This window comes from Cellulophaga lytica DSM 7489 (genome assembly GCF_000190595.1).
Taxonomy (GTDB): Bacteria; Bacteroidota; Bacteroidia; order Flavobacteriales; family Flavobacteriaceae; genus Cellulophaga; species Cellulophaga lytica.
The window spans coordinates 380,172-727,500 of record NC_015167.1 but is presented as its reverse complement, the minus strand read 5'-3'; the positions used below and the strand labels follow the sequence as shown (position 1 = coordinate 727,500).

Sequence of the window (347,329 nt, the reverse complement as noted above, 5' to 3'; positions counted from 1 at the left end):
CTTTAGATTCTTTTCTAAAGTTTGTAAATACGTATTTAGCCATTTCTATATTTTCACGTACATTACTTCTTCCCCATCTAATAAACATTTTATATAGGCCTTTGTATTTTTCAGGAACATTAGTATATGCATTTGCATTTCTTTGAAAAAGCACGTGATTGCCTTCTTTTAAAATCATATTTGTCATAGCTCTGTCTTCACCAATATCTGAAGGTTTTCCCATAAAGGTTTGGTTTATCCACATAGGTAATACTTTAAAAACAGCAGAACTACGGTATGCTGCTAAAGCACCAGGTGTGCATAAAACTGAATTTAATGTACTCTCTGCAGAACGCACAAACTCAAAACTTAAAACAAAACTTACGTCTAGCATTTTAGGGATTAATGCTTTTGCTTTGTTTAAAACTCTAATATTACCAGCTACGGCACCAACTTTTTCATTAACAACAAACGGACTAACTAAATTACGTAGAGTATCTGCGTCTACTATAGAGTCACTATCTACAGTAACAAAAACATCTCCAGTTCCTAAATTAAAACCACGGTATAATGCGTGTCTTTTGCCTTTATTCTCTGGCTGTTGGTAAATTTCTACACTTTCTCCTAGTTGTTGTTTGGCTTTTTTCATCCAATCCCAAGTGTCATCAGCACTACCATCATCAATAGATATTAATTGTAATTTTTCTTTAGGGAAATCGCTATTTATTAAACTAACTAAAGTGTCATGTACTTGTTTGCCTTCATTGTAAGCAGGTACAATAACAGTTACTCTTGGTAACTTATCATCAGAAACAGATGCTATAGGTTTATATTTAAAATATCTATATAATACAAAAAGAAAAAAGGCAACTTTAAATACTAATAATGTAGTAGCAATAACCATAAAAATTAAACCAAAAGTAGAGTTTGTTCTGCTTTGGTTAAACTGAAGAAAATCGTTTTGAAAAGTTACCATATAGTAAATAGAACCTAACAACAGTAAAAAGGTTGTTGCTAAAACTAATATAGCCAAAGAATTATTTTCTTTAGAGGCGCTTACTTTTTCGTCTACAGACATTTTAAAATCTTGAAAAATTGTTGCAGTCTTTTGATATGAAGTTTTTAATAGCATAGGTATAGTGTTCATAATTTTATAGTTTTTAACTCTGTTCTCTGTTAGTTTTACGAACTGAATGCTATTTTAGATTTTTAGAATTTTTTATTTATGAATATCTTAAGAAAAAGTATGGCTTTAAGTTCAAATTGTTAACAATTTGTTAAATAACAGAGAATTTGGTAGTGTTAGCTATTTGATGAAAATAAAAAAGAGACTATTTCTAAGCTTAGAAATAGTCTCTTTTTTTGTAGTAAAATAAACCAGTTTTTACTTAGTCTCTTATGTGCCCGTCTCCAAATACATAATATTTATTTGTAACTAATTGTTTTAAGCCAAGTGGACCTCTGTGGTGTAGTTTATCTGTACTAATAGCTAGTTCAGCACCCACTCCCATTTGTCCACCATCTGTAAACCTAGTAGATGCATTGTGGTAAACCGCAGCACTATCTACCTGTTGCATAAATGTTGTTGCTTTTTTAGTGTCCTCTGTTAAAATTGAAGCAGAGTGTCCGCCAGAATAAGTATTAATTTTTTCTATTGCATCGTCAATACCACTAACTTCTGCTATAAGAATTTTGAGAGCTAAAAACTCTTGATACCAAATATCATCAGCAGTAATTTTTTCATTTTCTGGTATTAAGTTGGCTATATTATTATCTGTAACTATGCTAACATTAAGTTGTTTTAAAACTACTTCTAGTTCTTTTACTTTAGCTTCGTAATCATTAATGTTTTTATTTATTAGCACTTTATCTAACGCATTACAGCCCGATATTTTATGCGTTTTTGCATTAACAATAACATTAATTGTTTTGGTCCAATCTGCATCTTGGGCTACATACAAAAAGTTGTTGCCACGGCCGCTTACAAGTACAGCGCAACTAGCATTATCTTTTACAAATTTAATTAAACGCTCACCACCTCTAGGAACAATTAAATCTAGCTTTTCCGGAGGATTTTTTAAAAACTCTTGCGTTTCTTCTCTTTGTAAATGCAATAGTTTTATCCAGTCTTTAGAAACATTATTTTCTTCTAAAGCTCTATGCCAACATTTTTCTAAAATTGTATTACTATGCAGTGCTTCTTTACCACCTTTTAGTAAAATTTTGTTGTTAGCTTTAAAGGCTAAAACAGCAGCTTCAATAGTAACATCTGGTCTAGATTCATATATAATAAGAATGGTTCCAAATGGAGCTGTTTTGTTGGTAACCACTAGGCCACTATCTAAAGTTAGGTTAGATATTTCTTTGCCAACGGGGTCTTCTTGTTGCTTTACTTCTGCTATAGCTTTTATCATACCGTCTATTTTACTGTTGTTAACAATTAAACGGTCTAATAATGCCTGATCTTCTTTGTTAAAAGCTTCAATGTCTTTTTTATTCGCTTCTAGAATTTTATCTCTGTCATTGTCAATAATTTTAATCATTGATTCTAGAACGTTATTTTTTATTTTGGAGCTTAATAATTTCATATATTTTTATTTTAATGAATAAATTTTGTTCCTATCTTTTTATTATCAATAATATCTACAATAACATTTTGTTTTTTTCCATTTGCTATGTAAGTAGGAATCTCTTTTTTAGCGGTACTTTTTGCTATTTTTAATTTAGATGCCATACCGCCACGGCCTTCGCCTTCTTTTTTGCCACTGGCTTTTACATATTTTTCTACATCTTGGTCATAAGTAACCTCACTAATTTTTTTAGAGTTTTCATCATCAGGATGCCCAGTGTATAAGCCATCTGTATCAGATAAAATAATAAGTCTGTCTGCATCAATTAACTCTGCAACTAAACTTGCTAATTCATCATTATCAGAAAACATAGACATTGTTACAGAAACGGCATCATCTTCATTGGCAATTGGTATTATGCCTTCAGATAGTAAACCTTCATAACAATTAATCATATTATCTCTATGTACACCCAAATCAAAATCTCTTTTAGTTGCTAAAACTTGGGCGCAACGCATACCATAATCGCTAAAAAGGCTGTAATAGTGCCTCATTAGTCTTGGCTGTCCAACGGAAGAATATACCTGTCTTCTAGTAGATTTGTCAGTAATATTAGTCTCTCCTAAAATTTCTTTTCCTGCTATAGCAGAGCCAGATGAAACTAGTACAACCATAATATCTCTTTCATATAAAACAGATATTTGTCGTACAAGTTCTTTTAAAATTGGACCTAAAATTCTGTTATCTTTATTTGTAAGAACGTTAGTACCTACTTTTACAACTACTCTTTTAATTTCCATTTTTACTTTTCTTTACCCATTTCTATAGCTCTATTAAATGCAGCATATGCGGCATCTTGTATAAGCTGTTTTACGTTGTTGTCTTCCATAGAATCTATAGCAGCTTGTGTGGTACCACCTTTAGATGCAACGCGGTCTATCCATTTTTTTGGAGAAATATCATTTTGGTTAAAAAGCTCTATAGCGCCTTCAAAAGTACTACTAACAAGAACTTTAGAGTCGTACTCAGAAAAGCCCATTTTTAAAGCGGCTTCTAGCATAGATTGCATAAAGTAAAAAACATATGCAGGACCACTTCCTGAGATTCCTGTAGATGCATCTATAAAATTTTCTGTTTTAACATGTATAGATGTTCCTGTAGTATCTAGTAAATTACGAACCATTAGGAGTTCTATTTTAGATACATCTTTAGACTCTGTATACGATGTAACACCCTTACCAACCTGTGCTGGTAAATTTGGCATTGTGCGTATTACTTTTGTTGTGTTTAGACGATCTTTAATAGATTGTATTGTAACGCCTGCCATTAAGGATACAATTATTTGCTGGTTGTTTAGCATAGTTTTCATTTTAGAAAATAAATCATCACTATGATAAGGTTTAACAGCAATAAAAACCAAGTCTGATTGTGGAAGACAATCTTCTAAATTGTCAAAAACATTAAATGCTGGGTTTTCTCTAAGTGTTTCAATTTTTTTTGGATCGGTGTCGTAAATTCTAAGTTTATGCTTGTTTAGAAGTGGAGATTTGGACATACCTTCTGAGTATGTTAACCCCATATTACCTGCACCAATTACTAATACTTTCATTTTTTGTATATATTGTTTTATATACATTAAGTGGCACAAGTATTATGCAAGAGTCCAGATATTAAAGTCTAATTTTAGGAAATCATTAATTTGATAATCATACGTCTATAGATTATGATGTTGTTAAGCTATATGTAAAAAGCTTGCAATATTTTAAATTGAAATTTTTTTAAAGCAAAACAAAGGTGACATACTGTCGGTAAAAAATGTCGGTTTTTGACAAAAAAATGCGTTTTTAGATAAAAAAAAGCCCAAAAATATTAATTTTTGGACTTTTTTTATTGTTTTTTAAAATTTTTAGTAGATTACAGTTATGCTGCTGTAAAGTAATATTACATTTTTGAAGTAATAAATGTACCATTATTTTCTTGAGCTAGTGTTCTCATAAAATCTAAATCTGCATCTTCACCAAAAGCAATAGTATGTATAATAATATTGCTAGTATTTACTTTTTTAATTTCTTCTAAAACAGCTTTGGGTCCGCTGTTAGGAAGACCATCACTCATTAATACAATTTCTTGAACATCTGCTGTAGATAATGCTTCTAATAACCCTTCTAAAGTATTAGTTCCTCCACTAGCTTTTAGATTTTGAACAAATATGTTAGATGATGTTCTGGTAGTATTGCTAGCTACTCTAAATTCTGTAGCTTGTTTTGTAACATTATTATTAAAAGAAAAAACTAAGAATTTTTTTCCATCAGGAAGTCCTTTTATTGCAGGTATTAATTTACGTTTTACAGCGCCAAGCTTGGTAGCTTCTTTAGTAACTTGTTTCCCTAAAATAGAGCCAATTTTACCACCAATAGCTTTGCTAACTTGACTGCCAGCTTTGTTGCCTACTTCTCTTACTACTTGGTCTTTTACAGAGCCCTCATCAATACCTTCCATACTTCCAGAAATATCTATAAGGTATAATGTGTTTTTGGTAGATGTTTCAATTCCAAAAAAATCATCAGACTTTTTTGCAACATAGCAAGATTGTAACAGGGTACAAATAGTAATAAGGGTAATTACGGTTAGTGTTCTTTTTGTTTTCATTTGTGTTTCATTTTATTTAAAAAGCTAAAGTACTATTATTTTAGATTTACAATTAGTTAATAGTAATTTTTTAAAAGCCTCTTTTAACTAAAAAGAAAGCCCAGCAATTTAATATTGCTGGGCTTAATAATTTTAAGAAAATTATAAATTAATCTTCTTTTTTGTTTTCTCTTGGTTTACGATCATCACGACGATTGTCACGACCACGATTATCTCTACCTTTATTATCACGTCCTTTATTTTCTCTAGGAGCTCTTTCTACATAACCTTCTGGTTTAGGCAATAAAGCTTTTCTAGATACTTTTTCTTTACGTGTTCTAGGATCTACGCCAAAATATTTTACGTCAAAAACGTCTCCCATATTTACAACATCGGTTACATTTTCTGTGCGTTCCCATGCTAACTCAGATACGTGTAATAAAACCTCGTTTCCAGGAGCCTCTGTATATTCTACAACAGCACCAAAATCTAACATTTTAATTACTTTAACTTCGTAAACACTACCTTTTTCTGGTTTAAATAATAGCGAATCTATTTTAGCTAAAACAGAATCTATACCATCTTGCCCAGTACCTAAAATTTCAACAACACCTTCTTCTGTTTCAGGGTCTTCATTAATTACAATAGTAGTACCTGTTTCTTTCTGAAGCTCTTGAATAACTTTACCACCTGGGCCAATTAATGCACCAATAAATTCGTTAGGAATTCTTCTGGTAATCATTTTTGGAGAGTGAGATTTAACATCACTTGCAGGAGCAGAAATAGTATCTGTTAATTTACCTAAAATGTGTAAACGTCCTTCACGTGCTTGTTTTAAAGCATTTACAAGAATTTCATAAGAAAGTCCTTTTACTTTAATATCCATTTGGCAAGCAGTAATACCGTCTTCAGTACCTGTTACCTTAAAGTCCATATCACCTAAATGATCTTCATCACCTAAAATATCTGATAATACAGCGTATTTACCTGTTTCTGCATCAGAAATTAATCCCATTGCAATACCAGAAACTGGCTTAATAAGTTGCACACCAGCATCCATTAATGCCATTGTACCAGCACAAACAGTTGCCATAGAAGAAGAACCGTTAGACTCTAACACCTCAGATACTACACGAACAGTGTAAGGGCAATCTGCGGGAACCATATTTTTTAATGCACGTTGTGCTAAGTTACCGTGACCAACCTCACGACGAGAAGTACCTCTTAAAGGACGAGCCTCACCAGTAGAAAAAGGAGGGAAGTTGTAGTGTAAATAAAAACGCTCCTCACCTTCGTAAGATGGCATATCTATTTGGTTAGCTTCTCTAGAAGTTCCTAAAGTAACTGTTGCTAATGCTTGAGTTTCTCCACGTGTAAAAATAGAAGAACCGTGTGTAGATGGTAGGTAATCTACCTCACACCAAATTGGTCTAATTTCATCAGTCTTACGACCATCTAAACGTAAACCTTCATCTAAAGTTAAGTTACGTATTGCAGCTTTTTCTGCTTTAGCGTAGTATTTAGAAACTAAGTCTCCATAGTCTGCTAATTCTTCTTCAGAAAAAGTAGCTTTTATTTCTTCTTTTATTTCACCAAAAGCAGTGCTTCTTTCGTGTTTAGAAGAGCCTGCTTTAGCTACAGCATATACTTTATCATATGCCATATCATAAATTTTCTTAGCTAAATCTTCATCTTCTCTTTCTGGCTCATACTCACGTGTTTCTTTTTTACCAAAAGCTTCTGCTAATTTTACTTGAGCAGCACATTGTACTTTAATTGCTTCGTGAGCAAATTTAATTGCCTCTGCCATTTCTTCTTCAGAAATTTCAAGCATTTCACCCTCAACCATCATTACAGAGTCTGCAGAAGCACCAATCATCATATCAATGTCAGATTCTTCTAATTGAGCTCTGGTTGGGTTAATGATGAATTCACCATTAATACGACCAACTCTAGCTTCAGAGATAGGAGTTTCAAAAGGTACATCAGATAATTGTATTGCTGCAGATGCTGCTAAACCAGCCATAGCATCAGGCATTACATTTTCATCATGAGACATTAACTGTATCATAACTTGAGTTTCTGCGTGGTAATCTTTTGGGAAAAGTGGACGTAAAACACGGTCTACTAAACGCATAGTTAATACTTCACCATCACTAGGTCTTGCTTCTCTTTTGAAGAAACCACCAGGATAACGACCTGCAGAAGCAAATTTTTCACGGTAATCTACCGTTAAAGGAAGAAAATCTACATCACTTTGTTTGTAGTTAGAAACTAACGTACATAGTAACATACAATTTCCAGATTGAACAACAACAGAACCGTGGGCCTGTTTTGCTAATTTTCCGGTTTCAATAGAGATTTCTCTACCGTCCCCAAGGTCTATGACCTCTTTAAATACTTTTGGAATCATAAATTTTTTTTAAAGCCTTATAATTTTAAGGCTTGTTAAACAATGGTCTTACGCCTTGTTGGGCGAGGTGTTGTGTTGTTGTGTTGACCAATGAAAAACTATAAATAAGCTTTTAATTTTGCCTTGTACTAAAACAAGGTCTTTGTAATTTTAGCTAAGATAAATATTATAAATTAACTAGTATAAAAAAAGGGAAAGCATTGCTTTCCCTTTATGTATTATTTTCTAATACCTAATTCTTTAATAATAGCACGGTAACGTACAATATCTTTTTTGATTAAGTAATCTAAAAGACTTCTTCTTTTACCTACCAATTTAACTAGAGAACGCTCTGTGTTATAATCTTTATGATTATTTCTTAAGTGACCTGTTAAGTGGTTAATTCTGTGTGTGAACAAAGCAATTTGTGCTTCTGCAGTACCAGAATCGTTTTCGTTTTTACCGTATTTCTTAAAGATTTCGGCTTTTACTTCTTTTGTTAAATACATTCCAATATTTATTTAATGATTTTTATGTATGTGATTGGTTTTCAATCAAGCCGCAAATATACAATTTATTTATTACACTTTAACTTAACCTGTGTAGATTTTTTTGTGCGAATACTATTTTTACTTTAATTGGATATGTTGCTAATAAAAACAACCCTTGATAATAATAAATCAAGGGTTGTAAAATTATAAAATAATGTTGCTTACGCAGACATAGGTTTATGTTTACGAACAGGTTTGTTCTGAATTAAATCTAGATAAAGATTTATTTTTTGTTTTAAATCTCTTCTGTGTGTAATAAAATCTAAAAACCCGTGTTCTTTTAAAAATTCTGCAGACTGAAAACCTTCAGGAAGGTCTTTACCAGTAGTGTCTTTTACAATTCTAGGACCTGCAAAGCCAATTAAGGCTCCAGGTTCAGATATGTTGATATCTCCTAACATTGCGTAAGATGCTGTTGTACCACCCGTAGTTGGGTCTGTACATAAAGATATGTATGGTAAGCCAGCCTCTGCAAGTTGTGCTAACTTAACAGATGTTTTTGCTAGTTGCATTAAGGATAATGCAGCCTCCATCATACGTGCTCCTCCAGATTTTGAAATCATCATAAAAGGAACCTTCTTTTTAATAGCAAAATCTATAGCTCTTGCTATTTTTTCGCCAACAACACTACCCATAGAGCCGCCAATAAAGCTAAAATCCATACAGGCAATAACTATATCACTACCATTAGATTTTCCAATAGCGGTTCTAACAGCGTCATTTAATCCTGTTTTTTTCTCAGCAGCTTTTAAGCGGTCTACATACTTTTTAGTGTCTTCAAACTTTAAAGGATCTTTAGAAGTTAATTTCTCGTCTAATTCTTTAAACTTATTATCGTCAAAAAGTATTTCAAAATATTCCTTACTTCCTATTCTTACGTGGTAGTCATCTTCTGGACTAACGTAAAAATTCTTTGCTAAAACTTCAGACTCAACAATTTTACCTGTTGGAGATTTGTACCACAATCCTTTAGGTGTGTCTTTTTTCTCTTCTGTAGCTGTCTGTATTCCTTTTTCTTTTCTTTTAAACCAAGCCGACATAAAATAATATTAAGTTAAGTGGGGATCTGTTTGTTATAATGTGTTTACATTATTAAGATCCTCAAATGCTTTCTTTAAACGTGTACTAAACGTTTTTTCTCCTTCACGAAGCCAAACTCTTGGATCGTAAAACTTTTTATTTGGTACATCTGCACCTTCTGGGTTTCCTATTTGTGATTGCAAATAGTCTTTTTTACCCATTACATAATCTCTTACACCTTCTAAAAATGCATATTGTAAATCTGTATCAATATTCATTTTTATTACTCCGTATCCTATAGCTTCTCTAATTTCTTCTAAAGTAGAACCAGATCCTCCGTGAAAAACAAAGTCTATATGGTTTTCTTCTACATTGTATTTTTTAGTGATATACTCTTGTGAATTTAATAAAATTTTTGGAGTTAATTTTACATTACCTGGTTTGTAAACGCCGTGTACATTACCAAATGCAGCTGCAATTGTAAACTTAGGGCTTACTTTAGATAACTCTTCGTAAGCATATGCAACTTCTTCTGGTTGCGTGTAAAGTTTAGAATCATCTACATCTGTATTATCTACACCGTCTTCTTCACCTCCAGTTATACCTAATTCTATTTCTAAAGTCATATCCATTTTTGCCATTCTAGCAAGATATTCTTTACAAATTTCAATATTTTCTTCAATTGGCTCTTCAGATAAATCTATCATATGTGAGCTAAATAAAGATTTACCAGTTTCTGCATAATGTTTTTCACTAGCATCTAGTAAACCATCAATCCAAGGTAATAATTTTTTAGCGCAGTGGTCTGTATGTAAAATAACAGTTGCACCATAAGCTTTTGCTAATTCATGAACGTGTTTAGCACCTGCAACTGCACCAGCAATAGCAGCTTTTTGGTTTTCATTAGACAATCCTTTACCAGCGTTAAATTGTGCGCCTCCATTAGAGAACTGAATAATTACAGGAGCGTTTAAGCTAGCTGCAGTTTCTAAAACACTGTTTATAGTGTCAGATCCAATTACGTTAACAGCAGGTAAGGCAAAGCCTTTTTCTTTTGCGTAGTTAAAAATTTCTTGTACTTGGTCGCCTGTAGCAACTCCTGGTTTAATGTTATGAGCCATACTTTATGTGTTGGTATTTTATTAGATTAACATAGCAAAAGTAATAAAATATTTAGGGTTAAAAAGGATAATTAACACCAATGTTAATTGTTGCATTGCTAAAATTATAGTCGTTAAACCATCTTTTTGACGCTTCTAACTCTGGATTGTATGTTTTAAAACCCGTATCTAAACGCAGTACAAAGTATGAAAAATCATACCTTAAACCAAAGCCAGTGCCTAGTGCAATTTCTTCTAAAGAATTAAAGTCTTTAAAAATTGCATCTTCGTTTTCTTCGTTATCAAAAACGTTCCAAATGTTACCGGCATCTGCAAATAAAGCTCCTTTTATACTACCCGCAATAGGAAATCTAAATTCTAAATTTGCAGCAATTTTTAGGTTGGCCTCATTAAAATCGTTTAAAGATTGTGTGCTACCTGGACCTAATGAATAGGCGTTCCATGCACGGTTGTCATTAGAGCCACCTGCAAAGTAACTTTTGGCAAATGGCACACTATTAGAGTTGCCGTAAGGTACTGCTAAACCTAAGAAACCTCTAAAAGCTAAAACATTTTGAGACGGAAAACTCCAGTGTTTTATATAGTCAAAATCTGTTTTTATGTACTGGGAGAAAGGAACACCAAATATTTCTTTGTGTCCGTCTTCATTCTCATTAAATTTTGTAATTCCGGATATAAGAGAAAGTAAGTTTCCTGCGCTTTCTACCTTAATTTTAAATTGATGAAAATCATTGTCATTAACACCCTTTCTACTGTCTTTAGAATAAGAGAAACTTGTAGAGAAAATAAGGTTGTTTTCAGTTAATCTTTTTTCTCTTTCATCTATACTTCTAACTTCTTTGTAGTTGTCTGATGTGGTAGGTATTAAACCTTGGTTTAAAACTTGGTCTATAAAGCCACTTGTACCAGTAGGAATTATTAGTTTTGGGTCAGAATCGTTCTCAGATGTTTCAAAAAACTCGCTTAATGCGGGATCATCTTGGTAATCATCTGCTACATCATCTAACCTTTTGTAGGTGCTTTGGTATACATTATAAAACCTATTTGGGTTAAGGTTTCTAATAAATTGTATATTAATTAACTCTAAAGAGTTTTTTTTAAATTGTGTAGGAGACCAGTTGTACCCTAAAATAGTATTAAAGTTTTGCTTATCTAAACCAATATTTTTCTGAAAATTTGTGCCAATTACCATTCTTGTTTGTGGTAACATATAAGGAGGTATAATTTTCTTTGTTTTAAATGGCATCCAAATTCTTGGTACAGTTAAGTTTACATCTGCCCCAATTTCAGAAACAGAGTTTTCATTTGGGTTGTTAACTTCACTTAAAACACCAACAGATCCACGTGCAGATATACTAAGTGTTTCTGCACCGCCAAAAACATTTTTTATGTTTAAAGATGTACTAAGCGCAGCACCTAACCTTTGTATGTTAGAGTGTGTGCCTTCAATATTAGTTTCTAATGTGTACTTTTTTAAAGGAGATAAGTATATGTTAGTTTTAAGCCTATTGCTTAAAGTATCAAACGTAATGTTTGGGTATTTAAAAGTATTTAAGTTGTTTATTTGTTTGTAGGTCCTAGACTTATTTATTTCTTTATAAACACTATCCTTTTTTATAAAAATAGCATTTGTAATTGCTTTAGGTTTATACTTTAACTTGTCTTTATAAAAAAGAGTGTAATTATCATAGGTGATAGATTTCATTTTAGAGACATCATCTCCAAAAAAATAATCAGTATAAATATTTATAGTATCAAACTTAAAAATTTTATAGGCAGTAAGTTTATTTTGTCCTCTTTGTTTTAGGTTGCTAATTTGTAGTTCAACCTCCATTTTTTTAGAAATAGGTTTTTTAGTACTATCACTAGGAATAAAATATTCTATAGAGCTCTCTTGAAAATTAAATATGCCAGAGTTTCTAAATAAATTAGTTAATCGTTCTCGTTCTTTATAAAAGTTAGATGAATTGTATTGCTCTTTTTCTTTTAAAAATGAATTTTCTGCGTTTAACTTGTAAATAGAGTCTAATGTTTTTGATGTAATGTTTTTTGTGATACTATCTATAATGTAAGGGTCTCCAAGCTCTAATTTATAGTTTATTTGTGCACGTTGTTTGCGGTTGCTAGAATCTATTTGATAAAATGATTTTGTGTCAAAATATCCTTTACTGTCGTAATAAGATTTTAAAAGTTTGGCAGATTTAGATGTTTTAGTTGTGTCTATAATAGCTGGTGATTCTCCAATATTTTTTAGCCATTGGCTAGCTCCTTTTACAATAAAAGATTCTCCTAAACCGTCTACCTGTTTTTTAGAAAGTAATTTGTTTAAACGGGCAACACGTTTTGGTTTTTTGTGCAGCCAAACTTGGTATAAAGAGTCTGGGTTGTCTTTTGCTAAATTGTATAAATTTAAACGTAAAGGATACCCTAATAAATTGCTATTTGGTTTTTGAGAAATTAAACTGTAAGCTTCTTCATTTTTTATTTTTTTACCATCTGCTGTAATGGTATTTTTGGTTAGTAAAAGTTCATCTTCTTCTACTTTTTTTAACGCATTACAAGATGTTATTGCTATAACTAGCAATAATAAACTTATTTTAGCAAAATGTTTTGTGTTACGTAAGCACATTTTCATAGAGTTCAAAAATACATTATTTGTATGGTTAGTAAAAGCCAAATAAAATTTATAAAAAATCTACAGCAAAAAAAGTACCGAACTGAAAATAAGTTGTTTGTAGTAGAAGGTATAAAAACGGTAAAGGAGTTGGTAAATGCCAAGGTAAAGCCTTATGCAATTTATACAACAAGCAATGCCGTTTTAGAAGATAATGCTTTTAAGTGTGAGTTAATTTCTGAAACAGATTTAAAAAAGATTAGTGCCTTAAAAACACCTAATAACATCTTAGCTGTTTTTTATCAGCCAAAAACTAAAGAAATAATAGAAGACAATTGGCTTGTTGCGGTTGATGATGTGCGTGACCCTGGTAATTTAGGTACTATAATAAGGTTGTGTGACTGGTTTGGTGTTGCAAATTTATTTTGCTCTAAGCAAACCGTAGATTGCTACAACCCTAAAACCATACAAGCAACAATGGGCTCATTAGCAAGGGTTAATATAGTTTACGGAGATTTAGAAGCTTTTTTAAAGCAAACAAATTTACCTGTTTATGGTGCCTTTATGGATGGTAAAAATGTTTATAAAGAAGATTTTACAGCACAAAGTGGTGTTTTAGTAATGGGGAATGAGGCAAACGGTGTATCTAAAACGGTAGAAGAATTAATTACTAAAAAAATAAGTATTCCTCAATTTGGTAATAAAACAACAGAAAGTTTAAATGTAGCTACAGCAACTGCAATTTTGCTAAATGAAATAAGACGAGGATAAAAACTATTCAAACGTAAAGTTTATAAAAATACCTCTGGTTTTCATAGAATTAATATTACCTGTCCAAGGGCTATTAGGGTCAGCATCTGGTACTAACTCATTATTAATAGCAAAAACTCCTCTAATAGATGGTGAAAATTTAAAGTACTCTAAGTAAAAATCTATACCAAAACCCATTTCGTAGTAGTAGGTGTTCTTTTTCATTCTAAATGTAGCACTACTATTATCTTCTACGCTGTCTTCATTAGCGCTTAAGTTCATAGATGTAGATGCGCCTCCAATAATATAAGGTTTCCAGTTTCCAATTCTTCTTGTGCTTACTTTAAGTAAAAGCGGAAAATTAATGTAGGTACTTTTTATTTCTCTAATTGCATCATTAGCATCTGTAAAACCCCTAAACCCTAATGTTCTTTTTGTGTAGTGCAGTCCAGGTTCAAAACGTAAATCTAAAAATTCGTTTAAGCGCAGTTCTCCAATTAAACCCACATTAAACCCAAGAGATTTATCAACCAAAACATCACCTAGGTCATCTTTATAATCAAACTTAAAATCATATTGGTTAAAACCTAAAAAATACCCCCAGTTTAAAGGACGTAAATCTTCCGATTCTAAATTTATAATAGGATCTTCATTAAACTGAGCATTTGCAGTGTTGCCAGCAATAAAAAGGCACAAAAAAAGAAACAGAATTTTTTTCATTAGATTTTCATATCTTATTTAGAAGCAACGTAAATGGATGCAACTCCAAAAGTTTGCGGCTTATTCTCTATAGATATAAACCCATTTTTTTGTAAAATATTGTTGAACTCTTCTCCATGAGGAAAAATAGATGCAGATTCAGACAAATAAGAGTATGCAGTACGGTCTTTAGAAAATAGTTTTCCTATAGTAGGTAGTATGTATTTGGTGTAAAATTTATAGCCTTGTTTAAAAGGAGTTTTTGTAGGTACAGAAGTTTCTAAAACTACAAAAGTTCCTTTGGGTTTTAATACTCGTAAAATTTCTGTTAACCCTTTGTCTAAGTTTTCAAAATTACGCACACCAAAAGCAACAGTAATAGCATCAAAAGTGTTGTCACTAAAAGGTAAGTTTTCACTATCACCAATAATCATATCTATGGTGTTACTTAAATTTTTTGCAGCTACTTTTTGTTTGCCTACTTCTAACATTCCTGGAGAAATGTCTAAACCAGTAATTTTAGTAGCACCTGTTTTTGTTAAGTTAATAGCAAGGTCACCTGTACCAGTAGCAATATCTAAAATGGTTACTGGCTTTTTACTTTTTATAAGATTTACAACTCTTTTACGCCATTTAACATCTATGCCAAAAGAAATTACTCTGTTTAAGCCATCATAATTCTTAGAAATGGTATCAAACATTTGTGTAACCTGTTCTTTTTTTCCAAGTTTAGAATCTTTATAGGGAGTAACTTTTTCTGCCATTATTATTTTTTTTGCAAAGATAGTACAATGGTTACATTTTATGCATTTTAGAGCCTTAAAAGAGCTAAAACCTGCCATTATGTAATATATGTAGGTATTATACGTTTTAAAAATTAGGGATTTAAACGTGCAAGTTAACTGGTTAGCAACGAAATATATAAGGTGTAAAAAGTATACTGTAAGTTGTTTTTTGTTTTTACGTCTATATACCAGCCAATTGCATAAAATTGAGTAATTTTGCCCTCCAAAGTTTACTAGGGTAGGTTTTGGCTTAGTTAAAAATATTTATGAAAATAATAATAGCAGGAGCAGGAGAGGTTGGTTTTCATTTGGCAAAATTATTGTCTTTTGAGTCGCAAGACATTACCTTAATAGATACCTATAAAGAAAGTTTAGCTTACGCAGATAGTCATTTAGACATTCGTGTTTTAAAAGGCGATGCTACATCTATTGCAGTTTTAAAAGATGCTCAGGTTGAAAAATCTGACCTTGTAATAGGTGTTACGTCATCAGAAACTACAAACCTAACACTATGTATTATGGCTAAGCAATTGGGCTGTAAGCGTACAATTGCCCGTATATCCAATACAGAATTTATAAGGAATAAAGAGGCTCTTAATTTTGAAAAATTAGGAGTAGACGAATTAATTTCTCCAGAAGAGTTAGCTGCCACAGAAATACAGTTGTTACTAAACCAATCTGCTTTTAATGAGAGTTATGAGTTTGAGGATGGAGCACTAATTATGATTGGAGTTTGCTTGCCAAAATCTGCACCTTTTGTAGGTAAAATGGTAAAAGAAGCAGCGCGCATTTTTCCTGAATTAAATTTTATGCCAATAGCTATTCAGCGTGTAGGAACGCAGTATACTATTATCCCTAGAGGTGATACTGAGTTTATGAAAGGAGATCAGGTATATTTTATTACTTCTAAAGAAGGATTAGATGATCTTTTAAAATTAACAGGTAAAGAAAAAAGACAAATTAAAAATGTAATGATTCACGGAGGTAGTAAGTTAGGTTATAAAACTGCTCGTGATTTATGCGGAAAAAGATTTAATGTTAAATTAATAGAAAAAGACAAGGAAAGAGCAATGCAACTTGCCGATGATTTACCAAATGCCTTAGTAATTAATGCAGATGGTAGAATTGTTGAGGTTTTAGAGGAAGAAAATTTAGATGCTATGGATGCATTTATATCAGTAACGTCTAACTCAGAAACCAATATTATGTCTTGTTTGGTAGCTAAGTCTAGAAACATAAAAAAAACTATAGCATTAGTAGAAAATATGGATTATTTTCAGCTATCGCACACTATTGGTATAGATACGCTAATTAATAAAAAATTATTAGCGGCTAATAATATATTTAAACATATAAGACGTGGAGAAGTTGTAGCAATGACACGTTTAAACAACCTTAATGCAGAAATTTTAGAGTTTGTTGTAAAACCAAATTCTGCTGTTAATGGGCAAATTATTAAGGAGTTAGATTTTCCTAGGTCTGCAACCATTGGTGGTGTTGTAAGAGACGGAGATGGTATTATAGCTCTTGGTGATTTTAAAATTTTAGAAGGAGATAGAGTAGTGGTATGTTGTTTGCCAAGGTCTATTCCTAAAATTGAAAAGCTTTTCTTGTAAAATGACGCTTAATTATAAAATTATTGTTCACATAATGGGCTTGTTGCTACTTTGCAACGGCGGATTTATGGGTTTGTCTGCTGGTATTAGCGCAATTTATAAAGATGGTGCTACATTAGAAATTGCTATGGCTGCATTAGTAACATTAGCAGCTGGTGCTATGGCAATGTTAAGTACAAAAGGGCACAAAAAAGAAGTAAAGAGAAAAGAGGGGTATTTAATTGTAACATTTGGGTGGATTGTGATGTCTATTTCTGGAGTGTTACCGTATTTATTTACAGACTCTATACCTAGTTTTACCAATGCTTTTTTTGAAACAGTTTCTGGTTACACAACAACAGGGGCAACTATTTTAAATGATATTGAAATTTTACCAGAAGGTGTTCTTTTCTGGAGAAGTTTAACTCACTGGATTGGTGGTATGGGTATTATTGTTTTAGCTATAGCAATTTTGCCAATTTTAGGTATTGGTGGTATGCAGTTATTTTCTGCAGAATCTCCTGGTCCTAGTGCAGATAAATTACACCCACGTATTACAGATACCGCAAAGAGATTGTGGTATATTTATGTAGGTTATACTGTAGCAGAAACTATATTATTACAACTGGCAGGAATGTCTTTTTTTGATGCTATAAATCACTCCTTAGCAACATTGTCTACTGGTGGTTTTTCTACTAAAAATGCAAGTTTAGCTTATTGGAATAACGACCCACTAATACAGTACATTGTTATTTTATTTATGTTTTTAGCAGGTAGCAACTTTGTATTAAGTTACTTTGCTTTTAAAGGTAAAATACAAAAAATGCTTAAGGATGAAGAGTTTAAGTTTTATACTGGCTTTGTTGTCTTTTTTACATTAATAGCTGCTGTTACAGTTTATTTAAAAGCAGAAGTGCCTGTGTCTGATTATCATCCTATGGTTTTGGGTGAAGCTGAAAGTGCATTTAGGCATACATTGTTTCAGATAATATCTGTTATTACTACTACTGGTTTTGTAACTGCGGATTTTACTAGTTGGACACCTTTTTTAACGGTTTTCTTTTTTGGACTTATGTTTTTAGGTGGCTGTGCAGGGTCTACAGCTGGTGGTATTAAAGTTATGCGTCACTTGCTAATTATAAAAAACGGATTGTTAGAGTTTAAACGTACACTACATGTAAATGCAATTATACCTGTGCGTTACAACAATAAAATGGTGCCAGAAAAAATTGTATACAATATTATAGCTTTTTTAGTATTGTATATGTTGCTTTTTATAATAGGTGCCTTAGTGCTTAGTTTTTTAGGGTTAGATTTTATATCTGCAATAGGTGGTGCAGCTACTTCTTTGGGTAATGTTGGCCCTGGTTTAGGAAGTTTAAACCCCTTAGCTAATTTTGATAGTTTACCTGCTTTAGGAAAATGGTGGACAGCCTTTTTAATGTTAGCTGGTAGATTAGAGTTGTTTACGGTACTTATTATTTTAACTCCGTATTTTTGGAAGAGGATATAAACTTGTCTAGTAAATTATTGGTTTTGGTTTGTATTTTAGTTTTTAAAAAAGAAGACCATCCTAATAAATAGCCACTTATACCTAATGCTTGTTTAGACCATTTCCATAAGTTAAAGCTATCTGTGTGTTCTATTATTTTTCCGTCTAAGAAAGTAAAATTTGCAGTTATGTTATTTACTACGCTTCTTTTTTTTGGGCCATAGTTGTATACTGCTTTCCAGTGTACACTTCCTGTGTTTTTATTGGTTTTAATAGTGTTAAACGTTATTTGTGTTCCGCCATTACTTTTACTTAATAACATTTGCCACATTGCCTTTGCTCTGTCTCCTTTTAGTGTGCCAAAGGCTGGATCTGTAAATATAATGTTGTCGTGGTAACAACTAAGCATACCATTTACATCTGCATTAGAGAAAGAGGTGTAAAACTTTTTAATAAGCTCTTGGTTGGTCATTTTTGTTTGGTTTAGTAGGTTGTAGTCATATCAGCATCAACACAAATAATATAATCTGCAATGTTTAAATGTTCTTCTTTTAGTTTGGTAAGGTCTTCTTGGTTTACAGTACTTATTGTTGCGTAGTTTAAGGTGTTATTTTCATTCTTTAAATACCACAAAATGCCTTCGTAGTTGTTAGAGTGGTAAGCTCCATTATAGTGTATAAAAGTTGTGTTAGCTTTGTAATTTTTTAGTATAAAATGTGCCATTGTAGCATCTTTTATAGCTTGTGCCATAACAAGTTCTGGTGTGCCATGATCTCCCATCATTTTTAAAATGTTTTTATAGGTAGGCAACTCACTATCAAAAGTAATAGGTAAAGGAGCAATCCATTCTTTTTCTTGTGCACTTAAAGTATCTAGGCTTTTAAAACCTTTTTTGTATACTAAGTTAGCGTACCTTCTAGGTATGTTGGTAGCAATAAAGTGTAGTTTATTTTTTTTAGCATAGTTTACTAGCGGAGCATAATCTGTATTGTAATTAGGCCATAGTCTTGCTACAGTATCTAAAGTCTTTGCGTCAATTACTCCGTTAACATAATTAGTTAGTTGTGTTTGGTTATCGGCTTCTAGCATTTCTGCACCTAGTGTAACTGTTTTGTTCTTGTGTATATCTTTGGTAACCTCTAATTCTAGCCAATGGGCAATAGCATTATTGTGCAACTCTCCAAATAAAATAATATCTTTTTGGTTAAGGTTCTTAATCATTTTTTTATAACTCACTTTTTTACCTTTTGCATTGTAAATTACATATGCAGGTTTTTGGCTGTATATTGATAAGGAGAAAAGTATGGCAATAGTAATCTGAAATATTTTCACAAGTGTAATTTTTTTTAAGTAGGACTAAATTAATGAATATTATTAAGTGTAAAGTGTATTTAAAAAATTGTATAAAGAAAGTTGCATATATTTAGGTAGAGTAATTTTATAATGAAGAATTTATGGGTAAAAAAATATTAAATGTAGCAATATTGATATCTGCTTTTGCAGCTATTTATAGTCAGTATGTTAAAAATCTAGAATTGTACAATTACTTAAAACCTTTAACCACTATTTTAATTATAGCTGTTGTTGTTGTATTTGGAAAAAGAAAGCCTAAAAAATATTTTATAACTGTATTAACAGCTTTGTTGTTTTGCTTGTTGGGAGATACATTGCTTTTAAATAATAACTATTTTATTTATGGATTAGCTTCTTTTTTAGTGGCTCATATATTATTTGCGTATAGTTTTATTTCTTTAAACGGAATTAATTTAAACATACGGCCACTTGTTGTTTTACTTACAACTGGTATTGCTTACTATAGTTTTATTTATAAAGGTTTAGGAGAGTTGGTTATTGTGGTTGGTGTTTATATTCTGTTTATTTTATTTATGTGTTGGCAAGGTATTAATCTCTACATAAAACACAAGGGTGGTGTATTTTTGGCTATAGCAATAGCTGTTAGTTTGTTTTTAATATCAGACGCTATTTTGGCTTACAATAAATTTGTACAAGCTTTCAATTACTCAGGAGTGTTAATTTTGCTAACATATTGGCTTGCTATTGGTATTATTGCAAATTCTACTATGCATCTAAAAAACACTAAATAAGTTAGTATGCTAAAAAAGCAAAAGTGCTTAGTATTGTAATGGCAATTGGTATAACAATAACAAAATAAATAAATGTAGCTAATGAGCTTTTTAAAAAGCTAGAAATCCAACTTTGGTTGTAGAACTTTTTAACAGCAATACATAAATATATAAAAGTTGATAGCACAATTAAAAACTGTAAAAATCCAGGAAACCCAGACCATATATAGTTCATAATTAGTAAAATTATAAAAGTACTAAACAGGAAAGAGAAGTAGTAAAAAGCAAATACCAAGTGGTAAGCAAACGGATTTTTGTTGAAAAATAAAATTTTTAAGATGAAAGCAAATATTGGTAACAGAAAAAATAAAGCAATTGGTATAGTGTCATAAAACGAGTGTAGTATGCTTGCTAAACTACCATTATCTTTATAAAGTTTTAAAACTTGAGTATATGCTTTTTTAGTAAAATAACCAGCATCTTCTTTTCTGCCCATTTCTTTAGTTATTAAAGAGTCTGGAGCGTTAATAGCTATTAAAGAGTCTACTTTAGATTCGTTAAAACCAAAAGTCATGAAGTCATCACCCTTATAATTTTGTCCTTTAATAATAGAATCTAACTTGGCTAATTCCTCATCTTTTAAACCTGTTTTATCTTGACTTTGCTTTAGTTTTTTTATAACAGTGGCGGCAGCTAAAGAATCGGTAGTATTGTACTCTTTTATAGAATCTATAGTTTGCTTAAGTGTTTTCTCTGATTTTACACTTTCTCTAATTTGGCGCTCTTGTTTACTTACTTTAAATGAAAATAAAAAGAAGAACACAATTGAAGAAAATAAGTAGAGTTGTGCGGGATGTAAATATAACAGGCGCTTGCCCTCTATAAATTTAGATGGTAAGTAGCCAGGTTTTAAAAGCAATGGAAAAAAACTTTTAAAAAAACGAGCATCTACAGAAAAGTAATTTTTAATTGTATTGCTAAATAATACGCCAACCGTAAGTTTATCGTTAACTTTTTGTCCACAATGTGGGCAATATTCAAAATTAGCGTCAAATTTATTTTCGCAGTTTTTGCAGTTGATATCTTGGTTGGGCATTTACATTGGTTTTATGGCTAAGGTAATTATTTTATGTAAAAAAATAACTCTTTTTAGAACTAGAGCATCGGGAAAATTTTTGTGTATTTATTATGAGGCTCTTTAGTTACAGATATTTTTTTATTGGTAAAAGGGTGTGTAAAATCTAAAGAGTATGCGTGTAAATAAAGTCCTTTTCCTTTAATAATTTTTCCAGGAATACCATATTTTGCATCTCCTAAAATAGGGTTGTTAATTGAAGATAAGTGTACTCTTAATTGGTGTTTTCTGCCGGTTTTAGGTTCTAGTTTAACAAGGTTTAGATAGTTAAATTTGTTAGAGGTAACTGTTTTTAATACGTTATAAGTTGTAAAAGCCTCTTTGTTATCTACATTGGTATTAATAGTTCCTTTTTTTATCATTTCACCAATGGTAACTGCTAAATAGGTTTTTTGTATTTTTTTGTTTTCAAACAGTTTGTTTAATGCTAGTATACTTGCAGAGGTTTTACCAATAATAAGGAGTCCGGTTGTGGGAAAATCTAGCCTATGTACAGGTCTAGGTTTGGTAGCATCTGGTAAACTACTTTTAGTAATATTTTGTTCTAGTGCGTTATCTATGGTTTTAAAGGTATTACCACTAACTAAAATTCCTGGTGGCTTATTAATAATAGCAAGGTAATTGTCTTGGAATACAACTTCTAACTTTAAATTTAATCTCTTTTTTGTGTTGTTTTCTTCAGGTTTGTTAAAGGTTATTTTTTCAGACCCATAAATAAATGTTCCAGTAGATGCTTTTTTTTCATCAATATAAATTAACCCCTTTTTTATTGCTTTTTTTAAAGCAGATTTTGTGCTTATACCTGTAAAAATACCAGTTCCATAGTCTTGAAACCTAATAGGTTCTTTTTGTGTAACCGCTATGTGTGTTTCTATTGTAATAATTATTTTTTAAAGTAAAAGTATAAAAAAAGGTCTTATAGCAAATGCTAATAAGACCCTTTTGTAGTTTTTAAGTATATAATTATAAAACAGCTTTAATTCTGCTTATAGCTTCTTTTAATTCTTTTTCTGATGCAGCATAAGAAATACGGATACAGTTAGGATTGCCAAAAGCTTCACCTGTTACTGTTGCAACATTTGCATTTTCTAATAAGTACATAGATAAGTCTGACGCGTTGTTAATAGTAGTACCGTTTAAAGTTTTACCAAAAAACGCAGAGATGTCTGGAAAAACATAAAAAGCGCCTTCAGGTACATTTAAGTTAAACCCTTCTATTTGTCCTAATAGTTCTAAAACAAGATCTCTTCTTTTATGAAACTCATCTATCATAAACTGTATTTTGCTTACGGGAGCTTCAAGTGCAGCAATTGTAGCGCGTTGTGCAATAGCATTAGCACCACTTGTGTTTTGTCCTTGAAATTTAGTACACGCTTTAGCAATAAATTCTGGAGCACCAATAAAGCCAATACGCCATCCTGTCATTGCAAATGCTTTAGATACACCGTTTACTGTTATGGTACGCTCATACATACCATCTATACCAGCAATACTAACGTGTCCTCCTCTAAAGTTTATGTGTTCATAAATTTCATCAGAAACCACATAAATATTAGGGTGCTTTTTTAATACTTCTGCTAAGCCCTCTAACTCTTCTTTGCTGTATACAGATCCGCTTGGGTTACAAGGAGAGCTAAACCACATCATTTTAGTGTTAGGGGTAATAGCTGCTTCTAGCTGAGCAGGGGTCATTTTAAAATCTGTATCTATACTAGTAGCTACTTCTACAGGAGTTCCTTCTGCAAGTTTAACAATATCACTATAGCTAACCCAGTAAGGAGCAGGTAAAATTACTTCGTCTCCTTTGTTAAGCATACACATTGCTATGTTTGCTAAAGATTGTTTAGCACCTGTACTAACCACAATTTGGTTAAGTCCGTATGTTAAATTGTTATCTCTTTTAAACTTATTTGCAATAGCTTGTTTTAAATCTGCATAACCATCTACAGGAGAATAACTACTGTAGTTATCATCAATAGCTTGTTTAGCTGCGTCTTTAATAAAATCTGGAATATTAAAATCTGGTTCTCCTAAGCTTAAACCAATAATATCTTTACCAGCGTTGCGTAATTCTCTTGCTTTTGCTGCCATTGCTAAAGTGGCAGAGGTAGACATGTTTGTAATTCTGTTAGATAAGTGATTGCTCATACTTTTTTGTTTTTACTAGTACTGTAAAGCAGGTTTTTTTCCTAGCTCCTTTAAATGTTTAAAGTGCGAAATTATAGCTTTTCTAGTAGTTTTGTATTCATTATATGGCAAATTAAATTCATTTGCCGTTTGTTTCACAATTTTAGAGATATTTGTGTAATGAATGTGACTAATATTTGGAAAAATATGATGTTCAACCTGATGATTTAATCCACCTGTAAACCAATTTACAATCTTATTTTTAGTCCCAAAATTTACAGTAGTAAATAATTGATGTATTGCCCAAGTGTTTTTCATTGTGCCTGTTTCATCTGGTAATGGTGTTTCTGCATCATCTACCACATGTGCTAATTGAAATACGACACTCAAAATTACACCAGCAACATAATGCATAATAAAGAAACCTAGGAGTACTTGCCACCAAGCTACATTAGCAAAAAGTAGTGGTAAAACAATCCAAATAGTAATGTATAATAATTTTGTAATTACTAAAGTACTCCAGTTGCCAATTTTACTTGGTTTTTTACCGTATGATAAATTACGTTTCATATAACGGTACATTTGCTGAAAATCTGTAGTAATAGCCCAGTTAAATGTTAGTAAGCCATATAAAAAAACCGAGTAAAAATGCTGAAATTTATGATGCTTGCGCCATTCTGCGTGTTTAGAAAAGCGTAAAATTCTACCAGCTTCTAAATCCTCATCATGTTCATGAATGTTAGTGTAAGTATGGTGCAGTACATTGTGTTGTACTTGCCAGTTGTATACGTTACCAGCTAGTATGTAAATACTGCCACCCATTATTTTGTTAACCCATTTATTGTTAGAGTATGCGCCGTGGTTACCATCGTGCATAACATTCATACCAACACCAGCCATACCAACACCCATAATAATGGTAAGTAGTAAGTTAGCCCAAATTGGTAAGCCAAGGGTTAATATTAAAAAGTAAGGCGCTAAAAATAGCGTAAACATTATAACTGTTTTAATGTGTAGTTTCCAGTTACCTGTTTTTTTTATGTTGTTTTCTTTAAAATAAGTATTAACACGTTTGTTCAAAGTCTTAAAAAACTGAGCTGAGTCTTTACGTGAAAATCTAATTGATTTATTTTCCATATTTTTTAAATTCTTAATTCTGATTTCCTCTATAGTTACTTTTTTTGAGGATTATGTTTTATATGTAGATGTTTTATATTATTCTGATATTTATGATCTATAAATTTTTAATAGTCACAAAAACTAAGTAAAGATAATGCAAAAGTACTTTTTATAATATGATAATTATCTTAAAATAAGAAATTTTTATGATTATGGAAATGCTTACTTTTGCCAAAACTTTGATAAAATATATGAAAGCAGATATTATTTTTAAGTATTTTCCAGACTTAACAGAAGAGCAAAAGCAACATTTTATACAGCTTGAAGCATTGTATGCAGATTGGAACCAAAAAATTAATGTGGTTTCTAGGAAAGATATAGATGAAATATATCTACGTCATGTATTGCACTCTACTGGCATTGCTAAATTTCAGCAGTTTTTACCAGGAACAACTGTTTTAGATGTTGGTACTGGTGGTGGTTTTCCTGGCATACCTTTGGCAATTCTTTTTCCTGAAACCCAATTTACTTTAGTTGATGCAATTGGCAAAAAAATAAAAGTAGTACAACATGTTGTAGACGGTTTAGGATTAACTAATGTTACCGCTAAACATATGAGGGTAGAGGACTTAGATGCTAAGTTTGATTTTATAGTTAGTAGAGCGGTAGCCGCTATGCCCACATTTGTTCGTTGGATTAAAGGGCGTATTAAAAAAGAATCTTTGCATGAACGCCGTAATGGTATTTTGTACCTTAAAGGTGGCGATTTATCTGAAGAATTAAAAGATTATAAAACTACAGAGATATACAACCTTTCAGATCATTTTTCTGAAGACTTTTTTGAAACTAAAAAAGTGGTTTATTTACCTTTAAAGTACAAAGGGTAATTTAAATACTAAGCATTCTGTTAAAAGAATACTTGCAATTTTTAGCATAACTCTTCATATAGCTGTATATGTTGGTTATGCTAATTTTTTTTCTCTTTTTTTCTGTATGTGTAACGCTCTCTTTCATGGTCTTTCTGTTTAATTATACAAATTTACAATAAGTAAACTATATGTTTACATTAGCTTAACGTTAAATTTACATTAAAATTGTTTAAAAAGCAATTTTATGCCACAAGAGCTTGATTTTTAAGCATAAAAAAGCCAAAACAACAGATAATTACCTGCTTGTTTTGGCTTTAAATTTATATTTAAAAAAGGTTTATCCTAAAAATGGATATCTATAATCTGTTGGTGTAACAAATGTTTCCTTAATTAGTCTTGGAGAAACCCAACGTAGTAAGTTTTGTGCAGAGCCAGCTTTGTCGTTGGTTCCTGATGCTCTTGCACCACCAAATGGTTGTTGGCCAACTACAGCTCCTGTTGGTTTATCGTTAATGTAAAAGTTACCAGCACAGTTTTGTAATGCTTTTGTAGCTTCTTCTATAGCGTAACGGTCTGTAGATAATACAGCACCTGTTAATGCATACTCAGATGTACCATCAACTAACTTAAGTGTTTCTTTCCAATCTTTATCATCATACACGTAAATAGTTACAACAGGACCAAAAAGTTCAGTTTCCATTGTAGTATATTTAGGGTCTGTAGTTACAATTACAGTAGGTTCTATAAAGTAACCTTTAGATTTATCATAATTACCACCAGCTACAATTTCTGCATTATCATCAGCCTTAGCACCATCTATGTATTTGGCAAGTTTATCAAAAGAACCTTCATGAATAACAGCTGTAACAAAGTTGCTCATATCTTCAGGTGAACCTGGCTTGTTAATAGAGTCTAGGTCTCTTTTTACTAAATCTAATACTTCATCAGCAGTAGATTTAGGTAAGTAAACTCTAGATGCAGCACTACATTTTTGCCCTTGAAATTCAAAAGCGCCACGTACAATTGCAGTAGCTACTTGTGCAGGATTAGCAGTTTTATGAGCTAAAATAAAATCTTTACCTCCTGTTTCGCCAACTATTCTAGGGTAGGTTTTGTAATTGTGTATGTTGTTACCAATTTGCTTCCAAAGTTCTTTAAAAACATAAGTAGAACCTGTAAAGTGTAAACCAGAAAAATCTGGACTAGCTAATGCAGTTTCTGTAACCATAACTGGGTCTCCGTAAACAACATTAATAACGCCATCTGGTACACCAGCTTCTTTAAAAATATCTACAATTACTTTTGCAGAAAATATTTGACTATCACTTGGTTTCCATAAAACAACATTACCCATCATAGCGGCACTAGCAGGTAGGTTACCGGCAATTGCAGTAAAGTTAAATGGGGTAATTGCATAAACAAAGCCTTCTAAAGGTCGGTACTCTACACGGTTCCAAATACCCTCTGCAGAATCTGGCTGCTCTGCATATATTTGAGACATGTACTCTACGTTAAAACGTAAAAAGTCTATAAGTTCACAAGCAGCATCTATTTCTGCTTGGTGTATAGTCTTAGATTGTGCCATCATTGTGGCAGCGTTTATTTTAGCTCTGTAAGGACCAGCAATTAATTCTGCTGCCTTTAAAAAAATAGCAGCACGTTGTTCCCAAGCAAGGTTTGCCCAAGCTTCTCTAGATTCTAAAGTATTTTCTATAGCTTTAGTTACGTGTTCTTTTTCTGCTAAATGGTATTGACCTACAACATGTTTGTGATCATGCGGAGGAGACATTGGTTTTGTGTTACCAGTTTTTATCTCTTCTGCTCCAATATATAAAGGAACATCTACATTACCGTTGTAATAAGCTTTGTATTGCTCTAATACAGCTTGGCGCTCTGGTGTTCCCGGAGCATAGCTTTTTATTGGTTCGTTAAAAGCGGTTGGAACTTCAAAAAATCCTTTACCCATTGTGCTACGTTTTATAAATTATAATAATTGTAACAAATGTAGTAAAATCCTATTCGTTATTAAAACAATTAGAAAGTAAGAAATAGGTATTTTTTAATTTAAAGCAAAAGGTGCGCTAAATTTAAAACTAGGAATGTAAACTCTAAATTTTTTACCATCTGTAAAGCTTATCATATTGTAGTGTCCGCGCATTGCGCCAATAGGAGATGTTAATAGGCAGCCAGAGTTGTATGTATGAGATTGCCCTGGGTTTAAAACTGGTTTTTTGCCAACTACGCCTTCTCCATCCATAATTTCTAAGTCATTTAAAGAGTCGTAAATTTCCCAGTGTCTAGAGGTTAGTTGTACAGAGTCTTTGCTTAGGTTTTCTATAGTTACAGTGTAGCCAAATGCGTAGTGCATTTTGTAGTTTTTAAAAAATGTACCTTCAAAATTGGTGCTTACTGATATTTTTATGCCTTTAGTAACTTGTGTAGTCATACGTTTTAACTTTAAAAAATATAATACTCAATCTGTGTATTATGTCTAAAAAAAGAATACTTTATTACGTTGTAATACTTCTTCTTATTTTAAAGTAGAAATGTGTAACTTGCTATGAGTGTGACACATTCGCTACATACAAATATAAAAAGTAAAATTTAAAGTACCTTACTCAGCTTTCATATATTCGCTGAATGAACTTTTTTTCGGCAAACAGGCAATTACACCTGTTCATTGAGCCGGAGTTGGTTTTTGTTAGTTGGTAATGTTTCTAGAGTTGCCACTTCCAACTCCAATAACGCTATCATATTGGTCGCCAAAATTTCTGTAATAAACCAATACTAAATAATTGTTTTCTGTAAAATGAAAATTGCCTCCAATTGCATTTTGCTTTAGTTCTCCTTTATCGGTCTTAATAACATATTTATAATTGTAAAAACCTTGCTTAAGTGTAATTTTAGCTTCTAAATAACCGGTTTTTTCATTGTAAGTCATTTTATTCTCATCTGTAATAGCGTAATTGTTAAACTTGCCAAATACATAAACATCATTTAATCCTATAATGTCTGTGTAAGGTAATTTAAAATGTACGTTGGTGTACTCTGCTTCTCTAGAGGCATCTTCACCTTGTTGCGTTGTAATTACAAAGTCGCCATTAATATCTGGGTAATAGGTATAAGGCTCGTTGGCTCTAATTAGATCTGCATACATATAGTGGTTGTACAATTCTTTCATCTCTACACGTGCAATTGCAGTGCTAGTTGCGCGTAAATCTTTTGTGGTAAAATTTAAAAACTCATTACCGCCAAAAAAACTACTTTCTTTGTCGTATTTGTATAACAACTCCTTACCAATTGTATATTGTGGTTTTAAATTGGTAATTGCAGTAGGCCAGTAGTAGTTTTTTAAAATTGTAACTTTAACCTCTTTTTTTGGGTTGATAAGTTGAAAATTACCTGCGTTTATGGCAATTTGTATGGCTTGCTTTTGGTTTAGAAACTCAAAGTCTCTTGTTCTTTTTGGACTAACGCCTACTGCTACAGCATCCTTGTAAATTATAAAGCGTCTAGAAAATTGAAGCTCATTATAGCTGTTGTATATTTCTAACATATAATTGCCACTTACCTTTAAACTAATGCTGCTATTGGGTATTTGTAAGCGGTAATTAGAGTAAGCTTGTAGTGTGTTGTAACTATTTTCGTAATTTGTGATTCTAAGATTGTCAAAGCCACTTAAATACTGAGATTTGGACAGTGTAGACGGAGACCAATCATAATTATAGTATGATATTTTGTAGTAGTAATCTTCTTCAGAGGCAGTTAAGTCATCAAACTCTAAATAAATTTTATCTCCCAATTGTGCAATAGGAAATTGATCTTCTGTAGGTCCTTTAAATACAATAGATTTTATATGGTTAGGAGCATCTTTTTCTACAGCGTTTTGTGCGTAAGTAGAGAAACTAACTAAAATTATAAAAAGTAAAAAAGAGTAGTATTTCATTTATATAATAATTGTATCACAAAGATAAGCAAAAGTTATGCCTAAAAATTACGTGGATAAAAAGTGTTAAAATTTTATTTAGAATTAATATAAATAAAAACATCTTAGCTGATTTAACAAGGAAGTTTGCGCTTAAAACTTTAAATTTGCACGAAATTTTGTTAACCTAAGGTCTGCAATAATATGTCTAAAGACATTCGAATAAAAAAAGGCTTAAATATAAACCTAGTCGGTGCCGCTGAGCAAACTACTTCTAAAGCGGTTTTAAGCAATGTTTATGCAATAAATCTTAATGATTTTCACGGGATAATGCCAAAAATGTTGGTAAAAGAAGGGGCAACTGTAAAAGCAGGTGAACCTATTTTTTACAACAAAGATGTAGAAGAAATGAAGTTTGTTTCTCCTGTGTCTGGTGAGCTTGTTGAAATTGTAAGAGGTGCAAGGAGAAAAATATTAACGCTGAAAATACGCGCTAATAAAAGTGGTGAAGTAGTAGAACACAGTACGCTAAACTTGGCAAGCGCATCTGCAGAAGACGTAAAGTCGCAGTTGCTAATGTCTGGTTGTTGGCCTTTTGTAAAACAAAGACCGTATGATGTTGTTGCAAACCCTAATGTGGCTCCAAAGGCTATATTTATTTCTGGGTATACAACAGCTCCATTAGCAGCCAATTTAGATTACGTGTTACAAGGCAAAGAAAAAGAGTTGCAAGCGGCTGTTACAGCATTAGCAACTTTAACATCTGGCCAAGTGCACATTTCTGTGGGTAGTAGCAACTCTCCATTGTCTGGTTTGTCTGGTGTAACAGAACATAAAGTAGCTGGTCCGCATCCAGCAGGTTTAGTGGGTACACAAATAAACAAGATAGATCCTATTAACAAAGGAGAAGTAGTTTGGACAGTTAATGCACAAGACCTAGTTATAATAGGTGAGTTGTTGTTAACAGGTAAATTTAACCCTCAAAGAACTATTGCATTAGCAGGTTCTGCAGTTAAATCTCCAAAATATTACACAACTACTATTGGATCAGAAATTTCTACATTTTTATATGGTAGCGGAGTTTCTATAGAGAACTTTAGAGTAATTAATGGTGATGTGTTAACAGGTTCTAAAACTAGCCCAGAAGGGTATTTAGGGTTTTATAATAACACAGTAACTGTTATTCCTGAAGGAGATGATTACGAGTTGTTTGGTTGGAATAAGCCAGTTTTTAACAAAATATCGTCTACTAGAGCAATGACTTTCTCTTGGTTAAACCCTAAGAAAAAATACGATTTAAATACCAATACTAACGGAGAACATAGAGCATTTGTGGTAACTGGTGCTTATGAAAAAGTTTTTCCATTAGATATTTATCCAATGCAACTGCTAAAAGCTTGTATGATAAAGGATTTAGATGAAATGGAACAACTTGGATTGTATGAGGTTGCACCTGAAGATTTTGCTTTAACAGAGTTTATCTGTATATCTAAACAACCGCATCAGCAAATAATTAGAGAAGGGTTGGACTTATTACAAAAAGAAATAGGATAAAAGATGGGTCTTAAAAATACATTACACAATTTAAAGGAAAAGTATAAAGGCAAAAAAATGGCGCCTGCATTTAATGCAATCCATACGTTTTTGTACTTGCCTAATGAAACTACGCACTCTGGGTCTCACGTAAGAGCAGCAGATGATTTAAAGCGTACAATGAATACGGTAATAATGGCGTTAATTCCGGTTTTAATTTTCGGGATGTTTAATGCGGGTTACCAACATTATTCTGCAATTAATGGTTTCCCTGCAGATTTTTCATTACTAAATGATTTTATAACATGGGATAACTTTTTAGTAGGTTTAACAACGGTATTACCATTGGTAATAGTATCTTATGTAATTGGTTTAGCAGTAGAGTTTGTTTTTGCTGTTATTAAAGGACATGAGGTAGAAGAAGGTTACTTGGTAACTGGTATGTTAGTACCATTAATTGTACCAATAGATACACCATTATGGATGCTAGCTATAGCAGTTATTTTTGGTGTTGTAATAGGGAAAGAAGTTTTTGGTGGTACAGGTATGAATATCTTAAACCCAGCATTAACAATTAGAGCATTTTTATTCTTTGCTTATCCAACTTGGATGAGTGGTGATAAAGTATGGGTACACGAGGCTGTAGAAAGAGCTGGTACTGCAGATGCTATTTCTGGTGAAACTATCTTAGGACAGTTAGCTCAAAATACAGATGCATCATACTCAATTTCAGATATGTTCTTTGGTTTTATACCAGGTTCTGTTGGTGAAACGTCTACGTTTTTAATTCTATTAGGTGGTTTATTTTTAATCTTTACAAAAATAGCTAGCTGGAGAATTATGTTAAGCGCTGTAATAGGTGCTTTAACAATGGGCTTAATCTTTAACGGGGTTGTTAGTGCAGATTGGATTAGTGAAGGAAGTAAGTTTTACGGATTAATGAGCTTTGAGTTCTGGCAACATTTACTTGTTGGAGGTTTAGCTTTTGGTATTGTATATATGGCTACAGATCCTGTAACTGGTTCACAAACTAATAAAGGAAAATGGTATTACGGTTTCTTTATTGGGTTTATCTCTGTTTTAATTAGAGTGTTTAACCCTGCTTATCCAGAAGGCGTATTCTTAGCAATATTATTAATGAACGTTTTTGCTCCAACTATAGATCATTATGTAGTGCAAAGTAATGTAAAAAAACGTTTAAAAAGATCAAATAAAGCTACAGCTTAATTAGCGTTAAAAGAATAGATATGGCAATTAATACAGATAAAAATAGTTACACCGTCATTTTTGCAGCCATTATGGTTGTAGTTGTGGGTTCTATCTTAGCATTTACTGCATCTAGTTTAAGTGGTAAAATTAAGATGAATGAAAAGTTTGAGAAGCAACAAAACATCCTTTATGCAATGGGTGTTAATGATAATGTAGACGAAGGGAGTATAAATTTTATACCTACAGATAAAGTAGAAGCTGAGTTTAAAAAATATATTAAAGAGCAAATAGTTATTGAAAATGGTAAAATTACGCCAAATGACGAAGCTTATTTAATAGATTTAAAAAAGCAAGAAACAGCAGCTAAAAATGGCGAAGTTAGAAAATTACCATTATTTATTGGTGAAAAAGATGGTGTAAAATCTTACATCATACCAATGAGAGGTAAAGGTCTTTGGGATGCTATATGGGGCTTTGTTGCAGTAGGCGAAGACTTAAAAGTACAAGGTGTGTTTTTTGATCATAAAGGAGAAACACCTGGTCTAGGAGCAAACATAAAGCAACGTTATTTTATGGATGATTTTAAAGGAGAATCTATTTTAAACAACGGAGCCTTTGTTGGAATTAGTGTTGCTAAAGGTAACAATGACCCAATAAACGAAAGAAAAGATGATAATAAAGTAGATGCTTTAGCAGGTGCAACCATTACAGGTAATGGTGTAACAGCTATGATAAAAGAAAGCGTTAAACTTTATCAAGATTATTTAGAAACTATAGCTAAAAAATAAGAAATGGGATTACTTTCTAAAAAAGATGCAAATCTAATATTAGATCCATTAGCAGATAACAACCCAATTACTATACAGGTATTAGGTATATGTTCTGCATTGGCAATTACAGCAGAGTTAAAAGCGTCAATAGTAATGGCGGTTTCAGTAATGTTTGTATTAGGAATAGGTAACGTTGTTATCTCTTTAATGAGAAACATTATACCTTCTAAAATTAGAATTATTGTGCAATTGGTAGTAGTAGCTGCCTTAGTTATTATAGTAGATCAAGTGCTTAAAGCATTTGCATATGAACTTAGTAAAACCCTTTCTGTATTTGTTGGGTTAATTATTACAAACTGTATTATTATGGGACGTTTTGAGGCTTTTGCATTAGCAAACGGACCTTGGAGATCTTTCCTAGATGGTATTGGAAACTCATTTGGTTATGGTTTAATATTAATTATTGTTGGTTTCTTTAGAGAACTTTTAGGTTCTGGTACATTATTAGGATTTAAAGTATTAGGAGATCCTATTGAGAAAACAGGATTGTATGCCATAGGATATGAAAACAACGGGTTTATGTTATTGTCTCCAATGGCATTAATAGTAGTTGGTATCATTATTTGGGTGCAACGTTCAAGAAATAAAGCATTAATAGAAGAAAACTAGAACTAGTTATATAAAAAATACAATGTTATGTTAGAACATGTAGAATTATTTTTTAAATCCATATTTATAGATAATATGGTATTTGCTACCTTTTTAGGAATGTGTTCCTATTTGGCAGTATCTAAAAAAGTATCCACAGCCGTAGGTCTTGGTGCTGCAGTAATATTTGTACTTGCAGTAACTGTACCTATGAACTGGTTGTTAGATCAGTACTTGTTAAGAGATGGTGCTTTAGCTTGGTTAGGGCCAGAGTATGCAGATTATAACTTAAGCTTTTTATCATTTATATTATTTATTGCAACTATTGCAACAATGGTACAATTGGTTGAGATAGTAGTAGAAAAGTTTTCGCCATCATTATATAACTCTTTGGGTATATTTTTACCTTTAATTGCAGTAAACTGTGCCATTTTAGGTGGTTCTTTATTTATGCAATCTAGAGATATACAAACGTTAGGTTTGGCTTTTAACTACGGTATAAGTTCTGGTATTGGTTGGTTTTTAGCAATTTTAGCTATTGCTGCAATTCGCGAAAAAATTAGATACTCTAACGTTCCTGCTCCTTTAAGAGGTTTAGGTATTACGTTTATAATCACAGGTCTTATGGCTATTGGCTTTATGAGCTTTGGTGGTATGTTAACTGGTGGTGATGATGCTCCTAAAAAAGAAGCAAAAGAAACTGCACAGAAGGCACAAGACAAGGAAGTTAAAAATGAAATTGATGAAAATTCAGTTTCTTACAATAACGCTTTAAATAAATAAGAATGATTTTAGCTACAAGCACAATAGGTACAATTGTAATTACGGTAATTGCTTTTATGGCGTTATTGTTATTATTAGTTGCTCTTTTACTTTTTACAAAAGAAAAATTATCTCCTTCTGGTCCTGTTACTATAACCATTAATGGAGAAAAGAAGGTTGAAGTAGGCTCTGGTAGTTCTTTGCTTACAACATTAGGTAACCAAAAAATATTTTTACCATCTGCATGTGGTGGTGGTGGTACTTGTATACAGTGTGAGTGTCACGTTTTATCTGGTGGTGGAGATGCTTTACCAACAGAAACACCTCACTTCTCTAAAAAAGAGTTAAACCACGGTGCGCGTTTAGCTTGCCAGGTTAAAGTAAAGCAGGATATGGAAATTACCATTCCTGAAGAAGTATTTGGTATTAAAAAATGGGATGCTACAGTTGTACGTAACTACAATGTTGCATCATTTATTAAAGAATTTGTAGTTGAAATTCCAGAGGATATGGGCTACAAAGCTGGTGGATATATTCAGATAGAAATTCCTGAATGTGAAATTAAGTATTCTGATATAGATATTACGGCTCACCCTGAAGAGCATGAAACTCCAGATAAGTTTCAGGCAGAATGGGATAAATTTAATTTATGGCCTTTAGTAATGAAAAACGAAGAAACTGTAGAAAGAGCTTACTCAATGGCTTCTTTCCCTGCAGAAGGTCGTGAAATTATGTTAAACGTACGTATTGCTACTCCGCCTTGGGATAGAGCTAAAAACGGATGGATGGATGTTAACCCAGGTGTAGCTTCATCTTACATATTTGCACAAAAACCAGGAGATAAAGTTGTTATTTCTGGACCTTACGGTGAGTTCTTTATTAATGAGTCTGAATCTGAAATGCTTTATGTTGGTGGTGGAGCAGGTATGGCGCCAATGCGTTCTCACTTATACCACTTATTTAAAACATTAAAAACAGGAAGAAAAGTTACTTACTGGTATGGTGGACGTTCTAAGAGAGAGTTATTCTACTTGGATCATTTCTACGAGTTAGAAAAAGAATTCCCTAACTTTAAGTTTTACTTAGCACTTTCTGAGCCTTTACCAGAAGATAACTGGAAAGTAAAAGAAAATATAGATGCGCCTGGTGATGGTTTTGTAGGGTTTATTCACAATTGTGTAATAGATAATTATTTAAGTCATCATGAGTCTCCAGAAGATATTGAATTGTATTTCTGTGGACCTCCTTTAATGAACAAAGCTGTTCAGAAAATGGGTGAAGATTTTGGTATTCCAGATGAGCACATCAGATTTGATGACTTTGGAGGATAAGTCTAAAAAATATAAGTTTAAAAGCCGGTACATTTGTACTGGCTTTTTTTATGCACTATTTTTAATGTGACTTCTATTTAAATATGCATTTTTAATTAAAGTCTTGCTTTTCACCGTTCGTTTCTTGGTTATTACCGTTCATCATAAAACTATTTTTTTTACTGTATTACTGTTCTACTTTTACATTGTAATTAAAATTTAGTAATCAATTAAATCATCAATCATGAAAAAATCAATCATCGCATGTAGTCTTTTATTAAGTGTAGTAGCAACTTCTATAGCATCAGAGAAAAAGCCATTACCTATAAAAAAAATTAATGTAACAACAATTAAAAATGTTTCGCCTTTAAGTATTGCAGTAGCAAAAGGAGATTATGGTACAACGGCAAGTTTTTTGGCGTATGGAGCAGATAGTAATGAAAAATCTGTTAGTACAGGTATGACACCTTTAATGTATGCAGCAAGGTATAACAATGTTAAACTGTTAAAACTGTTAATTAGTAATGGAGCAGATACTACATTAAAATCTAAAATTGGCTATACGGCACTTGGCTATGCAAAATTATCTAAAGCCTCAGAAGCAGTGGCCTTTTTGCAATCAATTTAAGCAATGCTAACAACTTGTTTTTAGAACGTTAACAAGCTTTTAACTAACTCCTAATCAGTGTTAAATAAAAGTTATAATGAAAAATTTCTGAAACAAAATAAATTTTTCATCGTCTATATAAGTGTAGTGTCAAAACAACATTATTAAAATCAAAAAAAAACAATCATCACATCAAAAAACAATTATCATGAAAAAATCAATTATCGCTTTCGGAATCGTATTTAGTTTAGTAGCAACAAGTTTATCAGCTAGTAATGGTCCGGATAAACCAGTGTTAAAGAAAAATTTAAAAATTGAAAAAACAACTATCAAGGATTTATCTCCTTTAAGCATAGCTGTTGTTAAGGGTAATTTTGATACCACTAAAAAATTCTTAGAATTTGGATCAGATATTAATCAAAAATCAGGTACAATGGGTATGACTCCATTAATGTACGCTGCAAGATATAATAAAGTAGAGCTTATGAAGCTTTTAGTAGCAAATGGTGCAAATGTTAAGGCAAAATCTAAAATTGGTGTTACGGCATTAAAATATGCTAAAGCTGCCAATGCACATGCTGCTGTAAAATATTTAAAAAGCTTATAGAGCTTAAGATTTCTTATTTAATTTAGTTAGAAAGAGATTGCTTCTTTATTGGGGCAGTCTCTTTTTTTATTCTAATTTTGCAGTATGGGAAAACCATTAACAGAGCAAGAGCTACATAACTTGGCAATGAACATTGTTGGTAAGCATTTAGAGGCAAATGGGTATGAGTTTATGGGTGTTAACAGTAAACCTAAGCGTAACCCTCAATTTGTGTGTTTAAAAGATAAAGTTTTACATTTTATAGTTGTTAGGGCAATTGCTTACCCTAACAATCCTAATGCATACGACATTCCTTTTATGGAAAAAATGAAAGATCATGCAGAAAAAATGGATGCTACTGCTTATTATGCAGGAGTAAGGTTAACTAATGCAGCAGACCCTAACTTGCCAGTGTATTTAAATGAAGAATATATAGTAGATTATGACGGACTTATTAAAGTATAAATTAAAAGTAGTACTATTTATTGCTACCGGTTGCTTATTTACAGCTTGTAAAAATGATAATAAATCTAAAATTGTAGAGAACCGAAATAATGGATCTGCTCTGGGTACATCATACAGTATTATTTATTTTACAAATGAAACGACTAATTTTCAAGAAGAAATAGATTCAGTTTTTAAAGTGATAAACAAGTCTATGTCTACCTATATGCCTTCATCAGACATTTCTAAAATTAATAAAGGAGATTCTACCTTACAAGTAGACCATATGTTTAAAGAGGTTTTTAACCTATCTAAAGATATTAATAGCAAAACTGATGGCTATTTTGATCCTACTGTAGGGACTTTAGTAAATGCTTGGGGTTTTGGGCCAGGAGAGCAAATAAAATTAGACAGCTCTAAAGTAGATAGCTTGTTAGAGTATGTTGGTTTTAGTAAAGTAGAACTAACTAATAAAGGCACCATAAAGAAAGCAAATACTAACATTTTGTTTGATTTTAATGCTATTGCTAAAGGGTATTCTATAGACAGGCTAGCAGTAATGTTAGAGAGTAAGGGTATTACAGACTTTTTAATTGAAGTAGGAGGAGAGATTTATGCTAAAGGCGAAAATTTAAAAAAGAAGAAAAAATGGGTTGTTGGTATTAATGACCCTGAGGTTGAAGACCGAACCAATTATAAAGCAGCTGTAACACTTAAAAATGTAGCTATGGCATCTTCAGGTAATTACAGGCATTTTAGAGTAGATCCAGTTACCAAAGAAAAATATGTGCACACATTAAATCCAAAAACTGGGTATACTAAAAACGCTAAAGTTTTAGGAACAACTATTATTACCGGTAACTGTGCTAAAGCAGATGGTTATGCAACTTCTTTTATGGCAATGGATTTAGAAGATTCTAAAAAAATAATTGAAAAAGACTCTACATTGCAAGCCTACATTATTTATTTGGATGATGATGGTAATACAAAAGAATATATTACAAAAGGCTTTAAAGACTTACTATTAGAGTAGGCTATTTTTTTACTACGGGTATTATTTCTCCTTGGGCTAAGCAATATTTTTTAACATCTTGTGGTGGTAATTTTTTAGTGTAATTTACCTCTTCAACCGTAAATCCTATTTTTCTTAATTTGGCAAAGTAATCTTTGCCGTAAATACGTACGTGGTCATACTGTCCAAAAATACGAGTACGTTCTTTTTTATCTGTTATGGTATCGTCTTCAAAAGTATTTTCTCTACTTAAATCTTGTGGTATTTGAAAAACTCCCCATCCGCCAGGTTTTAAAACTCTGTACATTTCTTGCATAGCTTTGGTGTCATCTGGTATATGCTCTAAAACATGGTTGCATAGTATAACATCATAACTATTGTCTTTAAAAGGTAAGTTGCATATGTCTGCTTTTACATCTGCTAAAGGAGATTCTAAATCTGTGGTAGTGTACTCTAAATTTTTCATTTTTCTAAAACGCTTATAAAACGCTTGTTCAGGTGCAAAATGTAGCACCTTAAGATCTGCTGTAAAAAAGTCTGTTTCGCTCTGTAAATAAAGCCAAAGAAGTCTATGGCGCTCTAACGATAGTGTTGAAGGAGATAATACATTGTCTCGTTGCTTTTCATATCCGTACGGTAAAAACTTTTTAAAGCCTTTGCCATCTATTGGGTCTACATAGGTTTTGCCACGCATAAAAAATGTTAGTATAGGACGTGATACATAACTTAGTTTTATTAATAGTGGTCTAGGTATGGTATTTAAAATAGTCTTAAAAAGCTTTTTCATAAATGTATTTAGGTACTAAATGCTTGCTTCATATTTGTGTAGCAATTATTAAAACGTAAATATACTTTAAAAGTATGTTTTAGCTAGTTTTTATTGTCATTGCATACAAAATACCAACACCAATACTTAAAATCATTAAAGTAATAAAAGCTAGTATAATATAGCCCGCATATCTAAAAAAGGCATAGAGTGTTTGTTTAAAAGTAAGTTGATATAATTTTATGAAAACATATAATCCATAAATAGCAGATATAAGTATAAAAGCACTTGAAATTAGTCCTTTTGAAAGCCCTATAAGGTTAAAAAAAATAAGTTGTGAAGCAATAAGTATATAGCCTAAATTGGCTTGTATGTATGCGTTAAAAACTAAGTGCTCTGAGTAGTTATGGTCTCTTTTTTTGAAAGTTAAATATGTTAGTAAGCTATACGCAGGAATGCTAGATATTATAATTAGATTATAATAATTAGAGTAAAACTGATAAATTATATTTATGCTTTCTAATGCCTCTTTTGGAGCTTTGGGGTTAGCATCCCCTAAACCGGATTTGATACCGTTAGTAAAATCTGCTACTTCTGTACTAGGAAAAATTTTATTAATAATTAAGGCAATAGTTGCGTAAACTACCAAATATGAAAATGGCTGAAAATATTTTTTACGAGCACCACCTATATAAGCCTCTAAAACCTCTTTAGGTTTTGTAAATAAGTTAAAAAAGGTTTTCCAGAAGTTATTGTCCCAACTAAAAAAAGGCCCAATGAACTCTTGCCATGCGCCTTTTAATGATATTCTGTCTAAAACTATTTTTGCTCCACAATTAGAGCAATATTTATGTGTGTTTGTAATGCCTGTATTGCACGTTTTACAATTCATAAATTAAAGATGTGGTTAGGTTGTTATTTTACCCTAAACTCATCCTCTTCATTACTCTCTATTCCTAGGGCTTCATAAATATAATCAAAAGTAGATAATAATTGTGGTTTGCCATTTACAATTGCTACATCATGCTCAAAATGTGCACTTGGTTTGTTATCTAAAGTTGTAATTGTCCAACCATCACTATGCTGTACAATTTTTCTTGTACCTTGGTTAATCATTGGCTCTATAGCAACTACCATACCTTCAACAAACTTTTTGCCTCTACCGCGTTTACCATAGTTAGGCATTTCTGGTCCTTCATGCATTTTTTTGCCTAAGCCGTGGCCAACTAGTTCACGAACAACACCATAACCTTGCGCTTCGCAAAATTGTTGTATTGCAAAACCAACATCACCAACTCTATTGCCGGCTTTAAATTCTTTTATACCTACATATAAAGATTGCTTAGTAATATCAAGCAATTTTTTAGTTTCCGGATCTACTTCTCCAACTTCAAAAGTGTATGCGTGATCTCCGTAGTAACCATTTTTTAATACACCACAATCTACAGATATAATTTCGCCATTCTCTAATGGTTTATTATTAGGTATGCCGTGTACAACCTGTTGGTTAGGGCTCATACATAATGTGTTAGGAAAATCATATAATCCTAAAAAACCAGGAATACCACCATTATCTCTAATGAATTCTTCTGCAATTTTATCTAACTGCAATGTAGTTACACCAGGCTTAATTTCTTTAGCAATTAAGCCTAATGTTTTAGAAACCATTAATGCACTTTCGCGCATTATTTCTATTTCTTCAGGTGTTTTAATTTTTACCATAGTTTGCAAAGGTAAAACAATCTTATAAAAACAGTATTATAACGTTAAAAATCTTAAACTAAAGATTTTTGTGTCATTAGCTCTGGTTGTTTTACTCCTATTAATTTTAAAATTGTAGGTGCTATATCTCCTAAAACACCATCATTAATTTGTTTTAATTCTTTGTCTACCAAAATTAGTGGTACAGGATTGGTTGTATGTGCAGTGTTGGGGCTCCCATCTGGGTTTACCATAGTTTCACAATTACCATGATCTGCTATTACAATAGTAGTGTAATCATTTTTTAAACCTGCAGTAATTACAGCTTCTGCACAACTGTCTACAGTTTCGCAGGCTTTTATTGCGGCTTGCATATCTCCTGTATGTCCTACCATATCTGGATTAGCAAAGTTTAGGCAAACAAAATCTGCCTCTGCTTTGTTCAATTCTGGTATAATAGCGTCTCTAATATCAAAAGCACTCATTTCTGGCTGTAAGTCATAAGTAGCAACCTTAGGAGACGGACATAAAATACGCTGCTCACCATCAAAAGGAACCTCTCTACCACCGTTGAAGAAAAATGTAACGTGAGGATATTTCTCTGTTTCAGCAATACGAATTTGCTTTTTTCCTGCTTTAGATAACACTTCACCTAAAGTTTCCTCAATATTTGCTTTGTCATAAATAACATGCACATTTTTATAGGCCTCGTTATAATTTGTCATTGTAACATAATATAACTTTAGCGGGTGTGTGTTGTACTCATGAAACATTTCTTGACTTAACATTTCTGTTAGTTCTCTACCACGGTCTGTTCTAAAATTGAAGAAAATAACAACATCATTTTCTTGTATTTTTGCTGTTGGGTCACCATTTTTATCTGTTACAACAATTGGCTTAACAAATTCATCTGTAACATCGTTATCATAGCTATCTTGTATAGCTTGCTCTACATTGTTGGTTTTTGTACCGGCATTATTAACTAATAAGTCATATGCTAATTTAACGCGCTCCCAACGTTTATCACGATCCATAGCGTAGTAACGACCAATAACACTTGCTAATTTGGTGTTTTTATCTTTACAAAAGGTAATAATATCATTTATGTAGCTTTTACCACTTTTAGGATCAACATCTCTACCATCTGTAAAAGCATGTATATAAGAATTTTCTACACCATAACTTTCAGCAGCTGTAATTAACCCTTTTAAATGTGAAGTGTGTGAGTGTACACCACCATTACTAAGAAGACCTAAAAAATGAACAGCTTTATTATTTTCTTTAGCATACTTAAAGGCGTTTTTAATTACTTCCTCATCCTTAAGAGTATTTTCTTTAACAGCTAAGTTAATTTTTGCTAAATCTTGATAAACAATACGGCCAGCACCCAAATTCATATGTCCAACTTCACTGTTACCCATTTGTCCTTCTGGTAAACCAACATTCATTCCGTCGGTTAATAAATTAGCATTTGCATATTTGGTATACAATCCATCTATAAAAGGAGTATTTGCGTTTTCTATGGCCGAGATTTTAGGATCTGGAGATTTCCCCCATCCGTCTAAAATCATTAAAATAACTTTTTTGTTCATCTTTTTTATTTTTTTGCTACTCAAAAATAGCACCAATTATTAAGTTTTATGGTTAACTTACTTGTCTTTTTTTCATTTTTTAGAAAGTGTTAACGTATTGGTTTTACTAAAACGATATCGTTTCTTAAAACAGCTGTTAAAATTATGTTATAATCAGTTTTTACTGAAACATATGTTCCTAGTTGTCGTCTTTATCTGTGTATACAATTCATCAATTAAATCAAAAAACAACAATCATCATGAAAAAAACAATTTTAGTTTTTGCGGCTGCTTTAGTGGTAGCAACAACAGTAGTAAAAGCAAATGTTAATGCAGTATTACCAAATTACAAAGTAGTAAATGTTGCTTTAGAAACCGTAAACCCTTTTTGTATGGCTATTTTAAAGGGCGATGTAGAAACGGTACGTAAACTTATAGAATTTGGAGAAGATGTAAATAAAAAGTCGAATGGTATGACGCCTGCTATATTTGCTGCGCGATACAATAAGGTAGAAATTTTAGAGATACTTGTAGCAAACGGTGCAGATATTAGAATTAAATGCGATAAAGGACGTACAATAATGAAGCACGCAGAATTATCTAATGCAAAAGAAACTATAGCTTTTTTAGAGCAAGTAGCTAAAGAAAAAAAGTTAGCAAGAAAAAATAAAAGAAAAAGAAAGTAGAGTTCATCCAACAATCATCAACTAAAAAATCCCTTTGAAGAAAACTCAAAGGGATTTTTTTATTAGGTAATACTTTTAGGTGTTCTCGTAAAAAAGTATAATTTTTTAGAATCTAAACCCTGTAAATGCTCTGTATAAAAATGCATAGACAGTTATAGATATTAGCGCAAAGCAAAAAAATGAATATGCTTTTAATAAAATCACAGCCAGTATTGGTCTGCAATTGTCAAATGCGCTTAAATAAATTCGTTTGTATTCTAGTAGCCTTCCCATATAGTCTCTTTTTTAGAATTAATATTCTCAAAGCTATAATGGTTAAAAACAATAAGTTAGGTTTGGGATGCTACAAAGCTAAATAAAAATAACGAGATTAAAATGCATTTCGTCGAATAGTTATTTTTCGTTTTTATATTTTTCTATTGCTTCTTTAATTTTTTCTATTCTGTTTTCAGGATCTGGGTGAGTGCTTTGAAACTCTGGTTGCCTGTTAGGTCCTGCGGCTGCCTTTAAAATTTTCATTACAGCTATCATTTCTTCTGGGTTGTAACCAGATTGTATCATAAATAACACTCCAAGTTCATCACTTTCTAATTCGTCTCCACGACCATTAGTGAGTAAGGTTTTTTGTCCTATACCGTTAACAACACCTCCCATATCTGCACCAACAGATGCCCCTGTAGATAATGTTTGCCAAAAATTGCTGTCTGCTATACGTTCTGCCGAATGTCTGCCAATTACGTGTCCTATTTCATGTCCTAAAACACCAGCCAATTGTGCTTCATTAAGCTTAGAGAATAGGGCATAGGTAATAAATATTTGTCCGCCTGGTAACGCAAAAGCATTAATGGTTTTTTCGTCTGCCAATAAATGAAACTCGTATTTGTAAGGAGTGTCTTTAGCAATACTATTTTGTACTAATTTGTTGCCAACAGCATCTACAAAATTTTGCAATTTTTGGTCTGGATATAAACCTCCGTGTTGTTGTGCCATTTGTGGAGCACTTTGTAAACCAATAGCAATTTCTTGATTGGCATCCATATTAATATTTTGCACTCTACCGGTATACGGGTTTTCTTCTTTATTGCTGCACCTTTGTATGTATGCAAAAGCAACAATGGCAAGCCCTATAAGTATTCTTATTTTCCAATTTCCTCTTCTCATTATAGTTTATTCTTGGTTAGTTAAAAACCAAGATACAAAAAGAGTTATAAAAGTTCTGGATTAATATCTAAAATATTGTTTACTATATAAGATTTTAAAAAGCCAGCAGTAAAGTGTTCACCACCTAAAAGTTGTTGCTCTTTTACCAACCTCATAATATTTTTACCTCTAAACTGTTCTAGCATAGGTTTAGAAATAGGGGCGTAGCTATAATGCCAAGGCTCATATTTAAAACCTCTACGTTTTTTGTTGTTAGTATACACTAAGTAAAAACCAAAGTCGTTCGCGTTTTCGTCCATCCATTTTTTAAGGTCTTCAAACGGCCCACCTTCTTCAAATTTTTTAGGAACTAAAACATCTCCGCTAGTTTTTTGATAGCCATCTATAATATCAATATCTGTTCCCCAATGGTGTCTACTTGTACCAGGAATAGTAGAGTATTCAATAATTTTATCAATAGCATTTAAAGGTTTCATTTTTTGATCGTCTGTATATTTTAAATACTTACGTTCCCAAATACCTTCTTGTCTGTAGTAATTTCTATAGCTGGATACTATTTTTAAATCAATGCCAGCACTGTAAGCAGCTACTTTCATTTTTTTAAAAGCATCATGGGCTTCTTTTCTTAGGTTAATTCCTTTGCCATACAAATCTATATCTGCTTTACCCATTAACTCTTCAATAGAATAGGTAACTTCTTCTTCTTGCTCTTGAGCAAAAATAAGTTGTGGAGCCGTAATTGCGGCAGCACCTATAATTCCGGTTTTTAGGATAAATGATCTTCTTTGCATAACTCTTAATTTAATTTTTTAAACATAACCACGTGTGGTCCCACCTTTTGTATGTCAAAAATGCTGCCACTTTTGGTATAACCACATTTTGTATAAAAAGGAATTGCGCTTACTCTGGCGTTCATCCACAATAATAAAACGCCTTTTTCTTTTAAAATTGTTTCTGCATAGTTAATAATTTTTTTGCCAAGTCCCTTTCCTTGGTGTTCATTAGCTATGGCCATTCCTCTAAGTTGGTAAGCAAAAACATTTAAAATAGAAGTATTTTTTACTTGTAACAGGCTTGCAACACCTATTAATTGGTTGTTTTGGTATGCGCCAATATGAAAAGTAGTTTTTAAATTATCACCAGAAAACTCACACGAAGATAGGGGTTTACCTGCTCTTAATACAGGATGTCTAACTGGGTAAGTTTCAATAGCAGAAATTAATTTAAATGTAAGTTCTTTTTGGTCTTTCATACTGTTAATAAATGAAAAACAAAAGTACGCATTATTGGTTTTGCTTTCCTAAATAGATATACCCTTGGTGTATAATATTTACATCTTTTAAATTTAAAATATAAAAGTAAACACCATCTGGTAGAGCATTACCGGCTTTTACAACGCCACTTACATTAGCTATACCTCCAAAAGTATTGTTGTAAGCATCTTTGTCATACACAATTCTTCCCCATCTGCTATATATTCTTAAGTTGTTATTTTTAGGAGATAACGATACTTCTTTAAAGTAAAGAAAATCATTAACACCATCATTATTTGGAGATACAAAATAGTTTTCAAAATTAGTAGAAATAGCACTTAAACTACTCCCAAAGGTAATTATATCATAATTATTTGGCACAAAAGTATCTGACGTTATGGAGCCAGAACTAAAGTTTCCGGTTATATCTGTATTGCCTAGATTTTCCCAAATGTTTAATGTTTTGTTCCATCCTACAATGCGTAAATCTTCAATAGTATCAGTAAAACTGTCTATACTGCTATCATCATCCCAAGTTAATGTAATTTTAGAGTTGGTGTCTGCTTCTAGGTGCCAAAACTCATATGTACTTACAGCAGTTAAAATATCAGCAAAATTATCTGTATTAAAGGTTTTTGTAAATGTTGATGGAGAATTAGGGTCTTCATAAAAGTAAGCGCTCTTTGCAGTATTGTTATTTGTTTCAGAATCTAAATAAAGAGGTCTAATTTTATCAGCATCGCCAACAGGGAAACTAAAGTTGTATTTGTCTGTTACAGCAGCGTAACCATCTACTTTTGTTAGGTTACCATCACCATTATAAAAGGCGTAGTTAATAAAATCTAAATTTATATCTGTAGCGTTTCTGGGAGTAACTACATCACCTAAAATAAAATTGTTATTGTTGGTTATACCAACGGCTACATCTAAAAATAAGTCATTGGTAACTACAATTTCCATATCATTAAAAACAGGTTTAAAAGCTCCGGAGATAGTCCTGGTATCATCACTATAAAAACCGGCTAAACCTTCGTTTTGGTCAAAATTTCCATCGTTTGTCAAATCAATATGAAAACCAATTTGTCCGTCATTAAAAATTTTTAAGTTCCCTGTATTGTGCACCACATTTTGTGATGTTAGTATACAAGAGACACTTAGAGAGATATAGAAAAGTATGTGTTTCATTATTATTGTATTTGTTGCCAATCTGTGCCATCACTTTGTAGCCAGATAGTTTTTTGACTAATTATTAAGTTTACATCTAAGCCTAATAAACTTTTGTAAGTACTTATGCTTGCCGTTATTCCAATTCCAAAAAGTATTGGGTTTTTAATAATATATATTCTGCCTTTACAGGTAGATGCGTCAGGTAATGTTATATTATGAGCACCTCCTAATATTATAGTATGATGGGTTTCATCTAAAGCTAAATCTCCAGAGGTAACATCTATAGCTGTAGAAACAGAACCTTTAACATCTAAGGTAGAATGCGCATTTTCTCCAGAGTATGCAAGGTCTTCAGGCAAGTTAAAACCAATACCTAAACGCTCACTAATTAAAACTTGGGAGTTGGTAGAGCTGTATTTGTCTATACGAATAGCCTCCTTGTTGCCTACACTAAAATTAAGTTCGTTGGTAGCAGTTCTGTACATACCTGTATCGGTATCTCCATTAAATCTAAATGATGGTTCACCTTGGTTACCATCACTATTTAATAAACCTGCACTTCTTATAGCACCAGTAACTTGTACTTTGTTTGTTGGAGTATTAGTTCCAATTCCTAGTCTGTTATTGGTACTGTTCCAATAAATTTGATTGTTGTCCTCTTCAGGTTCTCCAGATGAATTGGTGTATAAAATTGAACCGGGGGTATAGGTTGCGGGTAGTAAATCTGTGATATCTGGAATTTTTTGCCAAAGGGATGAGTTGTATAAATAGATGCGTTTTTCATCTGTATTATACAAAATAGAACCTTCTAACGAACCGGTTATTCCACTTATTTCAGCAGAAGTTGCAGTTGTAAGTCCTAACAATAGGTTAGGGTCTATTTGGCCATAAGATATTACTATTGGAGCTAGTAACATTAGTTTAAAAATTATTTTTTTCATCGTCATTAAATTATTGGTTTTAACTATTTCTAAAAAATATACTAGTCTGCTATTGGTTGTTGATTTGTAACTAGTAAATAGAAGTAGTAGTAGTTTGTTTAATTTGATGAATTACTTGGGGAACTAAAAGTAACTCGGTTTTTTGATTATAGATTTAAATTTTAGGGGTTAAACTTTATTTTGATTGTCTTTATATTTTACCTTTTAGTTATTTTTATAAGTCTAGAATTACAAACATAAATTCAGAGTCAAACCTTGCTCTATCTGAACCTCCATTATCGTTATCACCCATAATAACATCAAAACCTGTAGCTGTTTGATTGCTATAAGAAATTCCAGGGTCATCATTACCTACACCAGCTCTTCCTGGCTGACTCAATTGAATAATGTAGTTAGCATCAGAAACCGTTCCAGCAGGTAAGTTTACTCGGTAATGTCCAACTCCAACTTGTTTAACAACAGTAACGCCAGTTGTACCTTTTAGTACTACACCAAGTGCATTTACTTTTCCTATAGCTTTTACCATACTATTGTAAAAAGCACCACCATCAGTTCCAGGAGTAATATCATTATTAGTATCTGTAGAAATAACTTCAGCTGTTTGTGTTATTGCAGATTCGTTTACATAGCTAATAACACCAGAGGTATCATCCTGACTTAGATTTGTAACACTTCCGCCTATTATTCCACTAATTTGAGTATCTACATAAGTCTTTACTGCATTTTGAGTAGGATATAAAGAGGAAGATGGTGTTGTATCTCCTAAGTCTGTAGCATCAGATTTGTTTGTTAAATCTTCTTTTAAAGCTATAGCAGCGTCTGCATCAGCTTCGTTAGTGTCTACATCAGTTTGTACCGCAGCAATAGCGTTTGTTGTTGCTGTATTGTTAGCTGTTAATTCAGTTTCCGTAACAAAGGTTCCGTCTAAATCTTGCGACAATGTTCCGTCTGCATCTGTAATTTCTAAAGCAGTACCGTTTAAAGTAAATCCTGTGTTTATTTCGTTAGTAGCATCCGTATCGCCATCAGCAGAATTAGAAGCTGTAATTTGTGCATCTACATAAGTTTTAACAGCCAGTTCAGTAGGGAATTTTGTATTTGTAGCATCAGCTAAATTTACATCGTCCGACTTATTAGCAGCATCTTCTTTTAGAGCTATAGCAGCGTCTGCATCAGCTTCGTTAGTGTCTACATCAGTTTGCACAGCAGCAATAGCGTTTGTAGTTGCTGTATTGTTAGCTGTTAATTCAGTTTCCGTAACAAAGGTTCCGTCTAAATCTTGCGATAATGTTCCGTCTGCATCTGTAATTTCTAAAGCAGTACCGTTTAAAGTAAATCCTGTGTTTATTTCGTTAGTAGCATCCGTATCACCATCAGCAGAATTAGAAGCAGTAATTTGTGCATCTACATAAGTTTTAACAGCATTTTGAGTAGGAAAAGCATCATCAGAAGTTCCTAAAGCTACGTTGGTAGACTTGTTAGCAGCATCTTCTTTTAGAGCTATAGCAGCGTCTGCATCAGCTTCGTTAGCGTCAACATCAGTTTGCACAGCAGCAATAGCGTTTGTAGTTGCTGTATTGTTAGCTGTTAATTCGGTTTCCGTAACAAAGGTTCCGTCTAAATCTTGAGACAATGTTCCGTCTGCATCTGTAATTTCTAAAGCTGTGCCGTTTAAAGTAAATCCTGTGTTTATTTCGTTAGTAGCATCCGTATCACCATCAGCAGAATTAGAAGCAGTAATTTGTGCATCTACATAAGTTTTAACAGCATTTTGAGTAGGAAAAGCATCATCAGAAGTTCCTAAAGCTACGTTGGTAGACTTGTTAGCAGCATCTTCTTTTAGAGCTATAGCAGCGTCTGCATCAGCTTCGTTAGCGTCAACATCAGTTTGCACAGCAGCAATAGCGTTTGTAGTTGCTGTATTGTTAGCTGTTAATTCGGTTTCCGTAACAAAGGTTCCGTCTAAATCTTGAGACAATGTTCCGTCTGCATCTGTAATTTCTAAAGCTGTGCCGTTTAAAGTAAATCCTGTGTTTACTTCGTTAGTAGCATCCGTATCGCCATCAGCAGAATTAGAAGCTGTAATTTGTGCATCTACATAAGTTTTAACAGCATTTTGAGTAGGGAAAGCATCATCAGAAGTTCCTAAAGCTACGTTGGTAGACTTGTTGGCAGCATCTTCTTTTAGAGCTATAGCAGCGTCTGCATCAGCTTCGTTAGCGTCAACATCAGTTTGCACAGCAGCAATAGCGTTTGTAGTTGCTGTATTGTTAGCTGTTAATTCGGTTTCCGTAACAAAGGTTCCGTCTAAATCTTGAGACAATGTTCCGTCTGCATCTGTAATTTCTAAAGCTGTGCCGTTTAAAGTAAATCCTGTGTTTACTTCGTTAGTAGCATCCGTATCGCCATCAGCAGAATTAGAAGCTGTAATTTGTGCATCTACATAAGTTTTAACAGCATTTTGAGTAGGAAAAGCATCATCAGAAGTTCCTAAAGCTACGTTGGTAGACTTGTTGGCAGCATCTTCTTTTAGAGCTATAGCAGCGTCTGCATCAGCTTCGTTAGCGTCAACATCAGTTTGCACAGCAGCAATAGCGTTTGTAGTTGCTGTATTGTTAGCTGTTAATTCAGTTTCCGTAACAAAAGTTCCGTCTAAATCTTGAGACAATGTCCCGTCTGCATCTGTAATTTCTAAAGCTGTGCCGTTTAAAGTAAATCCTGTGTTTACTTCGTTAGTAGCATCCGTATCGCCATCAGCAGAATTAGAAGCTGTAATTTGTGCATCTACATAAGTTTTAACAGCATTTTGAGTAGGGAAAGCATCATCAGAAGTTCCTAAAGCTACGTTGGTAGACTTGTTGGCAGCATCTTCTTTTAGAGCTATAGCAGCGTCTGCATCAGCTTCGTTAGCGTCAACATCAGTTTGCACAGCAGCAATAGCGTTTGTAGTTGCTGTATTGTTAGCTGTTAATTCGGTTTCCGTAACAAAGGTTCCGTCTAAATCTTGAGACAATGTTCCGTCTGCATCTGTAATTTCTAAAGCTGTGCCGTTTAAAGTAAATCCTGTGTTTACTTCGTTAGTAGCATCCGTATCGCCATCAGCAGAATTAGAAGCTGTAATTTGTGCATCTACATAAGTTTTAACAGCATTTTGAGTAGGGAAAGCATCATCAGAAGTTCCTAAAGCTACGTTGGTAGACTTGTTGGCAGCATCTTCTTTTAGAGCTATAGCAGCGTCTGCATCAGCTTCGTTAGCGTCAACATCAGTTTGCACAGCAGCAATAGCGTTTGTAGTTGCTGTATTGTTAGCTGTTAATTCAGTTTCCGTAACAAAAGTTCCGTCTAAATCTTGCGATAATGTTCCGTCTGCATCTGTAATTTCTAAAGCAGTACCGTTTAAAGTAAATCCTGTGTTTATTTCGTTAGTAGCATCCGTATCGCCATCAGCAGAATTAGAAGCTGTAATTTGTGCATCTACATAAGTTTTAACAGCATTTTGAGTAGGAAAAGCATCATCAGAAGTTCCTAAAGCTACGTTGGTAGACTTGTTAGCAGCATCTTCTTTAAGGTCGATAGCGTCATTAGCTGCAGTTTCATTAGCGTCAACATCAGTTTGTACCGCAGCAATTGCGTTAGTTGCAGCAGTTTCGTTGGTATCAACATCTGCTTGTACTGCATTAATAGCGTTTGTAGTAGCCGTATTGTTAGCTGTTAATTCGGTTTCCGTAACAAAAGTTCCGTCTAAATCTTGTGACAATGTTCCGTCTGCATCTGTAATTTCTAAAGCAGTACCGTTTAAAGTAAATCCTGTGTTTATTTCGTTAGTAGCATCCGTATCGCCATCAGCAGAATTAGAAGCTGTAATTTGTGCATCTACATAAGTTTTAACAGCATTTTGAGTAGGAAAAGCATCATCAGAAGTTCCTAAAGCTACGTTGGTAGACTTGTTAGCAGCATCTTCTTTAAGGTCGATAGCGTCATTAGCTGCAGTTTCATTAGCGTCAACATCTGCTTGTACCGCTGCAATTGCGTTAGTTGCCGCAGTTTCGTTGGCATCAACATCAGCCTGAATAGCATTTTCTGCATTTGTAGCTCTTGTGGTTTCTGTAGTTATAGCAGTAGCGTTATTAGCAATATTAGTTTGCAAAGTAGCATCGTCATAAAAAGCACCACCATCAGCTCCAGCTGTAACATCATTATTAGCGTCTGCACTAACAATAACTTGAGTAGAAGCTGCAACTTGTGCATCTACATAAGTTTTAACAGCATTTTGAGTAGGGAAAGCATCATCAGAAGTTCCTAAAGCTACGTTGGTAGATTTATTAGCAGCATCTTCTTTTAAAGCTATAGCAGCGTCCGCATCAGCTTCGTTAGCGTCAACATCAGTTTGCACAGCAGCAATTGCATTAGTTGCCGCAGTTTCATTAGCATCAACATCAGCCTGAATAGCATTTTCTGCATTTGTAGCTCTTGTGGTTTCTGTAGTTATAGCAGTAGCGTTATTAGCAATATTAGTTTGCAAAGTAGCATCGTCATAAAAAGCACCACCATCAGCTCCAGCTGTAACATCATTATTAGCGTCTGCACTAACAATAACTTGAGTAGAAGCTGCAACTTGTGCATCTACATAAGTTTTAACAGCATTTTGAGTAGGGAAAGCATCATCAGAAGTTCCTAAAGCTACGTTGGTAGATTTATTAGCAGCATCTTCTTTTAAAGCTATAGCAGCGTCCGCATCAGCTTCGTTAGCGTCAACATCAGTTTGCACAGCAGCAATTGCATTAGTTGCCGCAGTTTCATTAGCATCAACATCAGCCTGAATAGCATTTTCTGCATTTGTAGCTCTTGTGGTTTCTGTAGTTATAGCAGTAGCGTTATTAGCAATATTAGTTTGCAAAGTAGCATCGTCATAAAAAGCACCACCATCAGCTCCAGCTGTAATATTATTGTTAGCATCTGTACTTACTATAACTTGAGTAGAAGCCGCAACTTGGGTATCTACATAAGTTTTAACAGCATTTTGAGTAGGGAAAGCATCATCAGAAGTTCCTAAAGCTACGTTGGTAGACTTGTTAGCTGCATCTTCTTTAAGGTCTATAGCATTAGTTGCAGCAATTTCATTAGCATCAACATCAGCCTGAATAGCATTTTCTGCATTAGTAGCTCTTGTAGTTTCTGTATTTATTGCGGTAGCGTTATTAGCAATATTAGTTTGTAAAGTAGCATCGTCATAAAAAGCACCACCATCAGCTCCAGTAGTAATATCATTGTTGGCATCTGTACTTACAATAACTTGAGTAGAAGCAATTATTTGAGCATCTACATAACTTTTAGAGGTAGCATCTTGTGGGTTTACAGGATTTGCTATTGAGGTTACGGCATTACCGCCCATTGTTAAAGGACCTGTCATAGCATCACCAATAATATTTACATACCTAGCATCATTAGTAGATAAATCTGTGGTTACCTCTTGCCATCCGGTTGGATCATCATATATAAAAGCAACACCATTTCTGTCTGTATTTGGGGCTACTTCACCAGATACAATGTAAATGTCAGAGTCTACTCCAGTTACTGGTCTGGCAGATTCAAGTCCAGTTGAAACACTAGATAGTACAACAGCTACATTTCCATTTGCAGCAGGATTTACACCATTTACACTTCTTACAATATTAGGTATTGTTGTTACTCCATTAATTTCATCTGTAAAAACTAAGCTGTTTTCAGAGCCGGCTGGACTCTCTAATTTGGATACCGTTTCATTATCTAATATCCAATTAGTTCCGTTCCATCTCATTATTTGGCCATTACTAGTTCCGTTAGCTAACTTATCTAAAGTAACATTATCATCAGCAATTTTACTTGCTATTATAGCATTATCTGCAATACTAAGGCTCACATTTTCAAATGCAGCATTAGTGCCGCCTGTAACATCAATATCTGTTGAGGTTATATTGCCATTCGCTTGTGCATCTACATATGTTTTAACTGCATTTTGAGTAGGGAATAAAGTAGAAGAAGGAGATGTGTTGCCTAAATCAGTTGCATCAGATTTATTAGCAGCATCTTCTTTAAGGTCGATAGCGTCATTAGCTGCAGTTTCATTAGCGTCAACATCTGCTTGTACCGCAGCAATTGCATTAGTTGCAGCAGTTTCGTTGGCATCAACATCAGCCTGAATAGCATTTTCTGCATTTGTAGCTCTTGTGGTTTCTGTAGTTATAGCAGTAGCGTTATTAGCAATATTAGTTTGCAAAGTAGCATCGTCATAAAAAGCACCACCATCAGCTCCAGCTGTAACATCATTATTAGCGTCTGCACTAACAATAACTTGAGTAGAAGCCGCAACTTGGGTATCTACGTATGTTTTAACTGCATTTTGAGTAGGGAAAGCATCATCAGAAGTTCCTAAAGCTACGTTGGTAGACTTGTTGGCTGCATCTTCTTTTAGAGCTATAGCAGCGTCTGCATCAGCTTCGTTAGTGTCAACATCAGTTTGCACAGCAGCAATTGCGTTAGTTGCCGCAGTTTCGTTGGCATTAACATCAGCCTGAATAGCATTTTCTGCATTTGTAGCTCTTGTGGTTTCTGTAGTTATAGCAGTAGCGTTATTAGCAATATTAGTTTGCAAAGTAGCATCGTCATAAAAAGCACCACCATCAGCCCCAGTTGTAACATCATTATTAGCGTCTGCACTAACAATAACTTGAGTAGAAGCCGCAACTTGGGTATCTACATAAGTTTTAACAGCATTTTGAGTAGGGAAAGCATCATCAGAAGTTCCTAAAGCTACGTTGGTAGACTTGTTAGCTGCATCTTCTTTTAAAGCTATAGCAGCGTCTGCATCAGCTTCGTTAGCGTCAACATCAGTTTGCACAGCAGCAATAGCGTTTGTAGTTGCTGTATTGTTAGCTGTTAATTCAGTTTCCGTAACAAAAGTTCCGTCTAAATCTTGCGACAATGTTCCGTCTGCATCTGTAATTTCTAAAGCAGTACCGTTTAAAGTAAATCCTGTGTTCACTTCGTTAGTAGCATCCGTATCGCCATCAGCAGAATTAGAAGCTGTAATTTGTGCATCTACATAGGTTTTAACAGCCAGTTCAGTAGGGAATTTTGTATTTGTAGCATCAGCTAAATTTACATCGTCCGACTTATTAGCAGCATCTTCTTTTAGAGCTATAGCAGCGTCTGCATCAGCTTCGTTAGTGTCTACATCAGTTTGTACTGCATTAATAGCGTTTGTAGTTGCCGTATTGTTAGCTGTTAATTCGGTTTCCGTAACAAAAGTTCCGTCTAAATCTTGCGACAATGTTCCGTCTGCATCTGTAATTTCTAAAGCAGTACCGTTTAAAGTAAATCCTGTGTTTACTTCGTTAGTAGCATCCGTATCGCCATCAGCAGAATTAGAAGCTGTAATTTGTGCATCTACATAAGTTTTAACAGCATTTTGAGTAGGGAAAGCATCATCAGAAGTTCCTAAAGCTACGTTGGTAGATTTATTAGCAGCATCTTCTTTATCATTTTGTAAAGCTGTAATAGCGTTAGTGGCTGCTGTTTCGTTTGCGTCAACATCAGTTTGTACCGCAGCAATTGCGTTAGTTGCAGCAGTTTCGTTGGCATCAACATCTGCTTGTACTGCATTAATAGCGTTTGTAGTTGCCGTATTGTTAGCTGTTAATTCGGTTTCCGTAACAAAGGTTCCGTCTAAATCTTGCGACAATGTTCCGTCTGCATCTGTAATTTCTAAAGCAGTACCGTTTAAAGTAAATCCTGTGTTTATTTCGTTAGTAGCATCCGTATCGCCATCAGCAGAATTAGAAGCTGTAATTTGTGCATCTACATAAGTTTTAACAGCATTTTGAGTAGGAAAAGCATCATCAGAAGTTCCTAAAGCTACGTTGGTAGATTTATTAGCAGCATCTTCTTTATCATTTTGTAAAGCTGTAATAGCGTTAGTGGCTGCTGTTTCGTTGGCATCAACATCTGCTTGTACTACATTAATAGCGTTTGTAGTTGCCGTATTGTTAGCTGTTAATTCGGTTTCCGTAACAAAAGTTCCGTCTAAATCTTGCGACAATGTTCCGTCTGCATCTGTAATTTCTAAAGCAGTACCGTTTAAAGTAAATCCTGTGTTTATTTCGTTAGAGGCATCCGCATCCGCGTCATCAACATTTAAAACTACAGAGCCACCATTTTCTAAAGTTAGATTCCCAGATGTTCCATCTGTGCTAATAGCCTGGCTATCAGTTCCTGTAAAATTTACTGGAGTACCATTGCCATTAGCGTAGCTAAAAGTTCCGTCTCCGTTATCTGTTAATTGAGATTTTGTAATGGTTACCGTAACGTTATTTTCATTTGTGTAGGAAAACGTACCATCGTTATTATCAAAAATAACAGTATTTGTTTCATTAAAAGAACTAGTGTCACATAAGGATTGCCATAGAATTCCGTTGTATTGAAACATACAATTTTCATCTGTGTTGTAAACCATAGCCCCAGTTAAAGGTGTAATAGCTGCCATTTGAGCATTAGTAACCCTAGTTAATATTAATACTTTGTCTGTACTTTCTAACTCTAGTATGGAGGAGGAGTGAATAGTATTTATATCATTACCTATTTTTACTTGCCCAAAAGAGTATTGAGCTAAAGCAAAAAAACTGATTAATAATAATTTGTTGATTTTCATAAGTATATGTAATAGTTAACAGTTGTAAATTAAAAAATTAAATACTTGAAAGGTAAAGTTTGTTGTAAAACAACCTTTATTGTATGCGTGACAGCTACTTATAGATATATGGTTGGGTACACCTGTAACTGTTTTAAGACCTTATCTTTTGTAGAGTTAAGTTTGGTTTTATTATAAAAATACAATAAAAAGTGTGGTTTTTACGTATTTTAATAGACTTATTTTCTTACTATTTTATTTTGAATTGTGGCTGTATTTCTCTGTAACCAGTTGATATTGATAGGTTAGCGAAAATTGTAAAACAAAAAAACAGACCCTTAAGGATCTGTTTTATGTAATAAATAGTAATGATTTGTTAACTTAAATTTTTAATTGCCTGTGTCTGTGAGGTATAAAAAGCCTTGGTATTCTAGTTGAAGATCATCTAAAAAGACCAAGTAAAAATATATGCCACTAGGTAAGCCTGCATTTCTTTGGTAAATAGTATTGTTTGTATTGCTGTAACCATTAAACTCGCCGTTGTAATTGTCTTTTTCAAATACCTTAAGTCCGTTTCTGTCGTAAATACGAAGACGATTGTTTGGAGATTCTTCTAGCTCTGGTATTACAAGATTGTCATTTATACCATCTCCATTAGGACTTACGTAGTAATTATCTAAATCTAATAATTCTGTTGCAACAGCCATTTTAGCCAATGTAATAACTTCATAATCATTAGGTACAAAGGTTTCAGATGTAACTGCACCTTGGTTAAGGTCTCCAATAGGATCTACACTACCTAAATTAACCCATCTTTTTTGAGTTCTGTGCCAACCGGCAATACCTACTTGATAATACTCATCTACTAGGTTTGCAATATTGCTACGGTTGTTCCAAGAGATACTAACGGTAGATGGTAGGCTACTATCTATATCCCAAAACTCTGTAGTGCTCACAGCTCTAACTTCTTTTTCTTTATTATTGGTGTTAAAACTAGTTGTAAAGGTTGATGGCAAATTTGGATCTTCAAAAAAGTAAGCACATTTGGCGGTGACATTTTCGCTTTGAGACTGTAATGTTAAAGGTCTAATGTAACCAGAATCACCTACGGTAAAAAAGAAATTTTGTTTTTGTTCTACTAGCATATACCCATCTACTTTAGATAGGTTGGACTCGCCAACCGTAAATGCATTTTGAGTAAGTTTTAAGTTTTCTAATGGGTTGTTACGGTAGGTAACAAAGTCGCCATCTACTAAATTTAAAGCATTAGTAGCAGTAATAGAAGTCTCTAAAATAGCAGCACTAAAAGGCTTGTACATTTCTACATCATAAAAAACAGGAATAAACGCGCCAGTAACACTAGTTGTTACTTGACCATAAAAACCAAATGTACCTAAATTATCCTGAAAAGGAGCGTTGTTAATTAGGTTGGTGTGCAAACCAAGTGTACCAGTATCATGTATACGTATGCTACCATTGTTGTACATAGCATTTTGTGCTACGGCAACAGAACTACAACATAAAAATATGTAAAGTAAGTTTTTCATACTAGTTTATTTGTTGCCAGTTAGTACCGTCACTTTGTAATTTTGTTATGCCAGCAGGAAGTGATATTGGGTTGTTGTTACCCATAGAATCTAAATAAGAAGAACCTGGAGTAAAAGTTACTGAATAATCGGGTGATGCTGGAATAGCTAGTGTATCGGGATTCTTAATAATATAAATTCTACCTTGGCAAGTATTAGCTGCGGGTAGTGTGATAGTTGAATTGCCTGTAATTATTATTGTATGTTGAGTTTCACCTAAAGCAATAATTCCAGATGCATCATCTATAGCAGTAGCCAAAGAACCACCTGTATGTAATGTAGAATTTGGGGATGTAATTCCAATACCAACGTTTTGAGTTGCGTCTATTGTTATAGCTTGAATACCAGCAGTTGAAAAGCCAATTTGGTCTTCAGCAATTCTAAACATTCCAGTATTTGTATCTCCATTGGTATAGAAGCCATAAGATGGTTGACCAACTGTACCTCCAGTTGCAGCAAATCCAGTTCTAGTTCTGATTTGACCTTCTACATCTAACATATCCTGCGGGTTTGTTCTTCCAATTCCTAATCTATTGTTTGTGTTATCCCAAAATAATTCAGTATTATTTTCTGCTAAATTACCTGCGCCATCAGAAAAGAAAATTGAGCCAGCTGTACCTATTGGAATTCCTGTGGTTGGGTTTTTCCAAGTTGCGGCTCCAGCACCATCTGTTGTTAGTACTTGTCCGTCTGTACCATCTATATTTGTAATTGTATTGGCGCCAATTGTAGCAGTTCCTGTAGTTGTTAATGTACCAGTAGTGGAAACATTAGAAGTAAAAACAGGACTAATTTTAGAGCCGTCAATAGCGGCAGCAGAGTTTATATCTGTATTTACAATTTCATCATCTAATATTTTAGCAGAAGTAATTGCATTGTTTTCAATAGTTAAAGCACCAGTATTAGCAAGAGTTGCATCACCAGAAATAGCAACTTGTGCAGCTGTATTTGTAGCGTCACCAACTAAAATATTTCCATCAGTAATTGTATTTATAGTAGAAATTTGATTATCTACATATGTTTTTACTGCTTGTTCAGTTGGGAAATCTGTAGCGGAATTATCAGTTAAAGAACCGTCGTTAGATTTGTTAGCAGTGTCTTCTTTTAAAGCTAAAGCAGTGGTTCCTGCTGTAACTGCAGCATCTACATAAGACCTTGTTGCTGCATCTTGTGGGTCAGTAGGATCTGAAACGTTGGTTAGTTTTTGTGAGCCTATAGATAAGTCGCCCGTTGGAACAGCAAAGCCAGATAAAGAAATAGTTGTTTTGTCTAATTTATTATCATCAATTGCTGCGTTTGCAATTTTGTCTCTAGTAACATTTGCATCTGCTATTTTGGTAGTTGTTACTGCGCCATCAGCAATTTCATTAGCACCAACAGCACTTGGGTTAATTTCTAAAGTAACGTCATTTAAAGCTGCATTTGTACCACCTGTAACATTTAAGTCTGTAGAAGTAATGTTACCATCACCCGTTAAGGCAGTTACATCTACATCTAAAGCACCAGTAGTTATATTTTTAGTTAATCCAGAACCGGCAACATCTGCATTTATTTTTATAGCAGTTACTGCATCATCAGCAATATCTAGTGTTGCTATTGTGCCATCTAAAATATTTTCTGTTTGTACAGCATCATCCGCTAGTTTAGTATTTTCAATAGCATCATCTTCAATCTTAACAGTAGTAACATTTGTATCTGCTATTTTGGTAGTTGTTACTGCACCATCAGCAAGTTCGTTTGCACCAACAGCACTTGGGTTAATCTCTAAAGTAACGTTATTTAAAGCTGCATTTGCACCACCTGTAACATTTAAATCGGTAGACGTAATGTTACCATCTCCAGTTAATGCAGCAACATCTACATCTAAAGCACCAGTAGTTGCATTTTTTGTTAATCCAGAACCGGCAACATCTGTATTTATTTTTACAGCGGTAATAGCATTATCTGCAATATCTTGTGTTGCTATTGTACCATCTAATATGTCTTCAGAAAGTATTGTTTCATCTGCTATTTTGTTTGTAGAAACTGCATCTGCAGCTAATTTAGCATTCGTAATTCCTCCATCAGCAACAGAAATGCCAACAGTTTCTAAAAGTGCCCCAACACCAGTTGTACTACCCGTAAATTCTAAAGAAGCATCAACAGTTAAATCTTGCCCTGCAATGCTAGTAGCGTCTAAAGTGCCCCATTCTACATTGGTACCTGTAGCATTTGTTTTTAAAACTTGGTTTGGTGTTGCACTAGGTTGTATTTTTACGGGTGTAACCGACTCGTCTATAAGATTATTTGTATTTACACTTGTGTCTCCTAACTCATCTACACCAATAGCATCATCTGCAATTTTAGTTCTGCCAATTGTTTTGTTTAATATAGAGTTACCGTGTATTTGGTCTACTTCTATATTAACCGTATTGCCATCGTCTGTTATTTTTATGCCACTAGAAAAACCTACACCACCAGAACCTGTATGGTTGCTTGTAAAAGCAGGGGTTTCAAACGTAATATCGTTACCAGCAGCATTTGTAAAGGTGTAGGTATTATCACCATTATCTACCAAATTAATATTGCCAGCATTTTCTGCTTCACATAAGTTTATCCATTGGGTATCATTATAATAGTGCAAACACCTAGTGTCTGTATTGTAAATAACAGCACCGTTTAGTGGTGTTATAGCATTCATTTGTAGGGTAGACATCCTTGTAATAACTAAAGCTTTACTTGTACTCTCTAGTTCTAAAACCGAGTTAAAATGAAGGTTTTCAGGATTTTCGCCAATTTTTACTTGTGCTTGTATGCTAGTAAATAGGCAGGTACTTAAAAATAATCCAAAAATTAATTTTTTCATATAGTAGGGGTGTTATAATATGCAATTATGCATTACAAACAAAAATATAGTAAAGATGTGTTACCACCTAAAACAGTGGTTAAAAGACAATTTTTGTCCTATAAATGACATCTATGTAATACTTAATGTTTAAAATTGAATTGTTTTACTCTCGTAAGGAGCTTTTTGTGGTTCAAAAATACGAGCGGTATGTTTACCTTTTAGGCTAATAGTGTTGTTGTTAACTAATAAAAAACTACCTTCTCTTAGTCCAACTACTGGTGTGGTATTAAATACGTGAAACTCTTTTAAGCGTGTTTCTCTAGTTTCACCGTTGTGTTTACTATTAGGGTCCGGATCTAAATAATGTGCATTTATGTTAAAAGGTACCAGTTGCATTGTTGCAAAACAAGGAGGGTAAACAATGGGCATATCATTAGTAGTATGCATACTAACGCCTGCAATGTTACTGCCAGCACTTGTGCCCATATAAGGTTTTCCGTTGGTAATATGCTCTTGTAAGTGTTGCATAGCATTTTGTGCATACAATTGCTGTACAAGTAAAAAAGTATTGCCGCCACCACAGAAAAAAGCTTGGGACTGGTTTATACCTTCTTGTGCAGTTGGGTACGTATGTAAGCCTACTATTTTTTTATCAATTTTTGCAAATGCTTTTGCAGCAATAGCAGTGTAATTGTCATGGCTAATACCACCAGGCCGTGCAAAAGGTATAAATGTTATGGTATCTACATCTTTAAAAAATAAAGCAACATCATCTAACAGGTACTCCAAGTAATTCTCTCCAAATAAGGTAGATGTGCTTGCTAATAATAGATTTTTCATACAGTATACTCTTTTCAGTTTTTTAGTTTTCTGGGTACAAATTAACAAAAGTTTAATGGTACTCTATTTTTTTTGAATGTAAATTGCATTTCATTATATTTAAAAGAAACTTAGAAAACTATTTTCTGGGGCTTAAAACTAACCTTTATGAAAAACAATTTACTAGCACTTTTTTTATTACTTACTACAGTGTCTTTATTTGCCCAAGAAAATGATAGAACACTTTTACGCGGAACCGTAATTTATAGAGATATAAATGTACCTAACTTAGACGTTATTAATGTAACTGCAGAAGATGCAACATTAACAGATAAAGATGGGGACTTTGAAATTAATGTGAAAATAGGAGACCAATTGGTGTTTACATCTTTTAATTACCAAATAAAAATTGTTTTTATTACTGAAGATATTTTAAAGAAAAACAGATTAGTAGTAGATGTAAATGAAAAAGTTACAGAATTAGATGAGGTTGTGGTTAGTCCTGAAGATCAAGAAAAGTTTGTAGAGCTTAAAAACGAAGAATTTAAAGAAGTAGAATACGAAATAGACCGTACAACAACTGTTACTAACATAGCACAGTCTCAAATAGAACGTGGTATGGAAAATGGTATAAATTTTGTAAATATTTTTAAAGCATTAACCAAGTCTAAAAAGAAAAAAGATCCTAATGCTAAGGTGCCAGAAATTAAGCTTAGTAGAGTATTAAGACAGGTTTATGAAGATGATTTTTTTGTTAAAGATTTAGGAATACCACAAGATAAAATAGATAATTTTTTACAGTATTGTGATGACAAAATACCATCACAAACATTGCTTAAAAAGTCAAATGAATTTCAGCTTATAGATTTTTTAGTTACCCATAGCAAAGAATATAAAAAGCTATAAAGTTTGAGGAGATATATACTTTTTTTAAGCTTTTTAAGTGTATGTTTTTACGCAAATGCACAACAAGTCTATTACAAGTCTGTTAAAGGTGCAGTTGTAAGTAACACTCAAGAGGTTAATGGTGTTTATGTTATAAATACCACTAGCGGGCAAGCAGCTATAACTAATGCTAATGGTTATTTTGTAATGCCAGCTAAGGAAAAAGATACGTTATTATTTTCTGCAGTACAGTTTAAAAAGAAACAACTTATAGTTACTAAAGCTATATTGGCAAAAAAAAATAACATTGTTTATTTAGAGGAAACTTTAGAAGAGTTAAATGAGGTTGTTTTAGATAACAGAACCTTTGTAACTGCCAAAAGTTTAGGTTTGCCAAATGCAGATGCTGTAGTGTTACCACAGAGCGAGCGTTTACTACATGATGCAGATCACGGACCAATGTTTGGAGGATTAAGTGTTAACGTAAATAAGTTGCTAAATGCAATTAGCGGGCGCACTAAAATGCTAAAAAAGCGTGTGGCAAGAGATAGGAAATACTTAGAAAGTCAGCAAATGCGAAACTCTTACGCAGATTCTGTTTTTGTAAAAGACCTTAACATTCCTAAAAACCGTATAGAAGAGTTTATGCTGTATTGTGAGTATGACAGTGAGTTTAACTCTATTGCAAAAGAAAAAAATAGTTTTATTATTTGGGACTTTTTAACACGTAAAAGCATTGCTTTTTTAAAAGAAGATAAAGAGCTTAAAATAGCTAAACAAGATAATAAATAACTTACCCTATATATTTATGAAATACATATGCACTTTATTGCTTTTACTTGTTGCGGCGCAAAACACAAGCGCACAAACAAAAATAGAAACATTAAAAGGGCGTATTGTAAGTAATACACAAGATGTAATTGGGGTTTATGTGCTAAACAAAACAACCAATAAGGGAACAATTACATCCAAAACCGGAAATTTTTCTATTCCGGTTAGTTTAAAAGATACTATAATGTTTTCTGCCGTTCAGTTTAAAAATAAAAAGATTGTTGTTACTCAAAAAATACTTGATTATAAATCCTTTTTGGTAAACTTAGATGAAACCTTAGAGGAGTTAAATGAAGTTGTTTTAGATAATAGAACTTTAATAACAGCCAAAAGTTTGGGCTTGCCTAATGCAGATGTAGAAGTTTTGCCATTGGCAAAAAGAGAATTGTTTGCGGCTAATAACGGAGATAATTACTTAAGCCTAGATCCGTTATTAAACTTTTTAAGCGGGCGTACAAAAATGTTGAAAGACCGTATTAAAAGAGATGATATGTACGCGCGTAGTAAAGAGCTTAGGACTAGGTTTGTAGACTCTATTTTTTCTAAAAATTTAAAAATACCTGCAAGCAGAATAGAGGAGTTTATGTTGTATTGCGAGTACGACCCAAGATTTAAAGGAATAACAGAGAATAAAAATGAGCTTGTTGTTTGGGATTTTTTAAGGCAAAAAAGCGAATTGTTTTTAAAATTTAAATAAGGTAGATATGACACGTTTTCAACTATTATTGTTTTTTATTATGCTAAGTCAAATAAACATAGCACAAAACAAAAAAGTTGAAACATTAAAAGGTCGTGTAGTAAGCAGTAAACAAGAAGTTGTTGGTGTGTATGTGTTAAACAGGTCTAAAAAAAAGGCTACTATTACCAACCCAAACGGAGATTTTTCTGTGCCAGTTAGTTTGCATGATACATTGTTTATTTCTGCAGTACAGTTTAAAAACAGAGAAATTATCATCACAAAAAAAATATTAGACTACAATACCTTCATCATTAATTTAGATGAAACCTTAGAAGAGTTAGATGAGGTTGTTTTAGATAATAGAACATTAATTACAGCTAAAAAATTAGGGTTGCCAGGGGCAGATGTAAAACTTTTAGATATTGATGAAAGGGCGTATGATACAGCAACAAATTGGTCTCCAAGTGATACTGTTTTTAGTATAGATCCTATTTTAAACTATTTGTTAGGTAATACAGCCAAGTACAAAGCAAGAGCAATGCGTAACAAACGCTATAAAGCAGGTCAAATTCTATATAAAAACTACTTAGATTCTACTTTTGTTAAAGAACTAAAAATACCAGAGCATAGAGTACAAGAGTTTGTTTTGTATTGTGAGCAAGATGAAGATTTTGATGCCTTTTCTAAGCAAACTAGTGAAATAATTATAAAGGCTTTTTTTAAAATGAAAAGTAAAACATTTTTAGTGTTAAATGATGAGTAATGAGTAAATTATTACTTTTTAGTATTTTAGTTTTTATCACTTTTACTACTGTGGCACAGCAAAAGCGGGTAGACTTAAAAGGTACTGTAACTAGTACTACAGAAGAAGTTGTTGGTGTGTATGTATTAAACAGAACTACAGAAAAAGGAACAATAACCAATTTAAATGGCTATTTTTCTATTCCAGTTCGTGTAAAAGATACCTTAGAGTTTTCTGCAGTTCAGTTTGCAAATAAAGTTGTAGTTGTTACAGAAACTATGTTAAAAACTAACAACTATATAGTGCCTTTATACGAGTCTGTAACAACCTTAAATGAAATTGTAGTAAAGCCTTTTAACTTGTCTGGAGACTTATCTACAGATTTAAATAATTTACCTTTAAAACCAGTAGTTACTGGCAGAACACTTGGTTTACCTAATCAAAATGTAAAAATACTATCTTCAGATGAACGTGCACTGTACTCATCAATGTCTGGCGGACCAATTTTATCGTTAATAAATGCAATAAATGGACAAACCAAGTTATTAAAGAAAAGAGTAGAGCGTAACCATAGATACCAGAAAACTATGCGCGTTAAAAGATATTATGCCGACTCTTTATTTGTAAATGAATTGAAGATAGAAAAGGATAAGATAGACTTGTTTATGTGGTACTGTGAGTTTAAAGATGATTTTCAGGCTGTAATAAATACCAAAGACCAGTTAAAAATTTGGGCTTACTTACGTAAAATGAGCGTAGAATTTAGATCAAAAAAATAAAAACATAACCCTATAAAATAAATAACTACACTATATATTTGGCACGCCAATTGCTTACTTTTGGTAATTGTAAATTACATATTATGCTTAAAAAAAGATTTTTATTATTGTTGTTACCCCTTTTTGCTTTTGTTGCCATACATAAATATTATGTGAGTGTAACTAGTGTAAAATATTCTGATAAAGAACACACGCTACAAATTACATCTAGAGTATTCATAGATGATTTTGATGAGCTTTTAAAACAACGTTATGGTATAAAATCTAACTTGGCAACTAAAAACGAGAATCCCTTAGCAGAAGATTACATTAAAAAATATGTAAAACAAAAGTTTCATATTTACGTAAACGGAGAAGAAGTAGAAATTACATATTTGGGTAAAGAGTATGATACAGACAATATGGTACTTTATTTAGAAGTGCAGAACATATATGATAAAGATTTAAAAACGGTAGAAGTAGAGAGTACAGTGCTAACAGATATTTATGAAGAACAAAAGAATATTGTGCATCTTAAATTCTTAAAAAATAAAAAAAGTGTAGTGTTAACCCGTGTAAATAATAAAGGAATGTTAAAGTTTTAGAACTGCTTTAACAAATCGCTAAAAAAGTGTTAATTTTCGCCTACTTAAAACAATAGAAAATGAACAAAATTAACTACTATTTAGCTGCTGTTCTATTTTTGTTTGCCACTGTAATGGTACAAGCACAAGAACAAACAGAAAAACAAGCTGGCCACACCAACCAAAGTAAATTTAGACAAATGTACCAGGAGTTCTCAACTCCAAACACGTACAGATCTGCTTCAGGAGCACCAGGGCCAGATTATTACCAGCAACAAGCCAACTACAAAATGGATATTGAGTTGGATGATAAAAACGCAAAAATATACGGTGAGGAAACTATTACTTACGTAAACAACTCACCAGACGATTTAGAATTTTTATGGGTTCAGTTAGACCAGAACGTACGTGAAAAAGGAAATAAATCAGCCTTAAGAAACAGTTCTGCTTTACAAGGAGCAATGCCAGTTGGGCAATTTGCCGGATCTCATATGAAAGGTGCAGAATTTGATGGTGGATTTAAAATTCAGCATGTAAAAGATGCAAATGGTAAAGATTTACCATATACAATTAACCAAACTATGATGCGTGTAGACTTACCTACACCATTAAAAAGTAAAAGTGAGGTTTCTTTTTCTATTAAATGGTGGTACAATATACCAGACCATACAGTAAGCAGAGCTAGATCTGGTTATGAGTTTTTTGAAAAAGATGGAAACAGAGCATATGTTATAGCACAGTTTTTCCCAAGAATGGCTGTTTATAATGATGTAGAAGGATGGCAAAACCACCAATTTTGGGGTAGTGGAGAATTTGCACTTCCTTTTGGTGATTACGAAGTAAACATTACCGTACCTGCAGATCATGTTTTAGATGCTACAGGAGTGTTACAAAACAGAAAAGAGGTTTTCTCTAAAGAAATGATGAAGCGTTATGATAAGGCTAAAAAATCTTTTGATAAGCCAGTAGTTATTGTAACACAAAAAGAAGCGGAAGCTGCAGAAAAAGGTTTTTCTAAAGATAAAAAAACATGGAAGTTTGTAGCTAAAAACGTTAGAGATTACGGTTTTGCAACATCTCGTAAATTTATTTGGGATATGCAAAATGTTAAATTGCCAAGTGGTAAAACAGCAATGGCAGTTTCTTTATACCCTAAAGAAGGTAACCCATTATGGGAAGAGTACTCTACTAAAGCAGTAGCGCATACTTTACGTTCTTACTCTAATCATACTTTTGATTATCCTTACCCTAAGGCAATATCTGTACATGCAAAACAACAAGGTATGGAATACCCAATGATTTGCTGGAACTACGGAAGACCAAATGAAAAAGGAGAATACTCAGACCGTACAAAATACGGAATGATTAGTGTTATTATTCATGAAGTTGGTCACAACTTTTTCCCTATGATTGTAAACTCAGATGAGCGTCAGTGGGGTTGGATGGATGAAGGTTTAGATACTTTTATGCAGTATATGGCAGAGCAAGAGTTTGGAGAAGCATACCCAGAAGCTATTGCACCAAATGCTAAATACCCATCTAGAAGAGGTGAGCCATCTAAAATTGTACCTTACATGGCAGGAGACCAAAACTTTATGGCTCCAATAATGTCTAACCCAGAAAACGTGTACCAATTAGGAGCAAACGCTTACGGTAAACCAGCTACAGCCTTAAATATTTTAAGAGAAACTGTAATGGGTAGAGAATTGTTTGATCATGCTTTTAAAACATACTCTCACCGTTGGATGTTTAAACACCCAACACCAGAAGATTTCTTCCGTACTATGGAAGATGCGTCTGCAGTAGATTTAGATTACTACTGGAGAGGTTGGTTCTATACTACAGATTACGTAGATATGGGAGTTAAAGGAGTTAAAAAATACCAAGTATCTAACAAGCCACCTAAGCAAATTAGAGATATTATGGAGCAAAGAAACTTAAAAATGAGTGACTTGCCTCCAATGGTTTTCTTAGCAGATATGGATAGTGAAGATTTTGATGCTAGCTTAAAAGGTAAAAACCCATCTGATGTTTCTACTACATTAAAAGAGTATATGATGGATAACTTAACACCTGCAGAAAGAGCAGCAGTTAAAGAACCAAAATTCTTTTACGAGGTTACTTTTAACAAGCCAGGTGGTATACCAATGCCATTAATTGTAGAGTATACATACGCAGATGGTTCTAAAGAAAATGTTACTTACCCAGCAGAAGTTTGGAGAATGAGTGACAAAGAAATTAAAAAAGTAATTTCTTCTCAAAAAGAACTAGTAGGTATAGTTGTAGATCCTAAAGCAGAAACTGCAGATATAGACACAACAAACAATACTTGGCCAGCTAAAGAAACTAAGTCTGGTTTTGATAAATTTAAAGGGAATTTGAAGAAATAGTTTCAGTCCTAAAAACATAGAAAGCTCCACACTTGTTAATTATTCAAGATGTGGGGCTTTTTTTATGGTGCAAATAAAACTTCTGATTATATTTGTAATATGTATTCAACGTTTATCTTATTTATTAGCGGAGGCGAAATTTTCTTCATTATGTTTATTGTAGTGATGGTCTTTGGCGCAGATAAAGTTCCTGACATTGCAAAGGGCTTAGGCAAAGGTATGCGTCAACTTAAAGATGCTACTGAAGATATTAAACAAGAAATTACTAAAAGCGCAGAAAAGCAAGGTATAGATACCAGTTTTACCAAAGACATTAAAGATGGTGTTACAAAGGTAAAAGATGATGTAGAAGATATTGCTGGCGTTATTAAGAGAAAGTAATTTATGTTAGATAAACTATTGCAATGGGATAGGGATATCTTTATTTACCTAAACAATCTTGGCATTGAAGAGTATGACTCTTTTTGGTCCTTTGTAACCAATATTTCTAGCTGGGTGCCATTATATTTGCTATTTTTTATTCTAATTTTTTACAAACGCCCTAAAAAACAAGCATTGGTAGATTTTGCTACCGTAGTTTTGGTGTTTTTATTTGTATTGCTGTTAACCAACTTAACTAAAGATTTTGTGGGTAGGTTAAGGCCAAGTAGTGATACTACTTTAAGCAATCTTATACGTGTAGTAACCAAAGCTCACGGTTTTAGTTTTTTCTCTGGGCACGCATCATCATCATTTTCGTTAACAACTATAGTGGTATTGGTATTAAGAGATAAGTATAAGTGGGTTTATTTTGCTTATATATGGCCTTTACTGTTTTGTATGAGCAGAATATATGTTGGTGTACATTATCCTTTAGATATTGCTGTAGGTGCTTTAGTAGGTACAGTTTCTGCTTATTTGCTTTATAAACTAAGTAAAAAACTTACAAAACCCTACTTAGTGTAAGTCCGTCTCTAATTGGTAATAAAACGGTCTCTACCCTTGGGTCATCCTTTAAACCTTTATTGTAGTCTAGTAATATTTTTGTAGTTATATCTTTTGGACTTAGTGGTTCTACTACCTTACCAGACCACAATACATTATCAGACAAAATAATACCACCAGGTCTTGTTTTGGCTAGTGCAGCTTCAAAATATTTAGGATAGCTCTTTTTTTCTGCATCAATAAAAACCAAATCAAAAGTACCCTCTAGTGTTGGTATAATATCTAAGGCATCGCCAATATGCGCATCAATCTTATCTGCAAAACCACTTTTTTCAAAATACTTTTGTTGTATATGGCTTAGTTCTTCATTAACATCTATAGTGTGTAATTTACCATTTTTGCGCAAGCCTTCTGCCAAACAAATAGCAGAGTACCCTGTGTAAGTACCAATTTCTAATATATTTTCTGGAGATATAATTTTAGACAACATACTAAGTACACGTCCTTGAAAATGCCCTGTTAGCATTCTTGGTTGTATAACTTTTAAATGAGTTTCTCTAGTAAGCTCTGTTAAAACTGTAGGTTCATTTTCAGAGTTGTTAGTAATGTAGTTTTCTAGTAATGATGATAAAAAATGCATAAAAAAGTTTTTGCAAAAATAGTTATTTTGATTTCTTATTTTTGAATAAAAATTAAATAGATGCAGTTTAAAAATACTTTAGAGTTTGCCAAAGAATTAGATGTTAATGATGCTTTAAAAGGATATAGAGATCAGTTTTATTTTCCTAAAATTAATGGTAAAGATGCTATTTATTTTACAGGAAATTCTCTTGGGTTACAGCCAAAAACAGCACAAAAATTTGTAGATGATGTAATGCAAGATTGGGCACAACTTGGAGTAGAAGGGCATTTTTATGCAGAAAAATCATGGTGGGATTATCATGAGCGTTTAGCAGCGCCAATGGCTACATTATTAGGAGCAAAAACTAAAGAAGTTTGTGTAATGAATACATTAACTGTAAATCTTCATTTTTTAATGGCTTCATTTTACAGACCTACCGCTAAAAGGTTTAAAATTATTTGCGAAGAAAAAGCATTTCCATCAGACCAATATATGTTAACCAGTCAGGTTAAATTTCACGGTTTTAACCCTAAAGACACTATAGTTGAGGTTAAAAAACGAGAAGGAGAACATTTTTGGCGTACAGAAGATGTTGTGGCTAAAATTAACGAAGTAGGAGATGAGCTTGCACTTGTATTAATTGGTGGTGTAAACTATTACAACGGACAAGTTTTTGATATGAAAACGATAACAAAAGCAGGGCAAGATGTTGGTGCTTTTGTAGGTTGGGACTTAGCACACGCAGCAGGTAATATAGAACTTAAATTAAATGAGTGGAATGCAGATTTTGCATCATGGTGTAGTTACAAATATATAAATAGTGGCCCGGGCAATGCATCTGGTATTTATGTTAATGAAAAACATTTGGCAGATGATAGCATACCTAGGCTAGAAGGTTGGTGGGGATCTAAAAAAGAAACACGTTTTTTAATGAAGCCAGAATTTGAGTCTAGCCACACTGCAGACTCTTGGCAAGTAAGTAATCCACCAGTTTTGTCAATGGCTCCTTATTTAGCATCTTTAGAAATGTTTGCAGAAGTTGGTATGCCAGCTTTAATTAAAAAGAGAAATGTAATAGTAGCTTACTTAGAGTTTGTTTTGCAAGAAATAGATAAAGAAGTAGAAACAGCCAATTTTGAGATTATTACACCAAAAGAAAGAGGTACACAATTGTCTGTATTGTTACACGGGCAAGGAAAAGAGTTGTTTAATTATTTAATGAAAAACGGAGTAATAACAGATTGGAGAGAGCCAAACGTAATACGTTTAGCTCCTGCACCATTTTACTGTTCTTTTGAAGATATGTACCGTTTTGGACAAATTTTAAAAGAGGGTATTTTACAAAGTAATTAATTACTCGCTAATACTTTTTACATCTGTAAAGTAAAGTTTAAAATTGCCTTCGGCATTCTTATGGTCTAAGGCAATTTTTAATCCGTTTTGTTCTGTATAATTTTCCCAAGTAGTACTCATAGACGGTTCTGCTGCATTTGCTTTTCTGTACACCCATTCTTTAATTAAATAATCGTCTTCAAAATAAAAATCATAAGCATCACCAGGAGTGTAACCACCATCATTACCATATACAATAGTTAATTTTTGCATTGGTTTTTTACTAATTGGTGCCTCTTCATTTTTGGTAGTTGTAAATGTAATATTGTCTTTATCCCAAACAAGATTAAATGGGGCTAGCAGCCAATACTTATCATTAATAAAACCAGCATTAGTTTTTTTAGCAATAGAGTCCATAGAAGCTCTATTGTAAGCTAACGTATCTGTTGCAGAAATGGCTAAAACATCATTGCTTTTTGTGCGCCAGTTCCAGCTACGGTTAAAGTGGTTTTCCCCGCGGTCTACGTTAAAAGTAAACTGTATTTGTGTAATGTTTTTCCAGTTTTTAAATCCGTGAGCATTAGCAACAGAATCTAAAATTGTAAGCTCTTTTTTTACAGGTTCAAGTGTTTCTTTAGGAGTAACAACGTCTTCTTTTTTAGTTTCCTTACAAGAAATAAAAAGAGTTGTAGCTAGTATAAAAGTAAATATTTTGCGCATAAGATTTAATTTTTTAACAAAGATACTATGTTTTGTAGTATGTTTTATAGATTGATGAAACGTAGCAACGTACTTTATAAATAAATTGATTATTTTTGATGTAAATAAGAAATTAGGCAATGAGTTCAAAAAAAGGTAAAGTTCAAGAAGCAATTGATGAAAAATTGTTGAATGAAAGAAAAGTGTTTTTGTGGGGAATGGTTAATGATGACTCTGCAAAGCACGTTATAGATCGTTTATTGTATTTAGATTTACAGGGAAATGAAGAAATACAGTTGGTTATAAATAGCCCAGGAGGTTACGTAACATCTGGTTTTGCTATTTATGATACTATAAAGTCTTTAAAAAGTCCTGTTTCTACAGTTTGTACTGGTTTAGCAGCATCTATGGGGTCTATATTACTTTCTGTTGGTGCTAAAGGAAGACGTTTTATACAACCACACGCACAGGTAATGATTCACCAACCAAGTGGTGGCGCAGGTGGCCAGGCTTCTAATATAGAAATACAAGCAAAAGAAATTATAAAAACTAGAGAGTTAAGTGCTAAAATCTTAGCAGATAATTGTGGTCAAGACTTTGATAAAGTGATGAAAGATTTTGACAGAGATTATTGGATGAATGCAGAAGAATCTGTAGCCTACGGAATTGTAGACGGAATTTTAGAATAAAGTTTACTAAAGTAAAAAGTCCTTCATAAAAATATAATTGTGAAGGACTTTTTTATATGTAGACGCTTAACGCGGATGTGTACTATATACGAGTTATTTGCACTGCTTAGATGCTTGTTTGCATAACTTTAACATTCGTTATCATCTCTTTATAACAAAAAATATGTCACAATCTCCAAAAGACATTGCCATAGTTGGCTCCGGATTAGTTGGTTCTTTATTAGCTATTTATTTAAGAAAAGAAGGACATAAAGTTACTGTTTTTGACAGAAGACCAGATATACGTACGGTAGAATTCTCAGGAAGGTCTATTAATCTAGCAATGAGCAATAGAGGTTGGAACGCATTGCAGCAAGTAGGCTTAGAAGATGAAATTAAAAAAATAGCCATACCGTTGTACCAGCGTGCAATGCACGTAGATGGTGTGCCTTTGTACTACCAGAAATATGGTAAAGATGATGAGGCAATTTGGTCTACATCTAGAGGGCTTTTAAATAGAAAAATGATAGACTTGGCAGAGGCCGAAGGAACAAAATTTCGTTTTTCTGAAAAAGTATGGGATGTAGATTTACCTGAAGCAAAAATTTATACAGGAGAAACAGAAAAAGGAGTTTGGGAAGAGTATAAGTTTGACTGTGTTTTTGGTTGTGATGGTGCGTTTTCACGTGTACGTCATAAAATGCAAAGACGTAGTAGGTTTGATTATTCGCAGGAATTTATAAAAGTAGGTTACAAAGAGTTGTCTATTTTACCAAATGAAGATGGTACACATAAATTAGATAAGCACTCTTTTCATATATGGCCACGTGGCAAGTTTATGTTAATAGCTATGCCAAATATAGATGGTAGCTTTACCTGTACGCTTTTTATGCCTTTTGAGGGAGATATATCTTTTGAGAGTATTACAAACAAGGCAGAGGCTAAAGATTTCTTTTCTACGCATTTTCCTAATGTTATGCCAGATTTAGATAACCTTATTGGAGATTTTTTTAAAAATCCAACTAGTGCAATGGTAACTATGAAATGCTTTCCTTGGACTTATTGGGACAAAGCAGTGCTTGTTGGCGATTCTGCGCACGCTATTGTGCCTTTTTATGGTCAGGGTATGAATGCTGGTTTTGAAGATATTTATGTGCTTGCAAATATGCTTAAAAAATATCCAGATAATTGGACACTTGCTTTTGAAGAGTATGAAAAAGAGCGTAAGCCAAATACAGATGCTATTGCAGAGCTTAGTTACAGGAATTTTGTAGAAATGAGTAGTAAAACTGCAGATCCTATGTTTTTACTACAAAAAAAGATAGAGAAAAAATTTGCGGCAGAATACCCAGAAAAATGGTTACCTGTATATTCTAGGGTTACCTTTAGTAACAGGCCGTACGCAGAAGCGTTAGCGTTAGGGGATGAGCAAGAAGCTATAATGAAAAAGATAATGCAACTACCTAATATTGAAGAAAAATGGGATAGTGAAGAAGTTACCAACAAAATAATAGAATTGCTTAAATAAAAAAAAGACCGCTAATTAGCGGTCTTTTTTTATAATCATAAAATGCTATTTCTATAATTTAGAAAACATTTTTTGCATTCTTTCATTTTCTTCTTCTGCTAATACAGGGTCTACTAAAATTCTACCACTGTGCTCATCTGTAATAATTTTTTTACGAGCAGCAATCTCTACTTGTACTTGTGGTGGTATAGTAAAGAAAGAACCTCCAGATGCACCTCTTTCAATAGGTACAACAGCTAAACCATTTTTAACATTGGTTCTAATTCTAGTATAAGCTTTTACCAAACGCTCTTCAATCTGATTTTGAAAATCTTCAGATTTTTTAAGTAAGGCTTTTTCCTCTTTTTCAGTTTCAGCTAAAATTTCGCTTAATTCACCTTTTTTGTGTTTCAAGTGAGACTCCTTAGCAGCCAAACGCTCTTTAGTGTCAGCAATAACTTGCTTCTTTTGCTCTATTTGCGCTTTAAATTCTTTAATGTTTTTTTCAGCCAATTGAATTTCTAATTCTTGGAACTCAACTTCTTTAGATAAAGAGTTAAACTCACGGCTGTTTCTTACATTTTTTTGTTGTTCAGCATATTTTTTAATTAGGCCTTTAGATTCCTCAATTAAATTTTTCTTAGCTGTTATTTCATAATTAACTGTTTCTACATCAGTTTTTAATTTGTCCAATCTAGTTTTAAGTCCTAAAACTTCATCTTCCAAATCTTCTACTTCTAACGGGAGTTCACCCCTAACGTTTCTTATCTCATCGACTCTAGAATCAATTAATTGCAAGTCATATAATGCTCTCAATTTTTCTTCTACCGTTGCTTCTTTCTTTTTTGCCATATTTTTAAAAATACTTGATAGGATTTGTAATACTCTCCGATAAAGAGATTGCAAAATTAGGAATTTTTTTTGTAAGTATCTCTACTAAAAGATTTTTTGTAAACTGCTCTGTTTCAAAGTGTCCTATATCTGCTAGTAATATTTTGTTTTCTGCCTCGTAAAATTGATGATATTTTAAGTCAGCTGTAATAAAAACATCAGCGTTTACAGCCTTTGCGGCGGTTATTGCAAAAGAGCCGCTTCCGCCTAGTACAGCTACTCTTTTTATTTTTTTATTTAATAAATTAGAGTGCCTAATACACGCTACATTCATTTTATTTTTAAGATCATTAAGAAAATCTACCTCATTTAAGGCGTTTTCTAGTTCACCAACCATTCCCATACCAATATTTTGGTTTGTATTTTCTAGGGTGGTTATTTCATAGGCAACCTCTTCATAAGAGTGGTTTTTTAGTAAAGTTTGTACAATTTGCTTTTCTTTTGCTTTTTCAAAAGTTACGTTAATTTGTACTTCTTCATCAGTTTCTGTTTTGCCAATTTGGCCAACTGTTGGGTTGGCATTTTGGTTAGGTTTAAAACTGCCTATACCTACGGTAGTAAAACTACAGTTGCTATAATTACCAATATTACCTGCTCCTGCAATAAATAATGCTTCTTTTATTTTGTCAACTTCGTTTTTAGGTGCGTAAGTAGTTAACTTTTTTATTGTGCCTTTTTGTGGTATTAATATGTTGGTGTTGGTAAGTCCTAAAACTTCACAAATTTTTGCATTTACACCTTTGTTACTATTGTCTAAGGCAGTGTGCATACTATAAATTGCAATATCATTTTTTATAGCTTTTAAAACCACACGCTCTACGTAATTAGCTCCAGTAATTTTTTTTAGACCAGAAAAAATAATAGGATGAAAACTTACTATTAAATTACAATTTTTAGCAATTGCCTCATCTACAACATTTTCTAATGTGTCTAAAGTAACCAATACGCCAGTAACTTTTGTGCTAGCGTTACCAATTAATAGGCCTACATTATCAAAATCTTCTGCGTAATTTAGCGGCGCAAAATCTTCAATAATGTTTGTAATATCTTTTACAGTCATTTTTGATTGCTTTTATGAATATCAAAGATAAAATATTTACTTTCGTTCTTATGCAACTACTCAGAAAATTAGCATTTCCTTTTTCTTTACTCTACGGACTAGTAGTTTATTTGCGTAATTATTTGTTTAATGTTGGTGTGTTTTCTTCAGTATCATTTAAAACGCCAACCATTTGCGTAGGTAATTTAAGTGCTGGTGGTACTGGAAAAACACCTATGATAGAGTTGTTAATACACAACTTGCAAAACCAATATAAACTGGCTGTTTTAAGTAGGGGGTACGGAAGAAAATCTAAAGGTTTATTAATAGCAAACAGCACAACTAGTGTGGAAGAATTGGGAGATGAACCTTATCAAATATACAAGAAATACCCTGCTGTTACAATGGTTGTAGATGGCAACCGTAGAAACGGAATTGCAACCTTAGAAAAGCAAATAAAGCCAGATATTATTTTGTTGGATGATGCATACCAGCATAGAAAAGTTAAGCCAACATTTTCTATACTACTTACTGCATACGGTAACCTATATAAAGATGATTGGTATTTGCCAACTGGCAATTTACGTGATGCTAAAAACGAAGCAAAACGTGCTAACGTAATAATTGTAACTAAATGTCCTAGTGCTATTACAGCAAAAGAACAACAATTGATACAGCAAAAACTTAAGCCTAAAAAACACCAGCAGTTATTGTTTGCAATATTAAGTTATGCTACTACATTAAAAGGGTATAAGTCTCCGTTAACAATAAACAATTTAAAAGATAAAAAGATAACTTTAGTTACAGGTATAGCAAACCCTAAGCCTTTGGTAAATTTTTTAAGTACACAAGGGCTAGATTTTGAGCATTTAGCGTATAAAGATCATCATTTTTTTACAGATGCAGAAATAGCAAACTTTGCAAGTAAACCATTTGTAATAACTACAGAAAAGGACTTTGTAAGACTGCAGGGTAAGTTAAGTAATTTATGTTATATAGAAGTGCAGCACCAAATATTACATAAGGGAAAAACAAAACTATTAAACAGTATAAAAAATATTGTTAGGTAATTTTTTTATTGAAGATATTTTCTCCTATTTTTTGATAAAAGTAATCTGGTTTAAAAGGCTTGGTAACAATATCATCACAACCAGCCGCGTAAAAATTCTCTACACTGTCATCTAAAGAAATAGCGGTAAGTGCAATAATAGGAATTTCAGAGTCAAACTTTCTAATCTCAATAGTAGCTTCTACACCACTTATACCTGGCATATGAATATCCATTAAAATAGCGTCATAAGTGTTATTTTGGGCAAGCTCTATGGCTTCTGTACCATTATTAGCAATGTCACTAGCCATTCCTTTTTTAGAAAGCATTTTTTTAGTAATTACTTGGTTTATTTTGTTGTCTTCTACAATAAGTAGTTTTAACCCTTCAAAAATAAACTCTTGTGGTATGTACTCATCTTCAGTATTACTTGCGCCTTTGTCTTTGCAAACAAGTTCTATTTCAAAGCTAAATATAGAGCCAACTCCTTTTGTGCTTTCTAAATGTATAGTGCTCCCAAATAAATTTAATAAGTTTTTTACAATTGTTAAGCCAAGACCTGTACCACCGTATTCTCTATTAATTTGTATAGATCCTTGTTCAAAACTATCAAAAATATTTTCTTGTAATTCATTAGATATTCCTATTCCAGTATCCTTTACTTCAAAATAAATAGTACAAATATCTTCAACTTTTTTAAGCTCATTAATGGTAACAGTAACCTCGCCATTTTTGGTAAATTTTATAGCGTTACCAATTAAATTTATTAGTATTTGTGATATTTTGATAGGGTCTCCTAAATGGGCTCTAGATATTTTTTTGTCTATAACCAAATTAAGTTTTGTATTGTTAGATTTTGCACTTTGTTGTAGAGAATCTATAACATCTTTTATAGTTTTTCTTAGGCTAAACTCAATTTGTAAAGTTTCTAATTTTTGAGCATCAATTTTGTTAACCTGTAGTATATCATTTATAAAATTTAAAAGGTAATCTCCAGAAAATTTAAGTGATTTTAAATGCTCTTTTTGATTTTCAGTAGGGTTTTCTTCTAATAGTAAATTGGTTAAACCGGTAACTGCATATAATGGTGTACGTAGTTCATGACTTACTGTAGATAAAAAATTGGTTTTAGCTTCCATAGCTTTAACCGCTTCATCTTTAGCAATTTCTAACTCTTTATTTGTTTTTTGTAGTAAATTATTTGTTTTAATTTTTATTTGATTGTTTCTGTATAATGAAATTGCCAATAAAGAAATGATAGCTAAAATGGCAAAAGCAACAATATTTGTGCTCTCAGACCTATTTATAGATGCTTCTTGCTCTAAATTTTTATCTAATAAAGTTTTTACATCTTGCTCTAATCCTTCAATATGTATATCATTTGCGGTTCTTTCACTGGCTTTACTTGCGGTTATACCGTATAATGAATCTTTTAAATGAATTAGGTTTTTATTAAAAATTAAAGCTGTGTTGTAGTCTTTAATATCTTCATAAGCTTTGCCAACTAGAGTATTAATTTCTAGCATTTCATTTATAAAACCATTTTTTTTAGCAATTGGTAATGCTTCTAATCCAAATTTTATGCAATCTTCAGGATTGTCAAAAGAATTAATTTTTGCTAAACCTAGGTAGCCTTGAGTTGTAAAGTAATCTTTTTCATAAATATCTGAGTTTACAACAAGTGCATTGTAAAATCTAGATGCTTTTAAAAAATTTGTTTTTTGAAAGTTGATGTTAGCCTGGGTTAAAACTATACGGTTAAGTAAATTACGATCATTACTTAGTTGTTTTGCTTCTGATAATTTTTCTTCGGCCTGAAAATTATTTTTATCTAAGTATAAGTAAATAGCCTCTAGATATTTGCTTTCGCTAGAGCCGTATGGGTAGGCTATGTTTTTTAATAAAACTCTTGTTCTGTCCCAATAAAACTTAGATCTGGGTACATTGTTTAGTTCTAAATATAAAAATGCATATTTATGAAAACAATCTATTAACCCTTTTTCATCTTCTTTTTTTTCTGCGTAATCGGCAGCTTTTTGTATGGCCTCTAATGCAGATTTTATGTTGTTTTGATTTTTGTTTTTACGAGCAACAGAAAAGTAATAATCTAAATCTTTAAATGCAGTTGGAGGTTCTTGAGCAATTGCACAAGAAAACAGTAAGCAACTAAAAATTGCAGTAAGTACTGTTTTAAATATTAGATTATGTTTTACTTTTTTCAAATATATTTTTTTTGAACCAACAAATTTATGAGGTCAATAATTCTACTGCTGTATCCAGACTCATTATCATACCAACCAATGACCTTTACCATTTTACCAATAACAGAAGTCATCTGAGAATCAAACGTACAAGAATAAGAACTATTGTTTACATCAATAGAAACAATAGGATCTTCGGTGTAATACAGTATTTTTTTTAAGTTGTTGTCTGCGTGGTACTTAAATGCGTTGTTTATTTCTTGTATAGAGGTTTCTTTTTTTACATTAAAGGTAATATCTGTTAATGAGCCATTTGGCACCGGTACTCTAATGCCACAACCTCCAATAACTTCTGCTAACTCTGGAAATATTTTAGTTAAAGCTCTGGCAGCACCAGTTGTAGTTGGTATTATAGATTGCCCTGCAGCTCTTGCTCTACGTAAATCTCTATGAGGCTGGTCATGCAGGCTTTGATCTGTAGTGTAAGAGTGTATGGTTGTAATATACGCTTGCTCTATACCACATAAGTCGTTAATAACTTTTACCATAGGAGCCGCATTATTTGTTGTGCATGATGCATTAGATATAATGTGGTCTTCTGCAGTTATGTCTGTATGATTTATGCCGTAAACTATCATTTTTATAGCATTATCTGCTGGCGGAACTGATAAAATAACCTTATTGGCTCCGTTTTTTAAATGATAATTTAGCTCTTTTTGAGTTTTAAATTTACCTGAAGACTCTATAACTAAGTCTACATTGCTATTGTGCCAAGGAATATCTTTAGGCGTGCTAGCATTTGTTAAATTTATAGTGTTACCGTTTACTACAATAGTATTTTCTGTATTAGATATATTTTCATTAAAAATACCGTGTACACTATCATACTTTAATAAGTGAGCTAATGTTTTAGCATCTGCCAAATCATTAATAGCTACAACATTTAAGTTTGGGTATTGGTTTAATAACCTAAATAAGGTACGGCCAATTCTGCCGAAACCGTTAATACCAATGTTTATTTTTTTCATTTTAAATACGAAAAAATAATGCTTAATAAAAAAGCAGTTTTAGCTACTTGTATGTAGGCTAAAATTAGTTAATATGTTTGTGTGCTTTGTATGATGAGCGAACCAGTGCGCCACTCTCTACGTGTCTAAAACCCATTTCTAGTCCTAATTCTTCATATTTTTTAAATTGCTCAGGTAAAATAAACTCTTTTACAGGAAGGTGTTTTTTAGAAGGTTGTAGGTATTGGCCAATAGTTACAACATCTACATTTGCAGCTCTAAGGTCTTCCATAACCTTAATAACCTCTTCTTCTTGTTCTCCTAAGCCTAGCATAATACCAGATTTAGTTCTTCTGGCTCCGTTATCTTTTAAATAACGCAGTACATCTAAACTTCTCTCGTATTTAGCTTGTATGCGCACTTCTCTAGTTAGTCTTTTTACAGTTTCCATATTATGAGAAACTACTTCTGGACCAACTTCTATAATGCGGTCTAGGTGAGTGCCTATTCCTTGAAAATCTGGAATAAGAGTTTCTAAAGTTGTTTCTGGGTTCATTCTTCTTATGGCCTTTACAGTTTCTGCCCATATAATAGATCCCATATCTTTTAAATCGTCCCTGTCTACAGATGTAATAACAGCATGTTTAATGCTCATTATTTTAATAGAACGTGCTACTTTTTCTGGTTCTTCCCAATCTACATCTTCCGGTCTTCCTGTTTTTACACCGCAAAATCCGCATGATCTAGTACATACGTTACCAAGAATCATAAATGTAGCTGTGCCTTCTCCCCAACATTCTCCCATATTAGGACAACTACCTGATGTGCATATAGTGTTAAGGCTGTATTTGTCTACTAAACCTCTTAACTGTGTGTACTTTTTACCAGTAGGTAGTTTTACTCGTAACCATTTTGGTTTTCCCTTAGGCGGTTTTACGTTATCTACAGTGTTAATACTCATAAAAATATTTTGTACAAATATACAAACAAAATAGCGTTAGTTATAATAGAGTAGAGGTCAAGATTTTGGTTTTGCTGTTATAATTTGAGCAAGTAGTTTTTTTGCGCGTAGTAGTTTTACTTTTACACTATTTATAGGTTCATTAAGCTCGGTTGCAATATCTGCATAGCTTAATTCATTAAAGTAACGCAAGTTTATAATTCTTTGGTAAGCAGGTTTTAGCTTTTTTATGTCTTGTAAAAGATTGGCTAAATTTTGTTCTATTATTAATTGGTCTTCTATGGTAGGTGCATCATCTAATACTTTTATAACATCATCATTGCCATAATTCATATTTTCAAGTACGCTACGCTTTCTTTTTCTAAATAAATCTACGTGTAAATTTTTACCAATAGTAATTAACCAAGTTTTAAACTTGTAGTTACCATCATAGGTGTTTATTTTATCAAAAGCTTTAGAGAAAGTTTGTATTGTTAGGTCTTCTGCGTCGTTTTCGTTTTCGGTTCTTACAAGTAAAAAGCCGTAAACATCGTTCCAAAAGGCGTCTAAAAGGTTGCTAAAAGCAATTTGGTTACCTGCTTTAGCTTTGGTTAAGTTGGCGTTAAGTTCTTCTTCAGATAATTTCATAAAAAAAGGCAAATTTTCATTTGCCTATTGTATTTCTGTTGATGCCTCCATTTTGCAATCTTGCTCCGCAGGTAGTTTGCCGCACATACCGCAAGCTTGTCCATCTTTATTTAAAAAAGGACTTTGGCTAGCACACGTCCCTGCAAATTTGCCATCTTTCTTTGCCCAAATTTTAATTGCAATTCCTGCAAAACCAAGACTAAGAAGGCCTATGGTTAATAAAACTAGTTTCATAATTAAATTTTAAGCAAAGATACTAATTATAGCTTTTATATGTATACACTTTAACGTTAGTTTGCGTATGATATATTAGCTACAATATTTTCTACTGTTGGTGTTTTGTTACCACCTTTAGGTTCTATTGTAATATAACCCATAGCATTTTCTCCGTAAGGTAATGCTAGTAATTTGTCTTTATCTGTAATGTCTTTAATTATACCAATATTAATCATTTTACCATCTACTTCTGCCCACATTTGTAAACATTGGTCTTCTGGTAAATTAGGTATGTTTTTTACATTTATGTATGATAATTTTTTAACAGGGTTAATGTAAGCAACAGCCTTTAATTCTTTAGCTTTTGTGTTGCCTTTTACATTGTACCTTTTTGTTTTAGGGTTGTTAAGTACAATAAATTGGTTTCTAACATCCTCTAATTGTTGTTTCATATTGTTTTCAATAGTCTTCATTTTATTGTTAACAATAGTGTTTTCTTCTTGTAACGATTTGTTTTGGTTCCAGAAGAAGAAAGAAGCAGCTGCAAAAACAAAAGCTAATGAACAAGCAATAGCAATGTACCTGTAAAATTTACTGTGCGATTTTTTCTCTGCTTTTACTCTTTCAAGAATTTTGTTTTTTAAACCATCTGGAGCATCAATAGCATGTAGTTTTGCAAAAATTTCTAAATTTTCTTGCAACTCGTTGTACGTTTTGCTTACCTCTGGGTACATAGCTATGTAGCGCTCTACCCTAAGCGTTTCTTCTGTAGTTGTAGTATCTAAAAGATACTTTTCTAGAAGATCTGATTCTAAGAATTTTTTTATTTTATCTGTCATAACAAAAATGATATAAGTATTGTTAATGCGGTAGAACCGTATATTTTCTTTAATTCTCTTAGTCCAATTTTTAATCTAGACTTAATAGTTCCTAAAGGAATATTTAATTCTTCGCTAGCCTCTTGTTGGGTCATCCCTTCAAAAAATAAGGCTTCAAGGACAATTTTATATTTAGACTCTAACTTGTGTAAGTTATCTTTAACATCCATAAGTTCTGGTCTAGTGCTTTCTGTACCTAAATTATATACGTCTGAAACGTCTATTTGGATTTCCTTATCTGATTTTGTGTTTACACTTCTAAGTTTGTCTATAGCTGTATTACGGGTAATTCTAAATAACCACGTAAATAGTTTAGCCTTAGAGGAGTCATAAGAGTCTGCTTTTTTCCAAATTTTCACAAAACTTTCTTGTAGTACGTCCTGTGCTAAGTCTTCATCTCTAACAACTTTGTTAGCCACACCAAATAAAGTATCACCATAATGGTCGTACAATAAAGATATTGCTTTTTCATCTCTATCTTGTAGTAATTCTACAATATGTTTTTCAAGTAGTGTACTCATTCTAGTTGTGTTACGCTATTTCTGTAAATTTTTTTTACACTGCGGCATCCAAATATACATTTACTAACGTATATAGTTAAACGCAAGATTACAAAAATGATTGCGATAATTAAAATATTTACAACTTAAGTAGGCAGCTGGTTACTGCCACTTATTTTTGGTTAGTTTGGTTTGGTATAACCCCTGTTCCATTTTGGTTTCAGGGGTTATTTTATGATATTAACTTCTGCTTCTATCTGAATGTTAAACTTCTCTAAAACAGAATTTTGTATTTTTTTTGATAGCTCAAGAATTTCATTTCCTGTAGCATTACCATAGTTAACTAAAACTAGCGCTTGGTTTTTGTGTACGCCAGCATCTCCATATCTTTTTCCTTTAAATCCGCATTGTTCTATAAGCCAGCCAGCTGGTATTTTGTACGTATTGTCTGGCAGGGCGTAAAACGGAGCATCAGGGTTATTTTGGTTAAAGTTATCAAAAATTAATTTGTCTACTATTGGGTTCTTAAAAAAGCTGCCGCTATTTCCAATTTCAGCCGGATTTGGCAGTTTACTTTTTCTAATAGCTATAACAGCATCGGAAACATCTTTAATAGTAGGTTTTGTAATATTGTTTTTTTGTAGTTCTGTTTTTATTGCACCATAAGATACCTTTAAATTATGGTCTTTTTTGGTTAGTTTTAAAACTACAGATGTAATAATGTATTTGCCTTTTCCTTCATTTTTAAAGAAAGAATCTCGGTAGCCAAATTTACATTCTTCTTTAGTAAAGCTGTGTATTTCTCCGCTTTTTATATGTAATGCATTACAGCTTACAAAGGAGTCTTTAAGTTCTACGCCATATGCACCAATGTTTTGTATAGGAGCAGTACCTGTATTACCTGGTATTAGAGACATATTTTCTAGTCCGCCATAATTATGGTCTAAAGACCAAAGTACAAGATTATGCCAATTTTCACCTGCCATAACATTTAGCCATACATTGGCACTATCTTCTTTACTAATGCTTATGCCTTTAATAGCAATGTGTATAACCAAAGCATTAATATTAGTGGTAATAAGCATATTGCTACCACCACTAATAATAAATTTGTTTGGGTAATTTGGTAATGCTACAGCTTCTTTTAACTCTTCTACGGAAGTTACCTCGCAGAAGTATGATGCTTTAGCGTCTATACCAAATGTATTGTATTCCTTTAATGATATGTTTTCTTTAATAACCATTAATCTTGGTATACAGCTAAAGCTTCTTTTAAGATGTTTACGGCTCTTTTTAAGCTTTCTTTATCTAAAACGTATGCTATTCTTATTTGGTTTTTGCCTAAACCTTTTGTAGCGTAAAAGCCAGCAGCAGGTGCAACCATAACAGTTTCATTATTAATATTAAAATCTTCTAAAAGCCACTGAGCAAATTTATCTGCGTCTTTAATAGGTAATTCTGCTATGCAATAAAAAGCTCCTTGTGGTTTAGCAACACGTACGCCTTTTACTTTTTCTAATTCTGTTATTAATATGTTTCTGCGTTCTACATATTCTTCAATAACATTTGTAAAATAACTATTAGGTGTTTCTAAAGCAGCTTCACTAGCAATTTGTGCATATGTTGGCGGAGATAGTCTTGCTTGTGCAAATTTAAGAGCTGTTTTTACAAGTTCTTTGTTTTTAGAAACAAGGCACCCAATACGAGCACCACACATACTATATCTTTTAGAAACAGAATCTACAATTATTGCATTTTCCTCTAAACCTTCTTCCTGTAAAATAGAGTAGTGCTCTTTACCGTCATATGTAAACTCTCTGTATACTTCATCTGCAATTAAAAACAAATTGTGTTTTTTTACAATTGCAGCTAGTTTTTTTATTTCTTCTTTACTGTATAAATAACCAGTTGGATTGCCTGGGTTACAAATTAAAATTGCTTTAGTTTTAGAAGTTATTAATTTTTCAAATTCTTCTATAGGTGGTAATGCAAAGTTATTTTCTATTTTAGACACTACAGGAACAACATGTACACCAGCTGCAGTTGCAAAACCGTTATAGTTTGCATAAAAAGGTTCTGGTATAATAATTTCATCATCAGCATCAGCAATGCTACCCATTACAAAGGCTAAAGCTTCAGAGCCTCCAGTTGTTACAATAATTTCTTGTGCGGTAACATTAATATGCTGCTTTTTATAATACGCAGCTATTTTTTCTCTATATGTTTCAGACCCCTCTGTTCTGCTATAGGCAATAACATCTAATGTATTATTTTTTACTGCATCTAAAGCTACTTGGGGAGTTTTAATATCTGGCTGACCAATATTTAAGTGAATAACATTTATTCCTTTTTTCTTAGCGTTTTCTGCATAAGGTACCAATTTACGAATTGGTGATTCTGGCATTGCTAGCCCTTTTGTTGAAATTGATGGCATAAAAAAATATTTTAGGCAAAAATGAGAAATACAAGCATAGAAAACAACACCATAATGCTTAATTTTTATCTATTTAAGACCATAAATTAAGTAGGTTAACATTTTTTTTTGTATTTTATATGGGTATATGCTGAAAATCAGTACCAATGAAACTAAAAGCTTTAATTTTTTGTATGCTTTTTTCAATAGTTTCTGGAGCTCAAACTTTTGAGTTGCCAGAAGGTAAAAAGTATGAGAAAATTAAGTTTAAACTAGTAAATAACCTTATTGTTTTACCAGCCAAAATTAATGGAGCTCAGTTTACCTTTATATTAGATACTGGGGTAAGTAAGCCTATTCTGTTTAATTTTGCTGATCAAGATTCTGTAGATATTAAAAATGTATCAGAAATTACAATAAGAGGATTAGGTGGTGGTGAGCCAATAAAAGCGTTAAAATCTACAGGAAACTTATTAGAACTTAACTCTTTTAAGAATGCCAATCAATTGGTATATATAGTTTTAGATAAAGACTTAAACTTTTCTCCTAAATTAGGAATGCCTGTACACGGAATTTTGGGGTATGACTTTTTTAAAAATCATATTGTAGAAATTAACTATACAAATACCTTTATTAAGGTACATAACCCTAAAAATTATAAACAATCTAAAAATAAAAAAATAGAATACTTACCACTAAGTTTAGAGCGTAAAAAGGCTTACATAGAGGCTAAAGCACTAGTTAAAAAAAATACTGTGCCTGTTAAATTACTTATAGATACAGGTAGTAGTGATGCTGTTTGGCTTTTTGAGAATAAAATAAAAGGTATTTCTATACAGCATAAATATTTTGAAGATTTTTTAGGGAAAGGGTTAAGTGGAGATATATATGGTAAAAGGACCAAAATAGATCAGTTTAAGTTAGGAAGTTATGTTATTAAGGATACAAAAACAGCTTTTCCAGATAGTATTTCTGTAAAATACTTAACTAAAAAAGGAGAACGTAATGGTAGTGTTGGAGGAGAAGTTTTAAAACGATTTAATTGGGTTTTTGACTATCCTAATAAACAAGTTTCTTTCAAAAAAAATTCTAACTACAAAAAGCCATTTTGGTTTAGAACTAGTGGTATGGCTTTACAACATGGTGGTTTGCGCTATATTAAACAAAGTAGGTTAAATGCAAAAAAAGGTCTTGGTAATGTAAGTAATAATAGTTTTACTTCTAATGTAACTGTTAGTTATGATAATGAAGTTGTAATAAGCTTAGTGCCGCAAATAGTTGTGTCAAACCTTAGAGAAGGGAGTCCTGCTAAAGATGCTGGCTTAAAAATAGGAGATGTTATATTAGAAGTAAATAAAAAAGAAGCACACAAATATAAGCTACAAGAGTTAACGCATATGGTAGATGATTTGCCAGGTAAAAAAGTAGTGGTGCTAGTAGAGCGTAGAGGAGAAAGGCTACTTTTTAACTTGCGTATTAAAAATTTATTTAAATAAAAAAGGCACTCTAAAAATAGAGTGCCTTTTGTTTATTGTGGTGTGTTGTAATTATTGTGCTACCGATTTAGCTTCTACAAGTTCACCTTTTATTTTTAAAACCTTAGTTGGCGTTTCTGCATTAGAAATAACAGTAATTGCTTTTCTAATAGGCCCTGCAGGTCTTTTAGTGTCGTATTTTACTTCAATTACACCAGTTTTACCAGGCATAATAGGCTCTTTTGGTTTTTTAGGAATAGTACATCCACAGCTAGAGTTTACCTTGCTAATAATTAAAGGAGCATCTCCAGTATTTGTAAATTCAAAAACTCTAACACCGTTACCACCACGTTCAACTTTTCCGTAGTCTACAGTTTCAGTTTTAAATTCAATTTTAGCCTTTTTGTCTTGTGCACTTAGGTTAAATGCTAGTAGGCCAACAAATAATACTAATACTATCTTTTTCATCATTTTGGGTTTAAATTAAGATCAAATATACTATTTACTATTTAACCTTTAAAAATTCTTTTGTTATGTGATAACGTTACTTATTTTTGTTTCGTATTTAAACACAGTAAAAATCCTTAATTTTTCTTTAAATTTGCAGGCTTTATTGTTAAAATTAAATACTCACGCTAAGAGTAAAACAAAAACTATACCAAAGAATGGAACTTGCATCAAAATACGATTCTCAAAAATCTGAAAACCAGTGGTATGACTATTGGTTAAAACATAAATATTTTCATTCTACTCCAGATGACAGAGAGCCATATACCATTGTAATACCACCGCCAAATGTTACAGGTGTGTTACATATGGGGCATATGTTAAATAACACAATACAAGATGTTTTAATACGTAGAGCTCGTTTACAGGGTAAAAACGCATGCTGGGTTCCTGGTACAGATCATGCATCTATAGCAACAGAAGCAAAAGTTGTAGCTAAATTAAAAGAAAAGGGAATTAATAAGGCCGATTTAACAAGGGAGGAGTTTTTAAAGCATGCTTGGGATTGGACAGATGAGTATGGAGGCGTTATTTTAGATCAACTTAAAAAATTAGGATGTTCTTGTGACTGGGACCGTACGTCTTTTACTATGGATGACCATATGTCTGCATCTGTAATAAAAGTTTTTGTTGATTTATACAACAAAGGAAAAATATACCGTGGTTACCGTATGGTAAATTGGGATCCTGAGGCGCAAACTACCTTGTCTGATGAAGAGGTTATTCATGAAGAAAAACAAGGGAACCTTTATTATATCAATTATAAAATTGAAGGATCTGAAGATACTTTAACTATTGCAACTACACGTCCTGAAACTATTTTTGGTGATACTGCAATATGTATAAACCCAAATGATGAGCGTTTTACTCATTTAAAAGGTAAAAAAGCAATTGTACCAATAGTAAATAGAGTTATACCTATTATAGAAGATGAGTATGTAGATCTAGAGTTTGGTACTGGTTGTTTAAAAGTTACGCCTGCTCATGATGTAAATGATAAAAGTTTAGGTGATAAGCATAATTTAGAAGTGGTAGATATTTTTAATGCAGATGCTACTTTAAATAGCTTTGGTTTGCATTATGAAGGTAAAGACAGGTTTGTTGTACGTAAAGAAATTACTAAAGAGTTAGAAGAAAAAGGTTTTTTAGTTAAAACAGAGCAACACTTAAACAAGGTTGGTACATCAGAACGTACTAAAGCAGTAATAGAGCCAAGATTGTCAGATCAGTGGTTTTTAAAGATGGAAGAGTTGGCTAAGCCAGCTATAGAGGCTGTACTTGGAGATAATGCTGAGGTTAAATTGTTTCCTAAAAAGTTTGAGAATACTTACCGTCACTGGATGGAAAATATTAGAGATTGGAATATTTCTCGACAGTTATGGTGGGGACAGCAAATACCAGCTTACTATTTTGGAGACGGTAAAGATGATTTTGTTGTAGCAGAAAATAAAGAAGATGCGCTAAAATTAGCTCAAGAAAAATCTGGTAACACGGCATTAACGGCAAAAGATCTACGTCAGGATGAAGATGCATTAGATACGTGGTTTTCTTCTTGGTTGTGGCCAATGAGTGTTTTTAATGGTGTTTTAGAACCAGAAAACGAAGAAATTAAATACTACTACCCAACAAACGACTTAGTTACTGGTCCGGATATTTTATTCTTCTGGGTTGCACGTATGATAGTTGCTGGGTATGAATACAAAGATCAAAAACCTTTTGAAAACGTTTACTTAACTGGCTTGGTTAGAGATAAACAAAGACGTAAAATGTCTAAATCATTAGGAAATTCTCCTGATGCTCTTAAGTTAATTGAAGAGTACGGTGCAGATGGGGTTAGAGTAGGACTTTTGTTGAGTTCTGCTGCTGGTAACGATTTAATGTTTGATGAAGCCCTTTGCCAACAAGGTAAAAACTTTGCGAATAAAATATGGAACGGATTTAGATTAATAAAAGGGTGGGAGGTAGCAGATATAGCACAACCTGAAGCATCTAAAATTGGACTAGAGTGGTACAATGCTAAGTTTAATAAAACATTGTTAGAGATTGAAGACCATTTTAGTAAATACCGTATTTCAGATGCATTAATGGCAATTTATAAATTGGTTTGGGATGATTATAGCTCTTGGTTGTTAGAAATTGTAAAACCAGCCTACCAGCAACCAATAGATAGAACTACGTATAATGCTTTAATTACAGTTTTTGAACAAAACTTAAAATTATTGCATCCGTTTATGCCATTTTTAACTGAAGAAGTTTGGCAACATATAGAGGATCGTAAACCAGAGCAAGCATTAGTTGTGGCACAATGGCCAGAGCAACAAAAGGTAGATGAAGCTGTAATTGCGAATTTTGATTTTGCAGCCGAAGTTGTGTCTGGAGTAAGAACCATAAGAAAGGAGAAAAACATACCAATGAAAGAAGCTTTAGAGTTATCTGTGTTAAATGCAGAAAATGTATCTAAAGAGTGGGATGTTGTTATTGCTAAGCTTACTAATGTTTCTTCAATTTCTTATACAGATGCAGCTGTAGATGGGGCACTATCTTTTAGAGTAAAATCTAATGAGTATTTTATACCAATGGTTGGCGCAATAGATATTGAAGCAGAAATAAAAAAGATTGAAGAAGAGTTAAAATACACTAAAGGCTTTTTAATTTCTGTACAAAAGAAACTAAGTAATGAGCGTTTTGTAAACAATGCACCAGAAAAGGTTATTGAAATAGAGCGCAAAAAACAAGCAGATGCTGAAGCAAAAATTGAAACTTTAGAAAAAAGCTTAAAAGGTTTGCAGTAAGCCTTTATGGTTGATAAATATGTAAAAGCTACTCTGTACAGAGTAGCTTTTTTTGTTAAAAACAGCAATGTAAGACGTTTGTTTTTTTTTAGTATATTTGAGTAAACCAGACATTTATGATTAGCTATACCACTGCTCTTTTATACGCTATTCCGTTTTTTATGATTTTAATGGCCTTAGAAATAGGCTACGGATATTTTGTTAAAAAACAAATGTATACGGTTTTAGATACCGTATCTAGTATAAGCTCTGGTTTTACTAATATTATAAAAGATTCTTTGGGTATAGGTTTGTTAATTGTTTCTTATCCGTATTTAGAACGTAATTTGGCATTGGTTAATATTGGTAATTCATGGGAGGTTTGGGTACTTGGTTTTATATTTATAGATTTTGCTGGTTACTGGAATCATAGATTGAGTCATAAAATCAATATTTTTTGGAATCAACACGTAATTCATCATAGTAGTGAAGAGTTTAATTTGTCTTGTGCATTGCGACAATCAATTTCTAATTTAATTGGATATGTACCTTTATTGTTGCTTCCTGCAGCTCTTTTGGGAGTTCCAGAACAAGTAATTGCTGTTTTAGCACCGTTGCATTTGTTTGCTCAATTTTGGTATCATACAAGACATATAGGTAAGTTGGGTTGGTTAGAGTATGTAATTGTTACGCCATCTCAGCATAGAGTACACCATGCAATTAATCCGGAATATATAGATAAAAATTTAGGTCAGATTTTTAGTTTCTGGGATCGTTTGTTTGGTACTTTTCAAGAAGAGTTAGATGATGTTCCACCGCAATACGGAGTTTTGAAACCTGCAGCAACATGGAATCCTGTTCACATAAATTTTCAGCACTTTTGGAGATTAGTAAAGGATGCTTGGTATACGAAAAATATATGGGATAAAATTAAAATTTGGTTTATGCCAACAGGGTGGAGGCCGGCAGATGTGAAAGAAAAATATCCAATAGCAATTATTGAAGATGTGTATGCTTTTAAGCGTTATACTACAGAAGCTTCTAAATTATTTAAAGGATATATTCTTTTTCAGATGTTTGCTACATTAGGACTTATGCTTTTTTTGTTTTACAATTTTGAAAACATAGGGTTTGGTGCAGCTTTGCTTTACGGAGCATTTATTTTTGTTGGTGTATATGGTTATACCACCTTAATGGATAGAAAAAAATATGCATTAACTATAGAGGTAGTAAGGAGTATGTTAGGAGTAGCCTATTTAATAATTCAAAATGGTTGGTTTGGAATGCAAACATATTTTGCAGGAGCAACAAGTGTAATGTTAAGCTATTTTTTAATAACAATAACGGCAGCAGTATATTTTACGTTGTTAGAAAAAGAGTTTTTTAATAATGAAATTGTGGCTTAATTAAGCTTTATCCTTAATTTCTTTGTTCACCAACTTTATATAATTTTTCATAGCCTGTTTAGGCGTTAAGTTTTTTGCTTGTATTAAAGCATTAGCTTTAAAAGCATTAATTAAAGGGGTTCTACTACCTGGGTTATCAAAGTTTTTGTGTGCTATACGGTAATATGCATACAGTTTTAAAAGTAAATCTGCAGGTAATGGTTCTGTATAGTTATTAACGTGCTCTACAGACTCTAAAAACTCTTTATGTAATTTGTCATTAGTCATTTTGGCTTGGTAATGTAGCAATACAAGTTTTAGCACCAATAACTTTTTGGTTTAATTTAACAGTAACCACAGTATCTAATGGTAAAAAAATATCTACTCTAGATCCAAATTTTATAAAACCAGCATCTTCACCTTGGTGTACACTGTCACCAACTTTAGCATAGTTTACAATTCTTTTAGCTAAAGCACCAGCAATTTGTCTGTATAAAATATCTCCAAATTTAGGCGTGTTTATTACAACAGTAGTACGTTCATTTTCTGTACTTGCTTTTGGGTGCCATGCAACTAAATATTTTCCAGGGTGGTATTTAGAATATTTAATAGAACCAGATGCAGCGTACCTTGTAACATGTACGTTAACAGGAGACATAAATATAGATATTTGCTTACGCTTACCTTTAAAATATTCTGGCTCTTCTACTTCTTCAATTACTACAACTTTACCATCTACAGGAGCTAAAATATCATCAAAAGTTCTTTTTACTTTTCTTTTAGGGTTTCTAAAGAACTGTAGTATCAATATTAAAAAAACAAGGGCAACAACTTGTAGTCCTATTTTTAACCAGTTTAGTGTAACAAAATACTCTGCAGATACAATTGCTGCAACTACTAAAATAAAGGTAATGATGATAATTTTTTGTCCCTCTTTATGAAACATGTGAAAATATAATTAATGTTAAAAATGCAAATGGAGCAGCAAAGACTAAACTGTCTAAACGGTCCCAAATTCCTCCGTGTCCTGGTAATATTGCTCCGCTATCTTTTACCTTAGCTTTTCTTTTAAATTTAGATTCTATTAAGTCTCCTAAATTGCCAGTTACAACTATTACGGTTGCTAATATAAGCCATTGTAGTATACTTAAATTATTTTCAAAGATAGAAATAATATACGCAGCAATTAAGGCAAATACTAAACCGCCAGCTGCACCTTCAATAGTTTTTTTAGGGGAAACCGATGGAAAAAGCTTTGTACGGCCTAATTTACGGCCAACTAAGTAAGCAAAACTGTCATTTACCCAGATTAATATAAAAATACCCATAATCAATATTTTTTCAAAACCACCACCTCTGTAAGGTATCATTGTTAAAAAAATACAGCCACCACCTAAAAATAATAATCCACAAAGAAATTTTTCAATAGGAGTAAACACTTTCTCTTTTTTAGAAAGTAAAAAGTATAGTAATAGAATGTCTGTAACTAAAGTTGCTACAAGTAATATATTAATTATCCATTCTTTTTGTATTAAATATATGTATGCCCACCAAAGTGCTAGGTAGGCAACAAAAACGTAGTATCCTTTTAATTTAACTATGCGCTTATACTCAAATAAACAAGCCAAACCAAATGCCATAAATAAAAAGTCGAATGCATCTGAATTTAAGAATACAGCTGATAATAAAAGCACTACGTATATAATGCCTGTTATTGCTCTTTTGTAAATTTCTTTCATACTTATAAATCTTCCATTAAGATAAGATATAAGTTTTTAGCTGTACTTCCGTAAGACAAAAAATCATCTTCTTCTTTTATATTAGACTGAAAATGTTTTATAGTGGTAATATTTGCAGGAATTCTGCCTTGGTATTTCTTTTTTATACTTTTTAACCCATCTCCTAAGCTAGCCGTAAGTTGGCTAGTAGTTGCATATACAATAAAATTGTCTGGTAGTTCATTCATTTTTCTTTCTTTTAATTGATTAGAAGAAATTAGAATAGAACCATTCTGAGCTATTAAGTGCTCACAAGTTGTAAAAAATACGGTACTTTTTTTGGTAGATTTTGAAAACGAAATATGTTCATTAGCAAATTTTTTCTCTAACCTGTCATCTAAAGAAAAGAAAGAGTTGTTTTGCCATCCGTTTTCCTCTACAATGTTTTGTAAAGCAGATGATACTTCATCATCAGAATCACAATAAATAAATTTTCCACCATTTTTTTTAAAGTAAATGGTAAACTTTTCGTCTATAGGCAAATCCAGTTCTGGCATATGCACACCACGATTTTCAGCGGGTGCATCCGAACTCTTTTTTTTACTAGCGCCAAAAAGTTTACCAAATATGCTCATTAAAAATATTAAAATTTATGGTGTGTACGTACTATTCTTCCTCAGAAGAATTGGTAGTAGCGTCTTTTTTTGCTTCTTCTTCAGCATTTTCTTTAACATCTTTAGCAAAAGGTCTTTTTCCAAAAATCTTTTCTAAATCATCTTTAAAAATAACTTCTTTTTCTAACAAACGCTCTGCTAACTCTGTAAGCTTGTCTTTGTTTTTGTCTAAAAGATCTATAGCTCTTAGGTATTGCTCTTCTATTAATTTTGAAATTTCTTCATCAATAATACGAGCCGTTTCTTCGCTATAAGGTTTAGAGAATCCATAAGAGTCTTGCCCAGAAGAATCATAATATGTTAAGTTACCAATTTTATCGTTTAAACCATAAACAGTAACCATACCTCTTGCTTGTTTAGTCACTTTTTCTAAGTCACTTAAAGCACCTGTAGATATTTTATTAAAAATAACTTTTTCAGCAGCACGTCCACCAAGAGTAGCACACATTTCGTCTAGCATTTGCTCAGAACGTACAATTAAGCGCTCTTCTGGTAAATACCATGCGGCTCCTAAAGATTGTCCTCTTGGTACAATGGTAACTTTTACTAACGGTGCAGCATGTTCTAGCATCCAACTTACGGTTGCGTGCCCTGCTTCATGGTAAGCAATAGTTTTCTTTTCTCCAGGAGTTATTATTTTGTTTTTCTTTTCTAAGCCACCAACTATACGGTCTACTGCGTCTAAAAAGTCTTGCTTGTTTACAGCTTTTTTCTCTTTACGTGCAGCAATTAATGCAGCTTCATTACATACGTTAGCTATGTCTGCTCCAGAAAAACCTGGTGTTTGTTTAGCTAAGAAATCTAAATCTAAAGTTTCAGCTGTTTTAATAGGCTTAACGTGTACTTCAAAAATTTCTTTACGTTCTCTAATATCTGGTAAGTCTACATAAATTTGTCTGTCAAAACGACCAGCTCTCATTAATGCCTTGTCTAACACATCTGCGCGGTTTGTTGCAGCTAATACAATAACATTTGTGTTGGTGCCAAAACCATCCATTTCTGTTAATAACTGGTTTAATGTGTTTTCTCTTTCATCATTAGAACCTGTAACGTTGTTTTTACCACGAGCTCTACCAATAGCATCAATTTCATCAATAAAAATAATTGCAGGAGATTTGTCTTTGGCTTGCTTAAATAAATCACGCACCCTAGATGCACCTACACCTACAAACATCTCTACAAAATCTGAACCAGATAGTGAAAAGAAAGGTACTTTAGCTTCACCAGCAACAGCTTTAGCTAATAATGTTTTACCAGTACCAGGAGGGCCTACTAATAAAGCTCCTTTTGGTATTTTACCACCTAAAGAGGTGTATTTTTCAGGATTTTTTAAGAATTCTACAATTTCTTCAACTTCTTCTTTAGCACCTTCTAAACCTGCAACATCTTTAAAAGAAGTACGTGTATCTGTTTTTTCATCAAATAATTTAGCTTTAGATTTACCAATGTTAAATATTTGGCCTCCGGCACCACCACCGCTACCACCAGACATTCTACGCATCATAAATATCCATATACCTATGATTAGTACAAATGGTAATAGTGTAAATAATAAGTTTTCAAACGTATTAGATTCTTTTTCGCTATCTATAATTGTATCAACATTATTTAATGCTTTAGCGTCTTTAATTTCTTTTTCAAAAATTTCTAAAGAAGCATAGTTTACAACATAGCTAGGAGATTCTGTAGGATTTAAAGAAAAACTAGGTTTAGAAACAGGTTTGTGAGAATCTTTTTCTAGCGCTTCTTCAGTTAAGTATACCTTTGCATAGCCTGCATTAGATATAATCATAACTTTTTTAACGTCACCATTTTTAATATATTCTAATAAATCTGATGTAGTTTTTTTTCTGGTAGAAGATAAGCCATCACTGCTTAAAAACTGAAATCCTATAATTAATGCTACTAAAATACCATAAATCCACCATGAGTTAAATTTAGGTTTGTTAGGTTTTGTATTATTGTCTTTTGCCATTCTATTTATTTACTGGTTATAACTACTTTCTATAGCGGTAACTTTTGCGTCTCCCCAAAGTCCTTCTATATCATAAAAGTCTCTTGTTTGCTTTTGGAAAACGTGTGCCACAACATTAACGTAGTCTAATAAAACCCATTCAGAATTGTCTGAGCCTTCTACGTGCCAAGGTTTATCCTGTATAGCTTTACTAACGGTTTTTTGTATTGAGCTTACTATTGCATTAACGTGCGTGTTAGAGGTACCGTTACAAACTACAAAGTAGTCGCATACCGTATTTTCTATTTCTCTAAGGTCTAGTAAATTTATATCGTGCCCTTTTACTTCTTCAATTCCTTGTAAAATTAAAGTTATAAGTTCGTCTGCACTAGCTGTCTTTTTTTGCATTCAAAAATTTTAGATTATACAAAGTTATTGTTTTTTTGTTTTTTTAACTATTGTTTTTAACATAAGATTGCAGAATATTATTATAATCTACATATGCAGATAATCAAACTTAATGCCACCAGCTCTACAAATCAGTATTTAAAAGAGTTAATTATGTCTACTTCAGTAGAAGATTTTACAGTGGTTATAGCAGAAAAGCAAGAACAAGGACGTGGGCAAATGGGCACGAAATGGCTTTCTGAGCCTGGTAAAAACCTGACTTTTAGTGTTTTAAAAAAAGGTGAGACTTTGGAGGTTGCAGATCAGTTTTTGTTAAATATGTGTGTGTCTTTGGCAGTGTATGAAGCCTTAAAAGAACTTAATATACCAAGTTTAGCTGTTAAGTGGCCAAACGACATTCTGTCAGCTAATTCTAAAATATGTGGAATTTTAATTGAAAATATACTGATTGGCAGTAAAATACAATCTTCTATTATTGGTATAGGTCTAAATGTAAACCAGCTTACATTTAATAATTTGCCTAATGTATCATCTTTAAAATTACTTAAAGGAGTAACTTTTAATTTAGATGAAGTTTTGCAGGTAATTATAGTAAAGTTAAAAAAGTATCTTACGTCAAATTATTTAAATAGTCCGGATGTTTTAAGAACTTTATATCAGGAAATTATGTTTAGAATACATAAACCATCTACCTTTAAAAGTAAAGAAGGAGAAGTGTTTATGGGCTTTATAAAAGGAGTATCCTCTAGCGGAAAATTGATAGTTCTACTAGAGGATAATATTTTTAAAGAGTATAACTTAAAAGAAATACAATTGCTATATTAAATAACACTTAAGTTGCTTGATAAGGTGTCTATAAATTTTGTAATAGGGCCTTTTATCATCATAGCCATCATAGCGTTAAATTCGCCTTCAAAACTAAGAGTAACTTCTGTTTCTGTTGCGGCAATGCTATTAATGTCTGCAGTTAATGTAAACGGAAGTTTATCACTAGCTGCTCCTAATATTATTTTATTGTTAGGGTGTTGCTCTTTTAATTTTAAAACTATTTCTGGCATTCCTTTAAGTGCAAAAAGAAATTTATCTTCGCTTAATACCTCAAACTTACTAATGTTTTCTGGCATTAATTTTTCAAAGTTTTTAATGTCAATTAAAAAATCAAAAACTTCTTTATCACTTTTGTTTACTGTTTTTTTTGGTGCTTCTATATGCATATTGTTATGGTTTCCAAACTGCCGGATTGCTTTTCCATTGCAGTAGCGTGTTTAATTGTTCTTCTTTTATGTAATTAGTGTCTGATGCCTGTTGTATTAAGTTAGGGTAGTCACTAAGTGTATGCAATTCAATGTCTTCAGTTTTAAAGTTTTCATCGGCAACGTTAAATCCGTAGGTAAAAATAGCTACCATACCTTTAACATTTGCACCGGCTTCTTTTAAAGCTTTAACCGCATTTAAGCTACTTTTTCCTGTGCTAATTAAATCTTCTATAACTACAACGTTTTGGTTAGGAGATAATTGACCTTCAATTTGGTTTTGTCTTCCATGAGATTTTGGTTCTGGCCTAACGTATACAAACGGAAGTCCTAAATACTCAGCAACAAGCATACCAATACCAATGGCACCAGTAGCTACACCAGCAATAACATCTGGTTTGCCGTATAGTTCTTCTACTTGCTTAGCCATTTCTTCTCGTATATAGTTACGAATTATAGGATAAGATAGAATTATTCTATTATCACAATAAATTGGTGATTGCCATCCAGAAGCCCATGTAAAAGGATTTTCTGGTTTCAACTTAATTGCATTAATTTGCAATAAAAGTTCGGCTGTTTTTTTTGCAGTGTCTTTATTTAAAACCATAGCGCAAATGTATAAAGTTTTTGTGAATGAATTGCCCTTGATTTTGACAAATAAACTGTCAGACATAGCAGATAATAAATATTTTTTATTAAATGAGGAGGCAATTAATGAGGCAATTAAAGCCTTGTCAAAGAATAAATTGCCAAAGGCTTACATATATCATCCTAATAAAGAGGAGATTTTAAAAAAATTCTCTAAAAAAATACCTATTGTAGTAGCTGGTGGTGGTGTAGTAACAAATAAAGAGGGTAAAGTACTTTTTATTTATAGAAATGATAAATGGGATTTGCCTAAAGGAAAGCTAGATAAAGGCGAAACTATAGAGCAATGTGCTATTAGAGAGGTTGAAGAAGAAACAGGTGTACAAGGATTGAAAATTGAAAACCTGTTAAAAATTACATACCATATTTTTAAAAGAAATGGCAAGTATAAACTAAAAGAGGTGCATTGGTTTGCAATGAAAACATCTTACAAAGGGGAGCTTACTGGCCAAATTGAAGAGGGTATAGAAAAAGTGAAATGGAAAGGCCCAAGCAAAATTGCTAAGGCCCTAGAAAATTCTTATGCTAATATTAAAATTTTGTTTGAAGAATAATTTTAATTGTTCTTCATTAATTTATATATAGGATATTGCATATGTGCTTTTTCATAGTGTTCAGATTTTTTGTGCAACCAATTTAGCTGTGCGTACCAATTTTTAGCAAAGTTTTCATCTGTAGACTTTATGGTGTCAAACTCTGCTTTTAATTTAGGGTTGTTTTTTAATAGTTTGGCAGCTACGTCTTCAAAAACATAAGGAGAAAAACCTTCTTTCTGTTGTAAAATTGTGTCAAAAAAGTTCCAATTAAAAAAAGAATCTACAGCCTCTGGCTCTAGAGTTTCTAACAGGTAACGTATACCTCTTTGGTTGGTAGGTACGTAGTAATCACCCTTATAAAACTGCACACTTTGGTTGCTGGTGGTAACAGTTGTGTTGCTATGTGGGTAATGCCCTTCATATGCAGATTTACGAGTGTCATAATCTTCTATTCTGTATGTCTGTACCGTAATTATAGTATCTTTCTCTAGTTGAGTATACTCTATTTTATTTGCATCAAGATGTGGAATTACTTTTTTCCATCCCTTGGGTATTATGTAAGCCTCTGGTACTGTTACAAAATTTGTAGGAGTCATATAATTGCTATAGATAACTTCTTTTGTAAAGGGCTTAGATCTGTCATATTTTAATCTGGTTAAGCCTGTTACTTCGCTCTCTATATAGTCTGCCTCATAGCCTTTAAAATTTAACGTAGAAGTCTTTGTGGTATCTATTTTAAATTTTACTGGGTAGGTGATTTTTTCTTGATCTGCAGCAAATGCATTAGCTCTTAATTCTTTAATTTTTTTGCCATCTTTTTCAGAGATATCTATCATTTTTTGCATAAGATAATATGTGCCCATAACTCGTTTTTTGTACGGTTTAAGCATATGTGTTTCTACCATTAAACCTAATGTGTTCCATAGTGTAGTGTAGCCAGTAGAATACCTTGGATAATCCATAAATTGAGAAAAACCTTTTTCAGGGACACTATTAAAAACATTAACATAAGGTGTTATAGGCCAATTAATTTCTTCTAAAGAATTTTCTAAAGTAGGCATCATCTCTGTATGAAGATAATTGCCTAAATCACCACCTAATTTATTATGTTGTGTAAATAAGTGTGTTAAGGTGTATTGGTAATCTGCGCCATTACTAACGTGGTTATCTATAAAAATATCTGGTTTTGTTAAATGAAAAATTTCAGCAAAAGTTTTTGCATTTTTAGTATCATTTTTTATAAAATCTCTGTTAAGGTCATAATTTTGTGCATTGCCTCTAAACCCATATTCTTTGGGTCCGTTTTGGTTGGTTCTAGAGGTAGAATTACGGTTTAATGCACCGCCAATATTGTAAATAGGAATAGTAGTTAATACGGTATTTCTTGGAGCTCCAATTTTGTTTACCACTAAATCTCTAAATAAAAGCATAGTAGCATCTATACCGTCACTTTCTCCTGGGTGTATACCGTTATTTATTAGAATTACAGTTTTGTCTTCTAACTTATTAAAGTTAAACTCACCATCTGGATTATAAGTTACTAAATGTAATGGCAAGCCACTGTCTGTTTCGCCAATAGTAAGTACGTTTATTTGCGGAAACTCTTTGGCAAGTTTAATGTAAAAGTCTATAACTTCTGTGTAAGTTGGTGTTTCTAATCCGTTGCTGGTTTCAAAAAAAGTCTGAAAATCTTTTTCTTTGTCTTCTGGTTTTTCGCTACAGGCAATAATGCACAAGAAGCAGAAAAGACTAATAATTTTTTTCATTCTCTAAAATAGTTTTTTGGGGTTTAATAAGTTTTAGTAGAGTTTACATAACTCTAACAGTATCTGGTACTAAGCTGGTATAATCTCCGTTGTTTCTAATTACGTCTCTAACAATAGAAGAGCTTATGTATGATTTACCAGAGGATGTAAGTAAAAACACAGTTTCAATTTCAGATAATTTTCTGTTGGTGTGTGCAATAGCTTTTTCAAACTCAAAATCTGCAGGGTTACGTAAACCACGTAAAATAAAATGTGCGTCTACTTTTTTACAAAACTCAACAGTAAGGCCTTCGTAGGTCATTACTTTTATTTTGGGTTCATCTTTAAAAGCTTCGCTAATAAATTTCATCCTTTGTTCTAAAGTAAACATGTATTTTTTATCGGCATTAATACCAATAGCAATAATTACTTCATCAAAAAGGGTAATGCCTCTGTTAATAATATCTGTATGGCCTAATGTAAGCGGATCAAAAGATCCCGGAAAAATGGCACGTTTCATATAGTTGTGGTTTAATGTTTTGTAAAAATACACTAGGTTTTCTAATGGTTTTTTTACAAGTGATAAAGTTACTTAATTTATCTTAAAGCCTCAGTTATAGCACTCTCAAACAATTGCGATAGAGAAATACCTGCTACAGCGGCTTGTTGTGGTAAAATACTTTCTTCTGTTAGTCCAGGTGTTGTGTTCATTTCTAACATAAAAGGCTCATTATCTACAAAAATAAATTCGCTTCTAGAGTAGCCTTTCATTTTTAAAATCTTGTACACGCGTAATGCTATATTGCTAACCTTTTCTTCTTGTTCTTTAGTAATACGAGCAGGAGTAATTTCTTGAGATTTGCCTTCATATTTGGCTTCGTAATCAAAAAAGTCGTTCTCAGTAGTAATTTCTGTAATGGGTAAAACTTTAGGCTCTCCGTTGTACATAATAACTCCAACAGAAACTTCTGTGCCATCTAAAAAGGCTTCAATAATAATTTCATCATCAGCCAAGTAAGCATTTTCAATAGCTTTAGGTAAATCTTCTTTTTTGTGTACTTTAGATATGCCAAAGCTACTACCAGCTTTATTAGCTTTTACAAAGCAAGGTAACCCAACTGTATTTATAATTTCGTCTTCATTTACAACATCACCTTTATTTAGGTAGTATGATGCGGCTGCTTTAATACCATAAGGCTTTAACGTGCTAAGTAAATCTCTTTTATTAAAAGTTAATGCAGCTTGGTAAAAATCACAAGCAGTTTGTGTTATTCCAATTAAGTTAAAATAAGCTTGTAAATAACCATCCTCACCAGGTGTACCATGAATTGCGTTAAAAACACAGTCAAACTTAATTTTATGCCCATTTTCAATAATGCTAAAATCACTTTTATCTACAGGAGACTCAGCATCATTAGCATCTACATAAACCCATTTATCTTTTAAAATGTGAATTCTATACAGGTTAAACTTGTTAGAATTTAGGTGCTTATAAGCAACGTTTCCGCTTTTTAAGGATATTTTATACTCGTTAGAGTAGCCTCCCATAATTATGGCAATATTTTTTTTCATGATAAATTAATAAGGGTCATAAATGCAAATAACAAATATCATTTTTTTAAATTAAAGAAAAAAGCATTGGGTTTTATATATTTGTGCGATAATATTATAGTTATGCGAAATTTTTTCAACTTTTTAAAAAGTAAAACATTAATAATACAATTAGGTATAGCCCTAGGAGTAGTAATAGTTTTAGTATTTGTTGTTTTACAATGGCTAAAGTCTACAACAAATCACGGTGAATTTGTAGAGGTGCCAGACTTTTCTAAAATGACTGTTTCTCAAATGAAGCATGAAATAGATAAAGCTGGGTTACGTTCTCAGATTTTAGATTCTGCTAACTATAACCCTAATTACCCTAGGTTTTCTATTATAGAGCAAAATCCACCAGCAGGTAATAAGGTAAAAAAGAATAGAAAAATATACTTTACAGTAAACCCATCTGGGTATAAAAAAGTATCTGTACCACAAGTTATACAAAAAACCAAACGTAATGCAACTTCTATGTTACGTGCCGTTGGTTTAGATGTTTTAAAGGTAACTTATGTAGATGATATAGGGGAAGATATGGTACTAAAAATTAAGTACAAAGGTAAAGTAATTAAAGCCGGAGAGAAATTGCCAAAAACCTCTAAAATAGAGTTGGTATGTGGTAACGGAAACCACTAAATAATAATAGTTTAGCTACATATTTATGAGTGAAGAATTTGGACCAGAAGCCAATGATGATGAACTTTATGAGCACCATAAAGTAGTTGCTGCTAAAGGGCAAGAGCCACTGCGTATTGATAAATTTTTAATGAATTTTATAGAGAATGCAACTCGTAGTCAAATACAAAAAGCAGCAAAAGATGGTCATATTTGGGTAAATAATGTACTTGTTAAGCAAAATTACAAGGTAAAAGCTGGAGATGATATACGTGTTATGTTTAGTCATCCTCCTTATGAGTTTTTATTGCAGCCAGAAGATATTCCTTTAGATATTGTTTATGAAGATGATGTGCTTTTGGTGGTAAATAAACCAGCGGGTATGGTAGTGCATCCAGGTCACGGAAATTATTCTGGAACTCTAATAAATGCTTTGTTACACCATTGTAAGGTAGATTTGCCAAACAACAGTAGTGATAGGCCAGGTTTGGTACACCGTATAGATAAAGATACCTCTGGACTTTTAGTAGTTGCAAAAACAGAAGCTGCAATGACATTTTTATCAAAACAGTTTTTTGATAAAACGTCAGAAAGAGAATACGTAGCTATTGTATGGGGAAATGTAGAGGCAGATGAAGGTACTATAGAAGGACATTTAGGTAGGCACCCAAAAAACAGGTTGCAAATGCACGTTTTTCCAGAAGGAGACCAAGGAAAAGAAGCTATTACGCATTACAAAGTTTTAGAACGTTTAGGCTATGTTACCGTAATTTCTTGTAAGTTAGAAACGGGAAGAACGCACCAAATTAGAGTGCATATGAAGCATATTGGTCATACCTTATTTAATGACGAGCGCTATGGAGGCGAGCGTATTTTAAAAGGTACAACCTTTACAAAGTACAAGCAATTTGTAGAAAATGCATTTAAAATACTACCAAGGCAAGCCCTACACGCTAAAACTCTTGGTTTTGTGCATCCTGTAACAAAAGAGTTAATGCAGTTTAATACAGAAATTCCTGAAGATATGGCCAGTGTTATAGAAAAGTGGAGACACTACGCTAAACACTCTACAGAGAATTAGTTTTTGCAATAGTGGTATTTAAAATCTCTTTTATTGTTTGTACAAAACATAAAAAATGATTCTTAATTTTAGCATCAAATTATAGATAAGATGAAGATTGTTATTTCACCAGCTAAGTCGTTAGATTTTGAATCTAAACTGCCAACAGATAAATATACAGCGCCTAAATTTTTAAAGCAGGCCACTAAATTAAATACTATTTTAAAAAAGAAATCTCCTAAGGCTATATCTGAGCTTATGAGTATTTCTGATAATTTGGCACAACTAAACTGGCAACGCAATCAGGACTTTACAACGCCTTTTACAACTAAAAATGCCAGACCAGCAGTGTATGCTTTTAATGGCGATGTTTACCAAGGGTTAGATGTGTATTCTTTGTCAGAGGATAAGTTAGAGGTTTTACAAGATAAATTAAGAATACTATCTGGTTTATATGGTGTTCTTAAGCCGTTAGATTTAATAATGCCTTATCGCCTAGAAATGGGAACTAAAATGGCAGTAGGTAGTAATAAAAATTTACACGAATTTTGGAAGAAAGATGTAACAGCGTACTTAAATGAAGAGTTACAAGAAAATGAAATTTTTGTAAACCTTGCAAGTAACGAGTATTTTGGTGCAGTAGATAAAAAAGGTTTAAAGTCTACCATAATTACACCTGTTTTTAAAGATTGGAAAAATGATAAGCTAAAGGTAATTAGCTTTTATGCAAAAAAGGCTAGAGGATCTATGGTGCGTTATATTGTAGATACTAATGCAGAAACCTTAAACGATATTAAAAAATTTACTACAGACGGCTACGCTTTTAGTCAAGAGCATACAGAAAAAGAAAATATGCCAGTTTTTATTAGATAATAATATCTTTAAAACATCGTTTTTTATAGTAGACAATAATATATGTTTCCTATGAAAAATAAAATTCTACTTCCTTTAATACTACTAGTGCTAACTATCTTTAGCTGTGATGATAGAGATGATAACCTTGAAGCAGTAAATATTAGAATAAAAAATGTTAGTGCGGTAGCTTATGACGTAGTACAAATAAATGGAGATACCGAAAATGTACATACAGATGTTGCATCGGGTGCATTGTCAGACTATTTTGAGTACGAAACAGCATACGCATATGCATCTATAGTAATAGAAACAGAGGAACAAACCTATACTTTACAGCCAATAGACTATGTAGGTGAAACACCTTTGCCTTTAGGTTTTTATACCTATGAGCTAAATATAACGGAAGAAGGTAATAGCGTAGAATTAAATTTAGTTGTAGACTAAATTAATTTTGTCTTTGCTTTTGTATGTTTTCAGCAATTTTTATTGCTAAAGCTCTCTTTTTAGATAATAATCTTTCAATTTCAGCTTCTAAAGCAACACGTTGTTTTTCTAATTCAGCTGCTTCTAATAATAAAGCGTTGTCTTTAAGCTCTAATTCAGATGAAACTGTATTAATACCGTTTTGAGTAAATATGTCTAAAGCTGTTATAGTGTTTTCAACATCTAATAAAGCTAATTTTGCGTAGTGTCTACCCAAATCCCAATCTTTAGGAGCAGCAGCCTTATCAATATTTTCTAATCCTTTTAAGACCGAATTTTTTGCATCTGCACAATTACAATCTTTCATTAGCCTATTTGTTTTCTCTAAAGCAATGTAAGCTTTGTTAGCATAAAATTTTTGATGATCAAAATTATCTGCCTTTAAAGATTTTTTGGCATAATTTAGAGCGTAAGAGCTTGCAGAGTAAGCATTGTCACAGTTAGATACTGGAGTACTTGTAAAACCTGTTGTTATTACAAGAGAAATAAATACAAATGCACTTTTAAACATAATCTTGGGGGTTGGTTTTGTTTGTAATTTGGAATTACAAAGTTGGTTTATTTTTGGCTTTTATTAAAAGTTATGTGGTAAACATAAGCAAAGTTGTGGTGAAAAACGCTTTTTATATCGGTTAAACTGTTTGTTTTTATGGATAAAAAGCATAAGTTGTTGACTTACTTCTTTTTATCTGGACTTATTTTTTCTTGTAATGTAGGCTGTTTTTTAATTTTTCTTTTTCTTCTAGCACCATAAGTGCCATTTATTATTTTACCTCTTTTAGATTTTTTATCTCCTTTTCCCATAGTGTTCATTAAATTCCCTTAAAAGGTAGTAAATTTTAAGTAGAATGTCAAGTCTAATTTTAAAAGTATTCAGAATAAAATATTCATTAAAACACATCCATTGCTTGTTAAATAATTGTAATATAGATAAAATAGTGACAATTTGATACGAAATACCTCTGTTTTGTAAAATTTTAATATTGTTAAAAACCCTTAAATGAAGTACCTTTGAAAACAGCAAATCAGGTAATAATTCTGTTAAATTATTTTGGTTATCTATAATTAATTTGATAAAATTATTAGAACTAGTAAGTAAACACTAATAAATACATTAATAAATGAAGATTAACAAGGTTTTAGTAGCTAATAGGGGAGAAATTGCAATCCGTATTTTTAGAGCTTGTGTAGAAATAGGCATAAAAACGGTAGGTGTATATACCTATGAAGATCGTTACTCGTTACACAGGTATAAAGCAGATGAATGTTACCAGATTGGAGAAGATCATGAGCCTTTAAAACCGTATTTAAATATAGATGCTATAATACAAGTAGCAAAGGATAATGGAGTAGACGCCATACATCCTGGTTACGGATTTTTATCTGAGAATGCTGAGTTTGCACAAAAGTGTGCAGATAATGATATAATTTTTGTTGGGCCTAAAGTTTCTGTTCTTAAATCTTTAGGAGATAAAATAACAGCAAAAGAAGTTGCTGTAGCTAATAATGTACCTGTAATACAAAGTAGTGATAAAGATTTAACAGATGTAAGTATAGCTATAGAAGAAGCTAAGCGTATAGGTTATCCAATTATGTTAAAAGCTGCTTCTGGCGGTGGTGGCCGTGGTATGCGTGTTATACGCACACAAGAAGAGTTAGAAAAGGCTTTTCCTGAAGCCCGTAGAGAGTCTTTAAATGCTTTTGGTGATGACACTGTTTTTCTTGAGAAATTTGTAGAAAACCCAAAACATATAGAGGTACAAATAGTAGCAGATACCCACGGTAATATGGTGCACTTATATGAGCGCGATTGTTCTGTGCAAAGACGTTACCAAAAGGTAATTGAGTTTGCTCCTTCTATTGGTTTACCTCAAGAAACTAGAGATAGTTTGTATAAGTACGCTATAGATATATGTAAAGCAGTAAATTATAATAATATAGGTACTGTAGAGTTTTTAGTAGATGATGATGGTAGTATTTACTTTATAGAAGTAAACCCAAGAATACAAGTAGAGCATACAGTAACAGAAATGATTACCAATATAGATTTGGTAAAGGCTCAGCTATTTATTGCAGGTGGTTACAAATTATCAGATCAGCAAATAAAAATACAAGATCAAGAATCTGTAAAAATTAACGGTTACGCACTGCAATGTAGAATTACTACAGAAGATCCTGCAAACGACTTTAAACCAGATTATGGTGTAGTTACAACTTACAGAAGTGCTTCTGGTTTTGGTATTAGGTTAGATGCAGGTAGTATTTATCAAGGAGTGCGTATTTCTCCGTTTTTTGATTCTATGCTTGTAAAAGTTTCTGCTATTAGTAGAACATTAGACGGCTCTTGTCGTAAAATGCGTAGGGCATTGGCAGAGTTTCGTATTAGAGGTGTAGAAAGTAATATGGCGTTTTTAGATAATATTTTAAAACACCAAACTTTTAGAGACGGTAAGGTTACTGTAAATTTTATTAAAAATGAGCCTTCATTATTTGAGTTTGTAGAGCCAAGAAACCGAGCTAATAAACTTATAGAATACCTTGGGGAAACCATAGTTAATGGTAATCCAGATGTAAAAAAGAAAGATCCTAACCACGTTTTTTCTAAGCCCAAAGTACCTTCTTTTGAGAAAATGAGTTCTTACCCAAAAGGAACTAAAGATTTACTAACAGAATTAGGTCCAGAAGGTTTTGCTACCTGGTTAAAAAATGAGAAAAAAGTTCATTTTACAGATACCACAATGCGTGATGGTCACCAAAGTTTATTGGCAACTCGTATGCGTACTATAGATATGTTAAAAGTAGCAGAAGGCTACGCTAAAAACTTTCCGGAAATATTTAGTATGGAAGTTTGGGGTGGTGCTACGTTTGATGTTTGCTTACGATTTTTACAAGAAAACCCTTGGGAGCGTTTGGCATTATTACGTAAATCTATGCCAAATGTATTGCTACAAATGCTTTTACGTGGTTCTAATGGCGTTGGTTATACAGCTTACCCAGATAATTTAATTGAAAAATTTGTAGAACAATCTTGGGAAACTGGGGTAGATGTATTCCGTATTTTTGACTCTCTTAACTGGATGAAATCTATTGCTCCTACTATAGAACACGTACGTAACAGAACTGGTGGTTTAGCAGAAGGATCGCTTTGCTATACAGGTGATATTTTAGATCCTAAAAAAACAAAGTATAATCTTAAATATTATATTCAATTAGCAAAAGATATAGAGAATGCAGGTGCGCATATTTTAGGTGTAAAAGATATGGCTGGGTTATTAAAACCTAATGCTGCGTTTGAGTTAATATCAGCCTTAAAATCTGAAATAAATATACCAATACATTTACACACTCATGATACATCATCTATACAGGCGGCAATGTATTTAAAAGCTATAGAAGCAGGAGTAGATGTTGTAGATGTAGCACTAGGCGGGTTATCTGGTTTAACATCACAACCAAACTTTAACTCCCTCGTAGAAATGTTGCGTTTTCATGAACGAGAAAATAAGTTAGATACAGATAAGCTAGCAGAATACTCTAACTACTGGGAAACCGTACGTAATTATTACTATACTTTTGAGTCTGGACTAAAATCTGGTACAGGAGAAGTATATAAACATGAGATTCCAGGAGGACAATATTCTAACCTAAAAGGGCAGGCAATTGCATTAGGTTTAGAAGATAAATTTCCTGAGGTAACAAAAATGTATGGTGAGGTTAACCAATTGTTTGGAGATATTGTAAAAGTAACCCCTAGCTCTAAAGTGGTAGGTGATATGGCGCAGTATATGATTAGCAATAACCTAACTGTAAAAGATGTTTTAGAGAATGGTGATAGTATTTCTTTTCCGCAATCTGTAATTAGTTTCTTCAAAGGAGATTTGGGACAGCCAGTAGGCGGATTCCCAAAAGAACTTCAAAAAATTATTTTAAAAGATCAAGAGGCCTATACAGAAAGACCAAATGCACACCTAGAGCCTATAGATTTTGATAAAGAATTTAAAACTTTTAAACGAAAGTTTAAGAAAGGAATGGGACGAGATTTAGAAATTACAGATTTCTTGTCGTATAAATTATATCCAAAGGTATTTACAGACGCTTATAACAACCACGTTAAATATGGTAATGTTATGAATATACCAACAAAAAACTTCTTTTATGGTATGGAGGTAGGAGAAGAAATTTTGGTAGAATTAGATAGAGGTAAAAATGTATTGGTGTCGTTAATGCTAAAAGGAGAGCCAGATGAAAACGGTTACGTTAGTATTTTCTTTAAAATAAATGGGCAATTACGTAATGTAATGGTTAAGGATAAGGCTGTAAAAGTTATTAAGGCTCAAAACGTAAAAATAGATAAAGATAACCCTAAAGAAATAGGAGCTCCTTTACAAGGCTTATTATCTAATGTTTTAGTTAAAAAAGGACAAGAGGTGAAAAAGAATCAACCTTTGTTTGTAATTGAGGCAATGAAAATGGAAACAACAGTAACCGCTACAGCAGAAGGTGTTGTAGATAAAATACAACTAACAGGCGGAGCACTTGTAAATTCTGATGATTTAGTTTTAGTGCTTAAGTAATATTTATAGCAACTATTTTAAAATAGTAAACACCATTTCTCTACAATTAGGGGAATGGTGTTTTTTTGTTTGTAAACTTTTAAACATACCTAGTTTATTCTATTTATCTAAATAAAAAAACGCATTGTTAATTTTTTTATGAGTTTTTGTTTATTTTTTATATATAATTTAATTACTTAAAAATCAATCATTTAAAATTAGTTTTAACTTTCTATTTATATTTATTCTAAATAATTTTGTTGCTACAATTTTCAGTTTTACTTTTGGGCATTATTTTAAATAAATCTAAATAAGGATTATGTATAAAAAGTTATGTTTACTATTTGTATTAGCAATTCAAATGTCTTTTGCTCAATCACAAATAGAAGGTTATGTTACAGACGCTAACAATGAGCCAGTGAGCTATGCTAATGTTTTTTTATCAGGAACAAAAATTGGAACAACTACTAATGAAAATGGTTTTTTTACGATTTCTAATTTAAAAGAAGGCACCTATAACGTAAAAGTATCTTATGTTGGTTACCATGGTGTTGTTAAGTTGGTTACATTAAAAGAAAACGAAACTATTAAGCTTACTTTTAAGTTAGAAGATAATTTAAAATTAGAAGAGGTTGAGGTTTTTGGTAACAGATTTGAGCATCCAGACAAAATTGAAGCACTTACACGTTTACCTTTAGCTCCTTATGAGCAAATTCAGAGTATTTCTATCATTTCTGATAAATTAATAGAGCAACAAGGAAACCTTACAATTTCTGATGCAACTAAAAATGTACCAGGTGTTTATACATTTGCTACTTATGGTAATAAAAGAGAGAGTATGTCTTCACGTGGGTTTAGAGGTATTCCTATTTTAAAAAATGGAGTGCGTGTACATTCAGATTTTAGAGGGCAGGGAATACTAACAGATATGCAAGGTGTAGATAACATTCAGGTTTTAAAAGGTGCAGCATCTATTACACAAGGTGTAGCAACAGATTTAGGTAGTCCGGGTGGTGTTATTAATATAGTAACAAAAACCCCAAAATACTACTCAGGAGGTTCTGCTTCATTACGTGTAGGTAGTTTTGGGCAAACACGTGCTACTTTTGATGTGTACGGGCCTCTAGATAACGCTAAAAATTTAGCATTCAGAATTAACGGAGCTGTAGAAAGATCTGATAGCTACAGAACAGGTGTGTCATCAGACCGTTTTTACATTAACCCTTCTTTAGAGTGGAGGTTAGACGATAAAACAACCATTACTGCAGAAATGGATTATTTAGATGACAGTAGAACTCCAGATGTTGGTACTATAAATTTAGATGAGAATAATGTAAATGCAATTTATGACCTACCAGATAATATATTTTTAGGTTATGCAAATGACAAAGCATTAACAAAAAACGCAACGTACTCTATTCGTTTTAACAGAGAAATAAATGATAAATTAAGTATTAAAGCAGCTTATTTTTCTTCTACACTAGATTTAGATGATAAAGGAGCTAGTTTAGGAAATGTAGTTACAGATACAGATGACAACCCTATTTACAACCAAAGAAATCGCGGTTATGCAATTTCTACACGTAATGATAAAAATAGCGTGTTGCAGATAGATTTAATTGGTGATGAAGTGCAAACAGGAAATATAGCACACACTTTTCAGGTTGGTTTTGACTATAGAACTACTGCATATAGTACCACAAGTCAAAGCGGATCTAATTTAGATATTGTAGACGTTTTTAATCCTTCTTCTAACTCATCAACACTGCCAGCAGATTTAGGTTTTGGAGATGTAAGTATAGGAGAATCTGAGTCTAGGTCTTTAGGAGTAGTTGCGCAAGATGTAATAACATATAACAAATGGTTAAAATCTTTTATAGGCTTGCGTTACAGTAAAACACTAACAGATGCAGCAACAGAAACTACAGAAAGTGATGCCTTTAACCCGTTAGCCGGACTTATAATTACTCCAATAGAAAATATAAATGTTTTTGCATCTTATACAAATAGCTCTTACCCAAGAACAGGTACTAGGTTAGATGTAAATGGAAATCAGTTAGGTAATGAGCGTTTTGATCAATTAGAAGTCGGCGTAAAAACAAATTGGTTAGACAGCCGTTTGCGTTTTAATTTTACTTATTTTAAAATCAATAATAAAAATATTAATTTACCTGTTTATGATGAAAATTGGGTGGCTACTGGTTTTTATGAAAAAGGAGGTAATGACGAGCGTAAAGGTGTAGAGGTAGAATTAAGTGGTCGTATTTTAGATAACTTAGAAGTAATAACAGGATATAGCTATATAGATGCGCAATACAAAGAACATACATCTTTTGTATATGGTTCTGCTCCTTTAAATACGCCAAAGCATACTTTTAATGTGTACGCAAATTATAGTTTTAAACAAAAATTAAAAGGATTATCTGTAGGCGCAGGAGTGTACTATACAGGAGAAAGACCAATTAATGACTGGAGTGCAGGAGCTGTAACTCATGAAGGTATTGTGCCTAACCAAGAACCTTTTTATGTGGATTCTTATACGCAAGTAAACGCGCAAGTTTCTTATGCACTTAACAAACAATGGAGTTTACGCTTTTTGGTAAACAATGTGTTTGATCAAATTGGGTATAATGCATACAGAACTCGTTACATTAACCAAACAGATCCAAGAAATTTTGCAGGAGTACTAACCTACAGGTTTTAATAAGTTAGTTTAAGTTTATAATGAGAAAAGTACAACCGTAGTTGGTTGTACTTTTTTTGTAAAAAGAAAACCCCTAAAGCCATTTTGGTTTTAGGGGTTTTATATGATAATCATTTATTTTTTAAAATCTATATCCAATACTTAAACCAGCACGTACACCAGCCCAAGGACCATCTAAATCTATTTCTGCGCCATTTTTACTTACTTTATACTCAGTATCTACTAAAGGAATATCTGTGTCTTGTAAAGTTTCTAGTAAAGCGTCTTGTTCGTTTTGAGATAATTCTCTAGATGATACACCTTTTAAGTTTCCGTTACTAGACCCAATATGCGGACCAGCAATCCACCAGTCTAAAACAAGGTTGCTTCCTAGGTTAAACTGAGATCCAAATAACAAACCAAAAGTATTACCTTTAACAGTACCGCTAGTGGTTAAAGTTTCTGTTCCTCCACCATCTGCATCAAAACTAAAGTTTACATTTTTAAAAGTGTATTTAGATGCTCTAAAAAACGGAGCTAAATAAAAGCCTTTTCCATATCCTTTTTTCCCTGTGTAAATACGTACTTCTGGTGTAAAACTAGAGTAACTCATTTTACCGTCGTTTACAATGTTAGATAAATCATCATCTTCGTCTTCATCAACAAAAGAACTCCCAAATGGAATACCTCCTTCTGGTATTGTACCATAAGATAACGCTACAGAAAAAGTTTTGTTTAAAACCCTCTCGTACTGAAATTGAAAGTTTCTAAAAACTAAACTTGTTAAACTTAGTTTAGCAATGTTTTTTTTGTCTTGATACTCTAAAACAGATTGCTCTGCATTGTTGGTTTGGTCAGTAGATTCTAGTTCTTGTGCGTGCGTAAAACATGTTACAGATAAGAACGTTGTAAGTAGTAAAATTTGTTTTTTCATTGTTTATTTTTAATTATTGAAATAAAACGATTCTTGTAAGAATTTATTGCAATTATATGCTTTTTTCAATTATTAAAATAAAATATTCTATAAACGGTAAATGTTTTTTTAAACAAAAGAAAAGCCCCAAAATCATTAAGATTTTGGGGCTTTTGCATATAAAGCTTGTAAGGTTATTTCTTATTTTGCTGATCCTTAATGGTTTCGGAGTCAATATCAAACTTGTTTGTGTCTATATCCGTATTACCTGTTGGGTTTGTAGGATTTGATTGTTTTACTTTTCTTTTTAATCTCTTATCATCTATAATTCCCATATCATTTGTTTTTTATGTTCATCTACAATGTACAATTAATATTAAAAAAAAGTAGTTAATAGACTTGTAAGTCTTTGTTAATGAGTGTTAAATGGACGATTTAATGCTTTTTGATAAACTATTTAAACTATCTACTAAATTCTTTACTTTTTGTTAGTTTTGCAGTCTTAAATTATAAAAATGATTACAGTAGATAATATTGCAGTAGAATTTAGCGGAACAACCTTATTTAGTGGTGTAAATTTTGTTATTAATGAAAATGATAAAATTGCATTAATGGGTAAAAACGGGGCTGGAAAATCTACAATGATGAAAATTGTTGCTGGCAAGCAAAAGGCAACAAAGGGTAAAGTTAGTTGCCCTAAAGATACTGTAATTGCTTATTTGCCACAGCATTTATTAACAGAAGATAACAGTACGGTAGTAGAGGAGGCTTCTAAGGCTTTTAGCCATGTTTTTGAAATGAGAGACCGTATGGCTTATTTAAATAAAGAGCTAGAGACAAGAACAGATTATGAGAGTGATGCCTATATGAAAATTATAGAAGAGGTGTCTGAACTTGGTGAGCAATATTATGCATTAGAAGATGTAAATTATGATGCTGAGGTAGAAAAAGCATTAAAAGGATTAGGATTTAGATCAGAAGATTTTACAAGGCAAACAAGTGAGTTTAGTGGTGGTTGGCGTATGCGTATAGAGCTAGCAAAAATACTGCTTCAAAAACCCGACTTGATACTGTTAGATGAGCCAACAAACCACATAGATATTGAGTCTGTAATTTGGTTAGAAGACTTTTTGGTAAACAAAGCAAAAGCTGTAATGGTAATATCACATGACAGAGCTTTTATAGACAATATTACCAATAGAACTATAGAGGTTACTATGGGTAAAATTTACGATTACAAAGCAAATTATACTCATTACTTGCAATTAAGAGAAGACCGTAGAGCGCATCAAATAAAAGCCTATGAAGAACAGCAAAAGTTTATAGAAGACAATATGCGTTTTATAGAGCGTTTTAAAGGAACATACTCTAAAACAAACCAAGTTTCATCAAGAGAACGTATGTTAGAGAAATTAGAGATTATAGAGATTGATGAAGTAGATAACTCTGCTTTAAAATTATCATTTCCATCTGCACAGCGTTCAGGAGATTACCCAGTTACTGTAGAAGACTTAACAAAAACATACGGAGACCATACAGTGTTTAAGAACGCTAATATGTCTATCTCTAGAGGAGAAAAAGTATCTTTTGTTGGTAGAAACGGAGAAGGTAAATCTACAATGATAAAATCTATTTTAGGCGAAATAGAGTATGAGGGCAAATGTAGTTTAGGACATAATGTACAAGTAGGTTATTTTGCTCAAAACCAAGCGTCATTACTAGATCCAGATTTAACTATTTTTCAAACAGTAGATGAGGTTGCTAAAGGAGATGTGCGTACTCAAATAAAAAATATTTTGGGTAGGTTTATGTTTAAAGGAGATGATGTAGATAAAAAAGTAAGTGTACTATCTGGAGGCGAAAAAACAAGGTTAGCAATGGTAAAATTATTGCTAGAACCGGTAAACCTCTTAATATTAGATGAACCTACAAATCATTTAGATTTAAAATCTAAAGATGTTTTAAAAGAAGCATTGTTAGATTTTGATGGTACTTTAATACTTGTGTCTCATGATCGTGATTTTCTACAAGGTTTGGCAGAAAAAGTATTTGAATTTAAAGATCAACGTGTAATAGAACATTTTGAAACTATTGATGATTTTTTAGAGCGAAATAAGATTAAAAACATAAAAGACATCGATTTAAAAAAATAGCGATTATATTTTATTTTTGATATAAGCCCAAACATTATATTTAATTATATTGTTTAGGGCTTTTTTTTATTGTATAAATTGAACAGTTGTACAATTTATAAATTGAATAGCATTTTCAGTGTTAACTAGCTTGTTTTTTAGTTAGTTATGTGTTTTGTTTAAACTTTTATTAACAATGGAAGCTCTTTATTAATACTTACTTAATGCGTATTAATGTTTGTGTAACATTATTATAAAGTAGCCTAACTTTTAGCTTAACAGTAGCTGTATAGTTTTGGGCAACTTAAAAACACACAATGAAAAATAATTACTATTTAATTTTACTATTACTTACCGCATTTACGGTAACAGCACAAAACAAAGGGGGTATAACTGGTCAGGTTTTAGATGAAACAGGAACTCCTGTAATTGGAGCTAACGTAGTCATACAAAGTATATCAATAGGAGCAGTTACAGATGAAAACGGGACATACAAGTTAGATGATTTATCTTATAATACTTATACTATTACAGTATCTTACTTAGGGTATAAAAGCATAAAAAAATCAGTAGAAATTGCAACTCCGCAAACAACTTTAAACTTTAATTTAAAAGAACCATCTTTTCAGTTAGATGGTTTAGTGGTTACAGCACAAAAAAGAGAGCAACTAAATAAAGATGTACCAATTGCAATAACTTCTTATGGGAGTGACTTTATAAATAACCAAGGTACGTTTGAGTATGATACTTTTTCAGATTATGTACCAGGTTTACAAATACAAATACAAAGTGTAAACAATCCTGGTATAGTTGTTAGGGGAATTACTAGTGATAGCGGAGATTCTAGAGTAGAGCCAAGAGTATCTGTTTTCCAAGACGGGGTTTCTATTAGTAAATCTCGTGGTTCTGTAGTAGAGTTGTTTGACATAGAACGAGTAGAAGTTTTAAAAGGCCCACAAGGGACTCTTTTTGGTAGAGGAGCGCAGATTGGAGCAATGCATATTATTCAAAATAAAGCTAAAAATGAGACTTCTGCTTCCTTAAAAACAGGTATTGGTAATTACAATCAGTTTTTAGTAAACGGTTATGTAAACACACCTTTAGTAAAAGATAAGTTGTTTGCTCGTGTAGCTGCAATTTACAATAGAAGAGATGGGTATATAGAAAACCTTTCTGGAGGAGACCTAAATGGTAAAGAAACTTTGGCACTTAGAGGTTCTTTAAAATATATGATTAGTGATAATACTACGTTTGATTTTATTGCAAATTGGCAACAAGATACACCTCCAGGAACTTCTTTTAAAAGTGGAACTTTTGCTCCTTTAGGAGGTGACTTAAGTCCTAACTCTTTTGCAGATTTAGAGCGCGGTAAAGAATTAGGGTTAGACCGTACAGTATATGGTTTTACAGGAATTTTAAAGTCGGCACTTAATGACAATTGGGATATAACTTCTACTACTGCTTATAGAAAATTTAATTCAGATGAGGCTTTTGATGCAGATGGTACAGCGGCACCAGTTTTATTTTTTAGAGAGGTTGCAGAAGGAGAACAATTTAGTCAAGAAGTACGTTTTAATTTTGATAATGATGATAAACTATCTGGTTTCTTTGGAGCTAATTTCTTTTATGAAAACGGGTCACAAGCAGTACCTTTTGAGGTTAATGAGCAAAGTTACCTAGCACTTTTAGTAGCAACAGATGCTTTGGTTATAAACGGTGTGCCAACTTTATTTCCTAATATTCCTAACGACCCAGGTAGTTTTGGACCATTAGCAGGAGCTCCTTTATTGCCATTTAATAAAGAGGAGTCTATTAATTACGGAGAAAATTACTCTGGTGATATTTTTGCAGATGCTTCTTATGATGTTACAGAGAAATTAACTCTTACACTAGGACTAAGAGCAACTTTAGAAAATAGTAATGCTGGTTTAGAGGTTATAAATGCAGATAATCCAGGATTGTTAGGTAACTTTTTAGGAGCTTTCCCTAACAACTTATTTACGCCAACAAACGGTAGAATTTCGGCAAGTGAAACTTTTACATCTGCCGTAGGTAGGTTTGCTGTTAATTATGATTTAAGTGATGCGGTAACTGTTTTTGGTAACGTTGCACGCGGAAGAAGACCAAATGTAATTAATGTATCGGCTACAGAAGTAAATGTGTTGTCAGACGAAACTGTATGGTCTTATGAGCTAGGACTAAAATCATTAATGTTAGATAATAAACTACAGTTTGATATTAATGGATATTATTATGACTACAGTAATTTTCAAACTACAATTGCACGTTTAGATGAAACAGATGGTTTGGTAATTCTTCCTAATGATAGTGGTAGTGCAACAGCATTAGGCTTTGAGGCTGCTATGCAGTACCAATTTGCAAAAAGTAGTTCTTTCTTTGCTAATTATGGGTATATAGATGCTTCTTTTGATGATGAAGATTCAGACGGTAACCCACAGCAATTGGCAGGAAATACGTTTAGGTTAACACCAGAACACTCTTTCTCAGCAGGATTTAATATCAACCCTACTTTAAGTGAAAAAGTAGCTGTATTTTTAAGACCAACATATACTTACAAGTCTAAAGTATTTTTTGAAGAAACTAATCTGCCAAATATATCTCAAGATGGTTATGGTTTATTAAACATTAGAACAGGTATAACTATACAAGATAGGTATGAAATTAGTTTATATGCAACTAATGTTTTAGATGAAGAATTTATTATAGATGCGGGTAATACAGGTGGTGCTTTTGGTATACCAACATTTATTGCAGGTCCTCCAGCATTTTACGGACTTCAATTGTCTGTGAAATTTTAAGGTAAATTATTAAAAAACAATAAAATGATAAATAAAAAGACATATATCCTTTCTTTATTTCTAGTATTTGCGTTTTTTGCAACCGCACAAAAAGCGGCAAAAATGCAAAATTTAAAAGAGTTAGAGAAAAAGATACAAATAGAGGAGAGTAATGTAGTTGGTATTAAGGCAGATAATGAAGCTAGAATTATATGGGCAGACGATTATAAGTATAAAAAATCTCCTATTGCATTTGTTTACTTACATGGCTTTGGTGCTAGTTATGCAGAAGGTGAGCCGGTAATGTCTCAACTTTCAGCAAACTTTAAAGCAAACACATATATGGCTCGCTTAGAGGAGCACGGTATTTACAGAGATAATACTTTTGAAGACTTAACACCAGAAAATTACATTGCATCTGCAAAACAGGCAATTGCTTATGGTAAACAATTAGGAGATGAGGTTATAGTAATTAGTACATCTACAGGTGGTACATTAAGCTTAGCAATAGCAGCAGAAGATAAAGATATTAAAGCGTTGGTTTTGTATTCTCCTTTTATAGATTTGCTTAACCCAGCAATGAAAGCAGTAATACAACCAGGAGGTAAAGAGCAATTTGTTAAGGCTTTAGGGGGTACAATGCAAGTGCAAGAACGTCCAGAATTAGAAGCAAAGTATTGGTCTACCAACTATCATATAAATGGCTATATTTCATTAATTACTATGCTTACAAATACAATGACAACAGAAACTTTTTCTAAAGTCACTTGTCCTGTATTTTTAGGATACTATTATAAAAATGAAGAAGAGCAAGATAAAGTTGTTTCTGTGCCAGCAATGCAAGTAATGTTTAATGCTCTTGGTACGCCAGAAGAAGATAAGACTAAAATGGCTTTTCCAAAAAGTGGAAATCACGTTATAGCAAGTGATATTAGATCCAAAGATTGGGAAGGTGTTTATGTAAATACAGTTGATTTTTTAAATAAAATAATAAAATGAAACTAAAAATAGCTATTTGTGGCCTTATTGGCCTTGGTTTTATGGCTTGTAAGCAGAGCGATAAAAAGAAAGAAACAAAAGAAGAAGCTGCTCCGGTTGAAGAAACAGTGGTTACTTATAATTTTGATTTAGAAGGTCACCGTGGTGCTAGGGGTTTAATGCCAGAAAATAGCATACCAGCTTTTACAAAAGCTATAGAGTTGGGTGTAAATACAATAGAGTTAGACCTTGCAGTAACAAAAGACAAACAAGTGTTGGTGTCACATGAGCCATATTTTAATCCGCTTTTTTGTTTAGATTCTCTAGGGAAAACTATTGCTAAAAAAGATTCTATTGCATTAAATATTTATGAGCATACGTATAAGCAAACTCAAAAATACGATTGTGGTAGTATGGGTAATGTTAAGTTTCCAGAGCAAAAGAAACAGTACGTTACAAAACCGTTATTGTTAGATGTTATTGCTCTTGCAGATTCTTTAACAGCAGGTAATACAACACCAATTAAATACAATATAGAAATTAAGAGTTTGCCAGAGGGCGATGATATTTATCATCCAAACCCAAAAGATTTTTCTGATTTAGTTATAGCAACTATTAAAGATAAAATTGCAGTTGAAAATGTAGTACTACAAAGTTTTGATTTTAGAGTGTTGCAATATTTACATCAAAATTATCCAGAGTATACATTGGCTGCTTTGGTATATAAAGATGATGTTAAAACTAATTTAGATAAATTAGGGTTTGTGCCACAAATTTATAGTCCGCTACATAATATGTTATCTAAAGAGGTTATAGCAGAGCTTCACTCAAAAAATATGAAAGTTATTCCTTGGACAGTTAATAATGAGACTGATATGGAAGAATTACTTGCAATGGGAGTAGATGGTTTAATTACAGATTATCCTAATAAAGCTATTAAGTACAGAAAATAATACTACAAATAACCAAAAACTAAAAAGCTGTTTCATAATTGAAACAGCTTTTTTTATGATAAATAAGTTTAAACTTATCTTATTTTTTGCACAAACTCTTTAATAGTATTTACACCATTTTCTGTAAGGTGTTTTATAAATGCGGAGCCAATAATAGCACCTTTTGCACCTTCTGTTGCTTGTGTAAATGTTTCGTTATTATTAATACCAAAACCAACAATTTGTGGGTTTTTAAGTTGCATACTAGCTATGCGTTTAAAATAAGCAGTTTGTTCATCTCCAAAACCAGACTTAGAACCCGTTACACTAGCAGAACTTACCATATAAATAAATGCATCAGAAGCTTCATCAATCTGCTTAATACGCTCGTCACTAGTTTGTGGTGTAATTAAAAAGATGTTTTTTAAATTATACTTTTTAAAAATAGCCTCGTATTCATCCTGGTAAACAGCCAAAGGTAAATCTGGCATAATTAAACCATCTATACCTATTTCTGCACATTTTTTACAAAAGGCTTCAACACCATATTGTAGCATTGGGTTAAAATATCCCATAACTATTAAAGGTATAGAAACAGTTTTACGTATATCTTTTAACTGCTCAAAAAGTAAATTGGTAGTCATACCATTTTTAAGCGCAATTGTAGAGCTGTTTTGTATTGTTGGGCCATCTGCTAATGGGTCACTAAAAGGCAATCCAATTTCTATCATATCTATACCGCTGGCCTCTAAATCTTCAATTATTTTAACCGTATTGTTAAGCTCTGGGTAACCTGCTGTAAAGTACAATGAAAGAAGTTTTTTGTCTTCTTGCATTTTTTTATTAATTCTGTTCATTATACAATTTTATAAGTTAAAATATTTAATGTAATTATCTAAATCTTTATCACCACGGCCAGATAAACTTAGTACAACCACATCGTCTGGTTTAAAAGTTTTATGTTTAAAAATAGCTAAAGCGTGACTACTTTCTATAGCAGGTATAATACCTTCTAATTTTGTTAATTCTAAACCAGACTGCATAGCCTCATCATCTGTGGCAGAATAAAATTCTCCTCTTCCTGTTTTGTATAAATGTGCGTGTAGTGGTCCAACGCCAGGATAATCTAAACCAGCAGAAATAGAGTAGGGCTCTGTAATTTGTCCGTCATTGGTTTGCATTAATAGTGTTTTACAACCGTGTATAACACCTTCTTTACCAAGCGCAGATGTAGCAGCGCTTTCGCCAGAATTTATTCCTTTACCTGCAGCTTCTACAGCAATAATACCAACTTCTTCTTCGTGCAAAAAGTGATAATATGTACCAGCAGCATTACTACCACCACCAATACAAGCTACTACGTAATCAGGATTTTCTCGTCCTTCTTTTTCTTTTAGTTGCCATTTTATTTCTTCAGATATTACAGATTGAAATCTGGTAACCATATCTGGGTAAGGATGCGGGCCAATAGCAGAACCAATAATATAATGTGTGTCTACAGGGTTGTTAATCCAGTCACGAATAGCTTCATTAGTTGCATCTTTTAGTGTTTTACTACCAGACAGTGCAGGTCTTACTTCTGCACCTAGCATTTTCATACGTGCTACGTTTGGTGCTTGACGTGCAATATCTATCTCACCCATATACACCACACAGTCCATACCCATTAGTGCACAAACTGTAGCAGTGGCAACACCGTGTTGGCCAGCGCCGGTCTCAGCAATAATGCGTTTTTTACCTAGTTTTTTTGCCATTAAAATTTGGCCAATAGTATTGTTAACCTTATGAGCACCAGTATGGTTTAGGTCTTCTCTTTTTAAATAGACTTTTGTGTTGTACTTTTCAGACAATCTTTTTGCAAAGTACAAAGGAGACGGCCTGCCTACGTAATCTTTTAAAAGCTGATCAAACTCTGCTTTAAAGTCTGGCTCTGCCATCACTTTAAGATAGTTTTGGCGTAGGTTTTCTACGTTAGGATATAACATTTCTGGAATATAGGCACCGCCAAATGTTCCGTAATATCCTTTTTCTGTTACATTATAATTCATCTGAATTAGTATTTAGTTTTAAGTAGTTGTTTTAGATACTTAATGCTGTTTTAAATTCTTTTAATTTTTCAATATTTTTTAGTCCAGGTTCTATTTCAAAACTACTGTTTACATCTAGGGCAACGCAGTACTTAGAGGCAGACGTTTTTAAAAATGCTTTAACCTTTTCGGTGTCTTTTATGCCTATACCGCCACTTAAAAAATAGGGTTTGGTAGATGGGTAATTTTCTAAAACAGACCAATTAAAAGTATAACCGTTACCACCAGGTAGTTTACCTTTGGTGTCAAACAAAAAATAGTCGCATACTTTTTCAAAAGGAGTAATAACGCTAAAGTTAAAACTGTCTTTAATAGAAAAAACTTTTATAATTTGTGGTTGTTTCCCTTTAAGGCCAAGATTAGAATTTCGTAAACCTTTACAAAATTCAGGAGATTCTTTACCGTGTAGTTGCACAACATCTAGACTGTATTGGTTAATTTTTTCTACCACATAATCTAAATCTGCATCAACAAAAACACCAACTTTTTTAATGTTCTTGGATATAGCCCCCATTTTTTCATTAAAATACCTAGATGAAGGTTCCCAGAATATAAAGCCTAGATAGTCTGGTTGTAAAGCTGCAACAGCCTCCATATTATCTAAATGCTTCATACCACAAACTTTTAGTTTCATGAGGTTAAAGATGTTATAAAATTAGTGGCACTATCGCCAGGGTTATCAGTCTTCATAAAATTTTCACCTATTAAAAAACCTTTATAGCCGTATGGTTGTAATTCTTTAATGGCCTCTATATTGCTTATGCCACTTTCAGATACTTTTACAAAATCATTAGGTATTAAAGCAGATAAAGATTTACTAGTGTCTAAACTTACCGTAAAAGTTTTTAAATTACGGTTGTTTACGCCTAGCATATCTAAACTAGGCATAATAGATTTTTGCAATTCTTCTTGGTTATGTACTTCTAGTAAAACATCTAAGTCTAGACTTTTAGCAAACTCAGAAAATTGTTTTATTTCTTCTCTAGTAAGTATAGCTGCTATTAACAAAATAACATCTGCGCCATAAGCTTTTGCTTCTAGTATTTGGTACTCATCTATAATAAACTCTTTACGTAGTAATGGCATTTGTACTGCTGCTCTGGCGGTTAGCAAATCATCTAAAGAGCCACCAAAATATTTGCCATCTGTTAAAACAGACATACCGCAAACGCCAGCATTTTGGTAACCCGTAGCAACATCTTGTACAGATAGGCTATTATTTATTACTGCTTTTGATGGTGATCTTCTCTTATGTTCTGCAATAATACCAGAACTACTGTTTTTTAATACAACAGCTAAAGAGTTACTAGGTCTATTAAATAAAACTGAAGCCTCTAGTTGAGATACAGGAATAAGAGCTTTTCTTAAAGCAACTTCCTTACGTTTGTCTAGTACTATTTTTTCTAAAATATCCATTTATGCACTTAGCTTTTGTAATTTTTTTAATGCTTCTAAACCTTTACCACTACGTAAAGATTCTTGTGCTTTTAAAAAGCCTTCTTTAGGGGTAATATTTTGTACTGTAGCTATTGCAATACCTGCATTGGCACAAACTACATTATTTTGAGGGTCTGTACCTTTTCCACTTAAAATATCTACAAATATTTTAGCAGAAGCCTCTACAGTATCTCCACCAACAATGTCAGATTGTTTAATTTGCTGTACTCCAAAATCCTCAGGTTTAAGCATACTTTCTGATAGGCGAGATATTGTTTTTGTTTTTCCAGTTAAACTAATTTCATCATAGCCATCTAAGGCGTGTAAAACAGTAAAGTTTTTATCTGTGTTTTGATAAAGGTAACCGTACATTCTGGCTAATTCTAAATTAAAAACACCTACCATTTGGTTTTTAGGAAAAGCAGGGTTTACCATTGGGCCTAACATATTAAAGAAAGTTTTTACTGCCAACTCTTTACGTATTGGAGCAACATTTTTCATTGCAGGATGAAAAAGCGGAGCGTGTAATACACAAATACCAGCTTCATCTATGGTTTTTTCTAAAAAGCCTGTATCATTACTAAATTTAATACCCAAAGACTCCATTACATTACTACTACCACATTTGCTAGATACACCGTAGTTACCGTGTTTTGTAACTTTAATACCAGCACCAGCAGTAACAAATGAGGCAAGCGTAGAAATATTAAATGTATCTTTACCATCACCGCCAGTGCCACATAAATCTATTGGGTTGTAGGCAGATAAATCTACAGCTAAACAAAGGTCTAAAAGAGCATCTCTAAAACCTTCTAGCTCTTCAATAGTTACACTACGCATCATATATACAGTTAAAAATGCTGCAATTTGACTGGTGTTATAATCACCTTTTGCAATATTAACCAAAACATTTTTTGCGTCTTCTTTAGAAAGAATTTCGTGATTAATTAATCTATTTAATATTGTTTTCATTTTTATTTTTTTAGTTGAATAAGTAAATTTTTACGAACAGTTTATTTTACTTATTTACCCAATTTTTTAACATTTGTTTTCCTTTAGGTGTTAGTACAGATTCTGGGTGAAACTGTACAGCATTAACGTCATAAGTCTTATGGCGTAAAGACATTATTTGTCCGTTTTCATCTACAGAAGTAGCTTCTAAAACATCTGGCAAATCAGAGTTTACAACCCAAGAATGGTAACGCCCAACTTTTAACTCGTTACCTAAACCTGCAAATAAAACATCGTCTTTAATAACTGTAATAGTGGTAGCAATACCGTGGTAAACTTGTTCTAAATTAAGTAAAGAACCACCAAAAACTTCACCAATAGCTTGCTGACCTAAACAAACACCTAAAATGGTTTTTGTAGGGGCATATTTAGCAATAATATCTTTTAACAGTCCTGCTTCATCTGGTATACCTGGGCCAGGAGAAAGTACTATTTTTTCAAAAGCATCTACTTCTTCAAGTGTAAGTTGGTCATTTCGTTTTACAGTAACATCACAATCTAAATCTTCTAGGTAATGCACTAAATTGTATGTAAAACTGTCGTAATTATCTATAACTAATATCTTTTTCATCTTCTTAAATATTCTCAGCTATTTCTAAAGCTTTGGTTAGTGCTCCTAATTTGTTGTATGTTTCTTGTAGTTCATCTTTAGGGTTAGATGCAGCAACTAAACCAGCGCCAGCTTGGTAATGTAATTGATGGTTTTTACTTAAAAAAGTTCTAATCATTATAGCGTGGTTAAAATTCCCATTAAAATCCATAAACCCTATTGCACCACCATAATACCCGCGACTAGTTTTTTCATATTTTTCTATAAGTTGCATAGCCATATGCTTAGGCGCACCGCTTAAAGTACCAGCAGGGAAAGTATCTGCTACAACTTTCATTGTGGGTATGTTGTCTTTTTTTATACCAGTAACCTTAGAAACTAAATGTATTACATGCGAAAAAAACTGTACTTCTCTATAATTTTCTACCGTAACAGTATTCCCGTTTCTGCTTAAATCATTTCTGGCCAAATCTACCAACATAACGTGCTCACTATTTTCTTTGTCGTCTTCTGTTAATTCTTTGGCAATAATAGCATCTTTTTCATCATTACCGGTACGTTTAAAAGTGCCTGCAATTGGATGAATTTCTGCTTTACCATCTTTTACAATAATTTGTGCTTCTGGTGAGCTACCAAATATTTTAAAATCTCCGTAATCAAAATAAAATAGGTATGGAGATGGGTTTACAGAGCGTAAGGCGCGGTATACATTAAATTCATCTCCTTTAAATTCCTGAGAAAACCTTCTAGACAATACTAATTGAAAAACATCTCCACGCTGACAGTGTTTTTTTGCTAAATCTACCTGCTCTAAAAAATCTTCATCTGTTAAGTTAGAAGTTGCTTCTCCTTCTTTAGAAAAATTATAGGTAGCAAAGTTTCTCACGTTTAATAGTTGTTCTATTTCTGGGATGTTACTTTCTGCATTAAATGTGTGAGCAAATATGTATGCTTCATTTTTAAAATGATTAATAGCAATTACATTTTTATATACTGCATAGTACATATCTGGTATTGTAACAGAGTTGTCTTTTTTAGTAATATTTACATCTTCAAAATAACGAACAGAATCATAAGCCATATAACCAAAAAGCCCATTGTTTATAAACTTAAAGTCGTTATTGTTAGAGCTAAACTTTGTGCTAAAATTGTGTAAAATAGTTGCTACGTCTACAGTGTTATCTATAGCTGTAGTATTGCTAGTACCATCTGGATAGTTTTCAAAAATGGTTTCGTTTTCTATTTTTATAGATGCTATTGGGTTACAGCAGATATAAGAAAAACTATTATTATTTGCGTGGTAATCACTACTTTCTAATAAAATACTATTAGGAAATCTGTCTCTAATTTTTAAGTACATACTAACAGGAGTAATGGTGTCTGCCAGTATTTTTTTGTAGTGTGATGTTAGATTGTATTTCATTTTATTTTTAAAAATTTAAATAAAAAAAGGCTTGTCGTGATAGACAAGCCTTTAATGTATATTGTTACAATGGTGCTTTGCTCACGACGTTTGACGTAAGTTGTTCCACCACCATATGTTAGTTGTTATTTTCATTAGTTCAAATATATAAAGGAATTTTATAATACCCAACAAGAGTTGCATAAAAAATAAAAAACCTCACAAAAGTGAGGTTTAAAACATTTATTGGTTTTGTTTTATTTAGAATTGTAAATCTACAACTAAATCAAAATCGTCATAAATAGCTTTATCTCCTAAGTTTTCTATAAAACTACCAGACTTGTATTTAATGTCAAAATCTGTTCTGTCTATTTTTAAACTAGCAGTAGCTTTACTACCGTAAACAGAAATTGTAAAGTCTACCGGCTTGGTAATACCTTTAATAGTTAGTTTACCTTTGGCAGCATAAGCATTTTTACCAGTTGCTTTGCTAATAGTAAAAACTAATTTAGATGTTGTGTTTTTTTCAGTGCTAAAGAAATCATCAGACTTTAGGTGACCTTCTAATTTGCCTTTCATTCCACCTTCTAAGTCTGTAACAGTTAATGTAGTCATATCTACAACAAACTCACCAGCAGTTAATTTATCGTTCTTAAAAACTAAAGAACCATCCTTAAAATCTAAAGTTCCTTCATGAGAGCCAGTTACTTTGTATCCTTTCCAAGTAATGTTACTTGTCTCTGTGTTAATCTTTTTTTCTTGAGCAGTTAATGATGCTACAGAAAATACTAATGCTAAAATGCTAATTGATAATTTTTTCATAATTCTTGTTTTTATTTGTTTTAATTGTCTGTATTAAATTTATCTAATAATTTATTTAAAGTTTTTAAGTCTTCTTCAGTTGTGTTTTTTAAAAGGTTTTTTTCCATACCTAACATTGCGCTACTCATTTTAATGAGTTCTTCTTCACCTTTTTCAGTAATGTAAATTTCTATTTTTCTTCTGTTTTCTTTGCAAACAGTACGTTTTACAAAATCTTTTAAAATTAATTTATCTACCAACCTTGTTGTGTTACTCATTTTAGACACCATTCTGTCATTTAACGTGCTAAGGTTTGCAGGTTTGCCATTTTGCCCTTTTAAAATGCGCAATACATTAAACTGTTGCGCAGATACATCAAAAGGTTTTAGGGCTTCTGCTGTTTTTTCAGTTATACTTTGGTGTATTAACAATAGATGAATAATAGTCCTACCTTCTAAGGGTATAGGCTTATTTGTTTTTAAAATTTTTTCTACATCCATGTTGTTACAATAATTGTATATACAAATGTATGTAATTTTATTTTAATTACTTTTGAAAAAAAATATTTAAGATGGATTTAACACAGGAAGAATGGAGCGCAAAATTAGCAGAAGATGCTAACGCTTTTATATTAGATGTAAGAACAGAAGACGAGATAGCAGAAGGTATTATACCAAATGCTGTAAATATTGATATTTACAAGGGGCAAGATTTTATTGATGAGCTAGAAAAACTAGACAAATCTAAGACGTATTACGTGTATTGTAGATCTGGTAACCGTAGTGGCCAAGCTTGTGCAATTATGAATAGCCTTGGTTTTGAAAACGCTTACAATTTAGAAGGTGGCTTTATGAACTGGGAAGGAGAAGTAGCTGAAAAATAAGTATATGTGCTTTTTTTGTTTACATTAGTAAACAAAAACCTTAGTTATAGTTATGCGAGAAGACCTTTTACATTTTATATGGAAATATAAAAAATTACAACTAAAAGGTTTACAAACCACAAAAGGAGACGCAATTAATGTAGTGTCTGTTGGTACGCATAACTATAATGAAGGTCCAGATTTTTTTAACGCACAGTTAAAAATAGGAAGCCAGCTATGGGCAGGCAATGTAGAAATTCACATAAACGCATCAGACTGGTATGCACATAATCACGAAAAAGATAAAAATTACGAAAATGTAATTTTGCATATTGTTTGGCATGATGATGCAACAATATTTAGACCAGACAACTCTGAGATACCTACGCTTGTATTAAAAGATTATATACCTGCTAATGTACTGGCAAACTATCAGCAATTATTTTTGTCAGGAAAACAAAAGTTTATCAATTGCGAAAAAGATATCACTTCTGTAGATTCTTTTTTACTACAAAATTGGTTAGACCGTTTGTATTTTGAAAGATTAGAACAAAAATCTGCTGTTATAACCCAACTCCTAAAAGAATCTAATAACAATTGGGAACACGTACTTTTTGTATTGTTAATGAAGAGTTTTGGCTCTACTATAAACGGAGATTCTTTTTTTCAATTAGCTAAAAATATTGATTTTAGTATTTTTAAAAAGGTTAGTGTAAAACCAATGCAGGCAGAGAGTCTTTTGTTTGGTATGGCAGGCTTATTAAATAATAATGATATTTTAGATGCCTATTACAATCAGCTTAAAGCGGAATATGTTTTTTTACAAAACAAATTTGGTTTTACTATTAATGATGAAGTCTCTGTAGCTTTTTTTAAGTTAAGACCAACCAATTTCCCTACTATTAGGCTTTCTCAATTAAGCGCATTATATGCAGAGCATCAAGCTTTATTCTCAAAATTAATAAAAGCTAAAACGGCAGAAGAAATATATGGGTTATGTACAGTTGTAGCTAGCGCATATTGGGACAACCACTACACATTTGGAAAACAATCCAAGCAAAGTAAAAAAAGACTTACTGCATCATTTATTAATTTGCTTATTATAAATACAATTTTACCGCTTAGGTTTTGCTACTCTAAATATATAGGAAAGAATGATGATGAAACTATTTTAGAAATTATAAGTAGTTTGCCTGAAGAAAAAAATAGCATAATAGATAAATTTAAAACACAAAAGGTAGCTATTAGTAACGCAAAGGATAGTCAGTCTATATTGCAACTCTATAAACATTATTGTAAAAAAAATAAATGTTTACAATGTGGTGTTGGTAGTAGTTTATTAAGTAGAAATGGTTAATTTTATAGTATGAATTTTTTCTATAACATATTGTATTATTTTCAAAAACGAGGTTTTGAAGTCTGCAGGCGTATTGCAGAACGTTTTGGTATACGAGCCAGAATTGTGCGTACATCTTTTATATACTTAACATTTGCTACATTAGGTTTTGGTTTTGCATTGTATCTATTTTTGGCTTTTTGGTTAAAAATTAAAGATTTGGTGTATACTAAAAGGACTTCAGTTTTTGATTTGTAGCAAACAATCATAAAAAAAAGACTAGATAAAACTAACAATTAATAGTCTTTGTAATAAACACAATATACAAGTGAAGCTTTTAAAACTATTTAGATCTAAAATATATATAGCACAGCTATTAATAGTGTCTATTTTGGTTATTGGAGTTTTGGGTTACAGGTACATATCTAACTATAGTTGGATGGAAGCTGTTTATATGACCGTTATTACAATGGCTACAGTTGGTTTTTCTGAGGTTAAGCCACTAGATACACCATCTAAAGTTTTTACCATATTTTTAATAATATCTAGTGTGTTTATTGTTGCTTATGCAATATCTGTAGTTACAGAGTACGTGCTAGGTAAAAATTCTGTACAACTATTAAAAAAGAAACGTGTGAAAAATAAAATAAAGGATTTTTCTGGACATATTATTATTTGTGGTTACGGAAGAAATGGAGCTCAAGCAGCAGAGCGTTTAGGTAGTTATAAAAGGCCATTTGTTGTTATAGAAAAAGATAAAGAGGTTATAGAAAGATATGAGGATGAAGTACTTTTTATAGAAGGTGACGCCACAGATGACGAAGCATTAATTGAGGCAGGAGTATCTAAGGCTAAATATTTAATTACAGCATTACCAGATGATGCATCAAACTTATTTGTAGTACTGTCTAGTAGGCAATTAAATAAGGAGTTGTTTATAATTAGTAGAGCCTCTTTAATAAATTCTCAGCGTAAGTTAATACTAGCAGGTGCAGATAAGGTAATAATGCCAGATAAAATAGGAGGAGACCATATGGCTTCACTAGTAGTTATGCCAGATTTAATTAGTTTTATGGATAAACTTTCTACAGAAGGTAAACACACAACTACTTTAGAGGAAATAGCAATAGAAGATCTTACAGATAAAGTTACAGGCAATTCATTAAGAGATTTAGATTTAAGAAAAAGAACAGGTTGTACTATAATAGGTTACATTGCTCCAGATGGCGATTACATTATAAACCCAGAGGCAGATTTGCAGTTAGAATCTAAAAGTAAGGTAATTGTTTTAGGTAGGCCAGAGCAAATTATGAAATTGAATGAAATCTTCCAGATTGGTTGATAATTTAGTTGAAAATTCTTGATTGAGTTGATTATTTTTTGGATATTGCCATCCTAACTAACTCAAAAAATTCAATCAACGATGAAGAAATACCTATATTTTCTTTCTTTTATTATGTCTATGTCTGTTTTAGCTCAAGACTTTAGCGTAGAAGGAAAAGTTTTTAATCCCTCAAATTCTATAAATGATGGAGTGATTAAGTTAGAGGTAAGTGGAGGTGAAGCCCCTTATACTTATAAATGGAGTAACCAAAGTACTCCCTTAACCTCAAGTAAAGCCACAGGTTTAGTAGAAGGTATCCCGTATACCTGTGTAATTACAGATTCTAGTGGAAAAAGTGTTACTAAGGTTTTCACTGTAGAATCAGAAGCAATAACCGAAATTTTTAACGGTACTATGACTCCAGCTGTAAGCGCTCTGGGGTCTGTTTTGTTTTGGGACCCTTTTGCAGCAATAGGTATTTATGATCCTGTGGTGTATGCAGACTCTAAAAGAGTGGGTATTCCTAATTGGTCTCCAGAATTAGAAGATAAGTTTACTTTAAAAAAATGGCTTAAATCTAACGGAGAAAAAGTAAAGCAAGGAGAGGCTATAGCTGTTTTATCTAATGCAGCAGGTGAAGATATTAATATTAGCGCTTTAGCAAACGGTACATTAGATCACCTTACAAAAGAGGGTAATGTTGTTTATAACTCAGACAATAAAGAGCACATTATAGAGCAAGGTGCTCATTACTTTGCAGAAATTAAGTATGATGAGCCAATTGTATTAACTCATCCTAACGGAGATCCATTAACTAAACCAATTTCATTTATAGTTATTTGGTTGGTATTAGGAGCTACTTTCTTTACTATTAGAATGGGCTTTATTAATATTCGTGGATTTGGTCATGCATTAGAATTAGCAAAAGGTAAATATGATGATCCTAATGCGCCAGGACAGGTTACTCACTTTCAAGCATTAGCTACAGCAGTATCAGGTACTGTAGGTTTAGGTAATATTGCAGGTGTGGCTGTGGCGGTATCATTAGGTGGTGCAGGTGCTACTTTTTGGATGATTGTTTGTGGTTTACTTGGTATGTCTTCAAAATTTGTAGAATGTACTTTAGGTGTAAAGTACAGAGATATTTTACCAGATGGTAGAGTATTTGGAGGTCCAATGAACTACTTACGTTACGGACTAGAAAAAAGAAATATGAAAGGATTAGGTAAAGTACTAGCAGGTTTATTTGCAGTACTAGCCGTTGGTGCTTCTTTTGGAGGTGGTAATATGTTTCAAGCAAACCAATCTTTTGAGCAATTAGCAGGTCAATTCCCGGCCCTTGCAGGTAACGGATTTTGGTTTGGTGTGGTAACAGCAATTTTAGTTGGTGTTGTTATTATTGGAGGTATAAATAGTATTGCTAAAGTAACAGGTAAAATTGTACCAGTTATGGCGTCTATATATGTTGTGGCTGCTTTGGCTGTTATTGTAATGAATATTCAGAACATAGGACCAGCTTTCTCTGCAATTGTAGAAGGAGCATTTAGTCCGTCTGCTTTAAAAGGTGGTATTGTAGGTGTGTTAGTTGTAGGTTTCCAAAGGGCAGCATTCTCTAATGAGGCAGGTGTAGGTTCTGCAGCAATTGCACACAGTACGGCAAAAACAAATAATCCGCCATCAGAAGGTTTTGTGGCGCTTTTAGAGCCATTTATAGATACGGTAGTTGTGTGTACATTAACTGCATTGGTATTAATTTTTACAGGTATGCATGAGGTAGAAGGTATGGCTGGTGCGCAATTAACATCAGACGCTTTTGGAAGTCAAATTTCTTGGTTCCCATACGTGTTAGCATTAGCAGTTTTCTTATTTGCATTCTCTACAATGATATCATGGTCTTATTACGGTATGCGTGCTTGGACTTACTTGTTCGGGAAAAGTAAAAGAACAGAGTTTATTTATAAAATATTTTTCTTGGTATTTGTTGTAATAGGAGCATCTGTGAGTTTAGGAGCAGTGTTAGATTTTTCAGATATGATGATTTTAGCAATGTCTTTCCCTAATATAATTGGTCTTTATATAATGTCTGGTGAGGTTAAAAAAGATCTGTCAGAATACTTTAGTAAATTAAAATCTAATCAACTGTTTAAAAAGCAGATGGTAGAAAAGGAATAATACATAATAATGAAGAATTTTAAATCCCACTTTCAGTTTGGTAAAGAACAGAAAAGTGGGATTTTCTTTTTGTTATTATTAATTGTAATTTTTCAGGCTATATATTATTTGGTTTCAAATGGTGTATTTACTTCTAAAAATAATAGTTTACTGCATAATAAAGAGCTTCAGGTTGTAATAGATTCACTAAAAAATCAATCTGTAAAAAAGAATACATATAAAATGTACCCTTTTAATCCTAATTATATAACAGATTATAAAGGTTATAAATTGGGGATGTCTATTAAAGAAATAGATAGGTTGCATTTGTATAGAGAAACGGGTAAATATGTTAACTCTATAGAGGAGTTTAAGAAAGTAACAAATGTCTCAGATTCATTATTAAAAGCAATATCTCCATATTTTAAATTTCCAGATTGGAAAGCTTCAAAATTTGGCAAAAAAATAACTGTTGCAAATAAGTCTTCTAAAAACATCAATTATACAGTTAAGGATATTAATAATGCCACTGCAATAGACTTGCAGGTGGTAAGTGGAATTGGAGAAAAAATATCTTCCAGAATAGTTAAATTTAGAGATAGGCTAGGTGGTTTTGTGGTTAATGAGCAGTTGCAAGATGTTTATGGTTTAGATAAAGAAGTTTTAAATAGGTTGTTAAAGCAATTTAAGGTAATTAGTAAGCCTGTTATAAGTAAAATTAATATAAACGAGGCTAGTGCTTATGAAATTTCTAAGTTGGTATATATAAAATATGATGTTGCTAAGGCTATTGTGGCTTACAGAGAAGAAAATGGAAGATTTACATCTTTTAACGATTTGGTGAATATTGAGGGTTTTACTGTGAATAAGATTGATAGAATTAAGTTATATTTGAGCATTGATTAAAAAACAACAGGTATGGCAGGTATGTACTTCACAGAAGAGCATCAATTATTTAGAGAAAGTTTAAAAGAGTTTTTAAAAAAAGAAGTTGTTCCTAACATAGATAAATGGGAAGAGTCTGGTACTATAGATCGTTCTATTTGGAAAAAATTTGGAGATATGGGCTATTTTGGATTGGCCACTCCGGAAGAATATGGAGGATTAGATTTAGACCTTTTTTATACAATTATATTTTTAGAAGAATTACAGAAGATTAATTCTGGTGGATTTGCAGCTGCAATGTGGGCACATGCTTACCTGGCAATGACTCACGTTAATAAGGAAGGAGATAAAGCAATTAAAGATAATTATTTGGCTCCAAGTGTTGCTGGTGAAAAAATAGGATGCTTGTGTGTTACAGAGCCTTTTGGAGGTAGTGACGTTGCAGGTATGAGAACTACAGCAGAAAAAAAAGGAGATACTTATGTCTTAAACGGTTCAAAAACCTTTATTACTAATGGGGTTTACGCAGACTATATGGTTGTTGCAGCTAAAACAAGTCCTGAATTAGGAAATAAAGGTATTAGTATTTTTATGGTAGATAAAAATACAGTAGGTGTATCTGCATCTAAATTAAATAAGTTAGGTTGGAGGGCGTCAGATACTGCTGAGATAGCTTTTGATAATGTAACAATACCTGCGGCTAATTTAATGGGTGAAGAAGGCAAAGGTTTTTCATATATTATGCAGCATTTTGCTTTAGAGAGGTTGGTAATGGGAGTTAATGCGCATGCAAGAGCAGAATTTGCTTTGGATTACGCTCGCCAATATATGTCTGAGCGTTCTACATTTGGAAAAACAATAGATAAATACCAAGCACTTCGTCATACATATTCAGATTTATATGCAGATATGGAAATTTGCAGAGAGTATAATTACTCAGTTGCATATAGGTTAAATAAGGGGGAGTATGTAGTAAAAGAGGCTACAATATCTAAGCTGAAATCTACAAAAATGGCAGACGAAGTTATCTACGGATGTTTACAATTTTTAGGAGGTTATGGTTATATGGAAGATTACCCTATGGCTAGAATGTTAAGGGATAGCAGACTTGGGCCTATTGGTGGCGGCACTAGTGAAATCTTGAGGGAGATTATTGCTAAAATGGTAATAGATAAAAAGGAGTATAAGCCTGCAACAAAATAGCCTTTATCATTTTAGCAAAAATAATTTCCAAGAGATTATTGCTAAAATGGTTATAGATAAAAAGGAGTATAAACCTGTAACAAAATAGCCTTTATCATTTTAGCAAAAATAATTTCCAAGAGATTATTGCTAAAATGGTTATAGATAAAAAGGAGTATAAGTCTGCAACAAAATAGCCTTTATCATTTTAGCAAAAATAATTTCCAAGAGATTATTGCTAAAAGTAATTGTAAGTCTAATCTTTAGCTGTAAAGTTTAAAGAAAATAGAGAATAAAAAAATAAGTAGTTGTTAATTGAAAATTAGTTTATATATTTGCAGTCTTAAAAATCACAAAAGAGAGGAGGTTATTGCCCATGTTAATTATACCAGTAAAAGAAGGAGAAAATATAGATAGAGCACTTAAGCGTTTTAAGCGTAAGTTTGATAGAACAGGTGGAATGCGTCAGTTAAGAAAGCGTCAACAGTTTTCAAAGCCATCGGTTGTTCGTAGAGCTCAAATTCAAAAAGCACAATACGTACAAGGATTAAGAGATCAAGAAGAAGTATAGTTCTTTAAGATTTAATTCTTAGTATTTTAGTATAAATCCTATTTAGGTTGATGTCTTTCAATCTAAATAGGATTTTTTCTGTTTAATAACATAAATTGTATCTTTAGTTGTTATGTCGTTAGAAGCTTTTGTATCATACCTGTCATTAGAAAAAAAATACTCAACACATACAGTGACTGCTTATAAAAAAGATATAAGTGAGTTTACAGAGTTTTGTGGGGTAAATTACCAATTGACGTCTATAGATGATGTTCCGTACGCTTTTGTGCGTAATTGGATAGTGGTTTTGGTTTCAAAAGAAATTTCAAATAGGTCTATAAATAGAAAAATAGCATCATTAAAAGCGTATTACAAGTTTTTGCAAAAGATAGGTCGCGTAGTAGTTAACCCTTTAGCTAAACATAAAGCCTTAAAAATATCTAAGAAAATAGAAATCCCGTTTTCTTTTGAAGAGGTAGAGGCAGCTTTAAATGAGGTAGATTTTGAAGCGGGTTTTGAGGGAGAGAGAGATAGGTTAATAATAGGACTTTTATACGCAACAGGTGTTAGAAGGATAGAGTTAGTTAATTTAAAGCTTAAAAATGTAGATGTAAAAGCTAAGACAATTAAAGTTTTAGGGAAAAGAAATAAGGAACGAGTTGTTCCTTTGGCTCCTTTTGTATGTCCTTGGGTGTATTCTTATTTAGAAAATAGAGAAGCTTTACCGGTAATTAACGATGAGGCATACTTTTTTCTGCTAAAGTCAGGAGATAAAGTGTATGAAAGTCTTGTTTATAGAATAATAAATCGTTATTTTAGTAAGGTCTCTTCTAAGCAAAAAAATAGTCCACATATATTAAGGCATACATTTGCGACACATTTGTTAAATGAAGGGGCAGATCTAAATTCAGTAAAAGAATTGTTAGGGCATTCAAGCTTAGCGTCTACTCAAGTCTATACGCACAATAGTATAGCAGAACTTAAAAAAGTACATTTAGCAGCTCATCCTAGAAATAAGAAATAACAATTTTTGTATTGCTGGTATTGTTTAATTTTAAAAACCTTCTCTTATGAAAGTAAACACGCAATCAGTTAATTTTAATGCAAACGGAGATTTAATGTCTTTTGTGCAAACCAGATTAGATAAGTTAGAAACCTTCTATGATAAAGTAATAAGTTCGGATGTTTATCTAAAAGTAGAGAACACAAGTTCAAAAGAAAATAAGGTTGTAGAGATCAAAATTAGGGTGCCTAAAGAAAATATTATGGTAAAAAAGCAATGTAAGTCGTTTGAAGAGGCAATTGACTCTGCATGCAATTCTATTGAAAGACAGCTTGTTAAAAGAAAAGAGAAATTAAGGGTGTAAATTTTTTTAAATTTTTTTTAAAAAATATTTTGAATAACTGAAAACTAGTTATACATTTGCAGTCCGTTAGAAATAGCGGGCTTTTTTAAAGCAGAAAAGCAAGGTTAAAAGCCGATGTAGCTCAGCTGGCTAGAGCAGCTGATTTGTAATCAGCAGGTCGTGGGTTCGAGTCCCTCCATCGGCTCTAAATTTTGAAAATTAAGTCTTGGTTTTAAGTTTAAAACTAAGTATTTTTGAAAGTTCATTTTGTACTGAAAAAAAGTTTTGGGGAGATACTCAAGCGGCCAACGAGGGCAGACTGTAAATCTGCTGACTACGTCTTCGCAGGTTCGAATCCTGCTCTCCCCACAAATTAGTTAAAGCAAAATAAAATTAGGTTATTTTGTTTGAAATAATGATAGTTGTAGATTTTTAATTTTTTTTAGAAATTTGCAGAATAAAAGAAGAATGCGAGAGTAGCTCAGTTGGTAGAGCGTCAGCCTTCCAAGCTGAATGTCGCCGGTTCGAACCCGGTCTCTCGCTCTAAGTTTTTCTAGGTTTTTGAAGTCTAGAGGAAGTTGTGTAAAAATATATTTTGAAGTTGATTTTTTTGAAGTAGAAAATATGTTTTTATAGACAGCGATGTCGTTCCTGATTATAGGCATTGGTTTTTTAGGTTATTTTTAATAATAACAATTAAATTAAACAACGTTTTACGCCGGTGTAGCTCAGGGGTAGAGCGTTTCCTTGGTAAGGAAGAGGTCACGAGTTCAAATCTCGTCATTGGCTCAAGAAGTATAATTTGTACACTAATATATAACTAAGATTAAAACTCATTAAACATGGCAAAGGAAACTTTTGATCGTTCCAAACCGCACTTAAATATAGGTACTATTGGACACGTAGATCACGGTAAAACTACTTTAACTGCTGCTATTACAACAGTATTGGCAAATGCAGGTCTTTCTGAATTAAGAAGTTTCGATTCTATCGATAACGCTCCAGAAGAAAAAGAAAGAGGTATAACAATTAATACTTCTCACGTAGAGTATTCAACTGCAAACCGTCACTATGCACACGTAGATTGTCCAGGTCACGCGGATTACGTTAAGAACATGGTAACTGGTGCTGCTCAGATGGATGGTGCTATTTTGGTAGTTGCTGCAACTGATGGTCCAATGCCTCAAACACGTGAGCACATCTTATTAGGTCGTCAGGTAGGTATTCCAAGAATCGTTGTTTTCTTAAACAAGGTTGATATGGTTGATGATGAAGAGCTTTTAGAGCTTGTTGAAATGGAAGTTAGAGAATTACTTTCTTTTTACGAGTATGATGGTGATAATGGTCCTGTTGTTTCTGGTTCTGCTTTAGGTGCACTTAATGGTGAGCAAAAATGGGTAGATACAGTAATGGAATTGATGGAGGCTGTTGATAACTGGATCGAATTACCAAAGCGTGATGTAGATAAGGATTTCTTAATGCCTGTAGAGGATGTATTTACAATTACAGGTCGTGGAACAGTTGCAACTGGTCGTATTGAAACTGGTGTTGCTAATACAGGTGATGCTGTTGATATCATTGGTATGGGTGCTGAGAAATTAGCTTCTACTATTACTGGTGTTGAAATGTTCCGTAAGATATTAGATAGAGGTGAAGCTGGTGATAACGTAGGTATCTTATTAAGAGGTATTGAAAAGTCTCAAATCAGTAGAGGTATGGTAATCTGTAAGCCAGGTTCTGTTAAGCCACACTCTAAGTTTGAAGCTGAGGTTTATATCTTGAAAAAAGAAGAAGGTGGTCGTCACACACCATTCCATAATAACTACCGTCCACAGTTTTACGTAAGAACAACGGATGTAACAGGAACTATTAGTCTTCCTTCAGGAGTTGAAATGGTTATGCCTGGTGATAACTTAACTATTACAGTAGAATTATTATCTCCTATTGCACTTAGTGAAGGTTTACGTTTTGCAATCCGTGAGGGTGGTAGAACAGTAGGTGCTGGTCAGGTAACTAAGATCATAGAATAGATCTAAAATAATTACATTACATTGAGGGTGTCCTGCCGAGGTAGGATACCTTTCGATGTAAATATAGACGGGCGTAGCTCAGTTGGTAGAGCACTGGTCTCCAAAACCAGGTGTCGGGAGTTCGAGTCTCTCCGCCCGTGCAATAGAAAGGAAATGCGTTTCCTTTTATTTATAAATAATAAAGTAAAACATTCGCATGCTAACATATATTAAAGAATCAGTAGAAGAACTTAGAAATAATGTTACATGGCCAACAAGAGCAGAGGCTTCTAACCTTATGGTTGTTGTCGCTGTTTTTACTATTTTGTTTGCCTTGGCAACTTGGGGTGTAGATGAGCTTTTTAGTAAAGCTGTTAAGTTTTATTTTGATAAAGTTATAAACTAATAACCCTTGTGCTATGTCAGAAGTATTAGAGAAAAAATGGTATGTAGTTAGGGCGGTAAGTGGTCAAGAAAATAAAATTAAAGGCTATATCGAGAGTGAGGTAGCTAGATTAGGTTTTTCAGACTACTTAGAGGATGTTTTAGTTCCTACAGAAAAAGTGGTTCAGGTTCGTAATGGAAAAAAAATAAACAAAGAAAAGGTTTATTTTCCTGGGTATATAATGGTAAAGGCTAATTTAGGAGGGGAGATGGTGCATATTATCAGATCTATAACTAATGTAATAGGCTTTTTAGGAGAAGTTAAAGGTGGCGATCCTGTTCCTTTAAGAAAATCAGAAGTAAATCGTATGTTAGGAAAAGTAGATGAGCTAGCTGTTACAACAGATAGTGTTGCTATTCCTTTTGTATTAGGAGAAACAATAAAGGTTGTTGATGGTCCTTTTAATGGTTTTAACGGAACTGTTGAGAAAATTAACGAAGAAAAGCGTAAACTTGAGGTAATGGTTAAGATTTTTGGAAGAAAAACACCATTAGAGTTAAGTTATATGCAAGTTGAAAAAGTATAATTAAGAACTGTTACATAGTAAAAATGTGTGTTGCTTCCGAATAACATATATTTTTCGAATTTAATTTTATACAATGGCAAAAGAAGTAAGTAAAGTAGTTAAACTACAAGTTAGGGGAGGTGCAGCGAATCCATCGCCACCGGTTGGACCCGCTTTAGGTGCTGCCGGAGTTAACATCATGGAGTTCTGTAAGCAATTTAATGCGCGTACACAGGACAAACAAGGTAAGGTTTTACCAGTTGTTATCACGGTATTTAAAGATAAGTCATTTGACTTTATCGTTAAGACACCGCCAGCGGCAGTTCAGCTTTTAGAGGCAGCTAAGATAAAGAAAGGATCTGGCGAACCTAACAGAAACAAAGTGGCAAGTGTATCTTGGGACCAAGTTAAGCAAATTGCAGAAGACAAAATGGTAGATTTAAATGCATTTACAGTAGAGTCGGCAATGAGTATGATAGCAGGTACTGCAAGATCTATGGGTTTAAAAGTTTCAGGTACTAGACCTTTTTAAAATCTTAAAAGCAATTTAAAATGGCGAAATTAACAAAAAAGCAAAAAGACGCTTACGCAAAGATAGATAAGAACAAACTTTATTCTTTGGAAGAAGCATCTGCTTTAATAAAAGAAATAACTAATACAAAATTTGATTCATCTGTAGATGTTGCTGTACGTTTGGGTGTAGATCCAAGAAAAGCAAATCAAATGGTGCGTGGGGTTGTAACATTGCCACACGGAACAGGTAAAGATGTTAAAGTTTTGGCTTTAGTAACTCCAGACAAGGAAGCAGAAGCAAAAGAAGCTGGCGCAGACTATGTTGGATTAGATGAATATTTGGATAAAATAAAAAGCGGTTGGACAGATGTTGATGTAATTATCACTATGCCAAGTGTAATGGGTAAACTAGGACCTTTAGGTAGAGTTTTAGGACCAAGAGGTTTAATGCCTAATCCAAAAACAGGAACAGTTACTATGGATATAGCTAAAGCTGTATCTGAAGTAAAAGCTGGTAAAATTGATTTTAAAGTTGATAAAACAGGTATTGTGCATGCTGCGATAGGGAAAGTTTCTTTCTCTGAAGATAAAATTGCAGAGAACGCAAAAGAGTTGTTTGATACACTTATGAAATTAAAGCCTACTGCTGCAAAAGGTGTTTATGTAAAAAGTATTTACCTATCTAGTACAATGAGCCCAAGTGTTCAATTAGATCCAAAAGTAGTAGCATAACTGTTGCTTTAAAGTTTATATTATGACAAAAGAAGAAAAATTAAACGTAATAGAAGATTTAACTTCACAGTTAGCTGAAAATGCAACCATTTATTTGGCTGATATTTCAGGTTTAGATGCTGTAGCTACTTCAGATTTAAGAAGAGCTTGCTTTAAAGCGGGTGTTAAACTTTCAGTTATTAAGAATACATTGCTTGCTAAAGCAATGGAAGCTTCGGATAAGGAGTTTGGAGAACTTCCAGGGGTGTTAAAAGGAAACACTTCTTTAATGTTTTCTGAAACAAGTAATGCGCCAGCAAAATTAATAAAGAACTTCAGAAAAAAATCTGATAAGCCTTTATTAAAAGGAGCATTTATTGAAGAAGAAGTATATATAGGAGATGATCAATTAGATGCTTTAGTTAGCATTAAGTCTAAAGAAGAAGTTATTGGCGATATTATTGGATTGTTACAATCACCAGCTAAAAACGTTATTTCTGGACTTAAATCTGGTGGTGGAAAAATCGCTGGAATTCTAAAAACATTATCAGAAAAATAGTACGCACTAAAAACAATTATATTTTAAAAATTTATTAAACGATAGAAAAATGGCAGATTTAAAAGATTTCGCAGAACAATTGGTTAACTTAACTGTAAAAGAGGTAAACGAGTTAGCAAATATATTAAAAGATGAGTACGGTATAGAGCCTGCTGCTGCTGCAGTAGCTGTTGCTGCTGGTGGTGGAGCTGCTGGTGGTGAAGCTGCAGAAGAGCAAACTGAATTTGATGTTGTATTAAAATCAGCTGGTGCTTCTAAATTAGCAGTTGTAAAATTAGTTAAGGAATTAACTGGTTTAGGTTTAAAAGATGCTAAAGATATCGTAGATAGCGCACCAAAAGCTGTTAAAGAAGGTGTTTCTAAAGACGAAGCTGAAGGTATTAAAAAATCTTTAGAAGAAGCAGGAGCGGAAGTTGAGCTTAAATAATAGCAACAACCATAACGTTTTTGGGATAGGTCTTTACGCTATATGCGTATAGACCTAATCCCATTTTTATATATATTGTATATGAAGTAATATACTACGAGAATACTATTCATAACATAATTTTGTCCATTGATGTTCACAAAACAGACTCAAAGAATAAATTTTGCATCAGCTAAGAATATTCCAGATTACCCGGATTTCTTGGACATTCAGATTAAATCATTTCAGGATTTCTTCCAACTTGAAACTAAATCTGATGAAAGAGGCGACGAAGGTTTGTATAATACCTTCTTGGAAAACTTTCCAATTACTGACACAAGAAATCAATTCGTATTAGAGTTTCTTGATTACTTTATTGATCCACCTAGATATTCTATTCAAGAATGTATAGAAAGAGGGTTAACCTATAGTGTTCCACTAAAGGCAAGACTAAAACTTTATTGTACGGACCCAGAACATGAAGATTTTGAAACTATAGTACAAGATGTGTACTTAGGAACAATTCCTTACATGACACCAAGTGGTACATTTGTTATTAATGGTGCAGAACGTGTTGTTGTATCTCAATTACACCGTTCTCCAGGGGTTTTCTTCGGACAGTCTTTCCATGCTAACGGTACTAAATTGTATTCTGCAAGAGTAATTCCTTTTAAAGGCTCTTGGATAGAATTTGCAACAGATATCAATGGCGTTATGTACGCTTACATTGATAGAAAGAAAAAATTACCAGTAACAACCTTATTTAGAGCTATTGGCTTTGAACGTGATAAGGATATTTTGGAAATCTTTGATTTATCAGAAGAAATCAAAGTTTCAAATGCTGGACTTAAAAAAGTATTAGGACGTAAGCTTGCAGCTAGAGTATTAAATACTTGGCACGAGGATTTCGTAGATGAGGATACAGGTGAAGTTGTTTCTATAGAAAGAAACGAAATTGTATTAGATAGAGATACAGTTCTTGAAAAAGAACACATTGCCGAAATTATGGAGGCAGATGTAAAAACTATTCTTTTACATAAAGAGAATAATGCACAATCTGATTATGCAATTATTCATAATACATTACAAAAAGATCCAACAAACTCAGAAAAAGAGGCTGTTGAGCATATTTATAGACAATTACGTAATGCTGAGCCGCCAGATGAGGAAACAGCACGTGGTATTATAGATAAATTATTCTTCTCTGACCAACGTTACAACTTAGGTGAAGTAGGTCGTTATAGAATGAATAAAAAATTACAGTTAGATATTGGAATGGACAAGCAAGTCTTGACTAAAGAAGATATTATAACTATTATTAAATACTTAATAGAGCTTATAAACTCTAAAGCAGAGATTGATGATATTGACCACTTGTCTAACCGTCGTGTACGTACAGTAGGTGAGCAATTATCTCAGCAGTTTGGTGTAGGACTTGCTCGTATGGCAAGAACTATTCGTGAACGTATGAACGTTAGAGATAACGAAGTATTTACACCTATTGATTTGATTAATGCAAAGACATTGTCTTCTGTAATTAATTCTTTCTTTGGAACAAACCAGTTATCTCAGTTTATGGATCAAACAAATCCATTAGCAGAAATAACACACAAACGTAGATTGTCTGCCCTTGGGCCAGGTGGTTTATCAAGAGAAAGAGCAGGGTTTGAGGTACGTGATGTTCACTATACACACTACGGTAGACTTTGTCCTATTGAGACTCCTGAAGGACCAAATATTGGACTTATTTCTTCATTGTCTGTATATGCAAAAGTGAATCCTATGGGATTCTTAGAAACTCCTTACCGTAAGGTTACTAATGGTGTTGTAGATACAGAAGAATATGCATATTTAAGTGCAGAGGAAGAGGAAGGTATGAAAATATCTCAAGCCAATATTCCTTTAAAAGAAGATGGAGAAATAGATGTAGATAAGGTTATTGCTCGTGAAGAGGGTGATTTCCCAGTTGTAGATCCTGCAGAAATTAATTATACAGACGTTGCTCCAAATCAAATTGCATCAATATCTGCCTCTTTAATTCCGTTCTTAGAACATGATGATGCCAACCGTGCATTGATGGGATCTAACATGATGCGTCAGGCAGTTCCTTTGTTAAGACCAGAATCTCCAATTGTTGGTACTGGTTTAGAACGTCAGGTAGCATCAGACTCTAGAGTTTTAATTAACGCAGAAGGAGATGGTGTTGTTGAGTATGTAGATTCTCAAAAAGTTACTATTAAGTATGATAGAACTGAAGAGGAACGTTTAGTTAGTTTTGAAGAAGACTCTAAAACATATAACTTGGTTAAGTTTAGAAAAACAAACCAAGGTACAAGTATTAACCTTAAACCTATTGTAGAAAAAGGTGATAAGGTTAAAAAAGGTCAAGTATTATGTGAAGGTTATGCTACTCAATTAGGAGAGTTAGCCTTAGGTAGAAATATGAAAGTAGCCTTTATGCCTTGGAAAGGGTATAACTTTGAGGATGCAATTGTGATTTCTGAAAAAGTAGTTCGTGAAGACATTTTTACATCTATACATATTGATGAGTATTCTTTAGAAGTAAGAGATACTAAATTAGGAGCAGAAGAATTAACACATGATATCCCTAACGTTTCTGAAGAAGCTACTAAAGATTTAGATGAAAACGGGATGATCCGTATAGGTGCAGAAGTTAAACCTGGTGATATTTTAATTGGTAAAATTACTCCAAAAGGAGAATCAGATCCAACACCAGAAGAAAAATTACTTCGTGCTATATTCGGTGATAAGGCAGGAGACGTTAAAGATGCATCTTTAAAAGCATCACCATCTTTAAGAGGTGTTGTAATAGGTAAGAAATTATTTTCTAGATCTATTAAAGATAAACGTACTCGTGTAGAAGATAAAGATGCTATTAATAAATTAGAGCTAGAATACGAAGTTAAATTCCAACAGCTTAAAGATATATTAGTAGAAAAACTATTTACATTAGTTAATGGTAAAACATCACAGGGTGTACTTAATGACTTAGGAGAAGAAGTTCTTCCAAAAGGTAAAAAGTACTCTATGAAAATGTTAAACTCTGTTGATGATTTTGCTCACCTTGTAGGTGGAAGCTGGACAGTAGATAAGGATCTTAATGCAATGGTTGCAGATTTAATTCACAACTATAAAATTAAGCTTAACGATCTTCAAGGAAACTTAAGAAGAGATAAATTTACTATTTCTGTTGGTGATGAGTTACCTCCAGGAATAATGAAATTAGCTAAAGTTTATGTTGCTAAAAAACGTAAACTTAAAGTTGGTGATAAAATGGCTGGTCGTCACGGTAACAAAGGTATTGTTGCCCGTATTGTACGTCATGAAGATATGCCTTTCTTAGAAGACGGAACTCCAGTAGATATCGTATTAAACCCATTAGGTGTACCATCTCGTATGAACATTGGGCAAATATATGAGACTGTATTAGGTTGGGCCGGTTTAAAATTAGGCAAAAAGTATGCAACTCCAATTTTTGATGGTGCTACATTAGAACAAATTAACGGATACACAGATGAAGCAGGTATACCACGTTTTGGTCATACTTACTTATACGATGGTGGAACTGGAAAACGTTTTGATCAGCCAGCAACTGTAGGTGTTATTTACATGCTTAAATTAGGACATATGGTAGATGATAAAATGCACGCTCGTTCTATAGGTCCATATTCTTTAATTACACAACAACCATTAGGTGGTAAAGCACAATTTGGTGGTCAGCGTTTTGGAGAGATGGAAGTATGGGCACTAGAAGCATATGGTGCGTCTGCAACACTAAGAGAAATATTAACAGTTAAGTCTGATGATGTTATTGGTAGAGCTAAAACGTATGAGTCTATTGTAAAAGGCGAAACAATGCCAGAACCTGGTTTACCAGAATCTTTCAATGTATTAATGCATGAACTTAAGGGATTAGGTTTAGATATTAGATTGGAAGAATAACAAGACCTTGTCTTGAACACTATTTGTTAGATATATTTAATTTTAAGATCACCATATTGTTATGGCTAGACCAAAGGATAATAATACAATAAAAAGGTTCGATAAAATTTCAATCGGATTGGCATCTCCAGAAGCTATTTTGGCAGAGTCAAGAGGGGAAGTTTTAAAACCTGAAACAATTAATTATAGAACCCACAAACCAGAAAGGGATGGTCTTTTCTGTGAGCGTATTTTTGGCCCTGTAAAGGATTATGAGTGTGCCTGTGGTAAATACAAACGTATCCGTTACCGTGGTATTGTTTGTGACCGTTGTGGGGTAGAGGTTACAGAAAAGAAAGTACGTAGAGACAGAGTTGGGCACATTAACTTAGTAGTTCCTGTTGCTCACATCTGGTACTTCCGTTCTTTACCAAATAAAATAGGTTACTTATTAGGATTACCTTCTAAGAAATTAGACATGATCATCTATTATGAGCGTTATGTTGTAATTCAGCCAGGTATTGCTAAAGGACCAGAAGGTGAAGAAATTCAGAAAATGGATTTCTTGACTGAAGAAGAATACTTAAACATACTAGAGTCTATACCAGTAGAAAACCAATATTTGGAAGATACAGATCCAAATAAGTTTATTGCTAAAATGGGTGCTGAATGTTTAATAGAATTATTGTCAAGAATTAACTTAGACGAATTGTCATTTGAGTTAAGACATAAGGCAAATACAGAAACATCTAAACAACGTAAAACTGAAGCGTTAAAGCGTTTACAGGTTGTAGAATCATTAAGGGAGTCTCAAGAAAATAGAGAAAACAGACCTGAGTGGATGATTATGAAAGTAATCCCAGTTATTCCACCAGAGCTTAGACCTTTAGTGCCATTAGATGGTGGTCGTTTTGCAACATCAGATTTAAATGATTTATATAGAAGAGTAATAATCAGAAACAATCGTTTAAAAAGATTGGTAGAGATAAAGGCTCCAGAAGTAATTCTTAGAAATGAGAAACGTATGCTTCAGGAATCTGTAGATTCTCTTTTTGATAATACACGTAAATCATCAGCGGTAAAAACTGAATCTAATAGACCATTAAAATCATTATCAGATTCTTTAAAAGGTAAACAAGGGCGTTTCCGTCAAAACCTATTAGGTAAACGTGTAGATTATTCTGCTCGTTCGGTAATTGTTGTTGGGCCAGAATTGAAGTTATTTGAGTGTGGTTTACCAAAAGATATGGCTGCAGAGCTTTACAAACCTTTTGTTATACGTAAGTTAATAGAAAGAGGTATTGTAAAAACAGTTAAATCTGCTAAGAAAATTATAGATAAAAAAGAGCCAGTAGTTTGGGATATTTTGGAAAACGTTCTTAAAGGACACCCAGTATTACTAAACCGTGCTCCTACGCTTCACCGTTTAGGTATACAGGCATTTCAGCCAAAACTTATAGAAGGTAAAGCTATCCGTTTACACCCATTAGTATGTACGGCATTTAACGCCGATTTTGATGGGGATCAAATGGCAGTACACTTACCATTAGGTCCAGAAGCAATTTTGGAAGCTCAGTTGTTAATGCTTGCATCACACAACATATTAAACCCTGCTAATGGTTCACCAATAACAGTACCTTCTCAGGATATGGTTTTAGGTCTTTATTATATGACTAAAGAACGTAAATCTACTCCAGAGGTGCCAATTAAAGGTGAAGGGTTAACTTTCTATTCTGATGAAGAAGTTGTAATAGCTTTTAATGAGGGAAGACTTGATTTAAATGCAGGTATAAAAGTAAGAGCAAAAGACTTTAATGAAGAAGGAGAACTTGTATACCAAATAATACCTACTACAACAGGTAGAGTTTTATTTAATATGATGGTGCCAGAACAGGCAGGTTATATTAATGATGTATTAAATAAAAAATCTTTAAGAGATATTATTGGTGGTATTTTGGCTGTTACAGACGTGCCAACTACTGCAGAATTCTTAGATAAGATAAAAACTTTAGGATATGAATTTGCCTTTAAAGGTGGTTTATCTTTTAGTTTAGGAGATATTATTATCCCTAAAGAAAAACACGAAATGATTGCAGAGGCTAACGGTCAAGTAGACGGTATTATGGCTAACTACAACATGGGTCTTATTACTAACAATGAGCGTTACAACCAGGTAATTGATGTTTGGACATCTACCAATGCAATGCTTACAGAGTTAGCAATGAAGCGTATTCGTGAAGATCAGCAAGGATTTAACTCTGTGTATATGATGTTAGATTCTGGTGCAAGGGGTTCTAAAGAGCAAATTCGTCAGTTAACTGGTATGCGTGGATTAATGGCTAAGCCTAAAAAATCTACTGCAGGTGGTGGTGAAATTATTGAAAACCCTATTCTTTCTAACTTTAAGGAAGGTTTATCAATTCTTGAATACTTTATTTCTACTCACGGTGCACGTAAAGGTCTTGCAGATACCGCTTTAAAAACTGCCGATGCGGGGTATTTAACTCGTCGTTTGGTTGATGTATCACAAGATGTTATCATTAACACAGAAGACTGTGGAACATTAAGAGGTATAGAAGTTTCAGCTTTAAAGAAAAACGAAGAAATAGTTGAATCTTTAGGAGCTCGTATTCTAGGTAGAATTTCACTACATGATTTATTTGATCCTGTAACGGAAGAACAATTATTATCTGCTGGTCAGTTAATAGTAGAGTCTGATGTTAAGAAAATTGAAGCATCACCAATAGAGAGCGTAGAAGTACGTTCTGCATTAACTTGTGAGGCAGAAAAAGGAATTTGTGGTAAATGTTATGGTCGTAACCTTTCAACCAATAAAATGGTACAAAGAGGTGAGGCTGTAGGTGTTGTTGCTGCACAGTCTATTGGAGAGCCAGGTACACAGTTAACACTACGTACATTCCACGTGGGTGGTATTGCAGGTAACATTTCTGAGGATAATAAATTAGAAGCTAAATTTGCAGGTATTGCAGAAATAGAAGATTTAAGAACTGTTAATGGTGAAGATAATGAGGGTAACAAAGTAAAAATTGTTATCTCTAGAACATCAGAAATAAAAATAGTTGATGCTAAAACAGGTATTACTTTAAGTACAAGTAACATACCTTACGGTTCTCAACTAGCTATAGAAAACGGAGCTAAAGTTGCTAAAGGTGATGTAATATGTTCTTGGGATCCATATAACGGTGTAATTGTATCAGAATTTACTGGTAAAGTTTCATACGAAAATATAGAACAAGGTGTTACTTACCAGGTAGAGATAGATGAACAAACAGGTTTCCAGGAAAAAGTAATTTCAGAATCTAGAAACAAGAAGTTAATACCAACATTATTAGTTAAAAATAATAATGATGAGATATTACGTTCTTACAACCTTCCAGTTGGATCTCACATTATGGTAGATGACAATGATAAGGTTACTGAGGGTATGACGTTAGTTAAAATTCCACGTAAGTCTGCTAAGTCTGGTGATATTACGGGTGGTCTTCCAAGAGTTACAGAACTTTTCGAAGCACGTAACCCATCTAACCCAGCAGTTGTTTCAGAAATTGATGGTGTTGTTTCTTTTGGTAAAATTAAAAGAGGTAACCGTGAAATTATTATAGAGTCTAAATTAGGTGATGTTAAAAAGTACTTAGTAAAACTATCAAATCAAATTCTTGTACAAGAAAATGATTATGTTAGAGCTGGTATGCCATTATCTGATGGATCTATAACACCTGCAGATATCTTAGCAATTAAAGGCCCTTCTGCTGTACAACAATACTTAGTGAACGAAGTTCAGGAAGTATATCGTTTACAAGGTGTAAAAATTAATGACAAGCACTTTGAGGTTGTTGTTAGACAAATGATGCGTAAAGTTCGTATACAAGATCCGGGTGATACTATTTTCTTAGAAAACCAATTGGCACATAAAGAAGATTTTATCAGAGAGAATGATGAGATTTACGGTAAAAAAGTTGTTGAAGAGGCAGGAGATTCTGATAACTTAAAAGCTGGACAAATAATAACAGCTAGAGAGTTAAGAGATGAAAACTCAATCTTGAGACGTGCTGATAAAGCATTAGTATCTGCTAGAGATGCTGTTGCAGCAACTGCAACACCAATTTTACAAGGTATTACAAGAGCATCTTTACAAACTAAATCTTTCATCTCAGCGGCATCGTTCCAGGAGACAACTAAAGTATTAAACGAGGCAGCAGTAGCTGGTAAGGTTGATAACTTAGAAGGATTAAAAGAAAATGTAATTGTTGGTCATAAGATTCCTGCAGGAACAGGTATGAGAGATTATGATAGCATCATAGTAGGTTCTAAAGAAGAATATGATGAGATTATGGCTCGTAAAGAGGAACTTAAATTTTAAGTTGTATGAGTGATTCTAGTCAAGATCAGAAGCAAATAAATATTGAATTGGATGAGAAAACTGCTGAAGGAGTTTATTCTAATTTGGCAATAATTAACCATTCAGTATCAGAATTTGTAGTAGACTTTGTTAGTTTAATGCCAGGAGCACCAAAGGCAAAAGTGAAAAGTAGAATTATACTTACACCACAACATGCTAAAAAGCTTTTAAAAGCATTAAATGATAATGTTCAACGTTTTGAAAAGGCTCACGGAGCAATTAAAGATTATGAGCAGCCTTCAGTACCAATTAATTTTGGTCCAACAGGAGAAGCATAATAAAAGAACCACGCAATTTGCGTGGTTTTCTTTTTTATAAAAAATAGGTAATAAAAAAGCCAAACAATTTATGTTTGGCTTTTTTTATTTTTCTGGTAACACTAGTTGTTATTCAAACTCAGATGTAAAATGTAATTTTACACTTGGGTATTTTTGTTGTGTCATTTGTAAAGAGAATTGTGAATCTGCTAAGAACACTAATTTTCCAGACTTATCCTTGGCTAAAAACTTTTGTTTTACACGTTTAAACTCTTTAAACTCATCGTTGTTTTTATCACTAGGGTCTACCCAACAAGCTTTAAAAACAGGGAAATTTTCATATGTACATTTTGCTCCATATTCATGTTCTAGCCTATATTGTATAACCTCAAACTGTAAGGCTCCAACGGTTCCAATTATTTTACGCCCGTTCATTTCTAAAGTAAATAATTGAGCAACACCTTCATCCATTAATTGGTCTATACCTTTGTGCAAAGGTTTTGATTTCATAGGATCTGCATTGTTAATGTACCTAAAATGTTCCGGGCTAAAACTAGGAATCCCTTTGTAATGCAACTCTTCTCCTTCAGTTAAAGTATCACCTATTTTAAAATGCCCTGTATCGTGTAAACCAACAATATCTCCTGGGTAAGAGATGTCTACTATTTCTTTTTTCTCTGCAAAAAATGCATTAGGACTAGAGAATTTTAACTTTTTCTTATTTCTAACATGTAGATATGGTTTGTTGCGTTCAAAAGTACCAGACACAATTTTTATAAACGCTAGTCTATCTCTGTGTTTAGGATCCATATTGGCGTGTATTTTAAAAACAAATCCACTAAATTGTTTTTCATTTGCAATTACCTCTCTTTCTTCTGCTTTTTTAGGCCTTGGAGAGGGGGCAATTTCAATAAAACAATCTAATAGTTCTCGAACACCAAAATTATTTAAAGCAGAACCAAAGAAAACTGGCTGCTGTTCACTAGATAAATATTTCTCTTTGCTAAACTCAGGGTAAACTCCATTTACCAACTCCAGGTCATCCCTTAAAGTCTGCGCCGCTTTTTCTCCTATTACGTTTTCTAATTCTGAATTTTGAACATCATCAAAAGCAATAGTTTCTTCAATATTTTTTTTACTGTCGCCGCTAAAAAGGTTAATGTTTTTCTCGTAAATATTATAAATTCCTTTAAAGTCATAACCCATGCCAATTGGGAAACTTAATGGAGTAACAGATAGGCCTAGCTTTTGTTCTACTTCATCAAGTAAATCAAAAGCATCTTTACCTTCACGGTCTAATTTATTTATAAAAACAATAATTGGTATTTTACGCATTCTACATACTTCAACCAATTTTTCAGTTTGCTCCTCTACACCTTTAGCCACATCAATAACAACAATAACGCTATCTACAGCTGTTAAGGTTCTAAATGTATCTTCAGCAAAATCTTTGTGTCCTGGTGTATCTAAAATATTTATTTTCTTATCCTTGTATATAAAGGCAAGTACAGACGTAGCAACAGAAATACCTCTCTGTCTTTCAATTTCCATAAAATCACTGGTAGCAGATTTCTTTATTTTATTGTTTTTTACTGCTCCGGCTTCTTGTATTGCACCACCAAAAAGTAATAACTTTTCTGTTAATGTTGTTTTACCAGCATCAGGGTGAGATATGATTCCAAAAGTCCTTCTCTTTTGTATTTCTTTTTCAAAACTCATTTAAAAAAATTTGTTGCAAAAGTACGGTAAATAATAGAATGCTAATAACTCTGTTAACAAATATTAAGTAGCTAGATTACTAACTAGTTAGCTTTTTTTAATTTCGATGAAGTGCTTTTTTTTTAGATTATCCTTTTTTTATAAAATGACGTTAAGATTTTTTTTTGTTAAATTTTCAAACAAGAAAGTTAAAAAATTAACATTTAAACGATTAAATTTGCGCTTCAAAGAACGGATGCAACTTATGATATCAAATTTAATGCAGTATATAAAAATAACTTTAACTTAGCATCCAGTTTAAGCAAGAAGTCCCAAAATCTTTTTAAGTAAACTTAACAAAAAATGCCATGGTGATTAGTAACACTAACTATCATTTATGGAAAACTTTACTTTAATAATTAGCAGGTCCTTATCTAAAAAAAGGACACCTCTGTTTACTTTTTTACTTGTATTTATATTCTCTTCATTCACTGTTTACGCAGACTTTGGTCCTGGTGTAGACACAGACGGTGATGGCGTTTTTGATCACGTTGATATTGACGATGATAATGACGGTATTATTGATACAGTAGAAGGAAACGGTGATTTTGACAAGGACGGAATACCAAATAGTTTAGATATAGATTCTGACAATGACGGTATTTTAGACAATGTAGAAGCGCAGTTATCAGTGGGGTATATAGCTCCAAGTGGCATAGATTCTGACGGTAATGGTTTAGATGATGCATACGAGGAAACACCAGGAAGTTGTGGAGGTTTAACTCCAATAGATACTGATGGAGATACTAGAAAAGATTATTTGGATATAGATTCTGATAATGACGGAATTTTAGATAATGTAGAAGCTCAGCCTACAAACGAATTTACTGCACCTTGCGGTATGGATTCTGCTCCAAAAAATGGTTTAGATGATCATTATGAAGATTATTGTGGTACAGGTCAGGGAATTACACCTGTTGATACAGATGGTGATTCTCTTCCGGATTTTAGAGATATAGATTCTGATGATGACGGAATTATAGATAATATAGAAGCGCAAAACACAGACGATTATATTGCACCTAAAGGAAAGGATGCTAACTGTGATGGTTTAGATGATGCTTACCAAAGTTGTCCAGGTTTAGGTTTAACTCCAGTTGATACAGACGGAGATAAGAAACCAGATTTTAGAGATATAGATTCTGATAATGATGGTATTATAGATAATATTGAAGCTCAAGGAGGTAATGCTATTGTGCACCCTTGTACTTTTGATACAGATGGTAACGGTTTAGATGATGCTTATGAAACTACACCTGGCTCTGGAGAAGGTATTATACCAACAAATTCAGATTCAGATTCTAATCCAGACTTTAGAGATATAGATGCAGATAACGATGGTATTCCAGACAACGTAGAAGGACAAACAACAGACGGTTACATAGCACCAAGCGGAAACGATTCAGATATGGATGGTTTAGACGATGCTTATGAAGGATCAGGAGATGAAGGAATTACACCAAACAATCACGATGGTGAGGATACACCAGATTACATTGACTTAGATAGTGATAATGATTCAGTTCCAGATAATAATGAGGGTAACGACTTTAATTTTGATGGAGAACCAGACCAAACATTTACAGGTGTAGATACAGATGGTGATGGTTTAGATGATGGTTATGAAGGATCGGATGTAAACGATGGATTTGATGTTAATGATGAGATCAATGATCCAGCAAACGATTTACCAGATACAGACGGTACAGAAGATGTAAACTACAGAGATTTAGATGATGATGGTGATGGTATAAACACACCAGATGAAGATGCAGATGGCGATGGTGACCCAACTAATGATGACACAGACGGTGATGGTACACCAGATTATTTAGATCCTACGGATGACAGAAAAGATACAGATGGTGACGGAGTTCCAGATGCTGTAGATTTAGATGATGATAATGATGGTATTTTAGATACAGTAGAAGATCCAAACTTAGATAATGATAATGATCCATTAACAGATCCTCTAGATACAGATGGCGATGGTATACCAAACCATTTAGATATAGATGCAGATAACGATGGTATTCCAGACAACGTAGAAGGACAAACAACAGACGGTTACATAGCACCAAGCGGAAACGATTCAGATATGGATGGTTTAGATGATGCTTATGAAGGATCAGGAGACGAAGGAATTACACCAAACAATCACGATGGTGAGGATACACCAGATTACATTGACTTAGATAGTGATAATGATTCAGTTCCAGATAATAATGAGGGTAACGACTTTAACTTTGATGGAGAACCAGACCAAACATTTACAGGTGTAGATACAGATGGTGATGGTTTAGATGATGGTTATGAAGGATCAGATGTAAACGATGGATTTGATGTTAATGATGAGATTAATGATCCAGCAAACGATTTACCAGATACAGACGGTACAGAAGATGTAAACTACAGAGATTTAGATGATGATGGTGATGGTATAAACACACCAGATGAAGATGCAGATGGCGATGGTGACCCAACTAATGATGATACAGACGGTGATGGTACACCAGACTATTTAGATCCTACAGATGACAGAAAAGATACAGATGGTGACGGAGTTCCAGATGCTGTAGATTTAGATGATGATAATGATGGTATTTTAGATACAGTAGAAGATCCAAACTTAGATAATGATAATGATCCATTAACAGATCCTCTAGATACAGACGGAGATGGTATACCAAACCATTTAGATATAGATGCAGATAACGATGGTATTCCAGACAACGTAGAAGGACAAACAACAGACGGTTACATAGCACCAAGCGGAAACGATTCAGATATGGATGGTTTAGATGATGCTTATGAAGGATCAGGAGATGAAGGAATTACACCAAACAATCACGATGGTGAGGATACACCAGATTACATTGACTTAGATAGTGATAATGATTCAGTTCCAGATAATAATGAGGGTAACGACTTTAATTTTGATGGAGAACCAGACCAAACATTTACAGGTGTAGATACAGATGGTGATGGTTTAGATGATGGTTATGAAGGATCAGATGTAAACGATGGATTTGATGTTAATGATGAGATTAATGATCCAGCAAACGATTTACCAGATACAGACGGTACAGAAGATGTAAACTACAGAGATTTAGATGATGATGGTGATGGTATAAACACACCAGATGAAGATGCAGATGGCAATGGTGACCCAACTAATGATGACACAGACGGTGATGGTACACCAGATTATTTAGATCCTACGGATGACAGAAAAGATACAGATGGTGACGGAGTTCCAGATGCTGTAGATTTAGATGATGATAATGATGGTATTTTAGATACAGTAGAAGATCCAAACTTAGATAATGATAATGATCCATTAACAGATCCTCTAGATACAGATGGCGATGGTATACCAAACCATTTAGATATAGATGCAGATAACGATGGTATTCCAGACAACGTAGAAGGACAAACAACAGACGGTTACATAGCACCAAGCGGAAACGATTCAGATATGGATGGTTTAGATGATGCTTATGAAGGATCAGGAGATGAAGGAATTACACCAAACAATCACGATGGTGAGGATACACCAGATTACATTGACTTAGATAGTGATAATGATTCAGTTCCAGATAATAATGAGGGTAACGATTTTAATTTTGATGGAGAACCAGACCAAACATTTACAGGTGTAGATACAGATGGTGATGGTTTAGATGATGGTTATGAAGGATCAGATGTAAATGATGGATTTGATGTTAATGATGAGATTAATGATCCAGCAAACGATTTACCAGATACAGACGGTACAGAAGATGTAAACTACAGAGATTTAGATGATGATGGTGATGGTATAAACACACCAGATGAAGATGCAGATGGCGATGGTGACCCAACTAATGATGATACAGACGGTGATGGTACACCAGACTATTTAGATCCTACAGATAATACACCTGGTACAGATACAGACGGCGATGGAGTTCCAGACACTGTAGATTTAGATGATGATAATGATGGTATTTTAGATACAGTAGAAGATGAAAATATTGATGGAGATAATGACCCGTTAACTAATCCTGCGGACACAGACGGAGACGGTATACCAAACCATTTAGATATAGACGCTGATGATGACGGTATTCCTGATAATGTAGAAGCGCAAACAACAGCTGGCTATATTGCTCCTAATAATGATGATGCTGCGACTTACTTAGCTAATGATGGTGTAAATAGTGCATACTTGGGTGGTTTAACACCAAACAATCACGATGGTGAGGATACACCAGACTATATTGACTTAGATAGTGATAATGATTCAGTTCCAGATAATAATGAAGGTAACGACTTTGATTTTGACGGAGTTCCAGATCAGCAATATACTACTATAGATACAGATGGTGATGGCTTAGATGATGGTTATGAAGGATCAGATGTAAACGATGGTTTTGATGTTAATGATGAGATCAATGATCCAGCAAACGATTTACCAGATACAGACGGTACAGAAGATGTAAACTACAGAGATTTAGATGATGACGGTGATGGTATAAACACACCAGATGAAGATGCAGATGGCGATGGTGACCCAACTAATGATGATACAGACGGTGATGGTACACCAGATTATTTAGATAATATGGATGATAGCACGCCAGATGAAGATGCGGTAGTAGTTATGCAAATGGTTACACCAAACAGTGATGGTAAAAATGATTTCTTATGGATAGATAATGTAGACCTTGTTCCTAACAACTCATTAAAAATTTATAACAGATGGGGTATAGCAATTTTTGAAGCCAATGGATACAACAACATCAATAATGTTTTTGATGGTAAATCTAAAGGAAGATCTACAGTAAGAGCCGGTGAAGTTTTACCTTCTGGAGTATATTATTACATTTTCAACTACGAACAAAACGGAAAAGATAATACCGATAGTGGTTATCTATACGTAAGTAAATAACAATATTTAATATCATAAAATGATAAAAAGAAGCATTCTAGCAACAATTATATTAGTAATCCTTGTTTTAGATAGTGTTAGTGCACAACAAGATGCGCAATACACACAATATATGTTTAATACTTTAGCTGTAAACCCGGCATATGCAGGCTCTAGAGGGCAATTAAGTATAGCTGCATTATATAGGTCTCAATGGGTGGGTCTAGATGGTGCACCAAAAACTCAGACTATAAATTTACACTCTCCAATAAGGAACAGTAATTTAGGATATGGCGTGTCTATAGTTAATGACCAAATTGGAGATGGTGTTGTACAGGAAACATATATAGATGGTACAGTATCATACACATTAAAACTTGCCCAAGACAGAAAGCTGTCTTTTGGAGTTAAAGTAGGTGGTAACTTATTAAACTTAGATTTTGAAAAACTAAGAAAAATAGATGACGAAGTAGTAGAAACAGATAATATAGATAATAAATTTTCTCCAAATTTTGGGTTGGGTTTTTACTATCATACAAACAAGTTTTACTTAGGGGTATCTGCTCCTAATTTAGTAGAAACAGATCATTTTGATAATAGCAATAGAGACTCAGACGGTGTTCAGTTTTTATCTAAGGATAAGGTAAATTTATATGCTATAACAGGTTATGTTTTTGACCTAAATAATACATTAAAATTTAAACCAGCAGTACTAACTAAAGTAGTTAGTGGTGCACCACTTCAGGTAGATTTATCAGCAAACTTTATGTTTAACGAGAAATTTACATTTGGAGCAGCTTACAGATGGGATGCAGCTGTAAGTGCAATGGCTGGTTTTCAATTGTCAGACCAACTTATGCTTGGTTTAGCATATGATAAAGAGACAACAGAACTGGGAGGTACACAATTTAATGATGGCTCTTTTGAAGTATTTATGAGGTTTGAATTGGTTAGAGCTTTTGAAAAGCTAGTTTCACCTAGATTCTTCTAAAATTTAAAATTAAAAAAATGGTTAAGAAAATTATAGTTTTACTTGCTATACTGTTTTTTGCTGTTGGTAACATTAGTGCCCAAGAGAAATTAATAGAAAAGGCAAATAATAAATACAAAAGTTACGCTTTTAGTCCTGCAATAGATATTTACACTAAAGTTATAGAAAAGGGGTTTGTATCTGCAGAATTATTAGGCAAATTAGCTAACTCATATTATTTTAATGCAGATTATAAAAACGCATCCGTAATATATAAAAGATTAGTAACAGAGTTTGAGGCAGATGTTACAGCAGAACAATATTTTAAGTATGCACAAACGCTAAGAACCTTAGGTGAGTATGATGAATCTAATGCTATTTTAGAGAAGTTTTATGATGTTGCATCTTCTGGAGATAAAGCCTTATTTTCTAAAGATACAGTTGCTTCATCAGAAAAAATTAAAGCCAATACAGACAAATTCAAAATTTCAAAATTTAAGTACAATAGTGCGCATAATGAGTTTGCCCCAACTTTCTTTAAAGAAGGCTTACTTTTCTCATCAGATAGAGATACAGGAAATTTTGCAAAATATAGGCATACTTGGAACTCAAGAGACTTTTTAGATTTATACAAAGTAAACGTAGATAGTGTGTCTTTAGATAAGGTTGCAAAGTTAGATAAAAATGTAAACACAAGATATCATGAATCTACTTCTGCAATTACAAAAGACGGTACTACAATGTACTTTACCAGAAACAATTATAAAGATGGTAAAAGAGTAAAAGATAGTGATGGTGTAGTAAGATTAAAAATATTTAGGGCAGATTATGTAGATGGAATGTGGACAAATATTACAGAATTACCTTTTAATAGTGATAGTTATTCTGTAGCTCACCCTGCATTAAGTAGTGATGAAAAAACATTGTACTTTGCATCTAATATGCCAGGGACTCTTGGTCAGTCTGATATTTTCAGTGTTAGTATTAATGATGACAATACATTTGGAACACCTGTAAACCTTGGTAATAAAATAAATACAGAAGAAAGAGAAACGTTCCCTTATGTATCTAATGAAGATATTTTGTATTTTTCTTCAGATGGTCATTTAGGCCTTGGAGGCTTAGATATTTTTGCTACCAAAATAGCCAATAATAACTTTGCAGGTTCTATTGTAAATGTTGGCGAGCCAGTAAATAGTAATATGGACGACTTTACGTTTATTTTTGATAGTGAAAATAGAAATGGATATTTTGCTTCTAACAGAAAAGGCGGTATAGGAGAAGATGATATTTATGCTCTTGTAGAAAATGAACCGTTAGTGTTAGATTGTGTACAGGAAATTACAGGAACAGTTAGAGATAAAATTTCTAACGAAATTTTGGTTGGAGCAGCAATAAAAGTTATAGATGAAAATAACGAAGAAATATCATCAACAATAATGAGCTCTAAAGGTGTATACAATATTACATTAGATTGTAATCAAGGTAACTTTGTTAGAGCAGTTGTAGAAGGGTATGTGCCATCAGAAAAATATTTAAACAAATCTAATGGAGAGCCACAGGTTATTGATTTTTATTTAGAGAGAGATAAGGTAACTGCTGGGGCAGGAGACGATTTAGCAAAACTATTACAATTAAGTACTATTTATTTTGATTTAAATAAGTTTGATATTAGACCAGACGCAGAGATTGAAATACAAAAAGTAATAGTTGCAATGGAAAAATTTCCTAGTTTAAAAATTAAAGTGAACTCACATACAGACAGTAGAGGAAAAGATTCTTACAACTTATGGTTGTCTCAAAAAAGAGCAGAAGCCACAGTAAATTATATGATATCTAAAGGTATTGATGCAAGTCGTTTGCAAGGAGAAGGTTTTGGAGAAACTAAACTTGTAAATAAATGTGAAAATGGTGTGCCTTGTACAGTAAAAGAACATCAATTAAATAGAAGATCAGAATTCATTATTATAGAATAGATTAACTGCTAGTTAATTCCGAAGAAAGCCTTAACCTAAAAGTTAAGGCTTTTTTTTATTTCTTCTCACTTCATCTTTGTAGAGGTATACATTACATTAACTATTGTTCACAACAAATATTATACACGCTACTCTAAAGGTTATAATTTAGCAGATTGATAAGATGGGTGTGTTTACTTATAACACATTCCCCAAATTAAACCCAATTCTTATTATGAAGTTGATTAATGTATATTTAGTGTTTTTTTTCTTGCTTTTTACTAGCTTGGTATTAGGTCAAGATACTTTTAGAGATAATTTTTCATCTATTTCTTACAGTAGAAACGATGGAAACCAAAACTTTTCTTCAAATTGGATAGAATCTGGTGATAACAATAGTGCTTGGAATGGAGATATTAGGGTAACGGGTGGTAGATTACGACTAAGAAACTTAGATAATGCTTTTATTTATAGGTTTGTTCCTTTAGCAGGTTATGATTCTGTTACGCTTACTTTAGATTATGACGCTCGCAATAGAGGAGGAGAATCATTAGGAGTATATATTTATAATAGTAATACAGGTGCTTGGAATCTTGTAAATAACATAAATACAAATAACCAAGGATCTATTTCATATACTTTGTCTGCTGCAGAAGTTGCATCTAACCCCGCAATTATTTTTAGGTCTACTAGTGGTAATAACTGGGCTAATAATGACCAGATATTTATAGATAATGTTTTGTTTACTGCAGTGTCTAGTCCTGTATTAGAGATAAACGATGTTACGGTTAATGAAGCTGATGGTACTGCTACTTTTACAGTAAGACAAACTGTTACAAGTGTATCAGGTTCATACAGTGTTAATTATTCTACTTTTAATGGTAGTGCAACTGCAGGAGCAGATTATACAGCTAGAACAGGAACCTTAAATTTTAATGGTAATATTAACGATTCTGAGACCATAACAATACCAATTTTAGAAGATACAACTATAGAAGGAGCTGAAGATTTTACAATTAGGATTACAAGTTCCTCTAACAATAGTATAGATATATCAGACATAGGCACAGGTACAATAATAGATAATGATGCCTTGGTGATGACAGATGGAGTTACGGTAAATAGTTGTAACGACACTTTTTTTGATCCAGGTGGTCCATCAAATTATAGTAATAATGAAGATGCCACGTACACAATTTGTCCAGATACAGCAGATACATACGTAAATGTAGATTTTACAGCTTTTGAAGTTGTAACTGGAGATATTTTATACATATATGATGGTAATTCAACAAGTGCACCATTAATTGGTGAATATGATAGTGCTAACATTCCTAGTTCAATAAATTCATCTGCGGTATCTGGTTGTTTAACGTTTAGATTTACATCTAATGGTAATTCAACAGGAGCAGGTTGGGAAGCACAGGTTAATTGTTACCCAGAAGGACCAGTAATAGAAATTGAAGATGTAACTATAGACGAGGATGCAGGTGTTGCAATTTTTACAGTAACATCTACAAGAGCTGCACACGGTAGAAATGTATTTTTATTTGGTTTTGTTGAAGCACCTTTTACGGTAGATTATACAACAGTAGATGATACAGCTTTGGCAGGTAGTGATTATACAGCTGTAAGTGGTACTTTAACCTTTACAGGAGAGCTAGGTAATGTACAAACTATATCTGTACCCATAACTAATGATGGTACACCAGAATTTGCTGAAAATTTTAAAATTGAGTTTACAAATGCTACAGCAGAATACGCTACTGTTAATTATGCAGATACAGGCACGGGTACAATTAATTCACAAATTTTAGCAAATGATCCATTAACTTTATTTCAGGAGTTTGATGGGTATTATGATTATTCTACAACTGGTGGTACTTTAAGAACAGGTGCAAACGGAGCTTCACCTTGTACAATTACTACATCATCTTCTAATACATTAATATCACCTATACCTAATACAGGAACGGTAGAAAGAGCATATTTATATTGGGCTCACTCAAGTACAGTTAGAGATCCAGATGTTATTTTTGAAGGACAAAATGTATCAGCAAATTTCCTATATCAAACATCTTTAACTAATAGAAACTTTTTTGGTTATGTAAGTGATGTAACTGACATTGTTAAAAGTGTAGCAAATCCAAGTACAAATGTTTTTGATTTTAGTGGACTAACTATTAATAATACGGGAGATTACTGTAATTCTAGTACCGTTTTAGGTGGTTGGGCATTAATGGTCTTTTATGAAGATCCAAATTTACCAGCAGTAAATATAAACTTATACCAAGGTTTTGATGGTTTAAGTAATGAAGGAACATCTTTTACATTAGATTCTTTTTATGCTATTTCTGGAACAGGAGCAAAAGCATCATTCTTATCTTGGGAAGGAGATCCAGATTTAAATGGTTTTAGTGAGGGGTCAACAAACCCTGAGGAACTATCTATTACAAACCAAGCAGGTCAAAATTTTGTGTTAGCAAACGATGGTGGTCAGCCTGGTAATAACGCATACAATTCAACAATTTATGATAATACAGTAAATCCAACATACAACATATCAAATTCATATGGAGTAGATTTAGATACGTACGATATTTCTTCATTTATTTCTCCAGCAGATAGCCAAGTAACAGCTAATGTAGATGTGGGTCAAGATTTTGTAATATCAGCAGCTGTTGTTATAAAAGTGCCATCTAACTTAATTGCAGGTACTGTTTTTGAAGATGTAAATTACCCAGGAGGAGTTGGGCGTAACCAGGCAACAGCTAATGGTGTTGGTTTGCAAGGAGCAGTAGTAGAACTTTTTGATTCTTCAGGAAACTTTATTCAGAGAAAAACAACAGATGCATCTGGTTATTACTCCTTTGGTGGTATGGCAGATGGTGATTACCTTATTAGAACAGTTAGTTCTACCGTAAAATCTACTAGAGGAGGAGGTTTTAGCTGTTCAGATTGTTACCCTGTACAAACATATAGATCTTTTGGAACAGCAGGAGCTATACAAGAGGAGCCTAATGAAGTAGGAGGTAAAGATCCAACAGCAACTCAAGATGTTTCTTTAGGTGTTATTAATAATGCTCAAAGTGTATCTAATGTATCTGTTTCGGGTAATGGAGTTGTAGGTATTGATTTTGGTTTTAATTTTAATACAATTGTAAATACAAATGAAGACGGACAAGGGTCTTTAAATCAATTTATAAAAAATTCTAATAGCTTAGGAGAAGCAACTGTGGATATTGAAGCAAATAGTCTTTTTGATCCAGGAGCAGGAGAGGACACATCTATTTTTATGATACCTCCAACATCAGATGCATTAGGAAGAACTGCAGATCAAAATTACACTGGTGGTATTTTTGATATTTTAATATCTAATGGTAATCCTTTAGAGGTAATAACAGGAGAAAACACCATTATAGACGGGCGTACACAAACAGCATATTCTGGAAATTCTAATTTTGGAGCAGAGGGCGCAGGTGGTACATCTGTTGGTGTTTCCGCTATTGCTTTACCAGGATATGATAGACCAGAAATACAAATTCATAAAAATAATGGTGATGTTCTTAATACTTCTGGTAATGGTACTGTAATACGTAACGTATCTGTATATGCTAATAACAATGCAGGTGTTATTATTAGTGGAGGCCAAGGTACAGTTTCTCATTCACTTTTGGGTGTTAATGCTGTTGGTGCTAATGCAGGTAATATTGATTATGGTGTAGAAGTTACAGGAGGAGATGCTACAATAGATTCAAATTTTATAACAACAAACTCCAATGCAGGTATACAAATTAGGGGAGGTTCTTCTGTACTTGTTCAAAATAATCATTTAACAGAAAATGGAACAGGGGCTTGCTTTGATAATATATTTATTGATGGGGGAAATAATATAACAATTACGCAAAATTTAATAGAAAAAGCCGGAGCACTAGGTATTGAAGTTGAAGATGTAGACGATGTTGTTGTTTTAGAAAATACAATTAAAACCTCTGGACAGAATGGAGGGAATTGTAGTGGTGTAATTGAAAATGCAGGTATAAAAATTGATGGCAATAATGCCGCAATTACTAACAATATAATAACATCTAATGGTGGTGCAGGTATAGTAATAGCAGGAGGTAATACTAGTGGAAATTTAATATCTAGGAATTCAATATTTGCTAACGGAACTACAAGCCATGCTTTAGGTATAGACTTAGATGCAGGTAATGCTGTTGGTGATGGCGTAACTATTAATGATAACGGAGATGCAGATAGTGGGCCTAACGGTTTAGCTAACTTTGCAGTAATATCTAATGCATTTGTATCTGGATCTAACATTATAGTAGAGGGTTGGTCTAGACCAGGCGCTACCATAGAGTTGTTTTTAACAGATATTAATGAAGGAACTGCAAATACAGGAGACAATAGTTTAGGTATGGTTACAGATTATGGAGAAGGACAAGTGTTTATCGGTTCTATGGTAGAAGGTAGTTCGTCAGATCAATTTCCTAATACTTCTTCTTATTCAGATGATGATGGAAATAATGATACTACAAATAAATTTAGGTTTGTAATTCCAAAACCAGCATCTGTAACTGTTGGAAATTTTGTAACTACTACAGCAACAATTTCAAATTCTACTTCAGAGTTTTCTCCCTTTGTAGTGTTAAAAGTTTTTAATGCTATTACAAATAGAAATATTACGTACAGAATAAAAGGAAATTAAAATTGATAAAAGTTAATTTACAGATATAAAAACAAGATAAAGACTACTTAATTGTAGTCTTTTGTTTTTTTTGTAATCCGTTTAAAATGGCATTGTTATCGATTAAAAACGTCTGTTCATAACCAATTTAACAAACATAATTATACTCCACATTGTTTTTATAGAAGTTAACCATACAAATAGGGCTATACACAACATTTATTTTCTAGCGGACTATCTAACGTTAATTTTGTAAAGTAAAGTTATGTATAAGTTACAATCAGATGTTTAAATGTATCAACTCAAAAGAATAGAGTAGAAGTACAAGCATCTTAACTTATTACAAAGAAATGAATAGAATAAAAAACCCCAGTATGAAGAAGATTTTACTACCGATGATGCTTTTAATATCATCAATTGCATTCTCACAAACTACCGTGACCTTAGAAGATCAATGTAATTGTGAGGTTTTAAGCGGTACAGATGTCACTGTAGCAGGTATGACCAGTCCTGCAGGAGCAGATTTAGGAGATGTATATGTAAACACAGATACTGGAGTAATTTACTTTTGGGATGGTAATTCTTGGGAGTTGACATCTACTGATGATCAGCAAATTCAAGATTTTAGTTTCGATTCAGATACAAACACATTGACACTTCAATTAGAAAATGGGGGAACTTCTAGTGTTGATTTGACGAGCTTACACATAGTTGAAACATTGACAACTATAATGGCTAATACTGATGGTACTTTCACATACAGAGATGAAGATGGTGTAGATACAGTTATCGATATTAAAGACTTAGAGACGTTAACAGTAGCAGCTTTAAATGCTGATAATACAAATATTGATTATACAGATGAAGATGGAAACACCACACAGTTAGACTTAACTGCATTAGTAGAAAACTTAGAAACTTTAACTACTGTAGTAGCAAATACTGATGGTACTTTCACATACAGAGATGAAGATGGTGTAGATACAGTTATCGATATTAAAGACTTAGAGACATTAACAGTAGCAGCTTTAAATGCAGATAATACAAATATCGATTATACAGACGAAGATGGAAACACCACACAGTTAGACTTAACTGCATTAGTAGAAAACTTAGAAACTTTAACTACTGTAGTAGCAAATACTGATGGTACTTTCACATATAGAGATGAAGATGGTGTAGATACGGTTATTGATATTAAAGACTTAGAGACATTAACAGTAGCAGCTTTAAATGCAGATAATACAAATATCGATTATACAGACGAAGATGGAAACACCACACAGTTAGACTTAACAGCTATTGTAGAAAACTTAGAAACTTTAACTACTGTAGTAGCAAACACTGATGGTACTTTCACATACAGAGATGAAGATGGTGTAGATACGGTTATTGATATTAAAGACTTAGAAACGTTAACAGTAGCAGCTTTAAATGCTGATAATACAAATATTGATTATACAGATGAAGATGGAAACACCACACAGTTAGACTTAACAGCTATTGTAGAAAACTTAGAAACCTTAACTACTGTAGTAGCAAACACTGATGGTACTTTCACATACAGAGATGAAGATGGTGTAGATACGGTTATTGATATTAAAGACTTAGAAACGTTAACAGTAGCAGCTTTAAATGCTGATAATACAAATATTGATTATACAGATGAAGATGGAAACACCACACAGTTAGACTTAACAGCTATTGTAGAAAACTTAGAAACTTTAACTACTGTAGTAGCAAACACTGATGGTACTTTCACGTATAGAGACGAAGATGGTGTAGATACAGTTATCGATATTAAAGACTTAGAGACGTTAACAGTAGCAGCTTTAAATGCAGATAATACAAATATCGATTATACAGATGAAGACGGAAATACCACACAGTTAGACTTAACAGCGATTGTAGAGAACTTAGAAACTTTAACTACTGTAGTAGCAAATACTGATGGTACTTTCACGTATAGAGATGAAGATGGAGTAGATACGGTTATTGATATTAAAGACTTAGAGACATTAACAGTAGCAGCTTTAAATGCAGATAATACAAATATTGATTATACAGATGAAGACGGAAACACCACACAGTTAGACTTAACTGCATTAGTAGAAAACTTAGAAACTTTAACTACTGTAGTAGCAAACACTGATGGTACTTTCACGTATAGAGATGAAGACGGAGTAGATACAGTTATCGATATTAAAGACTTAGAGACGTTAACAGTAGCAGCTTTAAATGCAGATAATACAAACATCGATTATACAGATGAGGACGGAAATACCACACAGTTAGACTTAACAGCGATTGTAGAAAACTTAGAAACTTTAACTACTGTAGTAGCAAACACTGATGGTACTTTCACATATAGAGACGAAGATGGTGTAGATACAGTTATCGATATTAAAGACTTAGAGACGTTAACAGTAGCAGCTTTAAATGCAGATAATACAAATATTGATTATACAGATGAGGACGGAAATACCACACAGTTAGACTTAACAGCGATTGTAGAAAACTTAGAAACTTTAACTACTGTAGTAGCAAACACTGATGGTACTTTCACGTATAGAGATGAAGACGGAGTAGATACAGTTATCGATATTAAAGACTTGGAGACGTTAACTAATCTAGTTAATAATAATGACGGTACAATTACATACACAAATGAGGATGGAACGGATCAAGTTATTGATTTGGTTAGTGATCAAGCTAATAATGATATCCAAGTTGGGGCAGATGGTGGATTGTATTTGAATGTTGCATCTGTTACAATTGATGAAACAGTAACAACTTTAGTAGATAATACAGACGGAACATTTACGTATACAAACGAAGATGGTGTAACCACTACATTTGATGCAAAGCGTTCTACAGTAGTAGACAACGGCGATGGAACCTTTACATTAACAGATGACTCAGGAAATTCAGCAACAGTAGATACCAACAATACCATAACTACTTTAGTAGATAATGGCGATGGTAGTTTTACGTACACATCAGAAAATGGTACAATAACTACATTTACAGAGACTTTATCAACTTTAGTAGACAATACAGATGGTACATTTACGTATACAAACGAAGATGGAGTAACCACTACATTTGATGCAAAGCGTTCTACAGTATTAGACAACGGTGATGGAACCTTTACATTAACAGATGATTCTGGTAATGCTGCAACTATTGATACAAACCAGGTTGCTGGTACTTTAGTTAATAACAATGATGGTACAATAACATATACAGACGGTACAGGTTCTTCTCAAACAATAGGATTAGTAAGTTCAGATGCCAACAACGATATTCAAGTGGGTACAGATGGTGGTTTATATTTAAATGTAGCATCAGTTACAATTGACGAAACTATTACCTCTTTAACAGATAATGGAGACGGAACATTTACTTATGAAAACGAGAGCGGAGCTGCAACTACATTTGATTCAAAGCGTTCTACTGTTTTAGATAATGGAGATGGAACATTTACAATCACGGATGATTCTGGTAATGCTGCAACTATTGACACAAATAATACAGTTACAACATTAGTAAATAATGGAGATGGTAGCTTTACCTACACATCAGAGGATGGTACTTTAACCAATTTTGTAGGTACAGACAGTCAAGATTTATCATTAACTGGAGATAACTTAACGTTAACTAATGATCCAACAGCTACACCAATTGACTTATCAAATTACAGAGAGACAGTTATAGGAGCAGGAGATATTAATGTAACTAATGATGGTTCTGGCAATTACACTGTTGCATACACAGACGGAGATAATGACAATCAAAACGAAATAGAATTACCTACAGGAGGTGCAGACGGACAAGTTTTATCAACTGATGGAGCAGGAGTATATACTTGGGTAGATCCAGATTCTGGTCCACAAGGAGAAAAAGGAGATAAAGGCGATCAGGGAGACCAAGGACCTCAAGGTATCCAAGGAGAAACTGGCCCACAAGGAATCCAAGGTGAGACTGGCGCAACAGGAGCGCAAGGTCCACAAGGAGAAAAAGGAGATCAGGGCGACCAAGGACCTCAAGGTATCCAAGGAGAAACTGGCCCACAAGGAATCCAAGGTGAGACTGGCGCAACAGGCGCACAAGGTCCACAAGGAGAAAAAGGAGATAAAGGCGATCAGGGAGACCAAGGACCTCAAGGTATCCAAGGAGAAACTGGCCCACAAGGAATACAAGGTGAGACTGGTGCAACAGGAGCACAGGGTCCACAAGGAGAAAAAGGCGATCAGGGAGACCAAGGACCTCAAGGTATCCAAGGAGAAACTGGCCCACAAGGAATCCAAGGTGAGACTGGTGCAACAGGAGCACAGGGTCCACAGGGAGAAAAAGGAGATAAAGGCGATCAGGGTGACCAAGGACCTCAAGGAATACAGGGAATCCAAGGAGAAACTGGTCCACAAGGAATCCAAGGTGAGACTGGTGCAACAGGTGCTCAAGGTCCACAAGGAGAAAAAGGAGATCAGGGCGACCAAGGACCTCAGGGAATCCAAGGAGAAACTGGCCCACAAGGAATCCAAGGTGAGACTGGTGCAACAGGTGCTCAAGGTCCACAAGGAGAAAAAGGAGATCAGGGAGACCAAGGACCTCAGGGAATACAGGGAATCCAAGGTGAGACTGGTGCAACAGGTGCACAGGGTCCACAAGGAGATAAAGGAGATAAAGGAGATCAGGGTGAAAGAGGTGCCACTGGAGCAACAGGAGCACAAGGTCCGCAGGGACCTCAAGGACAACCAGGACAAAATGGTCAGGATGGTCAAAAGGGAGATAAAGGAGATAAAGGAGATCAAGGTGAGAGAGGTGCCACTGGAGCAACAGGTGCTCAAGGACCACAAGGACCAGCGGGACAAAAAGGAGATCCAGGAGATCCAGCATCAGATGATCAGACATTATCAACAAATGGTAATGCAGGTTATGTAGCTATATCAGGAGGTAACAATGTTACTATTAATGTTGATGATGCAGATTCTGTAATCGGTAACGAATACAATACTAATTTTAGAGTAGTAGGTACTAATTTAAGATTAACAGATGGCGGAGGAAACTTTAATGTTCCATTATCAGATTTAGGTTCAGATGATCAATATGATGACGAAGTAGAGTTACGTACACCTATAGATGTAGATGAAGGAGGTGAAGCATCACCAACAGCAGAAACAAATGTACAAGAAGTAATACAAGCAATAGCTCCTATTACATCTAAAGCAGCACGTATATTTTATCCGCCTTCTGTAGAAGTAGATGTTGCAACAAACGGAACTAAAACATTAGATTTATATGATGAGTATATTAAGCAATATGGTACGCCAACTATTGGTAGTGCAGGTGCACCATCAGCTTTACCAACATATACTAGAACAGAATTATATTACTATGTTACATATGCAGATCCTACTGTATTTAATACGGCTACAATGTCTATAAATGCAAATGGAGTATTAACATATACAGTAACTAATCAACCTACAGACTACAACACTTTAATAAACGTTGTATTTGTAGTAAAGTAAGCTAAAGCGAATAAAAACTTATCCTAGAAATTTGAAATCAATTAAAACATATAAATTTTTATTCGCTCTGCTACTAGGCTTGTTTTGCGCTAATGTAGTTAGTGCTCAATTTTTATTGCAAGCACCAAATAGTACAGACGAGAATAATTATAAGTGGTATAATGCAGCTGATACAAGTACTGTTTTAGGTACCGATTTCTTCTATGAAGTTAGTCAGCCTGGCGTATATTTTGCAACGTATGATGGTACCTTGTGTGGTAAAAACGCAAGTACATATTTTATATTAACAGACTGTAATACTCCAAATAATGAGGTCACATTAGATATTTCTGCTAATGTGCCGGCAGGAGCAACTGTAAGTTGGTCTCCTGCGTTAACAGGTAATCAAACAGCACCACAAGTTATAGCAACTAAAGATGTTATAAAATATGTGGCAACATTGCTTAAAGCAGGTAACTCTGTTCAGCTACCTAGTTTTAAGGTAGTATGTATGAGTGAGGCAAGTGATTTAGAAGATGATATTGTTACAGTAGATGAAGACACCTCAATAATCGTAGATGTTTTTGCTAATGATAATGGTTTACCTAATCCTGGTACATTAACAACTTCAGACCCTGTAAATGGTACGGTAACTATTGATGATAATGGAACACCAAATATTCCGTCTGATGATATTATTACCTATATCCCAGATGCAAATTATAATGGTCCAGACTCTTTTACATACACCGTGTGTAATAGTTATGGTGATTGTAGTACAGCAACTGTAGATGTTACTGTTGTACCAATATTAGATACACAAGATGATGTTGTAGCAACTAATGAAGATGAAACATTAATTATAGATAATTGGCATTTAAATGATAACGATTTACCTACCAATGGTACATTTACAACAACAAACCCAACAAACGGTACAATTGACGTAAATGATAATGGTACACCAAACAACCCGTCTGATGATGTTATAACATACACGCCAAACTCAGGATATATTGGTAGAGATACTTTTACTTATACCATTTGTGATACTCTAGGTAATTGTAGTACATCTACTATTACTGTTATTGTGAATGAGGCAGAAATGACAGATTTAGATGCAGATAATGATGGTATATTAGATAGTTTTGAAGATCTGAACTTAGACGGAGATAATAACCCAGCTACAGATCCTACAGATACGGATGGTGATGGTATTCCAGATTATTTAGATATAGATGCAGATGATGATGGTATTCCAGATAACGTTGAAGCGCAAACTACAGCAGATTATGTACCTCCTAGTGGTTTAGACGAAAACGGTAATGGTTTAGATGACGCTTATGAAACTGATGGTAATTTAGGAATATTTCCGGTAGATACAGATGGAGATAGTTTGCCAGATTACTTAGATGAAGACAGTGATAACGATGGTGTGCCAGATGTAATAGAAGCTAATGATACAGACAGTAATGGTATTCCAGATGATACATTTGTAGGGTCTGATAAGGATAACGATGGTCTAGATGATGGTTTTGAAGGAGAAACATCTATTGATGATGATAAAAATGATGAAATAGATGATCCTTTAAATGATTTACCTAACTCAGATGGTGATAACGAATCTGATTATAGAGATGCGGATGATGATGGAGACGGCATACCAACTATTGATGAAGACATTAATAAAGATGGAGATTATGCAAATGATGATGCAGACGGAGACGGAATTCCAGATTATTTAGACTTTCCAGAGACTGAAGAAGATGGTATAGAAATATTTAATGTAGTTACACCTAACGGAGATGGTATACATGATGTACTTAAAATAACAGGACTAGAGAGGTTCCCTAACAATACTATTAGAATATACAATAGATGGGGAGTACAAGTGTTTGTTACAAAGTCTTATGACACTCAAAACAATAATTTTGACGGTACATCTCACGGTAGAGTTACAGTTAATAAAGATAAAAAATTACCAGTTGGAACATATTTTTATGTGTTAGATTATACAACACCAGCAGGTAAAACTAAACAGCTTAGCGGCTACATATATTTAAACAAATAGCATTAAGTTTATGAGCGCAATAATAAAATATTATAAACTATTAATAGCAATTACATTGCTGTTAACCTTAGGTACTGTATCTGGTTGGGCACAGCAAGATGCGCAATACACACAGTATATGTACAATACCATTAGTATAAATCCGGCTTATGCAGGTTCTCGTGGTCATATGAGTGTTGGTTTACTGCACAGGTCTCAATGGGTAGGTCTAGAGGGGGCGCCAAAAACGCAAACCTTTAATTTTCATACACCAGTTGGGTATAGAGGTGTGGGAGTTGGTTTTTCTGTGGTTAACGATGTAATTGGTCCAACTTCAGAAACCTATTTTGATGGCGATTTTTCCTATACAATATATACATCTTTAGAGGGTAGATTGTCATTTGGTTTAAAGGCTAGTGCACACTTATTAGATGTTCGTTTTTCAGAACTAAACCAAGATAATAGCAATGGTGTAGATCCAACTTTACAGCAAGATATTGATAATAGATTTTCACCAAATGTTGGTGCTGGAGTTTATTATCATACAGAAAAATTTTATGCAGGTTTATCTGTTCCAAGAATATTAGAAACAAAACATTTTGCAGAGGGTTCTAACCCAACAGTAGCAAATGAGCAAATGCATATTTATTTAATGACAGGATATGTTTTTGATTTAAATGAATCTGTAAAGTTTAAACCAACAATTTTAACCAAAGGTGTAAAAGGTGCTCCATTACAAGTAGATTTGTCTGCTAATTTTATGTTTAACGATAAATTTATTTTAGGGGGAGCATACCGTTGGAGTGCGGCATTTAGTGGAATGTTTGGTTTTCAAGTGTCAGAAGATTTTATGATAGGTTTAGCCTACGATAAAGAAACAACAGAACTAGGTAGTACTTCATTTAATGATGGCTCTTTTGAGGTAATGTTGCGTTATGACTTTATAAAAACTAAGAAAAATTTAAAATCGCCTAGATTCTTTTAATTTAATAATTTAGCGATAAAAATAGATGAAAAACACTTTTACTTGTAAAGGTGTTTTTTCTTTTTTATGTTGCTCATAAATAACATAAAGGTCTTATTTTTGTAATATTATGATTGAAGAACAAGTAATATTAGTTAACGAACAAGACCAGCAAATAGGAACAATGGGTAAAATGGAGGCTCATGAAAAAGCACTCCTCCATAGAGCATTTTCTGTATTTGTAATGAATGATAAAGGAGAAACAATGTTGCAGCAACGTGCATCAGAGAAATACCACTCTCCTTTGTTATGGACCAACACCTGTTGCAGTCACCAAAGAGTAGGTGAGACTAACTTAGAAGCAGGTAAAAGAAGGTTACAAGAAGAAATGGGATTTGTAACAGAACTAAAAGAACTTTTTTCATTTATATACAAAGCTCCTTTTGATAATGGTTTAACAGAGCATGAATTAGACCATGTAATGATTGGGAAGTTTAATGATGAGCCCAATATAAACAAAGCAGAAGTAGAAGATTGGAAATGGATGGCTTTAGATGATATAAAAATAGATATCAATAAAAATCCTCAAAACTATACAGAATGGTTTAAAATAATTTTTGACCGTTTTCACAAGTACACACTTCAAAACCAATATTAATATGAAGGTTAAAGTAAGTAGAAAAGCACATTTTAATTCGGCTCACAGACTGCATAATAAAGATTGGGATGCAGAAAAAAATAAAGCAGTTTTTGGTTTGTGTAGCAATCCTAATTATCACGGTCACAATTATGAACTTATTGTTAGCGTTGCAGGAGAAATAGACCCTACAACAGGCTTTGTAATGGATATGAAAGTTTTAAAAGATCTTATTAAAGAAAAAATAGAGAAAGCTTTAGATCATAAAAATTTAAATATAGAGGTTCCAGAGTTTAAAGAATTAAACCCAACAGCAGAAAACATAGCTGTGGTTATTTGGAACAAGCTTAGACCAGAGATAGATGCTACAAAAGACTTGGAGGTTGTATTGTATGAGACCCCACGAAACTATGTAACCTATTCTGGATAAAAAAATGTCAAATTTATAAACAACACATATATGTATCCGTTAAAATTTAACCCTATTTTAAAAGAAAGACTTTGGGGAGGTACCAAGTTAAGAGATGTTTTAAATAAGCCCATAGAAAATGATATAACAGGAGAAAGCTGGGAGTTGTCTACCGTTAAAGGAGATGTTTCTGTGGTTTCTAACGGAGATTTAGCAGGTATATCATTGCAAGAGCTAATTAATACACAAACAAATGATCTTTTAGGCGTAAGTGTAGCAGAACGTTTTGGCAAAGAGTTTCCTATATTGATAAAATTTATAGATGCCAAGCAAGATTTATCTATACAGTTACACCCAAATGATGAGTTGGCTAAAAAAAGACATAACTCTTTTGGTAAAACAGAAATGTGGTATGTAATGGATGCAGACCAAGATGCTGAGCTTATTGTAGGTTTTAATAAAGATGTAGCTAAAGATGAGTATGCCAACAGTATTAAAAATGATACGTTACTAGATTTACTAAACTATGAAAAGGTAAAAGAAGGTGATACTTTTTTTATTAATACAGGAAAAATACACGCAATTGGTGCAGGTGTTTTATTAGCAGAAATTCAGCAAACTTCTGACGTTACTTATCGAGTTTTTGATTTTAACCGTAAGGATAAAAACGGAAACCTAAGAGAGTTGCATACAGAGCAAGCTTTAGATGCTATAGATTATACTAAAAAGGACGATTTTAAAGTTGCATATAGTACAGAGAAGAATGAGGTAAACACAATGGTAGATTGCCCTTACTTTAAAACTAATTTTATAGAATTAACGGAAAATATTAAACAAGATGTAACTAGTAGAGACTCTTTTACTATTTATATGTGTGTAGGTGGTTCTGCAACTGTGAAAAACGAATTTGGTGAAGCTAACTTGGTAAAAGGAGAAACTATTTTAGTACCAGCACTTTCTAAATCTATAGAAATAATTTCTAGCGGAGCTAAGTTATTAGAAGTAACAATTTAACCTATTTAAGACTTAAGCTAATATATTAAGGGTTAGAAACTCTTTGTATAAGTTAAATATGTATTTTTGCATAAAAATAAATACAAATGGCAAGCATAAGAGATTTAAAAAAAGACATCAATTTTGTTTTAGGAGATATTATTGAAGCAGTTTACTTTTGGGAAGCAACTTCAAACTCTAAAGATTCTAAGGAAGGTTCTAAAATTATAGATTCTGCAATTGCTACTTTTGATGAGTTAATCGCTAAAGTAAACAATAAAGATGTAGATAATAGAAGTAAGCATTTAAGTGCTGTACGTACAGAGCTAGAAACTAAAGCTACAGAATTAATAGCAGAGGTTAACAAATTAGGTTAATTTTTACTGTTTATACAAAATAAAAACATCCGCCATTGGCGGATGTTTTTTTATGCTTATTTGTTAGCAGCTTTTACTTTGCTAATATGTTCTTTTAACTTTTTACCATATTTAGAAACCGATATACTATCTGGCAATGAGTTGTAGATAGAGTCTAGGTATTTAACATTAACATCTGGTACTTCTGTTAAAGCTAAATAAGGAGCCACGTAAGACTCTTTGTGGTTTAATGAGTAGTTTAAAGCATACAAATATCCACGTAAGTTATTTTTAGATAACATTTTATTTAAAGAATCTATAGCTTGGTCATTACCTTGTATGCCTGGCAACTGTGCCGTTTGTGCAAGGCGTAATGCTTCTGCATTAAACTTAGAAGCATTTTTTCTAAACTCTTCTAGTTTTTTTTGAGAATCAGATCCTTCAATTTTTGCATTTAAAGCAAATGTGTTCCAAGCTGTATTAATAGTAATGTTACCAGGTTCTCCAAAAAAAGTAATTCTATCATTAAATTCAGAGTTATCAGACTTGTCTAAATACAAATAAAATATTTCAGGACTTTCTAATTCAGTAGATAATGTATAATTACCATCTCCTTTAATTTGTAAAGAATCAACTGTAATTAAAACAGTATCATTCACTTTTTGTAAATACAATGTTCCTTTTTTTAGGCCTTTTACATTACCAGAAACAGTCATAGTGTTTTTAGTTGTAGAATTACAAGCAATAATGCTAATGCCTAGAAGAAACAGAAGAAAAAATCTATTCATTTTATAATTTTTTAAGTGCAGCAAATATCAATAATTTTTCTTAAAAAATCGTTAATGCTTTTTGTTTTGTGTATAACTTTTTAATTAAAGAGCAGAGGCAACTTCCATAAGGTATGCACAAAGTAGTGCACCGCCTGTACCTACTACATAGCCAAAAACAGCAAGTAGCACTCCTACAGATGTTAATGATGGGTGAAACTCTGCAGCTACTATAGGCGCAGAAGCTGCACCACCAACATTGGCTTGGCTACCAACAGCTAAAAAGAAATAAGGAGCCTTAATAAGTTTAGCAACTAATATTAGTAAACCAGCGTGTATTGTAATCCAAATTAAGCCAATGGCAATTAATCCTGGGTTTTCTAATACCTTACCTAAATCCATTTTCATACCAATAGTAGCAACTAAAATGTATATAAACACACCGCCTATTTTACTAGCACCAGCACCTTCTAAGTTTTTAGCTTTTGTAAAAGATAATGCTATACCAGCAATAGTAGCTAAAACAACCATCCAGAAAAAGCTAGAACCTAAAAAAGATAAAAAACTTTTTTTATCTGCTACAGCAGCAACATTATCTCCTAAATAAGAGCTAATGTTTTCACCTAAAAAATGTGCTAAGCCAACTGCCGTAAACGCAAAGAAAAGCAACATCATATAATCTTGTGTAGTTGGTATTCTTGTAATTTTTTCTGTAAAAGCAGTTACTTTCACCTTTAATTTTTCTATGGCAGATGCATCTGCTTTTAACCACTTGTCAATTTTAGTAGTTTTACCAACACCTAATAAAATAATGGCCATCCAAATATTAGCTACAACAACATCTATAAGTACCATACCACCATATTTTTCTGGATTATACTGAAAAATTTCTAACATAGCAGCTTGGTTTGCTCCACCACCAATCCAACTACCAGCAATGGTAGAAAGTCCTCTCCATATAGCATCAAAATCATTACCACCAACAGTATCCGGAGAAAAAATAGAAACAATTAATATAGCTAATGGCCCGCCAATAATTATACCTACAGAACCTGTTAAAAACATAATTAGAGCTTTAGAGCCTAAATTGGTTATTGCTTTTAAGTCTATACTTAAGGTCATTAAAACCAAAGCGGCAGGTAATAAATACCTACTTGCCATATGGTATAAGCCAGACTCGTGTTCTGTTATTATACCTGCATCATCTACTGTTTTCCAAGTTTCTGCAATAATTCCTGTAGAGGTTAAAATTGCAGGTAATAAGTAACAAAGTAAAATACCAGGTACAATGGTGTAAAATTTACCCCAAAAACCAGTTTTTTTTGCAGAGGTGTAAAAAACAAAGCCTAAGCAAAGTGTTAGTAATCCAAAAACAACTTTATCATCTGTAATAAGTGGTTCAATAAAATTTTCGGTCATACGTATAGTTGTTCTAAAAAGTGAGTTTTCTCAAATATACTTAAATTATGATGTTTTGCTTAATAAAATGCGCAACTCCGTTTTCTGTATTTTTAAGAGTTATGTGGTTTGCAATTGCCTTAACTTCTGTTCTTCCGTTCTCTACAGCTACACCACAACCAACATGGGTTAGCATTTCCATATCATTATAGTTGTCTCCAAATGCAATAACCTCATCTAAAGTTTCATTTTGCAGTAGTAATTCTATAGCAGATAATTTAGATATGGTTTTAGGGGCAACTTCTATTAAAGTGTCATTAGATCTGTAAAAATGAAGAAGTTCACTTAATGCTGATGTTAAGGCTGTAAAAATAGCATCTGTAGTTTCTTTTGTTCCCATTAGCATAATTTTATGGGCACCAACACCTCTCTTTTCCCAATTTACTAATGTTACTTTAGTGTCTTCAAAAATTGGCTCTGCTTTTGTATGGTGAATTTCTTTTTGAACGCGCTCAGAGTCTTGTGGTACATACCATTCATCATTAAAATACAGTCCCATTTTTACGTTGTATTTTTCTGCAATAGTGTATATGGTTTGCAATTTTTTAATGCTTATGAAAGTAGAAAATAACTCTTTGTTATTATCTAAGACTAAAGCACCATTATAGCAAATAATAGGTAAATTTTGTATGCCTAATCTTTCTTGCAAGTAGCGCATAGACTTTGGCATTCTGGCAGAAACTAAAATTATTTTAAGGTGGTTTTTTATTCTGTTTATTTCTGATATGGTTACTTCAGAAACATCATTTTTTGTGGTAAGTAAGGTTCCGTCTAAATCAGAACACAAAATTTTATAAGTCATTATTATAGGTTCACAAGTTTTTTTTAGTTAGATACAAATTTATCTATAGTATTAATAAGCTCTTTAGATATTTTATAGTCTTTTGATGTATAAGCTTCTTGGTTTTCAACTATAGAATTCACAACTTTTAAAACATGATTCATTTTTGGAATTATTTTTAAAGTAGCTTTTGGCTGGGCATTTTTTAATAATTGAGCATCGTCTGTACTAACTTGAAGATCTGCATCACCATTTAAAATTAAAACAGGAATCTTCATTTTTTTAATTTCAGAAGCAGGATTTTCTGTAGCCCATTCTTTCATAAATTTTTGATAAACTGGTTGAAAAACACTCATTAAAAGCGGATTAACCTCTTTAATAGTATCTGTCTGTACTAATTCTTCAAATTGTTCTTTTGCGGCTTGGCCTAAACTTGGGTTTTGCGCTGTTAATTGTTCTACAATTGTTTTGTCAAAAGTTTTTCCTGGTCCGGCTAAAGAAATATAAGAAGTAACAGCTTTATCATTACGAGCATTAATGGCCAACATACCAACCAAAGAACCTTGGCTATGCCCAATTATAGTAATGCCACTAAAGCGTTTGTCGTTTTTAAAATAATCTATAGCTACGTTTGCATCTGCAACAAAACCTTTAAAGCTAATATCTTTTACACTTTTTAAATTGTTAAGATTTGCAGATCTTTTATCATAGCTATAAAATGAAATTCCTTTAGCATTTAAACTATCTCTAAGGGTTTTTATATAGCCAATTTGCATTAGTGTACCGGCTTGGTTACCATTACGGTCACCATTACCAGAGCCTTGAATAAAAATTACAAGTGGTGTTTTATTTTTAGATTGGGCCACTGTTAAGGTACCAGGTAAACTAATGTCTCCGTTTTTTAAATCTAGTTCTTCTTTTTTTACTTCTTGAGCAAAAATTAGAATTGGGAATACGAGACATAGTATTAGTAGTTTTTTCATAATGACCTGTTTTTATCGCGCTCTAAAATTACCTTAAATAAACTTGAGCTATTCATAACAATAGAAGATTTTACTATCCAACCTTGTTTAGCTAATGCATTTAATTCATTTTCAAATTCGCTATCTGTATTACGGAATTTAGTTCTTTGTCTAACAATCTTATATTCTTTCATATTAGTTTTAATCCTTATAGTTTTTATAAATATATTAATAAGAGACTAACTACGCTTAAACTCTTTACGTTTTTTCTTATTAGGGTTTTTAAATAAACGTTTTAAAAAGCCATCTTTTTTTATGGGTTCACAGTCTAAATCTTGCAAAATTGCATCTGTAGGTTTTTTAAATTTGGCTTTTGTAATGTAATTAAAATCGGCTTCTTTATTCATTTTCTGAAGAAACAAAGCAAAAGCAGGTAATGCTGCATTTGCACCCTGACCTAAACTTGTGCTTTTAAATCCAATTTCATGATTGTCTAAACCAACCCAAGTAACGCTTACTAATTTAGGAGTTACGCCTACAAACCAAGCATCTTTATTGTTTTGGGTAGTACCTGTTTTGCCTGCAATGTCATTAGTTAATTTGTAGCTGTTACGTATTCTTGAGGCTGTGCCAGTATTAATAGTAGCTTTCATTAGCTCTAACATAATCATATTAGTTTCATTAGAAAAAGCGGCTTCTTTACTAATTTGTGGTTTAAAAGTTTCAATTATAGAGTCTTTACTGGTTGCAATTTGCTTAATTAAAAACGGAGTGCTGTGCTTGCCATTATTAACAAAAGTTGTGTATGCTTTTGCTAGTTCGTTAATTTTTACCTCTGCAGTACCTAAAGCCAAAGAAGGCTCATTAGGTAAGTCTGTAGAAATTCCCATTTTTTTAGCTTGTTCAATAGTATTTTTTATTCCTGCTTTCTCTAATACTTTAACAGCAACAGTGTTTACAGATTTACTAAGTGCTTCTTGCATTGTGTAATTAAGGTAGGCTTCATCTTTAGAGCCAGAGTTAGACGGGCTCCATTGTTTTAAATTTTTATATTCTACCTCTTGTGCAGAGAAATATGTACACGGACCAATGCCTTGTTCTAAGGCAGTGGTGTATACAATTGGTTTAAAAGTAGAGCCAACTTGCCTTTTACTTTGCGATATATGGTCGTACTTAAAGTGTTTAAAATTAACACCACCAATCCAAACTTTTACTTCTCCGCTCTTTGGATCTACAGCCAAAGAGCCAATATTTAAAAACTTACTGTAATGCTTAATACTATCTATTGTACTGGCTTGTATTGTAATGTCTTTATCCCAAGTAGCTAAAGTCATTCTCTTTTTTTTGTTTAAAGAATCTAGTATTTGCTTTTCTGGTAGGTTTAGTGCTTTTAGCTTTTTATAGGGTAATGATTGTTTTACCGCTTTGTTAATAATACTTTTATTGGTTAGCCACGGTGCATTTTTACCATAACTTTTTTCAAAATCTGATTGTAATTTTTTCATATGCTCTTGCATAGCTTCTTCTGCTAACAATTGCATTTGGTAATTTAAAGTGGTGTATATTTTTAATCCGGAGGTATAAATATTTAAATCTTCACCTTTTGCATTTTTTTCTTTAGTCCATTTTAAAAGTTGCTTTCTAACCTCTTCTCTAAAATAGGGAGCAATACCATCATTATAATTAAAGTCTCTATAGTTTAATTGTAAAGGAGTTTGAGGTAGAGTGTCTTTTTGTTTTTCATTTATATACCCGTTTTTGTACATCGCTTGCATTACTAAATTTCTGCGATTGGTACTTTTTTTAGGAAAAACTCTAGGGTTATAGCCGTATGTAGCTTTTAGCATACCTACTAATGTGGCAGCTTCGGGGATAGTTAATTGTTTAGCGTGTTTATTAAAAAACTTTAAAGAAGCACTTTCTATGCCGTGTGTATTATCACCAAAAGATACCTGATTTAAATAATGATATAGTATTTCTTCTTTACTATAAATACTTTCTAGCCTACTGGCAACAAACATTTCTTTAAGTTTAGCAATAGCTAAATTAAACTTTCCACGTTTTGTTCTTGGATATAAGTTTTTTGCTAATTGTTGGCTAATAGTGCTTCCACCACCAGAAGATTTGTCTTGCAATAAAATACTTTTAAATGCAACCCTAAGCATACTTTTATAATCTACGCCACTATGACTGTAAAAACGCTCATCTTCAATAGCCACTAATGCATCTATTAAATGTTTAGGGAAATTTGCATAAGGTATGGGTTGCCTATCTTGTAAATAATATTTACCAATTAAAACACTATCTGCAGAATAAACTTCTGATGCTTGTTGGTACTTTAATGTTGTTAGTTCTTTTTTGCTAGGTATTTTTCCCCATACACCTACATAAACACTTAAAATAAATAATGAGATTATAAGTGTAAAAGCAAGTAATAGTATAGTGGTGTACCTTAAATATGGATTCTTTATTTTCTTTAAAATCAAAATAGAATGTTTTTGTGTATAAGGATAAGTTAAAAAATTAAAACCAACTAAAAAATAACATTACTTTAAGCTACATTATCTATTTTAGCCAAAAATATTATTAGAATGAAAAAGATAAGTATTTTACTTTTTTTAGCAGTACAAGTTTCCTTTGCTAACAACATTTTTTGGGGTAAAACAGGGCACAGAACTGTTGGTGAGGTAGCACAGAAAGAACTTAGTAGAAAAGCAAAAAAGGCAATAAAGAAAATATTAGAAGGGCAAGATTTAGCATTTGTATCTAATTATGCAGATGAAATAAAATCTGATCGTGATTTTAGAGCTTATTTTCCTTGGCATTATGTAAATTTTCCTGCTGATAAAAAGTACACAGAAATTACGCCTCCAAAAGAAGGAGATTTAATGATAGGTATAGAAAAATGTGTATCTGTATTAAAAGATGAAAAAAGCTCTAAAAAAGATAAATCCTTTCATTTAAAAATGTTAGTACATTTAGTAGGAGATATGCACCAACCTTTACACGCAGGACACGCAGAAGACAAAGGAGGTAATGATATACAAGTACGCTGGTTTAATGGAGGGTCTAACTTACACCGTGTTTGGGATTCTGACATGATAGAGTCTTACGGGATGAGTTATACAGAACTAGCCAACGCTTTACCTAAATTAGACAAAAAAGAAAAAGCTAAAATAAAAGAAGGTACTATTTATGATTGGATAGAGGAATCTCAAGATTTAGCAGAAGAAGTGTATAAGTCTGCAGAAATAGGAGAAAAACTAGGTTACAGATACAGTTACCTACATATGGGTACATTACGCAAGCAATTATTAAAAGGAGGTTTACGCTTAGCTAAGGTGTTAAACCAAATTTATAAATAGTTTTAACGATTATTTAGTAAATACAACTGTGTTTTTTTAAATTTTGGCATAACTGTTGCATTTTGTATAATGTAGTTGTGTATGAGGACATTAGTAAGGCCATCCAAACTTAGTAAAGACAGTATGTAACTTGCATTAATAAGGATAACAAATAAAAAAAATCGGTTTTAAATATATTTAAAACCGATTTTTTTTGTGCCCTATATAATAAGGTACAAACAACTAACTAATTTAAGCAACAATAGTTTTTAGTTCGTTTCTGTATTCTGATGGGTTTTGTCCGGTAAATTTTTTAAACGATTTATTAAAGTGAGAAAAATTATTAAAACCACATTCAAAACAAACCTCTGTAATACTCATTTTTTGTTCTGCTAGTAATTTAGAAGCGTGTACTAATCTATACTCATTGGTAAACTGTATAAATGTTTTATTGGTAATTTTCTTAAAATACCTACAAAATGATGGTACCGTCATATTAACCAAAGACGCTATACTGTCTAATGTAATTTCTTCTCTAAAGTTTGCTTTAACGTAATTAAAAATAACATTAATACGGTCGTTATCTTTAACTTCTGTTTTCATAGCAAAACCTTCTGCGTTTAATAAAGTATACTCTTTAGATTTACCCAACTCATTTAATATGTTTAGTATAGATATTAATCTTTGAAAATCTGTTTGGTATTCTAATACTTCAATTTTATCTCCAATTTTAAGTTTAGTATTGCCATGAAAAGCAATACCACCTTTACAAGTATCTAATAAAGATTTAATGTTTCTAAGCTCGGGTAAGTTAAAAAAGTTATCGCCTAAAAAGTTGGGTAACATTTGTACTACGGTTTCACTTTTGTTTTTTGTGAGCACATCTGTAAGTCCACAATGTGGTAAATTACCATCAATTAAAATTAAATCTCCATCTGTGTAATAAGATATGTGACTTCCAATTTGTCTTTTGCCAGAACCACCATTTACATAAACCAATTCTATTTCAGGATGATAATGCCAAGTATTGTTTTTATTATTAGTGGCTTCATCAAACTTTTGGTAGGTAAATGAATGTCCAAAATCTGGAGCTATAGATTCAAAAATAGGTTTTTGATTTGTCATCTTTAAATAGTTAGAATACAAAAATATAATATCTATACATTATAAAACACCTTTTTTTAAATATTTAGGCCTTTTTGTATGTTAAATTAACGTCAATAGAGTGTTTGTTTACTATTATGGTTAATATAGCATAGATATTGGAAAAAATAGAGGTAAAATAAACAGAATATGCCACATATATTTGCAGTGTAATTAATTACCAATTCATAACAAAAAGAATAACCCTAAAAAAGTAAACCTATGAAAACAATTTTTAAAATTTCCGCGTTAGTTCTGTTTCTATTTGTATCAACTGCTGGTTTTGCAATGGAAGAATCATCATTAGAATTGGTGACAAAAAAGAATTCAAAAGATTTAATCTTCAAGTTTGAAGCTAGAAATCTACAAACAGTTGTAAAATTTGTAGATCAGAATTCTTCAGTATTTTATTCTGAAGAAATTCAAAATAGATCGGTTTACACTAAAAAGTTTAATGTAGAGAGTTTAGAAGACGGAAACTACTACTTAAACGTAGAAAATATGTTAAAAAAAGTTTCTTACGCTATACACATTAACAATGGAGAAGTTATAGTTGATGAGAAAAAAGAAGTTACTAAGCCAATTTTTCAGAAAAGAGGTGATTTAGTAGTAATGAGCTTTTTAAATAAAAAGAAAGGTAAAGTTGTAGTTTCTGTATATGATTTAGAAGGAAACGAAGTTTACACAGAGAATTTTGATAATAAATTAAGAGTTGAAAAAGCTTTTAGATTTACTAATTTTGCTGAAGAAGAATTTAGATTTGTAGTAGAAGTAAACAAAGATAGATACAGCAAATTAGTTAGCTTAAACTAATTATATTAAGTATTGTTGTGAGAGTTTTAGGAGGCTATTTAGCCTCCTTTTTTTATGCTTAAAATTGTAAGTAATAATAGGCCCAATACATTAAAGCAAACTGTAAAGGTATACGCAGTAATAAAATATACCGTGGTATACCTGCGGCTGCTTTTTTACTAGAAAGCATATAAAAATGTACCAGTAAAAAAACTATAAGCATTGCTATTAATGTATAAATAGCTAAGTTTTTAGTAGGTGTGTAAAGTAAGCCTACACCAACAACAACCTCTACTATACCACTAATATGTACCAATAATAAATGTTTAGGTAAATACCTGGGCATAATACGTGTGTATATTTTTGGTTTTATAAAATGCATAATACCTGCAATTACATACAGCAGAGCCATAAGGTATAGGTGCCAAGGATATATCATAATTTTAAAGGTATTTAGCTAAGCGTGTTCTCTTTTTTTCTGGTAATGCAGTATTATTAACTGCTAGTTTTACTAGGTAGGTATCTTTTTCTTTAGCAAAAAGTAACTTGTAAAAATCTTGTACAGTAATTTCATTTTTAGACTGTTCTACCAATGTAAAAATATCTCCTGTTTTAACTGTTCCTTCTTGTAAAATACGAACATAAGTGCCAGGACGGTTATGGTCTATAAATTGTTTTAGTATTTGTTGGTTTCCAAAACGTATACCTAGCTTATAACAAGGTTCTCTTGGTTGTGATACTTGCACAATAGCGGTTCCTATTTTGTAAATATCACCAATTCTAATTGTAGCTTCATTTAACCCTTCTACAGTAAGGTTTTCTCCAAACATTCCCCAGTTCCACTCCAAAGTAGGGTAAAGGTTTTTCCAATATGCATACACATCTGCAGAAAATAGGTAACAAGCCTTGTTTGTACCTCCGTGGTGTTTACGATCTATAACAGTGTCGTTAACAACATCTGTACTCGTTAATAGTAAAGGTGCAGTAGTTGGGTATTTGTAAATTCCGGTTACTTCTTCCTTGCCATTCCACTGTATTTTGGTTGGTTTTCCAAGGTTGGTTGCTATTACTTTCATCCTATAAAGATAAAAAACCATTGCATATAAATACAATGGTTTTATTTGGCAGTAATAATTGGTGTATAATAAAGTCTATTCCTTATCCATTTTTTTTACCATAAAAAAGCCAATTAATAAAGCCGTACCTGCAGTAATAAAAGTTGTACCAACAGCAACAGCTTCATCTAAGCCCATATTAATAAAAATATTACCAAGTAAAATTCCTAAGCCAATACCTATTATTAGCAAAGAAAAATTTAACGTAAGTATTTTCCAAATAGGTGCTGCTTTGTCTTGTTTTCCCTTCACAAATATGCCTGCATCTAAACCTTTTTCTATTAAAGCCAAGCGCTCTTTGTTACGTGTAGAAAAAAATAAGTAAAATACGCCAAATATAGATGCAAATATTAATGCTACAATTAGTACTTCTGGTCCCATAATTATGTAATTTAAATTGATTAATTTTATTTTGTTCTTATGGTAAGACGATAGTTTTTAAAATATGGTTACAAGTTTATCAAAAAAATATTTTTTAGCTACTTTGGTAACCAAACCAATTAACAGGTCGTCTAACCTACAAATGACTAATGCAAACGACCAATATTACATAGCTAAAGTGCTAAACGGTGATCCGCAAGCTTACACATTTCTTGTAAATAAGTACAAGGATATGGTTTTTACTTTGGCTGTAAGAATGTTGCGTAATAATGAAGAGGCAGAGGAGGTAGCACAGGATGCATTTGTAAAAGCATATGCAAAATTAAATAAGTTTAAGGGCGACTCTAAATTTTCTACTTGGCTATATAAAGTGGTTTACAATACAAGTTTAGATAAACTTAAAAAATTAAAAAAAGATGCTTTGGTTGTGCCTATAGAAAATGTAACCGAAAGAAGTTTACATACAATAGACAATGCTTTAGAGCAAATGCAAAATAAAGAGCGTACAGTTGCAATACAGCAATGCATAGCATTACTATCTGCAGATGAAAGAGCTTTACTAACCTTGTTTTATTTTGATGAAATGTCATTAAAAGAAATAGCAAAAATAACTGCAACATCTGTAAATAACTTAAAGGTTAAACTGTTTAGAAGTAGAAAAAAATTAGCAGCAATAATAGAAGCTAAGGTTGCACCAGAAATAATAAATATATGAATAAGGAGCAGAAACATATAGATGATTTTATTGATAAAACAATACAGTCTTTAGAAAAAGAAAAACCATCTGTAGATTTTACATCACTAGTAATGGCTAAAGTAGTAGTAGAAAAAACGTCTACAGCCACTACTTATAAAACTTTAATATCTAAACCAGTTTGGGCACTTATTTTTGTAATAGTAGGTGGTTTATGCGTGTATTTATCATTTTTTGGAACGGAGGAAAGCGTAAGTTGGTTGCCAAATAAAAATTATAATTTTCTAACATCACTATTTAAAAATATACATTTAAATAATAGTTTAATATATGGTATAGTGGCTCTGGCGTTAATGACATTAATACAGGTGCCTATTTATAAAAATTATTACAAAAATAAATTTCAGGTATAAATACCTTAAAACTTACTTATTTTTAAACCATCACTAAAATTTAGTGATGGTTTTTTTGTTAAAAATGAAACCCTTTAAAAAAGCAATCGTTTTTAAGATAGAATACTTACAAAGATTTATGCAACAAACCACAAACCAATTAATTGCTGGCTGTAAAAAAGGAGATAAAAAATCTCAGCTACAGTTGTATACAAATTATTGTGACGCAATGTTTACCATTGCTTGTAGGTATTTAAGAAACAAAGAAGATGCAAAAGATGCAATGCAGGAGAGCTTTATAAAAGCTTTTGGTAAAATTAATAATTACGAGTCAACATACACAATAGGAGTTTGGTTAAAACGAATTGTAATTAACCAATGCTTAGATGTGTTAAAAAAACAAAAGTTAATTTTTGAGGATTTAGATGATGTTGAATATGAGTTTGAAGAAGAATCTGATTGGTATTTTAATGATGCAATAACAAAAAAAGACGTGCTTAAAGCAATAGAGTCATTAACAGTTAAATACAAGTTAGTGGTGCAATTGTACCTAATAGAGGGTTATGATCACGAAGAAATATCACAAATTTTACAGTTGCCAATAAAAACATCTAGAACACATTTGCGTAGAGGAAGATTGCAGTTGCAAGAATTGTTAAATGAGACCAAAGTAAAAACGAATAAAGAAATTATTCAACAAAAATAAAGGAGATGAAAAATTTAAGAAACAGTTTTACTGAAGATGATTTTCCTAAAAAAGAATTACCAGTAACACATAAAGACGAGTTTTTAGAGAAGTTAGGTAATATGCCATCTGCAAAAAAGTATAATTATAGGTTTATGAAGATTGCGGCAGTATTTGTTTTACTTGTAGGATTGGCATTTGTGTTTGTGCAGCAAAATGCTACAGATGATGAAGAAGAAGTAAATGCAGTACAAATTACAAAAGAACTTAAAAAAGTAGAAACAGAGTATTTAGCTAATATAGATACAGAATGGAAGAATTTTTTAGCTGTGGCCACAGATGAAAAACTAATACGCAGGTATAAACAAAAGCTAACACAGTTAGATGCGGATTACAAGCAAATTTCTAAAGAATTTAAAGCCGATAAAAACAATCTTTTTGTGGTAGAAGATTTAATTAGAAATCTGCAAACGCGTCTAAGTTTGCTTAAAGATATACAAGAACATATAAAAATATTAAACGCAAAAAAAGATCAAAATGAAACAACCATATAAAATTTTACTATTATTAATTTTAATTACAACAGGAGTAGTTAGTGCGCAAGAGGTAGTTGTGTATAAAAAGGATTTTGAAGTAAATAAAGAGGGTAATGTAACTGTTAATTTGTTTACTGATGATGTTTTAATAGAGAACTCTATTGATGATAAAGTACACGTAATTTACTCAGTTTCTTTTACTAAATACTCAAAAAGGCAAATACAAAATTATGTAGAAACTATTAAAGTAACAACAGAGAAGGAAGGTGGTAACCTGATAATAACAAGTAGAGGGAAAAATTTAAAATATCGTTTTTTTGAATTTGTAACAATGACTAATAGAGCCTTGAATTTAAGAAGTAAGGATACTATTAATATAAGAAAAACAAAAGATTCTATTGTTAATGAAATACATGCTTGTTATAAGCCATATTTAAGGTCTATTAAAACTAAGCCTAATAAAGCTAAGTATAAATATGAAAAATCTAAGGGGGCAAAGCCTAAGTTTCTAATTAAAGTTCCTGAGGGTGTTATTTTAAAAGTAAATGGTTCTGGTAGTCAAATTAATTTTTCTAAAATAGAAAACCAGACTGAACTAAAAATAAAAAGAGGCGGTGTAATTTTAGATAGAATAACAAATAGCAAAAGTAGATTTCATATAAAGGATGGTTATTTTTATGCAGAAGAAATTGAAGGAGCTCAATTTTATTTTAATGATGTTTATAAAGCTTTAATTGGGAGCATTAAAAACGCAACTATAGAAAATGACTTTTCAAAAGTGGAAATTGCAGAACTAAAAGAGAATGTAAAAATTAATGATTATAATGGTGTCTTTTGGTTTTACAATTTAAATAATAATGCGAGCTTTAATTTAGATTCAGATTACTCCAAATTAAACATATACGGTAAAAATGAGAATAATAATCTTATAAATGCTTTTAAATCTAAGGTTAAGGACGATTCAAATCCTGCAGCAAACTTTACGTTAGAGGACCCGAATATAAATTTAAAAGTAGCTAATGGTTTAATTTATTACCATAATTAAGAAAGAGCTTAGTTGGTATAAAAAAATCCGCATTAAGTAATTAATGCGGATTTTCTATTTTTAAGCCTATTGGTACTTATTACTTTACCATTTCGTAGCTTCTTTTAATAAAGTTTGTAAGCTCTTCACCTTTTAATAAGCCTTTAGATAAACGTGCTAAATCTAAAGATTGATTTATTAAACGTGTTTTTGTTTCTGGTGCATCTGCAGTTAAAATTTCAGAAACCAAAGCATGATTTGTGTTTACAATAAGGTTATACATTTCTGGCATATTACCCATACCAAACATACCACCACCGCCACCGGTTTGTTGCATTTCTTTCATTCTACGCATAAACTCTGGCTCTGTAATTGTAAAAGGAGCAGCATTACTATCCATAGCTTCTAACTGTACAGTAAAGCTTTTATTGGTAATAGTTTCTTCTAACTCTTTTTTAAGTGTTTCTTTTTCTTCTTCAGATAGTTTAGAGATTTGCTCTTCATCTTTCTTAATAAGATTATCTATATGATCTGCATCTACTCTTGCAAAAGAAATATTCTCTTTAGAAGTTTCTAATTTTTGCATTAAGTGACTAATAATAGGAGAATCTAGTAATAAAACCTCGTAACCTTTAGCTTTTGCAGCTTCAATATAACTGTGCTGTGCTTCTTTATCAGAGGCGTATAAAAGAACAAGTTTATTGTCTTTATCAGTTTGTGTAGCTTTTATTTTCTCTTGTAACTCTTCAAACGTGTAAAAAGCGCCATCTACTGTTGGGTACAATGCAAATTTGTCAGCCTTGTCAAAGAATTTATCATCAGAAAGCATTCCGTATTCAATAACAATTTTAATGTCATTCCATTTCGCTTCAAAATCTTCTCTATTATTTTTAAATAAAGATGATAGTTTGTCTGCTACTTTTCTAGAAATGTATGATGATATTTTTTTAACAGCACCATCAGCCTGTAAATAAGATCTAGAAACATTTAACGGTATGTCTGGTGAGTCTATAACACCACGTAACATAGTTAAAAATTCTGGTACTATACCTTCTACGTTGTCTGTAACAAAAACTTGGTTTTGGTATAGTTGTATACGGTCTTTTTGTATGTTTAAGTCGTTAGTTAATTTAGGGAAATATAAAATACCTGTTAAGTTAAACGGGTAATCTACGTTAAGGTGTATATGAAACAAAGGCTCCTCAAACTGCATTGGGTAAAGCTCTCTGTAAAACCCTTTATAGTCCTCTTCTTGTAAATCTGCCGGAGCTTTTGTCCAAGCTGGGTTAGGGTTGTTTATAATATTGTCTACCTCCTGTGTTGGTGCAGGGTCTTCTTCCTTAGCGTCTTCTGGCTTAGGTAACGTTTCTGTACGCATACCAAACTTAATTGGTACAGGCATAAACTTGTTGTACTTTGTTAAAAGCTCATTTATTTTACTGTCTTCTAAAAACTCTGTAGAGTCATCTGCAACGTGTAAAATAATTTCTGTGCCACGTTCAGTTTTGTCTGCCTCTTCTAATGTAAAATTAGGAGAACCATCACAAGTCCAATGTGCAGCTGGCTCATCTTTAAAGCTTTTAGTAATAATTTCTACTTTATCTGCAACCATAAAAGCAGAGTAAAATCCAAGTCCAAAATGACCAATAATACCAGAGTCCTTAGCAGAGTCTTTGTATTTGTCTAAAAATTCTTCGGCTCCAGAAAAAGCAACTTGGTTAATGTATTTTTCAACCTCGTCTGCTGTCATACCAAGACCTTGGTCTATAATATGTATTTTTTTACCTTCTTTATCAACCTTAATTTCTATAACCGGATTGCCGTATTCTACCTTAGCCTCACCAATAGAAGTTAAATGTTTAAGTTTTAAAGTTGCATCTGTAGCATTAGATATTAATTCTCGTAAAAATATCTCATGATCACTGTAAAGAAACTTCTTTATAAGCGGAAAAATATTCTCAACTGATACATTAATTTTACCTGTCGCCATAATTAAATTGTATTTAGTATTCCTTTAGTTAGAAAAACTGATTATTAATTTTTTTATTCTGATATGGGTATGGCAAATAAAATACCAATTAAGCTATATATGACAAACTGACACTCTATTAAAAAATATCAGATTTTTTGGTTATCTTCAATTATTGCAATTAAAAATTATCATTATTTATATATTGCAGCTTTTAATTGGGTTTTACCCAAACCAAACTAAGATATTAAAGTAAAAGTTATGTATAATTCAAAAATAATTGGCCTTGGCCATTATGTACCAGAAAATGTAGTTACTAATGATGATTTATCAAAAGTAATGGATACTAATGACGCTTGGATACAAGAGCGTACTGGTATAAAGGAAAGAAGACACGTAGTTAAAGGAGATGGTGATACAACTACAACAATGGGTGTAAAGGCTGCTAAAATAGCTATAGAACGTGCAGGTATAGATAAAGATGATATAGATTTTATAGTTTTTGCAACACTAAGTCCAGATTACTATTTTCCTGGGCCAGGAGTTTTAGTGCAAAGAGATTTAGGTATTAAAACCGTAGGAGCATTAGATGTAAGAAACCAGTGTTCTGGTTTTGTGTATGGTATATCTGTAGCAGACCAATATATAAAAAGTGGTATGTATAAAAATGTACTTGTTATTGGTTCTGAGTTACACTCACACGGTTTAGATATGACTACACGTGGCAGAAGTGTTTCTGTAATTTTTGGTGATGGCGCTGGTGCGGCAGTATTAAGTAGAGCAGAAGATAATGATACAGGTATATTATCTACTCATTTACATTCTGAAGGGCAACACGCAGAGGAGTTATCTTTAATTGCGCCAGGTATGGGTAAACGTTGGGTAACAGATATTATTGAAGAAGCAGACCCTAATGATGAGTCTTATTTTCCTTATATGAACGGACAATTTGTATTTAAAAATGCAGTGGTGCGTTTTAGTGAGGTTATTATGGAGGGCTTACAAGCAAACAATTTAGAAGTTTCTGATATTGATATGCTAGTGCCACACCAAGCAAACCTTAGAATATCACAGTTTATACAAAAGAAGTTTAAACTAAATGATGATCAGGTTTTTAATAACATTATGAAATATGGTAACACAACAGCAGCATCTATACCTATTGCATTAACAGAAGCTTGGGAACAAGGAAAAGTTAAAAAGGGAGATTTAGTTGTGTTGGCAGCCTTTGGTAGTGGTTTTACTTGGGGTAGTGTTATTATAAAATGGTAATATTTACGTTAAGTATATAAAAACATAAAGCCCAGAGCAGAACTCTGGGCTTCTTTGTCATCGATAGGCTATACTAAACACTAACCATTAACTATAAAAATACAGCGTTATCAATGACCTTATCTTAAAATGTCTTTATTTAAATAACTATATATAGTTATAAGACGTAAATTTTACAATAAAGTTACAATCGTTAACAATATTTAACATTAAATTTTCAAAAAATGTCTAAAACCCTTGTTTTTGGTGCTTCGTTGAATCCGAATCGGTATAGTTATCTTGCTATTAAGAAACTCTTAGAAAAGAACATAACAACTGAGGCATTCGGTAAAAATTTAGGGACTATTTTACATCTCCAAATTAAAGATAATTTAACCGAATTTCAAAATATAAATACAGTTACTTTATATTTAAATCCGTCTAGGCAGGTAGAATATTACAATGCTATAGTAAAATTACATCCAAAGCGAGTAATATTTAACCCAGGTACAGAAAACCCTGAATTTTATAAAATACTGAAAAAGAACAACATAGAGGTTGTTGTTGGGTGTGCTTTAGTAATGTTGGCAACAAACCAGTATTAAAAATAAATTTTATAATTTTTTATAAAAAATATTACAAATAATATAAAAAAGTTACTTTTCCCTAGTACTGTTTTTTCAAATTCTTATTTTTTTCTAATCAACCATAGGCCAAAAAAGGTAAGTAAGCCATTTATTGGAAGCATTTCATAACCAACTACATACCCTCCAAGCTGTTCTGGTGGCACGTTAGAAATTAGTAAAATTAGAATTACAGGTACAATTGCCACAAGCCAAACCCATTTGTCTTTAATTTTATGTTTTGTAAAAATACCAAAGGTAAAAAGTCCAAGTAAAGGGCCATATGTATAGGTTGCCACAGTAAGCAAACTGTCTATTACATTGCGGTCTAATATGTTTTTAAATATTATAATAACAATTATAAGTAAAATGCTCATACCTATATGTGTAATTTTGCGTAGCTTTTTTTGTTGTTTTTGCGGTTTTTTATCTATGCCTAAAAAATCTACACAAAAAGAAGTTGTTAAAGAAGTTAATGCACTATCTGCACTACTGTAAGCAGCTGCAATTAAGCCTAACATAAATGTAATAGCAATTACAATTCCTAGTCCACTGTTTAAGGCTATTTCAGGAAAAAGTAAATCTGTTTTAGGAGCACCAACACCACCAAGAGAAGGAGTTACAATATTAAATTTATCTGCATAAATAAATAAAAGGGCACCTAATAGTAGAAAAATAAAGTTAACAACAACCAAAACTAAACTAAAAGAAATCATATTTTTTTGTGCATCCTTTAATGTCTTGCAACTAAGGTTTTTTTGCATCATATCTTGGTCTAAACCAGTCATACAAATAGCAATAAACATACCTCCAAAAAACGATTTTATAAAGTGACTTTTAGCTAGAAAACTATCTGTGTAAAATATTTTATTGTATTGTTTTAGTTCTTCAGAGGCTAGTAAGTTACCTAAACTCATATCTAATTTATCTGTTATAAAATAAATAGACAAACCAACAGATAGTAACATAAAAAGGGTTTGTAGCGTATCTGTCCAAACAATAGTTTTAATTCCGCCTCTAAAAGTATAAATCCATATAAGCAGTATAGATAGTATTACAGTAATTTCAAACGGAATATTTAAATCATCAAAAACAAACTGTTGCAATACTAATGCAACTAAAAATAACCTAAAAGAAGCGCCCAATACCCTAGATATAAAAAAGAAAAAAGCACCAGTTTTGTAACTAACCATACCAAACCGTTCTTTTAAATACTCATATATAGAGGTAACATTAAGTTTGTAATAAATAGGCATTAAAACATATGCAATTACAAAGTAACCAACTAGGTAGCCAAACACTACTTGCATATAGCTAAATTGTGAGCCTTGTACCCAACCAGGAACAGATATAAAAGTTACGCCAGATAATGATGCGCCAACCATACCAAAAGCAACTACATACCAAGGAGATTGTTTGCCTGCTTTAAAAAAATCTTCGTTAGTGTCGTTTTTTCCGGTTAAGTAAGATATTAATAGTAAAACTAAAAAGTAACAACCTATTAGTATTAATATATGGGTAGATGTCATAAGTAGTAATTTGTGGTTGCAAAGTACAAAAAGAAAAAATATCATCATAGTACTAATAGATCTTCAAAAAACAAGAATAAATTGTAAATTTGTGTAGAAAAATGATAGTATGGATTTCTCTTCTAAATTGTTAGAAAATGCAGTGTACGAAATATCTCAGTTGCCAGGAATTGGTAAGCGTACAGCTCTGCGTTTGGCATTACATTTATTAAAACAACCAAAAGACCAAACTAGTGCATTATCTAATAGTTTATTAAAGTTAAGAGAAGAAATTAAATTTTGTAGCAACTGCCATAATATTTCTGATGTTGTCTTATGTGAAATTTGTGCTAACCCAAAAAGAGATGAATCTATAGTTTGTGTTGTAGAAGACATTAGAGATGTAATGGCTATAGAGAATACAGGGCAATACAGAGGACTGTATCACGTTTTAGGAGGTAGAATTTCTCCTATGGAAGGCGTTGGTCCGCAAAATTTAACAATAGATTCTTTGGTAAATAAATCTAAAGAAGGTATAATTAAAGAGCTAATTTTTGCTTTAAGTTCTACTATGGAAGGTGATACTACCAACTTTTATATTTACAAACAAATAGAAGGTATGGGTTTAAAAACGTCTACTATAGCACGTGGTATTGCCGTTGGTGATGAACTAGAGTATGCAGATGAGGTAACCCTTGGTAGAAGTATATTAAATAGGGTTCCTTTTGAGAATTCTTTAAAATTAGGATAGTTTAAATTAAAATAAATGCACTAAATTTAATTAAATGACGTTTTAATTAGTATTTTTGCAAAATTAAGTATATAAATTGCTTTTAAAATAGTAATATGTCAAAATTTGAATTAAAATTACCTCAGATGGGAGAAAGTGTTGCAGAGGCAACATTAACTACTTGGTTAAAAGAAGTAGGGGATACCATTGAGATGGATGAGGCTGTTTTTGAAATTGCCACTGATAAGGTAGATTCTGAAGTTCCTTCTGAAGTAGAAGGTGTCTTAGTTGAAAAACTTTTTAACGTTGATGATATAGTACAAGTTGGACAAACTGTTGCTATTATTGAAATTTCTGGCGATGTAGAAGTTTCTGCTACAACAGAAGATAGTGCACCAGCGGCTGAAGAAAAAGTTGAAGAAACACCAGAAGTTGCGGCTATAGAAGGTTCTATTGCTGTAGCTAAAGAAACAGTAGCAACATCACAAGATTTTAGTGATTCAGATAAATTTTACTCTCCATTAGTTAAAAATATAGCTAAAGAAGAGGGTATTACTATTGCAGAATTAGACGCTATAAACGGTACAGGTAAAGAGGGCAGAGTTACTAAAACAGACATATTAAATTATGTAGAAAACAGAACATCGCCTAGTAGTAATGGTACTACGGCAGCACCAAAAAGCGCACCTGCATCATCAGCACAGCCAACAAAAGCACCAGCAACTAAGGCGGCACCAGTTGTTGCTTCAGACGGAGATGAGGTTATACCACTGTCTCGTATGGGTAAATTAATTGCACAGCATATGACAGCTAGTGTGTCTACATCTGCACACGTACAAAGTTTTATAGAGGTAGATGTTACTAACCTTGTAAACTGGAGAAATAAAAATAAAAATGCATTTTTAAAGAGAGAAGGAGAAAAACTTACATTTACTCCAATATTTATGGAGGCAGTAGCATTTGCTATTAAAAAGTTTCCGCTAATAAATATTTCTTTTGATGGAGATTCTGTAATTAAAAAGAAAAATATAAACATAGGTATGGCAGCAGCTTTACCAGACGGAAACTTAATTGTACCTGTAATTAAAAATGCAGATCAGTTAAATTTAGTTGGTATGGCTAAAGTTGTAAACGACCTGGCAAACAGAGCAAGAAACAATGCTTTAAAACCAGACGATATTCAAGGAGGTACATATACCGTAACCAATGTAGGTACATTTGGTAGTGTATTTGGCACACCAATTATTAACCAGCCGCAAGTAGCAATTTTAGCATTAGGAGCAATACGTAAAGTGCCATCTGTTATAGAAACTCCAGAAGGTGATTTTATAGGTATACGTTCTAAAATGTTCTTATCTCATAGTTATGATCACCGCGTTGTAAATGGTGCCTTAGGTGGTATGTTTATAAAAGCAGTAGCAGAATACTTAGAAGCTTGGGATGTAAACAGAGAAATTTAATACATCACTAATATAAATACTATAAAATGCCCTGTTTTTTAACAGGGCATTTTTTTATACCTATTTTATTTTCTCTAAAAGTTGCTATTCATTTATCTTTGTCTTAAAACACAGTAAAATGGATTTAAAATTAACACGCCCAATTTGTTTTTTTGACTTAGAAACAACAGGTATAAACGTGGCTAAAGATAGAGTGGTAGAGATTTCCATTTTAAAAGTATACCCTAACGGAAATAAAGAAAGTAAAACTTGGCTAGTAAACCCAGAAATGCATATACCAGATGAGGTTGTTGCAGTGCATGGTATTAGCAATGAGAAAGTTGCAAATGAACCTACTTTTGCACAATTATCTAAAGAAATTTACGCAATGATTAAGGATTGTGACCTAGGAGGTTACAATTCAGATAGGTTTGATATTCCACTTTTAGCTGAGGAAATGTTACGTGCAGGAGTAGATTTTGATATGAAAAATACAGTATCTGTAGATGTGCAAACTATCTTTTTTAAGATGGAGAAAAGAACTTTAGAGGCTGCTTATAAATTTTATTGCAATAAAGAGCTTACAAATGCTCACAGTGCTGCCGCAGATACAAATGCAACTTTTGAGGTCTTAAAATCACAATTAGACCGTTATCCAGAATTGGAAAACGACATTAAAAAACTATCAGAATTTACCACTCGTAAAAAGTTTGCAGATTTTGCTGGCTTTATTATAATAGATCAAGATGGTGACCCAGCTTTTTCTTTTGGTAAGCATAAGGGTAAAAAGGTAGATGAAGTTTTAGAAAAAGAACCAGGCTATTTTGGGTGGATTTTAAATGCAGATTTTCCGTTGTATACTAAAAAAGTACTTACTCAAATAAAACTTAGTAAGTTAAACAATAAGTTAAGTTAAATAATGAAATTTTTCTTTTTGCTTTTTTTTAGTGTTGTTAGTGTGTCTGCACAAGAAATTTTAATAGACGGCACCATTTACAATGCAAAAACACAAGAGCCAATTCCGTATGTTAATGTTAGTTTTTTAAACACATTAAAAGGAGCTTCTACAGATGAAAAAGGTTATTTTTTTGTAGATGTTCCAACATCTTTCTTAGAAAAAAAAGTACACTTGTCTTCTTTAGGTTTTAAAGATACTATTGTAGATGTGAAAAAAATTGTAGCGGACAAAAAGTTTGGTATGGTAGAAGAGTCTTTTGAGTTAGATGAGGTTGTTGTGGCTAAATCTCTTGGAGACTCATACGTGCTAAACCCTATAGGTAGTTATGATCTTAAAAGTGGTTTTTCATCTTCATCTACACCGTGGGTATTGGCAACGTACTACCCAAACATAGGAGCATCAAAAAAATATGTAAATAAAGTTACCGTTTTTTTTCAAAAAAATGAAGGGTTTAAAAGAAGAGCATCTAAATTTAGAATACGTGTTTATGATGTAGACCCAGTAACAAAAAAACCAACAAAAGATTTATTACATAAAAGTATAATTTTAGAAACCTTTGCAGAGAATGACTTTGTGTCTATAGACTTGTCTGCCTTTAATATAAAAATGCCTAAACAAGGCTTATATATTGGTTTAGAGTGGTTATTTGTACCCTATAATTGGTACGCAATTAAAGGTAAAGACCCCTTAACTAGTAAATTAACTATAGAAGATAGGTTTGCACCAACATTTGGTGGCGTTTACAATAAAAACCAAAATTTTAAAGTTATGGTATATGGTATGGGAGAATGGACAGATTTTAAGGTAAAGTCTAAAGATAATACCAAGCATTTAGTACCAGCGGTAAGTTTAAAATTGTCTAAAGAAAAGCAATAACCTAATAAAGTTTATTATGAAGATAATTTGTATAGGTCGTAATTACACAGATCATATTAAAGAATTGGCCAATGAAAAGCCTACAGATCCTGTTGTTTTTATTAAGCCAGATTCTGCTGTGCTACCAAAAGAACAAGATTTTTACATACCAGAATTCTCTAATAACATACATTATGAAGTAGAGGTTTTAGTTAAAATTAAAAAAGTAGGAAAACATATAGAACAAAAATTTGCTGCCAATTATTATGATGAAATTGGTCTAGGAATAGACTTTACAGCACGTGATCTTCAATCTAAGTTAAAAGAAAAAGGATTACCTTGGGAAAAAGCAAAAGGTTTTGATGGTGCGGCAGTAATAGGTAAATGGTTGCCAAAAAGTAAATTTTCTTCTGTAGATAATATAAATTTTTCATTGTTAAAAAATGAAGAAATAGTACAAAAGGGAAATACAAATTTAATGTTGTGGAAAATAGACGAGCTTATATCGTATGTTTCTCAATACTTTATGTTAAAAAAAGGAGATGTCATATTTACAGGTACACCAGCAGGTGTAGGACGGGTAGATGCTAATGATTATCTTTGTGGCACCTTAGAAGGTGAAGAAATGTTTACATTAAATATAAAATAAATGATTTATAGTCTTGATAAATTAAATGAAATGGCAGATGGTGATAATGATTTTATCAATTCTGTAGTATCTGTTTTTTTAGAAGAAGTACCTGAAGATTTAGGACTTTTAGAAAAAGCTATTGAAAGTAGGGATTATGAGCCTACCTACCAATTAGCTCATAAAATTAAACCTAATGTAGATTTGTTGGGTATGGAGCAAACCAGAGCTGCTGCTTATGAAATTGAATCTTTAGGAAAGCAACAAGGAGATTTTAATGAAATTGATAAAATTTTTAAAACATTAAAGGTTGATGTAGAACAAGTTGTAGTAGAGTTAAAAAACGACTTTAATTTGTAATGCTTGCCGAGATAATAACCATAGGAGATGAGTTACTTATTGGTCAGGTTATAGATACCAACTCAGCTTTTATAGGTAAAGAATTAAATAAGATAGGAGTAGCTGTATATCAGATTACATCTGTACAAGACAATAAACAGCAAATTTTATCTGCTTTAAACGATGCATCAAAAAGAGTAGATATTGTTTTAATTACTGGCGGCTTGGGTCCTACAAAGGATGACATAACTAAGCATACTTTATGCGAGTTTTTTAATGATACCTTGGTTCAAAACAACAAAGTGTTAGCGCACGTAGAGGAGTTGTTTAAAAAGTTTTCAGATAAACCAATATTAGATGTTAATAGGCAACAAGCTAAAGTGTTGTCTAAAGCTACCGTTTTGCACAATATAAAGGGCACAGCGCCAGGAATGTGGATAAAAAATAAGGATACTGTTTTTGTGTCTATGCCAGGTGTTCCTTTTGAAATGCGCTACCTTATAACGGAAGAAGTAATACCGCGTATAATAAAAGAGTTTAAAAGACCACACATAATACATAAAACATTTATTACTTATGGCGTTGGAGAAAGTGCTTTAGCGGCACAAATAAGTGATTGGGAAGATAATTTACCAAAGTTTATAAAACTTGCATATCTGCCAAGCTTAGGATCTGTACGTTTGCGCTTATCTGGTACAAGTTTAAATAAAAGCAGTTTAGAAAAAAGTATAGAAGAAGAAAGTCTAAAATTAAAAAGTCTAATAGGAGATATAATTTATGGCGATGAAGGTGAAGATGAGTTAGAGGTTGTAGTAGCTAAATTGTTTACAGAAAAAAGAAAAACACTTGCAACAGCAGAAAGTTTTACAGGAGGTAAAATAGCAGAAATAATTACATCTATGCCTGGAGCATCTGCCTATTTTAAAGGAAGTGTTGTAAGTTATGCAACCGAAGTTAAAACAACTGTTTTGGGAGTGCCAGAAGACTTAATTAAAACGTATTCTGTGGTAAGTGAGCAAGTTGCAGTAGCAATGGCTAAAAATGTACAAAAAATGCTTAAGACAGACTTTGCAATTGCAACTACAGGTAATGCAGGGCCAACCAAAGGAGATTCTAACGCAGAAGTAGGTACAGTTTATATTGGTATTGCAACACCAACTAAAACATTTGCTGTGCATCAACAATTAGGAGGACAAAGAGAACGGGTAGTAAACAAAGCAATTAATAAGGCTTTAGAGCTATTGTATAAAGAAATATTAGGTTGTTAAATAGTGCCATTTTAGAAGTAGAAAAAATAATTTTAAAAATTTGATGAAAAGAATTTTGTCTACCCAAAAAAAAGCTATAAATTTGCAGCCTGTTTAAAATAACACAAAATCTAGCATAATGTCAAAAGTTTGTGAAATCACTGGAAAGAAAGCAATGTTTGGAAATAACGTGTCTTTCTCTATTAATAAGACAAGAAGAAGGTTTGATGTAAATCTTTCCAAAAAACGTTTTTACATTCCAGAGGAAGATCGTTGGATAACTTTAAAAGTATCTACAAGAGCTCTTAAGAGTATCAATAAAAAAGGAATCTCTGAAGTATTAAAAGAGGCTAAAGCACAGGGGATTATTAAATAATCTCTTTAAAAAATAATAAAGATGGCAAAGAAAGGTAACAGAATACAAGTTATTTTAGAGTGTACAGAGCATAAAGAGTCTGGGCAACCAGGTACTTCTAGGTACATTACCACTAAAAACAAAAAGAACACTCCAGATAGAATTGAGTTAAAGAAATTTAACCCAATCCTTAAGAGAATGACTGTTCATAAAGAAATAAAATAATTTAAATTTCCTTTATCAAGGAAATTGTTAAACTATAAAGTTATGGCAAAGAAAACAGTAGCAAGTTTACAGACCAGCTCAAAGAGATTAACTAAAGCCATTAAAATGGTAAAATCTCCTAAAACAGGTGCTTACACGTTTGTGGAATCAGTAATGGCTCCAGAATTTGTAAACGAGTGGTTAGCAAAAAAATAATATCAATATACCATATTGATAATAAAGCTACTTTCATTAGAAAGTGGCTTTTTTTATTTTTATATCTTTGGTGAAATTACAGGATAAAAAATGAGTCTATTTAAAAATATATTTTCTTCAAAAAAGAAGGAGAGCCTTGATAAAGGTTTAGAGAAAAGTAAAAGCAGCTTTTTTTCTAAGTTAAGTAAAGCTGTTGCTGGTAAAACTAAGGTAGATGATGATGTATTAGACAACTTAGAAGAGATTTTAGTAACTTCTGATGTTGGTGTAGATACTACTTTAAAAATTATAGATCGTATAGAAGCACGTGTATCTAAAGATAAATATTTAGGTACAGATGAGCTTAATGTAATTTTACGTGAAGAGATAGCGGCACTTTTATCTGAAACAAATACAGGTAATGAAACCGAATTTGTAGTTCCTAAAGGTGTAAAGCCTTATGTAATTATGGTTGTTGGTGTTAATGGTGTTGGTAAAACTACTACCATTGGTAAAATGGCTTATCAATTTAAAAAACAAGGCTTAAAGGTTGTTTTAGGTGCTGCAGATACTTTTAGAGCTGCTGCAATAGATCAGCTACAAGTTTGGGCAGATCGTGTAGATATTCCAATTGTAAAACAAAAAATGGGTAGTGACCCTGCTTCTGTTGCTTTTGATACGTTAAGTTCTGCTGTAACTCAAAATGCAGATGTAGTAATTATAGATACTGCTGGCCGTTTGCATAATAAAGTAAATTTAATGAATGAGCTTACTAAAGTAAAAAGAGTAATGCATAAGGTTGTAGATAATACGCCGCATGATGTAATGCTTGTTTTAGACGGTTCTACTGGTCAAAACGCTTTTGAACAAGCTAAGCAATTTACAAAAGCTACAGAGGTAACTTCATTAGCGGTTACTAAATTAGACGGTACTGCAAAAGGTGGTGTTGTAATAGGAATCTCAGATCAGTTTCAAATTCCGGTAAAATATATTGGAGTGGGAGAAGGTATTGAAGACTTGCAGGTTTTTAATAAATATGAGTTTGTAGACTCTTTCTTTAATCTGAAAAAATAATTTTAAAACCTCCGTATGGAGGTTTTTTTGGTTTTAAGCTATTTGGTTATGAAAAAAATATTTTTACTTACATTGGTTTTGCTTGCTTTTGCTTGTAAAAACAAAAAAGAAACATCTAAAGAAGAAGTTGTATTATGGATGCCTTATAATGACTCTTTAGAGGTGGAAAAGAATAAAACGCATAAAAACTCTAGAATGCGTTACAAACTTTTACAATCTAAAGTAATAGATAAAAATGAAATTTTTCTTCCATTATATCCAGAGGTTCAAAAATTATCAGAAAAAGAATATACAGCATTAAAGCCTCTTATTTTAGAAAAAGATATTTATACATTGCGTAAGCAATTAGATGAAGGAGTATTAACTTATGAAAAACTGGTTCTTTTTTATTTGTACAGAATTTATAAGTATGAATTAGATAATACCACAACCTTAAATACAGTAATAGCTTTAAATAAAGATGTGGTTAAGCAAGCTCGTAAATTAGATGAGCTTAAAAATGCGAATAATGAGCCAGCTAGTAAGCACCCAATATATGGTATGCCTATATTGTTGAAAGACAATATTAATACTAAAAATATGGTAACCACTGCTGGTGCAATAGCATTAAAAAATAACAGTACAGATGATGCTTTTATAGTTAAGCAACTAAAGGAAAATGGCGCCTTAATTTTGGGTAAAGTTAATTTAAGTGAATGGGCTTATTTTTTATGTACTGGTTGCCCTGTTGGTTATAGTGCAGTGGGCGGACAAACATTAAACCCTTATGGTAGAACCGTTTTTGAAACAGGAGGCTCTAGTGCTGGTAGTGGTACGGCTGTTGCAGCAAATTATGCGGTAGCTGCTGTGGGTACAGAAACATCGGGCTCTATATTATCTCCATCTAGTCAAAACTCGGTAGTTGGCTTAAAACCAACAATTGGTTTGTTAAGTAGAACGGGTATTGTGCCAATTTCTAGTACATTAGATACTCCTGGTCCAATGGCTAAAAACGTAGGTGATGCTGCTATTTTATTAGACGCAATGAAAGGTAAAGATGCCGCAGATAGTAAATCTGTAGAAAAACATTTAGGTGTACTTTCTGCGCCTTTAATAGATAATAGCTTAAAAGGGAAACGTTTTGGAGTGATAAAAAACTTGTTAGAGTCAGATTCTATTTATAAAATAACAATAGATAAATTAAAAGAACAAGGGAGTGTTATTGTAGAAATTACACCTCCAGAAGTTTCAATGAGTGGTTTTTTAAGTATTTTAAATATTGATATGAAGCACGATTTGCCAACCTACATAAAAAATCAAACTAAAAATAAACTACCAATAAATGATATAAAATCTGCTGTAGCATTTAATGCTAAAGACTCTGTTGTAAGAATACCTTATGGGCAAGCCTTATTTAGAGGAATTTTAGCAGATACCACTACAGTTGAAGAATTAGCTGTTATTGTTAGTAATTTAGAGCAAAATGGAAGGCGTTATTTTAATGAAGCTATGGATGCTCATAATTTAAATGCAATTTTATCTATTAATAATTACCATGCTGGTTATGCAGCAGTAGCTAAATATCCTGCAATTACAGTGCCAATGGGATATAAAAAAACAGGGGAGCCAATTAGTTTAACTTTTATAGCAAAACAATTTAAAGAGGCAGAATTGCTGCGTTATGCAGCAGGTTTTGAATCTGTTTTTAAAGCAAGGCAAATACCAAAAAAATACAACTAGTTAATTAAGTTATTTATTTTCTCCCAAAGTAGATTATCAAAACTAGACGGACCAAGTAGTTCATCATTAGCAGCATCACCTAAACGTACAACAACTAGGTTTTTGCTAGGTGAAATGTATAGTTTTTGGTCATCCTTGCCTAAGGCGGCTATTAAATCGTTGGGTGCATTAGGTATTAGTTTTCCAGTGTAATTAAGTTCAGAAGCAGGTAGTTTATATGATGCTTTTCCGTTTAGCCACCAAAAATAACCATATGCATCATTTAAGTTCTGAGACGTGCTTGTCATTTCGTTAAAATATGTTTCTGATTCTAACACCGGAATTCCATCCCAATTTCCTTTATTTAGATTTAAAATTCCATACCTGGCCATACTTCTGGCGTTGCCGTAATACAATTTAAAGTAACCAAAAGGTACCCAAGAGCCTTGCATACCAATTACATTTTTTAGTTTATCATTAAAATAAGTATTAAAATTTTGCTGTGTGGCTCCTTCTATAATATTGTGTGTAATAGTGTATGCTCCATTATGATAGTACCAAAATGTGCCTGGTAAATTTTTAAAAGTGAAACACTCTGGGTCTGTGCAGTTGTTGTTAGTTACAGTATAATCTAAACCAGTAGTCATTGTTAAATGGTTTTTAACTGTAATGTTTTGTTCTTGAGCAGTTGTTAAAGAAGACCAGCCTGTGCCCAAGTAATTGCTAGATGGTAAATTGATATCTAATAAACCTTCTTCAATAGCAATTCCGGCAGTAAAAGATACTAATGTTTTTGCGGCAGAATTCCAGGCTAAATTAGAGGTTGCATCAGCATTATTACCATACCATTCAACTACAATTTTTCCGTTTTCAAGTATTAAAAAAGCTTTTGTTTTGTTGGCTTCAACAAAGCTTAAAAGTGGTTGTAAAGCATCTTCATTCCAGCCTAAATCTTCAACTGTATTAGTTTTCCACTCGTCAGAGTTAATAGGTGGAAAATACATTTCATTAGAATCTGTATCGTCTATGTTATTTTCTTTATCTGTAGAACAGCTGCAAATTATACAAAGTACTAATGTTAAAAAAGAGTATGTGTAACTTTTCATCTTGTATATTTTTAAGTTTAGATAACATTATAGGCTAATGGTTTAACGTAAAAATCATAAAATTAGTTCTATATAGGTGTCATTCCTTAAGCAAGTTGTATTTTTGCAGCCAATTTTAATAGATTATGCGCACAAAATCACTAAAAACAAACAAAATTAATGTAGTTACTTTAGGTTGCTCTAAAAATGTGTACGATTCTGAAGTACTTATGGGGCAATTAAAAGCTAATGGAAAAGAAGTTGCACATGAAGAAGATGGTAATATTGTTGTAATTAATACGTGTGGCTTTATTGATAATGCAAAAGAAGAAAGTGTAAATACTATTTTAGATTTTGTACAAAAAAAAGAAGCTGGTGAGGTAGATAAGGTTTTTGTAACAGGATGTTTAAGTGAGCGTTATAAACCAGATTTGATAAAGGAGATTCCTAATGTAGACGAGTATTTTGGTACTAGTCAACTGCCTAGTTTATTAAAAGCTTTAGAGGCAGATTATAAGCATGAGTTAATAGGAGAGCGTATTACTACAACGCCAAAAAACTATGCTTATTTAAAAATAGCAGAAGGTTGTGATAGGCCATGTTCTTTTTGTGCAATACCATTAATGCGTGGCAAACATAAGAGTACACCAATTGAAGATTTGGTTACTGAAGCTGAAAAATTAGCAGCAAAAGGAGTAAAGGAGTTAATACTTATAGCACAAGATTTAACGTACTACGGTTTAGATTTATATAAGAAAAGAAATTTAGCAGAGCTTTTAGAGGCTTTAGTTAAGGTTGAAGGTATAGAATGGATACGTTTGCACTATGCTTTTCCTACTGGGTTTCCTATGGATGTACTAGACCTTATGAATAAAGAGCCTAAAATTTGTAATTACTTAGATATTCCGTTACAGCACATATCAGATTCAATTTTAAAAAGTATGCGCCGTGGTACCACACAGGCAAAAACTACTAAGTTGTTGCAAGACTTTAGAGCTACGGTGCCAAATATGACCATTAGAACTACGCTAATTGTTGGTTACCCTGGGGAAACTGAAGAAGATTTTGAAACCTTAAAACAATGGGTTACAGATATGCGTTTTGAGCGTTTAGGTTGTTTTACATATAGTCATGAAGAAAATACACACGCGTATAATTTAGAAGACAATGTGCCAGAAGAGGTGAAGCAAGATAGAGCTAACCAAATTATGGAGATACAATCTCAGATTTCATGGGAGTTAAACCAAGAAAAAATAGGAGAGACTTTTAAATGTATTATAGATAGAAAAGAAGGTAATTATTTTGTTGGAAGAACAGAGTTTGATTCTCCGGATGTAGATAATGAGGTTTTAATTGATGCTACCAAGCATTACCTAAAACAAGGAGAATATGCTAGTATAAAAATTACAGAAGCTGCAGATTTTGATTTGTATGGAGAGCCAGTGTAATTACAACTCTACAATAAAAAAAGCCCTAGAAATTAACTTTCTAGGGCTTTTGCTTTTTTTAATCTATTTTATCATCAGGAGATACTAATTTGTAAACCAGACCTGCTAAAATAGCACCTATTATAGGAGCTACCCAAAATAGCCATAATTGTGGCAAAGCACCATCTGTTTGCGCAAATAATGCCTGACTCGTACTACGTGCAGGGTTTACAGATGTGTTTGTAACAGGAATACTAATTAGGTGTATTAGTGTAAGTCCAAGGCCTATTGCTAAACCAGCCATACCTTTTGGAGCTTTAGAGTGTGTTGCGCCAAGTATAATTATTAAAAACATAAACGTCATTACAATTTCTGTAATCAATGCCGATGTCATATTGTATCCTCCAGGAGAAAACTCTCCAAAGCCATTGGCAGCAAAGCCACCAATACTAAAGCCTTCTTTACCGCTAACAATAGCGTATAAAATTGCTGCTCCTGCAATACCGCCCATTACTTGAGCAATTATGTACGGCAAAAGTTCTTTTTTGTTAAATCTGCCTCCAACGCATAATCCAATAGAAACAGCGGGATTTAAGTGGCAACCAGATATATGGCCAATTGCATAGGCCATTGTTACTACAGTTAATCCAAAGGCAAGTGCAACACCTGCAAATCCAATTCCTAATTCAGGGTAGGCGGCTGCTAATACGGCGCTACCACATCCGCCTAGGACAAGCCAAAGCGTACCAATAAATTCTGCTACTAATTTTTTCATTTTTGTTTGTTAATGGTTAATAAGTGTTTAATACCATAACAAAACGTAAGAAAGTAAGTTGTAAAGTGTTGGGGGATTTACAAGTTACAAAAAATAAAGTTACCCGTATATTAAAATTTATTCTGGTTTTGTGCTTAACATTTTATAAGAAAACCAACCAATAATAGCCATTATTAGCCCCATAATAACCCATAACCATAATTTATTTTTAAAAAGAGGTTCTTGTATTTGTGTTTCTTTTTTGGCAATATAAACAGGATTGCCCAAAGAGAGGTTTTTTATATCCTTAGGCATTTTTATATTTAACTGTGCAATATCATAACTAGGGCCGTATGCATCTTTATTACCATATGTTAAATAATATGTAGCTGGTTCTGTAAACCTTGCGGTTAGTAAGTACTTATAACCTTTAGCAGTTATATTTTTTATTTTTAAAGGTTGATTGTCAAAATTTAAAATAGTAATGCGTATTTTTTTAGAGAAGGTATTGTCAAAAGTAAATGTATTATTTTCTATAGAGGATAATGTGCCAACGCTTAATGTATTGTAGTCATACAAATACCCTTTTTGTGTTTTTACACTGTCTAAAAGTTCTTCAATTTTTATAGGTCTGTAATAATCAAAATCATTATTAATATTTATAGTTACTTGGTGTGTAGGGGCTTTTTTAGTTAAACTGATATTGATAATTGTTTTTTTGCTTTTTTTATCTTCAACAACAGTATAAGATTTTAATTTTCTGTTGGTAATATTTTCTGTAGCTTTTTGTTGAAGTTCTAATGTTGCTCTGTTTAAAATAGGTTCTTCATCACTCTTAATGCCTACTCTAAAATATGTGTATTCTGCTGCACTAAAATTAATGTCTGTATAACTGTAACTGGTTTGTTTGTTTTTAATGGCAACAATTCTATAATCATTATATATGGTAAACCAGTTTTTTTGGTCGTGACTTCCTTGTACCAATGTTTTCCAATCAAAATTAGTGTTTTCAAAATCTAATTTTATATGATTAATAGGGTCTTTAGAAGGTACTTTTAGTGTAAAGTAGTAAGTACCATCTTTAGTACTAGCGTTTAATAATTTGTAGTCTACCGTTTTAGTTTTTAATTCTGGAGATGTGTAATTAAAAATATAAGGAGCCTCAATAGTATCTTTTTTAGGAGTTATACCGTATATGCGAATATCACTTAAATGATCTTGAGTATTAGCAAAAACAGTGTCTGGTAATACAATATTATGCCAAGTATCAGTAATATTTTTAAGTTCTATTTTTGCATCATAGTTTTGCATTTGTGCGTAAAATGCAGTGGTAACTAGTAAAAAAAGTAAAATGGTTTTATTCTGTTTTTGTCTCATCAAAAATTTTGTTTTTGTACTTGTTGTATAAAAATGAAACTCCTAAAATTAATAGCCCTAATATAACTAAAACAAGAGTTTTTGATATGGTATTTAAAGAGGCTAAATCCATAAAGAAAAGCTTAATAATGGTGATTCCAAATAAAATAATGCCTCCAATACGTATATATTTTATTTTTTTCCAGATGCCTTTAGCTACTAAAAAGAAAGAATACACTCCCCATAAAATGCTTAGTTCTAATCCGTATGTTTGCTCTGCGCCAGACAAGTCTATCCAGTTAATTAGCTCGCTACTTAAAATCCAAAGTACTGAAATATTAAGTAGTATAGAAAACGCAATTTTAAAGTTTATGCGCATAAAGCTTTGCTTAGTGTAACTATATGTGCAGTATACTATAAGTGCTATAAAAGTATAAAGTATATATCTTACTGCAAGGTGCATACTTCCAGAGTTGTAATATTCAGACGGATTTAAGTAACTGTCTCTAAGCTCACTTAAAATAAGTAAGCCTACAGTTAATGAAATAAATAAAACAATACTATTAATGCTAATATTTACAATACCTAACGTTCTGTTTTTTATCTTTTTAATATTTATAATACTTAGTATAGAAAAGAATAGTAAGGTGTAGCATACAAGTGTTAGTATGCTAAAGCTATTAATGTCATAATTAATAGGGTTGCTATAAATGTCTGTTTTATTTATTATAATTTTAGACTCATCCAGTGCTAAATTAAAGTAGTGTACTATTTCTACAAAGAAACTGCTAAATGTTACTAATACTAATAGTATTGGAGCAATGTAAGATAAAACATTGTTTTTGGTGTTGTATTTTTTATTGGTTGTGTAAATGAAATACAATGAAACAATACTAAGTAAAGAGCCAAGTAAATTTACGTTTAATAGAGGAGTAATATTACCTGCGTAATCACTATAATAGCTATGGTCTAGATAGTAAGTTCCCCAGTCTTGAAACAAACTTAGTAATGATAATATTACCAGTGGATAAGAGATTTGCTTTAAAATAGGAGCGCCTTTTGATGAGCCAATCCAGAAAAGCAAAGCGGCAATAGTAATCCATAGAATAGTAACGTAATTACCATCTAATTGTACGGGTACAGCAATAGTTATAAAGACAAACACCATCCCTAATATAAAATATAAAAGCTTGCTATCTGCTAATTTTTGTTTGTACAAAATAGTACCAGCAATAAAATGTAATAATGCATTGGCAACCGTAAATAAGCCTAAATAGCTATCATAATCTTGGTTAGAACTTAGTAGATAAAAACCATAACCAAAAAAGATAAATGAGTTTACTAATAGTATTAAAATAGAACTAGGGTTAAAAGCATGGTTCTTTTTTATTTTGTTAACTATAAATGTTGTGTAAAAGATTAGGAAAAATACAAATAAGAATAAAAAGGCTTTTGTAAAGTGGTCATAATTATAACTAAATAAAAACCAAGAACCGTATATAAACCACGTAAATATAAAAGCAGAGTAGAATAAGCCTTTCCAATCTTTTTTAAATGATAATGTTAAAATGCCTATGTTAATAATAGACATATATGTAAATAATATACCAACTTGTCCAGATCCACTACTAAGTAAAAAAGGAACAGCATAGGCACCTACTAAACCAATATGTGCAATGGCCTGTTTGTTGTAGTTAATGGCGGCAATAACTGTAAATATGGTGAGTAATACCATTATTGCAAAAGCCGGTATTTGTGGTAGAATATCATAAAAGCTATATGCAGCAAACGTTATAAAATAGAGTATGGCAATAGAGCCACTTACTAATACCGCACTGTAACTAGTATATTTTTCTTTTAATTTAATCCCAAGACCAAGTAAACCTAGACCTGTTAAGTATCCTAAAATTATTCTTGTTAACGGACTAATTAAGTTGTTTTCTATAGAGTATTTTGCGCCAATTGCAACACCAATTATTAGAATAAGAATACCTATTTTACTTAGTAAATTTTCGCCTATAAATTTTTCAATATTAGATTTTTGTTTAGGCTTAGAGATTCTTTTTTCTATAGGTTGTATATTTCTCTCAGGCTGTATAGCTTTAGCTTGTGTGGTATTAATAGTCTCTTTAGTAAATTCTTTTGTGGGTTCTTTAGTAGGTGTTATTACTGGTGAAGCAATAGGAGTAGTTTTGTTATTGCTTATTTGCTTTGGAATACCCTCTTTTTTAAGTCGCTCTATTTCTTTATGTAAAACCATAAGCTCCTTAGCAAAATGCTCTTGCTTGCTTAAAAGAATTTCAAACTGTTTGGTTAGGTTATTTAAATATTCTTGGTCGTTTGCCATAAGCTAGTTCCTAAAAATTATATTTTTTATAGTAGCACGCAATGTACAGCTAACTATAGGTTGGTTAATACCCTATAAACCGTGAAATATAGCAGTTTACATTTGTAAAGGGGTATGTATAATAACAAGTTTATACCTTAAATAGTATAAATTGGGGGTTTAGTTCTGTTTTTTTTGCAAGTTGTAATTGTAATACTCTCTGCCTAATTCTGCTAAAAAGGGAATTCCTACGGACTCATACTCATAGGTGTTGTCATTATAAACACCATTGCTATTCACTAAAATAGTAGCTGTTAACATAAATCTAATATCATTTTTTGTGTCTTCAATAAAAGCGCAATCTGTTAAAGTTCCGTACGCGTAGCCAACCTTATTGTATATTTTAATATTACCTGGTATAGGCTTTTTTGTGTCGCCATACATAAAGAATTTTACATAGCTATCATAATAAGTGCTATCTGTATAACCGGCATCTTTAGGTGTATTACTCATTACTTTTTTTAAGAAAGATAAATCATCTAAATATAAATTAAATTGCTGTTCACTAGAAAATGATTCAGGATAAATTATACGCTGTAAAACCTGTTGTTGGGCATCAATACTATAGTAATTTTTGAAACTAAAATCAAAAGGTTGGTTTTGCAATACTTCATCTTCATCAATATAACCAATACCCTTTTTAATTTTATCAAGTTGTAATGGAGCAATAGGGCTGTTAATTATAGCGTTGGTATTTATAGTTGTGCTATCATTTGTATAAATAACCAGTGGTTTTGTAGTAACATTATCAGCATTATCCGTAGAAAGTCTGTGAGCTATTCTAACATTATTTATGCCTTTGTCTTTAAGTTTTTTGTTAATATAATCTTGGCCTAAAAACTCAAATAATCTATTGTAAGCATCATTGTCGCTCACAGCAAATAGTTTAGTAATTTCTTTAGCAAATGTTGTTTTTAAAGTGTCACCTTCAATAAAAAACTCGGTATCCTTAGTGTAGCCTTCGCTTTCAAATATTTTTTCTAATGTTAAAACAGCAATAGGTAATTTTACAGAGCTAGCTGGATAAAAGTAATTGTTTGAATTGGTGTTAAAATCAAAATTATTAAACACATAAACACCATTAGTCTTTTTTATTTCAGTATATCTAAATTGTACCTCATGATTAGTAATGCTGTCTAAAACCCTTTTTATATTATCACTTTTAGATGCAATAATATAATTAATAGGATGGTTTATTTTTTGTTGTTTTTCTTTACAAGAAAAAAGAAAAATAAAAGAAAGTAAGGCTAGTGTAAAAGGCTTCATTTTGCGTTGTATAATTCTCCTCTGTGTGGTTTTAATGCGTCTCTAACGGCAATCATTTCCTGTTCATTAACAACTAAAAATGCTATACTATGCATATCTGTTACAGCTGTAAATCCGGTAATATTAAGATCTAGTTTTTCTGCTTCAATAAATTCTTTTAAGTGTATTTCATGATGTTCTGCCGTTTTTTCGGCAGCCGGACCCCTAAAGTCCCATATCAGTTTTATTTTTTTAGACATATTATAAGTTGGTGTAAATATATTTAGGTAAAACTACTATTTCTTTATTAAAATTAAAGGAAGTAGATAATAATAAAAATAGTTCTCTTAAGCTAAATACTTATTTTTTAGTATTAAAATTTACTATTTTTTAGTATTTAATGCTAAAAAGTGTTAATCATTTTACAATAAATCTTGTATCGCAACATCTAATTGTTATTTTTGCGTGATGCACCAATTTATGCAACATATAAATAAGTTAGTTTTCTTGTTAGGAATACTTTATGGCACATTAACACTTAGCTCATGTCAAGGTGTTTTTGTTAGTGATAAAGATAAGGTTGCTATAGCAAGGGTAGGAGAAAATTTTTTGTATAAAGAAGATATACAAGATTTAATTCCTAAAAACACAACTAAAGAAGATAGCACCACTTTAGTAACCAATTATATAAATAATTGGGCATCTAAGCAGTTGTTAATGTCAAAGTCTAAAGTAAACTTGTCTGAAGAACAGTTGGCAGAGTTTGATAGACTTGTAGCAAATTATAAAACAGATTTGTATACAGGAGCTTACAAGGAAGCTTTAGTGCAAAAAGAGCAAGATACTGTTATTACTAATGAAGAGTTAAACGCTTTTTACCAAAAAGAAAAAGAGAACTTTAAACTTAACGAGAAAATTGTTCGGGTACGTTATGTAGAGCTGCCTCCTCAATTTTTAAATAAATCTGCAGTAATAGAAAAACTAAAAGGGTTTACAGAAAAAGACCGTATGTATTTAGATTCTATTAGTGTACAATTTAGAAAGGTTAATTTTAACGATTCTGTTTGGGTAGAAGCCTCTAGGTTAAAGAGTGAAATACCACCATTAACATCAGATAATGAACAGCAATACTTAAAAAAAGCACAATTTTTTGAGATGCAAGATTCATTAGGGGTATATTTGACCAAGGTTGTGGATATGATTGATAAAAACCAGCCTGCACCCTTACAGTACATTACACCAACAATTAAACGTGTTTTACTAAACCGAAGAAGATTAGAGTACCTAAGAAAATTAGAGGTAGATATTATAGATGAAGCTATTAAAAATAAGGAATTTGAGACATATGAAAAACAAGAATAACAACATTACTTTTTTACTAGCAATGTTATTAACTGTAACCTTTACAGCTAATGCAATGCAAGAACAAGAGCAAATAGAAGATGTTGTGCAAATAGCACAAGACACTATAAAATCTAACTTTAAAAGAATAAAATTAGATGGTGTTTCTGCCGTTGTGGGGGATTATGTTATACTAGATTCTGATATAGAAAAAACATTGATAGATTTACGTAGTCAAGGTGTTTCTGAAGATGATATAACTAAATGTGGTCTTTTAGGTAAATTAATGGAAGACCGTTTGTACGCGCACCAAGCTGTACAAGATAGTTTACTGGTTTCTGATGATGAAGTTAACGCAACTAGTGAGAGACAAATACAAAGCTTAGTAGGGCAAATAGGTTCTATGGATAAGTTACTTAAGTATTACAAAAAAGATTCTCAAGAAGCATTAAGAGAAGATCTTTTTAAAATTAATAAGCTAAGAATGTTGTCTGAAAAAATGCAACAAAAAATTATTGAAGAAATAGAAATTACTCCAGAAGAAGTAAGGCAGTTTTATAAAAAAATACCAAAAGAGGAAAGACCAGTTTTTGGTGCACAGTTAGAGATTGCACAAATTGTAAAGCAACCAGAAGCTAGTGAGGAAGAAAAACAAAAAGTAATAGATAAACTTAATAAAATAAGAGAAGATGTTTTAGTAGGTGGTTCTAGTTTTAAAATTAAAGCAATTATTTCATCTGAGGATGAAGGATCTAGGTCTAATGGAGGTTTTTATAAAATTAAAAAGGAAACTAACTTTGTAAAAGAATTTAAAGATGTTGCTTTTAGTTTAAAAGAGGGTGAAGTTTCTGAACCTTTTGAAACACAGTTTGGGTTTCATATTATTTACTTAGAAAAAATTAAAGGTCAGGAAAGAGATGTAAGGCATATTCTTATGGCGCCTAAAATATCTGATGAAAGACTTGAAGAAGCTAGGTTAGAATTAGAGAAAATAAGACAGAGAATTTTAGATGGTGAGCTTACATTTGCAGAAGCTGCTTTAAATTTTTCTGATCAGAAAGAAACAAAATACGAAGGTGGGCAATTAAGAAACCCACAAGATTTTAGTACCAAGTTTGAGCTTACTAAAATGCAACCAGAGTTGTATAACCAAGTTAGGGATATTAAAGATAATGAAATCTCTATGCCTATTTTAGAGGTAGAGCAACAGGGTGGTGCAAAAAAGTATAAGATAATGAAGATTACCAATAGGTATGATGAGCACGTAGCAGATTTTGCACAAGATTATACTAAAATTCAGGAGTTAGCATTAACGCAAAAAAGAGTAGATGCTATACAGGAATGGATGGTTGAGCATATTAATGATACTTATGTAAGTATTAATAAAGACAATAAAGATTGCGAGTTTAAAAACAACTGGTTTAAAAAATAGTAGAACTTTATGTCAGACGTAACTGCTGTTAAAAATTTAGTTGAAAAACACCACGCACTAAAGCAAGAAATTGCTAAAGTAATTGTGGGCCAGGATGTAGTAATAGATCAAATATTACTATCTATTTATACAGGCGGTCACTCTTTGTTAGTAGGTGTGCCCGGTTTGGCAAAAACCCTAATGGTAAACACAATAGCCCAAACCTTAGGGTTAGATTTTAAACGCATACAGTTTACGCCAGATTTAATGCCTAGTGATATTTTAGGTAGTGAAATATTAGACGAAAAAAGAAACTTTAAGTTTATAAAAGGTCCTATTTTTTCTAATATTATTTTGGCAGATGAAATAAACAGAACACCGCCTAAAACGCAAGCGGCTCTTTTAGAAGCAATGCAAGAAAGGGCTGTAACAATAGCTGGTAACCATTACAAATTAGATCTTCCTTATTTTGTACTGGCTACACAAAACCCTATAGAGCAAGAAGGTACATATCCTTTACCAGAAGCACAGTTAGATAGGTTTATGTTTGCTATAGAATTACAATACCCATCTGTAGCAGAAGAAATAGAGGTTGTTAAACGAACAACATCAGACAATAAACCTACAATTAACGCCTTATTTAGTGCAGAAGAAATAGTAGCAGTACAGCTTTTGGTACGTAGAATTCCTGTGCCAGATAATGTTGTAGAATATGCTGTTAAGTTGGTAAATAGCACTAGACCTAATCTAGACACAGCCAATGATTATGTAAAGCAATATTTAGATTGGGGAGCGGGGCCAAGAGCTTCTCAAAATTTAATATTAGCAGCAAAAGCACATGCAGCTGTAAACGGAAAATTTTCTCCAGATATAGAAGACGTACAGGCTGTTGCTACAGGTATATTAAGGCATAGAATAATAAAAAACTACAAGGCAGAAGCAGAAAATATTTCTGAAGAACAAATAATTGCCAAATTGCTCTAATTAAAGAAAAATCAATTTCAAACGTTTTCGTAGATAATTTGATAATATTTTAAGTAAAAAATGATGCATTCATTTTTACAAGTGCATTTTTTTGTTTTTTTAGCAAAATAACACTAATCGTTGCCCAATTCTTTCGTTTACCCTTTAGATTTTATTAATTTTGTGGAATTGCAATAAATTAAACTCAAAACTAAAAGGAATGGCATTTGACATTGATATGATAAAAGGGGTTTATGCCCGTATGGCTGAACGAGTAGATATGGCTCGTGAAATAGTAGGAAAGCCACTTACACTTTCAGAAAAAATATTGTATTCTCACTTATGGGATGGTAATCCAAATACTAAATTTACAAGAGGTAAAGACTATGTAGATTTTGCACCAGACCGTATTGCTTGTCAAGATGCCACCGCACAAATGGCATTATTACAGTTTATGCAAGCTGGTAAGCCAAAAGTTGCAGTTCCTACAACAGTACACTGTGATCACTTAATACAAGCTAAAAGTGGTGCTGCACCAGATTTAAAAGTAGCAAATTCTACAAGTGCAGAGGTGTTTAACTTTTTAGAGTCTGTTTCTAACAAGTATGGTATTGGTTTCTGGAAACCAGGAGCAGGTATTATTCACCAAGTAGTTTTAGAAAATTATGCATTTCCTGGCGGAATGATGATTGGTACAGATTCTCATACAGTTAATGCTGGTGGTTTAGGTATGGTTGCTATTGGTGTTGGTGGTGCAGATGCTGTAGATGTTATGGCAGGTATGGCTTGGGAACTTAAATTTCCAAAATTAATAGGTGTTAAATTAACTGGAAATATTTCTGGTTGGACATCAGCAAAAGACGTTATATTAAAAGTTGCAGGTATTTTAACTGTTAAAGGTGGTACTGGTGCAATTGTAGAATATTTTGGAGAAGGTGCTAAAAACCTTTCTTGTACAGGTAAAGGTACAATTTGTAATATGGGTGCAGAAGTAGGAGCAACTACATCTACATTTGGTTATGATGAGTCTATGGAGCGTTACTTACGTGCAACAGACCGTAATGATGTTGCAGATGCAGCAAATGAAGTTAAAGAGCACTTAACTGCAGATCCAGAAGTTTACGCTAATCCAGAGCAATATTTTGATGAAATTATAGAAATTAATTTAGATGAATTAAGACCTCATTTAAACGGACCTTTTACTCCAGATTTAGCTACACCAGTAGGCCAGTTAGGAGAAAAAGCTAAAGAAAATGATTGGCCTTTAAAAGTAGATTGGGGATTAATTGGTTCTTGTACCAACTCTTCTTACGAAGATTTAACAAGAGCAGCTTCTATAGCTAAACAAGCTGTAGATAAAAAAATTAAGCCCAAATCAGATTTTGGTATCAACCCAGGTTCAGAGCAAATTCGTTTTACCGCAGAAAGAGACGGTATATTAGATATTTTTGAAAACTTAGGAGCTACAGTATTTACTAATGCTTGTGGACCTTGTATAGGTCAGTGGGACAGAAGTGATGCTAAAGGTGATGAGAAAAACACAATTGTACACTCATTTAACCGTAACTTCTCTAAAAGAGCAGATGGTAACCCAAATACACACGCATTTGTTGGTTCTCCAGAAATGGTTGCTGCAATAGCAATATCTGGTCGTTTAGATTTTGATCCTATGAACGATACATTAATTAATGAAGATGGTGAAGAGGTAAAATTAGATATGCCATTAGGTATAGAGTTGCCTCCACAAGGTTTTGATGTAGAAGATGCTGGTTACTTAGCTCCAGATGAAGATGGTTCTGGTGTAGAGGTTAAAGTTTCTCCAGATTCTGAAAGATTACAATTATTAGAGCCATTTACGCCTATTAAAGACGAAAGTTTAATGGGAGCTAAATTGCTTATTAAAGCTTTTGGTAAATGTACAACAGACCACATTTCTATGGCTGGTCCTTGGTTACGTTTCCGTGGGCATTTAGATAATATTTCTAACAACTGTTTAATTGGAGCTGTTAACGCTTTTGGCAAAAAAACAAATTTTGTTAAAAACCAATTAACAGGTGAGTTCGGTGGTGTTCCAGATACTGCACGTGCATATAAAGCTGCAGGTGTTAGATCTGTAGTTGTGGGAGACCATAACTATGGAGAAGGATCTTCTCGTGAGCACGCAGCTATGGAGCCAAGACATTTAGGTGTTGCGGCTGTAATAGTAAAATCTTTTGCACGTATTCATGAAACAAACCTTAAAAAGCAAGGTATGTTAGGTTTAACATTTGCAAATGAGGCAGATTATGACTTAATACAGGAAGATGATACATTTAACTTTATTGACATAGCAGAATTTGCTCCAGACAAACAATTAACTTTAGAGTTAGTTCATGCAGATGGTAGCAAAGATGTTATTAAGCTTAACCACACTTACAACCAACCTCAAATTGATTGGTATAGAGAAGGTTCTGCGTTAAATGTAATTAAAAAAGAAAACGCGGCATAAGCCAAGTTTGTTTTAATAAAAGAAAACTCCCGAAGTAATTCGGGAGTTTTTATTTTTATATGAATTTATCTTCATATTTTAGGGGTAATTATACAATATAAAATGAAAAAGAAAACAGTTTTTACTCTTCTAATAATGCTTCTTATAGCAGCATTTTTTTGGACTCCCTTAGGGCATATGGGGAAAATATTTTTAAACAATATGGTAGCAACTGCTCCTTCTGTTATTACTAAAGAAAATCAGAAAAAAATAACAGATTATGACTGGGTTTTAAAAGATGAAGATCACAACTTGTTTAACTTTAAAAAGTCTAAAGGGAATGTAATTTTTATAAACAATTGGGCGTCATGGAAAGTTCATTGTGAAGCCGAACTACAATCCATACAAAAGTTTTATAATGATTATAAAGGTAAAATAGACTTTTATATAATTACTAATGAAGAAAAAGATGTAGTAGAAGAATTTATGCAGCTTAAAAAATTTAATTTTCCTGTTACATATTTAATTATTGATGCTAAACACGCTGTAAATACAGAAAAAGTGCCTTCTAGTTATGTAATAGATAAACAAGGCAATATTGTGATTTATGAAGAAGGTATATCTAATTGGGATAATAATACTGTATACCAAACTGTAGAAAACCTTTTAAAAGAGTAAAAATGGCTTTTACTAAAAAAAGAATATTTAATATTGCTTTTTATGTACTTATAGTTGCCATAATATTTACTCCGTTAGGGTTTAAAGTAAAGGTTTTTACAAATCAAATTTTTTCAGGTAACCCAAATACCCTAAAGCAAGAAGAGCAAATTGTGTTGCAAAATTATAACTGGAAATTTGTAGATGCTAAAGAAAACAGTTTTAATTTTAATGACTACCAAGGTAAAGTAGTTTTTATCAATTTTTGGGCAACATGGTGTCCGCCTTGTGTTGCAGAAATGCCAAGTTTACAAAAGTTATATACTGACTATAAAAATGATGTAGAGTTTATTTTTTTGGCAAGCGATAAAGTAAAAAATGTAAATAAATACCTAAAAGAAAACAATTTTAGTTTTAATGTGTATTATTCTAATTACAAGTTACCGCAAGAGCTTAAACATACTGTAATTCCAACAACATTTGTATTAAATAAATCTGGAAAAATTATAGTTAAAGAAACCGGAGCAAAAGATTGGAATAGTGAAAAAACACGTAAATTATTAGATAAGCTGTTGAAAGAATAAAATATAGATGAAAAAATAAAAAGCGCTTATAAAAAGCGCTTTTTTTGTGACTACGACTGGAGTCGAACCAGCACGTTCTTAAGAACACTACCCCCTCAAGGTAGCGCGTCTACCAATTCCGCCACGTAGCCATTGGTTAAAATAATTTATAGCGCAAATATAACTATGTGCTATAGATATATAAACTTTTTAATTTGAAATTTTATGTGTTTTTGTTTCTGTATTAGCCTAGCATATAATAGCTTTTTTACTCAATAGGCCTTATTTTTGATACAAGCATAATTATAGTTTTATGAGTGATAAAATATCTGTTTTTTGGTTTAGGAGAGATTTAAGGATTGAAGACAATACGGCACTGTGTAATGCATTAAAATCTGGTAATCCCGTACTTCCTGTTTTTATTTTTGATGAAAATATTTTAAATGAACTAGATGCAGATGATGCAAGAGTAACGTTTATACATAAAACTATATCAGCTATAAATTTAACTTTAAAAGAATATAATAGTGGTGTACTATGCTTACATACAACACCAGAACTTGCTTGGAAAAAAATAGTAAGTACATACAATGTAGAGCGTGTTTTTTTTAATAAAGACTATGAGCCATATGCAAGAGAAAGAGATCAGAAAATAACTTCATTTTTAAACGATAAATCTATAAAGGTTAAGTCTAATAAAGACAGTGTTATTTTTGAAGAGAATGATGTTTTAAAGAATGACGGTGATCCATATACGGTTTATACGCCATATAAAAATAAATGGTTATCTAAATTTACTCCAGACCTAATTGAAGATAAGAAATGTGACTTTAAAGGTAAATTATTAGAGTTTAATGTAGATTTTCCTTCATTAGAAAATTTAGGATTTAGTGCATCAAACATAACGGTAGAACCATACAATTTAGAGCATCTAGATATTTATGCAGAAAAAAGAGATTTTCCGTCTGATGATATAACAACATATTTAGGTCCACATTTGCGTTTTGGAACCGTAAGTGTACGCAAATTAATTAGAGGTTTAGATGGTTTAGAAAGTGTGTTTTTAAGTGAATTGGTTTGGAGAGAATTTTTTACTCAAATCTTATTTCATTTTCCAAAGGTTGTTACCCAAAATTTTAGATCTAAATACGATGGAATAAAGTGGCGCAATAACAAAGAAGATTTTGAAAAATGGTGTACAGGTAATACAGGTTATCCTATGGTAGATGCCGGTATGAGACAGTTAAACAAAACAGGGTATATGCATAATAGAGTGCGTATGATTACTGCTGGCTTTTTATGTAAGCATTTATTAATAGATTGGCAGTGGGGAGAGGCCTATTTTGCTAAAAAGTTGTTAGACTATGAGTTGGCCTCTAATAACGGCAATTGGCAATGGGCAGCAGGTACTGGTTGTGATGCTGCTCCGTATTTTAGAATATTTAACCCTATAACACAATTAAAAAAGTTTGATAAAGATTTTAAATACGTCAAGCATTGGATTCCTGAGTTGGATGGGTTTAATTATCCGCAGCCAATGGTAGAGCATAAAGCAGCTAGGGAAAGAGCATTAAAAGTATATAAAGAAGGTATAGAAGATTAATTATTGATTTTGTTTGTTAAAGTAACGAAACAACTCAATATTCATAAAAATAAGTACAAGTCCGTAAAAACAATCCTCTACAGGTATAGTACCTATTCTAACACCTAAATTTTCTGCATTGTTATACCAAACAATAGGAGACTCTAAAAAACTGCCAGTTAACAAACCATTACTGGCTAAAAAAAATGGTATAATTATTAAATACGTTAAATAATGATAGCTAAGGTTTGTTTTTTTATAGTACAAATAAACTAAAAAAAGGACGGCTAAAATACCAGTTGTACACGTGTATAGCTTGTCTAAATTAAATAAAGCGGTAATTAAACAAGTAGCAATTATTGTAAATGTAATGTATTTTTCAATTTTTTGTAATGGATTATTTTTTATTAAAAATAATATGGCAAAGTATGTAAAAACACATGCATATGGTATGGCTATAAAAAATAAAACTTCCTCTAAAGGTAATTCTCCAAAAAATATTCCACTAAGGTAATCTTTATTAAACCCCCAAACTCCTATAGCTGTAAACCAATAATCCCAAACAATAAAAAATAAAGCAACAGGTATGCACGCTTTAAAAAATGAACCCCATTTTTTGTAAAAAGCGTGTTTTGGGTAAAAGCTAGCAATAAAAGGTATACTAATGCAAGCAAAATTTATAAGTAGGTAATAAAAGGGCTTCATTAAGGTTTGTATTGTTTATGGTATTTTTTTGGGACATATAACATTCCAAAACACTCTCCGTGTTCTTTACCTAAGTGTTTGTGGTGTACTTTGTGTGCTTTACGCAGACCTATTAAATATTTGTTTTTTGTTTTTTTAAACCATTTAAAACGTTGGTGAATTAACACATCATGAATTAAAAAATAAGCAATGCCATAAAATAAAATACCTAAACCAATAAAAAACAAAACGTTTAATTGTGGTCTAATACCAAAGAAAAATAAGGCAATGCTAGGTATCGCAAATATTACAAAAAACAAATCATTTTTTTCAAAAGGGTGTGGGTATTTTGGCTGATGATGATCTTCATGTAAAACCCATAAAAAACCATGCATTACATATTTGTGTGTTAGCCAAGTTATAACTTCCATAACAGTAAATGTAACAACTGTAACTAGTATAAAAAGTACTATTTTCATTAATTTGGGCTTATTGTATTTATATTTTTTAAAATTACTTTTTTGTAATTTTTAGGTAATTCAGATGCATCTAAATTATCTAAAATGAATTTTTTATCTGCTGCAATTCTAGTGTTGTACCCTAAAAAACTGGGGATGTTGTTTTGCACTAAGTACCTCACATACCTTGCTTCTATATCGTTTGGGTATTTTTTGATGTAATTTTCTAATGTTTTTTTACCTTCATTAAAATACGCTAATTTTTTAAAGGGCCATACTGTAAACTCAGCTTTTTTCATTGTGCATGAGGCAATGTATGGTGTAGCTTTAGAGCAATTAATTTGTTTGCTACTTTTTATAAACTTCTTTAAATCATCATTAGTTTTTATAGTATGAAATGTATTTCTAATACTTTCCAAACTTGTACAATCTGTGGTTTGGTTAAAAATTAAAACAAATAAGAGAAAAAATAATTTCATTAACTATGTTTAAAAGTCACTACTAATAAACTATAAAGTTATAAGAAATTACGTTATATAATATTAAATTTAAATCTAATATATGCTTTGGTTAAAATTAAAAACTTTAGCGGATTAGAAATACGTATTCTACTGTTCATAATACTACTAGTATCTGCCTTTTTTAGTTTGTTAAGTAATTTAGAGTAGTACTTATATGCTACAAAAACACCTAATCTGCTTTCTAAAGGAAGTTGAACAATACCTTTGTAAGCTTCAGAAAAATCGTTTTCAATATCTTTTAAAATACGGTCTTTAGCAGTATGTGTAAGTGTGTTAGTATTTAATTCGGGAAAATAAGATCTTCCTAATTCATTAATATCGTCTTTAAAATCTCTTAAAAAGTTTACTTTTTGAAAAGCAGATCCTAAGTACTGTGCAGACTCTTTTAAGTGGTTAAATCTTTCATTGTCATTATTAACAAAAACGCGTAAACACATTAAACCTACTACATCTGCAGAGCCATAAATATATTCGTTATATTCTTCCCTTGTGCTGTATTCTGTTTTGTTAAGGTCAAAACGCATGCTAGTTAAAAAGGCGTCTACATACTCTTGTAAATCATATTTTAAAACAACTTCTTGAAAAGAGTTTATAATAGGATTAAGGCTTATTTTACGGATAAGAGATTTTCTGTACTCCTCTTCAAACTCATTTAAAAGCTCTTCTTGATTATAATCATGAAAAGTGTCTACAATTTCATCTGCATACCTAACAAAACCATAAATAGCATATATGGCGGGTCTTATAGATGGTGCAAATAGTTTTATACCTATAGAAAATGACGTACTATAAGTTGTGGTTATTAATTTACTACAATTAACGCTAGAGGAATCAAACAGAGCTTTCATTATTTACTATGTTTTAAAATTAGTTCACTTACTACTTTGCCAGATATTAATGATGGTGGCACACCTGGTCCTGGAACAGTTAATTGTCCACAGAAATATAAATTGTCTACTTTTTTACTTTTTAGTTTAGGTCTTAAAATATGGGTTTGCATTAGTGTATTGGCTAATCCATATGCATTTCCTTTGTAAGAATTGTAATCGTCTTTAAAATTGTCGACACAATAAGATTCTTTAAATAATATATCTTCTTTTAATTTTTGATCTGTTAGTTTTTCTACTCTTTCTATAATCTGATTAAAGTAGTGTTCTCTTAGTTCTTTAGTGTCTTCAATATCTGGGGCAATAGGTACTAAAAATATAGCGGCCTCTTTGCCTTCTGGAGCGCTACTAATATCTGTTTTACTAGGGAAACTGGCATAAAACAAGGGCTTGTTAGGCCATTCTTTAGTATCGTAAATTGTTTTCGCGTGCTCTTCAAAATCAGTATCAAAAAATAATGTATGATGATTTACAGCTTCAATTTTTTTATTAAAACCAACAAAAAATAATAGGGCTGAAGGAGCAAATATTTTTTTGTCCCAGTAACTTTCTGTGTATTGTCTATATTGTTCAGGTAGTAAAGTTTCTGTGTGGTGATAATCTGCACCGCTTAAAAGAACATCACACTCTAGATACCCACTTTTACTTTCTACACCTTTTACTTTACCGTTTTGTATATCAATTTTTAAAACAGGGCTATCTGTAATGGTTTTTACACCTAAACTTTGTGCTAATGTTTGCATACCTTCAACAACTTTGTACATACCTCCTTGTGGGTGCCAAGTACCAAGTTTAAGGTCTGCATAGTTCATAAAATTATAGAATGATGGTGTATTACTTGGCTTAGCGCCTAAAAATAAAACAGGAAATTCTAATACTTTACGTAGCTTATCATTTTTTACATAACCAGATACCTGATTTTTTATAGTAAGTATAAACTCGTACAATTTGGTAATTGTTTTACGGTTTATAATTTCAAAGATGTTTTCACCAGGGTTGTATACTAGTTTTTTTATAGCAATATCATAATTAATACGAGCTTTGTTAATAAAGCGTTCTAATTGTTTACCGCTACCAGGTTCTATTTTTTCAAAAGTATCTCTTGTTTCATTAAAATCTTCAGAAATTGAAATAGCATCGTTTTTGCCAAAATAAATTTGGTAAGCAGGGTTTAGTTGGTCTAGCTGGTAATAATCGCTTGTTTTTTTATTAAAGTCAGCAAAAAACTTGTCAAAAACATCTGGCATCCAATAAAATGTAGGGCCAATATCAAAAACAAAACCGTTTGTTTTTAGTTGTCTAGCTCTACCGCCAGTAGTTGTGTTTTTCTCTAACATAGTAACATCATAACCAGCTTTTGCTAAGTAGCAACTAGCAGATAGTGATGAAAAACCAGAGCCTATAATAATTACTTTTTTCATAAACTATTAACAAGTATCTTCCTAAGATACTATTTGTTTTTAAATATAATATTAAAAACCGGTGATTTTTACATCACCGGTACAACAACCAAATTAACCCAACCAACAGGTTAATCTAATTTTATGTTAATGAGTGTCTGGCATTAACACTTTGTTTATGATGTGTACAACACCATTGCTAGCTTCTACATCTGCAGTAGTTACCTCTGCATTGCTACTGGTTGCATCTGTAATAAATACACCGCCAGTTAGGTTAACTGTAACATCTTGGCCTAGTGCAGTAGTTACCATTTGTCCGTCTGTTAGGTCTGATGATAATACAGCAGCACCAGAAACAACATGGTATTTAAGTATGTTAGCTAAAAGCGTTTTTTCATCTTCTGTGTCAAAATCTGCTAAACTTGTATAGTCCGGGCCTAAATCATCTAACAAAGCTTCAAATGCTGCATTGGTTGGTGCAAATACAGTAAAAGGACCTTCAGTACCTAATAACTCTACCAACCCTGCATCTGCTTGTTGCAATGCAGTAACCAATAATGATAAGTTGTCTGTAGCAATTGCAAGTTCTACTATATTAGGTTGTAATGCATCTACAATTTCTTGTGGTAACAATACTTTGTCTACTATATGAATTACACCGTTTTTAGCTTCAATATCTGCAGTAGTAACAGTCGCATCAGTTTCAGTCGCATCTTGTATAAATACGCCTCCTGTTAGGTTAACTGTTACGTCTTCACCTTGTGCAGTAGTAATCATTTGCTCATTACTTAAATCTGTAGAAAAAGCAGCTGTACCAGCAACAACATGATATTTTAATATTGTAGCTAGCATTGCTTTTTCATCTTCGGTATCAAAATCTGATAACTCGTTATAATCATCTCCTAACTCATCTAATAATGCAGCAAAAGCAGCATTAGTTGGTGCAAATACAGTAAAAGGACCATCTGTACCTAATAAATCTACCAAACCAGCATCTGCTTGTTGTAAAGCACCAACCAATAATGATAAATCATCTGTAGCTATTGCTAATTCTACAATAGTAGGTTGTTGATCTGCAATAAAATCTACTGCAGCTTGTGGCAACAATACCTTGTCTATAACATGAGCAACACCATTAGATGCCATAATATCTACAGCAGAAATGTTTGCATTAATGTCTGATGCATCAGCAATAACAAAAGTACCATCATTATCAACTACTTCTATTGTATTGTCTGCTAAGGCAGTACTTACTTCACCAGCAGCTAAATCTGTAGATAAAACTTTTGCAGGTATAACGTGGTATAGTAAAATGTCTTTTAATAATTGTATTTCTTCATCAGTATCAAAATCATCTAAAGAAGTATAATCATCTCCTAACATATCTAAAAGAGCAATAAAAGCAGTATCAGTTGGAGCAAAAACAGTAAATGGACCATCAGAATTTAATGTGTCTACTAAACCAGCCTTTATAACTGCAGCTTCTAAAACAGTTAATGCATCACTAGCAACAACAACTTCTACCAGTGTTCCTAAATTAATAGCATCTATTACAGATTGTGGTAATAATACTTTATTTATTACGTGTACAATACCGTTTGTAGCATCTACATCTGCTGTAACCACTTGTGCATCTACGTCTGATGCATCACTTACAAAAACACCATTATTTAAAGATATAGATACACCTTCTCCAGACAGTGTAGTTACTACTTGTCCGTCTGTTAAGTCGCTAGACGTAACAGCGGCACCAGCAACAACGTGGTATTTTAAAATAGTAGCAAGTAAAGCTTTTTCTTCTTCCGTATCAAAATCATCTAAAGAAGAATAACCGTCTAGACTAGCAAATAAAGCAGTAAATGCATCATTTGTAGGGGCAAATACTGTAAATGGTCCGTTACCACTTAATGCAGAAATAAGATCTGAGTTAGGACTCTCGTCTGATTTTGATAATGCAGCAACCAAAGAGCTAAGCGCATCTGTGCTAGATGCCGTCTCTACAATGTTTAATTGTGCTTCTTTTTCTTGGGGTGTGTCATCATCATCATTACAAGATGTAAACGTAAATAAGAATAGAAGTAATGCCGAAAAATAAATTTTAATTTTCATATTGTCTAACTTTTATAAGGTTATTGTTAGACAAATGTATTAAAATATTTTAAAATGTCTAGTAAAAAGAATAAAAAATTAGACAAAATATGGTTTGAGTCTATTTTTGAGTTATTTTTGCAAACAGTAAATAAGTAAACAAATGGGTAGTTATTCAATGTCTCAGGTTGCCACACTAACTGGTATCAATGCACACACTTTACGAAAGTGGGAGAGCAGATACACCTTTGTACAGCCTAAACGTACCGATACTAATATTAGATATTATACAGATGAGTTATTACGTAAACTGCTTAATGTAAGTATTTTACATAGAAATGGTTTTAAAATTTCTAAGATAGACAAGATGTCTAATGATGAGTTGCATGCCAATGTAACTGAAGTTTTATTAAAGCCTATAGATGGTGATGTGCTTACGGCGCTAATGTTATGTTTGTTAGAAATGAATGAGCGAGAATTTGTGAAAATTTTAGATGCTCATATCCTAAATAAAGGGCTTTTACAAACAGTTTCAGACCTAATTTACCCCTTTTTAAATCAAATAGGTGTGCTTTGGGGTATAGATAAAGTAATGCCTGCTCAAGAACATTTTGTGTCTAACTTAATAAGACAAAAAGTAGTATCGGCTATTGATAATTTATCATTGCCAGAAGAAAGTGCATCTAAAATAGTATTGTTTTTACCTGAAAATGAACATCATGAAATAGGTTTGTTACTGGCACAGTACATAGCAAAAGATTTGGGGTGGAATGTTTATTACTTAGGGCAACACGTGCCGCTTGAAAATTTAAAGTCTGTACAAGAAATAGTACAGCCTAAATTAATGCTAACAATGTTTATTACAACAATACCAGACAAGGTAAAAGACAAAATAGAAGAAATATTAAGTAATACAAGTGCACATTTATTGGTAGCTGGTAATCCTATAAATTTAAAAGAAAAATATTTTGAAGAAAGAACAACTTATGTATCTAGCCCTTTAGAATTAATAACAATACTTCAGGAAAAAAAATAGTACAAGTAAAAATCAGTTTAAGAATCCGAAAGCCTAGTGTTTTCGGATTTTTTTTGTCTTTTTTATTTAAAATTAACCATTTGTGCTACAATTTTAAACACTTCTATTACTAGACAAATTATAGTATTACTAATTTTATTGAAGTAAATATTTTAAATTTAGAGATAAACCTTTTTTAACTAAAATAAGCAACCTTATAAATGAAAGACTCAGGCAACATTAAAAAAACAAAAATAAACACCAAAGTATCCAGAAGAGGCTTTATTACAAAAACAGCTTTAGCAACCGGAGCCATTACTATATTACCAAGGCATATTTTTGGTAGAGGATTTGTTGCTCCAAGTGACAGAGTTAATATAGGTTTTATAGGATTAGGAAAACAAAGTAGAGGTTTAGCAAATAATTTTGTGGGTGCTACAAATTCCCAAATTATAGCAGCCTGTGATGTATGGTCTACAAAAAACGAATGGTTTAAAGGTGCTGTAAATAAAATTTATGCAGACAAAAGAAACCAAAATAGTTACAACGGAGTAACTACATACACAAATTACAAGGAGTTGTTAGACCGTAATGATATAGATGCCGTAGTTATTGCAACACCAGATCATTGGCATGCAATACAAGCTATAGATGCTATGAAAGCGGGTAAAGATGTTTATTGTGAAAAACCTTTAACTCATAATATTAATGAGGGTATAGATCTAGTTAAAACAGCAAAAAAAACAAGTAAAATATTGCAAACTGGTAGTATGCAACGTTCTAACAAAAATTTTAGAAGAGCCTGTGAACTTGTTAGAAATGGTTACCTGGGAGATATAAAACAAGTATTGGTAAATGTAGGAGACCCAGCAGTACCATACAATTTAAAAGCAGAAACACTACCAAGTGAGGTAAATTGGAACAATTGGTGCGGACCTGCCCCATTATTAGAATATAACCACAGATTAGCACCATCTCGTAACGATGTTGATTTTTGGCCAGACTGGAGACTTTATGAAGAAGTAGGTGGTGGTATACTTTGTGATTGGGGTGCACATATGTTTGATATTGTACAATGGGCATTAGGTATGGATAGGTCTGGACCTGTAAAGTATGTTCCGCCAACAGATAAAACAGCTGTTAGAGGTTTAAAAATGTATTATGATAATGGAGTAGAAATGATACACCAAGACTTTGGTAGAGGTTGGGGTGTACGTTTTATAGGGTCTAAAGGCACTATGGATATTAGCCGTAGCTATTTTGAAACTACGCCTAAAAATTTAGTAAATGCAGAGTTAACAACATCAGATACTAAGTTGTATGACACAAAAGGGAATCACTACCAAGATTGGATTACTTCTATAAAAAATAGAACTCAACCTATTTGTGATGTAGAAACAGGTCACCGTTCTGCAACAGTATGTAATATTGCTAATATTGCGTATAATTTAGGCAGAGATTTAGATTGGGATCCAGTAAAAGAAAAGTTTTTAAAAGACAAAGAAGCTAATAAAATGCGTGGTAGAAAAGAACGTAAGTTTTAATACATAATACCTTATTATATTTATATATTCACCTGTTCCTTTCTAAAAGAAGCAGGTGTTTTTTCTGTATGCTTTTTAAAAGATCTAGAAAAGTATGATACGTTTTCAAAACCAACCTTTTGTGCCACCTCTTCTAAAGAGTCGTTTGTGGTTAATAGCAGTAGTTGTGCACGCTCTATTCTTTTGGTTTGTATGTATTTATTAGGTCTAATACCATAGGTTTGTAAAAATAACTTAGAAAAATAATCTGTACTGTAATGGCACTTATTAGCAAGCTCATCTATAGTAATTGGTAAATGAAGATTTTTATTAATGTAGTTTAGTATTTGGTTTAAATTAGAGTTGGTTAGGTTTATTTCTTTAGGGAGTTTATTATTTGTTATAAATTTTGATATTAATATATTTAATATTCCTTGGGTTTCTATAAACTCTTTTGTGGTTAAATTTTCATTTTGTTTAATAAAGTCTAATAGTGTAGGTCTATTATCATACGTTTTAGGATCACTATTTTTAATTTCCCTATTGGCATTTAAGTCAACCAATCTTTTAAAATAATACAAGCTTTTTTCATCTGCTTTTACTTCGTATTCAAAATTTTTAAAATTGTATATAGACAAGCCATTATTAATTTCCTCTAAAAAACTAATGTAATATTGCTCATGATAATCCTCACAAATATACCTAGCATAAGTATAGCTAGGAATTAAGTATATGTAGCCAGGCTTTAAAATGTAAACTCCATCATTATGGTACACTTTAGCAGTGCCTTTTGTAATGTAATACATTCTGGTAAACGGACTAATAACATTGTCAAAATTCCATGATGTACCTAATTTAGCATAGCCAGTGTTAAGTAAAGTTAACCTTAAAGATTGTAGAATTTCTATCATAATTAGTACTTATTCTTCTAAAATAGCTGATTTAGTATTTTTCTAAAACTAGACACTTTTCTAAACAACTACTTAAATCTCTACTAAAATAGCAAATTTTAGTAGATTATATCACTAGATAAAAACTGAACATAACGGAAATGTATATTTTATAAGCTGATTTGGTCAATAAAATGGCTACAAGTTATTTTATTTTTGAGATATTAAATAATCGTCAAATTTTATGTTAAAAAATAAGATACTGTTAATTATAGGTGGTGTTTTTTTGTTATTGTGTTCTTGTGGAGGCCCAGACTTACCAGAGTTGGTTGCTGTAGAATATAACAACTTACCAGAAAAAGTAGATTTTAATCAGCATGTAAAACCAATTTTGTCTGATAAATGCTATTTGTGCCATGGTCCAGATAAAGGAAATATAAAAGGTGGCTTACAATTACATGAGGCTAGTTTTGCTTATGCAGAATTAACAGAGACTCCAGGAAAATTTGCAATTACTCCAGGTAATTTAAACAAAAGCGAGTTTTTTCATAGAATAATGACAGATGATCCTAAGTTAATAATGCCAGAACCTAGTTCTCATTTAACCTTAACAGATTATGAAAAAGCTGTTTTAATTAAGTGGATTGAAGACGGAGCTGAGTATAAAGATCATTGGGCATTTATTAAACCAGAAAAGCCAGTTGTACCAAAAATTAAAGAGCCTAATTTAGCGGCAAATGCTATAGATAATTTTGTTCTTGCAAAATTAGAAGAAGTAAACCTTTTACCTTCTAAAAAAGCAAATAAGCATATGTTACTCCGTAGGGCTTCTTTAGACCTAACAGGTTTACCGCCAACACAGCAAGAAATACAAAATTTTATAAATGATACTTCTACTAATGCTTTTGAAAAACAAATAGATAGGTTATTAGCATCTCCTCATTTTGGAGAGCAAATGACATTAGATTGGATGGATGTTTCTAGATATGCAGATACTCACGGTTATAGTAATGATAGGTATAGAGATACTTCTCCGTGGAGAGATTGGGTAATAAAATCTTTTAATGAAAATATGCCATATAATGAGTTTTTAACTTGGCAATTGGCAGGAGATTTATTTGATGACCCAACAACAGAACAAAAAATAGCAACAGCTTTTAACAGACTGCATCCGCAAAATTTAGAAGGTGGTATTATAGATGAAGAATTTAGATCTGAGTATGTTGCAGATAGGACCGCTACAGTAACACAAGGTATGTTAGGCTTGTCTTACGCTTGCGCAAAATGCCATGACCATAAGTATGACCCTATTTCACAAAAAAACTATTATGAAATGTATAGTTTTTTTAACAATATAGATGAAACCGGCTTAATTCCTTGGGATTTAGCTACACCAGTTCCTGCAATGATGTTGCCAACTAAAGAGCAAGAAGGGGTAATTGCTTATCTAGAAAAAATTGTAAATACTACAGAAAATAAAGTAGCGCAAACTGCACAAAATGAAACCACAAAAGCAAACAAATGGTTAGCCAATAATAGTCATCAAAAAATACCATTGCAGCCTGCACCAACTGGTTTGGTGGCCTCTTTTAATTTTAATACTCCAAAAATAACAAATGCTATAGGTGGTAACGGACAAAATAATATAAGAATGCGCCAGCAATTTGTAGATAATGAAAAACCTATTTACAAAAAAGGAGCTAGTGGTAATGGTTTGTTTATGAATGGAGATACTTGGTTAGATTTAGATAAAATTGGTATTTACCAAAGAAATCAGCCATTTAGTATAGGTATAAAAGTATTTATACCAAAAGATTTAGAAGAGGGAGTTATTTTTCATAAAATGAATAGCCCAGAGTTACACAGTTTTAGAGGGTATCATTTAAAAATAAAAAACAATAAACTAGAGGCTTTACTAGCCCATGTATATCCAGATAATGCCATAGTAATAGAGTCATTAAATAATGTGCCAAAGGAAAAATGGATACAACTTACTATGACCTATGATGGCTCTAGCAAAGCAGACGGGGTAGCTATTTATGTAGATGGAGAAAAACAAAAAACAAAAACTGTTTATGATAATTTATATAAAGATATTGTATTTCATGAGATAAGATTATACGGGCCAGAGAGTGAAAAACTAGAACCAGGTTTGCGTATAGGAGCAGTATGGAGAGGTAAAGGTATTGGCGGAGCCACTGTAGATGATTTACTGGTTTATAATAAAGAATTAAGTGAAATTGAAGTGTTGCAAATTGCAGATACAGAAAAACTAAAAACACTTAAAAATAAAACCTTTGCTAATTTATCTAAAGCAGAAAAAGATAAACTATTAAAATATTACCTACATACCAACTCTGAGTCTTACACTGCTATGCTAAAAAAATTAGAAAAAGACAGACTTGTTCTAGTAGATAGTATAGACCCTGTTAAGCAGATTATGGTAATGAAAGAGCGTAAAACGCCAAGACAAACCTATATTTTAGATCGTGGTAATTATGATTCTCCTACAGATTCTGTTTTTCCTAATGTGCCAAAAGATATATTGCAATGGGATGATAGCTGGCCTAAAAATAGGTTAGGTTTAGCCAAGTGGATTACAGATAAAAACAACCCTTTAACTGCCAGAGTAACGGTAAATAGGTATTGGCAAAATTTATTTGGAAGAGGTCTTGTGTTAAGTTCAGAAGACTTTGGTAACCAAGGAAACCTGCCTACGCACCCTAAATTGTTAGATTGGTTAGCGGTTAGTTTTGTAGAGTCTGGTTGGGATGTAAAAAAACTACTTAAAACTATAATGCTAACAAACACATACCAGCAGAGCTCTGTAATATCTGAAGAGTTATTAGCTGTAGATGTAGAAAATAAATGGTTGTCTCGCGGTCCGTCTTCAAGGTTATCTGGAGAAATGTTAAGAGATAATGCCTTGTTAGCATCTGGTTTGCTAAACAAAAAAATTGGAGGAGAAAGCGTAAAACCTTATCAGCCTAAAGGATTATGGAAAGTAAATAGTGATGAGTATGTGCAAGACGGGGAAGAAGGCTTGTACAGAAGAAGTATGTATACCATTTGGAAACGCTCTGTGCCAAACCCAACTATTGCAACTTTTGATGCTCCTACTAGAGATTTATGCTCTTCTCGTAGACAAAAAACAAATACACCATTACAAGCTCTTGTTGTTCTTAATGATCCTACATACATAGAAGCATCTAGGGTGTTAGGTAAAAAAATGTCTGAAATAAAAGATGAAAAAGAGGCAGTTAACTTAGCCTTTTTAAGGCTTACAGGAAGAAATGCCAATCAAAATGAACTAAAACTACTAATTAATTTGCAAAAATCTGAATACGAGAAATTTAGTGCCAATTTAGATAAAGCAAAAGGTTGGTTACAAACAGGGGCTTTTAAATTGTCTGACACAGATAACAAAGCTCTGGTAGCAGCAAATGCCGTTGTAGCTAGTACAATAATGAATGCAGATGCAACAATTACTAAAAGATAAATAGACCATTTTTTTAAAGATATATTATGTGTAATAATCATCACCAAAAAATAAAATCTGTTAATAAAGATTTACAAGAACTAGAGAAACAAGTAGACCGAAGAGATTTTTTAAAAAAGACATCTTTAGGTATAGGTGCTTTAGCTTTAGGAACATTGTTAGGAGCAGATAAAATGTTTGCGTCTATAAATAAGAATAGTTCTGCAGAAGATATATTAAATACGTATAACAAAAACAGGCTTGGTTTACCTCACCATTTACCAAAAGCAAAAAGAATTATTTACTTGTTTCAGAGTGGAGGTCCATCACAAATGGATTTGTTTGACTATAAGCCTAAACTAACAGATATGTTTGGTAAAGAGTTACCAGAGTCTATTATAGGCGGACAAAGGTTAACTGGGATGAGTGGCAACCAAAGTACGTTACCTATAGCGCCATCTTCGTTTACGTTTAAGCAATACGGAGAGTCTAGAGCTTGGGTTAGTAATGCAATGCCTTATTTGTCTGAGGTTGTAGATGATTTATGCTTTATAAAAGGAATGCAAACAGACCAAATAAACCATACACCAGCAGTTACTTTTATGCAAACAGGTAACCAGTTGCCAGGTAGGCCATCTATTGGATCCTGGCTTAGCTATGGTTTAGGATCAGACAATGAAAATTTGCCAACGTTTATAACTTTAGTTTCTAAAAATGGTAAAGGCCAACCTTTAAAAGCGGCTTTGTGGGGTAATGGTTTTTTACCAACAGAACACCAAGGGGTACAGTTTAGATCTGGTAAAGATCCCGTATTGTACTTAAGTGATCCAGAAAATTATGATGGTAATGACCGTAGACATATGCTAAATTATTTAAAAGATTTAAATAGTTTACAAACTGATGCTTACGGAGACCCAGAAATACAAGCAAGAATGTCTCAGTATGAAATGGCATTTAAAATGCAAACTTCTGTGCCAGAGGTAACAGACTTGTCTGATGAGCCAGATAAAATTTTTGAAATGTATGGTAAAGACAGTAGAGATCCTGGTACTTATGCAGCAAATTGCCTAATGGCCAGAAAACTGTTAGAAAAAGGCGTAAAGTTTGTACAACTATACCATCAGGGTTGGGATCAACATAGTTACTGTCCAGGAGGTGTAAAAAGTCAATCTAAAAAAACAGACCAGCCAACTGCAGCATTAATAAAAGATCTAAAGCAACGAGGTATGTTAGATGATACCTTGGTTGTTTGGGGAGGAGAGTTTGGCCGTACAGTATACTCACAAGGTCAATTAACCAAAGAAAATTATGGTAGAGATCACCATCCAAAGGCATTTACAATGTGGATGGCAGGAGCCGGTGTTAAACCAGGCTTTACTTATGGAGAAACAGATGATTTTAGTTACAACGTTGTAAAAGATCCTGTACATGTACATGACTTTCATGCAACACTTTTACATTTGTTTGGTATAGACCATGAACGCTTAACATTTAAGCACCAAGGCAGACGATACCGTTTAACAGATGTACATGGTAATGTTGTAAAAGATTTATTAACCTAAATAACCAAATAAATGTCTTCTAGAAGAAATTTTATAAAAAATACAGCTCTAGCTAGTGCAGCTGTTACAGCTACTCCATCTATCGGTTTTTCAATTCTTAAAAAAAGCAAGCCCAACCAAACTATTTTAGGCCACGGAGATTATACGTATAAAGTAAATAATGATTGGGCACAAATAAGTGCAGTGCATACTCCTTTGTTAAATTGCCATGAAATGGAAATGGACAGTAAAGGAAGGTTAATAATGATAGGTGATCATACCAAAAATAATATTATAATTTTTGATAAATCTGGTAAGGTTTTAGATGTTTGGGGAACAGCTTACCCTGGTGGTCACGGACTTAAAATATCTAATGAGGGTGGTGAGGATTTTTTGTTTTTAGCAGATTCTGGTTGGTATTTAAATAAAACAGGAAAATGGGTTAAGCATAATGGAAGAATAACAAAAACAACCACAGATGGTAAAGTTATTTTTGATATTGGTCATCCGCAAACAATAGGAGTTTATGAGCCTGGAGAAAATTTTTGTCCAACCGAAATAGCCATAGGTCCTAACGGAGATATTTATGTGGCAGATGGTTACGGACAAGATTATATTTTGCAATACAATTATAAAGGAGAATTTATTAGGCGTTGGGGAGGACATAACAACACCAATAAAAATTACAATTTGCAAAACGCACATGGTGTTGCTATAGATTACAGAGATAAAAACAACCCTATGGTTGTGTGTACCTCAAGAAATGAGCAGTGTTTTAAATGGTTTACCTTAGATGGCACGTACGTTAAAACATTAAAATTACCCAATATGCAAGTATGCAGACCAGTTTTTGATGATACTAACTTGTATGCAGGTGTGTGCTGGTCTCAGCCCAAAGTTGGAAAAACAAACTGGAAAGACCACACTGGTTTTGTAACTATTTTAGATGGTGATAAAGTGGTTTCTAATCCGGGAGGCACTGCTCCAGAGTACAAAAACGGAGCTCTTCAAAAATCATATCAACTAAAAAACAAACCCATTTTACACGGTCATGATGTATGTGTAGATGAAGATAAAAATTTGTATATCTGCCAATGGAATGCTAATAAAACGGCTCCAATAAAATTAGAGCGCGTTTAAAATTATAAGTTGAGTATGGAAAATAGTGTCCCAGATATTGTATTATTTTTAGGTAGGTTTCATCCACTTGTGGTGCATTTACCAATAGGTTTTTTAGTATTTGCCTTTTTATTAGAGGTTTTTAGCAGAGTTAAAAAAAATCCTGTATTAACAACGGCTATTCCTTTAGCATTGTTTTTAGGAGGTGTCAGTGCATTGGTAGCTTGTATTTTAGGTTATATGTTATCACTAAGTGGAGATTATGATGAAAATGCGTTGGATTCTCACTTTTGGTTTGGTGTTGTAACAACAGTACTAGCCTTTGTAGCTTGGTTAATTAGAATTGAAAAAATAAAATTATCAAACTATAAAAAATTACAACCCAATATAGCAGCTCTTACTTTATTAGTTATTGTAATAAGTGTAACAGGGCATTACGGTGGTAACCTTACTCACGGTAGTGATTATCTAGTAAAGTACTTACCTTTTAACAAAGAAGAAAAAACAGAATTAGCAGCAGTTACAAATTTAAAAGAAGCTGAGGTTTACGGACATTTAGTGGCTCCAATTTTAGATAATAAATGTATTAGCTGTCATAACCAGAGCAAAAAAAAGGGAGGTTTGTCTATGGTAGACAGTGTTTCTATACATAGTGGAGGAAAAAATGGTCCTGTTTTAGTACCTGGTAGTGCTACCAAATCTGAACTGGTAAAAAGAGTATTACTAGACCCTCATAGTAAAGATTTTATGCCTCCGGAAGGAAAAACACCCTTAACTGATGAGGAAATTGCTATTATTACCTATTGGATAAATAGCTCTAACGCTGGCTTTAAAACCAAAGTAGCTAATGTAGAAACACCAGAAAATATAACCACAATTGCTAGCACTATGTTGGGGCTTACTAATAGTAACTCTTCGGAGGCATTGCCTACGGTAACTAAAGTAAGTGAACAATTAATAGCAAGTATAGAAAAAGAAGGTTTTAGGTTAAGAGAGCTAGTGTTTGATTCTAGTTTATTTGAGGTAGTTTTAGATGTCAATACAATACAAGAAGTAACCAAAGATCAGCTTCATAATAAATTAGAAAAGTTGTTACCTATAAAAGAAAATATCATATGGTTATCTTTAGAAAGTAATGGGATAACAGATGAAAATGTAAAAGTGATAAGTCAATTTACAAACATTCAAAAGTTAAAGCTTGGTAAAAACCCAATATCAGATAATGCTGTAGAGTATCTTACAAGTCTACAAAAAATGACATCAGTTAATTTATTTGAAACTAATATTACAGCTAAAAGTTTACGAGTGTTTTCTAAAATGAAGAACTTAAAATATGCTTATGTTTGGAAAACCAATATAAAACAAAAAGATTTGGAAGGCTATAACAGTAACAATGCTCCTAAAATAGTATTAGGAATGTAATCTCCAAGTTATTTAACCTACTATGAAAAACAGAATTTTTATAAAAGCTTGCTTAGTGTTACTTTTTACAGGTTGTGCTAGTAAAAAAGTAACAACAGAAATACCTAATAAGAGCCTAAAATATACTGCAGATTGGGAGTCTTTACAGCAGTATAATGTGCCAGAATGGTATAAGGACCTAAAATTTGGAATTTACTTTCATTGGGGGCCATATACAGTGCCTGCATATAAAAATGAGTGGTACTCTAGGTGGATGTATGTAGATGGGCACCCTATTAACAAGTACCATAAAAAAACGTATGGTAGTTTAGATACTTTTGGTTATAAAGATTTTATACCAATGTTTACTGCAGAAAAGTTTAATGCAGATGCTTGGGCAGATTTATTTGTAAATGCAGGAGCACAATTTGCTGGTCCAATAGCAGAACACGCAGATGGTTTTGCAATGTGGGATAGTAAATTAACCACCTGGGATGCTAAAGATAAAGGACCTAAAATAGATGTTGTTGGTGCTATGGAAAAAGCTATAAAGGCTCGTGGTTTAAAATTTATTACTACTTACCACAGGCATTGGTTATACGCTTGGTACCCAACTTGGGATAAAACTACAGATGCTGCTAATTTAAAATATAAGGGATTGTATGGACCTAAAGTTCCAGAGGGCACTTTTGTTATGGCAGATAAACCTACAAACCCTTTACCTAACAAAACATTTAATGAAGAGTGGTTAAACAGACTTACAGAGTTAACTACTAAGTATGACCCTGATATTGTTTGGTTTGATAATAAAATGGATATTATTGATGAAGATTACAGAAAACAATTTTTAGCAAACTTTTACAACCAAGGATTAAAAAATAATAAGGAAGTTGTAGTAACCTATAAATTTAAAGATTTAGCAGTTGGCTCTGCAGTTTTAGATTTAGAACGTTCTAGAATGAGTGATAAAAAAGACTTTACTTGGTTAACAGACGACTCAATAGACTGGAAATCTTGGAGCCATATTCAAAATCCTAAATACAAATCTACAAACAGACTTATAGATTTTTTGGTAGATGTAGTAAGTAAAAACGGAGCAGTTTTATTAAATATTACACCAACTGCAAAAGGAGAAATTCCTGCAGAAGTTAAAGAACGTTTGCTGCAAATGGGAGCTTGGTTAAAAGTAAACGGAGAAGCTATATATGGTACAAGAACTTGGGAGGTTTTTGGAGAAGGCCCATCGGAGGTTGTAGAAGGGCATTTAAGCGAGCATAAAAATAAAGACAACACAGAAAAAGACATTAGGTTTACAACAAAAGATGGTATACTGTATGCTATAGTTTTAGATTGGCCTAAGGATAAGGTTTTTATAAAATCATTAGCAAACACAAAACATCAAATAAAAAAAATAGAAATGTTGGGTACTAACCAAAAAATTGTTTGGGAACAAACAAAAAATGGTTTGGTTATACAACCTTCAAAAACAAAAAATGGTAACTACGCTTTTGTGTACAAAATAGTTTTTTAAATAATTTTACATCAGCTTTATAGAACAAACCATCAGCATTATTTTATTTGTAGTGTTGGTGGTTTTTTTGTGTGTTTATTAATTTGTGTAATTAATGCGTTAATTTTTTATAAATTAACATTTTTATACTGTTTAAATTACATAAATAATACAAAACCAACATATTTACTGGTTTCAGCGTGATTTAGTTAACACTTTTTTAAGATTTTATACATATGTTTTACTTAAAAAAACATTTGTTACTACCCTTAAAGCAAATAAAACCAACATTTGTGTAACTAAACTTAAAAAACGATTATGGAAATGAAATTTAATTTACTTGTTAAGTCTAGACATAAAGCTTTTTTAACGATTTTGTTTTTTGTTATAGGCTTTGGTTTGGCTCTAGCACAAACAAAAACCGTAAAGGGTAATGTTAGCGCAGATGGCGAGCCACTTTTAGGGGTAAGTGTTGTTGTAAAGGGTACAACAGTTGGGGTAGTTACAGATTTTGATGGTAACTACACCATACAAGCAGAACCAAATAGCGTATTAATATATAGTTATATAGGCTATGTTGCGCAAGAAATTGCAGTAGGCTCTAAAAGTACTATTAATGTAACTATGGTAGAAGATATTGAGGCATTAAAGGAAGTAGTACTTATTGGTTACGGTGTGCAAAAGAAAAGAGAGGTAACAGGTGCAGTTGCCCAAGTACAGGCAGAGGATATTGAAAAAATATCTACTTCAGATGTTGGTAGTGCACTGCAAGGGCAAATTGCAGGTGTAAACGTAACTTCTAGTAGCGGACAACCAGGGTCTGATGCAGTAATACTTATACGTGGTATAAACTCTGTTTTTGGTAGTAACTCTCCTTTGTATGTAGTAGATGGTATACCACAAGATGGTAATCCACAATTAAGTATTGCAGAAATAGAAACTATAGATGTACTAAAAGATGCAGCTTCTGCAGCTATTTATGGTACAAGAGGTTCTGCGGGTGTAATATTAATAACTACTAAATCTGGTAAAGTTGGTAAAATGGATATTGGTATAACCAGTTATATGGGGGTGCAAGATATTGTATCTAGTGTTCCTTTAATGAATTTTGAAGATTCTATGTATAGCCAATTTGTAAGGTTAAACAATATAAATGGTACTTTTCCAAATAACTCATTTACAACACTAGAGCAAAACCGTTATGACTTTACCAACAACACCAATTTAATGGATATTCTTCAGGAAGATATGGCTTTAATTCAAAACCATAACCTTAATATATCAGGTGGTAAAGAAGGCTTACGTTTTAATGTGTCTGTTAACTATTTTGATCAGAAAGGTTCATTAATTAATTCTGGTTTAGAAAGGTTAAATGTAAGAGCAAATACAACTTATAAAAAAGGAAAATGGACGTTTACAACTGGTATTGGTTTAAGAACAGATGAGCAAGAGTATACACCTTGGCAAATATTATTAGATGGTTACAGGTACAAACCTTATCAGCAATTAATAGATCCAAATTCACCAACGGTAGATGATAGCGCAGGTGCTGCAAATAATAATGATGCTACAAACCTTAGTTTTTTAATGGCTAAGCTTAAACAGTCTGACGTTAGAAAAGGTGATAATTTTAATGCACGTATGCAGGTAGATCACCAATTATTATCTAGCTTAAAATTAACTACACGTGCATCTTTAAGCAGAACAAACAATACAAGAGTTAGGGTAAATCCCTTATTTACAGCATATTCTGTAGAAGGAGATTTAATACCGCAACAAATTAGGTCTGGTGTGTATAACCAAAGTGATAGATCTACTAGTGCAACCATAGATGGTATTGCAACTTTTGACAAAACTTTTGGAGACCACCACGTTACGTTGGTAGGTGCGGTAAGTGCAGAAAAATACACATACGATTCTTTCTTTGCTCAAAAATTTGATCTTTTTAATAATGAAATCACCAACTTAAATGGTGCTACGTTAGATGCTAACGTAGGTACTGGTAGTGGTTACGGACAAGACAGAACCAATACATTAATTGGTATGTTAGGGCGTATACAGTATGATTATAAAGGTAAATACTTAATAAGTGCAAGTTTAAGGCGTGATGGTACAAGCCGTTTTTCTGAAGAAAACAGATGGATATATGCACCATCTGCATCTGCAGCTTGGATTGCATCAGACGAAAAAGGTTGGGATGATATATTTGGACAAACCTTTAATTTCTTTAAAATGAGGTTTAGTTACGGTACAACAGGTAACCAAAGCATATTAGATTATAGTACTGCACCAACTATTGGTTTAGGACATGACTATGTTTTTGGTACAGGATCTGACCAAGTTTTGGTTTTAGGAGCTATACAAGAAGCATTTAAAAATCCTAAAGCAAAATGGGAAAAGAAAATAGAAAAGAACTTTGGTATGGAGTTCGGTTTTTTTAACAATAAACTTACAGTAACCAGTGAGGTTTATGATGGTTCTAGAACAAATATGCTATTTCCTGTTATTTTACCTCCAACAGTTGGTGGTGGTAACAACTCTAGCGTAATATTAAATGTTGGTGATATGCGTAACTACGGTACAGAATGGAGTGCTAATTACAAACACAAAGGTAAGTTTAGTTGGAACGTTTCTGCTAACTATTCTAAAAATGAAAATAGAATTACTAGAATGAGTGATTCTAACAAGTTTTCATTCTTAGGAGGTAGTCAAGTAGCGCCAGGCTTACCAGGAGAAGATTTAGTTACTGCTCTTAGAGAAGGTTATGAGGCTGGTGCATTCTTTTTAGTAGAAACAGATGGTTTAGTTACTAGTCAAGAAGAGTTAGATGAGTACAGACAAATAGATCCTACGGCTAATTTAGGAGATTTAAAGTACGTAGATCAGTTAACTGTAGATACAAATAATGATGGTATACCAGATGCTGGTGACGGAGAAATTACACTAGATGACAGAGTTTATAAAGGTAGTGGAGCTCCTGAGTATGAGTTGGGTTTTAACTTTAACGCTAATTATAAAAATGTAGATTTTTCTATGAACTGGTATGCAGCCATAGGAGGAGAAATTATTAATGGTAGTAAAGCCTATGCATACAAGCAGGGTACACATCAAGACTTAGTTCACCAATGGACATTAACAAATCCAACATCTACAATTCCGTCAGACAGAGGTAGAGATCATTTTAATTACAGAGGATATACAGATTACTGGTTGCAAGACGGTAGTTTTGGTAGGTTAAGAAACGTAACTTTAGGTTATACTTTACCTAAAAAATTAAATGAGAAGCTTAATATTAATAAATTAAGATTTTACATAGCAGCAGATAACCTATTAACCATTACCAATTATGATGGTTTTGATCCAGAAATAGGTAATGATGGTTTAAGCACACGTGGTATAGATGCGGGTGTTTACCCAATAAGCACACAATATAGAGCTGGTATTGAATTTAAATTTTAATAAAAAAAGAACTAGAAATGAAAAAATTAATATTTAACAAAATAGCTGTTGCTTTACTGTGCATTATTTGCAGTACAGCATGCTCAGATGATTACTTGGAAGAAACCAATCCTAACGAACTATCAACAGGTAGTTTCTGGAAAAATAATGTAGATTTAAACGGAGGTTTAACTGCGGTATATAATGCTTTTAAAAATACAAGTATTTTCAATGTATTGTCAGACAATCACAGGGCAGATATGAGCTGGCCAGGTTTTGGTAGGCCAAACACACAAAATTCATTCTACCTACAAACGTTTAACGATTCAGAAAATGATATAAGAAATAAGTGGTCTGCTACATATACAGTTATTTTTAGAGCAAACCAAGTTATAGCTAACGGAGAAAGGTTAATTGAAACGTATGATGACCAAGATAATATAGATTTTGCTACACAAATAATAGCACAGGCTAAGTTTTTTAGAGGAATTTCATACACCTACCTGTATAATATGTTTAACCAGGGTAGTGTGCCAATTTTTGATTTTGTACCAGAGGCAGAAAGCGATTTTTATCAGCCATTAAGCACGCCTGAAGAGGTAAAAGCTTTTTATTTAAAAGATTTAGAATTTGCTTATGAAAATTTACCTCCAATGTGGGACGGTAATGCTAATGTTGGTCGTGTTACAGCTGCAGCTGCAGCTGCAGAATTAGGAAGAAGCTATTTGTATGAAGAAGATTATACAACAGCAGCAGTATATTTTAATGATATTATTACTAACGGAGAATATGGCAGGTCTTTAGTAGAAAACATAGACGATAATTTTTCTGAGGCAGGTGAATTTAATTCTGAGTCTATTTTAGAAGTTAGTTATTCTGTAAACTTCAAATCAGAACTAAACCCGTATGATAGTCAAAATGTATCTAACACATTAGGTAGAGTATTTGCACCAGCAAACTTAGGTGGTTTTAGAGTGTCTATGCCAAGTGCTTGGTTGCAAATGGCCTATAAGAATGAAGAATTAGATATGAGTGACCCTAGAAACTATGTGCCTTGTGAAGATGGCACAGAAGGCTGTGATCCTGTAACATTAATGAGGCCAAGATCATACTCATTACGTGCTTCTTATTCTATTGCTGTAGTAGATGATTTAGACACTCCTTATTATGGCGGATTATCTACAGCAGATGCTACAATATTTAACAACAAAGAAACAGCATATTTTAGAAAGTATACAAACTGGGCAACTGTAGCAACAGAAAGTGACATTGTACCTAATACACGTTCGGGTATTAACATACGTTTGGTACGTTTGGCAGATGTTTACCTTATGTTGGCAGAGTGTTTAATTAAAGGAGGTACAGATGACGGTGGCGTAGAACAAGCAATGGCATTAATAAATGAAGTAAGACACCGTTCTGCTTTAAAATTAATTGGTCCAGATGGTAGCGGTACCTACCCAGGAGCAGATCATGACAATGTTACTTATGATGCTAATAGTTTAATGGAGCATTTAATGTATGTAGAAAGACCATTAGAATTAGCAGAAGAAGGGCACGCTGTTCGCTTTTTAGATTTAAGAAGATGGGGTGTTTTAAAAGAACGCTTTCAAGAGTTAAGTCAAAAAAGATACTGGGCAGATAATTTTCCTTTTATAGATAAAGAAGGTAAACCAGTAACAAGATGGGGTTCTGTTTTAAAAGAAGGAGAAAGTCCTATAGCAAATGGCTTTACGTTTATAGATTATGCACAAGCTGCAGTAAATTATAACGAGAGTATACATGGATATTATCCTATTCCAAATAGTGAAGTTACAGCCAACCCAAATTTGAATAACTAAAAAAAGATATTATGAATAATAGATTAATTTTAATAGCATTAGTTATAGCGCTTTTTACCGCGTGTAACAGTGATGATTATGATGCTCCTAATTCGTTCTCAGACGTATCTTGGTACACAAGTGGTTTTAGAGATACAATAGTTAGTGTAAGTGTAAATGATTTTGCTTCATTTTCAGATTTATCTCAAGGTGAAATATCACACAAATGGACCATAGAACAAGGAAGTTATTTTTTAGAAGGTCCAATTAAACGTAAAGATTCTATTTATGATGATTTTATAATTAAACCAGAATCTTTAGAGAGCACAGACAAAACAGTACATGTTCTGTTTAAAGAAGGTGGTTTAAAAAAAGTAAATCTTTACAATGAGTTTAAAGAATATGTAGAGTTTAAAGGTGCAGATGGTTTTGTTTTTCCTTCTAAAGAGGTAGGTGGTAAATGGGTTATAGATACTACTTTTGTTGTAGATGTGTATGATACTATTGTACCGCAAATACTAATTCGTCAAAACGGAGTAGTTGTTCCTCATGAATTAGAGAGTGATGTTATTACGGTAGAAGCAGGGTCTGAATTAGAGTTTGTAGATATTACTACCATTGGTCGTCCTAATACTAGAGCATGGCAAATAGGAGATATTACAAGTACAGATTCACTTGCTGTAATACAATTAAACCAATTGGGTTCTTTTAAAGCAGCTTTAAATATTAGTAGGCTAGGAGAAAATATACCTGCAGATTATGATAGGTATAATGTTGCAGCTACTATAAATGTAGTGCCGTCATCATTACCATTTGAGGTTGCTGGTGATTTGGTAGAATTAGAAAACCAAACCATACAAATACCTTATAATGGAGAATTTAAACCTTTTGCAGACCAAAAAGCTCATTTTACAGTAAACGTAAATGGTACTCCTTTTACCATTTCATCTATAGGTTTAAACTCTTCTAATGCAACTATTTTAGAGATAAAACTTCAAGACCAAATATACAGGTCAGATAATATTACTGTTTCTTATGATGGTAATGGCACATTAGAGTCTACAGATACTCGTATACCAGCTGCTTTTACAGATTTGCCTGTTCAAATGTACCAACATGAAGCAGTACGTTATGATATAGAAGATGGTGGAGTAAACTGGACAACTAAAGATGATAACTTACCAACTACAACTGTTGCTCCATCAACAGAACAAGCAGCTAGCGGACAATATAGTATAAAAGTAGATGCAGCAGAATCTGGTGCTTGGTCTGGTTTTCATAATTTAATAGATCAATATACCTTAACAGCAGGGGTAACTTATCAGTTAGAGTATAAAATTTATAAGCAAGCTGGTGCAGTTATAAATATGAACGGACCTTGGATACAAAAAGACGGAGAAACTGTATTTCAGTTTTGGAATAATATTGTTGCAACAGCAGCAGAAGATACTTGGGTTACGGTAAGTCCAGGTCAAAGGTTTACTGCAGCTACTACAGGTAGTGATTATGAAATATATTTAAGACACAATGGTATGGGTGTTATATATTTTGATGATATAAGAATTATGGAAGTAGATGAAAGACCATAAAAAATAATTTTTAAAAAAAAAATGGCTCTACTCTACAAAGTGGGGCCTTTTTTATACTTAAAATACTAGTGTTGTCTATTTTTTGTACAGTTTTTTTTTGTGTTAAAATCACAATCATTCTACAACTTTGAGCCAAACTAATTAATTTATTATGATGAAATTTAATACAGCAATAGTATTCTTGTTATTTTATGTAGTGTCTTGTAGTGATAGTAATTCTACAGATAAAGTAGAAGATGAAGAAGTAATAGAGACACCAGAAACCCCAACTGAAGAACCAGAAGAAGAACCAGAAGTAACTTGGAAAACCATACCTGTGCCAGCAGAAGCAGGAGAAGGTAATGTTTGGGAGTTTCAAAATATGTCAGACAGTTTTGATTATGAAGCAGAGGCCACTAATAAAGGAGCAGAGTTTGATGCCAAATGGACAGATTTTTATCATAACCAATGGTCTGGCCCAGGATTAACAGAATGGAAAAGAGACCACTCTTTAGTTAAAGATGGTTATTTGCAAATGGTTGCTAGTAGAGTTCCAAACTCAAACAAAATTCATTTGGGTTGTATAACCTCAAAAGAACAAGTAATTTACCCAGTGTATATAGAGGCGTATGTAAAAATTGCAAATACTACGCTAGCATCAGATGTTTGGCTTTTAAGCTCAGATGATACTCAGGAGATAGATATTGTAGAAGCTTACGGAGCAAGCTACTCAGAGTTAGCACAGGCAGACCAAACTTGGTATGCAGAGCGTATTCATTTAAGCCATCATATGTTTATTAGAGAACCTTTTCAAGATTACCAACCAACAGATGCAGGTAGCTGGTATAAAGATGAGGTTGGTACATTATGGAGAGAAGATTTTCATAGAGTAGGAGTGTACTGGAGAGATCCATTTCATTTAGAGTATTATATAAATGGAGAGTTGGTAAGAACAACCTCTGGAGCAGAAATGATAGACCCTAATAATTATGCAGATGGTGAAGGGTTAAGTAAACCTATGGATATAATTATTAATGCAGAGGATCAAACATGGAGATCAGATAAAAATATTACACCATCTGATGCAGAATTGGCTAATAAAGAAAATAATACATTTAAAGTAGATTGGATTCGTATTTTTAAACCGGTTAAAGCAGATTAAATGTATTAATCATATGTTTTATTCATAAAATCATATGTTATTCTTCATTATTAAAAAAAATGTAACTTTTGTAAAGCGCTTTAATTAGCGCTTTTACTTTATCAAACTAAAACCTACCAAAAATGTTTAAAAAGCTATTTTGTTTTTCACTGTTTATGGCAACCATTATTTCATGTGCCGAAAAAGAAAAAATTACAATAGAAACCAAAAAGCCAAATATAATTTACATAATGGCAGACGATCATACGTCACAAGCATTTGGTATATATGGTAGTAGGTTGGCAAGTTTAAATCCTACTCCAAATCTAGATAAAATTGCTAACGAAGGTATTATTTTTGATAATTGTTTTGTTACAAACTCTATTTGTACACCAAGTAGGGCAACTATGATTACGGGTCAATATAGCCAAACAAATGGCGTGTTAGATTTAGAAGGGCATATACCACCAGAAAGGCAATATTTGCCACAGGAAATGAAAAAATTAGGGTATGAAGCTGCTGTGGTTGGCAAATGGCATTTAGAAGATGAGCCTGCTACTTTTGATTATTATGCTGTATTACCTGGACAAGGTAAATACCATGATCCAGAATTTATAGTGCAAGGAGAGCAAGAGTGGCCAAAAAACAGAATACAAACTAAAGGACACTCTAGTGATAATATTACAGATTTAACTATTGCTTGGTTAAAAGACAAACGCAATAAAGACAAGCCGTTTTTTTTAATGCACCATTACAAAGCACCTCATGACGATTTTGAGTATGCACCACGTTATAAAGATTATTTAGAAAATACATATATACCAGAACCAGCAAGTTTGTATGAGAATGGTAATAATGGTTCTATAGCAACAAGGGGTTCTAATGATTCTTTACTGCGCGTTATTGGCTCATCTGTATCTAAAAGAAACATTGTTAGAAGTATGGGAATGCGATTGTGGTCTAACAAATATATGCAAATCTCTAACCCAGAGTTTGATGCCTCAAGCATTTCTTTGGATATGACAGACAAAGAATACACTCACAAAACGTATCAAGAGTACTTAAAAAGATATTTACGTTGTGTAAAAGGTGTAGATGATAATGTAGCCAAATTGGTAAAATTTTTAAAAGAGGAAGGCTTGTATGATAATACTATAATTGTGTACACAGGAGACCAAGGTTTTATGCTGGGAGAACATGATTATATTGATAAAAGATGGATGTATGAAGAATCTATGCGTATGCCATTTTTTGTGCGTTATCCAGAAAAAATAAAGGCTGGTACTAGAACAGACGCAATAATTAACAATGCAGATTTTGCACCTACTTTAATAGAGCTAGCTGGTGGCACAGCCCCAGAAAAAATGCAAGGGCATAGTTTTAAGTCTATTTTAGAAACAGGTAAAGAACCAAAAGGGTGGCAACAGTCTACTTACTACAGGTACTGGATGCATATGGCACACGCACATGCAAACCCGGCACATTTTGGTATTAGAACAAAACAGTACAAACTAATATTTTTTTATGGTAAATATTGGGTAGATACCAAAGACCCTAATGCTACATGGAACAAAAAAAGTTGGGGTAATAAGTTTGAGATGGATACACCAGCTGCTTGGGAGTTTTATGATTTAACTAAAGATCCTAAAGAAATGAATAATGCCTACAATGACCCTGCGTATAAAGATATAATTAAGGAACTTAAAAAGCAGTTAAAAGCCAAACGTAAAAGTTTAAATGAGGAAGATGGTAGTAAGTTTCCGCACATACAAAAGGTAATAGATGAGCATTGGAATGATTAAGAAAATATAGGTAAATAAAAACAGTGTTATGCAAAATGTATTAAAACTTTTAATAGTTACTAGTTTGCTAAGTTTTACAGTAGTAACTAGCCAACTTAAAAAAGAAAACTACACGTTAAACACTGTTTTTAAAATTCCAAAATGGGAGGTTTTAGATATAACATTTACAGCAAACCAAAATGTAGCATCTCCTTATACGGCTAATTTTTATGCAATTTTTACTCATAGTAATGGTACAGTACAGCAAGTGCCTGGTTTTTATAATGGTAATAAAGAATGGGTAATACGGTTTTCTAGTTCTTTAGAGGGTAATTGGAAATTTACAACCTATGCAGATCTAAAAAAAATACATCATAAAAAAGGTAGTGTAATGGTGTCTTCTGCAGCCACTAATAATCACGGAGCATTAGTTATACCAAAAAATGATCCTCAAAATTTTTATTATGAAGATGGCACTCCTTACTTTTTATTGGCCTTTGAGTGCGATTGGCTTTATGCCTTAGACTACCACAACAAAAAAGGATTACCAAAAACAGAGCATCTTTTAAACCTTTTAAACCAAAACGGATTTAATCAGGTAGTGATGAATGTTTTTTCTTATGATGTTAGCTGGACTAAAGATTCTAAACTAAAACAACATCCAGAGCATGAGTTTGGTGGTCCAAAAGATATTTTTCCTTTCCTTGGCAATAATAACAATCCAAATTACTCAGCTCTAAACCCAGAATTTTTTAAAAAATTAGATCGTACTATTAGCTTAATGCATAACAAGCGTATAGCTGCGCATTTAATGATATACGTTTGGAACAAATTGGTTGCTTGGCCTAATATGAATACAGATGCAGATAATATGTATTTTGATTATGTAGTAAAAAGGTACCAAGCTTTTCCTAATATAGTATGGGATATTTCTAAAGAGGCGCTGTACTATGGTAGGGCAGATGAAGCGTATATTCACGGAAGAATAGAAAGGTTAAAAACAAATGACAAATACAACAGGTTGGTGTCTGTACATGATTATAAATATTGCTCTAATTTTCCAGATAAGGTAGATTTTATTTCTTCTCAAAATTGGTCACATAACATTTACAACAAAATGTTAGAAGCCAAAACAAAATTTAAAAACAAACCAATATTTAATATAGAACACGGTGGTTATGAGGAGTCTATGTATACTGTTTTTACAGGAGATTATACCAATGCAGAAACCTGTTTACGTCGCAATTATATGTGCTTATTTGCAGGTGTGTACACCACTTATTATTGGCAAGGTACTTCATGGAATGTAATTATTTATAACCCTTTTGAGCAACCTAAAGAGTTTTATAAACCAAAGTTTATATACTTTAATTACATGCAAAAACTCTTTAGTAAGTTTCAGTTTCATAAAATGAAGCCTATTCCTTGGCATAACGGTAGTGGTTATAACTTAACAGATGATAAAGGCACAGTTTTAATATATATACACAAAGAAAACTACGGTATAGATGCTGCATTTTTAAAAAAGAAAGATGAAAACCGAACTATGCAGTGGTTTAATACCCTAACAGGAGAGTTTACAAAAGAGGTAGCTATTAAAAAACAAGGAAAGTTTAAGTCTCCTTGGGCAGAAAAGGCAGATGCAATACTTATTTCTAGGCTTAAATAGTAGTAAAAACAGGGAATTAGACATTTGGTCTACTATAAAAAACATACGTTTTAATGCTTTTAAAACTATAGTTAGAATTTCGCTTTAGATAAGTAAGAACAACCTTTAAGATCTATTAGATATGAAAAGTGGAAAATATATAGTACTGAGCTTTTTTATTCTCTCATTAACAATTTTGTCTTGTGCAGATAAAAAAGATAAAAAGGAGGAAATAGCTCAAGAAACTAAGCCAGTTTATGAAGCAAACTGGGAATCAATCAAAAAAAATTATAAAGACCCAACTTGGTTTAACAAAAAAAAGTTTGGCATTTTTATTCATTGGGGCGCATATAGTGTTCCAGAATATTCATCAGAATGGTACCCACGTAAAATGTATATGGATACGGCTACTTTTTCTGCGCAACTAAATTTAGAAAAAAAGGGACCTTCAGATGTGTATTTGCATCATAAAAAAGAATGGGGAGACCAAAAAAAGTTTGGTTATAAAGATTTTATACCAATGTTTAAAGGAGAAAATTTTGATGCAAATGAATGGATAGATTTGTTTAAAAAATCTGGTGCAAAATATGTAATACCTGTAGCAGAACATCATGATGGTTTTGCAATGTATAAATCTAATGTTACACGTTGGAACGCGGTAGATATGGGGCCTAAAAGAGATATTTTAGGAGAGTTATTTAAAGCCGGAAGACAAAAAGGTATGATTATGGGAGCATCTTCTCATTTTGCTTTTAATTGGTCTTTCTTTAATAAAAAAGATCATTTTGATACTACAAACCCTGCATATGCAGATTTGTACTCTACAAAAGGTAAAGATTTAAATGAACCTGTTTCTAAAGAGTTTAAAGAGTTGTGGTGGGCAAGAACTAAAGATATTATAGATAATTACCAACCAGATATTATGTGGTTCGATTTTTATTTAGATATTCCAGATTTTGCAGATCAGAGACCAAAATTAGCTGCTTATTACTATAATAAAGGTATAGAATGGGGTAAGGAGGTTGTTCTACAAGATAAAAACTTTTCTCATGAAGCTTTTCCAGAAGGTACAGTTATTTATGATCTAGAACGAGGTAAATTACCTGGTATACGTAAATTACCTTGGCAAACAGATACCTCTATTGGCAAAAACTCTTGGAGCTATGTTTCTAATTGGCAGTCTAAAACAGCCAACCAAATTGTAGATGATTTGGTAGATATTGTTAGTAAAAACGGAAATCTTTTACTAAATGTAGGGCCTAAATCTGACGGCACAATACCAGAAGATCAAAAAGAAATTTTACTACAAATAGGAGATTGGTTAACTATAAATGGTGATGCTATTTATGACACTACTTACTGGAAAACGTTTGGAGAAGGACCAACAGAGGTTAAAAAGGGTCACCACTCTGAAGGGAATAATAAAGGATTATCTTCTAAAGACATTAGGTTTACAACCAAAGATAATAAGCTTTATGCTATTGTTTTAGATTGGCCAAAAGATGGTGTTGTTGTTATAGAATCTTTAGCAAAAGAAGCTACTTATGCAAAAGATTTAAATATTACCAATGCAAGAGTATTGGGTAGTAAAGAAAAAATAAAGTGGAGTCAAGAAAAAGATGGTTTTAAGGTTACAATGCCAAAAGAAAAACCAGGAGACTTTGCATATGTTATTGAGTTAGAAATGTAGTTTAATTGTTTAAAGTAATAAAAAGCCAAGGTTTTATGCAGATACAAATCTTGGCTTTTTTAGTTTAAAAAAATAGTAAGTGTAATGGCAATGCAATCTTTTAAAAAAGTGTTTTTTTATACAGTAATAACAGCTTTTTATTTGTTGTTATTTGTGAGTTGTAAAAGTACAGATGTAGTTAAAAATACAAATTCTTCAACCATTTATTTGTTTGATGAAAAGTTATCTAATTGGGAAATTTGGATGGGAGCCGTGCATACTTCTGTAGATTTAAATGTAGAGAAGTTTGCAGATGTAAAAACAGGAAAACCTTTAGGGCTAAACAAAGATTTAAAAAATGTGTTTTCAATCATAAAAGAAAATAACGAACCGGTTTTAAAAGTTACAGGTGAAATTTATGGCGGTTTAACTACAAAGCAAGAGTATGGAAATTACCATTTAAGTGTGCAGTTTAAATGGGGAGAAAAAAAATGGGAACCACGTTTGTATACCAAAAGAGATAGCGGAATTTTATATCATGCTAAAGGGCCACACGGAGCTTTTTGGAATGTTTGGATGTCTAGTTTAGAGTTTCAGGTGCAAGAGGGTGATTGCGGAGATTTTATTGCTCTAACAGATGTTTTTGGTGATGTTCCTGCAGAAAAAAAGTATGCTAAAAACGGAAAGCCATTTTTTGTATATAATCCTAATGCAGAATTAGTGCCTTTAAAATGGGGACCAGGTTTTGAATCTGGTCAAGCCAGTAAATTAGGAATGTTTGAGAAGCCAAACGGAGAGTGGAATACATTAGAAATTTATTGTTTGGGGTCAGAAAGTATACATCTAGTAAACGGTAAAGTTGTAAACAGGGTAAAAAATGCCCGTTATTTAAAAAATGGTATTGTTACACCTGTAACTCAAGGAAAAATACAAATACAGTCTGAAGCTGCTGAAGTATATTATAAAAATTTAAGCATAACACCAATTACCTTTTTTCCTAAAAAGTACCTTAACCAGTAATGTTTAAGATACAATTCATCATCCGTTCTATATTCTAAAACATACGTTATCTGCTAAATGAGGCTATTAAATTATTTTTGAAATGTGTTTAAGGTAACAAACAACACTTTTAGTAATTAGGAGCAAAAAAGAAAAGACTTTGCTACTATAATATCCTTTTTAGTATGGTAAAATTAAAATTAACAATAGCAGTTTTTAGTATAGTAGCGTTTAGTTATAGTCAATCTTCAAAAGAACAAAAAAATAGTAATGCGGTATATACAAAAAGTTGGGAGTCTTTAGCAAAGGTAAATGCTACTCCCAATTGGTTTAAAGATGCTAAGTTTGGAATATATGCCCATTGGGGACCAGTTTCTTCTGCTTTTGAAGGTACAGATGCAGATAAGTATTATGCTGGTTGGCACGGAATGAAAATGTATGAAGACGGTAAAAAAGTACCAACCAAAAATGGTAAGCCAACAACTAACTACCTACACCATAAAAAAAAGTATGGTAAGCCAGCAAAATATGGTTATAAGCATATAATAGAACAATTTTCTCCTACTGCTTTTAATGCAAAAGAATGGGCAGAGTTATTTAAAAAATCAGGAGCTAAATTTGCTGGACCCGTAGCTATGCACCATGATAATTTTGCTATGTGGAACAGCAAGGCCACACGTTGGAATTCTATAAATTATGGTGGCATAGATCCATCAGCAGAATTAAAAAAAGAAATAGAGGCAAAGGGGCTAAAATTTATGGCTTCTTTTCACCACGCATTTACGTGGAAATATTTTGCACCTGCACACAAACACGGCGGCATAAACCCTAAAGATTATGACTTATATACAAATCCGCATTCATTAGAATCTAATACTCCAGATGAAGATTTTTATAATGATTGGTGGCTTAAAATTAAAGAATATATAGATGTGTATCAACCAGATTTAATTTGGTTTGACTGGTGGTTAGAGAATATGACAGAAGAAAGTAGACAGCAATTTTTAGCATATTATTACAATAAAGGAATTGAGTGGAACAAAGAGGTTGTAGTGTCTTACAAAGAATCTACTTTTCCTGAAACCACTGCTGTTAAAGACTATGAGCGTGGAAGACCAAACCAGCCAAAGTCTCCTATGTGGTTAACAGATACGTCTCCAGGTGCTTGGTTTTACAGACCCAATGCCAAGTTTAAAACGCCAAATGAGCTTGTAGATATACTTGTAGATATTGTATCTAAAAATGGCTTAATGTTGTTAAATGTGCCACCAAACCCTGATGGATCTATACCTCAAGAAATGAAAAACTTATTGTTAGATATGGGGAGTTGGTTAGCTGTAAACGGAGATGCAATTTATGGTACAAGACCTTGGATAATTTTTGGTGAGGGGCCTACTCGTTTACCAGAAGGCGGACATAAAGTTGAAAAATTTAAAATAGCATACACAGATGCAGATATTAGATTTACTAAAAAATCAGATAAGGAATTTTATATTATCATAATGGATACTCCTAAAAAAGAAATTACGGTAAAGTCTTTATCTACCGCTATAGGAGTATTAAACTCTAAAATAGAAAATATAAGTTTATTGGGCAGTAATGAAAAAATTAGCTGGAAAAGAGACCAAAGAGGACTTATAATAGCCAAGCCAGCTAAACTACCAACAAAATATGCACACGCATTTAAAGTTAGTTTAGAGGGTTATAAAGAAAACAATATTGGTGGTACAATAGATGCTCATGCAGATTAAATTAACAACTAACTTAAACCAACATAATTTATATTATATGAAAAATGTTTTGCAACTACTTATAGTATTATTACTACTGTGTGCTAGTATAAACGCACAAAACCCACTGGTAACAGATATATTTACGGCAGACCCAACTGCTCGTGTTTTTAATGGTAAGTTGTATGTTTATCCGTCTCATGATATAGTACCAGAGGAAGGAGTACAAGCGCCAGATTTTTGTATGCCAGATTATCATATGTATTCTTTAGAAGGTGGTAATACATGGAAAGATTATGGAGTGGTTTTAGATCAAAATAGTGTGCCTTGGGGTAAAAAAAATTCCTACGGTATGTGGGCCCCAGATTGCATTAAAAAAGGAGATACATACTACTATTATTACCCTGCAGAACCATTAGATAAATCTTCCTTTAGGCGTATAGGCGTAGGTACATCTAAAAATCCTACTGGGCCATTTAAATGGGAAAAAAATTACATTAAAGGTGTAGAAGGTATAGATCCAGGCTTGTTGTTAGATGATAATGGTAAAGCTTATTTATATTTTGGTGGAGGAGAAAAATTATATGTTACTCCATTAAAAGATAATATGAAAGAAATAGCTGCAAAACCTATAAAAATAGAAGGGTTGCCTGCTGGCTATAAAGAAGGTTCTTTTCCTATAAAAGTAAATGGTATATATTATTTAACTTTTGCGCATGTATTTGCAAATGAAGGATACACTATTGCATACGCTACAAGTAACAATCCTTTAGGGCCTTTTACGTATAGAGGCAAAATAATGGACAACCTTGGCAATGGTACCAATCACCATTCTGTTGTAAACTATAAAGGAAAATGGATATTGTTTTATCACTGGTGGGAAATTAGCGGTTACAATAAATTAAGATCTATGCGTGCAGATTATATGACATTTAAAGAAGATGGTAGCATAGCCCGTGTAAAGCCAACATTAAGAGGCATAGGAGCACCAACAATAGGAGAAAAAATACAAGTAGATAGGTATAATGATATTAGTGGAGCAAAAACTAGTTTTGTAGGTGGTAATGAGCCTATTGGGTGGATGGTTACAAATACCAAAATGATGAGTAACGTAAGGTTTAATAATGTAGATTTTGCAAGTGGTTCTGCTAAAAAAATAGTTGCACGCGTAGCAAGCGGACAAAGAATAGGTTCTATGGAGGTACGTTTGGGAAATCCTAAGGGAGATTTAATTGCAGAGTTTCCTATAAAATATACTGGTGGCTGGAATAGTTGGCAAACCATAGAAACAAATCTTTTAAAAAAGGTTTCTGGTATGCAAAATATTGTAGTTGTTTTTAAATCTGTTTGGGGTGCCGATAAAATTGTAAATCTAAATTGGTTAATGTTAAAATAATAAGAATGTTTAAAAAGTACATATTTGTGATATGTGTTGTTTTTTCAACACAGATTTTTGCGCAAAAACAGCCTAATGTAATTGTTGTTTTAGCAGATGATATAGGTGTAGGAGATATTTCTTATTACAGAAAAATGCATAGCAACAATGTGGTTTTAAAAACACCAGCTATAGATAATTTAGCTAAAAACGGAATGGTTTTTACAGATGCACATTCTCCTGCGGCATTATGTGCACCATCTAGATATGCAGTAATGACAGGGAATAATTGCTACCGTAGTTATGCTCCTTGGGGTGTTTGGGGAGCTTATGAGGCATCACCAATTAAGCCAAACCAATTAACTCTTGGTAAGCTTATGAAAAATGCAGGATACCAAACAGCTTTTTTAGGCAAATGGGGGTTTGGAATGGATTTTTTTAAAAAAGGTAGTGACAGGCAAATATACAGGTCTCCTAGAAAAAGAGTAGAGTTAGGCGTAGATGTACGTAAAATAGTAGGTAAAGGACCACTAGATAATGGTTTTGACTATAGTTTAACTTTCCCTGCAGGAATACAAAATGTACCTTATGTTGTGTATGAAAATCAAGAGTGGATGCCTTTAGAAAAAAACTCAGAAATTGGCTATATATCACAGGAGAATATGACCAAAAAAGGGGTTACTTTAGATAAAGATGAAGGCTTAGGAGATACAAATTGGGACCCGCACAATATGGGACCTTTACTTGTAAATAAAGCAGTAGATTATATTGCTAAAGCAGATACAAACAAACCTTTTTTTATGTATTACTGTTCTTTAGCAGTGCATTTGCCACACACGCCTACAAAAAGGCTAAATGGTGAAAAAATAGCAGGCCAAACACCATCTAAACATTTAGATATGGTTAAAGAGTTAGATGTACAAATGGCTATGCTGGTAGCAGCATTAAAAAAGAAAGGTGTTTATGATAATACTATAATTTTGTTTACATCAGACAATGGGGGGTTATTAAAAGGGAAAAGCATACAATCTGGTCACAAATCCAACGATATTTACCGAGGAGGAAAAAACCAAGCTTATGAGGGCGGACACAGAGTACCTTTTATTGCTTGGTGGCCAGAAAAAATTAAGAAGAACTCTACATCTAAAATACCAATTTTAACTATAGATATTTTAGCAACCTTGGCAGCAATTACAAGCCAAGAAATTGAAGAAGGCCAAGCTAATGATTCAGCCAACTTATTGCCAATTTTTACAGGAGAAAACAAAAGTAAAGAAGTGCACCCTTATTTAGTTACACAATCTGGTACTGGTAAAGAAGCAATTATTATTAAAGATGGATGGAAATTAATTATAGCTTTTGATAAAAAAGATAAAACTAATAGTACTAGAACTCCAGTAGCATTATTTAATTTAAATAATAATGTTATAGAAAATGAAAAGCAAAATTTAATACACAAACCAGAGTTTGCATCTAAAGTAAAAAGCCTTTTTACAACCTACAACACATACAGAGATCCAGGAGAGAAAACTAAAATTTAAATAGATATTTATACCATAAAAAAGCCCAAACAGGTAGTTTAACTGTTTGGGCTTTTTTTAAGATGTTATTTATTATTTGGACTTTTGTAATTCTTTATTACTTGCAGTAATACGTTCTTTTTGTTTTTTACTTAAACTTTGTTTTAAATATACCTCTGGTCTGTGATAAACGTGGTGTTTTTTCATTTCAGGATCGTTAATAGCAGTACTCAAATCACAGTCAAAACGTACTAAAACAGCATGGTTTTTATCCCAAGTTGTTGCATTTGTAAAATGAGATAATCCCCAACTAATTCCGGTGCCATTTTTAGTATTTGTAAAGGCATCAGGTACATAAGGTCCTGCTGCTGTAGGCATCATTTCTACTATAGAGGCAATCTTAAAATTAACACCATCTTTTGCAAACTGTACGGTGTTGTGCTCATTACCATCTCTAATTGTTAAAGCAGCAATTCCCTCTTTAAAAGGGAACATAGTAGTTTCATGACCAGATGCTAAAACTGGATTTAGTTTATTTTTAGTAAAAGGCCCAAAAGGAGAATCTGCAGTAGCCAAACCTTGCATTCTTACCAAATCAGGTTTTCCATCAAAATCAGATTTGTAATACAAGTAAATTTTATCTTTATACACTAAAGGATATGGGTCATGTATAGAAAACTGATCCCACGCACCTTTTGGTCCGTTAGGGATCACAATTTTATTAGTTGCTGTCCAAGGCCCATCAGGAGAATCTGCATAAGACATTAATACAGGGCAATCATCACCACGTAAACCACTGGCTTCACTAAAACCTTGGTAGTACATATAGTACTTTCCTTTCCATTTTAAAATATCAGCAGTACTAACAGATCTGTGACCCAATTCTGGTTTAGGAGGTCTAGGTATTGCAACACCTTGCTCTTCCCAGTTAAACCCATCTAAACTGGTAGCATACCAAATTTCAGATAAATCCCAATCTGCAGAAGGTATAGTCTCTGTAGCCTGTTTAGCACCTTTAGGAGGTGTTTTGGTTTTTCTGTGTGTGTACCAAACATAATACTTCCCGTTTTCAAAAATAATTTTAGAAGGATCTCTACGGCTAACAGTTCCGTCTCCATTGCTATAATCTAACCCCTCTAATTTTGTATATTTAAATAAGGAGTACAACTCGTTGTCTTCTGGTCTTGGCGCTAAATAATTATCATAATTACGTTGCATAGCCTCACTTAACGGTTGGTTAGGTTTTTGTTTAGGTAATGCAAACGGAAAATTTTGTGCGCAAACAGTATTAGCCGTTAAAAAAAGGCAACTTATTATTAATGTTATTTTTAGTCTTTTCATATTATTTAGTATCAATTAATTTCCAAGTTCTTACCCAGTTATAAGTAGTAGTTCTTTCTTCTTTAGAACCGTTCATTCCGCCATCTTCAGGAACCGGATTCCAGTTATACGTTTCTACAACCATTCTTAAATACATTTCTATATTAAAGTCTGCTGCAGGTTTTACTTTAGATACAAAATTACCATCCATAAAAAACAAAATTTCATCTTTAGATTTCCACCAAACACCATACACATGAAAATCTTCATAAGTTTTAGTATCAAGTTTTCCTTTAGATTTAACAGAGCCTTTTTCAAAATCACAGCCTTCAGGAATATTTCTACTATGTGTGTTAGAGTTCATAGATTCATCAAAATACTTCATCCATTCTGCCTTATTAACAATTTGCCCAACAGTTTCTTGTATATCTAGTTCTGTAACTCTTTTATTACATCCATTTTGTTCTCTAGATTCATTTATTAGCCAAAAGGTAGAAGACATAAAGGTTTTGTTGGCTTTCATTTTACACTCGTAATACCCGTATTTCATTGCGTTTCTAGAGCCAACATAACCACCGCCATGGGTGTACACTTTACCATTTTTAGTAACGGGCTTATCTAATAAAGTGGTTGTAATTTGTAAGCTACCATCTTTAACTTTAATATTTTCTGCCAAAAATAATCCTGGAGCACGCCCAATCCATCCTTGTCCAGATATTTGCCATTTACTCTCATTTACTTTTTTGCCTTTAAATTCATCAGACATATTTTTTACCAATTTCCATTTTTTATGGTTAGGTTTTGGATCTTGTCCATCTTTAAAAAACGGAGCTTTTTGAGCAAAAGATTGTCCAACACTTATAAAAATAATAAGTAGTGTAATTTTTTTAGTTACGTGTAAAATAGATTTCATTTTAGTTAGTTTAAGGTTTTATATTTGGTTTTGTAAGTACTTTAAACGCTCTTGTATTAGCATATTATTTTTAACAGTAGTATGTAGTTTACTTTGGTTAATAGTAAACGTATATTTCTGGTAAAAATCTTTTTGTAGTACAATGCTATTAAGTATTAAAAGTGCTTCTTTTGGTTTTTTAGATTGATATAAAAGCTGAATTAAATTTTTAGAAGTATCTTTTTTTTCAGCTATAGCCAAAAACTCTGCAGCTCTCATTTTATTTACAATATCTGTATCTGTAAGCATTATATTTTTAATTAGGTCTGATAAACTAGTTGCTTTGCTACCAAAACTTGTACTTGTTATTAACGCCCAATAACGTGCTGTTTTATCTTTAGATAGTAAATGTTTTTTAAGTTTTGTTTTAGCCTCTTTAAATGGTATAAGCTGTAGATTGGCTATTTTAATGTACTTATTTATTTTTTTTTGATGTTTTTTACCATAAGCTAACGGATTTTTAAAAGCTTGCTCCACTAGTATATGCTCTGGATAAAATGATAGATCTGGCATAGCTTTTTGCCAAGTATTCATCTTTTGCCTAAAAGCTATTATTTTATGCTTGTAAGCAGCATTTTTAGCCAAGTTATTGGTTTCATAAGGGTCTTTTTTTACATCATACAATTCTTCTACCATTTTGGGCTTAAAAAAACTAGACTGTATAGGGTTAAGTTTGTTTTGTAGGTTTAGCGTGCTCCATTGTTTGTAGGCAAGTTGTTTGTACCTGTAGTTGTTCATTAAAGCATCTATGTTAAAAGGCTGAAAATTTCTAATGTACTTTAGGTTATTTTCTCTAATGCTTCTAACCATATCATACTTTTCATCAAACCTATCTGCGTAACCAAAAGTAGAATTGTTGTTAATGGTTTTTTGTTTTACTGATTCACCCAAAAAAGCAGAACCATCTATAGATTTAGGAATTGTAACACCTGCTAAATTTAAAACTGTAGCACTAAAATCTATAAAACTAACAAATGTGTTAGTTGAAGTACCAATAGTAAAAGGAGACATTTTTTTATATTTTTCTGGTATATAAACAACCAAAGGAACCTGTAATCCTGTTTCTTTTAAATACCCTTTACTGTTAGGCAAAACACCACCGTGGTCTCCGTAATAAAAAATAATGGTATTGCTTAACAGCTTGTCTTTTTCTAAAGCATTAATAACAGCACCTACCTCTTTATCCATTGCCATAATTTTGTCTCGGTAAAATGCATTGGTGTACTTAAATAGTTTTGTATTTGGGTGGTTTGGTTGTACAAAAACAGATTGCACATTAGTTTTGGTTTTGTGAGAGTTCATTTCTTCTTCAGAAAAATGTAAACTTCCTTCGTGGGTTGTACCTAAGTTGTGTACATAAAAAAAAGGTTGATTATTAGCTCTGTTTTTCCAGCTTGCTTTTCTAGAAGAATCGTCCCAAACGTCTTTGTTTTTAACAATATTATAGTCTTCTTTTGCATTATTGGCGGTATAGTAACCTGCTTTTTGTAAATACACAGGAAACATCTTTACTGTATTTGGTAGCACAATTTTTTTTTCGGACCTGTGGTAGTGCGATGCCAATTTTGGTCCGTAAACACCTGTAATAATACTAGATCTTGCAGCACTACAAACAGCAGCATTAGAAAAAGCATTGGTAAAAGTAATTCCTTTTTTAGCTAGTTTTTCTATGTTAGGAGTAGTTACACCGTGCTTGTTAAATAACTTTAAATAGTGTTTAGAGTTATCTTCAGAAACAATCCAAACAATATTAGGTTGTTGTGCTTTACCGTAAGAGCAAAAACATAGCAATAGTAATAGTATATAGGTTTTATGTTTCATACTAATGGTTGTTAACAGTTAGTTTCTTTCGGTTTAAAAAAATAGAATTACCATAAAAATTAAGAACGTCATTTAAAACAATAGGAGGTCTTTTATCATCTAAAACAGTATTTAAATAAAAGTTATTAATAAACAAACCATTTACATGTCTGGCATAAATTCCAGAGGCGGGTAATGTACCAACCAGCCTAAATTCTGGCCACCAATTACCTAGTGTTTCTAAAGTGTATTCTTTTATATTTTTTTTGTTAGCATCTGTTGTATTTCCACCACCAGAAACCGTCATTTGTATATTATTTAGCTGTATGTCTGTTATGTAGTTTTTAGGCATACCAGTTAAAAAAATAACAGAATTTTTGTCTAGTTCTCTGTTATCTATAACAATATTATTAAAAGAGAAAGAGTGCATAGCTTTCATAGGAAGCATTTTTAAAGGCGAGTCTACACCTGCTCTTTGTTGGCAAAAAGTCATAAAAATTGGTCTAGGAACGTTTTTCATAACAATGTTAGAAAAAATCATATTTTTCATTTCACCACCTTCATTCATTTGTATTTTTAGTCCGGAATCTTGTATATCATGAAATGTAGAGTTGCTTACAGTAACGGATTCAAAATCTCCCCTAGAAGCTAGTCCAATACGCATAGCTGCCCATTTGCTGGTAAATACACAATTGTTAATTACAATGTTTTTACAAGGCTTATCTGGTCTAGATGTTTGCAAGCAAATAGAGTCGTCACTAGTATTAAAAGAAGAATTAGAAACACGTACGTTAGTACAACCATCAAAATCTAAACCATCTCCGTTTTGGTTAACTCTACTTATAATTTTAATACCGTCTACAACAATTTCATTACAATATAACCAAGCAGAAGTCCAAGAAGCAGAATTTATAAGGGTAACATTTTTAATTTTAATATTATTACAATTAAGAAAGCGCAACACCATTGGTCTACCTCCTTTAGCTTTTGTGAAATTCTTAGGAAACCCATTGCCATTAATTGTGCCGTTACCTTCTATAGAAAAGGAGTTTGCTTCTTTTGCAAAAATTAAACACCTATCCATATGAGGTTCATTTTTATAGGTGTTTTTATGTGTATTTGTTGCGTAGTCTTTGTAATCAGGACTGCCTAAAAGAATAGAGCCATTTTCTAGATAAAGTGTTACATTATCTTTTAAATATATAGTGCCAATAAGTACAGTTTTTCCAGCAGGAATTACAACTTTTCCTCCACCCTGTTTAGAGCATAAATCAATTGTTTTTTGTACGGCTTTTGTGTCTAAGGTTTTGCCATTAGCTTTGGCACCGTAATCCATAATATTATAATCATTAGCAAATACAGATACGCTAAAGCTTATATAAAAAAGCAAAAAAAAATGTTTCATTTTTATTTATAGTTTAAAAATAAGAATAGTAACCTATTAAATATTTAAGAGAAATAAACTAGTAGAATACTACCATAAATGGTTTTATTTTACTTAAAAAATATTACTTAGTTATGTTTTTATGATAAAACAGGATTATTACAGCAGTAGTTTTAAAATAGCTTCGTATTTTTTATTCATAGAAGTATAACTTATTATAATCTGTACGCAAAAAATATTATTAATTGTACTGGTTATAAAATATGCTTAAATCTGTTTCGTCATCAGTTTTAATTTGCCATTTTTTAAGCCTGGTTAGTAGGTCTTTAATAGTTTTTTGGTTCCTTTTTATAGCGCTAATATTGTTAGTCTCCCATGGATCTTTTTTTAAGTTATACATTTCAATAGTGCCGGTTTTAGGGTATAATATCAATTTATTATTTTTATGAATAATGCTTCTTTGATCATTAAACATAGCTAGGTAAATAGACTCTCTAGTTTTTTTAGAATTTATAAGTAATGGCATTAAACTTTTAAAGTCTGTAGCTTCTTTATCTTTAATTTTTAATAAACTAAATAAGGTGGGTACAACATCTTGCAAGTAAACACGAGCTGTTATTTTATTGTTTTGTTTTACAGTTGGGGCTTTTATTATTAGAGGAGCAGTAACGCTAGGTTCATACAAACATACTTTTCCGGCAACTCCATTTTCACCAAAGTTAATTCCATGGTCGGATGTAAAAACAATAATAGTATTATTATATATTCCTTTTTCTTTTAATGTATTAATAATATCTCCTATACGTGTGTCCATATGTGTTACCATTGCATTATTTTGCTGTACACGTTTTTGCATTGTTTTTGCACTTAAGGGGTTATTTGTGTATTGGTATTTAACATTGGTGTTTAGTGGTGTATTATCTACAACACTAGGAGGTAATTTAACCTTGTCTACCGGGTATAAATCGTAGTAATTTTGTGTAGTTTGCCTAGGAACATGTGGAGCGTTAAACGCAACATATGCAAAAAAGGGTTTTTTACTGCTGTAGTTTTTTATGAAGTTTATAGCCTCATTAGCAGTAATATCTGTAATATGTCCGGCTGGGGAGTTGTACGTTTTTAATTGTCCTGGTTGTATAGTACCTGTTTCATCAAAAATGTTTTTTACACTTTTACCCATTGCGTGCCATTTACCAGTTATATAGGTGTGGTAGCCGTTATTATGTAGTTTTTCTGGAAATGATTTGGGAGCATTTTGTTTGTTTATTTTTTGTGATTTCCATAAGTACTTACCATACATAAGCATAGTTCTACTAGGAATACAAACTGCTGGTGACCAGCAACCCATATTATATGCAGCAGTAAAGGAAGTGCCTTCTTCTGCTAGCTTGTCTAAATTTGGCGTAACCATAAACGTATTGCCATATGCTCCAATGGCTTGGTTGCTTTGGTCATCAGACTCTATAAATAATATATTTGTTTGTGAAAAAGTACTAAGTGTGCTTGGTACGTAAAATAAAAGATATATTAAATATTTTCTCATCAACAGTTTAATTTCTTAATTAGTAGATAAAATTAGTTTAAGAGAAATATATTGAGGGAAATAAACTACTATAATACTACCATAAATGATTTTTAGTTTTAACTGATATGTGTTAAGGCAACTAGATTTTAACTAAACAGTACCGTTTTTATAGTTTATGATATTTTTTTTAGAGTTTTTTATAAAATCACAAACTAGTTTTATTTTTAAAAGAAGAAGCTTCTGTAATAGTTTAAATTTTATAGCTCTTCAAGCTTCCATACCCTTACCCAATCAAACCTTGTATATCTTTCTTCTAAAGGATTTTCAAATCCCATTTCTTTTGCATTTATTTCCTCAATCCAATCATAAAAATTACTAGACATAATTAAGCGTAGAGCTCCTTTAAAAGGAATTACTGGGGTAACAGATTTTTCTAGGGCACCATCAATATAAAAGTCAATTTTACTACCATCTGCATGCCAATATGCTGCATAAATATGAAATTCATCAGCATTTTTTTTATCAAAATTTGTTTTACCTCCTTTAGTTTGTCTTTCTCCAATATTGTTACAAGGGCTATTGTGTCTGTGCGTGTTGTAATGAAAAATTTTATCCCATTCAGAATTTACCGCCCAGTCATCATTAGTCCATTCATCACCTAATTCTCCTGTAAATATGCCCACACATTCCTGTATATCAATTTCTAGGTTTTCACCATCGTTAAAATTATCGGTACACGGTTTTGTCTCAGACTTAAGCCAAAAAGCAGCAGACATAGCTGTTTTACTTGCTTTCATACGGGCTTCTATGTAGTAACCAGGCTCGGCTAAAGTTTTTCCGTACACATAAGCTCCACCATATCTACGTTGCGGAGCCTCACTGGTATTGTCTTTAGGAGAATATTTGGGGCTATTAAACTTTTCACCTTCTATTCTTAAAAAACCATTACCTGTACTTACGTTATCTGCTTCAAAAAGTGATCTGCTAGATCCGTACCATCCTCTGTCTTGACCATTCCAAATAAATTCTGGAGTAGGGTTCCATTTGTTTGTGTCTAATTCATCACCATCAAATTCATCAGAAAGTTCTTCTACTTTAACCCATTTTTTTTCAGATGGTTTAGGATCTTCATTTTCTAAAAAAGTAGGTTTAGTGGAGTCTACTTCATTTTCTTCTTCCTGATTTTTAATTTCTTTTTCATTAGTAGTTACATCAGCTTCATCATTATCAGAATTACTACAAGCCAAAATAGAAATCATTAAAAAGATGAATATAATTTTAAATGTTTTAGTCATAATTACCAATGTTTAATAGTGTTTTATTAGTTAATGTTAGTGTTTTGCATTTGGGTAAGCGTCATTTGTATACCTGTAAACTTCAGTCTTTTTAGTGCCTCTAGCGGCAGTTATTTCTATTTTCCACTGTTTTTTAAGGTTGTCTAAAATTGATTTATAAGCTGGCTTGTGAATTAGATTATGTAACTCTGAAGCATCATCTTTTAAATTGTACAATTCTTCATAAACTGGTTGTTCTCCTAATAAAGGAGCCTCTATATAATTTCTATATACAGCAATACCAGGATCATGCATTTTATACAACATTTCATTTACAGGAATGTTAAATTCTTTTGCATATGCTATTTCTTTAGCTGCAGAAAAATTGTTGTTTTTGTAGTACCTAATGTATTTCCAATTTTTTGTTTGCACAGACTCGCATCTAGGGTTTCCAAAATGTGTAGACCATAAATTTTCTGTAAAAACATATTCTCTAACCTCAGTTTTAGAGCCATTAATAAGACTACTTATATTTTTTCCTTGATAGGTATTTGGGATAGATACCCTTGCCATAGCAAGCATAGTAGGGGCAATATCTATAGATTGTACTAAAGCATTACTCTTAATCCCTTTTAGTTTTTTTTTGGCTTTTGGGTTGTACACTATTATGGGTACGTGTGTAGTTTGCTCATAACAAAGAGCTTTGCCGCCAAGACCTTGTTGCCCACCAAAAAGCCCATGGTCTGATGTAAATATTATAATGGTATTTTTATCTAACTTAAGAGCTTTTAATTTTTGTAGTAGGTTGCCAATTAGTCTATCTATACCAGTCATTGCTTGTAGCTCTCTTATGTAACGCTCTTTAATTGTTGCGGGTGTATCTACATAATTGTAACCAGTTTGCCTATCTTCTGTATGCAATAGGCTAGCAGGTAATTTAGGTGTGGTAATGTCTTTTTTTGCAATATAATTATCAGGTAACGGAATAGCTATATCTCTGTATAAGGTTTTGTATATATCATCATCACTATCTTTTAATTTCATAGACTTTGTACTTGCTCCGTGTGGTAAATTAAAGTTTACAGAAAGCATAAAAGGTTTGTCTGTTGGTCTATTTTCTAAAAAGTGTAATGCACCTTTTAGTTTACGTGCATTAGGGTCTAAAAAATCATTTACTGCTTCATTAATAATTTCGGGTTGTGTAAAAGCTATAGCATCATTAAAAATAGCGTGATTGTCTTTTGGGTAAAACCCTAAATGTCCGTGTCCTGCATACCAATAATCAAAGCTTTTTTCCATTAATCCGCTATGGTAACCACCTTTGCCAATAGGAGCGTGGTTTTTGCCAATCCAGCATGTGTAATACCCATTATTACGCATAACAACAGGATATGAGTTTTGCCAAGCAGCATTAGAAACACTAGTGCCAGAATTAAAATTTACACCGTGTTTACGCTCATACTGACTCAATAAAATGGAAATTCTGCTTGGCGTACATATAGCACTTGTAACGTGTGCATTAGTAAATAATATACCATTATCTGCTAGTTTATCTATATTTGGAGTTTTTACAATTGTATTTCCTGTACAACCAAGCAAATCATAAGATTGGTCATCTGTAAGTATAAATACAATATTTGGTTTATCTTGAGCTTTGCAAAAAGCAGTGCATATTAGAAATACAAAAAGTAATTTTTTCATTTTATAACTTTTTAATGTACACATAGTAAGCCACGTTCTTTTCTCCTTTATCAGAAATAAAATTTGCATATAATTTAGTTTTACCTGCTTTTAAATTGATATTGAAGTTTGCTGATAAATCATTCTCTTTTACATCAATTTCTGAAACTATTTGATGCTTAAACTGTATAGAAGCTCTACTATAATTTAAGCTTTTCCCCTCAGGAATATCTTTTTCTAAACCTACCAGTTCTGAAGTTGTTATTGCTGGGGTAGTAGAGTTAATAGGTAAGTTAGACTCTATAGGATACCTCCTTAAAGCAACTTGGTAATTACCATCTTCTAAAATATTTACACTCCAGTAACCAGCACCAATTTTACCTTGCCTAATTTGTATTTGGTTCCAGGGTTGCATAGTTTCTTTGCCGTGTATATCATGTGCAGTTAGTGTAATAGGGTTTTCTTTACTAGAACCTATTTTAAAGTAAATTTCTTTATTAAAGTCTTTAGATACTTGTGTCCACCAGTTATTGTAAAAGCTTCTCATTTCTGCTACCTTTTCTTTATTGGTAGCTGCAATATTGTTTCGCTGACCAACATCTGTGCTAATATCATACAGTTCTTTACCGTTAATTAAACGCCAATTGCCTTGCATTACAGCAGAGCTTTTCCATTTTTCTGGGTTTTGAACACGTTGAGAGTCGGTAATTAAAAGTCTATTGTTTAAAGAGTCTTTTCCGTTTAATACTGCAACCAAACTTTGTCCGTCTATATCTAAATGGTTTTTAGGTAATTTTATGTTGCATAACTCAGCCAATGTTGGTAAAATATCTATTTGTGCAGCAAGTGTATGTATATCTTTAGCGGTATTAATTTTACCATCTTTCCAATGTATAAAAAATGGCACTCTATGTCCGCCGTCATATTGGCTACCTTTGGTTCCGCGCATACCTGCGTTGTAGCCCGTAACTTTACCTTTTTTATTATAATAACCAGCAGATGTGCCATTATCTGTCATAAAAATTAAAATGGTATTGTCCGCTATTTTTAGTTCCGTAAGTTTTTTTCTGAGCTTTCCAAAATTGTCATCAATATTAGTAATCATTCCATAAAAACGCTTTTGTGTATCTGCTAAAATGGTATCGTTTAAATCCTTATACAAATTGTAATACGCTTTAGGAACATTGTAAGGACCGTGTGGTGCATTAGGTGCTATGTAACAGAAAAAGGGCTTGTCTTTGCTTTTTTGAATAAAATTTATGGCTTCTGTAAAAAAAACGTCTGTGCAATAGCCATTGTATTTTTCTGGTTTTCCGTTATGAAAATAGGTGTCGTTAAAATAGGTGTTGTTCCAATAATCTGGGGTTTGTTGTACACCACCACCACCGTGCATTACTGTTTCATGAAAACCTTTATCCTGCGGTCTAAACGGATAGTTGTCTCCCAAATGCCATTTGCCAAAGGCAGCTGTAGAGTAGCCTGCTTCTTCAAACATATTACCCAAAGTTTTTTCTTGCTCTCTAAGTAAAGACCAACCACCAACAGTGTGCCAAACACCTGTACTATTTGCGTACCTACCCGTCATTAAAGCGGCGCGGGTAGGAGCGCAAGTAGGACTAACATGAAAATTAGTTAGGTGGTAACTTTCAGAATACAACTTATCTATATTAGGTGTTTTTATAACTGTATTTCCTAGAGCACCTACATCTCCATAACCTTGGTCATCTGTAATTACTAAAATTACATTTGGTTTGGTATTTTTTTTAGCTATTGTAGTTTGTTTTTTAGACTCACAGCCAACTAATAACGCCAAACATATAACACCTATAAAATAAGTTTTGTAGTGCCTAAACATAATTATTTTTTTAAGTTTTCTGTATTTAAAATAATAGAACTTACATAACCTCCAGAATCAGGAAAAGTGAGCTCTACGGTGTTTACTCCGTTTTTAATATTACTTACAGTTAAAGGTATTGGTATTACACCAAAAAATTGCTCTCTACCGGCTTGGTCATACCCAGCCCAATTGTTAGGTACAGTGACTTTAATACCATTTATTTTAACAATAGGTTTTTTAGATAAATTATGAGCTCTACCAAGTCCCATTTTTAAAGTAGCATTTCCTTTATTAGTAGAAATTACATTGTTAACAGTAAAAGTAATAGGAGCATTAGCTTTTATTTCTTGTAAGCAAGTTTTTGCATAATAGTTGTTTTCTTTTATAACATTAGAAAACGTATAATCTGCTAGGTCATAATCTAAAATAATAGTTTCTCCAGGTTTTAAAGTTAGTTCTTTTACAGCTTTTTCATTGGTAAAAAAAACAAGCTTAGGAATACCATTTTTATTATTGTAAGACCTTTTTATAGTTAAGTTGTTTACCAATTGGTTGCTAGTGTTTAGGTAGTCTATATTAATAGTTTGTGCATCACCAGCTAAATTGTTTAAAGCAACATACCCTTTGTTTTTATTAGCAAACGCGTGTACTTGTATGTCTGGATTGTTAGATGTTGCATAAATACGTTTGCCTTGTACACCTTTCCAAAGCTGCCAAAATTTTCTTAGATGCGTGTATTTGTACGCTCCATTTTTTCCTTTGCGTAGTAATACCCAAGGGTAAGGATGACCATCTGGGTTTCTACTATCTTTATAAAACCACGTTGCTTTGCCAGTAATAAATGGTACAGCTTTTAGCAACCTGTCTGGTTTGTCTAACAAAGACATTAATATGTTATTGTATGATGTTAAACAAATACCATTTAGTGCAGCAGAATAAGGTTGTCCTTGTAAACCTTTTGCAGTGTAACCATACTCCGATATAAGATGAGGTTTTACAACACCCCATTTTTGGTAACTATAAGACTCAATTAAATCTAAAATAGCTTCAGAATTACTACCAGACCTATAATTAAAGTCGCCTTCTACATTTCTGCCATCATAAATATGGGTAGCAAAAAATTGCATACTTTCTCCAGCGGTATCCATAAAAACCTTCATTCTGGTGTTCCAAATAGCAAAGTTATTTTTGTCATATTCTGGCCAAGCAGCGCTATAACCACCAACCATAATATTAGGAATTTCTGCGTGTACTTTATCTGCTACTATTTTATGAAATTCAGACATTTCTGAAATTACTTTAGGAGTCTTATCATAACTATCTACAAAATCTTTTGCGTGTACAAAAGGCTCATTCATAACCTCATAATATTTAGGCATTACTGGGTATGCTTTTTTAATATATGCTACGTTAAAAGTAGCGGCTTTTTCAAAATCCATTCCTAGTTTATAAGCATCTCTAGGGTGGTTTGTAATAATTAAATCTGTTGTTTTTTGTGTAGCAAATAAAGGTGCTTTTTTAAACCTCTGTGCATTTGCTAAGGCTAATTTAGTAGCATTATTTACAGATAAATCTCCTTTTTTATATTTAGAAAAAGGCCCTGGTCCAGCAAATGTTCTTCCAAATTTAATACCTAAATCGTTAAATAAATAATTGGGGTCGTCTGCCAAAGCACCGTCATTGTATGAAGCGTGCATTGCAAAGTATTTTTCTCGGCTTAATTCACTTTTATCTCCAATAAACTTTTGAGTGGTAAAATCTATTTGTACACTATTGTTCTGAGAAAAACAGAATGAGCAAAGTGTAATACTTATAAGCGTTAAAATTTTATTTTTCATATGTTTAAAATTTTGCAAATTTGTAATAATTATTGTCGCTTGTAATAGCAAAATATCCACCTTTAGGCAAGTTGTTAAGAGCTACAGACTTGCTATCTTTTACCTCTAAAACCGTTTCTCCTTTTAATGTTATTATTTTTATGTATTTAAATGCAGTTGCACTTGGTAAGGTTAAAACTTTAGCTGTTTTGTTTAAAGATACCTGAATGCTTTTATCATTAATCTCTACTATGGTAAGTTGTTTTTGAGGTTTGGTAATTTTTAGACCAGATATTTCTTTACTTACATACGTTTTATTACTAAAATCTTCTTGACTACCAAAAGAAACAGAGTACTTGTAATTTTTTCCCTCTAAAGGTGTATTGTAATTTATAGTTAACTGTTTATCTCCTTTACCAGTAGATACCTTTATACGGTCTGATGATGCTAACCATTTACCACCCTCCCAAATTGCAGCTTGTATAAATATTGGTTCTTTTGTAATGTAACTTACTGGCACATTGTATTTTGGATTACTAGCAATATTAGTAGCCAAAAGTGGAGAAAACGTTACATTGTTAGAAAATGAAACAGCTTGTTTAACCATTTCTATGTTACTAATAACCTGCCCTGTACGTGTAGTTTTCCAATTGCCATTTACATCTCTTAAACTTAAAACAAGTTTATAGCCTTTGCCGTTAGTTGGTTTTTTATTAGTGGTAATAGTTAACTTTTTTATACCCTGACCTTTTTTTACTTTCACCTTGCTGCCAGCATAAAATTTAGAGGGTCCACCACTAAGTTCAACACTTAAATCACTATCAATTAAAGCAACATAACCAATAGTAAACTCATATGTTGTATTAGCTTGCAAAGTAGTATTTGGTTCTTTAATAAAAATTACTTTTTCATTTTGCTCTTGTGCTGTTATGCTAGTAAAACATAGTAAAAACAGCCAAAACAAGTGTTTTTTTAGTGTTATTTTCATTGTTTTTTGGTTTATTGGTTGGTTAATTAGGTGTTGGTAAAATGCATTATTTTACTTGTTTTAATACAAAGCCGTTTAGCCACATATCACCTACATTGTTTAAATTTTTAAAGTTGATGGTTATTGTACTTTTACCGTCTGCAGAAAACTTAGATGTTATAGATAAAGGTTTACGTTCTCCTGTATTATCATTCTGGTAATAATCTACTATATGATCATCAGATTTTCTTGAAAAAGCACCATTAACATCTACAACTTGTACTTCAATTTCGTTGGTCATTTTAACATTGCCTCTTCTGGTATGGTGAAATGTTTCTATTTCATAATTACCTGCTTTTAAATTATTTATGCTAAGACTTAAATTTCCTTTTTCAGAATATAAACCATCTGTACCTACAAAGCTTAAATCTCCTAACATTGCGGTATCTCCTAACCATTTAATGTTGTCTGTAGCACTAACCGCTATAGTAGCATTAAAATCCTTTAAGTTGTAAGTTAAGTTGGCATTGCTGTTACCGGTCCATTCTTCCCAATCAAATTGTACCAATTGTTTGTTGCCTCCAATGTCTACACGGGTTACAGGAAAATCGTAAATAGGAGTAGCATTATTTACAATTTCATTTGTATTATAGGCTGATGTTGTAATACTTGTTTTAGCAGATTTTAAGCCTTTAGCTTTAGCTGTAATTGTAATTTTACCTGGAGTATTTTTTCCTTTTATGTAAATTGATGCAACACCGTTAAAAGAGCGTGCAGGGTTAGCATCTATTTTACCATTGTCTATTAATTCTCCTGCACCAGATACAAAAAACTCTACGCGTTGCTTTGTGTTAGTAACTACCTCGCCATTTTTATCTAAAATAGATGCGTGTACCAGTCTTATATCAGATCCGCCAGCATAAAAAGGTTGGTTTGTAATATTTAAATCTAGTTTTAATCTATACGGACTCTCTTCTTTATGCCTTGTAAATTCGGTTATTTTTTCTCCATTTGTATAACCTATAGCTTTTAAAGTACCATTTGTCCAGTTAAATTTAAATGTAAATGAAGGGTGGTTTAGGTTTAGTTTGGTTAGACTATTATCTGGAACTTGCCTTGCAATAAGTTTACCATTGTGATAAAGCGCTACCTCTTGGCAATTACTAAAAATTCTAACTTTTCCGTTTTTAGAAGCCGTTTCATCTGCAATATGTACCATTGGTTTTTTTACCAATTCAGATTGATACCAGTAGTACACCGGTTTTGGTACTCTAAAAGCAGATAATACTCCGTATGTAGTCATAAAATCTCTTTTCCATTGCTCGTCATTTACATCTGGTTGTAAATGATTGTAATCTGCACCCAACCAAGTTATGGCTGCAAAATTGTTTTTATTGCCTTTGTACCTAGAAATATGAAACTGATTTACCTCGGAATCTGGCGTACTACCGTGCTCCATAACCATAGTAAAAGCACTCTCAGGAAATTCTGTTCTACGGTAATCCATAGTTGCGTGTACATCTGTAACACCTTCATTTTTTACTCCGTTCCACGGACTAGATGCAGATGCTGTTAGCCTAAACGGATCTTCTTCTTTAGCAACAGTTTGCATTCTTGGCACTGGACCTCTGTGGTTTATTCCTGCACCCCAAACAATAATAGAAGGGTGGTTTCTGTGGTTACGTATCATAGTTCTTGTAGCAGCTTCTAAATTAGAAAACCAAGCATCATCACCCCATAAAATCCAAGTACTAGGTTCCTCATAAACCAAAATACCTAACTCATCACAAGCTTGTAAAAAAGCATCATCTTGTGTATAATGTGATGTTCTAATAATGTTCATCCCCGCTTTTTTATATTGTAGTGCTTCATTGTAATGAAAAGAATTAGGTACGGCATCACCTACATTTGGGTAGTTTTGATGACGGTTAGCACCAACTAAAAATAACGGCTCGCCATTTAAAACAAACCCTTTACCTTTTTCTAGGCTAAATTTTCTAAAACCAAATTTGTTCTCTACAAAATCTACCGCATTATTTTCATCATAAATAACAGAGTTAGCTCTGTACAAATAGGGAGAATCTGGAGACCATAAATGGTAATTGTCTTCTATAGTTGCAGATTGTCTAAAAGTATATACAGCATTAGGCGCTATTGTTTTGGTAGAAGTAATTTTTTTTACAACCACACCATCTTTGTTAACAATCTTGGTAATAATCTTGGTGTTTTTGGCTGTATCGTTTTCGTTTTTTACGGTAGTTTTTATGGTAACCGTTCCGTTATGCTTGTTTACTGTTGGTGTGGTAATATGTACGCCAGCATTAAAATCTTCCCAGTTGTAGTTAACGTATAACTTATTGGTTGTTACCAAATAAACATCTCTATACAAGCCACCAAACTTTACATAATCTGTTCTGTGTGGGTCAGGAGCTATTACCTGACTAAAACTATTATCTGCCTTAACAGCAATAGTATTTTCTTTGCCCAAGTTTACAAAGTCAGTAATATCAAAATAAAAAGGAACATAACCATTTACAGCATAGTTGCCAACTTTTTTACCATTTACCCAAAGCTCTGTAGCATTGTGTATGGCTTCAAACTCTAAAAATATTTTTCCTGTAGCATTGGCATCAATAGTAAGTTTTTTTCGATACCAACTAATGTCACGCAAATACTTTTCTTGTACCCAAGTTTCTTTTACGCTATCTAACTCATAAGATACCAGTTGTGGTGCATGGGGTACAGAAACGTTTTCCCAATTGTTGTCATCAAAGTCAATAGCAGTTGGTGCGTTTGGTAAATCTCCTAAATGAAATTTCCAGTTAAAATTTAAGTTTGTTTTGGTTCTGTCACCAGCTGTAAATCCTTCTGGTAAATTATTACTTTGTGCATAAGAAATTGCAGTAATAAATAAGCTTAAGAGTGCTAATTTTATTTTCATTGTAAAGTGTTTGGTTTATGAGAAATTAAAATTATTTATTCTTAGCTCAATAGGTAATTAGATATGTATTGAAAAATAGAACATATGGTTTATTGCACATTTTAAAGACATTGTTAACATTAAAAAGTAATGTGTTAGTATAAAAAAAAAGCCTTGAAAAATAGTTTTCAAGGCCTTTTAGTTGTTTAGGGTAACTAAATTTATTTAAGTTCTAATTCTCCAGTTTCTTCAGTAGTTTCACCTCTTAATTGTGTATATATAGAAACAAGTTCAGATAGTTTTTTAGCATTTGTATCTGCCAAGTTGTTTTGTTGCTGTTTATCTTCTTTTAAGTTATAAAGTTGATACTCATTAGCTATACCCAATTCTATATTTACTTGTGTATTTATAGCTTTACCTTTATAGGGTGGAATTAAAGCCCAGTCACCACTCCTTAATGCCGTTTTTTTGTTGGCTTCTAAAATTAAATGCTTTCTTCCGTTGTTAGACTTTCCTAAAAATGCATCTAATAATTGCTCGCTATCATTAGTAGTTGTATTACTACCTGTAAGTTTAGCAAGCGAACTAAGTAAATCTACTTGGCAAACCAAAGCATTAGATACAGCAGGCTTTATTTTTCCTTTCCAATAAGTTATAAATGGTACACGCGTACCAGCATCAAACAAACTGTATTTGCCACCTCTTAAACCACCTGTAGGTGTATGTTTTCCTAATTTTTCTACCGCATCATCAAAATAACCATCATTTAAAACAGGACCATTATCACTGGTAAATACAATTAAAGTATTTTCTAATAGTTTTTCTTCTTCTAATGTTTTTATAAACTCGCCAATAATCCAATCTGCTTCTAAAATTACATCACCTCTAGGGCCCATTCCAGATTTGCCTACAAAGCGTGGGTGTGGTGTACGGGGTACGTGTGGCTGTTGTAGAGCGTAGTATAAAAAGAAAGGCTCATTTTTATGCTCTGTAACATATGACTTAGCTTCTTTTAAAAAATGATCTGCCATATCTACATCACTCCATTTGGCAGCTTCACCACCTTTCATAAAACCAATTCTAGGAATACCATTTACAATGCTATTATTATGTCCATGATGCCATTTCATACTTAACAATTCCGGATTGTTTTTGCCTGTTGGTTGGTTGTCATAATTTTTAGAATAATCTACTTCTATAGGATCTTTTGGGTCTAAACCATCTACGTGTCCGTTTTTTATATAAACTGTTGGTACACGATCTTGTGTTGCTGCCATAATGTAAGAGTAATCAAAACCAACTTCATTAGGACCAGGAGAAACACGTTCATTCCAATTCACATTTCCTTGTCCAAGTCCTAAATGCCATTTACCAACAATACCAGTAGCGTATCCTTGTTTTTTAAGCATTTTAGGAATGGTAGTTTGCTCTGTATTAATTATAAGTGGTGCAGTACCAGGTAAAATTGCCGCATCTTTATTACGCCAAGGGTACACACCAGTTAGTAAGCCATATCTACTAGGCGTACAGGTTGCAGATGTTGCATAACCATTGGTAAACCTAACGCCTTCATTTGCAAGTTTGTCTATATTAGGAGTAGTTATTTCTGTAGCACCATTAGCACTAATATCTCCGTAACCTAAATCGTCCATATAAATAACAACAATATTTGGTTTGGCGGTTTCCATTGTTGTTTTATTTTTAGCAGAATTGTCTGCCTCTTTTTTAGTTTCTTTACAGCTGCTTATAAAAATACTAGTTGCAATTGCCAGCGAAACGTAAATATATCTTTTTTTGTTTTTAAGTAAATGTATCATTGAATTGGTTTTGTGGCTAAAATATTACTTTTTTAATGATTTTTCTCGTGTTTTTCTCCATCTTTTATCCTCTTTAACTACATTTTCTGCGTGCGGATCTAACCAACCAGGAGTCTTGTTTTTTGCATCCCAGTTGGTATAAGACTTTTCTAAATCTATACATATTTCTGGGTGTTGGGCAGCAATATCATATCGTTCTAAGTTATCTTCTTTAATATTAAAAAGTAAGGTTTTATTTTTATAGGCACTTTTATACAATTTGTACTTGTCTTTTCTAACAGCATATTCAAAATTACCAGAAGATCTCCAAAATAGGGTCTTGTGCGGTGTACCTTTATTTTTATTCAGTAAATAAGGCATTAAATCTACACCATCTAATTGTTTTTCTATAGCAGCATTACCACCAGCAGCATTTAAAAGTGTAGGAAATAAATCTAATGATGATATAGGTTTTGTATACTTACTATCTTCTTTTATTTTGCTTGGCCATGAGATAAAAAAAGGTACTTTTATTCCGCCTTCAAATAACATTCCTTTGTGTCCTCTGTAAGGTCTGTTATCTGCGTGTTGTATTCTTCCGCCATTATCACTTAAAAAAACTAAAATAGTATTGTCTTTAATACCATTAGCAACAAGAGTAGAATCTATTTTACCAATATTAGCATCTACAGCATTTACCATAGCAGCATAAACACTTCTGCCAGCATACTCTATATGTTTGGTTTGCTCTAAATATTTTTTTGTAGCGTGGTCTGGTGCGTGTGGTGCGTTATAGGCCAAGTAAATAAAAAATGGGTTTTTATCTTTTTTGTTGATAAAATTGATAGCTTCATTGGTAAAATCATCAGTTAAGTAGGTTAGTTCTTCCTCTGCAACTGGCTTTGTGTTGCGGTAAATAGTCTGAATTTTGCTTGTTGCTTTTCCCCAATAGTTCATACTTCCGCCAGGAAAACCAAACCAATGGTCAAAACCTTGTGCAGGTGGGTGCAGATTAGGATGATCTCCTATATGCCATTTGCCAATTGCACTTGTTCTGTATCCTTGTTCTTTTAATGCTTCAGATATTAGTTTTTCTGATAAAGGTGTACCAACTGTGGCATCATTTTCTCCTTCATAAGGCATATTACAGTCGTGCCCAAAACGCGCCTGATACCTTCCGGTAAGTAATCCAGCCCTAGACGGACTGCAATAAGGGTGAGAAACATATCCGTTAGAAAAAATTACACCTTCAGAAGCTATTCTATCTAAATTTGGTGTAGGAATATCTGTAGCACCATTAAAACCAACATCTGCCCAACCTTGGTCATCTGTTAATACCACAATAATATTGGGTTGTTTTTGTGCAGTTATTAGTTGCGCAAAATAAAAAAAACAAAAAGCAAGTATTAAATTTTTAAGGCTACTCATTCCTATTTAGTTTTTATAGTTATTGTGGCAGAGGTAAGGTTATCTGCAGTAGCTGTTAGAGTTATTTCACCAGGATTTTCTGTAGCTTTTAAAATGGCTAAACTTTTACCGTAAAACGATGTAATATAATTTGCCTGAAAAGACTCTAATGAGGCAGAGTTGCCATTGCCAACAGCTTCTAAATTACCATTACCAGATACTTTAAAATTAATTAGATGATTTGCTTTAGGACATAAGTTACCGTCTTTGTCTTCAACCCTAACTGTAATAAATGATAAATCTTCTCCACTAGCATTAATAGTAGTTCTGTCTGCTATTAATTTTATTTTATAAGGTTTGCCTGCTGTTTTAATTTCTTTAGTAGCTACAGGTTTTCCATTTTTATACCCAACAACTTTTAAGCTTCCAGGTTGGTAAGGTACATTCCATGAAAGTCTGTATTTAGAGTCAATAGTGCCACCTTTAAAACCATTGTATTCTGCAAAAATGGTAGTAGTATCTTTTCCTTTTATTTTTTTGCCATAAGATTTACCGTTTACAAAAAGTTCTACTTCATCACAATTTGTATACGAGTATACAGGTATGTTTTGGCCTTCTTTACCTTCCCAATTCCAATGTGGTAATACGTGTACCATTGGCTCTGTGGTCCATTGGCTTTGGTACAAATAAAACCTGTCTTTAGGAAAACCTACTAAATCTACAGGTGCAAAATATGATGCGTGGGATGGCCAATCATCATTCCAATATCCGTTAGTAGAGTTGTCTCTTCCGCCATAAGGAGTAGGTTCTCCTAAATAATCAAAACCAGTCCAAATAAATTCTCCCAACGAATGTGGATTTTGTTTTTGTGCTTCAAATTCTACTTCTGGAGGGTATGTCCATGACGGACCAATATTTACATCATAACTAGAAACCTGATTAGTTTCTTTGCTAACTCTTTCTTTTAATGGAAACTCATAGTAACCTCTAGTACTTGTTTGTGAAGATGTTTCTGATCCATAAAAAATCATATCAGGGTTTTGTTCTCTAATTTCTGCATAATAAGCAGGTTTGTAGTTTACACCAACAACATCTATTTGGTAGGCTAATTTGTTTTTAAATGAAGCAGGGTAATAGTTAAAACCAGCAGTTGTAGGTCTGGTATTGTCTTCATTATGACAAATGTCATTTAACATTTTAGCTATTTTCCAGCCATCTTTTTTACCTTGTTCTAAAATTTCGTTTCCAATACTCCACATAATTACAGATGGGTGGTTGCGATCTCTTTTTATCATATCTCGCAAATCTTTCTCTGCCCATTTGTCAAAATATTTATGGTAACCATTAGGTACTTTAGCCTCTTTCCATTCATCAAAAGCTTCATCAATAACCACAATGCCAAGTCTATCACAAACCTGCAGCATTTCTGTAGAAGGTGGGTTGTGACTAGTACGTAGAGCATTTGCACCCATTTGTTGCATTATTTGCATTTGGCGTTCCGTAGCTCTATAATTAACAGCAGCACCCAAAGGACCAAGATCATGGTGCATACAAACACCATTAAGTTCTACTGCTTTTCCGTTTAAGTAAAAGCCTTCTTTTTTAAACTCAATAGTTCTAATACCAAATTCTGTAGTGTACTCATCTATTGTCTTGTTATCTTTTATAACACGACTAACAGCTGTGTATAAGTTTGGTTTGCCAATATCCCATAAAATAGGGTTAGGAACTGTAATTTTTTGCACCTCTTTTTGTTCAGATGCTTTAGCTAGTTCTATTTTGTTGCTTGAAACAGCAACAGTTGTATTGTTTATGTCTAAAATGGTAGTTTCTAGTACAATGTTTTCAGTTGTATTTAGGGTATTTTTTAGTTTAGTTTCTACGCTAACAACGGCTTTATTACTAGCTACTTTAGGTGTAGTAATGTATGTTCCCCATTGCGGAATATGTATTGGTTCGTTTAACTTTAAACGAACTTTGCGGTAAATACCAGCGCCAGGATACCATCTTTCAGATAAAATTTCTGGAGCCAATTGTACGGCAATAACATTGTTTTCTCCAAATTTTATAAACGGAGTTAAATCATACTCAAACCCACTGTAACCGTAATGGCGTTCTCCTACAAAATTGCCGTTAATATACACTTTGGAGTTATCCATAACACCATCAAACTCTATAGAAATTTGTTTGTTTTTGTTTTTAGCGTCTACAGTAAAATGTTTTCTGTACCAAGCAATACCGTCTATAGGTAAACCACCGTTACGTGCATTATTTTTATCACTAAACGGACCTTCTATAGCCCAATCATGTGGTACGTTTACTTTTCTCCAATTGCTATCATCAATAGTTATGGCTTCTGCATTAGGAATACTATCTTTTATAAATAACCAGTTTTTATTAAAATCTTGGTCTGCTAAAACTTCTATTTCCTTTTCTTGGCAAGAAGAAAAAAACATCAGAAAAAGTAGTAAAGCAGTTAATTTATATGTTTGCATATGGTTTATTTTTTAGTTTGATTTAAGTTGAGGTTTAGACGTAGAAATATCTAACGGGTCATTCATTGTTTTTTGAAGCTTTTGTAGTTCATTAAATAACTGTAACACCCTGTTTTGCTCTTCCGGTAGGTTAGCAATATTATTCATTTCTTCAGGATCTGTTTGTAGATTAAACAGTAGTACTTTTTTAATTTTAGGGTATACAAGAAGCTTGTAGCCATCTTTTCTAATCATTCTTTGTACATCTAAATACGCACCGTAAATACTTTTGTAATTGCTTTTTGTATTATTTTGTTTTGCCAGTTGTAAAAAGCTATTAAACTCAATGTAATTAGGTTTTTGTATACCTGCAATTTCTAACGAGGTTGCCATAGCATCTTGTAAGTACACATCTGCAGTATTCTTTTTGTTTTTGGGGATATCTGGACCAACAATTATCATTGGAGGTCTAATACTGTGGTCAAATAAATTTTGTTTACCAAGTAAACCGTGTTTTCCCATAGCTAAGCCATGATCTGAGGTAAAAATAATATACGTATTGTTTATTTTTCCAGAGTTTTTTAATGCTGTTAGTATGTCTCCTATTTGAGCATCTAAGTGCGTTATGCTAGCATAATACTCTTTTATATGAGTTTTTATGGCAAGCTCTGTTCTAGGAAAAGGAGCTAAGGCTTCGTCTCGTAAATCATCACCATTAGCAATATTGTGCCTGTATGGATACTCTGGTAAAAAGCTTTTTGGAATAGTAATGTTATTTACATTGTACATAGCTTGGTAAGCTTTTGGAGCCTGCCTAGGATCATGCGGAGCATTAAAAGCCAAGTACATAAAAAAAGGTTTTTCTTTTTGTTTTGCTGTATTTATAAAGGTTATGGCATCGTCTTTTAAAACTTCACTCCAGTGTTTTCCGCCTTTCCAGTAACCACCTTTAGTAATATCTGTTGGTAACCAAGTAGTATCTGTAGTAGTTTTTGGTCTGTTATAGCCATTAGGCATAATTGTTTTAGAATCTGGATTTTTAGTTCTGTAAAGAGAATCGAACTTTGCAACCATTGTTGCGTGGTCCCAAGCATCTCTTGGCATACCAGGTCTTATGTTGGCAGTATATTTAAATACTTTTGTAGCAGGAGCGTCTACGTGCCATTTACCAGTCATATACGTATTATAACCACTGTTTTCTAATAATTTAGCCCAAGTTTTATCAATAGAATCTTGTTTTTTCCAGTTTTGTCTAAAATTATTAGCTCTCCATACGGTTCTGCCAGAAATAAGCATTGCTCTAGATGCAGCGCAAACTGCACCGCTCCATGACCCCATATTGTACGCGTTGGTAAATGTGGTTCCTTGCTGTACAAGAGCATCCATATTTGGAGTCTTAATTTCAGAATTTCCTAAAGCATTAATGGCAGTATAGGTTTGGTCATCTGTAAAAATAAAAACAATATTAGGTTGTTGTTTTTTTGACTTTGGATTGCTTTTTTTACCACAAGCACTAAGTGTAAGTACTAGTATTAAAATAGCTGTATAAATCTTCATAACTACATATTTTACCATAAAATTATTGTGCGCACTAAAGTTGTACACACAATAATAAAATTAACTCCTATGTAACAAAGTTGAGATTTGCAGCTTTAAAAGTAGTATACAGATGGTTTTAATAATAAAACATATGTTTTTTATTAAAAGCTATTCCTTATCTGTGGTGTCTTCACTATTAATTCTAATGTATTTGCTAGGTACAACACCAAACTGTTTTTTAAAACATTTAGAAAAATATGATGCCGTATTAAAACCAGTCATATACATAATTTCTTTTACAGATAAATCGCTCTTTTCAAAAAGCTGTACAGCTCTTTTTAATCTAATGTTTCTTATAAATTCACTAGAGGAGAGTCCTGTTAGTTCTTTAATTTTTAAATACAAGTTACTTCTACTCATATTCATTTCTTTAACTAACATTTCTACACTAAACTCTGAGTTCATCATATGCTTTTCTACAATTTCTATGGCGTTTTGTAAAAAAGTTTCATCAGAAGACGTAACTGTAACTTCATTAGGCTGTAGTGTAATTTCTCTATTAAATTTTTTCCTTAATTTTTCTCTGTCATTTAAAATATTAGAGAGTTTAATCTCTAATAATTCTAAGTCAAAAGGTTTTCTAATGTAAGCATCTGCGCCAGTTTTTAGGCCTTCAATTTCTTTTTCTTGAGACGTTTTTGCGGTTAACATTACAACAGGAATATGACTGGTTTCTTGTGTAGATTTTATTTGGTTACAAAATTCTATACCATCCATAACAGGCATAACTAAATCTGTTATCACAATATTAGGAATAAACTTTTTGGCAAGTTCTAATCCTTTTTGTCCGTTTTCAGCTTCATAAATATAGTAGCTTTCACCTAGTCCTTTTTTAATAAATGATCTTATATCTGGGTTGTCATCAATAATTAAAAGCATTGGTAATTTAGATCTTGACCGTGTCATATTCTGGTCTATAATATCATCCATAAAACTTATGGCGTGCGACTCTGCATCTACCTTGCTAATAAATGTATTATCTTCAAAAACCTCATGAAAGTTAAGCTCTTTCTTTTCTTCATAGGTTTCTTTATCTTTTGGTAACCAAACATAAAAAGTAGATCCGTTTTCAGAATCGCTTTTCACTTTAATAATACCTTGGTGTAGTTCTACCAAGTTTTTTGTAAAAGATAAGCCTATGCCTGTACCTTTAGTGTTTACATGAGTTGTTAATCCAATTTCTGTGTAAAAACGTTCAAAAATATGTTGCAATCTGTGTGCAGGAATTCCAGGTCCAGAATCTTTTACTTGTATAACAATATATTTATCTTGGTTTATATTAAGTTCAATATCATCTGGTTTTTTAAAATCTTCACCATTAAAAATATCTAACTTAATTTGCCCATTTTCTGGAGTAAATTTAAATGCATTAGACAATAAGTTATTTATAATTTTTTCTACCGCATCAGGATCAAACCAACTTAAAATAGATTCTTTAGAAACATTAATTTCAAAATTAATATTCTTTTTTCTACTTAAAAACTGAAATGGTTCACCAACATCTTTTAAAAATTCTACAATATTATTTTTACTTAGATTAAGGCTCATTTTTCCGTGATCCATTTTTCTAAAATCTAATAATTGATTTACCAAACGCAATAAGTAATCTGTGTTTTTACGCATTAATACATATTGGTCTTTTGCTTCTTTTGGGCTAATGGTATCTGCCTTTTTCAGTAAAAAATCTAAGGGTCCTTTTATAAGTGTTAATGGAGTTCTAAACTCATGAGAGATGTTGGTAAAAAACTCTAACTTTAATCGGTGTATTTCTTCGTGTTTTTCTTTTTCTAAATGTTCTAACTCTAACTGGTGTTTTTCTGCAGATCTAATTATAGTAAACCTTCTAAAAGCAAGTAGTAGAGCAATTGCAAGTAACACATATAAAGCTTTGGCAATGTTTGTTCTCCACCAAGGTGGCGTAACATCTATTTTTAATTCAATAGGTGTTTCATCCCAAATGTTATCGTTATTAGAGGCTTTAATTTTAAGTACATAAGAGCCAGGTTCTAAGTTGGTATAGGTTGCAAATCTGTTTTTTGATGTTGTGTAAATCCAATCTTTATCAAAACCTTCTAATTTATAAGCATATTTATTTTTTCTGGATGCAGCATAGTGTAAAGCTGCAAACTCAAAAGAAAAACTGTTTTCGCTATATTTTAGCTTAATTTTATTTATAAAATTTATAGACTTGTTTAAAATAACTCTTCCGTTTATTTGTTCACCAATGGCAACAGGTTTATTAAAAATAGAAAAGTTAGTAAGTACCGTTTCTGGCTTAATTTTGTTGCTAATTATTTCTTCAGGAAAAAAAGCAGTAAACCCGTTTACACCACCAAAAAATAATTTTCCTTCCTTGGTTTTTAAAGCTGTAAGTTCACTAAACTCGTTACTTTGTAGCCCATCATTAACATCATAATTCTGAAAAGTTTCAGAGGTAGGGTTAAATTTAGATAATCCGTTGTTGGTAGACATCCATAAATTACCTTGGTTATCATCTAAAATACCTTTAATAACATTGTTAGGTAAACCATCTTTTTCTGTGTAACGTTTAAAACGTATTGTTTTGTCTTTATTTACAATAAGTTTGTTTAAACCGCCACCAAAAGTACCAACCCAAATGGTTCCAGATTTACTCTCAAAAACAGTTAATATGTAATTGTGACTAAGTGTGGTGTCATCTTCAGGATTGTTTTTAAAAGTTTCAAACTTTGGTATTTTAGATCTTTGTTGGTCTGGTGTAAGCCTGCTTAAACCATTACCTGTAGCAAACCATTTATTTCCTTTAGAGTCTTCAAAAATATCTCTAATAATGTTGTTGGGTAGGCCAAACTGCTGGTTGTTATTTTGTCTTAAAATATCTTTAGTAAAACTGGTGCTGTCTTTGTTAATTAACCACCTATGTATACCTCCGTTATAGGTGCCTATCCAAATATTTTTTTCTTTGTCTTGTAAAATAGAAAAAACACTGCCAGATACATCTGGAATTAATTTTAAATCGTTTTCTGATATTTTTTTGTTGTCTGTAACATCAATTTCAAAAAGCCCAGGAGAAAACTCTCCTCCAATAAATATTTTTCTTTTGTTTTTAAAAAAAACTTCTTCAATAGCAAATATTTTGTTGATGTTGTTAAAGTGTTTAAATTGATTAAAATCTTTAGTAATGTTATTTTTTTTGATAAAATTTAGTCCGCCACCTTCTGTGCCAACCCATATGTTTTGTTGGCTATCTTCAAAAATAGCACGTACTTTATCATTACTTAAACTATTAGGGTCTAAGCTCTTTTTTATATGAGAAAATTGCTTTCTGTTTGGGTCAAATTTATTTACACCGCCACCATTTGCTCCAGCCCAAATTATACCAGTTTGGTCTATGTATAAAGATTTAATAGCATTTTTAGTAAGACTATTATTAGGGTTTTTGGGATCGTACTTATAAATATTAATTAACTTAGGAGTAGCATTTTCTGTACTAGAAAATTCTAATAAACCATTATCTGTACCAGCCCATATTTTGTTATTGTTTATAGAAATTGCATTGTAAGAACCCTCATATAAAAACTCTATTTGATTGGTTTCTTTAGTTGGCATATACCTATACAAACCATTACTAGTGCCCAAAATTAAATTACCAAAACTATCCTCTTTAATAACTTTTACATTACAATTTGGTAAGTCAATTAAGTGGTTAACAGATTGAAAATAAATAGTACCATCATTATCTCTAGATAGTTTAGATAAGCCGTTAGTACCACCAATCCATACTTGGTGTTTACTGTCTTCAAAAAAAGAACTTACATTATTAGTACTTTTTATTGGTACAGAGCTGTTTTGGTATAAATTGTAGTGGGTAAACTTTAAAGAATCTGTAGGCTTACTTAAGTCTGCCATACTAATGCCTTTTACTGTGCCAACCCATAATCTATTACTACTATCTCTAAAAAGTACAGTTATATAATTACTTTTTAAACTACTATTGTCTTTAGGGTTGTGTTTGTAGGTTGTAAATTCTTCGGTTTCTCTATTAAAATAATTTAATCCGCCACCTGTAGTGCCAACCCATAAGTTGCCTTTATCATCATCAATAATTTTCCAAATTAAATTGCTGCTAATGCTTTTTTCGTTTTTTGCATCAGGTTTAAAAATGGTAAAGTTGTAGCCATCATATCTATTTAACCCATCATGGGTTCCTAACCACATAAACCTATCATTGTCCTGAAAAATTACATTAACATCACTTTGCGATAAACCATTTTCTGTAGTTAAGTGCTCAAACTTTAAAGAGTTTTGAGCATATGTTGTAGTAATAAATAATAGAAATATGCTAACTGTTAGTAGCATTATTCTTTGGTAAGTATAAAGATTAGTAAGGTTATAGGTCATACTAACAAATATATCAAAATAGAACATACAATAGGTCATATGGTTTTTTGTATTTGTTAGGTGTAAAAACAAAGTAATTGTATTAAGGTGTTGGTTATTAGTTAATTGGTGTTTGTTGGTAAAAGTTTTAATGGCTTGCTAAATAACATATGTTCTAGATTTTAAAACATATACTGTAATTAACAAAACTGATATAAACGAACTTTACCAAAGAGCTAATAACACAATTAACTGTTAAAAATAACTAACAATAACGCCATTAATAATGAAGTATATAGTTTGTGAAAAACCAGGAGAATTTCTTTTAAAAGAGAAAGATGCACCAGTTAGAAAAGAAGATGAAGCCCTACTAAAAATTAATAAAGTAGGTATTTGTGGTACAGATTTGCACGCTTATGGTGGTAACCAAGCTTTTTTTACCTATCCTAGAATTTTAGGTCATGAATTGGCATCAGAAGTTTTAGAAATTGGCGCAAATGATAAAGGAATAAAAGCAGGAGATAAAGTAGTTGTTATGCCTTATATAAGCTGTGGAACTTGTATAGCTTGTAGAAACGGAAAAACAAATTGTTGTACTAATATAAAAGTTTTAGGTGTGCATACAGATGGTGGTATGCAAGAACAAATTACTGTGCCGGCTTCTATATTAATACCAGCTAATAATTTATCTGATGACCAAATGGCAATTGTAGAACCTTTGGCAATAGGAGCCCACGCTATCAGAAGAGCAAATATTGTAAAAGGAGAAACTATAGCTGTTGTTGGTTGCGGTCCTATTGGCATAGGAATTATGAAATTAGCACAAATTGCAGGTGCTAAAGTAATAGCACTGGATTTAAACGAGCAAAGACTACAATATGCTAAAGATAAAATAGGAGTAGACTATACCGTAAACGTTGCAGATAACCCTGTAGCTAAAATTACAGAAATTACAAATGGCGATTTATGTACAGCTGTTTTTGATGCATCTGGACATAAAGGAGCACTAGAAACTTGCCCGTCTTACATGTCTCACGGCGGAAGATTTATACTAGTAGGCCTGTCTAAAGGAGAGTTAACCTATACACACCCAGCTATACACGCAAAGGAAATGACCTTAATGTGTAGCAGAAACGCAACAACTGAAGATTTTGAGCACGTAATTAATGTGTTAAATGAGTTTCCTACAGATTCATTTATTACACACTCTGTACCTTTTACAGAGATGATTTCAAATTTTGATAGTTGGCTTAAACCAGAAACAGGAGTAATAAAAGCAACTGTAAATTTTTAAAAAATAGTAATGTCTAAAAACTACATACAAATAGATGCTAAAGATAATATTATAGTTGCCATTACAGCATTAAGTAAAGGTACAGTAGTAACTATTGCAGGCAAACAAATAGTTTTACAACAAGACATAAAGCAAAAACATAAGTTTGCTTTACACGACTTTAACCCTGCAGATAAAATTTTTATGTATGGGGTTTTAATAGGTAAAGCAACCACAACAATTAAAGCAGGTAGTGCAATTACAACAGAAAATATAAAACACGCATCATCAGACTTTACCAATCAAAAAAAGGAGTTTGTTTGGAGTACGCCAAACATATCTAAGTTTAAAGACAAAACATTTAATGGATATCATAGAAAAGATGGTAAAGTAGGTACTGCCAATTACTGGTTGGTAATACCACTAACTTTTTGTGAGAACAGAAATATTGATGTTATAGAAGCTGCACTTGCAGAGAAACTAGGCTACCAAACAAAAAAAGATTTTGCTGTAGATACAGATGCTTTAATTAAGCAGTATAAAGCAAGAGCCCATAAAGATGATATTTTAAATACTCCAATTATTACCAGTCACGAGGAAATGGCTAAAAATAGGGTATTTCCTAATGTAGACGGAATTAAATTTTTAAAGCATGATGGTGGTTGTGGCGGTATACGTCAAGACTCTGAAACCTTATGTAAATTATTAGCAGGTTATATATGCAACCCAAATGTTGCAGGTGCTACAATTTTAAGTTTAGGGTGTCAAAATGCACAAATTTCTATGATGCAAGAAGCTATTTTGGCTATAGACCCCAGCACTACCAAACCAGTATATTATTTAGAGCAACAGCGTAGTTTAAGTGAGCGTAACTTTATAGAAGAAGCTGTTAAGCATACATTTTTAGGTTTAATAGAAGCTAATAAAATTACCCGTAAACCAGCACCATTACATAAACTTGTTTTAGGGTTAGAGTGTGGTGGCTCTGATGGGTTTTCAGGAATATCTGCAAACCCAGCTTTAGGTTATGCGTCAGATTTATTAGTGGCTTTAGGCGGTAGTCCTGTTTTAGCAGAGTTTCCAGAGTTAAACGGCGTAGAGCAAGAAATAATTAATAGGTGTGTAACAGAAGAGGATTCTAAAAAGTTTTACAATTTAATGAGAGCGTACTCAGCAGCAGCAGTTGCTGTTGGTTCTGGTTTTGAAAACAATCCGTCTCCCGGAAATATTAAAGATGGTTTAATAACAGACGCAATGAAATCTGCAGGAGCAGCCAAAAAAGGAGGTACATCTCCTGTTGTTAGCGTGTTAGATTATACAGAGCAGGTTACAAAACCGGGTTTAAATTTATTGTGCACACCAGGTAATGATGTAGAGTCAACTACAGGCTTGGTTGGTTCTGGTTGTAATGTAGTAGTATTTACAACTGGCTTAGGAACACCCACCGGAAACCCAGTTGCACCTGTTTTAAAAATGTCTAGTAATACCAACTTATACCAACGTATGCAAGATATTATAGATATAAATGCAGGTACTGTAATTAGTGGCGAGGATACCATAGAAACTATGGGTGAAAAAATATTAGAACATATTATAAAAGTTGCTAGTGGAGAACTAGCATCAAAAGCAGTAATACATGGCAATAACGACTTTATTCCGTGGAAGAGAGGAGTTTCTTTATAAATACTATTTACGTAGTAAACAACGCATTGTAAAAATGGCAACAAAAGAAAAATCAATACAATTATTGGATAGGCATACAGCTCAAAAACCAGTTATACATCCCATACGTGTTATGCAATTTGGCGGAGGTAACTTTTTGCGTGCCTTTTGTGATTGGATGTTTGATGTACTAAACAAAACAACAGCGTTTAATGGTAGTGTAGCTGTAGTTAAACCAACAGAAACAGGAGATTATACTGCTCTTAGAGAGCAAAACGGTTTGTTTACTGTAGCCTTAGATGGTATTAAAAATGGGAAAACAGTATCAGAAGTTACTTTAGTAGAATCTATAAGTACCATTATTCAGCCTTATACAGAATGGGATAAGTATTTGGCATTGGCAGAGTTACCAGAATTACGATTTATAGTTTCTAATACAACAGAAGCCGGAATTCAGTTTTCTGAAAATGATAAAATTACAGATTGTCCTCCTAAAGAATTTCCTGCAAAACTAACATTGTGGCTGTATCACAGGTATAGTTATTTTAATGGAGACAAGGATAAAGGCTGTATTTTATTGCCTTGTGAGTTAATAGAAGATAATGGTGAGGCTTTAAAAGAAACAGTTATACAGTATGCAAAACATTGGCAAATAAAACAAGAGTTTATAGACTGGATTTTAAATTGCAACCATTTTTGTAGCACACTGGTAGACCGTATAGTATCTGGTTATCCTACAGACAGAGCTCCATTTTTAGAGGAAAAAACAGGTTTTAAAGATAAACTTTTAGTTGCTGGTGAAGAGTACCATAGCTGGGTAATTAAGGCAAATGCATTGGTACAAAAAGAATTGCCTTTTTCTAAAACAGATTTAAACGTACAGTTTGTAGATAATTTACACGATTACCGAGAAATGAAAGTACGTATTTTAAATGGTGCACATACTTCTTTAGTTCCGGTTGGTTATTTAGCCGGCTTAAGAACGGTAAAGGAAAGTATGGATAATGAAGTGGTTAGCAATCATATTTTTCAAATTTTAGCTACAGAAATTAAACCTACGTTAACCAAGTTTTCTTCAAATGAAATAGATGCTTTTATAGATGCTGTGGTAGACAGGTTTAAGAACCCTACACTTCAACATTTTTTAATTGCAATATCATTAAATAGTACCTCAAAATTTCAATCTAGATTATTGCCAGCATTTAAAGATTATAACCAGTTACACGGTTCTTTTCCTAAACGTATTGCTTTTTCATTAGCTAGTTTAATTCGTTTTTATAAAGGTAGTTTTAATGGAGAAGTTATTGCTGTTACTGATGATAAGTTGGTTTTAAAATTTTTTGAAAACCAATGGAAAATGGTAGATAATAAATCACAATCTGTAACAGATTTGGTTGCACACACCTTAGCTAATAAAACCATAGTAGGAGAAGATTTAACAAAGTATAAAGGACTGGTAGATTTTATTGCTAAAAGCATTACGGCTATTGATGAATATGGAGTAGAAGAATGTTTAAGAAAAATAGAAAACTAATATGATAATAGATGCTCATCAACACTTTTGGAAGTATGAACCAACAAAACATAGTTGGATAGATGATACTATGGCTGTAATTAGAAAAGATTTTATGCCAGCTAAACTAAAGAAAGTTTATTTAGAAAATAATATAGATGGTTGTGTAGCTGTACAGGCAGACCAAACTACACTAGAAAATGACTTTTTAATAGACTTGGCATCTAAAAATAACTTTATAAAAGGTATTGTTGGTTGGGTAGATTTTAGAGCAGATAACATAAATGAGGTTTTAGATCATTACAGTAAAATAAAAATAATAAAAGGGTTTAGGCACGTAGTACAAGGAGAGCCAGACCATAATTTTTTATTAAGATCCAATTTTTTAAACGGAATTGCTCAATTAGAACAATACAATTTTACGTATGATATTTTAGTGTTTCCCCATCAATTGGGAGCAGTGTTAGAGTTTGTGAAAAAGTTCCCTAAAATAAACTTTGTTATAGACCATATTGCTAAACCATATATAAAAGATGGTTTTTATGATGGTTGGGCAAACTTAATGTTGGCAATTGGCGCCCAACAAAACGTGTACTGCAAACTATCTGGTATGGTAACAGAAGCAGATTATAAAACGTGGACATCAGAAACTATAAAGCCTTATATGCAGTTGGTTTTAAAAGCATTTGGAGCAGATAGGTTATTATTTGGGTCAGATTGGCCTGTGTGTTTAGTAGCAGGTAACTATAAAAGAGTAAAAGAGTTAGTTACAGATTTTATTTCCCAATTGAGTGCAGAAGATCAAGAAAAGATACTTGGGTTAAATGCTGTAAAATTTTATAATTTATAAAAGATATAAAATGGATTTAGGATTAAAAGATAAAGTAGTTGTAGTAACAGGCGCTGCAGGTATAAAAGGTAGTATAGGAGAAACAATAGTGCAGCATTTAGCGGCAGAGGGCGCAATACCAGTTATAGTTTGTAGAAATGATAGAGGTTTTGGATATGAAAAAGAACTTAAAGAAAAGGGTATAGATGCTTTGTTTGTAAAAACAGATTTATCAGACCACATACAAATTGAAGCAGCAGCTAAAATAATAGAAAAAAAATACGGTAAAATTGATGCCTTAATAAATAATGTTGGTGTTAATGATGGTGCAGGTTTAAATGCTCCTATAGAAGATTTTATGTATTCTCTTAAGCTTAATATGGTAAGTTATTTTGCAATGGCAAAATACTGTTTGCCAATGCTAAAAAAAGCCAAGGGTAATATTTTAAATATAGGGTCTAAAGTAGCACTTACAGGCCAAGGAGGCACATCTGGTTATGCTGCATCTAAAGGAGGTGTGTTTGGCTTAACACGTGAGTGGGCAGTAGATTTAATTAAGTACGGCATACGCTCTAATGCCATTGTTATTGCAGAAAGTTGGACACCTGCTTATGAGGCTTGGATTAAAACCTTAGAAAACGGAGAAGACAAGCTTCAATCTATTGTAAAAAAGATACCATTAGAAAATAGGATGACAATGCCTGCTGAAATAGCAGACCAATGTTTGTTTACAATATCTTCAAAATCATCACACACAACAGGACAGTTTATTACTGTAGATGGTGGTTATGTTCATTTAGATAGGTCTTTGTTAACAGAATAGCACATAAAATCATTTGTTCTGCTATTTAAGCCAGAAGTAGCCCTTTTTAACAGCTGTCATTTTTAATTTTATACTAAAGTAATTAACCTGTATTATGAACTCAACCAACAATAAACCTATAGTAAAAAAGGAATTGTTATTTCCTTTTATAATGATAACCTCTTTATTTGCTTTATGGGGAATTGCAAATGACTTAACCAACCCTATGGTTTCTGCATTTAAAAAAGTAATGCCAGAATTGTCTAATATGCAGGCATCGTTAGTGCAGTTTGCTTTTTACTTTGGTTATTTTTTTATGGCATTACCTGCAGCTTTATTTATAAGAAAATACAGTTATAAATCTGGTATTGTATTAGGGTTATGCTTGTATGCTATAGGTGCTTTTTTATTTTATCCGGCAGCAGCTTTTCAGGAGTTTAATTACTTTTTAATATCGCTATGGGTTATAACATGTGGTTTAGCTTTTTTAGAGACTACATCTAACCCACTAATTTTATCATTAGGAGCAAAAGAAACAGCAACGCAACGTTTAAACTTAGCACAAGCATTTAATCCTATTGGTTCTTTAATAGGAATGATAGTTGCTCAACAGTTTGTTATTTCTGCACTACGTTCTGATGATAAAAATGAAGCAGGGGAATTAATTTATGACGGGTTATCCTCATCTGCAAAGGCGGTAATTAGAGAAAATGACTTAAGTGTAATTAGCGTGCCATATATTATACTTGGAGTAGTAGTTTTATGTATTATGGCAATTATTTTATTCATTAAAATTCCTAAATCTGTAGATGGTGATAAAATGTCTATCTCAGATTCTTTTAAAAAACTGTTCTCAAATAAAAATTACATTTTTGGTGTAATAGCTCAAGCATTTTATGTGGGAGCACAAATTATGTGTTGGACCTATATTTTTCAATACGTAGATAATATAAATGAAGGTTTGCCAGCAAATGAAGCCTTAACGGCTACTTGGTATAATGTAGCAGCTATGGTTATTTTTTTAACAGGCAGGTGGATTGGTACAGCTTTAATGAAAACCTTAAACCCATCTCGTGTACTGTTATTATTTGGTTTAGGCGGAGTACTATTTTCTGCAGGAGCAATTTTATTACAAGGGCAATTAGGCTTGTACTCTTTAGTGGGTATATCTTTATTTATGTCTATTATGTTTCCTACCATTTATGGCATAGCACTTAAAGATATGGGAGACGAGGCTAAAATAGGATCTGCTGGCTTGGTAATGGCCATTGTTGGCGGTGCTTTAATGCCGGTTTTACAAGGTGGAATTTTAGACTGGGGCGGTCCTGGTTTTTCAGATGTAAAAATATTAGGATTTATTCCAGAAATTAACTTTTCATTTATACTACCACTTATATGTTTATCAGTGGTTACTGCTTACGGCTATGTAACCTATAAATCCTCAAAAAAAATATAAAATGCAAACCAAAAGATATTGTTACTCTTGCGACCTAAAAAACGATTCTAAGCTTATTGAAGAATATAAGGCGTACCACGCAAAGGGCAAAGCTTGGCCAGAGATTACTAAGAGTATAAAAGATGCAGGTATTGTAGATATGCAAATATACCTTACAGGCAATAGAATGTTTATGATTATGGAGGTAGATGCTACTTTTAATGCCAAAAAAAAGGCAGAAATGGATGCTAATAATCCTAAAGTACAAGAGTGGGAAAACTTAATGTGGAAGTACCAGCAAGAGTTGCCTTGGGCAAAAAAAGGAGAAAAGTGGATTGCTTTAGAGAAGATATTTCAATTGTAAAAATTAGTTTTTTTTAGTTCTTTTTGTTAGTGTTTAAGCTGTTTTACTAACAGTTTAATTTTTTTTAGTAAAGAGTAAAAGACCCGCATAATTGCGGGTCTTTTTTGCAAAAACTAAAAACTAACTCTAATTTTTTTTAAGATATACTGTTGCTATATGCAACTATTACAATACCAATTACCATACAGCTAAGACCTAGGTATAAAAAGTTTCGTGCTTTTTTAGAGGCGTTAATCCATTCTTTGGTAATAATACCACTTACAATTGCAGTGGCAACACATGAGGTGTTAAAAATGGCATAACCAACAGTGTTGCCAGAAGCTCCTAATTTGTAGGCAGCAAAGGCGAATAGGGCAGAAGCAGCATAATGAAAAAATGCCATTACTAGTATTAATACAAAGTTTTTGCCAAAAGCTGGAGTTTTAAAATCCCCCCAAGCTTTTTTACTATTTAATTGCCATAAAAAATAGGCCGTCATTACAATACCCCCACTAATAAAAATTGGGAACATAACAGCAACAGCAGTTATCCACTCTGCATTTCCTGCAGCTTGGCTAGCCTCGTGTAAATAAGGTCTTCCTGCTGCATTAGCATAACTAAAACCTGTAGCAAGTAAACCACCGACTACTGCTATTAAAATACCTGTGGCCATAGATCCTTTTTTAGCGGTATTTTCTTCTGTGCTTTTCTCTACTTTTTCTCTAATAAAACCAGCTTTTCCGTTAGCAAAAATGCCAACTAAAACAACTAATAAGCCAATTAAAATAATGGTTAGTTTGTTAGTAGGTGGTAAGCCGTCTTCAATAAAAGGCAATACAGAACCTACCAAAATTATGGTTCCAATAAACAAAGAAAAGCCTAAGGACAAGCCAATGTGGTTAATTGCTTTACTCCACATCATTACACCAACTCCCCATAAAAAGCTGGTAAGTCCCATTTTAATCCATATGTCTGTTGGCATATTTCCAAAAATATCACCAAATCCTTTTATTAGTGATACAGATGCTATTATAGGAACCACAAACATGGTAAGTAAAAAGAATAAGCTCCACGTGTTTTCGTACTTAAAATCTTTTGTAAATTTTTCTGGTAGGGCATACAAGCCCAACATTAATCCTGCAAAAATTGCTAGTAATACTCCTTCTGTCATAGTTTGGTTGTTTTTTTGAGTGAATTAGTTATGTTAAAATGAAAATTTAAAGACGGTTGTGCTCTTATAATTTTCACCAGCTTTTGTAATAGATTTTGGAGAGTTTTTAATATTTGGTCCGTTAGGATACCTGTGTGTTTCACAACAAAATCCTTTGTATTTTCCGTATTTAAGTCCGTTTTCTCGTTTAAGATTATCTGCGGTGTATTTACCTGTGTACAGTAACATGCAAGGTTCTGTAGTAAAAACATCAACACTTAATTGTCCGTTTTCATTAGCTATGGTAGCTACTTTTGTTACCTCATCTTCAGTAGTATCAAAAACGTAAAAATGTTCAAAACCGTCATTCATTGCATTGTGTGCGTCTGCAATTTTCTTAGGCTTTGTTAAATCATCCACAGCATTAGATACATCTATTATTTCTCCTGTTGCGGCACCAGTTTCATCTATTTTTAAACGTTTATTAGTATATACTTGTGCAGTATGGTTCTCTATAGATGTGGTAAAGCCAGATAAGTTAAAATACGTATGGTTTGTTAATGATAATGGTGTGTCTGCATCTGTTGTAGCACTGTAGCTAATGGTTAACTCATTACTATTTGTTAGTGTAAATGTTACAGATACATTAACATTGCCAGGAAAGCCCTCTTCTAAATTTTTACTTACTAAAGATAACTTTAATTTATTTTCACTAGCAGAAGTAGTATCTACTGTCCATATTTTTTTATCAAAGCCAACAGCACCTCCATGTAAATTATTGGGCCCACAGTTTTTTGCTAATTCATATTTTTTACCGTTTAAAATAAACGTAGCATCTTTAATTTGTGAGCAGTACCTACCTACGGTACTTCCAAAATAAGGAGCATTATTTTTGTATTCATCAGAAAAATAACCATCTAAAGTATCAAATCCACAAGCAATTTCTACTAATTCTTCTTTAGCATTAGGCACTTGTATAGACGTAATTGTTGCTCCGTAATTGGTTATTTTAACAACCATTCCGTTTGCATTTTTTAATGTATACAAATCTATTTCTTGCTCATTTAGAGATCCAAAATTGCTTTTTATTGGTTTCATACTATTATTTTTTATTGTTGATAAGGCGCTAGTTTTTCCCAGTTAAATACAACTCCCGTACCAGGGGTATTAGGAGCAACAGCTCTATAATTTTCTACTACTAATGGTCTTGTAGTATATTCATCTATAGGAAAACTATGTACTTCTAGCCACCCAGCGTTTGGTTGTGCAGATACTAAGCTCACGTGCAGTTCTTGCATACCATGGGAACAAGCAGGAACTCCGTGTTTGTCTGCTAAACGTGCAGCTTTTAACCAGCCTGTAATTCCTCCACAGTTTGATGCATCTGGTTGAATAAAAGAAAGCTTTGCTTGGTTAAAAGCATACTCAAACTCGTGTATCGTATGCAAGTTTTCTCCCATAGCTAAAGGAAATCCTGTTTTATCAACTATTTCTGCAAACCCTTTGTAATTATCGGGTATAATTGGTTCTTCAAACCAAGTAATATTGTATTGTTTAAAACCTTCAATTGCTTTTATGGCTTTTTCAACAGTCATAGAGTAGTTGGCATCTACCATAAAAGTTACATCCGGACCAACAAATTCTCTTACTGCCTTTATACGCTCTAAATCTTCTTCTAAATTTTCTCTTCCTATTTTTATTTTAACAGCATTAAATCCGTTAGCTAAATAGGTTTTCATATTATTTAAAAGTTTTTCTATAGGAAACTGTAAGTCTATACCACCACAATATGCTTTACAAGTGTTGTCTGTTCCGCCGGCCATTTTCCATAAAGGAAGGTTGGCTTTTTTGCATTTAATGTCCCAAAGAGCAATATCTATAGTAGAAATTGCAAATGATGCAATACCACCACGACCTACGTAGTGAATATGCCACTCCATAAAATCATACAAGCCATCTATGTCTGTACCATCTTTACCTATTAAAACAGATGCAAAATCGTTTTCTACCATTGCTTTAATAGCGTGCCCACCTTTACCGCCAGTATAGGTGTAGCCTGTTCCTGTACTGCCATCTTCTAAAGTAATGGTAGTGGTTACTAGCTCAAAATGTGTGTGGTCTCCGTGTTTGGCATCATTTAAAACCTCTGGTAACGGAACCTTAAAAAGCTTAGTTTCTACACTTTTAATTTTTGTACTCATTTTTAATCTTTAAAAGTTGCTATTAAGCTTTATGTTTAATGTAAAACGTCTTCTTTTCCATATACTGTTCAAAACCATATTTACCATCTTCGCCACCAGAACCAGATAATTTGTAACCGTTATGAAAACCTTGGTGTTGCTCTCCGTGACCACGATTTACATAAATTTCTCCATATTCTAGTTCGTCATTACATTTCATAATGGTGTTCATATCATTGGTAAAAACCATAGCAGCAAGTCCGTATTCACAGTCATTAGCATAACCTATAACCTCATCAAAAGTTTTAAACTTTAAAACAGGTAAAATAGGACCAAAAGACTCTTCATGAACAATAGTCATATCTTGTGTTACGTTGGTTAAAACGGTAGGCTCAAACCAGTATCCTTTTTCAAATTCTGCTCCTTCTGGTTTTTTTCCTCCAGTTGCAATTGTAGCCCCTTCTTTTACACTAACAGCAACTAAATGCTCCATATGTTTTAACTCGGCAGCATTTACTTTAGGTCCCATATCTGTATCCTCTAACATAGGATTACCAACTTTTAATGCCTTAGTTTTTGTTATAAATTTCTCCATAAAAATATCGTAAATATCTTCATGCAAATACATACGTTCATTACAGGTGCAAACTTGTCCGCAATTGTCAAATCTAGAATGTAATGCTGCATCAACGGCAGCATCAATATCAGCATCTTTAAAAACTATAAATGGAGCTTTACCACCAAGCTCTAACTGAACGTGAGTAAGGTTATTTGCAGCATTTTTAGCTATTTGCTGACCAACAGGTGTAGAACCCGTCATTGTTACCATTTTAGTAATAGGACTTTCTACCAAAGCATTACCCATAGCTCTACCAGGGCCAGTTATAATATTTAGTACTCCAGCAGGAATACCCACGTTGTTAGCCAAATTTCCTAACTCTAAAGTTGCTAACGGTGTTTCTGATGTAGGCTTAATTACAATGCTGTTACCAGCAACCAAAGCCGGACCCAATTTACGGCCAGCCAAAGCCAAAGGAAAATTCCAAGCTGTAATTGCAACAACAACCCCACGCGGAACTTTTTGAATCCATATTTGCTCGTTAGGGTTATCAGAAGGAATAATATCACCTTCAATTCTGCGAGCACCTTCACAAGCGTATCTAATAAACGAAGCCGTAACAGCAACCTCAAAACGAGCAACCTTTAAAAGTTTTCCTTGTTCTTTGGTTAATAGTTGGGCCAAATGCTCTGTATTGGCATCAATTTCATCTGCCAATTTATATAACATATCTGCTCTAGAACGTGCAGGTAATTTTTTCCATTCTTTTTGTGCTTTTTCTGCTGCTTTTAGTGCCTCTAAAGCTTCTTCTGCAGTGCCGTTTTGTACATTTGCGACTACTTCTTCTGTAGATGGGTTTACAATAGCTATAGTTTCGCCAGATGTAGATGTTACCCATTCTCCGTTAATAAATAACTTGTATTCTTTAGTTGATGACATAGTGTATGGTATTATTATTTTGTGTTTGTTTTTTTGTAAGCATCCATGCGTTTTGCAGCATAACCTTCAAACTCTCTTCTTAATTGCCAAAGTGGTCTTTCTAATGTTAGTTCCCAAGCAAATAATTGCTTGTATAGCTCTTTAACTTTTTTAGGATATTGATAAGCAAGGTTATGTACTTCAGAAATATCTTTTTTTATATTGTATAGTTCAGCAGGCCTATCAGGAAATCGTATTAGTTTCCAATCCATATTTCTAATAGCGGCTCTGTTTTCTTTTTTCCAGAAAAGAACCTTATGCGGTCTCTCTTTATTTTCTCCTTTTACATAAGGCATTAGGTCTACACCGTCTAGTTGTTTTAATTTTGATGAGTTTCCGTTTGCTACATTTAAAAATGTTGGAAAAAGATCTAAGGTGCTAATTGGGTAGTTGTAAGTTGTATTTTTCTTAAGCTTACCAGGCCATGACATTAAAAAAGGCACTCTAATACCACCTTCTAAATGGTTAGCTTTTGTGCCGCTAAGCGGATTATTGTTAGATTGGTTTGCATCTGATGGTCCGCCGTTATCATTGGTAAATACAACTAAAGTATTTTTATCTAATCCTTGTTTTTTTAGTTCATCTAAAACAGTTCCAATAGCTCTGTCCATAGCTAAAGTCATTGCAGCTAATGTTTTTCTTTTACCAGTTAAATGAGAAAAATACTTTAGGTCTTCTTTTGTAGCCTCCATTGGAGTATGTACAGCGTTAAAAGACAGGTAAATAAAAAAGGGAGTTTTTTTATTTTTATTGATGAATGATATAGCCTCATTGGCTAATTTGTCTGTAAGATAGCCTTTGTGTTCTAAATAATTTCCAAAACCTTTTTCTAATCTGTCTTCATTTTTGGTTAGTACATTGTTTTTATCATATGGTAAATAGCTACGTGAACCACCTCTAAAACCATAAAATTCGTCAAAGCCTCGTTTTGTTGGGTGAAAAAGATCTGCGTTACCCATATGCCATTTTCCAAATAGGGCAGTAGTATATCCTTGTTTTTTTAAATAGTCTGCAATAGTAAGTTGGTTTGTGGGCAATCCCATTTGATCACCTAGTAAGCCAGAACTACTCATATAACCAGGTACATTATTTTCTTCAAAACCAAATTTTTGCTGGTACTGCCCGGTAAGCATTCCTGCTCTAGATGGTCCACAAACAGCTGCACTTACATATGCTTGTGTAAATTTCACACTTTTTTTTGCAAGTTTATCTAACTCTGGAGTTTTAAACTCAGTACTACCTTGAAAACCAAAATCAGCATAACCAGCATCATCAGAAAGTATAAAAACAATATTGGGTTTTTGTTGTCCAAATAGTAAACTCACCTCTAAAAGAACAAATAAGAGAACCGTTATTTTTATATTTTGATGATGCATTGTATATTTTTTAAATTATCTTCCCATCCATCCGCCGTCTACTAGCATAACAGCTCCACTCATATAATTAGCAGCTTCAGAAGCTAAAAAAACTACAGGACCAGCAAAATCTTCTGGTTTTCCCCATCTTCCAGCAGGAATTCTTGCTAAAATAGATTCTGCTCTCTCTGGATTATTACGTAAAGCTTCAGTATTGTCTGTAGCAATGTAACCAGGAGCAATTGCGTTTACATTTACCCCTTTGCCTGCCCACTCATTTGCAAAGGCCATAGTTAATTGGCCTATAGCACCCTTGCTTGCAGCATAACCAGGAACAGTAATGCCACCTTGGTATGTTAATAATGAAGCTGTAAAAACAATTTTTCCGTTACCTCTAGCAACCATTTCTTTACCAATTTCTCTGGTAAGTATAAATTGTGCATTTTGGTTTACTTCAATTACCTTATCCCACATTTCATCTGGATGTTCTACAGCAGGAGCTCTTAAAATTGTACCAGCGTTATTGATTAAAATATCTATTTGTTGATGATCTTTTTTTACCTGATTGATAAATGTGTACAAAGCTTTTCTATCAGAGAAATCGCATTGATAAGCACTAAAATTTTTGCCTTTTGCTTCTACTTCTTTAGCCACACTACTACCGGTTAATTCTAAACTAGCAGAAACCCCAATAATATTTGCACCAGCTTCTGCTAAGCCAATAGCCATAGCTTTACCTATACCTCTTTTACAGCCTGTTACTAAAGCTGTTTTACCTTTTAATTTAAATGTATCTAAAACACTCATTTTTTATATTGTTTCTTTAAAAATTATAAACTGCAATCCATCAATACTTTCATTCCAGAAGGGTTTTTATCAATGTTTTCAAACACTTGCTGAATTTTGCTTAAAGGCTGTACATCTGTAATCATAGCCTCAAAAGGAAGTTTGTTTTCTGTAATAAGCTCTATAGATTTTTCATAATCTTCTTTTTCATAAACTCTAGCACCAATTAAGCTCAATTCTTTCCAAAAAAACTTAAAAAGATCTACAGGTTTTTTATCTCCATGAATAGCAACCATTAAAATTCTGCCTCTAATACCTGCAACCTCACACATAATATCTAAAGCAGGTTGTACGCCAGCTACTTCAAAAACAACATCTGCTCTTTTGTCCTCTGTTTTACTTTTAACGTATGCTACTAAATCAACCTCAGTTGGGTTAACAGCGTCAAAACCTAGGTCTTTTGCCATTTTAATTCTTGTAGGGTTTACTTCAGAAATTATAACCTGTGCGCCAACTTCCTTAGCAACCATAGCAACCAACATACCAATTGGCCCGCCACCTAAAACAACAGCAGTTTCACCTTTAACTAGTCCGCTTCTGCGTACATCATGTGTTGCCACAGACAATGGCTCAATTAGCGCAGCTAATTTTAAATCTGTTTCTGGTTTTAGCTTGTGTAAAACAAACGCAGGTACGTTCCAGTACTGTTGCATAGAACCAGGACTGTCAATACCAATAAATTTTAAGTCCTCACAGATATGATTAAACCCTTTATCAGAAGGTTTTACTTTTCTGTCATCTAAAGGTCTTACTACAACTTTTTCTCCTGCTTTAAAATTGGTTACATTTTTACCTACAACATCAATAACACCAGACATTTCATGGCCAATTGTTTGCGGTATAGAAACTCTTTTATCCATCATACCATGATAAATGTGTACATCTGTACCGCAAACGCCAGAATAGGCTACTTTTATACGAACCTCATCATCTTTGGGTTCTTCAATTTTTTTATCAATTACAGCAAAATTTTTATTGCCTTTATATTGTGTTGCTATCATTTATTTAAGTTTCAAATAGTAAACTAGTTTCATATTTGAAACAAATATACATTTTTTTATAAACTATTTATCATCTAATTAAACATAAATTAGAGGTAAAGTGTTAAAATATAATGAAGTAGGAGTAAACCCTTTTTAAAATAAGGGTTGTAGAATGTTTGTAAGGTTAATATTTTACAAAATGAAGATTGCTTTTATTGAGAAATAAAACCAAGTTTAACAGATATTTCTAAGGCGTATTTTGCTACAATTTGTCCTTTTTTATGAAATTCTTCATGTGGTAGTCTACCGTGTGGAGCTGTAATCCAGAGTGCAGCAACAGGGTAGCCAGACTCATTAAATATTGGTGCACCAATACAGTGTATACCTTGTATATCTTCACCGTTATCTATGGCATAACCATTTTGTTTAACCAAGGCTAGCGTTTCTTTAAACTCCTTTTTAGATGTAATGGTGTTTTTTGTGTATTTAGTAAGACTAATTTTTTTTAAAATGCTATTAGATTCTTCTTTAGGTAAAAAAGCTAAAATACTTTTTCCGCCAACAGAACTGTGTAAATTAAACTGTGTACCTGGTTCTACAAATAATTTTACAGGATAGGAAGATGATACCTGCTCTAATATTGTGCCTTTAGTGTCTAATAAAACTCCAAGCATTACAGATTCCTTTAGTTCATCTCTTAAGGCGCGCATAACATCTATAGACATTTCTACAATACTTTGTTCGTTCATTGCAGATATGCCTAGTGTAAGCATTTTTCTAGAAAGTGTAATTTTTTTAGTGGTCTCGTTTTTTTGCAAGTAATTTTTAAAAATTAACGTGCTTACAACTCTAAAAGCAGTGGTTTTTGTAAGGTCTAGTGCTTCTGTAATTTCTGCAAGCGTTAAACCGTCTTTTTTAGTGGCTAATATTTCTATAACCATTAAGCCTCTTTCTAAATTAGGAACATTGTATTCAGATTTTAAAACTTCCTTTGGTTTACTCATTACCGGTATGCTTTTATACTGTAAAATTACTATTATTTATTAAACTACACGTACAATAAAAAAAGGAACGATAATTTACTGTTCCTTTTTTTGTGCTTAGTTTATAGTGTTACTTATTTAGATTTTACACCTTTAGCTCTGTGTGTAGTTTTTCTGGCAGATGTAAAACTCATAATACTTTGGTAGTCGCTACTATTGTATACATGTGTAAGTCCCCAGCGTAATATTTCTGTTGGATCTTTTTCTGTATCTGCAGATCTGTTTAAGCCTATTGCATGCGCTGGTACACCAGGAATAACAGATTTAATTTCAAAATTAATACCGTCTGGAGCCCATTGTATGGTATTTTTTTCTGGACCATCTGTAGTAATTAATGACGCAATACCACCATTGTATGGCCAAACACAAATTTCATGACCACTATTACTTATTGGGTTGTAAGGTGATTTTACATAAGGCCCTAAAGGATTGTCTGCAATAGCAACGCCATGGCGTATTTGTCTGCCGCCAAACGTAATTTTTTCGCCCATTTGCTCGCCTTTATAGTACAAGTAAAATTTACCTTTGTAAGGCAAAATGCAAGGGTCATGTACTTTGTGACTATCAAAATCTCCTTTTTTCTCTACAGCAAAACGGTCTTGTTCTTCTCCTTTCCAGATGCCATTATCTGCAGGACTAAGTATAGGCTCTTCACTTTTTGTCCAAGGTCCGTTTGGCGAATCTGACCACGCTAAACCAACCTGATTTTTAACGCGTACTGTATAGGGAGATTTTACGGTTTGGTAGCATAAGTAATATTTGTTCTGATATTTCATTATTTCTACTGTAAAAACAGACCTGTCATCATAAGCGCCTTTTTCGCCTCTTGCAACAGCAATGCCTTCTTCTTTCCAAGTTTCACCGTCTTCAGATGTAGCGTACCAAATATCACATCTATCCCAAGGAAAAACTTTTTCATTTTCTACATCGCCACCAAAACCTTGTGATGGCCCAGTGCTTTTGCTGTACCAAACGTAGTATTTGCCATCTTCTTTAATAATAGCACTTGGATCTCTACGCACAACACCTTCTTCATAAGCTAAATCTCCTTTTAAGGGTTTAAGGTTAGAGAATTGTATAAACCATTCATTACCTAAATCTTTTGGCCATTGTAATGCTCTTTTTGTTGCAGCACTTAAAGAGTCTGGGTTTGTTATACCCAACTCATCTATTTGCTCTGGTGTAATTTCTTGCTTAGGTTCTTCTGCTGTGGTAACACTTGCTGTATTCGTATTATTTTTACAAGCTGTAATTAAAAGTATACAGGTAATTGTGCTTAGTACTATACTTTTCTTTATCATAGTATTAATTTTTTTTAGGTTCTAAAGTAATTGTTATTTGGTTGCTTTTTAATGAAGCAGAGTTTACTGTAATATTTATAGGAGTTGTTTTGTCTTGTAAAGATTGAACTATTAAAAGAGCCCTTCCTTTACTGGTTTTAATTTTATTGCTTTTAAAATTTTGTGTGTTAGTAATGCTACCGTTATCTACACCTAAAACTGTTGCATTACCAGAAACACTAAAGTTAATAATTTGATTTTCAGTTTTTATAGGGTTACCGTTTTTATCTACAAGTTGTGCTATAATATGTGCAACATCATAACCGTCTGCAGTTAATTTTTTCTGGTCTGTGGTGAGTTTTATAGTTGTTGGTTTTGTTGTAGTTGTAATAGTAGATTCTACTTTTTTACCATCTTTTAAGCCAACCGCTTTTAAAGTTCCTTTTTTGTAAGGAACTGCCCATTTGTAAATATGATCTTCAAAGTTGCTAAGCTTTTTTACCCCTAAAGATTTATTGTTTAAAAACAGCTCTACCTCTGTACAGTTAGAGTATACTTCTACAACCGTAACAGTATTGTTATTATAGTTCCAATGTTCATTTACATTATGCCATTGCCATAAAGCCGTTTTCCATTTGCCATCTTGTTTTTCTAAAGGGTTGCCATTGGCATCTAGTTTATAAATAGATTTATCTAAAGTTTGAGAAGTAATATAAATATTAGGCTCAGTGTTCCATAAAGCATTAAACATATGGTATGATGGTTTTTTAAACCCAGCCACATCTAATAAACCGCTAGAGGTTCCTTTTTTTGGCCATCCTTTGTTAGATTCTCCCATATAATCTATTCCTGTCCATAAAAATGTACCAGAAATAAAAGGTCTTTCCATAACTGCTTTCCATTCATGCCATTGACCAAGATTTTCGGTTCCCATAAGTGGTAAATTAGGATAGTTTTTATGTCCGTAATCATATATTACTCTACGGTAGCTAAAACCTATAATATCTAGAGCATCTGCATACCCAGACTCATAGCTAGAAGAAGGTAAAATGCAATTTGCAATTACATATCTAGTAGTATCTAACTCTTTGGTCCATTTTGCTAGTTTTTTTGCAGTTTCACCAATATCATATTTGGCTTTTGGGAGCGTTTTAAGTTTTTCTTTTATAGTACTTATATTGTTAGGAGGTAAAGACCAAAAATAATTACCACTCCAATCTATATTATTAAAAAAACCAGTAGCATTTGCATTTCTTGGGTAAGTCCATTCAATTTCATTACCAATACTCCATTGAAAAATAGAAGGGTGGTTTCTGTGTGATAAAACTGTATTTTTTAAATCTATTTCTGCCCACTCTTGAAAATGTTCTGCGTAGCCTCTTGTAATGTAGTCTACGCTTTTTTCATTCATATTTTTCCGTTTGTCTTTAGGGTTGTCCCACTCGTCAAAAAACTCATCTTGTACAAGAAAACCCATTTCATCACATAGGTCTAAAAACTCATTAGAAGCTGGGTTATGAGATATTCTAATAGCATTGCAGCCTATATTTTTTAAAGTTTGTAAACGTCTTCTCCAAACTCCTTTTGGCACAGCAGCACCAACTAGTCCGGCATCATGGTGTAGGCATACACCTTTTATTTTTCTGTTTTTTCCATTTAAATAAAACCCTGTATTAGCGTCAAACTTAATACTGCGTATACCAAATTTTGTTTTTTGTGTGTCTATAACTTCATTATCCTGTGTAATGGTAGTTATGGCAGTGTATAGTGTAGGGCTATCAATATCCCATAATTTAGGATCAGTTACTTTAATAGTAGCTAAATCTTTTAGGGTTGTATTTTTAGCAACAGTTATATTTTTGGTATTGGTATTAACTACTACATTATTTGTATCATATATTGTTGTGCTTAGTATTGCTGTTTTGCTGCTATTGAATTTATTATTTATAGTTGTTTGTATGCTAACAGTAGCTAATTTATTAGTAACGGTTGGTGTTGTAATAAAAGAACCCCAAATAGGAATGTGTAATTTGTTTTTGGTAATAAACTTTACATTTCTGTATATTCCAGAGCCAGTATACCATCTACTATCTGCATATCTTGTTCTGTCTACCTTAACATTTATAGTGTTTTTGTTGCCATTTTCATTTAAGGCAGATGTTACATCGTAATAAAAGGGAGAGTAGCCGTAAGGATGAAAACCTAGTTCTTTATTGTTTAAGCTAATGGTTGCGTTGTTGTAAACGCCATCAAAAAGTATATAAGCAACTTGGTTACTATTTAATTGTGTATAAAAGTCCTTTTTGTAATACCCAATGCCACCTAGTAAATAAGCTGTAGCACCTTCCCCTTTTATAGAGTCAAACTTATTAGTAACACTCCAGTCATGTGGTAATTTTATTTTTTTCCACTCGGTATCATGAATTCCTGCAACAGTGTCTTCAAGTTTAAAGTTCCAATCAAAATTAAAATCTGTTTGTAATGTTACAGTTTCTTTAGACTTGCAATTAAAAGCTGTAATTATACATAAGGTAATAAGTGCTAATTTATATTTCATTTTAATAGTATTGGTTTTCTGCTTTTTAAAAATTGATTTTAGCTTAGTTATACTTATGCGTATAACACTACTGCTATGTGGAGGTATGCAAATATGTGTATATATTGATACTTAAATATATATAAGTACTAGACAATAACTGAACAATACACAATACGTTGTATGTTTTTAAACATTTGCACTAGATATTAATTTAGCAACTACAAAAAAGTGTAAGTTTTTACTAAAGTTTACTTTTTATACAAATGATAAATAGTAAATAAGGTATAGAGACGTTATTTGGTAAATTATGATGTAAGTAAAACTGAAAATATTTCTATAAAAGAAAAAACCTTGCAGATAAATTCTACAAGGTTTTAAAATAAGATTTCTCTTTGTGACCGGGCTGGGGCTCGAACCCAGGACCCTCTCCTTAAAAGGGAGATGCTCTACCAACTGAGCTACCAGGTCATTATTCCAACAAGCAGCGCATTGCTGTTTGCGGGTGCAAATATATGACCTTTATTTTATTCTACAATGGTTTTTTTTAGAGAAAAACACATAAAATAGAACTTAATATGTAACACCTTAAAAAAGAATAATTTATATTTAAAATAAGGCATAAAAAAAACCGAAAGTATAAACTTTCGGTTTTTTATTTTTGTGACCGGGCTGGGGCTCGAACCCAGGACCCTCTCCTTAAAAGGGAGATGCTCTACCAACTGAGCTACCAGGTCATTATTCCAGCAAAACAGCGTATTGTTGTTTGCGGGTGCAAATATATGACCTTTATTTAAATTCACAAGTACTTTTGTAAAATTTATTTTATTTTTTTTATTTCGATGTAAAATAGACCATCTTTGTATAAAAAAATAGATGCAAATAGTACTTGTTGGTTATATGGGGAGCGGAAAATCTACAGTAGGAAGAGAGCTTGCCAAGCGTTTGAAAATCAATTTTTTGGATTTGGACTCTTACATAGAAAAAAAGTATGAGATGTCTATTTCAGATCTTTTTTCTATAAAAGGAGAAATATTTTTTAGAAAAGCGGAAATTTTATGTTTAAACGAAATTTTTGCAACAAATGATGATTTTGTGCTCTCTACAGGGGGCGGAACACCTTGCTACGGAGACAATATTAATGTTATGACTAATAATACTAGTAATGTTTTTTATTTAAGCGTGCCAATACCAGAACTTATAAAGAGGTTAGTAAAAGAAAAAGCAAACAGACCTTTAATAGCAAACATACCAGAAAACGAACTGCCAGAGTTTATAGGAGCACATTTGTTTGAGCGTAGTTACTTTTACACAAAAGCTCACCATACTATATTAGTACAGCAAAAGAAAGCCGCTGAAGTGGTAAATGATATTGTAGAAAAGTTAGTTTAAGTACACAGCATCATCATTATCTTTAAATTCTACCTCTATATGTTCTTGTAAAGATGTAGATAAAGACAATCCTTTATAATCTGCTTTTACTGGATATTTTTTATGGTTTCTGTTTACCAAAACAGCCGTTTTTAATTGGCGTAAGGGTACTTTTAAAAAATGAAAAACACCGTATATTAAGGTTGTTCCGGAGTTTAAAACATCATCTATTAAAACAACAGATTTATTGGTGTATTCTTCTTTAGAAATAGAAGTTGTAACTCCGCTGTTTAACGGGTTTTTTTTATCCATTTTTACTGTACACAATGTAATTTTAGCAGTGGTAATGTCTTGTAAAACAGTACTTAGTTTTTTTGCAAATTTTAATCCGCCCCCATCTATACCAGCAATTACAATCTCTGTTTCTTCTACATTAGCCTCGTAAATTTGGTAAGCAATACGCTTAACTTTATGCTGAATTTGGTTGTGAGATAATATTTTGTTCTGCATTGTGTATTGTAATTTTATATAGTCAAAGATACTAAACACTTTTTAAGTGTTATTCCTCTTCGGTAGAATTTGTAGTTGTGTAATCATCAATTTCTCTACGGTCTTTTTTTGTAGGTCTTCCTGTGCCTTTTTTTCTATAATAGTCCTTAGAGTATTTAAGTAGTTCAGAGTGCTCAAAAGCTTCTTTAGGTGTAGTATCTTTACGGTACATATCTACTAATTTAGCGCCAACTCTGTTAGGTGGCACATCTAAAATAGTAAACTGGTAATTTATTTGGTTTTTACGTACCGTTATTTTGTCCATTGGAAAAACATCTCTAGACGGTTTTACCACTTTATCATTAACTTTAATGTGTCCTTTTTTACAGGCTTCAGTAGCAATATTTCTTGTTTTAAAATAACGTGTACACCATAAATATTTGTCTATCCTCATATTAACTCCAAATTCTTTGTTAACTACTTCTGCAAAAATAGTGGAAAATTGTATCTTGCGGCTCATAAATTAGAATAGATGAAATTTAAGAACGTTTTTTTAGTTGCTATACTGGCCATAATAGTATGGGCTTGTAATAGTGATGATAATGGCTTTTCTATAGAGCCACCAAAGGCATTAAGTGAAATAGTAGACCAAGATAAAGACTCTATAGTTAAATACTTAGAGACACACTTTTACAACTATGAAGATTTTCAAGATCCACCAGCAGATTTTGACTATAAAATTGTTTTAGGAGAAATTGAGGGGGAAAATGCAGATAAAACACCGTTAATTGATATGATGACGGCAGTTAAAACAACTGTACGCTCTGAAGAAATAGGATTAACTGATAATAAAGAAGTAGAACATACTTATTATTACCTTGTAGCAAGACAAGGGGTAGGAGCACAGGCTAATACAGCAGACTCTACTTATGTCCGTTATGAAGGTTTGTTGTTAGATAATACTGTTTTTGATGCGTCAACTGCTACTCCTAGATGGTTTGACCTAGCTACACTACAAGCTCCTCTTCAAGGAGCGCGCGGGTTTTCTTTGGGAACACAATTTTTAAAAGCAGGTAGGGCTATAACAGATGATGATATAAACGATGATGGGACATTTGAAGTTAGTGATTATGGAGTAGGTATGATAATTTTTCCTTCTGCTTTGGGTTATTACAATAATGCTACTGGTTCTATATCTGCCTACAGTCCTTTAATTTTTAAAATTGATTTAATAGCAGTAAATAATGCAGACCATGATAATGATGGTATTCCTTCTTACATAGAAGATTTAAATGGAAATGGTTATTTGTTTGATGATAATACAGATGAAGTATCTGAAGATGGTTCTAGTTCTATAGCTACAACTCCAAACTATTTAGATGATGATGATGATAACGACGGGATATTAACTAGAGATGAAATTAGTGATGAGGATGGTAATATAATTTTGCCTTACCCAGATACAGACGGTGATGGTATTCCAAACTATTTAGACCCAAATAACTAATAGTTTTACCATTATAGTTAAAAATACAAAAAGCCCTAGAAATTAATTTCTAGGGCTTTTTGTTTGTTGTGTGTTAAAACTTATAGTTTTAGAGATAAACTTAAAATAAGTTGATCTGGCCTAGTATCTATTCTGTCTTTTTGTACAGATGTAATATCAGCATTTATAATATCAACTTCATTATCGCTAAATCCTCTTTCATACCTAATGTCAACTCCTAATTTGCCTAAGTTAACACCTATACCTACGTTAAGGCCTACGGTAAAGTCGTTCTCTACATCACCAATAGTTATACCATCATAATCTGTATCTAAAATGTACTGAAAAGCAGGACCTGCAAATACGTTTAACGGACCAATTACCTTTGCGCCAACTAAAACAGGTAAGTCTAACTTTTGCATTTTAAAATCTTCTGCATAACCAGATTTTAGAGATGTATACACTAATTCTGGTCTAAGATATAAATTGCCGCCAGTTTTTGCATAAAGTCCAATGTGGTAACCTACATTTTTATCAGGGTCATTATAAGCATCTTTTGCAGAGTCATAATAATCTCCATTACCACCATAGTTTAAACCTCCTTTAATACCAAAACCAGCATCAGTTTGGGCAAAAGTTGTTAAACTTGCCAAAGCCATTGTAATTACTAAAAGTGTTTTTTTCATTTTAAAAGTGTTTTAAACAATAAGAGAGCGACTGTAAAAAAACAATCACTCTCAATATGTTATTAATTAATATGTAAGTTAAGTATCAAAAACGATACCATTTTCTTACTTGCGTTCTATAACTTTTAAAACGGCTTTTTCTATAGCTTTATTGTCTAAACCGTATTTTTCCATTAATTGTGCAGGAGTACCACTTTCACCAAAAGTATCGTTAGTACCAATAAACTCTTGCGGAGTTGGTTGGCTAGTAGCTAAAACACGAGCAACACTTTCTCCTAAACCGCCTAAAACATTATGTTCTTCTGCAGTTACAATACAGCCTGTTTTTTTAACAGAATTAATTATAGCATTAGCATCTAATGGTTTAATAGTGTGTATATTAATTACTTCTGCAGAAATCCCTTGACTCTCTAAGTTTTCGGCAGCAATTAAAGCTTCCCATACCAAGTGGCCAGTAGCAACAATAGTAACGTCTGTACCTTCTGTTAAATGTAGTGCTTTGCCTATTTCAAATTTTTGATCTACTGGAGTAAAGTTAGCTACTTTTGGTCTTCCAAAACGTAGGTAAACAGGGCCTTCATAATCAGCAATAGCAATAGTAGCTGCTTTTGTTTGGTTGTAATCACAAGGGTTAATAACTACCATTCCTGGTAACATTTTCATTAAACCTATATCTTCTAAAATTTGGTGTGTTGCACCATCTTCACCTAAAGTTACCCCAGCATGCGAAGCACAAATTTTTACATTTTTACCAGAATAAGCAATAGACTGGCGTATTTGATCATAAACTCTTCCTGTAGAAAAGTTAGCAAAAGTACCTGTGAAAGGTATTTTTCCTCCAATGGTTAAACCTGCGGCAATCCCCATCATGTTAGCTTCTGCAATACCTATTTGAAAGAATCTCTCTGGATTTTCTTCAATGAATTTATCCATTTTAAGAGAACCAATTAAATCTGCACATAATGCAACAACGTTAGGATTTAATCTTCCTAATTCTGCTAAACCTGCACCAAAACCACTTCTAGTATCGTTTTTTCCTTGATCTGTGTATTTTTTCATATCCTTTATGATTTTTCTCTTTTGTATAAGAGAAGGTAGATTTAATTTTTATTAGTAGTCTCCTAAAGTTTCAGGGTTTTGTGCTAGTGCTGTCTCTAGTTGTTCATCACTAGGAGCTTTACCATGCCATGCGTGTGTGTGCATCATAAAATCTACACCATTACCCATAACTGTATGTAATAAAACACAAATTGGTTTTCCGTTACCTGTCATAGATTTAGCTTTTTTAAGACCAGCTATTACTGCTTCAAGGTTGTTTCCTTCTTTAACATCTAAAACATCCCATCCAAAAGCTTCAAATTTAGCTCTTACACTACCCATATTTAATACAGTGTCAGTAGAACCGTCAATTTGCTGACCATTTAAATCTATAGTAGAAATTAAATTATCAACCTTATTGGCAGAAGCATACATCATAGCTTCCCAATTTTGACCTTCTTGTAACTCACCATCACCGTGTAAACTATACACAATGTTGCTGTCTTTGTTTAGCTTTTTTGCAAGTGCTGCACCAATAGCTACAGACATTCCTTGTCCTAATGACCCAGATGCAATACGCACACCAGGTAAACCTTCATGTGTAGTTGGGTGTCCTTGTAGTCTAGAATTAATTAGTCTAAAAGTATTAAGCTCGTCTACTGGAAAGTATCCGCTACGTGCTAATACACTATAATAAACAGGAGAAATATGACCGTTAGATAAAAAGAAAAGGTCTTCACCCTTACCATCCATGTCAAATCCTTCGTTTAGTTCCATTAATTCATTGTACAGGGCAACAAAAAATTCTGCACAACCCAAAGAACCACCTGGGTGGCCAGAGTTTACTTTGTGCACCATTCTTAAAATATCCCTTCTCACTTGCGTGGTCAAATCTTGTAATTCTTCCAGTCTTGGCATTTTATATGTTGTGTTAATTCGCGTGTAAAAATAAGTCCTATCTTTTGCGTGTACAAGGCTAGTTGTTATAATTTATTAACTACTTTACAATTAATACCTAACTTTATTTTTTTGTTAGCAATTTTTTGTAGATGAGTTGATTATATTTGCGGTCATAAATACTATAGTTTTTGAAATTTACATTAGAAAAAAAAGACCCACAGAGTAAGGCACGTGCTGCTACAATGGTAACAGATCATGGTGTTATAGAAACACCTATTTTTATGCCTGTAGGTACAGTTGCGTCTGTAAAAGGGGTTCATCAGAGAGAATTAAAAGAAGAAATAAATCCAGATATTATTTTAGGAAATACATACCATTTGTATTTACGTCCTAAATTAGATATACTTGAAGCAGCTGGTGGTTTGCATAAGTTTATGGGCTGGGATCGTAATATTTTAACAGATAGTGGTGGTTACCAAGTATATTCTTTATCTGCTAATAGAAAAATAAAGGAAGAAGGTGTAAAGTTTAAATCTCATATAGATGGATCTTACCACTTTTTTACTCCAGAAAACGTAATGGAAATTCAGCGTACCATTGGTGCAGATATTATTATGGCTTTTGATGAGTGTACACCTTACCCTTGTGATTATAATTATGCAAAGCGCTCTATGCATATGACGCACCGTTGGTTAGACCGTTGTATGAGCCACTTAGAAAAACTACCTTTTAAATACGGATACGAACAAACTTTTTTTCCTATTGTACAAGGTTCTACATATAAAGATTTACGTAAACAATCTGCTGAATATATTGCAAACGCAGGTGCAGAAGGAAATGCTATTGGTGGTTTGTCTGTAGGTGAGCCGGCTGAAGAAATGTACGCAATGACCGAGGTTGTTTGCGATATTTTACCAGAAGAAAAGCCAAGATATTTAATGGGTGTTGGTACACCAATTAATATTTTAGAAAATATTGCTTTAGGTGTAGATATGTTTGACTGTGTTATGCCAACACGTAATGCACGTAATGGTATGTTATTTACAGCACACGGTACTATTAATATTAAAAATAAGAAGTGGGAAGCAGATTTTTCTCCTATTGATGAAATGGGAATTACATTTGTAGATACTGAATATTCTAAAGCATACTTACGTCATTTGTTTGCTGCTAATGAATATTTAGGTAAACAAATTGCTACCATACATAACTTAGGTTTTTATTTATGGTTGACTCGTGAAGCTAGAAAGCATATTATTGCCGGAGATTTTACCGAATGGAAAAATATGATGGTAAAACAAATGGATAAAAGATTGTAATAGTTGAGTATATTAGATAAATACATATTAAAACGCTACCTGCTTACCTTTGCGGTAATGCTATTGTTATTTGTGCCAATTGGTGTAATGCTAGATTTGGCAGAAAAAATAGCTAAAATGGTACGTAATGAGGCTCCAACCTTAGAGATTTTAGAGTATTATATGAACTTTATTATCTATATAGGTAGTTTGTTATTTCCTATATTTTTGTTTTTATCTATCATCTTTTTTACATCTAAACTCGCCTCAAATACAGAAATTGTTGCAATATTAAGCTCTGGTGTTTCTTTTGGTAGGTTTTTAAGACCTTATTTTATGGGTGCTACCATTATTGCAATACTAATGTTTGTAATGGCAATGTTTATTGTCCCCAAAGCCAGTTTAGACTATCATGAGTTTATATTTAAATACCTTAAAAAAGGTAAAAAGTTTCAGGAGACCACTAACATATATAATCAATTAAACGAAAACGAGTTTTTATATATCAGTAGTTTTGACCCTAACAGGCAGCTGGGTAGTAATTTTGTTTTAGAACATTTTGATAATGATGATAAATTAGCATACAAACTTACTGCATCTAGTATAAGGTGGATACCTAAAGATACCATATATAGGTTAACAGGTTTTACTTCTAGAACCGTTAAAGGGAATGTAGAGGTAATTGAAAAAAAGAGTAGGTTGGACACTATTTTTGATTTTAAAATAGATGATTTAACTCCTGTTAGTTATGTAGCAGAAACTAAAAATATTTTTGAGCTAAATAAGTTTATTGAAGACCAGCGTAAAAAAGGAGCATCTAACATAAATACGTATGTAATGGCTAAATACAAGCGTTGGGCTTTGCCAGTTAGTGCTTTTATATTAACACTAATTGCAGTATCTGTTTCTTCAATAAAACGTAGAGGAGGCATGGGGCTTAATTTAGCATTTGGAATTGTAATTGCCTTTGTGTACATATTTTTTGATAGAGTTTTTGCTATTCTTGCAGAAAAGGCTGGTTTATCACCCTTAATAGCAATTATTATTCCTAACGCAATATTTGCAATCATTGGCTTATACTTGTTAAAAAATGCTAAGCGATAAATTTAAAAATTACCTGCATTTACATTTTATAGTTTTTGTTTGGGGCTTTACTGCTGTGTTGGGTAAATTAATAACTATAGACGCGTTACCGTTAGTGTGGTATCGTATGTTATTTGCAGCTCTTTTTGTATTGCTGTTTATAGTAGTGCGTAAAAACAAATTACAAGTTAACCGCAAAACATTATTGTTATTGCTTGGTACAGGTGTAATTATAGCTTTGCATTGGGTAACTTTTTTTTCTTCTATAAAAGTGTCTAATGTCTCTGTAACCTTAGCAACCATATCATCTGGAGCTTTTTTTGCTGCTATACTAGAACCAATTTGGTACAAACGAAAAGTTATTTGGTACGAGATTATTTTTGGACTTATAGTTATTGGCGGTTTAGGACTAATATTTAATATTGATGCATCATACAAAGAAGGTATTGTACTAGCATTAATTTCAGCATTTTTAGCAACAGTTTTTTCTTTAATGAATGGTAAGCTTATTAAAGAACACAAGCCTTCAATTATTTCTTTTTATGAGCTTGGTGCTGGTGTAGTGTTTTTATCAATTTATATGCTTTTTCAAGGAAATTTTAGTCAAGTAAATTTTCAACTATCAGTGTCAGATTGGATTTACATTTTAATACTAGCTTCATTTTGTACTGCATATGCCTTTATTGCATCGGTTAAAATAATGAAATTTTTAAGTCCGTATACCGTAATGCTAACTACAAACTTAGAGCCTGTTTATGGTATTCTATTGGCATTTATAATTTTTGGAGATAGTGAAAAAATGGACCCTATGTTTTATTTAGGAGCATTTATCATTTTAATTACTGTTATAGCAAATGGTATTTTAAAAAACAGAACAGCCAAAAAGAATTTAAAAGCGGCTAATAAGCAAGTGGTTGTTTAACTTTTTTAGGTTATAAACTATTATTGTTGATATCTACCAAAGTTTATTGCTGCTAATTTTATGGATTACATTATTTTTGCCTCAAAGTAAAAAAGTATGAGTTCATCTAATAGCGAAAGGTATAACCAAAGAGGAGTTTCTGCATCTAAAGAAGATGTGCATAATGCCATTAAAAACATAGATAAAGGGCTTTTTCCTAAAGCTTTTTGTAAAATTGTTCCAGATTATTTAACTGGTGATAATGACTATTGTTTGGTAATGCATGCAGATGGTGCAGGTACTAAATCTTCGTTAGCATATATGTATTGGAAAGAAACAGGAGATATTTCTGTTTGGAAAGGCATAGCGCAAGATGCTTTAATAATGAATATTGATGATCTTATTTGTGTAGGTGCTACAGATAACATTATGTTGTCTTCTACCATAGGAAGAAATAAAAACTTAATTCCGGGTGAGGTTTTATCTGCTATTATTAATGGTACAGAAGAACTTATAACTGATTTAAAAGAACACGGTATTGTAATACACTCTACAGGCGGTGAAACTGCAGATGTAGGCGACTTGGTGCGTACTATAATTGTAGACTCTACGGTAACTGCTAGGCTTAATAAAAAGGATGTTATAGACAATGCTAATATTAAAGATGGTGATGTTATTGTAGGCTTAGAGTCTTTTGGACAAGCAACATACGAAACAGAGTATAATGGAGGTATGGGAAGTAACGGACTTACTTCTGCAAGACATGATGTGTTCTCTAAATACTTAGCAGAAAAATACCCAGAGAGTTTTGATGCTGCTGTACCAGAAGATTTGGTGTATTCTGGTGCTGTTAAATTAACAGATAAAGTAGAAAACTCTCCAATAGATGCAGGTAAACTGGTATTGTCACCAACTAGAACGTATGCGCCAATTATTAAAAAAATATTAGAAAAATACAATGCTACAGACATACATGGTATGGTACATTGTAGTGGAGGTGCGCAAACAAAAATTCTTCATTTTGTAGACAACTTACATATTGTAAAAGATAACCTTTTTCCGGTTCCTCCTTTATTTAAGCTAATACAAGAACAATCTAAAACAGATTGGAAAGAAATGTACCAAGTTTTTAACTGTGGTCACCGTATGGAATTGTACGTAAATCCTGCTGTAGCAGAAGATTTAATTGCTATTTCTAAAAGTTTTGGTGTAGCAGCTAAAATAGTAGGTAAAGTAGAGGCAAGTGCTACAAAAAAACTAACTATAACTAGTGAGTACGGAACTTTTGAGTATTAATTAACAACAATTTTCACCTTTTAACCGTTGTACTTATAAAACAACTTATTATGGAAAGAAAACAGTTTTTAAGAACCTTAGGGGCAGGTGCGGCTTTTGCTTTAACATTTCCTTGTTTAGGTGGGTGTTCTAGTGATAGTGATAACGAAGAAGGAGATAAAAAAGAAGTGCCAACAGGTGTAGATTTTACTGTAGATTTAGAATCAGATGAAGCATCTAATCTGCAAACCAATGGCGGTTTTATTTTGAAGAATGATGTTGTTGTAGTTAAAAATTTAGAAGGTGAGTTTGTAGCTGCCAGTCAAATTTGTAGCCATGAGAGTTATGACCAAGTACGTTTTGCAAATGTAGATGGCGGTATTTTTTATTGTGATGTTCACGGTTCTAGATTTAGTCAAACTGGTACGCCTTTAAACCAAGTAGATAGTAAAGCAGCAAAACCATTAAAAGTATACCAAACAACACTTACAGGTACTATGTTACGAGTATTTGAATAGTTTGGCAGTGTTTTTGGACTTAAAATAATATGAAAAATTTAGTTTTAGCATTATTCATTTTCTGTACATACACTATTACGGCACAGGAGTGGAGTAGTAGTTTTAGCAGTGCAGTAGAAAAAGCCCAAAAAGAAAATAAATTGGTTTTATTGGTTTTTTCTGGGTCAGACTGGTGTGCACCTTGTATAAAGCTAGATGCCGAGATTTGGCAATCGTCAGAATTTAAAGAATACGCAAAAAAAAGCTTAGTCCTTTACAAAGCAGACTTTCCTAGAAAAAAGAAAAATAAACTTTCTAAAGCTTTAAGCTTGGCAAACAAAGAGTTAGCAGATACATATAATCAGCAAGGATATTTTCCGTTGGTTGTGTTGTTAGATGGCGACAAAAATATTTTAGAAAAATCAGGATATAAAAACATTTCTCCTTCAAAATATATAGCGCATTTAACTACTTTTGTTAAGTGAAAAAAATAATATTCCCCCTGTTTTGTTTTTTTGTATTGCTTACAGTTGCACAAGAAAAACACATAACTGCCCATAGAACTGTAAAATTAATGGGCAATAGATTTGATTTTACCATTGTTGCAAAAGAAACAGCAACAGCAAATGCTTATATAGATGAATGTATTACAGAGGTAAAACGTATAGAGACAATAATATCTTCTTGGAACCCAAATTCCCAAACAACAAAAATTAATAAAAATGCAGGTATAGTTCCAGTAAAAGTTGCTCCAGAACTTTTTGGTTTAGTAGAGCGTGCCATACAAATATCTAAAGTAACAGATGGCGCTTTTGATATTACTTATGCAGCATTAGACAATGTTTGGAAATTTAATATAAATATGGAGTACTTGCCTACCAATGCACAAGTAGAAAAATCTATTGAAAAAGTAGGTTACCGCAACATTGTTTTAGATAAAGAAAAACAAACCATTTTTTTAGCAAAAAAAGGAATGAAAATAGGGTTTGGAGCTATTGGCAAAGGTTTTGCAGCAGATAAAGTAAAGGAATTAATGATAAGCAAAGGTGTTGTTGGTGGTATAATTAACGCATCTGGAGATTTAACTACTTGGGGAACGCAAGTTAGTGGCAAAAAATGGCTTGTAGGTATTAGTAACCCGTTAGATGCAGATAAAATATTTTCATGGCTACCAATTGTAGATTCTTCTGTGGCTACGTCTGGTAATTATGAAAAATACATCATTTTTAAAGGAGAAAAATATTCGCACATTATAGATCCTAGAACAGGTTGGCCATCTAAAGGAGTAAAAAGTGTTTCTGTTTTTGCAAAAAAAGCAGAATTGTGTGATGCCCTTGCAACATCAATATTTGTAATGGGAGTAGAAACAGGTATGTCTGTTATAGAGCAGTTAAACGGAGTAGAGGTTATTATTGTAGATAAAAATAACCAAATACATAAGAGTAAAGGCATAACCTTTCAAAATAATTATTAATTTTAGACTATGAGAAATTTAATACTTCTTTTTGGTTTAATAATTACTGCTACATCTTGCGTTACTGTAAAAGGGTATGATAAGGTATACCTTAATGATGACGAAATGATTCTTGCAGCAAAAAATATAGAACGTTATGAAACCAATTTTCAGGTGTATAGAGAGTCTGCTTCTGGTGCAAACGGAGGTAAAACAGGTGGTGGCTGTGGCTGTAATTAAAAAATAAAGTAATGCAAAAGGTTTTAATACCAATAGCTTTATTGTTTTCTGTTTTTATATACGGACAAGAAGAGGCTACTTACACAAAACGCGTTTTAGAAGATACAGAAGTAGATTTACTTTTTAGTTATTATGACCAAGATGGTAAAAATGCAGCAGTAACTGGTGGCGAGGGAACACAAGAGTTAACAGATGTAACCTCTACCATAGTAGTAAAAATGCCTTTAAATAATGATGATGTACTAACTGTAGATGTTGGAATTTCTGCGTACACATCTGCATCCTCTAGTAATGTAAATCCTTTAGATGGTGATTTTAATAAGGCTGTAAATCCTTTTAATGCTTCTTCAGGAGCATCAAAAAGTGATAAATTAATACATATTAAAGCCAATTACGAGCATAGTTCCAAAGATCGTAATAAAATAATAGGAGCAAGTTTGTATGCAGCAAATGAGTATGATTACAGCTCCTTGGGATTGGGAGTAAATTATGCCTATTTGTTTAATGAAAAAAACACAGAACTATCTATCTCTGGTCAGGTGTATTTTGATACTTGGAAACCGCAATATCCGGTAGAATTAAGAGATGGTTTTTTTGATAGTAGAGTTACAGGTAACGGAACTTATAGTCCTAATTTTACAGCATTTACAGATAAAAATAGAAATACTTATTCAGTTTCTTTAGGCTTATCACAAATACTAGGTAAAAAAGTACAAGGATCATTATTTGCAGATGTTATTGTGCAAAGCGGATTATTGAGTACACCTTTTCAGCGCGTGTATTTTGGAGATGTAAACGACTTTTTTATTGATGATTTTCAACTAGCTGATGATGTAGAAATTTTACCAGACAATAGAGTTAAAATTCCAATAGGAGGTCGTTTAAATTATTATGTAAACGATGCTTTAGTGGTACGTACATATTACCGTTATTATACAGATGATTGGGGAATTAATTCTAACACAGCAAGTGTAGAACTACCTATTAAGCTTAATACAGTTTTTACGTTGTACCCAACATATCGGTTTTACAACCAAACGGCTGCAGATTATTTTTATAAGAAAGAAGAAGCCTTATCTACACTAAATTATTATACGTCTGATTATGACTTAAGTAAATTTACAGCTCACCAGTACGGAGCAGGTTTACGTTACAAAGATATTTTTGCAAAACAACGTGTTTTTGGCTTTGGTTTAAAGGCTTTAGATGTTAGAGGTACAATGTATAATAGAGATAATGGTTTAGACTCTTTTATAGTTAGTTTAGGAGCAACATTTGTTAATGTTAACTAATAAATAGCTCTTTTTTCTTGTCAAGATAGTTTTGTTGTTTATAAATCTTTAAAAATATCGTAAATTCGCAGTCCAAGCGAAGCACGGATTATGATTGACAAATTAAATATAGTAAAACAACGTTTTGATGAGGTATCGGATTTAATTATCCAGCCAGATATTATATCAGATCAAAAACGCTATGTAGAGCTCAACAGAGAATACAAAGATCTTAAGAAGTTATGTGACAAAAGAGAACTTTATCTTGAGTTTACAAACAATATAGAAGAAGCTAACGAAATTATAGCAGACGGAAGTGATGCTGAAATGGTAGAAATGGCCAAAATGCAGCTTGAAGAAGCTAAAGCAGGTTTGCCACCGTTAGAAGAAGAAATTAAACTATTGCTTATACCAAAAGATCCAGAAGATTCTAAAAATGTTGTGGTAGAGGTTAGGGCAGGTACTGGTGGAGATGAAGCTAGTATTTTTGCAGGAGATTTGTTTAGAATGTACACTAAGTACTGTGAGTCTAAAGGTTGGAAAACCAATGTTATAGATTTAAGTGATGGTACCAGTGGTGGTTATAAAGAAATTCAGTTTGAAGTTACCGGTGATGAGGTTTACGGTACATTAAAGTTTGAAGCTGGTGTACACCGTGTACAGCGTGTGCCACAAACCGAAACTCAAGGTAGAGTACACACAAGTGCAGCAACAGTAATGGTATTGCCAGAAGCTGAAGATTTTGATGTGCAAATTGATCCTAAAGATGTACGTATAGATTTCTTTTGTTCATCTGGTCCAGGTGGGCAGTCTGTAAACACAACATATTCTGCCGTACGTTTAACACACGTGCCAACAGGTTTAGTAGCACAATGTCAAGATCAAAAATCACAGCACAAAAACAAAGAAAAAGCATTTAGAGTATTGCGTTCTAGATTATATGATTTAGAATTGGCTAAAAAGCAAGAAGAAGATGCGGCTAAACGTAACTCACAGGTGAGTAGTGGAGACCGTTCTGCAAAAATTAGAACCTATAACTATCCGCAAGGTAGAGTTACAGACCACAGAATTGGTTTAACCCTTTACGATTTGCAGAATATTATAAATGGTGATATTCAAAAAATTATAGATGAATTAAGACTAGTTGAAAATACAGAGAAACTAAAAGAAGCATCTGAAATTTTCTAGTAAAACATAATTCTAAAAACAAGAAGAGATTTTGTACGTTGATATATTGATGAATGAAGAAGTTCAGATTCAAAAAAAATCAATTACAAAATCTTTTTTTATACACTAAAGTCAAAAAAATAATACACAAATGACAACAGAGCAGTTAGTAGCGCAAATACATAAAAAGAAATCTTTTTTATGTATAGGGTTAGATGTAGACTTAGCTAAAATTCCTGAACACTTATTACAAGAGGAAGACCCTATTTTTGCTTTTAACAAGCAAATTATAGACGCTACACACCATTTATGTGTAGCTTACAAACCTAATACCGCTTTTTATGAAGCATATGGTATAAAAGGTTGGATGGCTTTAGAAAAAACAATTAAATACCTAAACACTAATTATCCAGAAATTTTTACAATTGCGGATGCTAAACGCGGAGATATTGGTAATACGTCTACAATGTATGCTAAGGCATTTTTTGAGGATTTAGCGTTTGATTCTGTTACTATTGCACCATATATGGGTAAAGACTCTGTAGAGCCTTTTTTAGCCTTTAAAAACAAGCATACCATACTTTTGGCCTTAACATCTAATGCTGGTGCTTTTGATTACCAAACAAAGCTTGTAGACGGTAAAGAGTTGTATAAGCAAGTTTTAGAGACCTCTAAAGCATATAAAGGAGCAGAAAATTTAATGTATGTTGTAGGAGCAACTAAAGCAGAATATTTATCAGAAATAAGACAAATAATACCAGAGAGTTTTTTACTTGTACCAGGAGTAGGGGCACAAGGAGGTAACCTTGCTGATGTTTGTAAATTTGGGATGAGTAGTAATGTTGGTTTACTTATAAACTCATCTAGAGGTATAATATATGCTGGCGCCGATTTAAATTTTGCCGATAGCGCAGCAGAAAAAGCATTAGAGTTACAACAGCAAATGCAGATAGAGTTAGAAAAACTAAGCTAGTTTTTCTAACGTTTTTCTAGTTTTAGTAGCTTTTACTTGTAAAAACTCAGCTAACTTAGTATTACTATTTCCTATTTGTGCAGCCATCTCAATAAAAGAGTTATATCTGCGTTCTAATAGAGAAACCATATTTTTTTCGTTAGTTAAAGGAGTAGTAGCACCTACTTTACAATATTGATTTTTCATAGCTAATGTTTTGTTCTTTACAAAGATACGTTTCAATTAGCAGTTTTGGTTCACTAGAAATGGGGTGTATGGCTAATATATTGGTAATTTATCTTTTTTTTAACTTTAATTGCTTAAAATCCTAACATTGTGATACAGACAATACATATAATTCATATTTTTACGCACTTATTACATCATCAATCAATACAAAAATATATTGCTTAATTACACAACTTATAGGCACAAAACTTCAAAAAAATGGGTTACGTTTATACACGGAGCAGGAGGTAGTTCTTCAATCTGGTTTAAACAAGTAAGAGCATTTAAAAACGAGTTTAATATTTTACTAATAGATCTAAGAGGTCACGGAGGATCTAAACATAGTTTTAAAGATGTGTATGATAAAAAATACACCTTTAATTTTTTAACTGAAGATATTGTACAAGTTTTAGAATTTGAAAAAGTTGAAAAATCACATTTTATTGGTATTTCTTTAGGAACCATTTTAATTAGAAACCTTGCTGAAAATTACCCAGAAAAGGTAGAGAGTATGGTTTTAGGCGGAGCTATTTTAAAATTAAACTTTAGATCACAGGTTTTAATGCGTTTAGGAACCATTTTTAAGTCTGTAGTACCTTATTTATGGTTGTACAAGTTTTTTGCTTTTGTAATTATGCCAAATAAGAACCACAAAGAATCTAGATCTCTTTTTGTGCGTGAAGCAAAGAAATTGTACCAAAAAGAGTTTATACGTTGGTTTAAGTTAACTGCTGATATAAACCCATTATTGCGTTTTTTTAGAACTAAAGATATTAAGATACCTGCTTTGTATATTATGGGGCAAGAAGATTATATGTTTTTACCCTCTATAAAAAAAGTTGTACAACAGCATACAGCTTCAGAATTGGTGGTTATAGAAGATTGCGGACACGTTGTAAATGTAGAGCAGCCAGATGTTTTTAATGAAAAAGTTATAAACTATATAGCATCGTTTTAAATACAAACTACTGTAAAAAATAAAAACCGGTGCTCCCACCGGTTTTAAACTAACTAACTCAAAAAAATACTAACTCAATTTTTTTACAAAAATCGAAAATTTTGTAATATCCACGGTTAACTAAACATTAATAATAAGTTAGATAACGCGTTTCATATTTACATAACGTCCTTATTTTTAGATTATTGTAAAATTGTAATAAAAATTAGTAATATTTTTAATCTTGTAGGGCAAATACTTTTTTAAGAAGATCTGTAGACCTAGAAGATACCTTGTTTCTTATTTCTTTTTCTTCAACAGCAATCATTGTAAAAACACCTTCTAAAGCCTGTTGTGTAACGTAATCTGTTAAATCTGGATTTACAGGTTGTACCAATGGTATGTTGTTGTATTTAGTAATTAATTGTGTCCAAATTTTATCTGCACCAACTTTAGAAAAAGAGTTTTTAATTACAGGATTAAATTTATTGTATAGTGCAGTTTCTGTATTTGCAGTTAAATATTGTGTAGCGGCATTATCTGCACCAACTAAAATATTTTTAGCATCTGTAAAACTCATATTTGTTATAGCATTAACAAAAATAGGAGTAGCCTCACCAACAGCATCTTCTGCAGCTCTGTTAATAGCTTTTAAACCTTCATCTGCTAAGTTGCCTAACCCAATTTTACGTAAAGTGTTGTCTACTTTCTGTAATTCTTCTGGTAGTAATATTTTTACCAGTTCATTTTTATAATAGCCATCTTTTAGGGTAAGTTTGCTAACTTGTTTTTGTACGCCTTGGTTAAGTGCTGCGGTTAAGCCATTTGCAATTTCTTGGTTGCTTAAAACGGCACCACTTTGCGGTAATTGATTTACTACTTGTTGCAACTCTGCACAACTAACTAAGTTAAATAAAACAATTACCAATAGTAATTTTTTCATAATGTAATGGTTTGTGTTTATAAAATACCTTATTAGGTACTGCAAAAGTAGTAAAAGCCCCGAGTTTTTAAGCGTATTTAATTTTTTTTTAACCTTAATTATATAATCTTATTATTTCTCCGTTGCGTTTGCCTTTTACGCTTCTAACATAAGCGCCAATAAGCCTGTTCATTGATATTGGCATATTTCCTGGAAAAAAATCTTTATACTTTTCATATGCATCCTCTACAACATTAGCAGACACGGCATTAACTCTTATTCCGTTTTCTATTTCTAATGCAACGGCCATAACAAAACTATGTATAGCCCCATTAACCATTGCAGCACTAGTAGTTTTAGCTACAGGATCATCTGCTAAAATACCAGTAGTTAAAGTTATAGATCCATTTGTGGTTAAATAATCCTTGCCAATACGTACCAGGTTTACTTGTCCCATTAATTTACTATTTAGGCCTATATGGTAGTCTTCTTCAGTTAAATTATTAAAAGTGTCCCATTTGGCTTCGCCGGCAATAGATATAATTGCATTGAGTTTACCAGTTTTAGCAAACATTTTTTTTATAGATGTGCTATCTGCTATGTCTACTGTTAGATCTCCACTTGTTCTTCCTGCAACAAGTACTTCAGCTTCATTTTTAAAGTGGGCTGTTACTTTTTTTCCTATGGTACCATTACCACCAATAATTAAAATTTTCATATCAATATATTTTATAGTTAAACGTATAAGTTTTAAATGGTTTTTCTTCTATTTCGGTTTTTATAAATGGTTAATGTGGCAATTATACTCCACAATAAATTGGTTACAAAAGGCGGAATAGCATTGTAATAATAGCAATTTATGGCAATAAATAGTCCGCCAATTAGGTTAAGGTATTTACCGTAATTTAAAAACTTTTTGTTTTCAATAAGTGTAAAGCCATATGCTATTATAATAAAAGCAGATCCAGACCAACCCAAAATATCAATAAGTGTTTTCATATTGTTACATCTAAATATGTCTATATATAAAGTAAAAAAAATACTAACTTATAAAACTAGTATACTCTTTAATAATTTTTTCGTTTCGTTTAAAATAAGACCATTTTCCGTGTTTGGTAACCACAAGCAATCCGCATTTTTCCATATTAGTTAAATAGGTAGAAATGGTAGATTGAGAAAGTCCAGATTTTTCTTGAATATATGTAACACAAACTCCATCATTAAAATGTTTTAAAGTTTCGTGTGGTGGAAAATTAGCTTCAGGTTTTTTTAACCACTCCATAATTTGAACTCTGGTTTGGTTAGATAAACATTTTCCTATTTCTGTTGCTAATTTAATATTCATACTTCAAATATATCTATAATTCTAGATATATAAAAACGTAAAAATCATATTAACTTATAATTTAACAAATAGGTTCCCAATAATTTGCGTGAAGTAGAAAATTTTTAAAATTAATAGCTTTTGGTTTATCGCCTTTTTCTTTTATAAAAAAGGAACCCTTTTCTTTGTTCCATCCTAAAATTATGTAGCTATGTTCTATAGTTAAATAAGTGTTGTAAATATTTTTTAGCTCGGTAAAAATAGCAGACAACTCCTTAGTACTACTAAAAACTTTATTAGTAATGCTAGTTTTAATAACCTTTAAATCCTTTGGAGAAATACTATCTATAGCTCCAGAAATTAAATAAGTTATAGTTTCATTATTTTCAATACCAGTTACAATTTTTTTTATGTCAGATATAGATTTTGGTTCTGCTTTGTTTTGGCTGTAGCTATATACCCAAGCGCTTTTTTGTTTGGCGTTTAACCCAAAAGGAATAAGCTCTGGAGTTACTTTAGTATCTGTGCCCTTAATAGGAATAGTAAAATTAAGGTAAAAAGCAGGGTTTTTTAAAAAAGGAATTATTTGTGTTGATGAAAAAGAATTAAAGCCAAAACCTTTTGGTAATACTTCATTTAACTCCTGGTTTATTTTTACATTTTTGGTCCAACTGCAATCATTTTCATTAGTTTGTAGTAAAGTATAGTTGTTTTTATCATCTTTGTAAGCAGCAACTTTTGCACTACAATAACAACCACAAGTAGGGTATGTACCGCAAACTTCTAGATATCTATTTTTGGTATCCTCTATAATTTCTAAATTATTTTTATCTTTTTCATCTAAGTCATTAAAATTTGAAAAACAGCTTTCTACGTTCTCCCAAAGCAATTTTTTTAACTCATTATTTTCTTGCGCCAAAATAGCATTAGAGAATAGTATAACGCAGCATATACTGAAAACAATTTTTTTCATATATCAATGTTTTGTGATTGTAATTTATTTAAAAATAGCAAATTAAAATCACTATTTAAAAACGTCTGTATATTTAGCTGTTACCTTGCTTAGATTTTCTGATAAGGTTTTAAGCCACACTAATTGGTTAGATATTAGGTGAGATTCTTGTAAATTTAGCAAAGTATCTTCATCAATTTCTGTTTTACCTGCCTCAATATCTTTATCTCTGGCCAATGCTAAAGCGTCAAAATCTTTTAATAGTTTTTGTTGCGCTTTGTTTACATGATGTTCTTCTTCATCTGCAGTAAAATTCACCTGCTCTAAAGTTAATGCAGAGTTTTTTAAAGAGTTATTAATGCTAAACACAATAATATCAAACTCTTTAGATGCAGGAGTAGTTTTATGGTTTAAAATATAGCTGCCTATAGATGCTATTGCAGATAACATTGTGTGGTTTAAGGTAACAATATCATAAATTAAAACAGATTGTTTTTGTTTAGATTTTGGGTCTTGAGTTAATCGTTGAAAAGCCGCATTTAAATTGCTCATTGCTAAAAAGGCTTCTTTTCTATAAACTTTATATTCTAAAGAATTGTGTTCTTTATCATGATAGAGTTTTTTAGTGGCTTCCAAATAATCTCTATTACTAAGGATAACTTTTAATATAACAGTATCTAAATTTTTATACTCCCAACTAGGAAAAATAATATAGTTAGCAAATACTGCTATACCTGCACCAATAACGGTATCTATTACCCTATACTGAATTACAGAAAAAGCATTAGGATCTAATAATGCATATACAAAAACAATATTAAGAGTAATAAAAGCAGCGCCAGCTTTGTAACTTTGCTGTATTAATGAAAAAGCAAAGGTTAAAGATAGTACAGCCAAAACCATATAAACAATAGTGTTTTGTGTAATAAGTACTATTATAGTTGCAATTACGGCGCCAATAATAGTACCTATAATACGGTTTTTAGAGCGCTCTTTGGTTAAACCATAATTAGGTCTCATAATTACTATTATGGTAAGCACAATCCAATAGGCATTTTTAATATCTAAAATACTACCAATTACAAACCCAAAAATAATAGCTAATGATAACCTTAGTGCGTGCCTAAGCATAGGCGATTTTAAGCTAAAGTGTTGTAAAAGAATATTAAACTTATATTCCTGTAGCGTTAAAAACTGTTTAGATTCTTGTGTTTTTAGTAAAACTTTTGATACATTTTCTGAATTATTTAAAACACGTCTAATAGCTTTAATTTCGGCTAAAAGTTGTTTTTGGTAATCATGCAAGTTGCGCAATGTAATAGCACCATCTCTTGCTTTTGGTAGTTTTACTTCTTCTATATAAGCATTAATAGATTTGTTACATTCTTTAAGTGTTTTATTGAGTAAAGAAATATCTGGTAATTCTCCTTTTTTAAGTAATAATTCTGATAAAGCAATAAGGTGGTTACCCATTACTTTATTCATTTTTTTAAACGATTTTAGATGGTGTTTTTGTAGCTCAAAAAGAGAATCTATTTTAGAATAATCTAAATTATTGGCTAAAGCGAGCTCAAAAATATCTACCAGAGAAATAAAAATAAGTAGTCTTTTTTCATTAGATAAAGACCTACCAGAACGCTTACGATCCTTTAATAGTAATTCCCTTAGTGTTTCGTGTTTATCGCTTATTTGCGTTTGTATAACCAAGGCTTTGGTAGAAAACTTATCTCTTTTAGCAGGTTTGGTTAAAATTTTAGCTCTAATTTTTAAATACTTTCCAGTAAGCGCAGAGGTGTCAGACAATAGTTGGTCTACATCTTTTTTAGGAGAAATCCATCCAGAGACTAATGAAACAACCAAATACCATAAGCCACCAACACCTAGTAAACCTATATGTTGCCAAATTTCTGTAATCTCTGTTTTTTTAACAGCCAAGCCAAGTACAATAGCTAATAAGCCAGAGAAAGAAACCAAAGAGGCTCTAAACCCATAGGCAGAAATTAAAGCTATTAAAAAGCTTAAAATAGCAATGGCTATAAGTAATAAGGTAAAAACTGGTTTGGTAAAAAGGATTACAGTAGTTACAATTAAGGTTAATGCAATACCAATTAAAATACCATTTATTTTTCGTTTTAGGCTACCAGGAACATCACTTGGTGCATTTAAAAAAGCACCTAAAACTATAGAAGGAGCATACTCTATTTGTCCTATTAAATAAAAAAAAGCTAAAGGTATAACAACAGATATTGTAAGTACAATACCTCTATAAAAGCTAGACCCTTTTAAAAAGAGCTCTATAGTTTTTAAATATGTAGTAATTTTTTTTTGCATTGTTGGCAAAGATAGGCTAATTGTTTTTTAGCTATTTTGCCCTTAATGTTAATTAAAATGCAATTAATTATTAGGTTTTAAACACTTAATATATAGCTGTTTTTGAAGCTTCAGTTTTTTTAGACTCCCTAATTAATGCACTAGCTAAAACTGTTGTAGCATCTATAATTAAACTATCTTCTATTTTTTCAGACTGTATGGCAAGCGGAATTTCTGTGCATCCTAAAATTACAGCCTGCGCACCTTTTCTAGACAAGTATGTTGCTGCCATACTAAGGTTTTCTTTTGCTTTTTGATTAACAGGGTTAGAAAAAGCTTTAATACCATAGTTGGCATCATATATAGAAGGATGAACAAACAAATTTTGAATATCTTCTGAAGGTTGAATAACTTCTATATTATACTTGGCCAAAACATCTGGATATACTTTTGCCAAAATAGTACCTGTTGTACCTAAAACTCCAACCCTTGTAATTTCTGGGTGTTTTGTAGCTATATATAAGCCAACTTCTTCAATAAGGTTAACAAGTATGCAAGACTCTGGTATGCTTTTTTCTATTAAATTAAAAATTGGTTTAGCATGAGCAGTGTTACAAGGAATTGCTATAATATTAGAACCACTAGCTATTAATGTTGCTATAATTTCTGATATGGCTATACCAGGATTAACATCTGTTTCTCCTAATAAATATTTAGTACGATCTATTATTTTATGAGGTACAGATAACATAGAAACAGGTAAATGTTCTTGGTCTGATTTTGCCTCTGTAAGGTCATAAACCTTTTTAATTAAGTCTATGCCTGCATAACTACCAACACCACCTACTATACCAATTGTTTTATTTATCATAGCCAAAAAAATAAGGGTGTAAAATAACAGTAAAATTTAATGAGTTTGTTCTAAAAAAACTATAAATTTTTAACTAATTCTGTTAAGTTGTGTATTGTAGTAGTAGGTTCTATTCCCCAAGGATCCATAATAGCATCTGGTGTACGTTGTACCCAAGCAGAGTGCATACCAAACATTTTAGAACCAATAACATCAAAATTATTACTAGATATTAACCAGCTTTCTTCTTTTTTAGCATTAGTACTTTCTAAAAAATAGTCATATACAATAGGACTAGGTTTAAACATTTTTACATTTTCAACACTAATTACGTCTTCAAAATAATTAAAAATACTAGCTGTTTTAAGCAGTTTAGTAACGGCTTCTTTACTGCCGTTAGAAAAAGCAAATAACCTGTGTCCTGCAGTTTTTAAATCTTCCAATGCATCTTTAACATCATCAAAGGCAGGTAGCACAGTATATTCATTTAAAAGAGCCTCTTTTTGTTCACAGCTTAAAGTAACATTAAACTTTTTGCAAGCAAAATTTAAGGCATTGTCTGTGCATATTGAAAAATCTGTGTACTTATCCATTAAACCTCTTCTAAATGAATACTCTAATTGCTTATCTCGCCAAGTATCCATAAATGGTTTAGCGGTATCTTTCCCTAATAGTTTTTCTAAAGATACAAGTACAGAAGAGGTATTTATTAGTGTACCATATACATCAAAAGCTAAGGTATATTTCATATTTTTTTATTTAGGTAGTTTAATTTTATAAACTGTAAAATTCATTGCAGATATATCTGCACTAACTTCATTAATTCTAGAGTTGGTATAGTATAAATAGTTGTTGTAAATACTAAATGTATCTGCCCATTTTACAGCGTATCCTTCTAGTAAAATATATGTGCTGCCATCTGGTTTACGGTACATAATTTTATCATTTTCTAAATCTGCATAGTACAGGTAGCCTTTATTGTCAAAAATCATTCCGTCTGGAGCACTAGTTTTAGCTTCAAAAGTGACTTCTTTTTCTAAAGCAATACTATCTTTTAACGTTAAAGCAGCAGTTGGTATGCTATACAAACTATAACCAGTAAGTGCGTGGTAGTATAACTTATCATTTTTTGTGTCTAATGCAATACCATCAGAATGTACAGTATTTGTCCATTTTTTAGAGTTAAAGGTCAAAAAATCTACTTCTGCTTTTGTAGAAGAATGATTGTCTAAAACTCTGGTAAACTTTTCTGTTTTTAAATCTAAAATTACCAAGCCCGAATTGCCAGAGTCTGTAAAGTATATTTTATTTTTTTTGTGATCTACTCTTAAATCATTAATATAGGAGTTAGGGTGATAAGTGACATTATTTAAAATATAAGCGTGTTCTAAGTTTTTGGTTTTTATATTAAACACAAATACTCTTGGCGCATCTAAAACCTCTTGAAAAAGTGGACTTCTAGTATCTAAAACGTATAAAAAATCATTAGAAGCAACAACAGATTGTACGCCTACAAATTTGTTAGGAGAAACAGGATCTCCAATTTTCCAAGAATTCCATTCTTTGTTTGGAAAAGGGGAGTGGTTGTTTCCACTAATTTCCACTACAGAATTAGTAACACCTTTTCTCCATCTAGGAAAGTTTACAAAAATACGCCCCTTGTTACTTACCGTAACACCAGTAACTTGTTGTCCTTTAAAAGAGGCAACTTTAATAGGTGTATTAGCAGTAGTGTTGGTTGTGTTTAATAAACTATCATTGGTGGTATTAGATTTTTTTTCTTTACAGGATATAAATAAAATACAAATTACAATTATGTAGCTTAGTTTTTTCATTGCTTAAGATTCTAATAACTCAGTTAATACTTGTTTATAAACAGCTACAGGTTGCGCACCTGTTAATGCACTTTTACGGTTAAAAACTACGGTAGGTACAGAGTTTACACCTAGACTTTTCCAATAATCTTCATCAGACTTAACCTTAGTTCTTTTGTCTTGGCTGTCTAATAAAGCAAAAGCTTCACTGGTATTTAGGCCAACAGTCTCTAGCTCTTGTTTAAGAATGTCTCTGTTAGAAACATCTTTGCGTTCGCCAAAAAAGGCATTCATTAAGCGCATTTTTAATTGTGTTTGCTTTCCGTTTTCTTTAGCATATTCTAACAATACGTGTGCATCAAAAGTATTTGCCATACGCATTCCCTTAAAATAATCAAATTTAAACCCAAGTTCAGCTCCAAAATCTGTCATACGTTCTTGTGACTCTTGTTGCTGTTCTGGAGTAGAGCCATATTTTTCTGTAATATGCTCTTCTAAATCCTGACCATTAGTAGGCATATTAGGATTTAATTGAAAAGGTTGCCATTCTAGTTCTATCTTATCTTGAATACCCATTTCTGTAATAGCCTGTTCTAAGCGTTTGTATCCAATGGCACACCAAGGGCAAACAACATCAGAAACAACATCAATCTTTATTTTATTACTCATAATTTAAAATGTAATTAGTTCACTAATTTGCAACTCTCCTTGTACGTTACTATAATTTACTACGTCTGCAGCAAATGTTTTGGCGTGTGGTGCAAAAGAAGCCTGAAAAGATTCAATATCATTAAATTTTAAGTGAGCAATTGCCACATAAGGTGCTGGTTCTCCAGGAACTCTACTTGCTATACCTAGGTCTAATTCTAGCCCTTTTAGTGCATCTCCTAGCGCATTTACAACCATTGGTAAATGCTTTGTTTTGTAATAGTTGGCATTAAACTCTACGTCTTTGCCATTTGGATACATTACAGATACTTTTATCATAACTTTTTATTTATTTTAAACACCAAAACAGTGTCACACATAAAATTACAAATTGTAAATATGTGTGCATACTTATTTGTGTTTTCTTTAAGTTTTATTATTGATAAAAAATAACCTTCCGCAGGGGAAACGGAAGGTTAAATGTCGCTATCTTCTTCATTCTAAAAAAAACAACATATTGCGACAATTTTTTATTTTTTAGACCAAGAAAATTTTTGGAAAGCTTCATCTACAGGTGTATTAGCAATGTGGTTTGTGTAATTACTAATTACTTTTTGAGATAAACCTAAAATTATTTCTAAAACGTGCTGTTCTCCATAACCAGCAGCATAAAAAGCATCTAACTCTTCTTTAGAAACATTACCACGATTTTTAACAATAGCTAAAGTCATTGTACGCAAAGCTTCTAATTTTGCATCTTCTAACGGAGTTTCATCACGTAAGGCATCAATAATTGCATCATCAACCTTCATCATTTTAGCAATACCTGTATGTGCAGGAACACAGTAATGACAAGCGTGTTCTACATTAATTGCTTGCCATACAACAGTTAGCTCAGCTTCGTTAAAAGAAGTCTGAGTAAATAACTCATGCAATGTTTGGTAAGCTTCTAAAATTTGTGGAGAACTAGCTAATACCCCGTGTAAACCAGGTATCATACCATACGCTTTTTTAGATTTTTCTAGTAATGGTTTTGCAGCTTCTGGTGCAGACTCAATGTTGTGTACTTTTAAAGTTGTCATAATTTTAATTTTTATGTTATTAATTTTTGTTTGAATTTATAACTAAGCAGTTGCTTAGTTATATTGTAAAAAAAATGTTACAGGTTTGTAAATGTAACTTCTATTATATTATTTAATTGCTCTTTAGTAAACACTTTAGATGCTATAGACAAGCCTAAAATTGCATTCATTAAATAATCTGCTTGTTGTTGTACTAAGGTGTTACTCTTTTTGTCGTCTTGTTTTAAATTGCTTACAAATAAATCTCTAATTTCATTGGCAAACTTTTTAAGCTCTATTATTACCTCAGGTTCTTCCTCTTCTTTAACCTCATTTACTGTATTGGTTACAAGGCATCCTTTGCGTAGTTTTCCTTCGCTTGAAAACTCAATAAAATCATAAAAATATTGCTTAATGCCAACAATGCCGTTGTTAGATGCTTTAAGTTTATTTTTAATAGTATTAATTTGTTTTTTGTAGTATTTAACGCTTTCTAAAAAAACACCTTGTTTGTTTTTAAAACTAGAGTAGATAGAGAATTGGTTTATACCCATTTCTTTTTCTAACATACGAACAGTAGTAGACTCATAGCCATTACGCCAAAAAAGGCCCATAGCTTTTTTTATTACTTCTTCTTCGTTATATTGTTTTTTACGTGCCATTATTAATGTAACTACAATGCAAAGCTAAGCAGTTGCTTTGATATAGAAAACTATTTAAGATTATTTAACACATTTACTAAATAAACAGTTGCATAATTCTGCTTACTAACCATCATATATAGGCTTTACAATAGTAACCTTACTATACAAGACAGCTGTTTACAGCTAAATTTAATATCCGTAATACAGGTTAATAAGAAAAAAGTAATATTTTTAAAAAGTACCAACAATACCAATTTGACTACCAGAAAATTTTAAATTCCAAGTAACTAATTTTGGTTTAATAGGGTAGTCGTACAGCTTTTCTTTAAACAAAAATTTATCAATACCATCTACAACAAAAATGCTAAATGCAGCACCAAAGGCAACATCACTTAACCAATGAGATCCGTTTACCATTCTAGAAATTGCTGGCACACTACCCACAGTATAAATGCCAACTTTTGCCCAAGTATTGTTTACCTGTTTTGCAATAGAATGTGCTACCGTCATACCCAAAACTGTATGTCCAGACGGAAAAGAAAAGTATTCTTCTGTTCCTTCAAAAGGTTTAAAAGTATAAGGGTCCTTACCAGAATATGGTCTTGCGCGCCCAAAGGCAGAACGCGCCATAATTTGTAAATACCCAGCAGTAATAGATGAAGAAATAATTAAAACACCTGTTTTTCGTATTTGTTCGTTTTTTGTAAATAGGCCTACTCCGTAAACACCTGCATTTAATGCAAAGTAGTATTGTGGTTTAGCAAAGTAAAAACCAAATTCTTTTACAGCGTGTGGCAAGTGTTGTTCTTGGTTTATAAAAAAGTCACTAGTTTGCCTGTCTGCAGTTGCAATTATAGCAGTACCAACAAATAGGCTCCCAAACTTAGCAAAGTCCTTTCCTTTCCAATGTAATGGTCTAGTTACAGAGTGTTTTATGCCACGCCATGATGAGTTGGCATCATACTTAAAAGTTTTCCAGATAGTGGTACTATCTGTAGGTTTGTTTAGTTGCTGAGCAGAACCAGTAAATGAACATAAAAGTAACAATAGTATAAAACCTAAACGCATAACTTGTGGTTTTTGTAATAATTAATAATACTAATTTATGCTTTAAAATTACCTTAGTAATCTGCTGTATTAGTATAGAATTAGCCGGCGAAATTAGCACTATATATTTATAGAAACAATGTAATTTATCTAATTTATTAAGTTTAGAGGCTTTTTAAACGCTTAATTGTTACTTATTTTAAAAAGTAACAGCACTTCATCATCATTAGGTAAGGTTGTGGTTCCTGTTAATTTAAAACCTAATTTTACCAGTAAATTTTGAGAATTGATATTATTTTTAGTGGTAATAGCACTAATTTCTTTTAAATTAAATGTAGAAAAAGCAGTATGTTTTAGAGCATTGGTAGCTTCAAAAGCATACCCTTTTTTTTCATATTCTGCTAAAAAAGCAAAACCTATATCTATACCCTCTAAACCGTCTCTGTTATACAAACCACAAGAGCCAATTTTAACATTGTCTTCTTTTCTAATAACGGTATAGTTAGAGAAGCCCAATTGGTAAAGCTGAGGTAGTATTTTCTCTTTTATATACGTTTTAGCATCAGAAATATTGTTTACGTTTCGGTTACCAATGTATTTTAACCATTTAGGAGAATTTAAAAGTTGAAAAATAAATTCGGCATCTTCTTCTGTAGTAGGTTTAATGTACAACCTATCTGTTTCAAATGCCTTATAATTTTTCATCTTTTAGCAACTGCTTTAGTACTGATTGGTTTTTTCAAAATATTTATTCATAACAAGAAGAGATATTAAATCTTCTCTCTGTTTGTTTTTAAATTTCTGCACGTAAGCATTGGCATTTTTTACAATTTCTTGTGCCTTATTTGGGTTATCTATATAAAATTGCAGTTTTTCTTCTAAATCAGAAAAATCTTCTTTTATAGCAACATAATGGTAATCTGGTATAAGAGTACCTTCCATAAACCAAGTCTCAAATTTGGCTTTAGGCATAACAGCTAATGAGCCAGAAGACATTACCCATTTTAAATTGCTAGCAACGTCATTACCTTCTAAACACAAAACAAATTTGTAATGAAGTTTTTCAGAAATAGTCATTCTATTCACTTTCCATTTCTCTATAATTTTATGAGTATTTACCATACCAATATCACACATAGGATGATTAAAATACATTTCTAAAAATTTAATTCTATGGGGTTGTGATTTAAAAATTTGACCGCGACTAACCAAAATATTTTTCTTTTTAGCAAAAGGTACTTTATCTTTTTTAACAAACATAAAGTGTCTAACCTTATTCCATTTTAATAAAATAGAGTTTTGATTATTATTACCAACGGGTCTACTTTTAACAAATGCAGGTTCTTTGTATACCTTTGTAATATCACCAAATAAAAAATGGGCTTTTAAAGACTGCTTAAAATACCTCCCATATTCATACACATCAAAAAAATATTCTTTAGAACCTTTTTTTAGCTCTAACTCATCAAATCTTTTTGCTTCTTCAGATAAATTAAAAGGAGTTTCTAACTTATTGTAATAGTTTACTCTAGTATTAATTTCTTCAATTTCATCTTTACTTAAGCTATTAATGCTATTCAGTTTTTTTTGTAACTTTTTCTGATAAAAACTTACAGGTATAAGCTGTCTTAAATAGTTTTTTCCGTAATATTTAATTTTACTATTCTTATGCTTATAAGACAACCTTTTTAATTCCATTAATTTAATTTTAGTTAAAGATATAATTTAAAATTACTGGTAGTAACTACAAATTATTTTACAAATATAAAAGACTAGTTTTATATAAGGTTATAATTTGGACCAAACCCCAAAGAAACTTTTTTGGATATTTAAAATACAGTAAATGTGCTTTACATAGTATATTGTTTTATTGGTATAACTCAGCTTTATAAATAATACCATTTTTTACTGCTATACCTATTGTAGGGTACTCTGGGTTTGTTTTAGACTCTAAGGTTAATTCAAAATCTAAAGTTTTAACATTATTTGCGTATACAGCAGAAAGATAAAATTCCTTTTTCCAGTTGCGTAATGCCACTTTTTTTGAAAAACTTTCCTGATTTATTTTTTGTTCTATTTCTAGCAAGTACTTGTTTGTCCAGTTCTGCACCAGTTCAGTTATAAAATGTAACTGATTGCTATAAGGACTATTCTCATTTCCATTTACAAAAATAGAAGACACGTAATCACTAACATTACCAGTTTCTAAGTTAACATAGCCATACCACGTATAAGTTTTAGACTTGTCATTTCCTTTTGTTCTATCACTAGTAAAATCACCAAGTACAGGATGTTTAAATATTCTTTTTTTTCCGAAAAGGAAATTTAAAAAGCTCATATTAAATAATTTTATAGCAAACTAAATTAGTAAAAAGGATAGCCTTATTGGTTGTATTGAATAAAAAAAGCAAAAAACTGAATTAGATCTTTGCTTTTTTTTTAGTAAAGTAATAAATTTTTATTTGGCATACGCTCCAGAGGAGTATGTTAACTCATAGCTATGGGTATATATTTCAAAAACAATTCCAAAAGGGTCTTCTACATAACACATTTTAAAAGGTTTGTCTTCTGGATAATATTCCCTAATTGGCATTCTTTGTTTACCACCGTTTGCTACAATTTTAGCAATTAGTTCTTCAATATTTGGATCTTGAATACAAAAGTGAAATAAACCAGTATTAAAAGGACTAAATTCTGGAGCTTCTTTAACTCCGTGAGGAAATGAAAACAATTCTACACCAATTCCGTCAGATGTAGATAAATGTGCAATATCAAACTCTGTCCAGTCCTCACCAAAAACATCTATACACATTTGACCAATAGCTGTTTCTGCTTCTTTTTTTACTTTTGATGGCGGCATAATTACATACCAACCCATAACTTTAGAGTAAAAATCTACAGCTTTATTTATATCTGGAACAGTTATTCCTATATGCGAAAATGATTTAGGATAATCTTTATTATTTTTCATAAGATCTAATTTAGACCACAAAATTAAATTATATTTGTCTTATTGGCAATAACTTACCAAAAAGTACTATAGGTTTCTAAAAGAGTAAATTGCTGATTTACAACACAATAAATTTAAATTTTGAGCAAAGATATTAGCTGTCCGTTAAATTATACTATGAATTTAATAGGAACAAAGTGGAAGCCATTAATCCTTTTTCATTTGTTAGATGAAGATTTACGATCTGGAGTACTACAAAAGAAAATTTCTGGAATCTCTAACAAAATGTTTACACAAACAGTAAGGGAGTTAGAAAAAGACAAACTGGTTTTTAGAAAAATATACCCAGTAGTACCACCAAAAGTAGAATACGGATTAACAAAGAGAGGGAAATCTTTAGAACAAATTTTAAGAAGTTTAGACCAGTGGGGTTTAAAAGACTATCAAGAGCTTAAAGAGTAAGTATACAAATTAAATAAGTTGCGCAGCAATACGTTTTAGTAAAAATGTTTCTCGTTCTATAGACATTCCTTTTTTAGCGCTAGTAGCCATAGTTTTTTCATTGTGTTTAATAGCATCAAAAATGTTAACCCATTTTGCAGACATACCATTTTTTATTTCGTAAGATTCCATTTTGGAAGCACCCAACTCTTGGTTAACAGTACAAGTATAACAATATGATATCATATGCTGAATATCATAATCTGGTTTGTGCCAAGGCCTGTATTCTTCATAAGCACCAAAAGGTTTAATATCTGTAATGTCTTTGGATCCAGTTTCTTCAACAAGTTCACGTATCATACCATTTACGTAGTCCTCATCCTTATCTAAACCACCACCAGGTAAGCTATAATCCTCATACCTTTCTGTGTAAAGTAGTAAAATATTAGCACCTTTAATGGCAATACTTCTGGTAGCAAGTCTAGTAAAAACAGATTTGTTTTCTAGTGTTTTAACGTCTGGGTGGTAATGCGTTTTTAAAATTTGCATGCGGTAACTACTATTTTTTGCAAAGATAAAATAACATATTCTCTTGTTTAGAAAATTAATTATAAGACCTTTTTAATTAGTAATTATGGACTCTAGTTCTTTATCAAACTTAAAAGTTACTTACTGTTATTTTTTTCAATAATTTTTATAATTCTGTTGTATGATATTTCAGATAAGTTCCAATTGTAACCACTAAAATCTGTTGTATTTGTAAACTGCACAACAACAGCGTCTATATTTTTATGGTACTCTGCAATACTTTGGTAACCAGGTATAAGACCAGTATGGTTGTATTTGTAGATTGAAGCATAGATTTTATTTTCAGTACCACTAAATAAGGTTCCGTTATTTAAAGCACGTAAAAATATACCAACATCTTCTGCAGTAGCAATCATAGAACCATAATTGGTAGTTTTTATATCATTATTTATACCTATGTAATACCCACTCATTAAGTTATCTAAATTAATATCTTTAATAGAGTTATACGTGTTTGTAACACCTAACGGATCTAAAATAACCTCCGTTATATAGTCAAACTTACTTTTGCCTGCTGCTTTTTCAATAAGCATAGAAAGTAGCAAATAATTGGTGTTGCTGTACTCATATTCTGTATTGGGTTTAAAACTAGCAGGTAAACCTTTTATTAACTCAAGAGCTTCTTTAGCATTTTGTGTAGGGTTGTTCCAAAAATTAGGAGTATTGGTATAATTAGGAATACCACTGCGGTGTTGTACCATCATTTTTACAGTAATTTTATCTGCATACTCAATTTTACCATTAAGCTCAGGAAAATAATATGCTAAGCTTTTATTTAAGTCTAGCTTATTTATGCCAACAAGTTTGGTAATAGCAACAGCAGTGTACAATTTATCTATGCTAGCAATTTTAAATAAAGCATTTGGCTTAGCAGCAATTTTTTGTTCTGTATTATGCCAACCCTCAGCATAAAAAGCAGGTGGTTTACCCGCAACATCTACGTATAGTATAACGCCATCAAAACCATAATTAATAGTCTGGTTTAGTTGCTCCTGTATGGTATTTGGTACAGGTTTAAGCCAAGCGGTTACTATAGGCCAAGGCACATAAAATAAAGATACTACCGTGGAGACAAGCAGTAATGCTCTAAAAATATTTTTTTTGCTCATTGGTATACATTTTAAATGTGCGTAAACAGCCAGTATATAATTTTGGCAATTAGTAAGGTAAAAATTATGCCACCAGGAACAAAAATATAATTATACCATTTTACTTTTTCTTTGGTGTTTTTCATAATGTTTTATGCTTAAGTTAATAACATAAAGTGCGTATAATAGCTAAGATAAAAAAATACAAAATACCAGCCAATTACTACCATTTATAAATTATTTTAATACAATTACACATATCCGTAATTGTACCACAAAAAATGTTTTTATATTGTAAGAAAATTAAACGCTAAGAATATAAATGTGCGTTTATATATAGTTGCCACACATTTAAAACCAACAATGCGAAAAACATTTACTTACTTAGCTTTAGTTATTCTCTTAATTATAATAGGGTTTTTATTGCATAAGTCTTTCTTCGAATTTTCAATAGCTCTGACGACTGAGTATAATATAAAAATGATAACTACGAAGATGAGCTACCAATTTATCTCACAGATATCTTTTGCGTTGGTTATTGGAATTCTACCGCTTTTGTATTTATGCGTTGAAAAACTCACAAAAATAAAGTTCTTAAATCAAGGTTTAATAACTTGTGGAATAATATTACTAAGCGGAATATTATTCTGGCAACTCAGAATTTATTTAGTTGGTGCTGAATTAAAAAAAATGGCCAATTACAATTCGGGAAATGAAATGGATATATCTTATAATATTCAAAATGTTAAATACAACTTGTTTTTACTTTTGGGATTTGGTGTAGGAGCTGTTATAAGTATATTCATTTACAGAAATCGGAATAAAATACATAACGAATAAAAACGTGTGGCAACAACATATATAGCTCATAACTTGGTAGTTGCTTAATCGAAGTTAAGGCATATTTGCGAAGTCGCCAAATTTTTAAATTTGACGATTTCCAATAAAAAAGATAAATAGTAAAAATTAAAAATATGGCTTGTGCTCAACCGAATGGAAACAGCTAATTTGCAAGCTATGATCCATATACAAGACCGTTGGCAATAATTATATGAAAGAAGAATTCACAGAGAAAGGTTCAGAAAAACAAAAAGCTTTAATCGGTGACTTTATAATACGTTTTGAAAGTCTAAATGACTGGATAAGGTTTATTCTACCAAACATTATTTTCAAAAAGCAAATAACGGAACTTGAATTAAAAAATATCGAAACCCTAATGACTGATTTGGGTGCTGAACAATTAAGGACAAAATTTGACTCGTTAATATTCGATAATTTTTCTTCTTTTCCAGAATTATCAAAGACTAACAATAAGTTATCTAATAAAGTTTCTGAATTAACATCAATTCGGAATTCAATCGCTCACGGAACTTACAGACTTGGTTGGAAAGATTTTAAGGCTGAATTGAGCGATGACACATTTTCATTGCGACATAGTAAATCCACTAAGAGAGGTTATAAAAAAAGGTCTAAAATAATATCAACAAAAGACTTAATTGAATTAAATGAACTACTGGAAAAGTTAGCTTTTTGTTATAAATTAATTCATATAATAATCAGAAACCTATCGAATCACAATAGAATTGATTTAGCAGAGAAAAATTTACACGCACTAGTTAAAAAGATTGATGAAATTGATAAAATTAACTTGAAACACCTTGACGTCTTAAATTAACTATTGCCAACAATGTATAAAAAATTGCGTAGTTTAGTGCTTAACCAAACGCAACTATTCTTATACGAAACAGTTAGCAAAAATGGCTTTTAAAAAAATAATATGTTAGATAGTATATATGAAAATTTCTCAGATAAGGGTTTAAAACAAGCTTTAGCAGTCTACGGCGGACTTGTTATTTCTACCGTTGCTATACCGATTGTAATTTTGGTAGTCGAATATTTTTTAAATGATAAAATTTCTTTCAATAAAATAATGATTATTTTCCTAGTCATTTTTTTATGGAGCCTCTTTAATATTGACTATTTAAAGAAAAGATTGAAAACGAGTGAAAAGTCTGAATAGACTAAAGCAACCAAAAATAAGATGGACTTTTAACAAGAACGTACTTTACTCAGACGCAACTGTTGCGCAGATGGACTTCACTCGGTCGGAAAAAACATCAAACGCAATAGTTCGTTCTTACTCGTGTGTGTCGCCACATTTTGCTAACAGAACCTAAACGTAATGCGGACTTTAGGGCTAAACCGAGAGGTCTGTGTATTTTTACTAAGTCCTTCAAATAGAATATTACGCGACAGCGAAATGGTCTATTTTGGCTTTAGAGCAGAAAAAATTAAAACAAAATATAAAAATTCGGCTCTGTGTTAATCCGAAAAGTTAGTGTCTTTTTACACGCTACGTTTCATATATAAGTCTGTTGTACGTAATTTGAGAAAACCGAACTAAAGTAGAAAATAAAGAATTAATTAAATGAGCGGAGGAGCTGGACACGTTGCGGATATGAATAATAGAATGAAACAAAATCGTTCTATGAAAACATCTAATAAATCAAAATTTAAATCTAATAATAGAGATTTGAATTTTTCAACTGGCAAATCTGAAAAACTGAATTTTAAAAAAGTTTCCGTAGAGGAACTTGCTCGAATAAAAACTGAAATTAGAAAGAAAGCGAAATCAGAAAGAAAAAAAGAAAGAATTATAATTGCATTGGCTGTCTTAATTCTATTGATTATTTGGACTATATTTTTGGCATAGATTTTAAAAAAAACAGAAATCTGAAAAATAAAACTACGTACAACAATGGCTATGAACAATTGCTTTTGCAGGCTTATCCTTAAAATTACTGCGGAATTTTCTGCTTGTTGTATACTTTCAAAAGTCCGTGCTAAACCACGCAACGAAATCATACACTAGACCGTTACCACATATATGAGAAAAACTTTGCTGATAATAACATTATTTCTATCATTCGATGGATTTTGTCAATCTACCCAAGATTGTGAAAAAATTCTAAAAAAAGAAATTAATCTGATTCCAAACAACACAGATAATTTGAAAAGATTTATAGAAGACTTCTCACTACTTAAAAATTGCGGTCTTGACGATGGAGATATCGAAGTTTTTTCAAGTGGCCCAGTTTTAGGAACAATTTTAGTTGAATTAGCATCAAATAAAGAAACTGATTCCAAATTAACCTTTCAAAAAATTTATGATAAAGTATTAGAATTTAAAGAATCAGAAGCTTATGAATTAACAAAAAGGACAATATTGGTTTCAAATGAACTGGCAATAAGACCTGCGAATATAGATAATTGGCAGGAAGACAAAATTCTTTTACAAAAACTGCAAGTCCCATCTACTATTATAGATGAGTTTCATAATTATTTAAAAGAACATTCTAATCCCGAAAAAACATATAAACAAGTTTTTGCAGATTTTCAAGAAACTAAAAAAACAAAAGAGTCAGAAACAAAACCAACCAAAAAAGAATATAACGGAATTTTCAAAAACGCTGGTAATGTAGATTACAAAGACCTTTTAAATGA

At 32.5% G+C, this 347,329-nt stretch carries 300 protein-coding genes and 8 tRNA genes (2 of these 308 only partly in view); 154 read left to right on the top strand and 154 right to left on the bottom strand.

Annotation, left to right across the window (positions count from 1 at the left end; genetic code table 11):
• The 10 genes from CELLY_RS03310 to tamL all read right to left on the bottom strand — a co-directional run.
• Positions 1–1,126: the 5' portion of a glycosyltransferase family 2 protein gene (locus CELLY_RS03310; RefSeq protein WP_013620241.1), read on the bottom strand. Its footprint begins 308 nt before the window's first position; the window shows 1,126 of its 1,434 coding nt (coding positions 1–1,126); its start codon is at positions 1,124–1,126; its stop codon lies off the left edge, out of view.
• A gap of 241 nt (positions 1,127–1,367) precedes the next feature.
• Complete coding sequence (locus tag CELLY_RS03305) at positions 1,368–2,567, bottom strand: glutamate-5-semialdehyde dehydrogenase (RefSeq protein ID WP_013620240.1); 1,200 nt, start codon at positions 2,565–2,567, stop codon at positions 1,368–1,370.
• Between the two features lie 11 nt (positions 2,568–2,578).
• A complete protein-coding gene (gene proB / locus CELLY_RS03300) occupies positions 2,579–3,349 on the bottom strand; it encodes a glutamate 5-kinase (protein ID WP_013620239.1) in 771 nt (256 codons plus the stop codon).
• Between the two features lie 2 nt (positions 3,350–3,351).
• A complete protein-coding gene (proC, locus tag CELLY_RS03295) occupies positions 3,352–4,158 on the bottom strand; it encodes a pyrroline-5-carboxylate reductase (protein ID WP_013620238.1) in 807 nt (268 codons plus the stop codon).
• Between the two features lie 332 nt (positions 4,159–4,490).
• Positions 4,491–5,198 (bottom strand): VWA domain-containing protein, encoded by a 708-nt coding sequence (locus tag CELLY_RS03290; protein ID WP_013620237.1) that lies wholly within the window; start codon positions 5,196–5,198, stop codon positions 4,491–4,493.
• Between the two features lie 148 nt (positions 5,199–5,346).
• Complete coding sequence (locus CELLY_RS03285; RefSeq protein ID WP_013620236.1) at positions 5,347–7,590, bottom strand: polyribonucleotide nucleotidyltransferase; 2,244 nt, start codon at positions 7,588–7,590, stop codon at positions 5,347–5,349.
• Between the two features lie 218 nt (positions 7,591–7,808).
• Complete coding sequence (gene rpsO, locus CELLY_RS03280) at positions 7,809–8,078, bottom strand: 30S ribosomal protein S15 (RefSeq protein WP_013620235.1); 270 nt, start codon at positions 8,076–8,078, stop codon at positions 7,809–7,811.
• A 203-nt stretch (positions 8,079–8,281) separates the two neighbouring features.
• Positions 8,282–9,160 carry an acetyl-CoA carboxylase, carboxyltransferase subunit beta gene (gene accD / locus CELLY_RS03275; protein ID WP_013620234.1) on the bottom strand — a complete coding sequence of 293 codons (879 nt, stop codon included), beginning with the start codon at positions 9,158–9,160 and terminating at the stop codon, positions 8,282–8,284.
• A 33-nt stretch (positions 9,161–9,193) separates the two neighbouring features.
• The gene (gene fbaA, locus CELLY_RS03270) at positions 9,194–10,261 is read right to left on the bottom strand and encodes a class II fructose-bisphosphate aldolase (protein ID WP_013620233.1); all 1,068 of its coding nucleotides are present in this window, start codon (positions 10,259–10,261) and stop codon (positions 9,194–9,196) included.
• 58 nt (positions 10,262–10,319) lie between these two features.
• Complete coding sequence (gene tamL / locus CELLY_RS03265) at positions 10,320–12,896, bottom strand: translocation and assembly module lipoprotein TamL (RefSeq protein ID WP_013620232.1); 2,577 nt, start codon at positions 12,894–12,896, stop codon at positions 10,320–10,322.
• Positions 12,897–12,920: 24 nt separating this feature from the next.
• On the opposite strand from tamL, the gene CELLY_RS03260 reads away from it, so the two are divergent.
• Positions 12,921–13,646: a TrmH family RNA methyltransferase gene (locus CELLY_RS03260; protein ID WP_013620231.1), complete on the top strand. Its 726-nt coding sequence runs from the start codon at positions 12,921–12,923 to the stop codon at positions 13,644–13,646.
• Positions 13,647–13,649: 3 nt separating this feature from the next.
• On the opposite strand, the gene porT is transcribed toward CELLY_RS03260, so the two are convergent.
• Both porT and ubiE read right to left on the bottom strand, forming a co-directional pair.
• On the bottom strand, positions 13,650–14,345 hold the full coding sequence (porT, locus tag CELLY_RS03255) for a type IX secretion/gliding motility protein PorT/SprT (RefSeq protein WP_013620230.1): 696 nt from the start codon (positions 14,343–14,345) through the stop codon (positions 13,650–13,652).
• Positions 14,346–14,359: 14 nt separating this feature from the next.
• Positions 14,360–15,088 carry a bifunctional demethylmenaquinone methyltransferase/2-methoxy-6-polyprenyl-1,4-benzoquinol methylase UbiE gene (ubiE, locus tag CELLY_RS03250; RefSeq protein WP_013620229.1) on the bottom strand — a complete coding sequence of 243 codons (729 nt, stop codon included), beginning with the start codon at positions 15,086–15,088 and terminating at the stop codon, positions 14,360–14,362.
• Positions 15,089–15,375: 287 nt separating this feature from the next.
• Here ubiE and trkA point away from each other — a divergent pair, with 287 nt between their 5' ends.
• Together trkA and CELLY_RS03240 are read left to right on the top strand one after the other, a co-directional pair.
• Positions 15,376–16,725: a Trk system potassium transporter TrkA gene (gene trkA / locus CELLY_RS03245; protein ID WP_013620228.1), complete on the top strand. Its 1,350-nt coding sequence runs from the start codon at positions 15,376–15,378 to the stop codon at positions 16,723–16,725.
• Position 16,726: 1 nt separating this feature from the next.
• Positions 16,727–18,217, top strand: a complete 1,491-nt coding sequence (locus tag CELLY_RS03240; protein ID WP_013620227.1) for a TrkH family potassium uptake protein — start codon at positions 16,727–16,729, stop codon at positions 18,215–18,217.
• On the opposite strand, the gene CELLY_RS03235 is transcribed toward CELLY_RS03240, so the two are convergent.
• Positions 18,183–18,668, bottom strand: coding sequence for a nuclear transport factor 2 family protein (locus CELLY_RS03235; protein WP_013620226.1), 486 nt, complete (start codon positions 18,666–18,668; stop codon positions 18,183–18,185). The two genes, CELLY_RS03240 and CELLY_RS03235, sit on opposite strands and share 35 nt — an antisense overlap.
• Before the next feature lie 11 nt (positions 18,669–18,679).
• Complete coding sequence (locus CELLY_RS03230; RefSeq protein WP_013620225.1) at positions 18,680–19,528, bottom strand: ChaN family lipoprotein; 849 nt, start codon at positions 19,526–19,528, stop codon at positions 18,680–18,682.
• Positions 19,529–19,650: 122 nt separating this feature from the next.
• On the opposite strand from CELLY_RS03230, the gene CELLY_RS03225 reads away from it, so the two are divergent.
• Positions 19,651–20,301 carry a lysoplasmalogenase gene (locus tag CELLY_RS03225; RefSeq protein WP_013620224.1) on the top strand — a complete coding sequence of 217 codons (651 nt, stop codon included), beginning with the start codon at positions 19,651–19,653 and terminating at the stop codon, positions 20,299–20,301.
• A 1-nt stretch (position 20,302) separates the two neighbouring features.
• Here CELLY_RS03225 and CELLY_RS03220 read toward each other — a convergent pair whose 3' ends face one another.
• The 4 genes from CELLY_RS03220 to CELLY_RS03205 all read right to left on the bottom strand — a co-directional run bounded on the left by CELLY_RS03220 (position 20,303) and on the right by CELLY_RS03205 (position 24,679).
• Positions 20,303–21,376, bottom strand: coding sequence for a DUF3667 domain-containing protein (locus CELLY_RS03220; RefSeq protein WP_013620223.1), 1,074 nt, complete (start codon positions 21,374–21,376; stop codon positions 20,303–20,305).
• Between the two features lie 59 nt (positions 21,377–21,435).
• The gene (locus CELLY_RS17315) at positions 21,436–21,975 is read right to left on the bottom strand and encodes an RluA family pseudouridine synthase (RefSeq protein ID WP_316931706.1); all 540 of its coding nucleotides are present in this window, start codon (positions 21,973–21,975) and stop codon (positions 21,436–21,438) included.
• A gap of 403 nt (positions 21,976–22,378) precedes the next feature.
• The gene (locus CELLY_RS03210; protein WP_013620221.1) at positions 22,379–23,563 is read right to left on the bottom strand and encodes a pyridoxal phosphate-dependent aminotransferase; all 1,185 of its coding nucleotides are present in this window, start codon (positions 23,561–23,563) and stop codon (positions 22,379–22,381) included.
• A 15-nt stretch (positions 23,564–23,578) separates the two neighbouring features.
• The gene (locus CELLY_RS03205) at positions 23,579–24,679 is read right to left on the bottom strand and encodes a fatty acid desaturase family protein (protein ID WP_013620220.1); all 1,101 of its coding nucleotides are present in this window, start codon (positions 24,677–24,679) and stop codon (positions 23,579–23,581) included.
• A gap of 233 nt (positions 24,680–24,912) precedes the next feature.
• On the opposite strand from CELLY_RS03205, the gene rsmG reads away from it, so the two are divergent.
• Positions 24,913–25,548 carry a 16S rRNA (guanine(527)-N(7))-methyltransferase RsmG gene (rsmG, locus tag CELLY_RS03200; RefSeq protein WP_038507236.1) on the top strand — a complete coding sequence of 212 codons (636 nt, stop codon included), beginning with the start codon at positions 24,913–24,915 and terminating at the stop codon, positions 25,546–25,548.
• 319 nt (positions 25,549–25,867) lie between these two features.
• Here the strand turns inward: rsmG and pruA are convergent, their stop codons facing one another.
• From pruA to CELLY_RS03185, 3 genes are all read right to left on the bottom strand, one after another.
• Positions 25,868–27,496 carry an L-glutamate gamma-semialdehyde dehydrogenase gene (gene pruA / locus CELLY_RS03195; RefSeq protein WP_013620218.1) on the bottom strand — a complete coding sequence of 543 codons (1,629 nt, stop codon included), beginning with the start codon at positions 27,494–27,496 and terminating at the stop codon, positions 25,868–25,870.
• Positions 27,497–27,589: 93 nt separating this feature from the next.
• A complete protein-coding gene (gene apaG / locus CELLY_RS03190; RefSeq protein ID WP_013620217.1) occupies positions 27,590–27,976 on the bottom strand; it encodes a Co2+/Mg2+ efflux protein ApaG in 387 nt (128 codons plus the stop codon).
• A gap of 255 nt (positions 27,977–28,231) precedes the next feature.
• A complete protein-coding gene (locus CELLY_RS03185) occupies positions 28,232–29,476 on the bottom strand; it encodes a type IX secretion system plug protein (protein ID WP_013620216.1) in 1,245 nt (414 codons plus the stop codon).
• Between the two features lie 183 nt (positions 29,477–29,659).
• Between CELLY_RS03185 and CELLY_RS03180 the strand changes: the two genes are divergently transcribed.
• The 10 genes from CELLY_RS03180 to CELLY_RS03135 all read left to right on the top strand — a co-directional run bounded on the left by CELLY_RS03180 (position 29,660) and on the right by CELLY_RS03135 (position 38,357).
• Positions 29,660–31,009 carry a Na(+)-translocating NADH-quinone reductase subunit A gene (locus tag CELLY_RS03180; RefSeq protein ID WP_013620215.1) on the top strand — a complete coding sequence of 450 codons (1,350 nt, stop codon included), beginning with the start codon at positions 29,660–29,662 and terminating at the stop codon, positions 31,007–31,009.
• A gap of 3 nt (positions 31,010–31,012) precedes the next feature.
• On the top strand, positions 31,013–32,215 hold the full coding sequence (locus CELLY_RS03175) for an NADH:ubiquinone reductase (Na(+)-transporting) subunit B (protein WP_013620214.1): 1,203 nt from the start codon (positions 31,013–31,015) through the stop codon (positions 32,213–32,215).
• Between the two features lie 20 nt (positions 32,216–32,235).
• Entirely contained in the window at positions 32,236–32,985 is a 750-nt protein-coding gene (locus CELLY_RS03170; RefSeq protein WP_013620213.1) for a Na(+)-translocating NADH-quinone reductase subunit C, read from the top strand.
• Positions 32,986–32,988: 3 nt separating this feature from the next.
• A complete protein-coding gene (locus CELLY_RS03165) occupies positions 32,989–33,636 on the top strand; it encodes an NADH:ubiquinone reductase (Na(+)-transporting) subunit D (protein WP_013620212.1) in 648 nt (215 codons plus the stop codon).
• 27 nt (positions 33,637–33,663) lie between these two features.
• Positions 33,664–34,398, top strand: coding sequence for an NADH:ubiquinone reductase (Na(+)-transporting) subunit E (nqrE, locus tag CELLY_RS03160; protein ID WP_013620211.1), 735 nt, complete (start codon positions 33,664–33,666; stop codon positions 34,396–34,398).
• Between the two features lie 2 nt (positions 34,399–34,400).
• Positions 34,401–35,708, top strand: coding sequence for an NADH:ubiquinone reductase (Na(+)-transporting) subunit F (nqrF, locus tag CELLY_RS03155; RefSeq protein ID WP_013620210.1), 1,308 nt, complete (start codon positions 34,401–34,403; stop codon positions 35,706–35,708).
• Positions 35,709–35,931: 223 nt separating this feature from the next.
• The gene (locus CELLY_RS03150) at positions 35,932–36,315 is read left to right on the top strand and encodes an ankyrin repeat domain-containing protein (protein WP_013620209.1); all 384 of its coding nucleotides are present in this window, start codon (positions 35,932–35,934) and stop codon (positions 36,313–36,315) included.
• 187 nt (positions 36,316–36,502) lie between these two features.
• Positions 36,503–36,901 carry an ankyrin repeat domain-containing protein gene (locus CELLY_RS03145; RefSeq protein WP_013620208.1) on the top strand — a complete coding sequence of 133 codons (399 nt, stop codon included), beginning with the start codon at positions 36,503–36,505 and terminating at the stop codon, positions 36,899–36,901.
• Positions 36,902–36,985: 84 nt separating this feature from the next.
• The gene (locus CELLY_RS03140) at positions 36,986–37,345 is read left to right on the top strand and encodes a hypothetical protein (protein WP_013620207.1); all 360 of its coding nucleotides are present in this window, start codon (positions 36,986–36,988) and stop codon (positions 37,343–37,345) included.
• Positions 37,323–38,357 carry an FAD:protein FMN transferase gene (locus tag CELLY_RS03135; protein WP_013620206.1) on the top strand — a complete coding sequence of 345 codons (1,035 nt, stop codon included), beginning with the start codon at positions 37,323–37,325 and terminating at the stop codon, positions 38,355–38,357. The genes CELLY_RS03140 and CELLY_RS03135 overlap by 23 nt, the downstream gene beginning before the upstream one ends.
• 1 nt (position 38,358) lies before the next feature.
• Here the strand turns inward: CELLY_RS03135 and CELLY_RS03130 are convergent, their stop codons facing one another.
• From CELLY_RS03130 to gpmI, 4 genes are all read right to left on the bottom strand, one after another.
• On the bottom strand, positions 38,359–39,123 hold the full coding sequence (locus tag CELLY_RS03130; protein WP_013620205.1) for a class I SAM-dependent methyltransferase: 765 nt from the start codon (positions 39,121–39,123) through the stop codon (positions 38,359–38,361).
• A 79-nt stretch (positions 39,124–39,202) separates the two neighbouring features.
• Positions 39,203–39,994 carry a DUF3667 domain-containing protein gene (locus tag CELLY_RS16620; RefSeq protein WP_013620204.1) on the bottom strand — a complete coding sequence of 264 codons (792 nt, stop codon included), beginning with the start codon at positions 39,992–39,994 and terminating at the stop codon, positions 39,203–39,205.
• A 23-nt stretch (positions 39,995–40,017) separates the two neighbouring features.
• Positions 40,018–40,824, bottom strand: a complete 807-nt coding sequence (gene map, locus CELLY_RS03120; RefSeq protein WP_013620203.1) for a type I methionyl aminopeptidase — start codon at positions 40,822–40,824, stop codon at positions 40,018–40,020.
• A gap of 53 nt (positions 40,825–40,877) precedes the next feature.
• A complete protein-coding gene (gene gpmI, locus CELLY_RS03115) occupies positions 40,878–42,395 on the bottom strand; it encodes a 2,3-bisphosphoglycerate-independent phosphoglycerate mutase (RefSeq protein WP_013620202.1) in 1,518 nt (505 codons plus the stop codon).
• Between the two features lie 239 nt (positions 42,396–42,634).
• On the opposite strand from gpmI, the gene CELLY_RS03110 reads away from it, so the two are divergent.
• Complete coding sequence (locus CELLY_RS03110) at positions 42,635–43,060, top strand: ankyrin repeat domain-containing protein (RefSeq protein WP_013620201.1); 426 nt, start codon at positions 42,635–42,637, stop codon at positions 43,058–43,060.
• Positions 43,061–43,165: 105 nt separating this feature from the next.
• Here the strand turns inward: CELLY_RS03110 and CELLY_RS17310 are convergent, their stop codons facing one another.
• From CELLY_RS17310 to pepE, 10 genes are all read right to left on the bottom strand, one after another.
• Positions 43,166–43,333 (bottom strand): DUF6747 family protein, encoded by a 168-nt coding sequence (locus CELLY_RS17310; protein WP_013620200.1) that lies wholly within the window; start codon positions 43,331–43,333, stop codon positions 43,166–43,168.
• Positions 43,334–43,453: 120 nt separating this feature from the next.
• Entirely contained in the window at positions 43,454–44,221 is a 768-nt protein-coding gene (locus CELLY_RS03105; RefSeq protein WP_013620199.1) for a M48 family metalloprotease, read from the bottom strand.
• 44 nt (positions 44,222–44,265) lie between these two features.
• Entirely contained in the window at positions 44,266–45,012 is a 747-nt protein-coding gene (locus CELLY_RS03100; protein ID WP_013620198.1) for a M15 family metallopeptidase, read from the bottom strand.
• Positions 45,013–45,017: 5 nt separating this feature from the next.
• On the bottom strand, positions 45,018–45,473 hold the full coding sequence (locus tag CELLY_RS03095; protein WP_013620197.1) for a GNAT family N-acetyltransferase: 456 nt from the start codon (positions 45,471–45,473) through the stop codon (positions 45,018–45,020).
• A gap of 31 nt (positions 45,474–45,504) precedes the next feature.
• Complete coding sequence (locus tag CELLY_RS03090; RefSeq protein WP_013620196.1) at positions 45,505–46,659, bottom strand: T9SS type B sorting domain-containing protein; 1,155 nt, start codon at positions 46,657–46,659, stop codon at positions 45,505–45,507.
• 2 nt (positions 46,660–46,661) lie between these two features.
• Positions 46,662–47,582, bottom strand: coding sequence for a hypothetical protein (locus CELLY_RS03085; protein WP_034646796.1), 921 nt, complete (start codon positions 47,580–47,582; stop codon positions 46,662–46,664).
• Positions 47,583–47,796: 214 nt separating this feature from the next.
• A complete protein-coding gene (locus CELLY_RS03080) occupies positions 47,797–56,268 on the bottom strand; it encodes a beta strand repeat-containing protein (RefSeq protein ID WP_013620194.1) in 8,472 nt (2,823 codons plus the stop codon).
• A gap of 368 nt (positions 56,269–56,636) precedes the next feature.
• Positions 56,637–57,794 (bottom strand): T9SS type B sorting domain-containing protein, encoded by a 1,158-nt coding sequence (locus CELLY_RS03075; protein WP_013620193.1) that lies wholly within the window; start codon positions 57,792–57,794, stop codon positions 56,637–56,639.
• A 1-nt stretch (position 57,795) separates the two neighbouring features.
• Positions 57,796–60,678, bottom strand: coding sequence for a beta strand repeat-containing protein (locus CELLY_RS16615; RefSeq protein ID WP_013620192.1), 2,883 nt, complete (start codon positions 60,676–60,678; stop codon positions 57,796–57,798).
• A gap of 129 nt (positions 60,679–60,807) precedes the next feature.
• Positions 60,808–61,500: a dipeptidase PepE gene (pepE, locus tag CELLY_RS03065; protein WP_013620191.1), complete on the bottom strand. Its 693-nt coding sequence runs from the start codon at positions 61,498–61,500 to the stop codon at positions 60,808–60,810.
• Positions 61,501–61,647: 147 nt separating this feature from the next.
• Here pepE and CELLY_RS03060 point away from each other — a divergent pair, with 147 nt between their 5' ends.
• From CELLY_RS03060 to CELLY_RS03020, 9 genes are all read left to right on the top strand, one after another.
• The gene (locus CELLY_RS03060) at positions 61,648–62,385 is read left to right on the top strand and encodes a hypothetical protein (RefSeq protein ID WP_013620190.1); all 738 of its coding nucleotides are present in this window, start codon (positions 61,648–61,650) and stop codon (positions 62,383–62,385) included.
• 3 nt (positions 62,386–62,388) lie between these two features.
• A complete protein-coding gene (locus CELLY_RS03055; RefSeq protein WP_013620189.1) occupies positions 62,389–63,156 on the top strand; it encodes a carboxypeptidase-like regulatory domain-containing protein in 768 nt (255 codons plus the stop codon).
• A gap of 16 nt (positions 63,157–63,172) precedes the next feature.
• Positions 63,173–63,892 (top strand): carboxypeptidase-like regulatory domain-containing protein, encoded by a 720-nt coding sequence (locus CELLY_RS03050; protein ID WP_013620188.1) that lies wholly within the window; start codon positions 63,173–63,175, stop codon positions 63,890–63,892.
• 7 nt (positions 63,893–63,899) lie between these two features.
• Positions 63,900–64,637: a carboxypeptidase-like regulatory domain-containing protein gene (locus tag CELLY_RS03045; protein ID WP_013620187.1), complete on the top strand. Its 738-nt coding sequence runs from the start codon at positions 63,900–63,902 to the stop codon at positions 64,635–64,637.
• Complete coding sequence (locus CELLY_RS03040; RefSeq protein WP_013620186.1) at positions 64,637–65,395, top strand: carboxypeptidase-like regulatory domain-containing protein; 759 nt, start codon at positions 64,637–64,639, stop codon at positions 65,393–65,395. Before CELLY_RS03045 ends, CELLY_RS03040 begins: the two co-directional genes overlap by 1 nt.
• A gap of 83 nt (positions 65,396–65,478) precedes the next feature.
• Positions 65,479–65,979 carry a DUF6702 family protein gene (locus CELLY_RS03035; RefSeq protein WP_034646277.1) on the top strand — a complete coding sequence of 167 codons (501 nt, stop codon included), beginning with the start codon at positions 65,479–65,481 and terminating at the stop codon, positions 65,977–65,979.
• Between the two features lie 59 nt (positions 65,980–66,038).
• A complete protein-coding gene (locus tag CELLY_RS03030) occupies positions 66,039–68,348 on the top strand; it encodes a M1 family metallopeptidase (protein ID WP_013620184.1) in 2,310 nt (769 codons plus the stop codon).
• Positions 68,349–68,447: 99 nt separating this feature from the next.
• The gene (locus CELLY_RS03025) at positions 68,448–68,729 is read left to right on the top strand and encodes a Sec-independent protein translocase subunit TatA/TatB (protein WP_034646275.1); all 282 of its coding nucleotides are present in this window, start codon (positions 68,448–68,450) and stop codon (positions 68,727–68,729) included.
• Between the two features lie 3 nt (positions 68,730–68,732).
• On the top strand, positions 68,733–69,293 hold the full coding sequence (locus tag CELLY_RS03020; protein ID WP_013620182.1) for a phosphatase PAP2 family protein: 561 nt from the start codon (positions 68,733–68,735) through the stop codon (positions 69,291–69,293).
• On the opposite strand, the gene CELLY_RS03015 is transcribed toward CELLY_RS03020, so the two are convergent.
• Positions 69,271–69,912, bottom strand: a complete 642-nt coding sequence (locus CELLY_RS03015; protein WP_013620181.1) for an O-methyltransferase — start codon at positions 69,910–69,912, stop codon at positions 69,271–69,273. The genes CELLY_RS03020 and CELLY_RS03015 overlap by 23 nt on opposite strands.
• A gap of 60 nt (positions 69,913–69,972) precedes the next feature.
• Between CELLY_RS03015 and kynU the strand changes: the two genes are divergently transcribed.
• Positions 69,973–71,247 (top strand): kynureninase, encoded by a 1,275-nt coding sequence (gene kynU, locus CELLY_RS03010; protein ID WP_013620180.1) that lies wholly within the window; start codon positions 69,973–69,975, stop codon positions 71,245–71,247.
• Here the strand turns inward: kynU and CELLY_RS03005 are convergent, their stop codons facing one another.
• Positions 71,248–71,946: a hypothetical protein gene (locus tag CELLY_RS03005; RefSeq protein WP_013620179.1), complete on the bottom strand. Its 699-nt coding sequence runs from the start codon at positions 71,944–71,946 to the stop codon at positions 71,248–71,250.
• A 119-nt stretch (positions 71,947–72,065) separates the two neighbouring features.
• Between CELLY_RS03005 and CELLY_RS03000 the strand changes: the two genes are divergently transcribed.
• Complete coding sequence (locus CELLY_RS03000; RefSeq protein WP_013620178.1) at positions 72,066–72,614, top strand: ClpP family protease; 549 nt, start codon at positions 72,066–72,068, stop codon at positions 72,612–72,614.
• A gap of 163 nt (positions 72,615–72,777) precedes the next feature.
• Positions 72,778–74,121, top strand: coding sequence for an FAD-dependent oxidoreductase (locus tag CELLY_RS02995; protein WP_013620177.1), 1,344 nt, complete (start codon positions 72,778–72,780; stop codon positions 74,119–74,121).
• Positions 74,122–74,172: 51 nt separating this feature from the next.
• On the opposite strand, the gene CELLY_RS02990 is transcribed toward CELLY_RS02995, so the two are convergent.
• On the bottom strand, positions 74,173–74,952 hold the full coding sequence (locus CELLY_RS02990; protein ID WP_013620176.1) for a zinc ribbon domain-containing protein: 780 nt from the start codon (positions 74,950–74,952) through the stop codon (positions 74,173–74,175).
• Between the two features lie 4 nt (positions 74,953–74,956).
• Positions 74,957–76,051, bottom strand: coding sequence for a Nif3-like dinuclear metal center hexameric protein (locus tag CELLY_RS02985; RefSeq protein WP_013620175.1), 1,095 nt, complete (start codon positions 76,049–76,051; stop codon positions 74,957–74,959).
• 50 nt (positions 76,052–76,101) lie between these two features.
• On the opposite strand from CELLY_RS02985, the gene lpxK reads away from it, so the two are divergent.
• Entirely contained in the window at positions 76,102–77,100 is a 999-nt protein-coding gene (gene lpxK / locus CELLY_RS02980; protein ID WP_013620174.1) for a tetraacyldisaccharide 4'-kinase, read from the top strand.
• On the opposite strand, the gene CELLY_RS02975 is transcribed toward lpxK, so the two are convergent.
• The 9 genes from CELLY_RS02975 to CELLY_RS02935 form a co-directional block, all read right to left on the bottom strand.
• Positions 77,093–79,300, bottom strand: coding sequence for a response regulator (locus CELLY_RS02975; protein WP_013620173.1), 2,208 nt, complete (start codon positions 79,298–79,300; stop codon positions 77,093–77,095). The genes lpxK and CELLY_RS02975 overlap by 8 nt on opposite strands.
• Positions 79,297–80,307: a type I glyceraldehyde-3-phosphate dehydrogenase gene (gene gap, locus CELLY_RS02970; protein ID WP_013620172.1), complete on the bottom strand. Its 1,011-nt coding sequence runs from the start codon at positions 80,305–80,307 to the stop codon at positions 79,297–79,299. The genes CELLY_RS02975 and gap overlap by 4 nt, the downstream gene beginning before the upstream one ends.
• Positions 80,308–80,371: 64 nt before the next feature.
• Positions 80,372–81,247, bottom strand: a complete 876-nt coding sequence (gene lipA / locus CELLY_RS02965; RefSeq protein ID WP_013620171.1) for a lipoyl synthase — start codon at positions 81,245–81,247, stop codon at positions 80,372–80,374.
• 57 nt (positions 81,248–81,304) lie between these two features.
• A complete protein-coding gene (locus tag CELLY_RS02960) occupies positions 81,305–81,874 on the bottom strand; it encodes an RNA polymerase sigma factor (RefSeq protein ID WP_013620170.1) in 570 nt (189 codons plus the stop codon).
• A 24-nt stretch (positions 81,875–81,898) separates the two neighbouring features.
• Positions 81,899–82,108, bottom strand: a complete 210-nt coding sequence (locus CELLY_RS02955; protein WP_013620169.1) for a hypothetical protein — start codon at positions 82,106–82,108, stop codon at positions 81,899–81,901.
• Positions 82,109–82,164: 56 nt separating this feature from the next.
• Complete coding sequence (locus tag CELLY_RS02950; protein WP_013620168.1) at positions 82,165–82,929, bottom strand: anti-sigma factor; 765 nt, start codon at positions 82,927–82,929, stop codon at positions 82,165–82,167.
• Positions 82,926–83,489, bottom strand: coding sequence for an RNA polymerase sigma factor (locus CELLY_RS02945; RefSeq protein WP_013620167.1), 564 nt, complete (start codon positions 83,487–83,489; stop codon positions 82,926–82,928). The genes CELLY_RS02950 and CELLY_RS02945 overlap by 4 nt, the downstream gene beginning before the upstream one ends.
• A gap of 206 nt (positions 83,490–83,695) precedes the next feature.
• Complete coding sequence (murB, locus tag CELLY_RS02940) at positions 83,696–84,712, bottom strand: UDP-N-acetylmuramate dehydrogenase (protein WP_013620166.1); 1,017 nt, start codon at positions 84,710–84,712, stop codon at positions 83,696–83,698.
• Entirely contained in the window at positions 84,712–85,902 is a 1,191-nt protein-coding gene (locus tag CELLY_RS02935; RefSeq protein WP_013620165.1) for a pyridoxal phosphate-dependent aminotransferase, read from the bottom strand. Before CELLY_RS02935 ends, murB begins: the two co-directional genes overlap by 1 nt.
• Before the next feature lie 146 nt (positions 85,903–86,048).
• On the opposite strand from CELLY_RS02935, the gene CELLY_RS02930 reads away from it, so the two are divergent.
• Positions 86,049–87,377 (top strand): aspartyl protease family protein, encoded by a 1,329-nt coding sequence (locus CELLY_RS02930; protein WP_013620164.1) that lies wholly within the window; start codon positions 86,049–86,051, stop codon positions 87,375–87,377.
• A gap of 51 nt (positions 87,378–87,428) precedes the next feature.
• On the opposite strand, the gene CELLY_RS02925 is transcribed toward CELLY_RS02930, so the two are convergent.
• Positions 87,429–87,827, bottom strand: coding sequence for a DUF1573 domain-containing protein (locus CELLY_RS02925; protein ID WP_013620163.1), 399 nt, complete (start codon positions 87,825–87,827; stop codon positions 87,429–87,431).
• Positions 87,828–88,021: 194 nt separating this feature from the next.
• On the opposite strand from CELLY_RS02925, the gene CELLY_RS02920 reads away from it, so the two are divergent.
• Both CELLY_RS02920 and CELLY_RS02915 read left to right on the top strand, forming a co-directional pair.
• Positions 88,022–90,655, top strand: a complete 2,634-nt coding sequence (locus tag CELLY_RS02920; protein ID WP_013620162.1) for a valine--tRNA ligase — start codon at positions 88,022–88,024, stop codon at positions 90,653–90,655.
• A 116-nt stretch (positions 90,656–90,771) separates the two neighbouring features.
• Positions 90,772–92,040 (top strand): sterol desaturase family protein, encoded by a 1,269-nt coding sequence (locus CELLY_RS02915; protein ID WP_013620161.1) that lies wholly within the window; start codon positions 90,772–90,774, stop codon positions 92,038–92,040.
• On the opposite strand, the gene CELLY_RS02910 is transcribed toward CELLY_RS02915, so the two are convergent.
• From CELLY_RS02910 to rsfS, 6 genes are read right to left on the bottom strand one after another with little or no spacing between them, the layout of a single operon-like run.
• A complete protein-coding gene (locus CELLY_RS02910; RefSeq protein WP_013620160.1) occupies positions 92,041–92,307 on the bottom strand; it encodes an acyl-CoA-binding protein in 267 nt (88 codons plus the stop codon).
• On the bottom strand, positions 92,300–92,965 hold the full coding sequence (locus CELLY_RS02905) for a phosphatidylserine decarboxylase family protein (RefSeq protein WP_013620159.1): 666 nt from the start codon (positions 92,963–92,965) through the stop codon (positions 92,300–92,302). The genes CELLY_RS02910 and CELLY_RS02905 overlap by 8 nt, the downstream gene beginning before the upstream one ends.
• A complete protein-coding gene (locus CELLY_RS02900; protein ID WP_013620158.1) occupies positions 92,955–93,758 on the bottom strand; it encodes a phosphatidate cytidylyltransferase in 804 nt (267 codons plus the stop codon). The genes CELLY_RS02905 and CELLY_RS02900 overlap by 11 nt, the downstream gene beginning before the upstream one ends.
• A gap of 2 nt (positions 93,759–93,760) precedes the next feature.
• On the bottom strand, positions 93,761–94,372 hold the full coding sequence (locus tag CELLY_RS02895) for an LUD domain-containing protein (protein WP_013620157.1): 612 nt from the start codon (positions 94,370–94,372) through the stop codon (positions 93,761–93,763).
• A gap of 31 nt (positions 94,373–94,403) precedes the next feature.
• The gene (gene ftsH / locus CELLY_RS02890) at positions 94,404–96,386 is read right to left on the bottom strand and encodes an ATP-dependent zinc metalloprotease FtsH (RefSeq protein ID WP_013620156.1); all 1,983 of its coding nucleotides are present in this window, start codon (positions 96,384–96,386) and stop codon (positions 94,404–94,406) included.
• 9 nt (positions 96,387–96,395) lie between these two features.
• Positions 96,396–96,773, bottom strand: coding sequence for a ribosome silencing factor (rsfS, locus tag CELLY_RS02885; protein ID WP_013620155.1), 378 nt, complete (start codon positions 96,771–96,773; stop codon positions 96,396–96,398).
• 93 nt (positions 96,774–96,866) lie between these two features.
• Between rsfS and CELLY_RS02880 the strand changes: the two genes are divergently transcribed.
• Positions 96,867–97,598 (top strand): biotin--[acetyl-CoA-carboxylase] ligase, encoded by a 732-nt coding sequence (locus CELLY_RS02880; RefSeq protein WP_013620154.1) that lies wholly within the window; start codon positions 96,867–96,869, stop codon positions 97,596–97,598.
• Here CELLY_RS02880 and CELLY_RS02875 read toward each other — a convergent pair.
• Both CELLY_RS02875 and pyrE read right to left on the bottom strand, forming a co-directional pair.
• The gene (locus CELLY_RS02875; protein WP_013620153.1) at positions 97,595–97,987 is read right to left on the bottom strand and encodes an orotate phosphoribosyltransferase; all 393 of its coding nucleotides are present in this window, start codon (positions 97,985–97,987) and stop codon (positions 97,595–97,597) included. The genes CELLY_RS02880 and CELLY_RS02875 overlap by 4 nt on opposite strands.
• 4 nt (positions 97,988–97,991) lie before the next feature.
• Complete coding sequence (gene pyrE, locus CELLY_RS02870; protein ID WP_013620152.1) at positions 97,992–98,633, bottom strand: orotate phosphoribosyltransferase; 642 nt, start codon at positions 98,631–98,633, stop codon at positions 97,992–97,994.
• 7 nt (positions 98,634–98,640) lie between these two features.
• Between pyrE and CELLY_RS02865 the strand changes: the two genes are divergently transcribed.
• Positions 98,641–99,228, top strand: a complete 588-nt coding sequence (locus CELLY_RS02865; protein WP_013620151.1) for an NUDIX hydrolase — start codon at positions 98,641–98,643, stop codon at positions 99,226–99,228.
• 2 nt (positions 99,229–99,230) lie between these two features.
• On the opposite strand, the gene CELLY_RS02860 is transcribed toward CELLY_RS02865, so the two are convergent.
• The 3 genes from CELLY_RS02860 to CELLY_RS02850 all read right to left on the bottom strand — a co-directional run bounded on the left by CELLY_RS02860 (position 99,231) and on the right by CELLY_RS02850 (position 102,527).
• A complete protein-coding gene (locus tag CELLY_RS02860; protein ID WP_013620150.1) occupies positions 99,231–100,976 on the bottom strand; it encodes a M14 family metallopeptidase in 1,746 nt (581 codons plus the stop codon).
• Positions 100,977–101,019: 43 nt separating this feature from the next.
• Positions 101,020–101,475 carry a pantetheine-phosphate adenylyltransferase gene (coaD, locus tag CELLY_RS02855; protein ID WP_013620149.1) on the bottom strand — a complete coding sequence of 152 codons (456 nt, stop codon included), beginning with the start codon at positions 101,473–101,475 and terminating at the stop codon, positions 101,020–101,022.
• 77 nt (positions 101,476–101,552) lie between these two features.
• Positions 101,553–102,527: a D-alanine--D-alanine ligase gene (locus tag CELLY_RS02850; RefSeq protein ID WP_013620148.1), complete on the bottom strand. Its 975-nt coding sequence runs from the start codon at positions 102,525–102,527 to the stop codon at positions 101,553–101,555.
• 102 nt (positions 102,528–102,629) lie between these two features.
• Between CELLY_RS02850 and CELLY_RS02845 the strand changes: the two genes are divergently transcribed.
• From CELLY_RS02845 to CELLY_RS02830, 4 genes are all read left to right on the top strand, one after another.
• Complete coding sequence (locus CELLY_RS02845; RefSeq protein WP_038504719.1) at positions 102,630–103,184, top strand: PASTA domain-containing protein; 555 nt, start codon at positions 102,630–102,632, stop codon at positions 103,182–103,184.
• A 25-nt stretch (positions 103,185–103,209) separates the two neighbouring features.
• Positions 103,210–104,244, top strand: coding sequence for an RluA family pseudouridine synthase (locus CELLY_RS02840; protein WP_013620146.1), 1,035 nt, complete (start codon positions 103,210–103,212; stop codon positions 104,242–104,244).
• 90 nt (positions 104,245–104,334) lie between these two features.
• Positions 104,335–105,096: a peroxide stress protein YaaA gene (gene yaaA / locus CELLY_RS02835; RefSeq protein WP_013620145.1), complete on the top strand. Its 762-nt coding sequence runs from the start codon at positions 104,335–104,337 to the stop codon at positions 105,094–105,096.
• Positions 105,097–105,147: 51 nt separating this feature from the next.
• Positions 105,148–105,522, top strand: coding sequence for a hypothetical protein (locus tag CELLY_RS02830; RefSeq protein WP_013620144.1), 375 nt, complete (start codon positions 105,148–105,150; stop codon positions 105,520–105,522).
• A 1-nt stretch (position 105,523) separates the two neighbouring features.
• Here the strand turns inward: CELLY_RS02830 and CELLY_RS02825 are convergent, their stop codons facing one another.
• Both CELLY_RS02825 and CELLY_RS16855 read right to left on the bottom strand, forming a co-directional pair.
• Positions 105,524–106,072, bottom strand: a complete 549-nt coding sequence (locus CELLY_RS02825; protein WP_013620143.1) for a hypothetical protein — start codon at positions 106,070–106,072, stop codon at positions 105,524–105,526.
• A 164-nt stretch (positions 106,073–106,236) separates the two neighbouring features.
• A complete protein-coding gene (locus tag CELLY_RS16855; protein ID WP_075695785.1) occupies positions 106,237–106,365 on the bottom strand; it encodes a 30S ribosomal protein THX in 129 nt (42 codons plus the stop codon).
• Between the two features lie 317 nt (positions 106,366–106,682).
• Here CELLY_RS16855 and CELLY_RS02820 point away from each other — a divergent pair, with 317 nt between their 5' ends.
• Both CELLY_RS02820 and CELLY_RS02815 read left to right on the top strand, forming a co-directional pair.
• Positions 106,683–110,135 (top strand): pyruvate carboxylase, encoded by a 3,453-nt coding sequence (locus CELLY_RS02820; RefSeq protein WP_013620141.1) that lies wholly within the window; start codon positions 106,683–106,685, stop codon positions 110,133–110,135.
• 298 nt (positions 110,136–110,433) lie between these two features.
• On the top strand, positions 110,434–112,818 hold the full coding sequence (locus CELLY_RS02815; RefSeq protein WP_013620140.1) for a TonB-dependent receptor: 2,385 nt from the start codon (positions 110,434–110,436) through the stop codon (positions 112,816–112,818).
• A gap of 121 nt (positions 112,819–112,939) precedes the next feature.
• Here CELLY_RS02815 and CELLY_RS02810 read toward each other — a convergent pair whose 3' ends face one another.
• Complete coding sequence (locus CELLY_RS02810) at positions 112,940–113,731, bottom strand: hypothetical protein (protein ID WP_013620139.1); 792 nt, start codon at positions 113,729–113,731, stop codon at positions 112,940–112,942.
• A gap of 173 nt (positions 113,732–113,904) precedes the next feature.
• Positions 113,905–114,045 carry a hypothetical protein gene (locus tag CELLY_RS17035; RefSeq protein ID WP_013620138.1) on the bottom strand — a complete coding sequence of 47 codons (141 nt, stop codon included), beginning with the start codon at positions 114,043–114,045 and terminating at the stop codon, positions 113,905–113,907.
• Positions 114,046–114,225: 180 nt separating this feature from the next.
• Here CELLY_RS17035 and CELLY_RS02805 point away from each other — a divergent pair, with 180 nt between their 5' ends.
• From CELLY_RS02805 to CELLY_RS02790, 4 genes are all read left to right on the top strand, one after another.
• Positions 114,226–115,863: an ABC-F family ATP-binding cassette domain-containing protein gene (locus CELLY_RS02805; RefSeq protein ID WP_013620137.1), complete on the top strand. Its 1,638-nt coding sequence runs from the start codon at positions 114,226–114,228 to the stop codon at positions 115,861–115,863.
• Between the two features lie 296 nt (positions 115,864–116,159).
• The gene (locus CELLY_RS02800) at positions 116,160–118,661 is read left to right on the top strand and encodes a TonB-dependent receptor (RefSeq protein ID WP_013620136.1); all 2,502 of its coding nucleotides are present in this window, start codon (positions 116,160–116,162) and stop codon (positions 118,659–118,661) included.
• 102 nt (positions 118,662–118,763) lie between these two features.
• Positions 118,764–119,639, top strand: coding sequence for an alpha/beta hydrolase (locus CELLY_RS02795; RefSeq protein WP_141103747.1), 876 nt, complete (start codon positions 118,764–118,766; stop codon positions 119,637–119,639).
• Positions 119,636–120,571, top strand: coding sequence for a glycerophosphodiester phosphodiesterase family protein (locus tag CELLY_RS02790; RefSeq protein ID WP_013620134.1), 936 nt, complete (start codon positions 119,636–119,638; stop codon positions 120,569–120,571). Before CELLY_RS02795 ends, CELLY_RS02790 begins: the two co-directional genes overlap by 4 nt.
• Before the next feature lie 74 nt (positions 120,572–120,645).
• Here the strand turns inward: CELLY_RS02790 and trpA are convergent, their stop codons facing one another.
• The 9 genes from trpA to CELLY_RS02745 form a co-directional block, all read right to left on the bottom strand.
• Complete coding sequence (gene trpA, locus CELLY_RS02785) at positions 120,646–121,407, bottom strand: tryptophan synthase subunit alpha (protein WP_013620133.1); 762 nt, start codon at positions 121,405–121,407, stop codon at positions 120,646–120,648.
• A 9-nt stretch (positions 121,408–121,416) separates the two neighbouring features.
• Positions 121,417–122,598: a tryptophan synthase subunit beta gene (trpB, locus tag CELLY_RS02780; RefSeq protein ID WP_013620132.1), complete on the bottom strand. Its 1,182-nt coding sequence runs from the start codon at positions 122,596–122,598 to the stop codon at positions 121,417–121,419.
• Positions 122,599–122,629: 31 nt separating this feature from the next.
• A complete protein-coding gene (locus CELLY_RS02775; RefSeq protein ID WP_013620131.1) occupies positions 122,630–123,271 on the bottom strand; it encodes a phosphoribosylanthranilate isomerase in 642 nt (213 codons plus the stop codon).
• Positions 123,268–124,053, bottom strand: coding sequence for an indole-3-glycerol phosphate synthase TrpC (gene trpC, locus CELLY_RS02770; RefSeq protein ID WP_013620130.1), 786 nt, complete (start codon positions 124,051–124,053; stop codon positions 123,268–123,270). Before trpC ends, CELLY_RS02775 begins: the two co-directional genes overlap by 4 nt.
• Positions 124,054–125,046: an anthranilate phosphoribosyltransferase gene (gene trpD / locus CELLY_RS02765; protein WP_013620129.1), complete on the bottom strand. Its 993-nt coding sequence runs from the start codon at positions 125,044–125,046 to the stop codon at positions 124,054–124,056.
• Between the two features lie 46 nt (positions 125,047–125,092).
• Positions 125,093–125,656: an anthranilate synthase component II gene (locus CELLY_RS02760; protein ID WP_013620128.1), complete on the bottom strand. Its 564-nt coding sequence runs from the start codon at positions 125,654–125,656 to the stop codon at positions 125,093–125,095.
• Positions 125,657–125,660: 4 nt separating this feature from the next.
• Positions 125,661–127,058, bottom strand: coding sequence for an anthranilate synthase component I family protein (locus CELLY_RS02755; protein ID WP_013620127.1), 1,398 nt, complete (start codon positions 127,056–127,058; stop codon positions 125,661–125,663).
• 240 nt (positions 127,059–127,298) lie between these two features.
• Positions 127,299–127,859, bottom strand: coding sequence for a YceI family protein (locus tag CELLY_RS02750; protein WP_013620126.1), 561 nt, complete (start codon positions 127,857–127,859; stop codon positions 127,299–127,301).
• Positions 127,860–127,879: 20 nt separating this feature from the next.
• Positions 127,880–128,338 (bottom strand): MarR family winged helix-turn-helix transcriptional regulator, encoded by a 459-nt coding sequence (locus CELLY_RS02745; RefSeq protein ID WP_013620125.1) that lies wholly within the window; start codon positions 128,336–128,338, stop codon positions 127,880–127,882.
• A 71-nt stretch (positions 128,339–128,409) separates the two neighbouring features.
• On the opposite strand from CELLY_RS02745, the gene CELLY_RS02740 reads away from it, so the two are divergent.
• The 25 genes from CELLY_RS02740 to CELLY_RS02620 all read left to right on the top strand — a co-directional run bounded on the left by CELLY_RS02740 (position 128,410) and on the right by CELLY_RS02620 (position 151,262).
• On the top strand, positions 128,410–128,721 hold the full coding sequence (locus tag CELLY_RS02740; RefSeq protein WP_013620124.1) for a rhodanese-like domain-containing protein: 312 nt from the start codon (positions 128,410–128,412) through the stop codon (positions 128,719–128,721).
• A 52-nt stretch (positions 128,722–128,773) separates the two neighbouring features.
• Positions 128,774–130,057, top strand: a complete 1,284-nt coding sequence (locus CELLY_RS02735) for a DUF2851 family protein (protein ID WP_013620123.1) — start codon at positions 128,774–128,776, stop codon at positions 130,055–130,057.
• Between the two features lie 9 nt (positions 130,058–130,066).
• Positions 130,067–130,294, top strand: a complete 228-nt coding sequence (locus CELLY_RS02730; RefSeq protein ID WP_013620122.1) for a PspC domain-containing protein — start codon at positions 130,067–130,069, stop codon at positions 130,292–130,294.
• 70 nt (positions 130,295–130,364) lie between these two features.
• Entirely contained in the window at positions 130,365–131,378 is a 1,014-nt protein-coding gene (locus tag CELLY_RS02725) for a potassium channel family protein (RefSeq protein WP_013620121.1), read from the top strand.
• Positions 131,379–131,459: 81 nt separating this feature from the next.
• Complete coding sequence (locus tag CELLY_RS02720) at positions 131,460–133,532, top strand: amino acid carrier protein (protein WP_013620120.1); 2,073 nt, start codon at positions 131,460–131,462, stop codon at positions 133,530–133,532.
• 9 nt (positions 133,533–133,541) lie between these two features.
• Entirely contained in the window at positions 133,542–134,417 is an 876-nt protein-coding gene (locus CELLY_RS02715; RefSeq protein ID WP_013620119.1) for a ComEA family DNA-binding protein, read from the top strand.
• Between the two features lie 12 nt (positions 134,418–134,429).
• Entirely contained in the window at positions 134,430–135,599 is a 1,170-nt protein-coding gene (locus CELLY_RS02710) for an acyl-CoA dehydrogenase family protein (RefSeq protein WP_013620118.1), read from the top strand.
• Between the two features lie 355 nt (positions 135,600–135,954).
• Positions 135,955–136,149 (top strand): 30S ribosomal protein S21, encoded by a 195-nt coding sequence (gene rpsU, locus CELLY_RS02705; RefSeq protein WP_013620117.1) that lies wholly within the window; start codon positions 135,955–135,957, stop codon positions 136,147–136,149.
• Between the two features lie 112 nt (positions 136,150–136,261).
• Positions 136,262–137,152 (top strand): tyrosine-type recombinase/integrase, encoded by an 891-nt coding sequence (locus tag CELLY_RS02700; protein ID WP_013620116.1) that lies wholly within the window; start codon positions 136,262–136,264, stop codon positions 137,150–137,152.
• 46 nt (positions 137,153–137,198) lie between these two features.
• On the top strand, positions 137,199–137,495 hold the full coding sequence (hpf, locus tag CELLY_RS02695; RefSeq protein ID WP_013620115.1) for a ribosome hibernation-promoting factor, HPF/YfiA family: 297 nt from the start codon (positions 137,199–137,201) through the stop codon (positions 137,493–137,495).
• Positions 137,496–137,605: 110 nt separating this feature from the next.
• Positions 137,606–137,679, top strand: a tRNA-Thr gene (locus CELLY_RS02690).
• Positions 137,680–137,761: 82 nt separating this feature from the next.
• Positions 137,762–137,843, top strand: a tRNA-Tyr gene (locus tag CELLY_RS02685).
• Between the two features lie 101 nt (positions 137,844–137,944).
• Positions 137,945–138,017 (top strand) — tRNA-Gly (locus tag CELLY_RS02680).
• Positions 138,018–138,191: 174 nt separating this feature from the next.
• Positions 138,192–138,263: transfer RNA gene (locus CELLY_RS02675), tRNA-Thr, on the top strand.
• A 53-nt stretch (positions 138,264–138,316) separates the two neighbouring features.
• The gene (tuf, locus tag CELLY_RS02670) at positions 138,317–139,504 is read left to right on the top strand and encodes an elongation factor Tu (RefSeq protein ID WP_013620114.1); all 1,188 of its coding nucleotides are present in this window, start codon (positions 138,317–138,319) and stop codon (positions 139,502–139,504) included.
• Between the two features lie 67 nt (positions 139,505–139,571).
• Positions 139,572–139,644: transfer RNA gene (locus CELLY_RS02665), tRNA-Trp, on the top strand.
• 56 nt (positions 139,645–139,700) lie between these two features.
• Positions 139,701–139,889 carry a preprotein translocase subunit SecE gene (gene secE / locus CELLY_RS02660; RefSeq protein ID WP_013620113.1) on the top strand — a complete coding sequence of 63 codons (189 nt, stop codon included), beginning with the start codon at positions 139,701–139,703 and terminating at the stop codon, positions 139,887–139,889.
• A 13-nt stretch (positions 139,890–139,902) separates the two neighbouring features.
• A complete protein-coding gene (gene nusG / locus CELLY_RS02655; protein ID WP_013620112.1) occupies positions 139,903–140,454 on the top strand; it encodes a transcription termination/antitermination protein NusG in 552 nt (183 codons plus the stop codon).
• A gap of 73 nt (positions 140,455–140,527) precedes the next feature.
• A complete protein-coding gene (rplK, locus tag CELLY_RS02650; protein WP_013620111.1) occupies positions 140,528–140,965 on the top strand; it encodes a 50S ribosomal protein L11 in 438 nt (145 codons plus the stop codon).
• 20 nt (positions 140,966–140,985) lie between these two features.
• Complete coding sequence (rplA, locus tag CELLY_RS02645; RefSeq protein WP_013620110.1) at positions 140,986–141,678, top strand: 50S ribosomal protein L1; 693 nt, start codon at positions 140,986–140,988, stop codon at positions 141,676–141,678.
• A gap of 22 nt (positions 141,679–141,700) precedes the next feature.
• Positions 141,701–142,216, top strand: a complete 516-nt coding sequence (rplJ, locus tag CELLY_RS02640; protein WP_013620109.1) for a 50S ribosomal protein L10 — start codon at positions 141,701–141,703, stop codon at positions 142,214–142,216.
• 49 nt (positions 142,217–142,265) lie between these two features.
• Complete coding sequence (rplL, locus tag CELLY_RS02635; protein WP_013620108.1) at positions 142,266–142,643, top strand: 50S ribosomal protein L7/L12; 378 nt, start codon at positions 142,266–142,268, stop codon at positions 142,641–142,643.
• Positions 142,644–142,775: 132 nt separating this feature from the next.
• Positions 142,776–146,585 (top strand): DNA-directed RNA polymerase subunit beta, encoded by a 3,810-nt coding sequence (rpoB, locus tag CELLY_RS02630; RefSeq protein WP_013620107.1) that lies wholly within the window; start codon positions 142,776–142,778, stop codon positions 146,583–146,585.
• 61 nt (positions 146,586–146,646) lie between these two features.
• Entirely contained in the window at positions 146,647–150,945 is a 4,299-nt protein-coding gene (gene rpoC, locus CELLY_RS02625; RefSeq protein WP_013620106.1) for a DNA-directed RNA polymerase subunit beta', read from the top strand.
• Between the two features lie 5 nt (positions 150,946–150,950).
• Entirely contained in the window at positions 150,951–151,262 is a 312-nt protein-coding gene (locus CELLY_RS02620) for a DUF3467 domain-containing protein (protein WP_013620105.1), read from the top strand.
• A gap of 108 nt (positions 151,263–151,370) precedes the next feature.
• Here CELLY_RS02620 and CELLY_RS02615 read toward each other — a convergent pair whose 3' ends face one another.
• Complete coding sequence (locus CELLY_RS02615; RefSeq protein WP_013620104.1) at positions 151,371–152,960, bottom strand: peptide chain release factor 3; 1,590 nt, start codon at positions 152,958–152,960, stop codon at positions 151,371–151,373.
• Between the two features lie 376 nt (positions 152,961–153,336).
• Between CELLY_RS02615 and CELLY_RS17210 the strand changes: the two genes are divergently transcribed.
• The 11 genes from CELLY_RS17210 to CELLY_RS02560 all read left to right on the top strand — a co-directional run bounded on the left by CELLY_RS17210 (position 153,337) and on the right by CELLY_RS02560 (position 176,469).
• Positions 153,337–157,932, top strand: a complete 4,596-nt coding sequence (locus tag CELLY_RS17210; RefSeq protein WP_013620103.1) for a T9SS type B sorting domain-containing protein — start codon at positions 153,337–153,339, stop codon at positions 157,930–157,932.
• Between the two features lie 19 nt (positions 157,933–157,951).
• Positions 157,952–158,902 (top strand): PorP/SprF family type IX secretion system membrane protein, encoded by a 951-nt coding sequence (locus CELLY_RS02605; protein ID WP_013620102.1) that lies wholly within the window; start codon positions 157,952–157,954, stop codon positions 158,900–158,902.
• 17 nt (positions 158,903–158,919) lie between these two features.
• Positions 158,920–160,857, top strand: a complete 1,938-nt coding sequence (locus CELLY_RS02600) for an OmpA family protein (RefSeq protein ID WP_013620101.1) — start codon at positions 158,920–158,922, stop codon at positions 160,855–160,857.
• A 214-nt stretch (positions 160,858–161,071) separates the two neighbouring features.
• Entirely contained in the window at positions 161,072–165,547 is a 4,476-nt protein-coding gene (locus tag CELLY_RS02595) for a Calx-beta domain-containing protein (protein WP_038507225.1), read from the top strand.
• Positions 165,548–165,900: 353 nt separating this feature from the next.
• On the top strand, positions 165,901–171,060 hold the full coding sequence (locus tag CELLY_RS17275) for a collagen-like triple helix repeat-containing protein (protein ID WP_013620099.1): 5,160 nt from the start codon (positions 165,901–165,903) through the stop codon (positions 171,058–171,060).
• A gap of 31 nt (positions 171,061–171,091) precedes the next feature.
• Positions 171,092–173,110, top strand: coding sequence for a T9SS type B sorting domain-containing protein (locus CELLY_RS02585; RefSeq protein ID WP_013620098.1), 2,019 nt, complete (start codon positions 171,092–171,094; stop codon positions 173,108–173,110).
• 10 nt (positions 173,111–173,120) lie between these two features.
• Positions 173,121–174,074, top strand: coding sequence for a PorP/SprF family type IX secretion system membrane protein (locus CELLY_RS02580; RefSeq protein ID WP_013620097.1), 954 nt, complete (start codon positions 173,121–173,123; stop codon positions 174,072–174,074).
• Positions 174,075–174,183: 109 nt separating this feature from the next.
• Entirely contained in the window at positions 174,184–174,711 is a 528-nt protein-coding gene (gene idi / locus CELLY_RS02575; RefSeq protein ID WP_013620096.1) for an isopentenyl-diphosphate Delta-isomerase, read from the top strand.
• A gap of 1 nt (position 174,712) precedes the next feature.
• The gene (locus CELLY_RS02570) at positions 174,713–175,120 is read left to right on the top strand and encodes a 6-pyruvoyl trahydropterin synthase family protein (RefSeq protein ID WP_013620095.1); all 408 of its coding nucleotides are present in this window, start codon (positions 174,713–174,715) and stop codon (positions 175,118–175,120) included.
• 30 nt (positions 175,121–175,150) lie between these two features.
• Positions 175,151–176,113, top strand: a complete 963-nt coding sequence (locus CELLY_RS02565; RefSeq protein ID WP_013620094.1) for a type I phosphomannose isomerase catalytic subunit — start codon at positions 175,151–175,153, stop codon at positions 176,111–176,113.
• Between the two features lie 86 nt (positions 176,114–176,199).
• Complete coding sequence (locus CELLY_RS02560; RefSeq protein ID WP_013620093.1) at positions 176,200–176,469, top strand: hypothetical protein; 270 nt, start codon at positions 176,200–176,202, stop codon at positions 176,467–176,469.
• A 56-nt stretch (positions 176,470–176,525) separates the two neighbouring features.
• On the opposite strand, the gene CELLY_RS02555 is transcribed toward CELLY_RS02560, so the two are convergent.
• From CELLY_RS02555 to CELLY_RS02535, 6 genes are all read right to left on the bottom strand, one after another.
• A complete protein-coding gene (locus CELLY_RS02555; RefSeq protein WP_013620092.1) occupies positions 176,526–177,236 on the bottom strand; it encodes a DUF4369 domain-containing protein in 711 nt (236 codons plus the stop codon).
• An 84-nt stretch (positions 177,237–177,320) separates the two neighbouring features.
• On the bottom strand, positions 177,321–178,634 hold the full coding sequence (locus CELLY_RS02550) for a DUF819 family protein (RefSeq protein WP_013620091.1): 1,314 nt from the start codon (positions 178,632–178,634) through the stop codon (positions 177,321–177,323).
• Between the two features lie 40 nt (positions 178,635–178,674).
• Positions 178,675–179,475 carry a Cof-type HAD-IIB family hydrolase gene (locus CELLY_RS02545; RefSeq protein WP_013620090.1) on the bottom strand — a complete coding sequence of 267 codons (801 nt, stop codon included), beginning with the start codon at positions 179,473–179,475 and terminating at the stop codon, positions 178,675–178,677.
• Positions 179,476–179,498: 23 nt separating this feature from the next.
• Positions 179,499–180,437 carry an alpha/beta hydrolase gene (locus tag CELLY_RS02540; RefSeq protein WP_013620089.1) on the bottom strand — a complete coding sequence of 313 codons (939 nt, stop codon included), beginning with the start codon at positions 180,435–180,437 and terminating at the stop codon, positions 179,499–179,501.
• Positions 180,434–180,610 carry a DUF4177 domain-containing protein gene (locus tag CELLY_RS16850; RefSeq protein WP_013620088.1) on the bottom strand — a complete coding sequence of 59 codons (177 nt, stop codon included), beginning with the start codon at positions 180,608–180,610 and terminating at the stop codon, positions 180,434–180,436. The genes CELLY_RS02540 and CELLY_RS16850 overlap by 4 nt, the downstream gene beginning before the upstream one ends.
• Positions 180,611–180,655: 45 nt before the next feature.
• Positions 180,656–182,902 (bottom strand): transglycosylase domain-containing protein, encoded by a 2,247-nt coding sequence (locus CELLY_RS02535; RefSeq protein WP_013620087.1) that lies wholly within the window; start codon positions 182,900–182,902, stop codon positions 180,656–180,658.
• A 105-nt stretch (positions 182,903–183,007) separates the two neighbouring features.
• Here CELLY_RS02535 and CELLY_RS02530 point away from each other — a divergent pair, with 105 nt between their 5' ends.
• Complete coding sequence (locus CELLY_RS02530) at positions 183,008–183,781, top strand: S1/P1 nuclease (protein ID WP_013620086.1); 774 nt, start codon at positions 183,008–183,010, stop codon at positions 183,779–183,781.
• 231 nt (positions 183,782–184,012) lie between these two features.
• Here the strand turns inward: CELLY_RS02530 and CELLY_RS02525 are convergent, their stop codons facing one another.
• Positions 184,013–184,885: an AraC family transcriptional regulator gene (locus CELLY_RS02525; RefSeq protein WP_013620085.1), complete on the bottom strand. Its 873-nt coding sequence runs from the start codon at positions 184,883–184,885 to the stop codon at positions 184,013–184,015.
• A 240-nt stretch (positions 184,886–185,125) separates the two neighbouring features.
• On the opposite strand from CELLY_RS02525, the gene CELLY_RS16605 reads away from it, so the two are divergent.
• Positions 185,126–185,716: a hypothetical protein gene (locus tag CELLY_RS16605; protein ID WP_013620084.1), complete on the top strand. Its 591-nt coding sequence runs from the start codon at positions 185,126–185,128 to the stop codon at positions 185,714–185,716.
• Between the two features lie 58 nt (positions 185,717–185,774).
• Here the strand turns inward: CELLY_RS16605 and CELLY_RS02515 are convergent, their stop codons facing one another.
• The 3 genes from CELLY_RS02515 to CELLY_RS02505 all read right to left on the bottom strand — a co-directional run bounded on the left by CELLY_RS02515 (position 185,775) and on the right by CELLY_RS02505 (position 187,191).
• On the bottom strand, positions 185,775–186,134 hold the full coding sequence (locus CELLY_RS02515; protein ID WP_013620083.1) for a DoxX family protein: 360 nt from the start codon (positions 186,132–186,134) through the stop codon (positions 185,775–185,777).
• A gap of 4 nt (positions 186,135–186,138) precedes the next feature.
• Positions 186,139–186,771, bottom strand: a complete 633-nt coding sequence (locus CELLY_RS02510; RefSeq protein ID WP_038504675.1) for an MOSC domain-containing protein — start codon at positions 186,769–186,771, stop codon at positions 186,139–186,141.
• 75 nt (positions 186,772–186,846) lie between these two features.
• Complete coding sequence (locus tag CELLY_RS02505) at positions 186,847–187,191, bottom strand: DUF6249 domain-containing protein (RefSeq protein WP_013620081.1); 345 nt, start codon at positions 187,189–187,191, stop codon at positions 186,847–186,849.
• Between the two features lie 64 nt (positions 187,192–187,255).
• On the opposite strand from CELLY_RS02505, the gene CELLY_RS02500 reads away from it, so the two are divergent.
• The 5 genes from CELLY_RS02500 (at position 187,256) to CELLY_RS02480 (ending at position 190,543) form a co-directional block, all read left to right on the top strand.
• On the top strand, positions 187,256–187,906 hold the full coding sequence (locus CELLY_RS02500; protein ID WP_013620080.1) for an RNA polymerase sigma factor: 651 nt from the start codon (positions 187,256–187,258) through the stop codon (positions 187,904–187,906).
• On the top strand, positions 187,903–188,298 hold the full coding sequence (locus CELLY_RS02495) for a hypothetical protein (protein ID WP_013620079.1): 396 nt from the start codon (positions 187,903–187,905) through the stop codon (positions 188,296–188,298). The genes CELLY_RS02500 and CELLY_RS02495 overlap by 4 nt, the downstream gene beginning before the upstream one ends.
• Before the next feature lie 64 nt (positions 188,299–188,362).
• A complete protein-coding gene (locus CELLY_RS02490) occupies positions 188,363–188,983 on the top strand; it encodes an RNA polymerase sigma factor (RefSeq protein WP_244847034.1) in 621 nt (206 codons plus the stop codon).
• A 5-nt stretch (positions 188,984–188,988) separates the two neighbouring features.
• On the top strand, positions 188,989–189,516 hold the full coding sequence (locus tag CELLY_RS02485) for a hypothetical protein (RefSeq protein WP_013620077.1): 528 nt from the start codon (positions 188,989–188,991) through the stop codon (positions 189,514–189,516).
• A complete protein-coding gene (locus CELLY_RS02480; protein ID WP_013620076.1) occupies positions 189,500–190,543 on the top strand; it encodes a hypothetical protein in 1,044 nt (347 codons plus the stop codon). Before CELLY_RS02485 ends, CELLY_RS02480 begins: the two co-directional genes overlap by 17 nt.
• Before the next feature lie 79 nt (positions 190,544–190,622).
• Here the strand turns inward: CELLY_RS02480 and htpG are convergent, their stop codons facing one another.
• Positions 190,623–192,512 (bottom strand): molecular chaperone HtpG, encoded by a 1,890-nt coding sequence (gene htpG / locus CELLY_RS02475; RefSeq protein ID WP_013620075.1) that lies wholly within the window; start codon positions 192,510–192,512, stop codon positions 190,623–190,625.
• 240 nt (positions 192,513–192,752) lie between these two features.
• Between htpG and CELLY_RS02470 the strand changes: the two genes are divergently transcribed.
• Positions 192,753–193,763, top strand: coding sequence for a 3-oxoacyl-ACP synthase III family protein (locus tag CELLY_RS02470; protein ID WP_013620074.1), 1,011 nt, complete (start codon positions 192,753–192,755; stop codon positions 193,761–193,763).
• A 224-nt stretch (positions 193,764–193,987) separates the two neighbouring features.
• On the top strand, positions 193,988–194,347 hold the full coding sequence (locus CELLY_RS02465; RefSeq protein ID WP_013620073.1) for a CoA-binding protein: 360 nt from the start codon (positions 193,988–193,990) through the stop codon (positions 194,345–194,347).
• 83 nt (positions 194,348–194,430) lie between these two features.
• On the opposite strand, the gene CELLY_RS02460 is transcribed toward CELLY_RS02465, so the two are convergent.
• Positions 194,431–195,894, bottom strand: a complete 1,464-nt coding sequence (locus CELLY_RS02460) for a sodium:solute symporter (RefSeq protein ID WP_013620072.1) — start codon at positions 195,892–195,894, stop codon at positions 194,431–194,433.
• Positions 195,895–196,003: 109 nt separating this feature from the next.
• Between CELLY_RS02460 and recR the strand changes: the two genes are divergently transcribed.
• The 12 genes from recR to CELLY_RS02405 all read left to right on the top strand — a co-directional run bounded on the left by recR (position 196,004) and on the right by CELLY_RS02405 (position 205,616).
• Positions 196,004–196,624 (top strand): recombination mediator RecR, encoded by a 621-nt coding sequence (gene recR / locus CELLY_RS02455; RefSeq protein WP_013620071.1) that lies wholly within the window; start codon positions 196,004–196,006, stop codon positions 196,622–196,624.
• Between the two features lie 95 nt (positions 196,625–196,719).
• A complete protein-coding gene (locus CELLY_RS02450) occupies positions 196,720–198,063 on the top strand; it encodes a dihydrolipoamide acetyltransferase family protein (RefSeq protein ID WP_013620070.1) in 1,344 nt (447 codons plus the stop codon).
• Between the two features lie 118 nt (positions 198,064–198,181).
• On the top strand, positions 198,182–198,958 hold the full coding sequence (locus CELLY_RS02445; RefSeq protein WP_013620069.1) for a 3'-5' exonuclease: 777 nt from the start codon (positions 198,182–198,184) through the stop codon (positions 198,956–198,958).
• A gap of 3 nt (positions 198,959–198,961) precedes the next feature.
• Positions 198,962–199,876, top strand: a complete 915-nt coding sequence (locus CELLY_RS02440) for a carboxypeptidase-like regulatory domain-containing protein (protein WP_013620068.1) — start codon at positions 198,962–198,964, stop codon at positions 199,874–199,876.
• A 16-nt stretch (positions 199,877–199,892) separates the two neighbouring features.
• The gene (locus CELLY_RS02435; protein WP_013620067.1) at positions 199,893–200,504 is read left to right on the top strand and encodes a fumarylacetoacetate hydrolase family protein; all 612 of its coding nucleotides are present in this window, start codon (positions 199,893–199,895) and stop codon (positions 200,502–200,504) included.
• On the top strand, positions 200,505–200,843 hold the full coding sequence (locus CELLY_RS02430) for an Hpt domain-containing protein (RefSeq protein ID WP_013620066.1): 339 nt from the start codon (positions 200,505–200,507) through the stop codon (positions 200,841–200,843). It begins immediately after the preceding gene.
• Positions 200,843–202,090: a competence/damage-inducible protein A gene (locus tag CELLY_RS02425; protein WP_013620065.1), complete on the top strand. Its 1,248-nt coding sequence runs from the start codon at positions 200,843–200,845 to the stop codon at positions 202,088–202,090. The genes CELLY_RS02430 and CELLY_RS02425 overlap by 1 nt, the downstream gene beginning before the upstream one ends.
• A gap of 118 nt (positions 202,091–202,208) precedes the next feature.
• Positions 202,209–202,445, top strand: a complete 237-nt coding sequence (gene rpmB / locus CELLY_RS02420; protein ID WP_013620064.1) for a 50S ribosomal protein L28 — start codon at positions 202,209–202,211, stop codon at positions 202,443–202,445.
• Between the two features lie 21 nt (positions 202,446–202,466).
• Positions 202,467–202,649, top strand: coding sequence for a 50S ribosomal protein L33 (gene rpmG, locus CELLY_RS02415; protein WP_013620063.1), 183 nt, complete (start codon positions 202,467–202,469; stop codon positions 202,647–202,649).
• A 42-nt stretch (positions 202,650–202,691) separates the two neighbouring features.
• A complete protein-coding gene (locus tag CELLY_RS16845) occupies positions 202,692–202,844 on the top strand; it encodes a DUF4295 domain-containing protein (protein WP_013620062.1) in 153 nt (50 codons plus the stop codon).
• A 90-nt stretch (positions 202,845–202,934) separates the two neighbouring features.
• Positions 202,935–203,897 carry a signal recognition particle-docking protein FtsY gene (gene ftsY, locus CELLY_RS02410; RefSeq protein ID WP_013620061.1) on the top strand — a complete coding sequence of 321 codons (963 nt, stop codon included), beginning with the start codon at positions 202,935–202,937 and terminating at the stop codon, positions 203,895–203,897.
• A 48-nt stretch (positions 203,898–203,945) separates the two neighbouring features.
• Positions 203,946–205,616, top strand: coding sequence for an amidase family protein (locus CELLY_RS02405; RefSeq protein ID WP_042257245.1), 1,671 nt, complete (start codon positions 203,946–203,948; stop codon positions 205,614–205,616).
• On the opposite strand, the gene CELLY_RS02400 is transcribed toward CELLY_RS02405, so the two are convergent.
• Entirely contained in the window at positions 205,613–206,701 is a 1,089-nt protein-coding gene (locus tag CELLY_RS02400; protein WP_013620059.1) for a serine hydrolase domain-containing protein, read from the bottom strand. The genes CELLY_RS02405 and CELLY_RS02400 overlap by 4 nt on opposite strands.
• Before the next feature lie 125 nt (positions 206,702–206,826).
• Here CELLY_RS02400 and rimO point away from each other — a divergent pair, with 125 nt between their 5' ends.
• Positions 206,827–208,128, top strand: coding sequence for a 30S ribosomal protein S12 methylthiotransferase RimO (gene rimO, locus CELLY_RS02395; protein WP_013620058.1), 1,302 nt, complete (start codon positions 206,827–206,829; stop codon positions 208,126–208,128).
• A gap of 58 nt (positions 208,129–208,186) precedes the next feature.
• Here the strand turns inward: rimO and aqpZ are convergent, their stop codons facing one another.
• From aqpZ to CELLY_RS02370, 5 genes are all read right to left on the bottom strand, one after another.
• On the bottom strand, positions 208,187–208,882 hold the full coding sequence (gene aqpZ / locus CELLY_RS02390; protein ID WP_013620057.1) for an aquaporin Z: 696 nt from the start codon (positions 208,880–208,882) through the stop codon (positions 208,187–208,189).
• Between the two features lie 117 nt (positions 208,883–208,999).
• A complete protein-coding gene (locus tag CELLY_RS02385; RefSeq protein WP_013620056.1) occupies positions 209,000–210,238 on the bottom strand; it encodes a DUF3999 family protein in 1,239 nt (412 codons plus the stop codon).
• The gene (locus CELLY_RS02380) at positions 210,219–212,564 is read right to left on the bottom strand and encodes a DUF2339 domain-containing protein (protein ID WP_013620055.1); all 2,346 of its coding nucleotides are present in this window, start codon (positions 212,562–212,564) and stop codon (positions 210,219–210,221) included. The genes CELLY_RS02385 and CELLY_RS02380 overlap by 20 nt, the downstream gene beginning before the upstream one ends.
• Before the next feature lie 159 nt (positions 212,565–212,723).
• The gene (locus CELLY_RS02375; RefSeq protein ID WP_013620054.1) at positions 212,724–213,869 is read right to left on the bottom strand and encodes a serine hydrolase; all 1,146 of its coding nucleotides are present in this window, start codon (positions 213,867–213,869) and stop codon (positions 212,724–212,726) included.
• Positions 213,866–214,108, bottom strand: a complete 243-nt coding sequence (locus CELLY_RS02370) for a hypothetical protein (RefSeq protein ID WP_013620053.1) — start codon at positions 214,106–214,108, stop codon at positions 213,866–213,868. The genes CELLY_RS02375 and CELLY_RS02370 overlap by 4 nt, the downstream gene beginning before the upstream one ends.
• 220 nt (positions 214,109–214,328) lie before the next feature.
• Between CELLY_RS02370 and CELLY_RS02365 the strand changes: the two genes are divergently transcribed.
• The 6 genes from CELLY_RS02365 (at position 214,329) to CELLY_RS02340 (ending at position 221,271) form a co-directional block, all read left to right on the top strand.
• Complete coding sequence (locus CELLY_RS02365) at positions 214,329–215,210, top strand: hypothetical protein (protein ID WP_034645081.1); 882 nt, start codon at positions 214,329–214,331, stop codon at positions 215,208–215,210.
• Positions 215,194–216,621: a peptidylprolyl isomerase gene (locus CELLY_RS02360; protein ID WP_013620051.1), complete on the top strand. Its 1,428-nt coding sequence runs from the start codon at positions 215,194–215,196 to the stop codon at positions 216,619–216,621. The genes CELLY_RS02365 and CELLY_RS02360 overlap by 17 nt, the downstream gene beginning before the upstream one ends.
• Before the next feature lie 9 nt (positions 216,622–216,630).
• Positions 216,631–217,584 carry an AAA family ATPase gene (locus tag CELLY_RS02355; protein WP_013620050.1) on the top strand — a complete coding sequence of 318 codons (954 nt, stop codon included), beginning with the start codon at positions 216,631–216,633 and terminating at the stop codon, positions 217,582–217,584.
• A gap of 199 nt (positions 217,585–217,783) precedes the next feature.
• Positions 217,784–220,051, top strand: a complete 2,268-nt coding sequence (locus CELLY_RS02350; protein ID WP_013620049.1) for an aconitate hydratase — start codon at positions 217,784–217,786, stop codon at positions 220,049–220,051.
• A 102-nt stretch (positions 220,052–220,153) separates the two neighbouring features.
• Positions 220,154–220,708: a TlpA family protein disulfide reductase gene (locus CELLY_RS02345; protein WP_034645087.1), complete on the top strand. Its 555-nt coding sequence runs from the start codon at positions 220,154–220,156 to the stop codon at positions 220,706–220,708.
• A 2-nt stretch (positions 220,709–220,710) separates the two neighbouring features.
• Positions 220,711–221,271 (top strand): TlpA family protein disulfide reductase, encoded by a 561-nt coding sequence (locus CELLY_RS02340; RefSeq protein ID WP_013620047.1) that lies wholly within the window; start codon positions 220,711–220,713, stop codon positions 221,269–221,271.
• A gap of 47 nt (positions 221,272–221,318) precedes the next feature.
• Here the strand turns inward: CELLY_RS02340 and CELLY_RS02335 are convergent.
• Positions 221,319–221,402: transfer RNA gene (locus CELLY_RS02335), tRNA-Leu, on the bottom strand.
• A 161-nt stretch (positions 221,403–221,563) separates the two neighbouring features.
• Here CELLY_RS02335 and CELLY_RS02330 point away from each other — a divergent pair.
• Positions 221,564–222,853 carry a cryptochrome/photolyase family protein gene (locus tag CELLY_RS02330; protein WP_013620046.1) on the top strand — a complete coding sequence of 430 codons (1,290 nt, stop codon included), beginning with the start codon at positions 221,564–221,566 and terminating at the stop codon, positions 222,851–222,853.
• Here the strand turns inward: CELLY_RS02330 and CELLY_RS02325 are convergent, their stop codons facing one another.
• From CELLY_RS02325 to CELLY_RS02300, 6 genes are all read right to left on the bottom strand, one after another.
• Positions 222,854–223,537: a lycopene cyclase domain-containing protein gene (locus tag CELLY_RS02325; protein WP_013620045.1), complete on the bottom strand. Its 684-nt coding sequence runs from the start codon at positions 223,535–223,537 to the stop codon at positions 222,854–222,856.
• The gene (locus CELLY_RS02320) at positions 223,537–223,995 is read right to left on the bottom strand and encodes a sterol desaturase family protein (protein ID WP_013620044.1); all 459 of its coding nucleotides are present in this window, start codon (positions 223,993–223,995) and stop codon (positions 223,537–223,539) included. The genes CELLY_RS02325 and CELLY_RS02320 overlap by 1 nt, the downstream gene beginning before the upstream one ends.
• Entirely contained in the window at positions 223,995–224,453 is a 459-nt protein-coding gene (locus tag CELLY_RS16600; RefSeq protein WP_013620043.1) for a hypothetical protein, read from the bottom strand. Before CELLY_RS16600 ends, CELLY_RS02320 begins: the two co-directional genes overlap by 1 nt.
• Positions 224,454–224,506: 53 nt before the next feature.
• Positions 224,507–225,343, bottom strand: a complete 837-nt coding sequence (locus CELLY_RS02310) for a phytoene/squalene synthase family protein (protein ID WP_013620042.1) — start codon at positions 225,341–225,343, stop codon at positions 224,507–224,509.
• Positions 225,343–226,803, bottom strand: coding sequence for a phytoene desaturase family protein (locus CELLY_RS02305; RefSeq protein ID WP_013620041.1), 1,461 nt, complete (start codon positions 226,801–226,803; stop codon positions 225,343–225,345). The genes CELLY_RS02310 and CELLY_RS02305 overlap by 1 nt, the downstream gene beginning before the upstream one ends.
• A 126-nt stretch (positions 226,804–226,929) precedes the next feature.
• Positions 226,930–228,891: a fasciclin domain-containing protein gene (locus CELLY_RS02300; protein ID WP_013620040.1), complete on the bottom strand. Its 1,962-nt coding sequence runs from the start codon at positions 228,889–228,891 to the stop codon at positions 226,930–226,932.
• Positions 228,892–229,033: 142 nt separating this feature from the next.
• Here CELLY_RS02300 and CELLY_RS02295 point away from each other — a divergent pair, with 142 nt between their 5' ends.
• Together CELLY_RS02295 and CELLY_RS02290 are read left to right on the top strand one after the other, a co-directional pair.
• Positions 229,034–229,906 (top strand): MerR family transcriptional regulator, encoded by an 873-nt coding sequence (locus tag CELLY_RS02295; RefSeq protein WP_013620039.1) that lies wholly within the window; start codon positions 229,034–229,036, stop codon positions 229,904–229,906.
• A 200-nt stretch (positions 229,907–230,106) separates the two neighbouring features.
• A complete protein-coding gene (locus CELLY_RS02290) occupies positions 230,107–231,429 on the top strand; it encodes a Gfo/Idh/MocA family protein (protein WP_013620038.1) in 1,323 nt (440 codons plus the stop codon).
• A gap of 20 nt (positions 231,430–231,449) precedes the next feature.
• On the opposite strand, the gene CELLY_RS02285 is transcribed toward CELLY_RS02290, so the two are convergent.
• On the bottom strand, positions 231,450–232,319 hold the full coding sequence (locus CELLY_RS02285) for an AraC family transcriptional regulator (protein ID WP_013620037.1): 870 nt from the start codon (positions 232,317–232,319) through the stop codon (positions 231,450–231,452).
• 223 nt (positions 232,320–232,542) lie between these two features.
• Between CELLY_RS02285 and CELLY_RS02280 the strand changes: the two genes are divergently transcribed.
• The 16 genes from CELLY_RS02280 (at position 232,543) to CELLY_RS02205 (ending at position 260,057) form a co-directional block, all read left to right on the top strand.
• A complete protein-coding gene (locus tag CELLY_RS02280) occupies positions 232,543–235,797 on the top strand; it encodes a DUF1553 domain-containing protein (protein ID WP_013620036.1) in 3,255 nt (1,084 codons plus the stop codon).
• Between the two features lie 26 nt (positions 235,798–235,823).
• A complete protein-coding gene (locus CELLY_RS02275) occupies positions 235,824–237,338 on the top strand; it encodes a DUF1501 domain-containing protein (protein ID WP_013620035.1) in 1,515 nt (504 codons plus the stop codon).
• Positions 237,339–237,350: 12 nt separating this feature from the next.
• Positions 237,351–238,457 (top strand): twin-arginine translocation signal domain-containing protein, encoded by a 1,107-nt coding sequence (locus tag CELLY_RS02270; protein WP_013620034.1) that lies wholly within the window; start codon positions 237,351–237,353, stop codon positions 238,455–238,457.
• A gap of 15 nt (positions 238,458–238,472) precedes the next feature.
• On the top strand, positions 238,473–239,858 hold the full coding sequence (locus CELLY_RS02265) for a DUF2231 domain-containing protein (protein ID WP_013620033.1): 1,386 nt from the start codon (positions 238,473–238,475) through the stop codon (positions 239,856–239,858).
• 22 nt (positions 239,859–239,880) lie between these two features.
• On the top strand, positions 239,881–241,368 hold the full coding sequence (locus CELLY_RS02260) for an alpha-L-fucosidase (RefSeq protein ID WP_013620032.1): 1,488 nt from the start codon (positions 239,881–239,883) through the stop codon (positions 241,366–241,368).
• Positions 241,369–241,665: 297 nt separating this feature from the next.
• Positions 241,666–244,806, top strand: a complete 3,141-nt coding sequence (locus tag CELLY_RS02255; RefSeq protein WP_013620031.1) for a SusC/RagA family TonB-linked outer membrane protein — start codon at positions 241,666–241,668, stop codon at positions 244,804–244,806.
• A gap of 17 nt (positions 244,807–244,823) precedes the next feature.
• Positions 244,824–246,626: a RagB/SusD family nutrient uptake outer membrane protein gene (locus tag CELLY_RS02250; protein WP_013620030.1), complete on the top strand. Its 1,803-nt coding sequence runs from the start codon at positions 244,824–244,826 to the stop codon at positions 246,624–246,626.
• 11 nt (positions 246,627–246,637) lie between these two features.
• Complete coding sequence (locus tag CELLY_RS02245; protein ID WP_013620029.1) at positions 246,638–248,194, top strand: hypothetical protein; 1,557 nt, start codon at positions 246,638–246,640, stop codon at positions 248,192–248,194.
• 151 nt (positions 248,195–248,345) lie between these two features.
• Complete coding sequence (locus tag CELLY_RS02240) at positions 248,346–249,335, top strand: LamG domain-containing protein (RefSeq protein WP_013620028.1); 990 nt, start codon at positions 248,346–248,348, stop codon at positions 249,333–249,335.
• 122 nt (positions 249,336–249,457) lie between these two features.
• A complete protein-coding gene (locus tag CELLY_RS02235) occupies positions 249,458–251,116 on the top strand; it encodes a sulfatase family protein (protein WP_013620027.1) in 1,659 nt (552 codons plus the stop codon).
• Between the two features lie 28 nt (positions 251,117–251,144).
• Positions 251,145–252,764, top strand: coding sequence for a DUF5060 domain-containing protein (locus tag CELLY_RS02230; protein ID WP_013620026.1), 1,620 nt, complete (start codon positions 251,145–251,147; stop codon positions 252,762–252,764).
• A 121-nt stretch (positions 252,765–252,885) separates the two neighbouring features.
• Positions 252,886–254,433, top strand: coding sequence for an alpha-L-fucosidase (locus tag CELLY_RS02225; RefSeq protein ID WP_013620025.1), 1,548 nt, complete (start codon positions 252,886–252,888; stop codon positions 254,431–254,433).
• Between the two features lie 84 nt (positions 254,434–254,517).
• The gene (locus CELLY_RS02220) at positions 254,518–255,432 is read left to right on the top strand and encodes a 3-keto-disaccharide hydrolase (protein ID WP_013620024.1); all 915 of its coding nucleotides are present in this window, start codon (positions 254,518–254,520) and stop codon (positions 255,430–255,432) included.
• A 164-nt stretch (positions 255,433–255,596) separates the two neighbouring features.
• Entirely contained in the window at positions 255,597–257,162 is a 1,566-nt protein-coding gene (locus tag CELLY_RS02215) for an alpha-L-fucosidase (RefSeq protein WP_013620023.1), read from the top strand.
• The gene (locus CELLY_RS02210; RefSeq protein WP_197055053.1) at positions 257,152–258,537 is read left to right on the top strand and encodes a family 43 glycosylhydrolase; all 1,386 of its coding nucleotides are present in this window, start codon (positions 257,152–257,154) and stop codon (positions 258,535–258,537) included. Before CELLY_RS02215 ends, CELLY_RS02210 begins: the two co-directional genes overlap by 11 nt.
• 5 nt (positions 258,538–258,542) lie before the next feature.
• Positions 258,543–260,057: a sulfatase family protein gene (locus CELLY_RS02205; RefSeq protein WP_013620021.1), complete on the top strand. Its 1,515-nt coding sequence runs from the start codon at positions 258,543–258,545 to the stop codon at positions 260,055–260,057.
• A gap of 72 nt (positions 260,058–260,129) precedes the next feature.
• On the opposite strand, the gene CELLY_RS02200 is transcribed toward CELLY_RS02205, so the two are convergent.
• From CELLY_RS02200 to CELLY_RS02125, 16 genes are all read right to left on the bottom strand, one after another.
• On the bottom strand, positions 260,130–261,377 hold the full coding sequence (locus CELLY_RS02200) for a glycoside hydrolase family 117 protein (RefSeq protein ID WP_013620020.1): 1,248 nt from the start codon (positions 261,375–261,377) through the stop codon (positions 260,130–260,132).
• Position 261,378: 1 nt separating this feature from the next.
• Positions 261,379–262,269: a family 16 glycosylhydrolase gene (locus tag CELLY_RS02195; RefSeq protein WP_013620019.1), complete on the bottom strand. Its 891-nt coding sequence runs from the start codon at positions 262,267–262,269 to the stop codon at positions 261,379–261,381.
• An 18-nt stretch (positions 262,270–262,287) separates the two neighbouring features.
• Positions 262,288–264,129 (bottom strand): sulfatase-like hydrolase/transferase, encoded by a 1,842-nt coding sequence (locus tag CELLY_RS02190; RefSeq protein ID WP_013620018.1) that lies wholly within the window; start codon positions 264,127–264,129, stop codon positions 262,288–262,290.
• A 1-nt stretch (position 264,130) separates the two neighbouring features.
• Positions 264,131–265,513 (bottom strand): glycoside hydrolase family 28 protein, encoded by a 1,383-nt coding sequence (locus CELLY_RS02185; RefSeq protein ID WP_013620017.1) that lies wholly within the window; start codon positions 265,511–265,513, stop codon positions 264,131–264,133.
• Positions 265,514–265,733: 220 nt separating this feature from the next.
• Positions 265,734–267,035, bottom strand: a complete 1,302-nt coding sequence (locus CELLY_RS02180) for a sulfatase-like hydrolase/transferase (RefSeq protein WP_013620016.1) — start codon at positions 267,033–267,035, stop codon at positions 265,734–265,736.
• A gap of 239 nt (positions 267,036–267,274) precedes the next feature.
• Positions 267,275–268,312, bottom strand: a complete 1,038-nt coding sequence (locus CELLY_RS02175) for a LamG domain-containing protein (protein ID WP_013620015.1) — start codon at positions 268,310–268,312, stop codon at positions 267,275–267,277.
• 36 nt (positions 268,313–268,348) lie between these two features.
• On the bottom strand, positions 268,349–269,992 hold the full coding sequence (locus CELLY_RS02170; protein WP_013620014.1) for a sulfatase-like hydrolase/transferase: 1,644 nt from the start codon (positions 269,990–269,992) through the stop codon (positions 268,349–268,351).
• A 1-nt stretch (position 269,993) separates the two neighbouring features.
• Positions 269,994–271,826, bottom strand: coding sequence for an arylsulfatase (locus tag CELLY_RS02165; RefSeq protein ID WP_013620013.1), 1,833 nt, complete (start codon positions 271,824–271,826; stop codon positions 269,994–269,996).
• Positions 271,827–271,828: 2 nt separating this feature from the next.
• Entirely contained in the window at positions 271,829–273,646 is a 1,818-nt protein-coding gene (locus tag CELLY_RS02160; protein ID WP_013620012.1) for a hypothetical protein, read from the bottom strand.
• A gap of 4 nt (positions 273,647–273,650) precedes the next feature.
• Positions 273,651–274,613: a hypothetical protein gene (locus CELLY_RS02155; RefSeq protein ID WP_013620011.1), complete on the bottom strand. Its 963-nt coding sequence runs from the start codon at positions 274,611–274,613 to the stop codon at positions 273,651–273,653.
• 46 nt (positions 274,614–274,659) lie between these two features.
• Complete coding sequence (locus CELLY_RS02150) at positions 274,660–277,533, bottom strand: glycoside hydrolase family 2 protein (protein ID WP_013620010.1); 2,874 nt, start codon at positions 277,531–277,533, stop codon at positions 274,660–274,662.
• Between the two features lie 200 nt (positions 277,534–277,733).
• A complete protein-coding gene (locus tag CELLY_RS02145) occupies positions 277,734–279,329 on the bottom strand; it encodes a sulfatase family protein (RefSeq protein ID WP_013620009.1) in 1,596 nt (531 codons plus the stop codon).
• Between the two features lie 24 nt (positions 279,330–279,353).
• The gene (locus CELLY_RS02140; protein ID WP_013620008.1) at positions 279,354–280,736 is read right to left on the bottom strand and encodes a sulfatase-like hydrolase/transferase; all 1,383 of its coding nucleotides are present in this window, start codon (positions 280,734–280,736) and stop codon (positions 279,354–279,356) included.
• A 2-nt stretch (positions 280,737–280,738) separates the two neighbouring features.
• Complete coding sequence (gene galB / locus CELLY_RS02135; protein WP_013620007.1) at positions 280,739–283,210, bottom strand: beta-galactosidase GalB; 2,472 nt, start codon at positions 283,208–283,210, stop codon at positions 280,739–280,741.
• 12 nt (positions 283,211–283,222) lie between these two features.
• Positions 283,223–284,746: a sulfatase family protein gene (locus CELLY_RS02130; RefSeq protein WP_042257241.1), complete on the bottom strand. Its 1,524-nt coding sequence runs from the start codon at positions 284,744–284,746 to the stop codon at positions 283,223–283,225.
• Between the two features lie 150 nt (positions 284,747–284,896).
• Positions 284,897–289,126: a two-component regulator propeller domain-containing protein gene (locus CELLY_RS02125; protein WP_244847032.1), complete on the bottom strand. Its 4,230-nt coding sequence runs from the start codon at positions 289,124–289,126 to the stop codon at positions 284,897–284,899.
• A 307-nt stretch (positions 289,127–289,433) separates the two neighbouring features.
• Here CELLY_RS02125 and CELLY_RS02120 point away from each other — a divergent pair, with 307 nt between their 5' ends.
• The 7 genes from CELLY_RS02120 to CELLY_RS02090 all read left to right on the top strand — a co-directional run bounded on the left by CELLY_RS02120 (position 289,434) and on the right by CELLY_RS02090 (position 297,025).
• Positions 289,434–290,441, top strand: coding sequence for a zinc-binding alcohol dehydrogenase family protein (locus CELLY_RS02120; RefSeq protein WP_013620004.1), 1,008 nt, complete (start codon positions 289,434–289,436; stop codon positions 290,439–290,441).
• A gap of 9 nt (positions 290,442–290,450) precedes the next feature.
• Positions 290,451–292,103, top strand: a complete 1,653-nt coding sequence (locus tag CELLY_RS02115) for a UxaA family hydrolase (RefSeq protein ID WP_013620003.1) — start codon at positions 290,451–290,453, stop codon at positions 292,101–292,103.
• Positions 292,104–292,137: 34 nt separating this feature from the next.
• Positions 292,138–293,616: a tagaturonate reductase gene (locus CELLY_RS02110; RefSeq protein WP_042256511.1), complete on the top strand. Its 1,479-nt coding sequence runs from the start codon at positions 292,138–292,140 to the stop codon at positions 293,614–293,616.
• A 1-nt stretch (position 293,617) separates the two neighbouring features.
• Entirely contained in the window at positions 293,618–294,445 is an 828-nt protein-coding gene (locus tag CELLY_RS02105; RefSeq protein WP_013620001.1) for an amidohydrolase family protein, read from the top strand.
• 10 nt (positions 294,446–294,455) lie between these two features.
• Entirely contained in the window at positions 294,456–295,247 is a 792-nt protein-coding gene (locus CELLY_RS02100; RefSeq protein WP_013620000.1) for an SDR family oxidoreductase, read from the top strand.
• Between the two features lie 94 nt (positions 295,248–295,341).
• Positions 295,342–296,682: an L-fucose:H+ symporter permease gene (gene fucP, locus CELLY_RS02095; RefSeq protein WP_013619999.1), complete on the top strand. Its 1,341-nt coding sequence runs from the start codon at positions 295,342–295,344 to the stop codon at positions 296,680–296,682.
• A gap of 1 nt (position 296,683) precedes the next feature.
• A complete protein-coding gene (locus tag CELLY_RS02090) occupies positions 296,684–297,025 on the top strand; it encodes an L-rhamnose mutarotase (protein ID WP_013619998.1) in 342 nt (113 codons plus the stop codon).
• A gap of 136 nt (positions 297,026–297,161) precedes the next feature.
• On the opposite strand, the gene CELLY_RS02085 is transcribed toward CELLY_RS02090, so the two are convergent.
• The 12 genes from CELLY_RS02085 to CELLY_RS02030 form a co-directional block, all read right to left on the bottom strand.
• Positions 297,162–298,175, bottom strand: coding sequence for an L-rhamnose/proton symporter RhaT (locus CELLY_RS02085; RefSeq protein WP_013619997.1), 1,014 nt, complete (start codon positions 298,173–298,175; stop codon positions 297,162–297,164).
• A 33-nt stretch (positions 298,176–298,208) separates the two neighbouring features.
• Positions 298,209–299,252, bottom strand: coding sequence for an aldose epimerase family protein (locus CELLY_RS02080; protein ID WP_013619996.1), 1,044 nt, complete (start codon positions 299,250–299,252; stop codon positions 298,209–298,211).
• An 11-nt stretch (positions 299,253–299,263) separates the two neighbouring features.
• Entirely contained in the window at positions 299,264–300,355 is a 1,092-nt protein-coding gene (locus tag CELLY_RS02075) for a mandelate racemase/muconate lactonizing enzyme family protein (RefSeq protein WP_013619995.1), read from the bottom strand.
• 22 nt (positions 300,356–300,377) lie between these two features.
• Positions 300,378–301,832 (bottom strand): aldehyde dehydrogenase, encoded by a 1,455-nt coding sequence (gene aldA / locus CELLY_RS02070; RefSeq protein WP_013619994.1) that lies wholly within the window; start codon positions 301,830–301,832, stop codon positions 300,378–300,380.
• Between the two features lie 14 nt (positions 301,833–301,846).
• Positions 301,847–303,247, bottom strand: a complete 1,401-nt coding sequence (locus CELLY_RS02065; protein ID WP_013619993.1) for a sulfatase — start codon at positions 303,245–303,247, stop codon at positions 301,847–301,849.
• Between the two features lie 15 nt (positions 303,248–303,262).
• Positions 303,263–304,033, bottom strand: a complete 771-nt coding sequence (locus CELLY_RS02060; RefSeq protein WP_013619992.1) for an SDR family oxidoreductase — start codon at positions 304,031–304,033, stop codon at positions 303,263–303,265.
• 23 nt (positions 304,034–304,056) lie between these two features.
• A complete protein-coding gene (locus CELLY_RS02055) occupies positions 304,057–305,073 on the bottom strand; it encodes a zinc-dependent alcohol dehydrogenase (protein ID WP_013619991.1) in 1,017 nt (338 codons plus the stop codon).
• Positions 305,074–305,267: 194 nt separating this feature from the next.
• Positions 305,268–306,059 carry an IclR family transcriptional regulator gene (locus CELLY_RS02050; RefSeq protein WP_013619990.1) on the bottom strand — a complete coding sequence of 264 codons (792 nt, stop codon included), beginning with the start codon at positions 306,057–306,059 and terminating at the stop codon, positions 305,268–305,270.
• Positions 306,060–306,172: 113 nt separating this feature from the next.
• Positions 306,173–307,399 (bottom strand): glycoside hydrolase family 117 protein, encoded by a 1,227-nt coding sequence (locus CELLY_RS02045; protein ID WP_013619989.1) that lies wholly within the window; start codon positions 307,397–307,399, stop codon positions 306,173–306,175.
• A gap of 4 nt (positions 307,400–307,403) precedes the next feature.
• Positions 307,404–309,935, bottom strand: a complete 2,532-nt coding sequence (locus CELLY_RS02040) for a glycoside hydrolase family 2 TIM barrel-domain containing protein (protein WP_013619988.1) — start codon at positions 309,933–309,935, stop codon at positions 307,404–307,406.
• Positions 309,936–310,312: 377 nt separating this feature from the next.
• Positions 310,313–310,385 (bottom strand) — tRNA-Lys (locus CELLY_RS02035).
• Positions 310,386–310,578: 193 nt separating this feature from the next.
• Positions 310,579–310,651, bottom strand: a tRNA-Lys gene (locus CELLY_RS02030).
• Between the two features lie 139 nt (positions 310,652–310,790).
• Between CELLY_RS02030 and CELLY_RS02025 the strand changes: the two genes are divergently transcribed.
• Complete coding sequence (locus tag CELLY_RS02025) at positions 310,791–311,306, top strand: shikimate kinase (RefSeq protein ID WP_013619987.1); 516 nt, start codon at positions 310,791–310,793, stop codon at positions 311,304–311,306.
• On the opposite strand, the gene CELLY_RS02020 is transcribed toward CELLY_RS02025, so the two are convergent.
• Both CELLY_RS02020 and CELLY_RS02015 read right to left on the bottom strand, forming a co-directional pair.
• On the bottom strand, positions 311,298–311,795 hold the full coding sequence (locus tag CELLY_RS02020) for a phosphoribosyltransferase domain-containing protein (protein ID WP_013619986.1): 498 nt from the start codon (positions 311,793–311,795) through the stop codon (positions 311,298–311,300). The genes CELLY_RS02025 and CELLY_RS02020 overlap by 9 nt on opposite strands.
• Positions 311,796–311,844: 49 nt before the next feature.
• Positions 311,845–312,228 carry an RNA-binding S4 domain-containing protein gene (locus tag CELLY_RS02015; RefSeq protein ID WP_034646361.1) on the bottom strand — a complete coding sequence of 128 codons (384 nt, stop codon included), beginning with the start codon at positions 312,226–312,228 and terminating at the stop codon, positions 311,845–311,847.
• A 78-nt stretch (positions 312,229–312,306) separates the two neighbouring features.
• Between CELLY_RS02015 and CELLY_RS02010 the strand changes: the two genes are divergently transcribed.
• Positions 312,307–313,281, top strand: coding sequence for an FKBP-type peptidyl-prolyl cis-trans isomerase (locus CELLY_RS02010; protein ID WP_013619984.1), 975 nt, complete (start codon positions 312,307–312,309; stop codon positions 313,279–313,281).
• An 80-nt stretch (positions 313,282–313,361) separates the two neighbouring features.
• On the opposite strand, the gene CELLY_RS02005 is transcribed toward CELLY_RS02010, so the two are convergent.
• The 3 genes from CELLY_RS02005 to CELLY_RS01995 form a co-directional block, all read right to left on the bottom strand.
• On the bottom strand, positions 313,362–313,946 hold the full coding sequence (locus tag CELLY_RS02005; RefSeq protein WP_013619983.1) for a porin family protein: 585 nt from the start codon (positions 313,944–313,946) through the stop codon (positions 313,362–313,364).
• Positions 313,947–314,051: 105 nt separating this feature from the next.
• On the bottom strand, positions 314,052–315,005 hold the full coding sequence (locus CELLY_RS02000) for a transketolase family protein (protein WP_013619982.1): 954 nt from the start codon (positions 315,003–315,005) through the stop codon (positions 314,052–314,054).
• A 51-nt stretch (positions 315,006–315,056) separates the two neighbouring features.
• Entirely contained in the window at positions 315,057–315,902 is an 846-nt protein-coding gene (locus CELLY_RS01995) for a transketolase (RefSeq protein ID WP_013619981.1), read from the bottom strand.
• Between the two features lie 170 nt (positions 315,903–316,072).
• On the opposite strand from CELLY_RS01995, the gene tgt reads away from it, so the two are divergent.
• The 11 genes from tgt (at position 316,073) to pyrF (ending at position 326,042) form a co-directional block, all read left to right on the top strand.
• Positions 316,073–317,203 (top strand): tRNA guanosine(34) transglycosylase Tgt, encoded by a 1,131-nt coding sequence (gene tgt / locus CELLY_RS01990; RefSeq protein ID WP_013619980.1) that lies wholly within the window; start codon positions 316,073–316,075, stop codon positions 317,201–317,203.
• A 3-nt stretch (positions 317,204–317,206) separates the two neighbouring features.
• Positions 317,207–318,286, top strand: coding sequence for an LptF/LptG family permease (locus tag CELLY_RS01985; protein ID WP_034646288.1), 1,080 nt, complete (start codon positions 317,207–317,209; stop codon positions 318,284–318,286).
• Positions 318,273–319,187, top strand: a complete 915-nt coding sequence (locus tag CELLY_RS01980; protein WP_013619978.1) for a DMT family transporter — start codon at positions 318,273–318,275, stop codon at positions 319,185–319,187. Before CELLY_RS01985 ends, CELLY_RS01980 begins: the two co-directional genes overlap by 14 nt.
• A 96-nt stretch (positions 319,188–319,283) precedes the next feature.
• A complete protein-coding gene (locus tag CELLY_RS01975) occupies positions 319,284–320,462 on the top strand; it encodes an AIR synthase related protein (RefSeq protein WP_013619977.1) in 1,179 nt (392 codons plus the stop codon).
• A gap of 50 nt (positions 320,463–320,512) precedes the next feature.
• Positions 320,513–320,959: a QcrA and Rieske domain-containing protein gene (locus CELLY_RS01970; RefSeq protein WP_013619976.1), complete on the top strand. Its 447-nt coding sequence runs from the start codon at positions 320,513–320,515 to the stop codon at positions 320,957–320,959.
• Between the two features lie 29 nt (positions 320,960–320,988).
• Positions 320,989–321,423: a thioredoxin family protein gene (locus CELLY_RS01965; protein ID WP_013619975.1), complete on the top strand. Its 435-nt coding sequence runs from the start codon at positions 320,989–320,991 to the stop codon at positions 321,421–321,423.
• The gene (locus CELLY_RS01960) at positions 321,420–322,412 is read left to right on the top strand and encodes an FAD:protein FMN transferase (protein WP_042256503.1); all 993 of its coding nucleotides are present in this window, start codon (positions 321,420–321,422) and stop codon (positions 322,410–322,412) included. Before CELLY_RS01965 ends, CELLY_RS01960 begins: the two co-directional genes overlap by 4 nt.
• A 9-nt stretch (positions 322,413–322,421) precedes the next feature.
• Positions 322,422–322,631 (top strand): DUF4266 domain-containing protein, encoded by a 210-nt coding sequence (locus CELLY_RS01955; protein WP_013619973.1) that lies wholly within the window; start codon positions 322,422–322,424, stop codon positions 322,629–322,631.
• 11 nt (positions 322,632–322,642) lie between these two features.
• Positions 322,643–323,923 (top strand): DUF3570 domain-containing protein, encoded by a 1,281-nt coding sequence (locus tag CELLY_RS01950; protein ID WP_013619972.1) that lies wholly within the window; start codon positions 322,643–322,645, stop codon positions 323,921–323,923.
• Positions 323,924–324,013: 90 nt separating this feature from the next.
• A complete protein-coding gene (gene prfA / locus CELLY_RS01945; RefSeq protein ID WP_013619971.1) occupies positions 324,014–325,090 on the top strand; it encodes a peptide chain release factor 1 in 1,077 nt (358 codons plus the stop codon).
• Positions 325,091–325,220: 130 nt separating this feature from the next.
• Positions 325,221–326,042, top strand: a complete 822-nt coding sequence (gene pyrF / locus CELLY_RS01940; protein WP_013619970.1) for an orotidine-5'-phosphate decarboxylase — start codon at positions 325,221–325,223, stop codon at positions 326,040–326,042.
• On the opposite strand, the gene CELLY_RS01935 is transcribed toward pyrF, so the two are convergent.
• The gene (locus tag CELLY_RS01935; protein WP_013619969.1) at positions 326,034–326,228 is read right to left on the bottom strand and encodes a hypothetical protein; all 195 of its coding nucleotides are present in this window, start codon (positions 326,226–326,228) and stop codon (positions 326,034–326,036) included. The genes pyrF and CELLY_RS01935 overlap by 9 nt on opposite strands.
• A 199-nt stretch (positions 326,229–326,427) precedes the next feature.
• On the opposite strand from CELLY_RS01935, the gene CELLY_RS01930 reads away from it, so the two are divergent.
• Positions 326,428–327,207, top strand: a complete 780-nt coding sequence (locus tag CELLY_RS01930; protein WP_013619968.1) for an alpha/beta fold hydrolase — start codon at positions 326,428–326,430, stop codon at positions 327,205–327,207.
• Positions 327,208–327,424: 217 nt separating this feature from the next.
• On the opposite strand, the gene CELLY_RS01925 is transcribed toward CELLY_RS01930, so the two are convergent.
• The 18 genes from CELLY_RS01925 to CELLY_RS01840 form a co-directional block, all read right to left on the bottom strand.
• Positions 327,425–328,129 (bottom strand): DUF4197 domain-containing protein, encoded by a 705-nt coding sequence (locus tag CELLY_RS01925; protein WP_013619967.1) that lies wholly within the window; start codon positions 328,127–328,129, stop codon positions 327,425–327,427.
• 94 nt (positions 328,130–328,223) lie between these two features.
• The gene (locus tag CELLY_RS01920) at positions 328,224–328,826 is read right to left on the bottom strand and encodes a short chain dehydrogenase (protein WP_013619966.1); all 603 of its coding nucleotides are present in this window, start codon (positions 328,824–328,826) and stop codon (positions 328,224–328,226) included.
• 32 nt (positions 328,827–328,858) lie between these two features.
• Positions 328,859–329,107: a CBU_0592 family membrane protein gene (locus CELLY_RS01915; RefSeq protein ID WP_013619965.1), complete on the bottom strand. Its 249-nt coding sequence runs from the start codon at positions 329,105–329,107 to the stop codon at positions 328,859–328,861.
• 43 nt (positions 329,108–329,150) lie between these two features.
• The gene (locus tag CELLY_RS01910) at positions 329,151–329,453 is read right to left on the bottom strand and encodes an ArsR/SmtB family transcription factor (protein ID WP_013619964.1); all 303 of its coding nucleotides are present in this window, start codon (positions 329,451–329,453) and stop codon (positions 329,151–329,153) included.
• Positions 329,454–329,514: 61 nt separating this feature from the next.
• Complete coding sequence (locus CELLY_RS01905; RefSeq protein WP_013619963.1) at positions 329,515–330,405, bottom strand: hypothetical protein; 891 nt, start codon at positions 330,403–330,405, stop codon at positions 329,515–329,517.
• Between the two features lie 51 nt (positions 330,406–330,456).
• Positions 330,457–332,715 carry an FUSC family protein gene (locus tag CELLY_RS01900; RefSeq protein WP_013619962.1) on the bottom strand — a complete coding sequence of 753 codons (2,259 nt, stop codon included), beginning with the start codon at positions 332,713–332,715 and terminating at the stop codon, positions 330,457–330,459.
• 85 nt (positions 332,716–332,800) lie between these two features.
• Positions 332,801–333,565: an aspartate/glutamate racemase family protein gene (locus CELLY_RS01895; protein ID WP_013619961.1), complete on the bottom strand. Its 765-nt coding sequence runs from the start codon at positions 333,563–333,565 to the stop codon at positions 332,801–332,803.
• Positions 333,566–333,624: 59 nt separating this feature from the next.
• Positions 333,625–334,293, bottom strand: coding sequence for a haloacid dehalogenase type II (locus CELLY_RS01890; RefSeq protein ID WP_013619960.1), 669 nt, complete (start codon positions 334,291–334,293; stop codon positions 333,625–333,627).
• A gap of 6 nt (positions 334,294–334,299) precedes the next feature.
• Entirely contained in the window at positions 334,300–335,379 is a 1,080-nt protein-coding gene (locus tag CELLY_RS01885; protein ID WP_013619959.1) for an L-dopachrome tautomerase-related protein, read from the bottom strand.
• Positions 335,380–335,382: 3 nt separating this feature from the next.
• Positions 335,383–336,027 carry a DsbA family oxidoreductase gene (locus tag CELLY_RS01880; RefSeq protein WP_013619958.1) on the bottom strand — a complete coding sequence of 215 codons (645 nt, stop codon included), beginning with the start codon at positions 336,025–336,027 and terminating at the stop codon, positions 335,383–335,385.
• Between the two features lie 3 nt (positions 336,028–336,030).
• The gene (locus tag CELLY_RS01875) at positions 336,031–336,345 is read right to left on the bottom strand and encodes an EthD family reductase (protein ID WP_013619957.1); all 315 of its coding nucleotides are present in this window, start codon (positions 336,343–336,345) and stop codon (positions 336,031–336,033) included.
• A gap of 191 nt (positions 336,346–336,536) precedes the next feature.
• Positions 336,537–337,088, bottom strand: coding sequence for a carboxymuconolactone decarboxylase family protein (locus tag CELLY_RS01870; RefSeq protein ID WP_013619956.1), 552 nt, complete (start codon positions 337,086–337,088; stop codon positions 336,537–336,539).
• A 77-nt stretch (positions 337,089–337,165) separates the two neighbouring features.
• Complete coding sequence (locus CELLY_RS01865) at positions 337,166–337,729, bottom strand: TetR/AcrR family transcriptional regulator (protein ID WP_013619955.1); 564 nt, start codon at positions 337,727–337,729, stop codon at positions 337,166–337,168.
• A 213-nt stretch (positions 337,730–337,942) separates the two neighbouring features.
• On the bottom strand, positions 337,943–338,779 hold the full coding sequence (locus CELLY_RS01860) for a phosphatase PAP2 family protein (RefSeq protein ID WP_013619954.1): 837 nt from the start codon (positions 338,777–338,779) through the stop codon (positions 337,943–337,945).
• Between the two features lie 162 nt (positions 338,780–338,941).
• Positions 338,942–339,463: a GNAT family N-acetyltransferase gene (locus CELLY_RS01855; protein ID WP_013619953.1), complete on the bottom strand. Its 522-nt coding sequence runs from the start codon at positions 339,461–339,463 to the stop codon at positions 338,942–338,944.
• A 15-nt stretch (positions 339,464–339,478) separates the two neighbouring features.
• Positions 339,479–340,456, bottom strand: coding sequence for a glycosyl transferase family 90 (locus tag CELLY_RS01850; protein ID WP_013619952.1), 978 nt, complete (start codon positions 340,454–340,456; stop codon positions 339,479–339,481).
• 169 nt (positions 340,457–340,625) lie between these two features.
• Positions 340,626–341,096 carry a hypothetical protein gene (locus CELLY_RS01845; RefSeq protein WP_013619951.1) on the bottom strand — a complete coding sequence of 157 codons (471 nt, stop codon included), beginning with the start codon at positions 341,094–341,096 and terminating at the stop codon, positions 340,626–340,628.
• A 120-nt stretch (positions 341,097–341,216) separates the two neighbouring features.
• Positions 341,217–341,729, bottom strand: coding sequence for a VOC family protein (locus CELLY_RS01840; RefSeq protein ID WP_042256496.1), 513 nt, complete (start codon positions 341,727–341,729; stop codon positions 341,217–341,219).
• Positions 341,730–341,885: 156 nt separating this feature from the next.
• On the opposite strand from CELLY_RS01840, the gene CELLY_RS01835 reads away from it, so the two are divergent.
• Positions 341,886–342,170, top strand: a complete 285-nt coding sequence (locus tag CELLY_RS01835) for a winged helix-turn-helix transcriptional regulator (RefSeq protein ID WP_042256491.1) — start codon at positions 341,886–341,888, stop codon at positions 342,168–342,170.
• A gap of 9 nt (positions 342,171–342,179) precedes the next feature.
• Here CELLY_RS01835 and CELLY_RS01830 read toward each other — a convergent pair whose 3' ends face one another.
• Positions 342,180–342,698, bottom strand: a complete 519-nt coding sequence (locus CELLY_RS01830; protein ID WP_013619948.1) for an NUDIX hydrolase — start codon at positions 342,696–342,698, stop codon at positions 342,180–342,182.
• Positions 342,699–342,814: 116 nt separating this feature from the next.
• Positions 342,815–343,846, bottom strand: a complete 1,032-nt coding sequence (locus tag CELLY_RS01825) for a serine hydrolase domain-containing protein (RefSeq protein ID WP_013619947.1) — start codon at positions 343,844–343,846, stop codon at positions 342,815–342,817.
• A 474-nt stretch (positions 343,847–344,320) separates the two neighbouring features.
• On the opposite strand from CELLY_RS01825, the gene CELLY_RS01820 reads away from it, so the two are divergent.
• The 5 genes from CELLY_RS01820 to CELLY_RS01800 form a co-directional block, all read left to right on the top strand.
• Entirely contained in the window at positions 344,321–344,665 is a 345-nt protein-coding gene (locus CELLY_RS01820; protein WP_169309915.1) for a hypothetical protein, read from the top strand.
• Between the two features lie 211 nt (positions 344,666–344,876).
• The gene (locus CELLY_RS01815) at positions 344,877–345,500 is read left to right on the top strand and encodes a hypothetical protein (protein ID WP_013619945.1); all 624 of its coding nucleotides are present in this window, start codon (positions 344,877–344,879) and stop codon (positions 345,498–345,500) included.
• 102 nt (positions 345,501–345,602) lie between these two features.
• A complete protein-coding gene (locus CELLY_RS01810; protein WP_013619944.1) occupies positions 345,603–345,845 on the top strand; it encodes a hypothetical protein in 243 nt (80 codons plus the stop codon).
• Positions 345,846–346,253: 408 nt separating this feature from the next.
• Entirely contained in the window at positions 346,254–346,538 is a 285-nt protein-coding gene (locus CELLY_RS01805) for a hypothetical protein (protein WP_013619943.1), read from the top strand.
• A 174-nt stretch (positions 346,539–346,712) separates the two neighbouring features.
• Positions 346,713–347,329, top strand: partial view of a thioredoxin fold domain-containing protein gene (locus tag CELLY_RS01800; protein ID WP_013619942.1) — the 5' portion only. It continues 370 nt past the right edge of the window; 617 of the gene's 987 nt are visible here — the first part of the coding sequence; the start codon lies at positions 346,713–346,715; its stop codon lies beyond the right edge, outside the window.

What these genes read in the sequence shown, in the direction of transcription:
- tuf (WP_013620114.1), top strand. Translation starts at nt 138,317, where the DNA reads ATGGCAAAGGAAACTTTTGATCGTTCCAAACCGCACTTAAATATAGGT.
- CELLY_RS02365 (WP_034645081.1), top strand. Translation starts at nt 214,329, where the DNA reads ATGCAACATATAAATAAGTTAGTTTTCTTGTTAGGAATACTTTATGGC.
- CELLY_RS02305 (WP_013620041.1), bottom strand. Translation starts at nt 226,803, where the DNA reads ATGAAAAAAGTAATTATTATAGGCTCTGGTTTTTCATCACTATCTGCT.
- CELLY_RS02985 (WP_013620175.1), bottom strand. Translation starts at nt 76,051, where the DNA reads ATGACTGTAAAAGATATTACAAACATTATTGAAGATTTTGCGCCGCTA.
- CELLY_RS02320 (WP_013620044.1), bottom strand. Translation starts at nt 223,995, where the DNA reads ATGAAAATAGTACTTTTTATACTAGTTACAGTTGTTACATTTACTGTT.
- CELLY_RS02710 (WP_013620118.1), top strand. Translation starts at nt 134,430, where the DNA reads ATGGCAGGTATGTACTTCACAGAAGAGCATCAATTATTTAGAGAAAGT.
- rplA (WP_013620110.1), top strand. Translation starts at nt 140,986, where the DNA reads ATGGCGAAATTAACAAAAAAGCAAAAAGACGCTTACGCAAAGATAGAT.
- CELLY_RS02185 (WP_013620017.1), bottom strand. Translation starts at nt 265,513, where the DNA reads ATGAAACATTTTTTTTTGCTTTTTTATATAAGCTTTAGCGTATCTGTA.
- CELLY_RS02570 (WP_013620095.1), top strand. Translation starts at nt 174,713, where the DNA reads ATGAAGGTTAAAGTAAGTAGAAAAGCACATTTTAATTCGGCTCACAGA.
- CELLY_RS16620 (WP_013620204.1), bottom strand. Translation starts at nt 39,994, where the DNA reads ATGAATTGTAAAACGTGCAATACAGGCATTACAAACACACATAAATAT.
- CELLY_RS03140 (WP_013620207.1), top strand. Translation starts at nt 36,986, where the DNA reads ATGGGAAAACCATTAACAGAGCAAGAGCTACATAACTTGGCAATGAAC.
- CELLY_RS03220 (WP_013620223.1), bottom strand. Translation starts at nt 21,376, where the DNA reads ATGCCCAACCAAGATATCAACTGCAAAAACTGCGAAAATAAATTTGAC.
- CELLY_RS02210 (WP_197055053.1), top strand. Translation starts at nt 257,152, where the DNA reads ATGCAGATTAAATTAACAACTAACTTAAACCAACATAATTTATATTAT.
- CELLY_RS02935 (WP_013620165.1), bottom strand. Translation starts at nt 85,902, where the DNA reads ATGCCATCAATTTCAACAAAAGGGCTAGCAATGCCAGAATCACCAATT.
- CELLY_RS01815 (WP_013619945.1), top strand. Translation starts at nt 344,877, where the DNA reads ATGAAAGAAGAATTCACAGAGAAAGGTTCAGAAAAACAAAAAGCTTTA.
- CELLY_RS16845 (WP_013620062.1), top strand. Translation starts at nt 202,692, where the DNA reads ATGGCAAAGAAAACAGTAGCAAGTTTACAGACCAGCTCAAAGAGATTA.
- CELLY_RS02460 (WP_013620072.1), bottom strand. Translation starts at nt 195,894, where the DNA reads ATGACATCTACCCATATATTAATACTAATAGGTTGTTACTTTTTAGTT.
- CELLY_RS01865 (WP_013619955.1), bottom strand. Translation starts at nt 337,729, where the DNA reads ATGGCACGTAAAAAACAATATAACGAAGAAGAAGTAATAAAAAAAGCT.
- CELLY_RS02405 (WP_042257245.1), top strand. Translation starts at nt 203,946, where the DNA reads ATGAAAAAAATATTTTTACTTACATTGGTTTTGCTTGCTTTTGCTTGT.
- CELLY_RS03020 (WP_013620182.1), top strand. Translation starts at nt 68,733, where the DNA reads ATGTTAGATAAACTATTGCAATGGGATAGGGATATCTTTATTTACCTA.
- CELLY_RS02875 (WP_013620153.1), bottom strand. Translation starts at nt 97,987, where the DNA reads ATGCATATAGAAGCACCAAAAAAAACAGTAAACAAAAGTGATAAAGAA.
- CELLY_RS01805 (WP_013619943.1), top strand. Translation starts at nt 346,254, where the DNA reads ATGAGCGGAGGAGCTGGACACGTTGCGGATATGAATAATAGAATGAAA.
- CELLY_RS02845 (WP_038504719.1), top strand. Translation starts at nt 102,630, where the DNA reads ATGCGAAATTTTTTCAACTTTTTAAAAAGTAAAACATTAATAATACAA.
- CELLY_RS01825 (WP_013619947.1), bottom strand. Translation starts at nt 343,846, where the DNA reads ATGAGCAAAAAAAATATTTTTAGAGCATTACTGCTTGTCTCCACGGTA.
- CELLY_RS03005 (WP_013620179.1), bottom strand. Translation starts at nt 71,946, where the DNA reads ATGCGCAAAATATTTACTTTTATACTAGCTACAACTCTTTTTATTTCT.
- CELLY_RS02275 (WP_013620035.1), top strand. Translation starts at nt 235,824, where the DNA reads ATGTGTAATAATCATCACCAAAAAATAAAATCTGTTAATAAAGATTTA.
- ftsH (WP_013620156.1), bottom strand. Translation starts at nt 96,386, where the DNA reads ATGGCAAAAGACAATAATACAAAACCTAACAAACCTAAATTTAACTCA.
- CELLY_RS02100 (WP_013620000.1), top strand. Translation starts at nt 294,456, where the DNA reads ATGGATTTAGGATTAAAAGATAAAGTAGTTGTAGTAACAGGCGCTGCA.
- CELLY_RS02825 (WP_013620143.1), bottom strand. Translation starts at nt 106,072, where the DNA reads ATGTTTAAAAGTGCATTTGTATTTATTTCTCTTGTAATAACAACAGGT.
- CELLY_RS02340 (WP_013620047.1), top strand. Translation starts at nt 220,711, where the DNA reads ATGGCTTTTACTAAAAAAAGAATATTTAATATTGCTTTTTATGTACTT.
- CELLY_RS02235 (WP_013620027.1), top strand. Translation starts at nt 249,458, where the DNA reads ATGTTTAAAAAGCTATTTTGTTTTTCACTGTTTATGGCAACCATTATT.
- CELLY_RS02385 (WP_013620056.1), bottom strand. Translation starts at nt 210,238, where the DNA reads ATGAGACAAAAACAGAATAAAACCATTTTACTTTTTTTACTAGTTACC.
- CELLY_RS02495 (WP_013620079.1), top strand. Translation starts at nt 187,903, where the DNA reads ATGAATAAGGAGCAGAAACATATAGATGATTTTATTGATAAAACAATA.
- CELLY_RS01910 (WP_013619964.1), bottom strand. Translation starts at nt 329,453, where the DNA reads ATGAATATTAAATTAGCAACAGAAATAGGAAAATGTTTATCTAACCAA.
- CELLY_RS02045 (WP_013619989.1), bottom strand. Translation starts at nt 307,399, where the DNA reads ATGATAAAGAAAAGTATAGTACTAAGCACAATTACCTGTATACTTTTA.
- CELLY_RS02310 (WP_013620042.1), bottom strand. Translation starts at nt 225,343, where the DNA reads ATGAAAGCTCTGTTTGATTCCTCTAGCGTTAATTGTAGTAAATTAATA.
- CELLY_RS01955 (WP_013619973.1), top strand. Translation starts at nt 322,422, where the DNA reads ATGAGAAATTTAATACTTCTTTTTGGTTTAATAATTACTGCTACATCT.
- CELLY_RS02750 (WP_013620126.1), bottom strand. Translation starts at nt 127,859, where the DNA reads ATGAAAAAATTATCAATTAGCATTTTAGCATTAGTATTTTCTGTAGCA.
- accD (WP_013620234.1), bottom strand. Translation starts at nt 9,160, where the DNA reads ATGTCGGCTTGGTTTAAAAGAAAAGAAAAAGGAATACAGACAGCTACA.
- idi (WP_013620096.1), top strand. Translation starts at nt 174,184, where the DNA reads ATGATTGAAGAACAAGTAATATTAGTTAACGAACAAGACCAGCAAATA.
- CELLY_RS02905 (WP_013620159.1), bottom strand. Translation starts at nt 92,965, where the DNA reads ATGTTTCATAAAGAGGGACAAAAAATTATCATCATTACCTTTATTTTA.
- CELLY_RS02505 (WP_013620081.1), bottom strand. Translation starts at nt 187,191, where the DNA reads ATGGGACCAGAAGTACTAATTGTAGCATTAATATTTGCATCTATATTT.
- CELLY_RS02330 (WP_013620046.1), top strand. Translation starts at nt 221,564, where the DNA reads ATGAGTGATAAAATATCTGTTTTTTGGTTTAGGAGAGATTTAAGGATT.
- CELLY_RS02430 (WP_013620066.1), top strand. Translation starts at nt 200,505, where the DNA reads ATGATTTATAGTCTTGATAAATTAAATGAAATGGCAGATGGTGATAAT.
- CELLY_RS02425 (WP_013620065.1), top strand. Translation starts at nt 200,843, where the DNA reads ATGCTTGCCGAGATAATAACCATAGGAGATGAGTTACTTATTGGTCAG.
- CELLY_RS03015 (WP_013620181.1), bottom strand. Translation starts at nt 69,912, where the DNA reads ATGCATTTTTTATCATCATTACTAGAAAACTACATTACTAACAACTCT.
- pruA (WP_013620218.1), bottom strand. Translation starts at nt 27,496, where the DNA reads ATGGGTAAAGGATTTTTTGAAGTTCCAACCGCTTTTAACGAACCAATA.
- trpD (WP_013620129.1), bottom strand. Translation starts at nt 125,046, where the DNA reads ATGAAAACAATATTAAATAGATTAATTAATCACGAAATTCTTTCTAAA.
- CELLY_RS02055 (WP_013619991.1), bottom strand. Translation starts at nt 305,073, where the DNA reads ATGATAGCAACACAATATAAAGGCAATAAAAATTTTGCTGTAATTGAT.
- CELLY_RS02145 (WP_013620009.1), bottom strand. Translation starts at nt 279,329, where the DNA reads ATGATACATTTACTTAAAAACAAAAAAAGATATATTTACGTTTCGCTG.
- ubiE (WP_013620229.1), bottom strand. Translation starts at nt 15,088, where the DNA reads ATGGCAGAAAAAGTTACTCCCTATAAAGATTCTAAACTTGGAAAAAAA.
- CELLY_RS03145 (WP_013620208.1), top strand. Translation starts at nt 36,503, where the DNA reads ATGAAAAAATCAATTATCGCTTTCGGAATCGTATTTAGTTTAGTAGCA.
- CELLY_RS02040 (WP_013619988.1), bottom strand. Translation starts at nt 309,935, where the DNA reads ATGAAATATAAATTAGCACTTATTACCTTATGTATAATTACAGCTTTT.
- CELLY_RS02595 (WP_038507225.1), top strand. Translation starts at nt 161,072, where the DNA reads ATGAAGTTGATTAATGTATATTTAGTGTTTTTTTTCTTGCTTTTTACT.
- CELLY_RS02200 (WP_013620020.1), bottom strand. Translation starts at nt 261,377, where the DNA reads ATGAAAAGACTAAAAATAACATTAATAATAAGTTGCCTTTTTTTAACG.
- aqpZ (WP_013620057.1), bottom strand. Translation starts at nt 208,882, where the DNA reads ATGAAAAAATTAGTAGCAGAATTTATTGGTACGCTTTGGCTTGTCCTA.
- CELLY_RS03080 (WP_013620194.1), bottom strand. Translation starts at nt 56,268, where the DNA reads ATGAAAATCAACAAATTATTATTAATCAGTTTTTTTGCTTTAGCTCAA.
- CELLY_RS03180 (WP_013620215.1), top strand. Translation starts at nt 29,660, where the DNA reads ATGTCTAAAGACATTCGAATAAAAAAAGGCTTAAATATAAACCTAGTC.
- CELLY_RS02230 (WP_013620026.1), top strand. Translation starts at nt 251,145, where the DNA reads ATGCAAAATGTATTAAAACTTTTAATAGTTACTAGTTTGCTAAGTTTT.
- CELLY_RS02325 (WP_013620045.1), bottom strand. Translation starts at nt 223,537, where the DNA reads ATGAAGCCCTTTTATTACCTACTTATAAATTTTGCTTGCATTAGTATA.
- CELLY_RS02005 (WP_013619983.1), bottom strand. Translation starts at nt 313,946, where the DNA reads ATGAAAAAAACACTTTTAGTAATTACAATGGCTTTGGCAAGTTTAACA.
- CELLY_RS02270 (WP_013620034.1), top strand. Translation starts at nt 237,351, where the DNA reads ATGTCTTCTAGAAGAAATTTTATAAAAAATACAGCTCTAGCTAGTGCA.
- CELLY_RS01925 (WP_013619967.1), bottom strand. Translation starts at nt 328,129, where the DNA reads ATGAAAAAATTACTATTGGTAATTGTTTTATTTAACTTAGTTAGTTGT.
- lipA (WP_013620171.1), bottom strand. Translation starts at nt 81,247, where the DNA reads ATGAGTATTAACACTGTAGATAACGTAAAACCGCCTAAGGGAAAACCA.
- CELLY_RS01950 (WP_013619972.1), top strand. Translation starts at nt 322,643, where the DNA reads ATGCAAAAGGTTTTAATACCAATAGCTTTATTGTTTTCTGTTTTTATA.
- CELLY_RS02525 (WP_013620085.1), bottom strand. Translation starts at nt 184,885, where the DNA reads ATGACAAATCAAAAACCTATTTTTGAATCTATAGCTCCAGATTTTGGA.
- trpC (WP_013620130.1), bottom strand. Translation starts at nt 124,053, where the DNA reads ATGGATATTTTAGAAAAAATAGTACTAGACAAACGTAAGGAAGTTGCT.
- tamL (WP_013620232.1), bottom strand. Translation starts at nt 12,896, where the DNA reads ATGAAAATGTGCTTACGTAACACAAAACATTTTGCTAAAATAAGTTTA.
- CELLY_RS02050 (WP_013619990.1), bottom strand. Translation starts at nt 306,059, where the DNA reads ATGAGTAAACCAAAGGAAGTTTTAAAATCTGAATACAATGTTCCTAAT.
- CELLY_RS03130 (WP_013620205.1), bottom strand. Translation starts at nt 39,123, where the DNA reads ATGAAAAAGCTTTTTAAGACTATTTTAAATACCATACCTAGACCACTA.
- CELLY_RS02880 (WP_013620154.1), top strand. Translation starts at nt 96,867, where the DNA reads ATGCAGATAATCAAACTTAATGCCACCAGCTCTACAAATCAGTATTTA.
- aldA (WP_013619994.1), bottom strand. Translation starts at nt 301,832, where the DNA reads ATGTCATCAACTAAAGAATACAAGTTATTTATTAACGGAGAATGGGTA.
- CELLY_RS02360 (WP_013620051.1), top strand. Translation starts at nt 215,194, where the DNA reads ATGAAAAACAAGAATAACAACATTACTTTTTTACTAGCAATGTTATTA.
- ftsY (WP_013620061.1), top strand. Translation starts at nt 202,935, where the DNA reads ATGAGTCTATTTAAAAATATATTTTCTTCAAAAAAGAAGGAGAGCCTT.
- rpmG (WP_013620063.1), top strand. Translation starts at nt 202,467, where the DNA reads ATGGCAAAGAAAGGTAACAGAATACAAGTTATTTTAGAGTGTACAGAG.
- CELLY_RS02745 (WP_013620125.1), bottom strand. Translation starts at nt 128,338, where the DNA reads ATGGATGTAGAAAAAATTTTAAAAACAAATAAGCCTATACCCTTAGAA.
- rpsU (WP_013620117.1), top strand. Translation starts at nt 135,955, where the DNA reads ATGTTAATTATACCAGTAAAAGAAGGAGAAAATATAGATAGAGCACTT.
- CELLY_RS01970 (WP_013619976.1), top strand. Translation starts at nt 320,513, where the DNA reads ATGGAAAGAAAACAGTTTTTAAGAACCTTAGGGGCAGGTGCGGCTTTT.
- CELLY_RS03060 (WP_013620190.1), top strand. Translation starts at nt 61,648, where the DNA reads ATGAAAAACAATTTACTAGCACTTTTTTTATTACTTACTACAGTGTCT.
- CELLY_RS02860 (WP_013620150.1), bottom strand. Translation starts at nt 100,976, where the DNA reads ATGAAAAAAATTATTAGTCTTTTCTGCTTCTTGTGCATTATTGCCTGT.
- CELLY_RS02065 (WP_013619993.1), bottom strand. Translation starts at nt 303,247, where the DNA reads ATGCATCATCAAAATATAAAAATAACGGTTCTCTTATTTGTTCTTTTA.
- recR (WP_013620071.1), top strand. Translation starts at nt 196,004, where the DNA reads ATGGATTTCTCTTCTAAATTGTTAGAAAATGCAGTGTACGAAATATCT.
- gap (WP_013620172.1), bottom strand. Translation starts at nt 80,307, where the DNA reads ATGAAAAAAATAAACATTGGTATTAACGGTTTCGGCAGAATTGGCCGT.
- CELLY_RS02895 (WP_013620157.1), bottom strand. Translation starts at nt 94,372, where the DNA reads ATGAGCATATTTGGTAAACTTTTTGGCGCTAGTAAAAAAAAGAGTTCG.
- CELLY_RS03110 (WP_013620201.1), top strand. Translation starts at nt 42,635, where the DNA reads ATGAAAAAAACAATTTTAGTTTTTGCGGCTGCTTTAGTGGTAGCAACA.
- CELLY_RS03105 (WP_013620199.1), bottom strand. Translation starts at nt 44,221, where the DNA reads ATGAGAAGAGGAAATTGGAAAATAAGAATACTTATAGGGCTTGCCATT.
- CELLY_RS01810 (WP_013619944.1), top strand. Translation starts at nt 345,603, where the DNA reads ATGTTAGATAGTATATATGAAAATTTCTCAGATAAGGGTTTAAAACAA.
- rsfS (WP_013620155.1), bottom strand. Translation starts at nt 96,773, where the DNA reads ATGCAAAAAAAGACAGCTAGTGCAGACGAACTTATAACTTTAATTTTA.
- CELLY_RS03050 (WP_013620188.1), top strand. Translation starts at nt 63,173, where the DNA reads ATGAAATACATATGCACTTTATTGCTTTTACTTGTTGCGGCGCAAAAC.
- CELLY_RS02160 (WP_013620012.1), bottom strand. Translation starts at nt 273,646, where the DNA reads ATGAAAAATAAAATTTTAACGCTTATAAGTATTACACTTTGCTCATTC.
- rplJ (WP_013620109.1), top strand. Translation starts at nt 141,701, where the DNA reads ATGACAAAAGAAGAAAAATTAAACGTAATAGAAGATTTAACTTCACAG.
- CELLY_RS02165 (WP_013620013.1), bottom strand. Translation starts at nt 271,826, where the DNA reads ATGTTTAGGCACTACAAAACTTATTTTATAGGTGTTATATGTTTGGCG.
- CELLY_RS03045 (WP_013620187.1), top strand. Translation starts at nt 63,900, where the DNA reads ATGACACGTTTTCAACTATTATTGTTTTTTATTATGCTAAGTCAAATA.
- CELLY_RS02465 (WP_013620073.1), top strand. Translation starts at nt 193,988, where the DNA reads ATGTCTAAAACCCTTGTTTTTGGTGCTTCGTTGAATCCGAATCGGTAT.
- CELLY_RS02490 (WP_244847034.1), top strand. Translation starts at nt 188,363, where the DNA reads ATGAAACCCTTTAAAAAAGCAATCGTTTTTAAGATAGAATACTTACAA.
- CELLY_RS02300 (WP_013620040.1), bottom strand. Translation starts at nt 228,891, where the DNA reads ATGAAAATTAAAATTTATTTTTCGGCATTACTTCTATTCTTATTTACG.
- CELLY_RS03185 (WP_013620216.1), bottom strand. Translation starts at nt 29,476, where the DNA reads ATGAAATACTACTCTTTTTTACTTTTTATAATTTTAGTTAGTTTCTCT.
- rplK (WP_013620111.1), top strand. Translation starts at nt 140,528, where the DNA reads ATGGCAAAAGAAGTAAGTAAAGTAGTTAAACTACAAGTTAGGGGAGGT.
- yaaA (WP_013620145.1), top strand. Translation starts at nt 104,335, where the DNA reads ATGAAGATTGTTATTTCACCAGCTAAGTCGTTAGATTTTGAATCTAAA.
- CELLY_RS02530 (WP_013620086.1), top strand. Translation starts at nt 183,008, where the DNA reads ATGAAAAAGATAAGTATTTTACTTTTTTTAGCAGTACAAGTTTCCTTT.
- CELLY_RS02995 (WP_013620177.1), top strand. Translation starts at nt 72,778, where the DNA reads ATGTCACAATCTCCAAAAGACATTGCCATAGTTGGCTCCGGATTAGTT.
- CELLY_RS02080 (WP_013619996.1), bottom strand. Translation starts at nt 299,252, where the DNA reads ATGAAACCAATAAAAAGCAATTTTGGATCTCTAAATGAGCAAGAAATA.
- trpA (WP_013620133.1), bottom strand. Translation starts at nt 121,407, where the DNA reads ATGAACAGAATTAATAAAAAAATGCAAGAAGACAAAAAACTTCTTTCA.
- CELLY_RS02830 (WP_013620144.1), top strand. Translation starts at nt 105,148, where the DNA reads ATGAAAAATAAAATTCTACTTCCTTTAATACTACTAGTGCTAACTATC.
- CELLY_RS02370 (WP_013620053.1), bottom strand. Translation starts at nt 214,108, where the DNA reads ATGTCTAAAAAAATAAAACTGATATGGGACTTTAGGGGTCCGGCTGCC.
- secE (WP_013620113.1), top strand. Translation starts at nt 139,701, where the DNA reads ATGCTAACATATATTAAAGAATCAGTAGAAGAACTTAGAAATAATGTT.
- CELLY_RS02740 (WP_013620124.1), top strand. Translation starts at nt 128,410, where the DNA reads ATGGATTTAACACAGGAAGAATGGAGCGCAAAATTAGCAGAAGATGCT.
- CELLY_RS02795 (WP_141103747.1), top strand. Translation starts at nt 118,764, where the DNA reads ATGCAAAATTTAAAAGAGTTAGAGAAAAAGATACAAATAGAGGAGAGT.
- trkA (WP_013620228.1), top strand. Translation starts at nt 15,376, where the DNA reads ATGAAAATAATAATAGCAGGAGCAGGAGAGGTTGGTTTTCATTTGGCA.
- CELLY_RS02120 (WP_013620004.1), top strand. Translation starts at nt 289,434, where the DNA reads ATGAAGTATATAGTTTGTGAAAAACCAGGAGAATTTCTTTTAAAAGAG.
- CELLY_RS03210 (WP_013620221.1), bottom strand. Translation starts at nt 23,563, where the DNA reads ATGAGCAATCACTTATCTAACAGAATTACAAACATGTCTACCTCTGCC.
- nusG (WP_013620112.1), top strand. Translation starts at nt 139,903, where the DNA reads ATGTCAGAAGTATTAGAGAAAAAATGGTATGTAGTTAGGGCGGTAAGT.
- CELLY_RS02510 (WP_038504675.1), bottom strand. Translation starts at nt 186,771, where the DNA reads ATGAAAGTAATAGCAACCAACCTTGGAAAACCAACCAAAATACAGTGG.
- CELLY_RS02735 (WP_013620123.1), top strand. Translation starts at nt 128,774, where the DNA reads ATGCGAGAAGACCTTTTACATTTTATATGGAAATATAAAAAATTACAA.
- trpB (WP_013620132.1), bottom strand. Translation starts at nt 122,598, where the DNA reads ATGAATTATAATGTAACAGAAAAAGGATATTACGGAACATTTGGCGGT.
- CELLY_RS03305 (WP_013620240.1), bottom strand. Translation starts at nt 2,567, where the DNA reads ATGAAATTATTAAGCTCCAAAATAAAAAATAACGTTCTAGAATCAATG.
- CELLY_RS03205 (WP_013620220.1), bottom strand. Translation starts at nt 24,679, where the DNA reads ATGGAAAATAAATCAATTAGATTTTCACGTAAAGACTCAGCTCAGTTT.
- CELLY_RS02815 (WP_013620140.1), top strand. Translation starts at nt 110,434, where the DNA reads ATGTATAAAAAGTTATGTTTACTATTTGTATTAGCAATTCAAATGTCT.
- CELLY_RS03235 (WP_013620226.1), bottom strand. Translation starts at nt 18,668, where the DNA reads ATGACCAACCAAGAGCTTATTAAAAAGTTTTACACCTCTTTCTCTAAT.
- rplL (WP_013620108.1), top strand. Translation starts at nt 142,266, where the DNA reads ATGGCAGATTTAAAAGATTTCGCAGAACAATTGGTTAACTTAACTGTA.
- CELLY_RS02220 (WP_013620024.1), top strand. Translation starts at nt 254,518, where the DNA reads ATGGCAATGCAATCTTTTAAAAAAGTGTTTTTTTATACAGTAATAACA.
- CELLY_RS16850 (WP_013620088.1), bottom strand. Translation starts at nt 180,610, where the DNA reads ATGAAAGAATATAAGATTGTTAGACAAAGAACTAAATTCCGTAATACA.
- CELLY_RS02380 (WP_013620055.1), bottom strand. Translation starts at nt 212,564, where the DNA reads ATGGCAAACGACCAAGAATATTTAAATAACCTAACCAAACAGTTTGAA.
- CELLY_RS02010 (WP_013619984.1), top strand. Translation starts at nt 312,307, where the DNA reads ATGAAATTTAAGAACGTTTTTTTAGTTGCTATACTGGCCATAATAGTA.
- CELLY_RS02480 (WP_013620076.1), top strand. Translation starts at nt 189,500, where the DNA reads ATGAAACAACCATATAAAATTTTACTATTATTAATTTTAATTACAACA.
- CELLY_RS03000 (WP_013620178.1), top strand. Translation starts at nt 72,066, where the DNA reads ATGAGTTCAAAAAAAGGTAAAGTTCAAGAAGCAATTGATGAAAAATTG.
- nqrE (WP_013620211.1), top strand. Translation starts at nt 33,664, where the DNA reads ATGTTAGAACATGTAGAATTATTTTTTAAATCCATATTTATAGATAAT.
- CELLY_RS16855 (WP_075695785.1), bottom strand. Translation starts at nt 106,365, where the DNA reads ATGGGAAAAGGAGATAAAAAATCTAAAAGAGGTAAAATAATAAATGGC.
- lpxK (WP_013620174.1), top strand. Translation starts at nt 76,102, where the DNA reads ATGCAACTACTCAGAAAATTAGCATTTCCTTTTTCTTTACTCTACGGA.
- CELLY_RS03075 (WP_013620193.1), bottom strand. Translation starts at nt 57,794, where the DNA reads ATGAAAAACTTACTTTACATATTTTTATGTTGTAGTTCTGTTGCCGTA.
- prfA (WP_013619971.1), top strand. Translation starts at nt 324,014, where the DNA reads ATGATTGACAAATTAAATATAGTAAAACAACGTTTTGATGAGGTATCG.
- nqrF (WP_013620210.1), top strand. Translation starts at nt 34,401, where the DNA reads ATGATTTTAGCTACAAGCACAATAGGTACAATTGTAATTACGGTAATT.
- CELLY_RS02565 (WP_013620094.1), top strand. Translation starts at nt 175,151, where the DNA reads ATGTATCCGTTAAAATTTAACCCTATTTTAAAAGAAAGACTTTGGGGA.
- CELLY_RS02000 (WP_013619982.1), bottom strand. Translation starts at nt 315,005, where the DNA reads ATGAAAAAATACACAGATCAAGGAAAAAACGATACTAGAAGTGGTTTT.
- CELLY_RS02950 (WP_013620168.1), bottom strand. Translation starts at nt 82,929, where the DNA reads ATGACAGATAAAATAAAAAAATTCTTAGAATCAGATCTTCTAGAAAAG.
- CELLY_RS02105 (WP_013620001.1), top strand. Translation starts at nt 293,618, where the DNA reads ATGATAATAGATGCTCATCAACACTTTTGGAAGTATGAACCAACAAAA.
- CELLY_RS02990 (WP_013620176.1), bottom strand. Translation starts at nt 74,952, where the DNA reads ATGGCAAAAAAGAAAGAAGCAACGGTAGAAGAAAAATTGAGAGCATTA.
- proC (WP_013620238.1), bottom strand. Translation starts at nt 4,158, where the DNA reads ATGAAAGTATTAGTAATTGGTGCAGGTAATATGGGGTTAACATACTCA.
- CELLY_RS02560 (WP_013620093.1), top strand. Translation starts at nt 176,200, where the DNA reads ATGGCAAGCATAAGAGATTTAAAAAAAGACATCAATTTTGTTTTAGGA.
- CELLY_RS02190 (WP_013620018.1), bottom strand. Translation starts at nt 264,129, where the DNA reads ATGAAACATAAAACCTATATACTATTACTATTGCTATGTTTTTGCTCT.
- apaG (WP_013620217.1), bottom strand. Translation starts at nt 27,976, where the DNA reads ATGACTACACAAGTTACTAAAGGCATAAAAATATCAGTAAGCACCAAT.
- CELLY_RS02060 (WP_013619992.1), bottom strand. Translation starts at nt 304,033, where the DNA reads ATGAGTGTTTTAGATACATTTAAATTAAAAGGTAAAACAGCTTTAGTA.
- CELLY_RS01875 (WP_013619957.1), bottom strand. Translation starts at nt 336,345, where the DNA reads ATGATAAAAGTATCTGTAATGTATCCAAATGGCAAAGACGTAGAGTTT.
- CELLY_RS03035 (WP_034646277.1), top strand. Translation starts at nt 65,479, where the DNA reads ATGCTTAAAAAAAGATTTTTATTATTGTTGTTACCCCTTTTTGCTTTT.
- CELLY_RS03225 (WP_013620224.1), top strand. Translation starts at nt 19,651, where the DNA reads ATGGGTAAAAAAATATTAAATGTAGCAATATTGATATCTGCTTTTGCA.
- CELLY_RS02720 (WP_013620120.1), top strand. Translation starts at nt 131,460, where the DNA reads ATGAAGAAATACCTATATTTTCTTTCTTTTATTATGTCTATGTCTGTT.
- CELLY_RS03025 (WP_034646275.1), top strand. Translation starts at nt 68,448, where the DNA reads ATGTATTCAACGTTTATCTTATTTATTAGCGGAGGCGAAATTTTCTTC.
- CELLY_RS02175 (WP_013620015.1), bottom strand. Translation starts at nt 268,312, where the DNA reads ATGACTAAAACATTTAAAATTATATTCATCTTTTTAATGATTTCTATT.
- CELLY_RS02810 (WP_013620139.1), bottom strand. Translation starts at nt 113,731, where the DNA reads ATGAAAAAACAAATTTTACTACTTACAACGTTCTTATCTGTAACATGT.
- CELLY_RS02540 (WP_013620089.1), bottom strand. Translation starts at nt 180,437, where the DNA reads ATGAAAAAACTACTAATACTATGTCTCGTATTCCCAATTCTAATTTTT.
- pyrE (WP_013620152.1), bottom strand. Translation starts at nt 98,633, where the DNA reads ATGGTTTTAAATAAAGACACTGCAAAAAAAACAGCCGAACTTTTATTG.
- CELLY_RS01900 (WP_013619962.1), bottom strand. Translation starts at nt 332,715, where the DNA reads ATGCAAAAAAAAATTACTACATATTTAAAAACTATAGAGCTCTTTTTA.
- CELLY_RS01835 (WP_042256491.1), top strand. Translation starts at nt 341,886, where the DNA reads ATGAATTTAATAGGAACAAAGTGGAAGCCATTAATCCTTTTTCATTTG.
- CELLY_RS02755 (WP_013620127.1), bottom strand. Translation starts at nt 127,058, where the DNA reads ATGAAATACAATCTAACATCACACTACAAAAAAATACTGGCAGACACC.
- CELLY_RS02450 (WP_013620070.1), top strand. Translation starts at nt 196,720, where the DNA reads ATGTCAAAATTTGAATTAAAATTACCTCAGATGGGAGAAAGTGTTGCA.
- CELLY_RS02900 (WP_013620158.1), bottom strand. Translation starts at nt 93,758, where the DNA reads ATGAAAGAAATTTACAAAAGAGCAATAACAGGCATTATATACGTAGTG.
- CELLY_RS17035 (WP_013620138.1), bottom strand. Translation starts at nt 114,045, where the DNA reads ATGGGAATTATAGATGATAAGAGATTAAAAAGAAAAGTAAAACAATCA.
- fbaA (WP_013620233.1), bottom strand. Translation starts at nt 10,261, where the DNA reads ATGGCTCATAACATTAAACCAGGAGTTGCTACAGGCGACCAAGTACAA.
- CELLY_RS03100 (WP_013620198.1), bottom strand. Translation starts at nt 45,012, where the DNA reads ATGCAAAGAAGATCATTTATCCTAAAAACCGGAATTATAGGTGCTGCC.
- CELLY_RS03135 (WP_013620206.1), top strand. Translation starts at nt 37,323, where the DNA reads ATGACGGACTTATTAAAGTATAAATTAAAAGTAGTACTATTTATTGCT.
- CELLY_RS02015 (WP_034646361.1), bottom strand. Translation starts at nt 312,228, where the DNA reads ATGAGGATAGACAAATATTTATGGTGTACACGTTATTTTAAAACAAGA.
- CELLY_RS02955 (WP_013620169.1), bottom strand. Translation starts at nt 82,108, where the DNA reads ATGAAACTAGTTTTATTAACCATAGGCCTTCTTAGTCTTGGTTTTGCA.
- CELLY_RS02555 (WP_013620092.1), bottom strand. Translation starts at nt 177,236, where the DNA reads ATGAATAGATTTTTTCTTCTGTTTCTTCTAGGCATTAGCATTATTGCT.
- CELLY_RS02400 (WP_013620059.1), bottom strand. Translation starts at nt 206,701, where the DNA reads ATGAAAAGTTACACATACTCTTTTTTAACATTAGTACTTTGTATAATT.
- CELLY_RS02730 (WP_013620122.1), top strand. Translation starts at nt 130,067, where the DNA reads ATGAATTTTTTCTATAACATATTGTATTATTTTCAAAAACGAGGTTTT.
- CELLY_RS01845 (WP_013619951.1), bottom strand. Translation starts at nt 341,096, where the DNA reads ATGAGCTTTTTAAATTTCCTTTTCGGAAAAAAAAGAATATTTAAACAT.
- coaD (WP_013620149.1), bottom strand. Translation starts at nt 101,475, where the DNA reads ATGAAACGTGCCATTTTTCCGGGATCTTTTGATCCGCTTACATTAGGC.
- rsmG (WP_038507236.1), top strand. Translation starts at nt 24,913, where the DNA reads ATGAAAGCAGATATTATTTTTAAGTATTTTCCAGACTTAACAGAAGAG.
- kynU (WP_013620180.1), top strand. Translation starts at nt 69,973, where the DNA reads ATGCAGTTTAAAAATACTTTAGAGTTTGCCAAAGAATTAGATGTTAAT.
- CELLY_RS17275 (WP_013620099.1), top strand. Translation starts at nt 165,901, where the DNA reads ATGAAGAAGATTTTACTACCGATGATGCTTTTAATATCATCAATTGCA.
- CELLY_RS03030 (WP_013620184.1), top strand. Translation starts at nt 66,039, where the DNA reads ATGAACAAAATTAACTACTATTTAGCTGCTGTTCTATTTTTGTTTGCC.
- CELLY_RS02910 (WP_013620160.1), bottom strand. Translation starts at nt 92,307, where the DNA reads ATGACTAATGACAAATTACATAAAGAGTTTTTAGAGTCTGTAGAGCAC.
- CELLY_RS03175 (WP_013620214.1), top strand. Translation starts at nt 31,013, where the DNA reads ATGGGTCTTAAAAATACATTACACAATTTAAAGGAAAAGTATAAAGGC.
- CELLY_RS01855 (WP_013619953.1), bottom strand. Translation starts at nt 339,463, where the DNA reads ATGAAAAATTATAAGGCATTTGAAACAGATAGGTTGTACATTAAACCT.
- CELLY_RS02865 (WP_013620151.1), top strand. Translation starts at nt 98,641, where the DNA reads ATGTATAAAGTTTTTGTGAATGAATTGCCCTTGATTTTGACAAATAAA.
- pyrF (WP_013619970.1), top strand. Translation starts at nt 325,221, where the DNA reads ATGACAACAGAGCAGTTAGTAGCGCAAATACATAAAAAGAAATCTTTT.
- CELLY_RS02115 (WP_013620003.1), top strand. Translation starts at nt 290,451, where the DNA reads ATGTCTAAAAACTACATACAAATAGATGCTAAAGATAATATTATAGTT.
- CELLY_RS02285 (WP_013620037.1), bottom strand. Translation starts at nt 232,319, where the DNA reads ATGATAGAAATTCTACAATCTTTAAGGTTAACTTTACTTAACACTGGC.
- CELLY_RS01975 (WP_013619977.1), top strand. Translation starts at nt 319,284, where the DNA reads ATGAGTTCATCTAATAGCGAAAGGTATAACCAAAGAGGAGTTTCTGCA.
- CELLY_RS02945 (WP_013620167.1), bottom strand. Translation starts at nt 83,489, where the DNA reads ATGAGTACACTACTTGAAAAACATATTGTAGAATTACTACAAGATAGA.
- CELLY_RS02960 (WP_013620170.1), bottom strand. Translation starts at nt 81,874, where the DNA reads ATGAAATTATCTGAAGAAGAACTTAACGCCAACTTAACCAAAGCTAAA.
- CELLY_RS02550 (WP_013620091.1), bottom strand. Translation starts at nt 178,634, where the DNA reads ATGACCGAAAATTTTATTGAACCACTTATTACAGATGATAAAGTTGTT.
- CELLY_RS01995 (WP_013619981.1), bottom strand. Translation starts at nt 315,902, where the DNA reads ATGCCAAGACTGGAAGAATTACAAGATTTGACCACGCAAGTGAGAAGG.
- CELLY_RS01840 (WP_042256496.1), bottom strand. Translation starts at nt 341,729, where the DNA reads ATGAAAAATAATAAAGATTATCCTAAATCATTTTCGCATATAGGAATA.
- CELLY_RS01920 (WP_013619966.1), bottom strand. Translation starts at nt 328,826, where the DNA reads ATGAAAATTTTAATTATTGGTGGTAATGGTACCATAGGAAAAAAAGTA.
- rpoC (WP_013620106.1), top strand. Translation starts at nt 146,647, where the DNA reads ATGGCTAGACCAAAGGATAATAATACAATAAAAAGGTTCGATAAAATT.
- gpmI (WP_013620202.1), bottom strand. Translation starts at nt 42,395, where the DNA reads ATGAACAAAAAAGTTATTTTAATGATTTTAGACGGATGGGGGAAATCT.
- CELLY_RS02790 (WP_013620134.1), top strand. Translation starts at nt 119,636, where the DNA reads ATGAAACTAAAAATAGCTATTTGTGGCCTTATTGGCCTTGGTTTTATG.
- CELLY_RS02250 (WP_013620030.1), top strand. Translation starts at nt 244,824, where the DNA reads ATGAAAAAATTAATATTTAACAAAATAGCTGTTGCTTTACTGTGCATT.
- CELLY_RS01980 (WP_013619978.1), top strand. Translation starts at nt 318,273, where the DNA reads ATGCTAAGCGATAAATTTAAAAATTACCTGCATTTACATTTTATAGTT.
- CELLY_RS01885 (WP_013619959.1), bottom strand. Translation starts at nt 335,379, where the DNA reads ATGAAAAAACTAAGCTACATAATTGTAATTTGTATTTTATTTATATCC.
- CELLY_RS01830 (WP_013619948.1), bottom strand. Translation starts at nt 342,698, where the DNA reads ATGCAAATTTTAAAAACGCATTACCACCCAGACGTTAAAACACTAGAA.
- CELLY_RS02090 (WP_013619998.1), top strand. Translation starts at nt 296,684, where the DNA reads ATGCAAACCAAAAGATATTGTTACTCTTGCGACCTAAAAAACGATTCT.
- proB (WP_013620239.1), bottom strand. Translation starts at nt 3,349, where the DNA reads ATGGAAATTAAAAGAGTAGTTGTAAAAGTAGGTACTAACGTTCTTACA.
- CELLY_RS02850 (WP_013620148.1), bottom strand. Translation starts at nt 102,527, where the DNA reads ATGAAAAAAAATATTGCCATAATTATGGGAGGCTACTCTAACGAGTAT.
- CELLY_RS02245 (WP_013620029.1), top strand. Translation starts at nt 246,638, where the DNA reads ATGAATAATAGATTAATTTTAATAGCATTAGTTATAGCGCTTTTTACC.
- CELLY_RS03165 (WP_013620212.1), top strand. Translation starts at nt 32,989, where the DNA reads ATGGGATTACTTTCTAAAAAAGATGCAAATCTAATATTAGATCCATTA.
- CELLY_RS02225 (WP_013620025.1), top strand. Translation starts at nt 252,886, where the DNA reads ATGAAAAGTGGAAAATATATAGTACTGAGCTTTTTTATTCTCTCATTA.
- CELLY_RS01880 (WP_013619958.1), bottom strand. Translation starts at nt 336,027, where the DNA reads ATGAGTAATAAAATAAAGATTGATGTTGTTTCTGATGTTGTTTGCCCT.
- CELLY_RS02205 (WP_013620021.1), top strand. Translation starts at nt 258,543, where the DNA reads ATGTTTAAAAAGTACATATTTGTGATATGTGTTGTTTTTTCAACACAG.
- rpoB (WP_013620107.1), top strand. Translation starts at nt 142,776, where the DNA reads ATGTTCACAAAACAGACTCAAAGAATAAATTTTGCATCAGCTAAGAAT.
- porT (WP_013620230.1), bottom strand. Translation starts at nt 14,345, where the DNA reads ATGAAAAAAATTCTGTTTCTTTTTTTGTGCCTTTTTATTGCTGGCAAC.
- CELLY_RS03150 (WP_013620209.1), top strand. Translation starts at nt 35,932, where the DNA reads ATGAAAAAATCAATCATCGCATGTAGTCTTTTATTAAGTGTAGTAGCA.
- CELLY_RS01905 (WP_013619963.1), bottom strand. Translation starts at nt 330,405, where the DNA reads ATGAAAAAAATTGTTTTCAGTATATGCTGCGTTATACTATTCTCTAAT.
- CELLY_RS02125 (WP_244847032.1), bottom strand. Translation starts at nt 289,126, where the DNA reads ATGCTACTAACAGTTAGCATATTTCTATTATTTATTACTACAACATAT.
- CELLY_RS03170 (WP_013620213.1), top strand. Translation starts at nt 32,236, where the DNA reads ATGGCAATTAATACAGATAAAAATAGTTACACCGTCATTTTTGCAGCC.
- CELLY_RS02375 (WP_013620054.1), bottom strand. Translation starts at nt 213,869, where the DNA reads ATGAAGCCTTTTACACTAGCCTTACTTTCTTTTATTTTTCTTTTTTCT.
- CELLY_RS02180 (WP_013620016.1), bottom strand. Translation starts at nt 267,035, where the DNA reads ATGAGAAAATATTTAATATATCTTTTATTTTACGTACCAAGCACACTT.
- rpmB (WP_013620064.1), top strand. Translation starts at nt 202,209, where the DNA reads ATGTCAAAAGTTTGTGAAATCACTGGAAAGAAAGCAATGTTTGGAAAT.
- CELLY_RS02240 (WP_013620028.1), top strand. Translation starts at nt 248,346, where the DNA reads ATGATGAAATTTAATACAGCAATAGTATTCTTGTTATTTTATGTAGTG.
- CELLY_RS02440 (WP_013620068.1), top strand. Translation starts at nt 198,962, where the DNA reads ATGAAATTTTTCTTTTTGCTTTTTTTTAGTGTTGTTAGTGTGTCTGCA.
- CELLY_RS02355 (WP_013620050.1), top strand. Translation starts at nt 216,631, where the DNA reads ATGTCAGACGTAACTGCTGTTAAAAATTTAGTTGAAAAACACCACGCA.
- CELLY_RS02170 (WP_013620014.1), bottom strand. Translation starts at nt 269,992, where the DNA reads ATGAAAAAATTACTTTTTGTATTTCTAATATGCACTGCTTTTTGCAAA.
- CELLY_RS02620 (WP_013620105.1), top strand. Translation starts at nt 150,951, where the DNA reads ATGAGTGATTCTAGTCAAGATCAGAAGCAAATAAATATTGAATTGGAT.
- CELLY_RS01935 (WP_013619969.1), bottom strand. Translation starts at nt 326,228, where the DNA reads ATGAAAAATCAATATTGTAAAGTAGGTGCTACTACTCCTTTAACTAAC.
- CELLY_RS02600 (WP_013620101.1), top strand. Translation starts at nt 158,920, where the DNA reads ATGGTTAAGAAAATTATAGTTTTACTTGCTATACTGTTTTTTGCTGTT.
- CELLY_RS03260 (WP_013620231.1), top strand. Translation starts at nt 12,921, where the DNA reads ATGGTTAGTAAAAGCCAAATAAAATTTATAAAAAATCTACAGCAAAAA.
- CELLY_RS02260 (WP_013620032.1), top strand. Translation starts at nt 239,881, where the DNA reads ATGAAAAACAGAATTTTTATAAAAGCTTGCTTAGTGTTACTTTTTACA.
- CELLY_RS03285 (WP_013620236.1), bottom strand. Translation starts at nt 7,590, where the DNA reads ATGATTCCAAAAGTATTTAAAGAGGTCATAGACCTTGGGGACGGTAGA.
- CELLY_RS02545 (WP_013620090.1), bottom strand. Translation starts at nt 179,475, where the DNA reads ATGACTTATAAAATTTTGTGTTCTGATTTAGACGGAACCTTACTTACC.
- CELLY_RS02775 (WP_013620131.1), bottom strand. Translation starts at nt 123,271, where the DNA reads ATGAAACTAAAAGTTTGTGGTATGAAGCATTTAGATAATATGGAGGCT.
- CELLY_RS02215 (WP_013620023.1), top strand. Translation starts at nt 255,597, where the DNA reads ATGGTAAAATTAAAATTAACAATAGCAGTTTTTAGTATAGTAGCGTTT.
- CELLY_RS02435 (WP_013620067.1), top strand. Translation starts at nt 199,893, where the DNA reads ATGAAGATAATTTGTATAGGTCGTAATTACACAGATCATATTAAAGAA.
- CELLY_RS01860 (WP_013619954.1), bottom strand. Translation starts at nt 338,779, where the DNA reads ATGCGTTTAGGTTTTATACTATTGTTACTTTTATGTTCATTTACTGGT.
- CELLY_RS02350 (WP_013620049.1), top strand. Translation starts at nt 217,784, where the DNA reads ATGGCATTTGACATTGATATGATAAAAGGGGTTTATGCCCGTATGGCT.
- CELLY_RS02150 (WP_013620010.1), bottom strand. Translation starts at nt 277,533, where the DNA reads ATGAAAATAAAATTAGCACTCTTAAGCTTATTTATTACTGCAATTTCT.
- CELLY_RS02110 (WP_042256511.1), top strand. Translation starts at nt 292,138, where the DNA reads ATGGCAACAAAAGAAAAATCAATACAATTATTGGATAGGCATACAGCT.
- CELLY_RS16600 (WP_013620043.1), bottom strand. Translation starts at nt 224,453, where the DNA reads ATGAAATTATTTTTTCTCTTATTTGTTTTAATTTTTAACCAAACCACA.
- CELLY_RS02920 (WP_013620162.1), top strand. Translation starts at nt 88,022, where the DNA reads ATGGAACTTGCATCAAAATACGATTCTCAAAAATCTGAAAACCAGTGG.
- CELLY_RS02715 (WP_013620119.1), top strand. Translation starts at nt 133,542, where the DNA reads ATGAAGAATTTTAAATCCCACTTTCAGTTTGGTAAAGAACAGAAAAGT.
- hpf (WP_013620115.1), top strand. Translation starts at nt 137,199, where the DNA reads ATGAAAGTAAACACGCAATCAGTTAATTTTAATGCAAACGGAGATTTA.
- CELLY_RS01850 (WP_013619952.1), bottom strand. Translation starts at nt 340,456, where the DNA reads ATGGAATTAAAAAGGTTGTCTTATAAGCATAAGAATAGTAAAATTAAA.
- CELLY_RS01870 (WP_013619956.1), bottom strand. Translation starts at nt 337,088, where the DNA reads ATGACAACTTTAAAAGTACACAACATTGAGTCTGCACCAGAAGCTGCA.
- CELLY_RS02485 (WP_013620077.1), top strand. Translation starts at nt 188,989, where the DNA reads ATGAAAAATTTAAGAAACAGTTTTACTGAAGATGATTTTCCTAAAAAA.
- pepE (WP_013620191.1), bottom strand. Translation starts at nt 61,500, where the DNA reads ATGAAAAATCTATTATTAGCAAGCACATCTACCTTATTTGGAGAGAAT.
- CELLY_RS03085 (WP_034646796.1), bottom strand. Translation starts at nt 47,582, where the DNA reads ATGAAAAAAATAATTTTTAAACTAATGTTACTAGCTCCAATAGTAATA.
- CELLY_RS02195 (WP_013620019.1), bottom strand. Translation starts at nt 262,269, where the DNA reads ATGAAATCTATTTTACACGTAACTAAAAAAATTACACTACTTATTATT.
- fucP (WP_013619999.1), top strand. Translation starts at nt 295,342, where the DNA reads ATGAACTCAACCAACAATAAACCTATAGTAAAAAAGGAATTGTTATTT.
- CELLY_RS02290 (WP_013620038.1), top strand. Translation starts at nt 230,107, where the DNA reads ATGAAAGACTCAGGCAACATTAAAAAAACAAAAATAAACACCAAAGTA.
- CELLY_RS02075 (WP_013619995.1), bottom strand. Translation starts at nt 300,355, where the DNA reads ATGAGTACAAAAATTAAAAGTGTAGAAACTAAGCTTTTTAAGGTTCCG.
- CELLY_RS03240 (WP_013620227.1), top strand. Translation starts at nt 16,727, where the DNA reads ATGACGCTTAATTATAAAATTATTGTTCACATAATGGGCTTGTTGCTA.
- htpG (WP_013620075.1), bottom strand. Translation starts at nt 192,512, where the DNA reads ATGGCGACAGGTAAAATTAATGTATCAGTTGAGAATATTTTTCCGCTT.
- CELLY_RS02500 (WP_013620080.1), top strand. Translation starts at nt 187,256, where the DNA reads ATGGTTACAAGTTTATCAAAAAAATATTTTTTAGCTACTTTGGTAACC.
- CELLY_RS02515 (WP_013620083.1), bottom strand. Translation starts at nt 186,134, where the DNA reads ATGATATATCCTTGGCACCTATACCTTATGGCTCTGCTGTATGTAATT.
- CELLY_RS02915 (WP_013620161.1), top strand. Translation starts at nt 90,772, where the DNA reads ATGATTAGCTATACCACTGCTCTTTTATACGCTATTCCGTTTTTTATG.
- CELLY_RS17210 (WP_013620103.1), top strand. Translation starts at nt 153,337, where the DNA reads ATGGAAAACTTTACTTTAATAATTAGCAGGTCCTTATCTAAAAAAAGG.
- CELLY_RS02925 (WP_013620163.1), bottom strand. Translation starts at nt 87,827, where the DNA reads ATGATGAAAAAGATAGTATTAGTATTATTTGTTGGCCTACTAGCATTT.
- CELLY_RS03095 (WP_013620197.1), bottom strand. Translation starts at nt 45,473, where the DNA reads ATGAAAGACCAAAAAGAACTTACATTTAAATTAATTTCTGCTATTGAA.
- CELLY_RS03290 (WP_013620237.1), bottom strand. Translation starts at nt 5,198, where the DNA reads ATGAAAACAAAAAGAACACTAACCGTAATTACCCTTATTACTATTTGT.
- CELLY_RS01820 (WP_169309915.1), top strand. Translation starts at nt 344,321, where the DNA reads ATGAGCTACCAATTTATCTCACAGATATCTTTTGCGTTGGTTATTGGA.
- CELLY_RS02700 (WP_013620116.1), top strand. Translation starts at nt 136,262, where the DNA reads ATGTCGTTAGAAGCTTTTGTATCATACCTGTCATTAGAAAAAAAATAC.
- CELLY_RS02800 (WP_013620136.1), top strand. Translation starts at nt 116,160, where the DNA reads ATGAAAAATAATTACTATTTAATTTTACTATTACTTACCGCATTTACG.
- CELLY_RS02615 (WP_013620104.1), bottom strand. Translation starts at nt 152,960, where the DNA reads ATGAGTTTTGAAAAAGAAATACAAAAGAGAAGGACTTTTGGAATCATA.
- CELLY_RS02295 (WP_013620039.1), top strand. Translation starts at nt 229,034, where the DNA reads ATGGGTAGTTATTCAATGTCTCAGGTTGCCACACTAACTGGTATCAAT.
- CELLY_RS16615 (WP_013620192.1), bottom strand. Translation starts at nt 60,678, where the DNA reads ATGAAAAAATTAATTTTTGGATTATTTTTAAGTACCTGCCTATTTACT.
- CELLY_RS17310 (WP_013620200.1), bottom strand. Translation starts at nt 43,333, where the DNA reads ATGGGAAGGCTACTAGAATACAAACGAATTTATTTAAGCGCATTTGAC.
- CELLY_RS02085 (WP_013619997.1), bottom strand. Translation starts at nt 298,175, where the DNA reads ATGACAGAAGGAGTATTACTAGCAATTTTTGCAGGATTAATGTTGGGC.
- CELLY_RS02805 (WP_013620137.1), top strand. Translation starts at nt 114,226, where the DNA reads ATGATTACAGTAGATAATATTGCAGTAGAATTTAGCGGAACAACCTTA.
- rpsO (WP_013620235.1), bottom strand. Translation starts at nt 8,078, where the DNA reads ATGTATTTAACAAAAGAAGTAAAAGCCGAAATCTTTAAGAAATACGGT.
- CELLY_RS02605 (WP_013620102.1), top strand. Translation starts at nt 157,952, where the DNA reads ATGATAAAAAGAAGCATTCTAGCAACAATTATATTAGTAATCCTTGTT.
- CELLY_RS03090 (WP_013620196.1), bottom strand. Translation starts at nt 46,659, where the DNA reads ATGAAACACATACTTTTCTATATCTCTCTAAGTGTCTCTTGTATACTA.
- CELLY_RS01890 (WP_013619960.1), bottom strand. Translation starts at nt 334,293, where the DNA reads ATGAAATATACCTTAGCTTTTGATGTATATGGTACACTAATAAATACC.
- CELLY_RS02020 (WP_013619986.1), bottom strand. Translation starts at nt 311,795, where the DNA reads ATGCAGAACAAAATATTATCTCACAACCAAATTCAGCATAAAGTTAAG.
- CELLY_RS02025 (WP_013619987.1), top strand. Translation starts at nt 310,791, where the DNA reads ATGCAAATAGTACTTGTTGGTTATATGGGGAGCGGAAAATCTACAGTA.
- map (WP_013620203.1), bottom strand. Translation starts at nt 40,824, where the DNA reads ATGGTAAAAATTAAAACACCTGAAGAAATAGAAATAATGCGCGAAAGT.
- CELLY_RS02140 (WP_013620008.1), bottom strand. Translation starts at nt 280,736, where the DNA reads ATGAGTAGCCTTAAAAATTTAATACTTGCTTTTTGTTTTTTTTATTTT.
- CELLY_RS02470 (WP_013620074.1), top strand. Translation starts at nt 192,753, where the DNA reads ATGTATAATTCAAAAATAATTGGCCTTGGCCATTATGTACCAGAAAAT.
- CELLY_RS02840 (WP_013620146.1), top strand. Translation starts at nt 103,210, where the DNA reads ATGAGTGAAGAATTTGGACCAGAAGCCAATGATGATGAACTTTATGAG.
- galB (WP_013620007.1), bottom strand. Translation starts at nt 283,210, where the DNA reads ATGCAAACATATAAATTAACTGCTTTACTACTTTTTCTGATGTTTTTT.
- CELLY_RS01895 (WP_013619961.1), bottom strand. Translation starts at nt 333,565, where the DNA reads ATGATAAATAAAACAATTGGTATAGTAGGTGGTGTTGGTAGTTATGCA.
- murB (WP_013620166.1), bottom strand. Translation starts at nt 84,712, where the DNA reads ATGGTTATTAAAGAAAACATATCATTAAAGGAATACAATACATTTGGT.
- CELLY_RS01965 (WP_013619975.1), top strand. Translation starts at nt 320,989, where the DNA reads ATGAAAAATTTAGTTTTAGCATTATTCATTTTCTGTACATACACTATT.
- CELLY_RS02280 (WP_013620036.1), top strand. Translation starts at nt 232,543, where the DNA reads ATGTTAAAAAATAAGATACTGTTAATTATAGGTGGTGTTTTTTTGTTA.
- CELLY_RS16605 (WP_013620084.1), top strand. Translation starts at nt 185,126, where the DNA reads ATGAAAACAATTTTTAAAATTTCCGCGTTAGTTCTGTTTCTATTTGTA.
- CELLY_RS02255 (WP_013620031.1), top strand. Translation starts at nt 241,666, where the DNA reads ATGGAAATGAAATTTAATTTACTTGTTAAGTCTAGACATAAAGCTTTT.
- CELLY_RS02345 (WP_034645087.1), top strand. Translation starts at nt 220,154, where the DNA reads ATGAAAAAGAAAACAGTTTTTACTCTTCTAATAATGCTTCTTATAGCA.
- CELLY_RS02930 (WP_013620164.1), top strand. Translation starts at nt 86,049, where the DNA reads ATGAAACTAAAAGCTTTAATTTTTTGTATGCTTTTTTCAATAGTTTCT.
- CELLY_RS02265 (WP_013620033.1), top strand. Translation starts at nt 238,473, where the DNA reads ATGGAAAATAGTGTCCCAGATATTGTATTATTTTTAGGTAGGTTTCAT.
- CELLY_RS02445 (WP_013620069.1), top strand. Translation starts at nt 198,182, where the DNA reads ATGGATTTAAAATTAACACGCCCAATTTGTTTTTTTGACTTAGAAACA.
- CELLY_RS02820 (WP_013620141.1), top strand. Translation starts at nt 106,683, where the DNA reads ATGAAGATTAACAAGGTTTTAGTAGCTAATAGGGGAGAAATTGCAATC.
- CELLY_RS02760 (WP_013620128.1), bottom strand. Translation starts at nt 125,656, where the DNA reads ATGAAAAAGATATTAGTTATAGATAATTACGACAGTTTTACATACAAT.
- CELLY_RS02130 (WP_042257241.1), bottom strand. Translation starts at nt 284,746, where the DNA reads ATGAAGATTTATACAGCTATTTTAATACTAGTACTTACACTTAGTGCT.
- CELLY_RS02155 (WP_013620011.1), bottom strand. Translation starts at nt 274,613, where the DNA reads ATGAAAATAACACTAAAAAAACACTTGTTTTGGCTGTTTTTACTATGT.
- CELLY_RS03040 (WP_013620186.1), top strand. Translation starts at nt 64,637, where the DNA reads ATGAGTAAATTATTACTTTTTAGTATTTTAGTTTTTATCACTTTTACT.
- CELLY_RS02580 (WP_013620097.1), top strand. Translation starts at nt 173,121, where the DNA reads ATGAGCGCAATAATAAAATATTATAAACTATTAATAGCAATTACATTG.
- rimO (WP_013620058.1), top strand. Translation starts at nt 206,827, where the DNA reads ATGCGCACAAAATCACTAAAAACAAACAAAATTAATGTAGTTACTTTA.
- CELLY_RS01915 (WP_013619965.1), bottom strand. Translation starts at nt 329,107, where the DNA reads ATGAAAACACTTATTGATATTTTGGGTTGGTCTGGATCTGCTTTTATT.